The organism is Paraburkholderia aromaticivorans, assembly GCF_002278075.1.
GTDB classification, from domain to species: Bacteria; Pseudomonadota; Gammaproteobacteria; order Burkholderiales; family Burkholderiaceae; genus Paraburkholderia; species Paraburkholderia aromaticivorans.
This window is the reverse complement of sequence record NZ_CP022989.1, coordinates 912,269-1,372,558: the sequence shown is the minus strand read 5'-3', so window position 1 is coordinate 1,372,558 and position 460,290 is coordinate 912,269. Positions and strand designations below refer to the sequence as shown.

The 460,290-nt window shown below is 63.3% G+C and carries 404 protein-coding genes, 4 tRNA genes, 6 pseudogenes and 3 riboswitches (2 of these 417 only partly in view); of the genes and pseudogenes, 179 read left to right on the top strand and 235 right to left on the bottom strand.

Annotation, left to right across the window (positions count from 1 at the left end; genetic code table 11):
• The 10 genes from fliI to fliR all read left to right on the top strand — a co-directional run.
• Positions 1–891, top strand: partial view of a flagellar protein export ATPase FliI gene (gene fliI, locus CJU94_RS06185; RefSeq protein WP_095417967.1) — the 3' portion only. It extends 777 nt beyond the left edge of the window; 891 of the gene's 1,668 nt are visible here — the last part of the coding sequence; its start codon lies beyond the left edge, outside the window; its stop codon occupies positions 889–891.
• Between the two features lie 2 nt (positions 892–893).
• Positions 894–1,343 (top strand): flagellar export protein FliJ, encoded by a 450-nt coding sequence (gene fliJ, locus CJU94_RS06180; RefSeq protein ID WP_095417966.1) that lies wholly within the window; start codon positions 894–896, stop codon positions 1,341–1,343.
• Positions 1,344–1,396: 53 nt separating this feature from the next.
• Positions 1,397–2,905, top strand: a complete 1,509-nt coding sequence (locus CJU94_RS06175; RefSeq protein WP_095417965.1) for a flagellar hook-length control protein FliK — start codon at positions 1,397–1,399, stop codon at positions 2,903–2,905.
• Positions 2,906–3,220: 315 nt separating this feature from the next.
• On the top strand, positions 3,221–3,721 hold the full coding sequence (gene fliL, locus CJU94_RS06170) for a flagellar basal body-associated protein FliL (RefSeq protein WP_095417964.1): 501 nt from the start codon (positions 3,221–3,223) through the stop codon (positions 3,719–3,721).
• A gap of 65 nt (positions 3,722–3,786) precedes the next feature.
• Positions 3,787–4,785, top strand: coding sequence for a flagellar motor switch protein FliM (gene fliM / locus CJU94_RS06165; RefSeq protein ID WP_095417963.1), 999 nt, complete (start codon positions 3,787–3,789; stop codon positions 4,783–4,785).
• Positions 4,778–5,242, top strand: a complete 465-nt coding sequence (fliN, locus tag CJU94_RS06160; protein WP_095417962.1) for a flagellar motor switch protein FliN — start codon at positions 4,778–4,780, stop codon at positions 5,240–5,242. The genes fliM and fliN overlap by 8 nt, the downstream gene beginning before the upstream one ends.
• On the top strand, positions 5,239–5,850 hold the full coding sequence (gene fliO / locus CJU94_RS06155; protein WP_095417961.1) for a flagellar biosynthetic protein FliO: 612 nt from the start codon (positions 5,239–5,241) through the stop codon (positions 5,848–5,850). Before fliN ends, fliO begins: the two co-directional genes overlap by 4 nt.
• 44 nt (positions 5,851–5,894) lie before the next feature.
• Positions 5,895–6,686 (top strand): flagellar type III secretion system pore protein FliP, encoded by a 792-nt coding sequence (gene fliP / locus CJU94_RS06150; protein WP_095420237.1) that lies wholly within the window; start codon positions 5,895–5,897, stop codon positions 6,684–6,686.
• A gap of 62 nt (positions 6,687–6,748) precedes the next feature.
• Positions 6,749–7,018, top strand: coding sequence for a flagellar biosynthesis protein FliQ (fliQ, locus tag CJU94_RS06145; protein ID WP_011490196.1), 270 nt, complete (start codon positions 6,749–6,751; stop codon positions 7,016–7,018).
• A 37-nt stretch (positions 7,019–7,055) separates the two neighbouring features.
• Positions 7,056–7,838 carry a flagellar biosynthetic protein FliR gene (gene fliR, locus CJU94_RS06140; RefSeq protein WP_095417960.1) on the top strand — a complete coding sequence of 261 codons (783 nt, stop codon included), beginning with the start codon at positions 7,056–7,058 and terminating at the stop codon, positions 7,836–7,838.
• 531 nt (positions 7,839–8,369) lie between these two features.
• On the opposite strand, the gene flgL is transcribed toward fliR, so the two are convergent.
• The 12 genes from flgL to flgB all read right to left on the bottom strand — a co-directional run bounded on the left by flgL (position 8,370) and on the right by flgB (position 20,881).
• Positions 8,370–9,593: a flagellar hook-associated protein FlgL gene (flgL, locus tag CJU94_RS06135; protein ID WP_095417959.1), complete on the bottom strand. Its 1,224-nt coding sequence runs from the start codon at positions 9,591–9,593 to the stop codon at positions 8,370–8,372.
• A 10-nt stretch (positions 9,594–9,603) separates the two neighbouring features.
• On the bottom strand, positions 9,604–11,577 hold the full coding sequence (gene flgK / locus CJU94_RS06130) for a flagellar hook-associated protein FlgK (protein ID WP_095417958.1): 1,974 nt from the start codon (positions 11,575–11,577) through the stop codon (positions 9,604–9,606).
• Between the two features lie 276 nt (positions 11,578–11,853).
• Positions 11,854–12,627 carry a flagellar brake protein gene (locus CJU94_RS06125; protein WP_095420236.1) on the bottom strand — a complete coding sequence of 258 codons (774 nt, stop codon included), beginning with the start codon at positions 12,625–12,627 and terminating at the stop codon, positions 11,854–11,856.
• A gap of 335 nt (positions 12,628–12,962) precedes the next feature.
• Positions 12,963–13,961, bottom strand: a complete 999-nt coding sequence (gene flgJ / locus CJU94_RS06120; protein WP_095417957.1) for a flagellar assembly peptidoglycan hydrolase FlgJ — start codon at positions 13,959–13,961, stop codon at positions 12,963–12,965.
• Between the two features lie 12 nt (positions 13,962–13,973).
• Positions 13,974–15,158 carry a flagellar basal body P-ring protein FlgI gene (locus CJU94_RS06115; RefSeq protein WP_095417956.1) on the bottom strand — a complete coding sequence of 395 codons (1,185 nt, stop codon included), beginning with the start codon at positions 15,156–15,158 and terminating at the stop codon, positions 13,974–13,976.
• Positions 15,159–15,160: 2 nt separating this feature from the next.
• A complete protein-coding gene (gene flgH / locus CJU94_RS06110) occupies positions 15,161–15,859 on the bottom strand; it encodes a flagellar basal body L-ring protein FlgH (protein WP_095417955.1) in 699 nt (232 codons plus the stop codon).
• Positions 15,860–15,896: 37 nt separating this feature from the next.
• Positions 15,897–16,685 (bottom strand): flagellar basal-body rod protein FlgG, encoded by a 789-nt coding sequence (gene flgG, locus CJU94_RS06105; protein ID WP_011490205.1) that lies wholly within the window; start codon positions 16,683–16,685, stop codon positions 15,897–15,899.
• A gap of 96 nt (positions 16,686–16,781) precedes the next feature.
• On the bottom strand, positions 16,782–17,540 hold the full coding sequence (gene flgF / locus CJU94_RS06100; RefSeq protein WP_095417954.1) for a flagellar basal-body rod protein FlgF: 759 nt from the start codon (positions 17,538–17,540) through the stop codon (positions 16,782–16,784).
• A gap of 20 nt (positions 17,541–17,560) precedes the next feature.
• Positions 17,561–19,072, bottom strand: coding sequence for a flagellar hook protein FlgE (locus tag CJU94_RS06095; protein ID WP_095417953.1), 1,512 nt, complete (start codon positions 19,070–19,072; stop codon positions 17,561–17,563).
• A gap of 43 nt (positions 19,073–19,115) precedes the next feature.
• The gene (gene flgD, locus CJU94_RS06090) at positions 19,116–19,838 is read right to left on the bottom strand and encodes a flagellar hook assembly protein FlgD (RefSeq protein WP_095417952.1); all 723 of its coding nucleotides are present in this window, start codon (positions 19,836–19,838) and stop codon (positions 19,116–19,118) included.
• A 10-nt stretch (positions 19,839–19,848) separates the two neighbouring features.
• The gene (gene flgC, locus CJU94_RS06085; RefSeq protein WP_095417951.1) at positions 19,849–20,274 is read right to left on the bottom strand and encodes a flagellar basal body rod protein FlgC; all 426 of its coding nucleotides are present in this window, start codon (positions 20,272–20,274) and stop codon (positions 19,849–19,851) included.
• A 112-nt stretch (positions 20,275–20,386) separates the two neighbouring features.
• Positions 20,387–20,881 carry a flagellar basal body rod protein FlgB gene (gene flgB / locus CJU94_RS06080; protein WP_095417950.1) on the bottom strand — a complete coding sequence of 165 codons (495 nt, stop codon included), beginning with the start codon at positions 20,879–20,881 and terminating at the stop codon, positions 20,387–20,389.
• A 217-nt stretch (positions 20,882–21,098) separates the two neighbouring features.
• Here flgB and flgA point away from each other — a divergent pair, with 217 nt between their 5' ends.
• The 5 genes from flgA to CJU94_RS06055 all read left to right on the top strand — a co-directional run bounded on the left by flgA (position 21,099) and on the right by CJU94_RS06055 (position 24,626).
• Positions 21,099–22,619 (top strand): flagellar basal body P-ring formation chaperone FlgA, encoded by a 1,521-nt coding sequence (gene flgA, locus CJU94_RS06075; protein WP_095417949.1) that lies wholly within the window; start codon positions 21,099–21,101, stop codon positions 22,617–22,619.
• 201 nt (positions 22,620–22,820) lie between these two features.
• Positions 22,821–23,174: a flagellar biosynthesis anti-sigma factor FlgM gene (gene flgM, locus CJU94_RS06070; protein ID WP_095417948.1), complete on the top strand. Its 354-nt coding sequence runs from the start codon at positions 22,821–22,823 to the stop codon at positions 23,172–23,174.
• Between the two features lie 94 nt (positions 23,175–23,268).
• Complete coding sequence (locus tag CJU94_RS06065) at positions 23,269–23,715, top strand: flagella synthesis protein FlgN (RefSeq protein WP_095417947.1); 447 nt, start codon at positions 23,269–23,271, stop codon at positions 23,713–23,715.
• Positions 23,716–24,036: 321 nt separating this feature from the next.
• On the top strand, positions 24,037–24,219 hold the full coding sequence (locus CJU94_RS06060; protein WP_095417946.1) for a type II toxin-antitoxin system HicA family toxin: 183 nt from the start codon (positions 24,037–24,039) through the stop codon (positions 24,217–24,219).
• On the top strand, positions 24,216–24,626 hold the full coding sequence (locus CJU94_RS06055) for a type II toxin-antitoxin system HicB family antitoxin (protein ID WP_095417945.1): 411 nt from the start codon (positions 24,216–24,218) through the stop codon (positions 24,624–24,626). Before CJU94_RS06060 ends, CJU94_RS06055 begins: the two co-directional genes overlap by 4 nt.
• 80 nt (positions 24,627–24,706) lie before the next feature.
• On the opposite strand, the gene CJU94_RS06050 is transcribed toward CJU94_RS06055, so the two are convergent.
• From CJU94_RS06050 to flhD, 20 genes are all read right to left on the bottom strand, one after another.
• Positions 24,707–25,441, bottom strand: coding sequence for an RNA polymerase sigma factor FliA (locus CJU94_RS06050; RefSeq protein ID WP_091798030.1), 735 nt, complete (start codon positions 25,439–25,441; stop codon positions 24,707–24,709).
• Between the two features lie 28 nt (positions 25,442–25,469).
• On the bottom strand, positions 25,470–26,339 hold the full coding sequence (locus CJU94_RS06045; RefSeq protein WP_095417944.1) for a nucleotide-binding protein: 870 nt from the start codon (positions 26,337–26,339) through the stop codon (positions 25,470–25,472).
• On the bottom strand, positions 26,332–28,272 hold the full coding sequence (flhF, locus tag CJU94_RS06040; protein WP_095417943.1) for a flagellar biosynthesis GTPase FlhF: 1,941 nt from the start codon (positions 28,270–28,272) through the stop codon (positions 26,332–26,334). The genes CJU94_RS06045 and flhF overlap by 8 nt, the downstream gene beginning before the upstream one ends.
• Before the next feature lie 329 nt (positions 28,273–28,601).
• Entirely contained in the window at positions 28,602–30,704 is a 2,103-nt protein-coding gene (gene flhA / locus CJU94_RS06035) for a flagellar biosynthesis protein FlhA (RefSeq protein WP_095417942.1), read from the bottom strand.
• On the bottom strand, positions 30,701–31,924 hold the full coding sequence (gene flhB, locus CJU94_RS06030; protein ID WP_095417941.1) for a flagellar biosynthesis protein FlhB: 1,224 nt from the start codon (positions 31,922–31,924) through the stop codon (positions 30,701–30,703). The genes flhA and flhB overlap by 4 nt, the downstream gene beginning before the upstream one ends.
• A 313-nt stretch (positions 31,925–32,237) precedes the next feature.
• A complete protein-coding gene (locus CJU94_RS06025) occupies positions 32,238–33,527 on the bottom strand; it encodes a DUF3443 domain-containing protein (RefSeq protein WP_095417940.1) in 1,290 nt (429 codons plus the stop codon).
• A 15-nt stretch (positions 33,528–33,542) separates the two neighbouring features.
• Complete coding sequence (locus CJU94_RS06020) at positions 33,543–34,088, bottom strand: DUF2844 domain-containing protein (RefSeq protein WP_095417939.1); 546 nt, start codon at positions 34,086–34,088, stop codon at positions 33,543–33,545.
• Positions 34,089–34,384: 296 nt separating this feature from the next.
• Positions 34,385–35,095, bottom strand: a complete 711-nt coding sequence (gene cheZ / locus CJU94_RS06015; protein ID WP_095417938.1) for a protein phosphatase CheZ — start codon at positions 35,093–35,095, stop codon at positions 34,385–34,387.
• A gap of 1 nt (position 35,096) precedes the next feature.
• Positions 35,097–35,492, bottom strand: a complete 396-nt coding sequence (cheY, locus tag CJU94_RS06010) for a chemotaxis response regulator CheY (RefSeq protein ID WP_095417937.1) — start codon at positions 35,490–35,492, stop codon at positions 35,097–35,099.
• Between the two features lie 75 nt (positions 35,493–35,567).
• On the bottom strand, positions 35,568–36,656 hold the full coding sequence (locus CJU94_RS06005; protein ID WP_167397519.1) for a protein-glutamate methylesterase/protein-glutamine glutaminase: 1,089 nt from the start codon (positions 36,654–36,656) through the stop codon (positions 35,568–35,570).
• Positions 36,657–36,661: 5 nt separating this feature from the next.
• Positions 36,662–37,414, bottom strand: coding sequence for a chemoreceptor glutamine deamidase CheD (gene cheD, locus CJU94_RS06000; protein ID WP_095417935.1), 753 nt, complete (start codon positions 37,412–37,414; stop codon positions 36,662–36,664).
• Positions 37,411–38,361, bottom strand: a complete 951-nt coding sequence (locus CJU94_RS05995; RefSeq protein ID WP_095417934.1) for a CheR family methyltransferase — start codon at positions 38,359–38,361, stop codon at positions 37,411–37,413. Before CJU94_RS05995 ends, cheD begins: the two co-directional genes overlap by 4 nt.
• Before the next feature lie 204 nt (positions 38,362–38,565).
• Positions 38,566–40,422, bottom strand: coding sequence for a methyl-accepting chemotaxis protein (locus CJU94_RS05990; protein ID WP_095417933.1), 1,857 nt, complete (start codon positions 40,420–40,422; stop codon positions 38,566–38,568).
• A gap of 42 nt (positions 40,423–40,464) precedes the next feature.
• The gene (locus CJU94_RS05985) at positions 40,465–41,001 is read right to left on the bottom strand and encodes a chemotaxis protein CheW (RefSeq protein WP_007179973.1); all 537 of its coding nucleotides are present in this window, start codon (positions 40,999–41,001) and stop codon (positions 40,465–40,467) included.
• A 63-nt stretch (positions 41,002–41,064) separates the two neighbouring features.
• Positions 41,065–43,359 (bottom strand): chemotaxis protein CheA, encoded by a 2,295-nt coding sequence (gene cheA / locus CJU94_RS05980; RefSeq protein WP_095417932.1) that lies wholly within the window; start codon positions 43,357–43,359, stop codon positions 41,065–41,067.
• An 88-nt stretch (positions 43,360–43,447) separates the two neighbouring features.
• The gene (locus tag CJU94_RS05975) at positions 43,448–43,825 is read right to left on the bottom strand and encodes a response regulator (RefSeq protein ID WP_095417931.1); all 378 of its coding nucleotides are present in this window, start codon (positions 43,823–43,825) and stop codon (positions 43,448–43,450) included.
• 84 nt (positions 43,826–43,909) lie between these two features.
• Entirely contained in the window at positions 43,910–44,917 is a 1,008-nt protein-coding gene (motB, locus tag CJU94_RS05970; protein ID WP_095417930.1) for a flagellar motor protein MotB, read from the bottom strand.
• A 31-nt stretch (positions 44,918–44,948) separates the two neighbouring features.
• Complete coding sequence (gene motA / locus CJU94_RS05965; RefSeq protein ID WP_073427790.1) at positions 44,949–45,809, bottom strand: flagellar motor stator protein MotA; 861 nt, start codon at positions 45,807–45,809, stop codon at positions 44,949–44,951.
• Between the two features lie 224 nt (positions 45,810–46,033).
• A complete protein-coding gene (gene flhC, locus CJU94_RS05960) occupies positions 46,034–46,594 on the bottom strand; it encodes a flagellar transcriptional regulator FlhC (RefSeq protein WP_095417929.1) in 561 nt (186 codons plus the stop codon).
• A gap of 51 nt (positions 46,595–46,645) precedes the next feature.
• Entirely contained in the window at positions 46,646–46,966 is a 321-nt protein-coding gene (flhD, locus tag CJU94_RS05955; RefSeq protein WP_013589958.1) for a flagellar transcriptional regulator FlhD, read from the bottom strand.
• 708 nt (positions 46,967–47,674) lie between these two features.
• Between flhD and CJU94_RS05950 the strand changes: the two genes are divergently transcribed.
• A complete protein-coding gene (locus CJU94_RS05950) occupies positions 47,675–48,739 on the top strand; it encodes a glycosyltransferase family 4 protein (RefSeq protein WP_095417928.1) in 1,065 nt (354 codons plus the stop codon).
• A gap of 286 nt (positions 48,740–49,025) precedes the next feature.
• Here the strand turns inward: CJU94_RS05950 and CJU94_RS05945 are convergent, their stop codons facing one another.
• Positions 49,026–49,328, bottom strand: coding sequence for an H-NS histone family protein (locus CJU94_RS05945; RefSeq protein ID WP_007179981.1), 303 nt, complete (start codon positions 49,326–49,328; stop codon positions 49,026–49,028).
• 288 nt (positions 49,329–49,616) lie between these two features.
• Between CJU94_RS05945 and aqpZ the strand changes: the two genes are divergently transcribed.
• The 3 genes from aqpZ (at position 49,617) to CJU94_RS05930 (ending at position 51,822) form a co-directional block, all read left to right on the top strand.
• Positions 49,617–50,357 carry an aquaporin Z gene (gene aqpZ, locus CJU94_RS05940; RefSeq protein WP_095417927.1) on the top strand — a complete coding sequence of 247 codons (741 nt, stop codon included), beginning with the start codon at positions 49,617–49,619 and terminating at the stop codon, positions 50,355–50,357.
• 162 nt (positions 50,358–50,519) lie between these two features.
• Complete coding sequence (locus tag CJU94_RS05935) at positions 50,520–51,215, top strand: histidine phosphatase family protein (RefSeq protein WP_095417926.1); 696 nt, start codon at positions 50,520–50,522, stop codon at positions 51,213–51,215.
• Between the two features lie 286 nt (positions 51,216–51,501).
• On the top strand, positions 51,502–51,822 hold the full coding sequence (locus CJU94_RS05930; protein ID WP_095417925.1) for a PXPV repeat protein: 321 nt from the start codon (positions 51,502–51,504) through the stop codon (positions 51,820–51,822).
• A gap of 138 nt (positions 51,823–51,960) precedes the next feature.
• On the opposite strand, the gene CJU94_RS05925 is transcribed toward CJU94_RS05930, so the two are convergent.
• The gene (locus CJU94_RS05925; RefSeq protein WP_095417924.1) at positions 51,961–52,782 is read right to left on the bottom strand and encodes a Cof-type HAD-IIB family hydrolase; all 822 of its coding nucleotides are present in this window, start codon (positions 52,780–52,782) and stop codon (positions 51,961–51,963) included.
• 119 nt (positions 52,783–52,901) lie between these two features.
• Positions 52,902–53,783 carry a glucosamine kinase nucleotide-binding domain-containing protein gene (locus CJU94_RS05920; RefSeq protein WP_095417923.1) on the bottom strand — a complete coding sequence of 294 codons (882 nt, stop codon included), beginning with the start codon at positions 53,781–53,783 and terminating at the stop codon, positions 52,902–52,904.
• Between the two features lie 140 nt (positions 53,784–53,923).
• Between CJU94_RS05920 and CJU94_RS05915 the strand changes: the two genes are divergently transcribed.
• A complete protein-coding gene (locus CJU94_RS05915; protein WP_167397518.1) occupies positions 53,924–54,520 on the top strand; it encodes a DNA-3-methyladenine glycosylase I in 597 nt (198 codons plus the stop codon).
• Between the two features lie 134 nt (positions 54,521–54,654).
• On the opposite strand, the gene rpsU is transcribed toward CJU94_RS05915, so the two are convergent.
• Both rpsU and CJU94_RS05905 read right to left on the bottom strand, forming a co-directional pair.
• Entirely contained in the window at positions 54,655–54,867 is a 213-nt protein-coding gene (rpsU, locus tag CJU94_RS05910; protein WP_006050883.1) for a 30S ribosomal protein S21, read from the bottom strand.
• A gap of 357 nt (positions 54,868–55,224) precedes the next feature.
• Entirely contained in the window at positions 55,225–56,166 is a 942-nt protein-coding gene (locus CJU94_RS05905) for an aldo/keto reductase (RefSeq protein ID WP_095417921.1), read from the bottom strand.
• Positions 56,167–56,434: 268 nt separating this feature from the next.
• Here CJU94_RS05905 and CJU94_RS05900 point away from each other — a divergent pair, with 268 nt between their 5' ends.
• The 10 genes from CJU94_RS05900 to CJU94_RS05855 all read left to right on the top strand — a co-directional run bounded on the left by CJU94_RS05900 (position 56,435) and on the right by CJU94_RS05855 (position 67,140).
• Positions 56,435–57,580 carry a flagellin gene (locus tag CJU94_RS05900; protein ID WP_095417920.1) on the top strand — a complete coding sequence of 382 codons (1,146 nt, stop codon included), beginning with the start codon at positions 56,435–56,437 and terminating at the stop codon, positions 57,578–57,580.
• A 156-nt stretch (positions 57,581–57,736) separates the two neighbouring features.
• The gene (gene fliD / locus CJU94_RS05895; protein WP_095417919.1) at positions 57,737–59,242 is read left to right on the top strand and encodes a flagellar filament capping protein FliD; all 1,506 of its coding nucleotides are present in this window, start codon (positions 57,737–57,739) and stop codon (positions 59,240–59,242) included.
• Positions 59,243–59,245: 3 nt separating this feature from the next.
• Complete coding sequence (fliT, locus tag CJU94_RS05890; protein ID WP_095417918.1) at positions 59,246–59,560, top strand: flagellar protein FliT; 315 nt, start codon at positions 59,246–59,248, stop codon at positions 59,558–59,560.
• Between the two features lie 287 nt (positions 59,561–59,847).
• Positions 59,848–62,235 (top strand): tetratricopeptide repeat protein, encoded by a 2,388-nt coding sequence (locus CJU94_RS05885; RefSeq protein ID WP_095417917.1) that lies wholly within the window; start codon positions 59,848–59,850, stop codon positions 62,233–62,235.
• Positions 62,232–63,377, top strand: coding sequence for a dTDP-4-amino-4,6-dideoxy-D-glucose aminotransferase VioA (gene vioA / locus CJU94_RS05880; RefSeq protein WP_095417916.1), 1,146 nt, complete (start codon positions 62,232–62,234; stop codon positions 63,375–63,377). Before CJU94_RS05885 ends, vioA begins: the two co-directional genes overlap by 4 nt.
• 5 nt (positions 63,378–63,382) lie before the next feature.
• Positions 63,383–64,084, top strand: coding sequence for a WbqC family protein (locus tag CJU94_RS05875; RefSeq protein ID WP_095417915.1), 702 nt, complete (start codon positions 63,383–63,385; stop codon positions 64,082–64,084).
• The gene (locus CJU94_RS05870; protein ID WP_095417914.1) at positions 64,081–65,058 is read left to right on the top strand and encodes a hypothetical protein; all 978 of its coding nucleotides are present in this window, start codon (positions 64,081–64,083) and stop codon (positions 65,056–65,058) included. The genes CJU94_RS05875 and CJU94_RS05870 overlap by 4 nt, the downstream gene beginning before the upstream one ends.
• Entirely contained in the window at positions 65,055–65,579 is a 525-nt protein-coding gene (locus CJU94_RS05865) for a GNAT family N-acetyltransferase (protein ID WP_095417913.1), read from the top strand. The genes CJU94_RS05870 and CJU94_RS05865 overlap by 4 nt, the downstream gene beginning before the upstream one ends.
• A gap of 33 nt (positions 65,580–65,612) precedes the next feature.
• Positions 65,613–66,398 carry a phytanoyl-CoA dioxygenase family protein gene (locus tag CJU94_RS05860; RefSeq protein WP_095417912.1) on the top strand — a complete coding sequence of 262 codons (786 nt, stop codon included), beginning with the start codon at positions 65,613–65,615 and terminating at the stop codon, positions 66,396–66,398.
• Positions 66,399–66,402: 4 nt separating this feature from the next.
• Positions 66,403–67,140 (top strand): class I SAM-dependent methyltransferase, encoded by a 738-nt coding sequence (locus tag CJU94_RS05855; protein WP_095417911.1) that lies wholly within the window; start codon positions 66,403–66,405, stop codon positions 67,138–67,140.
• A gap of 96 nt (positions 67,141–67,236) precedes the next feature.
• On the opposite strand, the gene CJU94_RS05850 is transcribed toward CJU94_RS05855, so the two are convergent.
• Positions 67,237–68,214: a SphA family protein gene (locus tag CJU94_RS05850; RefSeq protein ID WP_244220924.1), complete on the bottom strand. Its 978-nt coding sequence runs from the start codon at positions 68,212–68,214 to the stop codon at positions 67,237–67,239.
• 1,081 nt (positions 68,215–69,295) lie between these two features.
• Between CJU94_RS05850 and CJU94_RS05840 the strand changes: the two genes are divergently transcribed.
• Positions 69,296–70,363, top strand: coding sequence for an HAD family hydrolase (locus CJU94_RS05840; RefSeq protein ID WP_095417908.1), 1,068 nt, complete (start codon positions 69,296–69,298; stop codon positions 70,361–70,363).
• A gap of 90 nt (positions 70,364–70,453) precedes the next feature.
• On the opposite strand, the gene CJU94_RS05835 is transcribed toward CJU94_RS05840, so the two are convergent.
• The 3 genes from CJU94_RS05835 to CJU94_RS05825 form a co-directional block, all read right to left on the bottom strand.
• Positions 70,454–71,464 (bottom strand): sodium:calcium antiporter, encoded by a 1,011-nt coding sequence (locus CJU94_RS05835; protein WP_095417907.1) that lies wholly within the window; start codon positions 71,462–71,464, stop codon positions 70,454–70,456.
• A gap of 91 nt (positions 71,465–71,555) precedes the next feature.
• A riboswitch (yybP-ykoY riboswitch) is annotated at positions 71,556–71,736 on the bottom strand.
• 101 nt (positions 71,737–71,837) lie between these two features.
• The gene (locus CJU94_RS05830; protein WP_095420235.1) at positions 71,838–72,359 is read right to left on the bottom strand and encodes an outer membrane protein; all 522 of its coding nucleotides are present in this window, start codon (positions 72,357–72,359) and stop codon (positions 71,838–71,840) included.
• 380 nt (positions 72,360–72,739) lie between these two features.
• Positions 72,740–72,815, bottom strand: a tRNA-Arg gene (locus tag CJU94_RS05825).
• A gap of 275 nt (positions 72,816–73,090) precedes the next feature.
• Here CJU94_RS05825 and CJU94_RS05820 point away from each other — a divergent pair.
• The gene (locus CJU94_RS05820) at positions 73,091–73,987 is read left to right on the top strand and encodes a c-type cytochrome (protein ID WP_095417906.1); all 897 of its coding nucleotides are present in this window, start codon (positions 73,091–73,093) and stop codon (positions 73,985–73,987) included.
• A gap of 168 nt (positions 73,988–74,155) precedes the next feature.
• Here the strand turns inward: CJU94_RS05820 and CJU94_RS05815 are convergent, their stop codons facing one another.
• Entirely contained in the window at positions 74,156–76,246 is a 2,091-nt protein-coding gene (locus CJU94_RS05815) for a UvrD-helicase domain-containing protein (protein WP_095417905.1), read from the bottom strand.
• A 325-nt stretch (positions 76,247–76,571) separates the two neighbouring features.
• Between CJU94_RS05815 and CJU94_RS05810 the strand changes: the two genes are divergently transcribed.
• The 8 genes from CJU94_RS05810 (at position 76,572) to CJU94_RS05775 (ending at position 87,882) form a co-directional block, all read left to right on the top strand.
• Positions 76,572–77,621 (top strand): oxidoreductase, encoded by a 1,050-nt coding sequence (locus CJU94_RS05810; RefSeq protein ID WP_095417904.1) that lies wholly within the window; start codon positions 76,572–76,574, stop codon positions 77,619–77,621.
• Positions 77,622–77,817: 196 nt separating this feature from the next.
• Positions 77,818–78,168 (top strand): hypothetical protein, encoded by a 351-nt coding sequence (locus CJU94_RS05805; RefSeq protein WP_095417903.1) that lies wholly within the window; start codon positions 77,818–77,820, stop codon positions 78,166–78,168.
• Positions 78,169–78,310: 142 nt separating this feature from the next.
• Positions 78,311–78,411: riboswitch (glycine riboswitch) on the top strand.
• 34 nt (positions 78,412–78,445) lie between these two features.
• A riboswitch (glycine riboswitch) is annotated at positions 78,446–78,597 on the top strand.
• Positions 78,598–78,677: 80 nt separating this feature from the next.
• The gene (gene gcvT / locus CJU94_RS05800; RefSeq protein WP_095417902.1) at positions 78,678–79,796 is read left to right on the top strand and encodes a glycine cleavage system aminomethyltransferase GcvT; all 1,119 of its coding nucleotides are present in this window, start codon (positions 78,678–78,680) and stop codon (positions 79,794–79,796) included.
• Between the two features lie 65 nt (positions 79,797–79,861).
• Positions 79,862–80,242, top strand: a complete 381-nt coding sequence (gene gcvH, locus CJU94_RS05795; protein ID WP_095417901.1) for a glycine cleavage system protein GcvH — start codon at positions 79,862–79,864, stop codon at positions 80,240–80,242.
• Positions 80,243–80,317: 75 nt separating this feature from the next.
• Complete coding sequence (gene gcvP / locus CJU94_RS05790; protein WP_095417900.1) at positions 80,318–83,254, top strand: aminomethyl-transferring glycine dehydrogenase; 2,937 nt, start codon at positions 80,318–80,320, stop codon at positions 83,252–83,254.
• A 140-nt stretch (positions 83,255–83,394) separates the two neighbouring features.
• Positions 83,395–84,525 (top strand): alginate lyase family protein, encoded by a 1,131-nt coding sequence (locus CJU94_RS05785; RefSeq protein WP_095417899.1) that lies wholly within the window; start codon positions 83,395–83,397, stop codon positions 84,523–84,525.
• Between the two features lie 29 nt (positions 84,526–84,554).
• Entirely contained in the window at positions 84,555–85,943 is a 1,389-nt protein-coding gene (locus CJU94_RS05780; RefSeq protein WP_095417898.1) for an L-serine ammonia-lyase, read from the top strand.
• A 214-nt stretch (positions 85,944–86,157) separates the two neighbouring features.
• Positions 86,158–87,882, top strand: coding sequence for a thiamine pyrophosphate-binding protein (locus tag CJU94_RS05775; protein WP_095417897.1), 1,725 nt, complete (start codon positions 86,158–86,160; stop codon positions 87,880–87,882).
• A 149-nt stretch (positions 87,883–88,031) separates the two neighbouring features.
• Here CJU94_RS05775 and CJU94_RS05770 read toward each other — a convergent pair whose 3' ends face one another.
• From CJU94_RS05770 to hemE, 5 genes are all read right to left on the bottom strand, one after another.
• Positions 88,032–89,180: a branched-chain amino acid ABC transporter substrate-binding protein gene (locus tag CJU94_RS05770; protein ID WP_091797879.1), complete on the bottom strand. Its 1,149-nt coding sequence runs from the start codon at positions 89,178–89,180 to the stop codon at positions 88,032–88,034.
• A gap of 86 nt (positions 89,181–89,266) precedes the next feature.
• Complete coding sequence (putA, locus tag CJU94_RS05765; RefSeq protein WP_095417896.1) at positions 89,267–93,196, bottom strand: trifunctional transcriptional regulator/proline dehydrogenase/L-glutamate gamma-semialdehyde dehydrogenase; 3,930 nt, start codon at positions 93,194–93,196, stop codon at positions 89,267–89,269.
• An 843-nt stretch (positions 93,197–94,039) separates the two neighbouring features.
• Positions 94,040–95,461 (bottom strand): YeiH family protein, encoded by a 1,422-nt coding sequence (locus CJU94_RS05755; RefSeq protein WP_095420234.1) that lies wholly within the window; start codon positions 95,459–95,461, stop codon positions 94,040–94,042.
• A gap of 172 nt (positions 95,462–95,633) precedes the next feature.
• Positions 95,634–97,880 carry a primosomal protein N' gene (locus CJU94_RS05750; protein ID WP_208645348.1) on the bottom strand — a complete coding sequence of 749 codons (2,247 nt, stop codon included), beginning with the start codon at positions 97,878–97,880 and terminating at the stop codon, positions 95,634–95,636.
• A gap of 464 nt (positions 97,881–98,344) precedes the next feature.
• Positions 98,345–99,445: a uroporphyrinogen decarboxylase gene (gene hemE, locus CJU94_RS05740; protein WP_095417892.1), complete on the bottom strand. Its 1,101-nt coding sequence runs from the start codon at positions 99,443–99,445 to the stop codon at positions 98,345–98,347.
• 217 nt (positions 99,446–99,662) lie between these two features.
• On the opposite strand from hemE, the gene CJU94_RS05735 reads away from it, so the two are divergent.
• Positions 99,663–100,460 carry a transporter substrate-binding domain-containing protein gene (locus CJU94_RS05735; protein WP_095417891.1) on the top strand — a complete coding sequence of 266 codons (798 nt, stop codon included), beginning with the start codon at positions 99,663–99,665 and terminating at the stop codon, positions 100,458–100,460.
• Between the two features lie 873 nt (positions 100,461–101,333).
• Here the strand turns inward: CJU94_RS05735 and CJU94_RS05730 are convergent.
• The 26 genes from CJU94_RS05730 to CJU94_RS05605 form a co-directional block, all read right to left on the bottom strand.
• Entirely contained in the window at positions 101,334–103,064 is a 1,731-nt protein-coding gene (locus CJU94_RS05730) for an AMP-binding protein (RefSeq protein WP_095417890.1), read from the bottom strand.
• A gap of 233 nt (positions 103,065–103,297) precedes the next feature.
• On the bottom strand, positions 103,298–103,723 hold the full coding sequence (locus CJU94_RS05725; protein ID WP_007180027.1) for a F0F1 ATP synthase subunit epsilon: 426 nt from the start codon (positions 103,721–103,723) through the stop codon (positions 103,298–103,300).
• 209 nt (positions 103,724–103,932) lie between these two features.
• Complete coding sequence (gene atpD / locus CJU94_RS05720; RefSeq protein ID WP_095417889.1) at positions 103,933–105,327, bottom strand: F0F1 ATP synthase subunit beta; 1,395 nt, start codon at positions 105,325–105,327, stop codon at positions 103,933–103,935.
• Between the two features lie 101 nt (positions 105,328–105,428).
• On the bottom strand, positions 105,429–106,313 hold the full coding sequence (atpG, locus tag CJU94_RS05715) for a F0F1 ATP synthase subunit gamma (RefSeq protein ID WP_095417888.1): 885 nt from the start codon (positions 106,311–106,313) through the stop codon (positions 105,429–105,431).
• 91 nt (positions 106,314–106,404) lie between these two features.
• A complete protein-coding gene (gene atpA, locus CJU94_RS05710) occupies positions 106,405–107,946 on the bottom strand; it encodes a F0F1 ATP synthase subunit alpha (protein ID WP_091797860.1) in 1,542 nt (513 codons plus the stop codon).
• Between the two features lie 58 nt (positions 107,947–108,004).
• Entirely contained in the window at positions 108,005–108,544 is a 540-nt protein-coding gene (locus CJU94_RS05705; protein WP_007180031.1) for a F0F1 ATP synthase subunit delta, read from the bottom strand.
• 2 nt (positions 108,545–108,546) lie between these two features.
• Complete coding sequence (locus tag CJU94_RS05700) at positions 108,547–109,017, bottom strand: F0F1 ATP synthase subunit B (protein WP_095417887.1); 471 nt, start codon at positions 109,015–109,017, stop codon at positions 108,547–108,549.
• Positions 109,018–109,155: 138 nt separating this feature from the next.
• The gene (atpE, locus tag CJU94_RS05695; protein WP_007180033.1) at positions 109,156–109,425 is read right to left on the bottom strand and encodes a F0F1 ATP synthase subunit C; all 270 of its coding nucleotides are present in this window, start codon (positions 109,423–109,425) and stop codon (positions 109,156–109,158) included.
• A gap of 82 nt (positions 109,426–109,507) precedes the next feature.
• Positions 109,508–110,359: a F0F1 ATP synthase subunit A gene (atpB, locus tag CJU94_RS05690; RefSeq protein WP_091797855.1), complete on the bottom strand. Its 852-nt coding sequence runs from the start codon at positions 110,357–110,359 to the stop codon at positions 109,508–109,510.
• A gap of 177 nt (positions 110,360–110,536) precedes the next feature.
• Positions 110,537–111,082, bottom strand: coding sequence for an ATP synthase subunit I (locus CJU94_RS05685; RefSeq protein ID WP_095417886.1), 546 nt, complete (start codon positions 111,080–111,082; stop codon positions 110,537–110,539).
• 815 nt (positions 111,083–111,897) lie between these two features.
• Entirely contained in the window at positions 111,898–112,785 is an 888-nt protein-coding gene (locus CJU94_RS05680) for a ParB/RepB/Spo0J family partition protein (RefSeq protein WP_095417885.1), read from the bottom strand.
• 18 nt (positions 112,786–112,803) lie between these two features.
• Positions 112,804–113,595, bottom strand: a complete 792-nt coding sequence (locus tag CJU94_RS05675; protein WP_095417884.1) for a ParA family protein — start codon at positions 113,593–113,595, stop codon at positions 112,804–112,806.
• 86 nt (positions 113,596–113,681) lie between these two features.
• Positions 113,682–114,365, bottom strand: coding sequence for a 16S rRNA (guanine(527)-N(7))-methyltransferase RsmG (gene rsmG / locus CJU94_RS05670; protein ID WP_095417883.1), 684 nt, complete (start codon positions 114,363–114,365; stop codon positions 113,682–113,684).
• A complete protein-coding gene (mnmG, locus tag CJU94_RS05665) occupies positions 114,362–116,320 on the bottom strand; it encodes a tRNA uridine-5-carboxymethylaminomethyl(34) synthesis enzyme MnmG (RefSeq protein ID WP_095417882.1) in 1,959 nt (652 codons plus the stop codon). Before mnmG ends, rsmG begins: the two co-directional genes overlap by 4 nt.
• A 175-nt stretch (positions 116,321–116,495) precedes the next feature.
• Positions 116,496–117,248: an ABC transporter ATP-binding protein gene (locus tag CJU94_RS05660; RefSeq protein ID WP_208645347.1), complete on the bottom strand. Its 753-nt coding sequence runs from the start codon at positions 117,246–117,248 to the stop codon at positions 116,496–116,498.
• A gap of 11 nt (positions 117,249–117,259) precedes the next feature.
• A complete protein-coding gene (locus tag CJU94_RS05655) occupies positions 117,260–119,044 on the bottom strand; it encodes a branched-chain amino acid ABC transporter ATP-binding protein/permease (RefSeq protein ID WP_095417880.1) in 1,785 nt (594 codons plus the stop codon).
• A gap of 4 nt (positions 119,045–119,048) precedes the next feature.
• Positions 119,049–120,104, bottom strand: a complete 1,056-nt coding sequence (locus CJU94_RS05650; RefSeq protein ID WP_095417879.1) for a branched-chain amino acid ABC transporter permease — start codon at positions 120,102–120,104, stop codon at positions 119,049–119,051.
• Between the two features lie 205 nt (positions 120,105–120,309).
• Positions 120,310–121,470, bottom strand: coding sequence for an ABC transporter substrate-binding protein (locus CJU94_RS05645; RefSeq protein WP_095417878.1), 1,161 nt, complete (start codon positions 121,468–121,470; stop codon positions 120,310–120,312).
• A gap of 368 nt (positions 121,471–121,838) precedes the next feature.
• A complete protein-coding gene (locus CJU94_RS05640) occupies positions 121,839–123,005 on the bottom strand; it encodes an ABC transporter substrate-binding protein (RefSeq protein WP_095417877.1) in 1,167 nt (388 codons plus the stop codon).
• Between the two features lie 519 nt (positions 123,006–123,524).
• The gene (locus CJU94_RS05635) at positions 123,525–124,496 is read right to left on the bottom strand and encodes a branched-chain amino acid ABC transporter permease (protein ID WP_167397551.1); all 972 of its coding nucleotides are present in this window, start codon (positions 124,494–124,496) and stop codon (positions 123,525–123,527) included.
• Positions 124,496–125,380 (bottom strand): branched-chain amino acid ABC transporter permease, encoded by an 885-nt coding sequence (locus tag CJU94_RS05630; protein ID WP_095417875.1) that lies wholly within the window; start codon positions 125,378–125,380, stop codon positions 124,496–124,498. Before CJU94_RS05630 ends, CJU94_RS05635 begins: the two co-directional genes overlap by 1 nt.
• A gap of 194 nt (positions 125,381–125,574) precedes the next feature.
• A complete protein-coding gene (locus CJU94_RS05625; protein ID WP_095417874.1) occupies positions 125,575–126,789 on the bottom strand; it encodes an ABC transporter substrate-binding protein in 1,215 nt (404 codons plus the stop codon).
• Between the two features lie 54 nt (positions 126,790–126,843).
• Entirely contained in the window at positions 126,844–127,602 is a 759-nt protein-coding gene (locus CJU94_RS05620) for an ABC transporter ATP-binding protein (protein WP_095417873.1), read from the bottom strand.
• Positions 127,599–128,378, bottom strand: a complete 780-nt coding sequence (locus tag CJU94_RS05615; protein ID WP_095417872.1) for an ABC transporter ATP-binding protein — start codon at positions 128,376–128,378, stop codon at positions 127,599–127,601. Before CJU94_RS05615 ends, CJU94_RS05620 begins: the two co-directional genes overlap by 4 nt.
• A 287-nt stretch (positions 128,379–128,665) precedes the next feature.
• Positions 128,666–130,381 carry a GMC family oxidoreductase gene (locus CJU94_RS05610; RefSeq protein ID WP_095417871.1) on the bottom strand — a complete coding sequence of 572 codons (1,716 nt, stop codon included), beginning with the start codon at positions 130,379–130,381 and terminating at the stop codon, positions 128,666–128,668.
• A 166-nt stretch (positions 130,382–130,547) separates the two neighbouring features.
• Complete coding sequence (locus CJU94_RS05605) at positions 130,548–132,086, bottom strand: CoA-acylating methylmalonate-semialdehyde dehydrogenase (RefSeq protein WP_095417870.1); 1,539 nt, start codon at positions 132,084–132,086, stop codon at positions 130,548–130,550.
• A gap of 143 nt (positions 132,087–132,229) precedes the next feature.
• On the opposite strand from CJU94_RS05605, the gene CJU94_RS05600 reads away from it, so the two are divergent.
• Together CJU94_RS05600 and CJU94_RS05595 are read left to right on the top strand one after the other, a co-directional pair.
• Positions 132,230–133,129 (top strand): LysR family transcriptional regulator, encoded by a 900-nt coding sequence (locus CJU94_RS05600; RefSeq protein ID WP_095417869.1) that lies wholly within the window; start codon positions 132,230–132,232, stop codon positions 133,127–133,129.
• Between the two features lie 358 nt (positions 133,130–133,487).
• A complete protein-coding gene (locus CJU94_RS05595) occupies positions 133,488–134,024 on the top strand; it encodes a class IV adenylate cyclase (RefSeq protein ID WP_095417868.1) in 537 nt (178 codons plus the stop codon).
• 81 nt (positions 134,025–134,105) lie between these two features.
• Here CJU94_RS05595 and CJU94_RS05590 read toward each other — a convergent pair whose 3' ends face one another.
• Positions 134,106–134,597 (bottom strand): Lrp/AsnC family transcriptional regulator, encoded by a 492-nt coding sequence (locus tag CJU94_RS05590; RefSeq protein ID WP_095420233.1) that lies wholly within the window; start codon positions 134,595–134,597, stop codon positions 134,106–134,108.
• A 147-nt stretch (positions 134,598–134,744) separates the two neighbouring features.
• Between CJU94_RS05590 and phhA the strand changes: the two genes are divergently transcribed.
• Together phhA and CJU94_RS05580 are read left to right on the top strand one after the other, a co-directional pair.
• Positions 134,745–135,635, top strand: coding sequence for a phenylalanine 4-monooxygenase (gene phhA / locus CJU94_RS05585; protein ID WP_095417867.1), 891 nt, complete (start codon positions 134,745–134,747; stop codon positions 135,633–135,635).
• A gap of 104 nt (positions 135,636–135,739) precedes the next feature.
• A complete protein-coding gene (locus tag CJU94_RS05580) occupies positions 135,740–136,030 on the top strand; it encodes a 4a-hydroxytetrahydrobiopterin dehydratase (protein WP_095417866.1) in 291 nt (96 codons plus the stop codon).
• Positions 136,031–136,135: 105 nt separating this feature from the next.
• Here CJU94_RS05580 and CJU94_RS05575 read toward each other — a convergent pair whose 3' ends face one another.
• Positions 136,136–136,360, bottom strand: coding sequence for a DUF3717 domain-containing protein (locus tag CJU94_RS05575; RefSeq protein WP_095417865.1), 225 nt, complete (start codon positions 136,358–136,360; stop codon positions 136,136–136,138).
• 242 nt (positions 136,361–136,602) lie between these two features.
• Here CJU94_RS05575 and CJU94_RS05570 point away from each other — a divergent pair, with 242 nt between their 5' ends.
• Together CJU94_RS05570 and CJU94_RS05565 are read left to right on the top strand one after the other, a co-directional pair.
• Entirely contained in the window at positions 136,603–137,289 is a 687-nt protein-coding gene (locus CJU94_RS05570) for a response regulator (protein ID WP_007180058.1), read from the top strand.
• Positions 137,290–137,424: 135 nt separating this feature from the next.
• Positions 137,425–138,927, top strand: a complete 1,503-nt coding sequence (locus CJU94_RS05565; RefSeq protein ID WP_095420232.1) for a sensor histidine kinase — start codon at positions 137,425–137,427, stop codon at positions 138,925–138,927.
• Positions 138,928–138,993: 66 nt separating this feature from the next.
• Here the strand turns inward: CJU94_RS05565 and CJU94_RS05560 are convergent, their stop codons facing one another.
• The 7 genes from CJU94_RS05560 to mnmC form a co-directional block, all read right to left on the bottom strand.
• Positions 138,994–139,524 (bottom strand): SET domain-containing protein, encoded by a 531-nt coding sequence (locus CJU94_RS05560; protein ID WP_095417864.1) that lies wholly within the window; start codon positions 139,522–139,524, stop codon positions 138,994–138,996.
• 219 nt (positions 139,525–139,743) lie between these two features.
• Entirely contained in the window at positions 139,744–140,856 is a 1,113-nt protein-coding gene (locus CJU94_RS05555) for an NADH:flavin oxidoreductase/NADH oxidase (protein WP_095417863.1), read from the bottom strand.
• 73 nt (positions 140,857–140,929) lie between these two features.
• Positions 140,930–141,643, bottom strand: coding sequence for a glutamine amidotransferase (locus tag CJU94_RS05550; protein WP_095417862.1), 714 nt, complete (start codon positions 141,641–141,643; stop codon positions 140,930–140,932).
• 126 nt (positions 141,644–141,769) lie between these two features.
• Positions 141,770–142,408 (bottom strand): MarR family winged helix-turn-helix transcriptional regulator, encoded by a 639-nt coding sequence (locus tag CJU94_RS05545; protein WP_095417861.1) that lies wholly within the window; start codon positions 142,406–142,408, stop codon positions 141,770–141,772.
• Between the two features lie 539 nt (positions 142,409–142,947).
• A complete protein-coding gene (locus CJU94_RS05540) occupies positions 142,948–144,063 on the bottom strand; it encodes a YbdK family carboxylate-amine ligase (RefSeq protein WP_095417860.1) in 1,116 nt (371 codons plus the stop codon).
• 125 nt (positions 144,064–144,188) lie between these two features.
• Positions 144,189–145,394: a cation:proton antiporter gene (locus tag CJU94_RS05535; RefSeq protein WP_095417859.1), complete on the bottom strand. Its 1,206-nt coding sequence runs from the start codon at positions 145,392–145,394 to the stop codon at positions 144,189–144,191.
• 855 nt (positions 145,395–146,249) lie between these two features.
• Positions 146,250–148,220 carry a bifunctional tRNA (5-methylaminomethyl-2-thiouridine)(34)-methyltransferase MnmC2/FAD-dependent 5-carboxymethylaminomethyl-2-thiouridine(34) oxidoreductase MnmC1 gene (gene mnmC / locus CJU94_RS05530; protein WP_095417858.1) on the bottom strand — a complete coding sequence of 657 codons (1,971 nt, stop codon included), beginning with the start codon at positions 148,218–148,220 and terminating at the stop codon, positions 146,250–146,252.
• Between the two features lie 168 nt (positions 148,221–148,388).
• Between mnmC and CJU94_RS05525 the strand changes: the two genes are divergently transcribed.
• Both CJU94_RS05525 and CJU94_RS05520 read left to right on the top strand, forming a co-directional pair.
• A complete protein-coding gene (locus CJU94_RS05525; protein WP_157763720.1) occupies positions 148,389–148,694 on the top strand; it encodes a hypothetical protein in 306 nt (101 codons plus the stop codon).
• Between the two features lie 18 nt (positions 148,695–148,712).
• The gene (locus CJU94_RS05520; protein ID WP_006050811.1) at positions 148,713–148,991 is read left to right on the top strand and encodes an HU family DNA-binding protein; all 279 of its coding nucleotides are present in this window, start codon (positions 148,713–148,715) and stop codon (positions 148,989–148,991) included.
• A gap of 131 nt (positions 148,992–149,122) precedes the next feature.
• Here the strand turns inward: CJU94_RS05520 and CJU94_RS05515 are convergent, their stop codons facing one another.
• Together CJU94_RS05515 and CJU94_RS05510 are read right to left on the bottom strand one after the other, a co-directional pair.
• The gene (locus tag CJU94_RS05515; RefSeq protein WP_095417856.1) at positions 149,123–150,457 is read right to left on the bottom strand and encodes a GTP-binding protein; all 1,335 of its coding nucleotides are present in this window, start codon (positions 150,455–150,457) and stop codon (positions 149,123–149,125) included.
• 163 nt (positions 150,458–150,620) lie between these two features.
• Positions 150,621–151,067 (bottom strand): lytic transglycosylase domain-containing protein, encoded by a 447-nt coding sequence (locus tag CJU94_RS05510; protein ID WP_095417855.1) that lies wholly within the window; start codon positions 151,065–151,067, stop codon positions 150,621–150,623.
• 514 nt (positions 151,068–151,581) lie between these two features.
• On the opposite strand from CJU94_RS05510, the gene gspD reads away from it, so the two are divergent.
• The 3 genes from gspD to gspF are packed head-to-tail and all read left to right on the top strand — an operon-like array spanning position 151,582 to position 156,747.
• Positions 151,582–153,960: a type II secretion system secretin GspD gene (gene gspD / locus CJU94_RS05505; protein WP_095417854.1), complete on the top strand. Its 2,379-nt coding sequence runs from the start codon at positions 151,582–151,584 to the stop codon at positions 153,958–153,960.
• On the top strand, positions 153,957–155,525 hold the full coding sequence (gene gspE / locus CJU94_RS05500; RefSeq protein WP_095417853.1) for a type II secretion system ATPase GspE: 1,569 nt from the start codon (positions 153,957–153,959) through the stop codon (positions 155,523–155,525). The genes gspD and gspE overlap by 4 nt, the downstream gene beginning before the upstream one ends.
• Positions 155,526–155,529: 4 nt before the next feature.
• Positions 155,530–156,747, top strand: coding sequence for a type II secretion system inner membrane protein GspF (gene gspF, locus CJU94_RS05495; RefSeq protein ID WP_095417852.1), 1,218 nt, complete (start codon positions 155,530–155,532; stop codon positions 156,745–156,747).
• A 108-nt stretch (positions 156,748–156,855) separates the two neighbouring features.
• On the opposite strand, the gene CJU94_RS05490 is transcribed toward gspF, so the two are convergent.
• Complete coding sequence (locus CJU94_RS05490) at positions 156,856–157,269, bottom strand: type II secretion system protein N (RefSeq protein WP_095420231.1); 414 nt, start codon at positions 157,267–157,269, stop codon at positions 156,856–156,858.
• A gap of 237 nt (positions 157,270–157,506) precedes the next feature.
• On the opposite strand from CJU94_RS05490, the gene gspG reads away from it, so the two are divergent.
• From gspG to CJU94_RS05450, 8 genes are all read left to right on the top strand, one after another.
• Positions 157,507–157,971: a type II secretion system major pseudopilin GspG gene (gspG, locus tag CJU94_RS05485; RefSeq protein WP_095417851.1), complete on the top strand. Its 465-nt coding sequence runs from the start codon at positions 157,507–157,509 to the stop codon at positions 157,969–157,971.
• A 114-nt stretch (positions 157,972–158,085) separates the two neighbouring features.
• Positions 158,086–158,667: a GspH/FimT family pseudopilin gene (locus CJU94_RS05480; protein WP_095417850.1), complete on the top strand. Its 582-nt coding sequence runs from the start codon at positions 158,086–158,088 to the stop codon at positions 158,665–158,667.
• A gap of 1 nt (position 158,668) precedes the next feature.
• Positions 158,669–159,085: a type II secretion system minor pseudopilin GspI gene (gspI, locus tag CJU94_RS05475; protein WP_095417849.1), complete on the top strand. Its 417-nt coding sequence runs from the start codon at positions 158,669–158,671 to the stop codon at positions 159,083–159,085.
• Positions 159,063–159,743 (top strand): PulJ/GspJ family protein, encoded by a 681-nt coding sequence (locus CJU94_RS05470; protein WP_095417848.1) that lies wholly within the window; start codon positions 159,063–159,065, stop codon positions 159,741–159,743. Before gspI ends, CJU94_RS05470 begins: the two co-directional genes overlap by 23 nt.
• Positions 159,744–160,203: 460 nt before the next feature.
• Positions 160,204–161,484, top strand: a complete 1,281-nt coding sequence (gspK, locus tag CJU94_RS05465) for a type II secretion system minor pseudopilin GspK (protein WP_208645346.1) — start codon at positions 160,204–160,206, stop codon at positions 161,482–161,484.
• A gap of 28 nt (positions 161,485–161,512) precedes the next feature.
• Entirely contained in the window at positions 161,513–162,940 is a 1,428-nt protein-coding gene (gene gspL / locus CJU94_RS05460; protein ID WP_095417847.1) for a type II secretion system protein GspL, read from the top strand.
• Positions 162,937–163,440, top strand: a complete 504-nt coding sequence (locus CJU94_RS05455; RefSeq protein ID WP_095417846.1) for a type II secretion system protein M — start codon at positions 162,937–162,939, stop codon at positions 163,438–163,440. Before gspL ends, CJU94_RS05455 begins: the two co-directional genes overlap by 4 nt.
• A gap of 34 nt (positions 163,441–163,474) precedes the next feature.
• Positions 163,475–164,254, top strand: coding sequence for a type II secretion system protein N (locus tag CJU94_RS05450; protein ID WP_095417845.1), 780 nt, complete (start codon positions 163,475–163,477; stop codon positions 164,252–164,254).
• Between the two features lie 19 nt (positions 164,255–164,273).
• On the opposite strand, the gene CJU94_RS05445 is transcribed toward CJU94_RS05450, so the two are convergent.
• Both CJU94_RS05445 and CJU94_RS05440 read right to left on the bottom strand, forming a co-directional pair.
• On the bottom strand, positions 164,274–165,836 hold the full coding sequence (locus CJU94_RS05445) for an efflux transporter outer membrane subunit (protein ID WP_095417844.1): 1,563 nt from the start codon (positions 165,834–165,836) through the stop codon (positions 164,274–164,276).
• A 190-nt stretch (positions 165,837–166,026) separates the two neighbouring features.
• Positions 166,027–166,398, bottom strand: a complete 372-nt coding sequence (locus CJU94_RS05440; protein ID WP_095417843.1) for a hypothetical protein — start codon at positions 166,396–166,398, stop codon at positions 166,027–166,029.
• A 251-nt stretch (positions 166,399–166,649) separates the two neighbouring features.
• Between CJU94_RS05440 and CJU94_RS05435 the strand changes: the two genes are divergently transcribed.
• Both CJU94_RS05435 and CJU94_RS05430 read left to right on the top strand, forming a co-directional pair.
• The gene (locus tag CJU94_RS05435) at positions 166,650–167,192 is read left to right on the top strand and encodes a MarR family winged helix-turn-helix transcriptional regulator (RefSeq protein WP_095417842.1); all 543 of its coding nucleotides are present in this window, start codon (positions 166,650–166,652) and stop codon (positions 167,190–167,192) included.
• A 137-nt stretch (positions 167,193–167,329) separates the two neighbouring features.
• Positions 167,330–168,892, top strand: a complete 1,563-nt coding sequence (locus CJU94_RS05430) for a DHA2 family efflux MFS transporter permease subunit (protein ID WP_095417841.1) — start codon at positions 167,330–167,332, stop codon at positions 168,890–168,892.
• Between the two features lie 86 nt (positions 168,893–168,978).
• Here the strand turns inward: CJU94_RS05430 and CJU94_RS05425 are convergent, their stop codons facing one another.
• From CJU94_RS05425 to CJU94_RS40755, 5 genes are all read right to left on the bottom strand, one after another.
• The gene (locus CJU94_RS05425; protein ID WP_095420229.1) at positions 168,979–169,479 is read right to left on the bottom strand and encodes a hypothetical protein; all 501 of its coding nucleotides are present in this window, start codon (positions 169,477–169,479) and stop codon (positions 168,979–168,981) included.
• A gap of 210 nt (positions 169,480–169,689) precedes the next feature.
• Positions 169,690–171,306: a glutamate--cysteine ligase gene (gene gshA, locus CJU94_RS05420; protein ID WP_095420228.1), complete on the bottom strand. Its 1,617-nt coding sequence runs from the start codon at positions 171,304–171,306 to the stop codon at positions 169,690–169,692.
• Positions 171,307–171,575: 269 nt separating this feature from the next.
• On the bottom strand, positions 171,576–172,493 hold the full coding sequence (locus CJU94_RS05415; RefSeq protein ID WP_095417840.1) for a DNA-3-methyladenine glycosylase family protein: 918 nt from the start codon (positions 172,491–172,493) through the stop codon (positions 171,576–171,578).
• Positions 172,480–173,670: a bifunctional DNA-binding transcriptional regulator/O6-methylguanine-DNA methyltransferase Ada gene (gene ada / locus CJU94_RS05410; RefSeq protein ID WP_244220923.1), complete on the bottom strand. Its 1,191-nt coding sequence runs from the start codon at positions 173,668–173,670 to the stop codon at positions 172,480–172,482. The genes CJU94_RS05415 and ada overlap by 14 nt, the downstream gene beginning before the upstream one ends.
• A gap of 78 nt (positions 173,671–173,748) precedes the next feature.
• Positions 173,749–173,895, bottom strand: a complete 147-nt coding sequence (locus tag CJU94_RS40755) for a hypothetical protein (RefSeq protein WP_157763719.1) — start codon at positions 173,893–173,895, stop codon at positions 173,749–173,751.
• Positions 173,896–174,044: 149 nt separating this feature from the next.
• On the opposite strand from CJU94_RS40755, the gene CJU94_RS05405 reads away from it, so the two are divergent.
• Positions 174,045–174,470 (top strand): VOC family protein, encoded by a 426-nt coding sequence (locus tag CJU94_RS05405; protein ID WP_095417839.1) that lies wholly within the window; start codon positions 174,045–174,047, stop codon positions 174,468–174,470.
• A gap of 12 nt (positions 174,471–174,482) precedes the next feature.
• Here CJU94_RS05405 and CJU94_RS05400 read toward each other — a convergent pair whose 3' ends face one another.
• Positions 174,483–175,037 (bottom strand): YaeQ family protein, encoded by a 555-nt coding sequence (locus tag CJU94_RS05400; RefSeq protein WP_095417838.1) that lies wholly within the window; start codon positions 175,035–175,037, stop codon positions 174,483–174,485.
• A gap of 142 nt (positions 175,038–175,179) precedes the next feature.
• Positions 175,180–176,157, bottom strand: a complete 978-nt coding sequence (locus CJU94_RS05395; RefSeq protein WP_095417837.1) for a LysR family transcriptional regulator — start codon at positions 176,155–176,157, stop codon at positions 175,180–175,182.
• A gap of 193 nt (positions 176,158–176,350) precedes the next feature.
• On the opposite strand from CJU94_RS05395, the gene CJU94_RS05390 reads away from it, so the two are divergent.
• From CJU94_RS05390 to CJU94_RS05370, 5 genes are all read left to right on the top strand, one after another.
• Positions 176,351–177,796, top strand: a complete 1,446-nt coding sequence (locus CJU94_RS05390) for an aldehyde dehydrogenase family protein (protein ID WP_095420227.1) — start codon at positions 176,351–176,353, stop codon at positions 177,794–177,796.
• A 126-nt stretch (positions 177,797–177,922) separates the two neighbouring features.
• Complete coding sequence (locus tag CJU94_RS05385) at positions 177,923–178,927, top strand: arabinose ABC transporter substrate-binding protein (protein ID WP_095417836.1); 1,005 nt, start codon at positions 177,923–177,925, stop codon at positions 178,925–178,927.
• 99 nt (positions 178,928–179,026) lie between these two features.
• Positions 179,027–180,574, top strand: coding sequence for an L-arabinose ABC transporter ATP-binding protein AraG (araG, locus tag CJU94_RS05380; RefSeq protein WP_095417835.1), 1,548 nt, complete (start codon positions 179,027–179,029; stop codon positions 180,572–180,574).
• Between the two features lie 71 nt (positions 180,575–180,645).
• A complete protein-coding gene (gene araH / locus CJU94_RS05375; RefSeq protein WP_095417834.1) occupies positions 180,646–181,650 on the top strand; it encodes an L-arabinose ABC transporter permease AraH in 1,005 nt (334 codons plus the stop codon).
• Between the two features lie 37 nt (positions 181,651–181,687).
• Positions 181,688–183,421, top strand: coding sequence for an IlvD/Edd family dehydratase (locus tag CJU94_RS05370; RefSeq protein WP_095417833.1), 1,734 nt, complete (start codon positions 181,688–181,690; stop codon positions 183,419–183,421).
• A 265-nt stretch (positions 183,422–183,686) separates the two neighbouring features.
• On the opposite strand, the gene sap1 is transcribed toward CJU94_RS05370, so the two are convergent.
• Both sap1 and speG read right to left on the bottom strand, forming a co-directional pair.
• Positions 183,687–184,025 carry a surface attachment protein Sap1 gene (gene sap1 / locus CJU94_RS05365; RefSeq protein ID WP_095417832.1) on the bottom strand — a complete coding sequence of 113 codons (339 nt, stop codon included), beginning with the start codon at positions 184,023–184,025 and terminating at the stop codon, positions 183,687–183,689.
• 452 nt (positions 184,026–184,477) lie between these two features.
• On the bottom strand, positions 184,478–185,020 hold the full coding sequence (gene speG / locus CJU94_RS05360) for a spermidine N1-acetyltransferase (RefSeq protein WP_095417831.1): 543 nt from the start codon (positions 185,018–185,020) through the stop codon (positions 184,478–184,480).
• Between the two features lie 92 nt (positions 185,021–185,112).
• Between speG and CJU94_RS41715 the strand changes: the two genes are divergently transcribed.
• On the top strand, positions 185,113–185,484 hold the full coding sequence (locus CJU94_RS41715; RefSeq protein WP_244220922.1) for a hypothetical protein: 372 nt from the start codon (positions 185,113–185,115) through the stop codon (positions 185,482–185,484).
• Positions 185,485–185,587: 103 nt separating this feature from the next.
• Here the strand turns inward: CJU94_RS41715 and CJU94_RS05350 are convergent, their stop codons facing one another.
• Positions 185,588–186,013 carry an HIT family protein gene (locus tag CJU94_RS05350; protein ID WP_095417830.1) on the bottom strand — a complete coding sequence of 142 codons (426 nt, stop codon included), beginning with the start codon at positions 186,011–186,013 and terminating at the stop codon, positions 185,588–185,590.
• Positions 186,014–186,082: 69 nt separating this feature from the next.
• Positions 186,083–187,018, bottom strand: a complete 936-nt coding sequence (locus CJU94_RS05345; protein WP_095417829.1) for a GlxA family transcriptional regulator — start codon at positions 187,016–187,018, stop codon at positions 186,083–186,085.
• Between the two features lie 176 nt (positions 187,019–187,194).
• Here CJU94_RS05345 and CJU94_RS05340 point away from each other — a divergent pair, with 176 nt between their 5' ends.
• Positions 187,195–188,007 (top strand): SDR family NAD(P)-dependent oxidoreductase, encoded by an 813-nt coding sequence (locus CJU94_RS05340; RefSeq protein ID WP_095417828.1) that lies wholly within the window; start codon positions 187,195–187,197, stop codon positions 188,005–188,007.
• Between the two features lie 63 nt (positions 188,008–188,070).
• Here the strand turns inward: CJU94_RS05340 and CJU94_RS05335 are convergent, their stop codons facing one another.
• A complete protein-coding gene (locus tag CJU94_RS05335; protein WP_095417827.1) occupies positions 188,071–188,598 on the bottom strand; it encodes an Lrp/AsnC family transcriptional regulator in 528 nt (175 codons plus the stop codon).
• A gap of 152 nt (positions 188,599–188,750) precedes the next feature.
• On the opposite strand from CJU94_RS05335, the gene mdeB reads away from it, so the two are divergent.
• The gene (mdeB, locus tag CJU94_RS05330; protein WP_095417826.1) at positions 188,751–191,492 is read left to right on the top strand and encodes an alpha-ketoglutarate dehydrogenase; all 2,742 of its coding nucleotides are present in this window, start codon (positions 188,751–188,753) and stop codon (positions 191,490–191,492) included.
• A 19-nt stretch (positions 191,493–191,511) separates the two neighbouring features.
• Here mdeB and CJU94_RS05325 read toward each other — a convergent pair whose 3' ends face one another.
• The 7 genes from CJU94_RS05325 to CJU94_RS05295 form a co-directional block, all read right to left on the bottom strand.
• The gene (locus tag CJU94_RS05325) at positions 191,512–192,618 is read right to left on the bottom strand and encodes a diguanylate cyclase (RefSeq protein ID WP_095417825.1); all 1,107 of its coding nucleotides are present in this window, start codon (positions 192,616–192,618) and stop codon (positions 191,512–191,514) included.
• Between the two features lie 60 nt (positions 192,619–192,678).
• Positions 192,679–193,695, bottom strand: coding sequence for a chemotaxis response regulator protein-glutamate methylesterase (gene cheB, locus CJU94_RS05320; RefSeq protein WP_095417824.1), 1,017 nt, complete (start codon positions 193,693–193,695; stop codon positions 192,679–192,681).
• Between the two features lie 17 nt (positions 193,696–193,712).
• On the bottom strand, positions 193,713–196,130 hold the full coding sequence (locus CJU94_RS05315; RefSeq protein WP_095417823.1) for a hybrid sensor histidine kinase/response regulator: 2,418 nt from the start codon (positions 196,128–196,130) through the stop codon (positions 193,713–193,715).
• The gene (locus CJU94_RS05310; protein ID WP_095417822.1) at positions 196,127–196,807 is read right to left on the bottom strand and encodes a chemotaxis protein CheW; all 681 of its coding nucleotides are present in this window, start codon (positions 196,805–196,807) and stop codon (positions 196,127–196,129) included. The genes CJU94_RS05315 and CJU94_RS05310 overlap by 4 nt, the downstream gene beginning before the upstream one ends.
• The gene (locus CJU94_RS05305) at positions 196,800–198,218 is read right to left on the bottom strand and encodes a CheR family methyltransferase (RefSeq protein ID WP_095417821.1); all 1,419 of its coding nucleotides are present in this window, start codon (positions 198,216–198,218) and stop codon (positions 196,800–196,802) included. The genes CJU94_RS05310 and CJU94_RS05305 overlap by 8 nt, the downstream gene beginning before the upstream one ends.
• Entirely contained in the window at positions 198,215–198,679 is a 465-nt protein-coding gene (locus tag CJU94_RS05300) for a chemotaxis protein CheW (RefSeq protein WP_095417820.1), read from the bottom strand. The genes CJU94_RS05305 and CJU94_RS05300 overlap by 4 nt, the downstream gene beginning before the upstream one ends.
• A 61-nt stretch (positions 198,680–198,740) precedes the next feature.
• Positions 198,741–200,414, bottom strand: coding sequence for a methyl-accepting chemotaxis protein (locus CJU94_RS05295; RefSeq protein ID WP_244220921.1), 1,674 nt, complete (start codon positions 200,412–200,414; stop codon positions 198,741–198,743).
• A 251-nt stretch (positions 200,415–200,665) separates the two neighbouring features.
• Here CJU94_RS05295 and CJU94_RS05290 point away from each other — a divergent pair, with 251 nt between their 5' ends.
• On the top strand, positions 200,666–200,989 hold the full coding sequence (locus CJU94_RS05290) for an ecotin precursor (protein ID WP_095417818.1): 324 nt from the start codon (positions 200,666–200,668) through the stop codon (positions 200,987–200,989).
• 79 nt (positions 200,990–201,068) lie between these two features.
• On the opposite strand, the gene CJU94_RS41350 is transcribed toward CJU94_RS05290, so the two are convergent.
• From CJU94_RS41350 to mnmE, 3 genes are all read right to left on the bottom strand, one after another.
• Positions 201,069–201,230: a hypothetical protein gene (locus CJU94_RS41350; RefSeq protein ID WP_167397517.1), complete on the bottom strand. Its 162-nt coding sequence runs from the start codon at positions 201,228–201,230 to the stop codon at positions 201,069–201,071.
• A 249-nt stretch (positions 201,231–201,479) separates the two neighbouring features.
• Entirely contained in the window at positions 201,480–202,691 is a 1,212-nt protein-coding gene (locus tag CJU94_RS05285) for a tyrosine-type recombinase/integrase (RefSeq protein ID WP_095417817.1), read from the bottom strand.
• 171 nt (positions 202,692–202,862) lie between these two features.
• Complete coding sequence (gene mnmE / locus CJU94_RS05280; RefSeq protein ID WP_095417816.1) at positions 202,863–204,257, bottom strand: tRNA uridine-5-carboxymethylaminomethyl(34) synthesis GTPase MnmE; 1,395 nt, start codon at positions 204,255–204,257, stop codon at positions 202,863–202,865.
• A 371-nt stretch (positions 204,258–204,628) separates the two neighbouring features.
• Between mnmE and CJU94_RS05275 the strand changes: the two genes are divergently transcribed.
• Positions 204,629–205,045, top strand: coding sequence for a transcriptional regulator (locus tag CJU94_RS05275; RefSeq protein ID WP_095417815.1), 417 nt, complete (start codon positions 204,629–204,631; stop codon positions 205,043–205,045).
• Between the two features lie 344 nt (positions 205,046–205,389).
• Positions 205,390–205,797 carry a transcriptional regulator gene (locus tag CJU94_RS05270; RefSeq protein WP_095417814.1) on the top strand — a complete coding sequence of 136 codons (408 nt, stop codon included), beginning with the start codon at positions 205,390–205,392 and terminating at the stop codon, positions 205,795–205,797.
• A gap of 153 nt (positions 205,798–205,950) precedes the next feature.
• On the opposite strand, the gene yidC is transcribed toward CJU94_RS05270, so the two are convergent.
• From yidC to rpmH, 4 genes are all read right to left on the bottom strand, one after another.
• Positions 205,951–207,609 (bottom strand): membrane protein insertase YidC, encoded by a 1,659-nt coding sequence (yidC, locus tag CJU94_RS05265; protein ID WP_095417813.1) that lies wholly within the window; start codon positions 207,607–207,609, stop codon positions 205,951–205,953.
• 30 nt (positions 207,610–207,639) lie between these two features.
• A complete protein-coding gene (yidD, locus tag CJU94_RS05260; RefSeq protein WP_007180115.1) occupies positions 207,640–207,870 on the bottom strand; it encodes a membrane protein insertion efficiency factor YidD in 231 nt (76 codons plus the stop codon).
• Positions 207,871–207,976: 106 nt separating this feature from the next.
• Complete coding sequence (locus CJU94_RS05255) at positions 207,977–208,462, bottom strand: ribonuclease P protein component (protein ID WP_095417812.1); 486 nt, start codon at positions 208,460–208,462, stop codon at positions 207,977–207,979.
• A gap of 23 nt (positions 208,463–208,485) precedes the next feature.
• Complete coding sequence (gene rpmH, locus CJU94_RS05250; protein WP_004198824.1) at positions 208,486–208,620, bottom strand: 50S ribosomal protein L34; 135 nt, start codon at positions 208,618–208,620, stop codon at positions 208,486–208,488.
• 392 nt (positions 208,621–209,012) lie between these two features.
• Between rpmH and dnaA the strand changes: the two genes are divergently transcribed.
• The 5 genes from dnaA (at position 209,013) to CJU94_RS05225 (ending at position 216,980) form a co-directional block, all read left to right on the top strand.
• Positions 209,013–210,641 carry a chromosomal replication initiator protein DnaA gene (gene dnaA, locus CJU94_RS05245; RefSeq protein WP_244220920.1) on the top strand — a complete coding sequence of 543 codons (1,629 nt, stop codon included), beginning with the start codon at positions 209,013–209,015 and terminating at the stop codon, positions 210,639–210,641.
• A 220-nt stretch (positions 210,642–210,861) separates the two neighbouring features.
• Positions 210,862–211,965 carry a DNA polymerase III subunit beta gene (gene dnaN / locus CJU94_RS05240; protein ID WP_007180118.1) on the top strand — a complete coding sequence of 368 codons (1,104 nt, stop codon included), beginning with the start codon at positions 210,862–210,864 and terminating at the stop codon, positions 211,963–211,965.
• Positions 211,966–212,079: 114 nt separating this feature from the next.
• Positions 212,080–214,551 (top strand): DNA topoisomerase (ATP-hydrolyzing) subunit B, encoded by a 2,472-nt coding sequence (gene gyrB / locus CJU94_RS05235; RefSeq protein ID WP_095417810.1) that lies wholly within the window; start codon positions 212,080–212,082, stop codon positions 214,549–214,551.
• A gap of 189 nt (positions 214,552–214,740) precedes the next feature.
• A complete protein-coding gene (locus CJU94_RS05230; RefSeq protein ID WP_095417809.1) occupies positions 214,741–215,616 on the top strand; it encodes a restriction endonuclease in 876 nt (291 codons plus the stop codon).
• A 113-nt stretch (positions 215,617–215,729) separates the two neighbouring features.
• Positions 215,730–216,980 (top strand): IS256 family transposase, encoded by a 1,251-nt coding sequence (locus CJU94_RS05225; RefSeq protein WP_095417808.1) that lies wholly within the window; start codon positions 215,730–215,732, stop codon positions 216,978–216,980.
• 481 nt (positions 216,981–217,461) lie between these two features.
• On the opposite strand, the gene CJU94_RS05220 is transcribed toward CJU94_RS05225, so the two are convergent.
• Positions 217,462–218,328, bottom strand: coding sequence for an AraC family transcriptional regulator (locus tag CJU94_RS05220; protein WP_095417807.1), 867 nt, complete (start codon positions 218,326–218,328; stop codon positions 217,462–217,464).
• Between the two features lie 261 nt (positions 218,329–218,589).
• Between CJU94_RS05220 and eat the strand changes: the two genes are divergently transcribed.
• Genes eat through eutC form a run of 3 tightly spaced genes read left to right on the top strand, consistent with a single transcriptional unit; the run spans position 218,590 to position 222,225 of the window.
• Positions 218,590–219,993, top strand: coding sequence for an ethanolamine permease (eat, locus tag CJU94_RS05215; protein ID WP_095417806.1), 1,404 nt, complete (start codon positions 218,590–218,592; stop codon positions 219,991–219,993).
• Positions 219,994–220,036: 43 nt separating this feature from the next.
• Positions 220,037–221,431, top strand: coding sequence for an ethanolamine ammonia-lyase subunit EutB (locus CJU94_RS05210; protein ID WP_095417805.1), 1,395 nt, complete (start codon positions 220,037–220,039; stop codon positions 221,429–221,431).
• Entirely contained in the window at positions 221,428–222,225 is a 798-nt protein-coding gene (gene eutC / locus CJU94_RS05205; protein WP_095417804.1) for an ethanolamine ammonia-lyase subunit EutC, read from the top strand. The genes CJU94_RS05210 and eutC overlap by 4 nt, the downstream gene beginning before the upstream one ends.
• Positions 222,226–222,241: 16 nt before the next feature.
• On the opposite strand, the gene CJU94_RS05200 is transcribed toward eutC, so the two are convergent.
• The 3 genes and pseudogenes from CJU94_RS05200 to CJU94_RS05190 all read right to left on the bottom strand — a co-directional run bounded on the left by CJU94_RS05200 (position 222,242) and on the right by CJU94_RS05190 (position 224,546).
• A complete protein-coding gene (locus CJU94_RS05200) occupies positions 222,242–222,637 on the bottom strand; it encodes a DUF779 domain-containing protein (protein WP_095417803.1) in 396 nt (131 codons plus the stop codon).
• A 66-nt stretch (positions 222,638–222,703) separates the two neighbouring features.
• Positions 222,704–223,291: pseudogene (gene adh, locus CJU94_RS05195) on the bottom strand (aldehyde dehydrogenase); the annotation flags it as partial.
• Positions 223,292–223,298: 7 nt separating this feature from the next.
• Positions 223,299–224,546 carry an ISL3 family transposase gene (locus CJU94_RS05190; protein WP_095417046.1) on the bottom strand — a complete coding sequence of 416 codons (1,248 nt, stop codon included), beginning with the start codon at positions 224,544–224,546 and terminating at the stop codon, positions 223,299–223,301.
• Here CJU94_RS05190 and CJU94_RS05185 point away from each other — a divergent pair.
• On the top strand, positions 224,545–224,964 hold the full coding sequence (locus CJU94_RS05185) for a hypothetical protein (protein ID WP_095417045.1): 420 nt from the start codon (positions 224,545–224,547) through the stop codon (positions 224,962–224,964). The genes CJU94_RS05190 and CJU94_RS05185 overlap by 2 nt on opposite strands.
• Before the next feature lie 35 nt (positions 224,965–224,999).
• On the opposite strand, the pseudogene adh (CJU94_RS05180) reads toward CJU94_RS05185, so the two are convergent.
• Positions 225,000–225,941 (bottom strand): annotated as a pseudogene (adh, locus tag CJU94_RS05180) (aldehyde dehydrogenase); the annotation flags it as partial.
• 326 nt (positions 225,942–226,267) lie between these two features.
• On the opposite strand from adh (CJU94_RS05180), the gene CJU94_RS05175 reads away from it, so the two are divergent.
• Entirely contained in the window at positions 226,268–227,323 is a 1,056-nt protein-coding gene (locus CJU94_RS05175; protein WP_095417802.1) for a helix-turn-helix domain-containing protein, read from the top strand.
• A gap of 62 nt (positions 227,324–227,385) precedes the next feature.
• Here CJU94_RS05175 and CJU94_RS05170 read toward each other — a convergent pair whose 3' ends face one another.
• Positions 227,386–229,755 carry a heavy metal translocating P-type ATPase gene (locus CJU94_RS05170; protein WP_244220919.1) on the bottom strand — a complete coding sequence of 790 codons (2,370 nt, stop codon included), beginning with the start codon at positions 229,753–229,755 and terminating at the stop codon, positions 227,386–227,388.
• Between the two features lie 79 nt (positions 229,756–229,834).
• Between CJU94_RS05170 and cadR the strand changes: the two genes are divergently transcribed.
• The 6 genes from cadR to CJU94_RS05135 all read left to right on the top strand — a co-directional run bounded on the left by cadR (position 229,835) and on the right by CJU94_RS05135 (position 235,450).
• A complete protein-coding gene (gene cadR / locus CJU94_RS05160) occupies positions 229,835–230,266 on the top strand; it encodes a Cd(II)/Pb(II)-responsive transcriptional regulator (RefSeq protein WP_095417799.1) in 432 nt (143 codons plus the stop codon).
• A 100-nt stretch (positions 230,267–230,366) separates the two neighbouring features.
• Complete coding sequence (locus CJU94_RS05155) at positions 230,367–230,567, top strand: hypothetical protein (protein WP_095417798.1); 201 nt, start codon at positions 230,367–230,369, stop codon at positions 230,565–230,567.
• 123 nt (positions 230,568–230,690) lie between these two features.
• Positions 230,691–232,094: an ATP-dependent RNA helicase DbpA gene (gene dbpA, locus CJU94_RS05150; protein WP_095417797.1), complete on the top strand. Its 1,404-nt coding sequence runs from the start codon at positions 230,691–230,693 to the stop codon at positions 232,092–232,094.
• 310 nt (positions 232,095–232,404) lie between these two features.
• Positions 232,405–233,559 carry a pyridoxal phosphate-dependent aminotransferase gene (locus tag CJU94_RS05145; RefSeq protein ID WP_095417796.1) on the top strand — a complete coding sequence of 385 codons (1,155 nt, stop codon included), beginning with the start codon at positions 232,405–232,407 and terminating at the stop codon, positions 233,557–233,559.
• Positions 233,560–233,680: 121 nt separating this feature from the next.
• On the top strand, positions 233,681–234,475 hold the full coding sequence (locus CJU94_RS05140) for an ABC transporter substrate-binding protein (protein ID WP_095417795.1): 795 nt from the start codon (positions 233,681–233,683) through the stop codon (positions 234,473–234,475).
• A gap of 129 nt (positions 234,476–234,604) precedes the next feature.
• Positions 234,605–235,450, top strand: coding sequence for a helix-turn-helix transcriptional regulator (locus CJU94_RS05135; RefSeq protein WP_095417794.1), 846 nt, complete (start codon positions 234,605–234,607; stop codon positions 235,448–235,450).
• A 20-nt stretch (positions 235,451–235,470) separates the two neighbouring features.
• On the opposite strand, the gene CJU94_RS05130 is transcribed toward CJU94_RS05135, so the two are convergent.
• Both CJU94_RS05130 and CJU94_RS05125 read right to left on the bottom strand, forming a co-directional pair.
• Positions 235,471–236,058 (bottom strand): LysE family translocator, encoded by a 588-nt coding sequence (locus tag CJU94_RS05130; RefSeq protein WP_095417793.1) that lies wholly within the window; start codon positions 236,056–236,058, stop codon positions 235,471–235,473.
• Positions 236,059–236,182: 124 nt separating this feature from the next.
• Positions 236,183–238,045, bottom strand: coding sequence for a hypothetical protein (locus CJU94_RS05125; RefSeq protein WP_095417792.1), 1,863 nt, complete (start codon positions 238,043–238,045; stop codon positions 236,183–236,185).
• A gap of 5 nt (positions 238,046–238,050) precedes the next feature.
• On the opposite strand from CJU94_RS05125, the gene CJU94_RS05120 reads away from it, so the two are divergent.
• The 5 genes from CJU94_RS05120 to CJU94_RS05100 all read left to right on the top strand — a co-directional run bounded on the left by CJU94_RS05120 (position 238,051) and on the right by CJU94_RS05100 (position 243,365).
• A complete protein-coding gene (locus CJU94_RS05120; protein WP_095417791.1) occupies positions 238,051–238,338 on the top strand; it encodes a hypothetical protein in 288 nt (95 codons plus the stop codon).
• Positions 238,339–238,740: 402 nt separating this feature from the next.
• Positions 238,741–239,289 carry a type VI secretion system baseplate subunit TssE gene (gene tssE / locus CJU94_RS05115; protein WP_095417790.1) on the top strand — a complete coding sequence of 183 codons (549 nt, stop codon included), beginning with the start codon at positions 238,741–238,743 and terminating at the stop codon, positions 239,287–239,289.
• A gap of 31 nt (positions 239,290–239,320) precedes the next feature.
• On the top strand, positions 239,321–241,213 hold the full coding sequence (tssF, locus tag CJU94_RS05110; protein WP_095417789.1) for a type VI secretion system baseplate subunit TssF: 1,893 nt from the start codon (positions 239,321–239,323) through the stop codon (positions 241,211–241,213).
• Complete coding sequence (tssG, locus tag CJU94_RS05105; RefSeq protein WP_095417788.1) at positions 241,213–242,304, top strand: type VI secretion system baseplate subunit TssG; 1,092 nt, start codon at positions 241,213–241,215, stop codon at positions 242,302–242,304. Before tssF ends, tssG begins: the two co-directional genes overlap by 1 nt.
• Complete coding sequence (locus CJU94_RS05100; protein WP_095417787.1) at positions 242,301–243,365, top strand: type VI secretion system protein TssA; 1,065 nt, start codon at positions 242,301–242,303, stop codon at positions 243,363–243,365. Before tssG ends, CJU94_RS05100 begins: the two co-directional genes overlap by 4 nt.
• 623 nt (positions 243,366–243,988) lie before the next feature.
• On the opposite strand, the gene CJU94_RS05090 is transcribed toward CJU94_RS05100, so the two are convergent.
• The gene (locus CJU94_RS05090) at positions 243,989–244,342 is read right to left on the bottom strand and encodes a site-specific integrase (RefSeq protein WP_095417786.1); all 354 of its coding nucleotides are present in this window, start codon (positions 244,340–244,342) and stop codon (positions 243,989–243,991) included.
• Positions 244,330–244,776: a hypothetical protein gene (locus CJU94_RS05085; RefSeq protein ID WP_095417785.1), complete on the bottom strand. Its 447-nt coding sequence runs from the start codon at positions 244,774–244,776 to the stop codon at positions 244,330–244,332. Before CJU94_RS05085 ends, CJU94_RS05090 begins: the two co-directional genes overlap by 13 nt.
• Positions 244,777–245,579: 803 nt before the next feature.
• Between CJU94_RS05085 and CJU94_RS05080 the strand changes: the two genes are divergently transcribed.
• Positions 245,580–246,761 (top strand): HEPN domain-containing protein, encoded by a 1,182-nt coding sequence (locus CJU94_RS05080; RefSeq protein WP_095417784.1) that lies wholly within the window; start codon positions 245,580–245,582, stop codon positions 246,759–246,761.
• 139 nt (positions 246,762–246,900) lie between these two features.
• Here CJU94_RS05080 and CJU94_RS05075 read toward each other — a convergent pair whose 3' ends face one another.
• The 5 genes from CJU94_RS05075 to CJU94_RS40745 form a co-directional block, all read right to left on the bottom strand.
• Positions 246,901–247,620: a hypothetical protein gene (locus CJU94_RS05075; RefSeq protein WP_095417783.1), complete on the bottom strand. Its 720-nt coding sequence runs from the start codon at positions 247,618–247,620 to the stop codon at positions 246,901–246,903.
• 169 nt (positions 247,621–247,789) lie between these two features.
• Positions 247,790–248,473, bottom strand: coding sequence for a hypothetical protein (locus CJU94_RS05070; RefSeq protein WP_095417782.1), 684 nt, complete (start codon positions 248,471–248,473; stop codon positions 247,790–247,792).
• A gap of 1 nt (position 248,474) precedes the next feature.
• Positions 248,475–249,290: a TIGR04255 family protein gene (locus CJU94_RS05065; RefSeq protein WP_095417781.1), complete on the bottom strand. Its 816-nt coding sequence runs from the start codon at positions 249,288–249,290 to the stop codon at positions 248,475–248,477.
• Positions 249,291–249,502: 212 nt separating this feature from the next.
• Entirely contained in the window at positions 249,503–249,697 is a 195-nt protein-coding gene (locus CJU94_RS40750; protein ID WP_157763718.1) for a hypothetical protein, read from the bottom strand.
• A 323-nt stretch (positions 249,698–250,020) separates the two neighbouring features.
• The gene (locus CJU94_RS40745; RefSeq protein ID WP_157763717.1) at positions 250,021–250,695 is read right to left on the bottom strand and encodes a hypothetical protein; all 675 of its coding nucleotides are present in this window, start codon (positions 250,693–250,695) and stop codon (positions 250,021–250,023) included.
• A gap of 308 nt (positions 250,696–251,003) precedes the next feature.
• On the opposite strand from CJU94_RS40745, the gene CJU94_RS05050 reads away from it, so the two are divergent.
• Genes CJU94_RS05050 through CJU94_RS05025 form a run of 6 tightly spaced genes read left to right on the top strand, consistent with a single transcriptional unit; the run spans position 251,004 to position 256,698 of the window.
• Positions 251,004–251,321, top strand: a complete 318-nt coding sequence (locus tag CJU94_RS05050; RefSeq protein WP_095417778.1) for a hypothetical protein — start codon at positions 251,004–251,006, stop codon at positions 251,319–251,321.
• A complete protein-coding gene (locus tag CJU94_RS05045) occupies positions 251,321–251,647 on the top strand; it encodes a hypothetical protein (RefSeq protein ID WP_095417777.1) in 327 nt (108 codons plus the stop codon). The genes CJU94_RS05050 and CJU94_RS05045 overlap by 1 nt, the downstream gene beginning before the upstream one ends.
• Before the next feature lie 4 nt (positions 251,648–251,651).
• Entirely contained in the window at positions 251,652–252,890 is a 1,239-nt protein-coding gene (locus CJU94_RS05040) for a type IV secretion system DNA-binding domain-containing protein (RefSeq protein ID WP_157763716.1), read from the top strand.
• On the top strand, positions 252,884–255,484 hold the full coding sequence (gene mobF, locus CJU94_RS05035) for a MobF family relaxase (protein WP_095417775.1): 2,601 nt from the start codon (positions 252,884–252,886) through the stop codon (positions 255,482–255,484). The genes CJU94_RS05040 and mobF overlap by 7 nt, the downstream gene beginning before the upstream one ends.
• A gap of 3 nt (positions 255,485–255,487) precedes the next feature.
• The gene (locus tag CJU94_RS05030; RefSeq protein ID WP_095417774.1) at positions 255,488–255,790 is read left to right on the top strand and encodes a helix-turn-helix domain-containing protein; all 303 of its coding nucleotides are present in this window, start codon (positions 255,488–255,490) and stop codon (positions 255,788–255,790) included.
• Between the two features lie 20 nt (positions 255,791–255,810).
• Positions 255,811–256,698, top strand: coding sequence for a tyrosine-type recombinase/integrase (locus CJU94_RS05025; protein WP_244220918.1), 888 nt, complete (start codon positions 255,811–255,813; stop codon positions 256,696–256,698).
• Positions 256,699–256,753: 55 nt separating this feature from the next.
• Here the strand turns inward: CJU94_RS05025 and CJU94_RS05020 are convergent.
• Positions 256,754–256,829: transfer RNA gene (locus CJU94_RS05020), tRNA-Lys, on the bottom strand.
• 204 nt (positions 256,830–257,033) lie between these two features.
• Between CJU94_RS05020 and CJU94_RS05015 the strand changes: the two genes are divergently transcribed.
• Together CJU94_RS05015 and CJU94_RS05010 are read left to right on the top strand one after the other, a co-directional pair.
• Positions 257,034–257,438, top strand: coding sequence for a PaaI family thioesterase (locus CJU94_RS05015; RefSeq protein WP_011486433.1), 405 nt, complete (start codon positions 257,034–257,036; stop codon positions 257,436–257,438).
• A gap of 36 nt (positions 257,439–257,474) precedes the next feature.
• The gene (locus tag CJU94_RS05010) at positions 257,475–258,353 is read left to right on the top strand and encodes a patatin-like phospholipase family protein (protein WP_095417772.1); all 879 of its coding nucleotides are present in this window, start codon (positions 257,475–257,477) and stop codon (positions 258,351–258,353) included.
• A 72-nt stretch (positions 258,354–258,425) separates the two neighbouring features.
• On the opposite strand, the gene CJU94_RS05005 is transcribed toward CJU94_RS05010, so the two are convergent.
• Positions 258,426–259,439 carry a D-2-hydroxyacid dehydrogenase family protein gene (locus CJU94_RS05005; RefSeq protein ID WP_095417771.1) on the bottom strand — a complete coding sequence of 338 codons (1,014 nt, stop codon included), beginning with the start codon at positions 259,437–259,439 and terminating at the stop codon, positions 258,426–258,428.
• A 380-nt stretch (positions 259,440–259,819) separates the two neighbouring features.
• Between CJU94_RS05005 and CJU94_RS05000 the strand changes: the two genes are divergently transcribed.
• Together CJU94_RS05000 and CJU94_RS04995 are read left to right on the top strand one after the other, a co-directional pair.
• Positions 259,820–261,676, top strand: coding sequence for a phosphoenolpyruvate carboxykinase (GTP) (locus CJU94_RS05000; protein ID WP_095417770.1), 1,857 nt, complete (start codon positions 259,820–259,822; stop codon positions 261,674–261,676).
• 339 nt (positions 261,677–262,015) lie between these two features.
• Positions 262,016–263,119, top strand: a complete 1,104-nt coding sequence (locus tag CJU94_RS04995; protein WP_095417769.1) for a LysR family transcriptional regulator — start codon at positions 262,016–262,018, stop codon at positions 263,117–263,119.
• 151 nt (positions 263,120–263,270) lie between these two features.
• On the opposite strand, the gene CJU94_RS04990 is transcribed toward CJU94_RS04995, so the two are convergent.
• The 3 genes from CJU94_RS04990 to dprA all read right to left on the bottom strand — a co-directional run bounded on the left by CJU94_RS04990 (position 263,271) and on the right by dprA (position 267,923).
• Positions 263,271–265,943 (bottom strand): DNA topoisomerase III, encoded by a 2,673-nt coding sequence (locus CJU94_RS04990; protein WP_095417768.1) that lies wholly within the window; start codon positions 265,941–265,943, stop codon positions 263,271–263,273.
• 247 nt (positions 265,944–266,190) lie between these two features.
• The gene (locus CJU94_RS04985) at positions 266,191–266,568 is read right to left on the bottom strand and encodes a thioredoxin family protein (protein WP_095417767.1); all 378 of its coding nucleotides are present in this window, start codon (positions 266,566–266,568) and stop codon (positions 266,191–266,193) included.
• A gap of 89 nt (positions 266,569–266,657) precedes the next feature.
• Positions 266,658–267,923, bottom strand: a complete 1,266-nt coding sequence (dprA, locus tag CJU94_RS04980; RefSeq protein ID WP_095417766.1) for a DNA-processing protein DprA — start codon at positions 267,921–267,923, stop codon at positions 266,658–266,660.
• 244 nt (positions 267,924–268,167) lie between these two features.
• Between dprA and def the strand changes: the two genes are divergently transcribed.
• From def to CJU94_RS04910, 14 genes are all read left to right on the top strand, one after another.
• Positions 268,168–268,671 (top strand): peptide deformylase, encoded by a 504-nt coding sequence (gene def / locus CJU94_RS04975; protein WP_095417765.1) that lies wholly within the window; start codon positions 268,168–268,170, stop codon positions 268,669–268,671.
• A gap of 31 nt (positions 268,672–268,702) precedes the next feature.
• Positions 268,703–269,689 (top strand): methionyl-tRNA formyltransferase, encoded by a 987-nt coding sequence (gene fmt / locus CJU94_RS04970; RefSeq protein ID WP_095417764.1) that lies wholly within the window; start codon positions 268,703–268,705, stop codon positions 269,687–269,689.
• Between the two features lie 112 nt (positions 269,690–269,801).
• On the top strand, positions 269,802–270,443 hold the full coding sequence (locus tag CJU94_RS04965) for a LysE family translocator (RefSeq protein ID WP_095417763.1): 642 nt from the start codon (positions 269,802–269,804) through the stop codon (positions 270,441–270,443).
• Positions 270,444–270,547: 104 nt separating this feature from the next.
• A complete protein-coding gene (gene htpX / locus CJU94_RS04960) occupies positions 270,548–271,405 on the top strand; it encodes a zinc metalloprotease HtpX (RefSeq protein WP_095417762.1) in 858 nt (285 codons plus the stop codon).
• Between the two features lie 322 nt (positions 271,406–271,727).
• Positions 271,728–273,167: a 16S rRNA (cytosine(967)-C(5))-methyltransferase RsmB gene (gene rsmB / locus CJU94_RS04955; RefSeq protein WP_095417761.1), complete on the top strand. Its 1,440-nt coding sequence runs from the start codon at positions 271,728–271,730 to the stop codon at positions 273,165–273,167.
• On the top strand, positions 273,164–273,763 hold the full coding sequence (locus CJU94_RS04950; RefSeq protein WP_095417760.1) for a DUF4390 domain-containing protein: 600 nt from the start codon (positions 273,164–273,166) through the stop codon (positions 273,761–273,763). The genes rsmB and CJU94_RS04950 overlap by 4 nt, the downstream gene beginning before the upstream one ends.
• On the top strand, positions 273,753–276,167 hold the full coding sequence (locus tag CJU94_RS04945; protein WP_095417759.1) for a sensor histidine kinase: 2,415 nt from the start codon (positions 273,753–273,755) through the stop codon (positions 276,165–276,167). Before CJU94_RS04950 ends, CJU94_RS04945 begins: the two co-directional genes overlap by 11 nt.
• Entirely contained in the window at positions 276,168–276,857 is a 690-nt protein-coding gene (gene esaR, locus CJU94_RS04940) for a response regulator transcription factor EsaR (protein ID WP_095417758.1), read from the top strand. It begins immediately after the preceding gene.
• 128 nt (positions 276,858–276,985) lie between these two features.
• Positions 276,986–277,061: transfer RNA gene (locus CJU94_RS04935), tRNA-Phe, on the top strand.
• Positions 277,062–277,449: 388 nt separating this feature from the next.
• Entirely contained in the window at positions 277,450–278,181 is a 732-nt protein-coding gene (gene queC, locus CJU94_RS04930; protein WP_095417757.1) for a 7-cyano-7-deazaguanine synthase QueC, read from the top strand.
• 97 nt (positions 278,182–278,278) lie between these two features.
• A complete protein-coding gene (queE, locus tag CJU94_RS04925) occupies positions 278,279–278,911 on the top strand; it encodes a 7-carboxy-7-deazaguanine synthase (protein ID WP_095417756.1) in 633 nt (210 codons plus the stop codon).
• A 9-nt stretch (positions 278,912–278,920) separates the two neighbouring features.
• Positions 278,921–279,364, top strand: coding sequence for a 6-carboxytetrahydropterin synthase QueD (gene queD / locus CJU94_RS04920; RefSeq protein WP_095420225.1), 444 nt, complete (start codon positions 278,921–278,923; stop codon positions 279,362–279,364).
• 245 nt (positions 279,365–279,609) lie between these two features.
• Entirely contained in the window at positions 279,610–280,392 is a 783-nt protein-coding gene (locus CJU94_RS04915) for an HpcH/HpaI aldolase family protein (protein ID WP_095417755.1), read from the top strand.
• The gene (locus tag CJU94_RS04910; RefSeq protein WP_095417754.1) at positions 280,389–281,090 is read left to right on the top strand and encodes a tetratricopeptide repeat protein; all 702 of its coding nucleotides are present in this window, start codon (positions 280,389–280,391) and stop codon (positions 281,088–281,090) included. Before CJU94_RS04915 ends, CJU94_RS04910 begins: the two co-directional genes overlap by 4 nt.
• An 89-nt stretch (positions 281,091–281,179) precedes the next feature.
• On the opposite strand, the gene rodA is transcribed toward CJU94_RS04910, so the two are convergent.
• From rodA to CJU94_RS40740, 6 genes are all read right to left on the bottom strand, one after another.
• Complete coding sequence (gene rodA, locus CJU94_RS04905) at positions 281,180–282,328, bottom strand: rod shape-determining protein RodA (RefSeq protein WP_095417753.1); 1,149 nt, start codon at positions 282,326–282,328, stop codon at positions 281,180–281,182.
• Between the two features lie 11 nt (positions 282,329–282,339).
• On the bottom strand, positions 282,340–284,649 hold the full coding sequence (gene mrdA, locus CJU94_RS04900; RefSeq protein WP_095417752.1) for a penicillin-binding protein 2: 2,310 nt from the start codon (positions 284,647–284,649) through the stop codon (positions 282,340–282,342).
• Positions 284,650–284,790: 141 nt separating this feature from the next.
• The gene (gene mreD / locus CJU94_RS04895; RefSeq protein WP_095417751.1) at positions 284,791–285,303 is read right to left on the bottom strand and encodes a rod shape-determining protein MreD; all 513 of its coding nucleotides are present in this window, start codon (positions 285,301–285,303) and stop codon (positions 284,791–284,793) included.
• Positions 285,300–286,442 carry a rod shape-determining protein MreC gene (gene mreC / locus CJU94_RS04890; RefSeq protein WP_095417750.1) on the bottom strand — a complete coding sequence of 381 codons (1,143 nt, stop codon included), beginning with the start codon at positions 286,440–286,442 and terminating at the stop codon, positions 285,300–285,302. The genes mreD and mreC overlap by 4 nt, the downstream gene beginning before the upstream one ends.
• Positions 286,443–286,595: 153 nt before the next feature.
• On the bottom strand, positions 286,596–287,639 hold the full coding sequence (locus CJU94_RS04885) for a rod shape-determining protein (protein WP_004189550.1): 1,044 nt from the start codon (positions 287,637–287,639) through the stop codon (positions 286,596–286,598).
• 232 nt (positions 287,640–287,871) lie between these two features.
• On the bottom strand, positions 287,872–288,021 hold the full coding sequence (locus CJU94_RS40740; protein WP_157763715.1) for a hypothetical protein: 150 nt from the start codon (positions 288,019–288,021) through the stop codon (positions 287,872–287,874).
• Here CJU94_RS40740 and gatC point away from each other — a divergent pair.
• From gatC to CJU94_RS04860, 5 genes are all read left to right on the top strand, one after another.
• Positions 288,020–288,319 (top strand): Asp-tRNA(Asn)/Glu-tRNA(Gln) amidotransferase subunit GatC, encoded by a 300-nt coding sequence (gatC, locus tag CJU94_RS04880; protein WP_095417749.1) that lies wholly within the window; start codon positions 288,020–288,022, stop codon positions 288,317–288,319. The two genes, CJU94_RS40740 and gatC, sit on opposite strands and share 2 nt — an antisense overlap.
• Before the next feature lie 193 nt (positions 288,320–288,512).
• On the top strand, positions 288,513–290,000 hold the full coding sequence (gene gatA / locus CJU94_RS04875) for an Asp-tRNA(Asn)/Glu-tRNA(Gln) amidotransferase subunit GatA (protein ID WP_095417748.1): 1,488 nt from the start codon (positions 288,513–288,515) through the stop codon (positions 289,998–290,000).
• Positions 290,001–290,005: 5 nt separating this feature from the next.
• A complete protein-coding gene (gene gatB, locus CJU94_RS04870; protein ID WP_095417747.1) occupies positions 290,006–291,481 on the top strand; it encodes an Asp-tRNA(Asn)/Glu-tRNA(Gln) amidotransferase subunit GatB in 1,476 nt (491 codons plus the stop codon).
• A gap of 134 nt (positions 291,482–291,615) precedes the next feature.
• On the top strand, positions 291,616–292,455 hold the full coding sequence (locus CJU94_RS04865; RefSeq protein ID WP_091797252.1) for a PPK2 family polyphosphate kinase: 840 nt from the start codon (positions 291,616–291,618) through the stop codon (positions 292,453–292,455).
• A 46-nt stretch (positions 292,456–292,501) separates the two neighbouring features.
• Positions 292,502–293,281, top strand: coding sequence for an exodeoxyribonuclease III (locus tag CJU94_RS04860; RefSeq protein ID WP_095417746.1), 780 nt, complete (start codon positions 292,502–292,504; stop codon positions 293,279–293,281).
• 103 nt (positions 293,282–293,384) lie between these two features.
• On the opposite strand, the gene CJU94_RS04855 is transcribed toward CJU94_RS04860, so the two are convergent.
• The 7 genes from CJU94_RS04855 to argB all read right to left on the bottom strand — a co-directional run bounded on the left by CJU94_RS04855 (position 293,385) and on the right by argB (position 300,742).
• Positions 293,385–294,671 (bottom strand): M48 family metallopeptidase, encoded by a 1,287-nt coding sequence (locus tag CJU94_RS04855; RefSeq protein ID WP_095420224.1) that lies wholly within the window; start codon positions 294,669–294,671, stop codon positions 293,385–293,387.
• The gene (locus CJU94_RS04850) at positions 294,668–296,062 is read right to left on the bottom strand and encodes an AmpG family muropeptide MFS transporter (RefSeq protein ID WP_095417745.1); all 1,395 of its coding nucleotides are present in this window, start codon (positions 296,060–296,062) and stop codon (positions 294,668–294,670) included. The genes CJU94_RS04855 and CJU94_RS04850 overlap by 4 nt, the downstream gene beginning before the upstream one ends.
• A gap of 14 nt (positions 296,063–296,076) precedes the next feature.
• On the bottom strand, positions 296,077–296,685 hold the full coding sequence (metW, locus tag CJU94_RS04845) for a methionine biosynthesis protein MetW (protein WP_095417744.1): 609 nt from the start codon (positions 296,683–296,685) through the stop codon (positions 296,077–296,079).
• The gene (metX, locus tag CJU94_RS04840; protein ID WP_095417743.1) at positions 296,682–297,827 is read right to left on the bottom strand and encodes a homoserine O-succinyltransferase MetX; all 1,146 of its coding nucleotides are present in this window, start codon (positions 297,825–297,827) and stop codon (positions 296,682–296,684) included. The genes metW and metX overlap by 4 nt, the downstream gene beginning before the upstream one ends.
• Before the next feature lie 310 nt (positions 297,828–298,137).
• Positions 298,138–298,839 (bottom strand): nucleoid occlusion factor SlmA, encoded by a 702-nt coding sequence (gene slmA, locus CJU94_RS04835; protein WP_095417742.1) that lies wholly within the window; start codon positions 298,837–298,839, stop codon positions 298,138–298,140.
• Positions 298,806–299,609 (bottom strand): pyrimidine 5'-nucleotidase, encoded by an 804-nt coding sequence (locus CJU94_RS04830; RefSeq protein ID WP_095417741.1) that lies wholly within the window; start codon positions 299,607–299,609, stop codon positions 298,806–298,808. The genes slmA and CJU94_RS04830 overlap by 34 nt, the downstream gene beginning before the upstream one ends.
• A 233-nt stretch (positions 299,610–299,842) precedes the next feature.
• Positions 299,843–300,742, bottom strand: a complete 900-nt coding sequence (gene argB / locus CJU94_RS04825; RefSeq protein WP_007179687.1) for an acetylglutamate kinase — start codon at positions 300,740–300,742, stop codon at positions 299,843–299,845.
• A 264-nt stretch (positions 300,743–301,006) separates the two neighbouring features.
• Between argB and CJU94_RS04820 the strand changes: the two genes are divergently transcribed.
• Complete coding sequence (locus CJU94_RS04820) at positions 301,007–301,222, top strand: cysteine-rich CWC family protein (RefSeq protein WP_095417740.1); 216 nt, start codon at positions 301,007–301,009, stop codon at positions 301,220–301,222.
• A 64-nt stretch (positions 301,223–301,286) separates the two neighbouring features.
• On the opposite strand, the gene CJU94_RS04815 is transcribed toward CJU94_RS04820, so the two are convergent.
• Positions 301,287–302,924, bottom strand: a complete 1,638-nt coding sequence (locus CJU94_RS04815; RefSeq protein WP_095417739.1) for a tetratricopeptide repeat protein — start codon at positions 302,922–302,924, stop codon at positions 301,287–301,289.
• Positions 302,925–303,052: 128 nt separating this feature from the next.
• Here CJU94_RS04815 and CJU94_RS04810 point away from each other — a divergent pair, with 128 nt between their 5' ends.
• A complete protein-coding gene (locus CJU94_RS04810) occupies positions 303,053–304,363 on the top strand; it encodes an ATP-binding protein (protein ID WP_095417738.1) in 1,311 nt (436 codons plus the stop codon).
• Entirely contained in the window at positions 304,360–304,902 is a 543-nt protein-coding gene (locus CJU94_RS04805; RefSeq protein ID WP_095417737.1) for a response regulator transcription factor, read from the top strand. Before CJU94_RS04810 ends, CJU94_RS04805 begins: the two co-directional genes overlap by 4 nt.
• A gap of 139 nt (positions 304,903–305,041) precedes the next feature.
• Here the strand turns inward: CJU94_RS04805 and hslU are convergent, their stop codons facing one another.
• The 9 genes from hslU to CJU94_RS04760 all read right to left on the bottom strand — a co-directional run bounded on the left by hslU (position 305,042) and on the right by CJU94_RS04760 (position 314,628).
• Positions 305,042–306,388 carry an ATP-dependent protease ATPase subunit HslU gene (gene hslU / locus CJU94_RS04800; RefSeq protein WP_095417736.1) on the bottom strand — a complete coding sequence of 449 codons (1,347 nt, stop codon included), beginning with the start codon at positions 306,386–306,388 and terminating at the stop codon, positions 305,042–305,044.
• Between the two features lie 9 nt (positions 306,389–306,397).
• Positions 306,398–306,934: an ATP-dependent protease subunit HslV gene (gene hslV, locus CJU94_RS04795; RefSeq protein ID WP_091797221.1), complete on the bottom strand. Its 537-nt coding sequence runs from the start codon at positions 306,932–306,934 to the stop codon at positions 306,398–306,400.
• A 426-nt stretch (positions 306,935–307,360) separates the two neighbouring features.
• Positions 307,361–307,780, bottom strand: coding sequence for an RNA polymerase-binding protein DksA (gene dksA / locus CJU94_RS04790; RefSeq protein WP_012431412.1), 420 nt, complete (start codon positions 307,778–307,780; stop codon positions 307,361–307,363).
• Between the two features lie 668 nt (positions 307,781–308,448).
• Positions 308,449–309,537, bottom strand: a complete 1,089-nt coding sequence (locus CJU94_RS04785; protein WP_091797218.1) for a CobW family GTP-binding protein — start codon at positions 309,535–309,537, stop codon at positions 308,449–308,451.
• Between the two features lie 190 nt (positions 309,538–309,727).
• Entirely contained in the window at positions 309,728–310,930 is a 1,203-nt protein-coding gene (locus CJU94_RS04780) for a class I SAM-dependent rRNA methyltransferase (RefSeq protein ID WP_095417735.1), read from the bottom strand.
• 87 nt (positions 310,931–311,017) lie between these two features.
• Positions 311,018–311,941, bottom strand: coding sequence for a tyrosine recombinase XerC (gene xerC, locus CJU94_RS04775; RefSeq protein ID WP_095417734.1), 924 nt, complete (start codon positions 311,939–311,941; stop codon positions 311,018–311,020).
• Positions 311,942–311,979: 38 nt separating this feature from the next.
• On the bottom strand, positions 311,980–312,699 hold the full coding sequence (locus CJU94_RS04770) for a DUF484 family protein (RefSeq protein ID WP_095417733.1): 720 nt from the start codon (positions 312,697–312,699) through the stop codon (positions 311,980–311,982).
• Positions 312,700–312,757: 58 nt separating this feature from the next.
• Entirely contained in the window at positions 312,758–313,645 is an 888-nt protein-coding gene (gene dapF, locus CJU94_RS04765) for a diaminopimelate epimerase (RefSeq protein WP_095420223.1), read from the bottom strand.
• Between the two features lie 98 nt (positions 313,646–313,743).
• Entirely contained in the window at positions 313,744–314,628 is an 885-nt protein-coding gene (locus CJU94_RS04760) for a lipid A biosynthesis lauroyl acyltransferase (RefSeq protein ID WP_095417732.1), read from the bottom strand.
• A 277-nt stretch (positions 314,629–314,905) separates the two neighbouring features.
• On the opposite strand from CJU94_RS04760, the gene metK reads away from it, so the two are divergent.
• Positions 314,906–316,096, top strand: a complete 1,191-nt coding sequence (metK, locus tag CJU94_RS04755; protein WP_095417731.1) for a methionine adenosyltransferase — start codon at positions 314,906–314,908, stop codon at positions 316,094–316,096.
• 201 nt (positions 316,097–316,297) lie between these two features.
• On the opposite strand, the gene CJU94_RS04750 is transcribed toward metK, so the two are convergent.
• Positions 316,298–316,663: a hypothetical protein gene (locus CJU94_RS04750; protein WP_095420222.1), complete on the bottom strand. Its 366-nt coding sequence runs from the start codon at positions 316,661–316,663 to the stop codon at positions 316,298–316,300.
• Positions 316,664–317,125: 462 nt separating this feature from the next.
• Here CJU94_RS04750 and CJU94_RS04745 point away from each other — a divergent pair, with 462 nt between their 5' ends.
• Positions 317,126–317,887, top strand: coding sequence for a phytanoyl-CoA dioxygenase family protein (locus tag CJU94_RS04745; RefSeq protein ID WP_095417730.1), 762 nt, complete (start codon positions 317,126–317,128; stop codon positions 317,885–317,887).
• Between the two features lie 79 nt (positions 317,888–317,966).
• Here the strand turns inward: CJU94_RS04745 and CJU94_RS04740 are convergent, their stop codons facing one another.
• Positions 317,967–318,173, bottom strand: a complete 207-nt coding sequence (locus tag CJU94_RS04740; RefSeq protein ID WP_095417729.1) for a DUF3185 family protein — start codon at positions 318,171–318,173, stop codon at positions 317,967–317,969.
• A 217-nt stretch (positions 318,174–318,390) separates the two neighbouring features.
• Between CJU94_RS04740 and mgrA the strand changes: the two genes are divergently transcribed.
• The gene (gene mgrA / locus CJU94_RS04735) at positions 318,391–319,434 is read left to right on the top strand and encodes an L-glyceraldehyde 3-phosphate reductase (RefSeq protein ID WP_095417728.1); all 1,044 of its coding nucleotides are present in this window, start codon (positions 318,391–318,393) and stop codon (positions 319,432–319,434) included.
• Between the two features lie 61 nt (positions 319,435–319,495).
• On the opposite strand, the gene CJU94_RS04730 is transcribed toward mgrA, so the two are convergent.
• Together CJU94_RS04730 and CJU94_RS04725 are read right to left on the bottom strand one after the other, a co-directional pair.
• Positions 319,496–319,681 carry a hypothetical protein gene (locus CJU94_RS04730; RefSeq protein ID WP_007179669.1) on the bottom strand — a complete coding sequence of 62 codons (186 nt, stop codon included), beginning with the start codon at positions 319,679–319,681 and terminating at the stop codon, positions 319,496–319,498.
• Positions 319,682–319,950: 269 nt separating this feature from the next.
• A complete protein-coding gene (locus CJU94_RS04725) occupies positions 319,951–321,153 on the bottom strand; it encodes an MFS transporter (protein ID WP_244220917.1) in 1,203 nt (400 codons plus the stop codon).
• A 268-nt stretch (positions 321,154–321,421) separates the two neighbouring features.
• On the opposite strand from CJU94_RS04725, the gene CJU94_RS41710 reads away from it, so the two are divergent.
• Positions 321,422–321,832, top strand: a complete 411-nt coding sequence (locus CJU94_RS41710) for a hypothetical protein (RefSeq protein WP_244220916.1) — start codon at positions 321,422–321,424, stop codon at positions 321,830–321,832.
• Here the strand turns inward: CJU94_RS41710 and CJU94_RS41705 are convergent.
• Positions 321,804–322,100, bottom strand: coding sequence for a hypothetical protein (locus CJU94_RS41705; protein WP_244220915.1), 297 nt, complete (start codon positions 322,098–322,100; stop codon positions 321,804–321,806). The genes CJU94_RS41710 and CJU94_RS41705 overlap by 29 nt on opposite strands.
• Before the next feature lie 139 nt (positions 322,101–322,239).
• A pseudogene (locus CJU94_RS04715) lies at positions 322,240–324,529 on the bottom strand (efflux RND transporter permease subunit).
• A gap of 405 nt (positions 324,530–324,934) precedes the next feature.
• Here CJU94_RS04715 and CJU94_RS04710 point away from each other — a divergent pair.
• Together CJU94_RS04710 and CJU94_RS04705 are read left to right on the top strand one after the other, a co-directional pair.
• Positions 324,935–325,147: a hypothetical protein gene (locus tag CJU94_RS04710; protein WP_007179664.1), complete on the top strand. Its 213-nt coding sequence runs from the start codon at positions 324,935–324,937 to the stop codon at positions 325,145–325,147.
• Positions 325,148–325,251: 104 nt separating this feature from the next.
• Positions 325,252–326,280 carry a serine/threonine protein kinase gene (locus tag CJU94_RS04705; RefSeq protein ID WP_095417727.1) on the top strand — a complete coding sequence of 343 codons (1,029 nt, stop codon included), beginning with the start codon at positions 325,252–325,254 and terminating at the stop codon, positions 326,278–326,280.
• 51 nt (positions 326,281–326,331) lie between these two features.
• Here the strand turns inward: CJU94_RS04705 and CJU94_RS04700 are convergent, their stop codons facing one another.
• Complete coding sequence (locus CJU94_RS04700) at positions 326,332–328,233, bottom strand: DUF3857 domain-containing transglutaminase family protein (RefSeq protein WP_095417726.1); 1,902 nt, start codon at positions 328,231–328,233, stop codon at positions 326,332–326,334.
• Between the two features lie 329 nt (positions 328,234–328,562).
• Here CJU94_RS04700 and CJU94_RS04695 point away from each other — a divergent pair, with 329 nt between their 5' ends.
• Positions 328,563–329,303, top strand: a complete 741-nt coding sequence (locus CJU94_RS04695) for a PepSY-associated TM helix domain-containing protein (protein ID WP_095417725.1) — start codon at positions 328,563–328,565, stop codon at positions 329,301–329,303.
• 70 nt (positions 329,304–329,373) lie between these two features.
• Here the strand turns inward: CJU94_RS04695 and CJU94_RS04690 are convergent, their stop codons facing one another.
• The 13 genes and pseudogenes from CJU94_RS04690 to CJU94_RS04625 all read right to left on the bottom strand — a co-directional run.
• Positions 329,374–330,396, bottom strand: a complete 1,023-nt coding sequence (locus CJU94_RS04690; protein ID WP_095417724.1) for an XdhC family protein — start codon at positions 330,394–330,396, stop codon at positions 329,374–329,376.
• Positions 330,369–330,971, bottom strand: a complete 603-nt coding sequence (locus CJU94_RS04685) for an SRPBCC family protein (protein WP_095417723.1) — start codon at positions 330,969–330,971, stop codon at positions 330,369–330,371. Before CJU94_RS04685 ends, CJU94_RS04690 begins: the two co-directional genes overlap by 28 nt.
• Positions 330,962–332,290, bottom strand: coding sequence for a vWA domain-containing protein (locus CJU94_RS04680; RefSeq protein WP_095417722.1), 1,329 nt, complete (start codon positions 332,288–332,290; stop codon positions 330,962–330,964). The genes CJU94_RS04685 and CJU94_RS04680 overlap by 10 nt, the downstream gene beginning before the upstream one ends.
• 5 nt (positions 332,291–332,295) lie before the next feature.
• Positions 332,296–333,183 carry an AAA family ATPase gene (locus CJU94_RS04675; protein ID WP_095417721.1) on the bottom strand — a complete coding sequence of 296 codons (888 nt, stop codon included), beginning with the start codon at positions 333,181–333,183 and terminating at the stop codon, positions 332,296–332,298.
• Between the two features lie 126 nt (positions 333,184–333,309).
• Positions 333,310–334,107 carry an FAD binding domain-containing protein gene (locus tag CJU94_RS04670; protein WP_095417720.1) on the bottom strand — a complete coding sequence of 266 codons (798 nt, stop codon included), beginning with the start codon at positions 334,105–334,107 and terminating at the stop codon, positions 333,310–333,312.
• 22 nt (positions 334,108–334,129) lie between these two features.
• Complete coding sequence (locus CJU94_RS04665) at positions 334,130–336,511, bottom strand: xanthine dehydrogenase family protein molybdopterin-binding subunit (RefSeq protein ID WP_095417719.1); 2,382 nt, start codon at positions 336,509–336,511, stop codon at positions 334,130–334,132.
• A 10-nt stretch (positions 336,512–336,521) separates the two neighbouring features.
• Entirely contained in the window at positions 336,522–337,040 is a 519-nt protein-coding gene (locus CJU94_RS04660; RefSeq protein WP_095417718.1) for a (2Fe-2S)-binding protein, read from the bottom strand.
• A gap of 522 nt (positions 337,041–337,562) precedes the next feature.
• Positions 337,563–338,024 carry a hypothetical protein gene (locus tag CJU94_RS41700; RefSeq protein ID WP_244220914.1) on the bottom strand — a complete coding sequence of 154 codons (462 nt, stop codon included), beginning with the start codon at positions 338,022–338,024 and terminating at the stop codon, positions 337,563–337,565.
• A gap of 466 nt (positions 338,025–338,490) precedes the next feature.
• The gene (gene bcaP, locus CJU94_RS04650) at positions 338,491–339,882 is read right to left on the bottom strand and encodes a branched-chain amino acid transporter BcaP (protein ID WP_095417717.1); all 1,392 of its coding nucleotides are present in this window, start codon (positions 339,880–339,882) and stop codon (positions 338,491–338,493) included.
• Between the two features lie 290 nt (positions 339,883–340,172).
• Positions 340,173–340,829: a response regulator transcription factor RqpR gene (rqpR, locus tag CJU94_RS04645; RefSeq protein ID WP_095417716.1), complete on the bottom strand. Its 657-nt coding sequence runs from the start codon at positions 340,827–340,829 to the stop codon at positions 340,173–340,175.
• A gap of 10 nt (positions 340,830–340,839) precedes the next feature.
• A complete protein-coding gene (locus tag CJU94_RS04640; RefSeq protein WP_095417715.1) occupies positions 340,840–341,706 on the bottom strand; it encodes a sensor histidine kinase in 867 nt (288 codons plus the stop codon).
• Positions 341,707–342,141: 435 nt separating this feature from the next.
• Positions 342,142–342,912: a ferredoxin--NADP reductase gene (locus CJU94_RS04635; RefSeq protein WP_091797169.1), complete on the bottom strand. Its 771-nt coding sequence runs from the start codon at positions 342,910–342,912 to the stop codon at positions 342,142–342,144.
• 673 nt (positions 342,913–343,585) lie between these two features.
• Positions 343,586–343,771 (bottom strand): annotated as a pseudogene (locus CJU94_RS04625) (ABC transporter permease); the annotation flags it as partial.
• Here CJU94_RS04625 and CJU94_RS04620 point away from each other — a divergent pair.
• Positions 343,763–344,426: pseudogene (locus tag CJU94_RS04620) on the top strand (aldose epimerase family protein); the annotation flags it as partial. The pseudogenes CJU94_RS04625 and CJU94_RS04620 sit on opposite strands and share 9 nt — an antisense overlap.
• Before the next feature lie 16 nt (positions 344,427–344,442).
• On the opposite strand, the gene CJU94_RS04615 reads toward CJU94_RS04620, so the two are convergent.
• Both CJU94_RS04615 and CJU94_RS04610 read right to left on the bottom strand, forming a co-directional pair.
• On the bottom strand, positions 344,443–345,240 hold the full coding sequence (locus CJU94_RS04615; protein ID WP_095417714.1) for an endonuclease/exonuclease/phosphatase family protein: 798 nt from the start codon (positions 345,238–345,240) through the stop codon (positions 344,443–344,445).
• Positions 345,241–345,328: 88 nt separating this feature from the next.
• Positions 345,329–345,856 (bottom strand): hypothetical protein, encoded by a 528-nt coding sequence (locus CJU94_RS04610; protein WP_095417713.1) that lies wholly within the window; start codon positions 345,854–345,856, stop codon positions 345,329–345,331.
• 268 nt (positions 345,857–346,124) lie between these two features.
• Between CJU94_RS04610 and CJU94_RS04605 the strand changes: the two genes are divergently transcribed.
• The 4 genes from CJU94_RS04605 to CJU94_RS04590 all read left to right on the top strand — a co-directional run bounded on the left by CJU94_RS04605 (position 346,125) and on the right by CJU94_RS04590 (position 350,679).
• Positions 346,125–347,102: an AAA family ATPase gene (locus tag CJU94_RS04605; protein ID WP_095417712.1), complete on the top strand. Its 978-nt coding sequence runs from the start codon at positions 346,125–346,127 to the stop codon at positions 347,100–347,102.
• A 389-nt stretch (positions 347,103–347,491) separates the two neighbouring features.
• On the top strand, positions 347,492–348,598 hold the full coding sequence (locus CJU94_RS04600) for an NAD(P)/FAD-dependent oxidoreductase (RefSeq protein ID WP_095420220.1): 1,107 nt from the start codon (positions 347,492–347,494) through the stop codon (positions 348,596–348,598).
• A gap of 222 nt (positions 348,599–348,820) precedes the next feature.
• The gene (locus tag CJU94_RS04595) at positions 348,821–349,132 is read left to right on the top strand and encodes a high-potential iron-sulfur protein (RefSeq protein ID WP_095417711.1); all 312 of its coding nucleotides are present in this window, start codon (positions 348,821–348,823) and stop codon (positions 349,130–349,132) included.
• 254 nt (positions 349,133–349,386) lie between these two features.
• A complete protein-coding gene (locus CJU94_RS04590) occupies positions 349,387–350,679 on the top strand; it encodes an MFS transporter (protein WP_095417710.1) in 1,293 nt (430 codons plus the stop codon).
• Between the two features lie 115 nt (positions 350,680–350,794).
• On the opposite strand, the gene CJU94_RS04585 is transcribed toward CJU94_RS04590, so the two are convergent.
• Entirely contained in the window at positions 350,795–352,315 is a 1,521-nt protein-coding gene (locus CJU94_RS04585; RefSeq protein ID WP_095417709.1) for an amidase, read from the bottom strand.
• Between the two features lie 278 nt (positions 352,316–352,593).
• Positions 352,594–353,292 carry a dienelactone hydrolase family protein gene (locus CJU94_RS04580; RefSeq protein WP_095417708.1) on the bottom strand — a complete coding sequence of 233 codons (699 nt, stop codon included), beginning with the start codon at positions 353,290–353,292 and terminating at the stop codon, positions 352,594–352,596.
• Between the two features lie 252 nt (positions 353,293–353,544).
• On the opposite strand from CJU94_RS04580, the gene CJU94_RS04575 reads away from it, so the two are divergent.
• From CJU94_RS04575 to CJU94_RS04565, 3 genes are all read left to right on the top strand, one after another.
• Positions 353,545–354,648: an NAD(P)H-dependent flavin oxidoreductase gene (locus CJU94_RS04575; protein WP_095417707.1), complete on the top strand. Its 1,104-nt coding sequence runs from the start codon at positions 353,545–353,547 to the stop codon at positions 354,646–354,648.
• A 444-nt stretch (positions 354,649–355,092) separates the two neighbouring features.
• Entirely contained in the window at positions 355,093–356,238 is a 1,146-nt protein-coding gene (locus CJU94_RS04570) for a branched-chain amino acid ABC transporter substrate-binding protein (RefSeq protein ID WP_095417706.1), read from the top strand.
• 143 nt (positions 356,239–356,381) lie between these two features.
• Positions 356,382–357,398 carry a cupin-like domain-containing protein gene (locus CJU94_RS04565; RefSeq protein WP_095417705.1) on the top strand — a complete coding sequence of 339 codons (1,017 nt, stop codon included), beginning with the start codon at positions 356,382–356,384 and terminating at the stop codon, positions 357,396–357,398.
• Between the two features lie 163 nt (positions 357,399–357,561).
• Here CJU94_RS04565 and CJU94_RS04560 read toward each other — a convergent pair whose 3' ends face one another.
• A complete protein-coding gene (locus CJU94_RS04560) occupies positions 357,562–359,010 on the bottom strand; it encodes a collagen-like triple helix repeat-containing protein (RefSeq protein WP_095417704.1) in 1,449 nt (482 codons plus the stop codon).
• 256 nt (positions 359,011–359,266) lie between these two features.
• Positions 359,267–360,478 (bottom strand): MFS transporter, encoded by a 1,212-nt coding sequence (locus CJU94_RS04555; protein WP_095417703.1) that lies wholly within the window; start codon positions 360,476–360,478, stop codon positions 359,267–359,269.
• 316 nt (positions 360,479–360,794) lie between these two features.
• Between CJU94_RS04555 and CJU94_RS04550 the strand changes: the two genes are divergently transcribed.
• The 3 genes from CJU94_RS04550 to CJU94_RS04540 all read left to right on the top strand — a co-directional run bounded on the left by CJU94_RS04550 (position 360,795) and on the right by CJU94_RS04540 (position 363,696).
• Positions 360,795–361,457, top strand: coding sequence for a HugZ family pyridoxamine 5'-phosphate oxidase (locus tag CJU94_RS04550; protein ID WP_095417702.1), 663 nt, complete (start codon positions 360,795–360,797; stop codon positions 361,455–361,457).
• A gap of 396 nt (positions 361,458–361,853) precedes the next feature.
• Positions 361,854–362,156 (top strand): H-NS histone family protein, encoded by a 303-nt coding sequence (locus CJU94_RS04545; RefSeq protein WP_095417701.1) that lies wholly within the window; start codon positions 361,854–361,856, stop codon positions 362,154–362,156.
• Positions 362,157–362,451: 295 nt separating this feature from the next.
• Positions 362,452–363,696 (top strand): cation diffusion facilitator family transporter, encoded by a 1,245-nt coding sequence (locus CJU94_RS04540; protein WP_095417700.1) that lies wholly within the window; start codon positions 362,452–362,454, stop codon positions 363,694–363,696.
• Between the two features lie 68 nt (positions 363,697–363,764).
• On the opposite strand, the gene CJU94_RS04535 is transcribed toward CJU94_RS04540, so the two are convergent.
• The 3 genes from CJU94_RS04535 to CJU94_RS04525 all read right to left on the bottom strand — a co-directional run bounded on the left by CJU94_RS04535 (position 363,765) and on the right by CJU94_RS04525 (position 365,584).
• The gene (locus CJU94_RS04535) at positions 363,765–364,223 is read right to left on the bottom strand and encodes an Lrp/AsnC family transcriptional regulator (protein WP_006050474.1); all 459 of its coding nucleotides are present in this window, start codon (positions 364,221–364,223) and stop codon (positions 363,765–363,767) included.
• Between the two features lie 90 nt (positions 364,224–364,313).
• Positions 364,314–364,943 (bottom strand): 3'-5' exonuclease family protein, encoded by a 630-nt coding sequence (locus tag CJU94_RS04530; protein ID WP_095417699.1) that lies wholly within the window; start codon positions 364,941–364,943, stop codon positions 364,314–364,316.
• The gene (locus CJU94_RS04525; protein ID WP_095417698.1) at positions 364,940–365,584 is read right to left on the bottom strand and encodes an MBL fold metallo-hydrolase; all 645 of its coding nucleotides are present in this window, start codon (positions 365,582–365,584) and stop codon (positions 364,940–364,942) included. Before CJU94_RS04525 ends, CJU94_RS04530 begins: the two co-directional genes overlap by 4 nt.
• Positions 365,585–366,220: 636 nt before the next feature.
• On the opposite strand from CJU94_RS04525, the gene CJU94_RS04515 reads away from it, so the two are divergent.
• Positions 366,221–366,823, top strand: coding sequence for a septal ring lytic transglycosylase RlpA family protein (locus tag CJU94_RS04515; RefSeq protein ID WP_425272190.1), 603 nt, complete (start codon positions 366,221–366,223; stop codon positions 366,821–366,823).
• A gap of 124 nt (positions 366,824–366,947) precedes the next feature.
• Here the strand turns inward: CJU94_RS04515 and rsmI are convergent, their stop codons facing one another.
• Positions 366,948–367,826: a 16S rRNA (cytidine(1402)-2'-O)-methyltransferase gene (gene rsmI, locus CJU94_RS04510; protein ID WP_095417696.1), complete on the bottom strand. Its 879-nt coding sequence runs from the start codon at positions 367,824–367,826 to the stop codon at positions 366,948–366,950.
• 79 nt (positions 367,827–367,905) lie between these two features.
• Here rsmI and CJU94_RS04505 point away from each other — a divergent pair, with 79 nt between their 5' ends.
• The 5 genes from CJU94_RS04505 to CJU94_RS04485 all read left to right on the top strand — a co-directional run bounded on the left by CJU94_RS04505 (position 367,906) and on the right by CJU94_RS04485 (position 370,441).
• Positions 367,906–368,328, top strand: a complete 423-nt coding sequence (locus CJU94_RS04505; protein WP_095420218.1) for a YraN family protein — start codon at positions 367,906–367,908, stop codon at positions 368,326–368,328.
• 217 nt (positions 368,329–368,545) lie between these two features.
• Positions 368,546–369,133 carry a phosphoheptose isomerase gene (locus CJU94_RS04500; RefSeq protein ID WP_095417695.1) on the top strand — a complete coding sequence of 196 codons (588 nt, stop codon included), beginning with the start codon at positions 368,546–368,548 and terminating at the stop codon, positions 369,131–369,133.
• A 26-nt stretch (positions 369,134–369,159) separates the two neighbouring features.
• A complete protein-coding gene (locus CJU94_RS04495; protein ID WP_095417694.1) occupies positions 369,160–369,954 on the top strand; it encodes a BON domain-containing protein in 795 nt (264 codons plus the stop codon).
• The gene (locus CJU94_RS04490; protein ID WP_095417693.1) at positions 369,951–370,301 is read left to right on the top strand and encodes a c-type cytochrome; all 351 of its coding nucleotides are present in this window, start codon (positions 369,951–369,953) and stop codon (positions 370,299–370,301) included. The genes CJU94_RS04495 and CJU94_RS04490 overlap by 4 nt, the downstream gene beginning before the upstream one ends.
• 64 nt (positions 370,302–370,365) lie before the next feature.
• Positions 370,366–370,441 (top strand) — tRNA-Ala (locus CJU94_RS04485).
• Positions 370,442–370,801: 360 nt separating this feature from the next.
• Here the strand turns inward: CJU94_RS04485 and CJU94_RS04480 are convergent.
• Positions 370,802–372,515 (bottom strand): annotated as a pseudogene (locus CJU94_RS04480) (methyl-accepting chemotaxis protein).
• A 496-nt stretch (positions 372,516–373,011) separates the two neighbouring features.
• Here CJU94_RS04480 and CJU94_RS04475 point away from each other — a divergent pair.
• The 4 genes from CJU94_RS04475 to CJU94_RS04455 all read left to right on the top strand — a co-directional run bounded on the left by CJU94_RS04475 (position 373,012) and on the right by CJU94_RS04455 (position 378,984).
• On the top strand, positions 373,012–373,713 hold the full coding sequence (locus CJU94_RS04475) for an NAD(P)H-binding protein (RefSeq protein WP_095417692.1): 702 nt from the start codon (positions 373,012–373,014) through the stop codon (positions 373,711–373,713).
• 148 nt (positions 373,714–373,861) lie between these two features.
• The gene (locus CJU94_RS04470; protein ID WP_425272175.1) at positions 373,862–375,412 is read left to right on the top strand and encodes a sensor domain-containing diguanylate cyclase; all 1,551 of its coding nucleotides are present in this window, start codon (positions 373,862–373,864) and stop codon (positions 375,410–375,412) included.
• 453 nt (positions 375,413–375,865) lie between these two features.
• Positions 375,866–377,431: a methyl-accepting chemotaxis protein gene (locus CJU94_RS04460; protein WP_095417690.1), complete on the top strand. Its 1,566-nt coding sequence runs from the start codon at positions 375,866–375,868 to the stop codon at positions 377,429–377,431.
• A 245-nt stretch (positions 377,432–377,676) separates the two neighbouring features.
• Positions 377,677–378,984 (top strand): solute carrier family 23 protein, encoded by a 1,308-nt coding sequence (locus CJU94_RS04455; RefSeq protein ID WP_095417689.1) that lies wholly within the window; start codon positions 377,677–377,679, stop codon positions 378,982–378,984.
• Between the two features lie 105 nt (positions 378,985–379,089).
• Here CJU94_RS04455 and CJU94_RS04450 read toward each other — a convergent pair whose 3' ends face one another.
• Positions 379,090–380,745, bottom strand: coding sequence for a Na+/H+ antiporter (locus CJU94_RS04450; RefSeq protein WP_095417688.1), 1,656 nt, complete (start codon positions 380,743–380,745; stop codon positions 379,090–379,092).
• Positions 380,746–381,120: 375 nt separating this feature from the next.
• On the opposite strand from CJU94_RS04450, the gene CJU94_RS04440 reads away from it, so the two are divergent.
• Both CJU94_RS04440 and CJU94_RS04435 read left to right on the top strand, forming a co-directional pair.
• Positions 381,121–382,398 (top strand): sensor domain-containing phosphodiesterase, encoded by a 1,278-nt coding sequence (locus tag CJU94_RS04440; protein ID WP_095417686.1) that lies wholly within the window; start codon positions 381,121–381,123, stop codon positions 382,396–382,398.
• 114 nt (positions 382,399–382,512) lie between these two features.
• Positions 382,513–383,229 carry a copper homeostasis protein CutC gene (locus tag CJU94_RS04435; protein ID WP_095417685.1) on the top strand — a complete coding sequence of 239 codons (717 nt, stop codon included), beginning with the start codon at positions 382,513–382,515 and terminating at the stop codon, positions 383,227–383,229.
• A 78-nt stretch (positions 383,230–383,307) separates the two neighbouring features.
• On the opposite strand, the gene CJU94_RS04430 is transcribed toward CJU94_RS04435, so the two are convergent.
• From CJU94_RS04430 to CJU94_RS04390, 9 genes are all read right to left on the bottom strand, one after another.
• Positions 383,308–386,895 (bottom strand): indolepyruvate ferredoxin oxidoreductase family protein, encoded by a 3,588-nt coding sequence (locus tag CJU94_RS04430; RefSeq protein ID WP_095417684.1) that lies wholly within the window; start codon positions 386,893–386,895, stop codon positions 383,308–383,310.
• A gap of 278 nt (positions 386,896–387,173) precedes the next feature.
• Entirely contained in the window at positions 387,174–388,145 is a 972-nt protein-coding gene (locus CJU94_RS04425) for an ion channel (RefSeq protein ID WP_095417683.1), read from the bottom strand.
• Positions 388,146–388,545: 400 nt separating this feature from the next.
• The gene (locus CJU94_RS04420; RefSeq protein WP_095417682.1) at positions 388,546–388,791 is read right to left on the bottom strand and encodes a hypothetical protein; all 246 of its coding nucleotides are present in this window, start codon (positions 388,789–388,791) and stop codon (positions 388,546–388,548) included.
• An 84-nt stretch (positions 388,792–388,875) separates the two neighbouring features.
• Positions 388,876–389,106: a hypothetical protein gene (locus CJU94_RS04415; RefSeq protein WP_095417681.1), complete on the bottom strand. Its 231-nt coding sequence runs from the start codon at positions 389,104–389,106 to the stop codon at positions 388,876–388,878.
• A gap of 121 nt (positions 389,107–389,227) precedes the next feature.
• Complete coding sequence (locus CJU94_RS04410) at positions 389,228–390,145, bottom strand: carbohydrate kinase family protein (RefSeq protein WP_095417680.1); 918 nt, start codon at positions 390,143–390,145, stop codon at positions 389,228–389,230.
• Positions 390,142–391,425 carry an AGE family epimerase/isomerase gene (locus tag CJU94_RS04405; RefSeq protein WP_095417679.1) on the bottom strand — a complete coding sequence of 428 codons (1,284 nt, stop codon included), beginning with the start codon at positions 391,423–391,425 and terminating at the stop codon, positions 390,142–390,144. The genes CJU94_RS04410 and CJU94_RS04405 overlap by 4 nt, the downstream gene beginning before the upstream one ends.
• The gene (locus CJU94_RS04400; RefSeq protein WP_095417678.1) at positions 391,422–392,408 is read right to left on the bottom strand and encodes a LacI family DNA-binding transcriptional regulator; all 987 of its coding nucleotides are present in this window, start codon (positions 392,406–392,408) and stop codon (positions 391,422–391,424) included. The genes CJU94_RS04405 and CJU94_RS04400 overlap by 4 nt, the downstream gene beginning before the upstream one ends.
• Positions 392,409–392,604: 196 nt before the next feature.
• Positions 392,605–394,455 (bottom strand): EAL domain-containing protein, encoded by a 1,851-nt coding sequence (locus tag CJU94_RS04395; RefSeq protein ID WP_095417677.1) that lies wholly within the window; start codon positions 394,453–394,455, stop codon positions 392,605–392,607.
• A 312-nt stretch (positions 394,456–394,767) separates the two neighbouring features.
• Positions 394,768–395,796, bottom strand: a complete 1,029-nt coding sequence (locus CJU94_RS04390; protein WP_095417676.1) for a bile acid:sodium symporter family protein — start codon at positions 395,794–395,796, stop codon at positions 394,768–394,770.
• 565 nt (positions 395,797–396,361) lie between these two features.
• Here CJU94_RS04390 and CJU94_RS04380 point away from each other — a divergent pair.
• Positions 396,362–396,916 carry a hypothetical protein gene (locus tag CJU94_RS04380; RefSeq protein WP_095420216.1) on the top strand — a complete coding sequence of 185 codons (555 nt, stop codon included), beginning with the start codon at positions 396,362–396,364 and terminating at the stop codon, positions 396,914–396,916.
• Positions 396,917–397,160: 244 nt separating this feature from the next.
• Here CJU94_RS04380 and CJU94_RS40730 read toward each other — a convergent pair whose 3' ends face one another.
• Entirely contained in the window at positions 397,161–397,298 is a 138-nt protein-coding gene (locus CJU94_RS40730; RefSeq protein ID WP_157763713.1) for a hypothetical protein, read from the bottom strand.
• 124 nt (positions 397,299–397,422) lie between these two features.
• Here CJU94_RS40730 and CJU94_RS04375 point away from each other — a divergent pair, with 124 nt between their 5' ends.
• The 3 genes from CJU94_RS04375 to CJU94_RS04365 all read left to right on the top strand — a co-directional run bounded on the left by CJU94_RS04375 (position 397,423) and on the right by CJU94_RS04365 (position 403,371).
• Positions 397,423–398,508 (top strand): porin, encoded by a 1,086-nt coding sequence (locus CJU94_RS04375; protein WP_095417674.1) that lies wholly within the window; start codon positions 397,423–397,425, stop codon positions 398,506–398,508.
• Positions 398,509–398,724: 216 nt separating this feature from the next.
• A complete protein-coding gene (locus CJU94_RS04370; RefSeq protein WP_095417673.1) occupies positions 398,725–399,663 on the top strand; it encodes a LysR family transcriptional regulator in 939 nt (312 codons plus the stop codon).
• An 81-nt stretch (positions 399,664–399,744) separates the two neighbouring features.
• Entirely contained in the window at positions 399,745–403,371 is a 3,627-nt protein-coding gene (locus CJU94_RS04365; RefSeq protein ID WP_095417672.1) for a methylmalonyl-CoA mutase family protein, read from the top strand.
• A gap of 98 nt (positions 403,372–403,469) precedes the next feature.
• Here CJU94_RS04365 and CJU94_RS04360 read toward each other — a convergent pair whose 3' ends face one another.
• Positions 403,470–404,429, bottom strand: coding sequence for an NAD(P)H-dependent flavin oxidoreductase (locus tag CJU94_RS04360; protein WP_095417671.1), 960 nt, complete (start codon positions 404,427–404,429; stop codon positions 403,470–403,472).
• Between the two features lie 281 nt (positions 404,430–404,710).
• On the opposite strand from CJU94_RS04360, the gene CJU94_RS04355 reads away from it, so the two are divergent.
• A complete protein-coding gene (locus CJU94_RS04355; protein WP_095417670.1) occupies positions 404,711–405,601 on the top strand; it encodes an alpha/beta fold hydrolase in 891 nt (296 codons plus the stop codon).
• A gap of 48 nt (positions 405,602–405,649) precedes the next feature.
• Here the strand turns inward: CJU94_RS04355 and CJU94_RS04350 are convergent, their stop codons facing one another.
• Complete coding sequence (locus CJU94_RS04350) at positions 405,650–406,120, bottom strand: Lrp/AsnC family transcriptional regulator (RefSeq protein WP_095417669.1); 471 nt, start codon at positions 406,118–406,120, stop codon at positions 405,650–405,652.
• Between the two features lie 113 nt (positions 406,121–406,233).
• Between CJU94_RS04350 and CJU94_RS04345 the strand changes: the two genes are divergently transcribed.
• The gene (locus tag CJU94_RS04345; RefSeq protein ID WP_095417668.1) at positions 406,234–407,133 is read left to right on the top strand and encodes a DMT family transporter; all 900 of its coding nucleotides are present in this window, start codon (positions 406,234–406,236) and stop codon (positions 407,131–407,133) included.
• A gap of 325 nt (positions 407,134–407,458) precedes the next feature.
• Here CJU94_RS04345 and CJU94_RS04335 read toward each other — a convergent pair whose 3' ends face one another.
• The 6 genes from CJU94_RS04335 to CJU94_RS04310 all read right to left on the bottom strand — a co-directional run bounded on the left by CJU94_RS04335 (position 407,459) and on the right by CJU94_RS04310 (position 411,602).
• The gene (locus CJU94_RS04335; protein WP_095417666.1) at positions 407,459–408,379 is read right to left on the bottom strand and encodes an MBL fold metallo-hydrolase; all 921 of its coding nucleotides are present in this window, start codon (positions 408,377–408,379) and stop codon (positions 407,459–407,461) included.
• A complete protein-coding gene (locus CJU94_RS04330) occupies positions 408,376–408,849 on the bottom strand; it encodes a MaoC family dehydratase (protein ID WP_095417665.1) in 474 nt (157 codons plus the stop codon). The genes CJU94_RS04335 and CJU94_RS04330 overlap by 4 nt, the downstream gene beginning before the upstream one ends.
• The gene (locus CJU94_RS04325; protein WP_095417664.1) at positions 408,846–409,070 is read right to left on the bottom strand and encodes a DUF1289 domain-containing protein; all 225 of its coding nucleotides are present in this window, start codon (positions 409,068–409,070) and stop codon (positions 408,846–408,848) included. Before CJU94_RS04325 ends, CJU94_RS04330 begins: the two co-directional genes overlap by 4 nt.
• A gap of 4 nt (positions 409,071–409,074) precedes the next feature.
• The gene (locus CJU94_RS04320) at positions 409,075–409,596 is read right to left on the bottom strand and encodes a YbaK/EbsC family protein (protein ID WP_095417663.1); all 522 of its coding nucleotides are present in this window, start codon (positions 409,594–409,596) and stop codon (positions 409,075–409,077) included.
• 60 nt (positions 409,597–409,656) lie between these two features.
• The gene (locus CJU94_RS04315) at positions 409,657–410,583 is read right to left on the bottom strand and encodes a hydroxymethylglutaryl-CoA lyase (protein ID WP_095417662.1); all 927 of its coding nucleotides are present in this window, start codon (positions 410,581–410,583) and stop codon (positions 409,657–409,659) included.
• A 77-nt stretch (positions 410,584–410,660) separates the two neighbouring features.
• Positions 410,661–411,602: a 2-hydroxyacid dehydrogenase gene (locus tag CJU94_RS04310; RefSeq protein WP_095417661.1), complete on the bottom strand. Its 942-nt coding sequence runs from the start codon at positions 411,600–411,602 to the stop codon at positions 410,661–410,663.
• A gap of 363 nt (positions 411,603–411,965) precedes the next feature.
• Between CJU94_RS04310 and CJU94_RS04305 the strand changes: the two genes are divergently transcribed.
• Together CJU94_RS04305 and CJU94_RS04300 are read left to right on the top strand one after the other, a co-directional pair.
• Complete coding sequence (locus CJU94_RS04305; protein ID WP_095417660.1) at positions 411,966–412,568, top strand: RBBP9/YdeN family alpha/beta hydrolase; 603 nt, start codon at positions 411,966–411,968, stop codon at positions 412,566–412,568.
• Between the two features lie 148 nt (positions 412,569–412,716).
• The gene (locus CJU94_RS04300) at positions 412,717–413,742 is read left to right on the top strand and encodes a sulfate ABC transporter substrate-binding protein (protein ID WP_095417659.1); all 1,026 of its coding nucleotides are present in this window, start codon (positions 412,717–412,719) and stop codon (positions 413,740–413,742) included.
• 90 nt (positions 413,743–413,832) lie between these two features.
• Here CJU94_RS04300 and bioB read toward each other — a convergent pair whose 3' ends face one another.
• The 13 genes from bioB to CJU94_RS04230 form a co-directional block, all read right to left on the bottom strand.
• Positions 413,833–414,912: a biotin synthase BioB gene (gene bioB, locus CJU94_RS04295; RefSeq protein WP_095417658.1), complete on the bottom strand. Its 1,080-nt coding sequence runs from the start codon at positions 414,910–414,912 to the stop codon at positions 413,833–413,835.
• A 38-nt stretch (positions 414,913–414,950) separates the two neighbouring features.
• Complete coding sequence (gene bioD, locus CJU94_RS04290; protein ID WP_095417657.1) at positions 414,951–415,682, bottom strand: dethiobiotin synthase; 732 nt, start codon at positions 415,680–415,682, stop codon at positions 414,951–414,953.
• On the bottom strand, positions 415,679–416,863 hold the full coding sequence (gene bioF, locus CJU94_RS04285; RefSeq protein ID WP_095417656.1) for an 8-amino-7-oxononanoate synthase: 1,185 nt from the start codon (positions 416,861–416,863) through the stop codon (positions 415,679–415,681). The genes bioD and bioF overlap by 4 nt, the downstream gene beginning before the upstream one ends.
• Positions 416,863–418,224, bottom strand: coding sequence for an adenosylmethionine--8-amino-7-oxononanoate transaminase (gene bioA / locus CJU94_RS04280; RefSeq protein ID WP_095417655.1), 1,362 nt, complete (start codon positions 418,222–418,224; stop codon positions 416,863–416,865). Before bioA ends, bioF begins: the two co-directional genes overlap by 1 nt.
• Before the next feature lie 1,032 nt (positions 418,225–419,256).
• Entirely contained in the window at positions 419,257–420,525 is a 1,269-nt protein-coding gene (locus CJU94_RS04270) for an IS256 family transposase (protein WP_425272189.1), read from the bottom strand.
• Positions 420,526–420,746: 221 nt separating this feature from the next.
• Positions 420,747–422,012: a dienelactone hydrolase family protein gene (locus CJU94_RS04265; RefSeq protein WP_095417654.1), complete on the bottom strand. Its 1,266-nt coding sequence runs from the start codon at positions 422,010–422,012 to the stop codon at positions 420,747–420,749.
• Between the two features lie 581 nt (positions 422,013–422,593).
• Positions 422,594–423,043 carry a YchJ family protein gene (locus CJU94_RS04260; RefSeq protein ID WP_095417653.1) on the bottom strand — a complete coding sequence of 150 codons (450 nt, stop codon included), beginning with the start codon at positions 423,041–423,043 and terminating at the stop codon, positions 422,594–422,596.
• 7 nt (positions 423,044–423,050) lie between these two features.
• Complete coding sequence (locus CJU94_RS04255; RefSeq protein ID WP_095417652.1) at positions 423,051–424,181, bottom strand: acyl-CoA dehydrogenase family protein; 1,131 nt, start codon at positions 424,179–424,181, stop codon at positions 423,051–423,053.
• A gap of 67 nt (positions 424,182–424,248) precedes the next feature.
• The gene (locus CJU94_RS04250; RefSeq protein WP_095417651.1) at positions 424,249–424,926 is read right to left on the bottom strand and encodes an SDR family oxidoreductase; all 678 of its coding nucleotides are present in this window, start codon (positions 424,924–424,926) and stop codon (positions 424,249–424,251) included.
• 43 nt (positions 424,927–424,969) lie between these two features.
• A complete protein-coding gene (locus CJU94_RS04245; protein ID WP_095420215.1) occupies positions 424,970–426,178 on the bottom strand; it encodes an acetyl-CoA C-acetyltransferase in 1,209 nt (402 codons plus the stop codon).
• A gap of 7 nt (positions 426,179–426,185) precedes the next feature.
• Positions 426,186–426,962 carry a carbonate dehydratase gene (gene can, locus CJU94_RS04240; protein WP_095417650.1) on the bottom strand — a complete coding sequence of 259 codons (777 nt, stop codon included), beginning with the start codon at positions 426,960–426,962 and terminating at the stop codon, positions 426,186–426,188.
• A 99-nt stretch (positions 426,963–427,061) separates the two neighbouring features.
• The gene (gene aceK / locus CJU94_RS04235) at positions 427,062–428,891 is read right to left on the bottom strand and encodes a bifunctional isocitrate dehydrogenase kinase/phosphatase (RefSeq protein WP_095417649.1); all 1,830 of its coding nucleotides are present in this window, start codon (positions 428,889–428,891) and stop codon (positions 427,062–427,064) included.
• A gap of 85 nt (positions 428,892–428,976) precedes the next feature.
• On the bottom strand, positions 428,977–429,381 hold the full coding sequence (locus CJU94_RS04230; protein ID WP_095417648.1) for a MerR family transcriptional regulator: 405 nt from the start codon (positions 429,379–429,381) through the stop codon (positions 428,977–428,979).
• A gap of 187 nt (positions 429,382–429,568) precedes the next feature.
• Here CJU94_RS04230 and CJU94_RS04225 point away from each other — a divergent pair, with 187 nt between their 5' ends.
• Positions 429,569–430,642 carry an MBL fold metallo-hydrolase gene (locus CJU94_RS04225; protein WP_167397515.1) on the top strand — a complete coding sequence of 358 codons (1,074 nt, stop codon included), beginning with the start codon at positions 429,569–429,571 and terminating at the stop codon, positions 430,640–430,642.
• 77 nt (positions 430,643–430,719) lie between these two features.
• On the opposite strand, the gene CJU94_RS04220 is transcribed toward CJU94_RS04225, so the two are convergent.
• The 6 genes from CJU94_RS04220 to argS all read right to left on the bottom strand — a co-directional run bounded on the left by CJU94_RS04220 (position 430,720) and on the right by argS (position 437,670).
• Positions 430,720–432,306, bottom strand: a complete 1,587-nt coding sequence (locus CJU94_RS04220) for an ABC transporter substrate-binding protein (RefSeq protein WP_095417646.1) — start codon at positions 432,304–432,306, stop codon at positions 430,720–430,722.
• Positions 432,307–432,571: 265 nt separating this feature from the next.
• Positions 432,572–433,390: a cobalamin-binding protein gene (locus CJU94_RS04215; RefSeq protein ID WP_095417645.1), complete on the bottom strand. Its 819-nt coding sequence runs from the start codon at positions 433,388–433,390 to the stop codon at positions 432,572–432,574.
• A gap of 3 nt (positions 433,391–433,393) precedes the next feature.
• On the bottom strand, positions 433,394–434,173 hold the full coding sequence (locus tag CJU94_RS04210; protein WP_095417644.1) for an SDR family oxidoreductase: 780 nt from the start codon (positions 434,171–434,173) through the stop codon (positions 433,394–433,396).
• Positions 434,174–434,188: 15 nt separating this feature from the next.
• Complete coding sequence (locus CJU94_RS04205) at positions 434,189–434,827, bottom strand: thiol:disulfide interchange protein DsbA/DsbL (protein ID WP_095420214.1); 639 nt, start codon at positions 434,825–434,827, stop codon at positions 434,189–434,191.
• A gap of 172 nt (positions 434,828–434,999) precedes the next feature.
• Positions 435,000–435,818, bottom strand: a complete 819-nt coding sequence (locus CJU94_RS04200) for an SPOR domain-containing protein (RefSeq protein ID WP_095417643.1) — start codon at positions 435,816–435,818, stop codon at positions 435,000–435,002.
• 61 nt (positions 435,819–435,879) lie between these two features.
• The gene (gene argS / locus CJU94_RS04195; RefSeq protein ID WP_095417642.1) at positions 435,880–437,670 is read right to left on the bottom strand and encodes an arginine--tRNA ligase; all 1,791 of its coding nucleotides are present in this window, start codon (positions 437,668–437,670) and stop codon (positions 435,880–435,882) included.
• 447 nt (positions 437,671–438,117) lie between these two features.
• Between argS and CJU94_RS04190 the strand changes: the two genes are divergently transcribed.
• A complete protein-coding gene (locus tag CJU94_RS04190) occupies positions 438,118–438,444 on the top strand; it encodes a DUF1840 domain-containing protein (protein WP_095417641.1) in 327 nt (108 codons plus the stop codon).
• Between the two features lie 143 nt (positions 438,445–438,587).
• Here the strand turns inward: CJU94_RS04190 and CJU94_RS41695 are convergent, their stop codons facing one another.
• The 7 genes from CJU94_RS41695 to CJU94_RS04155 all read right to left on the bottom strand — a co-directional run bounded on the left by CJU94_RS41695 (position 438,588) and on the right by CJU94_RS04155 (position 446,712).
• Positions 438,588–438,797: an acid-shock protein gene (locus tag CJU94_RS41695; protein WP_095417640.1), complete on the bottom strand. Its 210-nt coding sequence runs from the start codon at positions 438,795–438,797 to the stop codon at positions 438,588–438,590.
• Positions 438,798–438,968: 171 nt separating this feature from the next.
• Positions 438,969–441,686, bottom strand: a complete 2,718-nt coding sequence (metH, locus tag CJU94_RS04180) for a methionine synthase (protein ID WP_167397514.1) — start codon at positions 441,684–441,686, stop codon at positions 438,969–438,971.
• A gap of 85 nt (positions 441,687–441,771) precedes the next feature.
• Positions 441,772–442,842, bottom strand: a complete 1,071-nt coding sequence (locus tag CJU94_RS04175) for a homocysteine S-methyltransferase family protein (protein WP_095417639.1) — start codon at positions 442,840–442,842, stop codon at positions 441,772–441,774.
• A gap of 292 nt (positions 442,843–443,134) precedes the next feature.
• Positions 443,135–443,392: a BTH_I0359 family protein gene (locus tag CJU94_RS04170; protein ID WP_007179533.1), complete on the bottom strand. Its 258-nt coding sequence runs from the start codon at positions 443,390–443,392 to the stop codon at positions 443,135–443,137.
• 118 nt (positions 443,393–443,510) lie between these two features.
• Positions 443,511–444,299: an alpha/beta fold hydrolase gene (locus tag CJU94_RS04165; protein ID WP_095417638.1), complete on the bottom strand. Its 789-nt coding sequence runs from the start codon at positions 444,297–444,299 to the stop codon at positions 443,511–443,513.
• 194 nt (positions 444,300–444,493) lie between these two features.
• Positions 444,494–445,795, bottom strand: a complete 1,302-nt coding sequence (locus tag CJU94_RS04160) for a DUF3108 domain-containing protein (RefSeq protein ID WP_095420212.1) — start codon at positions 445,793–445,795, stop codon at positions 444,494–444,496.
• Positions 445,796–445,812: 17 nt separating this feature from the next.
• Positions 445,813–446,712: an IclR family transcriptional regulator gene (locus tag CJU94_RS04155; protein WP_095420211.1), complete on the bottom strand. Its 900-nt coding sequence runs from the start codon at positions 446,710–446,712 to the stop codon at positions 445,813–445,815.
• Positions 446,713–446,840: 128 nt separating this feature from the next.
• Between CJU94_RS04155 and CJU94_RS04150 the strand changes: the two genes are divergently transcribed.
• From CJU94_RS04150 to rfaE2, 6 genes are all read left to right on the top strand, one after another.
• Positions 446,841–447,824: a fumarylacetoacetate hydrolase family protein gene (locus CJU94_RS04150; protein WP_095417637.1), complete on the top strand. Its 984-nt coding sequence runs from the start codon at positions 446,841–446,843 to the stop codon at positions 447,822–447,824.
• Between the two features lie 234 nt (positions 447,825–448,058).
• Positions 448,059–449,291, top strand: coding sequence for an ABC transporter substrate-binding protein (locus CJU94_RS04145; RefSeq protein ID WP_095417636.1), 1,233 nt, complete (start codon positions 448,059–448,061; stop codon positions 449,289–449,291).
• Between the two features lie 186 nt (positions 449,292–449,477).
• Positions 449,478–450,365 carry an enoyl-CoA hydratase/isomerase family protein gene (locus tag CJU94_RS04140; protein WP_095417635.1) on the top strand — a complete coding sequence of 296 codons (888 nt, stop codon included), beginning with the start codon at positions 449,478–449,480 and terminating at the stop codon, positions 450,363–450,365.
• A gap of 81 nt (positions 450,366–450,446) precedes the next feature.
• Positions 450,447–451,268: a PhaM family polyhydroxyalkanoate granule multifunctional regulatory protein gene (locus tag CJU94_RS04135; protein WP_095417634.1), complete on the top strand. Its 822-nt coding sequence runs from the start codon at positions 450,447–450,449 to the stop codon at positions 451,266–451,268.
• A 569-nt stretch (positions 451,269–451,837) separates the two neighbouring features.
• Complete coding sequence (locus CJU94_RS04130) at positions 451,838–452,710, top strand: ferritin family protein (RefSeq protein WP_095417633.1); 873 nt, start codon at positions 451,838–451,840, stop codon at positions 452,708–452,710.
• Positions 452,711–452,868: 158 nt separating this feature from the next.
• Positions 452,869–453,351 carry a D-glycero-beta-D-manno-heptose 1-phosphate adenylyltransferase gene (gene rfaE2 / locus CJU94_RS04125; protein WP_095417632.1) on the top strand — a complete coding sequence of 161 codons (483 nt, stop codon included), beginning with the start codon at positions 452,869–452,871 and terminating at the stop codon, positions 453,349–453,351.
• Between the two features lie 96 nt (positions 453,352–453,447).
• Here rfaE2 and CJU94_RS04120 read toward each other — a convergent pair whose 3' ends face one another.
• The 3 genes from CJU94_RS04120 to CJU94_RS04110 all read right to left on the bottom strand — a co-directional run bounded on the left by CJU94_RS04120 (position 453,448) and on the right by CJU94_RS04110 (position 455,484).
• On the bottom strand, positions 453,448–453,687 hold the full coding sequence (locus CJU94_RS04120) for a hypothetical protein (protein WP_095417631.1): 240 nt from the start codon (positions 453,685–453,687) through the stop codon (positions 453,448–453,450).
• A 76-nt stretch (positions 453,688–453,763) separates the two neighbouring features.
• Positions 453,764–454,564, bottom strand: a complete 801-nt coding sequence (locus tag CJU94_RS04115; RefSeq protein WP_095417630.1) for a type III pantothenate kinase — start codon at positions 454,562–454,564, stop codon at positions 453,764–453,766.
• Positions 454,561–455,484: a biotin--[acetyl-CoA-carboxylase] ligase gene (locus CJU94_RS04110; protein ID WP_095417629.1), complete on the bottom strand. Its 924-nt coding sequence runs from the start codon at positions 455,482–455,484 to the stop codon at positions 454,561–454,563. Before CJU94_RS04110 ends, CJU94_RS04115 begins: the two co-directional genes overlap by 4 nt.
• Positions 455,485–455,589: 105 nt before the next feature.
• Here CJU94_RS04110 and CJU94_RS04105 point away from each other — a divergent pair, with 105 nt between their 5' ends.
• The 5 genes in view from CJU94_RS04105 to CJU94_RS04085 are tightly spaced (at most 31 nt apart) and all read left to right on the top strand, a layout consistent with a single transcriptional unit that may run on beyond the window.
• Positions 455,590–456,723, top strand: a complete 1,134-nt coding sequence (locus CJU94_RS04105; RefSeq protein WP_095417628.1) for an MlaE family ABC transporter permease — start codon at positions 455,590–455,592, stop codon at positions 456,721–456,723.
• Entirely contained in the window at positions 456,720–457,598 is an 879-nt protein-coding gene (locus CJU94_RS04100; protein ID WP_095417627.1) for an ABC transporter ATP-binding protein, read from the top strand. Before CJU94_RS04105 ends, CJU94_RS04100 begins: the two co-directional genes overlap by 4 nt.
• A gap of 16 nt (positions 457,599–457,614) precedes the next feature.
• Positions 457,615–458,577 carry an MlaD family protein gene (locus tag CJU94_RS04095; protein ID WP_095417626.1) on the top strand — a complete coding sequence of 321 codons (963 nt, stop codon included), beginning with the start codon at positions 457,615–457,617 and terminating at the stop codon, positions 458,575–458,577.
• A 30-nt stretch (positions 458,578–458,607) separates the two neighbouring features.
• On the top strand, positions 458,608–459,231 hold the full coding sequence (locus CJU94_RS04090; RefSeq protein ID WP_095417625.1) for an ABC-type transport auxiliary lipoprotein family protein: 624 nt from the start codon (positions 458,608–458,610) through the stop codon (positions 459,229–459,231).
• A 31-nt stretch (positions 459,232–459,262) separates the two neighbouring features.
• Positions 459,263–460,290, top strand: the 5' portion of a protein-coding gene (locus CJU94_RS04085) for a VanZ family protein (RefSeq protein WP_095417624.1). The gene runs 130 nt beyond the window's last position; only the first 1,028 of its 1,158 coding nucleotides appear in the window; the start codon lies at positions 459,263–459,265; its stop codon lies beyond the right edge, outside the window.

Below are 460,290 nucleotides of genomic sequence, written 5' to 3'. Positions count from 1 at the left end.
GGCGTGCGCGCGATCAATGCGCTGCTGACCGTGGGCCGTGGCCAGCGCATGGGCCTCTTCGCCGGTTCGGGCGTCGGTAAATCGGTGCTGCTCGGCACGATGGCGCGCTACACCAGCGCCGAGGTGATCGTGATCGGCCTGATCGGCGAACGCGGCCGGGAAGTGAAGGAGTTCATCGAACAGATTCTCGGCGAGGAAGGGTTGGCGCGCTCCGTGGTGATCGCAGCGCCGGCCGACGTTTCGCCGCTTCTGCGGATGCAGGCCGCGTCCTACTCGACGTCGCTCGCTGAATATTTCCGCGACCAGGGCAAGCACGTGCTGCTGCTGATGGATTCGCTGACCCGTTACGCGATGGCGCAGCGCGAGATCGCGCTGGCCGTGGGCGAGCCGCCCGCCACCAAGGGCTACCCGCCTTCGGTGTTCGCCAAGCTGCCGGCGCTCGTCGAGCGGACCGGCAACGGCCCGGCGGGCGGCGGTTCGATCACCGCGTTCTACACCGTGCTGACCGAAGGCGACGACCAGCAGGATCCGATCGCCGACTCCGCGCGGGCGATTCTGGACGGCCACATCGTGCTGTCGCGCTCGCTGGCTGAAGCCGGTCACTATCCGGCCATCGACATCGAAGCGTCGATTAGCCGGGCAATGACCGCGTTGATCGACGATAACCATCTGGACAAGACGCGTATGTTCAAGCAGATGCTGTCGCGCTATCAGCGCAATCGCGATCTGATCAACGTCGGCGCGTATTCGAGCGGGCGCGACGCGCTGCTCGACCGCGCGATTGCGCTGTATCCGCGGATGGAAGCATTTTTGCAGCAAGGTTTTCGCGAGTGCGCGAACTTTGAACCGAGTCTCGAGATGCTGGACGCGCTGTTTGCCCAAGGAGGCTGACGATGGCGAAACACTTTCCGATCAAGACCCTCATTGGCCTCGCTCAGGACGATGTGGACGCCGCCGCACAACGTCTGGGCCGCGCGCAGCGTGAGCGCAACGACGTGCAGTCGCAACTCGATGCGCTCGTGCAGTATCGCGACGAATATCACGCGCGCTTCACGGCGACCGCCCAGACGGGCATGCCCGCGGGCAACATGCGCAATTTCCAGGCGTTCATCGACACGCTCGACGCCGCCATCGAACAGCAGCGCAACCTGCTGGCGACGGCCACCGCGCGCGTCGAAGCCGCCAAGCCCGACTGGCAGCGGCAGAAACAGAAGCTCGGCTCGTATGAAGTGCTGCAGGCGCGTGGCGAAGCAGCCGAAGCCAAAACCACGGCGCGGCGCGACCAGCGCGACGCCGACGAACACGCCGCCCGGATTCTGAGGATGCGCACCGAAGGTGCATGAGCGCCGCCTCGACTTGACTGAACACCCCGTTTGACGGATTGACAGGATTCCCTATGTCGCTTCTCTCACAGATCGGCTCGCTGCTCGGCTCCGCCAGCAGCACGTCCACCAGCGCGGCCATTGCCGCTGCGGCGAACGCCAAACCGTTCTCGCAAACCTTGCAGCAAAGCATCGACCAGCAGAACAGCGCCGCCGCGCAGAGCGCTAGCCAGCAGCAGGCTTCGTCGTCTTCCTCGTCTTCGTCGTCTTCGTCGTCTTCGTCGAGCGTGCACGACGCTCCGCCGCCGCCCGATCCCGCTACGAAGAGCGCGGACGACACGAACAGCAGCAGCGACACCGGCAAGCCGACGAGTTCGGCTTCGTCGACGGCCGCGACGGGCGACACGCAACAGGCTTCGACCGACAAGACCAGCGCCACGCCGCCGAAGACCGGCGCCACGGCGAGCCAGACCGACGCGGGCACCGCGGCGGCGGCCGCCGCCGCACAGGCTCAAGCACAGGCTCAAGCCCAAGCCCAAGCCGACGCGAACAACGCCGCCACGCCGACAACCGCCGACCCCGCCGCCGCTTTGACGGACGCCGCGACCGCGTTGCCCGGCACGGCCACGGACACCACGACCGGCGGCACGCCGGGCAAAAAAACCACGGCTACGGATCCGAAGTCGTTGCAAGACGCCTTGCAGGCTGCCTTGGCGGCGTTGGCGAACGGCCAGGGCGCCGTGCCGGCGCAAGCGATGGCGAGCGGCGCCGCAGCCGGCGCCGCGGCCTCGGCAAACGGCCAGGCCGACACGCGTGGCGGGCTGAACGGAACCGCTGACGGCAAGACCCTGGCGGCCGGCGTGTTCGGCGACGGCAAGGGAACGACCGCCTCGAAAAGCGCCATGACGACGGCGGCGACGACCGTGGCAGATCCGTCCACAGCGGCAAAGGCGGCTGCGACTGACGCATTGACGGCGAGCGCAACCGGCGGCACGCCAACCGCCGATCTCACCTCTTTCAAGAGCGCGGCGGAAGCGGCGACAGCGGCACTGGCCGCCACGCAGGCCGCGGCCAGCGCGGCGAGCACGACGGCCGCCGTCCAGACCACCGGCAATGCCGGCGCGGCGGAAGCGGCCAATGCCTTGTCACCGCAGGTCGGCACGACTGACTGGGAGGAGGCGTTGAGTCAGAAGGTGGTGTTCCTGTCGAACGCGCACTCCCAGAGTGCCGAACTGACGTTGAACCCCAAGGACCTGGGACCATTGCAGGTGGTATTGCAGGTAGCCGACAACCATGCCCATGCGTTATTCGTTTCGCAGCACCAATCCGTGCGCGAAGCCGTGGAAGCCGCCTTGCCGAAGTTGCGCGAGGCGATGGAATCGAACGGCATCGGCCTTGGCAGCGCGAGCGTCAGCGACGGCTTTGCGCGCCAGAGCGGCCAGCAGCAAAGCGCCGACTCCGGCCGGTCAGGCGGCCGTACGAGCAGCGGGAGCGGCCCGTTCGGCGGCGCCGCCGCCACCATGGACACGGTAACGAGCGTGCCGGTGCGACGCACGGTAGGCCTCGTCGACACATTCGCTTGACGCGGATACCGGCGCGCGGCCACCCGCAGCAAGCCAGCTCCAGCACCACCATCAAGTTATGGAATCAGCAAGCGGCGCCCTCTCCGGGCGCCGCTTTCTTTGCTTACTTTCTTTGCGGCATGCAAAGAAAGTAAGTGCCGCCCCGCACAGGGGCAACGCTAATAGATCACCAGGAAAGCAAGGAAAGGCCAACACCCGCAGCAACAGCAAAAAAGAGAGATAGCCCGCAATAACCCTTCTTTTCGACCCATCGCGCCGCAGCCAAATAAACAACAATCACCATCACCAGCACTAAAGGCAAGCAAAGCAAACCTCATGGCAACCACGACCGCAACCCAGCAAGCCGCGCCCGCCTCCCCGGGCCCCTTGAAGCGCATCATCCTGATCGTGCTCATCGCGATCATCGCCGCGGGCGCAGCCGGCGCGGGCGTATGGTTTTTCATGTCCAAGCGGGCGCCCGCCGCCGCGTCGGCCGACGCCGCCCCGGCTCCGGCACCGGCGCCACTGTTCTTCCCGCTCGAATCGATGACCGTGAACCTGCAGTCGGACGACGGCCAGCAGCACTTCCTGCGCATCGGCCTGACGCTGAAACTCACCGACGCGAAGACCCAGCAGGAACTGACCGAACACATGCCCGAAGTGCGCAGCCGCATCCTGCTCGCGCTGTCGAACAAACATCCTGACGAACTCGCGCCGCTCGAAGGCAAGCGCGCGCTCGCCACGGAACTTCGGACGCTGATCGAACAGCCGACCGACAAGGGTGCCGCGCCGATCCATGTCCAGGACGTGCTGTTCACCGAATTCGTCGTGCAGTGACGTCGGTCGTGACGTTATTCAGCGCTGCCATCATTAACCGCCACGGGACGCACGAGGAATAAGCAATGGGCCACGAAGAGTTCATGTCCCAGGAGGAGGTCGATGCCCTCCTCAAGGGCGTAACCGGCGAGTCCGATTCGGAAGCCGAGCAAAGCGACCGTGTGGGCGTACGGCCCTACAACATCGCGACGCAGGAACGCATCGTCCGCGGCCGGATGCCCGGCCTCGAAATCATCAACGACCGTTTCGCGCGTCTGTTGCGCGTCGGTATTTTCAACTTCATGCGACGCTCGGCGGAAATCTCCGTCGGTCCGGTGAAGGTGCAGAAGTACAGCGAATTCACCCGCAACCTGCCGATCCCGACCAACCTGAACCTGGTCCACGTGAAGCCGTTGCGCGGCACCTCGCTGTTCGTGTTCGATCCGAACCTGGTGTTCTTCGTGGTCGATAACCTGTTCGGCGGCGACGGGCGTTTTCATACCCGCGTCGAAGGCCGCGATTTCACGCAGACCGAGCAGCGCATCATCAACAAGCTGCTGAACCTGGTGTTCGACAACTACACGGCGTCGTGGAAGAGCGTGCGTCCGCTGCAGTTCGAATACGTGCGCTCGGAAATGCACACGCAGTTCGCCAACGTGGCGACGCCGAACGAAATCGTCATCGTCACGCAGTTCTCGATCGAGTTCGGCACGACGGGCGGCACGCTGCACATCTGCATGCCGTACTCGATGATCGAACCGATCCGCGACATTCTGTCGTCGCCGATCCAGGGCGAGGCGCTCGAAGTCGACCGCCGCTGGGTCCGCGTGCTGTCGCAGCAGGTGCAGGCTGCGGAAGTGGAATTGACCGCCGACCTCGCGAAGGTGCCGGTCACGTTCGAACAGATCCTGAACATGCGCAAAGGCGATGTTTTGCCGATCAACATCCCCGAACACATCACGGCGAAAGTCGATGGCGTGCCGGTGATGGAATGCGGCTACGGAATTTTCAATGGTCAGTACGCGTTGCGGGTCCAGAAGATGATCAGCGCAGCCGACACGATGAAGGAAGGTGGATATGAGTGACCTGAACGCAAAACCCGAGGCTGAACTACCCGCAGGTGAGCCGCAACTGGCCGCCGACGCAGCCGCAGCCGAAGACGAAGCGGCCATGGCGGACTGGGCCAGCGCGCTGGCCGAGCAGAACGACAATTCGGAAGTCAGCGCGGCCACGGCCGGCGTGTTCCAGCCGCTGTCGAAAGTCGAACCGACCTCGACGCGCAACGACATCGACATGATCCTGGACATTCCGGTTCAGATGACCGTCGAACTCGGCCGCACCAAGATCGCGATCCGCAACCTGCTGCAACTCGCTCAAGGTTCGGTGGTGGAACTGGACGGCATGGCGGGCGAGCCGATGGACGTGCTGGTCAACGGCTGTCTGATCGCGCAGGGTGAAGTGGTGGTGGTGAACGACAAGTTCGGTATCCGCCTGACCGATATCATCACGCCGTCCGAACGTATCCGGAAGTTGAATCGATGAAACGCGTCGCCGGTCGCGCCGCGTCGCGCGCTGTTACGTTTCGCGCCGCACTGGCTGCCAGCTTCGCCGCGACGCTATGCGCCCCGGCGTCGATCTTGATGTTGCTCACACCATCTGCCGCTGTCGCGGCGGACATGAACGCGGTCAACAACGCCGCGAAAATCGCCTCGGGCGTCGGTGCGGGCAGTGCCGTGCCGGCGCTCGGCGTCGGCGCGGTGCTGCAAACCATCGTCGGCCTGCTGGTCGTGATCGGTCTGGTGTTCGCCTGTGCGTGGCTCGCACGCCGCTTCGGCCTGCAGCCGGCGAACCGCGGCGGCCTCGTGAAAACGATCGGCGGCGCCTCGCTCGGCGGCAAGGAGCGCGTCGCGGTGGTCGAGATCGGCGATACGTGGCTCGTGCTCGGCACGGCGCCCGGCAATGTGCGTCTTCTTCATACGATGCCGGCCGGTTCGGCCGCCGTCGACGCGCCCGGCGCCACGCAGTCCGGCACACCCGGTGCGTCAGGCGCAAGCGCCGCGCTGCCGGGCAGCTTCGGCCAACGCTTTCGCGATGCCTTGAAAGGCGAAGTCGGCAAACGTTTCAACGGGCAAGGCAGCGGGGTTCAGTAATGCAGTTCAGTCTTCCATCGGCGCGTCACGCGCAATCCGCGCGCATGTCCGGCGCCGCCGCGACAATGATCCCCGCGTTTGCCCGCGCTCTGCGCCGCGTCGCACCCGTCGCGTTGCCGGCGCTGATGCTCGCGCTGCCGAGCCTGTCGTTCGCCCAGACAGCCGGCTTGCCGGCCTTCAACACGAGTCCCGGCCCGAACGGCGGCACGACGTACTCGCTGAGTGTGCAGACCATGCTGCTGCTCACGATGCTGTCGTTCCTCCCGGCCATGGTGCTGATGATGACGAGCTTCACGCGCATCATCATCGTGCTCTCGCTGCTGCGTCAGGCGCTCGGCACGACCACGACGCCGCCTAACCAGGTGCTCGTCGGCCTCGCGCTGTTCCTCACGTTGTTCGTCATGTCGCCGGTGCTCGACAAGGCCTATACCGATGGCTACAAGCCCTTCTCCGACGGATCGATGCCGATGGAGACGGCCGTCAACCGCGGTCTCGCGCCGTTCAAGACGTTCATGCTGCGCCAGACCCGCGAAAGCGACCTCGCGCTGTTCGCCCGCATCTCGCACGCGGCGCCCATGCAAGGTCCGGAAGACGTGCCGCTGTCGCTGCTGGTGCCCGCGTTCGTGACGAGCGAATTGAAAACCGGCTTCCAGATCGGCTTTACGATTTTCATTCCGTTCCTCATCATCGACATGGTGGTGGCGAGCGTACTGATGTCGATGGGCATGATGATGGTGTCGCCCGCGACTATTTCGCTGCCGTTCAAGCTGATGCTGTTCGTGCTGGTCGACGGCTGGCAGTTGCTGCTGGGTTCGCTCGCACAGAGCTTCGTCTAAACCTTTTTTTCCGCGGTTTTTTGATCGCGCCTCGCGCCCTTCACGCTTCCGGTCCTCTCGCCATGAATCAAGAATCCGTCATGACGCTCGCGCACCAGGCCATGTATGTCGGCCTGCTGCTTGCCGCGCCGCTGCTGCTGGTCGCACTGGTGGTCGGTCTGGTGGTGAGCCTGTTCCAGGCGGCCACGCAGATCAACGAAAGCACGCTGTCGTTCATTCCCAAGCTGCTCGCGATCGCCGTCACGATGGTGATCGCCGGACCGTGGATGCTGACGACCATGCTCGACTATCTGCGCCAGACGCTCACCAACATTCCGACGCTCGTCAACTGAGCGGCGCGCCGGTTCTCACCTTTCCCGCCGACCCGCGATGTTTTCCGTCACCTACGCGCAACTGAACGCCTGGCTCACCGCGTTCCTGTGGCCGTTCGTGCGCATTCTCGCGATGGTCGCCACCGCGCCGGTGCTCGGCAACCGCTCGCTGCCGATCCGCGTGAAGATCGGACTGGCGGCCTTCGTCACGATCATCGTCGCGCCGACGCTCGGCGCGCTGCCGCAAGTCACGGTGTTTTCCGCCGAAGGCGTGTGGATCATCGTCAACCAGTTCCTGATCGGCATCGCACTCGGCATCACCATGCAGATCGTGTTTCAGGCGATCAGCGCAACCGGCGACTTCGTCGGTCTCGGCATGGGTCTCGGCTTCGCGACTTTCTTCGACGCGCAGGCGAGTAGTTCCAGCCAGGTACTGTCGAGCTACATGAACACCATCGCCATGCTGGTGTTTCTGGTGATCGACGGCCATTTGCAGATGATCAGCGCGCTGCTCGCCACGTTCCAGTCGGTCCCGGTGTCGGCGAACATTCTCGGCGCGCCGGGCTGGCGCACGCTGGCGAACTTCGGCAGCACGGTGTTTTCGGCGGGGCTGTTGCTGTCGTTGCCGGTGGTCGTCGCGCTCCTCATCACCAACCTCGCGCTCGGCATTCTGAATCGCGCCGCGCCGCAGATCGGAGTCTTCCAGATCGGCTTTCCGCTCACCATGCTGATCGGCATGCTGCTTCTGCAACTGATGGTCCCGAACATGATTCCGTTCTTCGTGCGGCTCTTCGACGTGGGCCTCGACCAGATGGGGCGGGTGGCGGCGGGGTTCAGGTAACACGCCCCCGACTGAGCCACCGAGCGCCGGTCGCGAAGGTGCGGCTGCTTCTACGCCGTAGGCATCCACAACGCCGTTGTGCGGCGGTATGGACGATGTGGACGCCGCTCTGACGCCGGACCGCTGCAGCCATCAATATTCCTACGCCGGCTCTGGCGTGTTTATTTTGCGCTCGCAATCCAACCTGACTGTTTCCAGTTCAGCCGAGACCCCCGGCTGTGTTGCGTCATTGATTCGATACTCCGGTTTTGCCAGTCTGTTGACCATGCGAAAGCGCACGTTCATTAACAATCGAATCGGTTCGTGAGTGTCGGCAAGATATTTCGCTCGAGATCCTATGCAGCTCGACGCGTATGGGATAGTCAGCGCTTGAGCGAATCGAGCGAGCCGGCCAGATGATCGGGACTGCCGGCGCATGCCGTCGCGTTCGAGAGCCAGCATCGACTGCGCAATGCAGCGCACGCAAAAACAAAAAGGGCGGACCCGGCTCACACCGGTTCCGCCCTTCTCCCTTTCAGACGACACGTGACATCAGTTCAGGTACTGGAACAGCGAGATGTTCTGAATCTTCGCGAATGCCTGCTGCGCCGCTTGCAACGCAGCCTGCGTCATCGTGTACTTGCCGATCGTCTTGACCATGTCGGTCTGCGTCAGATCGGCCAGATTGCTCGAGGTCTGCAACGTGTTGGTTTGCGTGACCGTCTGCAATGCCTGCACTTCCTGCTCGCGGCCACCCACCGCCGCCTGCGCCGTCACGACGTTGTTCATCGTGTTCTCGAGCTGGGCCATGCTGGTGGTCAGCGCGCTCTGGAAGCTGGCCGTCGAGGCGCCGCCCGACACCGGCGTTTGCAGCGTGGTGATCAACTGGCTCAGATTGGCGAATACGTCCATGCTGCCTTGCGTGGCCGGCGTCACCGAAAAGCTGTCGCCGGCGTTCGGCGCGCCGGTGATCGTCACCGACTGGCCGCCGAGCGTGATGGCCGACCCGGCGGTGAACGCCTGCGGCGCACTCGTGGTCACCGCGCCGGTGGCCGGGTCGGTCTGGCTCACCGTGTAGGTGGTCGCCGACGAGAAATTGATCGAATACTTGTCCGCATTGGTCGGATCGGTCGGGTTATTCAGGCTCACCGAGCTGATCACGCCCGTGCCGGTGTTGCCGGTCGTCGCGGCCGGCACGGCACTCGTGCCGATTGGCGCCACGCTGCCGAAAATCGCAATGCCGTTGTCGCCGGTCTGCACGACGTGCGATGCGGTGATCTGCACGGCGGGCGTGCCCGTATCGCCCGAATAGGTCACGACGCCGGCCGAATTCGTGGTGTACGGCTGCGCGCTGCTCTGATAGCCGGCGAACAGGTAGTTGCCTTGCGGGTCGGTCGAATTGGCGAGCGTCATCAACTGGCTGCGCAAGCTTTGCAGTTGCGTCGCGATCGAGCCGCGGTCGCCGTCGTTCAGCGAACCGTCGCCGGCACGCAGCACCAGCGTATGAATGGTTTGCAGCACGGTGTTGACGCTGCCGAGCGTGGTGTCTTCCTGCTGGAGCGACGCCAGCGCGCTGCCCTGATTGGTCGTGTATTGCGACAGGGTCGTCGCCGTCGAGCTCAACTGCACCGCCTGTGCCGCGCCGAGCGGATTGTCCGACGGAGTGGAGAGGCTCACGCCGCTCGAGATCTCGGCGTACAACTGCGACAGTTGAGCTTGCTGATCGCTCATCGTCGCGACGTTCATGTTGAAGTACTGCGTGCTGGAGATGCGCATTCTCAACGCCTCACTGGAAGATGCCGAGTATCGTCTGGAACAGGGTCTGCGCGGTCTGAATGACCTTGCTGTTCGCCTGATACAGCTGCTGATACTGAAGCAGGTTGGCTGCTTCTTCGTTGATGTTCACGCCCGAAACCGACTGCTGCGCGGTGGTGATCTGCGTCACCAGCGAGCTCTGCGCCGTGCTCGAGGTCTGGATCTGGTTGGTCTGATTGCCGATCTGGTTGACATAGTTCGCATACGCGCCCGTCAGCGTGACCGTGCCGCCCGACATCGCTTTCGCGGTGGACAAATTCGACAGCGCCAGCGCATTGCGGCCGTCGTTGGTCGCGCCGGTGTTCGGGCCGATGGTGAACTTGTCGCCGGCAGCCGGTGCGCCGCTGATCGTCACCGACACGTTGTTCATCTGGCCGGCGGTTGCGTTGTTGATCGTGAGCGTGGCGCCGGCGGCCGACGAATACGGCACCACGGTCGCCGCGCTGGCGATCGTGTACGTGGTGGCGGGCGAACCGGCCACCGTCACCGTCGAGCCAGCCGGGAAACCGGACAGGCCCGTGCCGTCGTACGACAGCGTGGTGGTCGAGTTCGGCATGGTGTAGCCGGCCGTCACCGTGCCCTGGGTGATCGAGCCGGTGCCGGTGTTGCTCGACACGGCGTTGGCCAGCACCGGCGCGGCGGCGGCGATCGCCGATGCGTCGGTGGTGGCCGTCGCGAAGCTGTTCAGCGCGCCGCGAGTCGGCTCGACCGTGAACGAATCGCCGGCGTTCATCGTGCCGGTGGTCGAGAAATTCAGGCCGTTGATCGGCTGGCTCAGGTTGGTCGCCGAACCCACCACGTTGCCCGTCGAATTGTCGGTCAGCGTGTAGGTGGTGCCGTTGTAGGCCAGCGTGTAATCGCCGGTAGTCGGCTGCGCGGGGTTCGCAAACGACACGTTCAGCGACGCGTTGCCGGTGTTCTGCGTGTTCGCATAAACCGTCGGGCCGCCCACCGAAAACAGCGCGCCACCCTTGGCGCCGGCGAGCGTGATACCCAGACTGTTCTGCGCGTTGACCTGCGCGGAGAAGCTCACGGCAATCGCGCCGAGTTGCGCCTCGCCCGGATCGAGCGTCTGGCTGCGGAACGCGAGCAGCCCGCCGAGCGTCCCACCGGCGATCTTGCTGTCGGGCAGGTTCTGCGGCGCCGCCGCCGGGTTCGCGCCGGCCTGGCCGAGATACTGCACGGACAGTTCGCTGGTGTCGCCGGTCGAAGGCGCGGTGCCCAGGTTGTAGCTATTGTTGGACGACACGAGCGGCTGACCGTTGCTCATGAACACGCTGTAGCTGCCGTTGCTGTTGACGACGTTCACGCCGATCAGTTGCGACAGGTTGGACACGGCGAGATCGCGCTGGTCCAGCAACTGGTTCGGCGGCTGACCTTGCGTGCTGGCCTGAGCGATCTGCCCGTTCAGCTGCGCGATCTGCTGCGAATAGCTGTTGATCTGCGAAACGGTATTGGTGAGTTGCGTGTTGACGCTCTGGCGCAGCGCGTCGTATTGCTGACCCGCGGCGTTGATCTGGTTCATCAGCGTTTGCGCGCCGCTCATCGCGGTCTGGCGCGTAGCCAGACTCGACGCATTGTTCGAGACGTTCTGCAAGCCGGTGAAGTAGCTGGTGATCGCGCTCGCAATCCCGGCAGTCGGGCTGCCGATCAGATTATTCAGTTGCGAAATCAGCGTGTTGTACGTCGAGAGCGAACTGCCCGACGACTGCGCGTTGTTCAGCTCGGTAGTCAGATACTGGCTGTACTGGCGCGTCACGGTCGTAGTCGAGACACCTTGCGGCAGATAGCCCGAGCCCGTGTACTGGCCGCCGCTTTCCGCATACACCGGGGTTTCGATGGTGTAGCCTGGCGTCGACGCGTTGCTGATGTTCTGACCGGTCGTCGTGAGCCCCCACTGGGCTGCATTCAGTCCGCTGAGGCCGAGATTGATGAGATTGGACATGCGTCATCCTGAAGGGCGACACCGTACACATGCCGCCGCGTTACTTGAACATTCTGTTTAACGGCCTCAACAGCGAAAAATTGAGGTCATTCCGATGTGTGTTCGACGTTTGTTTCAACGTTTACGAGGCTAGCAGGGCCCGTCATTCATCGCGCATGGGCGTGCGGACGGCACGAAAAACAGCGTGGTGAACCAGTGATAACGAGCCGGCCAGCGAACTGTGCGCGCGCAGTGCCCGAGCAGGCACGCTCACGCACCGCTGCGCCAGCGTGCCGGTCACCGCACCAGCGAACGGCGCTTCATTTCGAGTTGCGTAATCAGACGCTGAAGCGTGTTTTCCGCGCTGCCCGGCAGCGTCAGAAAACGGAAGCCGAGCTGATAACGCTGTGTGCCGTTGGGCAGCGCGGTGGAGCGGTGCGATACGAGTTGCAGATCGAGCGAGAGACGGCCGAGCGCGCCGAGCGCCAATTCGCAATCCATGAGCCGCGTGCCCATCGGCAATTCGGCCACGCGCTCGTCGGTGGTGCGCATGCCGACGCCGCCCAGCGAGAGGTCGTGCACCTCGAAACGGAACGTATCGCCTTCGGGCAAACGGCCGGAGCACATATATGGGTCGAGGATCGGCGCATCGACGCGGAAATACTCGCGGCGCTGCACGTAGAACAGCACCTCGGGGAAGTCGGCCTCGAATGCGGGCAGTCCTTCGAAACGGGTTTCGCGCGGCGTATTGGTGGCGAATTCCACGCGCACGCCATCCGGCTGCGCATGGAACTGGCAGCGCGGCGCGCTGAGCAAGCCGCGGTTCTGATCGGACAGCGCGCCCCAGTCGAAGGTGAAAGTGCGCCCGCGCACGTCGACGTCGAGCAAACGCGTGACGAGCTGGCCGGCTGCGTATTGAACGGTGAGGAAATCGCCGCGATTGACGAGATTGCGCAACTGAACGCCGATCTCCAGCGGATTGCGCCGGCCAAAATCGTTGACGCCATCGTCGCTCGGTGCGGGCGGCTGGCCGTGTGTGTCGGTCTGGCCGTTCGACTGGGTAGTATCCATGGGCTTGCCGGTATGCTTGTTCTTGCGGGCGCGTGCCAAGGCTCCTGGCGGGGCTTTCGCGCGGTCTTCACTGAAGCCGCAGCACGCGCATCAACCCGGACATTACAACGTTTTTCCGGTATTGGGTCTAACTGATTAGCGGCAGCGCCCGGACAAAATTTAGGGGCATGCAATGAATTATTTACGCAAACGTTAAACACCCATGACGGCTCTCGCGGGTGGACCGGCCGCCCGGGGGGCGGCCGGCCTCTTCCGTCTCGTTATGCACCTGGCCCCGTCGCGTGCATGGTTTTATTCTTTGAATACCCGGGTGATTCGAACTGCATGAGCGCAGTTCAGCCCATCTTCTGCATGATGGACATCAGTTTCTTCGCGTAATGCGGGTCGGTGGCGTAACCGGCGCGCTGCATGCCGTTCGCGAAACCGTTCACGTCGTGCGCTGAATTGATCACCTGCGCATAACGCGGATTGCCTTTGAGCAGGCTCGCATAGTCGGTCATGGCTTCCTGATACGAGTCGTATGCACGGAACTTTTCCACGGTGCGCTGCGGCTTGCCGTTCACGTATTCGGTCGTGACCGTCGACACGGTCTTGCCGGTCCAGTCCTTGGTCGCCTTGATGCCGAACACGTTGTGGCTGGTCGAACCATCCGCCTTCTTGATCTCGCTCTTGCCCCAGCCGGACTCGAGCGCAGCCTGACCGATGATGAAGCGCGCCGGAATGCCGGTCGCCGCGCTGGCGGCCTGGGCCGGCTCGGCGAGCTTGTCGACGAATGCGTCGACCTTGGGCGAGCTGCCGTCGCCCTTGAGCGGCGGGGTGAGCGCGCTGTTGGCCGAGTAGCCTTTGCCCATCGCCAGTTGCCCGTTGGCCTGGGCATTGCCGTACGCCTTGGCGAGCGCGTTGAGCGCCGCGGTCTGGCCTTCGTCGCCGCCGCTGCCGCCGCCCAGTGCGTTGGCCATGCCCGCAAGGCCGCCCGCGCCACCCGCAGCGCCGCCCACCTGCATGCCCTGATTGCGCATCAGCTGCTTGAGCATGGCGTCGGCCACGCCGATGCCTTTCTGCGAAAGCTGTTGCGACAACTGCTGATCCATCATCGAGGTGAAGGTGGCGCTGTCGTGCGAATCGAACGGACCATCTTGCGGGGTCGCGTCGCGCATGCTCTTCAGCATCATCTGCGTGAACACCGCGTCGAACTGCTGCGCGGCCATCTTCATGCCGGCTTGCGGCGACGCCTTGGCCTGTGCGCTCAACTTGGCGAAGCCCTGCACGTCGAGCGCGAAGCGCTGGGTCAGGTCGTTCGCCGAAGCGGCGGAATTGGTCGTATCCGAATTCATCCTGTGTCTTCCTTAGATGATTTCCAGGTCGGCGCGCAGAGCGCCCGCCGCTTTCATCGCCTGCAGGATCGACATCAGATCCGCGGGCGTCGCACCCAATGCGTTGAGCGCCTTCACCACATCGGCGAGATTGGCGCCGGCCGTCACCAGCTTCAGTGCGCCGTTGTCCTGCTTCATCTGGATCTGCGACTGCTTGGCCACCACCGTCTGACCGTTCGAGAACGCGCCCGGCTGGCTCACCACCGGCTGCGTATTGATCACGACCGAGAGGTTGCCGTGCGCGACCGCGCAGTTCTGCAGCGTGACCATCTGGTTCATCACGATCGAGCCGGTGCGCGCGTTCAGGATCACCTTCGCGGCCGCCTGCGCCGGCTTGACGTCGAGGTTCTGCAATTGCGCCATGAAGGCGACCTGCTGTTCCGGGTCGCTCGGCGCGCGCAGTTGAATCGTGCGGCCGTCGAGCGCGGTTGCCGTGCCGCCGCCGAATGCGTTGTTCACCGCGGCCACCACGCGCTGCGTGGTGTCGTAGTCCATTTCGTTGAGGTCGAGCTGCATGGTGCCCGCTTGCGACACCGAGGTCGGCACCGCGCGTTCGACGATCGCGCCGCCGGCAATGCGGCCCGCGGCCAGCGTATTCACCTGCACCTTGCTGCCGTTCGCGCTGGCGCCCGCGCCGCCGACGGCGAGATTGCCCTGGCCGAGCGCATACACCTGGCCGTCCGCGCCCTTCAGCGGCGTGAGCAGCAACGTGCCGCCGCGCAGGCTCTTCGCATTGCCGAGCGACGACACGGTCACGTCGATCGCTTCGCCCGGACGCGCGAACGGCGGCAGCACCGCCGTCACCATCACCGCGGCGACGTTCTTCAACTGAATGTTTGACAGCGACGACTGCGAATTGCTCGAACCAGCCGCCTGGTTGTTGATCGAGATGCCGAGGTTCGCCAGCATATTGGCGAGCGTCTGCGTGGTGAACGGCGTTTGCGTGGTCTGGTCGCCCGTGCCGTCGAGGCCGACGACGAGGCCATAGCCGATCAGCGGATTGTCGCGCACGCCCTGGATCTGCACGAGATCTTTCAGACGTTCGGCATGAGCGGGCGTGGCCGCCGGCAGCGCCGCGCAGGCGAGCGCGACGAAGGCCAGCACGCGGCCGAAACAGGCCAGTCGCGCGAGGCGGATACGGGAGAAGACGGTACGCATGATCACCACGGCGCCACGTTGAGGAAGAAGCGCTGCAGGAAGCCCATATTCTCGGCCTCGTCGACATAGCCCTTCGCGGAATACTCGATTTTCGCGTCAGCCACCTGGGTGGAATACACGGCGTTCAGGTTGGAAATCGTGTTCGGATTCACCACACCGGAAAAGCGCACGAATTCGTTGCCCTGGTTGATCAGCATCTGCTTTTCGCCGCTCACCATCAGGTTGCCGTTCGGCAGCACGCCCGTCACCGTGACGGTGATGACGCCGCTAAAGGTGTTCGACGCGTTCGCGCCACCCGTCGCCGCAAACTTGTTGGCGCCGTTCGCGCTCAGGTTGACCTTGCCGAACAGACCGCTGAGAAAGCCGGCGGTCGGCACGTCGAAGCTCGTATTGCCGCTACGGTTGACACCCGCACCCGAGGACTTCGTCGCGTTGACGTTTTCCTGAATCACGATCGTCAGGATGTCGCCGACATTGCGCGGCCGCTGATCTTCGAACAGCGGCCGCCCCGCGTAACCCGGGTTGTAGATCGAGCCCGGCGCCTGCATGGACGGCGGCATCGGCGGCAGCGCCGTCATCGGCTGCTGGGTGATCGGCTGCTTCGGCACGAGGCCGCAGCCGCCCAGCGCGGCGAGCAGCGTGAGCTGCACGAGCGCCTGCGCGGTGCGCGAATGAACCGGATTACGAGTGAAGTGCGACATCTTGATTACCGCCTGTCTATTACCAGTCCCTTAAGCCTTAAACCTGCATCTGGCTCAGGGTCTGCAGCATCTGGTCGGAGGTCGTCACGGCCTTGCTGTTGATTTCGTAAGCGCGTTGCGTCTGGATCATGTTCACCAGTTCCTGCACCACGTTCACGTTCGATGCTTCCACGTAGCCCTGATTCAGCGTGCCGGCGCCGTTCAGGCCCGGCTGCGCGACATTCGGCGCGCCCGACGAAGCGGTTTCCGCGAACAGGTTTTCGCCCTTCGCATCGAGACCGGCCGGGTTGATGAAAGTCGCGATCTGCATCGAGCCGAGCTGCTGGCTGTTGGTCGAGCCGGCAACTGTGATCGACACCACACCGTCGCTGCCGATGGTGAGCGACGTCGCGTTGTTCGGGATCGTGATCGCCGGAATGACCTGGTAGCCGCTCGAAGTCACGAGCTGGCCTTGCGCGTTGGTCTGGAACGAACCGTCGCGGGTATAGGCGGTCGTGCCGTCGGGCATCTGCACCTGGAAAAAGCCCTGGCCGTTGATGGCGACGTCTTTCGAGTTGCCGGTCTGCTGCAGGTTGCCCTGGGTATACAGACGCTCGGTGGCGACCTGCTGCACCCCCGTGCCGAGCTGGATGCCGGAGGGCAGTTCGGTGTTCTGCGTCGAATTCGCACCCGGCTGGCGGATGGTCTGATACAGCAGATCTTCGAATACCGCGCGCGAGCCCTTGAAGCCGTTGGTGCTGACGTTCGCGAGGTTGTTCGAGATCACGTCCATCTGCGCCTGCTGCGCATTCATGCCGGTTGCGGCAATGTAGAGTGAGCGATTCATGGTTCTTCTCCTGTGTGGATCGGAGTTCGCGCTTCTGCGCTGACTCAGATCCCATACAACATGCTTGCTGCGACGGGACAAGCCCGCGGCGACCCGTTAGCTGAAGCTGAGCAGCTGATTGGCGGACTGGTCGTTCTTGTCGGCGCTTTCCAGCAGCTTGGTCTGCATCTGGAACTGACGCGCGTTGGTGATCATCGAGACCATCGCGCTGACCGGATTCACATTGCTGCCCTCCAGCGAGGCCGGCGCCAGCGTGACGGTCGGATCGGCGTCGGCGGCGTTGCCGTCGCCGGTGCGAAAGAGGCCATCGTCGCCGCGCGTCATGGTTTGCGGATCAGGATTCACCAGCTTCAGCTGATCGACCGTCACCACCGCGGTGGGCGGATCGCCGGGCGTCAGCGCGGACACCGTGCCGTCCTTGCCGATGGTGATTTCCGCGCCCGGCGGCACCGACACCGGGCCGCCGTTGCCGAGCACCACCTGATTGGTGGCGTTCACCAGTTGACCGTTTTCGTCGATATGCAGATTGCCGGCGCGCGTGTAAGCCTCGCCGCCGTCGGCGGTTTGCACCGCCAGCCAGCCCGGCCCTTGAATCGCCACGTCGAGCGGGTTGCCCGTCTGCTGGATCGGCCCCGGCGTGTAGTCCGCGCCCGGCGTCGACGACAGCACGAAGGTGCGGGTGGTGTTGTCGTTGATCGAACTGCCGTCGCCGAACGACATCGGCACGGCACGGAAAGTCGCCAGTTGCGCGCGAAAACCGGTGGTCGATGCATTGGCCAGGTTGTTCGCGACGATAGCCTGCTGTTCGAGCGCTTGCGTGCTGCCCGACATCGCGGTGTAAATCAGCCGATCCATGATGGGTAGGTCCCGGTCGCTTACAGGTTGATCAGGGTCTGGTCGACGGTCTGCTGGGTCTTGATCGTCTGCGCGTTCGCCTGGTAGTTGCGCTGCGCGGTGATCAGGTTCACCAGTTCGCTCGTCAGATCGACGTTCGAGTTTTCCACCGCGCCGCCTTGCAGCACGCCGTGGTTCGTCGAGCCCGGCGCCGAAATCTGCGCGACGCCCGATTGCGAGGTCTGCTGGAACTCGTTGTTGCCGAGGTTCACGAGACCGTTCTGATTCGAGAAGTTCGCCAGCACGATCTGGCCGAGCGCGGCGGTTTGCTGGTTCGAATAGTTGCCGGTCAGCGTGCCGTCGGCGCCGATCGTGAAGCTCGTCAGCGTGCCCGCTGCGTAGCCGTCGGGCTGCAGCGAGTTCACGCCGTCCTTGCCGCCGTACTGCGTCGTGCCGGCGATGTTCAGCGTCAGGTTCTGCGGCGTCGACGAACCGTCGGTGGTCGGGATCGAGAAGTTGTAGGCGAACGGCGTGGTGGTCGCGACGCCGGCCGCGGTCGTCGTGCCCAGCAGCGTGCCCGACGAGTTGAAGTTCGCGTGGCCGATCAGGCTCGCCGTGCCGGTCGAGGTGCCCGCGTACACGTTCCACGTACCGGCCGAGGTCTTGGCGAAGTACATGTTGACCGTCTGCGAGCCGCCGAGCGAGTCGTAGACCGTCGTGCTGGTCGAGTAGTTGTACGTCGACGAGCTGTTCTGGTTGAACGCCACGGGCGTCGGCGCAATCGCGACGCTGTCGCCGGTCGCCGGCGTGCCGTTGAACGTGATGGTCTGGCCGTTGCCCAGCGAGATCGCGGAGCCCGCCGTGTACGTCGCGGCGGCGGACGTCGTGCCGAGCGTCGTGTCGGTCACCGTGTAGGTCGTCGGGCTCGTGAAGTTGACGGTGTAGCTGTCGTTGTTCGTGCCCGAAGCGGTATTCGTGATGGTCGCGCCCGGCGTCGTGAGCGTGCTGCCGCCCGCGAGGGTCGGCGTGACGGTCGGCGTGCCGAGCATCAGCGGATCCTGCGCGTTCAGATTCAGGCCGGCGACGATCTTGGTGGTCGCCTGCGGGGCGATGTTCGCGGTCGGCACCGTGAGCGGCACGGTTTGCGCGGTGTTGATGATGCCCGAGCTGTTCGCGGCGTAGCCCATCAGCTGCAGACCTTGCGCGTTGGTGATGAAGCCGTTCTTGTCGAGCTGGAACACGCCGTTGCGCGAATACACCAGCGAGCCGTTGTTCGACAGCTGGAAGAAACCGTTGCCGTTGATCGCGACGTCGAGCGCCTGGTTGGTGCTGGTGATCGTGCCTTGCGAGAACTGCTGCTGCACTTCGGAGAGCTTCGTGCCGATGCCGACCTGGTTGCCCACCGCGGTCGCCACGGAATTCGCGTACATGTCGGCGAATTGCGCGGCGCCGCTCTTGAAGCCAACCGTATTCGCGTTGGCAATGTTGTTGCCGATCACATCGAGATCGCTCGACGATGCCGACAAACCACTCAAACCTTGTTGGTAACCCATGACGGTCTCCGTATCTGGAAAGTCGTGACTGACTGAATCTGAATCAGAGGATGGCGGCGACGCTGGTCAAGCCGACCGTCGAGCCGTTCGAGAGCACGAGGCCCGGCGTGCCATTGGTCTGCATGACGACGCTTTGCACCGTGGCGCCCGTGAGCGTGCTGGCCGTGGCCTGCTGACCGTTGATCGTGCCGACCGCGCTGATCGTGTAGGTGCCGTCCGGCAGCGTGTTGCCGGCCGTATCGGTCGGCGTCCAGCCCACCGGAATCGTGCCGGCCGACTGCTTGCCGAGGTCGATGGTGTTGACGATCTGGCCGGCCGAGTTCTTCACGACGACCTGCAGATCGCCCACCGCGTTGGCAAGCTGCACGCCGAACGCGCCGGCCTTGCCGCTCGCGACCGACACCGAGCTGCCCGGCGCGAGCACGGTCGAGCCGATCAGCAGCGCGGCTTGCGACTGCTGGCCCGCCGACATCTGCGTGGCGAGCGAGCTGAGCGTCGTGTTCAACTGACTGATGCCCGAGACCGTGTTGATCTGCGCCAGCTGCGAGGTCATCTGCGAGCTGTCCATCGGATTGGTCGGGTCCTGGTTCTTCAACTGCGCGACGAGCAGTTGCAGGAAAGTGTTCTGCAGATCCGTCGCGGACGTGCCCGAGGTGCTGCCCGTCGAACTCGTGGAACTCGAGGCGCTCTTCGTGCCGTTCATCGTATCGAGCAGCGTTTGCGACACGGTCGTGCCGCTGCCGCCGATGGTGGTGTTGGTGGTCAAGCTGCTCTCCTCAGGTTCCGATCGTGAGCGTTTTCAGCATCAATGTCTTGGCGGTGTTCAAGGTCTCCACGTTGGCCTGATACGAGCGCGAGGCCGAAATCATGTTGACCATTTCCTGCACCGGATCGACGTTCGGCAACGTGACGTAGCCCTCCGCATTCGCGGCCGGATTGCCAGGGTCGTAGGCGGTCTTCATCGGCGTCGGGTCGTCGACCACGCCGGTGACCTGCACGCCGCCGACCTGCTGGCCGGAAGCCGTGCGCGCGCCGCCGAGCGGGCTGACCGCGAACACGACCTGCTTGGCCTTGTACGGCTGGCCGTCCGGGCCGGTCGTGCTGTCCGCGTTGGCGAGATTCGACGCCGTCACGTTGAGCCGCTGCGACTGCGCCGACATCGCGGAGCCCGCAACACCAAAGATGTTCATTAAAGATGGCATGTTTTCCTGACCTCTCCGATCTCATGCAACGCAGTTGCACGGTTTGCGCCGGCTTTCGTTAATTCCCGTAGCGATTGTTCTTGCGTACTGCTGAGTCTGTCGCCGTGGCTTCTTACGAGCCCGACTGGATCGCCGACAGCATCGTTTTGATCTGGCTGGACAGCACCGTCATGCCCGATTCGAAGTGCAGCGTGTTATCCGCGAACTGCACCCGCTCGGTGTCGATGTCCACCGTATTGCCGTCGAGCGCGGGTTGCGTCGGCACGCGGTATTGCAGATTGCCGTAGTCGTCCGACGTGCCGCCGGTCGCCGTCAGCGTCGATTTGCCGGCCATATGGCCCGGCGCGGTCGAGGCCATCGACATGCCGTTCGTTACACCCGCGGGCTGGGTCATGACCAGCGTCGAGTTGTTCGACGCGGCGGTCCCGGCGCCGCCGCCGGCCTTCTTCAGCGCGCCGGCGAGCGACGAGGCGAAGTCGACGTCGCGCGCCTTGTACCCGGGGGTATCGGCGTTGGCGATATTCGACGACAGCAGCTCCTGCCGGTAGGCACGCACATCGAGCGCTTCACGGCCAAAGGCGAATTCGGCATCGAGTTTGTCCAGCATATGAATCTCCGGAGAACGTTCCCGAGGCTTCCCATGCGTGCCTCCCGAGAGAGCGGCACCAGGCGGGAAGACCTTTTTGCATGAGGTGCATCTTATGGGCCGAACGCAAGCGGCAATCGGACGAATAACCGGGAAAGGGGGCTTCTATTCAACGTTTGCGCAAAGAGGGCGCTCACTAGAATGCAAGGCGTACCGATGCATTCGATGGAGAAACACGATGGACCAGCCCACCTTCGATCCGACGCACCGCGCAGACCGCGCGGCGGCGCATCGCGTGGGTGCGGGCGCTCGCGCCGCACGGCGCGCTTCGCGCGCGGTCTCGCGTCTTCTGACTCGCCTCGTCGTGAGCCTCACGGTGTGGGTCGCGGGCGGCATCGTGCTTCTGCCGGCCAGCAGCCAGGCTCAGGAAGCGGGTGGCCCGATCGTGATTCCCGGGCCCGGCGAAAAGAATCCGGCCGCGCTCGCCGACCTGGCCGAGCACATGCAGGCGGCGCCCGCGAAGCGCGCCGGCTCCGCCGCCACGCTGGCGGCCGCCACCGCGCAATCGCTCACGCCGGGTCCGACGGCTCGCGACGCCGATTCATTTACACGTGCCGCCAATGCGAGCGGCTCGATCGTCATTCCGGGCGCGGGCGAACCGCCGGCCGCGCCGCAAATGATCCGCACCAACTTCAAGCCCGACGCCAGCGGTGTCGTGACGATTCCCGCGCCGGGTAGCGCCAATGGGGCGGATGCTGTTGCAAGAGTCAATCTCGCACCGGGATCGCGTCAGGTCGTGCCGGTCGTGGTGACGCCCGCGCCGAAGTCGACCGGTGCACGGCCAGCCGCGGGCGTTCAGCCAGTCGCCGCGAACGCGCCGCTCAGCGCCGCCGCCGGGGCATCCGCGGCGGCAGGCTTCGACAGCCTGGCTTCGCGCGGTGAGCCGCCGCAGTTCGGCGCGAACGGCAAGCCGGTCGCGACCAGGGCGGTTGCCGCTCAGGCTGCGCCTGCGGCGCCGGCCGCCGTGCCGGCGCCGGCCGCGATGGCGCGTGCGTCGGCGACCCGGTCAGTCGCACCCGCCGTCGCGCAGCAGAATCTGCGTCCCGCAACGCTTGCGCCGGCTGCGCCGCTGCCCGGCCAGCAAGACCCGGAAGCGATTCGCAGCGCCGCACTCGCGTTCCTGCAGCAGCAATCCACCGGCTTGCCCGGCAAGGTCGACATCACCGTGGCGCCCGCGTTTCCGCGCGGGCTCGCGGCTTGCACGACACTCGAGCCGTTCATGCCGAGCGGCGCACGCCTGTGGGGCCGCATGACCGTCGGCGTGCGCTGCGCGGGCGAGCGTCCGTGGACCATCTATCTGCAGGCGCGTATCGCGCTGCACGCCACCTACTATCTCGCTGCCCGCGCAATGGCGCCCGGCGAAGTGCTCACTGCCGCCGACCTCGTCGCCCGCGACGGCGATCTGACCGGCTTGCCGCAGGCCATCGTCACGGATCCGTCGCAGGCAGTCGGCTCGGTCACGCTCACGCGTGTGGCCGGCGGCATGCCGCTGCGCCGTGACATGCTGAAAAGCGCGTCGGCGGTGTCGATCGGGCAAACGGTGCGGGTCGTCGCGGCCGGCGACGGTTTCGCGATTTCGGCCGAAGGCAGCGCGATGAACAACGCGTCGCCCGGCCAGCAGGTGCGGGTCAAGACCGCCAACGGCCAGATCATTTCCGGCATCGTGAAAGACGGCGCGACCGTGGAGATTCAACTGTGAACCGCGCGGCGGCGTTGATCGTGCCGGTTGATCGCCCAACGCCCGGCCCGGCTTGCGCTGGCGGCACGGCGAACGGCACCCCGATCAGGCCGGCCAGAGGCTTGATTCGATATGTAAGGAAAGGTAACGCCCGCAGCGATTGCGCTAAAGTTTTGATCAGCGGTAGCCGTTATAAGGATCAAATCGTTCAGGAAGCCAATCGTGAAAGTCGATTCCACAACCAATTCGAATCTGCCGACGTTGAAAGACGCCCTGTCCCGCTCGCAGCAAAGCGATGCGACGACGGCGAACAGCAACGCGCAGAGCGCGGGCACGAGCTCGCCGGCCACCACCAGCGGTTCGGGCGACGCCAGCGTCAGCCTGTCGGGTCTGTCGCAGCATCTGCGCAGCCTCGCGGCGTCCGGCTCGGCCGACATCGACACGGCGCACGTCGAGTCGATCAAGCAGGCCATCAAGGACGGCTCGCTGAAGATCGATTCCGGCAAGATCGCCGACGGCGTGCTGAACACCGCGCGCGAACTGTTGAAAAGCAAAACCTCGTCGACCGGCAACTGATCGACGCATCGAAATACGGTGAAGTGCCGGGCGGCGTTCGACCAACCCGGCTCGCGAAACATGCGCGAGCCGCCGTGTTCAGCGAGTTGTTGAGATGAAAGACGCCCTGCTTGCCACCCTCATCGAAGAGTATTCGGCCGTCGAGGCATTTGCTTCGATTCTGACGCTCGAGACCAAGGCACTGACCGCCTTGTCGCCGCTGGAGTTGCTGCCGCCAATCGTCGAGCAGAAAACCGAGCTGATCGGCGTGCTCGCCAGACTCGAAACCACGCGTGACGGGCTGCTTGCTGAGATGGGCATGCCGGCCGGCTGGGCCGGCATGGAGCTCGCGGCCAGCGCCGACGCGCGAGTCGCCGAACAATGGTCGCTGCTGCAAAAGGCCGCCGAACGCGCGCGGCGGTGCAACACCAGCAACGGTGAACTGATCCGCGTGCGGATGGACTATAACCAGCGCGCACTGACGGCGCTGCAGGTGGCCGTGCCGCAGAAGGTCGGCTTTTATGGTCCGGATGGCCGGATTCCGGCGCGTCCCGCCGCGTAAAAATCTTCGCTCGGCACACACGACCTGACGCACGGGTCCGGTCGAAACGGGTAATTTGAAATCAGCAGTCCGAGGGCTCGTCTTTGACGAGCCCTTTTGCTTTTCGGGTCTTTCCTCTATATACGCGCCTCGCTCCCGCTGCACGCGTTAGCCATACGGCCAGGTGGCGCGAACTGCCCGGCCGCGTTGAAATCACGGTTCCCCCTTACTGAGTTGCTCCGCCGTCCCCGGCTTTTTTCGAGGCTGTCGGGACGAGCATCAGCGGAGTGCTATCCACTAGCGAGGTTGTGTAATCGTGTGTATGATTCAAGGAGCGCAGTTATGACAAGTGCCGAGGTCGTCAAATTGATTCAAGCGGCTGGTTGGCGGCTGATCCGCATTTCGGGCAGCCACCATCATTTCCGTCACGCGGCAAGAGGCGGTCTCGTGACCATCCCGCACCCGAAGCAAAACCTTCCGCCCGGCACATTGAACAGCATCCTGAAACAGGCGGGTCTGAAATGAAAAATCTGATTTTCCCGATCGCGATTGAATCGGGCGACGCGGATCACGCGTTCGGCGTTGTCGTGCCCGACATTCCGGGCTGCTACGCGGCAGGCGACACGTTGGAAGAAGCCTATGCGAATGCGAAAGAAGCCATCGAGGCACATCTGGACGTACTGCTCGACGAAGGCTTGCCCATTCCCACGCGACTCACGCTCCCCGAGCATCAGCGCAATCCCGAGTACACCGGTTTCGCATGGGGATTCGTCGCCACCCGGAATATTCCCGCCTTGAAGAAGGCGGTGCGTATCAATATCTCGCTGCCCGAGGCGCTGGTGCAGGAGATCGACACTTACGCCCAGACACGCGGCATGTCGCGCTCGGCCTTCCTGGCACTCGCCGCGGAACATGAAATGGCAGAGGCATGAAGCGGGCGGAGGTTCAGGGCCGCCGCTCAAACGGTGATCTGCTCGCGCGTTGAAACACTGAACCCGCGCATCAGGTCGAATCAGGTCGCCTCGGCGTTCGCCCAGGCCATCTCGCGCAAGCGCGTGCGCAAACGGGCCACGGCCTGGCTGTGCAACTGGCAGACCCGCGACTCGCTCACCTCCATTACCGCGCCGATTTCGCGCAGGTTCATGCCCCGTTCGTAATACAGCGACATCAGCAGCTTCTCGCGCTCCGGCAGGCGGTCGATCGCCTCCACCAGCGCCGAGCGCAGGCTGTCGTCGAGCAGCGCCGACAGCGGGTCCGAGTGATCGACGCAGTAGCGGTCGAGGAACGGCTCGTCGTCCGCCGAACGGTCGAAGTCTTCGTAGTAGATCAACTGGCTGCCGTGCAGATCCTGCAGCATCGACTGATATTCATCGAGCGGCATTTGCAGATGCTCGGCAATCTCCGTTTCGCTCGCCGAGCGGCCCAGATTCTGCTCCACCTTGTGCACGGCCGTTTCCACTTCTCGCGAGGTACGCCGCAAGCTGCGCGGCAACCAGTCGTTGCTGCGCAATTCGTCGAGCATCGCGCCGCGAATCCGCTGGCTGGCGTAGGTTTCGAACTGCGCGCCCTGATCTTCCTTGTAGCGGCTCGCCGCGTCCAGCAGTCCGATCATGCCGGCCTGGATCAGATCGTCGAGATCGACGCTCGCCGGCATCTTGGCAACGAGCTGCAAGCCGAGGCGACGCACGAGCGGTGCGTACTTGGTCAGAACTTCGGCTTGGGAAATCTTTCCCTGAGCGTTATACATCGTGCTCCCCTTGTCCTTGTGCCGCCTCTCAGGCGTGCTGCGCAGACGGTTGGTCGGCGTGTTGCGCCGCTGTAACTGTCGCAGGCGCCATCCTGGGCGTTTGCGACGACATCGCTGACCGCATCGGCCAGTACTGCAATTCGGCGGCGAGATGCCGGTAGTCGCGCGCAGCCGGTGTCGACGGGAATGCATCGACGACACAACGCGACAACTCCAGGGCCCGCGCCATCCGCGCATCGGCGGCAATACAACCGGCGTCTTCCAGCGCAACCGTCAGGTAGCGCCCGGCCACACCGGCCAGGTTCGCAAATGCGGTGTGCGCATCGTTGACGCTCTGCACGTAATTCACCAGCACGCGGAACTGCGCGATTGCATGCGCGTAGTGCAGGCGCTTCACGCACGCGTACGCGTCGGTGATCGCCTGCGCGGCCATGCGCGTGACGATCATCACGTCGTGCGCCTGTTTCGCGAGCGCCGACAGGTAGCCTTGCGGATCGAGTTGCGCATCGATCAGCACGACGTCGGCGGAGCCGCGCAGCACCACGCCGAATTCCGCGGCCGTATGCCCTTCACGGTTCGGACGCGAGGCGGCCAGCACCGAGAAGCCGAGCGCGTGCCGCGCGGCGGCGTCGTCGAGCGTCATCTCGCCGCGCATCACGGCAGCAAAATTGCCCGCGCCGCGCACGCCGCCGAGCATCGCGCTCACCGACTTCTCGCCGAGGCATTCGTCGATCACCAGCACGTCCTTGCCCTGCTGCGCCAGCGCGGCGGCGAGGTTCACCACCGTGGTCGTACAGCCGGCGCCGGATGAACCGCCGGTCACGGCAATCACGCGCGAGCCGCTGCGAGCCAGCATCCGCCGCAGCCCTTCTGCCTGATCGGAGATGAGCTTATCCAAAGCGGACCTCGTGCAATTCGGCCGTCGAACGTGCAGACAACGCGGACAGCAATCCCGGAATGTCGTCGTCGTGCGGCACGAACGGCGAGTTGTCGCGCGGTATGCAGAAGGTGCTCTTGATCAGGAATTTGCGGGTCGCGACGTACAGGTTCTCCGGCACCTTCTGACCGGTCGACACGTAGTGCACCGGCAGCTTGTAGCGGATCACCGTATCGAGCACGCCGCCCAGGTTGGTGGCTTCGTCGAGCTTGGTCAGAATGCAGCCCGCGAGCGGCTGTTGGTCCGGCGCGCGTTGATAGGCCTGCACGACCTCGTTGAGCGTGTCGCCATGGCTCGTCGCATTGAGCAGCAACAGCCGCTGCACCGGCTGGCCGGCGTGGCACAACATCGCGATCTGGTCGGAGACGAGACGGTCGCGCTGGCTCATGCCGATCGTGTCGATCAGCACGATGTGCTTGTTGCGCAGTTCTGAGAGGGCGAGTTGGAGATCGGCGCCGTCTTTCACCGCGTGCACCGACACGCCGAGAATCTTGCCGAAGATGCGCAGTTGTTCGTGGCCGCCGATCCGGTAGCTGTCGGTGGTGAGCAAGGCGACCTTGCTGGCGCCAAAGCGCATCACGCAGCGCGCGGCGAGCTTGGCGGTCGTCGTCGTCTTGCCGACGCCCGTCGGGCCCATCAGCGCGAATACGCCGCCGCGCTCCATCAGCGCGTCCTCGTCTTCCATCACCGGCAAGTTCGATTCGAGCACGGAGCGAACCCAGTCCATGCCGCCTTCCATGCTCTCGATGTCGTCCGGCAGGTTGTCGACCATCATCTGCACAAGCTGCGCGGAAAAACCCGCGGCGAACAGATGCTTGGTGAGCGCGGCGCGCGCCGGGTTGCGGCGCTGACGCTCGCCCCACAGCAAGCCGGCGAAGTGCTCTTCCATCATCCCGCGCATCGACGACAGTTCGCTCATCACGGTGTCGTTGACGACCTGCTCCATGCGCGCCTTGATCGCTTCGGCAACCGAGGCGGGCGTGCGGGCGTCGTCGTTCGAAGCCGGCGGCGCTGCGTTTTTCTGCGCGGCGCGGCGCGCGGCGGCCTGCGCGCCTTCGCGGGCCCAGTCGGGCGTGTCGACGGCATGCGGCGCGGCGGGCTTGCCCGGTTCGACGGCGGCGCCGAGGCCCTTGGCCATCGCCGCGGCCGGCGTCATCGCGGCGGGACGCGCGCTGTAAGCGCCCTGCTGCTGTTGCTCGGCGGCAATGCGGCGAGCGTGGTCGATCAACCAGGGATTCGATTCGGCCATCGTGCGCGGCGCTTGCGCATCGGCGCTCGGCGTCACGGCGGCGGTTTTGAGCAGATCGGCGCGGATATCTTCGGTAAGACGCGAGGCCGCGGCACGGGCGCTCGGCCGCTCGGCGCCGACCGGTTGCGACGGCGACGCTGCGGCTGCCTTGACCTGTGCTTCAGGCGGTGCTTTGGGCGTGCCGGGCAGCGCGGCCTTCGGTGCGCTCGCGGCCGGCTTCATGGCGGCGGCCGGCGTGTCGCTCGCGTCGTCGTCCGCGTGGCTGGAATGGCTGTCGGAAGCCTCGTTGCCCGAGTTTTCCGCACCGGCTTCCGGGCTTGCGCCGAACACCGACGAGAACACATCGGGCATGCCGCTCGCGTACGGGTTCGCCTGCATCGGCGATGCGGCCGGCATGGCGCGCGGCGCGGCAAGCGCGGGTTGTCCGGCCATCGCATTCATCGGTCCAGCCTGCGGCGCGCCGGCGCTTGCGCGCGGTACTTTCGGCGTGATGGCGGCGAGGTCGCTGTCGGCCAGCGCGACGATCTCGACGCTGCCGTCGTCCATCGTGCGATTGGACAGCACGACGGCATCCGCGCCCAACGCTTCGCGCACGAGACGCAGCGCATCACGACTGGTAGCACCGACAAATTTACGAATGTTCAAGCTGGACCCCCGATGAGGTAAACGGACTAACGGACCGGCAACATACCGCTTCCCATTGAGATCATTATTGCGAAACCCGTCGAGTCACGATCGATGGATAAAGACCGTTAAACGTGGGCAATTCGGGCGATGGAACCGTGCGGCAACTCACGCGCGTGACGGTTGCAAGCGGGCCTTTCCGGCGTGCCCGACGGTGCGGTTGAGGAAGCGGTATGGGCCCCGCCGTCTGCATGCGGCATGAAAAATCGAACGCCCAAATGAAAACCGGCGCTCAACGAGCGCCGGTAAAAAAGCCTCGACCAGAAGCGGGTCGCGGTGAACGATCCGCTTTAACCGTGCGCGCCGATCAGGTTCACCACCTTGATATTGCGCGTATCGGGGACTTCCGCGTACGACAGCACCTTCAGTTGCGGCAGGCTGCGGCGCAGGAAGCGCGCGAGCATCGGCCGCAATGCGTGCTGCACCAGCAGCACCGGCGCAAGCCCGAGATTCTGCTGACGCGTCATCGCCTTCTGGGTCTCGTTCAGTAGCGTGTGGGCGAGGCCCGGCTCGAGACCCGGGTTGGAACCGGTCGAGAGCGCCTGCGAGAGCACCCGTTCGAGATTCGAATCGAGGCCCATCACCTGCATGTCGCCGGTGCCCGGGAACCACTGCTGCGTGATCGCGCGGCCCAGCGCGAGGCGTACGGCGGCGGTGAGATCGTGCGCGTCGGTGATCTTCGGCGTGTGTTCGGAGAGCGCTTCGAGAATCGTGCGCATATCGCGGATCGGCACGCCTTCTTCCAGCAGGTTTTGCAGCACCTTTTGCAGCGTGGTGAGCGGCAGCGACTTGGGCACCAGATCGTCGACCAGCGACGGCGTGTCCTTCTGCATCCGCTCGAGCAGTGCCTGCACTTCCCGGCGGCCGAGCAGTTCGGACGCATGCGTGACCACGAGGTGATTCAGGTGGGTGGCCACCACGGTGCTCGAATCGACCACGGTGTAGCCATATACCTGCGCCTGTTCGCGCAGGTTCGTGTCGATCCAGATAGCCGGCAAGCCGAAGGCGGGATCCTGCGTCGGCGTGCCCGGCAGCGCGGCGGAGACCTGCCCAGGATTGATCGCCAGCCACTGGCCCGGATACGCTTCGCCGACGCCGACCTCGACACCCTTCAGTGCGATGCGGTAGCCATTCGGCCGCAATTCCAGGTTGTCGCGAATATGAATGACCGGTGGCAAAAAGCCGATTTCCTGCGCGAACTTCTTGCGGATGCTCTTGATCCGCTTGAGCAGTTCGCCGTCCGAGTTCTTGTCGACGAGCGGAATCAAGCGGTAGCCGACTTCGAGGCCGAGCGTGTCGATCATCGTCACGTCGTCCCAGCTTGCTTCGGTGTTTTCGACCGGCGCCAGCGCGGCCGGCGCGACATCGACGAGCGCCGTGGTGTTCTTGCGTTCCTCGGCACGCTTTTTCATGGTGCGGCCAAGCTGGATCAGACCGCCGCCGAGAATCAGAAACGCAAAGTGCGGCATGCCCGGAATCAGGCCCATCAGCACGAGAATGCAGCCGGTGATCACCAGCACGCGCGGATTGGTGAACAACTGGCCGGTGAGCTGCGTGCCGATGTCTTCGTTGGTCGCGACCCGCGAGACGATCACACCCGCTGCGGTCGAAATCACCAGCGAAGGAATCTGCGCGACGAGGCCGTCACCAATGGTCAGCAGCGTGTAGTTCTTGCCGGCGGACGCGAAGTCCATGCCGTGCTGAACCATCCCGACGATCAACCCGCCCACGATGTTGATCACCATGATCAGCAGACCGGCAATCGCATCGCCGCGCACGAATTTGCTCGCGCCGTCCATCGAGCCGTAGAACTCGGCTTCCTGCGAGACCTCGGAGCGGCGCTTTCTCGCCTGTTCCTCGTTGATGAGGCCGGCGTTCAGGTCGGCGTCGATCGCCATCTGCTTGCCGGGCATCGCATCGAGCGTGAAGCGCGCGGACACTTCCGCGATCCGCCCCGCGCCCTTGGTGATCACCATGAAGTTGATGACCATCAAGATGATGAAGACGACGATACCCACCGCGAAGTTGCCGCCCACGAGGAAGTGACCGAACGACTCGATCACCTGCCCCGCCGCATCCGGACCGGTGTGGCCTTCGAGCAGCACGACGCGCGTGGACGCCACGTTCAGCGAAAGGCGCAGCAAGGTCGAGAACAGCAGCACGCTCGGGAACGCGGCGAAGTCGAGCGGCTTCATCGTGTACATGCTGACGAGCAGCACCATCACGGAAAGTGCGATGTTGAAAGTGAACAGCAGATCCAGCAGGAACGGCGGCAACGGCAAAATCATCATGCCGAGGATCATGCAGATCAGCACCGGCCCGGCGAGGGCGCGCAAATTGGTGCCGCTCAAGGCATCCGGCCGTCGAGCGAGGAAACCGGCGCGAGCATTCATGCGGAGGCTCCTGAAGCGTCTTGGTTATCTGGGTTGAGGGCGGGGTCGAGCGTATCGGCGGCTTCCTGATCGGCTTCGTCGTCCGATACGCCGCCCTTGTCGAGTTCGGCGGGCACGTCTAGCTCGGTCGGCGCCATCGGGACGGCGCCGCCTTCGGTTTTGAAGCGCCGCAACTGATACACCCACGCGAGCACTTCGGCGACCGCGCCATACAGCGGGCCCGGAATCTCGCGGTTCAGTTCGACGTTGTGATACAGCGCCCGCGCGAGCGGCGGAGCTTCCAGCAACGGCACGTTGTTTTCGGCCGCGATCTCGCGAATCCGCGCCGCTACGAGGTTCACGCCCTTGGCGACCACCTTCGGCGCGCGCATCTCGCCGTCGGTGTATTGCAGCGCCACGGCGAAGTGCGTCGGATTGGTCACCACCACGTCGGCCTTCGGCACGTTGGTCATCATACGGCGCCGCGCAATCGCGCGCTGCTGCTGGCGGATCCGGCCTTTGACGTGCGGATCGCCTTCGCTTTCGCGGTGTTCGCGCTTCACCTCTTCCTTCGTCATGCGCAGCTTCTTGTGGAACTGCCACAGTTGATACGGCACATCCAGCGCGGCGACGACGAACATGCCGGCCACCGTCATGCCGCAGCACACGGCGATCAGGTGCACGGTGTTGGCGAGCGCGAGCTGCAGCGGCTGGGTCGCCAGCGCGAGAATCTCTTCGCGGCGATTCCAGATCGCCGTGCCGCCGATCACACCGACCACCAGCGTCTTGACGAGCGACAAGCCGAGCTGGATCGGTCCGTTGATCGAAAACATCTTGCCGAGGCCGGCGATCGGATTGAGGCGGTCGAACTTCGGCTCGAGGCCTTTGGCCGACAACTGCCAGCCGCCGAGCGCCATCGGCGCGAACAGGGCGGCCGCGCCGGTGAAACCGAGAATCGGCAGCAGCGCGTAAAGCCCTTCGCGGCTCGCCACGCCCGCGCCGATCATCATGCGGCGGGTTTCGAATGCGCCGGCGTGATCGAACGTGAAGGCCGCGCGCAGCATGCCCTGCAGATGTTCGCCGATGCTGCCCGACATCCCCCACACGCCGAAGAACCCGGCCGCCAGCAGGGCAAACGTGGACAGCTCCCGCGAACGCACGATCTGCCCTTCCTCGCGCGCCTTCTGCAGGCGCCGGGGAGTAGCTGATTCGGTTTTTTCGAGGTCGCTATCCTCTGCCACAAAAGCTCTCCAGTCGGCCGAGGCACGGCGCCTCTTTCCAGTGAGAGCGATTATTCCCGCTCGACGCAAGCACCGATCGGCGGATAAGGGCGGAGAAAGGGGGGTATTTCGAGGGATGAAACAGTCGGCAGCCGGCCGGACAGCCTTGCTGGCAGCGCCGCGACGGCGCAAGGGGCTCGCGTGGGGCGGCCAGGATCGGCCACTTAGGGACGACCCGCCCGCGCCCCGCGTTTGTGTTCGCGTTCTGACCCTGCGCCCACGCGGTCTCGCGCGGGCGTAGGGCGGACTTCAAGCCTTCGGTGCGGCGCCTTGATCAGAAGGCCACGAAAGGCGCCTCGCCGCCCTTTGCGGTCTGATCGAGGCCGTAATAGACGTGACGGCCATAGAAGAACGGCAGACCGAGATCGAAGCTGCTGCTGCTGCCGATCTGTCCGGCCAGGTCGTTGAACGCATAGTTGTTGCCATTGCCGAACAGCGTCGCCGCACTCAGGATGCCGATGCTGGCGCTTGCCCGGCTATTGTTCAGTCCGACCAGCGTCACCGAGCGGGTCTGCGCGGACGACGGGCAGTAAAAGCCCGAGAAGTTGCTGCCGCACAGCGTAATGGAGCTATCGGTAAAGAAGTAGCCGTTCGAGCCCGAATCGAGGAACGCCTGCACCGTCGTGCCGTTAAACACGCTGTTGTTCAAGTCGCCAAAGGCGTCGGTGGTGAAGACCTGGACGCCGGTGAGCGCATTGTTCGACTGGGTGCCGATGCCGAACACCAATGTGCCGGTGGCCGAAGGCGCGCCAGTGTCCGGCACCGGCGGCATCTGCACGATCACGCCGTTGTTGTCGGTCGGGAACGAGGCGACCGGGTTGGCCACCTGTTGGGCGAGCGGGACCGGGGTGCGGGTACAGGAGGCGCCGCCCGGGCACGCGAAGTAGTTGCTGTAATTCGCCGCCGTGGCGGCGTTCGCGCAGATCCCGCCACAATCCGTGGGCGAGTTGCCGATGCCGAGAATGCCGTTCGCGCCGAGATCGCTGACCGTGTTTTGGGGCGAGCCGCTGCCGCAACCGCTTGTGGGCACCGTGCTGGCGTCCTTGTCGCCGATGATCTGCATCGGGATCGCCGCCGTCGTTCTTTCACTGCCGATCGCGATGGTCGCGGTGCGCACCGTGCCCCATGTGAAGCCGTCGGCGAAAGTCGCGCATTCGGCGAGCTGCGCGCCGCCGATGGTGCCGGCCGGCAACGCATTGAGCAGCGAGCCGTTCAGGGCCGAGGCGACTACCCGCAACCCGAACGACCCGGTATCGACCTGGATATTGCTGATAGTCTGGCAATTCGAAGTCGAGCCGGGCGCACAGACGGTCACGCTGACCGTCGGAATATTGACGACCCCGCTCACGCCCTTGCCGACCGTGATCGGCACGGTATTGGCCGCGGTCGCGGCGATCGGCTGCTGGACCGGGCTGGCGGGCAGCGAGCCGCCGTTCAGCGTGGTCGACGAATCGTTGGAACTGCCACCACCGCCGCCGCACGCGACGAGCGCCGACACCAGCGCCAGGGCCGCGACAGCCTGCATCCAACCCTTGAACTTCACAGCAATATGCTGGGTTCGCATGTCTCGTCCTCGCTATTACTGGATGTCGGAACCGCTGACGCCGGCGGGCAGCGCCGGAGGCAACCACGCCTGGCCGCTGAACGCGCCCATATGGCCGCCGGAGCGCACCACGAGGCTGCTCTGGTCGACCGCCACGGGGCCGCGGCCGCCGCCGCGCGCCGCCCGGGCGGCCTTCACGCCGGCCACATACTGCGGGAAATAGCTGCCGAGCAGATCGTTCAGATCCGGCATTTGCGGGCCGCGCCATGCGATGCCGAAGACGGAGCCGTCCGCGGCCAGATATTCGCGAACCACGGTGCCGCTGCCGAGCGTGGTTTCACGCACGGTATAGGAGGCGGAAGCAGAAACGGAGGAAGCCGCGCTGGACGCGGAATGCATCACGCCCTGCGCCGCATTGGCGGCGCCGCTGCCGGGCTGGACGGTACGGGAAGAGACCGACGCGTCCGACGGAGGCGTCATGGGGGTGCCGCCCAGTCCCGCATGAGCGGACTGCACGACTATCAACGAACAAGGCAAAGCAAGCGCCGTGACGATCCCGGCGCGGCGTAAACGACTCCACATGATGAAGCTCCTCCCGAGCTGCCGCTCGGTTCGCACCTGCGCGAACCGGCTGCATTTATGCAAATCATACGGCACCGCTGCGGTCGCACTTCGGGGATCTTCCCCACCGTGCCACCGGCCGGAGCCTGTTTCCTCCGGCGCGCCGTGCCGTTGCTTGAGCCCGTAGTATGCCTGTGGTTTGTGTCCGGGGGCAGCAAGCACGCACGAGGACGTGGCTTGCTACGTGTACCCGTTTCGTCCGGCGCCCCGCTGAAAACGTCCGCGAAGGGCCGTGACGGTAATGCGATTCCGGCAGGTCAGAAGCCGAGGCTTGCCAGCAGATCGTCGACTTGCGACTGGTCCTGCACCACGTCCGTCTTGCCTTCCGGATTGATCTGCGGACCGTTCAGCAGATGTTCGGGGCTGCCGGTCGACGAGACTTCGGCCGCCAGCGCCGCCGCGTTCGCCGCGAACTGCTCGCGCCGTTCGAGCGCGATGTTCTCGACCAGCACGCCGAGCAGCTGCTGCTCGATCAGGTACACCACGTCCGTGATCTTCTTGATGACCTGGCCCGTCAAATCCTGGAAGTCCTGCGCCAGCATGATCTCCATCAACTGCGCGTTGGTCGCGCTCGTCGCCTCGGGCACGCCGCGCAAGAAGGTTCGCGTATCGTCCATCAACGCGCGCACTTCTTCGCGCTCGATCGGCGCCGCGTACCACTGCTCCCAACGCGCGTCGAGTTTGCCCGCGTCGTCCTTCAACTGCTCCTGGCGCGGCTTGGCGATGTCGATCGCGGACAGCACGCGCTCGGCGGCCTGTTCCGTCATATCCGCGATGTACTTCAGACGGTCGCGAGCATCGGGCACGGCTTCCGCCGCACGTTCGACATGCTTGTCGAGCCCAAGCTCGCGCATCGAGTCGCGCAGCGTGCGCGTCAGTTGTCCAATGCGGGCGAGGATACGGTCGGACGCGAAGTCCCCGCTCTCGTGGACCGCTTCGGCGCCTTGCGCGTTGGTCGGCAGATTCACATCAGCTCCCGGTTTTGGCCATCTTCTCGAGAATCTTATTGAGCTTCTCGTCGAGCGTCGCGGCCGTGAACGGCTTGACGACATAACCGCTCGCGCCGGCCTGGGCCGCCGCGATGATGTTTTCCTTCTTCGACTCGGCCGTCACCATCAGCACCGGCAGGTGTGTCAGGTTGGCGTCGGCGCGGATTTCCTTGAGCATGGCCAGACCGTCCAGGTTCGGCATGTTCCAGTCGGAGATCACGAAGTCGTAGGTGCCCCCGCGCAGACGCGCGAGACCGGCCTGACCGTCTTCGGCTTCGTCGACGTTCGAATAGCCGAGCTCTTTGAGCAGGTTGCGAACGATCCGGCGCATCGTCGGAAAGTCGTCAACAACCAGAATCTTCATTCCCTTATCCATTTCATTCCCTTTGCTTTATCCACGGTGCGGCGCCTGACTGCCTCAAACCAGCGCCTCAAATCCTACCGGTGCGCATCATACCCGCTGAACGCGATCGCCCATCGACGACAGACGCGCCATCACGCGCCGGCTCATTTCCGGCAGCGAGGCGATCTCGTCGGCCGCGCCAAGCGCAATCGCTTCACGCGGCATGCCGAACACGATACAGCTCGCCTCGTCCTGCGCAAGGGTGTACGCCCCCGCTTTTTTCATGTCCAGCAGTCCGGCGGCGCCGTCGCGCCCCATCCCGGTCAGGATCACTCCGACCGCGTTCTTGCCCGCATGCTGCGCGGCCGAACGGAACAGTACATCCACGGACGGACGATGCCGGTTCACCGGCGGGTCGTCCGAAAGGTGAGCAATATAGTTCGCGCCGCTGCGGGCAAGCAACAGGTGAGCGTGGCCGGGCGCGATATACGCATGTCCCGGCAGCACGCGTTCGCCGTGCTCTGCCTCTTTAACGGTAATCCGGCACAAACCATTGAGGCGTTGCGCAAAAGATTTTGTGAAACCCGGCGGCATGTGCTGCGCGATCAGCACCGCGGGCGCATCCGGCGGCAGCGGCACCAGCACCTCGCGGATCGCTTCGGTGCCGCCCGTCGACGCGCCGACGATGATCAGCTTCTCGGTACTGAGCAGCGGATTATTGAACAGCGGCGCGGCGCCGACCGGCGCATGCGCGGCATGAGCGGCCGCGTGCTGCACCGGCGCGGCCTGGCGCACGCGGGCGCGGGCCGCCGCGCGAATCTTGTCGGCGAGCTTCTCCGAGTAGTCGAGCATGCCGTCGCGAATGCCGACCTTAGGCTTGGTGACGAAGTCGACCGCGCCGAGTTCCAGCGCGCGCAGCGTGATTTCGTTGCCGCGCTCGGTCAGCGACGAGACCATCACGACCGGCATCGGCCGCAGACGCATCAGTTTCTCGAGGAAATCGAGCCCGTCCATGCGCGGCATTTCGACGTCGAGCGTCAGGACGTCAGGATTGTGCTGCTTGATGAGTTCGCGCGCGACCAGCGGGTCGGGTGCGGTCGCCACCACCGTCATGTCCGGCTGGCCGTTGATGATTTCCGTCATCAAGCTGCGGATCAGCGCCGAATCGTCGACGCACAGTACTTTGATCTTTTGCACAGCGCTCACGCCTCCTCTGTAGTTCTGGCGTTGTTTGAATTAATCGGGCGCGGGCTCGTCCCGAACAGCTCGACCTTCGGGCGGGCGGCGGCCGGCGTCGAAAACAGTTCGACCCTGGGTCTCGACGCGGCTGGCGTCGCGAACAACTCCACCCGTTTGCGCGCCGCGGCGAGCCGCTCGGCGCGCGCCTGCGCGCTTTGCCGCATCAGCGCCTGTTCGCGCTCGGCCACGCCCGCTTCCTGCTGCAAGCGCAACTTCTTCACCATTACCTGGCCGGTGCGCGGCATGAAAGCCACCTTGCGCGGATGCGAGCCCTGCAAGTCCTCGGCGACGATGCGAATCTTCTCGAGCGCCAGATAGCGGCGCACGAACTCCGAATTGCGGTCGCCGATATTCATCGTCGTCATGCCGGCGAGCACAGCGCCGCCGCCGAACACCTTGGCTTCGAAGCGCTCACGCCGGCCGCCGGCCTTGATGAGTTCGTTGATCAGCACTTCCATTGCGTACGCACCGTAGCGCATCGAATCCGAGGCGGCCTGGCCGACGTCCGCGCCGTCGTCGGGCAACATGAAATGGTTCATGCCGCCGATCCCGGCCGTGCGATCCTGAATGCAGGCCGCCACGCAGGAACCCAGCACGGTGACCAGCACCATGTCTTCATGGGTGGTGTAGAACTCGTTCGGCAACAGCTTCACGCCGGGGCGTTGGAAGTGGTTGTCGTAATACAGATTGGTGGCGATTGGCAGGGCGCTGCTCATACTGTCACTCCGCTCGTCGTGTGGTGCGCGGCCGTTGTGGCTGCGCGCGACGGCGTACGGGCACCGGCCGCGTCGCGCGTCAGTTCATAGACGGTCTGGCCGCGCAGTTTGAACGCCTGCGTGACATACGTGAAGTTTTCCGAGTGACCGGCGAACAGCAGACCGCCCGGCTTCACCAATGGCTCGAAGCGCGCCAGCACCTGCGCTTGCGTCGGCTTGTCGAAATAGATCATCACGTTGCGGCAGAAAATCGCGTCGAACTGCGAGCGCAACTGGTAATCGCGGTCGGTCAGGTTCAGTTGCTGGAAACGCACCAGCGCGCGCACTTCCGGGCGCACCTTGACCATGCCGGCGTGCGCGCCGGTGCCCTTCAGGAAGAAGCGTTTGAGCCGCTCGGGCGAGAGGTGCTTTACCTGGTCGAACTGGTACATGCCGGCTTCGGCCTTGGCCAGCACCTGGGTGTCGATATCGGTGGCAAGCACCGAGGCCTGACGCGCGCCGCTCTCGCCGAGCGCTTCGATCAGCGTCATCGCAATCGAGTACGGCTCTTCACCGGTCGAAGCCGCCGAGCACCATACCGAAACCGGCTGCGCGCGGCGGGGCACGAATTCGGCAAGGATCGGAAAGTGATGCGCCTCGCGGAAAAACGCCGTCAGATTGGTGGTCAGCGCATTGGTGAAGGCTTCCCACTCGGCCGGATCGTTTTCCGCTTCCAGCAGATCGAGATACTGCTTGAACGTGTCGAGGCCGCGGGCACGCAGACGGCGCGCCAGACGGCTGTACGCCATGTCGCGCTTGTGATCCGACAGCGAAATGCCCGCGCTGCGGTGAATCAGTTCGCGAATGCGGGCGAAATCCGCGGACGTGAATTCGAAATCCCGCCCCTGTTCGCCGGTTCTAACCGTTTCGGCCCGTTCGGGTCGGTGCTGTGCGCGCGTTGCCATCATGAAGATTCCTGCCTGCGATACGAGCCATCCCGCTTTCCGCCCAGGCACTTTTCCTGGGAAGAAGGGATTGTGTTCGCGGGGTCGCGCCCGCCCGCGAGTTCTGCCAACACGCAGTCGGCCCGCGACACGCTGATAAAGCGTGCTTCGATGATTCGCCCCTCATGGAGCGAGATGCCGAATGACTGCATGTCTTTGTGCCACTTTCTAGAATGTTTCCCAGTCCGCGTCCGAGCCTGCCGTGGTCGCGCTTGTCGCGGCCGGACGTGCTGCGGTTTCGGATGCCGCGCGGGCCGCCTTCGGCCTGAGAGCCGGTTCGACCCGTGCGGCGCCTGCGTCGTGACTGGCCGAAGCCTGTGCCGTGTTCGTTGCTGCCGGACTTGCCGGCGGATGTGCTGCGCCATTCGTGGACGCCTGCGGCGTGGCTTTGGCGGCCGGCTTGCTCTTGCTGCCGCTCACGCGCGGCTGCGCCGTATGCGGACGTGCCGCCGCGCTGCCGTGCGCCGTGCCGCCGGCCACTTTCCAGCCGTTCACCACCGCCTGCAATTGACGCGTCTGATCTTCGAGCGATGCGGCCGCGGCCGCCGCCTGCTCGACGAGCGCGGCGTTCTGCTGCGTGACTTCGTCCATCTGCACGACCGCGCGGTTCACCTGCTCGATGCCGCCCGATTGCTCCTCGGAGGCCGCGCTGATTTCGCCCATGATGTCGGTCACGCGGCGCACGGCCTGCACGATCTCGTCCATCGTGGTGCCCGCGCGGCCGACCAGCGCCGAGCCGCTTTGCACCTTGTCGACCGAGTCGCCGATCAGCTCCTTGATTTCCTTCGCGGCACTGGCGCTGCGCTGCGCGAGGCTGCGCACTTCGCCGGCCACCACCGCGAAGCCGCGGCCCTGTTCACCGGCGCGCGCCGCTTCCACCGCCGCGTTCAACGCAAGAATATTGGTCTGGAAGGCAATGCCTTCGATCACGCCGATAATGTCGACGACTTTGTTCGAACTGCTCGCGATATCCTGCATGGTCGTGACGACCTGGTTCACCACGTCGCCGCCGCGCGTGGCGATATCGGATGCGTTCACGGCGAGCTGGCTCGCCTGACGCGCGTTCTCGGCGTTCTGCCGCACGGTGCCGGTCAGCTGCTCCATGCTCGACGCGGTTTCCTGCAGCGAGGCGGCCTGCTGCTCGGTGCGCTGCGAGAGATCCGTGTTGCCCATCGCGATTTCGCGCGCGCCGGTGTCGATCGATTCCGTGCTGCTGTGGACCGACTTCACCATGGTCGACAAGCTTTCCTGCATCCGCTTGATGCCGGCGAACAGGCGCCCGATTTCATTGCGGCTGAAGACATTGATCGACTCGGACAGATCGCCCGCGGCGATGCGCTCGAAACACGCCGTCGCGTCGGCGAGCGGCTGCACGATCAGGCCGCGCAGCGCGAAGCGGATGCCCACCACCATCAGCAGCGCGAGCGCGGTGATGGCAATGATCAGCGTAGTCATCAGCGAAATGCTCGATTGCGCGCTCGCCTGCTGCTCCATCGCGCTTTGCTGCAATGCCTTGACGACCGCCGAAGCCGCACCGTCATAGGCGATGAACATGGGGCTGATTTTCGTATCGGCGATTGCGTGGTACGCGGCCATGTCGTTCGCGTTGAGCGCCGCGAACTCCGGGTCGACGCCGTCGCGCATCACGCTCGTGCGCCTGGCGAGCACGTCGTCGAGAAGCGCCTGATCGACGCCGGGCTTCGGTGCGTCCAGATACGTCTGCCAGCTCTGGTTGGCCTTGACCAGCAGTTCCTGCGCGCGGTCGATCGCCTTCTTCGCTTCGTCCATGCTGCCCGCGGCGGACAGCGTGTTGAAACGGTCCACGGCGAGACGCGAGCGTAACAGGTGCGACGAAGCATCGTCGAGTGCATGGATGGCGACCAGATCGCCCCGTGCAATGCGATCGAGCGACTGGCTCGCGCCATTCAGCGCGGTCAGCCCGAGTACGCCGACCACCACGGTCAGCGCGACCAGAATGATCCCCACCATCGTCAACGACGTGCGAATCGACCACCTGCTCAACATTTCGATGCTCCCTATCCCAATCGTTCGTGAAGGCTGCCGCCGTTAGACGCCGAGCGTTTCGATCAGCGCCATTTCGCGGCTGGTCATCAGCTTCTCGATGTCCATCAGGATCAGCATGCGGCCGTCGACGGTGCCCAGACCCGTGAGGTACTCGGTCGTCAGCGTGGCGCCGAATTCGGGCGCCGGCATGATCTGGTCGGTGGCGAGCGTCAGCACGTCCGACACGCCGTCCACCACCATCCCGACCACGCGGTGCGCGACGTTCAGGATGATCACCACCGTCTGATGGTCGTACTCGACACGGCCCAGATGGAACTTGATGCGCATGTCGACGATCGGCACGATGATGCCGCGCAGATTGATCACGCCCTTGATGAACTCGGGCGCATTGGCGATACGCGTCACGTTGTCGTAGCCGCGGATTTCCTGCACCTTGAGAATGTCGATGCCGTACTCTTCGGCGCCGAGCGTGAAGACGAGGAATTCCTGACCGCCGGCGTCTGCCTGCTGCACGTCGCGGCGGCCATTCGTACCGCTCGCGTTCGCGACGCTCGAATTGATGGATTGGACTTCTGCCACGTTAGCCCCCAAACGGTTGGGATGAAATGAGTTGAGTAAGGGTTGAGACGAATTTCACGGACATCATGCGAGGCTCATCGCGCCATGCGCGTTGCGCGTTTCGCGGTTCAGCGCCGCCACGTCGACGATCAGCGCGACGCTGCCGTCACCGAGAATGGTCGCGGCGGAAATGCCGTGCACCTTGCGGTAATTCGTTTCCAGATTCTTCACGACCACCTGCTGCTGGCCCACCAGCTCGTCGATCAGCATCGCAAAGCGGCGCCCTTCGGTTTGCATGATGGTGACGATGCCCTGGGTGGGTTCCTGCTTCGCGTCTTCGACGTTGAACACTTCGTGCAACGCCACGAGCGGCAGATATTCACCGCGCACCCGCACCACCCGCTCGCCGTTGGCGACCGTGTAAATGTCTTCGGCTTGCGGCTGCAGCGACTCCATCACGAAGTTCAGCGGCAGAATGAAGATCTCGTTGCCGACCTTGACCGACATGCCGTCGAGAATCGCCAGCGTGAGCGGCAACACGATGCGCGTGGTGCTGCCCTTGCCGGCGTGCGAGGTGATTTCCACGTGGCCACCCATCGACTGGATGTTGCGCTTCACCACGTCCATGCCGACCCCGCGGCCCGACACGTCGGTGACCTGCTCCGCCGTCGAGAAGCCCGGCAGGAAGATGAGGTTCCACACCTCTTCGTCGGTCATGGTCTCGCTGACCTGCATGCCCTGCTTGGCCGCCTTCGCGAGAATCTTGTCGCGGCGCAGGCCCGCGCCGTCGTCGCTCACCTCGATGACGATGTTGCCGCCATGGTGAGCCGCCGACAGCACCAGCTGGCCGGTCGAATCCTTGCCTGCCGCGCGTCGCGCTTCCACGGTTTCGATGCCGTGGTCGAGGCTGTTGCGCACGAGGTGAGTCAACGGATCGATGATCCGTTCGATGAGGCTCTTGTCGAGTTCGGTCGCCTGACCGAAGGTGACGAGTTCCACTTCCTTGCCGAGTTTCGCCGCCAGATCGCGCACCAGACGCGGGAAGCGGCTGAACACGTAATCCATCGGCATCATGCGGATCGACATCACCGCTTCCTGCAGATCGCGCGCATTGCGCTCGAGCTGCGCCATGCCGTTAAAGAGCCGGTCGTGCAGCGCCGGATCGAACGTGCTGGTGGTTTCCGCGAGCATGGCTTGCGTGATCACCAGTTCGCCGACCAGGTTGATCAGCTGATCGACCTTTTCGACGCCGACGCGAATCGAGCTGCCTTCCGCGCCGCCTGCGGCAGTGGCCGGACGTGCCGCCTTGCGGTCGTGCTCGGCGGGCGCGGCCGCGCTTGCCGCGTTGGCCGTCGCCGCCGGAGCGGGCGCCGCTGCGCCTGCCGCCGCGGGTTGAGCCGCGGCGGCAGGCGCGGCCGGTGCGTCGAACAGACCGTGTGTGGCCGTCGCAGCGGGAGCGGCGGTGCCGGCAGCCGGTGCCGGCGATGCTGCGTGTCCCGCCTGACTGGCCGGTACTGCTTGCGCCGGGGACGGATCGGCAGCGGCTGGCGTTCCAGGTTCGCCTTGCTGCGTCTCATCCGCCGGCGCGGTGCCGCGGCCGATCACGATCTGACTTTCGTCGATCACGAAACAGCACACGGCGATGATGTCGTCGGAGGTCACATCGGTCGCGAGCCACAGCGTGAGATCGCCGCCGCTCTTGACCTGCCCGACTATGTTGCCCAGGTTGCCGAGCTCTTCGGCCAGCAGTTCCTGGTCCTTCTCACCAACGCCCCGTAGCGTAATTTTCAGATCGGGACCCGCGCTGTCATTCGCGTCGCCGGCACCCGCGGCTTGCCCGGTCTGTGCCGGTTCGCCGTCAGTCCATTCACCCGCTGCCTGCACCGCCTGTTCGACGACGTGCTCCGGCGCGGTACCACCCTGATTTGCCTGTGTTACCTGTGTTGCCTGTGTCGCAACGGGCGCCGCGGCGGGTGCGCCGCCATCGGCGCTTTCCGCGTGCAGCCGTTCGAGCTTCGCGCAGATCGCACGGGCGGTAGCCGCATCCGGCTCGGCGCTCGCGCGGTAATCGGCGAGCTGGCCGGACAACACGTCCTTGGTTTCGAGGAACGTGTCGATCATGTCCTTGCGCAGCACGAGTTCGTTATTGCGCGCGCGATCGAGCAGCGATTCGAGAATGTGCGTCGTTTCCGTCAGCGCGGTGAAGCCGAACGTCGCCGCGCCGCCCTTGATCGAATGCGCCGCGCGGAAAATGGCCGCGAGGTCTTCGGGGTCCGGGTGCGCAATATCCAGATTGAGCAGCAACTGCTCCATCTGCGCGAGCAGTTCGTCCGCTTCGTCGAAAAACGTCTGATAGAACTGAGTGATGTCGAGTGTCATGCCTGGGTCACCGCGAGAGTTCCTGTCTTGGCGTGGGCTGCCGTGCCGCCGCGTCGAGAGCTTCTATAACTTGGTCTATGGGTGCTGCTTACGCGTGATCTGGCTCGGCTAACGCCGCCACCAGTTCGGTCAACATGTCGGGGTCGAGCGGCTTTTCGATCCAGCCGGTCGCGCCCGCGGCCCGCGCCGCCTCCTTGAACGGCTCGCCCGATTCCGTCGTGAGGACGAGGATGGGCGTGGCCTGGTAAGCCGGGTTACTGCGCAGCGCGGCGATCAGATCGAGACCGGTCTTGCCCGGCATGTACTGATCGGTCAGCACGAGGTCGAACGACATGGCGAGCGCGTTTTCGAGCCCTTCGTTGCCGTCCGCCGCGAGCGTCACTTCATAGCCGGCCGTCGTCAGCGTGGCGGCGAGAATCTGCCGCATCGATGCCGAATCGTCGATTGCCAGGATGTGCCTGATCATGAAAACCTCGCTGCGCCTACGCTATGGGCCGCTCCACGGTCCGCGCCGGCAGGGCGCGTGATCCAGCGGAACGGTCGCTGTCTGTTACTGGGCCGCCGGCGCCACTGCCGGCAGCTTCGGGGCAACCGTTACCGGCTGCGCAAGCTTTTGCAGCAGCGGCTTGGAGCCGGCTGCGTCGTCGGACAAGGTGGTCGTGGTGGAATCGTCGTGATTCAGCGCGTCCTCCGACTTCTTGTTCAATACGATGATGCTGATGCGCCGGTTCTCCGGGTCCATCGGGTCCGCCTTGTTCAGGTTCTGCGTCGACGCGAGGCCGAGCACACGCATCACCTTCGCTTCATCCATGCCGCCGGCGATCAGTTCACGGCGCGACGCATTGGCGCGGTCCGCGGACAATTCCCAGTTGCTGTAGCCCTTCTCGCCGCCCGCGTATTGCGCGGCGTCGGTGTGACCCTGCACGATGATGCGGTTCGGCACGTCGTTCAGCGTGTGGCCGATTTCACGCAGGATGTCGCGCATATACGGCTCGACCTGGTCTTTCGCGGTCGCGAACATGGGCCGCTTCTGCGAGTCGACGATCTCGATACGCAAGCCGGTCAGCGTCGAATCGATGCGGATCTGCTGCTTGAACTGGCGCAGCACCGGATTGGCTTCGATCGCGGCCATCAGCTTGACCTGCAGATCGTGCAGGCGGACCTGCTCGCGGCGCTCCAGTTCGCCCTGCAACTGCTTCACCGTGTCTTCGTTGTTATGCGAGACGCTGCGCTCGGCGCGGTTGTTCGAACCGTCGGTGGAGCGCGTCACGCCTTGCGCGTCGGTCGAGATGTCGCGGCCGCCGCCCTTTAGGATGCTCGAGTCCTCGGCGCTGCGGTCACCGCCCCACAGCGTGATCTTCAGCGGCTGGTTGAAGTAGTCGGCAATGCCCTTTAACTGCACCGTGGAGGCCGAACTCAGCAGCCACATCAGCAGGAAGAACGCCATCATCGCGGTCATGAAGTCCGCATACGCGAGCTTCCACGCGCCGCCGTGGTGTCCGGCTTTCTTCGGCGCGGCGCGCTTGACGACAATGGCGCGATCTTTGTCCTTGCTCATCGGTTCGGTTCCCGGTGTCCTTAACTGGCCGTCACTTGGCCTTGACCCGGCGCACGTGCTCTTCCAGCTCGGCGAACGACGGGCGTTCGGTCGAGAAGAGCACCTTGCGGCCGAACTCGACGGCGATCGCCGGCGCGTAACCGTTCAGGCTGGCCAGAATCGTCACCTTGATGCACTGGAACATCTTGGTCGACTCGGTCACGCGCTGTTCGGCGACGCTCGCGAGCGGCCCGATCAGCCCGTACGAAAGCAGAATCCCGAGGAAGGTGCCGACCAGCGCCTGGGCGATCATCTCGCCGAGCACCGCGGGCGGCTTGTCGGCGGAGGCCATGGTGTGCACCACGCCCATCACCGCGGCCACGATACCGAACGCCGGCATCGCGTCGCCGACCTTGTTCAGCGCATGCGCGGGTGCTTCGCCTTCCTGGTGATGCGTCTCGATCTCCTCGTCCATCAGACTTTCGATCTCGAACGCGTTCATGTTGCCGCCCACCATCAGACGCAGGTAGTCGGTCAGGAATTCGATGATGTGCTTGTCCGCGAGAATCTTCGGATATTGGGTGAAGATCGGACTCTTCGACGGATCGTCGATGTCCGCTTCCAGCGTCAGCGTGCCTTCCTTGCGCGCCTTGGCCAGCAGGACGTAGAGGAGCGCCATCAGCTCCATGTAGACGTCCTTGTTGTACTTCGCGCCCTTGAACAGGGTCGGAATGACGCGCAGCGTCGCCTTGATCGTCTTCATTCCGTTACCGAGAATGAACGCGCCGACGCCAGCGCCTACGATCATCAGCACTTCAACGGGCTGCAGCAGCGCGCCGAGATGGCCGCCTTCCAGCGCGTAACCGCCGAAAACGGACAAAAGCGTCACGAGTGTTCCCACGAAAATCAGCACTGCCGAGCCCTCACAAAGAAGCGACGGTGACCGTCGTTAATCAGGTTTACGGCAACGAAGCAGAAAACTTTGGCGGAAATGTGGCTCGCCGCTCCGGTGTAAACCAGAGGTCGAGGCGCGCGCCCGCTCGCGGAACGCGGCGTTGCGGGAGCAGGGTGGAAGGCTGGAAGCCCCGCCGGTTGGGCGGCGCACGGCGGACCACGCGCCGGCGGGCGCCTTGCGGGTCAGGCTTCGAGGGCGGCGAGGATCTCGCGGGCGCGGGCGTCGGCAGATTTCTTTGTCTTACCGGCGCGCGAAGGCGGCTGGCACAGTCCGCAGACGAACGCATGCTGCGGGTCGTGCGCGTGTGCGACAAAATGCCCTCCGCAGCGGCAGCAGGCGGTCATTTGCAGCATCCCGGAGTCGAAGAAGCGCACCAGCGTCCAGGCGCGCGTGAGACTGAGCACGGGCTCGTCGTCGTGCAACTGGACATGCTCCAGGTACAGGCGGTAGCTCTTCACGATCGACTGGATCGTCAGGCAACCGCCGTGGCCGGCCATGAAACGGTAGATGTTGTAGAACAGCGACGAATGAAAGTTCGGCTGCCAGGTCATGAACCAGTCGGTCGAAAACGGCAGCATGCCCTTGGGCGGCGACACCCCTTTCAGTTCCTTATACAGCCTGATGAGGCGGTCGCGCGACAGGCTGGTTTCCGCTTCCAGCAACTGCAAACGCGCGCCAAGCTCGATCAGTTCGATGGCCAGGGTGATCTCCCTGACTTCGAGCACAACACTTTTATAGGCCATCCGTTGGCGTTTCCCCCGTCCTGATTGCTCGGCTTGGAATTCAGCGTGTCATCAGCCGAGTTGCTCGACTGGCTGGCTGGCCATCAGGATCGCGGAATGCGCCTGTGCCACGGCGCTGGATTTGCCTTTGTCCGCCAGAGCGGACAGCACGGCATGGTCGTCGAAACGGAAACGGCACAACACCTGATTGGACGCCGCCAGCTTGACGGTCTGCGCCAACGACAGATTGGCGAGCACATCGGCTAACTGGTCCGAAATCCCCATGCGAAACATGCCCATCGGCTTGTCTTCGCGCAGCAGTCGCTGCGCGAGCAGGAGATAAGACAGGTTAACTTCTCTGATCTCATTGAGCATATCGCTTGTCGCGCTCATGATTCCCCCGGGGTGTTCTGGCTGGTCAGGCCGTTGCGGAAACGTTTGCTCGGACGCGCGCGCTTAAACCGCACGAATCGGCTCGTTTCTGGTCTTGCGAGCATTGTGTCGAAAGGGGGGGCGGACGAAAATCGGATAGACACCCAACCTTGCTGACGGATTAATCCGTCATTCGTGTAGGAATTTTTCCTACAAAGTCGAGCAAGAGCGGGGCTGAGGAGGGCGAGTTGGGGAGCAATCTGGGGGGCAATGCACCGTGATGACTACGACGGCGATGGGCACGCGGCCGAAGGGTGAGCCGGGACAACTCAAGCTGAGCACCATTGCACCGGTGAAAAACAATTATAAGACGTTTTCACTTCTGCGTAACGCAAGCCATGTAGGGAGCGCGCTCGGATCGCCAGGCCCGCGCCTTGCTGATGAGATACGCTGTGTTCGAATAAAACGGCCGTTTTTCGTTTCCGATTATCGGGACTGCCTTGGAGACGACCTGTAACGCGGCATGTTTCGCGCTGTAACAACATTAAGCGTTTGAAAAATAACTCGAATTTGCGCGGTCGATCCTGATAATGAAGCTAAGGGATTACCCGATGCAGGTTCGGAGCACCCCCGGGCGGCGGCTTACCGCGCCCAACCGTCCGTCAGGCATTCGCTCCCCGCTCGACCCGAGCGCTGCTGTGCGATGCCGTTCTGATCAGGAGAAAACGCATGCGAATCGCACAAATTGCGCCGTTGTATGAAGCCGTCCCGCCGAAACTCTACGGTGGCACCGAACGCGTCGTATCATATCTGACCGAAGCATTGGTCGGCCTCGGCCACGACGTCACGCTGTTTGCAAGCGGCGATTCGGTCACCTCCGCCAATCTCGACGCCTGCTGGCCTCGTGCACTGCGCCTCGATCCCACGATCCGCGACGCGTTGGCTCCGCACATCCTGATGATGGAGAAGGTGCGAAAGGTCGCGCATGAGTTCGACGTGCTGCACTTCCACCTCGACTACATGCCGTTCCCGCTTTTTTCCACGATGGACACGCCATTCGTGACCACGCTGCACGGCCGCCTCGATCTGCCGGAACTGCAACCGGTGTTCGATGCGTTCTCCGACGCGCCCGTGGTTTCGATTTCCGATTCGCAGCGCGCGCCGCTGCCGCAAGCGAACTGGCTCAACACGATCTACCACGGCTTGCCGGAGCAGCTACTGACGCCGCAAACGCACAAGAAGCCGGAATATCTCGCGTTCCTCGGCCGTATTTGCCCGGAGAAGCGCGTCGATACAGCTATCAAGATCGCCGCACAAAGCGGTCTGCCGCTGAAGATCGCCGCCAAGGTGGACAAGGCCGACCAGGAATATTTCAAACGCGAGATCGAGCCGCTGCTCTCGCAGGCGCACGTGGAATTTGTCGGCGAGATCAACGAAGCGCAGAAGCCCGAGTTTCTTTCCGGCGCCAAGGCGCTGCTGTTCCCGATCGACTGGTCCGAGCCGTTCGGCCTGGTGATGATCGAGTCGATGGCGTGCGGCACGCCGGTGATCGCGTTCAACCGCGGATCGGTGCCGGAGGTGATCGACCACGGCGTGACCGGTTATATCGTCGAGGACGTACAGGGGGCGGTTGCGGCGCTACAGCGCCTGGACGAACTGTCGCGCACCGAAATTCGCGCCCAGTTCGAACGCCGCTTCAGTTCGAAGACCATGGCGCGGAACTATGTGGACGGCTATTCGGCGCTGATCGAAGCCACGCGCCGCCCGGTACTGCGTCAAGTCGCGGTGGGCTAAACGGCATTCGAGCGACTCTGACAAGTTTTCCCTCAGCCGCTCGAGGACCGGAATCCCCTCATGCAGGGTTTCCGATTCGCAGATGAATAGTGGGTCATTTCGTCGTGTGAATCGTTTGCGCGAGCGGTAAATCCCGCTTATCCCACTTCTTGTCCAAAAAAGCCGCCCTCCTGGGGCGGCTTTTTTAATGCGCGAATGGATGCGCTTCCATCACGGATTAGCGCTCAGTGAATAAAGCCCGAGTGCCAATAACCTTCAGTTGGCTTTCGCCCGACCGGCAATCGGCTCAAGCCGCGCCAATCAGAAAGCGCTCGCGATTCTTGCCGACGATCCACTTAGGCGGTTTGCCGCGCCCGCTCCACGTATTGCCCGATTTGGGGTCCTGATACTTCGCCGGCAGCGGCGCCTTCTTGGGCGGGCGCCCGCGCTTGGCGGCGACGGCAAAGCCGAGGTCCTGAGCCGTCAGACCGTATTCAGCGATCTTTTGGCGGATGTCGGCGACCACGTTGTCGATTTCAGTGCGCCGCGCTTCTTCTGCCTGTGCCTGCAATTTGGCGATCTGCGCCTTGAGGTCTGCATATTGAGACATTCCGGTTCTCCCCTTTTTAGAACTCATTGGCTCGCAGACTAACTGTAATTATAAAAATTCGCAATGGACAAGAATACCGATTTAACAAGATATCCTCAGATAATTATTAACACGGATGAATTGTTAAACCCTCTCTTTATCTCGCAATAATAGGTAAGCGCGGCACCAGATTGACAATTCTTGACACCCGAATTGGCGACCTTTCCCTAGAATTGGCCGCTCAAGGCATGGCATCCGGACTTAGCCGTGCGTGCTAGCGCAAGCGCCATCTTTTTAGGATTACCAATCATGCAGTTGTCAAAACGTCTTGCCGCCGAATTGTTCGGCACCTTCTGGCTTGTGCTGGGAGGCTGCGGCAGCGCTGTCCTCGCCGCCAACTTCGCCGGCCCGGTCCATGGCCTGGGCATCGGGTTCGTCGGCGTGGCGCTCGCTTTCGGCTTGACCGTACTGACAATGGCCTATGCGATCGGCCACATTTCCGGCTGCCACCTGAATCCCGCGGTGAGCGTCGGCCTGGCGGTCGCGGGCCGCTTTCCGGCGCGCGATCTCCTGCCGTACATCGTCGCCCAGGTGATCGGCGCGGTGCTGGGTGCGCTGGTGCTATCGCTCATCGCATCGGGCAAGCCGGGTTTCGACCTGGTTGCAAGCGGTTTCGCCAGCAATGGCTACGGCGAGCGCTCGCCGGGCCATTACTCGCTCGCCGCGGCATTCATCTGTGAAGTGGTGATGACCGGCTTCTTTCTCTTCGTCATTCTGGGCGCGACCGACAAGCGCGCGCCGACTGGCTTCGCACCGATCGCCATCGGTCTGTGTCTCACGCTGATTCACCTGATATCCATCCCGGTGACCAACACGTCGGTCAACCCGGCGCGCTCCACCGGGCCGGCGCTATTTGTCGGCGGTGCGGCGGTGGATCAGTTGTGGATGTTCTGGCTGGCGCCCATTCTCGGCGCGGTGATTGCCGGCGTGTTGTATCCGGCCCTCGCCGAAAGCCGCAGCAGCAATTCGCAGAAGCTGGCGCTCGACTGATACCGGGCGCGGTAATCCGGGCAAAACAAAACGGGCGCTGCGGCGCCCGCTCTCTTTCGCCGCCGGGAGCGCGGGCACGGCGATCCGCCCCATCGCAGCAAGGCGCACTCGAACACCGCTGCTAGAATCGTGCGACCTCCCAAGCTCGCACAGGTGCTATCTATGAAGCGTTTCAGCGGATTTCTGCATGGCGTCGCACTCTCCATCGGCGGCCTGTGTGCGGGTCTGTCGGCGCTACCTGCCGCGCACGCGGCCGACGGCGAGGTTGAAACGCTCGTGTTCGTGCGGCACGGCGAGAAGCCGGCGCAAGGCTACGGCCAGCTCAACTGCCAGGGGCTCAACCGGGCTCTCGCCTTGCCGGCGGTGATCGCTGCCAAGTTCGGCAAGCCGGACGCGATCTACGCACCCGATCCCGGCCAGCAAAAAGACGACAGCGGCAAGCCCTATTACTACATCCGGCCGCTGGCGACGATCGAGCCGACGGCCATCCAGTTCCAGATGCCGGTGCAAACGCCGTACGGCTTCGCGCAAATCGACCAGCTCGGCACGGCGCTCGTCAATCCTGCCAATCGCAACAAGCTGATCGTCGTGGCGTGGGAACACAAGCTGATCGTGAAGTTATTGCGCCAGATGCTGAGCGCGCACGGCGGCAACGCCGCCGATGTCCCGAACTGGAAGAGCGACGATTTCGACAGCATTTATATCGTTCGGCTCAACTGGCAAAACGGCGCCGCGCGCGCCAGCTTCAAACATGATCGGCAGGGACTGGACGGACGCGCAACAGATTGCCCTTGCGCAGCGTTGCCGGGAGCGTCTTCGGCGAGTGCATCGGCGTCTTCGGCGAGTGCGGGAGATTAATCCGGCAATTCAGATGTAAGCCGCAATTACGGCGGCGGGCGCTGGAACTGTGCCAAGCGGCGCGCCGACGGCCGTGCGAAACGGCTCATGGGATCGCGCACCCTTGCGCAGCGGGGCTTTGACCACGAAGCGCTTCGGACGTCGCGCACTCAAATCCCTCTGCCCACACCTTTCAATCCCCGCGACGATGCTTGCAGTCCGTAACATCTCGTCGCAGTACACACCGCCCGGAGTGCGTAGATTGGTCCTGTGCGACAAACATACGTCGCCTCACAGGAGAACAAACATGAAACGCATCGTCACTCACTTGCTGGTTGCCGCAGGACTCGCAGCGGGCGCATGCGGTGTCGCGCAAGCGCATACGGATCTGAACATCGGCCTGTCGCTCGGCGCACCGGTTTATGCCCGACCGGCTCCGGTCTATGCCGCGCCGCAGCCCGTGTATTACGGCAACGGCGGCTGGGACCATCGCTACGACCGCGGCGACTATGATCGGGGCGAGCATCGATATGATCGCGGCTGGAATCACAATGATCGCGGCTGGGATCACGGCGGTCGGGGCGACCATGGTGACCGCGGCGACCGCCGCGGCGGGTGGCACGGCTAATCGTAGCTAGCAAGGCGCGCTACCAGCGTTGATCGTCGGGGAACCCGCAGCGCCGTTAGCAGCAGCCGGAAACGCACGAAGCCCTGCACGAAACGGCCCGCGTCCGTGAAGACGGACGCGGGCCATTTCCATTCGAGGTCAGAACATCAGTTCGTCGTCGAGCGAGAAAAGCTTGCGCAGATGGTGCGCGACGCCTGCTTCGAAGTTGTTGCCGATCCGCGGCACGTTCGGCAGACGCGTCATGAGATCGGGATTGGCGTTATTCATCATGAACGGATGGCCGGCCGTCTCGAGCAGATCGATATCGTTCATGTTGTCGCCGAACGCCACGCAATGCGAGGCATCGACGCCGACGCGCTCGAGCACGATCTGCAACGCGCGTCCCTTCGATACGTTCGCCGTCATCACTTCCAGGCAGTCCGGCAGTGAATAGGTCACGTAAAGGGCGTCGCCGAATTCGCGTTCCAGGTTCGCCGCCACTTGCGCAAGATCGGCGGGTTCGCCGATGTAGAGCGCCTTTGCGATGTCGGCGCCGTCGTGTTTCGGTAGATCGGTCACCTCATAGGTGAAGCCCGAGTCCTGATGAAACTTCAGCAGATCCGGTGCGTCGCGGTCGATCAACCATGCCTGATCGGCGAACAGATTGACGATCACACGGCCGTGCCCGCCGGTGATTTCCGGCTGCACCAGCCGTTGCACGATAGCAGGAGGCAGGTCGTCGGCGTGGATCACCGTGTTGTCCGGCGCGTGAATGCGCGCGCCATTCGACGTGATGAGATAAGGATTGATGCCCAGCACGTCGCGGATGCCGGCGACGTCGCAATAATGGCGGCCCGTTGCAATGACGAACCGCAGCCCGTCGCTCTCGAGTTTGCGCACGGTGGCGACGGTGAACGGGTCCACCTGATGATCGGCGTTGAGCAGCGTGCCGTCGAGATCCGTGGCGATAACTTTGTACATAGTGTGAGCAGTCGGGCAACTTCGAAGTGTGTATTTTACCGTTGCCAGCCACGTTCACCGGAAACGCAACGGCTATGCCCAGCGAATCGCAACCGCGAGCGCACCGCGAACCACCGTTCCTAGCCTGCGATGCGAACCGCCTCGCGGTGCGCCAGTCGCAACCCGCCGTGAGCCGAGTCGGCCAGCGGCTCGCGCAAACGCGTCTGATAGATCTGCGGCACGTACTCGCGCAACGGCTCGCCGAGCCCGCCGCACAACGCGACCGGCAGGCTCGCCGAGGGATCCAGCGCGGCGATCATCTTGCCCACCTGCAGACCGGCCTCGCCGAGCAAACGCGCCGCGAACGGATGCCTGCGATGGGCGACGACGATCGGCGCAAGTCGCGCATAGGCGGTCTGATTGGCCTCGCAGAGCCACACGACGAGGCTGTCGCGGTCGTGCGCGCCGGTGTGGTCGATCAGGGCCTGCGCCAGATCGTCGTTGGGACCGCGCCCGTCGAGCGCGTGTTGCGCATGCACGATGGCCCGCAGTCCGAGCCATGCGCCGCTCGCCTCGTCGCCCGACGGAAATCCATAGCCGCTAACCATCCGGCATTCGCCCTCGCCGTCCAGCACGGCCGCCACGCTGCCGGTGCCGAGCGCGACGATCACGCCGGGCGCACCGGCGTGGGCGCCCAGCAAGGTGGTATAGGCGTCGCTTTCCACGGCGAGTGCGGCCACCGCGGGCGCCTGCGCGCGAAACGCGCTCAGCCAGTCGCGATTGTTGACGCCTGCCAGTCCGCAGCCGAGCACGCAGCGCGACCAGTCCAGCACCACGCCGGCGCCCGCGAATGCTTCTCCGCAACCTGCCGCAATGGCCTGCCACGCACGTTCGACACCGAGCCCCAAACCGGACGGCCCGCTTGCCGCCTGCGCCAGCTCGCGGCCTTGTGCGTCGCCGAGTACGACACGCGTGCCGCTGCCGCCGCCGTCGATGCCGATCAGAAAGAAATCTTTGTTCATGGGATCGAATGAGTTCCGTGGGTGAATACCGCGTAGCGTGGCAGGTCAGTTTCAATCCCGCAATCGGCCGAACGGCTAACTTGCGGTGCGCACGGCTTCGGCTATGCTGGCGGGCGAGATCACAACACCGGAGCGCGACAGTGACACAGCGATGCAACTGGGTATCGAGCGAAGCGCTCGCACACTACCACGACACCGAATGGGGCGTGCCCTCGCGCGACGACCGGCATCTGTTCGAGATGCTGGTGCTGGAAGGGGCTCAGGCAGGATTGTCGTGGTCGACGATCCTCAACAAGCGGGCGGGCTATCGCCGCGCTTTTGCCGACTTCGACATCGGCAAGGTTGCGCGCTTCACGGAGAAACATGTCGAGGCGCTGGTGAAGAACGAAAGCATCGTGCGCCATCGCGGCAAGATCGAAGCGGCCATTACCAACGCTCGCGCGGTCCAGCAGATTCAGGCCGAGCACGGCTCGCTCGCGAATTTCGTCTGGTCGTTCGTCGATCAGACGCCGATCCAGAACGACTGGGCTTCGTACAAGCAGGCTCCGGCATCGACCGAGATTTCGGACGCCCTGAGCAAGGGACTGAAGCGATATGGCTGCAAGTTCGTCGGTTCGACGATCTGTTATGCATTCATGCAGGCGATCGGCATGGTGAACGATCACGAGGCGAGTTGCATGTGCCAGGCGCGATGCGCGGCACTAGGCAAGAAAGGACGCAATCGCAAGGCAGGCTGAGACAGAACAGCCGAACCGATCCGCCCGCAGCCGAGCCTTCCCACGATCCCCGCAAAAAGACCCCAAAAAGCAAAACGGCGATGTGGCTTCTTTCGAAGCTCACACCGCCGTTCGGCCGTGCTGAAAAAGCGTGCCTAGTGCAGCTTCTTCGGCAGCATCTGGCTGCGCAGGCGCTTGTGCAGGCGCTTCACAGCAGCAGCCTTCTTGCGCTTACGTGCCGTGGTCGGCTTTTCGTACGATTGGCGCTCACGCAGTTCAGCGATCAGGCCATTCTTTTCGATTGCGCGACGAAAGCGGCGAATGGCCACTTCGAACGGCTCGTTTTCTTTCAGAAGAATCGTCGTCATTTAATTCCTAACTCAATCACTTGATAGGGGTAAATTGCGTGGCGGCATACCGCTCACGCGCCGGCCCTCCGGTCGTTTCGATTCATGGCCAGTAACAGGCAAACGCGGGCAGAACCCGGCCAAACCACGAATGAAACGAGAGGCAAAGCGGCCACGGAGGCCGGAAAAGAGAGGTGGGGAGTTCACCGCGGAACGCGGACAGACATAATGCAAAAGCCGCGTCTGCTGCCGTTTCGCCAACCTTTCATCAACGGAAAAGCGCTGACGAAACAGGCAAAGATCTCAATTCACTCCCGATGATATCAGGAAACTCTCCATCCTACCAGGGGTTTAGGGATTATGCCAGGTCGCTTGCGATCAGGCGCTCGCCTCGTCCAGATGGCGGATATCGGCGCCCGTCAGCATCAAATGGACGGCCGCCGCCAGGCTTTTGAGCTGCTCGACCGACGTCGCGCTTGCAATCGGGGCCGTAACACTCGGCCGCGCGATCAACCATGCCAGCGCGACCGTGGCCGGTGTGCTGCCGTGCGCCTCGGCGATCCGGTCCAGCGCGGCGAGAATTCGCAATCCGCGATCGTTGAGGTACTTTTCGACCCGGCTACCGCGCGCCTTGTTGGCCAGATCCGCCTGCGAGCGGTATTTGCCGGACAGAAAGCCGCTTGCAAGACTGTAGTACACCACTACGCCGAGGTGATTGGCGAGCGCCACCGGCTCGATGTCGCGCTCATACTCCGCGCGGTCATACAGGTTGTATTCCGGTTGCAACAGCTGATATTCGGGTAAGCCGTGCCGGCGCGACACTGCGAGCGCTTCCTCGACACGCGCGCCAGTGTAGTTCGACGCGCCAATCAGCCGCACCTTGCCCGCCTCGATCAGCTTCTGATACGCGCCGAGCGTTTCGGCAAGCGGCGTTTCGGTGTCGTCGTCGTGAGAAAAGTAGACGTCGATGTAATCGGTTTGCAAGCGCCGCAGCGAATCCTCGACCGCCGCCTGGATGTTGGCCGCCGACAACCCCTTGCGCTGCGGATGCTTCGAGACCTTGGTGGCGAGCACGATCTTGTCGCGCTTGCCGCTCTGGCGGAACCACTTGCCGATGATGGTTTCCGATTCGCCGCCCTGGTTGCCGGGCACCCACGCCGAATAGACATCGGCGGTATCGATAAAGTCGAGACCGGCGTCGACAAACGCATCCAGAATCGAAAACGAGGTGGCTTCATCGGCGGTCCAGCCGAAAACATTGCCGCCGAACATAAGCGGCGCCACCTCTAATTCGGAACGCCCAATCCTGCGCTTTTGCATGATTTCTCCAGGGTTTGTCACAAGAGAAAACGAGAATACGCCGTCTTTCCAATACCTGCAGCGGCTCCCCCGAACAAGGCTGCAGGCGGCTTTCAGCGGCATTGCAATACGCTTTGCGCGCAAAAGTAATACGCCCTCATTGCACAAAGTTCCTCAAGTTTTTTTTAGGGCCGCCGTCAACCTTCACTGAGGCGGCCAGCAATGAACGAGTGCTTCCGCCGATGCCAACGTGGCGTATTGGGCTCAAGGCTTATTTAGGAGATTTTCCATGCTCGGAATCAATAGCAACATCAACTCGCTGGTTGCACAGCAAAACCTTAGTGGCTCGCAAAGCGCCCTTTCGCAAGCCATCACCCGCCTGTCGTCGGGCAAGCGCATCAACAGCGCGGCTGACGATGCAGCAGGTCTGGCAATCTCGACGCGTATGCAATCGCAGATCAACGGCCTGAACCAGGGCGTGTCGAATGCGAACGACGGCGTGTCGATGATTCAAACCGCATCGAGCGCACTGTCCTCGCTGACCTCCAGCCTGCAACGTATCCGCCAACTGGCCGTGCAAGCATCGACCGGTTCGCTGTCGTCGAGCGACCAGGCAGCTCTGCAGAAGGAAGTGTCGGCACAGATCGCTGAAGTGAACCGTATCGCTTCGCAAACGACGTACAACGGCACGAACATTCTGGACGGCTCGGCAGGCAGCGTGACGTTCCAGGTCGGCGCGAACGTCGGTCAGACGATCAGCCTGAACCTGAGCCAGTCGATGTCGGCTGCGAAGATTGGTGGCGGCCTGGTGCAGACGGGCGCGACGGTCGGCACGATCGCTGTGTCGACGGACGCAAGCGGTGCCTATACGGCGACGTCCCCGGCGATCACGTCGGTCAACGTTCTTTCCGACGGTAAAGGCGGCTATACGTTCACGGACCAGAACAACCAGGCTCTGTCGGCGACCGCCGCCTCCGCCATCTTCAGCGCGGGCACGGCAGCGGGCACCGGCACGGCAGTCACAAACCTGACGCTCACCGCAGCGCTGGCAACTTCTATGGGCGCAGCCGGAACAGCCGCGCAGAACGCTGTCGCACAGATCAACGCGATCAACAGCCCGCCCACGGTTTCGGGCCTCGACATCAGCACGGTCACCGGCGCGAATCAGGCAATGGTTTCGATCGACAACGCACTGCAGACCGTGAACACGCTGCAGGCGTCGCTCGGCGCCGCGCAAAACCGCTTCACCGCAATCTCGACGGCGCAGCAAGCTGAGTCGACCGACCTGTCGTCGGCACAGTCGCAAATCACGGACGCCAACTTCGCGCAAGAAACGGCGAACCTGAGCAAGGCGCAAGTGCTGCAGCAAGCTGGTATCTCGGTGTTGGCGCAAGCTAACTCGAACCCGCAGCAAGTTCTGAAGCTCCTGCAGTAAGAGCTGACGCAGTAACGGCGATGCGTCGCGCGCAAGCGGGACGCATCGCCGGTTTCAAACGACGGGAGGCATGCCTCCCGCTGTGCATTTCCATCACGCAGTGATGTAGCATCGCGCACCACCCAATACAGATTTTCAGACGCCCGGAGCCTCTGCATGTCCTCGATCTCAACCTCGTCTTCTACGGCAAGCGCCAACGCCGCGCTGCAGTCGGCTGCTCAATCGATCATCAGCGGCTCGACGGGCAATTCGTCGATGGACGTGTCGACGCTCGTCACGGCGCTCGTGAACGCGAAGACCGCAGGACAAACCGCGGCTCTGGCGGCACGACAAACCACCGACAACACCACACTGTCCGCCTACGGCGCACTGAGCTCCGCGCTGAGCGCATTGCAGTCGGGCATCACCAACCTCGCCAACGGCAACACGCTGTCGACCTTCGCGGCCACCGCGAGCGGCACCGGCTTGACCGCGACCGCGGGCGTCGGCGCCGTGGCCGGCAGCTACTCGGTTGCCGTGACGCAGATTGCCAGCTCGCAAGCCTTGTCGTCGGCGGCCTTCAGCTCCACGACGCAACTGGGCACCGGCACGCTGTCCATCTCGCTGGGCGGCAAGTCGATGGATATCAACGTCGACGGCACCAACAACACGCTCTCGGGCATCGCTTCGGCGATCAACGCGAGCAGCAGCAACCCCGGCGTCACGGCGACCATCGTGACCGGCACGGACGGCGCCCACCTCGTGCTGCGCGCGGCGAACACGGGGGCGGCGAACGTCATCAACGTCACGACCAGTAACGTCACCACCGACAACGGCCTGTCGAGCCTCGGCGTGACCTCGACCGCGAGCACCACCGGCGGCCAGTCGACGATCACCTCGGCCAATGCGGGCAGCGCCTGGACGCAGAGCGGTTTTGCCCAGGACGCGGAGTTCACGGTCGGCGGGATCGCGGCCAGCAGTTCGACCAATGCGGTGACGAGCGCCATTTCCGGCGTCACGATGAACCTGACGGCCGCATCCGCGGGCACCACGCAGACGCTGACCATTGCGCAGGACACCGCCTCGCAGAACACCGCGATCAACAATTTCGTGAGCCTGTACAACACCGTCGTCACGACGATGTCCACCCTCACCTCGTTCAGTTCCGGCTCGACGTCGCAAGGTCCGCTGCTCGGCGACTCCACGCTGCAGACGATCAAGAACACGCTGGCGAGCATCATCGGCGGCTCGGTTGGCTCGGGCAGCACCGGCACCACGCTGGCGGCAATCGGTATCTCGCTGAAGGACAATCCGGCGGACGGCACGCTGGTGGTCGACAATACCGCGCTGAATACGGCGCTAACGAGCAGTCCGGCCACGGTCGCATCGCTCTTCAACTCGACCAACGGCATTGCCGAGCAGTTGAACAGCAGCATCACCACGTTCACGCAGACCGGCGGCATCATCGACACGCGTAATACCGCGCTCAATGCCGACCTGAAGAGCATCACCACGCAACAAACCGCGCTCGCCGACTACACGACACAGTTGACGAACCAGTATCAGGCGCAGTTCACCGCCCTGAATACGTTGATGGCGACCATGAACAACAATTCGCAGTACCTGACCGCGCTGTTCGGCGGCACCAACAGCGCCGGCGCGCTGGCCACGAACAAGGGCTAAGCCATGAACGCGCACACCATGAATCAGACGGAACTGGTCGAGCGCGTGCTGTCGATCACGCGGGAAATCGAGCAGGCGGCCTCGCTCGCCGACTGGCCGGAAGCCGCCCGCCTGACCGAAACGCGCTCGCCGCTGCTGATGTCGCTCACCGCGGAGCAGGAGCCGGCCGCGCTGGAGATGATCCGCCAGATCCAGGCGATCGACGCGGCGCTGCTCGCCGACGCGGCACTCACCCAGAACGAACTGCATATCGAGTTCGACGCGGCAATCGGGCGCACCAGGGCCGCCGGCGAATATCAGCGGATGGCCCGCCTGTAGACATCACCCGGAACGCAGCCGCCTTGAGCGACATGCGCCCCAACAAAGCCGGTCCGACCGGCCGACCCGACAATAAGAACTACGTGCCGAAGTGAGGCGCGCTCGTTCCCTCAGCCCGCCTCGTGCGGGCTTTTTTCTTGTTTTCGTCCCGCTTTCCTCCTGTCTTCCGGCTTTCCGTCCTCCCTCTCCATACGCTAAACAGGCGGCCTTTTTACCGTCATCTCCGAGCATCGGAAACGCCCTCCCCGTCGCACAATTTCCGTCATAGACCATTCTGCGCTGAGACCATGACTCTCCTGTACGAGCAGCCGACCGCTGAACCCTTGACGCCCGAACAACAGCTCGAGCACGACATCGCACTCGTTTTGCAAACGGCGCTGGAGCACCACCACAAGGGCGAATTCGACGACGCCGAAGCGCTCTATCAGGCGATCCTCGACGCACAACCGCAGCACTCGGACGTGCTTTACAACCACGGCGTCCTGCTCGTTCAAACGGACCGTCCCAAAGACGCGTTGCCCCGTTTCGAGCTGGCGTTGGGCCAACAGCCGCACAACGGCCAGTACTGGGTGGCTTATATCAGCGCGTTGATCGACGCCGGCGAAACCGCTGCCGCGTGGCTTGCGCTGGAAATGGGCCAGAAACAAGGCCTGAAGGGCCCGGCGGTGGACGGCCTGATCGTGCGGATGGCGAATCCCGGCAAGATCGTCCTGACACAGCCTGCGGCAGACCAGAATCCACCGACAGCCAGCAGCGTGGCTGCCGCAACGGATAGCGAGACCGCAGAAGCCGCCGCGGACGCCGGCAAATCCACGATCGCCAGCGGACGGCGCGTGAGCCAGCAGGAAACGACGCGATTCACCTCGCTGTACAACAAAGGCCAGATCACCGACGCCGTCAAACTTGCCCGCACCCTCACCCAGCGCTTCCCCGCCGACGGTAACGCGTGGCGCTGGTTCGGGATTGCGCTGCACCGTCTGGGCCGTTACGACGACGCGCTCATGCCGTTGCGCAAAGCCGCCGAACTGCTGCCGGAAGAACTGGAAAGCCGCACCGTCCTCGCGGATACGCTGCGACTGAAAGGCTTGCATAAGGACGCCGAAGAAGTCTGCCGCGCGATCATCGCGATCAACCCGGCCGTTGCCGAAGCGCAACGGATCTACGGCATGTCGCTGGTTTATCAGAGACGCGTGGCCGAGGGGCTGGCTGCGGCACGGCGCGCGATCGAGCTGGCGCCGGACACGTCCGGCATGTACAACACACTGGGTGTGCTGCAGCTCGATCTGGGCATGGTGGCCGAGGCGCAGGAGAGTTTTAGCGTCGCTCTGGAGAAGGACCCGAAAGACGCGATCGCGGCGGACAACTATCTGTTTTCGCTCGCCCACAATCCCGAGGTCAAGCAGGACACACTGTTCGCCGAACACCTCAAGTTCGCCCAACAGCACGAAGCACCGGTGCGCGCGCAGTGGCCGCGTCACGTCAACAAGCGCACGCCGAATCGCAAGCTGAAGATCGGCCTCGTTTCCGGCGACCTGTTCCGTCACGCCGTCGCCTCGTATCTGCTGCCGATCATGGAACGCCTCGCGACCGATGCCAGCGTCTCGCTTCATGTGTACAACAACCACATCCTGGAAGACGACTACACCCATTTGCTGCGCAAGTGCGCCCATGAATGGCACCAGGTCACCGGCATGCCGGATGCGCACCTGGCGAACCGGATCCGCGACGACAGAATCGACATTCTGTTCGACTTGTCCGGGCACACGGGCCGCAATCGTCTCCTCACGTTCGCGCGCAAGCCCGCGCCGATCCAGGTCAGTTGGCTCGGCTACCCTGCCACGACCGGCCTGAGCGCGATGGACTATTACCTCGTCGACCGGTTCGGTGTGCCGTTCGGCGAGCCGGAGCGCATGTTCTCCGAGAAGATCGTCCATTTGCCCGCGAACGCGCCCTTCCTGCCGGAAAAAAGCGCGCCGCCCGTCAACATCCTGCCGGCCATGCACAACGGCTACGTGACGTTCGGCAGCTTTAACCGCCTCAACAAACTGCGCCCCGACGTGATCGCCCTCTGGGCGGAACTGCTTCACGCGCAACCGTCGTCGCGAATGTTGCTGGGCGCGATCGCAACCGACGAGGACGAACAGCTTCTCATCGACTGGTTCGCCCAATCGGGCATCGCGCGCGAGCGTCTGATGTTCCGCCGCCGCTCCAGCATTCCGGTCTATCTGCAGCAGCATTTTCACGTCGACATCTGCCTCGATACGTTCCCGTACACGGGTTCGACCACCGTGCTGAATTCCTTGTGGATGGGCGTGCCGACCTTGACGATTGCAGGCGACACGTTGCCGAGCCGCGCCGGCGCCACCTGGATGTCGCACGTCGGGTTGGAGCAGTTCCTTGCCAGGGACAAGGCGGATTTCGTCGCCAAGGGGGTCGCGTTGTCCTCGGATATCCCGGCGCTCGCCGCGCTGCGCACCGGGCTGCGCGAACGCTGCATGGCCTCGGCGGCATTCCGGCCTGAAGTGGTGGCCGCAGGTTTGTCGCGCGCGTTGCGAATCATGTGGCAACGCTGGTGCAACGAACAACCGCCGGTCGCGTTCGAAGTCACAGCAGAAGAAGCCATCGCCGCCACGGGCGACGCCACCACGCAGTCGAGGACGGGGGAAAACAAGTGAACGCTGCCTTACCGCTTGGGGCCATCGAGCCGCAGATCGACGAGCGCATTTACGTTACCCAGCCGCATCTTGCGCCTCTCGAAGAATTCATTCCCTATCTCCAGCAGATCTGGGACAGCAAGATCCTGACCAACGCCGGTCCGTTTCACCAGCAGTTCGAAGAGGCGCTGTGCAAGTACCTCGGCGTGCGTCATCTGGCGCTGTTCACCAACGGTACGCTCGCGCTGCTCACCGCACTGCAGGCGCTGCGCGTGACCGGTGAAGTGATCACGACGCCATATTCGTTCGTCGCCACCGCGCACTCGCTGGTCTGGAACGGCATCAAACCGGTATTCGCCGACGTCGATCCGTACACGCTCAATCTCGATCCCGCCAAAATCGAGGCCGCGATCACGCCGCAGACCACCGCCATCATGCCGGTGCATTGCTACGGCAAGCCGTGCGACGTCGAGGCGATTCAGAAAATCGCCGACAACTACAATCTGAAGGTGATCTACGACGCGGCCCATGCGTTCGGCGTGCAGACCGAGACGGGCAGTGTGCTCGAACACGGCGATCTCGCCGTGCTGAGCTTTCACGCGACCAAGGTGTTCAACACGTTCGAAGGCGGCGCGATCATTTGCCAGGACGCCAAGACCAAACAGCGCATCGACCATCTGAAGAACTTCGGTTTCGTCGATGAGGTGACCGTGGTTGCCTCCGGCATCAACGGCAAGATGAGCGAAATCAACGCCGCGTTCGGGCTGCTGCAACTGCAGCACATCGACGAAGCGCTGGCACGGCGCGCGCGGATCGACGCGATCTATCGCGAGCGGCTGCGCGACGTGCGCGGTATCCGCTGCCTGCCGAAGGAAGGCCAGAAAGTCGCGAACCACTCGTACTTTCCGATTCTCGTCGGCCCGGACTATCCGATCAGCCGGGATGCGCTGTATCAGAAATTCCGCGACCGAAACATCTACGCGCGCCGCTATTTCTATCCGCTGATCTCGGACTTTCCGATCTATCGCGGCCTGCCTTCCGCGCGTCAGGACAATCTGCCGGTCGCGCATGCCGCTGCGCAGCAGGTCCTGTGTCTGCCGATTTTCCCGGCGCTGACAGACGACATGCTCGATCGCATCATCGGGATCATCGCGGATACCTGAACGCCATGAAGCTCGCGATCATGCAGCCCTACCTGCTGCCGTATATCGGGTATTTTCAGCTGGCAGCGGCTGTCGACAAGTTCGTCTTTTACGACGACGTGAACTTCATCAAGAACGGCTGGATCAACCGCAACCGGATGCTGCAGGGCGACCAGGTGCGTTATCTCACCGTGCCGCTCAGCGGCGCGAGTCCGATGCTGAAGATCAACGAGGTGCTGGTCGAACCGCGCGAGCGCTGGCTGCGCAAGCTGCTCGAATCGATTCGGCACGCCTATGCCAAAGCGCCTTATTACCCGCAGGTGAGCACGTTGATCGGACGGATTCTGACGGAGCCCCTCGCGCCCATTTCACTGCTTGCCTCGCACACGGTGATGGAAATCTGCCGATACCTCGAGATCGACACCGAGTTCGTCCCGTCGTCGACGCAGTATGGCAATGCGCAACTCAAGGGCACCGAGCGGGTTTTGGACATTTGCATGAAAGAGCAAGCGGCCACCTATGTGAACCTGCCGGGCGGCCGCGAGCTTTACGATAGCAACGCATTCTCGGCACGCGGCGTGGAGCTCGCCTTTATCGAGCCGAATCTATCCCCCTATACGCAGTTCAACGACGACGCTTTTCATCCGGCTTTATCCATTCTCGACGTGCTGATGTTCAATAGCAGAAACAGCGTCAGAGATATGCTGTGCGTCGAGGTGAACGCATGATTTCGCGCGAACCGCGTGCAATCGGCGGATATTTCGAACTCGAACTGCCGCGAGTGGAAGCGCCGCTTCACGGCAACGCGCTGCGCTTTCAGTCGTCGCGCGCGGCGTTTCTTGCATTGCTGCGCGCCGGGCGGCCGACTGCCGTCTGGATGCCCTGGTACATCTGCGATGCGATGATCGAGCCGCTGCGCATGACCGGCACGCCGGTCAAACGCTATCGGCTCGACTCCGGCTTGCGCGTGCAGTCGGCCAATATCGCGCACGGTGAGTGGCTCGTCTACGTCAACTATTTCGGCCTGTGCGCTCACCAGATCGACGATGTCCTCAGCCGGTTTCCACGCGAGCGCGTGTTGATCGACAATGCGCAGGCGCTGTTCGCGCAGCCCGCCGATTGCCTCGCCACGCTCTACTCGCCGCGAAAATTTCTTGGCGTGCCGGACGGCGGGTATCTCGTCACACAGCAGCCGATCGAGTTGCCGCAAACAACTGACGATGGCTCATTGCAGCGCTGTGGGCATCTGCTGACACGACTCGCGAAAGACGCCGAAGCGGGCTACGCCGATTACGCCGCGGCTGAAGAAAGCCTGAAGCACCAGGAGCCGTTGCGGATGTCGGCATTGACCGAGCGGCTGCTCGCCGGCATCGATTACGACAGTGTGCGGGCACGCCGAGTCGAGAACTTCGCTTTTCTGCACGAGAAGTTGCAGCGCTACAACCGCTTCACGTTTCACTACGACGAACAGGCGGCACCGCTCTGCTACCCCTTCTTCGACGCGCCGGCCGGCGTGCGTGAAACGCTTCGCGCCCGGCGCATCTATACGCCCACCTACTGGCCGGATGTTGCGGACGCCGAAGGCGCGCCGGACTTCGAACGCGCTCTCCCGGGTTCGACACTTTGCCTGCCCTGTGATCAGCGGCTTACGCGCGACGATCTCGCGCCGATGGTGCAACACTTACTGGACCGGCTCACATGAGCGACAACACGATATTCCTGCGCGAGATCGAACGCGGCGACCTGCCGACCATCAATGCGTGGCGCGCCGACAAGGCACTGGTCAGCTTGCTGGGCGGCGCCTTCCGATATGTGGGCGCGGAGATCGACAACAAATGGTTCGATAGTTACCTCGGTTCCCGCGCGGGCAACGTGCGTCTTGCCGTATGCCTCGCCTCCACCCAGGAAGTCGTTGGCGTGACCTATCTGCTGGGCATCGACTGGGTGAACCGCTGCGCGGAGTTCTCTATTCAAATTGGCGCGCAGACGGCGCGCGGCCGAGGCATCGGCGAGGCCGCGACACGTCAGACGCTCGAACACGCATTCGGCGACCTCAATCTCAACCGCATTTCGTTGACCGTGCTCGCATCCAATGCGCGCGCCATCGCGCTTTACGAGAAGGTGGGCTTTCGTGCCGAAGGTCTGTTGCGCCAGGCCGCCTTCAAAGGCGGCCGCTATCTCGACGTCATTCCGATGGCCATCCTGGCCGATGACCGACGCTGAGCCCTTCATCTTTGCCGTTGCCTCGCTCCACTCATGAACATGATTGACGCTCAACACCACACTGCGCTTGCAACGGCAGGCTGGACCGTGCTTCCCCGCCTGATCCGCAGCGCATTGCTCGACACGCTGGTCGAGGCGCTGGGTCCTTCGCTCGCGTTGCGCGACGAAATCAGACGACGCAACGGCGTGCTGGAAAACAGCGCCGGCACCTTGCATCACCTGCTGATGGATGATCCGTGCTACGTCGAATTGCTGGCGGAGCTCGCGGCGTTGGAGCCGATTTTCAAAGGATACTTTGAAGGCAACTTCATCCTGAATTCGTACGGCGGCGTGATCAACGAGCGCGACTCGCGTTCGTACGTGCAGAACGTGCATCGCGATATCCGCTTCGGCTCGGACACGCGGCGCTTCATGGTGAACGCACTGGTGATGCTCGACGATTTCACGCTCGAGAACGGTGCGACGCATATCCTCCCGCACTCGCAAAACATCCAGCAGCAGCCCACCGACGAACAGTTCTACGCGCAGGCCGCGCGTGCGACCGGCGAGCGCGGCTCGGTTCTGCTGTTCGATTCGCGCATGTGGCATGCCACTGGGCGCAATACCACCGACGCGCCGCGCCGGGCGCTGACACTGACGTTCACCAGCCCATTCTTCAAGCCGCAGCTCGATTACGCGAGGCTGTTCGGCTACCGCCATCTCGACCGCTGTAACGCATGGATGCGCCAGGTGCTCGGCTTCAACGCCCGCGTGCCGGAGTCGCTCGATGAGTTTTACGTGCCGGTGGAGCAGCGGTTCTATCAACGCGGACAGGATTGACGACATGAGCAGAGACTACAACGCGGAAGCGAAAGACCATCCGGAACATCGCTACGCCTACGACTTCGATTACCTGATGCATGAGTACATGCTTCGGACATTCGAGCCCTTTCTCGCCAGCGATAACGCGCTCGAACTGGGATGCTTCGAAGGCAACTTTACGCGCCTTCTGACGCAGCGTTTCGCGTCGGTGGAAGTGGTCGAAGCATCGGCGGACTGCATTGCCGTTGCTTCGGATAAAACCAGGGGCGCCGTCAAGTTTCATCACTCGACGTTCGAGACCTTCGAACCGTCGCGACGCTACGACAACATTTTCCTCATCCATACGCTCGAACATCTCGATCATCCGGTCGAAGTCCTGCGCCGGATCGGCAGCTGGCTATCCGAGGGTGGCCGGCTGTTCGTCGCCGCGCCGAATGCGCGCGCCGGCTCCCGGCAGATTGCGGTCAACATGGGGCTGATCGACCATCACGCCGCCGTGACGCCAGCGGAAGCCGCGCACGGTCACCGGGTGACCTATTCGATCGATACGCTGCGGGCCGATCTGCGTGCCGCGAAGCTTCGCCCAGTGACTGAGGGCGGCGTCTTTTTCAAGGGTCTCGCCAACTTCCAGATCGATGCGGCGCTGCAGGCGGGCATTATCTCCAGAGCGTATCTGGACGGCTGTTTCGAGTTGGGGCGCGTCTATCCCGACTTGTGCTCCAGCGTGTATGCGGTATGCGAACGCGAGAGGGAGCATTGATCGGGGCGACTCCAGCCGTTGGGTCTGGTTTGCAGCCGGCCTGAGCCGGCCGCCGTCTGCCATCTACGGGCAGTGTGCGGCTCGAATAGCGCCGCGTCACTGAAAAGTCGCATTAACCGACAGTTGCACCGCATTGCCCTTCGGCCGGTTGCTGGTGTTGAACTCGTTGACCCAGCGCAGCGCGGCCGACACCGGCGTCTTCTGGATCTTGCCGGACCACGTGACCATGGGTCCGAGACCGACGGAATGTCCCTGACTGCCGCCGACGACGTCTGCGATGCCGCCGCTGTCGTTGCCGATCTGCTGAATGTAGCCGCCCACTACGCCGACACCCCAGCCGTTGCTGAAGCGCTTGAGCGCGAGCAGATCGAGCACGCTGACCGGCGCATTGTGATAATGGGTGTCGCTATTGGGCGTGTAGAACTCGAGGCCATAGTTCAGCGACAACTCGATGTTCTCTTTCGGAAGCAGTTTCGTATAGGCGATCGTCGGCGTGAAGGTCCACGTGTTCTGCCCGGCATTGGCGAGCCGGTTAGGGTTGTAGGCACCGGTCGGCGCATAGATCTGCACGCTCAGCGCGACATGGTCGGTCTTGGTCAGGTGATAGCCGGCGATGACCGGCGTGAAGAAGAAATCGGCGAACTGCGTGCCGTGGTCGTTCGGCAAGCGGCTATGAAACGACGAGATGTCGGTGTACTGGAGCGGCACGCCGAACGAGGACGCGAAGTTCCAGCCACCCACGGTAATGCCCCACGTCTTGACCGCGGCGAGAATGGTGTATTCAGCCGTCGCGTTGACGCCGGCCGTGACCTGTCCGGCGATCGGAATCGACTTGCTCGCGCCTAACGAGCCTTCGTAGTAGATCGTGGCGGCGGACACGATCCAGTCGTTGGTCGGCGGCACGACGCCGCCGTACGGCGTCACCTGCATGCCGGTGATCGGCCGGCCGATGCCGCCCTCGGTCGCCCACGCCGTTTGGCTGAGACTCACGCCCGCCGTGGTCAGAAGCGCGCCCGTGCACAGTCGGGCGGCCAGCCGCCTCGTCGGGAAGAAACGGTTAGGTTGACTCATCATCGTCCTCGTCAAATACAAGTTCGGCATTCTCACTCCCGTCGAACCGCTTTCGGACCGTCTGCGTCGCAAAGCCGCACACGGGCAACTGCGCGCATGCGTTGGCCTTCGCACACGATGGGCGGCGGCGTCCAGTCTTCATCGAGTACTGCTTGCCGCAGCCAGTTGGCGCGCAAGGTCAGAGAGAACTTTGCGATAGCGAACGCCGGCAACCAAGCAGCGAACCTGACTTCGCCGGCCGCGCGTTTTGCTCGCAAAAACGTGAGTAAGCCTTTTGCGTTGACCGTCAGGTTTTTGTTCTGCTTGGCGAGCGCGTAGCGATTCTGCGGGTCGAGTGAAAAAAAAGCGATGCCAGTTGTATATCGCAAGAGACCGGATGCCTTCGACGCCCAGCAGCCGATCTCCAGGGAAGCTCACAGTGTAGCGCCCACTGCCGTCAACCCTCCCCCCGGATGCGTCGGTATCCGAATAAAAACACTTTGTCCCGCTCGAGCGATTGACAAAGGTATTCGATGTCGTTCTCGCCATTTATTAGTCGGTGATCGGGCCTCGTCCATGGGTATTCCTAGCGGCGAGCGCCTGTTTTTGCCTGACGCGAAATCGTCCCAACGCAATGATGGCGTTCGCGTGTCCGATTCGAATCGATTTCATTTTGCGCGCGCGTTCATGCGGCAGGGCAGCCAGACACTGGCGAATGCGGGGCCGCGGGAATGAAGCGCGGCATGTCATCTGGACAGGCGGGAAAGGCGGCGTGGCGGGCTACGGGGGCTTGCATGAGCGCTCCTTCAAAACGAGAAACGCCGCATCAAACGAAGCATGCGGAAAGTGGATGATTCACCACGCTGGCATCGTTGGGAATACTAGCAACGTTTCCGGCAAGGACAGAGATAAATTTGTAACGCGGCTGAAGCGCCGGCCCAAACGAGGCGCCGCCCCGCCTTCGAATTATTTGATGGGTATTCATCGTGCCGGAACGGACTCCACCGCCCTGCCTGAAACATCCTGCCAAGGCTGCGATGAGCGCGTCGGCCCATTAGACTGACGCTCGCTCCCGCTTCGACCCACCGTTTTCGATGAGGCCTTCATGATTCGCACGCTGCACCGTTACTGCATTGCCTTCACCGTCGTCGCACTTTCCGCTTGCTCCGTTACGCCGCGCCAGGACGGGGGTGAATCGCAGGCAGGCGCATCGACGACCGCGACGTTGGCATCATGGAACGACACGAAGGCCAAACGCTCGATCGTCGATTTCGTCACGCTCGTCACGACGCCCGAGTCCAAGGACTTCATCCCACGCGCCGACCGCATTGCCGTCTTCGATAACGACGGCACACTGTGGCCGGAGCAGCCCGCCCCGTTTCAACTGGTGTTCGCGCTGCAACGGGTGAAGACCGTGGCCGCAAGGCATCCGGAATGGAAGCGTCAGGAACCGTTCCGCTCGATCCTCAAAGGCAATCCGGGGACTGTGGCGGCAAGCGGCGACGCCGGCTCCATGCGCATATTGGCCGCGGCGCACGCGGGCATGACGGGCGAGCAGTTCGCCGCGCTCGTGCACGAATGGTTCGACTCCGCGAACGACCCGCGCTTTAACCGTCCATATACCGATCTCGCGTATCAGCCCATGCTCGAATTGCTCGCCTACCTGCGCGCGAATGGCTTCAAAACCTATCTCGCGACGGGTGGCGATGTCGAGTTCGTCCGCGAGGCGGCTCAGCGCATGGTTGGCATTCCACCCGAGCAGGTGATCGGTAGCACTGTCAAATACCGGTACAGCCAGACCAATGGCGCGATCTCGCTCACGCGCCTCGCGCAGGTCGATATGCTAGCGGATGGCGCGGCTAAACCGCTCGCCATCGATCGCGTGATCGGCAGACGGCCGGTGATCGCGTTCGGCAACGCGGATGGCGACACGCCGATGCTCGAATGGACCTCGGCAGGCGACGGTCCGCGCCTCGCGGCGCTCGTGCATCACACGGATGCGCAACGCGAATACCAGTATGACCGCGCGTCGAAGAGCGGCAAGCTCGGCAAAGGTCTGGACGAGGCCGGCGCGAAGGGCTGGCTCGTCGTCGACATGAAGGATGACTGGAAGACGGTGTTCAAGCCGGCCAACGCGGCGACGTCAGCCGCGGCCGGCGCACCGGCCAGGTGAGCGGAAACGGGCGCAAACGCGGAAGGCGGCCGAGGCACGGCCTTCCGTGACTGTGTCGCCTGGCGCCGGATGAGGCGTTGAGCGGCGCGGCTAGCGGGTCAGCGTAATCGCCAGATACGTGACATACAGCACGCCGCAAACCAGCAACGCCCACACCGGCACGCCGCGCGCGCGTACATTGATCCGCAGCCAGGCCGCGGCGGCGAGTGTGATCACGATGCCGGTCACGACTTCGATACGCGGGGTCCATGGCGTCAGCAAGATGCCGATCGCGGGCAGCAAGGTGCCCTGGAACACCATCGCACCGGTAATGTTGCCGAACGCCAGCGTGTCTTTGCCGCGGCGAATCCACAGAATGCTGTTGACCTTTTCCGGCAGCTCGGTGGCGATCGGAATGATCAGCAACGAGAGCAACAGCGGCGACACGCCGAGCGCCTGCGACACGCCGCGCACACCGTGGATGAAGCCTTCCGCGCCCCACACCAGCAACGCGACGGCGAGCGCCAGCTGGACCACGATCGTCGCCATGTTGGTCGGCACGCCGAGGCGCGAGATCAGCATCTTGCCTGGCGCTTCGGTGCCGTGACCGGCATCGACCAACTCATTCGATGCGCGGAAGGTCATCACCACATAGGTGATGTACACGCCGACCAGCGCCACGCTGAAAAGCGCGCGCACGATCATCTGCTCGTGCGGCACGTACATCGCCGCGGCGGCCAGCACGAACGCGCACAGGAAGTAGTTGAGGTCGCGCGTGAAGCCGGTCCGCTCCGGCGCGACCCAGCCGCTCGCGCCGCGCGAGCCGAGGATCGCGAGCGTCATGAGAAACGTGGAGAGAGTGGAGAGCATCAGCGGCGCGCCCAGAATCGCGCCGACGCCGATCTCCTGATTGACCGCGCTATCGGCCGTACCGCCGGCGATCGCCAGCAGCGGCACGAGGGTCTCGGGCAAAGCGGTGCCGACGGCGGCGAATAGCGAACCTGTCACGCCCTCGGAAATCTTGAGGCGTTCGCCCAGATGCTCGAGCGCGTTGGTGAAGAGTTCGGCGGCCACCAGAATGACGACCAGCATGACAGCGAGTTCGAGCAATAGACTGGTCATGCGCGGCTCCCCGCAAGCACGCAGAAACGCCGGCGCGATGGACGGCCCAAAGGGGAGACTGGCGGGGCACAACGATGTGTCACGGGACAACTCCGCGGTCGGACGTAGATGACAAACCAATGACGCACCGCCACCCGTCCGACCAGAACGAGGCAGTGCGCCAATGGTCTCGCCAAACCGACACGGTCGAACGCGCCATGACCTATCGGCCAAGTATGTTGACGCGCTCTCCTTCATGGGATGAAGGAAGGCTACTCCCCAGTGACCGGGCGATTCTAACGGTTGGGGATGCTTTCAACAACCTTGTTGCGGTGAAAGCGGATCGGCAATGCGACGTTCCACGGGTTCGTCACGCGGCCGCGGCTCGCACCGGTCAATTGAAGTGATACTGGAGACCGATGATGAAACTGTTGTTTGTCCTTTTGGTGCCGTCGCAATGGCTGGTGTCGGTAGTCCATTCGCCTACCGCGCTGACGTGCCTGGCAAATTTATATTCGACGCCCAAACCCCAATGAAAGCGCGTGTCGGGATCGTCTCCCGTGAATCCAAGGCGGAGATAAGGCAAAACCTGATTGAACGGCATGCCGAATTTCGCGTCAATTCCGCCGTCCTTATATGTTGTCGAGCCGTGATGTAAATCGGAAAAGGCCTCGGCGCCCACAACGAACCGGTCGATGTCGAAGTTATAGCCTGCCGTGAAACCCGGGAAAACCGTGGTATGCGACGCTTTATTGATGACGCCGGATGCGTCGGAGTTATTCACGCCTACCTTGAAGCCCAGATAGGGACCGGCGAATCGGCTCGCAGCAGTGACAGGCACGACCGATTGCGCGTGCACGAGGCTGGATAGCATCACAATGGATGCGCTTAAAATAAATCGGGTTATTCTGGACATGATCTGCAAAATAAGCAGCTGGCGTGCGAATGCTTCGCGGCGCCTTTTATTAATTAGGGAAGCGATTGTTGAAATGCCGCTCCGGAAATGTCCACGCGTTATGCGATTTGCATGGTCAACGCATGCTAATTAAGCGGATAGGATGCGGCAATTGGAAATTTCAGAAGACGGGGTTTTTACGTCTGATTCTTAATCGATGATCGGAAGATCAAGGATGCTTCGGGATAATTCCGTCAGCACAGACCAGATCGTAGACGGACCGTCAACGCGCGTGTCCGTGGCTTATGTGGAAAAAGCGGGCTGGAGGGGCACGCAAGGCCGTGAAAAACAAAAGGGCTTGGCGCACAAAGCACAAGCCCTTGATCGAAAGCGATTCTTCTTGGCGCGCCCGGCTGGGATCGAACCAGCAACCCCTGCCTTCGGAGGGCAGTACTCTATCCATTGAGCTACGGGCGCTTCAACACGAAAGCGCGGCAACCAGGATGGATGCGACGCCAAAGCGAGACCGAAAGGATACCCGGTTTCGGCCATACCGTCCACCGGACGGCCTGAATGACGGCACCGGGCGCCTTCCGGCCGGTCCGTGCGATGCGGGTAAACGCCTGCTGAACACCCCGCCGCGCCCCTCGCCGCCGTCGAAATCTTGCGTCTATAATCGTCCGTGGCTGATTTAAGAACAAGAAGTTGCCGTCACGCTGTACCGCTCACATACCCACGGAGACGAGACAAGCATGAGCGAAGCACCACACGGAGCCCCGATCAAAACCCCAGCACAGCTCATCGCCGCGGTCATCGCCGGGTTTGCTGTCCCGATTGTCATCATCGTTCTGCTGGCGGTCTACGTCGATAACTCGACGCGCACCGGCGCCGGCACAGACTCTCTCTCCGAAGCCGAGGTCACCGCCCGCATCAAGCCGTTCGCCCAGGTCGACATTCGCGACGCCAATGCGCCGCGCGTCTACAAGTCCGGCGAAGAAGTCTACAAGGCCGTGTGCTCCGCGTGCCACGCATCGGGTGCGGCAGGCGCGCCGAAATTCACCAATACCGCCGACTGGGCGCCACGCATCGCGCAGGGCTTCGACACGCTGCTGCACACCGCGCTCGCGGGCAAGGGCGCCATGCCGCCGCGCGGCGGCACCAGCCCGGACGACTACAGTGACTTCGAAATCGCCCGCGCGGTCACCTACATGGCGAACAATTCCGGCGCGAGCTTCCCTGAACCGGCGCAGCCTGCGGCGGGCGCCGGGGCGGCATCCGATGCGGCCGCAGCCGCACCGGTCGGCGCTTCTGACGCGGGTGCGGCCCAGGCGGCCGCGGCCATGGCCGCGATGGCCAGCGTGCCGCAAGCGGCGGCGCCGGCAGCCGGCGGCACGCAAAGCGCGGATGCTTCGCAAGCCGGCAAGGCGCTTTACCAGCAAGTCTGCCAGGCCTGTCACGCGGCCGGCGTGCTGAACGCACCGAAGTTCGGCGACAAGGACGCCTGGGCGCCACGTCTGAAAGAGCCGATGGACACGGTGTATAACTACGCGCTGCACGGCAAGGGCGCGATGCCCCCAAAGGGCGGCTCGAATGCCTCCGACGCGGACGTGAAAGCCGCCGTCGACTACATGGTCAGCGCGGTGAAGTAAGAGCCACTGCCACGTCAGCGACGTCGCAAAAAAATCCCTGCCCACGGCAACGCGGCGCAGGGATTTTTCGTATCGGCCGCAGTGAACGCGGTAGCCGGATCGCCGACTTTGCCGCTCACGCCGCCGAACACGCGTGCTTCGCCAGATCCCAGCGTTCACAGCACTCGCTCAAGGCTTCTGCAACAGCGCCTTCAAACTCGCAAGCCGGTCTTTCGGCGACATCGGCGCTTCTTCGGGCGTCGGCGGCGGGGCGTCGTCGAGCAGCATTTCGGGAATGAAGCGCGACGGCTCGCACACCACCGTTTCGCGCGCGCGCTTGCGCTTCTTGCACCAGTTCAGATGCAAGCTGCGCTGCGCGCGCGTGATCGCGACATACATCAGCCGGCGCTCTTCTTCGATGCGCGCGTCGTCGATCGGCTCGTCGTCGGGACCGCCGCGATGCGGCATGATGCCTTCTTCGACACCCACCAGAAACACGTGCGGATACTCGAGCCCCTTCGACGCATGCACCGTCGAGAGCCGCACGGCGTCGGGGTCTTCCTCGCGGCCTTCGAGCATCGACATCAGCGCGACGGTCTGGATCAGACCGAGCAGATTCTTGCCGGTGTCGCCGAGACCGTCGGCGGTGTCGTAGCCGGTTGCTTCGTCGGCCGCGGCGCCCGCAGGCTCAGCCTTGGTGCCTTTGCGCTTCAGCCATTCCATGAACTCCAGCACGTTCTGCCACTTGGACTGCGCCTGACGTTCGTCGAACGCGTCGTACAGATACGCTTCGTAGTGAATCGCGTCCATCAATTCGTCGAGCAGCGGGCCGGCCGCGTCCTTCTCGGCGCGATCGGTGAGGCGCTGCATGAAGTCGCAGAACACGCGCATGGGTTCGATCTGCCGCGGCGACAGACGCGCCTCGATGCCGCCCATGTACACCGCTTCGAACAGCGACACCTTGGCCTGACCCGCGAACGAGCCAAGCGCCTCGAGCGTCGTATTGCCGACGCCGCGGCGCGGCGTGGTGATCGCGCGGATGAACGCGGGGTCGTCGTTCGCGTTGGCGATCAGACGCAGATAGGCGCAGATGTCCTTGATCTCGGCTTTGTCGAAGAACGACTGGCCGCCGGACAACACGTACGGAATCCGCTCACGCCGCAGCACCTGTTCGAAGATGCGCGCCTGGAAGTTGCCGCGATACAGGATCGCGTAGTCGCGGAAATTCGCGCGCCGCTCGAACTTGTGCGCCGACAGACGGAACACCACGGATTCGGCCTCGTGCTCTTCGTCGTTGCATGGCGTGACGGTGATCGTGTCGCCCATGCCGTGCTCGGACCACAGCTTCTTTTCGAACAGCTTCGGATTGTTCGCGATCACGTTGTTCGCGGCGGTCAGAATGCGCACCGTCGAGCGGTAGTTCTGCTCCAGCTTGATCAGATGCAGCTTCGGGAAATCCTTGCTGAGCTGCCCGAGGTTCTCAAGCGTCGCGCCGCGCCAGCCGTAGATGGCCTGATCGTCGTCGCCGACCGCGGTGAACGCCGCGCGCTTGCCGGCCAGCAGTTTCACCAGTTCGTACTGGCAGGCATTGGTGTCCTGATACTCGTCGATCAGCAGATAGCGCAGCTTGTTCTGCCAGCGGTCGCGCACCTGCTCGTTCTTCTCGAAGAGTTCGGCGGGCAGACGGATCAGATCGTCGAAATCCACCGCCTGGTATGCGTGCAGCGTGGCCACGTAATTGCGGTAGACGATCGCGGCCTGATGCTCGTCCTCGTTCGCCGCAATCGCAATCGCCTGCTCGGGCATGATCATGCCGTTCTTCCACAGCGAGATGATCGACTGGATCTTGCGGATGAAACCCTTGTCCGTCGAGCCGACCTGCTCCTGGATCATGCCGAAGCAGTCGTCCGAATCCATGATCGAGAACTGCGGCTTCAGGCCGACGTGTTCCGCCTCCTGCCGCAGAATCTGCACGCCGAGCGAGTGGAAGGTGCACACCGTCAACTGGTTGACGGGCACTTTGCGGCCTTCCTTGCCGGGCGTGGTGAGCGTCTTGCCTTCCAGCAGCTTGCCCACGCGCTCGCGCATTTCCAGCGCGGCCTTGTTCGTGAACGTGACGGCGGCGATGTGGCGCGGCTCGAAGCCCTTGGCCTCGATCAGATGCGCGATTTTCTGCGTGATCACGCGCGTCTTGCCGCTGCCTGCGCCGGCGAGCACGAGACACGGACCGTCGAGATAACGGACCGCTTCATTTTGAGCGGGGTTCAGGCCTGCGGACATCGTCTGTGGATGGGTGATGCGGTTAAAGCGGCGGTTGAGGGCGGGGCGGCGCGAAACGCCGGCCGAAGGCCCGTGGGCATGCCGCGCGGAGCCGGCTGCCGGAACAGGCACCCCGTGCGGCACGGAGGGCGTTCCGGCCCGCTTTGCAATCGCGCGAGAGGAGCGATGTTAACACGGATGCACGCCACCGTTGCCCACGTCCCATGATGCTCACCCGGACCCCGACGACGCTGCCGGTCCACCTCACGGGCATGCCACAATTGCAGTGTTGCGCGCCGCCGCCACGGTGGCAAAGCGGCGCGCCGTTTTTTGCAGGAAGACAAGCATGTCCGCATCGCTGAAGATTGGATTGATGGGTTACGGTTTCGCCGGCGCGACCTTTCACGCGCCGGTAATCGCGCACTGCGGCCGCGCGAGCGTCGCGGCCATCGCCACGAGCCAGCCCGGGCGCGCGCTCGCCGACTATCCGCATACCAAGGTGGTGGCCGACCTCGACGCATTGCTGGCGCTCGAAGAAATCGACTGCATCGTGATCGCCACGCCGAATGACACGCACTTCGAACTGGCGCGCCGCACGCTGGAAGCGGGCAAGCACGTGGTGGTCGACAAACCGGTCACGCTGAATGCCGCCGACGCGCGCACGCTCGCCAACATCGCGCTCGCCCGCGGCAAGCTCTTCATGCCGTTTCACAACCGTCGCTGGGACGGCGATTTTCTGACCGTGCGCGATCTGCTCGCGAGCGGCGAATTGGGACGGATCACGCAATACGAATCACATTTCGACCGTTTCCGGCCGGAGGTGCGGCAGCGCTGGCGCGAGGAAGCGTCGCGCGGCGGCGGCTTGCTGCTGGACCTCGGGCCGCATCTGGCCGACCAGGCGTTGGCGCTGTTCGGCGCGCCGCAGAGCGTGCTGGCCACGGTGCGCACACATCGCGACGAGGCCAGCGCGCCGGACTACGTGCATATCCAGCTCGGCTACGGCGAGTTCGAAGTGGTGTTGCACGCCAGCGCGCTGACCGCCCTGGTCGCGCCGCGGTTCACGATTCACGGCACGCGCGGCAGCTACATGAAATACGGACTCGACACGCAGGAAGATCAGTTGAAGGCCGGCCTGCGACCGGGCGACGAAGGCTTCGGCGCAGGCAATGCGGCGGGTGTGCTGCGCGTGCTGGAAGGCAATCAGGAAGTGGAGCGCGAGTTGCCGACGCGTAACGGAGATTACGTGGGCTTCTATATCGCCGTGGCCGACGCCATCCAGAACGGCGTGAAGTTCCCGGTCAGCGCGCAGGATGCCGTCGACGTAATGACAATTATCGAGCTCGCCGCCCGCAGTTCGGAAGAAGGCGTCCGGCTGCCGTTTGAACGGGTTCGCTAACCCGTTTGCCTGCGCGCCGGTACGGCTTGTGTACCTAAAACCGCACTCGCCGCCCGCGCCGCGCAGGCCGCAATCTAACAAGCCCGAAAGGAACATAACGTTACAAATAAGGCCGCGCTCCCGGTCAGCGTGGTCCGGCAGTCAGCCGTTGCTTTCCGAGTAGCTACACAAAACGACAACGACTTCCGGAGAGTTCATGCCCCGTTCCATCCGCGCGCTTGCCGCGTGCGCCCTGCTCAGTTCCGTCGCCGCCTGCGTGGTGGCGCCTCAACCCGCGCCGGCACCTCGTCCCAGCCCGCAACAGATCGCGGATCAGCGCCTGCGCCAGGTCGACGGCCGCATCGATAATCTCGGCCGCCGTATCGATAACCGCGTGAATCAGGGTTATTACCCGCCCCCGCAAGGCGGCGCGCTGCATCATCGCCTCGACGTGATCCGTCAGGAAGCGCACGACATGGCCGCGCAACACGGCGGCGGCCTGTCCAGCGAAGAACAGCGCGTGCTGAATCAGGAACTGGACAATGCGGCACACGCCATCGGCGAATAATCGCCGCGCGTTCGGGCTACGGAGCACCAAGAGAGCTGGCATCATAACCCGCGCTTTTTTGACGAACGCCAAAGCGCCGCGTCAGGTGCCATGCCGCTCGCGGGCCTTTATTTGACAAGCCCCCGGCCCTCGCGTACATTCGCCGCACGCGTCGGGAGAGCGTGCTGGCCGCAGAAAACCGCAGGCCGCGCCGCCGAAGGGGCACACCCGCAAACTCTCAGGCAAAAGGACCGACCGCGTCGAAAAACCCGCGTTGAGGCAACATCAAGGCACCGGTTTTTCGCACTCTGGAGAGCGGCAGTAGCCGTCTGCATCGTTCAATCGAGCGGATTGGCAGGCTGCCCACCGAAGGGGCGCGCGTTTCACCGTGACGGATTCACGTTCTCACGGCGACGCAATCTCTCAGGTATCGAGGACAGAGGGGCCATGCAACGCATCGCTCGCAGCCGTCAGGCCGCGAGGCGTAGCGCCGCATGGCCTTTTTTGTTTCGCGAGATGCCCGAGGCCCCATGACCGAACTCAAACACACCCCGCTCAACGCCACCCACCGTGCGCTCAATGCCCGCATGGTCGATTTCGGCGGCTGGGACATGCCCGTCAACTACGGCTCGCAGATCGACGAACATCGCGCCGTGCGCACCGACGCCGGCATGTTCGACGTCTCGCACATGTGCGTGGTCGATTTCACCGGCGAGCGCGTGCGCGCCTTCTTCGAATATGCGCTGGCCAATAACGTCGCCAAGCTGCAAACGCCCGGCCGCGCACTGTACTCCTGCCTGCTGAACCCGAACGGCGGCGTGATCGACGACCTGATCGTCTATTATTTCGGCGAAGATCACTTCCGGGTGGTCGTCAACGCCGGCACCGCCGACAAGGACATCGCCTGGTTCGGCCAGCTCAACGCCGAAGGCGGCTTCGGCCTGACCATCACGCCGCGCCGCGACTACGCGATCGTCGCCGTGCAAGGCCCGAACGCTCGCGAAAAAGTCTGGCAAACCGTGCCGGCTACGCGCGCCGCCACCGAGGCGTTGAAGCCGTTCAACGCCGCCCGTATCGCAGACACGCCGTTCGGTGAATTGACCGTTGCCCGCACCGGCTACACCGGCGAAGACGGCTTTGAAATCATCGTGCCGGCAGATCACGTGGAAGCGCTGTGGAACGCGCTGCTCGCGCAAGGCGTGCGCCCGGCCGGCCTCGGCGCGCGCGACACGCTGCGCCTCGAAGCCGGCATGAACCTGTACGGCCAGGACATGGACGACAACGTCTCGCCGCTCGACGCCGGCCTCGCCTGGACGGTCGACCTCACCTCGCCGCGCGACTTCGTCGGCAAGAGCAAGCTGGAGGCGGGCGGTTCGCAAGCCGCGTTTGTCGGCCTGATCCTGCTGAAGGAAAACGGCAAGGCGGCAGGCGTGCTGCGTGCTCATCAGAAAGTCGTCACACCGCAAGGCGAAGGCGAAATCACCAGCGGCACTTTTTCCCCGACCATGCAGGAATCGATCGCCTTTGCGCGCGTGCCGAAAGGCGTGCAGCCGGGCGACACCGTTCACGTTCAGATTCGTGACAAAAACGTTCCCGCAAGCGTGGTAAAACTGCCGTTCGTGCGCAATGGCAAGGTACTCGCGGTTTAAGCACACCGGCGCGTGCGTAGTCCACTTTTAAGTTATCCCCGAATCACACCGCATAGGAGCATCCGATGAGCATCCCGGCCGATCTGAAATACACCGAATCGCACGAATGGGTCCGTACCGAAGCGGACGGCACGCTGACGGTCGGCATCACCGACCACGCGCAGGAAGCGCTCGGCGATATCGTCTTCTTCGAAGTCCAGGAACTGGGCAAGACCGTGAGCGCGGGCGACACCGTCGCCGTGATCGAATCGGTCAAGGCCGCTTCCGATATCTATGCGCCGGTCTCGGGCGAGATCATCGAAGCGAACACCGCCGTGGCCGACACGCCTGATTCGGTCAACAGCACGCCGTACGAAAGCTGGCTCTTCAAGATCAAGCCGGCCGCGGACGCCGCGCTGGACCGTCTGATCGACGCCGACGCGTACAGCAAGTCGATCGGCGCCTGAGTCACCATTCATTAAAGTCAAACCGTCAGGTGCGGCGGCCGTCAGGCATGGCGCGCCGCACCGCCAGGAACACCCATGAAGCTCGAACACCCGGATCGTCTGATGAACCGCACTCCTCTCTCGCTCGCCGCGCTCGAAGTGCACGACGCCTTCGCCGAACGGCACATCGGCCCGGATTCGGCCGACCAGCAAGCGATGCTCGAAGCCCTCGGCTTCGCGTCGCGCGCCGCGCTGATCGACGCCGTTATTCCGAAGACGATCCGCCGCACCGAAACGCTGCCGCTCGGCCCCTTCGCGCAACCGAAGAGCGAAGCCGAAGCGCTTGCCGCGCTGCGCGAACTCGCGGACAGGAACCAGGTGTTCCGCTCGTACATCGGCCAGGGCTATTACAACGCCCACACGCCGACGGTGATCCTGCGTAACGTGCTGGAAAATCCGGCGTGGTACACCGCGTACACGCCGTACCAGCCAGAAATTTCGCAAGGCCGTCTGGAAGCGCTGCTGAACTTCCAGCAGATGATCGTCGACCTGACCGGTCTCGCGATCTCGAATGCGTCGCTGCTCGACGAAGCCACGGCCGCGGCCGAGGCGATGACGCTGCTGCAACGCATCGGCAAGCCGAAGTCGAACGTGTTCTTCGTGGCCGACGACGTGCTGCCGCAAACCATCGAAGTGGTGAAAACGCGCGCCACGCCGGTCGGCATCGAAGTGAAAGTGGGGCCGGCTGTGGAAGCGGCGAACGCAAATGCGTTCGGTGTACTGTTGCAATACCCGGGCGCGAACGGCGACGTGCGCGACTACCGCGCGCTCACCGAAGCGATCCACGCCGCGGGCGGCCACGTGGTGGTCGCCGCCGACCTGCTCGCGCTGACCGTGCTCACGCCGCCGGGCGAATGGGGCGCGGACGTGGCCGTCGGCAATACGCAGCGCTTCGGCGTGCCGGTCGGCTTCGGCGGCCCGCATGCGGCATATCTGGCCGTGCGCGACGAATTCAAACGCCAGATGCCGGGCCGCCTCGTCGGCGTGACCGTCGACGCGCAAGGCAATCCCGCGCTGCGTCTCGCGCTGCAAACGCGCGAACAACATATCCGCCGCGAGAAGGCCACCTCGAATGTGTGTACCGCGCAAGCGCTGCTCGCGATCATGGCCAGCATGTACGCCGTCTATCACGGCCCGCACGGCCTGAAGACCATCGCACTGCGCGTGAACCGCATCGCCGCGTTGCTCGCGGAAGGCGCGAAGCAACTCGGCTACACGCTCGCCAACGAAACCTTCTTCGACACGCTCACGTTCGAATCCGGCGCGCGCACACAAGCGCTGCACGACGCGGCGCAAGCGAAGCGCATCAACCTGCGCCGCGTAAGCGATACGCAAGTCGGCCTGTCGATCGACGAAACCACCACGCGCCGCGATCTGGCCGATCTGCTCGACGTGTTCGCGCAAGCCGCCGGCACGAAAGACGTGCCGCAAGTCGATACGCTCGACGAAAAGCTCGCCGCGTCGAACACCGCATCCGTGCCGGCCGCGCTCGAACGCACCAGCGCGTATCTCACGCACCATGTGTTCAACCGTCATCATTCGGAAACGGAAATGCTGCGCTATCTGCGCAGTCTGTCGGATAAGGACCTCGCGCTCGACCGCTCCATGATTCCGCTCGGCTCGTGCACGATGAAGCTGAACGCGACCTCGGAGATGCTCCCGGTCACGTGGCCTGAATTCGGCCAGATCCATCCGTTCGCGCCGGCTGAGCAAACCGTCGGCTACCGCGAAATGATCGATCAGCTTGAACAGATGCTTGTCGCGGCCACCGGCTACGCGGCCGTGTCGCTGCAACCGAACGCCGGCTCGCAAGGCGAGTACGCGGGTCTGTTGATCATTCACGCGTATCACGCCTCGCGCGGCGAAGCGCATCGCAACGTCTGCCTGATTCCCGCTTCCGCGCACGGCACGAATCCGGCGTCGGCACAGATGGCCGGCATGCAGGTGGTCGTGGTGGCGTGCGACGCGCAAGGCAACGTCGATATCGAAGACCTGAAGAAGAAAGCCGATCAGCACGCCGACAAACTCGCGGCGATCATGATCACGTATCCGTCCACCCACGGCGTGTTCGAACAGAACGTGCGCGAAATCTGCGAGATCGTCCATGCGCACGGCGGCCAGGTGTATGTGGACGGCGCGAACATGAACGCCATGGTCGGCCTGACCGCGCCTGGCCAGTTCGGCGGCGACGTGTCGCACCTGAATCTGCATAAGACCTTCTGCATTCCGCACGGCGGCGGCGGACCGGGCGTCGGTCCGGTCGCGGTCGGCGCGCACCTCGCGCAATTCCTGCCGAATCAGATCTCGTCGGGCTATGAACGCGCGCCGAACGGCATCGGCGCAGTGTCCGGCGCACCGTACGGCTCGGCGTCGATCCTGCCGATCTCGTGGATGTATATCGCGATGATGGGCGCGAAGAACCTCACCGCCGCCACGGAAACCGCGATCCTCAACGCGAACTATGTCGCGAAGAAGCTCGCGCCGCACTATCCGGTGCTGTATTCGGGCCCGGGCGGACTGGTCGCGCACGAGTGCATTCTCGATCTGCGCCCGATCAAGGAAACCAGCGGCATCACCGTGGACGACGTCGCCAAGCGTCTCGCCGATTACGGCTTTCATGCCCCGACCATGAGCTTCCCGGTGCCGGGCACGCTGATGGTCGAGCCGACCGAATCGGAATCGAAGGAAGAACTCGACCGTTTCATTGAAGCGATGATCGCGATCCGCGAGGAAATCCGCGCAGTCGAAGAAGGCCGCTCGGACCGTGAGGACAATCCGCTGAAGCATGCGCCGCACACCGCGGCGGTGGTCATCGCAAACGACTGGAAGCATGCGTATGCGCGTGAAACCGCGGCATATCCGCTGCCCACACTGATCGCGAAGAAGTACTGGCCGCCGGTCGGCCGCGCGGACAACGTGTACGGCGACCGCAATCTGTTCTGCTCCTGCGTGCCGATCGCCGACTACGAATAAGCGGGATCGCCGCCGCGCATCGCCCCGTTGTCTCGAAAAGAGGCGGCAGGGCGGTGCGTGGTTCTGTCCTCAGTTATCTGTCGCTCCTGGCCGCAAACGGCTAACATCACACACCGAATCAGCCCAACGAGGAGTTTCGCATGGCGCGAAAGGTGCGATCGATGCAAAGCCGGACCGAACCAGGGCGAGCCCCGAGATGGCGGCAAGCCTGCACATTGCTGTTGGCTGGCGCGGCCGTGCTGCTGCCGCTGCGGCAAGCGCAGGCCGCGATGAATTTTTGTGCGGCGCCCGCACTGCAAACCAGCGAACGCACGAACGCCGATCCCGGCGTGAAAGCACTGGTGAGCAACGTGCAGGCCCATCTGAACGACCAGCCGCATGCGCTGGCGAAACTGCATACCGAAGGCACGCTGCCGCACGAAGGCATTTACGACCAGAGCGTGGAAGCGGAGAAAGATCTCGATCTGTTGCGCGACGCCGCGCTCGCCTGGCGCGCCACTAGCGACGACCGGTATCTCAAGCTTGTCGACCGTTTGCTGTTCGCCTGGGTCACGACGTATCAACCGAGCTTCAATCCCATCGACGAAACGCGTTTCGAAGGGTTGATTCTCGCGTACGACATGACGGCGAGCGCGTTGCCCGTGAAGACGCGCAATGCGTCGATGGCGTTCCTCACGAAACTCGCCAATGGTTACATCGGGCAAGTCGACGCGCAGCCGCGGCCGCTCAAAGGCACGTTCAGAAACAACTGGCAGAGCCATCGGGTCAAGCTGATCGCCATGGCCGCATTCACGCTCGATAACCGCAAGATGATCAACGCGGCCCAGCGTCTGTTCGTCGAGCATATCGGCGACAACATCGAGCCCGATGGTTCGACTATCGATTTCACTGAACGCGACGCGCTGCATTACGTCACCTACGATTTACAGCCGCTCGTGACAGCCGCGCTGGCAGCGCGCCGCCATAACCGCAACTGGCTGCCGGAGAAGGGCGCGGACGGCGCCTCGCTGGAAGCGGCGCTGAACTGGCTGGCGCCGTACGCGGCCGGCAACAAGACCCACGAAGAATTCGTGCATTCGAGCGTTCCGTTCGATGCAAAACGTCGCGAGGCCGGCTTGCCCGGCTATTCAGGTCAGTGGGACCCGAAGAACGCGACCGAACTGTTTCACCTGGCGGCGCGCCTCGACGGCCGCTATACGCCGATCGCGCTACAACTCGCACCCACACCGCCTGCCTGGCTCGCCGTGTGTCTGCCGCTGCCGGCGCGATGAACCCACCATCTATCAGCAGGGAGCAGTAAATGGCAGTTAGCGTTTTCGATCTCTTCAAAATCGGCATCGGTCCGTCCAGTTCGCATACGGTCGGGCCGATGCGCGCGGCGCTGATGTTCGCTCAAGGGCTCGAACGCGACGGGCTGCTCGCTGCGAGCGCATCGGTGAAGGCGGAGTTGTACGGCTCACTCGGCGCGACGGGCAAAGGTCACGGCACCGATCGCGGCGTGATGCTTGGCCTGATGGGCGATGCGCCCGACACCGTGAATCCTGACACGATCGCCGAGCGCCTCGACGCCGTGCGTGTGTCCCGCAAGCTGGCGCTGCTCGGCACGCACGAGGTGCCGTTCGTGCAGAAAGATCACATTGCGTTTTATCGTCAGGCGCTGCCCGAGCATCCGAACGGTCTCAAGCTGCGCGCCTACGACGCGCAGGGCGAGACGTTGCGCGAGTCGACCTATCTCTCCGTGGGCGGCGGTTTCGTGGTGACGGCGGGCGCGCCGAACACGAAGGTGCTGAGCGCCGTCGATCAATTGCCGCACGCGTTTCGCAGCGGCAACGAGTTGCTCGCACTGTGCGAATCGACCGGCAAGAGCATCGCCCAGTTGATGTGGGAAAACGAGCGCGTCTGGCATACGGAAGAAGAGACGCGTTCCGGGCTGCTGAAGATCTGGGACGTGATGCAATCGTGTGTCGCACGCGGCTGCGGGATCAACAATCCGGACGCCGACGGCAACTTGCCCGGCCCGTTCCAGGTGAAGCGTCGTGCGCCGCAGCTGTATCGCGCGCTGTCGGGCAATCCTGAGCTGGCGCTGCGCGATCCGCTTTCGATGATCGACTGGATCAATCTCTATGCGATTGCCGTCAACGAAGAAAACGCCGCCGGCGGCCGCGTGGTCACGGCGCCGACCAACGGCGCGGCCGGCATCATCCCGGCGGTGCTGCATTACTACACGCGCTTCATGCCGGGCTCGAATCAGCAAGGCGTGATCGACTTCCTGATGACCGCTGCGGCGATCGGCATACTCTACAAGCTGAACGCGTCGATTTCCGGCGCCGAAGTGGGCTGCCAGGGCGAAGTGGGCGTCGCCTGTTCGATGGCGGCGGGCGCGCTCGCCGCGGTCATGGGCGGCACGCCGCGGCAGGTCGAGAACGCCGCGGAAATCGGCATGGAACACAACCTCGGCCTGACGTGCGACCCGGTCGGCGGCATGGTGCAGATTCCGTGCATCGAGCGCAATGCGATGGCATCGGTCAAGGCCGTCAATGCGGCGCGCATGGCCTTGCGCGGCGATGGCAGCCATTATGTGTCGCTCGACTCGGTGATCAAGACCATGCGCGAGACCGGCGCGGATATGAAGACCAAGTACAAGGAAACGTCGCGCGGCGGCCTGGCGGTGAATATCGTCGAGTGCTGAGTCCCGCGCTTCACGGCGCATGACTGCAAGGACGCGGGCTATCGGGCCCGCGTTTTCATTTGCGCGGCGCGTTATGCGCGAGCGCTCCGGTTGCGCTGCGCCGTGACAGCGCACGCGCTGCCGGCGTAAGCTGTCGAAGCGCCACGTCGGCCAGCGTCCGGTCGAAGCGGCTTCATCAGATCGCACTCACGCACTGCCTGGAGGCTTCATCGCAATGTCGCTGCCGAATGCTCCCGTTTCCGTTTCCGGTTCCGCCGCCGCCCAAACCACCGGCGCGCGGCTCGTGGTCGACGCTTTGCTGACGCACGGTGTCGAACGTGTTTTCTGCGTGCCTGGCGAAAGTTTTCTCGCCGTGCTGGATTCACTGCACGATGAAACCGAACGCATCCAGACCATTGTTTGCCGTCACGAAGCGGCCGCGGCGAATATGGCGGAGGCCGTCGGCAAATTGACCGGCCGGCCTGGCGTCGCACTCGTGACACGCGGGCCGGGCGCCACGCACGCGTCGATCGGTGTGCACACCGCGTTTCAGGATTCCACACCGATGATCCTGCTGATCGGCCAATGCGCACGCGAGCATCTCGACCGCGAGGCGTTTCAGGAGATCGACTACCGGCGCATGTTCGGCCAGATGGCGAAATGGGTCGCGCAAATCGACGATCCCAAACGCATTCCCGAATATCTCAGCCACGCGTTTCACACGGCGACATCCGGTCGGCCTGGACCCGTCGTGTTGTCGTTGCCGGAAGACGTGCTGAGCGACGCATGCGAGGTCGTGGCCGGCGCGCCGGCGTATCAGCGCGTCGCGGCGTCGCCGTCGGCGGCGCAGATCGAGAAGTTGCGCGTGTTGCTCGAAAGCGCCAAGCGGCCCATGGTGATCGCCGGCGGCAGCGGCTGGACGCCTGCTGCGTGCGCGGACTTTCAACGCTTCGTCGAAAACTGGCAACTGCCGGTCGGCCTCGCGTTCCGCTTTCAGGACACGCTCGACAACGAGCATCCGAACTATGCCGGCGACGTCGGCCTCGGTATCAATCCGGCGCTGGCGCAGCGTATCCGCGACGCCGACGTGTTGCTCGCCATCGGACCGCGTTTAGGCGAAGCGACGACCAATGGCTACACGTTGCTCGACATTCCGAAGACCAAACAAACCCTCGTGCACGTGCATCAAGGCGCGGAGGAATTGGGCCGCGTGTATGCGGCGGATCTGCCGATCGTCTCCGGCATGCCGGAGCTCGCCTCGCTGCTGGCGGCGTTGGCGCCTCCGTCCGACAGGCTCGCGTGGTCGGGCGCGGCAGAAGAGGCGCATCGCGCGTATCTCGAGTGGCGCAAACCACGTCAGATTCCGGGCGACGTGCAGATGGGCGAAGTAATCCAGCAGCTGCGCGCGCATCTGCCGGACGACGCGATTCTCACCAACGGTGCGGGCAATTACGCGACCTGGTTGCATCGGCACTTTTCGTATCGCCATTACCGTTCGCAGCTCGCGCCGACGAGCGGGGCGATGGGTTACGGCGTGCCGGCGGCGATCGCGGCGAAGTCGATGTATCCGCAACGCGCTGTCGTCGCGCTGGCCGGGGACGGCTGCTTCATGATGGCCGCGCAAGAACTCGCGACGGCGATGCAGTACGACCTGCACGTGCTCTTCATCGTGGTGAATAACAGCCACTTCGGCACGATCAGGATGCATCAGGAGCGGCATTATCCGAATCGCGTGCACGGCACCGGACTCACGAATCCCGATTTCGCGGCGTTCGCGCGTTCGTTCGGCGCGCATGGCGAGACGGTGGAGCGGACCGAGGATTTCCTGCCTGCGCTAAAGCGCTCGATGGACGCGAAGCGCGCGGCGGTGATCGAGATCCGCATGCCGCAGGAAGCGAGCACGCCAGGAGCGACGCTGGAGCAGATTCGCGAGCAGGGGAGGAAGCTGCGAGGGGAGTGACTGAGTTGCCGCGCGGTCGCCGCCTATCGGCACATATAGCGAAGCGGTAAACAAAAAGCCCTGTGGTTAGGAAAACCACAGGGCTTTTTTGAGTCCGGCGCTGCGTCATACCATCACGCCGCAGCCGGATGCCAAGGCAGCTCGGCTGCTTACTTGCCGCCCACGCTTTGCAGCGTCGTCCACTTGCCGTCGACAACCTTGTACAGCGTGATGCCGCCGTTCTTCAGGTCGCCCTTGCTGTCGTATGCGAGGTTCGACGACGTCACTGCCGGCATCGACGTCTTCGCCAGCATCGGCAGGTACTTGGCCGGATCGGTCGAGTTCGCCTTCTTCATGGCGTCGAACATGGCCATTGCGCCGTCATAAGCGTACGGCGAGTACGTTTGCACGTCTTCGTTGAAACGCTTCTTGTACTTCGCGACGTAGTCCTTGCCGCCCGGCATTTCTTCCAGCGGCAGACCGGCGAGCGAGGCCACCGTGCCGTTCGCCGCGTCACCCGCGATCTGGATGAACGTCGGCGTGTGGACCATTTCGCCGCCCATCAGCGGCGCCTTGATGCCCAGTGCCTTCATTTGCTTGACCATCGGTGCCGCTTGCGAATCCGCGCCGCCGTAATAGATCAGGTCCGGCTGAACCGCCTTCAGCTTGGTCAGGATCGACTTGAAGTCGACGGCCTTGTCGTTCGTGTATTCACGGTCGACGATCTGGCCGCCCGCCGCCTTCGCCGCCTTTTCGAACTGATCGGCCAGACCCTGGCCGTAAGCCGTGCGGTCGTCGACGATCACGATCTTCTTCATGCCCAGGGTCTTCACCGCGAACGTGCCGGCAACCGAACCTTGCTGCGTGTCTGACGTCATCATGCGGAAGGTGGTCTTGAAGCCTTGTTGCGTGTATTCCGGCGCCGTCGCCATGGCGATTTCGGGGATGCCAGCGTTCGCGTAAATGCGCGAAGCCGGAATCGTGGTGCCCGAGTTGAAGTGGCCGAGCATGCCCTTGATGCCGTCATCCACCAGCTTTTGCGCAACGGTCGTGCCGGTGCGCGGGTCGGCCTGGTCGTCGGCCGAATCCAGCACGAAGCGAACCTGCTTGCCGCCGATCACCGGCTTGGTCGCGTTCATGTCTTCCACTGCCAGCGTGATGCCGTTCTGGAAGTCCTTGCCGTAGTGCGCCTGCGCGCCAGTCATCGGGCCGGCAAAGCCGACCTTCACATCTTCCGTCGATTGAGCGTTGGCCGTCCCCGCCAGCGACATCGCCGCAACCAGTGCGGCGCCTGCCAGCTGTTTCATCTTGTGTTGCATAGCTTCTCCTTGGTACCAGGTGTGGATGGAGCGGTTTCGGGGTCGCCGTACCGCTTCCGTTTTATTGAGAAATCGCCGAGGTTCGCTCAACCGATCGTCATCAAATTCGCATTACCGCCCGCTGCTGCCGTATTCACGCTGACCGAGCGTTCCGTCAACAGACGCTCCAGCGCGTAGTCCTCATCGCCGCTTTCCAGCGCGCGCGCCGCGACGCCCTGCACCGACACGATCGGGCCCGCACGCTTCGCGACTTCCTTCACCAGCGCCAGCAATTCGTCGCTATCGCCTTCGAACAGCACGGCGTCGAACGGCGTATCGGCGTTCTTCTTCACGCTTGCGTGCGACTTCAGCGAGGCGGGCAATTGCGACACCAATTGTTCACCGGCCGCGCCTTCGAACAACGCGCGATTTCCCGTAGCCAGCGCCGCGGCAAACTGCACGCGCGCACCGCTCGCCGTCGACGCCATACACAGCACCGTGCCGCGCGCGCCCAGCGTATATGTGTTGCGCTCGCCGGTCGGTCCCGACAATACCGCCGTGGCGCCTGCCGGCACATGCGACAGATAGCCGTCGCAGCGCGCGGCCAGTTGCGGCTCGCGTTCGGTGATCAGCCAGTCGCGGTAAGCCGTCAACGCGGCGGTCGGATTGTCGCCGTTTTCGGCAGCGCGCGGTGCATCCGCGATCAACGCCTGCGCGAGCGACTTCGGCAAACCTGCCGGACGCGTGGCGAGGAGCCGCTGCAGATACAGCGCGCCGCCCGCTTTCGGACCCGTGCCCGACAAACCTTCCCCGCCGAACGGCTGAACACCCACCACCGCGCCGATCACGTTACGGTTCACGTAGATGTTGCCCACGTGCGCGCGGCTGATCACATGGGCGATCGTTTCGTCGATCCGCGTATGGATGCCGAGCGTCAGGCCGTAGCCGGTCGCGCGGATCTGCTCGAGCAGCTTGTCCAGCTGGCTGCGGCGGTAACGCACCACGTGCAGCACCGGACCGAACACTTCACGCTTCAGTTCGTCGATGCTGTCGAGCTCGATCAGCGTCGGCGCAACGAAGGTGCCTTGCGCGCAACCGTCCGGCATTGGCAGTTGTTCGACCTTGCGGCCCTTCTCGCGCATCGCCGCGATGTGCGCGTCGATACCGCGCTTCGCGTCGAGATCGATCACCGGACCGACGTCGATCGACAGGCGGTCCGGATTGCCCACGGCCAGTTCGCGCATCGCGCCGGTCAGCATCTCCAACGTGCGGTCCGCAACGTCGTCCTGCAGACAAAGAACGCGCAGCGCGGAACACCGTTGACCGGCGGAGTCGAACGACGATTGCAGCACGTCCGCCACCACCTGTTCGGCGAGCGCCGACGAGTCGACGATCATCGCATTCTGACCACCGGTTTCGGCGATCAGCGGAATCGGCTTGCCGTCCGGGTCGAGCCGGCTCGACAGCGTCTTGTTGATCAGGCGCGCGACTTCGGTCGAGCCGGTAAACATCACCGCGCGGGTGCGCGGGTCGGCGACCAGCGCAGCGCCGACCGTTTCACCGTTGCCCGGCAGCAGTTGCACCGCGCCCGCCGGCACGCCGGCTTCGCGCAGAATGCGCACGGCTTGCGCGGCGATCAGCGGCGTCTGTTCGGCCGGCTTCGCGAGCACGGTGTTGCCGGCGGCGAGCGCCGCGGCTACCTGGCCCATGAAAATCGCCAGCGGGAAATTCCACGGGCTGATACACACCACCGGACCGAGCGGACGATGCGTGTCGTTGGAAAACTCGTCGCGAATCTGCGTGGAGTAGTAACGCAGGAAGTCGATCGCTTCGCGGATTTCCGCGACAGCGTTCGCCAGCGACTTGCCGGCTTCACGCACCACGAGGCCCATCAGCGTATGCATCTGCGCTTCGAGCAGATCGGCGGCACGCGCGAGGCAATCGGCGCGCGCATCGACCGGCGTGGCTTGCCAGATCGGCGCGGCGGCCACCGCGTGTGCCAAAGCGGCGCTCACGTGCTCCGGCGTCGCTTCGACGACCGTGCCGACGAGGTCGCGATGATCGGCCGGATTGCGCACGTCGCGCGCGAGGCCCACCGCGATTTCGTTGTCTTCGAGCATCGGCGCGGCGCGCCACGGATGGTGCGCGCTCGCCAGCAATGCCGACGACAGCGACGCCAGACGATGCTCGTTCGACAGATCGAGACCCATCGAATTGAGGCGCTCCGAACCGTACAGATTGCGCGGCAGCGGAATCTTCGCGTGCGGCGCGCCGAGCGGGACGATCTTCGAGGCTTCGTCGACCGGGTCGGCGATCAGGTCCTTGATCGCGACGGTTTCATCGGCAATACGATTCACGAACGACGTGTTGGCACCGTTTTCCAGCAGACGGCGCACGAGGTACGCGAGCAGCGTTTCATGCGTGCCGACCGGCGCGTACACACGGCACGGACGGTTCAGCTTGTCACGGCCGGTGACTTCTTCGTACAGCGGTTCGCCCATGCCGTGCAGACACTGGAACTCGTACTGGCCGGGGTAGTAGTTGTTGCCCGCGAGGTGATAGATCGCCGACAACGTGTGCGCGTTGTGCGTGGCGAATTGCGGATAGACCGCATCCGGCGCACTAAGCAGCTTCTTCGCGCAGGCGAGGTACGACACGTCCGTATAGATCTTGCGTGTGTACACCGGATAGCCTTCCAGGCCGTCCACTTGCGCGCGCTTGATTTCGGTGTCCCAGTACGCGCCCTTCACGAGGCGCACCATGATGCGGTGACGGCTGCGGCGCGCCAGATCGATCAGGTATTCGATCACGAACGGGCAGCGCTTCTGATACGCCTGCACCACGAAGCCGATACCGTTCCAGCCGGCCAGCTCCGGATCGAAGCACAGCGCTTCGAGCAGATCGAGCGAGATTTCGAGGCGATCGGCTTCTTCGGCGTCGATGTTCAGGCCGATGTCGTAGCGGCGCGCCAGGATCGCGAGCGAGCGCACGCGCGGCAGCAGTTCGCTCATCGTGCGCTCCTGCTGCGAACGCGAGTAGCGTGCGTGCAGCGCGGAGAGCTTGATCGAGATGCCCGGGCCTTCGTAGATGCCGCGGCCGCCGGCGGCCTTGCCGATTGCGTGGATCGCCTGTTCGTACGACGCGTAGTAGCGCTGTGCGTCGGCTTCGGTGGTGGCCGCTTCGCCGAGCATGTCGTACGAGTAGCGGAAGCCGCGGGCTTCGTATTTGCGGCTGTTGGCGAGCGCCTCGGAGATGTTCTCACCCGTGACGAACTGCTCGCCCATCAGGCGCATCGCCATGTCCACGCCCTTGCGGATCAGCGGCTCGCCGCCCTTGCCGATCAGACGCGTGAGCGCCGACGAAAGGCTCGTTTCGCTATTGGTCGTCACCAGCTTACCGGTGATCATCAAGCCCCAGGTCGCGGCGTTGACGAACAGCGACGGCGCCTGGCCGACGTGCGATTTCCAGTCGCCCTTGCTGATCTTGTCGCGGATCAGCGCGTCACGCGTGGCGCGGTCGGGAATGCGCAGCAAGGCTTCAGCGAGACACATCAGCGCCACGCCTTCCTGGCTCGACAGCGAGAACTCGTGGATCAGACCTTCGACGCCACCACCCTTGCTCTTGGTGCGTAGCGTTTCGACGAGCTTGCCGGCCATGGCCTGCACGTCGCCCGCGAGGTTGGCGGGCAAGCGCGCCTGGCCCAGCAGGAACGGCACGCATTCCGGCTCGGGACGACGATATGCCGCCGTGATCGCGGCGCGCAGCACCGATTGCGGTTGCACGTTCTGCGCGAATTCCAGGAACGGATGCGAGGCACCGTCTTCCTCGTGCTCGACGGCGCTGCCGTCGGTCAGATCGGCCGAGCCCGCCACGCCCGACAGCTCGGGCGGCAACTGGCCGTGCTCGATCTTTTCGAGGTAAGCAAAAATGGCCTGCTTGATGAGCCAGTGCGGAGTGCGTTCGAGACGGGTAGCGGCATCTTTCAGCCGGGAACGCAGGAGGTCGTCGACCTTGACGCCAAGGGTGGTGCTAGCCATGTTTCCTTCTTCGGATACCAGACGAACGTGCTGGCAAAAGACTAAAAGTTGAGCGAATCGTACGCCTCCCAATAAAAAGGTGCAACCATGCCGGGTGCATGGTTGCACCTTGCGGGGAGCCTTATGGGACGGGGGTTTTCGCGCCATGGCGCCGCGCGGGAGGACGCCGGTTGCGATCAGTACTTTCCCTGGCGTGATTCTTTTTGCATTTACCCTTATCAGAACGGGTCGGCGCGCCGTTATACGGAACATAGCGGCGCGCGGCCTTTCTGGCACGCACAAAAAAACGGTACGGGGTTTTAGAGGACAGGCGAAATGGAAAAATGGCTGGTGGTAGTAGGCATCTGGGCAATGTGCGCGACTTGCGCGGTGCTGTTCATCCGTGGCGCGACAAGCGGCCCAGGCAGGCGCGAGGCGGCCGACGAGCGCACGCCCGCGGCTTCGCGTGCATCCGCGCGGGATCCGCGGACCGCGTTGAATGATTGAGCGGTGATGTCCGGCGTGGCGTGGCGAAGTTAGCCAGGCCGCTGTCCGGCTGAGCCAGCAGAAGACGGGCGCGACGCCCGGTTTGCCGCCACGGCGACGCGCAGCCCGCGTGTCACTTCCGCAGAACCGGCTCGAACCGCGGACAGGCGTCGCCGGGCGAAACGAGCTGGTCGTGCAGGCGGCAAAGCCGGCTGTCCGCGACGCTCGCGCCAAATGCGGAACCGAACACCGCGAGGCCAGGAATGCTCTGCTCCAACGCGTCCCGACTCTCAGCGCGATACCGGCAGCCGGCGCAGCACGGCGCGCACGCTTCGTCGCGTGCGTCAGCCGTGCTGGCGCAGCGTAGCGCGCCGCTCGTCATGAGCCCTGCCCCACGCTATTCCAGTACGGTGCGAACACGTGCGCGGACAGCGCGTAGCCGATGGCGATATTGACCACCACGCCCACCGTAAAGGCGAGGAACGGCCTCAAGCCGGTGGCGCTCAGCGCGCGCAAGCGCGTGGTCAGCCCGATGCTCAGGAAGCAGAAGGTGAACGCCCAGGTGCGCATCGCGGTGATCGGCGCGACGAATTCGGGTGTCACGACCTTGCGGTAATCGGCCAGCGAATAGTGGCTGGCAACCCACGTCACCAGCGCGGAAGCGATCACGAAGCCGACGACGAACTTCGGAAAGCGCGCCCAGATCTCGCCCGCGCGCGGCTTGGCTTTGACGCCGCTGTCCTGCGTTTCCCAGCGAGTCGTGGCGACGATCGCCAGCACGAACGCCCAGATGCCGATCCAGATATCGCGGCCGACCACTTTCATCAGCGTGAACGCCTGTAGCGACGCCTCGGGCGCGCCCGCAATCGCCCCACCCGCGTGTCTGGCGAAGTCGCCATAAGCTTGCGCTGCCGCGATCCCGGCGGCGTCGGCGAATTCGGAGGTGCCGATCCATGCGCCGGCGACCGCGGTCGACAGTCCGAGCGAGCGCGACGCGAACGGCAGCACGAAGATCATGACGATCGCCCATAGCACCACCAGCGTGATCGCCACCGAAGCCTGTTCGCGCTTGGCGCGCACCGCGCCGGCAATCGCGATCGCCGCCGAGACGCCGCATACCGCGCCTCCGACCCCGAGCACGGCGGCAAAGCGCCGGTCGAGCCCGAACGCCTTCGCAGCAAAAAAGATCACGAAGAACGTGACGAGCGAGACGATGCTCGCCTGCCCGACCGCCACCGGTCCGGCCCACACCAGCAGCGTGAACGGCAACGTCGCGCCGAGCAGCACGATACCGACCTTGATATAGAACTCGACGCGCAAGCCCGCGGAAAACCATTCGGGCAGCGTGAACATATTCGAGGTCAGCAGGCCGAGCGCCAGTGCGACGAGCGGCGGCTCGAGGTTGTACTTCGACGCGTTGACCCACGCGCCCAGTGTGAAGATCAGCGCCGACGCGATGAACAGGATCAGGAACGACCCGAGGAAAGCGCCGACCCGTTGCTTGAGCGCTGCGAGGCTCACGCCGAACAGCGATGCGAACACGACAAAGAGCGCAGCATAGTTCGGCAAATGCTTGCCCATGTCCTGCGCGGTCTGCCCCAAGCTCGACCATTTGGCTGGCGCAACCGCAAGCCACTTGATGCTGCTGCCCGACGCGAACAGGGCCCAGGCAATCACCACCACCAGCAGGCCGACCCAGACCGCCCACCAGTCTTCCGTCGAAAAAAGTCCGCCACCGTGCGTGCTTTGCCGGTTCGCCGGCGCCGCGCCGGTTGGTAGCGTTTGATTGGTATCGCTCATCGCCATGCCCCCGAGAGAGTTGAGGTGCGTCGGCGCCGGATTGTTGGAGTTTTGCTGGAATATGCGCCGATTCGGCGAAATATAGGCGAGCGGCGTCGCAAAACGAAACGACCATTCGCTCTATGAATATGACCGAAAGGAGTAACGGCGTGGCCGGCCTGGCGGACGCTCGTCAAATGTCGAGCGGATCGACTTCGAGATTCCAGCGCAGCACGCCCTTCATACCGCGCAGCAGCGGCTGCCAGGCACGCAAGGTCGCATGCAACGCGCCACGCGATGCACTTTCGATCAGCAGTTGCGCGCGATGCACATGCATCACCTTGACGATGGTGAGCGGCACCGCGTCGTAGACGGTCACGCGTTCGGCGGCGGGAATGCCGGCCAGGCCGGCCGCCGCCTGCTGCAGAAAGGCGAGCGCGGCCTCGAGCGTGCGGCCTTCGGCTCGCAACAAGGCCTGGTAGACGAATGGCGGCAAGTGCGCGTCGCGCCGCTCCGCGAGTGTGGAGTTGGCGAAGCCGACATAGTCGTGGCGGCCGAGCGCATGGTAAAGGGCGTGACGCGGATAGCGCGTTTGCACCAGCACTTCGCCGGGCAATCCCGCGCGGCCTGCCCGGCCGCTCACCTGCATCAGTTGAGCGAACAGCCGCTCGCTTGCGCGGAAGTCGTGGGAAAAGAGCGCGGTGTCGGCGTTCAGCACGCCGACCAGCGACACGCGCTGGAAGTCATGGCCCTTGGCAATCATCTGCGTGCCGACGAGGATATCGACCTCGCCCGCGTGAACGTCGGAGAACAGCGCCTGTGCGCTGCCCTTACGGCGCGTGCTGTCGGCATCGATACGCAGGACGCGGGCGCCGGGCACCGCGCTCGCCAGTGTTTCTTCGACGCGTTGCGTGCCGCGGCCCATCGGCGCGATGTCGACGTTGCCGCACTCAGGGCACGAACGCGGAATGCGCGCTTCCCAGCCGCAGTGATGGCAGCGTAGCGCCCGCTCGGGCTTATGCAGCACGACATAAGCGGTGCAACGCGGACAACCGGCGACCCAGCCGCAGGCGTCGCAGGCCAGCTGCGGCGCGTAACCGCGTCGGTTCAGGAACACGAGGCTTTGCTCGCCGCGTTCGAGCCGTGCCTTCAGCGCGGCGATCAATGGCCCCGACAAGCCTTCCACGGATGCCCGGCCGCGCCGCCGCTCTTCTTCCAGATCGATCAGTTTGACGGTGGGCAGCACGGCGTCAGCGACCGCTCGACGCGACAAGGTGAGCCGCTTGTAGCGACCCTGGTCGGCCTGCCACCAGCTTTCCAGCGACGGCGTGGCCGAACCGAGCACCACCGGCAATCCGAGTTGCTTCGCGCGATAGACCGCCAGATCGCGCGCCGAATAGCGCAAGCCTTCCTGCTGCTTGTAAGCCGGGTCGTGCTCCTCGTCGACGACGATGATCGCGAGCTTCGGCAGCGACGCGAGCACCGCCAGCCGCGTGCCGAGGACAATGCGGGCGCGGCCCGTGTGAGCGGCGAACCAGCTGCGGGCGCGCTCGCCTTCCGCGAGACCGCTGTGCAGCGTGACGATCGAAGTGCCCTCGAGCGCGGCGAAGCGGGCCCGGAAGGCCGCCTCGAACTGCGGTGTCAGATTGATCTCCGGCACGAGGACGAGCGCCTGGGCGTCGGGCTTCGCGGCGAGGATTTCGGCCAAGGCGCGCAGGTAGACCTCGGTCTTGCCGCTGCCCGTCACGCCGTGCAGCAGGAACGGTGCGAAACCGTCGGCGTCGCGAATCGCTTCGACGGCGGCGGCCTGCTCGTCAGTAAGCGTGGGCAGCGTGGGCGCGGGTGCATCGGACGATGCAGGAATAGCGAGTGCGGCGGCCGCCTCGATGATGTCGAGCGCGACCCAGCCTTCCGCCCGCCATGCATCGAGCGATGCGATCGCTTTGGGGTGCAGCGCGCGAGCCTCGGCGGCCAGCAGGAATTCGGTCTCGGCCAACGTCTGCGCGAGCTTGCGCAGCGCGCTGGCCCGGACCGGCAGTGCGTCGGGCAGTGCCGCGCGGCCCGTCGGCGTGAGGCTGTAGCGCTCTTGCGGTGCGAGAAGGCGCGACCAGCGCGAGGCATCGCGTAGCGCCTGCGGCAAACCCGGCAACGCCACTTCGCCGAGACCGCGCTGATAGTAATCCGCGGCGAAGGAGGCCAGCCTCAACCACTCCGGCGACAGGGGCGGACACGCGGTGCACACGCTATTGACCGGGCGAAGGCGGTCGGGCGGCACCTCACTGTGAGCGGTCACTTCGCATACAAGCCCCACTACGTCGCGCTTACCAAACGGCACGCTGACCAGCATGCCCGGCGCGACCGGCGCAGCCTGGTCGTACCGGTAGTCGAACAAGGTCGGCAGCGGATGATCCAGCGCGACGCGGACGAACACGTCACTCACGCGTGGCCGGCAATCAGAATAGCGGGTGCGACAGGACGCCGCATCGTGGTGCCCGGCGCATGGTCGGCGCTCATCCCGAAGTTAAAGTAAAACTTCAATTTCCGCGCTAAGTTTTGGATTCCGCTGAACAATTGCAATCGGCCCGCGTGCCTGTGGATAACTTTGTTGAGAACTTTGCCCGGAAGGGCCCGAAACCACCGCGCAGCGGCCTTTTGTGGGATTCCGTACATTCCGCACCGCCCCCGTCAAAGCCTTGCCAGACAAGGCTTAGATCAAATGCGCCTGCAATGTGCAAGGGTCGGAATGCGACTAAAGCTTCTACCGCGCCGCAGCGTGATGAATGTGCATAAGTCAAGTCTTGACTTTCTCAGGACCGCCATCCGACGGCCTGCTGACTGCAAATTTCCCCTTAGACCGAGAGCCCAGTTCGCTGCGTTGCAACAAAAATGGTAACGATTACGGCCTCATGTCGGTGCATGAGCGCCACTGCGAATAGCCCGGCTGTGGCGATGCACTTCGTCCACGAGTTCGGCGACGTGTTCCGGCGGCGTGAACTGCGAAATGCCGTGGCCGAGATTGAACACGTGGCCCGGATGATTGCCGAAACTGTCGAGTACGGCGCGCGCTTCCATGCGAATCGCAGCGGGCGGGGCAAACAGAACCGAAGGATCGATATTGCCTTGCAGCGCCACCTTTTCCCCCACGCGTTCACGCGCCTTGCCCAGGTTCACGGTCCAGTCGAGACCGACCGCATCCACGCCGATCTCGGCGATCTCGTCGAGCCACAGGCCACCGCCCTTGGTGAAGGTGATCACCGGCACTTTTTCGCCGTCGTGCTCGCGTTTCAACTGGCTCACCACCTGCTGGATGTAGTGCAATGAAAAGCGTTGATAGGCGCCGTCCGCCAGTGCCCCGCCCCACGTGTCGAAAATCATCACGGCTTGCGCGCCGGCTGCGATCTGTGCGTTCAGGTAAGCCGCGACCGAGCGCGCGTTGACGTCGAGAATGCGATGCATCAGGTCCGGACGCGCATACAACATCGACTTGACCGTGCGGAAGTCCGCCGAGCCGCCGCCTTCGACCATATAGCACGCGAGCGTCCACGGACTACCCGAAAAACCGATCAGCGGCACGCGCTGACGGCCCTGCGCGTCCGTGAGCGCGGTGCGAATTTCGCGCACCGCGTCGGTCACGTAGCGCAGCGTGGTGTCGATGTCCGGCACCGCGAGGCGCGCGACATCGTCTTCCGTTCGCACCGGGCGCGCGAATTGAGGTCCCTCGCCGGTCACGAATTCGAGCCCGAGACCCATGGCGTCGGGCACGGTCAGGATGTCGGAAAAGAGAATCGCGGCGTCCAGCGGATACCGCTCGAGCGGCTGCAGCGTGACCTCCGTTGCGAACGCCGGGTTTTTCGCCAGGCCGAGGAAACTGCCCGCGCGGCCACGCGTGGCGTTGTATTCCGGCAGGTAGCGGCCCGCTTGCCGCATCAGCCAGATCGGCGTGTAGTCGGTCGGCTGGCGCAGCAGGGCGCGCAGGAAAGTATCGTTCAGGAGTTTATGGGCCACGTTGCGTACGACTGAGGGCAAAGGGGCATTTTACCGGAGCGCGCTCGCCGCATCGCGCTCGATGCGGGCAATAACTGTAGCGCGCTTCGCTCGCCGCGGGTTTTCCATGGGGCGACGGCGGCGCCGTACCTGGCTGAAAGGCCAATGTTCAAGCCCGAACAGCCGCGCTATGATCGGGCGGACTTACCACACAATTACATACAACCAAGGAGACTCGATGAACAAGGCGACACTCGCGCTGCTCGGCACGCTAACCTGTGTTTTCATGCACGCAGGCGCGGCTTGGGCCCAAAGCAGCACTACCGCAGCGCCGTCCTCAAGACTCGACGAAATCATCGCACGCGGCACGCTGCGCGCCTGCACCACCGGCGACTACAAACCGTACTCGTTCTACAAGGCGGAGGGCCAGTTCGAGGGCATTGATATCGACATGACGGAGTCGCTCGCCAAATCGCTCGGGGTCAAGGCGGAGTACATCAAGACATCGTGGTCGAACCTGATGAACGACTTCGTCGCCAAGTGCGACGTCGGCGTGGGCGGCGTGTCGCCGACACTCGAACGGCAGAAGCGCGCGTTTTTCACCCAGGCGTACATGATCGACGGCAAGACGCCGATCGTTCGATGCGACGACGTCAACAAATATCAGACGGTGGCGCAGATCGACCAGCCGGCAACACGCGTGATCGTCAATCCGGGCGGCACCAATGAGCGGTTCGCGAAGCAGTACTTTTCGCATGCCAACCTGACTGTCTATCCCGACAACGTGACGATCTTCAAGCAGATCCTCGCCGGCAAAGCCGACGTTATGGTGACGGACGCGTCCGAAACCCTGCTACAGCAGAAGCTGAATCCAGGCCTTTGCTCGGTGCATCCGGACAAGCCTTTCCAGTATGGAGAAAAAGCCTGGCTGCTGCCGCGCGGCGACGTGGCCTTCCAGGAGTATGTCGACCAATGGCTGCACCTTGCGCGGGCAACCGGCGAGTATCAGGCCATTTCGGACAAATGGCTGAAGTAGATGACGCCCTTTTCGACCGCCGATTTTTCCCATTTTCTGGGCGAGGCCAGGCGGTCGAAAAGAGCTGAAGGATGTCGCTCTCGCCGGAATCATGTAACGATGCCGGGCCGAAATTAAGCAAAAGCGGAACGATGAAGGTGCATCGGCCATCGACGAACTGACCCTTTCACAGGCAATTGCACATTCAGCGAATGCTGCGAGGCAAAACGACCAGCTCAATTGCGCAGTTGAATACCCTGCCCATTCGCGAGAACCCGTAACACAAGCGGTTCTACACCTAAAAAGATGACTGTGCAACCATTTCATACGGAATCGACTGAACGGATTACGCCGCAATATGCGTCACGAATAGCATCAATCACGCGTATGAAATTGCGAGCCAGTCATCGGTAAAAATTACGTTTCAAACGACTTTTTTTGGCAATATGTCCTGCAACGCCTTATCCGGCGGGCGTTACAACCTGAAACACTTTGTTACCGCGCTCGTAGGCTAATTCGCCCACAATGCCCTCAACGGTTTCAACACGGATGTGGCTGGGTGCGTGGTGTGAGCGGATACGATGCACTTGCCGGTCGGCGCATGCCGAAGCCCTGTGAAGGGGCATCCCTGCTGGGGCCGTAGTCGGCGCAGGGTCGTCGTCTCAGTCGGTTCCTTCTTTGGTCTCCTCGCGCTAACCCCGTAGCGTGTGGTTTTTAGCGGGCTCCAGGCCCGCTTTTTTTTCGTCCTGCCAAACGTTTGCGCGGCGTAGTAACGCGCCGTTTTGAGCATGTTCGCGGTTTTTGGCGACTTCAGCTCAGCAAACGGTTTGTTCTGTTCTTTAAAGGCGGGTCCGTCGCGCCAGATGTGTGGCGCGACGGACCCGCCTTCGAACGTCACGCCGTCTTGTCTTCCCGCAGCTTCAATTCGCTGATCATCCGCTCGCGCATGATGAACTTCTGTACCTTGCCGGTCACCGTCATGGGCAGTTCATCAACGAAACGGATGTACTTCGGCACCTTGTAGTGCGCGATCTGGCCTTGGCAGAATTGCTGGATCTCTTCAGCGGTTGCCTGCTCGCCCGAGCGCAATACAACCCACGCACACACCTCTTCACCGTACTTCGAGTCGGGCACACCGAACACCTGCACGCTCTGGATCTTCGGATGGCGGAAGAGAAACTCCTCGATCTCTCGCGGATAGATATTCTCGCCACCGCGAATCAACATGTCCTTCAGACGCCCGACGATGTTGCAGTAGCCTTCGGCGTCAAGCGTCGCCAGATCGCCGGTGTGCATCCAGCCGTCGACAATGCTTTCGCGCGTCTTCGTCTCGTCGTCCCAATAGCCCAGCATCACCGAATAACCACGTGTGCAAAGCTCGCCGGTTTCGCCAACCGGGACGATGTTTCCAAGGGGATCGACGATTTTCACCTCCAGATGCGGCTGGATACGCCCGACTGTCGTCGTGCGCTTGTCGAGCGGGTCGGTGGTCGAGCTCTGGAACGAGACCGGGCTGGTTTCCGTCATGCCGTAGGCGATGGTGATTTCGCCCAGATGCATCCTCGAGACGACCTTTTTCATGGTCTCGATCGGACAAGGCGAGCCAGCCATGATGCCGGTGCGCAGGCGCGATAGGTCGCAGGTGGCAAAGTCCGGATGATCGAGTTCCGCGATGAACATGGTCGGCACGCCGTGCAGCGCGGTGCAGTGCTCTTCCGCGACCGCGGCCAGCGTGGCGGCCGGATCGAATCCTTCGCCGGGAAACACCATATTCGCGCCGACCGACACGCACGCCAGCACCGACAGCACCATGCCGAAGCAGTGATACAACGGCACGGGAATGCACAAGCCGTCCTGCTCGGTCAGCCGCATCGCCATCGCGATGTAGCGCGCGTTGTTGACCACGTTGCGGTGGGTCAGTGTCGCGCCCTTTGGATTGCCTGTCGTGCCGCTGGTGAACTGGATGTTGATCGGCTCGTGGGACGAGAGCGTGGCACCGATGGCATCGAGCCTCGCTACGTCCAGCGACGCGCGACCTTGCTCGATTACGTCTGAAAAGGTCAACATACCCGGCGTTTCCGTGTCGCACATGCGAATCACATAGCGCAAATCGGGTAATTTCGACGCATGCAACTCGCCCGGCGCCTGTGTGGCCAGTTCAGGCGCGAGCTCCTGCAACATCTCGAGGTACATGGACGTTTTGAAACGTTCCGCGGCAATGATCGCCTTGCAACCGACCTTGTTCAGCGCGTACTCCAGTTCCGCGAGCCGATACGCCGGATTGATATTGACCAGCACGGCGCCGATGCGAGCGGTCGCAAACTGCGTGAGCAGCCATTCCACGCGATTCGGTGCCCAAATCCCGACGCGATCGCCTTTCACTATACCGAGTGTGAGCAGACCGGCGGCCAACACATCGACTTCTTCCGCGAACTCCTTCCATGTCCAGCGAATACGCTGCTCGCGAAACACCACAGCCGGACGATCCGGAAAGCGCTCCGCCGTGTCGCGCAGGAACTGACCTACAGTCGCTTCGCTCAACGGGATGTCGGTCGGACCGCGGACGTACGACTGCCCGTCCTTGGGCTCGATGAGTGCACCTTCGCCTGACACGTGCGTTGCCATGGTGTTGTCTCCGTGAACTGAGCGGAAGCTCGCTTATTGAAATGAATTTGAAACCGATTGTGCCACCTGCATGAGTCCGCGAGGCATCAAGTCTTACCCGCAGCGCATCGCTAGACATCGAGGCGCGGCGCCATCGAGTCGATGGATACGATTCTGCTCACCTTTCCGTAAACGTCAAGTGAAGGTCAAAAAAAAGCAGCCACACGGGCTGCTTTCTCTCTGATACGTATTGCTTAGTGCTGACCGCGCAGCTTACGCAGACGCTGAATCGCAGCGAGCTGAGCCGTCGCGTACGCCAGTTCCGCTTGCGCGGTTGCGTATTCGAGGTTCGAACCCGTGTTCTGCAGCGCTTCTTCCGCGCGCTTGCGTGCATCTTCAGCCTTGGCTTCGTCGAGATCCTTGCCGCGGATTGCCGTGTCGGCGAGAACCGTCACAGCGCCCGGCTGGATTTCGAGGATGCCGCCGGCGACGAAGACAAACTCTTCTTCGCCATTTTCGGCTTCGATGCGCACCGCACCCGGACGGATCCGCGTGATGAGCGGCGTGTGGCCCGGCAGAATGCCGAGCTCACCTGCTTCGCCCGGCAGCGCGACGAACTTCGCCTGGCCCGAGAAGATCTGCTCTTCCGCGCTAACGACGTCTACCTTGATTGTTGCCATAAGTGTCGACTCCTGTTGCGACCAGAGTGGGCGCTTTAGCGCTTACTCTGGTCCCCTGCAAAGCTCGACGAGAGCGCACGCTTTAGCGCTGACTCTCGTCCCATGCAAGGCTGGGTTGAGCGTATTAAGAGGCGCTGGCTTCGGGATTCCATACCTTGATGGTATTCCTTCCACGCGGACGCCGGCGCCCGCTTCGTTACACCCGACCTTTACTGGATCTTCTTGGCCTTTTCAAAGGCTTCGTCGATCGTGCCGACCATGTAGAACGCCTGCTCCGGCAGGTGGTCGCACTCGCCTTCAACGATCATCTTGAAGCCACGGATCGTTTCCTTCAGCGGCACGTACTTGCCCGGCGAGCCCGTGAACACTTCAGCGACGTGGAACGGCTGCGACAGGAAACGCTGGATCTTACGAGCGCGCGCGACGGCGAGCTTGTCTTCCGGCGCCAGTTCGTCCATGCCCAGAATCGCGATAATGTCGCGCAATTCCTTGTAGCGCTGCAGCGTTTGCTGCACGCCGCGCGTGATCGAGTAGTGCTCTTCGCCGATCACGTTCGGGTCGATCTGACGCGAGGTCGAATCGAGCGGGTCGACTGCTGGGTAGATACCCAGCGAAGCGATGTCACGCGACAACACGACCGTTGCGTCCAGGTGGCCGAAAGTCGTAGCCGGCGACGGGTCGGTCAAGTCATCCGCAGGGACGTACACGGCCTGAACCGACGTGATCGAGCCGGTCTTGGTCGACGTAATACGCTCTTGCAGCTTACCCATTTCTTCAGCCAGCGTCGGCTGATAGCCCACTGCCGACGGCATACGGCCGAGCAGTGCCGACACTTCCGTGCCCGCCAGCGTGAAACGGTAGATGTTGTCCACGAAGAACAGCACGTCGAGACCTTCGTCACGGAAGTGCTCAGCCATCGTCAGACCGGTCAGCGCGACGCGCAGACGGTTGCCCGGCGGCTCGTTCATCTGGCCGTACACCAGCGCGACCTTGTCGAGAACGTTCGAGTCCTTCATTTCGTGATAGAAGTCGTTCCCTTCACGGGTACGCTCGCCAACACCCGCGAACACGGAGTAACCACCGTGTTCCTTCGCGATGTTGTTGATCAGTTCCATCATGTTCACGGTCTTGCCCACGCCGGCGCCACCGAACAGGCCAACCTTACCGCCCTTGGCGAACGGGCAGATCAGGTCGATAACCTTGATGCCGGTTTCGAGCAGTTCCGTCGACGGCGACAGTTCGTCGAACGCCGGAGCCTTCTGGTGAATACCGCGAACCACGTCCGAGTTGATCGGGCCGGCTTCGTCGATCGGGCGACCCAGCACGTCCATGATCCGGCCGAGGGTCGGCTTGCCGACCGGCACGCTGATCGGCTTGCCAGTGTTCTTCACCGTCGTACCGCGGCGCAGACCGTCCGATGCACCCAGACAGATGGTACGGACGACGCCGTCGCCCAGCTGTTGCTGAACTTCGAGGGTCAGTTCCGAACCTTCGAGAATGAGCGCGTCGTAAATCTTCGGCATGGATTCACGCGGAAATTCCACGTCGATCACCGCGCCGATGCACTGTACGATCTTGCCTTCTACCAAAGCAGTAGTACTCATCGCTTTTCCTTTAGATACTCAATTCTTCACTCGCGCAAAGGCGCAGTGTCGATGGGTGCGCCACGAAGGCGCACACGAAGCGGCATGCTTGACCGTTAAGGTCAGACCGCCGCCGCGCCACCGACGATTTCCGACAGTTCTTTCGTGATCGCGGCCTGACGGCTCTTGTTGTACACGAGCTGCAGTTCGTTGATGACCGTCTTCGCGTTGTCCGAAGCGGCCTTCATCGCGACCATCCGTGCCGACTGCTCCGATGCCATGTTTTCCGCGACGGCCTGATAGACCAGCGCTTCGACATAACGCACCAGCAGCTCGTCCACCACTGCCTGCGCGTCCGGCTCGTAGATGTAGTCCCACTGCGTGCTCGGCGTCGTGCCGTCTTCTTCCTTGCGCTCGAACTGATCTGCCGACAGCGGCAGCAGTTGCTCGATCACCGGCTCCTGCTTCATCGTATTGACGAAGCGCGTGTACGCCAGGTACACCGCCGAAACCTTGCCTTCCGAGTACAGGTCGAGCTGCACCTTCACCGCGCCGATCAGCTTTTCCAGATGCGGCGTATCGCCCAGATGCACGACATTCGACACCACCTTGGCGCGCAGACGGTTCAGGAAACCCAGACCTTTGCTGCCGATCGCGGTTGCTTCGATCGTCTTGCCCTGGCCTTCCAGTTCCTTGAATTTCTGCAGCGACGCGCGCAGCACGTTGGTGTTCATGCCGCCGCACAGACCTTTATCGGTCGTGACGAGGATGATGCCGGCCGTCTTCGCGCCTTCATTCGACACCATGAACGGGTGACGATACTCCGGGTTCGCACGGCTCATGTGTGCAGCGATATCGCGGACCTTGTCGGCATACGGGCGAGCAGCGCGCATGCGCTCCTGAGCGCGGCGCATCTTCGATGCGGCCACCATCTCCATCGCTTTCGTGATCTTGCGCGTGTTTTGCACGCTCTTGATCTTGCCGCGAATTTCCTTCATTCCAGCCATTGCTTGCTCCTTGATCGAAGCAGCGCGGGTTCAGTTGCCTGTGGGCCGCGCTGCTTCAAGGTCCGTTTATGCCTTGCAGGTCACTCGCGGATCAATAAGCGCCGGACTTCTTGAAGTCTTTGAGGGCCGTATGCAGCAGGCCTTCGTCGTCCTTCGAGAGTTCCTTCGTGTCTTCGACGCGCTTGATCAGGTCAGCGTGCTTCGACTTCAGGTAGTCGCGCAGGCCCTTTTCGAACGGCAGCACTTGCGAAACTTCCAGATCGTCGAGGTAACCGTTGTTCGCTGCGAACAGCGCGACAGCCAGTTCCCACACTTGCAGCGGCTGATATTGCGGCTGCTTCAGCAGTTCCGTCACGCGGCGGCCGCGTTCCAGCTGCTTGCGGGTTGCTTCGTCGAGGTCCGAGGCGAACTGCGCGAACGCAGCCAGTTCACGGTACTGCGCGAGGTCGGTACGGATACCGCCCGACAGCTTCTTCACGACCTTCGTTTGAGCCGCGCCACCGACGCGCGACACCGACACGCCGGCGTTAATTGCCGGGCGGATACCTGCGTTGAAGAGGTCGGTTTCCAGGAAGATCTGGCCGTCGGTAATCGAAATCACGTTCGTCGGAACGAATGCAGTCACGTCGCCTGCTTGCGTTTCAATGACCGGCAGTGCCGTCAGCGAACCGCTCTTGCCCTTGACTTCACCGTTGGTGAATTTTTCGACGTAGTCTTCCGAGACGCGAGCCGCACGTTCCAACAGACGCGAGTGCAGATAGAACACGTCGCCCGGGTACGCTTCACGGCCCGGCGGACGGCGCAGCAGCAGCGAGATCTGACGGTACGCCCAAGCCTGCTTGGTCAAGTCGTCGTAAACGATCAGCGCGTCTTGACCGCGGTCGCGGAAGTATTCACCCATCGTGCAACCTGCATACGGCGCCAGGTACTGCATGGCAGCCGATTCCGAAGCCGAAGCGGCCACGACGATCGTGTATTCCAGCGCGCCGGTTTCTTCCAGCTTGCGCACCACGTTCATGATCGACGAAGCCTTCTGGCCGATCGCGACGTAAATACAGAAGAGGTTCTTGCCCTTCTGGTTGATGATCGTGTCGACTGCGACTGCGGTCTTGCCGCACTGGCGGTCGCCAATGATCAGCTCACGCTGGCCACGGCCAACCGGCACCATCGCGTCGATCGACTTCAGGCCGGTTTGGACCGGCTCCGAAACCGACTTACGCCAGATCACGCCCGGAGCAATCTTTTCAATTGCGTCGGTCTTCTTCGCGTTGATCGGGCCCTTGCCGTCGATCGGGTTGCCGAGTGCATCGACCACGCGGCCGAGCAGTTCCGGACCCACCGGCACTTCCAGAATGCGGCCGGTCGTCTTGACGACGTCGCCTTCCGAAATGTGTTCGTACTCACCCAGAATCACGGCGCCGACCGAGTCGCGCTCGAGGTTCAGCGCGAGACCGAAGGTGTTGCCCGGGAATTCGAGCATTTCGCCCTGCATCACTTCCGACAGGCCGTGGATACGCACGATACCGTCGGTCACGGAGATCACAGTGCCCTGGTTGCGAACGTCTGCGCTCGCTTCAAGGCCCTGGATCCGGCTCTTGATCAGCTCGCTGATCTCAGAGGGATTGAGTTGCATTATTCGCTCCTGATAGTCAATTCTGTTGCGTGCCAGCCGCTTCAGCGCTTTAGGCGCTTCAGGCCGTCAGAGCCGTCTGCATGCTGGCAAGCCGCGCGCGGACCGAGGTATCGAGCACTTCGTCGCCGACCGTTACGCGCACGCCGCCGATCAACGACGAGTCGACTTCAACCGTCGGCTTCAGCTTGCGTTTGAACTTGCGTTCGAGACTTGCGACGAGGTCATTCAACTGCGCGCCTTCGAGCGGGAATGCGCTGACGATCAGCACATCGGCCGCCCCTTCGCGGGCGTTCTTCAACTCTTCGAACTGCACAGCGATTTCCGGCAGCAACGGCAGACGATGATTGTCCACCAGCATTTGCACCAGATTCTTCGCTTGCGCGTTGTCCTTGAGCGGCGACTTGACCGCGGTGAGCAGCAGTTCGCTGACCTGGGCGCGGCTTACTTTCGGGCTCGAGGCGATCGACAGCACTTCGGGCAGACGCGCAACCTGTGCCAGCTCCTGCACGAGCGTGGACCAGGCGGCGATGTCACCAGCTTCGGCCACGCCAAACAGCGCTTCTGCGTACGGACGGGCGATGGTTGCAAGTTCGGCCATGATCAGAGCTCGGCTTTCAGTTGATTCAGCAGGTCAGCGTGAGCTGCCTGGTCGACTTCGCGCTTCAGGATCTGTTCAGCGCCTTTCACAGCGAGTGCAGCGACTTCGCCGCGCAGCGTTTCGCGCGCTTTCACGACTTGCTGTTCCGCGTCGGCCTTCGCTTGCGCGATGATGCGAGCGGCCTCAGCTTGTGCTTGAGCCTTGATTTCGTCAGCGACTGCAACAGCGCGCTTTTCTGCGTCAGCAATACGTTGCTGACCGTTGTTGCGTGCCTGAGCGAGTTCCTGGTCGACGCGCTTGTGAGCGGCTTCGAGTTCTGCCTTGCCCTTTTCAGCAGCCGACAAACCGTCAGCAATCTTCTTCGAGCGCTCGTCGAGGGCGTTGATCAGCGGCGGCCACACGAACTTCATCGTGAACCACGCGAGGATCAGGAACACGACCATTTGCGCAAACAGGGTTGCGTTGAGATTCACGGTGTTTCCTTAAACGTTGCTAGTTCGGAAAGTGAAACGGCAAGGCGCTCATCGATTCTGTATTCGATCAGCGCCCGAGTGCCCGTTCCGCCCTGCACCTTTACCAGTTATAGCTCAGGCGCAAACTTCCGAGGAACCTCAGCCTGCCAGCTTCGACAGCAGCGGGTTCGCGAACGCAAACAGCATTGCCACACCAACGCCAATCAGGAACGCCGCATCGATCAGACCAGCCAGCAGGAACATCTTGGTTTGCAGCGGGTTCATCAGCTCAGGCTGACGTGCACATGCTTCGATGTACTTGCCGCCCATCAGGCCGATACCGATACAGGCGCCGATTGCACCCAGGCCGATGATGATGCCGATACCGATGGCGGTCAGACCCTGGATGTTGGCGATGAAAGCTTGCATGATCACTCCTTTGTGAAAAGTCTTTTAGAACTGGTTGGAACTGGGATTTAAAAAACGATGATTCTTTTGTCGACGGCGCAGTTTAGTGCGTGTCGTGTGCCTGGCCGATGTACACCAGCGTCAGCATCATGAAAATGAACGCCTGCAGCAGAACGATCAGGATGTGGAAGATAGCCCACACGCTGCCGGCGATCACGTGGCCGATGAAGCCAAGCACCGTCGTGTCCGCGCCGAAGCTCCAGATGCTGCCGAGCAGGGCAATCAGCAGGAACAACAGTTCGCCCGCGTACATGTTGCCGAACAGCCGCATGCCGAGCGAGACCGTCTTCGCGACGAACTCGATGATGTTCAGTGCAAGGTTCGGGATCCACAGCAGCGGATGCGCGCCGAACGGAGCGGACAGCAGTTCATGCACGAAGCCGCCGGCGCCCTTGATCTTGAAGTTGTAGTAAATCATCAGCGCGAACACACCGAGTGCGATGCCGAGCGTGCCGTTCAGGTCGGCGGTCGGGACGATGCGGTGGTGCGGGATGACTTCGGACAGACCCAGCCAGCCAATCACATGGCCCGGCAGGTCGACAGGGATAAAGTCGAGCGAGTTCATCAGCGCGACCCAGACGAACACGGTCAGGGCGAGCGGTGCGATGAAGGTGCGCGTGCCGTGGATCATCGACTTCGATTGATCCTCGACCATTTCGACAAGCATTTCGATTGCGCACTGGAAACGGCCCGGCACGCCGGACGTTGCCTTGCGGGCAGCGAGATGCAGGATGAAGATCGTGGCCAGACCGCAAACGATCGACCAGAAAAGGGTGTCCAGATTCCACACGTGAATGTCGAAAATCGACGTCTGGTGCGCGGTGGAAAAGTTCTGCAAGTGGTGCGCGATGTACTCGGACGGATCCATTGCGCGCGTGCCTTCGCTAGCTGCCATATCGTTAAAGCCACCCAAATTGTCGAAAATCGTCTGAGGCCGCTCCCGCCGCAATTCTGTATTGCGGGAACACGCCGGGTACGGACCGTGTCATATCCGCACTCCTGTTGCCGGCGCTGCGCGCCAGCCTGAATTTTTTGCCGCTACTTTTTTGCTACTACTTTTGTTGCTGCTACCTTAGCGCCAAGCCAAGGCAATCCAGTACGTCTTGAGCGCAATGAGGTAAGTCACGAGCAGCGGAACCCAGCGTACGTCGTGATACCAGAAGGCGATGGCTACGAACATCGCGATCGTTGTCCCCATTTTGAGCGCTTCGCCGATCATCCAGCTCATGACTGTTTCAGCGCCGCTCAGCGTTCTAAGTCGTGCCGCGAACAACGCGCCCGGCACCCAGCAGATCGCCCCTCCCAGAAACGCGGACAGCGCAGCAGCGCCCGGTGGCGTGTAAAACAGCCACCACACCAGCGTAGCACCCAGGGACAAAGCCATTTGCGCCGCCACGACCTTGAAAGGCGTAACGCGCGATGGACGACTCACGTTGGGACCAAACAGCTTTTCAGCTTCGGCCCGCGTGAGCGGAACGATATTGTTATCTTGCTGCTCGACATCCCACGCTTCATCAGCTGTTGCGTGCTGGCCGGTGGACGCAACGGAAACTTCGCGTTCAGCGGGGTGTCCGTCGTGCCCATTCTTCGGCGCTTGATTCGACGTTTTGACCGCCATCGCAGTGTTCCGAAAGTCTTGTTCCAGCCCGCGAGCTTTCGCTGCGCTTACGGGGTTGCCGTGCAATTAAATCCGGGCGATTGTAAGCGATAGTTGCAGGCAATTCAAGACTTTAGGCCGTTCAATAACCAGCGTGAAAAGCCTCCTCACGATGCGGGAACAGCGGTCTTGCGGGGCGAAACACGTCAAATGTAAGGCTGTCGGGGAATGTCAAAACATGCGATTTGAATCAGGCAAGTTTGCGCTCGCCTGCAACCCGATTTGACGCCGTAGCAGACGTCTCGAAAATGCAACAAACGTCGATTTTTGCTTGTGTGAGTGGACATATGGGCTGGCGCCAGCTATGAAGCCCCTCGCACGGTCTTATTCGTAATCTCGCGCGCAATGACGATAAGTGAACCCACCACAAAGTACGCCGTCCACGCCCGGACCGATGCACTTCGTGCAATGGCCTACGCTTTCGCCTTTTGCGTCAGGGTGTGCCCTCCTTCGTCAACTTATCCTGAGACCACGATCCGTGCTCCTTGGGAAGCGGACGCGAACCCGACGGCAACGTGCTCGCACCGCGACAACCGCGAGTGCGAACCAATATATCAGCGATCCTGATTATTTATCGTCGAATTTACTTAGGAATCCATGAAATAAGGGCCGCTTGTCGCTTGCAGGGCCTGACACAACTCTATGCGCGCTTGCAAATCGCTACGAAAACCGAGGTGCCGCGCCTACGGCGCCGAACCTGCGCTGCGCACCAGACAGCTTGCGATCGGCATTAAGCCTCGTCGCAAGCTTTGGGGCCGCTTCTATTCAATGCGCGATCATGCGGTGGCGTTACCGCGCAACCGTACCAGGATGCCTTCCAGTGCGTCCAGATCGCCGAAGTCCACCAGCACCTGCCCGCGCCCGCGTCGGCCGAGTTTGATCTTGACCGTCGCCGCCAGCAAATCGGACAACTCTTCTTCGAGCCGTCGCGTATCGCGGCCACCGTCCGGATTCGCACGCGCTTTCACCGCCGGCGCGGCTTTGGTCGTCGTCGTCACCAGTTTTTCGGTTTCGCGCACCGACATGCGCTTGTTGACGACCTGATTGGCCAGCGTGATCTGCGTCGCGGCGTCGACGGCCAACAGCGCGCGGGCGTGCCCCATGTCCAGATCGCCGGCCAGCAGCATGGTCTGCACAGGCGAAGCCAGATTGAGCAGGCGCAGCAGATTCGATACCGCACTACGCGACCGGCCGACCGACTCCGCTGCCTGTTCGTGCGTGAAATTGAATTCGTCGAGCAAGCGCTGGATGCCCTGCGCCTCTTCCAGCGGATTCAGATCTTCACGCTGAATGTTCTCGATCAGCGCCATCGCCGCGGCGGCCTGGTCCGGCACGTTCTTCACCAACACCGGGACTTCGTCGAGGCCCGCGAGCCGCGCCGCGCGAAAGCGACGTTCACCGGCAATGATCTCGTACTTGTCGGCGGACACGGGACGCACGAGGATCGGCTGCATCAAGCCCTGCGCGCGAATGCTGGCCGCCAGTTCCTGCAATGCGCCTTCGTCCATGCGCGTACGCGGCTGATATTTGCCCGCCTGCAACTTGCTGAGCGGCAGCACGTTGGGAGCGCCTTCGATCGCCACCGCCTCGGTGATATCCGCACTGCCCCCGAGCAATGCTTCCAGACCGCGCCCCAACCCCTTCTTTCTCGCTACTGCATTCATTGTGCTTCCTCGATCCGCTTAGGATGCCTGGGGCGCGTCATTCAATGCGCGCACCCGCTCAATCATTTCCGCGCCAAACTGCACGTATGCCTGCGCGCCGCGCGATGCCCTGTCGAATACCACGCCGGGTAGACCATAGCTGGGCGCCTCGGCAAGACGCACGTTGCGCGGGATCACAGCGTCGAACACCTTGTCGCCAAAATGCTCTTTCAACTGATCCGAAACCTGCTGCTGCAATGTGATACGCGGATCGAACATCACGCGCAGCAGGCCGATCACTTTCAAATCCCGGTTCAGATTGGCATGCACCTGTTTGATCGTGTTGACCAGATCGGACAAGCCTTCAAGCGCGAAGTACTCGCACTGCATCGGAATCACTACGCCGTGTGCGGCGCACAGGCCGTTGAGCGTCAGCAGCGACAAAGCCGGCGGACAGTCGATCAGCACAAAATCGTAATCGTTTTCGACCGCGGCGAGCGCGACCTTCAATTGACGCTCACGGTTCTGCACGCTGACCAGCTCGACCTCGGCGCCGGCGAGTTCGCGGTTCGCCGGCAGCATGTCGTAACCGACGGCTTCCGGCCGCACTCGCGCATCGGCCACCGCGACGCCATCCACCAGCACTTCGTAGACGGTGTTGGCGCACGCGGCCTTATCGATGCCGCTGCCCATCGTGGCGTTGCCCTGCGGGTCCAGATCGATGAGAAGGACTCGCTGTCCCTGCGCTGCCAAGCTCGCGGCCAGATTGACTGCGGTCGTCGTCTTGCCGACGCCGCCCTTCTGGTTCGCAACGCAGAAGATTTTTGCCATCGTTGGTGTGTCCCTTTTGCTGCTTGGATGAAGTAAAAATCGTGGGTGATACCGGGCGCAGCTGCGTCGACCACCCTAAGCAGGTATTAGCTGCCGGCATCCACCGAAACTTTGATCAGGTGCCGCTCGGCGTCGAGCGACGGCACATCCAGCCGGATAACCTGTTCCACGTGGGCGCCGGCCGGCAAACGTTCGATCTCGCCGTCCGGACGGACGCCTTTCATGGCCCAGATCGCGCCGTTCTCCGCAACCAGATGACGGGCCAGTGTAACGAAATCCGCGAGCTCTGCGAATGCACGCGAGACAATTACGTCGAACTTTGCCGGTACTTCGGCGCCCGGCTGCAAAGTCTCGACACGGCCGGTCACCACTGAGAGATTCGAAATGCCAAGCTCGGCCTTGGCCTGAGCCTGAAAAGCCGTTTTCTTGTGAACGATATCGTTCACGGTGACAGTCCATTCCGGTAGGACGATCGCCAGCACAATACCCGGCAAGCCACCGCCGGAGCCGACGTCGAGCACCGAGGACGGGCCGAGCGGCGCCAGATGCGGCACGATCGAAAGCGAATCCAGAATGTGCTGGATCAGCATTTGCCGCGGCTCGCGGATCGCCGTGAGGTTATAAACGGCATTCCACTTGGACAACAACGCGACGTAGTCGAGCAACTTGCCGAGTTGGGCCTCGCTCAAGTCGAGGCCAAGTTCGCGCGCACCCTCCGCCAGCAGTGGCGCCAACGCCTCCCTACCGCTTCCCTTCTGGCTTGCCGTCATTGCGTCACCGGCTTGCTGTCGGCGCCCGGCTCGGCGGGTTTCGTCGAGCGACGGCCCAGGCCACGCTTCAAATGGACCATGAGCAATGAAATGGCCGCCGGCGTAATACCGGAGATGCGCGACGCCTGACCGATGGTTTCAGGACGAAATTGCGTCAGTTTCTGGCGCGCTTCGAACGACAGGCCTCTAACTTCCGCATAGTCCAATCCTTCGGGCAGACGCGTGCTTTCGTGCGCCTCGTTCCGTTCAATTTCGCCCGCTTGGCGGTCGATATAGCCCTGGTACTTGATGCCGATCTCGATCTGCTCCTTGATCTGGGCGAGCAGGACAGCGTCTTCCGCCAACGCCTCAGGCGCGGCACACGTGCCTGCGCGCAACCCGCAGACGCCGTCGTACGACACACCCGGGCGGCGCAGCAGATCCGCGAGGCTATATTCGTGATCGATCGGCTTGCCGAGCAAAGCGGTCGCTTCGTCGGCCGGTAACGTCTTAGGATTGACCCACGTCGAACGAAGGCGCTCTGTTTCACGTGAAACAGCGTCGCGTTTGCGACTGAATGCGTCCCATCGAACATCGTCGACCACACCCAGTTCGCGGCCAATCTCGGTCAAACGCATATCGGCGTTGTCTTCGCGCAGGCTCAGACGATATTCGGCACGACTCGTGAACATGCGATACGGCTCGGATACGCCGCGCGTCACCAGATCGTCGACGAGCACGCCGAGATAAGCTTGGTCGCGGCGAGGGCACCATGCCTCCTTGCCCTGCACATACAGACCCGCGTTGATCCCGGCCAGCAAACCCTGCGCTGCGGCCTCTTCGTAGCCAGTCGTACCGTTGATCTGGCCGGCGAAGAACAATCCGTTGATCACCTTGGTTTCCAGCGACGCCTTCAGCCCACGCGGATCGAAATAATCGTACTCGATCGCGTAGCCGGGCCGAAGAATATGGGCATGCTCCAAGCCCCGCATGGACCGCACCAACTCCAACTGCACATCAAACGGCAGGCTCGTGGAGATTCCGTTCGGGTAAAACTCGTTCGTCGTCAGCCCCTCCGGCTCGAGGAAGATCTGATGCGATTCCTTCGACGCGAACCGATGAATCTTGTCCTCGATCGATGGGCAATAACGCGGCCCCACCCCTTCGATCACGCCCGTGTACATAGGCGAACGGTCAAGTCCGCCGCGAATGATGTCGTGCGTCCGCTCGTTCGTGTGCGTCACCCAGCACGGCACCTGCTGCGGATGCTGCTCGACGCGCCCGAGAAACGAGAACACGGGCACCGGATCCAGATCGCCCGGTTGTTCTTCGAGTTGCAAGAAATCGATCGTGCGGCCGTCGATGCGCGGCGGCGTCCCCGTCTTCAGCCGCCCTTGCGGCAGCTTTAATTCCTTCAGACGCGCCGACAGCGACACCGCCGCCGGATCGCCGGCACGGCCGCCGGTGTAGTTGTTCAAACCGACGTGAATCTTGCCATCGAGGAACGTCCCCGCAGTCAGCACCACAGCCCGCGCACGGAAACGGATTCCCACCTGCGTCACGGCGCCAACGACGCGGTCGCCCTCCACCATCAGATCGTCAACCGCCTGCTGGAATAGCCACAGGTTCGGCTGATTTTCCAGCCGATGGCGGATAGCCTGCTTGTACAGCAGACGGTCGGCCTGTGCGCGCGTCGCACGAACCGCCGGCCCCTTCGACGAATTCAGGATGCGGAACTGAATGCCGCCCTCATCCGTTGCGGCCGCCATCGCACCGCCGAGTGCGTCGACTTCCTTGACCAGATGGCCTTTGCCAATGCCGCCAATGGACGGATTGCAGCTCATCTGGCCGAGTGTTTCGATGTTGTGAGTCAGCAGGAGCGTCGTATTGCCCATGCGCGCCGAAGCCAGAGCGGCTTCCGTGCCGGCATGACCGCCGCCGACGACGATTACGTCAAATTCTGTGGGAAAGAGCATCGCGGATCTCACGCCAGATCATCGCGTGAGCCTTTCAAAGGAAATGTATGGGCGAATTATAACGGGTTCGGTTTAGGCCCGAATTTCGTCCGGATGACCTGTCCATAAAAAAAGCGGTGTGTTTCACGTGAAACACACCGCTTTGCACAACAGGAATCGGCGTCGAACCTGAGTGCTACGCCACCTTTTTAGCCAACCCGAGGTACGTCTCGATCACGCGCGGATTCTGCGCCAAGTCCGCCGCCGGCCCTTCCAGCGCCAGTTCGCCGGTCTCCAGCACATAACCGTAGTCGGAGATCTGCAATGCTGCCCGTGCATTCTGCTCGATCAGCAGCGTAGCTACGCCGGTCTGCCGCAGCGCGCTAATGATGTGAAAAATTTCTTTCACGATCAACGGCGCAAGGCCAAGACTTGGCTCGTCCAGCATCAGCAGGTCGGGCTTGCCCATCAAGGCACGGCCCACCGCGAGCATCTGCCGCTCACCACCGGATAAGGTGCCCGCAGCCTGCTTGCGGCGCTCCTTCAGCCGCGGAAACAGCGTAAACACGGGCTCCAGCTGGTCGAGAAAGTTGCGCTCCCCTGCCCGCTTACGCCGATAGGCGCCGAGGACGAGATTGTCTTCGACCGTCATCGAGGCGAACAGCTCGCGCTTTTCCGGCACCAGGCACATGCCACGTGCGACACGCTTTTCCACCGGCACGGCGCTGACATCTTCGCCCCGATACGAAACGACGCCCTTCGCATGACCCGTGGTCGGCAACGCACCCATGATCGCATTCAGCAACGTGGACTTGCCCGCGCCGTTCGGGCCGATCACCGAGACGATCTGCCCAGCCCGCACCTTGATCGCCGCGCCGTGCAGCGCCTCGACCTTGCCATAGCGGACCGACAAACCGTCCACGTCGAGAATCGGACCCGCAGCATTCATCGTGTTCTCCATCACTCCACCCCGCCGAGATAGGCTTCCAGCACAGCCGGGTCCTGTTGTACGTCCTGCGGCAAACCTTCCGCGATCCGGGTACCGAACTCCATGACCACCAGCCGATCGGTGAGATTCATCACAAAGTCCATATCGTGCTCCACCAGCAGCACGCTCATACCTTCAGCCTTGAGACGACGCAGCAAATCGGCCAACTGCAGCTTCTCTTGATAACGCAGACCGGCGGCCGGCTCGTCCAGCAACAACAGCGTCGGGTCGCAGCACAACGCGCGTGCGATCTCAAGAATTCGCTGCTGTCCCAAGGCGAGACTGCCCGCCTCGTCGTACATGTGTTGCTCCAGGCCGACGCGGCGAATTTGACGAGCCGCTTCCGCCATCAGCCGCGCTTCTTCCGCGCTGTTCAGGCGCACGACGCTGCGCCAAACGCCGGCCTGCCCGCGCAGATGCGCGCCGATCGCCACGTTCTCCAGCACCGTCATGCCCGGCAGCAGCTTGACGTGCTGAAAGGTGCGGCCAATCCCACGTTTGACGATTTCACGTGAACTCAACGAATCGATTCGCTCGCCGCGGAACGTGATCTCGCCGCTGGTCGTTTGCAGCACGCCGGTGACCAGATTGAAGGTCGTCGACTTACCGGCGCCGTTCGGTCCGATCAGGCCGATGATCTGCCCTGCCTTCACCTCGAAACTGACATCGTTCACTGCGACCAGACCGCCGAATTGCTTGCGCGCCTTGTTGACCGTCAACAGGTCTTCGCCGGCCGCCGGCTTGCTGCGCTGCGGCAATGGGTCAGCGTGATCGGCCAGATGAGCGCGCGGGCCCTTCGGGAAGAAGCGCGCAACGAATGGCCATACGCCTTGGCGCGCGTACTGCAGCAACAGCACCATCAGGATGCCGAACACGATCACTTCGAAGTTGCCGTTCTCGCCGAGCAACTTGGGCAGCAACGTTTGCAGATAGTCCTGCAGCACGGTCAGAATCGCCGCGCCCAGCACCGCGCCCCAGACGTGCGAGACGCCGCCCACCACGGCCATGAACAGAAACTCGATGCCGTGATTCAGGCCGAACGGCGTCGGGTTCACCGCGCGTTGCAAGTGGGCGTAGAGAAAGCCCGAGACCGAGGCCAGCACCGCTGCGTACACGAAGATCACCACGCGCATCCACCCGGTGTTCACGCCCATCGCTTCGGCCATCATGCCGCCGCCGCGCAGCGCACGGATCGCCCGGCCCGGCCGGCTATTAAGCAGATTCTGAACAGAAATCACCGCGCCGAGCACGACCAGCCAGATCAGGTAATAGATATGGCGCCCGGACTCCAGGTTGATGCCGAAAACATTCAGCACCGGAATCCCGTTGATGCCGTCGTACTTGCCCAGCATTTCAAGATTGCCGAACAGGTAAAACAGCGCCAGCCCCCACGCGATCGTACCGAGCGGCAGAAAGTGCCCGGACAGACGCATCGTCACCAAGCCGAGCATCAGCGCGATCAGCGCCGTCACCACCACGCCCGCAATCAGCGCGAACCACGGTGAGACGCCGTAGCGCGTCGTCAGATACGCGGTCGCATAAGCGCCGATGCCGACAAACGCGGCCTGGCCGAAGCTCGTCATCCCGCCGATACCGGTCAGGAGCACGAGCCCGATCGCCACGATCGCATACAGGCCGATGTAGTTGAGCAGCGTCACCCAGTACTCAGGCACGTGAATCGGTTGCGGCAACACCGGCAGCGCGAACAGCACCACGAGGAACAACCAGAAGAACTTGTTTTGCATGATCCGTTTCATCGCGTCACTCCTCTTCCTCTTCGGCGTGCGGGCTGGCAAGACTTCGCCAGAGCAACACCGGGATGATCAGCGTGAACACGATCACTTCCTTATAAGCGCTCGCCCAGAACGACGAATACGACTCCAGCAGACCGACCAGGATGGAACCCGCAGCCGCCAGCGGGTAGCTGACGAGGCCGCCGATAATGGCCCCCACGAAGCCCTTCAAACCGATCAGGAAGCCCGAGTCGTAGTAAATGGTGGTCAAGGGTGCGACGAGGATCCCGCACAGCGCGCCGAGGCCCGCCGCCAGCGTGAAGGCGAGGCGCCCCGCTTGCGTCGTGCCGATGCCGACGAGCCGCGCGCCGAGCCGGTTCACCGAGGTCGCGCGCAACGCCTTGCCCGAAATCGAGCGATCGAAGTACAGATAAAGCGCGCCGATCAGCACCACCGCCGTGCCGACGACCCACAAGCTCTGCCCGGAGATCGAAAGGCTGCGGACGTTGAAGGTCGCGTCGGAAAACGCGGTGGTGCGCGAACCCTCGGCACCGAACATCACGAGACCGAGGCCGACCATCGCGAAGTGCACCGCCACCGCCACGATCAGCAGCAGCAAGGTGGACGCCTCCGCGATCGGCTCATACGCGAGCCGGTACACATACGGCCCCATCGGAATCACGATCAGCAGCGTCAACGCGATCTGCGCGATCATCGGCAGCGAATGCGTGAAAACGCCCTGTGTGAGCGCGTAGACCGCGATCGGAAACAGCAAGTATTTGCCGACCAGCATGACCAGCGTGCGAGCCGCATGCCGGCGCCGTTCCGGGTGCCGCACCAGTCCTGCTATCTCGACGACGAAGCAGGCCGCGCCCATCGCCATCAGCAGCCAGCAGGTGGCCGGAAACTTTTGCGTCTGCAGTGCGGCGAGCGTCAACGCGCCGTACGAAACAAACTCCCCTTGCGGGATGAAAATCACCCGCGTCACGGAGAACACCAACACCAGCGCGAGTGCGAGCAGCGCGTAGATCGCGCCGGTGGTGATGCCGTCCTGCGCGAGGATCGCCGCAATTGATAGATCCATACTTCCTCGTCCTGAAGCGTCGAAATCGAAACTGGGAAACCGTCGTGGCGGCAGAACTCGCGGCCGTCCATCGACCCGCAATGTCAGAAAAGGCGACCGCCGCGCCGGAACACGGCGCGGCGGTCGATGCCATTGTCATCGAACAGAATGGCAACGCGGCGTCACAAGCCGCACGTTGCGCGAGAGGCGCGTACCGCTTTTGTTTTTAGTCGTTCTGCAGCTTCCACTTGCCGTCGACGATCTGCACGATCACGCGTGCGCGCTTGTCGAGGCCGTTGTGGTCGGTCGTGGTGGTGTTCATGATGCCGTGCGAGACCGGCAGTTCCTTGATGTTCTCGAGCGCGCCGCGCAGTGCCACCCGGAACGCTTCGGTGCCCGGCTGTGCGGTCTTCAGCGCGACGGGAATCGCTGCCTGCAGCATCTGTCCGGCGTCCCATGCGTGGCCGCCGAAAGTCGCCACCGAACCTGCGCCATACGCTTTCTCGTACGCCGCCTTGTACGCTTCCGACGACTTCTTCACCGGATTCGAGGTCGGCAACTGATCGGCCACGAGAATCGGACCGGCCGGCAGAAATTCGCCTTCGCAGTCCTTGCCGCACACACGCAGGAAGTCGTTATTGGCGACGCCGTGCGTCTGGTACACCTTGCCCTTGTAGCCACGCTCCTTGAGCGTCTTGGCCGGCAACGCCGACGGCGTGCCCGCGCCTGCGATCAGCACCGCGTCCGGGTTCGCGCCGATCGTCTTCAGCACCTGGCCCGTCACCGATGCATCGGTGCGGTTGAAGCGCTCGTTGGAGACGATCTTCAGGTTGTGCGCAGCGGCCGCGGCGGTGAAGACGTTGTTCCAGCCGTCGCCATAGGCGTCCGCGAAGCCGATGAAGCCCACCGTCTTCACGCCGTGATGCTCCATATAGTCGGCAATGGCGTCAGCCATCAGGCTGTCGTTTTGCGGCGGTTTGAAGGCCCATGCGCGCTTCGCGTCCATCGGCGAAATGATCGCCGCCGATGCCGCCAGCGAGATCACCGGCGTCTTGCCTTCGGCAGCGGCGTCGAGCATGGCCAGCGAATTCGGCGTCACGGTCGAACCGATGATCGCGTCGACATGGTCTTCGTCGATCAGCTTGCGCGTGTTTTGCACGGCTTTGCCGGTGTCGGAGGCGTCGTCGAGAATGATGTACTGCACGGTCTTGCCGCCGATCTCTTTCGGCAACAGGGCAATCGTGTTCTTTTCAGGAATCCCGAGCGATGCGGCCGGCCCCGTCGTGGAAAGCGTGACGCCGATTTTCACCTGGGCGAACGCCGCGCCCGCGCCGCACATCAACGCCATGGCGATGCCGGTGCGTACCCACTGCTTTGTCTTTTTCATTGCAAGTCTCCGAACGCTTTGAAGCGCGTATCTATAGTCCGGCTTACGGGCCGGGTGTCTGAATCTAGTTATGGGGTTCAGGCGTGCCAAGCATGGTTTTCCCTGCTCAGCGCGAATACCTTTGCCGCTTTGGGTGCCACTTTCTGCTGCGTACCACGACTGCAAACTGCTGCGATATCCTGTGAACAAAACACTAACATGTTAGTAGTATTGCGTTCTGCATGATTCACGGTCAATAGACCGCCGCCCGAATGCGGGTTTGTCCTGAAGCGGCGGAACCACACTTCTTCTCGCGACGCGGACAATAAAAAAGACGCGTCAACTGCACGCGTCTTTTTCAATAGGGTTCCGTATCGCTTCGCCTTCGCTCAGTCGCCGGACAACTTCCACTTGCCGCCGACAATCTCCACCATTACGCGCGCCCGCTGGTCGAGGCCAGAATGGTCATTCGCGCTCATGTTGAAGATGCCGTGCGACGCGGGCATGTCTTTGGTGCCTTCCAGCGCTGCGCGCAGTGCCTCCCGGAACGCAGGCGTACCCGGCTGGCCCTTCTTCAGCGCCAGCGGAATCGCGCGTTGCAGCAGCAAGCCGGCGTCCCATGCATGGCCGCCGAAGGTCGACACCGAGCCGGCGCCGTAAGCGGTTTCGTAGGCGCGCTTATATGCGAGCGCGCTCTTTTTCACCGGATTCGAATCGGGCAGTTGATCGGCAACCAGCAACGGGCCGGCCGGCAGATACGTGCCTTCGCAGTCCTTGCCGCACACGCGCAGGAAGTCGTTGTTGGCGACGCCATGCGTCTGATAGTACTTGCCCTTGTAGCCGCGCTCCTTGAGCGTTTTCTGCGGCAGCGCGGCCGGCGTGCCCGCGCCCGCGATCAGCACCGCGTCCGGATTCTGCGACATGACCTTCAGCACCTGGCCGGTCACCGATGCGTCGTTACGCGCGAAGCGTTCGTTTGCGACGATCTTGATCTTCGCGAGATCCGCGGCTTTGCCGAATTCCTTGAACCAGCTCTCGCCGTAAGCGTCGGCGAACCCGATGAACGCAACGGTCTTCACGCCGTGATTCGACATGTGCTGCGCGATCGCGGTGGCCATCAGAATGTCGTTTTGCGGCGTCTTGTAGACCCACGCGCGCTTTGCGTCCATCGGCTCGACGATGCTCGCCGCGGCGGCCATGGAGATCATGGGCGTGGTGGTTTCAGCGGCAACGTCGATCATGGCCAGCGAGTTCGGCACGACGGTCGAGCCGATCAGCGCATCCACGTGATCTTCGCTGGTGAGCTTGCGCGCGTTCTTGACGGCCTGAGTCGAATCGGTGGCGTCGTCGAGCACGATGTAATCGATTTTCTGGCCCGCCACTTCTTTAGGCAGCAGCGCAATCGTGTTCTTTTCCGGGATACCGAGCGACGCGGCAGGGCCCGTTGCCGACACGGTCACGCCGATTTTCACGTCCGCGAATGCATGGCCGCTCCATGCCGCAGTCATTCCGGTGGCGACCCATGCCGCGCTGATCCAACGCAATGCCGACTTCATTCCGCTCCTCTGTCTACCCCGTTATTCATTCGAATCTAAATCCGCGGATTTAAATCCCGACCCAGCGGTCGGTGAATGGGGAGTTTAGCGGACGCAAGCCACGCGCTGCAAGCGTTTTGCGGGGTTATGCGGTGCGACGTGGCGCCGCGTTTCTCGAATAAAAAAGGGGCGCCCAATTAGCCAGTCAATTCGAATGGTAAATACCAGAAGCACAAATAAAAAGCGCTGTTGGATATCAATCCAACAGCGCTTTCGTCTGGGCACTGAGTGCCTCATTGTCTCCTCGTTCTCCACCTGCAAATTTCGTGGTGCATCAGAACTGCATGAAGATTAAATGAGCACCCGGTCTACTACAACTAGCAATTACCCTAGTGGTGCACCGCGGCACTGAATTGGGGCACGTTTGCGCGCGCCTGGCGCCGCCAGCCGGTTGCGTTGTCAATGTCGCGCCGACGGCGTCATCCGTCCACGCCGTCACAATCTATCGGATACCGAAGCAATTGCGCATTCCACCGCGCGTCAGGCCCGCAGTGGCCGCACTCGCGCGATGATTTCGCCGACAATGCCGCGCCGGAACGCCAGCACGCAGGCAATGAAAATCACGCCGGTCACGATGGTCACCGATTCGCCTAGCGAGCGGAACCACTCCACGCCCGTCGACGATGCAAGCGCCCCGCCGAAATCGCCGAGCCGGTCTTCGAGTGCGACAATCAACGCCGCGCCGAGCAACGGTCCGAACAAGGTGCCCATGCCGCCAACGAGCGTCATCAGAATTACGAGGCCCGACATGGTCCAGTACGCGTCGCTCAATGTCTCGAAGCCTTGCACCAGCACCTTGAGCGAACCCGCGAGACCGGCAATCCCCGCCGACAGAATGAACGCGAGCAGCTTGAAGCGATCCGTATCGTAGCCGAGCGACACCGCGCGCGGCTCGTTTTCCTTGATTGCCACCAGCACCTGTCCAAACGGCGAATGCACGATCCGCACGATCAGCAGGAAGGCCAGCACCATCACCGCGAGCACGACGAAGTACAACGCCGTATCGGACGAGAGGTCCAGCACACCGAACAGCTTGCCGCGCGGCACACCTTGCAGACCGTCCTCACCATGCGTGAACGGCGCCTGCAGGAACACGAAGTAGACCATCTGCGCGAGCGCGAGCGTCACCATCGCGAAGTAGATGCCCTGGCGGCGAATCGCGAAGATGCCCACGACCAATCCGAGCAAGGTCGCCGCCGCGGTGCCGGCGAGCACGCCGAGTTCCGGCGAGAAGCCGAGCGTCTGCATCGCGTAGCCCGTGACGTAGCCGGCCGAGGCGAGAAACATCGCGTGGCCGAACGACAGCAGTCCGGTGTAGCCGATCAGCAGATTGAACGCCGCCGCGAACAGCGCGAAACACAGCACCTTCATCACGAAGAGCGGATAGATGCCGAGCACGGGCACCGCGAGAAGCACGATCAGCAGCAGACCGTAGAGCACTTTTCTCTGCATCATTTTTCCTTGCCGAAGAGACCCGCCGGGCGAACCAGCAACACGAGCGCCATGATCACGAAGACGACGGTCGCCGACGCTTCCGGGTAATACACGCGCGTGAGCCCTTCGATCACGCCGAGCATCAAGCCGGTGAGAATCGAGCCCATGATCGAACCCATACCGCCGATCACGACCACCGCGAACACGGTGATGATCATGGGCTGCCCCATCAGCGGCGAAACCTGGATCACCGGAGCGGCGAGCACGCCGGCGAACGCGGCCAGCGCGACGCCGAAGCCGTAGGTGAGCGTGATCATCAGCGGCACGTTGATGCCGAATGCTTCGACCAGTTTCGGGTTTTCCGTGCCGGCGCGCAGATAGGCGCCAAGGCGTGTCTTCTCGATCACGAACCATGTCGCGAAGCAAACCAGCAGCGAGGCCACCACGACCCACGCGCGATAGTTCGGCAGGAACATGAAGCCGAGATTGGTTGCGCCGGACAGAGCCGACGGCACATCGTACGGCTGGCCCGACGACCCGTAGATGGAACGGAACACGCCCTCCACCACCAGCGTGAGTCCGAAGGTCAACAAGAGCCCGTAAAGATGGTCGAGCTTGTAGAGCCAGCGCAGCATCGAGCGCTCGATCGCCATGCCGAACAGCCCGACGATCAACGGTGCCAGCACGAGCATCACCCAGTACGGCAGACCGAAATACGACAGGCCCATCCACGCGAGCATCGCGCCGAGCATGAACAACGCGCCGTGCGCAAAGTTGATCACATTGAGCAAGCCGAAGATCACCGCCAGCCCAAGACTCAGAATTGCGTAGAACGAGCCGTTCACGAGCCCCAGCAACAGCTGGCTCAGCATCGCAGGTAGCGGAACGCCAAAGATTTCCATTGAAGCCTTAACCCCTTAACCCATCGCCAAGGTGAGATCGGTCACGCACGATCCGGCCGGCGCACGATCAGCGGCAGCGTGGCCGATCGTGCGCGGCATGTGAAACGGTTCGCCGCCAGCTGTGTACCAACGCGGCACTGTGTTTTGCCCGCCAGTACAAGCAGACAGACGGCTATCTGGTTACGAATCGACGCTTATTTCCACAACGCGCAGCGCGTTTCCGTCTTGGTGGTGAACGCCTGCTCGCCGGGGATCGTCGCCGTGATCTTGTAGTAGTCCCACGGCTCTTTGGATTCGGCCGGCGTCTTGACCTGCATCAGGTACATGTCGTGGATCATGCTGCCGTCCTGACGGATGTAGCCCTTCGCGTAGAAGTCGTTGATCTTGGTCTTCTTCAGTTGCGCCATCACCTTGTCGGAGTCGGTCGAACCCACCGCCTTCACCGCGTTCAGGTAGGTCATGGTGGCCGAGTAGTCGGCGGCCTGCAGGCTCGACGGCATCTTCTTCATCTTGTCGAAATAGCGCTCCGCCCACTTGCGCGTCGTGGCGTCCTTGTTCCAGTACCAGCTGTCCGTTAGAACGAGGCCTTGGGTCGTTTCGAGGCCCAGGCTGTGGATATCGTCGATGAACACCAGCAGCGCGGCGAGTTTCATCGTCTTGCTGATGCCGAATTCCTTGGCCGCCTTGATCGAGTTGATCGTGTCGCCGCCCGCGTTGGCGAGGCCCAGAATCTGCGCCTTCGACGCCTGCGCCTGCAACAGGAACGACGAGAAGTCCGATGCCGACAGCGGATGACGTACCGCGCCGAGCACCTGGCCGCCGTTCGCCTTCACCACGTCGGACGTGTTCTTCTCGAGCGCCTTGCCGAACGCGTAGTCGGCCGTGAGGAAGTACCAGGTCTTGCCGCCCTGCTTCGTCACCGCCGAGCCCGTGCCCTTGGCGAGCGCCGTGGTGTCGTACGCATAGTGGATCGTGTACGGCGTGCATTGCTCATTGGTCAGCGTGTCGGCGCCTGCGCCGATGCTGATGTACACCTTCTTCTTCTCACCGGCCACGGTGTTCATCGACAAACCCGTTGCCGAGTTCGTGCCGCCGATCAGCAGGTCGACGCCGTCGCGATCGAACCACTCCCGTGCGCGCGAGGCCGCAATGTCCGCCTTGTTCTGGTGGTCGGCATACACCACCGTGATCGGCTTGCCGTTGACCTTGCCGCCGAAATCCGCCACCGCCATGCGGATCGCTTCGAGGCCGCCCTGGCCGTCGATGTCCGCATACAGACCCGACATGTCGGTGATGAAGCCGATCTTCACCGCATCGTCGGCCGCTTGCGCGCTGCCCGTCGTCAAGGCGGCGCCGGCGGCGACCGCGAAACAAAGTGTGGCAAGCCGCGCGAGTGGGTTCTTTTTCATTCCTGTCTCCTGGTTTCTTCGCTTGTGGTTATCAGAGGCAAATCAGGCGCTTTTTTATACGCCTAAAAGATCGTGCAGGATCGGCATCTTGGTTTCGAGTTCACTTGCCCCGAAGTGCTCGACAATCGCGCCGTGCTCCATCACGTAGAAGCGATCGGCAAGCGGCGCGGCAAAGCGGAAATTCTGCTCGACCATCACCACGGTGTAGCCGCGCGCCTTGAGCGTCATGATCATGCGCGCCAGCGCCTGAACGATGACAGGCGCAAGCCCTTCCGAGATTTCGTCGAGCAATAGCAAGCTCGCGCCGGTGCGCAGAATGCGCGCTACCGCCAGCATCTGCTGTTCGCCGCCAGAGAGACGCGTGCCCTGGCTCATGCGGCGTTCGTGCAGATTCGGAAACATCGAATAGATTTCTTCGAGCGACATCATGTGCGCCTTGTCCCCGACAGGCGGCGGCAACAGCAGATTTTCCTCACATGAGAGGCTCGAAAAAATACCGCGCTCTTCCGGGCAATAACCAATGCCGCAATGCGCGATGCGATGCGTGGGCAGATTGACCGTTTCGCGTCCGCCAATGCGGATCGAACCGGTGCGCCGGCCAGTCAGGCCCATGATGGCGCGCAGCGTCGTGGTCCGCCCGGCGCCATTGCGGCCCAGCAGCGTGACGACTTCGCCGCGGTTCACCGTCAGATCGACGCCATGCAGAATGTGGGACTCTCCGTACCACGCCTGCAATCCCTTGATGTCCAGCGCGGGAGCGGCGCCGTCCGTGCCGCTCACTTCGAGGCTTTCACGCTCGGCAATCGTATTCATGCGTGGGCTCCGGCGAGCGCCGCGTCGGCGCTGCCCATATAGGCTTGCATCACCAGCGGATTCTTCGACACTTCGCCGTAGCTGCCTTCGGCGAGCACTTCGCCACGTTGCAGCACGGTGATCGTGTCGGAGATGCCGGCGATCACGTTCATGTTGTGCTCGACCATCAGGATGGTGCGCCCGCTCGATACCTTTTTGATCAGCGCCGTGACGCGATCGACGTCTTCGTGACCCATGCCTTGCGTGGGCTCGTCGAGCAGCATGAGTTCCGGTTCCATGGCGAGCGTCGTGGCGATCTCCAGCGCGCGCTTGCGGCCGTAGGAAAGTTCGACCGTCAACACGTCGGCGAAATCGGTCAATCCGACCTGCGTGAGCAAGTCCATTGCGCGATCGTCGAGTTGGCGCAGCGTGCGCTCGCTCTTCCAGAAATGAAAGGCCGTGCCGAGTTGGCGTTGCAGGCCGATGCGCACATTCTGCAATGCTGTCAGATGGGGAAATACCGCGGAAATCTGGAATGAACGGATAATGCCGCGCCGGGCGATCTGCGCCGGACGTTCGCTCGTGATGTCGATGCCGTTAAAAACGATCTGACCCGCGGTGGGTTCGAGAAATTTGGTGAGCAGATTGAAGCAGGTGGTCTTGCCTGCCCCATTCGGGCCGATCAGCGCATGGATCGAGCCACGGCGCACGCGCAGGTTCACACCGTTCACGGCGATAAAGCCTTTGAACTCACGGGTGAGGCCGCGCGTTTCGAGAATCGTATCGCCGAGAATCATGTTCCCTTCCATACGGAGTAAGGCGAAGCATTACGATCTTCCGCGCGAACCGCTGCGCGACTTTTTATGACGGCGGCACCCCGTGCCGCTCGTTGGCGTGCTGCACCAATCCGGACGGTAATCCATGGGGCCACACGCAGCATGGCTGCCATTGTCGCGCCAATGATGCAGCGCATTCATTGGGATTTGCACTTAGTGGATGATGCCGGTCTCGCACGCAGCCCGACACATGAACTGCCCCACCGCGCAGGTCGGGCGAGTATCTCATGCGATCCTGATTGCGCCTGTCACACAGCGTACACGGACGCTGTCGAATTCGTCGGCGCCGCGGCGTTGCCGGCCGCGCGCGCACGGCGATCCTCGCGGATCATGTCGCTGGCGCGCTCCGCGATCATCAGCGTGGGCGAATTGGTGTTCCCCGAGGTGATGGTCGGCATGACGGATGCGTCCACCACCCGCAGTCCGTTAACACCGATAACTCGTAGCCGGTTGTCGACAACCGCGCCGGGGTCGTCGGTCGTCCCCATGCGGCAGGTGCCGACCGGATGGAAGATGGTCGTGCCCACCGCGCCGGCGGCCTGCTGCAACTCTTCCTCGGTCTGATACTGGATGCCCGGCAAAATCTCCCGCGGCCGGTAGCGCGCGAGCGCGGGCGCTGCGGCAATGCGGCGCGTGAGGCGCAGCGCATTGGCGGCCACGTGCCGGTCGTAATCGGTGGAAAGATAGTTCGGGGCGATCAACGGCGGCGCTGAAGCATCGGCTGATTCGATGTGGACGCTGCCGCGCGAAGTGGGCCTCAACTGGCACACGGACGCGGTGAACGCGTTGAACCGATGCAGCGGCTCGCCAAAGCGATCGAGCGAAAGCGGCTGGACGTGGTATTCGAGGTCGGGTCGCGACAGCGAGCGGTCATTCGGATCGGACTTGGCAAACGCACCGAGCTGCGACGGCGACATCGACATGGGGCCGCTTTGAAACAACGCGTACTGCATGCCGATCATCAGCTTGCCCCACCAATGCGCGGACGCCGTATTGAGCGTGCGCACGCCGTCGACTTGATAGGCCATCCGCAATTGCAAATGGTCCTGCAGATTTTCTCCGACACCACGCAGATCGTTGACGACCTCGACGCCCAGGTTCTGCAGACGCGCGCCGTTGCCGATCCCGGACAGTTCAAGCAATTGCGGCGAGTTGACCGCACCTGAACTGAGGATCACTTCGCAGCGGGCTTTGGCCAGATAGTCCGTGTTGTCGCCGCGATATTCGACGCCTGTGCAACGGCGTCCGTCGAATACGACGCGTTGCGTGTGCGCGCCGGTGATAACGGTGAGATTCGGCCGCTTGAGTGCGGGACGCAAAAATGCCTTCGACGCATTCCACCGAATGCCGCGTTTCTGATTGACGTCGAAGTAGCCGACGCCCGTGTTGTCACCGCGGTTGAAGTCGTCAGTGGCGGGAATGCCCGTCTCTTGCGCGGCGCGTGAGAACTCTTCGAGAATCTTCCATTTCAGCCGCTGCTTCTCGACGCGCCACGGTCCGCCCGCGCCATGCGACTCGCTCGCGCCGGCATAGTGATCTTCGCTGCGCCTGAAAACCGGCAGCACCGCGTTCCAGGACCAGGACGAGTCGTTGGTAACACGCGCCCATTCATCGTAGTCTTCACGCTGACCACGCATGTAGATCATGCCGTTGATGGACGAGCTGCCGCCCAGCACGCGCCCGCGTGGATATGAAAGCGCGCGGCCGTTCAGCCCGGGTTCGGACTGTGTTTTGTAAAGCCAGTCCGTGCGCGGATTGCCGATGCAATAGAGATAGCCGACCGGCACGTGAATCCAGTGGTAATCGTCCTTGCCGCCGGCTTCGAGCAGCAACACCTGCACGTCCGGATCTTCGCTCAGGCGATTGGCCAGTACACAGCCCGCCGTTCCCGCGCCCACGATGATGTAGTCGAACTCGCCTTCGAGCCGCCGCGCGGTTTCAGGCGTGGTCTGGGTAGCGCTCATTGTTCAGTCTCCTAAGCTTTTTTACCGACCGGCCGCATGGTTACCAGGCGACCGCGGCGTTGGGCTCTATTGTGTTTTTCCGCCTTTTTTTCTGCATGTTCGGCGCCCATTCCGCTACGGCCTTCGGCACGCCACCAGAAGCGCCGCCGAAGACCCCTGCTTCACCTTACTTGGCCACCGGCATCGTGAACTCCGCACCCTTGGCGATACTGTCGGGCCAACGTTGCATGATGCTCTTGTAGCGGGTGTAAAACCGCACGCCTTCTTCACCATACGCGTGATGGTCGCCGAAGAGAGACTTCTTCCAGCCACCAAAGGAATGCCACGCCATCGGCACCGGAATCGGAACGTTGATGCCTACCATGCCGATCTGGATCTGGCGCGAGAATGCGCGAGCGACACCGCCATCCGACGTAAACAGCGATACGCCGTTAGCAAACTCGTTGGCGTTGATCAGCTCCACCGCGGACGCAAAATCCGGCACGCGTACTACGCAGAGCACGGGTCCAAAAATCTCTTCGCGATAAATCTTCATGTCGGTCGAGACATCGTCGAACAAGGTGCCGCCGAGAAAGAAGCCCTTCTCGTGACCGCTCACCTGATGGCCTCGGCCATCCACGACCAGCTTCGCGCCCGCCGCGACGCCGGAGTCGATATAGCCCACCACTTTCTCGCGATGCACCGCCGTGACCAACGGCCCCATCTCGGCATCCGACTCCATGCCGTTAAGAATCTTCAGGCTCTTCACGCGCGGTGTGAGCCGTTCGACCAGCTCATCGGCGATATGCCCGACGGCGACGGCCACCGAAATCGCCATGCAACGCTCGCCCGCCGAACCGTACGCCGCGCCGATCAGAGCGTCGACTGCCTGATCGAGATCCGCGTCCGGCATCACCACCAGATGATTCTTCGCCCCGCCCAAAGCCTGCACACGCTTGCCGTGCTTCGTGCCTTCCGTGTAAATGTATTCGGCGATCGGCGTCGAACCCACAAACGACAATGCGCTCACGTCCGGATGCACGAGCAGCGCATCGACCGCGACCTTGTCGCCGTGCACGACGTTGAAGACGCCATTCGGCAAGCCTGCCTCTCTCAACAATTCCGCGAGACGGTTCGAACAGGAGGGATCACGCTCCGACGGCTTCAGCACGAACGTGTTGCCGCACGCAATCGCGACGGGGAACATCCAGCACGGCACCATCATCGGGAAATTGAACGGCGTAATGCCGGCCACCACGCCGAGCGGTTGACGCAGATTCCAGTTGTCGATGCCGCCGCCGATCTGATCCGTGAAGTCGGTCTTCAACAGATTCGGAATGCCGCATGCGAACTCGACGATTTCGATGCCGCGCATCACTTCGCCTTTCGCATCCGAAAACACCTTGCCGTGCTCCCGCGTGATCAGCTCGGCGAGTTCGTCGTGGTGACGGTCGAGCAGTTCCTTGAACTTGAACAGGACACGCGCCCGTTTGAGCGGCGCGGTTTCGCTCCAGGCGGGAAAGGCGTCTTTGGCCGCGGCGACGGCCGCATCCACTTCGGCGACGCTCGCGAGCGGCACGCGGGCGCTCACGCTGCCTTGCGCAGGATTGAAGACGTCGCCGAAGCGCCCGCTCGTACCTTCGACGGTCTTGCCGTTGATGAAATGCGTAAGCGCATTCGCGCTCGTCGCGCTGCGCACGGCTTCGTCCTGATATGTCTCGCTCATGTCGTCCTCTTTCCTGTGAAGTCTTCCGCCCCGGCGCCTGCGGCTTGATCAAGGCGTGCTGAAGGTGAAGCGTACGGCGCTTCGGGTCGACAAATCCAATGAGTAATGCTCAACTGCGTTATAAGGCGCGTTAATATCAGAATATGGATCTGACTCTGCTCCGGGCCTTCGTCACTGTGGCGCGCGAGGGCAACCTCACGCGCGCCGCGGTGCAGCTTCACCTGACCCAACCCGCCGTCAGCCTGCAAATCAAGCATTTGCAGGAGACGCTCGGCGTGACGCTATTCACGCGGACTTCGCACGGGCTCTCGCTGACCCGCGACGGCCAGGCGCTGCTGCCTCATGCCGAACGCGCGCTCGGCGCGGCGAGCGACGTGCAGCGCGCGGCGCAATCGCTGCGCCACGAAGTGCGCGGACGATTGCGCATCGGCACGATTCTCGACCCGGCGTTTCTGCGCCTCGGCGGCTTTCTGAAGCAACTCGTGGAAACCTGGCCGCGTATCGAGACGGCCTTGCGCCACGGCATGTCGGGCTGGGTGCTGGAGCAGGTTCGCGCGGGTGAACTCGACGTCGGTTACTACATCGGTTTGCCGTCCGAAGACGAACCGCGCGACGGCCCCGCCTTTCACGCCGTCACGCTGACTCACTTCCAGTACCGCGTACTCGCGCCCGCCGGCTGGAAAGACCGCGTCAAGGGCGCGCGCGACTGGCGCTCGCTCGCTGCCCTGCCGTGGATCTGGACGCCGCCCGCGTCGGCGCATAACCGCTTGTTGTCGCGCTGCTTCGACGAAGCCGGCGTGAAGCCAATCAAGGTGGCGGAAGTGGATCAGGAGCCCTCCATGCTGGATCTCGTCAAGTCAGGCGTGGGTCTCACGCTCGCGCGCGACGCCACCGCGATCGCCGAAGCGCATGCGCACGCGCTCACCATCGTCGAAGGTGTGACGGTGCCGACTCAGCTCAGCTTCATCACGCTCGCGCAACGCAAGGAGGAACCGGCGATTGCGGCCGCGCTGAAGTTGATCGAGCAGCAATGGGCGACGTAAGAAGCACGCGAATGGCGGTGGTGCAAAGCGATATGCCGTCAGCCTCAAAGAGCGCCAGGCGCGCGATATGAGCCGCTCTCATGACAGCCCGGAACGGCGCGCTCCTCGCGGCGGCCTTCCTGCGCAGCGCCCTCGCTGGACCCCGGCGATGAACACCCGCTGAACCCGATCACCCGCCGCGTCCTTGCGCCCCACATCTGAAACCACACCGTCACGCAGTTTTTGTTAGATTGAGGCTTCGCGCTCACGCGCCGGCCCCGCATTGTTTCCCGTTCCGCCTGACTTTGTCCTTCCCGGCAGCTTCGCCCCGGCAACACCGGAAGCCGCCGACCACTCCATCCCTCGACAGGAGCCTGACATGGCACGCAACATTGAAATCAAAGCCCGCGCCCAGCATTTCGAGCAACTTCGCGAGCGCGCGGCGCAGCTCGCGCCGGACGCGCCGCTGATCTTCCGCCAGCAGGACTTTTTCTACGACGTACCGCGCGGCCGCCTGAAGCTGCGCCAGTTCGACGACGGCACGCCGGCCGAGCTGATTTTTTACCAGCGCGACGACCGTGACGGCCCGAAGGCGTCTTATTACACGCGCAGCCCGGTGACCAACCCGGAAGCCATGCACGCGCTGCTCGCCACCGCGCTGACCACGCGTGGCATCGTCACCAAGGAACGGCATGTGTACTTGACCGGGCGCACGCGGATCCATCTGGACCGGGTGGACGGTCTGGGCGATTTCGTCGAACTCGAAGTCCTGCTTGCCCAGGACGACGACGAAGAAGGTGGCCACGCCGAAGCCCATGCCATGTTCGCCACGCTCGGCGTGCCGGAATCGGATCTGGTGGCCGTGGCCTACGTCGATCTGTTGAGCCCGGACAGCGAGCCGAAGCAAGCGGCGTAGTACCGGACGCGCCGCGGGCTACGGGCCGCGAACCGCGGGCGAAGTCCGCGCGAGCGCCGCCGCGCCCCTGCTGCCGCCGCATCAGGCGGCGGCTGTTCCCGGCGACAGATGGCCGAGCGGCAACGGCCCGTTGCGCTTGAAGGTGGTGAGCACGATATTCGAACGCACGCTATCGACGCCCGGCACGCGCATCAGCTTCTTCATGACGAACGTCGACAGATAATTCAGATCGGGAGCGACGATGCGCAACAGATAGTCGGCGTCGCCCACCACGGCATGGCACTCCAGCACTTCAGGCAGCACGTCGATCTGCTGCTGGAATTGCTCGATGATCGAATCGCCGTGGTGCTTCAACTTCAGACTGGTAAACGCCGTGACGCCGAGCCCGAGCTTTTCCGGCCGCAGCACGACGCGATAGCCGTCCACCACACCCGCCTGCTCCAGACGCTGCAAACGCCGCCCAATCTGCGACGGTGACAGCGGCACCTGCTCCGCCAGTTGCTGATGCGTTGCCCGGCCGAAGCGCTGCAGCACCTCCAGCAGCGCGAGATCGAAGTGATCCAGTTCTAACATGAAGAATACCCGCATTGAATAGTCGTTTCATGCACGATTATTGCATATCTCTGCATTAAAGCGCCAATATTGCGCCCTTTGCGCGCAGCCGCCGCTCTACACTTGAATCACCGATTCACCCCTGCCGGCCTCGTAGAGCGCTGCATCATGTCCACCGCCAATACCGCCAAACTGCAAGAGCAATTCGACGCCGGCCTCAAAACCCGTGCCGATTTCACCATCGATCAACCGACCGAACGCTACGGCGCGGTCGACCACGCCGTGTGGCAACAGCTTTATGCGCGCCAGACGGCGCTGCTCACAGGGCGCGTGTGTGACGAGTTTCTGGCGGGCGTCGAATGCATCGGCATGCCGGCCGACCGGGTGCCCTCCTTCGACGAGATCAATGCAAAGCTCACGCCCGCCACCGGTTGGCGGATTGTCGCCGTGCCCGGCCTCGTGCCGGACCAGGTGTTCTTCGAACATCTGGCCAATCGCCGCTTTCCCGTGACATGGTGGATGCGCCGGCCCGATCAACTCGATTACCTGCAGGAACCGGATTGCTTTCACGATCTGTTCGGCCACGTGCCGCTGCTGATCAACCCCGTGTTCGCCGACTACATGCACGCATACGGCCGCGCCGCGCTCGCGGCCAACGACGCCGGCGCCCTGCCGCTGCTTGCGCGTCTTTACTGGTACACCGTGGAGTTCGGCCTGATCCGCGACGCGGCAAGTCCGAACGGCGTGAAGATCTATGGCGCGGGCATCGTGTCGAGCAAGGGCGAAACGCTCTACAGCCAGCAGAGCGCCGCGCCGAACCGGCTCGGCTTCGACCTTGAACGCGTGATGCGCACCCGCTACCGGATCGACACATTCCAGAAAACCTACTTCGTGATCGACGACTTCGCGCAGTTGTTCAACGTGGCGCAAACCGATTTCGCGCCGCTGCTGGCGAGGCTCGCCGCCGAACCGGCATTCGCGGCCGGCGACGTCCTCGAACACGATCGCGTCATGACACGTGGATCGCGCGAAGGCTGGCTGGCGGACGGCGACATCTGACAGGCAACACCGGGCAGGCCGGCAGCGAGCGGGCAGCATCCGTGAAAAAATAGCGGATGCGCACGTCCACCGGCGTGCCTGTCCCGATTGAATGAGGTAGCACCATGGTTCACAAACTGACTTCCGAAGAACGCGCCACCCAGATCGCCGCGCTGCATGGCTGGCAAGCCGCAACGGGCCGCGACGCAATCCAGCGCCAGTTCGAGTTCGCGGATTTCAACGAAGCATTCGGCTTCATGACGCGCGTGGCGATCAAGGCGCAGGAAATGGATCACCATCCGGAATGGTTCAACGTGTACAACAAGGTGGAAATCACCCTTTCGACTCACGAGGCCAACGGCCTGACCGAACGCGACATCAAACTGGCTGAATTCATCGACAGTATTACGGCGTAATACAAACGAACAGGTAGGGTTCAGACGCGTTGATGGGCCGCATACCGAATAATTCGCCGGCACTGAAAGGGCATTGCAGGTAATCCCTTGTCGAAACCTTCAGTTCTACAGGCTATTCTTAAGCTGCACGTAAGAATCCCACGCCAGCTTCGCGGCCCCGTCCAATCGATCCGGTGATAGCGTGTGCTGACGCTGTACAATCATCAACGCATACGGCTTGGAGAGCGCGCTTGCCTCCTTGCACAGAACGAGTTCGTCGCCGCTCGAAGGTGAGCGGGTGCGCCAGAAGTTGATCGCGGCTTCCAGTTCGTGAATGCTTATCTCGGACATGACTTCGTGATCGCTCTCAAGAAAACGCCGGCCCGTCCCAAGTTTTCTTGCCCCTCGGGGAGACTGGCGCGAAGCGACAGATCCCGGGGCGCTGAGCAGGCGCTTCGAGAGTTCTCGATGCCTGCTTCGTGGCCGCTTCTTCGTGTCAGTCCGGTACGGCCACGCCGCACGCTGCCTGTGCAGCAGGCGCCCCGGCGAACCGCTTGCCCAAACGCCTAACCCATTGTACTTGAGCGAAATCCATGCGACTCCTTCTGATCGAAGATGACCGCCCCATCGCACGCGGCATCCAAAGCAGTCTCGAACAAGCCGGCTTCACCGTCGACATGGTCCACGACGGCATTTTCGCCGAACAGGCCCTGACGCAAAATCGCCACGAACTGGTGATCCTCGATCTGGGGCTGCCCGGCATCGACGGCATGACGCTGCTCTCGCGTTTCCGTCAGAGCAATCGTCACACGCCGGTGATCATCCTCACCGCGCGCGACGAGTTGAACGACCGCGTACAAGGCCTGAATTCCGGCGCCGACGACTACATGCTGAAGCCGTTCGAACCCACCGAACTCGAAGCGCGCATTCGCGCGGTGATGCGCCGCAGCGGCCCGCACGGCGACATGCCGCGCCCGGAAGTGTCGCTGGGCGGTGTGCGCCTGTCGGGCGTCGATCGCCGCATTTTCAACGACGACAAGCCGCTCGAACTTTCGCCGCGCGAATTCGCCGTGCTCGAAATGCTGCTGTTGCGTCATGGCCGCGTGGTCAGCAAGGCGCAACTGCAAGACCACCTGACGCATTTCGGCGGCGACCTCGGCGACACCGCGATCGAAGTCTACGTGCACCGGGTCCGCAAAAAGCTCGAAAGCTGCCGTGTCGAGATCGTCACGGTGCGTGGCTTCGGTTACCTGTTGCAGGAAATCCGCCAGGCCGCATAATCGCCATGAAGGCCGCAAACCGCATTGCGGCCTGACGGCGCCGGGCCGGCGCCGCGCACTCGGTGCGCAAGTCGCCGGCATCCGGCGGCATTTTGCGGTGCTTGCGCCGTTTGCCCTTTTCCCGTGCGTTCGATCATGCCCCAGCCGGCCGCCAATAGTCTGCGCCGCACGCTGCTGCGGCGCCTCGCTGCTCCCCTTTCGCTGCTCGCGCTGATGAGCGGCCTGATCGCTTACTGGCTGGCGTGGCAGTACACGCAGCACGTGGTCGACCGTTCGCTCGCCGATCTCGCCACCGCGATCTCCAAACAGATCCAGATTGCCGGCGCGGACGCCAGAGTCACCGTGCCGCCGCTCGCCCAAGCTATGTTCTCGGATCCGGTGGAACACCTCGTCTACCGGATCAGCACCGGCGAAACCGAAATCGCCGGCGACCGCAACCTCCCGCTGCAAGGCACGAGCGTGCGCCGCATGCATTACGCGTACGTATTCGAAACGCAGCATCAGGGCGTGACGGTGCGGGTGGCGCAGGTTCGGGTCGATCAGCCGACCGGCAATCCGATCGTCGTCGAAGTGGGTCAGCCGGTGCACCACCGGTTCCGTATCGCCGCCGAGTTTCTGGTCGCGATCATGATGCCGCTGCTGTTGCTGCTGCTGGCTGGCTGGGTGATCGTGTGGCGCGTGGTCAATCAGCAGCTCAATCCCCTGACCGATCTGGCGGACTCGCTGAACCGGCAAACCCACACGTCGCTCGAACCGGTCGACGAAACCTATGTGCCGGTCGAAATCCGGCCGTTGACGGGCGCGCTGAATGCGCTGCTCGGTCGTCTGAAAACAGCGCTCGACGGCCAGCGCAAATTTATCGCCGACGCCGCGCATCAACTGCGCACGCCGCTCACCGCCGTCAAGCTGCATGCGGAGCAGGCTGCGGTTGCACGCGACCCGCAGCAAACGCTGGCCGCGGTGCGTGAATTGCGCGCCGCAGCCGACCGCGCGGTGCGTCTCTCGAATCAACTGCTTTCTCTCGCGCGCGCCGAGCCGGGTGAACAGGCAGCTCGCTTCGTCAACGTCGATATGGCCGCGCTCGCATTCGATACCGGCGCGGAATGGGTGCCGCGCGCGTTGACGTTCCACGTCGACCTCGGCTTCCAGCGTCTGGACGATCCGACCAACGGCGAGCCGTTGATGGCGCGCGGCAATCCCGTGCTGCTGCACGAAGTGATCGCCAATCTGCTGGATAACGCACTCAAGTATGTGCCGCCGTCGCGCTTCGATGGCGGACGCATTACGGTGACGGTGTCGCAAACGGTGGTCGACGAACTGCGCATGGCGGAGATCGTCGTCGAAGACAACGGACCGGGCGTGCCGCGCAATCAGCAAGCCGATCTCTTCAAACGGTTTTTCCGCGGCGACGGTCAGAGCGATGCCGGCGTGGATGGCGGCGCCGGCCTTGGCCTCGCGATCGTTCACGACATCATGGTGCTGCATCACGGCAGCGTGCATTACGAAGACGCACCGGAAGGAGGCGCACGTTTCATCGTGCGCATTCCACTCGTGCCGATCAGCGTGCAAAGTGACGTGGCGCCCGAACCTCGGCGGCCGGCGAAAAAAACGGCGCACTCGGCGCCGGTGGATATCTAACGGTTCAAATGCTCGCCGGGCGGCCTGGGGCGTTCACATGGGTGAACGCCCCAGGCCGCCCGCATGTCATTTCTTCTTCGCTTTCTTCACGGTCGTCCCGGCCTTTTTGGCCGATTTCCCGGACTTGCCCGCGCCCTTCTCCTTCTCCTTCTCAGGCGGCGCCAGCATCGTGCCGCGGCACTTGCGCGCGCCGCAACGGCATTCATATTCCTTCTTCAGTTTCTTGGTCTGACGCGCGTCGATGACGAGGCCGTAGTCATAAAAGACTTCCTCGCCTTCCGCGATATCGCGTAACGCGTGCACATACACGTGACCGTCGATTTCTTCGGCTTCGCAGTTCGGCGCGCAGGAATGGTTGATCCAGCGTGCGCTATTGCCGTTCACTTTGCCGTCGATCACCTTGCCGCTGTCGAGCGCGAAATAGAACGTGTGATTTGGCTCCGCCGGATTGTGCGGATGACGGCGCAGCGCTTCTTTCCAAGAGATCCGCTCGCCCTTGTATTCGATCAGCCGCTCGCCGGCCGCAATCGGTTCGAGGGCAAACACGCCTTTGCCGTGCACACCCGAACGGCGCACGGCGATCCTGCGTGAACTCATTGAATGAATCCTTGTGAAGAACTTGAGGGTGAAGGTCGGCAGCTATCAGCAATGCCCGCGTCTGGCGCGCTGCTTTTTTCTGACGCGCATAGCAAACGCGGCGCCTTGCGAGCGCCGCGTCGATCTGCGACGCTCATGCGCCACAACCGGCATCGTACACGCTCACGGCGGCTTCCTTCAACCGTCAAAAAGACGCGCACCTATGACGGCTCGCCAACTTCACCGTTGTCCGAACGAAATGTCGCCGAACAGTGCCTTTTGCTCGCGCGGTTGGGAGCGCCAGTACTGCGGCGGCGCTTCGACCGTCGCGCCCAGTTGCGCCGCGGCGTGCCACGGCCAACGCGGGTTGTACAGCAACGCGCGAGCCAGCGCGATCAGGTCCGCTTCGCCGGCTTCGATCAGTTGCTCGGCGTGCAACGGGTCGGTGATCAGACCCACGCCAATGGTGGTAAGGCCGGTGGCCTCCTTGACCGCCTTCGCGAACGGAATCTGATAGCCCGGTTCAAGCGGAATCTTCTGCAACGGCGAGACGCCGCCGGACGACACGTCGATCCAGTCGCAGCCGCGCTTTTTCAACTCCTGCGCGAACGCAATCGTATCCTCGAGCGTCCAGCCGCCTTCCACCCAGTCGGTGGCCGAGACACGCACGCCGACGGGTTTGTCGGCGGGAAATGCGGCGCGCACGATATCGAAGATCTCAAGCGGAAAGCGCATACGGTTTTCACGCGAACCGCCGTAGTCGTCGTCGCGCTGATTGGCGATCGGCGAGAGGAACTGATGCAGCAGATAGCCGTGCGCGGCATGCACTTCCAGTCCGTCGATGCCGAGCCGCGCGGCGCGCCGCGCCGAAGCCGCGAATGCTTCACGGATCCGGTTCAGCCCGGGTACGTCGAGCGCCAGCGGTGGTTCTTCTCCCGCCTTGTGCGGCAACGCGGACGGCGCGTGCGGCAGCCATCCGCCTTGCGACACCGGAATCAGCTGGCCACCCTCCCAAGGCACATGGCTCGATGCCTTGCGCCCGGCGTGCGACAACTGCATCGTCACCTTGATGTGCGAATGCTTGCGAATCGCGGCGAGCACAGGTTCGAGCGCGGCTTCGGTGACGTCGTCCCACAGGCCGAGATCGCCGGGTGTGATACGTCCGTCCGGCTCGACCGAAGTCGCCTCGATGAATAGCATGCCGGCACCGGACAACGCCATGCTGCCGAGATGGATCATGTGCCACGCCGTTGCCTCGCCGCGATCGGCGGAATACTGGCACATGGGGGACACGACGATACGATTGGGAAGCGTCACGCTACGCAGCGTGAGCTGTGAAAAAAGCGCGCTCATGGATTACGCCCAGTAAAAACCCAAGAGCGACCGAGCATAGCACCGCAATGGATTTACTGCAGGCGCGCGCCTTTCAGGGTTTCGCCTCGACTTGATCCAGCCATTCGCCGAACATCCGGCACGCAGCGGCTTCGAGCGCCGGACCGAACTGCGCGGTCTCGGCCCGCAACTGGCGCGCGTCGATACCGTGACCCGCAAGCTCGCCGGCGTTGCCGATCAGCCAGGGTTCGAAACGATCGGTGCGAATCTCCGGATGACACTGCAAACCCAGCACGTGGCCGCCCCACGCGAACGCCTGGTTTTCGCACGCGGGCGTCGACGCGAGACGCGTTGCGTTGTCAGGTAAATCGAAAGTGTCGCCATGCCAATGCAGCATGGAGGTGTGCGCGCTATCGAGATGGCGCACCGGCGAAGCGCGACCGGCATCGGTCAGCGTCAGCGGTGTCCAACCCAGTTCCGTGCGACCCGCGGGGTAGACACGGGCACCGAGCGCACGCGCAATCAACTGTGCGCCAAGGCAGATGCCGAGTGTCGGCAAACCGGCCGCTATGCGTTTCTCGATCATGGACAGCAGCGGCACGAGCGTCGGGTAATGCGCGTCGTCGGTTGCGCTGATCGGGCCGCCGAGCACCACCATCAATGATGCGGCGACAGGGTTCGGCGCCTCGATGCGGGCAAAGCCGACATCGAGATAGCGGACCGGGCGCCCGCGCTCGCCGAGCACCAGCTCAAGACTGCCCAGATCCTCGAAGTGCACGTGGCGAATGGCCAGAACTTCGCGATTCATCGGCCTGTCCCACCTTCAGGTTGACTAAAGACTTGCCGCCACGCGGCGCCGGGCGACCGGCAGGCAGCCTGTGCCACCCGCCGGAGCCGGTTCGCAGTGTAGCGGATTGTCCCGGAAGAAGCCGCCTTATTGGGCGAAGATCTTCCAGGTCTTCTTCTGGGTGGCGACGTCGGCAGTCTCATACACCGAGCAATCAAGGCGCAGATCCGTATCCGACATCTTCAGATCGAGCAACGCGCAATGATGCGGCGTCTTCTTCGGGTTCTTGCTCGGTTCGAAATGCGTGCAGCTCAGACACATGCGGTGCGGCGGAATGGTGCCTTGCGCTTCCAGCTGATGAACGGTCTTGAGCAACGTGCGGTAGAACACGGCCTGCTCGTCTTCACGCAGCGTGCCGACCGCCTTGGCCAGAAAGTCCGGCCATTGCGCGGCGCGCTTCGCAGCCGTACGGCCACGAGCCGTCAGACGGACCGCGAGCGCGCGGCCGTCGTCCAGCGCACGGCGCTTTTCGACCAGTCCTTTGGTCTCGAGCGTGCTGACTGCATCGCTGGTCGTCGCGGCGGTAAGGGCCGTTTCACGGGCAATTTCGCCGAGACGCATCGGGCCTTTGCGCTGCATCAGCAGAACCAGAATTTCGCCCTGGGTCGGCGTCAGGCCAGCGCCTTCCGCCCATTCCCAAGCCTGGCTGCGCATCGCCGTGCTCAATCGCAATAGGCTGTGGGTCACCCGCCCGGTCGCCTGTTCTCCGTATACGCCTTCGCTCATAATCTTCGATTGGTTTATTTACAGCTTGCGTGCGATTCCGGCGAAAACGCTCGCCGACATGCGCCCGTAGCCTGTGTGGGGTAGCCTCGCCCAACTGCGGACAAGACGGTTTTCTACTATCTCAAAAATTTACCGCCTTGCAAGGCAAAGCAGCGAAAACGACATTCTATGCGAGAGCGGCGAATCGTACAGCTAACTTATCCAATGCAAGCTGTGGATAACCCCGGGAAAACGCAGGGACAGCTTGTGCGCCGATTCTTGATAAGCGGCGAGGCCTGCCTGTCCGTCCCGAAGTTGTCCTCGTATACCGGCGCCGACGCGCCCTCGATCAGCTCGGTTATGGTTTACGCAGCGCCTTGACTTTGCAGGGAATTATTCAGTTGTCCACAGGCCGACGCAATGCTTGTTAACTACTACTACGTCTGTATACGCTAACTTTAAAAAACCTAAGACAAGCCGAGCTGGAAATTTAATTTATGGAAAAAAACCCGCTCGAAGCGGGTTTCCTTACGATTTGCCGTGAGGCATCCCGTCTCCGGCTAGGCGCGCCACTGCAAACACTGTTGCCTGACGGCTTCGTGCAGGGACTTTTCCCGTTCGACGACACCGCGCAACCAGGTTGCATCGTTGACCTGGCTGCGGGCAATCGCACCGATTTCGGCCAGCGCATTGCCCGAACCCAACGCTTCGGCATGCGGAGCGATCCGATCCAGCGTCTCGAGAATGTCTTCGGAAATCGTCTTGCGCTCGCCCGTCTGCGGATTGATACAGGTGCCGGCAAGACCAAACCGGCATGCTTCGAAACGATTGAAGGTATAGACGAGGTAGTCGTCTTCCTTTGGCACGATCGGCTTGTCGAGCAACAGATGCCGGGCCAGCGTCTGGATGTAGCAGGCAATCGCCGCGGCGCGATCCACCGATAACGGCGTGTCCATCACGCGCACTTCGATCGTGCCGAAACCGGGCTTCGGCCGAATGTCCCAGTAAAAATCCTTCATGCTGTTGACCACGCCGGTGTGAACCATCTTCGAGAAATATTCCTCGAAACTGTCCCACGTCAACACGAACGGCGCGCGGCCCGACAACGGGAACGCGAACACGGAATTCAGTCGTGCCGAATGAAAACCGGTGTCGACACCCTGCACGAACGGCGACGATGCCGACAAGGCAATGAAGTGCGGAATGAAACGCGACATTGAATGCAGCAGATAGAGCGCGCTGTTCGGATCCGGGCAGCCGATATGCACGTGCTGGCCGAACACCGTGAATTGCTTGGCGAGATAGCCGTACAACTCGGACAGGTACTGAAAGCGCGGTGTATCGACGATCTGCCGCTCGCTCCATTGCTGGAACGCATGCGTGCCGCCGCCGCACAAGCCGACGTTCAGATGATCCGCGGCGGAAACCAGAGTGTCGCGAATCTTGCGCAAGTCGGCGACGGCTTGCTCATGCGTCGTGCAGATGCCGGTCGACAGCTCGATCATGCTTTCGGTGATTTCCGGCGTGATGTTGCCGGGGATCTTTTCGTCCTTGATGAGACGCAGCAGATCCGTGCCGGCTTTGGTCAGATCATAGTCGTGCGTGTTGACGATCTGCATTTCGAGTTCGACACCGAAGGTGAACGGTTTCGAATCGATGAAGGGTTCGAGTGACATGGCGTCCCCTAAGTCAGGTCGGCCGGGTGTGGGTCACGTGCCCGGCCGTTTTTGAATCGAATGTGAATCGGTTAAAGCGTAACGAGCGTCGAGTTTCGAGCCGCGCGATGCGCTGATTGGCGCGCTTACTCTTCGCGCCGCTCGGCCACGAGCGCGAGACTGCGATAGACGAGCCACGGCCCGAGAATCTGCAGCACGAAAATGGAGCACATCACGATCGCCCGCAGTTGCGGATCGAAGTTCGGATACAGGTTGTACGTATCGTCGACCAGCAGATAAGCGAGTGCCGACATTGGCGATAACGATAGACCGAGCGCCATGCCCTGCTTCCAGTTCAAACCGCTCGGCTTGGCGAAGGCCAGCACGCCGACCAGTTTCGCCACGAGACGCGCAACAATCAGACCCAACGCCGCGACACCGCCGAGCGCAATGTCTTTCCATTCGAACGACGTCAGCGTGAGCACGAACAGAATCACGGTCAACAACCAGCCGGCCGTGCCGAAATGCTGCGGCCACAACTGCGGACGCGCTTCATGATTCTTCACGATGATGCCGGCGGCCAGCAACGCGAGAATGGTCGACAGCTTGAACAGATGCGCCACCGCGATGGCCAGCAGCACCAGGCCGAACAGCGCGACAAACGAATGCTCGTCCTGCATGTTCAAACGGCGATAAAAGAACGTGCAGGTGCGCGCGAGCAGATAGGCGAGCACGAGCGAGCCGACCAGCAGATAAAGCGGCTGCAAAATGGTCGCGAATACGTTGCCGTACGCTTCCTGATGCAGCCAGCTCGACACGAGCTTTTCGATCACCACGGCGTACATGCTGTTCAACGCGGTCAAGGTCAGCAAACGCTGGGTCACCTGGCCTTCCGCGCGCAACTCGGTTTTCAGCTGAATCACCATGGCCGGCGAAGTCGCCATGGCAATCGCGGCGAGCACCGTGGCCACCATCAGCGGCACGTTCAGGAACAGCAAAACCGGCAAAACCAGCGCAAAGGTCAGCGTGGCTTCGGCCACGCTCGACAGAATCAGCCACGGATTGCGACGGATCCAGCGCAAATCAAGCCGGCTGCCGAGTTCGAACAGCAGCAAACCCAGCGCGACGTCGAGCAACGGCCGCGCGGCGCTCGCGGAATCCGCGTCGATCACACCCGACCCGGCGGCGCCGGCAACCAGGCCAATCACCGCATAGCCGGAAATGCGCGGCAAACGCCACGCGCGATAACAGAGCTCACCGCACAGACCGGCGGCAAGCAAGGCGAGACCAGCCCAAAAAATGGCGTCGGGTGAAAGCGGCCAGGCTGGAAAAAATGAAAACGCCGAATTCATCGTGATGGGTTCTCCTTTGCAGCAACGGCGGACGACACGAACCGGCGCAAAACACCGGCGAGCGGGTGGGCGCATGAAGCGCTCACTGTCGCGATCGCTTCGCATGACCAGCGTTGCGAGTTTTCAACGATCGGATGATCTGAATGCGCTGCAGCCGCAGCGAGCCTGACGCATTCGGGGTGCGGCCGTAGCAAACCGGCACGGTGAAAGAACGCCGTCGACTTTGAATCAGATTCTGATTGAGCGGCACCGTTCCGTTTGCTGCGTGTGCCGCCGTAGAGGCAAGGCACGACGCGGAAAAGAACGGCGATTGTGCCATAGCTTTTTCAGCCTCGACCGAAAAGACACGAACATGCTGGCAAAACGGTAAAAACGTACGTTATCTCGCCGACATGAGGAAAAAGCGACCGTTTTGGGCCCGAATTCAGCCGCGTGCGCGGATAGTTTGAACACGGTTGATGTGTTTTTCGGGACATAGAGGCGGCGAAGTTTTGCCGCGCGTTGTGGGGCCGCGGCTACGCCGACAAGCTTCGCTCCAGCCACGGCTTTGCTGTTTACAGGTTTACCGTATGTATACGTAGTAACAGTTAACAAGCTGCCTCGGTTTCTGTGGATAAGTCCGGTTTACCGAAACGAATCATCGGCTTGCCGACCGCATAACCGGATGCACAGCGTGTGCGGGAGCGGAGGGTATACGGGGGCAACTTTTTGCGATTTTCGGCGGAGGCCAAGTTACCCCGTTTACGTCCACAACGGTTCCACATGAGTTGCGCGGGTAAACGGTACGGTTATCCACAAGTTTCAGTGGATAACTCACCGGGCAAGTTTGCCGGGACGCCCGCGGTTAACACACCGTTAACCCGCTGTCCCTTGACGCAATGCGCGTAATAGGAAACGCGCGGGATCGATGTCTTCAGCCAGATCCCGCTCGAGCGGCCATGGTTCGCCTTCCAGTTGCGACGCGATCAGTTCCGCGCCGAGCGCGGCCCACACCAGCCCACGCGAACCATAGGCAAATGCGCCGTACAGGCCGTCCGTGCGCGGCAGATCGAGCGGCCATGCGCCGCGCAGACGCTGAGCGTCGCGCGCCGCGAGCGTTTCGTCGGCGAGCTGGCCTATCATCGGCATGCGGTCGCTGGTGACGCAACGGAACGCGACACGTCCAGCCAGCGCGGCCGGCTCGGCGCGCTCGACCACGCCCGCAAACGCCGGCAGCATCTGCGCGACGCGCTCGAGGTTTTCCAGATGGCCGCTCGCCCGCAGCGAAGTGTCGGGGTCGTCGAGTTCGTAAGTGGCGCCCGTCAGCGTGACGCCGTCGGCAAGCGGTACCGCGTAGCCTTCGCCGATCACCGGCATTTCGAGCGGCGGCTGCACCGCGCCGGCCGGCAGCAAGGTGAGTTGGCCGCGAATGCTGCGGGTCGGCGCGTGCTGCAGACCGGCGATGCGCGCGGCGTCGTGAGCGCTCGCGACGATCACCACGGGCGCCCGCGCGACCGCCTGCCCCGCAGTGTCGAACACGGTCCACTGAGCGCCAGACCGCTCGATCCGTGCGACGTCTACAGCGAAGCGGCGTTCGAGCAACTCATCGGCGGCGGCGCACTGAGCGGCGCAGAGCGACGCCGGGTCGATCCAGCCGCCGTGCGCGAAGAACCAGCCGCCGCGCGCGAGCGGCATGCCGGCGAGCCGCTGAGCTTCGGCCGGCGACACGGGCCGCACGTAGTCGGACGGATAACCCGATGCAGCGATCGCATGACTGATCGAGCGGGCTTCCTCGTCGTCCGCGGCGATCTGCAGCAGGCCCTGACCGCCGCGCGAGAGCCCGGGACCGCGCTGTTCGAGCGCGGCCCAGCGCCTGAGCGAATACAGAAAGCCGGCGCGCGTGACGCGCGAGGCGACGCTGTCGTCGCGCGAAATCATCGGATGGAACACGCCGGCGGGATTGCCCGATGCGTCCTGCGCCACCGAAGCATGCCGTTCGAGCGACGTGACGCGCCAGCCGCGCGCGGCAAGCCGTTCGATCACCGCACAGCCCGCGAGCCCTGCGCCGATCACCACGGCATGCCGTTCGTCGAGCGCGAGCGGTGCGGGCGGCTCATGACGCCGCACGCGCCAGCGCGGGGCGAAGTGGCCGACCAGCATCGCGCGTTTCCAGCCGAAGCCGTCCACCTTGCGGTATTCGAAGCCGCACTGCGTCAACGCCCGTTTGATGTCGCCGGCGCTGCTGTAGGTGGCGAGGGTGGCGCCCTCGCCCGCCAGCCGCGCGAGCGCCTTGAAGATTGCCGGCGTCCAGAGTTCGGGATTCCTGGCCGGCGCGAAGCCGTCGAGGTAAAACGCGTCGGCGCGCAGCCTCAGCGCCGGCAGGCTGTCCTGCGCGTCGGCGAAAACGAGCGTGAGCACGACGCGCCCTTCTTCGAATTCGAGCCGATGGGTGCCGGGAACGAGCATCGGCCACGCATTTGCGAGCGTTTGAGCGAGGCCCGCAATCTCCGGATCGGAAATCGTCGCCGCAATCACTTTGCGTAAATCGCTGGCGGTAAACGGATGCTTCTCGGTCGAGACGAAATGCAGCCGCTCGCAGCGCGATGAGTCGGCGCGCCACGCGGCCCAGGTCATCAGAAAATTGATGCCCATGCCGAAGCCGGTTTCGAGCACGGTGAAAATGCGGCGGCCCTGCCACCGCTCGGGTAGCGCATTGCCGCGCAGGAAAACATAGTGAGCCTGTTCGAGGCCGCCCACGGCACTGTGATAGATGTCGTTGTAAAGCGGCGAAAAAGGCGTGCCATTGTCGCGAAAGGCGAGGACGGCGGGAATCAGCGGATCAGTCATGCGCGACGGAAAATGACGCTCGGAAAGATGCCCCCAGAGCCTGCCGTTTCCCGACAGGACCCCCGAGGGGGTGAGAAAATTCGGACCGGCCCGGCGTTCTCGCACGCGGGTCGAAGGTTGCCGCCCGCGCGTGCAGCTCGCCGGACGGCGGAAAAGACGCGCCGAACGTTGGCAAAAACCAACGCCAGGCCCCGTCCGTACTGGGTTTCAGCCCTCGGTTGGGGTTGCCGGGAGCAAAAATGGCAGTTTCGTTGCAATATCCGCTTCGTCACCGCGCAATTCTTCGAAACCCTTATCCTGATTGGGTTTGCGCTGCGCTATCATAGCAAGCGCCGCGAAGGGAGCGGCAGCTCGGCCGACGGACGCTTATCTGTCCGGCGCGATTGGTCCGGAGGGGATCCGGAGCCGGAGCTGCTCGACGGCGCGGCCCGCGCACGTATAATCGGCGCGTTCGCGCTGTTCGTGTCAACCTAAACTCAGAAAGGAACCTTAATGAACAAACAGGAACTGATCGACGCCGTCGCAGGACAGACGGGCGCCAGCAAGGCTCAAACCGGTGAAACGCTGGACACGTTGCTTGAAGTGATCAAGAAGTCTGTGTCGAAGGGTGATGCGGTCCAGTTGATCGGCTTCGGCAGCTTCGGTTCGGGCAAGCGCGCAGCACGTACGGGTCGTAACCCCAAGACCGGCGAAACTATCAAGATCCCGGCCGCCAAGACCGTCAAGTTCACGGCTGGTAAGGCGTTCAAGGATGCAGTCAACAAGCGCTAAGCAGACTACTGCCAGGCAGTTGACACCCGCCAACGGCGGGTTTTTTTTCGCCTGCGCGTTCTTTGTCCGCGCACGGCGCAACGGATAGCGGCGACGAGCGTCGCGGCTATCTCGCCGTTAGGCTAAGCCGCTCAGTCGTGGCGATGCACGATTTCACCGTGGCCATGACCGTCGTGATCGTGGTCATGATGGTTGTGATCGTGGTCGTGGTCGTGGTCGTGGTCGTCTTCGTCGAAGTCCCAGGCCGGGAACGGATCGGCGAGCTTTTCCCAAGCCTGCGGTCCCTGCGCGTATTCGTCCTCGGTCAGCAGACACGCGTCGAACTTCGCCTGCCAGACAGCGGGGTCGATGCCGACGCCGATCATGACCAGTTCCTGACGGCGGTCGCCAATGCTCAGATCGTCCGGGTCGCCGTACCAGTCCGCGGCGATTTCGGCGGCCAGCTCGTCGTCGCCGTCGGGCCATTCGCTGCGGTCCTGAGCGGCCCACCACATGCCTGCCGGACCGTGGCGGCAAGCGCCGCCCGCCTGCGAGAGCGAACCGGCTATATCGTTGCGGGTGGCGAGCCAGAAGAAGCCTTTGCTGCGCAAAACGCCCTTCCACTCCTGATGCAGCAGCGCCCACAAGCGTTCCGGATGAAACGGCCGGCGCGCCCGGTAAATGAAAGTGCTGATGCCGAATTCATCCGCCTCACCGTGATGCGCATGGCCGTGCTCGTGGTCATGCTCATGATTGAGCGACGCCAGCCAACCCGGCGCGCTCGACGCCTCGTCGAAATCGAATCGGCCGGTGTTCAGCACTTGAGCAAGCGGCACGTCGCCGAAACGGGCGGCCACCTGCACCGCGCGCGGGTTGATCCGGCCGAGAATGCGCTGCAGGCGCGTGAGTTCGTCCGCGCTGACAAGGTCCGCCTTGTTCACCACCAACACGTCGCAGAATTCGATCTGCTCGATCAGCAATTCGACCAGCGTGCGGTCATCTTCCTCGCTCGCCGCGATACCGCGCTCGGCTAGCGCGTCGGCCGAGCCGTAGTCGCGCAGAAAGTTGAACGCATCGACCACCGTCACCATCGTGTCGAGCCGGGCGACGTCGGAGAGCGACGCGCCTTCGTCATCGACGAAAGTGAAGGTTTCCGCGATCGGCATGGGTTCGGCGACGCCGGTCGACTCGATCAGGATCGCGTCGAAGCGCTGCTCGGCAGCGAGGCGCTTGATCTCGACCCGCAGATCGTCGCGCAACGTGCAGCAGATGCAGCCGTTCGACAGTTCGACGAGCTGCTCCTCGACATGAGAAAGCGCAGCGGCATCGCGCACGAGCGCCGCATCGATATTGACGGCAGCCAGATCGTTGACGATCACGGCCACGCGCAAACCGGCGCGATTGGCGAGAATGTGATTCAGGAGCGTGGTCTTGCCGGCGCCCAGAAAACCGGAGAGCACGGTGACGGGCAATAGCGGCTGGTTCATCGCAGTACGGAAAGCTAAGGGATTGGAAGGCGTGCCGGGCCTCGCGCTGCATGACTGCGTGAGCTGCACGACGCGCGAGCCTCGACGGCAGCACGAAGCCGCATTGTGCATCAAAACGGGTGGTGGCCGCGCAATGGGCCGGATCAAGCCGGATTGGACCGCGCTAGTGCGCAGCCGGCATCAGATTCCACTTGCGCAGGATCGCGACGATCTGCTGCGCGTACTTGTCCCGCAATGCCGGCGTTTCGGAGTGGTACGCGCCGATTGCCTGCCAGGTGTTGCCGTACTTGTTCATCTGGCGGCGCAGATGCCATGCCGCGATATAGACGTTCTTGCACGGCTCCATCAGCGTGCCTTGCGAGATACCGTACTGGGCGAGCGTGGGCAGATGGATCGAATTGATCTGCATGACGCCGTAGTCGATCGAGCCGTTGGCGTTTTTATGCTGTGCGTCGGGACGATTATGTGACTCTTGCCACGCGATTGCGCGCAGAATCAGGGGGTTGACCTTCTGATACTTCGCCGCTTCGTCAAAGCAATCGGCGCGCGCGGACCCTGCTGCTATCAGCACGGCGAGTCCTGCGGCGAAGGTGACGAAGGGACGATTCATCGGTCAAGACCACTAAGTAAAGCGCAAGAGTAAGGTTGGGCAAGAGACCGCGTCGGCCATACTTCAGCCGCTGACAGCCGCCGAGCCACGCCAGCCGGGTGTGCGCCGGACATCGGGAAAACCCGCGTCAGCAACCCGCAACCAGGGACTCGAACGGCTCGTATCATACCGGCAGGCGAACCTCCGTCAAGTTGGCTAACCGACATAAATGCGTAGAAAACGAAGCCTTTTCTCGCTCATCAAGACCCATTTCATTAGCTTTCAAATGCTTGACAAAAGGGGCGGAACTTTAGAGGAATCGCATGGCGCAGTCTGTTTTGTGACAAATCCGACATGAAAAACTGGTACTGTTCATTTTTTTCGGGCATCGGGCGGCGGGCAGCGAGGGCGGTAATCGCTCGCGAGGCCGGCCGGCAGACCGACAGGGCGGCGGCCTGCTCCCATGTCCGCACAGCATGACAGTCGGCGGCTGCGGCCGTCGGCATCAATACCCTATTTCATGAGAAGAAATCGTATGGCTTTGCGTCGCGTCGCAACGGCGCTGCTGGTGGCTGGTTTGATCACCGCGCAGACAGCACAGGCTCAGGTGACACTCAACTTCGTCAACGCCGACATCGACCAGGTGGCCAAGGCGATCGGCGCGGCAACCGGCAAAACGATCATCGTCGACCCGCGTGTGAAGGGTCAGCTGAATCTGGTGTCGGAAAATGCCGTGCCTGAAGATCAGGCGCTGAAGACCTTGCAGTCCGCTTTGCGCATGCAGGGCTTCGCGCTCGTGCAAGACCACGGCGTCCTGAAAGTGGTGCCCGAGGCCGATGCCAAGCTGCAAGGCGTGCCGACCTACGTGGGCAACGCGCCCACCGCGCGCGGCGACCAGGTGGTGACGCAGGTGTTCGTACTGAAGAACGAATCGGCCAACAATCTGCTGCCGGTGTTGCGCCCGCTGATCTCCCCGAACAATACGGTGGCGGCCTACCCCGCCAACAACACGATCGTCGTGACCGATTACGCCGACAACGTGCGGCGTATTGCGCAGATCATTGCCGGTGTGGATACGGCGGCGGGCCAGTCGGTATCGGTGGTGCAACTGAAGAACGCCAACGCGATCGACATCGCCACGCAACTCTCCAAGATGCTCGACCCGGGCGCGATCGGCAGCACCGACGCGACGCTGAAGGTCTCGATCACGGCCGACGCGCGCACCAACTCGCTGCTGATCCGCGCGTCGAACGGCGCGCGTCTCGCGGCGGCGAAGCAACTGGCGAAAGAACTCGATACGCCGACCACGATGCCCGGCAACATTCACGTCGTGCCGCTGCGCAACGCGGACGCGACGAGGCTCGCCAAGACTTTGCGCGGCATGTTCGGCAAAGGCGGCGAGACTGGCTCGTCGGCGACCTCGAACGATGCGAATTCGTTCAATCAGAACGGCGGCGGTGGGCTGGGCGGCGGCAATTCGACGGGCGCCTCGGGTACGCCGCCGCTGCCGTCGGGCGGTCTCGGCAGCAGCTCGATGGCCTCGCCGATGGGCGGCGCTGGCGGCGGCTACGGCGCGGGCGGCGGCGCCAATTCCGGCGGCCTGCTAGGTAACGAGAAGGAAAAGGGCGACGACAATCAGCCGGGCGGCATGATCCAGGCGGATGCCGCGACCAACTCGCTGATCATTACGGCGGCCGAGCCGGTGTACCGCAACTTGCGCGCGGTGATCGACCAGCTCGACGCACGGCGCGCTCAGGTTTATCTCGAAGCGTTGATCGTCGAGTTGAATTCGAATACGAGTGGCAATCTCGGCATTCAATGGCAGGTCGCGAACAATTCCATCTTTGCCGGTACCAATCTGCAGACCGGCAGCAGCAACAGCATCATCAATCTGACCGCGGCGGCCGCGGCGACCGGCGCCACGGGCGGTCTGGCCGGGGCGCTCGCCGGGCAAAGTCTCCAGCAGGGCCTCAACGTCGGCTGGATTCACAACATTTTCGGTGTGCAGGGACTCGGCGCGCTGCTGCAGGCGCTCTCGCAGACCGCCGATGCGAACGTCCTGTCGACGCCTAACCTCATTACGCTCGACAACGAGGAAGCCAAGATCGTCGTCGGCACCAACGTGCCGATCCAGACGGGTTCGTATTCGAACCTCACGAGCTCGACCGCGACCTCGGCGTTCAATACCTACGATCGCGTGGACGTCGGTCTGACGCTGCACGTCAAGCCGCAGATCACCGACGGCGGCATTCTCAGGCTGCAGCTCTACACCGAAGATTCGGCGATCGTCACCGGCACGAACAACGCCGCGACCAACCCGGCCGGCCCGGAATTCACCAAGCGTTCGATCCAGTCGACGGTGCTCGCGGACAACGGCGAGATCATCGTGCTGGGCGGCTTGATGCAGGATAACTACCAGGTCAGCAATAGCAAGGTGCCGCTGCTCGGCGATATTCCGTGGATCGGCCAGTTGTTCCGCTCGGAACAGAAGACCCGCAACAAGACCAACCTGATGGTGTTCCTGCGCCCGGTGATCATCAACGATCGTGGTACGGCTCAGGCCGTGACGTCGAATCGCTACGACTACATCCAGGGCGTGCAGGGCGCGTACAAGCAGGACAACAACCTGATGAAGGACAGCGACGATCCGGTGGTGCCGCCGATGCCGATCGGTCCGAGCCAGGGCGGTTCGCCCGAGATGAATCTGTTCGATATCGACAAGATGCGCCGGCAGAAGATGGCGCCGCCGCCCGCCAACGGCGGTGCGGTGACGAACGGCGCCGCGGCCACCAGCGGTGCGGCGACCACCAACGGCGCCGCCGCGCAGAGCAGTCCGGCCACCGTTGGCCCTGCCGTGCAGAGCAACCCCGTCACCGTGACGCCGTCCACCGCGTCGCCGGGAGTGCGGCCGTGAGCACGCCGTCGACGCCGCCGTCAGCGTCCGCTGCGCCGGCAGCAACGCGAGCCGGGGCAGCGGCACAAGCCGCCGCGATTCCGAATGCGGGCGTGACCGAGCATGCCGGGCGCGAGGCGCCGTCGGCGATCGCCGCGCGGCTCGTGCCCTACGGCTTTGCCCGCGCCGGCCAGATTCTGGTTGCGCACCAGCATGCGGACAGCCTCGAAGTCTGGATCAGCGAACGCACGAGCGACGCGGCGCTCTCCGAAGTGGCGCGTAACTTCGGCGCGGTGTCGATCGTGCGCGTGCCCGCCGACGAACTCGCGCAGGCGATCAACCAGGCGTATGCGCGCCAGGACGGCAGCGCCGCGCAGGTGGTCGGCGAAGTGGAAGGCGAAGTCGATCTCTCGCGCCTCATGCAGGACATTCCCGAGGTGGAGGATCTGCTGGAGTCGGAAGACGACGCGCCGATCATCCGCATGATCAACGCGTTGCTCACGCAAGCGGCGCGCGAGCAGGCATCGGATATTCACATCGAGCCGTTCGAGAATGCCTCTGTCGTGCGCTTTCGCGTGGACGGCACGTTGCGCGATGTGGTGCGCCCGAAGAAGGCGCTGCACGGCGCGCTGATCTCGCGGATCAAGATCATGGCGCAACTCGACATTGCCGAGAAGCGCCTGCCGCAAGATGGCCGCATCACGCTGCGCGTGGGCGGCCGCCCGGTCGACGTGCGGGTCTCGACGCTGCCGACCGGTCACGGCGAACGCGCGGTGCTGCGTTTGTTGGAGAAGGACGCGTCGCGTCTGAATCTCGAAGCACTCGGCATGGCGTCCGACACGCTCGTCAAGTTCGACAAGCTGATCGGCAGGCCGCACGGCATCGTGCTGGTGACCGGCCCGACCGGTTCGGGTAAAACCACCACGCTGTATGCGTCAATGTCGCGGCTCGAAACGGCGACCACCAACATCATGACGGTCGAAGACCCGATCGAATACGACCTGGCGGGCATCGGCCAGACGCAGGTCAACGAACGGATCGGCATGACCTTCGCGCGGGCGCTGCGCTCGATTCTGCGGCAGGACCCGGACGTCATCATGATCGGTGAAATCCGCGACCTGGAGACCGCGCAGATCGCGGTGCAGGCGTCGCTGACAGGCCACCTCGTGCTGGCCACGCTGCACACCAACGACGCGGCCTCCGCCGTGACACGTTTGACCGACATGGGCGTGGAGCCGTATCTGCTGGCGTCGTCGCTGCTCGGCGTGCTCGCGCAGCGGCTCGTGCGGCGCTTGTGTCCGGTGTGCCGCGAAGAGCGAGTGGAAGAAGACGGCAGCGTGCGCTGGCATCCGGTGGGTTGCGACCGGTGCGGCCACTCCGGCTACGCGGGACGTCGCGGCGTCTACGAACTGCTGCTGATCGACGACGACATCCGCACGCTGGTTCACCGCAACGCGGCCGACGCGGAAATCCTCGCGGCCGGCCGCGCGCAAGGCATGCGTACGCTGCGCGAGGACGCGGACCGCTGGCTCGCCTCCGGCCTTACATCGCTCGAAGAAGTGATCCGCGTCACGGGCGGAGCATAAGCGCATGCCGGCATTTCGTTTCGAAGCAATCGACGCGGCGGGCAAGGCGCAAAAAGGCGTGCTCGACGCGGACAGCGCGCGCGGCGCGCGCACCAATCTGCGTTCGCAAGGGCTGACGCCGCTCGTCGTCGAACCGGCGGCCACGCGCACGCGCGGCGAGCGCAATCAACGTCTGTCGCTCGGGCGGCGCCTGTCGCAACGCGAGCAGGCGATCCTGACGCGCCAGCTCGCCAGCCTGCTGATTGCCGGTCTGCCGCTCGACGAGGCGCTTGCCGTGCTCACCGAGCAATCGGAGCGCGATTACATTCGCGAACTGATGGCGTCGATCCGCGCGGAAGTGCTCGGCGGCCATTCGCTCGCCAATGCGCTGACGCAGCATCCGAAAGACTTTCCCGAGATCTATCGCGCGCTGGTCGCGGCCGGCGAACATACCGGCAAACTGGGTCTGGTGCTGTCGCGGCTCGCGGACTACATCGAACAACGCAACGCGCTGAAACAGAAAATCGTGCTTGCGTTCACGTACCCGACCATCGTCACGATCATCGCCTTCGGCATCGTCACGTTTCTGTTGAGCTATGTGGTGCCGCAGGTGGTGAATGTGTTCGCCAGCACCAAGCAGCAACTGCCCTTTCTCACGATCATGATGATGGCGCTCTCCGGGTTCGTGCGGAACTGGTGGTGGGCGCTGCTGATCGGCGTGGCCGTGCTCGCGTACCTGGTGCGCTCGGTCCTGAAGCAGCCCGGCCCGCGCCTCGCTTTCGACCGCTGGCTGCTGACCGCTCCGCTGCTCGGCAAACTCGTGCGCGGCTACAACACTGTGCGCTTTGCCAGCACGCTCGGCATTCTGACGGCAGCGGGCGTGCCGATTCTGCGGGCGCTGCAAGCCGCCGCCGAAACGCTCAGCAACAACGCGATGCGCGAGAACATCGACGACGCTATCGTGCGGGTTCGCGAGGGCACGTCGCTGTCGCGCGCGCTCGGCAATACCAAGACATTTCCACCCGTGCTGGTGCACCTGATCCGGTCCGGCGAAGCGACCGGCGACGTGACCACGATGCTCGACCGTGCCGCCGACGGCGAAGCGCGCGAGCTCGAGCGCCGCACGATGTTCCTGACGAGTCTGCTGGAACCGTTGCTGATTCTGGCGATGGGTGGCGTGGTGCTGGTGATCGTGCTGGCGGTGATGCTGCCGATCATCGAGTTGAACAACCTGGTGCAGTAAGGCCGGGAGAGGGTCTGGATGGTGCGATGCCGCGCGTCGGTTAGCGGCGCGGCCGCCGCGCAACCGGTGACGACAGGCGGCGGAGAAGCGGCCGACCGGCGCCGGGCTTTAGCGCACGTAGATTGTGGGGCCGGCGGGATTGGCCGGCAGGAACACTTCGGAGTGCGCGCCATTGCGGTCGATGATGATCGAGCGGGCGCGGACCTCGGAGAGTTTCGCGCCTTGCATCAGCGCGCTGCCGAGCGACACGGCGTGCGGCGGTTCGCCGCCGACGCTGACGATGGCCGCGGCGCCTTCCCGCAAAGCGAGGATGCCGAACAGTCGCACGTCCTGGTTGGCGCCGCGCGTAAGCTGGCCGCCGAACAGCGTGGCGGCCTGGTCGGTCGAGACCTGCGCATGCGCGGCGGCGGCGGGCAACGGCGCACCGGACATCGTGCTGAGCGTGACGACCCAGTAGGTCAGCGTCGCGCAGAACACGGCAAACAGCGCGAGCGACAGAAGGCGGATTTGGATGGCGTTCATGCGCATCATTGTACGGACTATTGTGAAGATTGCGTTGGGTTGAAAGCGCTCTCTCCGCCGGGCGCCGCGCGCCAGATCCCGAGGCGGTGAGCAAAGCCGGGGCGGCCCGGCGTTTTCTCACGACCCTTCAACACCATGACATTAAAATGACCGGCCGGACGTGTTCAATGGCACCCTGATTGCTGAAATATGAATTCCGCCCAGTCGAAAATTTCACCTGAAAAGAGGTAGCAAGCTATGCAACTGTCGACCACTCGCCGTCATGAAATCGCGGGTCCACGCAGCCGCCGCCAGCGCGGTTTCACGCTGATCGAAATCATGGTCGTGATCGCGATTCTGGGCATTCTGGCCGCGTTGATCGTGCCGAAGATCATGAGCCGTCCCGATGAGGCGCGCCGGGTCGCCGCCAAGCAGGACATCGGCACGGTCATGCAGGCGCTCAAGCTTTACCGGCTCGACAACGGCCGCTATCCGACGCAGGAGCAGGGCCTGCGCGCGCTGATCGAAAAGCCGAGCACGGACCCCGTGCCGAACAACTGGAAGGACGGCGGCTATCTCGAGCGTCTGCCGAACGATCCGTGGGGTAACACGTATCAGTATCTGAACCCGGGTGTGCACGGTGAGATCGACGTGTTCAGCTACGGCGCGGATGGCAAGGCGGGCGGCGAAGGCAATGATGCCGACGTCGGCTCGTGGCAGTAGGCAGTCAAGCAGTTATAAGCAGTCGATGACTCTCATGCGAGCGGCGAGTCCAACCCCGCGCGTTCCCCGATGCATCGTCGTTTGAATTTGGGTTGATCGTTCCTGGCCGGCACTATGCGATTGTCCGCTTGCAAGTCCCGTGTGGACACGCCGTGTACGGCTTCGTTGCCGCGAGCGGCGTGTGCCGGCGCGCGCCATCGCGGCGCGCGGCGCTCACGTGACGCGGGCACGCGTGGTGGCCGCCGACGCGCGGCGGGTTTCACGCTGCTGGAAATGCTGGTGGTGCTGGTGATTGCAGGCCTGCTGGTGTCCTTGACCGCGCTGACGATCACGCGCAATCCGCGCACCGATCTGAACGAAGAAGCGCAACGTCTCGCGCTGCTCTTCGAATCGGCCGGCGACGAAGCGCAGGTGCGCGCGCGGCCGATCGCCTGGCAACCGGTCGAAGGCGGCTTTCGTTTCGACCTGCGCACCGAAGATGGCTGGCGGCCGCTGCGTGACGATCTGCTTGGGCCGCGTCGCTGGGAAGGCGGCGTGACCGGCGTGAGCATCAGCTATCCGGGTTCGGATGCGCAGCCTGGCCGCATCGTGTTCGGCACCGAGGCGATCGACGTGCCCGTGCAGATCACGCTGTTTTCGGCGGCCGGGCGCGCGACGATCGTCGGCACCGGCAATGGCCGCTATGAGGTGCATTGAGATGCGTCGTTGCAGGAGCATGGCGGCCCGTGCGCGGGTCCACAGCGCGCAGCGCGGTTTTACGATGATCGAAGTGCTGGTCGCGCTGGCGATCATCGCGGTGGCGCTGGCGGCATCGTTGCGCGCGGTGGGCAGTCTCGCGAGCGGCGAGGCCGATCTGCACCGCCGGTTGCTGGCGGGCTGGAGCGCGGACAATACGCTGGCGCAATTGCGTTTGACGCATGCCTGGCCGAACGTCGGCTCGACGAGTTTCGATTGCTCGCAGGGCAACTTGCAGTTGATCTGCACGGAGCATGTGACGGCCACGCCGAATCCGGTGTTTCGTCGTGTGGAAGTGATGGTGACGACGCCGGGTGGGTCCGGCAATCTGGCTCAGATGGTGACGGTGGTCGCGAATGAAAACAACCGTTCGCTCTGAGCGCCGCCGCCGCCGGGCGCGCGCGCGTGGTTTCACGCTGATCGAATTGCTGGTGGCGATTGCGATTCTGGCGGTGATTGCCGTGCTGTCGTGGCGCGGGCTCGACCAGATCATTCGCGGCCGGCAGACCATCACGAACGCCATGGAAGACGAGCGCGTGTTCGCGCAACTGTTCGACCAGATGCGGATCGACGCGCGCCAGGCCACATCGGATGACGAGGCTGGGCAGCCGGCCGTGTCGGTGTCCGGCAGCGTGTTGCAGATCGTGCGGCAGGTCAACTTGCCGGGTACGGCGCCGCGCTTGCAGGTGGTGCGGTATCGGGTGTCCGATGGGCGGGTGGTTCGCTATGCTTCGCCGCCGTTACGCAATATCGGCGAGTTGCGGGGGGCGTTGCGCGGCGGCGAAGGCGAAGGATGGAGCGGCTTGCCGTTGATGGGCGGTGTTGGTTCGATTTCGGCGCAGCTTTATGTGCCGAAGGTGGGCTGGACGACGCAGATGAGCGATGTGCAGAGTGCCATTACGGAGGCGGACAATAATCTGAAGGTGCCGCAGCTTGGGAGTGCGCCGCTGCCGCGGTCGGTGACGGGGTTGCAGGTCAGTATCGGGGCGACGTCGTTGGCGCGGCCCGTTACGCGGGTTTTTCTCGTCGGAGAGTGAGATGAAGGGTTTTCTTTTGACTCCGTCGGTTTGGGTTTTGGGTGTTGGGCTTTCTTTTGGCCTTTCCTTGATTTCGCGGTGGTCTATTGGCGTTGCCCCTGTGCGGGGCGGCAATTACTTTCTTTGCCGCCGCAAAGAAAGTAAGCAAAGAAAGCGGCTTCACACCGCTAACGTACCAGCGGGCCCCTCGCGCAGTCACGGTAGTGGCGCGATTGACGAACGGTCCCTCGCGCAGCAAACGCCTGTGACCAGGCAGTCATCCGTTCCGGCGGCGCTGCGCGCGCCGAGCGGTCCGCTACAAAACCATCGGTGTTTCGCTGCATGTCGCAGTACGTCTGACTTTCTTTCAGCCGCCTCCGCTTCCCGCCGAGGCGGAGCCGACGGCGCCCACCAAGGCGGGAATACGCCACGGTGTTCCATGCAGGCCGTTCCGGTGAGCACGCAGTGCGAGGCGGGAGGTATGACTGCCTTGTCACTGGTGGGGAATGTGCGAGGTGACGGATTTCAGATGAGCCACTCTCGTGGCTGCGCGGGCGAGCTGCTTAGCATCGGCGGTGTAAAGCGGCTTTCTTTGCCTACTTTCGTTGCTGCTGCAAAGAAAGTAGGTGCCGCCCCGCACAGGGGCAACGGCAATAGACCACAAAGATTTCAAGGAAAGGCCAACAAAAACAAAAACCAGGTAACCCAAAAAGGCGTAGCCATCATCAGCGCGCTACTGGTAGTCGCCCTATCAGCAATTCTGGTCTCAGGCATGCTCTGGCGCCAGCAGGTGCAAATCCGCCGCATCGAAAACCAACGCCTCCTCTCGCAAGCCCAATGGGTAGCACGCGGCGCGTTGGACTGGACGCGCCTGATCCTCCGCTCGGAGGGCGACACCTCAGCCGGCATCACCTACCTGGGCGGCCTATGGGGCGTCCCCATCGCTAAAACTCGCCTATCCGATTTCCTCGGCCAGATCGGCGAAGTACGAGCCGAACAAGGCGCAGCAACCTACCTGTCAGGCTCAATCGAAGACGCCCAGGCAAAATTCAATCTCCGAAACCTGGTCGAAAGCCCGGCCCCCGGCGTGATGCAACTGGACATGAACCAGGTCGGCGCCTATCAGCGCTTGCTCGTATCGCTCGGCCTGAACAGCCAGTTGGCAAAAGCCACCGCAGTCCAGGTCCGCGCGAGCCTCGCACAATCGGCCACCCGTTTCCAGACCGTCACGTCCACCAACGGCACGACCGCGACCCCGCAGGTTCAAGGCGGCGCCACCGGCGGCAGTTTCACCGACAAACCCGGTATCGAGGACAGCAACGACAGCGCGGCCAACGCGCCGCTGCAAATGATCAGCGTCGACTCGCTGCTCGACATTCCAGGCTACACGCCCGAAATGATCGCGCGCCTGCGCCCCTTCGTCACCGTGCTGCCGACCGTCTCTGCAGTCAACGTGAACACGGCCTCCGCCGAGGTGATCGCGGCGGTCGTGCAGGGAATGAGCGTGTCGACGGCGCAAGCCTTCGTCGCGCGCCGGCAGACGGTGTTTTTCCGGAACGCGGGCGACGTGCAACTCGCGTTGCGCGGCGCCGGCGTGCAGTCGACGCCGATCGATCCGAGCGAACTCGACGTCAACTCGAATTACTTTCTGATCCACGGGCGCGTCCAGCACGAACGCGCCGAGGTGGACCGCACGACCCTCGTCTATCGCGACGCATTGACTCACACTACGCGTATCGTGCGAGTAGAAGACCAATTATGAATAACGCCTTTCCCAGAGAGAGTGGCCTTTGAGCACGCTGATCGTTCTACTGCCGCCGCGTGATCCGGCGGTGCCGTCGCAGGAGTGGCAACTGCCGGAGCTGCCGTTCGTGCTGCTCGACAAGTCGGGGCGCACCCAGCGCGCCGGCCGTTCGGCGCTGGCGCTGCTGCCGCGCGCCGCCACGACGGTGCTGATGGTCGCCGCGCGCGACCTGCTGATGATGCCCGCCACGCTGCCGCCGCTGCGCGGCCCGCGGCTGCGTCAGGCGCTGCCCAACATCGTCGAGGATCAACTGATCCAGGACCCGCAGACCTGCCACATCGCGGTCGACCCGAAACCGGTCGCGGGCGGCCGGCAATTGCTGGCGATCATCGACCGAGGCTGGTTCCGCTTTATCTGCGAATCGTTCGCTAACGCCGGTCACCGCAGCTTGCGCGCGGTGCCGGTCACGCGGTGCCTGCCGCAGGCCGCCGCGCTCGATGTCGACGCGCCCGCCGAAGTCGCGGAAATGGTGAACGCCGGTGAGCCGGCCATGGCGGGCTCCGCCAGTGCGGCGACGTCGCTGCCGGGCGTCGCGCCGGTGGTGGCGCCCGGCGTTGCGTCCGTCGTGCCGATGGTGGCCGCCGTGCTCGGCGCCGTGGTGCAGACCGCTCCCGCCATGCTGCTCGAAGGCGCGGTGGAAAGCGTCGCGGGCAACGGTGTGCCGCGCGTCGAACTGGCGATCGCGCGCGGCGTGCAGGGCGAAGGGCTGGCCGTGCCGGCCAGCGCGGTGAACGCGACGCTCGGCGCGCTCGCCGGCGCGGCGCCGGTCTCGCTGTATATGCTCACCGAAGTGCCCGGCAACGAGCCGAGTCTCGCCCCGAATAGCCCGGCGCGGCTGGCGGCGCATATCCACGGCGCGAGCCCCATGCCGTTCGAGCAGCTCGCCCGGCGCGCGCTGGAGTGCCGCTTCGACCTGTGCCAGTTCGAGTTCGCGTCGCAGCCGTGGCGGCTCGACCGCGCCACCCTGCGGCGTCTGCGTCTGCCGGCGCTGCTCGCGGTCGGCGCGCTGGTGATCGCGATTGTCGGCGCGAACGTGCAGTGGCTGATGCTCGCGCGTCAACGCGATGCGATCAATACGCAGATGACCGAACTGTTGCTCAATACTTTCCCCAAGACGACCGTCGTGCTCGATGCGCCGGACCAGATGGCGCGTCAGTTGCAGCAGTTGCGTGTCGCGGCCGGTGAGTTGTCGCCGGATGATTTCCTGCCGCTGGCCGACGGCCTCGCGCGCTCGCTGGCGCCGGTGCCGGTCAACGGCATTGCCGCGCTCGACTATCACGACAGGCGGCTCGATGTGACCTTCAAGCCGGAGGTCAAGCTCGATCCCGACTTCTCGAAGCGCCTTGGCCGCAACGGCCTGAGCGGCGCGATCGACAGCAATACCGGCAAGTGGACCATCAGGAACGGACAATGAAAGCTGAACTCGCTCAAACATGGGCCGGATTCTGGGACCAGCGCACCGAGCGCGAAAAAACCCTGCTGGCGTGGGGCGGCGGTGTGCTCGCCGTGGTGATCGCGTGGTCGGTGCTGTGGGCGCCCGCGCAGGAGGGGCGCGCGCATCTGCGCGAGTCGCTGCCCACCTTGCAGCGGCAACTGGCGCAGATGACCGCGCAAGCGAACGAAGCGCGGCAATTGTCGGCGGCGGCGCAAGGCGTCGCGCCGACCGGCGCCGCGCTGAAGGATGCCCTTACCGCTTCGCTCAACGATCATGGCCTCGCGGCGACGCAGGTCCAGGTGATCGGCAACGCGGTGCAGATCCAGTTGAAGAACGCGTCATTCCCGGCGTGGACGAACTGGGTCGACGATGTGCGCAAGCAGTTCAAGGTGCAGGTCTCGGAGGCGCACGCCACGGCGCTCAAGGAAGACGGCCAGGTGGATCTGACGGCCTCGCTGCAGCCGTCCACCGCGAAATGAAGATAACCGCGCCCGTGCCGCCACAGGATCTCGCATGACTTACTGGATGCGGCGCCTGCGCGTCGCGCTGCCCTGGCTGGTGGTGGCGGTGCTGTCCGCCGCCGTCGTGCTGCTGGCGATGCTGCCGGCCGCCTGGATCACACCGCAGTTCGCCAAACAGACGCGCGGCCATGTCAATCTCGTCAACCCAGCCGGCTCGCTGTGGCACGGCTCGGCGACGCTGATGCTGGCCGCGGGCTCCGATATGAGCGCGGCCACCCTGCTGCCGGGCCGGATCGAGTGGCACACGGCTTTCTGGCCGCTCTTCGCGGGCCGCGTGCGCATGACCATGCGGCACAGCGAAGCGATGCCGGAGCCGATCACGGTCGACGCCACGCCGCGTACCGCGACCGTCACGGCGGGTACGATCGCCGTGCCGGCTTCCCTGCTGAGCGGCCTCGGCGCGCCCTTCAATACGCTCGATCTGCAGGGCAATGTGCAACTGTCCTGGTCGGACTGGCGCAGCTTCAACCGTGAAGCGTTCGGGCAACTGACCGTGACACTTACCGACGTCAGCTCGCGTGTCTCGCTGGTCAAGCCGCTCGGTTCGTACCGGGTGCTGTTTCAGGCTCAGGGCGAGTCGTCCACGCTCGATCTGACCACCACCAAAGGCCCGTTGATGCTGACCGGCAACGGCACGGTGTCGGCGGCGTCGACGTCGTTCCACGGAACGGCCAGCGCCGCGCCCGATGCGCGCGACAACCTGGCGGGATTGTTGAACCTGTTAGGGCGTCCGAACGGACCAGATACGGTGGCGTTGACGTTCGTGCACTGATGCGCGCCGGCCGTCGCGTCTACTCGTTGTGCATCCGCGATGGCGTTACCGTCCCGCTTTGCGCGACAGGCGTGGCCGACGCCGCCGGCGGTGGCGCGGCCACATCGCCCGTTTCGCGATTCATTTGCGACACGTCCCAGCCGCCGCCCAACGCTTTCACCAACCCCACCGACGACACCATCCGCTGCCCGGCGATGCTCTCCAGCTTCTGCTCGGCCGTGAAGGCGGTGGTTTGCGCCGTCAGCACGTTGACGTAGCCGACCGTGCCCGCCTTGTACTCGTTCGTGACGATGGCGAGCGCCTGACGCGCCGAATCCACCGCCTGCCGCTGCACGACGATTTCCTGTTCGAGAATGCGTTGCGACGCGAGATTGTCCTCGACGTCCTGGAACGCGACCAGCACCGTTTGCCTGTAGCTCGCGACATCGCCGTCGTATGCGGCGCGCGCGGCCTCGGTCTTGGCCTGGCGCAGACCGGCGTCGAAGAGCGTCGCGGCGAGTTGCGGGCCGAGCGTCCAGAAACGCGACGGTGCGGTCAGCAACTGCGAGAACACCGAGTTTTCGAAGCCGCCGGAGGCCGACAGCGTCAGCGACGGGAAGAACGCAGCGATGGCGACGCCGATCTGCTCGTTCGCCGCGGCCGCCTTGCGTTCCGCCGACGCGATGTCCGGCCGCCGCTCGAGCAGCGCGGACGGCATCTGCGCCGGCACGGCGGGTGGGGAGGCCGTAAGCGGCATCGGCGCGATGGCGAAGGTGGAGGCCGGTTCGCCGACCAGCACGGCGATTGCGTGCTCGTCCTGGGCGCGCTGGACGCCGTTGTCGATCGCGGCGGCCTGCGCCGACTGCAATTGCGTTTGCGCCTGAATCACGTCGGAGCGCGCGGCGACGCCGGCGGCGTACTGGTTCTGTGTGAGTTGCAGCGAGCGTTGGTAGGCCGCGACGGTGTCGTCTAGCAACTTTTGAGTCGAATCGAGCGCGCGCAGCGAGAAATAGGTTTGGGCAAGCGTGGCCTGGGCGGACAATCGCGCGTTGGCGAGGTCCGCCGCGGCGCCTTGCTGGCCCGCTTTCTGCGAATTGACCGAGCGGGTGACCGAACCCCACAGATCCGGTTCCCAGCTGGCGTCGAGTTGCACGTTGAAGCTATTGCCGACGCCGGAGCGGCTCGTCCCGGTCGAACTGCCGCCAGAGGACGTCCCGCTGCCCGAACGCGTGGCGGCCGCCGATGCGCCGATGGTCGGGAAATACGCCGCGCGCGCCTCGCCTACCAGCGCGCGCGCCTGCCGATAGGCGGCGGCAAATTGGGCAATCGTCTGGTTCGCGGTGTTCAGCTTGTCTTCGAGCGCGTTGAGCTGTGGATCTTCGTAAATGGTCCACCAGTCGCCGCGATCGTGTTGATCGGCCGGTTCGGCAACTTTCCAGCCAGGCGCGGCTTCCTTATACGACGCCGGAATCTCGGCGCCGGGACGCTTGTAGTCAGGCCCGACCGCGCAAGCGGCCAGCAGGCTGGCGAGTGCCGCAGCGACGGCCATAGTCAGGGCGCGAGGCGCAAGCGTCCGCGCGCGCGAGATTCGATCAGACTGCATGCAATGAATTCCTTCTGGACGCTGCGGCGCGGCCTATCGCGGCACCGCCGGCCGGGCGAGATCTTGGTCTGCCGGAATGTTAGCGTATGAGCCCGCTGGGGCGCGGGAAACTGAAAGGGTAATGGGAGGAAGGAGGCAGGTGTGTTACCGAGGGTGTCGCGAAGGTTACGCGCCGTTACCGGCCGGGCCGTTAAACCCGCGATTCCGTCGACTTGGCTTGCCGGAGCAGCTTGCCAGCCGCGGCACGGCACGGCGCGTCGCCGCGCGCCTGACAGGCGCCGCCGGGAGCGGCATGCTTGTCCGCACTGGTGGCCGCCAGGGCGGTGTTCAACGTGGGAAGCGGCGCCGCCGGCAATTCGACCTTCGTCCCTTCGACGCCCTTCTGTCCCCGCCGATGCTCGGCCCACGCAAGCACCGCCACGCCTACCGACCCGCCGGGCAGCACGAAGAGCACGGCAAACAACGCGAGTTTCCACCAGCGGTGCGGCCCTTGAAAGGTGCTCAGTGCGGAATCGGTCAGCGAGCGGCTCAGGCCGCCAAGCGTGTTTTTGAGGTACAGCATGGGGGAAATCCTTTTTTGCGCGTCGCTCGCGGCGTGCAGGCAATCGGTCAGAACATGGTCTCGGGCGGCGCGGGTCGCGCGTAACTCGTTGCCGGGAATAATATTGACTATGCAACCAAATTTCAAGATACTTTGGTCCGCGTGCGTCCGATGTGTTGTTTTTCCGACGTTCGCACTACGCGAAATCCAGATTGACTTGTCTGCTTAGGCAGCTAAAATCCGTTCTGCGTGACGACGTTCCCGGATACACGATGACTGACGGTCCCTACAAGGCAGACGAGATTCACCTCGAATCGAGTCTTGGCTACTACCTGACGAAGGCTCGCAATGTGCTGGTCGAGCGGACGGATCGCGCCGTCAAACCGTTAGGGCTGACCACGCAGCAGATCGGCGTGATCCTGATGCTGTCGTCGCGGCGCGCGAGTACGCCGTTCGAGTTGTCGCGCGCCATGTCTTATGACAGCGGGTCGATGACACGTCTGCTCGATCGCCTTGAAAAGAAAGGCTTTATCGTTCGGACGCGCAGTGAAACCGACCGCCGGATGGTGGAGCTCGAGTTGACGCCGCAAGGCCACGAAGCCGCGCGGCAACTCCCCGGCCTGGGCGCGGCCGTGCTCAACGAGCAGTTGCGCGGCTTTTCCGCCGCCGACCACGCCACCTTGATCGACCTGCTCGGCCGTTTCATTGCAAACGGGATCGACGCGGGAGCAAGCGTGGGATGCGGCTTGGGGCCGCAACAGGAATCGCAGGACGAATCACCCGACGAGTCGCCGCCGGAACACGGCAAACGCTAACCAACACGCGCTTTTTCAGGAGCGTCATTGTCTGAGGATGTCTGTCTGGGCAGAGAATGATCCGGCATGTAAGCGTGCGATGTTGCGCGCGCGATAAAGCTGCCGTGACAAGCTTTCCCGGCTGAGGAGAAGAATTGATGGACGCCACCGCTTCCGCCGCTGCCCTACCCGCCGCCGAACCCGCCCCGCTCAAAGGCGGCGCATTGGCCCTGCTCACGGTCGGGCTCGCGCTCGGCACGTTCATGGAGGTGCTCGACACGTCGATTGCGAACGTCGCGGTGCCGACTATTTCCGGTAGCCTCGGCGTGGCGACCAGCCAGGGCACCTGGGTGATTTCGTCGTACTCCGTCGCCTCCGCGATTGCGGTGCCGCTGACGGGCTGGCTGGCGCGCCGGGTCGGCGAAGTGAAGCTCTTTACGCTGTCCGTGCTGCTCTTCACGATTGCCTCGGCGCTGTGCGGCTTCGCGCACAACTTCGAGTCGCTGATCGCCTTCCGGCTGGTGCAGGGGCTTGTTTCAGGGCCGATGGTTCCGCTTTCGCAAACCATCCTGATGCGCTCGTATCCGCCGGAAAAGCGCGGCCTCGCTTTGGGCCTCTGGGCGATGACGGTGATCTGCGCGCCCATCTTCGGGCCCGTGATGGGCGGCTACATCACCGACAACTACACGTGGCCGTGGATCTTCTACATCAACGTGCCGATCGGCCTGTTCTCGGCGGTGTGCGCGTTTTTGCTGCTGCGCGGCCGGGAAACGAAGACCACGAAACAGCGCATCGACGCGGTCGGCCTCGCGCTGCTCGTGATCGGCGTGTCGTGCCTGCAGATGATGCTCGACCTCGGCAAGGATCGCGACTGGTTCAATTCGACGTTTATCGTCGCCCTCGCCGTGATCGCGGTGGTGTCGCTCGCCTTCATGCTGGTGTGGGAGATGACGGAGAAAGAACCCGTCGTCGATCTTTCGCTGTTCAGGGATCGCAACTTCGCGCTCGGCGTGCTGATCATCTCGTTCGGGTTCATGGCCTTTTTCGGCTCGGTGGTGATTTTTCCGCTCTGGTTGCAGACCGTGATGGGTTATACCGCCGGGCTGGCGGGTCTGGCGACCGCGCCGGTCGGCCTGCTCGCGTTGTTCCTGTCGCCGATGATCGGCAAGAACATGCACCGGTTGAACCTTCGCGTGGTGGCGAGTTTCGCGTTCATCGTGTTCGCGTTCGTCTCGTTCTGGAACTCCACGTTCACGCTCGACGTGCCGTTCAATCACGTGATCTGGCCACGGCTCGTACAAGGGATCGGTGTGGCGTGCTTCTTCGTGCCGATGACCACCATTACGCTTTCCAGCGTGCCGGATGAGCGTCTGGCGAGTGCCTCCGGCCTGTCCAATTTCTTCCGGACCTTGTCGGGCGCGATCGGCACGGCGATCAGTACGACGTACTGGGAGAACGACACGATCTACCATCACGCGATGCTGACCGATTCGGTCAACGTCTATGCCGGGAATACCAATGCCTATACGAATGCCCTAGCCGGCATCGGACTGTCTGGCGACAGCATTACAGCGCAGTTGAATCAGGTGGTGACCGCGCAGGCTTATATGATGGCCACCAACGATTTCTTTCGCATTTCCTGCGCGGCGTTTCTCGTGCTTGCGGTGCTGGTCTGGATTACCAAACCACGCAAGGGCGTGGGTCCTTCAATGGGACATTGAAGCTCGACGACGATGCCTTGAGCACGCTCGCCGAAGCGATGCCTTCCCATCGGCGCTTCGCACGCGTCGTCCGCTTGTCTGGTTTTCTATTGCGTGACGGCTTCGTTATTTGCCGCCGGGATCGATTGCCCCTGCATGGCATCCGGATGCGCGCCATTAGGCTCGGTTAGCGGAGGCTTGCCGCCACTCGGCTGCGCGCCCGCTGCGGCGCCTCGCACGTATTGCTTGAAGTCGGCGCCGGCTTCCCAAGGGTTCGGCTTGCAACCCATCGAGCCATCGCAATGCGCGGCAAAGCCGATCGTCGCGGTGCCGTCGGGGTTCGCCGCGCGCGTGATCTGATACGCCAGCGCGCGCTTGCCGCCATCGGGGCCGGCAGTCTGGATCAGCGTCTCGGTCGACGCTTCGATCTTGTATTTCGAATGGCTCGACACCCACGCTTGCGCCCGTTGCCACCAGACATCGCATTCTGTTTTGTTCGAACACGTCAACGGCGTTGTCGCGATCTGCATGACGTCCGGGTCGACCTGGCCTTGCGTCGAACATCCCGCTGCCGCTACGCACAGCATGGCCAACAGACTTTTTTTCATCGCGTTGAATCCTCCCTCTGTGATGCGCGTCATGTCAGTTTGGACCACCGCGTCGGGGCGGTGTTTCATCTGGATCAGAGAATCGTCGCAACGTGCGGAGAATTTGCCGATGCCGTTCGCAAAAGATGGGCGCCCGGCGTAGACGTTACCTGCGCATAAAAAAAGCGGCCTGATTGACCGCTTTCTTCTCACCGTACCGGCCCGCGTTGTTCAGACGCTGAACCGGTTCAACGTGTACGCCCGATAAGCCGCGACAAACGCGTCGAACGAACCGACTTCTTCCCGTTCGAGTTTGGCCTGTTCTGCGAGCGACTGCGCGGCGAGATCGGTGAATGCCCTGGTCTGCTCCGCATCCAGCGGACGCGCGCGGAAATACGCGGCGTGCGCTTCGCTTTGCGCGAGGCCGAAGGCGAGGAAGCTCTGCTGCTGCTCGCGCATGGTCTGCAGGACGCGCGCCGACGGCGTCAGCGATACATCCGCCAGCTTCGCGCGTTGAACCGCGACGGCGCGCGCGTGTGCGTCGCCGCCATGCAATGCGTCGAGCGTGGCCGCGGCCGCGTCGATCTTGACGAGCAGTTCGTTTGCCCAATCCGCCATCGCCACGGGGCGGCCGTCGCGTGTCAGTTCGAGGCAGGGCTTGCGCCCTTCCATCGTCACGCGGCCGAAGTTCAGGTTGGCTTCGGCATAGGCATCGGGCGGCAACAGCGCGCTGTCGTCGAGCGCGCAGACCAGCAGGTAGGCGTCGAGAAAGCGTGACGTCTCGAGCGAAATGCCGGTCGGCTCGAACGGATCGATGTCCATGCAACGGACTTCCACGTATTGCACGCCGCGCGCGGCCAGCGCGTGCAGCGGACGCTCGCCCGGATACGTGATGCGCTTCGGACGGATCGTCGAGTAAAACTCGTTTTCGATCTGCAGTACGTTCGTGTTGATCTGCACCCACTCGCCGTCGCGCTGTGTACCGATCGCCTCGTACGCCGGATACGGCTGGCTCACGGCTTTCGCGAGCGCGTCGAGGTAGCCTGGCAGCGTGTCGTAATCGGCGTGCAGTGCAGCTTGCGCCGTGGTGTTCGAATAGCCGAGGTCGCTCATGCGCAGGCTGGTCGCGTACGGACGGTAGAGCGTGTCGGCGTCGAACGTGTCGAGCGTGTGTTCGCGGTTGCGCAGGAAACGGCGATCCAGCGCCGGCGACGCGCCGAACAGATACATCAGCAGCCAGTTGGTGCGGCGGAAGTTGCGGATCAGCGCGAGATAGCGGTCGGACTGGAAGTCGACGGCGTTCGCGGTGGATTGCTGATCGGCATGCAGCAGGCGCCACACTTCTTCGTTCAGCGAATAGTTGTAGTGGATGCCGGCAATGCACTGCATCGTGCGGCCGTAACGGAGCGCGAGACCGATCCGGTACACGTACTTCAGTTTGCCGATATTCGAACTGCCGTATCGCGCGATCGGAATGCCTTCGTCGGTGTCGGGCAGCAGGCCCGGCATGGAGTTGTTCCACAGGATCTCGTCGCCGAGTTCCGCGTAGACAAAACGATGCAGCGTGTCGAGTTTGTCGAGCGTGATTGCGACGTCTTGCTCAGCCGGCGTGATCAGTTCGAGCAGCGCTTCGGAATAGTCCGTGGTGAGCGACGGATGCGTGAGCGCCGAACCGAGCGCCGGCGAATGCGGCGTCATGGCGAGCTTGCCCTCGTGCGTCACGCGCAGGCTTTCCTTTTCGATGCCGCGCAGGCCGCGTATCAGCGCGGCGCGCTGCGGGCCTGAGGTCAGCACGGACAGGCGGTGCGAGAGCGCGTCGGTCGTGCGGGAAGGTGTCGTGTTTGGCATTGATGCGAGTCGGGCGTTGTCGGCCGCCATGTGCCGCAGCACTGCGCGGTTGACAACGTTCGGCGGAATTTTCAGTAGCGGGCACTTTAACATCTCGCCACGACGGCTGCTTGAGGCCGCTCTGGTGGCCTAACCGGACACTCCGGGCGGCCGCTTTTCCGGGTCAATCCGCCTGACTTTTGGGCCAATCTGTCGGCTGTGGGTCACGTCACTTTACCCACCGCGGGCCTCGCCCGCGATCCGCTTTGCTCCCCGTTCGGCGCCAGGCTTTAGCCGCCACGCGCGGCGCCGGCGCGGTCCGCCACTTCGTTCCACAGATGCATTGCCGCGTACGCGCGCCACGGCCGCCACGTGTCGGTGCGGGTGCGTTGCTGCGTGGGCCGCACGAGCGACGGATCGCGCGCGCAGATCGACTGCATCAGCACGAGGTCCCATGCGGGCCACGCGTCGGGGTCGCGCCATGCGCGCATCGCCACGTACTCGACGGTCCACGGGCCGATGCCGGGCAGCGCGAGCAGCGCGGCGCGCAGGCTGTCGGCGTCCGCCGTGCTGCTGTCGAGCGGCACGTCGCCGGTGGCAACCGCATGCGCGAAGCCTTGCAACGCCGCTACACGTTTGCCCGGCATGCCGATCTGCGCGAGATCCACGGCGGCCAGCGCGGCGGGCGTCGGAAAGCGCCAGGCGGTGTTCTCGTGCGGATGCCCCTCGATGCGCTCGCCGGCGCGCTGCACCAGCCTGCCGATGATCGTGGTCGCCGCCTTCACGCTGACCTGTTGCCCGACGATCGCGCGCACCACCAGTTCGAAGCCCGACCACGCGCCCGGCACACGCAGGCCGGGCACGGCTTCGACGAGCGGCGCGAGCCACGGGTCGGCGGCGAGTTCGGCGCCGATCTTTTTGGGATCCGCATGCAGATCGAACATCTTCGCAATCGGCGCGGCGAGCGCGTCGGCGTGACGGCTCACCGGCCCTTCGATGCTGGCGACAAGGCAGCGCTTGCGCGGATGCAGGCGCACGCTGAGCGTGCCGCCGTGGCCGGCCCAATCGATCGCGCGACGGTACGCGCCGTCTTCCACTGCTTCGACGCCGGGCGTCGCGCGTCCGCCGAAGAAGCGCAGCAGGCGCGGCCAGTCGAAGGGTGATTTAAACGGCAATTCGAAAGTAGCGACTTCGTCAAGCGTGCTCACGCGGCGTGGTCCAATTTTTGGTGGTGGTGTCGTCGTCGATGTCGGCGCCCGCAAGGGCGCGCTCGTCGAGCCTTGTCTGTCCGCGCGAAAAATCGCCGGCATGTTGCGCCTCGTTGTCGAGCAGCGCGGCCTTGCGCGGCAAACCCCAGCGATATCCCGCCAATGCGCCGCCCTTGGCCACCACGCGATGGCAAGGAATCGCCAGCGCCACCGGGTTTGTCGCGCACGCGCTGGCCACTGCGCGCACCGCACGCGGGGTGCCGAGCGTTTCGGCGATCTGCGAATAGCTGCGCGTCTCGCCGTAGGGAATGCGCCGCAGCGCGTCCCAGACACGCTGGCGGAACGCCGTCGCGGCGATATCGAGCGGTAGGTCGAAGTCCTGGCGCGTGCCTCGCAAATACGCGTCGATCTGCGCGATGAACGGCGCAAGGTGTTCGGTATCTTCCAACAGATCGGCGTTTGCCAGTTCGCCGCGCAGGTCGTCGGCGAGCATGGCGGCGTCGTCGCCGAAACCGATCTTGCAGATGCCCTTGTCCGTGGCCGCGACCAGCACGAAACCGAGCGGGGTCGACGCGCAGGCATAGCGCACGGTGAGTCCCGCGCCCTTGCGGCGATAAGCGGACGGCGCCATGCCGAGCTCCGCCGACGCGCTGTCGTACATCCGCGAGGGCGAGCCGAAGCCCGCGTCGAGCGTGGCGCGGGTGACGTCAGAGCCGCTCCGGAGCGCGTCGCGCAACGCGGCGCCCCGTTGCGCGGCCTGATATTGACGCGGCGACACGCCGACTACGCGTTTGAACAGGCGCTGAAGGTGAAACGGGCTGACATGCACGGCGTCGCTCAACTGCGCGAGCGTGAGACGTTGTTGCGGGTCGGCGTCCAGTGCGGCGCACGCGCGGTTCACGATTTCCAGCTCGCGCGGCAGACCGCCGGGCTGGCAGCGCTTGCAATCGCGAAAGCCCGCGGCGCGAGCGGCCGCGGCGTCGGTGAAGAACGCGACGTTCTCGCGGCGCGGCTGGCGCGACGCGCACGACGGGCGGCAGAACACGCCGGTCGTTTTGACGGCGTAGAAGAACGCGCCGTCGGCCTGCGGCTCGCGGCGTGTGACGGCTTCCCAGCGCTCGTCGTCGGAAGTCCAGCTGGCGGCGCCGGAGGTGGTGTCGGCAGGATTGCGGTTCATGATGGTCCCGGTCGGGCGGTGTCGATGCTCACCAATGTAGGCCGCATGCCGACACACTACGCCCCGGTTCTTGCTCTGTCATTGCGCTTCTTCGTAACCCTGAAAGCCATGCCAGGCAATCGTCTTGCCGCAAAGTGCGACAATTTGGCCCGATATCGGGTTTTCCCTTAAAAAGTTATTGCGTCGCATCAACCCCATGTGTATATTAGTACTTGTCTCCTCCATGTCTCCTCCTGATATGGATTCAGCCCGCTCCACATAGAGCGGGCTTTTTTTCGTCTGGACCTCTCTGATGCGGCCCTCATTCGCAGCGCCGTCCTTTCTTCTACACTGGCTATTCACCCATTCTTCGAAGCGGCCAAGGGGCGTTCGACATGAAAATCCACATTCGCGAGATCGATCACATCGTCATTCGGGCGACGAATGTCGAGGCCATGGCGCGTTTTTATTGCAACGTGCTCGGCTGCAGCGTGGAGAAGGAGCAGCGCGATCTGGGCCTGACCCAGTTGCGCGCGGGGCGCTCGCTGATCGACCTGTTGCAGGTCGGCGCGAAGCTCGACCATGCCGAAAACGGTGTGCCGGGCAGCGGGCGGAATATGGATCACGTGTGTTTGCGCATCGATCCGTTCGACGCCGAGGCGCTCAAGACGCATCTGGCCGAGCACGGCGCGCGGCTGGGCGAACTGGGACTGCGCTATGGCGCGGACGGTTATGGACAGTCGCTGTATCTGTTCGACCCGGAGGGCAACATGGTCGAACTCAAGGGGCCGCCGGAAGCGGCGCGGGTGACGTCGCTCTAGGCGCTTGCGGCGTCAGGCGTTGGCGGGCGCTTTCAGCACCGTCCATTCGATCTTCACCGCATCGGCTTCGGCGCTGCCGAGCCAGGCTTCGCCGTCCTGCACCGTGCATTGCAGGCGCATGGTCCGTTCGGCCAGCGAGCCGAGCGCCGTGGCGACATCTTCGCCGAGCGTCCACACCGTCACGTTGCGCATGCGTTCCACCTTGTTGCGCACGCCCTGCCACCAGATGTCCGACGCGCGGCCGCCGTAGGCGATCACGATCACTTCGTTCGAGCGGCCGCTTGCCTTGGCGATACGCCGCTCGTCCGGCTGACCGACTTCGATCCATGTTTCGATCGCACCGGTGAGGTCCTTTTCCCACAGGTCCGGTTCGTCCACGTCCGACAAACCTTTGCAGAATTCGAGGCGTTCTCGCGCGAACAGCGCGAACGCGGCGACGCGGACCATCATCCGTTCGTCGGTTTCCGAGGGATGGCGGGCGATCGTCAGCGAATGGTCGGCGTAGTAGTGCCGGTCCATGTTGGCGATCTGCAGTTCCGCCTTGTAAATCGTCGATTTGAGAGCCATGCCGTTGCTAAACCAGGCGCTCGCTCCACCGGAGCGAACTGAAAAAGAATCGTCGACGGCGCGTTGCCGTTTTCCGTGTTTGTGATACATCGTCTGTCCCTCCCGCGCCGTCAGTCGGCTGCTATTGCCACGGGAGAAGCATTTATCGCGCCACTGCCGGCTCGAAAGCCGCGCCGTAGACCTCGCCAGCGGCTTCCCGCAAGGCTTCGAGCACGACCGAGGCCGCAGGTGAAAGCAGGTGCGACTGGCGCGTGATGATACCGAATGTATCCATCCTGCACGGTAAATCGATCGGCAACCGCTTCAGCACGCCGTACTGTTGGTACTGACGCGCCACTTCGTCAGGTAAAACCGCCAACATGTCGCCTTGGAGCAGCAAGCTCGAAATCGCCAGAAAATTGTTCGTATTGACCACGTTTTGCGGCGGATTCAACCCGATCTGCGAAAACATCAGATCGAAGCGATGGCGCAACACGCTGCCCGGCGGATGCAGAACCCAGCTGGCGTTCACGATTGCACGCAGCGTCAAACCTGTCTCATTTTCGAGATGGTGGCCGGGCCGTGCCACGACGCAAAGCGGTTCGTCCGCGAGGGGTTCGTAGCGGACCTCGGTTTTGAACTGGTTTTGCCGCTCCAGCACGCGGCCGATCATGATGTCCAGTTCGCCTTCCGCCAGCCGCGGCAGCATCACGTCGGAGGTTTCCACCTCGACCCAGACCTGCAATTGCGGATAGCGCTCTTTCACGCTGGCAATCGCGCGCGGCACCATGGTCGCTGCCGCCGCCGCGATGACGCCGATCCGCACCTGCCCCGCCAGACCGGCGCGCAACGCCGAGATTTCGTCGTGCGCGTGGCTCAGATTCGACAGCACCATGCGCGCGTGACGGATCATCACTTCGCCGTACAAGGTGGCATGCATGCCGTGCGGCGTGCGGTCGAACAGGCTCACGTCCAGCATGTCCTCGAGCTCTTTCAATAGACGCGATGCGGCGGGCTGGGTCATGCCGAGCACGTCGGCGGCCCGACGCACGTTACCCTCCTCTTCCATCGCTGCGAGCAGCAGCAACTGCCGCGTCTTAAGTCGCGCCCGCACGAACCAGTTCGAGTAGCTACGCGTCATGGCTTGTCTCCACCCTGTTTTCCGATGAGGCGGCTCGATGCCGTCTGCCGGGCGATGTGCCGGGCGCATGCCTCCATCATGCCATACCGGAATTGATATCGGGACAGCCTAAAAAGGGATTGGAAAGTTATTGGGACGGCTCATACCATTCGTGGACTTTCCGAGCTTCCTTTATGTGGCGCCCTTTCCGTCGATGAACCGCGATCCCGTCCCACTCGTTGCAAGTGCTTTGCGCCACTACATCAATGGCGCATGGGAAACGGGCGCGACCACCGGCGTCTCGCTCAACCCGTCGGATCTCGACGAACCGGTCGGCGAATACGTGCGGGCCGATGTGCGGCAAACCGATACGGCCGTCGAAGCGGCGCATGCGGCCTTCCGCGAGTGGTCGCTGGGTTCGGCGCGGCGCCGCGCGGACGCGCTCGATGCAATCGGCAGCGAGGTGCTCGCGCGCCGCGCCGAACTTGCCCGGTTGCTCGCGCGTGAAGTCGGCAAGACGTTGCCCGAGGCCTTGACCGAGGCGACCCATGCCGGGCAGACCTTCAAGCTCTGCGCTGCCGACGCTTTGCGCGCCGCTGCCGAGCCCGGCGGGAGCGCGCGCGCCGGCGTCGAGGTCGACGTGACGCGCGAACCGCTCGGCGTGGTCGGCCTCATCGCGCCGTGGAGCGCGCCGCTGGCGATTGCCGCGGCGAAGATCGGTGCCGCGCTCGCCCACGGCAACTGCGTCGTTTTCAAGCCGGCCGAGTCGACGCCGGGTTGTGCGGTCGCGCTGGCGTCGATCATCAGCCGCGCCGGTCTGCCCGCGGGCGTGTTCAATCTCGTGATGGGCAGCGGCCGGCAGGTCGGCGCGCGGATTGCCGCGCATCCGCTGACGGCGGCGATCAGCTTCACCGGCTCGGCTGAAACCGGCACGCGCGTGCTGCAAGCCGCCGCCGCTCGCCAGGCGCGCGTGCAACTCGAAATGGGCGGCAAGAATCCGTTCGTGGTGTTGGCCGACGCCGACCTCGACGGCGCTGTCGAGGCCGCGTTGACCGGCGCCTATGGCTCGGCCGGACAACGCGGCACCGCGGCGGCGCGGCTGATCGTCGAGCGCGCGGTGTTCGAGCCGTTCGTGGACGCCTTGCAGGCGAAACTCGCCAAACTCTCGATCGATCACGCCTTGAAGCACGGCACGGACATGGGACCCGTGGCGAACGCCACGCAGTTGCAGCGCAATCTCGACTATGTGCGCATCGGTCAGCAGGAAGGCGCGCACCTGCTGCACGGCGGCCGGCAACTGGAACGTGCCACGCGCGGCTATTTTTTCGAGCCCGCGCTGTTCATCGGCGAATCCGAACACCGTATCGCGCGGGAGGAGATATTCGGCCCGCTCGCCGTCGTGCTGCGCGCGGACGATTACGACCACGCGCTGCATCTCGCGAACGACACCGCATACGGTCTATGCGCCGGCATCTGCACGCGCGCGCTCGAGCGCGCGCGGCATTTCCGCCGTCATGTGCATGCCGGCCTCGTCACGATCAACCTGCCCACCACCGCCGTCGAGTATCACGCGCCCGGCGGCGGCCGCAAGGCCTCGGCCTATGGCGTCACCGACGCAGCCTTCTGGACGGCCGTGAAGACGGCCTACGTGGCGGGCTGACGGTCATGAGATCCCTTTACGCCGTTACATCCCTTAACGCTCGTTCACGTCCCGGCTGACGTCGCCGTGCATCGCCCGCTGCAAATAAACGAAATCAATGCAGCTTTTCAACCTCAGGAGACAGATATGACCAGCAAGCTTCGCCGTTTGACCCTATCCGCCATAGCGGCCGCGGCGCTCGCCGCACCCTTTGCCGCGCAGCTTTCCGCGCACGCGGATCAGCCGCTCAAGGTCGGCTTCCTCGTGAAGATGCCGGAACAGGCGTGGTTCATCAACGAACAGAAAGCCGCGACGGCGCTCGGTCAGAAGGACGGCTTCTCGGTGGTCAACATCGGCACGCCCGATGGTGAAAAAGTGCTGGCCGCGATCGACAACCTCGGCGCGCAAGGCGCCAAAGGCTTCGTGATCTGCGCGCCCGACGTGCGTCTCGGACCGGCGATTCAGGCGCGGGCGAAACGCTACAACATGAAGTTCGTCACCGTCGACGATCAGTTGGTCGACTCCACCGGCAAACCGCTGCCGAACGTGCCGCATCTGGGCATGTCCGCGTTCAAGATCGGCAATCAGGTCGGCACCGCGATCTCGGAAGAAATGAAGCGTCGCGGCTGGAAGCCCGAAGAAGTCGGCGCGCTGCGCATCACGAACTACGAATTGCCGACCGCGAAACTGCGCACCGACGGCGCGACGCAAACGCTCCTCGCCGGCGGCTTCAAGAAGGAAAACATCTTCGACGCCCCGCAGAAGACGACCGATGACGAAGGCGGCTTCAATGCGTCGTCGCCGGTGCTCGCGCAGCATCCGAACATCAAGAAGTGGGTGATCTTCGCGCTCAACGAGGAAAGCGTGCTGGGCGGCGTGCGCGCAACCGAGCAACTGCATATTCCGGCAGCGGATGTGATCGGCGTCGGCATCAACGGCGCGGGCGAAGCGTTCGCCGAATTCCAGAAGAAGGAACCGACGGGCTTCTACGGCACGATCGCCGTGAGCTCGACGATGCACGGCAAGGAAAGCACGGAGAACCTCGTCGAGTGGATCAAGGACGGCAAGCAGCCGCCCGCCGACACGCAGACCACCGGCAAGCTGATGGTGCGCGGCAACTGGCAGGACGTGCGTAAAGAGCTCGGCATCTAAGCGGCTTTTATAAGCGGCATTCGAGTCTGCACGCTGCGGGCCGTTTCGCGCAAACGCGAAGCGGCCCGCACAGGTTGTTCACCCGCTTGAGGTTTTTCGATGATGTCTTCACACACCGAGTCCCCCCCCGGCGAGCCGGCACTTTCGTCTGCGCTCGCGTCGACCGAGCCGTACCTGCAACTGGACGGCATCACCGTGCGTTTTCCCGGCGTGCTCGCGCTCGATCAGGTGTCGCTCGAAGTGCGGCGCGGCGAAGTGCACGGCCTGATGGGCGAAAACGGCGCCGGCAAATCGACGCTGCTCAAGGTGTTGTCCGGCGTGAATCAACCCGCGGCGGGCACCCTGTCGCTCGATGGCGTCGAGCAGCAGTTCACCACGACCAGGGCGGCGATTGCCGCGGGCGTGGCGATCATCTACCAGGAACTGCACCTGGTGCCGGAGCTGACCGTCGCGGAAAACCTGATGCTCGGCGCCCTGCCCAATCGTTTCGGTGTGCTGGACGAAAAAGCGCTGGTGGCGCGCGCCGTGCGAGAACTGGAACGGCTCGGCGAAAAGATCGAGCCGTCGCAGCAAGTGAAGAATCTTTCGATCGGCCAGCGGCAAATGATCGAAATCGGCAAGGCGCTGATGCGCGACGCGCGCGTGATCGCGTTCGACGAACCGACGAGTTCCCTCTCGTCGCGCGAGACGACGCAGCTGTTCCGGATCATTCGCGCACTGAAGGCCGAAGGCCGCGCGATCATCTACGTCACGCACCGGATGGATGAAGTGTACGAACTGTGCGATCGCGTGACGGTGTTTCGCGACGGCCGCCGCATCGATACGTTCGAAGCGGGTGAAGGACTCGACCGCGATCGCCTGATCAGCTGCATGGTGGGCCGCTCGATTGCCGACGTGTACGGCTACCGCTCGCGCGACCTCGGCGACGTGCAGCTCGACGTCAAGGATCTGATGGGACGCGGCTTGCGTGAGCCGGCTTCGTTCACGGCGCGTAAAGGCGAAATCGTCGGTTTCTTCGGACTGGTCGGCGCGGGGCGTTCCGAATTGATGAAGCTCATCTACGGCGCGGTCAAACCGGTTGGCGGCGAGATCACGCTCAACGGCAAGCGCGTGCGCTTTGCCACGCCGCGCGACGCGGTGCGCGCGGGCGTGGCGCTGTGCCCCGAAGACCGCAAGCAGGAAGGCATCGTCTCGATCGCCTCGGTATCGGACAACCTCAATATCAGTTGCCGCCGCCATTTCAGCCGCTTCAACGTGCTCAACGGGCGCAAGGAAGCGCAGACGGCAAAAGAGTTCATCGGCAAGCTCGCGATCAAGACGCGCAACGGCGACACGCCGATCGGCACGCTCTCCGGCGGCAATCAGCAGAAGGTGATTCTGTCGCGCTGGCTCGCCGAAGACATCGACGTGTTCCTGATGGACGAACCCACACGCGGTATCGACGTCGGCGCGCGCAGCGAGATTTACGGGCTGCTGTATGGGCTCGCCGAAGCGGGCCGCACGGTGATCGTCGTGTCGAGCGATCTCGCCGAAGTGATCGGCGTGGCGGATCGCGTGATCGTGATGAAGGAAGGCCGCATTGTCGGCGATCTGCCGAAGGCGCAGGCCACGCCGGATGCGCTGATCAAGCTCGCCCTGCCCCGCTGACGCCGCCGCGCCCCCTCCGGCAAAACGAAAGCCACTGAATCGAATTGCGCCATTGAAACGGAACACACACCATGCACACACCCTCAACCGATTCCTCGACCCCGGCCGTCCCCTCAGCGGGCCTGAGCGCGCGCGCCGCGCGCACCTGGGACCTGATCAACAAGTCCGGCATCGTCATGGTGTTCGTGATTCTCTTCGCGGTTCTGTCGTTCACCGTGCCCGACTTTCTGAGCTCGCGAAATATCCAGGGCTTGCTGCTCTCCGTCACGCTGATCGGTTCGATCTCCGTCACGATGATGTTCGTCCTCGCCCTCGGCGAAGTGGATTTGTCGGTGGCGTCGATTGTCGCGTTCGCGGGCGTGGTGGCATCCACGCTGATCACCGCGACGCATAGCGTGATGCTCGGCATCGCGGCCGGGGTGCTCGCGGGCGGCGCGGTCGGACTCGTGAACGGCGTGCTGGTCGCGCGCTACAAGATCAATTCGCTGATCGTCACGCTCGCCATGATGGAAGTCGTGCGCGGCCTCGCTTACATCACCTCGAACGGCGACGCCGTGATGATCTCCGAAGAGCGTTTCTTCGACCTCGGCGGCGGCTCGTTCCTCGGCATTTCGTATCCGATCTGGAGCAACATCGTCGGCTTCGTGCTGTTCGGTTTTCTGCTGAAGAAAACCGTGTTCGGCAAGAACGTGCTGGCCGTCGGCGGCAATAGCGAGGCGGCGTTGCTGGCGGGCTTGCCGGTGACTCGCATCAAGATCACGGTGTTCGTACTGCAAGGCCTCGTGACCGGCTTCGCGGGCGTGATGCTGGCCTCGCGCATGAGTCTGGGCGACCCGAAAACTTCGGTCGGTCTGGAACTCGGTGTGATTTCGGCATGCGTGCTCGGCGGCGTGTCGCTCACGGGCGGTGTCGCGACGATTTCCGGTGTGCTGGTCGGCGTGCTGATCATGGGCTCCGTGCAGGACGCCATGAGTCTCCTGAACGTGCCGACCTTCTATCAATACCTGATTCGCGGCGGGATTCTGCTGCTCGCGGTGCTGTTCGACCAGTTCCGGCGCAGCAAGCGCGTGCACTGACGCGCCCCGCTCCACCTATTTGCCAACAGGAGATTTCATGGCTGATTCGAACCAGACTAAAAAGCCGCTGCGCAGCCAGGCGTGGTTCGGCCTCAAGGACCGCGACGGCTTTCTGCATCGCTCGTGGATGAAGAACCAGGGCATTCCACACGACGAATTCGACGGACGCCCGGTGATCGGCATCTGCAATACGTGGTCCGAACTGACGCCGTGCAACGCGCATTTTCGCGAGCTCGCCGAGTATGTGAAAAAAGGCGTGCACGAAGCGGGCGGCCTGCCGCTCGAGTTCCCGGTGATGTCGCTCGGTGAGACCAACCTGCGGCCCACCGCGATGCTGTTCCGCAACCTCGCCTCGATGGATGTCGAGGAATCGATTCGCGGCAATCCCATGGACGGCGTGATCCTGCTGGTCGGCTGCGACAAGACCACGCCCGCGCTGCTGATGGGCGCGGCGTCGTGCAATCTGCCCGCGCTCGCGGTATCGGGCGGTCCGATGCTCAATGGCCGCTTTCGCGGCAAGAACATCGGCTCCGGCACAGGCGTCTGGCAGATGTCCGAAGAAGTGCGCGCCGGTACGATGACGCAGGAGGAATTCACCGAAGCCGAGTCGTGCATGAACCGCTCGCGCGGCCACTGCATGACGATGGGCACGGCCTCGACGATGGCCTCGATGGTCGAATCGCTCGGCATGGGCTTGCCGCACAACGCGGCGATTCCCGCGGTCGACGCGCGCCGTCAGGTGCTCGCGCATCTCGCGGGGCGCCGCATCGTCGATATGGTCCGCGAGGATCTGACGATGGACAAGATCCTCACGCGTCAGGCCTTCGAAAACGCGATCCGCACGAATGCGGCGATCGGTGGCTCGACCAATGCGGTCGTCCATCTGATCGCGCTCGCCAAGCGTATTGGCGTGGAGTTGTCGCTGGAGGACTGGGAGCTGGGTTCGGACGTGCCGTGTCTCGTGAATCTGCAACCGTCGGGCGAATACCTGATGGAGGACTTTTACTACGCGGGCGGTTTGCCGGCCGTGTTGAAGCAACTCGGCGAACAGGGACTGCTGCATAAGGAAGCGCTGACGGTAAACGGCAAGACACTCTGGGACAACGTGCGCAACGCCCCGAACTATGACGAAAAGGTCATCACGACGTTCGCCGAGCCGTTCAAGCCGAAGGCCGGCATCGCGGTGCTCAAGGGCAACCTGGCGCCGAATGGCGCGGTGATCAAACCGTCGGCGGCGACCGCGAAGCTGCTGAAACACCGCGGCCGCGCCGTGGTGTTCGAGAACATCGAGGAACTGCACGCGAAGATCGACGACGAGTCGCTCGACATCGACGAGCATTGCATCATGGTGCTCAAGGGCGCCGGGCCGAAGGGTTATCCGGGTTTCGCCGAAGTCGGCAACATGCCGCTGCCGAAAAAGGTGCTGCAAAAAGGCATTACGGACATGGTGCGCATTTCCGACGGTCGCATGAGCGGCACGGCGTACGGTGCCGTTGTGCTGCACGTGTCGCCGGAAGCGGCCGCAGGCGGCCCGCTCGCGTTCGTGCGAACCGGCGACATGATCGAACTCGATGTCGAAGCACGGCGCCTGCATCTGGACGTCAGCGACGACGAACTCGCGCGCCGGCGCGCCGCATGGCAGGCGCCGGAAGCGCCCAAACGCGGCTACTACAAGCTCTACGTCGAACACGTGCTGCAAGCGGACCAGGGCGCCGATCTCGACTTCCTGGTGGGATCGAGCGGCGCGCCGGTGCCGCGCGATTCGCACTGATCGACGCGGCTGCGCGCGCGACGAGCCAACGGTTGTTTCCTGCGCTTTGCGAGAAGGCGTGCTGCCGATGCGGATCGACATCATCCGCATCGGCTTTTTTCTGTCCGTTCAACGTCAAGCAAGCACGCGCAAATAAAAACGGCTAGGCATAAGATGCCCAGCCGATTTTTAACTCACAGGTTCACCGCCGCCGGCTTTTTAAAGCCAGAGGATCGACGCATGAAAAACCCCATTACGGCCTTTTGCCGGAATGACGGCGTTCAGCTTATTGCTTGATGAATCGATCGTTTGCCCAAAGACCTTGCGTGTCGCTATTACCGGAATTCACGAATTCGACGTCGTGGCCCACCACGCGCACGACGCGGAAACTCGAATTTTCCGGTGTCGAAACACATTGATATCCGGAGAAGAATTCCTGCATCTTTTGCTGTTCACCGGCCTGCGCGTGCTGGTCGGCGGCGTCGAGTTTATCCTTCGACAGGCAGCCGTACGCATTGGCCTTGAACTGAATGGTCTGCTGCGGCTTGATCATGACGTCTTGCGCCTGAACAGTTGCGGCAGCCAATCCCGCAATGGCGAAAACAAGGGCGATTCGCGTTTTCATATTTTCCTCCGGGGCGGGTCGATACTCAGGTTAGCTATGTATTTAACTTTAACGTTGAACCCGCACCTTGCACTTTAGGAGAACGCGAGAGAACGACAAGCACATCTTGTGTGCGGTCGCAACAGCGGCGAATTGTCGCACCTGCCTTTTGACCGGCTTAATCGTTGAGCAGTGACTCAAATAGACCGGGTTTCAATGGATAAATAAGAGACGTGCATGGCGCGCCGCTTTAACCAGTAAAGCTTTGCGACGCGCATTAGCGTAAACGAGAGGCGTCACTTAAGCGAGTTACTACATTTATTCCGTGCGCTTGGTGCGTTGCACACAAAGTCATTCGACTGACTAAATAAGAAACACGAAATAACGGTGCAGTTGCAGAAGATAAAGAGTGCCAGGCATCAAACGGTGCGCCGATCGGCTGACCAATGAGAGCGCTGCGCACCATCGCAAGCTTAGCCGAGGCGCCGCTTGAGCTCGAAGAAGTCGTCCTGGAACATGCACATACGCAAGGCGTTGTGATAGCTGCCGTTGCCGAAGAATTCCTCGATCAGTTCGGCTTCGTGCCGGAAGCCGCACTTCTCGTAGATGTGGATCGCCGATGTATTCGACTTGTCGACGATCAGATAGACCTTGCGCAAGTTCAGCACCGAAAACGCATAGTCGGTTGCAAGTTCGGTGGCCAGAGTGGCATAGCCGCGCCCTTGCGCATGGGGCGCGATGATGATCTGAAACTCGCCACGCCGATGGATATAGTCGAGCTCGATCAACTCGACCACGCCGACGGTTTGCCCCTCGTTATCGATCGCCACGAAGCGCCGTTCGCGCAGGTCGTGCACGTGCTGGTCGTAGAGCTGCGTCAGTTCGGAAAACGTTTCGTACGGCTCTTCGAACCAGTAACGCATGATTTTGGCGTTGTTGTTCACTTCATGGACGAAGCGCAGATCGGTGCGTTCGAGCGGGCGCAACGTGAGTTCGCTGCTGCGTTCGGTAGTCATTGGATTCCCCTTGAGAGCTATTGGCCTGGCTGCGTCCGCGCCGTAGCGGGTCGAGTGCTTTTCAGTTAGTCAGAACCCGGTGCGGGGAGTTCTTGCAAACGCCTGCGCCCCTGCACAACTTTTTTGCGGCACGCAAGGTGGCGTGCGGGTTAGCCAACCCCGAGGCGTCGGATTGCCGCAGGCTCGGGATCGAGCGCCGCCGGAGCGATTGTGCGTGGCGCGGCACGGTGTGGGTACGCGCGGTGCTCTACAATGAAATCATGCTCTTGCGACCGGAGGCCACCGTGATCGAGCACTTGATATTGGGCGTCTTTCTGGTCGTTCCGCTCCTCATCGTTGCGTTTCTTTTCTCCGACGAATTGTGGCAAGAACACCGGCTTCTGCACGACATGCGACCCGCGCAGTTGAAGCCGCGCCGCATCGACTGGCGGCATCCGCTGCGGCGCTCGCGGCATCGGCTCTAGCGCACCGCGTGTGCTCGTCAATGCCCCCGTTGCGTGGTGAAGCGCGCGAATAATCACGGCCCGTACGCCGCGTGGAAACGCTTGCGGCTCACGAACGTGGCACTCAGTCTGCGCGCCAATGAGCCCGAATGCGCCTGGCAAGCGCCTCGAGCGTTTCCGCATCGGCGACATCGCGCGCATGCATGCGTAGCGGCTGACCTTCCCAGCGCGGAATCACGTGAAAATGCACATGCGGTACGGTTTGACCCGCGGCGGCGCCGTTGAACTGCCCGATGAACACGCCATCCGGACGCAACGCCGCGCGCACTGCAATGGCGAGCTTTTGCGTCATGCGTATGCACGCCACGGTCGAGGCATCCGACAGCTCGAAAATCTCCGCCACGGCTTCCTTCGGCACCACCAGCAGATGACCGTCGGCTTGCGGCATCAGGTCCATGAAGGCGAGGGCCGCACCGGTTTCGGCCACTTTGATGCAGGGTAATTCGCCACGCAGAATCCTCGCGAAGGGATTGCTGTCGTCGTAGTTCATCGCGTTCCTCTCATGGTGGAAGGTCATCTCGGCTGTTGCCGCGGTTGGCGATATTGTCCATCACCTGTGTTACACCACGCGCGCCGCGCGCTTGATCGCCTGCGGCGGCTGGCCGAACGCGCGCAGAAACGCGCGCCGCATCCGTTCGGTATCGACGAAGCCGGTTTCCGCCGCCACCGCCTCCATGGAATGCCGGCCCGCTTCCAGCATGGCGCGCGCGGCTTCGACGCGCAATGCCTCGATGGCTTTGGCCGGGGACTGGCGGGTTTCGTCGCGAAACGCGCGGCTGAACTGGCGCGGGCTGAGATGCGCGACGTCGGCGAGCTGTTCGACCGTCAACGGCTCACGCAAATGGCTTTTGGCGTACGAGAGCGCGTTCTGGATCCGGTCGGATTTGGGCTCCAGGTCCAGCATGGCCGAGAACTGCGACTGGCCGCCGGTGCGGCGGTGATAGACCACGAGCTTCTTGGCGATGGCGCGCGACACCTCGACGCCGAGATCGTTTTCAACGAGCGCGAGGCACAGATCGATGCATGCGGTCATGCCGGCCGACGTCCACACCGAGCCGTCGACGATAAAGATCCGGTCTTCGTCCACGCGAGCCTGCGGGAAGCGCTGTTGCAGATCACGCGCGTGAATCCAGTGGGTCGTGGCGTGGCGGCCGTCGAGAATTCCGGCCTCCGCCAGCACGAACGCGCCGGTGCAGATGCTGGCGGTGCGCCGCGAGGCGGCGAGCGCGTCGTTCAGGAACGCCAGCAACCCCGGCGACGACGGCGCGATCTGCATCGCACCGGTGACCACCACGGTGTCGTACGCCGGATCGCCGAACGGCCGGGTGGCGATCTCGACGCCGGCCGAGCTGCGCACCATGCCGCCATGCTCGGAAACGACCTCCACTTCGTACTCGGGCCGGCCGGCCTCCAGGTTCGCGAGTTCGAACACCGCGATCGCCACCATGTCGAGGATCTGGAAGCCGGGGAAAACCACCACGCCGACGTGTCTCATTGTGATGTCCTAAAACGAGGTAAATACGACATTTGAGACAGAAGGTTACGCGCCTACACTTGCCTCGTCAACCCCGCAATGCGACGCGAAACGGCGCCGCGGCGGAGGTTTCGGGTTTTCCCATTCATCGGACAGGGCTATGGCGCAACGCGTCGCGCCCGCAAGGAGAGATTCACATGGCAACGCAAGCAGGCAAAGGAACGGCATTGGTGACGGGCGCATCGTCGGGTATTGGCGCGGTGTATGCGGACCGCCTCGCACGGCGCGGTTACGACCTGATTCTCGTGGCGCGCGACGGCGAGCGGCTGAACGGTCTGGCCGAGCGCTTGGCGACCGATACCGGCCGCCGCGTCGACACCATCGCGGCGGACCTCACCGTCAAAGCCGACGTACGCCGCATCGAAGAACGGCTGCGCACGGACCGCGCGATCACGATGCTGGTCAATAACGCGGGCGTCGGCGCGACCGCCTCGCTGATCGACTCGGACGTGGACGCGCTCGAACAAATGATCGAGCTGAACGTGACGGCGCTCACGCGTCTGACGGCGGCCGTGGTGCCTGGCTTCGTGGAGCGGGGCAACGGCATCGTGATCAATATTTCGTCGATCGTGGCGTTGTCGCCGGAAACGTTGAACGGCACGTATAGTGGCACCAAGGCCTACGTGCTCAACCTCACGCAGTCGCTGCATCACGAAGTGGGCGGCAAGGGCGTGCAATTGCAAGCGGTGCTGCCGGGCGCGACCAGCACGGCATTCTGGGACCGTGCGGGTCTGCCGGTCGAGCATCTGCCGACGCAGATCGTGATGACCGCCGAAGACATGGTCGACGCCGCACTTGCCGGTCTCGATCAGGGCGAACTGGTGACGATCCCGTCGTTGCCGGACGCCGCCGACTGGGAGCGTTTCAACAGCGCGCGCCAGCATTTGCAGCCGAACCTGTCGCACAAACTGCCGGCCGCCCGTTATAAGCAGGTTCCGGCAACGGCGTAACGGCTGGAGAGAGTACTAAACGCGGAGAAGTGCAGGGTGGCTGAACGCAGTTCGCTCACGCCCTTAGCGCCAGTCAGTCGCCACGTCGTCGGGATCGACCAGCGTCAATCCCGACGACGGCAGCGGCAGCGCCGTCTTGTAACGCACCTGCTTGAGCGCAAAGCTCGAGCGGATATTGGAGATGCCCGGAATCTTCGTCAGATGATCGACGATGAAGCGTTCCAGCGTCTGCATATCCGGCATGACCACGCGCAGCAGATAGTCGGCGTCGCCGGTCATCAGATAGCACTCCATCACTTCGGGACGCTCCGAAATCGCCTGCTCGAAGCGCTGCAGCGCGTCTTCCACCTGCTTTTCCAGACTCACCTGAATGAACACGTTGATGCGCAGCCCGAGCGGCTCCGGATTCAGCAGCGTGACCTGCTGCTTGAACAGGCCCAGTTTTTCGAGCGCCCGCACGCGGTTGAAACACGGCGTGGCCGACAGATTCACCGAGCGCGCCAGATCCGCGTTGGTGATGCGCGCGTTCTGCTGCAACTGGCTCAGGATGCCGATGTCGATGCGGTCGAGCCGTCTGGGTGGCGTGGTCATAGTAGAAATATTCCGTGTCATGGGCGAATATCGGAATAAATAGCCTATCGCAGCGCACGAATGCAAGCAATTAAGTCGCTCATTTTGCGAGCACATGGTTACCATTGACTCACTCGATCCTGAGCCGAACGTGTCGATGCGGGAGTGGTGCCATGACGGATTTATCCAGCGGTAGCAAGCAGTTAGGGTTTCTGAACCCGCAACGTACCGACACCCCGGAGCAGGCGGATACCGATCCGCAGGAAACCGCCGAATGGCTGGAGGCGATCGACGGCGTGGTCGCCCATGCCGGCCGCGATCGCGCGCAGTTTCTGTTCGACAAGCTCGCGAGCCACGCGCTCTCGCTCGGCGTGGAATCGGCACGCACGAATGTGACGCCGTATCAGAACACCATCCCGTTCGAGCAACAGCCGCGCTATCCCGGCAATCTCGAACTCGAAGAACGGCTCGCCGCCGCGCTGCGCTGGAATGCGCTCGCGATGGTGGTGCGCGCGAACAAGGCGTATGGGGAGCTCGGCGGCCATATCGCGAGTTACGCGTCCGCGGCGGATCTGTTCGAGGTCGGGTTCAACCATTTCTTCCGCGCCACCGCGCCGGGCGGCGAGGAGGGCACGGCCGACCTCGTCTACTTCCAGCCGCATTCGTCGCCGGGTGTCTATGCGCGGGCGTATCTGGAAGGCTTTCTCTCCGAGCAGAACCTGCAGCACTACCGGCGCGAGATCGGCGGTCCTGGCTTGTGCTCGTATCCGCACCCGTGGCTGATGCCGGACTTCTGGCAGTTCCCGACGGGCTCGATGGGCATCGGCCCGATCAATGCGATTTATCAAGCGCGATTCATGCGCTATCTGGCCAATCGCGGCCTCGTGCAAACGGAAGGCCGCAAGGTGTGGGGCTTCTTCGGCGACGGCGAAATGGACGAGCCGGAGTCGACCGGCGCGCTCTCGCTCGCCGCGCGCGAAGGGCTCGACAACCTCGTGTTCGTGATCAACTGCAATCTGCAGCGCCTCGACGGTCCGGTGCGCAGCAACGGCCGCATCATCGATGAGCTGGAGGCGCACTTTATCGGCGCCGGTTGGAACGTCATCAAGGTGATCTGGGGTTCGGACTGGGACGCCCTGTTCGCGCGCGACCGCACCGGCGCCTTGCTGCGCGCGTTCGCCCATACGGTGGACGGCCAGTTCCAGACCTTCTCGGCGAACGACGGCGCTTACAACCGCGAACGCTTCTTCGGCCAGAACCCGGAGCTTGCCGCACTCGCCGCGCAACTGAGCGACGAGGACATCGACCGCCTGCGCCGTGGCGGCCACGACGTGCGCAAACTGCACGCGGCCTATGCGAAGGCGCTGGCGCACCAGGGCCAGCCGACGGTGATCCTCGCGAAAACGATGAAGGGCTTCGGCATGGGCGCCTCGGGCCAGGGCCGCATGACCACGCATCAACAGAAGAAGCTCGATTTCGACGACCTCAAGGCGTTTCGCGACCGCTTCCGCCTGCCGTTGACGGACGAGGACGTGGAACAGGTGAAGTTTTACAAACCAGCGGAAGACAGCCCGGAGATGCAATACCTGCATGCGCGCCGGGCTGCCTTGGGAGGCTATCTGCCCAGAAGGCGGCGAGTCGCATCGAAGGGGCTGATCGTCCCGCCGGTGTCCTCCTGGGGGCAATTCGCGCTGGAATCCAACGGCCGCGACATGTCCACGACCATGGCGCTGGTCCGCATGCTGACGGCGCTGCTCAAGGACCCGGAAGTCGGCCCGCGGGTCGTGCCGATCGTCGCCGACGAGGCCCGCACTTTCGGCATGGCGAACATGTTCCGCCAGGTCGGCATCTATTCGCCGCTCGGGCAGTTGTACGAGCCGGAAGACCTCGGCTCGATGCTGTACTACCGCGAGGACACCAAAGGCCAGATCCTCGAAGAGGGCATTTCGGAAGCGGGCGCGGTGTCGTCGTGGATCGCGGCGGCGACGTCGTACAGCGTGCACGATCTGCCGATGCTGCCGTTCTACATCTACTACTCGATGTTCGGTTTCCAGCGCATCGGCGATCTGATCTGGGCGGCGGCGGATCAGCGCGCGCGCGGTTTCCTGATCGGCGCGACCGCGGGCAAGACGACGCTCGGCGGCGAGGGCCTGCAGCATCAGGACGGCACCAGCCATCTGGCGGCATCGACGATTCCCAATTGCCGCGCGTACGACCCGGCGTTTGCCTACGAGGTTGCCGCGATCGTCGACGAGGGCATGCGCGAGATGGTCGAGCAGCAACGCGACGTGTTCTATTACGTCACCGTGATGAACGAGAACTACGCGCAGCCGTCGGTGCCGGGCGGCAACCTGGAGGCGCTGCGCGAAGGGATTCTCAGGGGCATTTATCAGCTCGCCGCGCAAGCGCAGGCGAGCACGCAAGCCAAGGTGCAATTGCTCGGCGCGGGCGCGATTCTCGGTGAAGTGATCGCGGCGCAGCAGATGCTGAGGGACGATTGGCAGATCGACGCCGCCGTGTGGAGCGTGACGAGTTTCACCGAGTTGCAGCGCGACGGCATGGCGGCGGAACGGCTCGCGCGGCTTGGCGAAGAGACCGGCACGCCGTATGTCACGCAGGCGCTCGAGGCGTCGCACGGCCCGATCATCGCCGCGACGGACTATGTTCGCGCCGTGCCGGAACTGATCCGCGCTTACGTGCCGCGCCGCTACGTGACGCTCGGCACCGACGGTTTCGGCCGCAGCGACACGCGTCAGGCGTTGCGGGCGTTTTTCGAAGTGGACCGCAAGGCGATCGTGATCGCCGCCCTCAAAGCACTGGCGGACGAAGGCGCGATCGAGGCCAGCGTGCTTGCCGAAGCGCGCCGTCAGTATCTCGGCGACGCGGCGCTCGGCGCGGCGTCCTGGCAATGCTAGGACAGCGCGCCCTGAACGGTCAGTCGCTCACCGCGACCTGGTTCTTGCCGTCCCGTTTCGCGCGATAGAGGCCGACGTCGGCGGCTTCGATCAGCTTCGTCACCGGCTCGGTGATCGACGGCACGAGCGTCGCCGCGCCGATGCTGATCGTCACCACGCCGGTCGCAGAGCCCGAATGCGCAATGGCCAGGTCCTCGATGGCAATGCGGATCTTTTCCGCAAGCAGACGCAAGCCGCCCGCCGAGGTGCCCGGCACCACCACCGCGAATTCCTCGCCGCCGAAGCGCGCCGCGAGATCGGGCGAGCGTCCGAGGCATGCTTCGACGGTTTGCGCGACCCGTTTGAGCACTTCGTCGCCGGCGACGTGTCCGTAGGTGTCGTTGTAGGCCTTGAAGTTATCCACATCGATCATCAGGAAGCCGAGGCCGGTCTTGTCGCGCGTGCCGCGCCGCCATTCGGCGGCCAGATATTGATCGAGGTAGCGCCGGTTCGACAGACCCGTCAGGCCGTCCGAATGCGTGAGGCGCTGCAGTTCCAGATTCGTCGCGAGCAATTGCTGCTGCGATTGACGGAGCGCCTGGTAGGCCTCGTCGCGTTGCAGCAGGTTCAGATACGAGCGCGAGTGATAGCGGATGCGCGCGATCAGCTCGATGCGATCCGGCAGTTTTACCAGATAGTCGTTGGCGCCGGCCGCGAAGGCCGCGCTCTTGACGAGCGGTTCTTCCTTGGTCGACAACACGATGATCGGAATGTCGCGGGTCGCCGGATTTTGCCGGTATTGGCGCACGAGGGTGAGACCGTCCGTGCCCGGCATCACCAGGTCCTGAAGGATCACCGTCGCACGCGTTTCCGCGGCGCAGCGCAGCGCACCTTCAGGCGACGCGCAGTAGTGGAAGTCGACGCTCGCTTCGTCCGCCAGCGCCTGGCGGACCGCCTCGGCGATGATCGCCTGGTCGTCGACCAGCAACACCATGATCGGACACTCGGCAGCGGGCGGATTGCCGAGGATGCGCGCGAGTGCGTCGTCGACCGCGAGATTGGCCGCATCCACCGCGTCCAGCGCCTGTGCGTCGCCTTCCGCGCGATCCCGCGCGGCGATGATCTGATGCGGTTCAGGAGTGTCCATGTCGTTCAGCCAGAAAGGATGTCATTGAATCGAAGCGGGTCATGGGTGGCGAATGCACGGCTAGCGCGCGTTGACCACGCTTGTGAGCGCGGCGGCAATGCGCGGCAACGGCAGGATGGCGGCGGCGGCCTCGAGCGCGGCGGCTGCTTTCGGCATGCCGTACACGGCGCTGGTGGCTTCGTCCTGCGCGATCGTGTGATAGCCCTTGGTGCGCATCGCCTTGAGTCCGATCGCGCCGTCGCGGCCCATGCCGGTCAGCAGCACGCCGACGGCGCGCGCCGGCCAGCGGGCCACCACGCTGTGAAAGAACACGTCGACGGAAGGGCGGTAAGGCGTCTCTTCCGGGACGCGCGTGTAGCCGAGTACGTTCGGCAGTTTCAGATGCAGATGATCGTCGGTGGCGGCGAGCAGCACGACGCCCGCTTGCGGCCGGTCGCCTTCGCAGGCGATTCGCACCGGCAGCGCCGATTGCTGGTTCAGCCAGTCCGCCATGCCGGCGGCGAATGCGGCGTCGACGTGCTGCACGATGACGACGGCCGCCGCAAAGTCCTTAGGCAGGCCGGCGAGCAGCGTGGCAAGCGCCGCCGGTCCGCCCGCCGACGCGCCGATCGCCACCAGCGGCGTGTCGCGGTTCGTCGCGCAGGCGGGCGTGGCCGCGGCGGCCGCGCCGGGTGCGTTGCGCTCCTTGACGAGCGCCGCGATACGGTCGATCTTCGCGATCAGTGTGGCGATGCTCTTGTGCGCGTCGGGACCGCTCAGCGACGGCGTATCGACGGCGTCGAGCGCGCCCGCGCCCATCGCTTCATAAACGCGCCATGCGTTCGCGCCCACGTCGACGGTGACGATCAGGATCGCGCAGGGCGCGCGCGCCATGATGCGCCGCGTGGCCTCGATGCCGTCGACATTCGGCATCACCAGATCCATCAGCACGATGTCGGGCCGCTGCGCGGTGCAGAAATCGACCGCCTGCTGGCCGTCCTGCGCGATCCACAGCACCTCGTAGTCACGGCGCGCCGCGAGCGCGCGACGCAGCGCCTCGACGGCAAGCGGCATGTCGTTGACGATTCCGATTTTCATCCGTTTTACCCGTGGGTTTAACCGTAAGCTTCGCCGATCAGATCACGCACCGCATCGAGCAGTGCTTCGTCATGAAAACTGCCTTTCGCCAGATAGTAGTCCGCGCCCGCATCCAGCCCGGCGCGGCGGTCCTCTTCACGATCCTTGTACGACACGATCATCACCGGCAGCGACTGCAACTGCGGATCGCGCTTGATGAGCGTGACGAGTTCGATGCCGTCCATGCGCGGCATGTCGATGTCGGTGATGACGAGGTCGAAGCGTTCGCCGCGTACCGCGTTCCAGCCGTCCATGCCGTCGACGGCGATCGTCACGTCGTAACCGCGCATGGCCAGCAGCTTGCGTTCGAGCTCGCGCACAGTGAGCGAATCGTCGACGACCAGCACGCGGCGCGTGGCGCGCTCAGCCGTATGCGCGACGCCGTGTTGCATGTGCCTGAGATCGCCGCCCGCCACGAGCCGTTCGACGGAACGCAGCCAGTCGTCGACATCGGCGATCAGCACCGGGTCGCCGTTCTCCATCAACGCGCCGGCGGTGATGTTCCTGATCTTGCCCAGGCGCGGATCGAGCGGCTGCACCACCAGCATCCGCTCGCCGAGAAAGCGGTCGACTACCACGCCGTAGGTTTGCGGGCCGTCGCCGATCACGATCATGCTGACGGCGTCGCTTTCATTCGCGGGCGGCGCGGTGTCGAGAATCTGATGCGCGGTGACGACGCCGATGCGCCGGCCGGAAAAGGCGATGTGCTGATGTCCTTCGAGCCATTCGATCTGCGCGCGGCTCACGTGCAGCGTGCGGTTCACGTGCGCGAGCGGCACCGCGTACGGCTCGCCCGCGACTTCGATCAGCAGACTGCGGATTACCGAGAGCGTCAGCGGCAATTGCAATTGCACGCGCGTGCCGAGACCGGCCTCATGCGTGATCCGCACCGTGCCGCGCACGCGTTTGACGACGTCGTGCACCGCGTCGAGTCCGACCCCGCGGCCGGACACGTCGGTCACCTGATCGCGTAACGAGAAGCCCGGCAGCAACAGGAATTCGAGCAGCTCGGCTTCGGACAGACGCGTGACCGTTTCCTCGCTCGCGAGCTTCTTGCGCACGATCGACGCACGCAAGGCGTCGAGATCGATGCCCGCGCCGTCGTCGGACACGGTGATCAGCAGCGCGCCGGCCGTATGCCGCGCGTCGAGCGTGAGCGTGCCTTCTTCCGGCTTGCCGCGTGCGAGACGCACGGCCGGTGCTTCGATGCCGTGGTCGAGCGCGTTGCGCAGCATGTGGCCGAGCGGCGCTTCGAGCAGATCGAGAATGTCGCGGTCCACCTGGGTGGATTCGCCGACCAGCTGCCAGCGCACCTTCTTGCCGAGCGATCGCGCGACGTCGCGCACCATCCGCGCGAGTCCGCCGGTGCCGTCGCCGAACGGGCGCATGCGGCATTGCAGGGCGGCGTCGTAGAGCTGTTGCGACAGATGCGTCGAGCGGCGGTCGAAGCTCTCCAGATCGGCGAGACGCTCGGCCAGCAGATGCTGCGATTCGGCGGTGAGGCGGCGCACTTCTTCGAGCGCGGCCTGGGCGCGCGGATCGAGTTTCAGATCGGCAAGCGTTTCGTGCAGCTGGTCCAGCGCGCGGGTGCTGTCGCGCTGCACGCGTTTGACGCGCAGCATCGATTGCGCGAAGGGTTTCAGCCAGCGCGATTCAACCAGCGATTCGCCGGACAACGACAGCAGGCGGTCGAGGTTGTCGGCGCGCACCCGCAACATGCGGCCGGATTCGGCCGCTACGTTGCTCGTGCCGCTCGCCCCGCTCGTGCTGTTCGATGCGGACGGCCTCGCGGGTGCGGGGCTTGGTGCGTGCTGTTGCGTGGCCTCGGCGCGCAGCGCATCGGCCAGCAGGTTGAAGGCCGCGTCCGGGTCCGGGCTCGCGTCTGCGCTTGCGCTGACAGAAGGCGGGGGCGGGGGCGGGGGCGGTTCGGCGGCGACGTCCGGCACGGGTTCGGACGCCATCGCGGCCGGCGGCGGCGCCTCCCGCCGCATTGCAGCGCCATGTGGCGTGACGTTGGCCATACGCGCCTGCAACGACGCCACGCATGCACCGACTGCGTCGCGCGCCGACTCGTCTTCGTCATTGCCGATGCGCGCGACGATATCCACGCCGCGCAGCAATTCGTCGATCCACGCCGGATCGAGCAACGCACGCCCTTCCTGCGCGGCGACGAAGCAATCCTCCATGGCGTGCGCGAGTTCGACGCCGACCTGCACGCCGACAATGCGCGCGGCCCCCTTCAACGAATGCGCGGCGCGCATGCAGGCTTCGAGCGCGGCGGCATCGCGCGGCGCGCGGTCGAGGGCGAGCAGGCCGTCGTTGAGCACGCGTGCCTGGGTCCGCGCTTCCTCGCGGAACAGATCGATCAGCGACGGGCGGCGTGGCTCGTCCGTCATCCGAGACTCCGGTTCAAGGTGTCGAAGAGCGTGTCGGCGTCGAGCAGGCCAACGCTCATGCCGCGCCATGGCGCGACGGCGCGCGTATGCGCGGCGGCCGCTCGCGAGAGCGTGGCGGGTGGCGCGCAAAAGCTGGCCACCTCGATCCGGTGCACGCCGTCGACCTGGTCGACGGGGAACACCGCGTGTTCTTCCGCGCGCGAAACCACCAGCAAACGCGGCAGATCGTGACGGGCGCGGTCGTCGCGCGCGGCGGCATCGGTTTCGAAACCGAGCAGGTGCGCGAGCGACAGGCACACCAGCAACTCGCCTCGCACGTTCACCACGCCGAGCACCGCGCGATGCTGCCGATGTGGCAACGTGTGAATCGGCCGCGTCTGCACGATGCGCTTGAAGATCGGCGTGGGCAGCGCCAGCCATTCGTCGCCGATACGAAAGACGAGGAACGATTCGCTCGCGCCTTGCACGTCATGCTGCGCTCGTGCCGGCGCGCGAACCTCATGCTGCGAGAGATCCACCTTGGGAATCGGCCGCTCCAGCAGTTTGGCCGCGGCCGTTTCGAATACCGGGCAATTCAGGCAGCGCACATGCTCGACCAGACGCTCGCACGACGAATCGCCGCGCACGCCGATGCGATTCCAGCAATCGTCGAAACTCACCGTATGCGCATCAGCCACGTTGCGCTCCCTGTGCGCGCGCGGCGCGTTGCATCAACAGGCGCGCGCCGTCGCGATCGCCTTCGAGTTCGAGCAAGGTCGCGAGATGCGCAAGCGCTTCCGCGTGCCGAGGATCGAGATACAGTGCCTTGCGATAGTGGCCGCGCGCGAGCTGCGCAGCGCCGTTGGCATCGGCCAGCACGCCGAGCAGGTAGAACGCGTCGGCGAGCGGGGCGTGATGTTCGAGATAGGCGTTGATTGCCGACTCGGCTTGCGCGAGGCGGCCGGCGTCGGCGAGCGCGCGCGCGGCCTGCAAGGTGTCGCGCGCCGCATCGGCCGTCGCGGGGCTTGGCGGCGACAGCGGGTGGTGCACCGGCGAGGCGGATATCGACATCTTGCGCATGCACGGCGCGACGCTGCCACGCGGCGCGAACGGCGTGGCGCCATTGGCCGGCGTGCGCGCAACCCGGACGGGCCACGCGGCTGGCTGCGTGGACGACATGGGCGGCCGCGCAAGGGCCGGCAACTGTGACGGCGCCATCGCGAGCGCCGCGGCGGCGGGAAGCGATGCAGTGTGCCAGCCGCTCGACGGCGTTTCGTCGAGCGCGGCGCGGTGAAATGCGAACGCCAACGGGATTCTGGCGGACTGCATGCCGTAGCGCATCAGCAGCCCGGTCTCCGCAGGCCCGACGAATAGCGTGCCGTTTTCGGCCAGCATGCTATTGAGCGCGTGCAAGGCTTTTTGCTGGGCGTCGCGGTCGAAGTAAATCAGCACGTTGCGGCAGAACACGAAGTCGTAGACGCCAAGCGCCGACGCGTCGAGTTGCATCAGATTGGCGCGCGAGAATCGCACCGCTTCCACGACGCGCGGCGCGAGACGCCAGCCGTCCCCGGTGCGCGTGAAGTGCGCGTCGCGAAACGCAAACGCATTGCCGCGAAACGAATTGCGTCCATAGACCGCGCGCTGCGCGACGGCGAGCGACCGGTCGCTGATATCCATCGCGTCGATGCGCCACTGCGCGGGGTCGATGCCGGCGTCGAGCAGCGTCATCGCGATCGTGTACGGTTCTTCGCCGGTCGAGCAAGGCAGGCTGAGGATGCGCAGCGGCAACGCGGTGCCACGCCCGACGAGGCGCTCATGCGCGAGCCGCGCGAGTGCCTTGAACGCGTCGGCGTCGCGGTAGAACCAGGTCTCCGGCACGACAACGGTTTCGATCAGCGCCTGCACCATCGCCGGCGAACTTTGCGTGGCGTCCCAATAGTCGGTGAGCGTGGCCTCGACGTGACCGTCCGCGTACCAGGCCGCGGCGCGTTGATCGACGGCACGCTCGATCGCGCTATGACCGAGCGACGCCGCGTCGAGCCCCATGGTCCGATGCAGCAGATCGGCAAAGCGCTGATAGAGCGGCGCGTTATCGTGATGCGCGTTCATGCGTGCACCTCGGGAAAGAGGAGCGCTTTCACCTCATCGGGCAGCAGGTGCTCGACGCGGATCCACTGCACGAGCCCGCCCGCTTCGCTCGCGACCGGGCCGAGATAACGCGCGTGCGGCATGTCGAGACCGGCACCCTGAAACGCCGCCGCGTCCAGGCGAATGGTGCGTGTCGCGCCTTCGAGCAGCAGCGCGAGCAGACGCGTGGTGCCGGCGTGCGGATAGCGCACCAGTACTACGCGTGTGGACATGAGTTGCGCGGCGGGACGGCCGAGCGCGAGCGCCGGCAGATCGATCAGCGGCAGCGGCGAGCCTTCGTGATCGAGCACGCCCGCGACCCACGCGGGCGCGCCGGGAATCGTTTTCGGCGGCGAGTGCGGCGTGAGCGGCATCAGACGCTCCACCTGCGTCGCGTCGATCACGTACCGTTCGCTATCGAGCGTGAAGAGGATGAAGAGCATCGGCGTAGGCGGGGCGATGGATGAGCGTGCGAGTGCCGGCTTCGAACTGCGCGGTGGCGCGTCAGGCCGTCACCTTGAAGCGCGACACGCCGGTGCGCAGACTGTTGGCGACGTGCGTCAGATCGTCGATCGCCTGGGTGGACTGGCGCAGCGACTCCGCGGTCTGTTGCGCGGCCTCCGAGAGTTGCGTCAGTGCCTGGGTGATCTGCTCGGCGCCGGTGGCCTGCGTCTGCATGCCTTCGTTCACCATCGAGAAGCGCGGCGCGAGTTGCTGCACCTGCTGGATGATCTCCGTGAGATGGCCGCCGACATTCTGCACGTCGAGCATGCCGCGCCGCACTTCTTCCGAGAACTTGTCCATGCCCATCACGCCCGCGGCCACGGCGGACTGGATCTCCTTGACCATCTGTTCGATGTCGTAGGTCGCCACGGCGGTCTGATCGGCAAGACGGCGGATCTCCGTCGCGACGACCGCGAAACCGCGACCATATTCGCCAGCTTTTTCCGCTTCGATCGCGGCGTTCAGCGAGAGCAGGTTGGTCTGGTCCGCGACCTTGGTGATGGTGGCGACGACCTGATTGATGTTGCTGGCTTTCTCGTTGAGGATGGCGAGCTTCGCGTTGACCGAGCCGGCCGCCTCCATCACGAGGCGCATGGTCTCTTCCATGCGCGCGAGCCCGGCGTGACCGGTGCCCGCGAGCACCGCCGACTGGCCGGCCACTTCCGAGACTTCGTTCATGGTGCGCAGCAGATCGCGCGAGGTCGCGAAGATTTCACGCGACGTGGCGCCGATCTCTGTCGTGGTGGCGGCGGTTTCGTTCGCGGTGGCTTGCTGTTCGCGCGAGGTCGCCGCGATTTCCGTCACCGAGGTGGTGACCTGAACCGCCGACTTCTGCGCCTGGCCGACCAGCGCGGTGAGTTCGTCGGTCATGCGGTTGAAGCCCGCTTCGAGCGCGCCGATTTCGTCGGCGCGATTCAGTTGCAGGCGTTGCGTCAGGTCGCCCGTGCGCATCACGTCGACGACTTGCAGCACTTTGGCCATCGGCATGGTGACGGCGCGCAGCAGCCAGTAACCGGCCAGCACCGCGGCAACGGCGGCGATCAGCAGCATGACGAGCAGCACGATGCGAGTCGTTTCGACCGAACTGCGGATGCTTTCAGCGGCCTGGTCGGCGTAACTCTTATTGTTCTCGACGAGCTTGCGCACGGAGAGCCGGCCGGTTTCCCAGACCGGCGTGAGTTGCATGTTGAAGAGACGCGCGGCGTTGTCTTTCGAAGCCGGCAAGTTGTCCAGCAGCGCTGCCTGGATCGGCACGTACTGCGCGTGTTGCTGGCGGAAATCGTTGAAGAGCTCGCGATCGACGTCGCGGAAAATCGTCACGCTATAGTCGCTGAGGAGCTTCTGGAGCGTTTGCTGGGTTTCCTGCAAACGTGCGGTGTCGCGCTTGACACTCTCGGGGTCGGCGTCGACATAGATGAGGCGCTGTGTGACGCTGTAGTTCTCGAACCATGCTGCGCGCATCGCGGTCGCATAGTAGAGGCCGGGCATCGAGTCCTGCTGCTGGCTCTTGGCATCGCGGTCGATGCCGCCGAGCTGCTGGAAGGTGACGATTGCCATTGCCAGCATCACGATCAGCACGATCCCGAAGCTGCACAGAATCCGTTGCCGGATGGTCCATTGTTTCACGCGAACGCCCCTTACTTTTGGCTTTGTCTCGACCTGGGTCGTCGACATGATCTGTCTTACGACCGACGGTCGGAAAGCTTTACAGTTCGTCAGATTCATCCGACGAGTTATGGGGTGAATTTTACATTGATCGGGCGAATGGCTGGCGAACGAAGGAACGGGGAGGGGGAGGGGGAGCCCGTTCGCGAAGCGCGCCGGCCGGCGCGTTACAGGGGTAATGTCCCGTTACCACTTGCAGCATCTATTTCCATGCGCGCCATCCACAATGGCTTGCATGCCTGAACGGCGGGGAGTCAAACATGAAAAAGATCGCAGTGGCGTTGGTGATGGTGGGAAGTTTGAGCGTAGCGGGGCAGGCGTCGGCGCACGGCAATGGCGGCGACGTGGTGGGTGCGCTGATCGGCGGCGCGGTGCTGGGAGCGGTGGTGAGCTCCGCGCTGAATCCGGCGCCGGTGGTGGCGTACCCGCAGCCCGTGTATGCGCAGCCGGCATATCAGCCCGCGCCGGTCTACGCGCAGGCGCCGCCGGGATACTGCTATGACCAATACCAACGCGCGTATGTGGCGTGCGGTGCGCCGCCGCCTGCGCAATACGGATATCCGCAGCCTCAACCGGGTTGGTAATCGCGCAGCGCGCACGTTGTGCGCGCCACAGACAAAAAGGCCGTCGCCTTACGCGACGGCCTTTTATTTCGTGCGCCGTTCAGTGCCTGTGATGCAGCCACTCGGCATAGTGCGTGTCGAGCCAGCGCTCGCCTTTTTGCGGCCTGGTCTTGCGATGGTAGTGCGACGCGGCCCAGATAGCCACGCCGACCAGCAGCATAACGGTAGGCCCCAGCAAATAAGCCAACAGTGATTCAGACATGGGAGCCTCCGTTTCGGGTTGCGAGCACCCTTCAGTTTAGGCGATCAAACGCGGGAAAAAAATGGACCGCATGATGTGATCGCGATGCGGGCATGGGCGGCGTTGAATCACTCACTTTTGAAACCTAGTGAGAAAACGAATTCTGCATTTTGACCAATGGCTTAGCGCAACCATTGATGATTCCGTGTACCAAAGAAGCGGTTTGACGTGACGAGCGGCGGAACGGGGCCGGGAAGGCCGCGCTGCCCTTTAAGGCGAGGCGATCAACGCTCCGCGGGTGCCGTTGATCTGCTCGTCGACGAAGTCTGCCCACCGTTGCATGACTCGACGCTGATCGGCCGCGCTTTCCGCAATCGCGCCGTGTTCGATCCGCGCGGGCGCTTCCAGCGCATTCGGGTCGGGTGCGTCCGCGTGCTCCATCTCGCGCAAGTGCGCCGCCGCGGTGCGTCGGAAGTCATGCAGGACGAAATGCTCGACGTCGAGGCCAAGCGCCTTGACCGCCTGGTTCAACGTGCTCTTCGCGATCGGCCGATCGTCGCCCCGGACGCTCGGGAATACGAAGTGTTGGCTGGCCTTGGCCTGGTGCAACTCGCGCAGCATGGAAACCGCCTGACGGGAGAGCGGCACGCGCTGATCGCGGTCTTTTTTCAGACGCGCGGCGGGGATCTTCCACAGCGCTTTGTCCAGATCGAACTCGGACCACGTCGATTCGACCAGGTCCGATTTGCGCACCATCGTCAGCACCAGCAGATGCAGCGCCAGTTTCAGGGGCCGGCGGATGCTCGACGCGTCGATCGAGCGGAACATGGCGCCGATTTCGTCGCCCGACAGCACGCGGCTGCGGGTCTCGAAGGTGGCGATGGAGCGCGCCGGAACGACCTCGGCCGGATTGCTGAGCGCGAGTTGCCGGGCGATCAGATACTCATAGAGGCGCTTGATCACATTACGCGTATGCAACGCCATCTTCGGCGACCCACGGCTTTTGATTCTGTCGCAGACCGCGACGATGTCGGCGGCGGTTACCGCTTTGATCGGCATGTGGCCGATGGCGGGCAGGACATCCTTATCCAGCGCCCGCCGCGTGGTACGCCGATATTCCGCCGATTTGCCCGCCATTTCCGTCGCGAGATACAGATCGGCGGCTTCGCGCAGCACGTCGGCTTTGCTTTCCGCACCGCGGTCGCGACGCGCCGTGGCGACCGGCGAAATGCCTTGCGCGACCATCTCCGCATATTTTTGCGCCTTGGCCCGCGCGACCCGCAGCGAGATCATCCGATAGTCGCCGATCGTGGCGAGCGGCTGGCGTTTGCCGTTCAGCGAATAGCGGAAGCGCCAGACCTTGGTGCCGGTCGTCATGACTTCGATGACGAGGCCGTTGCCGTCAGCGACGCAATACCGGGTGGCGCGCGGTTCGAGCGCGCGGATCTGGGCTTCGGTGAGGGGGACGGCTAGACGGGGCATGCTCGGATCGTTGAAACGCGGACAGCGGCGATTTTAAACCTCAGTTGGCTGTGTACCAAAAATTTCGCAGGTTTTGGGTCAACCAACGAGGGTTATACGACCACGATGGCGCGGCGGGAATCGCATGAAGCCCATAAATATAGGCTTTGTGGCGTAGCTCACGATCCGCGTTCACTTGCCGATACAGAACCTACTAAAAATCACTCCGAGCAGATCATCCGAACTGAATTCGCCCGTGATCGAATTCAACTGGTCTTGAGCGAGCCGCAGTTCTTCAGCGAACAGATCAAGCGCCTGCGAGTTCTGATCGGCATGCGCGGCGGCGGTTGCCAGATGCTCTTCGGCGGCGCGCAGTGCAATCAGATGCCGCTCGCGCGCCAGATACACGCTTTCCGCGCCCGCCTGCCAGCCGGCGATCCTCAACAACTCGTCGCGCAACAGCGCCACGCCGTCGCCTTGTTTCGCCGAAAGCCGCACTTCGCTCAGGTCGAGCTCTGCGTCGAGCACTTGTGTGGCGGGCGCGAGACCGGTCAGGTCCGTCTTGTTCAATACGCGCACCACCGGCACGCCGGCCGGAAAGCGTCCGGCTATCACCTCATCTTCGGCCGTCATGCCGGTGCGCGCATCGAGCAGATGCAGCACGACATCCGCGCGCTCGATCTCGCTCCACGTGCGCGCAATACCGATCTTTTCGACTTCGTCCTCGGTATCGCGCAGGCCGGCGGTATCGATCACGTGAAGCGGAATGCCTTCGATCTGAATCGTCTGCGCGACCTTGTCCCGCGTCGTGCCGGCGATCGGCGTGACGATGGCCAACTCCGCGCCCGCCAGCGCGTTGAGCAACGACGATTTGCCGACGTTCGGCTGCCCGGCCAGCACCACCGAAAGGCCTTCGCGCAACAACGCGCCTTGCCGCGCCTCGCTCAGCACGTGCGCCAGGCGCTCACGTATCCGTGCGAGCTTGCCGCGGGCGTCGGCGGCTTCGAGGAAGTCGATCTCCTCCTCGGGAAAGTCGAGTGTCGCTTCGACGAGCATGCGCAGCGTGATCACGTCTTCGACCAGCGCGTGAATGTCGCGCGAAAACGCGCCGTCGAGCGATCGGCCCGCCGAGCGCGCGGCGGCTTCGGTGCTGGCCTCGATCAGATCGGCGACCGCTTCGGCTTGCGCCAGATCGAGCTTGTCGTTGAGGAACGCCCGGCGCGTGAATTCGCCCGGTTCGGCCAGACGCAGACCGAACGCGCGGCCGGCGTCGATGCAACGTTGCAGCACGAGTTGCAATACCACCGGGCCGCCGTGGCCCTGCAGTTCGAGCACGTGTTCGCCGGTGTAGGAATGCGGCGCCGGAAAGTACAGCGCAATGCCACGGTCGAGCGCGCTGCCGTGGGCGTCGAGGAACGGAACGTAGCTGGCGTGACGGGCGGCGAGTGTCTGGCCGGTGAGCGCTTGCATCAGCGGCTGAGCCGCCGCCTCGCCCGCTCGTCCGAACGAAATCCGCACCACGCCGATACCTCCCCGGCCGGGCGCGGTGGCAATGGCGACGATCGGATCGGAATCGGTGGTGAGCATAGAAAACGTGGCAGGAAAAACAGAGAGGAGGGCAGGTTGCCGCCGGTCAACGCGGCGCGAGGCATTGTAACGCGGCAGTGTGTGAAGGCTGACCGGCGGCGCGGCGGGAGCCGCCGCTTTGCTGACTCGGCGCCGAATTTAGATTTATCTCACAAAAGCTAAATTCTGCCGCATTTTTTTGAGAATAACCGAGACTGCACGAGAGGGCTAAGCGCCGATCAGACTGTAAAAAAGAGAAAAAAGCGCGTATTTTTCAAAATCGCGGCGTATCACGGCTGGCGCCGGTCAAAGCTAAAAAGTAGATTAATTCCGTTAGTTGTTAGCCTGATTGGTTGAGAACCCATGACTCGGGCGCTTGCACAATCCGATGCATGACGACCAAACAACTGAAAGCCGCGTTTGCCGAACGATTGAGCCGCTCGATGAAGCGGCGCAATATTTCCAACGGGGCCGAGCTCTGTAGAAGATTCAATCTCCTTCACCCTGGCGCAGAGGTGACGGATCAAGCCATATACAAGTGGCTCGACGGAAAGACGATGCCGCGTCCAGACAACCTGCGGACCTTAGCCAAATTGCTGGAGGTGGATAAGCATTGGCTGGCGTACGGACTGTCGGAGGGTACGAAGGCAAAGCCGCTTGCGCCCGGCGAGAACTATCCGCTTTCGGCCGAGACGATCGAGTGGGTGCCGAAAATGGGCGCGCTGATATTGACAATAAACCTGGAGGACCGCGCAGGGTTCCAGGAGGTGACCGTCCGCGTTGCCAGCCAGAAGGGCGAAGAAAGTTAGCGGGCGGGCTGCTTGGTGCCCACCGGCCTCGTACTGCCGGGTCGTCTCTACCTAAGCTCGGGACGACTGCGCCGCCTGATGGGCTGCCTGATGGTCATTCTTGCCGGCGAGTCAGATTTATCTCATGCAAGCTAGGATTGCTACCGCAGGATTTGCGAAAAAATAGGGCATCGCGAGATCTTGGGTTCTGCGCTGGTCTATCGCACAACGAAAAACAACAAAAAATGACAACTCGGCAGGCGCTTTGTTCGGCGGCGCCTGCAAGCTAAATGTATCTCAAATAAGCTATAAGTAAGCTTGGCTGGTTGTCAACTGGTTGAACGTTGAATTGCACAATCCGGCCCATGCCGACCAACAAAGAAAAAGCCGCCTTCGCCAAACGGCTGAAGGACCTGCTAGAGCCGCTGAAAATTCGCGGCGGGACCAAGCTCGCCCAGCAATTCAACCTTCGCTACCGGGGCGAGCGGGAAGTGACGCCGCAGACCGCTCACAAGTGGTTATCCGGTACGACGATCCCAAAGCCCGATAAGTTGCGCACGTTGGCCGAATGGCTGAACGTCAAGGAGCATTGGCTTCACTATGGGCCGCCACCCGGCACGAACGCGAGGCCGCTGGCGCGCGGAGAGAAATATCCGCCCACGCCCGAGACGATCGAGCTCGCTTCGAAGATCCAGTCGCTGACGCCGAAAGACCGCTTTCTGGTCGAAGAGATGATCGTGCGCTTTTACGGTGAGGATGCGGAAGGAGAGTAACGACAGCATCGCCGATTCGGCGCGTTTGAGCCCGACCATAAAAAATGCCGCCCGGTTCGCACCGGGCGGCATTTTTTTCGCTGCTTCGTTGTCAGCCAGCGTTGGCTTGCATCAGCCTGCTAGCGGGCGTTGCCGCCCGTTTCAGCGGGGATATCAGGCCGCTTTGGTTTTCGCCTGGCCCATCATCCGCGTGATGTAGTACTGCTGGGCGATCGACAACACGTTGTTCACGACGTAGTAGAGCACCAGACCGGCCGGGAAGAAGAAGAACATGACCGAGAATGCGATCGGCATGAACATCATCATCTTGGCTTGAACCGGGTCCGGCGGCGTCGGGTTCAGCTTGGTCTGCAGGAACATCGAAACGGCCATCAGCACCGGCAGGATGAAGAACGGATCCTGTTGCGACAGATCGTGAATCCACAGAATCCACGGCGCGCCGCGCATTTCGACCGACGACAGCAGCACCCAGTACAGCGAGATGAACACCGGAATCTGGATCACGACCGGCAGACAGCCGCCGAACGGATTGACCTTCTCGGTCTTGTACAGCTCCATCAGCGCGGCGTTCATCTTCTGCGGATCGCCCTTGAAGCGTTCGCGCAGTGCTTGCATGCGCGGCGTGATCGCCTTCATGCGTGCCATCGACTTGTAGCTCGCAGCCGACAGCGGGAAGAACACCGCCTTGATCAGCAGCGTGAGCAGCACGATCGACCAGCCCCAGTTGCCGACATAGCTGTGGATCTTCTCGAGCAGCCAGAACAGCGGCTTCGCGATGATCGTCACCCAGCCGTAGTCCTTCACCAGTTCCAGACCCGGCGCGATGCCTTCGAGCATGCGCTCTTCTTCCGGGCCGGCGAACAGGCGCGCGGACACGTCGACGGTTTGGCCCGGGGCGATGGTCGCCACCGGTTCCTTCACGCCCACGCGATACAGCGCCGGATCGATTTTCTCGACGTAGATATCGCGCTTCGCGCCTTGCTGCGGAATCCAGGCCGACGCGAAGTAATGCTGGACCATCGCGATCCAGCCGTTGTCGGCCGAGGTCGCGTAATCCTGCTTGTTCTTGTCGATGTCGCCGAACGTCATCTTCTGGAAGTGATGCTGATCGGTGTAGACAGCCGGTCCGATAAACGTGTGCGAGAAGCGCGGCGTTTCCACCGGCTGATCGTCACGCACCAGTTCCATGTAGACCGACGGGCTCACCGGCGTCGTGCCGACGTTCTGGATCTTCGTGTCGATGCCGATCACGTAGCTGCCACGCGTGAACGTGTAGGTCTTGATGACCTTCACGCCACCCTTCACCGGCGACTCGAAGCTGAGCTGGAACGACTTTGCGTCGCCCGTCAGATCGTGTTGCTGGTTCGGCACCGGCGTGTAGATGTCGTTGTGATTCGGGAAATCGCCGCCGAGCAGGCCCGTGCGCGCCAGATACGTGTGGTTCGCGGTGCGGTCGAACAGCGTGATGACGAGATCCGGTTGCTTGCCGTCGCCTTGCTTGACGAGCGACAGCTTCGACAGCGTGCCGCCGCGGGTGTCGATCTCGCCGCTATAAACGTCGGTGGTGAACTTGATCAGCTGCGATTGCGTGGCCGCCGGCGCGTTGCCCGGCGCGGCTGCGTTCGTGGCCGGCAGATCGGCGGGCTGGGTTCCCGGCGTCGTGGTTCCCGGTGCGGCGCTACCGACGGTCTTGGTCGGCGTGGCGCTCGGGAAGAACATCGACGGGCGTCCGTGGTCGCGTTGCCAGTTGTCGAACAGCATGACCGCTGACATGAAGAAGATGACCCATAGGACGGTGCGTTTGATATCCATGCGTTGTCTCAGTGTCGATGGAACGGCGCGTCAGCGCTTTTCAGAAGTGGGAGGCGGGACGAGATCGATGCCGCCCGCGGAAAACGGGTGGCAGCGGCAAATACGCCTGGCGGCGAGATAAGTCCCGCGCGCGGCGCCATGATACTGGATTGCTTCGCGCGCGTAATCAGAGCAGGAAGGGTAAAAACGGCACCGGTTGCCGAGCATTGGGCTCACGGCAACCTTGTAGAAACGCAATAAAGCGATGAGTACCGTTTGCATGGCTGGTGCGGCCGGACGGCGCCGCGCAACGTGGAGTACCGGGCGACGCCCGCGAAGCGTGGCCGCCGGAGCGGCCTGAACTGCAAAGCGGGCGGTCACTTGAGCGTCATTCCGTCTTGGGCGCTTCCGCGGGCGGCGCCTCGCGACGGGTCACTTCGCGCGCGGCCTTGTCGAGCAGCGCCTCGATTTCACTGCGGCACAGCGCCCTCAACGGCGGCGACGAGGCGCTCGGCAAAGCTTTCTTGTCGAAGCGCGTGTGCAAACGCAGCAGCACATCCCAACCGCCGAATTCCGCGCGACGCAGCCGGAAGGCTTCACGCGCGATGCGACGTACCAGATTACGCGTGGCCGCGCGCGGCGCATACTTCTTGCCGATCACGAGGCCTAAGCGGGCTTCGTTGCCGGTGGGCCGGCCGTACACCACGAAGTGCGCGGTGCGGCGCCACGGGCGCAAACGAAAAACGGATGAAAATTCATCCGTTTTCAGCAGCCTTGCGGCTTTGGGGAAGGCGGCTTGCGCTCGCAACGGAACCGAGCCCTGTTGCTGCGCCTCAGCCGTTCCCGCATCACCGCGGGCTTCACTACCCGGCATAAGCGTCGCGTGCAACGCCTGCCTTAGATGGCGAGGCGCTTGCGGCCCTTCGCGCGACGTGCGTTGATGACCTTGCGGCCACCTGCGGTCTTCATGCGAACGCGAAAGCCGTGGGTGCGCTTGCGACGGGTAACGGAAGGTTGGTAAGTACGTTTCATGTTGCTCTCACTTGATCGAAAAATAACCGCGCGATCATCGCTGAAAGCGCAATGGCCGGAGGTTTGCTGAATTGGTTTTCGCGGAACCCGCTATTTAAACCGGTTTTTCGTTGACCGTCAATAGTTTAGCCTAGTTCGGCCTGGCCCCATGAGGAGCAAGCCTCGTGATCCGTCCCTGTGGATAACTCCCTTGCGGGTCCGTTTTGGCGTTAGAATCTCGCCTTACTTCCCAAAAATCCTGCACGCCGCTCCGGCTCGCTTGCCCCGCAAACCCTTGTGGCACAAGCGCCTGGAGCCATTGCGCCTGGTTAGTCTGGCTGCTCAGGGCCTTGTTGCGCGCGCGCGACAGGGGCAGCGGCAACCGCCGTGCACACCATAACGACAGCAACTCGATGAACGATTTCTGGCAACACTGTTCCGCATTGCTGGAGCGTGAGCTTACGCCCCAGCAGTACGTGACGTGGATCAAACCGTTGGCCCCGGTCGCCTTCGACGCCGCTGCGAACACGCTTAGCATCGCCGCGCCGAACCGTTTCAAGCTCGACTGGGTCAAGAGCCAGTTCTCCGGCCGCATCGCCGATATGGCCCGCGATTTCTGGCACGCCCCGGTCGACGTCCAATTCGTGCTCGACCCGAAAGCCGGCATGCGCGCGCCCGTGGCAGCCCAGCCGGCACCGGCGCGTCCGGCTTCTGCGCCTGCCTCGATGGGCGGTAGCGCCGGCAATGGCGCTGCCGTGGACGCGGCCGTCGGCGCCGTGCAAGCGGCGCAGGCCGCGCGCACCGGCGGTACGAACGGCGCGAACAACGCGATGGCCAACCTCAACGCGAATGCACGCGCCGCAGCCGAGCAAAACGCGAACGCGCGCGCCGCGGCAGAAGATTCCGCCGACCTCGATCTGCCCAGCCTCGACGCGAACGAAGCCGCCGCCGCCCGCCGCACGTGGCGTCCGGGTCAAAGCGCCGGCTCGAACGGCAACGGCGAGACCGACTCGATGTACGAGCGCTCCAAGCTAAACCCGGTTCTGACTTTCGACAACTTCGTGACGGGTAAGGCCAACCAGTTGGCGCGAGCCGCGGCGATTCAGGTCGCGGACAACCCCGGTATTTCGTACAACCCGCTGTTTCTGTATGGTGGCGTCGGTTTGGGCAAGACCCACCTGATCCACGCGATCGGCAACCAGCTCCTGATGGACAAGGCCGGCGCGCGGATTCGCTACATCCATGCGGAGCAGTACGTGTCCGACGTCGTGAAGGCCTACCAACGCAAGGCGTTCGACGATTTCAAGCGCTACTACCACTCGCTCGACCTGCTGCTGATCGACGATATTCAATTTTTCTCAGGCAAGTCGCGCACACAAGAGGAATTCTTCTACGCGTTCGAGGCGCTGGTCGCCAACAAGGCGCAGGTGATCATCACCAGCGACACGTATCCGAAGGAAATTTCGGGTATTGACGACCGTCTGATCTCGCGCTTCGACTCCGGCCTGACCGTGGCGATCGAGCCGCCCGAGCTGGAAATGCGCGTCGCGATTCTGATGCGCAAGGCGCAATCCGAGTTCGTGAGCCTGAATGAGGACGTCGCGTTCTTCGTCGCGAAACACTTGCGTTCGAACGTGCGTGAGCTCGAAGGCGCGCTGCGCAAGATCCTCGCGTATTCGAAGTTCCATGGCCGCGAAATCACGATCGAAGTGACGAAAGAAGCGCTGAAAGACCTGCTGACGGTGCAGAACCGGCAGATTTCGGTGGAAAACATTCAGAAGACCACGGCTGACTTCTACAGCATCAAGGTCGCGGACATGTATTCGAAGAAGCGTCCCGCGAACATCGCGCGGCCGCGGCAGATCGCCATGTATCTGGCGAAGGAGCTGACCCAGAAGAGCTTGCCGGAAATCGGCGAGCTGTTCGGCGGACGCGACCACACCACCGTGTTGCACGCGGTGCGCAAAATTGCCGACGAACGCAGCAAGGACGCCCAACTGAACCACGAACTGCACGTGCTGGAGCAGACGCTGAAAGGCTGAGCGGGCTGTCTGGAAAAATCGACCTGTTTATTTCCGAAGTCGCCCCCATTTTAGTGAGGCGCTTCCGTTTTCAGGCACAATACAGGTTTAACCGCCCGGCGGCCGCGGGCGGATTTCACGCCGTGACAGGCGCTGCGTGGCGCCGGCGGGGAGCCACGGCTGCGCGCGGGAACGCTGTCCTGGCAAGGCGCGCAGGCCGTTATATCAACGAAGGAACTCTATGCAACTGGTCAAGACCGAACGCGATAACCTCCTCAGGCCGCTGCAAACCGTGAGCGGCATCGTCGAACGCCGCCATACGTTGCCGATCCTCGCCAATTTGCTGATTACCAAGAACGGCCCGGACGTGTCGTTCCTGTCGACCGACCTCGAATTGCAGATCACCACGCGTGCGGATTTCGGCGTGGGCGGCGATTCGGTGGCGACCACGGTGGCAGCGAGAAAGCTCCTCGACATTCTGCGCGCCATGCCCGACGGGCAGGTCACGCTCACGCTGAACGACAAGCGTCTGACCGTGCAATCCGGCAAGAGCCGCTTTGCGCTGCAAACGCTCGCCGCAGACGAATTCCCGACGGTCGCGCAAGCTAAAGACTACGGCGCGAACCTCGTGGTTCCCCAGAAGACGTTCCGCCAGTTGCTCGGCATGGTCCATTTTTCGATGGCCCAGCAGGACATCCGCTACTACCTGAACGGCATGCTGCTGGTGGTGGACGGCGACCAGCTGATGGCGGTCGCGACCGACGGCCACCGTCTGGCGTTCTCGTCCATGAAGATCGAAGGCTCGTTCCAGCGCCAGGAAGTGATCATTCCGCGCAAGACGATTCTGGAACTCCAGCGTCTGCTGGAAGACATCGACGACACGCTGAAGATCGACATCGCGCAGACGCAGGTCAAGTTCACGTTCGGCCAGGTCGAACTGGTGTCGAAGCTGGTGGAAGGCAAATTCCCCGACTTCCAGCGCGTGATTCCGAAGTCGCACAAGAATCAGTTCGTGATCGGCCGTGAAGAACTGCAGCGCTCGCTGCAACGCGCCGCGATTCTGACCTCGGACAAATTCAAGGGCGTGCGCTGCATCATCGAGCCGGGCCAGTTGAAGATCATGTCGACCAACGCCGATCAGGAAGAGGCGCAGGAAGAACTGGAAATCGCATACGACGGCGACAGCGTCGATATCGGGTTCAACGTCACGTATCTGCTCGACGTGCTCGCGAACCTGAAGGTCGACACGTTGCAAGTGAGCCTGGGCGACGCCAGCTCCAGCGCGTTGATCACGATTCCCGAGAACGACGAATTCAAATACGTCGTCATGCCGATGCGCATCTAACGCGTCCAACACCAAAGAACACACCAAGGGGCGCAGCGCCCCTTTGGCGTTTTTATGGTGATTTGAAAAGTCCCGAGCAGCAACCTTGCAGCAACGCAGAACCGGAAAAAATCCATGACTGAAACGAACAATTCGCAACCCGACAACAGCTACGGCGCATCCTCGATTCAGATCCTCGAAGGTCTGGAGGCGGTGCGCAAGCGGCCCGGGATGTACATCGGGGATACATCGGACGGGACCGGTCTGCATCACCTCGTATTCGAAGTGCTGGACAACTCCATCGACGAAGCGTTGGCGGGGCATTGCAACGACATCCAGGTGATCATTCACGCGGACAACTCCATTTCCATCACCGACAACGGCCGCGGCGTGCCGACCGGTCTGAAGATGGACGACAAGCACGATCCGAAGCGCAGCGCCGCTGAAATCGTGATGACCGAGTTGCACGCCGGCGGCAAGTTCGACCAGAACAGCTACAAGGTGTCCGGCGGCCTGCACGGCGTGGGCGTGTCGTGCGTGAACGCATTGTCCGCGTGGCTGCGTTTGACCATTCGCCGCGACGGCAAGAAGCACTTCATGGAATTCCACCGTGGCGTGCCGCAGAACCGCATTATCGAAGAGATCGACGGCGTGGCTGTTTCGCCGATTCAAGTCACCGGCGAGACCGAGAACCGCGGCACCGAAGTGCACTTCCTCGCCGACGAGACGATTTTCGGCAACATCGAATATCACTACGACATTCTGGCCAAGCGGATTCGCGAACTGTCGTTCCTGAATAACGGCGTGCGAATCAAGCTGACCGATCAGCGCACCGGCAAGGAAGAAGATTTCGCGTTCGTGGGCGGCGTGAAGGGCTTTGTCGAGTACATCAACAAGAACAAGTCCGTGCTGCACCCGAACATCTTCCACATCAGCGGCGAGAAAGACGGCGTGGGCGTGGAAGTGGCGATGCAGTGGAACGACAGCTACAACGAAAACGTGCTGTGCTTCACGAACAACATTCCGCAGCGTGATGGCGGGACGCACTTGACCGGTTTGCGTGCGGCGATGACGCGCGTGTTGAACAAGTACATCAACGATCACGAAGTCGCGAAGAAGGCGAAGGTTGAGACGTCTGGTGACGATATGCGTGAAGGGTTGTCGTGCGTGTTGTCGGTGAAGGTGCCTGAGCCGAAGTTCAGCGCGCAGACGAAGGACAAGCTGGTGTCGTCGGAAGTGCGCGCGCCGGTGGAGGATGTGGTCGCGAAGGCGCTCGAAGAGTTTCTGCTCGAGACGCCGAATGACGCGAAGATTATTTGCAGCAAGATTGTCGATGCCGCGCGCGCGCGGGATGCGGCCCGGAAGGCGCGTGAGATGACGCGTCGCAAGGGTGTGCTCGACGGCGTGGGTCTGCCTGGGAAGCTGGCGGATTGCCAGGAGAAGGATCCGGCGAAGTCCGAGATTTATATCGTCGAGGGTGACTCGGCAGGCGGGTCGGCGAAGCAGGGTCGGGATCGGAAGTTTCAGGCGATTTTGCCGCTGCGCGGCAAGGTGCTGAATGTGGAGAAGGCAAGGTATGACAAGCTGCTTTCTTCGGAGCAGATTGTTACGTTGATTACGGCGCTTGGTTGCGGGATTGGTAAGGAAGACTACAACCTCGATAAGCTGCGTTATCACCGCATCATCATCATGACCGATGCTGACGTTGACGGTGCGCACATTCGGACGCTGTTGTTGACGTTCTTCTATCGGCAAATGCCGGAGATGATCGAGCGCGGGTATATCTATATCGCGCAGCCGCCGCTGTTCAAGATAAAGGCTGGGAAGGATGAGCGGTATTTGAAGGATGAGGCTGAGGTTAATGCTCACATTCTGAAGCTGGCGCTGCAGGGGTCGGAGTTGTTGGCTTCGGAAGGGGCTACGCCGATTACCGGCGATGCGTTGGGGGAGTTGGCTCGGGCTTATTTGCTGGCGCAGGCTGTTGTTAACCGGTTGAGCCGGTTGTATGACGCTGGGGCGCTTGAGGCTGTGATGGATGGGATCGTTATTGACCTGTCTAGCGAGGAAGCGGCTGATGCGTCGGCTAAGGCTCTGGAAGCGAAGTTAAGGGATGATCCGTTGAAGCCTGAGGTTAAGGTTACGACGATGTATGACCCTGTGCGTGAATTGCGCTCGTTGCGGGTTGCGAGGACGCATCACGGGAATCAGAAGATTTCTGTGTTGGATCAGGATTTTCAGCTCACCGCTGATTACCAGCAGCTGATCAATACCGCTAATACGTTTAAGGGGTTGATTGGTACAGGCGCTGTCATTAAACGTGGCGAGCGGAGTATGGCTGTTACTGACTTTAAGTCGGCTATGAAGTGGTTGTTGGCTGATGCTGAGCGGAATATTTCGAAGCAGCGCTATAAGGGGCTCGGTGAGATGAATCCTGGGCAGCTTTGGGAGACTACGATGGATCCGACGGTGCGTCGTCTTCTTCGGGTGCAGATTGAGGATGCTATTGCTGCCGACGGCATTTTCACTACGCTCATGGGGGATGATGTGGAGCCGCGTCGGGCTTTCATTGAGTCGAATGCGTTGCGGGCGGGGAATATTGATGTTTGACGGCCGTCGCTAAGACAGTTGAATGAGTTAAGAATATAAGACCCTTAAGTTGAGAAACTTATGGGTCTTTTTCAATGGATCGGACTCTCGACAGTCCCGCTGAAACAGTAGTATTCACGAAGAGACAAATTTGTCTGACCTCGGATTGTTACATGAACCGGGGGCTCCGAGTTTTGGATAGGCACATAGATGGCAAAAGAAAAGAAAGATATTGCTGCAATATTTCGCTACATGGGGCCTGCGTTAGACGCGCTTAGGACTCTCGGTGGGTCCGGCACCCCAGACGAAGTCGTGGAGCGTATTGCGCAAGACCTCGATCTTTCAGATGAGGCACAGAATGAGGTCTTACCGTCAGGAGAAGGACGTTTCCGGAACCGTGTGCGATGGGCACGGCTCTACCTTGTGCGCGAAGGGCTAGTCGACTCGTCCCGACGGGGAGTCTGGGCGCTCACCGACGCCGGACGTCACACGACTCTTTCGATTGAACAGGCACGCGGCGTAGCTACAAAGTGGAACCGTATTTTTGGAGAAGAGCGGCGAGCGAGAGCGGGCAGCACAGAGCTTATATCGGCCGAAATTTCAGATCCCGCGGGTGCAGCCACAAGTGACTATCGATACGAACTCATTCAAATACTGAAAAATCTACCCGCATCGGGATTTGAGCGGTTGTCTCAGCGACTTCTTCGCGAAGCTGGCTTCGTACAAGTTGTCGTGACTGGGAGCAGTGGTGACGGAGGCATAGACGGGTATGGCACGCTGCAAGTCAACCCACTTGTTTCGTTCAAAGTTCTGTTCCAATGCAAACGCTACGCGAAGTCGGTGTCGCCGTCACAAGTTCGTGATTTTCGAGGAGCAATGTCGGGTCGAACCGACAAAGGCATCATCATCACGACCGGCACATTTACGGCGGAATCGCGTCGCGAGGCCGGCCGTGACGGCGTCCCACCAATCGAACTGATTGATGGCGAAAAGCTTGTCGACATGCTGGAACACTTAGAACTAGGATTGAAGCCAGTACGAACCTTTGCCGTCGATGCGCAATTTTTTGATGAATTCAGGAGCTAGTGCAGCGTTCAGCCGCTGGCCTTCTAGAAGGCGCGTGGTTTCCGGGGGACCGACTGCAGTGGGCCTGTCAGGAATTTCGTGTTTAAGGCATAACATGCTCTCAAGGAGAATTTATGCCTCGCAAACCGAAAGCCCAACCGGTAGACCTGCCGGCGATTCCCGCCGAGCTGCTTGAGCAGTTCGGCAACGGTCCGATGACGGCTGAAGCCATCAATGCTGCGACGATGGCACTCAAGAAAGCGCTGATCGAGCGTGCACTGGGGGGCGAGATGAATCACCATCTCGGTTATCCGTCGGGCGCCGCCAAACCGGCCACGGTCACCAACCAGCGCAACGGTCGTGGCGCCAAGACAGTGCTGACCGAAGACGGTCCAATGCGTATCGAAGTGCCGCGCGACCGCGATGGCAGCTTCGAACCGCTGCTGATTCCCAAACACGAACGTCGCTTCACGGGCTTCGACGACAAGATCGTCGCCATGTATGCCCGGGGCATGACAGTGCGCGAGATCCAGGGCTTCCTGCTTGAGCAGTACGGCACCGAGGTTTCGCCCGACTTCATCAGTTCCGTGACCGATGAGGTGATGGCCGAGGTCACTGCCTGGCAGGGCCGGCCGCTCGAGCCGATGTATCCGGTCGTGTTCTTCGATGCGCTGCGGGTCAAGATCCGTGAAGATGCCGTTGTTCGCAACAAGGCCGTCTATCTGGCGTTGGGCGTGCTGCCCGATGGATCGCGCCACATCCTCGGCCTGTGGATCGAAAACACAGAAGGCGCCAAGTTCTGGATGAAAGTGTTCAACGATCTGAAAACACGCGGCGTCCACGATGTCCTGATCGCGGTGACCGACGGCCTCAAAGGCATGCCTGAGGCCTTGGCCGCGGTGTTCCCGGCGACCACGCTGCAAACCTGCATCGTCCACCTGATCCGGAACAGCCTCGATTACGCGAGCTGGAAGGACCGTAAGGGATTGGCTACCGCAATCAAACCGATCTACACGGCACCCAGCGCGGAGGCGGCTCAGGCCGAACTGGAGGCGTTTGCTGAAGGACCCTGGGGCCAGAAATTCCCGCCCGTCAGTAACGCCTGGCGCAATGCCTGGGATCGCGTGATTCCGTTCTTTGCGTTTCCGCCAGACATCCGCAAGGTTATATACACTACGAATGCCATTGAGAATATCAACTCGCAACTGCGCAAGATCATCAAGACGCGAGGGCACTTCCCGACCGATGATGCAGCGACGAAACTCATCTGGCTGGCGCTGCGCAACATCACCGCCGATTGGGGACGCGCAGCCAAAGATTGGAAAGCGGCCATGAACCAATTCGCTATCCTCTACGCGGATCGATTCGTTCGCCCGTCCGTGTGATTCTCAACCCGCCTTGAACACGGAAATTCTGACACCCCCACTGCAGTCATCAACGATGCCGCACTCAGGCGATACATGGCCGAACTATAAGCGCGCCACCAATGCGCACATCACCATCCCACCCGCCCACCGTCCACGCCAACCCACCGTCCCAATCACTCCCCCAAACCACCAACTTATCCACATCCCCCTCTGGACAACTTTTGTAAAACCCACCTGACACGTTGTGGGCGAAACCTTGATAAAAACGCGCCATCGCCAGGCCGCACAAAAGTTTTCCCTGGCTCCGCGTTTCTGTCCGCCCACGTTCCGCAGGGTTATCGATTCCGCATCGCCTTGATCCGTAAAAGAACTTTCAACTTATCCACAGCCGAATGCGATGCTTGTTAACTATTACTACGTATACATATACAAAGATTATAAAAACCAGAGAGCCACGCCCACAGCACGCCGCACAACCGCGCACCGGGCAAGCAAACCCTCAAACCAACGGCAAACAGATCTCCGTAATGAGATCAGCAGGCGCCGTATCCTTCGGGCTATTCAGATACTCCTCGAACACCGGCGCATCGGCGGCTTCTCGCCCGGATTGCACGAGCCACGTTCCGTACAGCCACTCATACGCCGCACGCATATCGCTATACGGTCCTTGATGTTGCAACACCGCGTACTCGCCCCCTTTCACATGCGCCACGGAAACCGGCGGACTCACCGTCACGGACGCCTGAACCGGATGCGGCAATAACACCCCGGCCTTAGAGCGCAACTCACTCTCCGCAACAACACCCGGATCGTCGTAGTAAACGCCGATCATCCGCATCTGCGCCGCGAGCAAATTATGTTTTGCCAGCCAGCCGAACAGCGCATCGAATGCTTTGCCTATCTGCATATACGGTCCAACGTGATCGACCGACAACACCTCCATCGGCTCTACGTGGCGAATCACTACTTCACGCAATGTCATTTGATCGTCTCCTGATAGCACCGGACGAAACCGGCTATGTGTGCCTTGCTTGCGATACTGCGCCGGCGGCATGCCGAACACAGCGCGAAACGTGCGGGAAAAAGACTGCAGACTGCTGTAGCCGGAGCGCTCGGCAATCTCCGCAATCGGCATCGACGCGTTAGCCAGATAACCCGCCGCGCGATGCAGCCGTAAACGCCGCACCGTGGTGGCGACCGTCTCGCCATACATTGCCTGATAAATCCGGTGCCAGTGATACGGCGACAGGCAGGCAATTTCCGCAAGACGATCAATGTCCAACGGCTCATCGAGATGATCGTAGATATGGTCGAGCACGCGGCCGAGCCGGGTTTCGTATCGAGCTCGATTACCGGCTTCATTCATGGCTGGGTCAACGTAAAGAATATCGAACAGATGCGGGCCAAAGTATCACGTCCGCGTTTACCAAATCCTGCGAAATTCGCCAGAATCCAGCGGTGAATACGCAGCGGAGTTAAGCGCCCACTAACACCGCACAGCCCCAGAACTTTGCCGAATTTCGATAACACCTCGAATAATGGCTCACTACTATCGGCTGAAACCTGTCCGCCCATGCCCCGCAAAGCCTTGCGGCGTCGAGCTGGCGGCACCATCAGGGAGCATCCGATGAATTCAGAGTCCAAAAGTCAGCACGTCGGCAAAGTCACGCATCACGAGTTGAAGCAGACGCTCGGCACGTGGCAACTGTGGGGCATCGCGGTCGGTCTCGTCATTTCCGGCGAGTATTTCGGCTGGAGCTATGGCTGGGCGAGCGCCGGCACGCTGGGCTTCGTCATCACGGCGATTTTCATCGCCGCCATGTATACGACGTTCATTTTCAGTTTCACCGAGCTCACCACGTCGATTCCGCATGCGGGCGGCCCGTTTGCCTACGCCCGTCACGCTTTCGGCCCGACTGGCGGCTACCTGGCCGGCGCGGCGACGCTCGTCGAATTCGTGTTCGCGCCCCCAGCGATCGCGCTCGCCATCGGCGCTTATCTGCACGTGCAGTTTCCGGGTCTCGAACCGAAACACGCGGCGATGGGCGCGTATCTCGTGTTCATGGCGCTGAATATCGTCGGCGTGCAGATCGCCGCGGCGTTCGAGTTGTGCGTGACGCTGCTCGCGATCTTCGAGTTGCTGGTTTTCATGGGCGTCGTGTCACCCGGTTTTCAATGGTCGAACTTCGCCAAGGGCGGCTGGTCCGGCGCCGACACCTTCAGCATGGGCTCCTTTCACGGCATGTTCGCGGCGATTCCGTTCGCGATCTGGTTCTTCCTCGCGATCGAAGGCGTGGCCATGGCCGCCGAAGAAGCCAAGAACCCGAAGCGCTCGATTCCGATTGCCTATGTCACCGGCATTCTGACGCTGGTGGTGCTTGCCATCGGCGTGATGGTTTTTGCCGGCGCGGCTGGCGACTGGACCAAGCTGTCGAACATCAACGATCCGCTGCCGCAGGCGATGAAATTCATCGTCGGTGAACATAGCGGCTGGATGCATATGCTGGTGTGGCTCGGCCTGTTCGGACTGGTGGCGTCGTTTCACGGCATCATCCTCGGCTATTCGCGGCAAATCTTCGCGCTGGCACGCGCAGGCTATCTGCCGGAGTGGCTCTCGAAGGTGCATCCGCGCTTCAAGACGCCGCATCGCGCGATCCTGGCGGGCGGCGTGGTGGGCATCGCGGCCATCTACAGCGACGAGCTGATCCAGTTCGGCGGCCAGACGCTGACCGCGAACATCGTGACGATGTCGGTATTTGGCGCTATCGTGATGTATATCATCAGCATGTTGTCGCTGTTCAAGCTGCGCCGCGCCGAGCCGAACATGGAGCGCCCGTTCCGCGCGCCGCTGTTTCCGTTCTTTCCGGCGTTTGCGCTGGTGGCCGCGGTCATTTGTCTGGCAACCATGGTCTACTTCAACTTTCTGGTGGCGATCGTGTTCGCAATCTTTCTCGCGCTGGGCTATGTCTACTTCCTGATGACGCGGCACCAACGCGAAGCCGCGCCAGCGGACGCCCTGCTCGAAGAATGACGGATCGAGCCGCTGCGCGGGCAGCGGCGATGGAGTCGTAAAGATGAGCTACACCGAGACGATCGGCAGCCGCACCTACCGCTTTGCCGATCTGAAGACCCTGATGGCGAAAGCCAGTCCGCAGCGTTCCGGCGATCAACTCGCGGGCGTCGCGGCGGCGAGCGAGGAAGAACGCGTCGCCGCCAAGATGGCGCTCGCGCAGTTGCCGCTGCGCACCTTCCTCAACGAAGCGCTGATCCCCTACGAAAGCGACGAAGTCACGCGCCTCGTGATCGACGATCATTCGCCGCAGGCATTCGCCGAGATCGCGCATCTCACGGTCGGCGATTTCCGCAACTGGCTGCTGAGCAGCACGACCGATGCCGAGGCGCTCACGCGTATCGCCGCGGGCCTCACGCCGGAGATGGTCGCGGCGGTATCCAAACTGATGCGCAATCAGGATCTGATCGCGGCGGCGCGCAAACGTCCGGTGATTACGCGCTTTCGCAATACGGTCGGTCTGCCTGGACACATGTCGGTGCGCTTGCAACCGAATCATCCGACCGACGACGTCAAAGGCATCGCCGCCTCGATGCTCGACGGCCTGATGTACGGTTGCGGCGACGCAATGATCGGCATCAATCCGGCCAGCGACAATCTCGCCGCGATCACCAGGCTGCTGCTGATGATCGACGACTTCCGCCAACGCTATCAGGTGCCGACGCAATCGTGCGTGCTGACCCACGTCACCAACACGATTGCCGCGATCGAAAAAGGCGCGCCGGTCGATCTGGTGTTTCAGTCGATCGCGGGTACGGAGAAAGCGAACGCGGGCTTCGGCATTTCGCTCGCGCTGCTGCAGGAAGCGTATGAAGCGGGCCTTTCGCTCAAACGCGGGACGGTCGGCAACAATCTGATGTACTTCGAAACCGGCCAGGGCAGCGCGTTGTCGGCGGATGCGCATTTCGGCGTGGATCAGCAGACTTGCGAAGTGCGCGCCTACGCAGTCGCGCGCAAGTTCAATCCGTTCCTCGTGAATACCGTGGTCGGTTTTATCGGACCGGAGTATCTGTACGACGGTAAACAGATCACGCGCGCCGGCCTCGAAGATCACTTCTGCGGCAAACTGCTCGGCGTGCCGATGGGTTGCGACATCTGCTACACGAACCATGCCGAAGCCGATCAGGACGACATGGACAATCTGCTCACGCTGCTCGGCGTAGCGGGCATCAACTTCATCATGGGCATTCCCGGCGCGGACGACGTCATGCTCAACTACCAGAGCACGTCCTTCCACGACGCGCTTTACGTGCGCGAGGTGCTCGGCTTGCGCCGCGCGCCGGAGTTCGAAGAATGGCTGGAATCGATGCAGATCACCGACGCGCGCGGTGCGTTGCTGAGTGCCTCGACACAACAACCGCTGCTGGAAGGCGCGCCCGACTGGATGGGCATTGCATGAGCGACTTCCTCGAAAAGAATCCATGGAACGCGCTGCGGCAGTTCACCAATGCGCGCATCGCGCTGGGCCGTGCGGGTAATAGTCTGCCGACCGCGCCGCTGCTGGCGTTCAACCTGTCGCACGCGCAGGCGCGTGACGCTGTGCATCATCCGCTCGACACGGACGTGTTGCACGAGCAGTTGCGTGCGCAAAACTTCAAGACGCTCGACGTGCATAGCGCCGCGCCGGATCGCGAGCATTACTTGCGGCGTCCCGATCTCGGGCGACGTTTATCGGAAGACAGTCGTGCTGCCCTGGCGGCGGTCCCGAACGATTCGCCCGAGGTGGTCTTCGTCATCGGCGATGGTCTTTCGGCGTTCGCCGCATCGAAACAGGCGCTTCCTCTGCTGCAATCCGTCACGCCGCGTCTAGCGGATTGGAAGGTCGGTCCGGTCGTGGTCGCGCGTCAGGCGCGCGTCGCGTTGGGTGACGAGATCGGCGAGTTGCTCAATGCGAAGCTGGTGGTGATGCTGATCGGCGAGCGGCCCGGGTTGAGTTCGCCCGATAGCCTCGGCATTTATCTGACGTACGCGCCGAAAGTCGGCTGCAGCGACGCGCAGCGCAACTGTATTTCCAATGTACGCCCTGAAGGATTGGACTATCCGCTGGCCGCGCACAAACTGCACTATCTGCTGACGCACGCAAGGCGTTTGGGTCTCACCGGCGTCGGCCTGAAAGACGATAGCGACGCGCTGCTGGCAGAGACGCCAGCAACACCGTCGATCAGCGACGATTCAAACCCAAGCGCCGCATAGCAGATTGCAAATCGGATCAAGCATCGGCCCGCTGCACCGGATGCGTTTCCAGCCATGCGTTTTCGTCGTCCTCGAATAGACGGGAGCGCGTGAGGAAACGCAAACCGCTTGGCCGCTCCAGAGAAAACATTCCGCCATTGCCCGGCACCACGTCGATGATCAACTGCGTGTGCTGCCAGTATTCGAACTGCGATTCGCTCATGTAGAACGGCACGCTCGCAATCGTGCCGAGTTTCACATCGGACGAACCCACCATGAACTCGCTTTGCGGAAACATCATCGGTGCGCTGCCGTCGCAGCAGCCACCGGATTGATGAAACAGCACGGCTCCGTGCTCCGCGCGCAACTTGTCGATCAACTCGATAGCGGCCGGCGTTGCGATTACTCGGGCGACTTCCTTCTCATCAGCCATCACATGCCCTCGCGAAAAAAAAGAGCGAGCCGCACCACGCGGCCCGCTCGAACAGGAGCACGACGCTTAGAAGAAACCGAGCGGCTTGTCGCTATAGCTGACGAGCAGATTCTTGGTCTGCTGATAGTGGTCGAGCATCATCTTGTGATTCTCGCGGCCAATGCCGGACTGTTTGTAGCCGCCGAACGCCGCATGTGCCGGATAGGCGTGATAGCAGTTGGTCCATACGCGGCCCGCCTGAATCTGCCGGCCGAAGCGATAGGCACGCGTGCCGTCGCGCGTCCACACGCCCGCGCCGAGACCGTAGAGCGTATCGTTGGCGATTTCGAGCGCTTCTTCTTCGGTCTTGAACGTCGTGACCGACACCACCGGCCCGAAGATCTCTTCCTGGAAGATGCGCATCTTGTTGTTGCCGCGAAACACCGTCGGCTTCACGTAGTAGCCTTTGCTCAACTCACCGCCAAGCGTGTTGCGTTCGCCGCCAATCAGACACTCGGCGCCTTCCTGTTTGCCGAGATCCACATACGAGAGGATCTTTTCCAGTTGTTCCTGCGAGGCCTGCGCGCCGATCATAGTTTTGGTATCGAGCGGATGCCCTTGCGTAATCGCCGCGACGCGCTTCAAAGCACGTTCCATGAAGCGGTCGTAAATCTTTGGTTCGTCAGTAAAAAGTGTGGGTTGTCGGCGGCTCGGGCAAATTGCCAAGTGCATGATATAGCGCGATTTCCGTCGTTCGAAACGTCCGGAAGCCGTACGCTTTTCTCATGGTGACTTTGGCCTTGTTGTTCAAACCCTCGACGATTCCGCTGGAGAACTGCTTGCGCGCATGAAAGTAGTTGAGAATCAGTTCTCGATGGGCGCGCACGGTGCGTGCGAACTTCTTCATTGGTTCGATGCGTGAGCGCATGACCCGGGTGCACCACTGATCGAGGAACTTGCCTGCCCAGACAGGCGAGATGTAATCCCAGATCTGCTGGAACTCCTCCTTGAGAAGATAGGCGCGGACACTGCGCAGGTTGTAGTGCAGCAGATCGCGCAGGCGCAGTCGCTGATTGTCAGTAAGGTTCTCTGGCCGCTTGAGCAAACACCAGCGGGACTTCTTGAGGACTGGCTCATAGCCGTCGCGGGTCATGCGGCGAGCTTCCTCGGCGCGAACCTCGTCGATCGCCTTGTTCATTTTGGCAACGATGTGGAAGCGGTCGAGGATGTTCAGCGCGTTGGGGCAATGTAGTGCGATCATCTCGATGTAGGGCCGCCACATGTCCGAGCAGACGAACTCGACCTGCTCGCACAACCGTTTGCCGATCATGACGAAGAACTTTGCGAAGCTTTCCTTCGTGCGCTCCTGGCCAACCCAAAGCAGGCGCACGCAGCTGGCCTCGATCTGATAGACCAGCGTGAGATAATTGTGCCCTCGGCCATACTGGATTTCATCGACGCCCAAAGCGCGGATGGTGCCGAGTTCGCGATGGGCCAGCCCCCAGTCGACCACCCACTCCACCGCCTGGGCAACCTTCTCCCAACTGGTGCGAAAGCTTTGCGCTGTCTCTTTCCAGGAGAGCTTGCGTGCCCACTGCGCGAGAAACAGCATGTAGGCCTTGGTCAGCGTGTGCTTGCCGATGGCCCACGGCACCGTCTCGACCTTCACGCCGCACTCACGGCAGTCGACGCGGCGCATGGCGTACAGCAAAATCACCGCGAAGCCCCAGATCGGAATAAATTCGAAACTACGCGATGCGAGCGTGTCATAGCCGCTGCCAGGCCGGTTGCAACACGAACAGATCGGCTTCGAACCCTTGCGTGGCCGCACGTCGATCTCGATGGTTTTGGACTGCTCGCACAGTCGGGCACTTTCATAGACGAAGCCGGGAAAATGATGGCAGGCATTGAGCAGGCGGGTCAGCAACATGGTTAGCAAGCGCGCGGGAATCAGTAAAGACGCTATTGTTACCTCAGATCCGCACGCACTGGAGCGCTACGTCCCGGACTTGCAGAACTGGCCTGCCTCATGGCGCTTCGAGGACGAGGACATCCCATTCGGACAGGCGCTCGTGAAGGTCTTCACACCTTTCCTGCAACACCTGCTGACCCACGGCTATGCCCGCAAAACGTTGCACCGCCACCGCGATCACCTTTGGATGCTTGGTGGCCATCTCATCGAAGTCCGTCACGTCGATCCGGACTTAGCCGCCATGGATGCCCGCACACTGCTTCTCAATGAGATCCACGAGTTCGGTGGCCCGCTTTCGAGGCACCTCTCCGAGCACGAGCAGAACGCCTTTGACGCTACCTGCAAGAAACTCTATCGCTTCCTCTGTCCCTCATGAATCGCATCAAACCACCCACAGATTCCGCCGACGAGCCAAATCTTTTCATCGATCAACACGCGCGACGGACAGGTGCACACTTCGCCCTGATTCAGCGCAAACATCGCGAAGCCTTCGAGCGCCTTGTCGAAATAGCTGTCGTCCTCAGCCATCACGTCGGCGAAGAAAATATTCGGACTCTTGCCGCCGAGTTCGAGCGTGACAGGAATGATGTTCTGGCTTGCGTACTGCATGATCAGGCGGCCGGTCGTGGTTTCACCGGTAAACGCGATCTTGGCGATACGCTTGCTCGATGCCAGCGGTTTGCCGGCTTCGAGACCGAAGCCATTCACCACGTTCAGCACGCCCGCGGGCAGCAGGTCCTGAATCAGTTCGACCAGCACGAGAATCGAAGCGGGTGTTTGCTCGGCCGGCTTGAGCACCACGCAGTTGCCGGCGGCAAGCGCGGGCGCGAGCTTCCACACCGCCATCAGGATCGGGAAATTCCACGGAATGATCTGGCCCACCACGCCGAGCGGTTCATGAAAGTGATACGCCACGGTGTCGTGGTCGATCTCCGAGAGCGAGCCTTCCTGTGCACGCACGGCGCCGGCGAAATAGCGGAAGTGATCGATGGCGAGCGGAATGTCGGCGGCCATGGTTTCGCGCAGCGGCTTGCCGTTGTCGATCGTCTCGGCCACGGCGAGACGTTGCAGGTTCGCTTCCATCCGGTCGGCAATGCGGTTCAGGATATTCGCGCGATCGGTGGTCGAGGTCTTGCCCCACGCCGTTTTCGCACGATGCGCGGCGTCGAGTGCGAGTTCGATGTCGGCTTCGCGCGAACGCGGAATCGACGTAAACGGCTCGCCGGTGATCGGCGACACATTGTCGAAGTACTCGCCGCCGACGGGCTTCACCCATTCGCCGCCGATAAAGTTCGCATACTGCTTTTTGTACGGGAATTCGGTGGTCAGAAATTGCATCTCTGCATGATTCATCTGTGTGCTCCTCACATGTTGGAATGGGCTATATTCGGCGCGATATTTCGCTTGGCCGCGACAGGCTAGAGCCAGAAGCGTGCCAATGCACCGCGCTGGTGATGCGTGCACACGCGGCAGGCACTTGCGCACGGAACCGCGCGCAAAGTTGTTCCATCGGCGTCCAGCGAGCGTCACATTTCTGAGCAATGCGCGCCCTGCTGTTCATCCATTGAACAGTGGGCTGGGCAGGTGACGTACGATTCGGGTGGGCAGGGTGCCGGAGGCGTTCGGCATGGGAATTGCCTTTCCCTGTCACCCCTCTCTTCCGTTTGCGCAGATCCGGTATGACGATTCACACTTTCGGTGACAATCTGCCAGCTTCGACACTCACGCCGCAGCCGAGCTTCTGCGTGCAGACCCGGGTCGCCCATGATGCGGACGAGCAGGCGCGCAATCTTCATGGCTGGAGCCAGATCTACGACCAGCTGACGGCCGGGTGTTTTGTCGGCGGCCTGACGGAGTTGTGTCTCGACCACATGCAGGTGTTCGTCGAAACGACCAGCCATACGCTGCGGCAAACCTGCGAAGTGCAGAAGGACGCCTACTGGTTCGGCATTCCGACTTGCCCGGCGGGTTCGGGGCGCATCGACGCGCAGGTGATCGGCGGCGACGCGCTCGCGTTTCGTCCGGGCGGGATCGAATTCGAACTGCTGACGTCGGCGGGCTACGAGATTTTCGGCGTGGTGGTGAAAGGCGAAGTGCTGCGCCGCTACGCGGCGCAAGTGGAGCGCGTCGGTCTCGCCGACCCTGTGCCGAACACGCAGGCGGTGGCGCTCGGCATGGCGCGCAAGCAGCAGTTGTGCGCCACGCTGCGCCAGTTGCTCGACGACGGCGCGGCGCGCGGCACGCCGCTCTCTTCGGTGGCTCGCAACAATTTGCAGGCCTCGGTACTGGCTTCACTGTTCGACGTGGGCGCATTGCCCGTTTCGGAGCCGGTTGCGATGCCGGCGCGTCCGCGCCGTCAGTCGATCGTATCGGAAGCGCGCGACTATGTGCTGGTCAATCGCGACCGCGCGGTGAGCGTGCCGGAGTTGTGCGAGCAGTTGCATGTGAGCCGGCGCACGCTGCAGTACTGCTTTCAGGACGTGCTCGGCATGGCCCCCGCCACGTATCTGCGCGCGATTCGCCTGAATGGCGCGCGGCGCGATCTGTCGAATGCGTCGCGCGAATCACGCTCGGTGCAGGACGTCGCGGCGGCGTGGGGCTTCTGGCATTTGAGCCAGTTCGCGACCGATTACCGGAAGCTCTTCGGCATGCGGCCCTCGGAAACACTGAAGGCCGCGCTCGGCGCTCGCGACGATATGGCCGGCGCGGCGGACGCGATCGCGTCGGCGCACTGATCCGGCCGGGCGCAATCGCGGTACGCCGCGCCGCGCGTCAGGCCGCAAAGCTCGCGACAGCGTCACTTGCGCAATAGCCGCAACCCGTTCGCGACCACCAGCAGGCTCGCGCCCACATCGGCGAATACGGCCATCCACATCGTGCCGAGACCGATCACGGTCAACGCGAGGAACACGCTCTTGATACCCAAAGCGAGCGTGATGTTCTGCACCAGCACCGCATGCGTCGCCTTCGACAGCCGAATGAACGACGGAATCTTGCGGAGGTCGTCGTCCATCAACGCGACGTCGGCGGTCTCTATCGCCGTGTCGGTGCCCATCGCACCCATCGCGAAGCCGATGTCCGCGCGTGCCAGCGCGGGCGCATCGTTGATGCCGTCGCCGACCATGCCGACAGTCGCGCGCTCCTTGGACCACTGCGCGATCGCGTCGAGCTTGTCTGCCGGCAACTGATTGCCGCGCGCTTCGTCGATGCCGACCTGCTGCGCGATCGCGTCGGCGGTGTGCGGGTTGTCGCCGGTGAGCATCGCCGTGCTCACGCCGAGGCGATGCAAGTCGGCGATGGCGGCGCGGCTCGTCTCCTTCACCGTATCGGCGACCGCGAACAGGGCGAGCACGCGTTCAGCGTCCACCAGCATCACGACGGTTTTGCCCTGGCGTTCGAGCGCGTCGAGCCGTGCCTCGAGCGACGCCGAACAGCGTCCGAGTTCTTCAACGAGCCGGTGATTGCCGAGCCAGTACGGCAAGCCGTCGATCTCGCCGCGCACGCCGCGTCCCGCGAGCGCTTCGAAGGCGTCGACCGTCAGATGGGGCACGCCGTCGGCTTGCGCCGCCGCCGCGAGCGCCATCGATACGGGATGGTCGGAACGTCCCGCGAGGCTTGCCGCAAGCGTGCGGCAACGGACGGCGTCGACCTCGGCAAGTCGCTCGAACTCGGTTTGCACGGGCTTGCCGTGGGTGATCGTGCCGGTTTTGTCGAGCGCGAGCCGGGTCAGCTTGCGGCCCTGTTCGAGGTAGGCGCCGCCCTTGATCAGAATGCCTTTGCGGGCAGCGGCGGCCAGACCGCTGACAATGGTCACCGGCGTCGAGATCACGAGCGCGCACGGGCAGGCAATCACCAGCATCACCAGCGCCTTGTAGATCCATGCTTGCCACGATCCGTCGATGAGCAGCGGCGGCACGATGGCCACGGCGAGCGCGACGGCGAACACGATCGGCGTATACACGCGGGCGAACTGGTCGACGAAGCGTTGCGTCGGCGCCTTGGTGGCCTGGGCTTCTTCGACGGCATGGATGATGCGCGCGAGCGTGGTGTTGCTGGCGGCGGCGCTGACGCGGTAGTCGAACGAGCCGGCCTGATTGATCATGCCGGCGAACACCGCGTCGCCCTCTGCCTTGTCGACCGGCAGGCTTTCGCCGGTGATCAGCGCCTGATTCACACTCGAGCGGCCCGCCACGATTTCGCCGTCGAGCGCGATCCGCTCGCCCGGTTTCACGCGAACCACCGCACCGGGCGCAATCGCCTCGAGGTCGGTTGCGCGCCAGCTGCCATCGGGCTGCTGCACGCTGGCCTGAGCGGGCGTGAGCTGCATGAGGCCCTGGATCGCATTGCGGGCACGATCGAGCGACTTCGCCTCGATCAGTTCGGCGATGGTGAAGAGCACCATCACCATCGCGGCTTCCGGCCATTGCCGCAGGATCAGCGCGCCGGTCACCGCGATGCTCATCAGCGCGTTGATGTTCAGGTTGCCGTTGCGAATCGCAAGCCAGCCCTTCCTGTACGTCGTGAGGCCGCAGGAGAGGATGGCGAGGGTCGCCAGACCCGCTGGCAGCCAGGCAGGCGCATGAAGCCAGCTGGCGGCCTCTGAGCCGGCCGCAGCCACGCCGGCGAGCGCCAGCGGCCACCACGGCTTGGGCGGTGCGTGCGGAGCGGCGGTGGGCGCGGCGTGCGCAGCGGGGTCCGCCAGCTCCGGCGTGAAATCGAGCGAGCGAAGCGCGGCGAGGATCGATTCGAGCGCCTCGGGCGCGTGCACGACCGTCAAGACCCGCTGCATCAGGTTGAAGTCCATGCTGCGCACGTGCGGCATGCGGCTGAATTTCTTGCGGATCAGCGCTTCCTCGGTCGGGCAATCCATCTGCATGATGCGGATGGCGGTGCGCATGTCGCTGCCGACGGCTTCGGATCGGGGCAGCGGGAGCGGGGCGGACACGGTTGCCGCGGTCGCGCAACAAGCCGCGTCGGCGTGACTGTGAGCGTGGTCGTGGCCGTGGTCGTCCTTGGCGTGGTCGTGGTCGTGCTCGTGATGGCCGTGGCAGCAGCTCGCGTCCTGACCATGAGCCGGTTCATGCGCATGAGCATGGCCGTCGTGCCTGTCGGTACAGGCTTTCGCCGGTTGCGGGCGGTCGGCTTCGGCGGGGTTGGCGTGAGGCATGGTGGCTTCCTGGTTCGATTTGTGGTCTAGTAAACACCTTGAAGCCACTACAAGGTCAAGGCCGCCTTCCGGAGGGTCCATGAAAATCGGCGAATTGGCGAAAATCGCCCATTGCACGACCGAAACCATCCGCTTCTACGAAAAAGAGAGCCTGTTGCCGGAAGCGGAGCGCACCGAGGCCAATTACCGCAGTTATACGGCGAAGCACGTCGAACGGTTGCGTTTCATCCGTAATTGCCGCGCGCTCGACATGACGCACGACGAAATCCGTGCGTTGCTGCGCCTGACCGACGCACCGGCCACCGGCTGCGGCGGCATCAATGCCTTGATCGACGAGCACATCGCGCACGTCGACACCCGTATCGAAGAACTGAAGCAGTTGAAAGTGCAACTGACCACGCTGCGCGAGCAATGCCATGGCGAACAGGCCGTGGAAGACTGCGGCATCGTGCAGGGTCTCAACGAAATGGATGTGAGCGCGCCGCGTGCGCGGCATACGCATCTGGGTTGATGTGCTTCAGCCGTCGTCAGCTCGACAGCGGCCACCCATTCACGGCCGGGCCATTCAAGCGGTCCGCCAGATCAACAATCGAATCAGTTGGAGAAGCAACGTGTTTACCTGTAGAAACCAATCCTGCGAAGCGCAGTGGGAACAATCGGACGTCGTCATCAAGAACGAAGGACAGGGCCTCCTGTTCCGTTGCCCGATGTGCGGCGCGCGCAATTACGTCGAGCGTTTCGACGGCGACGACGGCTCGGTGCTGTACGAGCAGATCGAAGGCCGTCCCGCCGCCGGTCCCATGGCCGAATAGGTTTGCCCGCGGCAGCCTTTTTGCCGCGCTTGCAGCCTCTTGCCGCTTCCAGCGGATTCCAGCCGCTTTCAGCCGCTTTCAGCCGTTTCCAGACGTTCCAGCCGATTCCGAGCCATCACACCTATGAACAGTCCCACTCCCGCGGGCGCGCCGTTTAGCCAGCTCCCGCTGCCGCCCGCCACGCTCGCCAACCTGACGCAGCTCGGCTACGTCGAGATGACGCCGATTCAGGCCGCGAGCCTGCCCATCGCGCTCGCCGGCAACGATCTGATCGCCCAGGCGAAAACCGGCAGCGGCAAGACCGCGGCGTTTTCGCTGGCGCTGCTGGCGCGCCTCGACACGCGCAACTTCGCCGTGCAGGCGATGGTGCTGTGTCCGACGCGCGAGCTCGCCGATCAGGTCACGCAGGAAATTCGCCGCCTCGCGCGCGCCGAAGAAAACATCAAGGTGCTGACGTTGTGCGGCGGCACGCCGATGCGTCCGCAAACGGCCAGCCTCGAACACGGTGCGCACATCGTGGTCGGCACGCCGGGCCGCATCATGGATCACCTGGAGCGCGGCAGCCTGCAACTGCAGTCGCTCAACACGCTGGTGCTCGACGAAGCGGACCGCATGCTCGACATGGGTTTCTTCGACGATATCGCCACCGTCGTGAAGCAGTGCCCGAAAGAACGGCAAACGCTGCTGTTCTCGGCGACGTATCCCGAAGGCATCGTCAAACTGAGCCAGCAATTCCTGCGTAATCCGAAAGAAGTCAAACTCGCCGAGCGGCATGACAACACCAAGATCCGTCAGCGCTTCTATGAAGTGACCGAAGACGGGCGTCTGCACGCGGTCGGCCTGCTGCTGAACCACTATCGCCCGGTGAGCACGCTGGCGTTCTGCAATACCAAGCAGCAATGCCGCGATCTGCTCGACGTGCTGCGCGCGCAAGGATTTCATGCGCTCGCGCTGCATGGCGAACTCGACCAGCGTGAACGCGATCAGGTGCTGATCCAGTTCGCCAATCGCAGTTGCTCGGTGCTGGTAGCGACAGATGTCGCCGCACGCGGGCTCGACATCGCGCAGCTCGAAGCGGTGATCAACGTGGACGTGACGCCGGATCCGGAAGTACACGTGCACCGCATCGGCCGCACGGGCCGCGCCGATCAGGAAGGCTGGGCGCTGAGTCTCGCGAGCATGAACGAGATGGGCCGCGTCGGCAGTCTCGAACAGGCGCAAAAGCGCGAGGTCGAGTGGCACAAGCTTTCCGAACTGACAGCGGCGAGCAATGAGCGACTGTTGCCGCCCATGGAAACGCTGCAGATTCTCGGCGGACGCAAGGAAAAGATCCGTCCCGGCGACGTGCTCGGCGCGCTGACCGGCGAGGCAGGTTTCGCCGGCTCGCAGATCGGCAAGATCAACGTGACGGAAATGTCCACCTACGTGGCGGTGGAGCGCAGTATCGCGCGCGAAGCGTTGCGCAAGCTCAGCGCCGGCAAGGTGAAGGGCAAGAAGGTCAAAGTGCGCCTGATGGACGACGCCTGATGGTCGACGCCTAGGGCAAGGCCGGCCGCGAGCGCTCCGCTCGTGGCCGGGCGCATCACATTACGTCATACCTCCGCAGTTTCACGCGTTCTCCACGCGGCCTCGTTTCTTCCCCGAAAGCACCGATCTGACAGGCTTCGCCCGCGGCGGCGCGAGTTCGCGTCAGCCATGACGTAAACGCATGCGGCGCATGACAAAGTTTCGATTGTGACGGTTCTTTGGCTGATGCCTAATCACCAAACCAGAAGGGACCGCCGCGCAGCTGGCCGTCCGTGAATCCGCTGCCGGTTGGAGAAAGGGAGAAAGCCTTATGCAGAGCGCCACACAAGCCCGCTCGAAGTTGCCTGATGTGGGCACGACGATTTTTACCGTGATCGGTCAACTGGCCGCGCAGCACGATGCGCTGAACCTGTCGCAAGGCGCGCCGAATTTCGCGCCGGACGCCAAACTGATCGATGGCGTCGCCCAGGCCATGCGCGCCGGTCATAACCAGTACGCGCCGATGGCCGGCATCGCCGCGTTGCGCGAAGCGCTAGCCGACAAGGTCGCCACGCTGTACGGCGTGCGCTACAACCCGGCGAGCGAAGTGACCGTGATCGCGAGCGCGAGCGAAGGGCTGTATTCGACCATCAGCGCATTGGTGCATCCGGGCGACGAGGTGATCTACTTCGAGCCTTCGTTCGACAGCTATGGCCCGATCGTCCGCCTGCAAGGCGCCACGCCTGTGCCGATCAAACTCTCCATGAGCGACTTCCGCGTGGACTGGGACGAGGTCGCCGCGGCGATCACGCCGAAGACCCGCATGATCATCATCAACACGCCGCACAATCCGACCGCCACCGTGTTCAGCGAAGCGGACGTCGAGCGCCTGAAGGCCATTACGCGCAATACCGATATCGTGATTCTCGCCGACGAGGTCTACGAACACGTGGTGTTCGACGGCGCGAAACATCAGAGCATGGCGTGCCATTCCGAACTCGCGGAGCGCAGCGTTATCGTCTCGTCATTCGGCAAGTCGTATCACGTGACCGGCTGGCGCGTCGGCTATTGCCTCGCGCCCGCCGCGCTGATGGACGAGATTCGCAAAGTCCATCAGTTCATGGTGTTTTCTGCCGATACACCGATGCAATACGCGTTCGTCGACGCATTGGCCAATCGCGAGAGCTACCTCGGTTTGTCCGCGTTCTATCAGAAGAAGCGCGATCTGCTGACGGATGCACTGCGCGATTCACGCTTCGAGTTGCTGCCGAGCGAAGGGAGCTTCTTCATGCTCGCGCGTTTTCGCGGCTTCTCCGAGGAAAGCGACAGCGATTTCGTGCTGCGCCTGATTCGCGACGCCCGGGTTGCGACGATTCCGCTGTCGGCGTTCTATACCGATGGTACGGACTCCGGCTTGATCCGCCTGAGTTTCTCGAAGGACGATGCGACCTTGATCGAAGGCGCGCGCCGTCTGTGCGAGATCTGACCAGGTGAGTAGCGACCGCGCGCGACGGCGGCATTTTTGACCGCAGTATGATCGTCGCGCCGACACGTATCAGCGCGCCGCGGAGCGGCGTGACAATAAATCGAAGGGAAAGGGACCTGCTATGAAATTGCTCAAGCCTCTATTGGCGCTGGCCTGCGCATTCGCGTCGCTTGCGGCGTCGTCTGCCGTGAACGCTGCCGAGACCTCGACGCTGCGTTTCGGCCTCGAAGCGCAGTATCCGCCGTTCGAATCGAAGGGCCCGAACGGTGAGTTGCAGGGTCTGGACATCGACGTCGGCAACGCGGTCTGCGCCGCTGCGCATATGACGTGCAAATGGGTCGAGACCTCGTTCGACGGGCTGATTCCCGCGCTGCAGGGCCGCAAGTTCGACGCGATCAATTCGGCGATGAACGCGACCGAACAACGCCGGCAGACGATCGATTTCACCACTGTCGTGTACCGCGTACCGACGCAGTTGATCGCGAAGGGCGACAGCGGTTTGCTGCCGACCGCGGCCTCGCTGAAGGGCAAACGCGTGGGCGTGCTGCAATCGTCGATTCAGGAAACTTTTGCGAAGGCCCATTGGGAACCGGCGGGCGTGACGGTCGTGCCGTATCAGGACCAGAACCAGGTTTATGCGGATCTGGTGGCGGGCCGTCTCGACGCGACGCTGGTGCTGGCGCCGGCCGGACAGACAGGCTTTCTGTCGAAGCCGAACGGCAAAGGCTACGCGTTTGTCGGCGAGCCGGTGCGCGACGACAAGATTCTCGGCAGCGGCATTGCCTACGGGATTCGCAAGGGCGATACGGCATTGCGTGATCGCCTGAATGCCGCGATCGCGAAGGTGCAGGCCGACGGCACGGTGAAGACGCTGGCTACCAAGTATCTCGGCAATATCGACGTGACGGCGAAGTAATCTGTCGCGTTTCCGTTGTGCCGCGCTGTTCATCCGGTTCGTGAGTCAGCTTGTTGACGATGCGTTTGGCGGCTACGATACATAGGCCCTGCTGCGGCAAGGCCTATGCAAATATCGGAGAGCGCACAGATGAGCGGGATCACGCAAGCGGCAATTCACGCGAAAAGCGCTTCGGCGCCGCGATTCTGGCGCAATGACGCGTTGCCGTTCATCGAGGTGCGCTCCATCGAAGATGGCCGCGAAGTCTGTTACGCCAAACACTCTCACGAAACGTTCTCCATCGGCGCCGTTATCGGCGGACGCAGCGTCTATCTGAATCGCCACACGCGTGAGTGGATCGGCGCGGGCGCGGTCGTCATGATGAACCCGGACGACGTGCATGCCTGCAATCCGGTTGCCGGCGAGCGCTGGTCGTATCGCATGATGCATATCGATGTGGCATGGCTCACCGGTCTGCAACACCAGCTGGGTTTCAGCGAGAATCACGCATTTCGCGCGTTCTCGCAGACCCTGTCCACGGACGCGGCATTGTTCGGCGGCTTGAACCGGCTGCACGCGATTCTCGTCGATAGTGACACTGATATGTTGCGCAAGGAAAGCGCGGCCATCATCTTCTTCTCCGATGTGCAAGACAAGCTGAATCCGGCGCTCTTGCCGGATTACGACGCGAGCCGCCAATTGGCGCGCGCGGCGGAATTCATCGCTGAAAACTGCACGCGTTCGCTGAGACTGGACGACATTTGCGAGGCGGCCGGTCTGTCCGCGTCGCATCTGATCCGCGCGTTCAAGCAACGCTACGGCATGACGCCGCACGCTTACCTGATCAACCGGCGTATTCAGTACAGCCGCGCGCAACTCAGGCGCGGTCGTTTGATCGCGGACGTCGCGCTCGACGCCGGTTTCGCGGACCAGGCGCACTTGCAGAGAATCTTCAAGCGGCTAGTCGCGGCGACGCCGGGCCAATATCGGAGTTGAAGCCGCAGTGGCGCAGTGCGTCAGGCTGCGAGCAGATACAGCGCGCTTGCCGCGAGGAGCGCCGCCATCACGCGATTGAAAGACCTCACCCGCTGCGGTTGCCGCAAGTATTTGCGCAGGAACGTGCCGGCGTATGCCCAACTGGCAATCGATAGATAGCAGATCACGAAGTACACCGCGGTGAGTTGCCAGATGAGCTTGCCGTCGCCGTCGGCCGCATACGCGCCCATGCCGGCCAGCGATGCGAGCCAGGCTTTCGGGTTGAGCCATTGCATGGCCGCGCCATAGGCGAACGACGGTCCGCGCGCCGGCTTGTTCGCGCCGAGTTGACCATCGTCGGCGGCGAGCGTGTAGGCCATGTAGAGCAAGAAGCCCACGCCCGCCCATTTGACAATGGTGATCAGGTCGGGGAAATGGGCAAGCAGTTCATGCAGGCCCAGGCCGATCAACAGAAGCAGCACAGTGAAACCGACGGTCGCGCCGGTAACATGCCGCATGCTCGCGGCCAGCCCGTGTTGCGCGCCGGCGCTGAGCGCGACGACATTCACCGGGCCGGGAGAAATGGAACAGGCCAGCGCGAACGCGGCCATGGAGAGTAAAGCGGTCATCGGATGCCTCGATACGGAAGTGCGCAGGATCTGCGACGCTCAAAGGTATCGGGCGAGGGTGGTGGCTGTATTGAAGGAAATTGCTATGGCCGGCCCGTGGCGCTGCGCGCCGGGCCACGCGGATTTAGCGCTGTGTGATGCGGCACCATTGGTAAGGAAAGACGCCTTGGCCGACGTAGGCCCGGTACGTGGTGCAGGAGCTGGCATCGATGGTGAAGCCATGCCGCTCCAACGTGGGCCGCGTCTGTTCGACTAGCTGCGCATTCTCCGCGGCCACATCGCGTTCGTCGTCGTGCCGGACGTCGAGCCGGCACATGCGCTTGTCGGCGGCGTTGGGGGTCCATTGCAGGCTCGCATGAAGGTGCAGGTGGGTGATCGCGGCTTGCATCGTGCCGCAGCCCTTCATGCCGTTTGTCAGGCCGATTGCGTTTGCGAACCGATCCATCTTCGCTACGTTGTCGACGCGCCAGTTATAGCGGGCCGCGATGATTGCATAGGCAGGACCGCCGCGAGAACGCACCATGTCCGCGATGTGCCGATCGAATTGCGGCGAGAATGGAAAGCTGCCGTCGATTTGCGTGAACGCCACCGACACGGGAAAGAACTGCACGATCCAACCCCACGGCGGATCCCCGCCGACGATCACCGCCGTCGTGTTTTGCGGGCTAGCCAGGAGGGGCACTTCGGCACGGTAGGCCGCTCTTGCCCAGTGCTCGTGCCCCCAGGTTTCGACACCTCCGGCCACGACAACCAACGTCGTGATAGAGAGCAGCCACGCGGCGACGTGCCGCGCCGTCAGGTACGGCAGAAGCCGCTTAAGCAGCAGATACGCGACGAGTGGCGTGAGCGTTTCGATTGGAACAACGTAGCGGTAGATGCTGAACAGAATCATCCAGAGAAAGTAGCCCAGCGCCACGAAGGTCATGACGTATACCGCTCGCGAATTCAATCGCCGCGTTCGGGTCCGGCCACGCACCCGTTCCGCGATCCGCGTTGCGGCCAGCGTGAAAAAAAGCACGTACACCACAGGCCAGATGATCTGATGCAGGCGCGCTTGTCCGACCCGCTTCGAATCGAATGCAAAGACGAAGGGCCAGAGAATGTATTCGCGTGCGTTTTTCGGCAGCCACGATTGATCCGCGACGCCGCTCGGCGGAGTGAGCGGATTGGGGAAGATCGCGCTGAATTGTGGAAAGAACGGGTTGCCGAACGTGTGCCACATCACCGCCATCCAGTAGCCGCCCGCGGCCAGCAGGCCGGCGAGGGCGCCCACGCCGAACAGGAACGCTGCGCGCACTCGTGCGAACGGCGTGGCCGGCAATAGCAGCAACCCCGCGCAGAGTGCGACGGCAAACGGCGCGTTGGTCAGCTTGAGGCCCATGCCAAGGCCGGCGATCAGGCCGGTGCCGACCAGCGCCGCCGCGGTGGCCGCCGACCACGTTGCCAACCTGTCCCACAGATGCAGGACGAGAACGAGCGAGGCGAGCACGAACAGCGTGGTCGTGTCGTCGCCCATGGAATTGCCGAAGCCGGACAGAAAATTCGCTGTCAGGATGCCCGCTGCGGCAAGCAGTAACGGCGTGCGGTTCGCGTCTTCGGGCGCAAGCTCCGGCAGGGTTCGCCGGATGATCGACAGCAGCAGCACGAAATTGAGGCCATGCAGCGTACCGATGATGAATCCTACCAGTGGCGCGGCAAATGCCCGGTTCAATGCGTAGTAGAAGACGTCGAGCATCGGATTGAAGTAGCTCTGCATGCCGGCTGGTGCGAAGTCGGTATGCAGCTTGTCGTTCAAAAACGCGAAGCCGTTGTACTGGTGATAGTTGAACCCGTCCCAATTGCGGTCCTGTCCGAGGAAGAGCGACCACAGGCCGAAGAGGATCGGAACCCACACGCGCGCGGCGGCTGTCAGGCGAGGGTCGTTGAGATCCCGCGACAAGGTCCGCTGCCAGAAGGAGCGGCGAGCGGGGTGGTCGATCATGTTCATGTTCTTTGTCGGTGCGGGAAAATGCAAAGCTTTGCGCCGCGCGCGGGGTGGCGCGGGCAGCCGACATGGTATCGGAAGGCGAACGCGCCTGGTTCAGCACGCTCGCGGCGCGCGCGATCGGGCAGCCGGAAGCGCTCAAGCCGATCAGCGAATGCGTTCATACCGTTTCATGGTTTACAGAACGCGATCGTGGCATTCAATGCCGAAAAAATGGCAAAACTAAGTTTCGAGAGAAATGCCTTGGCGAGACATCGTGGCTATTTACCTGTGCTCGTTGCATCGACGAATGCTAACCCAGTAGACTCTGAGACGCCAGCGTGCCATGCACTAGAAAATTCTTAAATAACTCGCATGCGTAGGAAAATTCTAAGACATTTCCCTTTGATGAATCGATGTTTTGTGACAGATATTTTATTTGAATAGAAATCAATGTTTTTTGACAGATATTAAGGATTGACAAATACAAATGGATCGTGAGCTAATGCGTCGGATTTTTTTGGGCTACTTATAAGATTAGTTGTCCGTTGTGTATTGACGGATATCAAAGCGATCGCGCACGACAACATGAAAGTTTTATCGATCTTCGAGCGGGATGTGGTGGCTCAGCAGCGGGCCAAGCCATGCGTGCCGCGGTCTCGTGCGCGAAGTGACGCGTCGCAGACGCCGACGTGTGCGTCCGGTATGCAGGATCGAGCATGACGCAATCAACTCAACCCAATCGCGCTAAACACGCGGCAGGCTCACCGCGCCGTGCCGACAGCTACTTGCTGCCGACACTGTTTGACCGTCTGCGCGACGATGCACCGCATCGGCAGACCGAAGTGCCTGGCGAATATGCCGTCACGCGTACCCAGTTGCGCGACATCATCCAACGCGATCTGGCCTATCTGTTGAATGCGACCAATCTGGGCGATCTCATCGACCGCAAGCGCTATCCGCTCGTGGAGGTATCGACGGTGAATTTTGGCGTGCCGCCTCTTGCGGGCGCGTTCATGGCCTCGCGCAAGTGGTCCGATATCGAAAGAACAATCAAGGACGCGATCGAGCGATTCGAGCCGCGGCTGATACCCGAGTCGCTTCGGGTGGTTCCACGCAGCGACAGTGATCGTCAAGGCCGTCACAGCCAGGTGGCCTTCGAAATTCATGGGATGGTCCGCATGGAGCCGTATCCACTCGAATTCATGGTGCAAAGCTCGCTCGATCTGGAGTCGAGCCGCTTGCATACGGATCTAAAGCGTATCTGAACCAGGACATCAACGGAGCTGAAGCGCTCGCATGGACCCGCGACTACTCGAATACTACAACCAGGAATTGATTTACCTGCGCGAGAGCGCGGGTGAGTTCGCGCAGGCGCACCCGAAGATCGCGCGGCGCCTGGGCCTTCAGGCGGGTGAGATGACCGATCCCTATGTCGAGCGCTTAATCGAGTCGTTCTGCTTTATGGCCGCGCGCATGCGACTCAAGCTCGACGCCGAGTTTCCGCGCTTTACGCAACGCCTGCTCGAAGTCACTTACCCGAACTACGTTGCGCCCACGCCATCAATGGCCGTGGCGCAGTTTTATCCGGCTCACACGAAAGGCGATCTGACGGACGGTTTTTGTTTGCAGCGAGGGAGGAGACTCAAGACACCTACGCCCGGTAACGAGCATACGTCATGCACGTTTCGTACTACGCAGGATGTCGTATTGTATCCGCTGGAAATCGCCAGTGCGAGGTTCACGGGCGTTCCTCCCGACATTCCAGGAATCGAGCGCTATGTCCCGGCGCATTCGCAAGTGTGCGGCGCACTAAGGCTGCGCATTCGAACCACGAACCAGGAGAAGATTGCCTCGATCGGAAATCTGGATCGCCTGCCCGTCTATCTAGCGGGCGATGAGCAGGTTGCATCAAACCTGTTCGAGCTCGTGCATACGGCGGGCATTGCGTCGGTCGTTGGCGAGCCGGGTAAGTTCAACGCACCGAATCGTCCCTTCGCGGCAGTGACGTCAAAGGCCGTCGTTCACGAAGGGCTCGATCTCGATCAAGGCATGTTGCCGCTCACATGGTCGAAGTTTCACGGACACAATCTCCTGCAGGAGTATTTCGCGTGCCCGAGTCGCTTCTACTTCTTCACGCTCACGGGTCTTCAGGATGGCCTGAAAAAAGCTGAGGGCGAAGAAGCCGAGATCGTGGTGCTGCTCGACCGCGCGCCGGATCGGCTCGCCAGCCTCGTCGACGCATCACGCTTCGCGCTCTTTTGCACGCCGGTTATCAATCTGTTCCCGCAAAGACTGGAACGTATCGAACTGGCGGAGGCGAGCACGGAGTTTCATCTGGTGCCCAAACGTCAGGCACCGCTCGACTACGAAGTGTTCTCGGTTGAGGCGCTGCATGCCCAAGTAGGAAAGAGCTCGGCGAAGTTCGAATTCCGGCCGCTCTATCAGACACTGAACAACGACGAAGGCAATCACGGCCAATACTTCTCGGTGCGCCGCGAGCGACGTCTGCCTTCGGATACGTCGCGACGCTATGGCACGCGTACGGCCTATGTCGGCACCGAGACGTTTGTCTCGCTCGTGGATCAGCGGGCAGCGCCATATCATGATGGCATTCGCTATCTGTCCGCGGATGCGTGGCTGACCAACCGTGATTTGCCTCTCCTCGTGCCGCGCAACGGCGTGAACGATTTCATGCAGCTGGAAAGCGGCGAACCGGTTGCAAGCATCGGTCTGATTCGCCCACCGAGCGCGCCGCGGCCACCTTATGCGGAAGGCGAGACCGCGTGGCGATTGATCCGGCAATTGAACTTCAACTATTTGCCGCTCGAGGACGTCGATCATCGTCCCGGCGGCCAGGGCTTGCGCGACATGCTGCGGCTCTTTCTGAGCAGCGAAGACACTGAGCACCAGCGTCAGGTCGAGAGCCTGTTGGGCGTGAGGACCCGTTCCGTGACGCGCAAGCTTCCGGGCAATGGTCCGCTCGTGTTCGGGCGCGGCATTGAATGTCAGCTGACCGTCGACGAGACGGGGTTCTCAGGCACCAGCCCCTACCTGTTGGGGCTAATCCTCGAACATTATCTGGCGCGGCATGTATCGATCAATTCGTTCACGCAGACCGAATTGCATTCGATGCAGCGCGGCTGCATCATGCGCTGGCCCGTGCGCATGGGTACGCGAGGCGTGGCGTAATGGAGCGCAGCTTCGACACGCCGTTGCAGCGCGAATCGACGCTCTCTCCCGAGATGATCGAAGGCCTGCGGACCACGCCGTGGCGTTACGGGTTTTTGTCGCTGATGCGGCGCATCGGCGCGGATCCTCGCATCGAACCCGTCGGCACCGCCGCGCGCCCGCGGGCCGAGCCGTTTCGTCTGGGACAGCAGCCGAGCCTCGCGTTCGCCCCGCGCGAAATCGCCAGTGTCGGCGAGCTCGATGGACGCCTGCATGTGCGTCTGTTCGGTCTCGGCTCGCTCGGGCCAAACGGGCCGCTACCTAGCCATGTGACCGAGATTGCTCGAGAGCGGGAGGAAAACCGGGGCGACCGGACGTTGAGCAATTTTCTCGACATCTTTCATCACCGGTATCTCGCGCTGCTGTATCGGGCGTGGGCATCGGCGCAGGCCGCGGCAGGGCTCGATCGAGCCGACGACGAGAAGTTCTCGTTCTATATCGCCAGTTGGACGGGGCAAGACCTCGACGAGATCGCCGGCCGTGCGCTGCCACCGCATGCGCAGTTGGCCGCATCGGCCAACCTCGTGCGCGAGGCGCGCGATCCCGATGGGTTGCGCATGACGCTCGAACAGTATTTCGGCGTGCCGGTCCGCATCGCTGAGTACCAGTTTCATTGGGTCAATGTAACGCGCGAAGAACAGACGCATCTCGGTGAACCCAGCGCGGCCTCGGTCATGGGTGAGGGTGCCATGCTCGGCGAGTTGGCCCCGGATCGGCAGTATCACTTCAGGGTGGTGATCGGGCCTGTTCACCTGGACGAATACCTGCGTTTCACGCCGCGTGGCGCTGCGTTGCCCGAACTCGTGGATTGGGTGCGCAGTTTCGTCGGCCGGGAGTTCCAGTGGGAGCTGGAATTGCGCATCAAGGCAGAGAGCGCGCCACCCGCGGTGCTGGGTGGCGAGCAACAGTTAGGGTGGTCAGGATGGCTCGGCCGGTCGTCCGACGGCAAACCGATTACCGGCATGCTTTTCGAGCCCGAGGAGTACGTCAAGTGCGGTGCGCGATTCAATCCGGACGCAATGCGGCGTAACGCCGTTCAGGGGGTGGCATGAGCACGAAACGCAATTCGACGGCCCAGCACAAACCGTCGCACGACTGGATGACGCCGGTCGACCCGTCCGCTCCCTGCGGCGTAGACCTCGAATACGATCCGGAATTCGTGGTGTTATCGGCCCAGGTGGCGGCAAAAATGGATGCGCAGTATGGCGACTTCGTAGGCTCACCGGAGCCGATCAACTGGAGCGACGTCGAGCGCGATTGCCGACGGCTCATGATGCGCAGCAAGGACATCCGGCTTGCCGTGCTATTTACACGTTGCCGCACGCGTTTAGGCGCGGCGCCAGGATTGGCCGAAGGGCTGGGTTTGCTCGCTTCGTGGTTGACGGTCTTTGCCGACACCGTCCACCCGCAACCCGGCGTGGATGACGATAAAGACGCGGCGCTTGAAATTCGCATGAACGCGCTCCAGGCATTGACCGATACGGACGGGCTGCTATCGGACGTGCGCGATATCGCGCTGGCGCGCTCGTCAGCCACGCGTTTGCAGGTGCGCGACGTGGAGCGTGCGTTTGCCCAGCCGCGCCCGAGCGATGCGCTATCGGTGGAGTCTGTGACGCGGCAGCTTGAGGATGTGCGCGTTCAGCAGCCCGCTTTGATGGCGGGCTTCGACGCGGCGCTTGAAAGTCTTGACGTGATCGACACGTGGAATCGGGAAAGGCTCGGCGAGTTCGCGGCGGATCTCGCTGCATTGACGCGCATGCTCGAGCGTGTGGTGGGTGAAGGTTCCGATGCCGCGCATGCGGTATCCCTGTTGGAAGGCGAGATCGCCTCACCTGAGTTCGACGGGGTGCCAGCCACGGCCGCACTCGATGCCGCCACGCCCGAATCGCCGCAGCAGGAGGCGCAAAGCGGTGTGGCTGGACGAACCTTATCGGGCCGCGACGCGGCATTGCAATCTATTCGCGACGCACGACACTGGTTCGAAAGACATGAACCCAGCAGTCCGATTCCAATTCTGTTATTTCGTGCCGAGCAGTTTGTCGGTAAGCGCTATGTAGAAGCGGTGAAGGCGATTCCGGCTGAATTGATTGCTGAATGGGCAAAAGATGAATAGCACTTCAGCATGGATTATCGGAATTGCCATTGCGGCTTCGCGGTGCCGTTAGTGGTGTGAGTTGCAGATCAATGTCTATTTTCCGAGGTTTTGCGTCGTGCTGAAATCCTTGCCCCGCACTGTAACCATGCATGGTGCGGCACTGCCACGCACATCCACGGGTGAGCCCGCGTTGCTCTTGCGAGCCATCCTGGGAGAGGAAGCGCTCTCCCAGATATATACGTACACCCTCGACTGTTGCATACCGCTTGCGTCGGTTATGCCGGAGCAGGCCGCGGCAAACATCGACTTGAAGTCGATGATCGGGAAAGAATTGACCGTTAGTCACCCTCTCCCTAGGTGGGTGTTATCCAACAAGTGTTGAATCTGAAGGAGCGCGAAGACGAGCGGTTCGTCGGGCGTTTTATACCGCGTCGCGGCTGATCGCGCCCATTCCGGGTGGTAGCTGTTGCCCTCCGTAGTGAACGGCGCACATAGAAAAAGGTTGGACGGCCGGCTACCCTCGATGTTGGGCCAAGCGTGCTGCTCATTCCCGGCGCCGCTCACTGCGTTAACACTCGTCCCGAACACCCGTCCCGTCAGCCTCTGAGGGATCACGTCCGCAGGGCCGACCCGCGAACGGGTCACGCGGGCCTCCGGGCCTTCTGCGAGAGCTGCAAGGTGGCGAAATACAGCGACGGCTCGGCTGGACAGCGGAAGGATTGGGGGTACGCCCTTGTTCTCCGTGCCACGGCAGTCGGTGGGAAATGAAGGAGGCGACCTGCTAGATCGAGCCATTCCCACTGCACACTGAAGAGAGCCCCTTGTCGCAGGCTCGTTTCGATTGCCAGCTCGAACGCAAGCGCCGCCCACAGATTGCCGCTAGCCGATAGGCGCGCGTGCAGCATCTCGAATTCGCCGGGACGTAAACGGCGATCCCTTGCCTCGCTGCCGGATGGCTTTCGGATGTTCTTCAAAGGATTCGTCAGCGCTTCCATGCCCCATTCCTTGCGGGCGATTTCGAAAAGGTGGCTGATGACCTGAAGTTCGAGCCGAATGGTGTTTTCTGCGCGCCCGGCTGCCCGGCTGCCCGGCGTTCGTCTTGATACTTCGCGAAATCTGCGCCGCGCAAGTTGGCTAGAGTTCGATGCGACAGATCGTTGTCGATCCAGCGTTGGATGCGTCGGTTTTCTTGATACGGGTGGCGCTTCTCGGGGACGATCTCGCGGCGGTACCGCTCCAACGCTTGGCGGAGCGTGGTTCGCTCAGCTTCCGTACGATCGACGTACGCCCGGCTGTCCATCTCCGACTCCACCCGCCTCGCCCATTGCTGCGCCTGCTGCTTCGTATCGAATGTGCGATAGACAGGTTTGTAGCCGCGCCGACGAATTTCGGCACGCCAGTACGCGCCGCGCTGACTGATGTATGCCATTTCCAGACTCCATGCGAAAGGGTTGAGATCGCTTGGTCTGGATTCTTCCGTTCCGGCAGATTTCCGGCAAAGGCCAGTTTTTGACGCTGCCGCACGCCGACGACGGACGAAAAAAAAGCACCGCGATCGCTCGCAAGTGCTTGATTTTCAACAACAGAATTCGATGGTGGGGCGTGAGTGACTCGAACACTCGACCTACGGATTAAGAGGGTACGGGTCACAAGAAATCTCTTTTAAAATCAATATCCTGCTTCGCTTGCCAACATCAACCATAGTGCTAGACAGTGCTGAATCAAGGCATTTGCGTTCAGCGTAGCTACGTGGCAGCTACGTTGTCCTTGGACGGACATGCTGGCGCCTGTTCGCCCCAGATAGACAACACACGTTGTGCGTTGTCAGCTTCGATCTAAGCTGTCACCGGTCCCATAGTGCCGACGACAGCAGAGCAATATCGGCTTTCGCAAAATAGCAACAACGGGACTCGACCTGAATGGGATCTATTGCGACGCTCAAGAGTTCAACGCAGCTGCACCTGAGATCGGCTCAACTATGATCAGAGTACCTAGTAGTGCGCCTGAGTAACGTAGTTGATGGTATAACGATTGCCTCAACTTTATAGTAGTACGAGTCGGGTTGGGGGTGCGACGTGAACAAAATTGACGCCACGGAAACCGGGGAGAATAGCTGTGCCAAGGGTTGAATATCTTATTACCGTTGACCAGAAAGAAGCTTTTTGCAAGTCCGTATCCTCATTTAATAATTTATTGAGAACAATCGACGGAGTATCGATCTCAAAAACTGAGATGAAATTCGGTTCTCTCGTCATGCGTTATGAGATTCAATGCGGTGAAATTGAGCGCGATAAGCATCGCTTTTTTCATCTAAAAATTTCAGTCGATGATGAATCGCAAAATCGTGATTTTGAGGGGTTTTTAAAGAATATCAGAAGCCTCCTGCATAAGGCGGCAGCGAAACCTCCGCAAATATTGTGGGATGACGTTAGTTTTGGCTACGCGAAGACCGCTTACCCGATCGTGCATGAAATAGAAAACACGATGCGTAAGCTGATAACGAAATTCATGCTAATTAATGTCGGCGGTGGCTGGGCTAAAGAAGCTGTTCCGAAAGAAGTTCTAGAATCTGTTCGTTCGAAAGATGCAAAATTAGATCAAAATTATTTGTATGAAGTCGACTTTATTCAATTGTCAAATTTTTTGTTTAAAGAATATGCAAATATAAATCCAGCCGTTTTGATCGAGAGGCTGAAAAAAGCGGAGAAACTTGATGACTTGAATTTATCCGAGCTTAAGCTTGCAATTCCGCAATCAAACTGGGATCGATTCTTTTCAAAAATAGTTAACTGCGAAAGCGAATACCTTCGGTCAAGGTGGGAGCGCTTATACGAGAGACGCAATCAGGTGGCGCACAATCGCCCGGTGACTAGGGGGGATTTTGAAGAAATAGTCGCGCTGCGTGATGAACTCGCGCCGAAACTGCAACACGCGATCGAAAATCTAGATCAAGTGACAGTCTCAGAGGATGAGCGTGAAATGGTTTCTGAAAATGTTGCTCTTACGAAGGGGGAAGGCTATTACGAGTTCTTATCCGCATGGAACGAGTTTCACGAAAACTTGCTTATTTTGGTCGATCAGCTCCTCGAATCGGAGGGGAAGCATGAGTCTAGGCCAGATCCAAACAATATTAGATCGCTGGTAAATGTCGTCACCAAGCGATACCATTTATTAACATCGGACCAAAGGTCGGAGATTCAAGATTTAGTTCGGCTGAGGAACTATATCGTTCACGAGCCGTCCGTGATCGTTCCCTCGCAAGTGCTATCTCGGCACTTGGAAAGTGTTCTTGGTTACACACGCTATTTGAAAGACAAATTAAATGGGATCGCGAGGAGTGGCGCCCCTGTACGCAATTTCACGGGCGACAAAGATGATGACGATCAGCTCGAGAGTCCACAAATGCCAACCTGACTGCCTAGCGAGACCTGAGATGTAGCATCAATTGATCGCCGGTCGGAAGACCGGCTCCGCTGGTGCTGCGCACGGAAACTGGAGAGGCGAAACCGCAAAAGCGTACAGCGAGGCAAGTCCCCACCAATCTCGGTGATCGTCACGCGGCCATCGACGAATTTGACAGGTGATCCACCATTGTGTAGCGGACTAGGCGCTTCATTTCTTGGAGGCTGATGTCGGCTACGCTGATTGACTCTACTCCGGCCTCTACGATACGAATGCCATGACGCTTCGCCAGTTCCGCCCGCGTAACTTTCTTTGTTCCGTCCAACGGGTCCGGCAGCGTGTCCTTGAAAATCTGCTTGACCGCTTTGCTCCGTACTGTAACGGGCGAGTGTTCTTCGTGCACTAGAAGCGTGATGCCCAGCAGATACGGCGACGGCATTAACCCCAACGTCTCGGTCCAAGGTTCGTCGCTGTCGGGCTCGATCGTCAGATAGATTCCATAAAGAGCGTCTTTCTCCTTCGCCAACTTTTCTTCCAAGATCTGCTTGAGCCGCGATTCTCCTAGAGCATCGTTGAACTCATCCGGAAGCGCGACACGGGTGTAGCTTCTACCCATCCAGCCGGAAAAATTGTCGAGCCACTGATCCTTTAATGATCCGGCTTGGTTGACGCGATCTTTGATGTGAAATTCTGGCGCCGGAAGCAACGCAAGGCAGTTTCGAGGCAGCCACTTGCGCTTTTGAATGTCCACATTCAGGGCCATCTTGAGGTCTGCGGATTCCGCCTCCACGTGAAGAACGCGGGGATCGTCGCCCTTCACCTTTGCAGGGCTGCATTCGTCCACTCCGTAGGCTCCGACCACCTCGAACACGGGCACTTTCTCGAAGGACGGGTTATATAAATTGCACGTTTGCGAAGCAACGATCCAGAAATCGGCCTCGTCGCAAGGATGACCAACAGCAGCCAGTTGACAGGATTCAATAACCGAGCCCTGCCACCATCCTTGATCCCTTATTCGAATCAAAACGGTGGCAGGGTCGTCAGAAGGAGTCGCTGCGGCGGTCGATGTCTGAGAGGCTCGATTCTCCGACGTAAGCTGACGCGCGCCGGGACGACCTAGTCGTTGCAGACATTTCCGCAGAAAGTTCATTCAGCTTTGCCACCAGGGCGGCCGTGAGATCGGGACCCGATAGCGTATCACTTTGGAGCGTAGACCGGAATGAACCACTCGGCAACGTGATATTCCAGACCGCCTTTAACTTCTTAAGGTCTGTGTCATCGAAACTGCCAAGCGCGTCCGCCAGCGAGTTGATACGGCCAATCATAGTGGGTCGGGGGGCGGCACCTTCATACCAATCGTAGACTGCCTTCCTTGTGACGCCAAGCAGATCGGCAAGTTGCGTGACGGAAATTCCGAGGCGCGTCTTCACCATGTCCAATTGGCCGGGGGTTGACAGCTCTGCGGCTGATTGGCCCGATGCTCGCTCTTCAATAGAAGCTTGGAGGGTAACCATCAACGGCTTGCCATCGATGACAAAGAGCAATGCCTTTTGTCCAGAGACACCGGCCGGCGCAGTTGCTAACGATTCGCTACCATTAAGCCATTCCGACTCAAACGAAGCTGCAGAAAACGTGCCGAGCGGAAGCTCCTGCCACCCCGGAACTCTAAGGGGCATTGAGCTATCCCATTGCACATTAATCGAGGGCGGATTGATGTCGATCATGCTATTTCTCTCCTCGCCATACTTCGAACGCAAAGTCTGTACATACCGCATCATGCCTAAAGAATGCATTAGCATTCTTATGCAAGTTATCGAGCGTTTTCTCGATTTCCTTTAGATCCTGACGTCGCGGCTGCGAGAAGTTGAGTACCGAATCCATGTCGAGCAGCATTTCATCTCGCTGCAATTTCGTCAGGATCAAGGGATTTTCTGGCCCTTGGATCGTTGCGATGAGTCCGATCAAATCAACCGGAATAGACAAAGCCTCCGCACTGAACACACTCCGCACACGAAGTTGACTTTCGCCAGCGCCGTAAATGTATTGTGATACGCCGCCAATTGGATCGAAAGTTGGAACAGGAGGCGTCAGAAAGTCTTCCGCGACGTAGTCAGCCAAGGTTTCCCCTTGTCGCGGCTTGATATGATCGACGTAGCGAACGCCAGTGCCGGTAACGTCCAAAAACTTCATATGCTCGAAGAGCAAGCCCAAGCAACGGGTGATGAACTCCCCGAACGCAGCGAACCTGCTGTATCTGCGGGCAAAGAATAGCACCTGTTCTGTCCCCAACTGCACACCGAACGACCGATCGCTAGCCATGATGAGCCAAGCCTGCGTAGACGATTCAGCAATCGGAGTTGCGCCGTGGGTCATCACCAACTGCGTCTGCTGCTGGACATTTTGCAAAAGAGGCGTCGCATCCCGTAGTTGCTCGTGTATTTCCGGGATCTTGGACGGTAGCAGCGGCAACGGCGCAAACCGAACCGATGCGAGAGCATACAGCAGAGGCGAATGTGGAAGGATGCCGCTGCGATCGGTCATGTCATCTTGCCTATCGATGTGTTTTCAAGTTAACCGCGAAACTATACATCAAACTATACAACACGTCGCGCTTCTCACAAGTGACTTTTCGTTGCTACCGACGGCGTCCTTCGCTACAAGCGAAGCGGTAAAATCTTCCTCTTGATCGCTCAACTTCGTCGGCAATGCTCGACCGGCGTTACCCACCGAGCGTATGAGGATCCGAACGTGACCTACCGATGCTCAGCCTCGGCGGGCCGGCGCCTGTATTCGTCGAGAAGGAAAGAAACGGTGCCTTCGGGATGTTGGATTGCGTTGCTGCCGCATGTTCTAAGCTGCTGAGGTTTGTCGGCACCCACCGCGCGTTCAAGGGCTTTCTGGTCACCACTCTCAACGGCGCTCATAACCGGATTGGTGAAGTCATCCATACAGTTCTGCATTTGGAAAATTTGGCGTGTCCATCGCCACACCCATCCCAATTCGTTTGTCGGCATGCCCAATACCAGCCCTACTAGTCCGAGACAAAGGATCGTCTTGCTACGAAGGGACAGTCCAGACCAAAAGGCATCTAGAATCCAGAGCACTTTCATCGCACTTATCCAAATCCGATAATGGTGATCTGGATAACGGCAGCTATCGCGGCCCTCTTTAGACCCAACAGCGGCAATGGTTGACTAGCCTTGTACGGTGTCGCCCCATCGACCCGCTCTTTTACCGTGGAGGTGGGTTTGCAACAGCCTAAGACTGCGACTTATCTATAGCCCTGCCGCTTATAGGTTACGGTTAGCTGAGTCCGCAAAACATCTGTATCGTGATTTTTGCGGACCAGGTCGCTAATGAAATTTACTGCTTTACGCCATTCGATTGTCTCTTCAACGCTTTGTGCCATCGCTAGTTCTGTTGTTTCCATGATTTTTGAGCCGCGTTTCAGCTTTCTTTGGGTGCGTTCAAACCCGCGATAAAACCAGCCGTTGATATTCATGGCATTTAAAACATCTTCCATCAAAACGTGAGCTGCGAGGCGGGCCATGTGGCGATGGTTAGTTCGATGCAATGGCGGATCCGGCAGTAAGCGGCCTACAAATGGGCTCATCTCCGCCAGCCATTCTTGGACGACCTCACTAGGCAAGTCCAAAATTGCTCTCGCTTCGACGGGGTCGGGATTCAGCCAGCCCTTCTCAAGAGCCGTATTGACTACGCGGTCGATAGTGAATGGTTCGGCAAGCCGTTTCGCGTTGATCCAGTACCGCCATGCGTGGCCCCGCCTTTCCGGTGCTGGTGCTCCCGTTTGACCAGTTCCAATGTGAAAGATCTGCTCAAGTTCACGTGGAAGCTTGTTGCCAGATTCTCGGGTAATTACCCTGACAGCAGTGGCCCACGCGGCTCGATGTCGATTCTTGCCCACTGAGTTTTCGCCTTCTCTCATCCCGTGCCTCGCATCTGTTGGGGCATTTCGTGTAACAGCTTAACGTGGGATGTGCGACTTTTCCTCGTGATGATGGATGCGAGACATGACCGCGCCCTCCGTGGGCGGTTATGCGATCTCAAATCCATGTACCGAGAGAAAGGAGCGCCGATGACCGCGATTTTCCATATTCATCAATCAAAAAAGTACACACCTGCGCAATCTGCGATTGCCTCGGCTGCCCCGTCTGGCCGGGGTAGTGCGTGGCCACGTTTCTTTCCGGCACTTGGCCACAAAACCGCTAACCCCTTGATTTTTCGGGGGGTGTAATGGCACGTCGCAATTTCCTCAAGACCGCCGTGACTTGCGCCCAGTTCGATGCGATCCGCAAGCGAGCCGATGCCGAAGGCTTGACAGTTTCGGCATTCATGCGGGCCGTGCTCGATCGCGCTGTTGAAGGGCTCGGCGTCGTGGACGCGATTCGCGACATCGTCTCGACTCAGCCTGCGACGGCAACCCCTGACGCTTGGCCCGCGATCCAGGAAACACTGCAACTGGTGCGTTTGATGGCCAGTCATAGCCACCCACAGGCCGCCGCGCGCATCACAGCATCCTGCAACCAGCAGTACCGTCAGGAGGGACTGTGATGGCTCATGATCCTTTAATGCAGCAAGTCCACACCATCCTAGTGCGTGTGGTTTACTTTGTGGCGTTCGCGCTCGTTCAAAGCGTGCTCTTGTGGGTCGCATGCTGGCAACAGCTTGGCGATTCGTGGCTCGATGCGTTGATCCGGCTTTCGGGCGTCTGGCCGCTTTCTCCCGGATCGATTAATAGCCTCCTCGCGATGCTGATTGTATGGGCTAGCGTTTTGCAGACGACCATTCTGTTTCTCATTATTGGTCGCTGGTGGGCTCGCAAAACAAATGTCATGCATCGCCGCGGCAGTCGCTTCATCGATGAGCGGGGAGGCTGAGCCCATGCGCATGCGTCCTGCCATTCTCGGCGGGCGTGCTTCCCAGCGTGCCGCTATCACGCTGGGAGGTGTCAGCCTCCCGCCCAAAAACGAGACCCTTCATACCCTGCTCGTCGGCTCGACAGGAGTCGGCAAGACCACTCTAATTGATGAGGTCTTGGCGGGCATTGTCTCCCGTGGGGATCGCGCCATCGTGGTTGATCCTAGTGCGCATCACCTGACCTACTTCGGTGGCGACGACGACATCATCCTGAATCCGTTTGACCGGCGCGGGCAGGGGTGGACGATCTTTAACGAAATCCGGAAAGATTTCGATTACTTCCGGTTGGCAAAATCCCTCATTCCCGATGGTCACGGCCCCGACGCGAGTTGGCATTTCTATTCGCAAATCCTCGCTGCCGAGGGCATGCGTGTGCTGATGCGGCAGGGGGAAAACACGACCATGCATTTGCTCGACAGGCTGACCAGTGCGACTGTCGAGGAATTGGCGAAGCTCCTCGCGGGAACCCAGGCTCAGGGGCTGTTCGACCGCGATGCGGGCCGGGCGCTGGCCAGCACCAGATTCATTCTGACCACATATCTGAATTCCCACCAGTATTTGCAGCCAGGGGGCTTCAGCCTTCGCGACTGGCTGGCTGACGGAGATAGCAATCTGTATATCACCTGGCGAGAAGACATGCAGGCAGTCATGCAGCCCCTGATCGGCTGCTGGGTCGATCTGCTGTGCAATGCCGTGTTGAGTCTTCAGCCGTCCCCGGATCGCCGGTTGTGGTTGCTGCTTGATGAGCTGGGAGCGCTGGGCCATTTGAGTTCATTGGAAGGCGCACTTACGCGGGGGCGTAAACATGGTCTCTGCGTGATCGCCGGGTTGCAATCGACGGCCCAGCTTGACCGTGTGTATGGGCGCGAGACGGCCATCAGCATTCGCTCGTGTTTTCGTAATCTGGTGGTGTTGTCGCTATCGAGGAGCGATCCCGATACCAGCGAAATCCTCTCGAAGGCGCTTGGAGACCGTGAAATCGACCGGGTGCAGTACAGCACTCAATCCGGTATGCAGGGAATCTCTCGCGGAGAAAGCTTGCAGCGTGCGACGGAACGTCTGGCATTGCCAAGCGAGCTGACCCAGCTCGCCGATTTGACCGCCTATGTTGCTCTGGCAGGTAACGAGCCTGTGCGTCAGGTTGGATTTTCCCCGGTGCCCCGGCCAGCCGTGCAGATACCGTTCATGGAGGGCTCATGCTGAGCATTGCTATCGTAAAAAATAGTGGTGCTGCGAGCACCTACTATGCTGAGGCTGACAACTACTACACCGGGGATCGTTCACCATCGCGGTGGATGGGAGCTGGTGCAGAGCGTATGGAGTTGGCCGACGATGTGGACGCAACGACGTTTACACGCCTTCTTGACGGGCATCTGCCAAATGGAAGCCATATTCACAATGCTGGAGATGGACGGCGGGCGGGCGTCGATCTGACATTCTCTGCCCCGAAATCGGTATCGATGCAGGCGTTGATTGGTGGAGATATCCGCCTGGTCGAGGCGCATCAAACCGCTGTGGGACGAGCACTCGATTATGTACAGGGGCTTGCTGCGTATCGTGTAACGGACGGAGGGCAAACCGAGCTTCAGAAAAGCGGCAATCTGTTGATCGCCAGTTTTCTGCATGACCTCTCGCGCGATACCGACCCGCAATTGCATACGCATGCGGTGCTGATCAATGCGACGCAGCGGGCTGACGGTGAATGGCGGGCGCTGGAGCCGGGCGAAATCCTGCGCCAGAAAATGCTTGTCGGTGCACTGTACCGTTCAGAGTTGGCGCTGGAGGTCCAGCAGCTTGGGTATGACGTACGTTTGACCCACGCCGATGGCCGGTTTGAGCTTGCCCATATTTCCGATTACCAAGCCCAGGCGTTCAGCCAGCGCAGCCAGGCAATTACCGCTGCACTTGCCAATGACGGTCTGACAAGGGCGGATGCGACCCACTATGAGCGGCAGCGGGCAACGCTGGCCACGCGTGAGGCCAAGGGCGAGGTGAATCGAGCTGTATTGCTCGAAACGTGGAAAGAGAAAAGCCATGAACTGAGCATCGATTTTTTATCGAGGCACGCCCGGGAGCTGTCCACGGTCCAAATTGATCCGGCGAGTACACGGGAAGCCGTCGCGCATGCCGTTGCACATACGACCGAGCGCCAGTCCGTCGTGACCGACGCGCAGATTTTGCGCGCCGCATTGGAGGTGGGAACGGGTAGTACCAATCTTGATGCGATTCGGGCCGAAATCTCGCATCAGCTTGCCGATGGCCTGTTGATCGCGCAGGATGGACGCTATACCACGCCAGCGGCGCAGCAGCGCGAGCGCGAGATTCTTGCGATGGAGTTGCGCGGCCGAGCAGCCGTTGAGCCGATCATGGATGTACAGCAGGTTGGGCGCATCTTGTCCGCTTCGAATCTGCGCTCGGGGCAGCAGGCGGCAGCGGCGCTCATGCTGGCGACGGATAGCAGGGTGAGTGCCATACAGGGGCTGGCCGGAACGGGGAAGACTGCCATGCTGGGCGTGGCGTCGCTGGTCATGCAGCAACAGGGCTACCAGCTTGTCGGTATTGCGCCGTCTGCTGCGGCAGCCCGGGAACTGTCCGGGGTGGGTATCAAGAGCGAGACCATTGCGGCATTCATTAACCGCGAAGCGTCGGGGCTCACGCCGCAAACCGTACTGATCGTGGACGAAGCCGGTATGGTTTCGGCCCGAGACATGCATGCCATCCTGTCCCGTGTTGAGCAGGCTAATGCGCGGGTCGTACTCATCGGCGACGTGCAGCAGCTCCAGGCTATCGAGGCGGGCCGACCATTCGCACAGCTTCAGGAGGCGGGCATCGCACGCGCGGAGATGGGTGAAATTCTCCGGCAGAACGATGCGCGTCTGCGCCATGCCGTGGAGCTGGCTGCACGTGGCGATGGTGCGCGCTCGCTGTCGGCGCTCTCCCGGAACGTGATCGAAATCAATGATGGCCGCGAGCGCCACCAGGCCATTGCGCGAGAATTTTCCGGACTGTCGCCGGATGAGCGTAAGGCATCGTTGATTGTCGCTGGCACCCGCGCGGCTAGAACCTCTATCAACGAACAGGTTCGGACAGCGTTGGGGCTGGCGGGGCATGGGGTCATGGTCGCCACGATGGAGCGTAAGGACCTGACGATGGCACAGGCCCGCAGTTCCTTGTCCTATCAAGCTGGCGACGTTGTCCAGGCTCAGAAATTGTACGCATCGCTGGGAATCGGCCGGGGAGACTGGGCTCGGGTTGAGGAGGTATCTCAAGGGCGCGTTACGCTGCTCCGTAGTGATGGGGGGCGAGTTGAGTGGCGTCCGGCCATTCAGAGCAACCTGAGCGCGTATCAACTGGTTTCCCGGGAGCTGGCGTTGGGCGATGCTGTCCGGCTAACGGCGAACGATTACGGACGTGAAATTGCAAACGGAGATCGGGCAATCGTCACGGGCATCGATGCCGAACGGCAAACAGTGACGCTCGGCCGGGAAGACGGTCGGCAACTGATACTCGATGCGTCGCAACCGCTGCATCTCGATCATGGCTACTGCGTGACGGTTCATGCATCCCAAGGGCAAACCGTCGATCGTGTATTGGTCGAGGCCGACAGCCACAGCATGACGATGAACGAGAACGCGTGGTACGTCGCGATTTCGCGCGCTCGGGATGAGGTCACGATTTATACCGATGATCGCTCCATGTTGTCCGATGCCGTATCGCGTGAGAGCGCCAAGGGCGCTGCGCTGGAGCTGGATTCAGCCGGTCGGCATCGGCATGACGGCCCGGAAATCGGGGGCTGATGCATGGAGACGTTCACCCTGCAACAGGCCGCCGAGTTCCTGAAGATTCATCCAGTCACGCTGCTGGAAAAGGCGAAAACCGGGGCTGTCCCTGGTGCCAAGATCGGCAAGCGCTGGGTTTTTCTCAAAATTGACCTGATCGAACACATCCGGTCACAATATACGCGGCGAGCGTTGCAGGGTGACACTGCAAGGAACGATATATGTCACTCTTCAAACGCAAGGACTCCCCCTATTGGTGGGTCAAGCTCACGCCACGCAGTGGACCGGCAATACAGCGAAGTACTGGGACTGCTGACAAAGTAGCGGCTCAGGAATATCACGACATGCTGAAGGCGTCGCTGTGGCAGCAAGAACGTCTTGGGGTTAAGCCCAAGCGTTCTTGGCGTGAGGCGGTTGTTCGCTGGCTGGAGGAAACCTCGGAAAAGGCCACGCATAAAGAGGACAAGCGGAAGCTGGTATGGCTGCATGCTTATCTTGGTAGCCTGAATCTCGATGAAATCACGATGGATGTGATCGATCGAATCAGGTCCGCGAGGCTTAAAGAGGGTTCGAAAGGCACATGCAACCGCTACCTGGCACTGGTTCGATCCATTCTTCTTCGGGCACGAGACGAATGGGAGTGGATCGACAAGGTGCCCAAGGTCAGGCTCTTTAAAGAAGCAAATAACCGTGAACGGTCGTTGACTCCGGAGCAGGCCCGCAGCCTGCTCCAGGAGTTACCGGAGCATCAGCGCGATTGCGTGCTGTTTGCCTTGGCAACGGGTTTGAGACAGAGCAACGTTCTCAAGCTGGAGTGGGCGCAGGTGAATCTGGAGCTGCGCCATGCCTGGGTCAAGGGTACGCAATCAAAGAACCGCCGCCCTATTGCGGTTCCGTTGAGCGAGACGGCGATGGATGTACTCAAGCGACAGATTGGGCGGCACCCCCAGCGAGTTTTCACTTTCAGGGGGCGGCCGATCAATTCAGCTAATACGAAGGCTTGGCGAGCTGCCTTGATGCGGGCTGGCATCGAGGACTTTCGCTGGCATGACTTGAGACATACCTGGGCGACCTGGCAGCGGCAGGCAGGAACGCCGACCCATGAGCTACAGAGATTGGGTGGGTGGAGAACCGGGGCGATGGTGGAGCGCTACGCTCACTTGGCACCGGATCACCTTGCCGCCGCAGCATCGCGGCTGGATTCCGTACTCGTAGATGCAGCTACGCTGTAGCTACGGCGCCAGAAACGAAAAAGGCTCCCGAACGCTCGGGAGCCTTTTGAATGCTTGGTGGGGCGTGAGTGACTCGAACACTCGACCTACGGATTAAGAGTCCGCTGCTCTACCAACTGAGCTAACGCCCCCAACAGAAGCGAAATTATGCAGAAATTTTTCGAGCTTGCCAAGCCCCTTTAGCAGATTTCTTAAAAAAAATTTGCATTGTCGGCCCCGAGGCATTCCTCGACGGACGCGCTGTCGTCAAAAACACGCTGGCGATATCGTCCCGGTATCATGTCGCGGACACTTTGCCGCGCGACACATCGTGCGGCTTTCGACCGGGGATCGCCATGGATGACAAAGAGATTATCGAATTGCTCGACCGCATCCTCGCGCCGTGGGTCCGCGCGCTCACGCTGACACCGGTCAAGGTCGATGAAGAAAGCGCCACGCTGCGCCTGCCGTTTTCGGGCGGGCTGCGTCATGCGGGCGGCGTGATCTGCGGTCAGGTCTTCATGGCCGCGGCCGACACAGCCATGATCGTCGCCATTTCGGCCGCGCTCGGCGGTTTCAAGCCGATGAGCACGGTCTCGCTCAACATCAATTTCATGCGCGCGGTGCGCAAGGGCGACGTGCTGATCACCGCCCGCGTGCTGCGCATGGGCCGCAACCTGGTGTTCGGTGAAGTCGAACTGTTCGACGAATCCGGCAACATGGCCGTCCACGCCACCACGACCTACGCACTGCTCGACTAGTACGGGTCAGAGAGCCGCATAAGAGGAAGAATCAGGATGTTCGATCAGGTCGTATTCGCCGGCGGCGGCAATCGCTGCTGGTGGCAGGCGGGTTTCTGGGACGTGGTGCAGCCGGAGTTGCGGATCCGGCCGCGCGTCATCACCGGCATTTCGGCCGGCGCCGCCACGGCGTGCATGCTCTACACGCGCGATTCCGACTGGGTAATGCGCTATTACGAGGACGCGCTGCGCCACAACACCCGCAACGCTTACTGGGGCAACCTGCTGCGCAGCGAGTCGGTGTTTCCGCATTACCGCATCTACCGCCAGGCGCTGCTCGACATCTACGGCGAGAAGTTTTCGACGCTCGCCGACGCGCCGGAAATCCGCATCGGCGTGTCGCATCTGCCGCGCTGGCTCGGTGCGCGCAGCGCGGTGGCAGCCGGCCTGATCGCATACAACATCGAAAAGTACGTGCGCAAGACGCTGCATCCCACGCTCGGCCAGACGCTTGGCTTTCATCCGGAGTTCGTGCGCGCGCAGGACTGCGCAAGCGTCGAGGATCTGGCGGACCTGATCCTGCAATCGTCGAGTACGCCGCCGTTCACGCCGGTTTTGCGGCGCAACGGCCGGCCGGTGCTGGACGGCGGGATGGTCGACAACGTGCCGGTCGGCGCACTCGACGCCGAGGCGCCCGGCAACGTGCTGGTGATGGTCACCCGCCTCTATCCGCGACCGCAGATGTTCGTCGTGCCGCACGGCGTGCAGCAACGGCTTTATGTACAGCCGTCGCGCAAAGTGCCGATTTCCAGTTGGGATTACACGAGCCCCTCGCAGATGGTGCACGCGTATAACCTGGGCCGCGCCGATGGCGAGACCTTCCTGGAACGCATGCCCGATCTGCTGGAAGCCGCCGCGCACGAAGCGGCGCGATGAGGTGAGCGCCGGCGGCGTGAAAACGCTCGGCGCTGCACGCGCCGCGATGATCTGTCCGCCAGCGGGAGGCGTTTAACGCCGGCGGCCGCCCTGCAAGGCTTCCGGATTGGCCACGCTGGCGGTATTGCCGGCGTCGAAAGCCAGAATGTTGTTGAACGCCGCGGTGAAATACTGCTCGTAGCTTTCCCGTTCCACATAGCCGATGTGCGGCGTGCAGATCACGTTTTCCATGCGCAGCAGGCTGTAGCCCTGCAAAATCGGCTCGCTTTCATAGACGTCGATGGCGACCATTCCCGGACGATTGTGCGACAGCGCGTTGACCAGCGCGTTTTCGTCGAGCAGTTCGGCCCGGCTCGTGTTCACGAGCAGCGCGGTGGGCTTCATCCGCATCAGGTCTTCCTGTTTGACGATGCCGCGGGTGTCGTCGTGCAGGCGCAAATGTAGCGACAGCACGTCGCTTTGCTCGAACAATGCCTCGCGGCTTTCCGCCACGCCATAGCCGTCGGCACGAGCGGCTTCGCGCGAATGCTCGCGGCCCCAGATCAGCACGTTCATGCCGAATGCCTTGCCGTATCCGGCAAGCAACTGGCCGATCTTGCCGTAACCCCAGATCCCCAGCGTCTGGCCGCGCAGCACCTGGCCCAGCCCGAAGTTCGGCGGCAATGCCGACGTCTTCAAGCCAGACTGCTGCCAGGCTCCTTGCTTAAGGTTTGCTACGTATTGCGGAATCCGCCGCTGGGCCGCCATGATGAGAGCCCACGTCAACTCGGCAGGCGCGAACGGCGAACCGGTGCCTTCCAGCACGGCAATGCCGCGCTCGGTACAAGCCGCCAGATCGATGTGGCTCGAAACCTTGCCCGTTTGGCTGATCATGCGCAAACGCGGCAATTTGTCGAGCAGTTGTGAGCTGATGCGCGTGCGTTCGCGAATCAGGACGAGTGCGTCGACTTCGGAAAGGCGGCTTGCCAACTGGCCGAGACCGCGGACGGTGTTGTTGAAAACCTTGACCTCATGGTCGGCCAGCAATTGAAAGCAGTCGAGCTTGCGAACGGCGTCCTGGTAATCGTCGAGGATGGCAATCTTCATGGTATGTGTCTTGCGACGCACCTTGGTGGTGCGGAACGGAGTGTTATGCTGACTGTCCCAGCATGTGACCTAGGTCACATGCCGGTCTGGCTGGATGCCTTACCGTAGCAGCTACCGCACAGAATGAACGGCAGCGCACGGCAAGGCCGATTGACATCGTTTTTAACAGTTTGTTGCGTGTTGAGGCAAGCCGCTTTACAGACGGTTGCAGAAGCCCCGTCGGCTGGCGCCTCCGCTCAACGGGCTGTGTGGCCCGGAATGACCTGCACGATCGCACGTCGGGTGGCAGCATCCCCGGCGTGAAGAATTGAATGCCTCTCGCATGCAGCGTCGCTGGGCTTGTACCGTTTTTCTATTGCTTTCAAAACGGAGACAAGTCGATGAACCATCCCTCATTCGAAGGACAGCCCACTATCGAGGCGCCCGCGTGGGTCAAAAACCGGAAGCTAGTCGACTGGGTGCAGCGGGTCGCCACCATGACCAAGCCGGACAGGATCGTCTGGTGCGACGGCTCGCAGGAAGAATACGACCGGCTTTGCGCGCAGATGGTCGAAGCGGGCACCCTCAAGAAACTCAATCCCGCGAAGCGCCCGAATTCCTATCTCGCATGGTCCGATCCATCCGACGTGGCGCGCGTCGAGGATCGCACCTTCATCTGCTCACAGCAACGCGAAGACGCGGGGCCCACCAATAACTGGGTCGCTCCGGCCGAGATGCGCTCGACGCTCAACGGCCTGTTCGAAGGCGCCATGCGCGGCCGCACCATGTACGTGGTGCCGTTTTCGATGGGGCCGCTCGGTTCGCCGATCGCGCACATTGGTGTGGAACTGAGCGACAGTCCGTACGTGGTCACCAACATGCGAATCATGACGCGCATGGGCCGCAAGGTGTACGACGTGTTGGGCGAAGACGGCGAGTTCGTGCCGTGCGTGCACTCGGTGGGCGCGCCGCTCGCGGCGGCCGCGAAAGACGTGCCGTGGCCGTGCAACGCCACCAAATACATCGTCCACTTTCCCGAAACGCGCGAAATCTGGAGCTACGGCTCGGGCTACGGCGGCAATGCGCTGCTCGGCAAGAAGTGTTTCGCGCTGCGCATCGCCTCGACCATGGGCCGCGACGAGGGCTGGCTGGCCGAGCATATGCTGATTCTCGGCGTGACCTCGCCGGAAGGGCGCAAACATCATGTCGCGGCGGCGTTTCCGTCGGCGTGCGGCAAGACCAATTTCGCGATGCTGATCCCGCCGGAAGGTCTGAACGGCTGGAAAATCTCCACGATCGGCGACGACATTGCGTGGATCAAACCGGGCAAGGACGGCCGCCTGTACGCGATCAATCCGGAAGCCGGCTACTTCGGCGTCGCGCCGGGCACGAGCGAAAAGACCAACTTCAACGCAATGGCGACGTTGAAGGAAAACGTGATCTTCACGAACGTCGCCCTGACCGACGACGGCGACGTCTGGTGGGAAGGCATGACGGACGAAGCGCCTGCGCATCTGCTCGACTGGCAGGGCAAGGACTGGACGCCGGCCAGCGCGAAGGAAAGCGGTCGCAAGGCGGCGCACCCGAACGCGCGCTTCACGGCGCCGGCTTCGCAATGCCCGTCCATCGACGCCGACTGGGAAAACCCGACGGGCGTCGCGATCGACGCGTTCATCTTCGGCGGACGCCGCTCCACCACCGTGCCGCTCGTCACCGAAGCGCGCAACTGGGTGGAAGGCGTCTACATGGCGGCGACCATGGGCTCGGAGACCACCGCCGCCGCGGCCGGCCAGCAGGGCGTGGTGCGCCGTGATCCATTCGCGATGCTGCCGTTTTGCGGCTACAACATGAGCGACTACTTCGGTCACTGGCTGAAGACCGGCGAGCGACTGAAACAACTGGGCGCAAAGCTGCCGAAAATCTTCTGCGTCAACTGGTTCCGCAAGGGCGCGGACGGCAAGTTCGTCTGGCCGGGTTTCGGCGAGAACATGCGGGTGCTCGGCTGGATGGTTGGCCGGATCGAGGGGGCGGCTCAGGGTGAGGAGCATGCTTTCGGCATGTCGCCGCGCTACGAAGACATCGACTGGAGCGGGCTGAATTTCAGTCGCGAGCAGTTTGAGCAGGTGATTTCGGTAGACGACGCGGCCTGGCGCGACGAACTGGCCCTGCACGCCGAGCTGTTTGACACATTGCAGCAAGGCTTGCCGCCTGCGCTGACGCAAGCCAAACGTGCGCTTGAAGGCAAGCTTGCCGCCTGATCACGTGAGTATTCACTTCGCATGAAAGCCGCCTTCGGGCGGTTTTTCTTTTGGTTCGATCGCGTGGCGATATTTTCTGATTCCGCAACGTCGGCACACCCTTTGACGTCTGTTCGCGCAAAAATGGCGCTACAAGGTGCATTGCAGCAGATTGTTTCTTTTGGCGGAACAATCGATGATCGTGCACCATGTTAAGGCGCACAGTCGCGCAAATATCGACAATATTTCCGCTTTTGCGGGCAACTTCCACACGATTGCGCGAGTCGTAGGAGAATTCCAAGTTCGCTTCACTGGTTTTCACCAATTGTCAGGAAGCAGTAACACGGCAGGAGTTGTCCCATGGATCATTTGCAGTCGATGCGAGTTTTCGTCAAAGTGGCGGATCTCGGCAGTTTTGCCCGCGCTGCGAGCGCGATGGATATTTCCAATGCAGTTGCCACCCGTCACGTTGCCGACCTCGAAGGCCGTCTCGGGACGCGACTGCTTAATCGCACCACCCGCAGCTTGTCTCTGACCGAATCCGGCCAGGTTTATCTCGAGCGCGCGCGTCAGATTCTCGACGAACTGGAAGACGTCGAGCAGATGGTGGTCGCGCGCAATCACGAACCCGTCGGCACGTTGCGAATCGTCGCACCGGTCGTGTTCGGCTTGCACAATCTCGCGCCCGTGCTCCAGACGTACGCGGAGCGCTATCCGAAAGTCATTCCCGACGTCACGCTCGTTGACCGCCAGGTCGATCTCGTGGAAGAAGGTTTCGACGTGGGCATTGTGATCGCGCGGCAAATGCGCAGCGCGAGCATCGTCACGCGGCGTCTCACCACGGGTTGCATGACGGTGTGCGCCACGCCGGCTTATCTGGAGAAGCACGGCATGCCCACGCGTCCGGAGCATCTGCTCGAGCATCCGTGCCTGAGCCTGCCTTCCGAATACTGGGGCGACGAGCGTGTGTTCACCGGTCCGGAAGGCGAGGTCCGCGTGCGTCCGTCGAACGTGATCGTCGCGAACAACACGGAGATGCTGCGTCAGTTTGCGTTGCTCGGCATGGGCATCGCGATCCTGCCGAGCTATCTGATCGGCCGCGACATGACGCGCGGCAGGCTCGTGCGTCTGCTCGGCGACTATCGGCTGCCGCAGGTCGAGATCAACATTGCCTATCCGAGCCGCCGCCACTTGCCGGCCAAGGTGCGCACGTTCATCGACCATCTGGTTGAGCATTTCAGCCAGACGCCTAACAGCCTGCTGGGCGAACAGTGGATCAAGGAGGACGGCCTTGGCCGGACCGTCATGACGACGGCGCCGGATTCGGCGGATCCCATGCCCCCGGAGGCGTTCGACGGTGCTGAGCCGCTCTCTCGCCTGCTGGACAGCGAGTTATCGCCGCTGCCGAAGGCGCTGGCAAAGACGACGCCCCGCAACCGGCCCACGGCTTTGTCGCCGCTTTAAATGCCGGATTGAGAAAGCCGGCAACGCCGCAAGGGGCGCTTTCTGGCGAACAAATAAAAAGGCGCGATCACACCGAGTGATCGCGCCTTTTTTCGTGGCAAGTCGCAAATGAACCCGGCCGGAAGCGATTCACCTTCCAGCCGTGGTTCGATTACGAGCCGGTTTTGCGTGCCGCCGCTTTCTTGGCGGGCGCTTTCTTGGCCGCCGCGGTCTTGGTAGCGGGCGCTTTTTTCGCCGCCACCTTTTTGGCTGCCGGCGCGGCCTTCACCGCGACCGCCGCGCCGTCCTCGTCGGTCTCCGATTCCGCCGCCGCTGCCTTGGCAGCCGACTTGGCCGCCGCGGTCTTCGCGGCAGTCTTCGCCGACGGCTCCTTCTTCTCGAACTCGAAACCGATCTTGCCGTCGTTCTGCTTGACGAGGAACGCCTTGAAGTTCCGGCCGGTACGCGACGACTTGAAGTTCGTCAGCAGGTCCGTGCGGCCTTCTTCGAGCAGCTTGGCCATCTGTTCACGGGCGATTTCCTGCTGCAGGATGACCTTGCCCGAGCGGAAGTCGCAAGTCTTCGGATTGGCGACCGAGTTCTCGCAGACGTAGCTCATACCGTGCTCGAACACGCGGCCCTTGCATTTCGGGCACGCGCCGACCGGCTGCTGATCGGAGAAGTCAGGCGGTTCGCCGTCTTCGCCGCCGGCATCCTGGCCGAAGTCGAATTCGAGCTTGTAGTTCTTGATCTCGTCGTCGAACGAGAGCTTCAGGATCGCCGAGAACGGCCGGCCCATCTTGCTGCGGAAACCCGACAGCGGCCCGATCGTCTTGTTCTGCAGCAATTCTTCGACTTCCGGAATTTCGAACTGACGTCCGCCCGGAATCTTCGAAATCGAGAACTCGCACTTCGAGCAGGCGAAGCGCCGGTAGTTCTCCTTCACCTGACCGCTGCAATTCGGACACGGCGTTTCCAACGTTGCGTAATCGCCCGGGATCGTGTCGGAATCGTACTCTTTCGCGCGCTTCACGATGGTCTGTGTCATGCGGGCGATTTCCTGCATGAACGCGTCGCGCGGCAGGTTGCCGCGTTCCATTTGCGAAAGCTTGTACTCCCACTCGCCGGTCAATTCCGGCGCGGTCAGTTCCTTCACGCCGAGACCGCGCAACAGCGTCATGAGCTGGAAAGCCTTGGCGGTAGGAATCAGATCGCGGCCTTCGCGAATCAGATACTTTTCACCCAGCAAACCTTCGATGATCGCCGCACGCGTGGCCGGCGTGCCGAGCCCTTTGGCCGCCATGGCCTCGCGCAACTCGTCGTCTTCGACGAGCTTGCCGGCGCCTTCCATGGCCGAGAGCAAGGTGGCTTCGTTGTAGCGTGCGGGCGGTTTCGTCACCAGTTGTTGCGCGGCGATCTTGTCCGTCTTGACCTTCTCGTCCTTCTGCACCGGCACGAGGTTCGCGTCTTCGCCGCTGATCTCGCGGCCGTACACCTGCAGCCAGCCCGGTTCGACCAGCACCTTGCCTTCGGTCTTGAAGTGATGGCCGACCACCTCTGTGATCCGCGTCGTCACCTTGTATTCGGCGGCCGGGAAGAACACCGACAGGAATCGCTTCACGACGAGGTCGTAGAGCTTCTGTTCCGGTTCGGACAGATTCTTCGGTGCTTGCAGTGTCGGGATAATGGCGAAGTGGTCGCTGATCTTCGAGTTGTCGAAGATGCGCTTGTTCGGCTTCACCCAGCCCTTGTCGAGCACCTGCTTGGCGAACGGCAGATAGTTGTTGCTCTCCTTGAGCATGCCGAGCGTCTCTTTGACCGTATCCATATAGTCTTCCGGCAGCGCGCGCGCGTCGGTACGGGGATAGGTCAGCACCTTGTGCTTTTCGTAGAGCGCCTGGGCGAGGCCCAAGGTGTTCTTCGCCGAGAAGCCGAAGCGGCCGTTGGCCTCCCGCTGCAAGCTGGTCAGGTCGAAGAGCGCCGGCGACAGTTGCGTGGACGGCTTCGATTCCTCGGTCACGGTGCCGATCTGGCCGCGGCAGGCAGCGACGATCGTTTCGGCCGCGGGCAGCGCCCATAGACGCGAATCGCGTTTTTCCGGATCGAACTCGTCGCGCTTGAATTTCGGATCGAACCAGCGGCCTTCGTAGAAGCCGGCCGAGCAGACGAACTCCGCCTTCACTTCCCAATAGTCGCGTGGGACGAAGCGGCGAATCTTCTCTTCGCGCTCGACCACGATCGAGAGCGTGGGCGTTTGCACCCGCCCGACCGTGGTCAGGAAGAAGCCGCCGCCCTTGCTGTTGAACGCGGTCATGGCCCGCGTGCCGTTGATGCCGACCAGCCAGTCCGCCTCCGAGCGGCAGCGCGCCGCATCGGCGAGCGGCTGCATTTCTTCGTCGCTGCGCAGACGGGCGAAGCCGTCGCGGATCGCGCCGGCCGTCATGGATTGCAGCCACAGGCGCTGCACCGGCTGCTTGGCTTTCGCGTGCTGCGCGATCAGGCGGAAAATCAGCTCGCCCTCGCGCCCCGCGTCGCATGCGTTGATCAGACGGTCGACGTCTTTGCGCTTGAGCAGCTTGGTCAGCACCTTCAGGCGCGACTCACTCTTGGCGATCGGGTTGAGATCGAAGTGCGGCGGGATGACGGGCAGGTTGGCGAAACTCCACTTGCCGCGCTTGACCTCATAGTCTTCGGGCGCGGCAATTTCCAGCAGGTGGCCGACTGCCGAGGAAAGGACGTACTCGTCGCTTTCGTAGTATTCGTCATGCTTGGTAAAGCCGCCCAAAGCGCGCGCGATGTCGTTCGCGACGGAAGGCTTTTCGGCGATGATCAGTGCTTTGGACATGACTCGATGTGAGGTTGGTAGATCAGGGTTGATGGCCGTGAGTGCGCTTCAATGAGCGCGACCCTCGTTTGCGACCTTTGCGACCCATTAACGACCGCTTTATAGCACACGGCGCGAAAGCGGCGTGTCAAGTGCCATAAAGCGCGCCATCATAATTGCGCGCTCAGGCATTGGGCAAGTTGCGGCGAACGCCATGTGCGCCGCTCGCAACGCCCGGGCCGCCGGGCTCGCACGCCGATCGCCCGGATCAGGTGGCAGCCAGTGCGGGCCGCAGCTTGGGCGCGCCGCTGACGCCGGGCACCGCCGTCAGATCAGACAACATCCGTTCCACAATCGCCGCCTGCGGCAGAACGGTGCCGAAAAACCGCGTCGTATGCGAATCTTCGATCAGTATGGTCGGAAAATTCTCCACATCCAGATCCTCGAAGCGATCCGCATGGGTTTCGATGTCGATCCATGCGAAGCAGATTTCCGGGTGCCGGTCGGCCAGTTTGTCGAAAGCGTCCCGATACTCGCGGCAGGTTCCGCACCATTCCGCGCACAGGCAGGCAACGAACAGCGTCTCGGGTTCGTTGACGCGCTCGGCGATCCGGTCTTGGTCGGTGTCGAGGTTCAGCGCGGGCATGGTGGTTCCTTACGTGCTTTTGTCAGGTGCTTTGGCGCGAATGTAGCATGGCCGATCCCAAACGGTCGTTGAACCCGATCAATGCGGGGTCAGCCGTGGCTCGCCCGCATGAAGCGGCCGCCGGGCAGCGCGGTGATCTGGCCGGCAAGCTCGAGCTGCAGCAACGTGCTTTGCAGGGCCGCGTCCTCCATCTCGGTGCGGGTGGCGAGAATTTCAAGCGTAGTGGGCGAGTGGCCGAGGGCGGAGAGGAGGCGTTCGGCTTCGGGATCGACTGGTGGGCGCGGCGGCGCGGGGGCGTCTGCTATGGCTGAGTCGGCCCGAGATGCGCTCGCCGCCTGCGCCGCGGCGGACTTTGGCCGCTCCGCTGTCGCGCCTCTGACCTCCGGTGCAATCGTTGGGTCGGCGTCGCCCCAGAGAACGGCATGCGCCGAACTCGGAACCGTCCGCGCGGCGCCCCGGCGCGCAAAGCCCAGTTCCTCCAGCACCTCATCCGGCGTTTCGACCAGCTTCGCGCCTTGTTTGATGATCCGATGACACCCGCGCGACAGCGGCGCGTGAATCGAGCCGGGCAGCGCGAAAATATCGCGTCCCATCTCATTGGCGAGCCGCGCCGTGATCAGCGAACCCGAGCGCATTGCCGCTTCGACGATCACCACGCCGCTGACGAGCCCGGCGATCAACCGATTGCGTTGCGGAAAATTGGCGGCGCGCGCGGGCGTGCCGAGCGGCCATTCGGAGACAATTGCACCTTGCACCGCGATCTGCCGCGCCAGCGCGTGGTGCGCCGACGGATACACGAGGTCCGCGCCGGTGCCGATCACGGCGACGGTGCCGCCGATGCCCGCCAGGCTGCCGCGGTGCGCCGCGCCGTCGATGCCCAGCGCGAGCCCCGACACGACGGTCACACCGGCTGCCGACAACTCCCGCGCGAAACGCTCCGCGTCTTCGACGCCCTGCGGGGTAGCGCTTCGGCTGCCCACGAGGGCGACCGCTCGCGTATGCAGCAGATTCAACCGGCCCTTTATATATAGCAGGGGCGGCGGATCGGGCATGGTCAGCAGGGCAGGCGGGTAAGCGGGGTCGTCGAGCGTCACGATCTGATTGCCGGATTGCTCCCGCCACGCCATCACCGCGTCGAGCTGGGTGTCGAAATCGGCGCCGGTCGGCGCCAGCGCTGCGCGCGCGGCCGCTTCACCGGCAATCGCGGCGAGCGCCTCGGGCGTTTGTTCGAAAATCGCTTCAGGCAGCCCAAAAGCCTGTAGCAGCAGGCGCAACGCCGCGGGTTTCAGCCCCGGCGCGAGCGAAAGCCGCAGCCACGCGGCGAGTTCAATTTCCGTTGCGGGCAAGGTGTGCATTGCGTGTCGATCCTCTTGCTGGGCCAGCGGGCAGGCGGGCGCCATGCTAAAATTTTCATCATCCGAAATAACCGCAGCGCCGCGCCCACCCGCGCGGGCTCGTCGTCTAGCGCATCTGGCGCGTTGAATCGAACCGGTTCGACACCATCTATCCTGTGCGTAACGCGATGAGCCCACAACCTGGCCGAATGGCCAACGCGAGCCTTCCACCGGTCAGCGGCGCCTGAAAATCACACTCGAAATCATGGCTTTACTGAACATCCTCAACTACCCGGACAAGCGGCTGCATAAGATTGCGAAGCCGGTCGAAGCGGTCAACGACCGTATCCGCCGCCTCGTCAAGGACATGGCCGAAACCATGTACGCCGCGCCAGGCGTCGGCCTCGCCGCGACCCAGGTGGACGTGCATGAGCGCGTGATCGTGATCGACGTCTCGGACGACCACAACGAACTGCTCGCTTTCATCAATCCGGAAATCATCTGGTCGAGTGACGAGAGGAAGCTGTCGGAAGAGGGCTGTCTCTCGGTGCCGGGCATTTACGACAATGTCGAGCGCGCGGAGAAAGTGCGCGTGCGGGCGCTCAACGAGAAGGGCGAAACTTTTGAGATGGACTGCGAAGGCTTGCTCGCGGTGTGTATCCAGCACGAAATGGATCACCTGATGGGCCGCGTGTTCGTCGAGTATCTGTCGTCGCTGAAGCAGACGCGCATCAAGAGCAAGATGAAGAAGCTCGCCCACGCCATGTAATGCGCGTTCACCTCGCCCACCGCCCCCATTCATGAGTCATTCGTTGCGCGTCATCTTTGCCGGTACGCCGGAGTTCGCCGCGGCCGCGCTGGCCGCGATCCACAGCGCCGGCTTTCCGGTGCCGCTCGTGCTGACCCAGCCGGACCGGCCCGCCGGGCGCGGTATGAAGTTGCAGGCGAGCCCGGTCAAGCGCTACGCGCAGGAGCATGGGCTCGCCGTCGCCCAGCCTCCTTCGCTGCGCCGCGCCGGCAAATATCCGGCCGAAGCCGCCGCCGCGATCGAGCAACTGCGCGCCACGCCGCACGACGTCATGGTGGTGGCCGCTTACGGCCTGATCCTGCCGCAGGAAGTGCTCGATATTCCGCGGCTCGGCTGCATCAACATTCACGCTTCACTGTTGCCGCGCTGGCGCGGCGCGGCGCCGATTCATCGCGCAATCGAAGCGGGCGACGCCGAAACCGGCGTCACGCTGATGCAGATGGACGTCGGCCTCGACACCGGGGCGATGATCTCCGAATCGCGCACGGCAATTTCCGCCGACGACACGACGGCCACGTTGCATGACCGGCTCGCGCAAGACGGCGCGAAGCTGATCGTCGAGGCGCTGCTCGAACTGGAGCGCGCCGGCAAGCTGGCGGCGACGCCGCAACCCGCGGACGGCGTCACCTACGCGGAAAAGATCGGCAAACATGAAGCCGTGCTCGACTGGCGCCGCCCGGCGGCCGTGCTCGCACGCCAGGTGCGGGCGTTCGACCCGTTCCCCGGCGGCGTTGCCACGCTGGAAGACGGCACGTCGATCAAGATCTGGGCCGCGATTCCCACGGATGCCAAGACCGACGGCGCACCCGGCACCATCGCCGGCATCTCCGCCGAAGGCGTGGTCGTGGCCTGTGGCGAAGGCGCGCTGCGTCTCACGCAACTGCAGAAGCCCGGCGGCAAACGCCTGCCGGTGCGGGATTTCCTGGCCGGCTCGACGCTGGCCGTGGGACAGCGCTTCCAACTTCCCGCCGCACATTAACGCGTTGCGCATGACCTGAACATCGCCCATCCGGCCAATGTTCAAAGCCCGCTGGACACGCCGGCCGCGCGTTAGAATCCTTTATGCGACTGCCCGCATTTCAAGGATTTCCATGTTCGGCATCACCCATTTCGAGTTTTTCGTCGCCGCGGTCTTTCTTCTGAATGTGACGCCCGGTCCCGACACGGCTTATATCGTCGGGCGCAGCGTCGCTCAAGGCCGCAGCGCGGGGCTCATGTCGGCGCTCGGCATCTCCGCGGGCTGCTGCGTTCATTCGCTGGCTTGCGCATTCGGCTTGACCGCACTGCTGGCCGCGTCGGCCACCGCGTTTACCGTCATCAAGTTCGTCGGCGCTATTTATTTGATCTATCTTGGCGCACGCCTCATTTTCGCCAAAGCAGCAGCCAACCAGACGGCGGGCGGAGCGCGCGCGGCCGGGGCGCCCAAGTCGTTGCGGCAGGTTTTCCTGCAAGGGTTCTGGACCAACGTACTGAACCCCAAGGTGGTGCTGTTCTTCGTGTCGTTCTTCCCGCAATTCGTGACGGCCGGCAGCGGCCACCAGGCGCCTGCTTTCCTTACGCTGGGCGCGGTGTTCGTCGTGATGAGCATGGTCTGGAACAGCTTCGTCGCGTGGATTGCGGGCAGCGTGACCCGGCGTTTCTCCGGGCAGCCGCTGGTGAAGCAATGGCTGGATCGCGGCGTCGGCAGCGCTTTTGTCGGCCTGGGTATCAAACTCGCCACCGCATCAAGATGATTGAATTTTCCTCGCACGCCCATATCTAACAATTCGCTTACAATCACGCGTCGCGATCAAGCGGCGCAGATATGAACCCCGCGTTAGGGCAAGGAGTTGCAGACATGTTCAATTGGGTCAAAACCGCGATGTTGATGGCCGCGATCACGGCCCTTTTCATCGTGATCGGCGGGATGATCGGCGGGTCGCGCGGCATGACGATCGCGCTCGTGATCGCCCTTGGGATGAATTTCTTTTCGTACTGGTTCTCGGACAAGATGGTGCTGCGCATGTACAACGCGCAGGAAGTCGACGAAACCAGCGCGCCGCAGTTCTACCGGATGGTGCGCGAGCTTTCCACGCGCGCCGGCCTGCCCATGCCGCGCGTCTACCTGATCAATGAAGACGCACCGAACGCATTCGCCACCGGCCGCAATCCGGAGCATGCGGCGGTTGCCGCCACCACCGGCATTTTGCGCGTGCTGTCCGAGCGCGAAATGCGCGGCGTCATGGCGCACGAACTCGCGCACGTGAAGCATCGCGACATTCTGATTTCGACCATCTCGGCCACCATGGCCGGTGCCATCTCCGCGCTGGCGAACTTCGCGATGTTCTTCGGCAGCCGCGACGAGAACGGCCGTCCCACGAACCCGATCGCGGGCATTGCCGTCGCGCTGCTCGCGCCGATCGCCGGCGCGCTGATTCAGATGGCGATTTCGCGCGCGCGCGAGTTCGAAGCCGACCGCGGCGGCGCGCAGATTTCCGGCGACCCGCAGGCGCTCGCTTCGGCGCTCGACAAGATCCATCGTTACGCGAGCGGCATTCCGTTTGCCACGGCCGAGCAGCATCCGGCCACTGCGCAGATGATGATCATGAATCCGCTGTCGGGCGGCGGTATCGCGAACCTGTTCTCCACGCATCCGGCTACCGAGGAACGCGTCGCACGTTTGATGGAAATGGCGCGCACGGGTCGCTTCGAATAACGTCGCATGGCGCTTGCGCGGTGTGCAGAAAGGCGAGTCCGCGGGCTCGCTTTTTTGTGCCGATTGCAGGCCTGCAAAGCAAGGGCCGGCGCGATGCCGCTGCGTGATGACGTGGGCATCAACCGGTTTCACGACGTCTGAAGGCCCACATCGCGCCGCACGCTGAAACTGCGCTTCAGGTCAGGCCTGTCCAGTTCGCGGTGCCTGCATTAACGCCCACTCGATCCGCCGCTGGCTGGCCGCGGCGGCCCGCGCTTCGCGCCACGCTACAATGTGCGTTGATTGCGTCGCGCGCTCCGCGCGGCCCGCCCTAGCCTTCTTCATGACCATAAAGCCTTCTTCGCGTACTGCTTCCTCATCGGCGCGTCCACGCGAATCCCGTTTGTCGATGCTGCATCTCGCGCCCGAATCGCTCGGTTTCGCGCTCGACTGCGCGGGTCAGGCAGTGGGCGCCGTGCGCCTCGGCGCAGCGTTGCCGGCCGCGCTGCAAGCCGTCTTCGTGTCCGCGCCCGAAGGCAGCATTGCCACCGCGCGCGGCGCGGTGCAGGACATCGCGTACCGCACCATGCGGCGTCTGGCCACTGCTGAGTGGCTGATCGCGAAGCTGGTGAAAAAGGCGCCGCCGCCACACGTCGGCCACGTGCTTGCGTGCGCCCTGGCCTTGCTCGTCGACGACGAAGCGAGCGCCGCCTACGCGCCGTTCACGGTGGTCGATCAGGCGGTGAGCGCGATCGCCGCGCGTCGTGAATTCGCCTTCGCCAAAGGGCTGGTCAACGCCGTGCTGCGCAATTTCCTGCGCGAGCGTGACGCGCTGTTGAGCAACGCGCAAGCCGACGAAGTGGCGCGCTGGAACTACCCGGCCTGGTGGGTCGATGCGGTCAAGCGCGCATGGCCCGACGCATGGCAGGCGGTGCTCGCCGCCGGCAATACGCAAGGCCCGCTGACGCTGCGTGTGAACGCGCGTCGTTCAACGGTCGACGCCTACCTGCAAGTGCTGCAAAACCATCACATTGCCGCAAGCAAGGCCGGCGACTACGCGGTCAAGCTCGCCACGCCGATGCCGGTCGACCGCATTCCGGGTTTTAACGACGGCGTCGTCTCGGTGCAGGACGCGGGCGCGCAACTCGCCGCGCAACTGCTCGGCGTGCGCGACGGCATGCGCGTGCTCGACGCGTGCGCGGCGCCGGGCGGCAAGACTGGCCATCTGCTCGAACTCGCCAATCTTCAGCTCGTCGCGCTCGAAAGCGACGCATCGCGCGCGCGCCGTATCGGCGAAAACCTGCGGCGCCTCAAGCTCGAAGCGGAAGTGCGAATCGGCGACGCGGGCGCGCCCGCGAAGTGGCACGACGACATCGACCAGCCGTTCGATCGAATTCTCGCCGACGTGCCGTGTTCGGCGTCGGGCATCGTGCGGCGCCATCCGGACATTCGCTGGCTGCGCCGCGCGTCCGACATTCCCGCACTGGTCGCCGAGCAGCGCCGCATTCTGGATGCGCTGTGGCCGCTCGTGAAGCCCGGCGGCGAGTTGCTCTACGTTACGTGTTCGATCTTTCCCGAAGAAGGCGAGTTGCAGGCGCAGTGGTTTGGAAACAAGTATCAGGATGCGGTACGATTGGACGCGCCGGGGCAGCTGTTGCCTTCAGCCGCTCGCGCGCCCGCCGACACATCGGCCGGTTCCCATGCCGGACAACCCGCTGAAGACAGCGCCGGCGCGAACTCAGACCACGACGGATTTTTCTACGCGCGCTTCCAGAAACGGTGACCATCAAACGCTTCTTCCCGCTTCGGCTCGCTGCCGTGCTCTGGATCGCGCTGGCCTTATGGCTCGCGGCGCCGGGCGCGGCGCACGCTGACTCGATCGCGGTGCAGCGCGCGTCGCTGCAAGCCGACAACACCGGCTGGAACCTCGACGCCCGCTTCGACTTCGACCTGAACAGCAACCTCGAAGATGCGGTCAATAAAGGCATCCCGCTCTATTTCACGACCGACTTCGAATTGAGCCGGCCGCGCTGGTACTGGTTCGACGAGCAGCCGGTGAGCGTGTCGCAAAGCATCCGCCTGTCGTTTCAGCCGCTCACGCGCGAATACCGCGTGTCGAGCGTATCTTCCGGCGGCTTGCAGCTCGGCTTCACGACGCTCAAGGATGCGCTCGCGGTCATCAAGCACATTACGTCGTGGCACGTGATCGATCGCAATGACGTGCATGCCGGGGAGAACTACACCGCCTCTGTGCGTATGCAACTCGACATCGCGCTGATGCCCAAGCCGTTCCAGATCGACGCGGTGAACAACCGCGACTGGAACCTCGCCTCCGAATGGAAGCGCTTTACCTTCACGGTGACCGAACGTGCTAAATAAAGTGCGCTCCGCCACCAGCGTCAGCAGCATTGTCGTGCGCGTGCTGGTGTCCACGGTCGCGGTCACGGCCGTCTTGCTGCTCGTGCTGCTCGCCGCCGCCAGCGCGAACACCGAATTCTTCGACCGCTATTACCAGTGGCTCTACGCCGCCAATCTCGCGGTCGCGATGATCTTCTTGCTGGTGGTGGCGACGCTCGTCATCATCATCATCGCGCGGCTGAGAAAGGGTAAGTTCGGCACGCGGCTATTGGCGAAACTTGCGTTCTTCATGGCGCTGGTCGGCGTGGTGCCGGGCGGGATCATCTACGTCGTGTCGTATCAGTTCGTGTCGCGCAGTATCGAGTCGTGGTTCGATGTGAACGTCGAAACCGCGCTCACGTCCGGCCTGAATCTCGGCCGCGGCATGCTCGACGCGTCGCTGTCCGATCTGCAGACCAAGGGCCGTTTGATGTCCGAGCAGCTGGCGAGCGCGGACGCCGCCGGCACCACGCTCACGCTGCTGCGTCTGCGCGATCAGTTCGGCGTGCAGGATGCGACGATCGTCGAACCCACGCGCAGCATGTCGGGTGCGACGCCCGATATGCACGTGGTCGCGCAGGCATCCGGCAACTACGCGACGCTCGTGCCGAACGATTTGCCTACACCGCTGATGATCGATCAGGCGCGCGGCCGCGGCTATGCGGCGATCGAAGGCGAAGTGGACGGCGATCCCCATGCGCATGGCAGCAAAGGCGTGCTGCGCCTGCGCGTGGTGCAACGCATTCCCGACTCGAATGCGTCGCTGCTGCAGCCCACCGAACGCTTCCTGCAGCTCACGCAGCCGGTGTCGCCCTCGCTCGCGCGCAACGCCGACGCGGTACAGCGCGCTTATCGCGAGTACCAGGAGAAAGCGCTCGGCCGCACGGGTCTGCGCAAGATGTACATCGGCACGCTGACGCTTGCGCTCTTTCTCGCCACCTTCATCGCAATGATGCTGGCGCTCGCGCTCGGCAATCAGCTTGCTCGGCCATTGTTCCTGCTGGCGCAAGGCACCAAGGAAATTACGGAAGGCGATTACACGCCGAAGCGTGAAATCAAATCACGCGACGAATTGGGCTTTCTCACGCAGTCGTTCAACGCGATGACGCGGCAGTTATCCGAAGCGCGCGCGGCGGTCGAGAACAACCGCATTGCGCTCGAACATTCGAAGGCATATCTGGAAAGCATTCTCGCCAACCTGACTGCGGGCGTGTTCGTGTTCGACCGGCAGTTCAGGCTGACCACCGCGAATCGCGGCGCCGAGCGGATTTTCCGTCAGCCGTTCCAGGCATTGATGGGTTCGGCGCTGGATCAGATCGGCGTGCTGAGCGAATTCGGCGGCATGGTCCGCAAGGCGTTTGCCGATCGCGAAGCGGCGAGCGGCGACGGTCACGACGATCGCGGCCACTGGCAGCAGCAGTTTTCGGTGCAGGTGCCGGGCGAAACCGAGCCGCTCACCTTGCTCGTGCGCGGCGCGCGGCTCGTCTCGGCGACGGACCGCGACGCGGAAGACATGCAGACGTCCGGCTACGTGGTCGTGTTCGACGATATTTCCGACGTGATCTCCGCGCAGCGTTCGATCGCGTGGGGCGAAGTCGCACGGCGGCTCGCGCACGAGATCAAGAATCCGCTCACGCCGATCCAGCTCTCCGCCGAGCGTTTGCAGATGAAGCTCGCCGACAAGCTGTCGCCATCCGACGCCGATGTGCTCAAGCGCGGCGCGACCACGATCGTCAACCAGGTCGCCGCCATGAAGCAGATGGTCGACAATTTCCGCGACTATGCGCGCACGCCGCCGGCGGTGCTTGCGCATCTGCAGCTGAATGAACTGGTCAGCGAAGTGCTCACGCTGTACGGTATCGAAGAGGGCAAGGGCGCGATCCAGGTCGAACTCGCCACCTTGCCGGCGATTCGCGGCGACGCGACGCAGTTGCGTCAGGTGATTCACAACCTGCTGCAGAACGCGCAGGATGCGGTGGCGGACCTCGAGCATCCGCGTGTGTTGCTCGAGACGAGGACAGTAGAATACGGAGACCCCGACGCGGAAGGCAAAGTCCGCGTGGCGGTGCGTCTGACGGTGTCGGATAACGGACCGGGCTTCCCCGCGCGTATCCTCACCCGTGCATTCGAACCTTACGTGACGACCAAGGCCAAGGGTACGGGCCTGGGTCTTGCGATGGTCAAGAAGATCGTCGACGAACACGGCGCGCGCATCGACATCCGCAATCGCATGAAAGCGGGCGATGTGATCGAGGGCGCGCAGATTTCGATCCTCTTCCTTCAACTGGCAGACGATGCCGCGACACCTGGAACAGGGCCGCGTGCGGCGCACGGCGGTGCGTCGCAGGGAAAGACAAAAGCAACAGTGCAGACAAGGGCAGCGTAAATGGCAACCATCCTGGTGGTAGATGATGAAATGGGCATCCGGGAATTGCTCTCGGAGATCCTGAGCGACGAAGGGCATGTCGTGGAGGCCGCGGAAAACGCGCAGGAAGCGCGCGAGTTCCGTTTGCGCCAGGCGCCCGACCTGGTGCTGCTCGACATCTGGATGCCCGATACCGACGGCGTGACCTTGCTCAAGGAATGGGCCGCGCAAGGGCAGCTCACCATGCCGGTGATCATGATGTCCGGCCATGCGACGATCGACACGGCGGTTGAGGCAACCAAGATCGGTGCGCTCAATTTCCTCGAAAAGCCGATTGCCTTGCAGAAACTGCTGAAGGCCGTCGAGCAGGGCCTTGCGCGAGGCAACGCGGGGGGCGCGCCGGGCGGCGCCGCGGCCAAGCCGGTGTTGCCGGTGAGTGCTTCGGCAGTGGCTTCGGCGGCGGCATTGCCAATGCTCTCTACCGACGGCCTCGGCAGCGGCGCGCTGGCTGCGCAAACGGCATCGATCTCGTTCGATATTCCGTTGCGTGACGCGCGCGATGCGTTCGAGCGCGCGTACTTCGAATATCACCTTGCACGTGAGAACGGCAGCATGACGCGCGTGGCGGAGAAGACCGGCCTGGAGCGCACTCACTTGTACCGCAAGCTCAAGCAACTCGGCGTCGATCTTGGCAAAAACAAAGGCGAGTGAAGGCAGTGACGAGCCAGTGACAGGCGCAAATGAAGGCGGTGCTCAGCGCGCAGATTTCATTTGCGCAGATTTTTTCGACAAGGGGCTTGCCCTGCTGCTGACCCTTTGATATCATTTCGTTCTTCGTTGGCCCGGTAGCTCAGTTGGTAGAGCAGCGGATTGAAAATCCGCGTGTCGATGGTTCGATTCCGTCCCAGGCCACCAGGATTCAGCCCCAGGAAATCGCAAGATTCCTGGGGCTTTTCCTTTTTGCGTCGCCTATTGTGTGACGGGCATCATGGACATCACGGGCGTCCGTTGCTTCGGCTTGCACGTGCCGTGTGGCAGGGCGCACTCGGCGGTGGTCGGCGCCGCATGATAAAATCGCGCCAGTTCAAGGACTTGCACATGAGTGCCGCGCGGCAACGCCGCTACCTGCACCGAACCCTTCGCCCGACGATTAACGGTATAAGCACCCAGCGACTCTGCATGCGGAAGGCGCGGCCTATACTGCTTTGGGCCGGCAGCAGTGCCGGCACGCGTCGCGCCGCGTTGCTTGCATGGCGCACCTCGCGCAGCGCGACGTGGCACTCTTCATTCACGGAGTTTCACGGTGATCCGCAACGACGCTAAACGTAGCGCTCTGGTGCTGTTTTCCGGCGGCCAGGATTCCGCCACGTGCCTCGCCTGGGCGCTCGAACGTTATGAAACTGTCGAGACACTGGGCTTCGACTACGGTCAGCGGCACCGCGTCGAACTGGAATGCCGCGAGGGGTTTCGCAACGCCGTCGCGCGCGCCTTTCCGGCTTGGGCCGAGCGCCTCGGCGACGACCATATGATCGATCTGTCGGTGCTCGGCGCGATCAGCGATACGGCGATGACGCGCGAGATCGAGATCGAAGCCACGGCCAACGGTTTGCCGAACACGTTCGTGCCGGGCCGCAACCTGATGTTCATGACCATCGCTGCGGCAATTGCGTATCGGCGTGGTTTGCAGGTGCTGGTCGGCGGCATGTGCGAGACGGATTTCTCCGGCTATCCGGATTGCCGCGACGACACGATGAAGGCATTGCAAGTCGCGCTGAACCTCGGCATGGACACGCGCTTGCTGCTCGAAACACCGTTGATGTGGCTCGACAAGGCCGACACCTGGCGCCTCGCCCACGAGCTCGGCGGCGCCGAACTGGTCGAGCTGGTGCGCGTCGAGACGCATACGTGCTACGTCGGCGAACGGGCTGAATTGCATGCGTGGGGCTTTGGTTGTGGCGAATGCCCGGCGTGCCGCTTGCGCAAGCGCGGTTACGAAGCGTACCTGGCCGGCGAGAAGGTCACCGAGCCAGTCTGACGTTTCTCGCACCGGCGCAGTTGGGGCACGAAGCTCAGACGCGCAGTTCAGGCGTACAGATCGAGCAACCATTTTCAGGAACAGGGCAGACAGCAGCATGACTTACGCGGTCAAGGAAATCTTCTACACGTTGCAGGGCGAGGGCGCGAATGCCGGGCGTCCGGCTGTCTTCTGCCGGTTTGCCGGCTGCAACCTGTGGTCGGGCCGCGAGGAAGATCGTGCCGAGGCGGTATGCCGCTTCTGCGATACCGATTTCGTCGGTACCGACGGCGAGAACGGCGGCAAGTACCGCACGGCTGAAGAGCTGGTGCAGATGATCGCGTCGCAATGGCCGCAAGGCGAGGGCGAGCGCTTCGTGGTGTGCACGGGTGGCGAACCGATGCTGCAGATCGACCCGCCCCTGGTCGACGCGCTGCATGCCGCCGGCTTTGAAATCGCCATTGAAACCAACGGCTCGCTGCCGGTGCTCGAGACGATCGACTGGATCTGCGTGAGCCCGAAGGCCGACGCGCCGCTTGTCGTGACCCGAGGCAACGAACTGAAGGTCGTGATCCCGCAGGACAACCAACGCTTGTCCGAGTATGCGAAGCTCGACTTCGAGTATTTCCTCGTCCAGCCAATGGACGGCCCGTCGCGCGACATCAACACCAAGCTCGCGATCGACTGGTGCAAACGCCATCCGCAATGGCGCCTGTCGATGCAGACCCACAAGTATCTGAACATTCCCTGATTTGCCGTGCTGACGATTACACGAAAACTCGAATTCGACGCGGGTCACCGCATCCCCGATCACCGCAGCCAGTGCCGTAATCTGCACGGTCATCGCTACGTGCTCGAAATCACGCTGCAAGGCGATCTGGTCGACACCGAAGGCGCGCCCGATCGCGGCATGGTGATGGACTTCGCCGACGTGAAGTCGCTCGCCGTCGAGCATCTGGTCGACAAATGGGACCACGCGTTTCTCGTCTATGAAGGCGACACGCAGGTGCGCGGTTTCCTGGAAACGATGGCCGACCACAAGACGGTGGTGCTCGATCGCATTCCCACCGTCGAAAACCTGGCCGCCGTCGCGTTCGACGTGCTCGCGAATGTCTACGACGCCCATTACGGCGTGAATCTGCGTTTGCACAAGCTGCGCCTGTACGAGACGCCGAATTGCTGGGCCGACGTGGTCCGCGACTAAGCGCAACATCGCGGCGCGCCTCCCGCGAAGTCCCGTTGGGACCGTCCAACCCTCGCGTTATTGTCACGGTATGATCGCTCCGATAACCACACGGAGCGAGACATGCCGGTCACCGCATTGCGTCGCAGCAGGCATCCGGGCCGCCACGGCCTGAGCCATCGTTTTTGTCTTTCCACCGCCCATCACGCCGGCATGCTGTCGCGCGTTTCGGGCGACGCATTTCATCGGCGTCACGGAGCGCGGCGATGAGCAGCTTGACCAATCCCCTCAAGACACGTTTGAAAGAAACCGAGCCGCTGTTCGGCCTGTGGCTCTCGCTCGGCAGCGACGCCGCCGCCGAAGCGCTCGCGCACGCCGGCTACGACTGGCTGCTGATCGACATGGAGCATGCGCCGAACGATAGCGGCGACGTCGCCTCGCAATTGCGCGCGATCGGCGCTGCGCATCTGCCGAGCGAGCCGGTCGTGCGCGTGCCGGCCAGCGAGGCCTGGCTCGTCAAGCGCGTGCTGGATGCCGGCGCGCGTACGCTGATGTTCCCGAACATCGAGTCCGCTGACGAGGCGGCGCGCGCCGTGCGTCTCACGCAATATCCGACCGCCGGGGCGCTCGACGGTGAACGCGGCGTCGCTGGCGTGGTGCGCGCCGCGGCCTACGGCATGCGGCGCGACTACGTGCAGACGGCCAACGCGCAGATCGCGACCATCGTGCAGATCGAGTCGGCGCGCGGCCTGCAGGAGGTGGAAAAGATCGCGGCGACGCCCGGCGTCGATTGCCTGTTCGTCGGCCCCGCCGATCTTGCGGCGAGCCTCGGTCATCTCGGCGATTCGAAACATCCGGACGTGCAGGCCGCGATGGCGCGCATTGTGAGCGCTGCGGACAAGGCGGGTATTGCCGCCGGTATTTTTGCTATGGATGTCGCGAGCGCCAGGCAGCATCGCGACGCCGGTTTCCGTTTTATCGCTCTGGCCGCCGACGTCATGTGGATGTTGCGCGCGACTCGCCAGGCGTTGCAGGAGGTGAGGTCATGAAGGGGATGGTGCAGTGCGTCGTGGTGCGTCTGGCGGTCACGGCGGCGTTGATGGCGAGTGCGGCTGCGTACGCGCAGAGCGGCGTGGCGAAGTCGAACGACCCGCAGACGCAAACCGCGGTCGCCGACTACAACGCCGGCAATCTCGGCGCGGCGCTGGCCGAGTTCCGCAAGGCTGCCGAGCGCGGCAGCCGGCTCGCCGAGTTCAACTACGCGATGATGTTGCTCAACGGCGAAGGCGGCCCGGCTAACGTCGATGAAGGCAAGAAATGGCTGCGCAAGGCCGCCGACGCCAATATGTCGCACGCGCAGTACGTGTACGGCAAGATGTACGACGACGGCGAGTTCGTCGGGCGCGATCCGGTCGAGGCGCACCGCTGGTTTCTGAAGGCGGCCCAGCAAGGACACGTGCAGGCCGAGTTGGCGCTCGCCAATCAGTTCCTCGATGGACGCGGCACCGAGCGCGACAACAAGCAGGCGTTCGTCTGGTACAAGAAGGCGGCGCAAGGCGGCGACATGACCGCGCAATACGTGACCGGCTCGTTCTACGAGCGCGGCGGCGACGGCGTGGACCAGAATCTGAACGTGGCGCGCGCCTATTACGCCGCCGCGGCGGCGCAGGGCGATCCGGCGGCGCGGCTCAAGTATCAGCAACTCAGCGCGCAGTTGCGGGATCAGAAGGAAGTGAAGCCGCAGTAAACGAAAAAGGGGCGCACCGTGATGACGGTGTGCCCCTTCTGCTATTGATCGCCTTGTTTCAGGCCTGGTTCGCCGACCGACCCGACGCGCTAACTCTGCATCAACCGCTTTTGCCGCGCGACACTCATGATGAGGCCAATCGCCACACCCAGCGTGGTCAGGGCGGTGCCGCCGTAGCTCATGAACGGCAACGGTACGCCGACCACCGGCAAGATACCGCTCACCATGCCGATGTTCACGAAGGCGTAGGTGAAGAACGCCATGGTCAGCGAGCCGGCCAGCAAACGTCCGAACAGCGTCGCACCATTGGCCGCGATATACAGCCCACGCGCGATCAACAGCATGTACAGCGTGAGCAGCACGATACCGCCCGCCAGCCCGAACTCTTCGGAGAACACCGCGAAAATGAAGTCGGTGTGCTTCTCGGGGATGAACTCCAGATGCGCCTGCGTGCCCTTCAGCCAGCCTTTGCCGAGCGGACCGCCCGAGCCGATCGCAATGACCGCCTGGATCGTGTGGAAGCCCTTGCCGAGCGGATCCGAGGTCGGATCGAGCAGCGTGCAGATGCGGTGCTTCTGATAGTCGTGCATCAACGGCCATTGCACTTCGGGCTGACAGATCTTGTCCTGAAAGGCGGCGATCGAGCCGACCGCGATCACGCCTGCAATCAGCACTGGCACGATCAGCTTGAAACTCAGCCCCGCGAAGTAAATCACGAAGAAGCCGGCCGCGAACACCAGCACGGCCGTGCCGAGATCGGGCTGTTTGGCGATCAGGCCGACCGGCACCGCGAGAATCAGCAGGCCGACCAGGTAGTCGTACCAGCGCATCACGCCTTCGCGGCGCTGGTAGTACCACGCGAGCATCAGCGGCGTGGCGATCTTCAGGATTTCCGACGGCTGGATCACCACGCCGACATTGATCCAGCGCTTCGCGCCCTTGCGTGTGAGGCCGAACAGCGCCACCGCGACCAGTAACGCGATCCCGAACGTATAGAGCGGAACCGCGAAGCGCATCAGCGTGGTGGGTGGAACATTGGCGAGCGCCCACATCAGCACGAACGTCAGCATGATGTTGCGCAACTGGTCTTCCACGCGGCCCGGGACGTCCAGACTCGCGCTGTACAGCGTGACGATGCCGACGCACAGCAGCAGAAACACGATCAGCGCGAGCGGGCGATCGAAGCCCGCGAACATCCGCTTGATGCGGTCGAGCCAGGCGCGCTTGTCGAATTGCATGCCTTTTCTCCTTACTCGTCGATGCCGCCGGAAACCGGCTGGCGTGGCGACGTGGCCTGGGTGCCGTCATCGCGCGACGGTGCCGCGGCGCTCGGCGCCGGCTCGCTGGCCGGGCGGGGGTGATGCGGGGCGCCGGACTTACGCGGCGTCGGATTCTTTGCGGCGGCCGACGTGGAGGCGGCAACGGGCGCCGACGCGACAGCGGGCGCGGACGCAACTGCTGCCGCGGAGGCCGCCCTCGCCGCCGCCGCCGCAGCGGAGGCCGCCGCTGCCGCCGAAGCCGCGCCGGGAATCGGCAGGGCAGTGAAGCCCGCCGCGACCTTGACCGGCTGAGCCGAGTCCTGTGGCGACGGTGCGCCGCCGACTTCGGGCGCGGACGCGTCTTCGGTCGCGGACGCCGCGGCTTCGATAGCCGCTTGCTGCGCGCCCGGCTTGTTCTTGCCGACGAGGTAGTAGTCGAGCACCTTGCGCGCAATCGGGCCCGCCGATTCCGCACCCCAGCCGCCGTTTTCGACGATCAGCGCGAGCGCGATCTTCGGCTGCTCGACGGGCGCGAAGGCGATGAAAAGCGCGTGGTCGCGCAGATGTTCGGCGATTGCGTGGCCTTTGTAGTTCGCGCCTTGCAGCGAGTAGACCTGCGCCGTCCCCGTCTTGCCGGCCGCCTGGTATTGGGCGCCGATAAACAGTTTCGACGCCGTCCCATTGGTCACGACGCCTTCCATGGCGCGCTTGATGATGTCGATGTCCGATTGCTTCACCGCGATTTTGTCGCTCGGATCGCGCACGACCGCACGGGTGTCTTTCGTGATCGGGTTTTCGATGTCGCGCACGAGGTGCGGCTTCATCACGACGCCATTGTTCGCGAGCGTGGCCGTGGCATGAGCAAGCTGGAGAATGGTGAACGAGTTGTAGCCCTGGCCGATGCCGAGGCTGATCGTTTCGCCTTCGTACCAGCGCTGCTGTTCCGGCTTGCGGTATGCCTTGCGCTTCCATTCGGTGGACGGCAGGATGCCGCGCGCCTCGCCCGAGATGTCGATGCCGGTGATCTGGCCGAAGCCCCACGGCTTCATGAAGTTGGCGATGTTGTTGACGCCGAGATCGTGAGCGAGCATGTAGAAATACGTGTCGTTCGACACCACGATCGCGCGGTTCATGTCGACCCAGCCCTGGCCCGAACGCACGTCGTTGCGGAACGTGTGGCCGCCGAAGGTGTACGAGCCCGGATCCTGGAAGCCCCAGCCCGGGGTGCGCTTATGCAGCGTGAGCGCGGCGAGCGCCATGAACGGCTTGTAGGTCGACCCTGGCGGATAGGTGCCGTGCAGCGGCCGGTTGAGCAGTGGGTGGTCGGGTGAATTGTTGAGGTCGTCCCAGGTCTGCTGATCGATGCCGTCGACAAACGAATTCGGATCGAAGCTCGGCGCGGACACGAACGCGAGCACGTCGCCCGACGATGGCTCGATCGCGACTAGCGCGCCGCGCCGTCCCGCGAAAGCCTGCTCGGCAACCTGCTGCAGCCCGATATCGAGCGACAGCACCAGGTTGTTGCCCGGCGTGGCCTGGGTGCGCGACAACGTGCGCACGGGGCGGCCGCCGGCGGTCACTTCCACTTCCTCGAAACCGGTCTGGCCATGCAACTCGGTCTCGTAACTCTGCTCGACGCCGATCTTGCCGATGTAGTCGGTGCCCTTGTAGTTGTTCGCGTCCAGACGCGGATCGTAGTGGTCCGGATCGCTGTCGTTCTGGTCGCTGGCGTCGTCGATGCGGTCCTGATCGCGCTGTGAAATCCGCCCGATGTAGCCGATCACGTGCGCCGCCGTCGGTCCGAGCGGATATTGGCGGAACAGGCGCGCGCGCACTTCCACGCCAGGAAAACGGAAGCGCTGCGCGGTGAAGCGCGCGACTTCGTCGTCGGTCAGGCGGGTGCGGATCGGCAGGCTCTCGAAGTTCTTCGAGTCTTCCTGCAGCTTCTTGAAGCGGCGGCGGTCGCGCGCGTCGATCGAGACGACCGTGGCCAGGTTGTCGATCACGTTTTCGAGCGAGTCGTTCAGCTTCGACGGGGTAATTTCGAGCGTGTAGGCCGAGTAGTTCTTGGCCAGCACGACGCCGTTGCGATCGGTGATGATGCCGCGGTTCGGCACGATCGGCGCGACGGAAATGCGGTTTTCATCGGCTTGCAGCGAGTATTTGCTGTAGTGCCAGACCTGCAGGAACAGGAACCGGAAGACGATCAGCCCGAAGCAGACGAACACGAACAGGCCCGCCGCCGCGACGCGCAGGCGGAACTTCGAGAGCTGTTGCTGGGTGTCCTTGAATTCGGTCATGCGATTCTGCAAAAGGCCGGATGACGGCCATCATGAGTGTGCGCCTATTCCGGCCGGAACCGGAAGGCATGAACAGCGACGCGCGTCGAGCGGGCCGGCAAAGCGGGTTCCATCAGAACGGCCGGCGGCCCCGATGCGTGATCAAATTGGCCGGGTATCGTCCGGGTCGGCCGGGCGGCGCTGCGGCATCAGCAGCAGCATGCTGGTGACCGGCCATAGCGCGGCTTCGACGAAACCGTCGATCAGATAACCCCAGCCTGGAAACGCCGCGCCCGTCAGCAGACGGATCACGAACGGCACCAGTTGCGCGACGACCAGCAGCGGCATGACCGCGAAAGTCTGCACGCCGAGCGACATCCACAGCACGCGGCGGTGGATGGTGATCGCGCCGTACGACAACAACGTATATGCCAGCGCGTGCTCGCCGAGCAGGCTGGCGTTGTGCACGTCCATCAACAAACCGAGCGAAAACGCGATACCCATGCCGACTTTGCGCGGCTGATGCACGTTCCAGAACAGCAGCACGAGCGCCACGAAGTCCGGCACGCCGACAAGGCGCCCCCAAGGCATCAGGTTCAGCAGGAACGCGGCGGCGAGGCTGAACGAGATGAAGTACGGGTTGACCGGCTGCAGAATGTATTGCGGACGGTTCATGGCTGCGCCCCCGGTGTGGCTGGCGGCTTCGCGTTCTTTTCAGCGGCCGGTTTCTTTTCGGTGGCGGCGTTCTTTTCAGCGGCCGGCTTCTTGTCGGAAGGCTTCTTCTCCGCGGCCGCCGGTTTGGCTGGGGCTTTGTCAGCGGGCCTGGCCGCCGCGGGCTTCTCGGCGGCGGGTTTTTCGCCTGCTTTTGCCGGAGCTTTGTCCGCCGCGGCCTTGGCGTCCGCCGGCTTGCCGCCCTTCTTCGCTTTCGCGTCTTTCGCGGCGGTGGCCGCGTCTGGCTCTTCGGCGGGACGCGGCGGCACATTGTTCACGTAATGCAGCACCAGCAACTGACGTGCGCCGCGCACCGGCGCGATCGGCAGGCAGATCACGCGCGCGAACGCCGTATCGGCCTGTTTGTCGACCCGCACCACCCTGGCGACCGGCAGGCCCGGCGGATAGACGCCGTCGAGTCCGCTCGTGACGAGTTCGTCGCCGGACTGGATGTCGGCGCTGATCGGCACGAAGCGCAGATCGAGCGTGTCGCCCTTCGGCGTGCCGTAAATCACGCTGCGCAAGCCAGTGCGCACGATCTGCACGGGGACAGCCTGATCCTTGTCCGTGAGCAGGGTCACTTCGGCTTGCAGCGGGAAGACGCGTGTCACCTGGCCGATCACGCCGTCTTCGTTGACGACCGGCGAACCGTTCTGGATGCCTTGCTGCGCACCGCGGCCGATCACCACCTTCTGCGTGAAAGGATCGCGCGTGTCGTACTGAATCTCGGCGGGCAGCGATTCAGTGGTGGAACGCTGGGACAGTTGCAGCAGCGCGCGCAAATGCGCGTTTTCGGCGGCCAGCTCGGCCGCCGTATTGGCTTGCTGCGAAAGCTGCAGATCTTTGCTGCGCAGTTTGTCGTTTTCGCTGCGCAGCGTGGCGCTGGTCACGGCCAGGTCGGCCGCGCCCACGAACATGTCGCGCGGCACGAGCGCCGCGCGTTGCAACGGATAAAGACCCGCGCCGAGCACGCCACGCACGATTTCGAGCGTTTTGAAGCGAGCGTCGGAGATCAGCAGGGCGAGCGCCAGCACGACGAAAAACACGAGTCGGGCGAGGGCGGACGGTCCTTGCTTGAACAGGGGCGGCGGACTGTATTCCATGGTCGGCGCCGGGGGCGTGAGCGGTTGGGTGAGACGGCGGCGCGCGAGGGACGCGCGTTCAGCGCGCGAAGGCTGGCAGGCCCAGCCGACGGCAAACCGGCCCGCAAGGGGCCGTTTGCCAGATCCGCGCTACTGACATGGAGACGGGCTCGCTTACTCGTACGAGAAGATGCTGCCCAGCTTGTCCATGCGTTCGAGCGCCATGCCCGAGCCACGCACAACGCAGGTCAGCGGGTCTTCGGCGACGAGCACCGGCAGGCCGGTTTCTTCTGCGAGCAGGCGGTCCAGATCGCGCAGCAGCGCGCCACCGCCCGTGAGCATCATGCCGCGCTCGGCGATGTCCGCGCCCAGTTCCGGTGGCGTCTGTTCAAGCGCGATCTTCACCGACGACACGATCTGGTTCAGCGGATCGGTGAGGGCTTCGAGAATTTCGTTGCTGGAGATCGTGAAGCTGCGCGGAATGCCTTCCGACAGATTGCGGCCCTTCACTTCCATTTCCTTGACTTCGGAACCCGGGAAGGCGGAGCCGATTTCCTTCTTGATGGCTTCGGCGGTTTGCTCGCCGATCAGCATGCCGTAGTTGCGGCGGATGTAGTTGACGATCGCTTCGTCGAACTTGTCGCCGCCCACGCGCACCGAGCCCTTGTACACGATGCCGCCGAGCGAGATCACGCCGACTTCGGTCGTGCCGCCGCCGATGTCGACGACCATCGAGCCGGTGGCTTCCGACACCGGCAGGCCGGCGCCGATCGCGGCAGCCATGGGTTCTTCGATGAGGTAGACCTGCGAAGCGCCCGCGCCGTGCGCGGCTTCCTTGATCGCGCGGCGTTCGACCTGGGTCGAACCGCACGGCACGCAAATGATGATACGCGGCGACGGCGAGAACATGCGCGATTCGTGAGCAGTTTTGATGAACTGCTTGATCATCTGCTCGGTGACGGTGAAGTCGGCGATTACGCCGTCTTTCATGGGGCGGATCGCTTCGATGTTGCCCGGCACCTTGCCGAGCATCTGCTTGGCTTCCTTGCCGACTGCCTGGATGGTTTTCTTGCCGTTGGGACCGCCTTCCTGGCGGATCGAGACCACCGACGGTTCATCAAGAACGATGCCCTTGCCACGCATGTAGATGAGCGTGTTGGCCGTGCCGAGGTCAATGGCCAGATCGTTGGAGAAGTAGCTGCGCAAAAAACCGAACATTCAAAATCCTGTCTCGCTTGGGGCCGGGCCTCGCAACGTATGCGCAGGGCGGCAGCGGAAAAAATAACAGCTTCAACCGGGCGGAAGCGGCGCCACAGGAACTTGAAGCTGCGAGGGAGTCTACCGGAGGCCGGTGCAAAGCCAGGTCAGAAAAATCCGAACGATCTTGGGGAATCGTTCAGAAAGGCCTTGGTAAGTCGGTCCGGGTTTGGGTCGAACGCGTAATGATACCTTATAATTTTGGATGTTTTGAAGGAAACGGACGGCACTTTTTGCCGCCGCTGGCCCCTTTTTCGAGGGCTTCCTCCAGCGTCGTAACCCGCTGTCGCAGCGCTGTTTTTTGCGTGCTGCGGCGGTCCACCACATTTTCCGGTGACTGCATGGCTCTGACCCTGACCGATGTAAAACGCATCGCGCATCTTGCGCGGCTCGAACTGGCCGACGCCGACGCTGAGCACACCCTTGTTCAGCTCAACGATTTTTTCGGCCTCGTCGAGCAGATGCAGGCGGTCGATACCACCGGCATCGCCCCGCTTGCCCACCCGATCGAGCAGATCGAAGACGTCGCGCTGCGTTTGCGCGACGACGCGGTGACCGAAACGGTCGAGCGCGAAGCTTTCCAGCGCCCGGCGCCGGCCGTGCAGGACGGCCTGTACCTCGTGCCGAAGGTGATCGAGTAATACCCGCGCATCGCGCCCGGCGCGGCGTGCGAGCCAGCCCCGGCGATGTGCCGACCCGTGCGGCATATCGACTCGTGGTCCCGGCGCTCGCGTGACCGTCGTCTCCGGCTTTCCCGGCCCGGCTAGCCGGCGGGCAGCCGAACGCCTCCACGGCAGCGTGACTGCGCTGCCGCGCTCTTCAGGATAAAACGCAATGCATGAAAAAAGTTTGAGCGAACTGCGCGCCGCATTGACGGCCAAGGAATGCTCCGCAGTCGAACTGGCGCAGCTCTATCTGAAGCGGATCGACGCGGCCAATAGCCTGAACGCATTCATCCAGGTCGACCCCGAGCTGACGCTCGCGCAGGCCAAAGCCGCGGACGCGCTGCTCCACACCGGCCACGCCGGCCCGCTGGTCGGCCTGCCGATCGCGCACAAGGATGTGTTCGTCACCAAGGGCTGGCGCTCCACGGCCGGCTCGAAAATGCTGTCGAACTACGAGAGCCCGTTCGACGCGACCGTGGTCGCGCGTCTGCAGAACGCCGGCATGGTGTGCGTGGGCAAGACCAATATGGACGAGTTCGCGATGGGCTCGTCCAACGAGAATTCGTACTTCGGTCCCGTGCAGAATCCGTGGGATGTGCAGGCTGTGCCGGGCGGCTCGTCGGGCGGCTCGGCCGCGGCCGTGGCCGCACGCCTCGCGCCCGCCGCGACCGGCACGGACACCGGCGGCTCGATCCGTCAGCCGGCGTCGTTCTCCGGCATTACCGGCATCAAGCCCACGTACGGCCGCGTGTCGCGTTACGGCATGATCGCGTTCGCCTCGTCGCTGGATCAGGGCGGCCCGATGGCGCAAAGCGCCGCGGATTGCGCCACGCTGCTCAACGCCATGGCCGGTTTCGACGAGCGCGATTCGACCAGCCTCGTGCGTGACGACGAAGACTACACGCGCCACCTCGGCAAGCCGTGGAAAGAAGCCGGTGCCGACAAACCGCTCGCCGGCCTGCGCATCGGCCTGCCGAAAGAGTATTTCGGCGCCGGTCTCGCCGACGACGTGCGCGCGTCGATCGACGCCGCGCTCAAGCAATACGAAGCGCTCGGCGCCACGCTGGTCGAGGTCTCGCTGCCGAAAACCGAGTTGTCGATCCCGGTGTACTACGTGATCGCGCCGGCTGAGGCTTCGTCGAATCTGTCGCGTTTCGACGGCGTGCGCTTCGGCCATCGCGCCGCGGAGTATCGCGATCTGCTCGACATGTACAAGAAGTCGCGCGCCGAAGGCTTCGGTCCGGAAGTGAAGCGCCGCATTCTGGTCGGCGCCTACGTGCTGTCGCACGGCTACTACGACGCGTACTACCTGCAGGCGCAGAAGATCCGCCGCATCATCGCGCAGGACTTCCAGGAAGCGTTCAAACAATGCGACGTGATCATGGGGCCGGTCGCGCCAACGGTGGCATGGGACCTCGGCGCGAAGGGCGACGATCCGGTGCAGATGTATCTGGCCGACATCTACACGCTGTCGGTGAGCCTCGCCGGTTTGCCGGGCATGAGCGTGCCGTGCGGCTTCGGCGCGGGCGCGAATGCGCAGCGTCCGGTAGGTCTGCAGATCATCGGCAACTATTTCAACGAAGCCCGGATGCTGCAGGTGGCCGACGCGTTCCAGCGCGCGACCGACTGGCACCGCAAAACACCGGCAGGAGTGTGAGCACCATGACCAAGCAATGGGAAGTCGTGATCGGTCTGGAGACCCACGCGCAACTGTCGACCCACTCGAAGATTTTTTCGGGCGCCTCGACGCAATTCGGCGCGGCGCCGAACACGCAAGCCTGCCCCGTCGATCTGGCCTTGCCGGGCACCTTGCCGGTGATGAATCGCGGTGCTGTGGAGCGCGCGATCCAGTTCGGCCTCGCGATCGGCGCGACGGTGGCGCCGCGCAGCATCTTCGCGCGCAAGAATTATTTCTATCCCGATCTGCCAAAGGGGTACCAGATCAGCCAGTACGAAATCCCCGTCGTGCAAGGCGGCCAGGTGACGATTCAGGTGCCGGCCAACGAAAAGACGGGTAAGGAAGCGTACGAGAAGGTCGTCAACCTCACGCGCGCCCACCTCGAAGAAGACGCGGGCAAGTCGCTGCACGAAGACTTCGCGGGCATGACCGGCATCGACCTGAATCGCGCCGGCACGCCGCTGCTCGAGATCGTCACCGAGCCGGAAATGCGCAGCGCGGCCGAAGCGGTGGCCTACGCCAAGACGCTGCATACGCTCGTGACGTGGCTTGGCATCTGCGACGGCAACATGCAGGAAGGCTCGTTCCGTTGCGACGCTAACGTGTCGGTGCGCCCGGTCGGTCAGGCCGAATTCGGCACGCGCGCCGAGATCAAGAACCTGAACTCGTTCCGCTTCCTCGAAGAAGCGATCCAGTACGAAGTGCGCCGTCAGATCGAATTGATCGAAGACGGCGGCACGGTGGTGCAGGAAACGCGTCTGTACGATCCGGACAAGCGCGAAACGCGTTCCATGCGCAGCAAGGAAGACGCGCACGATTACCGCTATTTCCCCGATCCCGATCTGATGCCGCTCGTGATCGACGCGGCGTGGGTCGAGCGCGTGAAGAGCGAGATGCCGGAACTGCCGGTCGCGATTCAACAACGCTTCGTCACGCAATACGGTTTGACGCCTTACGACGCCAACGTGCTGACCTCGAGCAAGGCGATGGCGGCGTACTACGAAGCGGTGGTGAGCAAAGTCGGCCCGTCCAATGCGAAGGCTGCGGCTAACTGGCTGATGGGCGAAGTGTCGTCGCAGTTGAATCGCGAAGGCCTCGACTTTGCAGCAAGTCCGGTGTCGTCAGCGCAACTCGCGTTGCTGCTGCAACGTATCGCCGACGGCACGATCTCCAACAAGATCGCCAAGGAAATTTTCCTCGCGATCTGGGAAGAGAAAGCCACCGACGAAGCCGCTGCCGATCGCATCATCGAAGCGAAGGGCCTGAAGCAGATTTCGGATACCGGCGCGCTCGAAGCGATCATCGACGAAGTGCTCGCTGCGAATCAGAAGTCGGTCGAGGAATTCCGCGCCGGCAAGGAAAAGGCGTTCAACGCGCTGATCGGTCAGGCAATGAAAGCGACCAAGGGCAAGGCGAATCCGGCGCAGGTAAACGAACTGCTCAAGAAGAAGCTGTCCTGAGTTGAAGCTGAGTTAAAAAAGCACGGCCTAAGCGTTCGCGCTTTGGCCACCGCGGGCTGTTGCCGGAAACGAAAGTGGGGCAGCGGCCCGTTTCATTTGCGGGACCGTTTAAACGCAGATCACGGAGTGTGTGGATGGCCAGGCAACCTGAACTCGACGACTTCCGCGTGCCGTATTTCGACGACGGCAAGAAGAAAAACAAATTCTCGCTCGACGGTTTCGATCCGGCTGCAAAACCCTTTTCGGCCGGTTCGAAAGACGCCGACAAAGCCCGCCTCCTGGAGATCGGCGAGAAGCTCGACTCCCAGCAGGAGCGCCTGCATGCGCAGCAGACGCGCCGCGTCCTGCTGGTGCTGCAGGGCATGGACACGAGCGGCAAGGACGGCACGATCCGCGCGGTGTTTCACGACGTCGATCCGCTGGGTTTGCGCATCGTGCCGTTCAAGGCGCCGACGCCCGTCGAACTCGCGCACGACTTTCTCTGGCGCGTGCATGCGCAAGCGCCTGCGGCGGGCGAACTGACGATCTTCAACCGCAGTCATTACGAAGATCTGCTGGTGCCCACGGTGCTCGGCAACCTGGACGCGCCAGCCTTCGCGCAACGCTGCCGCCACATCCGCCAGTTCGAAGCATTGCTGGCAGATAGCGGCACGACCATCATCAAGTGCATGCTGCACATTTCGAAAGAAGAGCAGCGTGTGCGTTTGCAGGCGCGTATCGACGATTCGACCAAGCATTGGAAATTCGACGTCGCCGATCTCGAAGCGCGCAAGCAGTGGGACAAATATCAGGTGGCCTATGGCGAGGCGCTCGCCGCGACATCGACCGAATACGCGCCGTGGTACGTGATTCCGGCGGACTCGAAGACGCATCGCAATGTGATGGTGGCCGAATTGCTGTTGCGCGCATTCGAAACGCTGAAGCTCGAATTTCCGCCTGCCAAAGAATCGCTGAAGGGCATCAAGATCGCGTGAGCGTGCCCCTTTGCTTCAGAAACGAATCGACCATATAAGGAACGACATGTTGCGTGTGATTACCGCCAACCTGAACGGTATCCGTTCAGCGGCGAAGAAGGGCTTTTTCGACTGGTTCGGCGAACAGAAAGCCGACGTGCTGTGCGTGCAGGAAATCAAATGCTCGCAAGACGACATGACGCCGGAATTCATGGCGCCACACAACTTCACCGGCTATTTCCAGCACGCCGTGAAGAAGGGTTATAGCGGCGCGGGCGTGTACACGCGTCACGAACCGGACGAAGTGGTAATCGGCTTCGGCAGCGAGGAGTTCGACCCGGAAGGGCGCTATGTTGAACTGCGTTTCGGCAAGCTCTCGGTGATTTCGGTGTACGTGCCGTCGGGCTCGAGCGGCGACGAACGCCAGCAGGCCAAATACCGTTTCATGGACGAGTTCATGCCGCATCTCGCGGAACTGGCTCAGGAGCGCGAAGTGATCGTGTGCGGCGACGTGAACATCGTCCACAAGGAAATCGACATCAAGAACTGGAAGAGCAATCAGAAGAACTCGGGTTGCCTGCCGGAAGAGCGCGCATGGCTCACCAAACTGTTCGACGAAGTGGGTTACGTCGACGTGTTCCGCACGCTCGACCAGCGGCCGGAGCAGTACACATGGTGGAGCAATCGCGGCCAGGCCTACGCGAAGAACGTCGGGTGGCGGATCGATTATCAGATCGCGACGCAGGGTATCGCGAGCAAGGCGAAACGCACTGACGTGTTCCGCGATATCAAGTTCAGCGACCATGCGCCGCTGACGGTCGATTACGACCACAAGCTCAAGAAATAAGCAGAGTCCGCGTTCTGGCAGAGGGCGAGGCCAAAGTAGCCTCCCCACAACGGCGCGCTTCGCCACACAAGAGCTGAGCCGCGCCGGGCTCGGCCTGCGCCGCTCAGTTGCGGGCCGGTGTGCGGCGCGGGCGGCCCATGCCGCCGTAGTCCGGCAGCGCATCGACCGTTTTGCCGATCGCTTTCGCGTAGAGCGGCAGCATGTCGGGCAGACGTTTGATGATGTCCTGGCGGCGCGCCGGCGTGTACGGATGCACGTAGATGAAGCCCTGATCGCGATTGCCGCGCGTGGCCTGCGCGAGCTTGTCCCAGAGCGTGACCGCCGCGCGCGGATCGAAGCCGGCGCGCGACGCGATATCACTGCCGATCACGTCGGCTTCGGTCTCGTCGGTATTCTCGTATTTCATTTCCAGGAGGCGCGAGCCGATGCCGAGCGGCGCCGCGCCGAGGTCGGCGAGTCCGAACAGTTGCGGGATCGTACCCGACGAGTCGAGCTGGCTCGCCTGCAGTTGGCCGAGCCGCTCGCGCGCATGTTCGCGCAGCGCGTGCGCGATCTCGTGGCCGATCAGCATGCCGAGTTCGTTGTCGTTCAAACGCGCGCGGTCGAGCAGCCCGCCATACACGACGATCTTGCCGCCCGGCAGACAGTACATGCGGATATCGGGCGAGCGCACCACCGCCACATCCCACTTCCAGTTCTTGGCCCGCTCGTTCCATTTCAGCGAGTACGGGATCAGCTTGTCGACGATCGAGCGCACGCGCGTGACGTGTGCGTCGGCGTCGCCATACAGCCGGTTCGCGTGCTCGGCGCCGTAGGCGATCTGGTTGAACTCTTCGGCGGCTTGCGCCTCGAGCATCGGCGAAGGAATCAGGTTGCGGAACACCAGATAGCCGCCGTAGCGCAACTGCGTGTTCGTCAGGCTGTACGGTGCGGACGCTGCGGCAGGCATTGATGTGCCGGCGGCCGCTTTGGCGGCTGCGGACGGCGCCGGCGTCCTCGCCGTGACCGGAGCCGGCGGCGATGGCGTCGACGGCGTCGACGGCGCCGCCGAGGGCGGTGTGGCAGTGGCGGGCGCACTGCCGGCGCCAACGGCGCTGCCCGCGTTGGTCGTGCCTTGCACCGCCGATGTCGCGCTTTCTTGGCTCGCGGCGGCCGCTGCGGCCTTCGCCGTTGGCGCGGCCGATGTGGCGGGTACCGGCGCAGCAGCGGGTGCGGCCGTGCTGGTAGCAGTGGCCGGCATGGCGGTCGCGTAGGCGCTCAAAGGCGCGGCCAACGTCAGGCTCACACAGCCGAGCGACCATACCGTGTGCAGAGCCGCGCGTCTCGCGTTGCGCGCAGGACGCCGGGATGTAATCGGGCGCAGTACGGCCTTCGGGAGAAGCGCCTTCACGACCGCGTCCTCCACGGCGCGATACGCAGCAGAAGCACCATGCCGGGCAAGGCCAGCGCAGTGCAAACGATGAAGTAATCGAACCAGCCGATCTGCGCGACCACATACCCGCTTGCGGCCGAAGCCAGCGTGCGCGGCACCGAAGCGAGGCTCGTGAAGAGCGCGAATTGGGTAGCCGTGTAACGCGGATCGGTGGTGCTGGCGATATACGCCGTGAAAGCCGCCATCGTCAGACCGGTGGCGAAGGTTTCGAAGCCGTAGACGAGCGCGAGAGCAACTGAACGCGGCTCGAGCTGCACGGCCCAATCGATGCCCACCAGCGCCAGCAGCTTCGTCGTGCCCTGGCTCAGCCCGACGGCGATGTCGTAAATCGCCGTGAGACCGGGCGAAGCCGGCCCGAGATGCGCGAGCCACGCGAAGCCGAGCGTCGACACCATCTGCAGGATGCCGAAGATCCACAAGCCCCGGCCGATGCCGATTTTCATTAGCCAGATCCCGCCGACGATCCCGCCCGCCAGACTGGCGCCGAACGCCGTGGTCTTCGCGATCACGCCGATCTGCGTGCGAGAAAATCCGATGTCCAGAAAGAACGAGGTGGACAGCGTGGTCGCCATCGTGTCGCCGAGTTTGTACAGAAAGATGAAACCGAGCACGAACAGCGCGCCACGCCAGCCGTCACGCTGAATGAATTCCTTGAACGGCTGCACGATCGCTTCGCGCAGGTCCCTGGGCGGCGTGCCGTGTACTGCGGGTTCGCGCACCACCAGTGTCATGACCATGCCGGGCAGCATGAACGCGGCGGTCACGATGAACACGGTGCTCCACGGCAAATGGTCGGACAGGATCAGCGCGAGCGAACCGGGCACGAGTGCCGCGATCTTGTAGGCGTTCACATGCACCGCGTTGCCGAGCCCCTGCTGCGTATCGCTTAGCAACTCACGCCGGTAGGCGTCGATCACGATGTCCTGGCTGGCGCCGAAAAACGCGACCAGCGCCGTCAGGGCCGCCACCGTCCAGATCGACTCTTTGGGCGAGACGAACCCCAACGTTCCCATGGCGCCGGCCACCAGAATCTGTGTGACCAGCATCCAGCCGCGCCGTCTGCCCGGACGCCAGCCGGGCAAGCGCGGGACGTAGCGGTCCATCAGCGGCGCCCAGATGAATTTCCAGGTGTACGGGAATTGGATCAGCGCAAAGAGGCCGATTTCCTTCAGGTTGACGCCTTCGGAGCGTAACCATGCCTGCACCAGATAGACGAGCGTGAACAGCGGCAATCCCGACGTAAAGCCGAGAAAGACGCAGATCAGCATGCGCGTATTCAGGAACGCGCGCCAGCCGGGATGTTCTTCGTGAGCGGTAAGTGCAGGCGCCTCGTGCGGCGGGTTCGACATGTGGATAACTTGCGTTAGCTTTTCTTGACGCGATAGACCGCAAGACTACCACGCCAGTTCACCCCCCACCGCACGACCTGACCCTCGTGCAGCACGACCCGGTCGAGAATCTCGATGCCGACTTCCGGCGCGAGCGCCTCGAAATCCTTGATGGTCAGCACCCGCACGTTCGGCGTGTTGTGCCATTGATAAGGCAGCGACTTCGACACCGGCATGCGGCCGCGCAGCACCGAGAGCCGATGCGCCCAGTAGCCGAAGTTCGGAAACGACACGATGCATTCCTTGCCGACCCGCACGGTCTCGCGCAGGATCGCGGCCGTCTGATGAATGGTTTGCAGCGTCTGCGACAGAACTGCGAAATCGAAGCTGCCGTCTTCGAACAGGCGCAGGCCGTCTTCCAGATTCTGCTGGATCACGTTGACGCCGTTTTGCGTCGACGCCAGCACGCCCGCGTCGTTGATCTCGATGCCGTAGCCCAACACATCCAGTTCTTCGGTCAGCAGCGAGAGCAGCGAGCCGTCGCCGCAGCCCAGATCCAGCACGGTGGCGCGCGGTTCGACCCAGCGGGCGATCGCGCGGAAGTCGGGGCGCAGCGCCAGATAATCCAGGGCTCGCTGGTTCATGCGTTCACCTCGTTCGCAATACGGTCGTAGTAGGCGCGCATCAGGTTGTGATAGCGCGCGTCGTCGAGCAGGAAGGCGTCGTGGCCGTGCGGCGCGTCGATTTCCGCGTAGGTGATCGTGCGCTTGTGATCGAGCAGCGCTTTCACCAGTTCGCGCGAGCGGGCCGGCGCGAAACGCCAGTCGGTCGTGAAGCTGGCGATCAGATATTTGGCCGTGGTGTGCGCGACCGCGGCCGTCAGATCGCCGTCGAACGCCTTGGCCGGGTCGAAGTAGTCGAGTGCGCGGGTAATCAGCAGGTACGTGTTCGCATCGAAGTAGTCGGCGAATTTGTCACCCTGGTAGCGCAGGTACGACTCCACCTCGAATTCGACGTCGAAGTTGAAGTTGTACGCGTCCCGCGCGCCTTCAGCGCGGCGCAGCGAGCGGCCGAATTTCTCGGCCATGTCGTCGTCCGACAGATAGGTGATGTGGCCGATCATGCGCGCGACGCGCAAGCCGCGCTTCGGCTTCACGTTGTGCGCGTAGTAGTTGCCGCCGTGAAAGTCCGGGTCCGAGAGAATCGCCGAGCGCGCGACCTCGTTGAACGCGATGTTCTGCGCCGACAGCTTGGGCGTGGACGCGACCACGATGCAATGAGCGACGCGCTCCGGATACATCATGCTCCACGCAAGCGCCTGCATGCCGCCGAGACTGCCGCCCATCACCGCGGCGAAGCGCGTGATGCCGAATTGATCGGCGACGCGCGCCTGGGCGTTGACCCAGTCTTCCACCGTCACGACGGGAAAGGTCGCGCCGTACGGATTGCCGGTAGACGGATTGATGCTCATCGGCCCGGTCGAGCCGAAGCACGAGCCCAGATTGTTCACGCCGATCACGAAGAATTTGTCGGTGTCGAGCGGCTTGCCCGGCCCGACCATGTTGTCCCACCAGCCGACGTCCTTGGGATTGTCGGCATACACGCCCGCCACGTGGTGCGAGGCGTTGAGCGCGTGGCACACCAGCACCGCGTTGCTACGCGCGGCGTTGAGCGTGCCGTAGGTCTCGACCATCAGGTCGTAACCGGCGAGCGAGCTGCCGTTCTGCAACGGCAGCGGCTCGGTGAAATGCATTTTTTGGGGAGCGACGATACCGATCGATTCCATTCATTCCGCCATTTAACAAAACAGGGCGGCTAGACGGCGTCGGCGAAGCACGGAGGAGAACGGCTGTGTGCGCGGCTGACGACCTCTTTAGCCGCACTTATAGTGAACCGCGGGAAACGTTCCCGGCAGTTCGCGCGCCCGCAATCGAGTCAGCAAATCGGCGCGTCCAAGTGTTTGAAGCAGGTGCTCAGGGTGTTGCGGATAGCGGCTCCCGATGCATCGCGGCGCCGCAGTCAGGCGCAAAGTATAGCGGAAATTTTCGTGCGGCAACGCCGCGGGCGCAGCCACAGCGCGGCGCAGGCCGCCCGGACTACTGAAGAATCAGGAGCAGTTGCGCGTCGGCGTGTTCGGCGGGCGGCCGCGCGAAGCCGCTGCGCACATAGCGGTGCCAGCGGCCGATGATATAGCTGAGCAGCAGACTCGCGCGGAGCGCGGGATCGTAGCCGGCAGGCAATGGAACGGCGGCGTGCTGCGCGGTGGCGTCGTCCCTCGGACTCGCGCCGGCGTGCGCCTCCATTTGCGCGAGCCGCAGGCATTGTTTCAGCGACGCCTCGACGCGCTCCAGCATCTGATTGACGCGTTCGGTCAGGCGTTCGTGTTCGCCGACCAGCGCCTCGCAGGTCAGCACGCGCGTCATGCCGGGGTTCTTCGCGGGAAAGTTGAGCAGCATCAACGCGATCGCGCGCGCCTGCAGCACGCCATTGCTTTCCTTGTCGGCAATCTGGTTAATCAAACCGAAGATGGTTTGCTCGATGAACTCGATGAGCCCTTCGAACATTTGCGCCTTGCTGGCGAAATGCCGGTAAAGCGCGGCTTCCGAGAGACCGAGCCTCGCGGCTAGCGCCGCGGTGGTGATCTTTTCGCCCTTTGGCGCTTCCAGCATCGCGGCGAGCGTCTGGAGAATGTGCACGCGGCGCTCGCCTGGTTTCAGGCGCTGCGCGCGCGGGGCGGCGAGCGTGGCGGTCGGTTCGTGTTCGGCTAAGACTTCGTCAGGCTTGTCGATCGGCTGCATGGCTGTCGTCCCGTCTGCTGTCTCTTCAATCGAACCGAGCGGGTGCTCAGTCGTAGCGATTTTAACGAACGAATGGTCCGGTCGACATAGTGCGGCCGGCCGGTGCCGGGCAGGCGCGTCGGTATGCCGTCCGCGTGCGGCTTGCGCGGCAGATGGCCGGTGATCCACACCGTGCGGATGCCGAGACGCCGATAGTTCTTCAGATGCGAGCGCGTGTCTTCGACGAGGATCACGTCCTTGAGCGAAACGTGGGCGTCGCGCATGGCTTTGCGCAACATCGCGTGGTCGGGCTTGGCGCGCCAGTGGCGGCGATCGCGCATGTGTTCGATGGCGATCACCTGTTCGAACAGGCCCTCGATGCGCAGTTCGGCGAGCACCGCGCGCGCATACGCCTCGGGTGCGTTGGTCAGCACGATCTTGCGGCCCGGCAGCGCCGCCACGAGGCGCGCCACGCCGCGTTCGTGGCGGATCATCGAGCCGAGATCGGGGAACGTATGCACGACCTTCAGGAAGTCGTTCGGATCGAGCGGATGGTGGCGCGTGAGGCCGAGCAGCGCCGCGCCGTAGCGCTGCGTGTAGCCCGTGCGCAGACGGTTCGCTTCGTCGATGTCCACTTGCAAGGCGTCGATGATGTACTGCGTCATGCCTTGATTGATCGCCGGAAAGATTGCGTGCGATGCGTGGTGCAGCGTGTTGTCGAGATCGAACAGCCAGACCGGACGGCCTCCTGCGATATGCGGACGACGGCGTCGGGAAGTGGGAGTGCGCATGATGGAGTACGCCGTTCAGGCGCGAACCGTCGCCTCGCGCGGCGAACGCGAACGGTTCACGGTGCGGATGGCGAGAATAGTAGAGGAAGCGGGGCGGTGCGCGGAGGCGGCGCGTTGCCAGCCGCCGTGGACGCCGTGGACGCCGTGCGCGCCGTACGACTGTGTAGCGCAACTGCACGGCACACATGACACGTCACGCTGACGTGCCATGTGTGCCGGATTTGAGGCTGGAATCAATGCGAACGGATCATGGTGCCGAACGGCTGCTCGGTGAGAATCTCCAGCAGGACCGAGTGCTCGATGCGGCCGTCGATGATGTGCACCGAACGCACGCCGCTCTTGGCCGCGTCCAGCGCCGACGAGATTTTCGGCAGCATGCCGCCGGAGATCGTGCCGTCGGCGAACAGGCCGTCGATTTCGCGCGCCGACAGATCGGTCAGCAGATTGCCTTCCTTATCCATCACGCCGGGGATGTTCGTCATCATCACGAGCTTTTCGGCGTTCAGCACGACCGCCAGCTTGCCCGCGACCAGATCCGCGTTGATGTTGTACGACAGGCCGTCTTCGCCGAAACCGATTGGCGAGATCACCGGAATGAACGCGTCGTCCTGCAGCGCTTTCACGACCGCCGGGTTGATTGCCTCGACTTCGCCCACCTGGCCGATATCGACGTACTGGCCGGGATTGTCGCGGTCCGGCATCAGCATCTTGCGTGCATGGATCAGGCCGCCGTCTTTGCCCGTCAGGCCGACCGCGTGGCCGCCGAAGTGGTTGATCAGCGTGACGATGTCCTGCTGCACTTCGCCGCCGAGCACCCATTCGACGACTTCCATCGTCTCTTCGTCGGTGACGCGCATGCCCTGGATGAAAGTGCCCTGTTTGCCGATCTTCTTCAGCGCCTGGTCGATTTGCGGACCGCCGCCGTGCACGATGACCGGATTGATGCCGACCAGCTTCAGCAGGATCACGTCGCGCGCGAAGCCCTGCTTCAGGCGCTCCTCGGTCATCGCGTTGCCGCCGTATTTGATGACCACGGTCTTGCCGTGATACTGGCGAATGTAGGGCAGCGCCTCGGCCAGGATTTCAGCCTTCAGGGTGGGCGCAATCTGCGAAAGGTCAGGAAGCTCGGACATGGCGGCAGGCTCGGGCACGGAACAGTTGAATCAGGGCGAATTGTACAGGACTGGCGCGCTGCAACAGGGTTTTCGATACCTGCGCAAACGGTGGGTGCCGCGGGCTTTGCGCACCGCGCAACGACAGCCGCCGACGCCAGCCGACGATCGAGCGTAACGCGGCGCGGCAGTGCCTGTGAATTAGCCGAACGGACGACTCACGGCGGTCCGCCAGACGTGGCATCATTTCCTGATCCAGGCTGAAGCGAGACCATCCGGCCCGTCATGAAACCGTCCGCCGCCCGCTCTTCAAGCAGCGCGCGCTGTCCGCGCTGCGGCAATACGTTCGATTGCGGCAAACATGCGCAACCGTTCGAATGCTGGTGCCGCCAAATGCCGTCGTTGCCGGCGGACAGGCTCGATCCGGCGGGACGTTGTCTGTGTCCCGAGTGCCTTGCCGCGGAGATTGCGCGAGCGGGCCAGGCGCCGCCCGGCGTGTGATTGACGCCCGTGGCTGACGATCAGGCCACCGCACGATCCCCTGTCTGAGCGAAGCGCGGGCGGCTTACGCCGCGCGGTGCTGCAGCGCCAGCCCTCGCAAATCACGCGCGACGGCTTCCAGCGCCGGCTCCCAGTGACCGAACCGCGGCTGCCGGTACAGCGTGGCGCTCGGATACCACGGGCTGTCGCGACGATCGAGCAGCCAGACCCAGTGCGGGTTGACGTCGAGCAGCACCCAGGTGCGCTGGCCGAGCGCGCCGCTCAGATGCGCCGCCGACGTGCAAACCGTAATGACGAGATCGAGCGCGCCCACGAACGCGGCGGTGTCGTCGAAGGTCGCGAATTCGGCGGTGTAGTCGGTCATTGCCAGGCCGGCTGTTCGTGCCGCCGCGACGTCCGCTTCAGCGCCCGGCTGCAATGAATAGAAGGCGACGTCTTGCATACCGCCGAAATGAGCCGCATAGCGCTCCCAGCCCACGCGGCGGAATGGATTGCGCTGATGGCCGTGACTGCCGGTCCATGTCAGCCCGACTTTGAGCCGGGGTTCGCCCGCCAGCCGTGTTCGCCACGACTCGCTGGCTGCAGGGTCCGCGTGCAGATAGGGGGCCGCGGCCGGAATCGTTTCCTCTCGTGTATCGAATATCAGCGGCAGGCTCAGCAACGGAATCTCGTAGTCGAACGCCGGTAGCGATTCGACGCCGCCGCCGGCTGAAAACTCGTCCGCGTGAGCGGCGAGGCTGCGCGCGAGCAGCGCGCCCATTTGCGGAAACGTGTTCCAACTGAGCCTGCCGCCTTCACGATGCACGCGCTCGGCCAGCATGGGGATATAGCGGCAGAACTGCAGGACGTCGCCCATGCCCTGCTCGCCCCACACGAGCAGCGTCTTGCCGGCCAGCGGCTCGCCACGCCAAAGCGGCGCCGGCATGACCGGGCGGTTCCCGCCCAGTTCCGCGGAGCCGTCCCAGCGCGCCTCGTGCGATGCCCAGCCATGCGCGTAACCGCCACGAATGAGTTGCAGCATGGACAGATTGGAGCGCAGGCTGGCGTCTTCCGGGCCCAGCGCGCAGGCGGTCTGGGCGGCTTGCTCCGCGTCGTCCCAGCGTTGCGCCTCACGTAGCGCCAGCGCATAGTTGTTGTGCGCCAGCGGGCTATGCGGTGCGCATTGCACGGCTTGGGCGCCGGCTTCGAGCGCTTGCGGCAGATCCCTGTTCATGCGGTACGCGTTGGTCAGATTGGTCCAGCCGTCGCCCTCGCCGGGCGCATCCCGGACGGCGCTTTCCAGTAGCGCGATCTGTTCGCCCGGGTCGCCGCCGGTGCGCGACAGCGCGCCCGCAAGATTGCTGCGCAGGCACGGCAATCTCGGGTCGATGGCGAGCGCGTGGCGATAGGGTGCGATGGCCTCATGATGCCGGTTCGCTATCTGCAGCGCGTAGCCGTGACGAAAGTGCGCATGGGCGCGGTGCGGATCGAGTTGGGCAATAATGGCGGCGAGTTCGATCGCGTCGCTGACGCGATGTTGCGTGAGCAATGCGGCGCTGAGCGATGCGAGGGACGCGTCGTCCAGTGAATGGATTCGCGCCGCGGCGTCGAGACAAGCGGCCTCGGCTTGCGCCGTGCCACGGTGCCGGGCCTCCGCGGCGCGTCGCAAGAAAGTCAGGAAAGCTGATGAGGCGTCGGCCTCGCAGTCGGAAGCAGGTAGCATGGTTAAGCTGCGCGACGGAGGAACCGGTGTAGGGATCGGCCCGTGCGGCGCTGTCGCGAAAAATTTCCATGTTACTGGCGCAAGGTCGCGAGGTCAGTCGGACGAGTCCGAACAGGTAAACTAAAATCATGCATCGAATCACCAACACCGGCCGCGTCAATCTCGGGCATCTGTTCTGGCTGCGCAGCCTCGCGATCATCGGCCAGTTGATGACGATTGCGTTCGTGCAGACCTTCATCGGCGTGCACCTGCCGTTGCCCGCCATGCTGCTCGTGATCGCGCTCGAAGTGATCTTCAACGGACTCACATGGTGGCGCGTTTCGCAGCAGCGGCCCGAATCCAACATGGAACTGTTCGGCCAGATCTGGGTCGATCTGGGCGCGTTGTCCGCATTGCTGTTTCTGTCCGGCGGCACCACCAATCCATTCGTTTCGCTCTACCTGCCATCTCTTGCCATTGCCGCAGCCGTGCTGCCGTGGCATCTGATGGCCTGGCTCGCGGCCTTCGCAGTGGCTTGCTACGCAGTGCTGGGCTTCGATTCCGTGCCGCTGAATCTCGATAATCCCGCGAACCTGTTCGACTACTATCGCGCCGGCATGTGGGTGAACTTCATGGTCAGCGTCGGCCTCATTGCATGGTTCGTTGCACGCATGTCGCGAGCACTGCGGCTACGTGACGCAGCGCTCGGAGACGCGCAGCAGCGCTTGCTTCACGATGAACGTGCGGTCGCGCTCGGCGTGCAGGCCGCCACCGTCGCTCACGAAATCGGCACACCTCTGTCTACAATTGCAATGTTGTCCGAGGAATTGCGCGACGCCGCGCGCTCCGACAAGGGCCTCGCGCCGTACACAGCCGACCTCGAACTACTCGAACAGCAGATGTCGCTCTGCACTTCGGCTCTTGCCCGGCTGCGCAGTCGGGCATCGACGAGCGCCAGCCGCCAACCGGTCGGCGAGTGGCTCGAATCGTTCGGCGAGCAGTGGCGCTTGCGCCATCCGCATGTGAAATTCGAGCGGATCGGCGTGCCGCCCGCGGACGTCAGTCTTGACGATACCGTGGCTGTGAGTCAGATTCTCACGATTCTGCTCGACAACGCCGCGCGTGCGAGCCGCGATCACGTCACGCTGTCCTGCTCGCTTGCGGCGCGTGGAGATCAGATCGTATTCGAAGTCTGCGACGCAGGCCCGGGCATTCCGGCCGCGTTGCGCGGCTCGCTGGGTGCGGTGCCGGTCGAGAGTACGCAAGGCGGCCACGGCGTGGGCCTCTATCTGGCATTTTCGGCGGCGGCGCGTCTGAAGGGATCGATCGAACTGACCGATGTCAGCACGATCAAGCCGCGCGGTACGCGTGCGGTCCTGAAACTGCCGCTCGCCGGGCGCAAACTTTTTGGCTCGGGCCGTCACGGTGCCGAGCCATCCAACACGGAGAAACAAGTATGAGTGAAATGAATTTTCTGGTGATCGACGACGACGAGGTGTTCTCCGGCATCCTCGCACGTGGTCTCACCCGGCGCGGCTACACGGTGAGCGAAGCGCACAACGCGGATGAGGCCATCAAGCTGGCGAATCAGCAGAAGTTCAGCCAGATCACGGTGGATCTGCATCTCGGTAATGACTCCGGCCTCACGCTCGTCGCGCCTTTGCGCGATTTGCAACCCGACGCGCGCGTGCTGGTGCTGACCGGCTATGCGAGCATCGCCACCGCGGTGCAGGCGGTGAAAGACGGCGCCGATAACTATCTGGCCAAGCCTGCCAATGTGGAGACGATCCTGTCGGCGCTGCAAAGTGAAGCAAGCGCATTGCAAGCGGAAGAGGCGATCGAGCATCCCACGCCGTTGTCGGTTGCGCGTCTGGAGTGGGAGCATATTCAACGCGTGCTCGCCGAGCACGGCGGCAACATCTCGGCTACGGCGCGCGCGTTGAATATGCATCGGCGAACGCTGCAGCGCAAGCTGGCGAAGCGGCCGGTCAAGCAGTAAGCATGACCTCCTGACTCCGCTTGCCGCAAGCAAATGAAAACGGGCTGCCTGTTCAAAGGCAGCCCGTCTTTTCATGCGCGTCGCATCCAGTCGGTCTCAAGCCGTGGATCTGAACGCTCGAGGCGACCCGGCATCGATATCACAGCACGTAACGCGACAGATCCTCGTCTTCCGCCACTTCGTTCAGCGCGCGATCGACATAAGCCGCGTCGATCTGCACAGTGCGGCCCGAGTGGTTGCCGGCCGAGAACGAGACTTCTTCGAGCAGCTTTTCGATCACCGTATACAGGCGGCGTGCGCCGATGTTCTCGGTCTTTTCGTTCACCGAGTACGCGATCTCGGCGAGGCGGCGAATGCCGTCGTCCGCGAATTCGAGGTGCACGTCTTCGGTGGCGAGCAGTGCCTGGTATTGCTTGACGAGGCTCGCGTCCGTGGACACCAGGATCGATTCGAAGTCGTTGACCGACAGCGAATCCAGTTCGACCCGAATCGGAAAGCGGCCTTGCAGTTCCGGGATCAGATCGCTCGGCTTGGCGAGGTGGAATGCGCCGCTGGCAATGAACAGAATGTGATCGGTCTTCACCATGCCGTACTTGGTGTTGATCGTGGTGCCCTCGACGAGCGGCAACAGATCGCGCTGCACACCTTGACGCGAGACTTCGCCGCCGCCCGCTTCGTTGCGCGACGCGATCTTGTCGATTTCGTCGAGAAACACAATGCCGTTCTGCTCGACGTTCTGCACCGCCTTGGTTTTCACCTCTTCGTCGTTCAGCATCTTGGCGGCTTCTTCGTCGGTGAGCGCCTTCAGCGCTTCCTTCACCTTCATCTTGCGGCGCGTTTTCTTGCCGCCGCCGATGTTCGCGAACATGGAGCGGATCTGCTCGGTCATGTCTTCCATACCCGGCGGGCCCATGATGTCCATGCCGACTTGCGGCTGTTCCACGTCGAGCTCGACTTCCTTGTCGTCGAGCAGGCCTTCGCGCAGACGCTTGCGGAATGTCTGGCGCGTGGTGCTGCCTTCGTCCACGGTGTCCGCGGCGCTCGAACTCGCGCCGAAGCCGACCGGGCGCGCGCTCGGCAGCAGAATGTCGAGAATGCGGTCTTCGGCCTGATCTTCGGCCTTGGTCCGCACCTTGCGCATTTCCGTTTCCCGGGTCTGCTTGACCGAGATTTCGATCAGGTCGCGCACGATGCTGTCCACGTCGCGGCCCACGTAGCCGACCTCGGTGAACTTGGTGGCTTCGATCTTGATGAATGGCGCGTCGGCCAGTTTCGCCAGACGCCGCGCGATTTCGGTCTTGCCGACGCCGGTCGGTCCGATCATCAGAATGTTTTTCGGCGTAATTTCCTGACGCAGCGGCTCTTCGACCTGCTGACGACGCCAGCGGTTGCGCAGCGCCACAGCCACCGCTTTTTTCGCGCGGCCTTGGCCGATGATGTGTTTGTCGAGTTCCGAGACGATCTCGGCAGGGGTCATGGTGCTCATCGTGGGTCCTTACTCGATCGTCTCGATAACGCGGTTATGGTTCGTGTAGATGCACATGTCGCCGGCAATCTCCAGCGACTTTTCCACGATTTCGCGCGGCGACATCTCGGTGTTGTCGGCGAGTGCTTTCGCGGCGGCTTGCGCATAGGCGCCGCCCGAACCGATCGCGCAGATGCCGCCTTCCGGATCGAGCACGTCGCCGTTGCCGGTGATGACGAGCGTAGTGGTGGCGTCCGCAGCGATCAACATGGCCTCGAGACGGCGCAGCATGCGGTCGGTGCGCCAGTCTTTGGCGAGTTCGACGGCGGCGCGCGTCAGGTTGCCCTGATGTTTTTCCAGCTTCGCTTCGAAACGGTCGAGCAGCGAGAAGGCGTCGGCCGTGCCGCCGGCGAAGCCGACCAGCACCTTGCCGTTATAGATGCGCCGGACTTTCTTCGCACCGCCTTTCATGACGATATTGCCCAGCGTCACCTGACCGTCGCCGCCGAGCGCGACCTTGTCGCCGCGGCGCACGGAGACGATCGTCGTGCCGTGAAATTGCTCCATATGCGTTCCTCTTTGCAAAACGGGTAGGACGCGGCAGCGCGATGCGCTACCGCGTGAATCCTGAAAGCGGACGACGCGCGACGCTGGAAACCGAACCGCCGGCGCGCGCTCGTGCAGCGCATGTCCGGTTTATTTTAGGGCGTGCGCGGTCATATCAAGAGCCGGCAAATGGCATAGGACAAAAAACACGCGATTCGGTGCGGGAGGGGCGCGATGCGGTGTGCGCGAGCGGGCAAGGAAGAGGCCGAAGAGGCGCAAGAGGCGCAAGAGGCGCCACGTCGCGTCTCCGCCGGGTGGTCACGCAAAACCATCGTCACGGCAGCGCCCAAAGAGGCGTCGCACAAAAGAAAAAGGCGCACGGACCACCGTGCGCCTCTCGACGAAGCAGCGTTTCAGGGCGCGGAGCCGAAGCCGCGCCGCAGGCGTTCAGTCGCCGAACAGCTTCTGGCGCAGTTCGCGGCGTTCCTGCGCTTCGAGCGACAGGGTGGCCGTGGGCCGTGCGAGCAGACGCGGGATGCCGATCGGCTCACCGGTTTCTTCGCACCAGCCGTAGTCGCCCGAATCGATGCGCGCGATCGACTGCTGCACCTTCTTCAGCAGCTTGCGCTCGCGGTCGCGCGTGCGCAGTTCGAGCGCATGCTCTTCCTCGATCGTTGCGCGGTCGGCCGGATCCGGCACGATTACGGTCTCGCGCAGGTTCTCGGTCGTCTGGCCGGCATTGCGGAGAATATCCGCCTGCAGCTGTTCGAGCTTGTTCTTGAAGAAGGCGAGCTGATCCTCATTCATGTAATCCTTGTCGCTCATCTTCAGGATTTCGGCTTCGGTCAAGAGTCGTTTCGTCGTCATCTGGCTAACTTCTTCAATGTGAGGCAAAACTCTTACGTCGTGCCCGCACTTTCGTATTGCCCGCAAAGGCACCTCGAGGACGCGGAGCGCCAGGGCGGGCACGGACGGTGGACTGTCGTGACGCCGAAGCGCCTGGCGCCCACACGCCGGGCGTCGCAACGCCAATGCGGGGCCGAACTCCTCTGGAAACCGATTTCTCAAATGCTCCTGAGGCATTGCTTGCCGACAGCGCGCCTTTTCAGACCGTGCCAGCCGGCATTGTCGGCGTATTGTCCGGATAAGATTTTCCGGCGCCGCTTCAGGCCCGGCGCGGATACGCGCTGACCGGGCAATTCGTTGTCATTCTCCAGTGGGCACGTATTGTAACTGAATCACAATCTCGCACCGCAACTGGTGAAAATCCCCCTGCGGTGCGCCGATATCCCGAAAATATAACGCGCGCACGACCAAAAAGCGATGGTCGTGCACGCTTTAATACAGCAGGGTTTTCACGCGTTTTTCACACGCGAGCCTTTTCAACCCGCTTTCAGCGGCCGTCCGTCATATTCTGCAGATGTTTATTTCGGGCGCGGCGTTCAAACGCGCGTTGCCGCGCAAGCACGATGCTCATCGCAATATCGGTGCCTGGCGAGCAGAAAGAGAGCCCCGGCCGTGCCGGGGCGTCATGCCTAGACGAGGCAGGCGTCCAGACCGTCGGTGATCAGGTCTTGCGGCAGCTCGATACCGATAAACACCATCTTGTTGGTCTTTTTCTCGATCGGCTGCCATTTGGCGGCCAGATCGCTGCCCATCATCTGATGCACGCCCTGAAACACGACTTTGCGGTCGACGCCCTTCATATACAGCACGCCCTTGTAGCGCAGCAGGCGCTCACCGTAAATCTGCAGAATGCCGCCGAGGAAGTCCTCGAGCTTGTTCGGATCGAACGGGCGGTCGTTGCGGTAGACGAACGACTTGATCTTGTCGTCGTGGTGCGCATGGTGGTGATGTCCATGATCGTGGCCTTCGTGATCGCACTGGCCGTGGTCGTGATCGCAGTTGGCGTGATCGTCATGGGTATGGCCGTGCTCGTCATGCGCGTGAGCGTGGCTGTGCGCATGCTCGTCTTCCACGAGGAAATCCGGATCGATCTCGAGCTTCGAATTCAGGTTGAAGCCGCGCAGGTCGAAGATTTCCTTGATGTCCGCTTCGCCGAAATTGACGACCTTGATCGCCGCCCGCGGGTTCATGTGCAGCAGGCGGTGGCGCAGATCGGCGAGGTGCTTCTCATCGACCAGATCGGACTTGGTGATGAACAGGCGGTCGGCGAACCCGACCTGGCGCTGCACGACTTCGTGCTCGTCCAGCTGGTGGTTCGCGTGCTTCGCGTCGACCAGGGTGATGATCGCGTCCAGCAGGAATTCGCTGGCGATCTGGTCGTCCATGAAGAATGTCTGCGCGACCGGGCCCGGATTGGCCAGGCCGGTGGTTTCGATCACCACACGGTCGAAATCCAGTTTGCCGGACTGTTTCTGCGCCGCCAGATCGCCCAGCACACGCGAGAGGTCGCCGCGGATCGTGCAGCAGATGCAGCCGTTGCTCATCTGGATGATCTGCTCGCCGGTGTCCTGCACGAGAATTTCGTTGTCGATGTTTTCTTCGCCGAACTCGTTCTCGATCACGGCGATCTTCATGCCGTGCTTTTCATTCAGGATGCGCTTGAGCAGGGTGGTTTTGCCGCTGCCGAGAAAGCCGGTCAGGATGGTGACTGGAATCATAGAGGTCGCCTGTATTGTCGTGAAACGGTGCGTAGTCGAAGCCTGAACCGGGCGCGCCAGCCTCATGGCGCGCCGCCCGGCCCAGCCGGTTATTGGAACATATTCGCCAGGGCGGCGCTGGCGCACGGTTCGGGCCCGCTTTTTTGCCCGTGCCGGCGGCGCCGGGAAATAATCCCCAAATTATGGGCGATCAGGCGATTTGCAACAGCAGGCCCTTCAGATACTCGCCTTCCGGGAACGCCGTCAGCAAAGGGTGATCCACCCCGGCGCCGAGCCGCTTGAGAATCCGGGCGTCCACGCGCGCGTCGGCGGCCGCGCCGGAGACGATCTTCTGGAACAGTTCGGCGTCGATCGCGCCGGAGCACGAATAGGTGAAGAGCAAGCCGCCCGGGCGCAGCAATTTCAGCCCGGTCAGGTTGATGTCCTTGTAAGCGCGCGACGCCCGGTCCACATGCTCACGCGACGGCGCGAATTTCGGCGGATCGAGCACGACCAGGTCGAAGCGCTCGCCCTCGTCGTAGAGACGGCGCAGCGTTTTGAAGGCGTCCGCGTCGAGCCAGGTGGCGCGTTCGGCGTCGAAACCGTTGGCCGCCACGTTCTGCTGGGCGATGGCCAGCGCGTCGCCCGACGAATCGATCGACACCACCCGTTTGGCGCCGCCTTTCAAGGCAGCCAGAGAGAAACCGCCGGTGTAGCAGAAGCAGTTCAGCACGTCGCGATCCTGCGCGAGCTGCTGCACCAGCAAGCGGTTGTCGCGCTGGTCGACGTAGAAGCCCGTTTTGTGTCCGTTGCGCACGTCGACGTGATAGCGCACGTCGTTTTCGCTCACGATCAGCGTTTCAGACGGCGCCTCGCCCGCCAGCACGCCGGTGATCTGTTCGAGTCCTTCCTTCTGACGAATCGACACGTCCGAGCGTTCGTAAACATTCGGGCAGCCGGTCGCGCCGGTCAGCGCCGCGACGATCGCTTCTTTCCAGGCCTCGACGCCCGCGGCCATGAACTGGCAGACCAGCTGGCTGCGCTGGCCTTCGTCCTCGGCCACGTAGTGATCGACGATCAAGCCGGGCAGGCCGTCCGCTTCGCCGAAAATCAGCCGTACCGCGCCGGTGTCGTGAACCATCGTTCGACGATGCGCGAGCGCGCGCTGCACGCGGCGCTTGAAGAACGCGTGATCGATCGGCTCGGTTTCGTCGAAGCTCCACACCCGGGCGCGGATCTGCGAATGCGGGCTATAGGCTGCGCGCGCGAGAAAACGGCCGTCGTGCGCGCGCACCAGCACGGTGGCGCCGGCAGCGGGATTGCCGTCGATCCGGTCGATCGCGTTCGCATAGACCCACGGATGGCGGCGCAGCAGCGATTTTTCTTTCGACGGTTTGAGCGTAACGGTATTCATCAGGGTGTCAGAGAGCAATGGGCCGCGCGGCACAGTGCGCGCGGCAGGTGAAGCGAAGGCGGAGACTGCCCGCCGCGGGTCGCGGCATCAGTCGCGTTTTTTGGCGCGCGGATGCGCCTGATCGTAAACGTGCGCGAGATGCTGGAAATCGAGCGCGGTGTAGACCTGCGTGGCGGTGATGCTCGCGTGGCCGAGCAGTTCCTGCACGGCGCGCAGATCGCCGCTCGATTGCAGCACGTGCGTGGCAAACGAGTGCCGCAGCACGTGCGGATGCACGTTGGCGGGAATGCCGGCGGCCAGCGCCGCGCGTTTCACGCGCTCACGGACCACGTTCGGCGACAGGCGATTGCCGCGCGTCGACAGAAACAGTGGATGCGGATCGTGCTTCACCATCTGTTCGCGCACGGCGAGCCACGCGCTCAAGGCTTCCAGCGCCTTGCTGCCGACCGGCACGACGCGCCGCCGGTTGCCCTTGCCGAGCACTTCGACCTCGGCCGAGTCGAGCTTGAGCCAGCCGGCCGAGCGGTAGCCGTCGGCGTCGGCGAAATGGGCGTCGAGGCCGACCAGCTCCGCGAGTCGCAGGCCCGACGAGTAAAACAGTTCGAGCATGGCGTGATCGCGCAAACCTTCGGGCGATGCGACGGGTGGATTCTCCATCAGCCGTGTCGCGTCGTCGACGGAAAGCGCCTTGGGCAGCGTTTTGGCCTGTTTCGGCGCGCGCACGGTCGCGACCGGATTGGCGGGCAGATCGACACGGCCGGCGAGCCAGCGGTAAAACGCGCGCCACGCCGAGAGCCGGTGGCTGATCGAACGCGCCGACAGGCCGCCCGCATGCGCCCGCGAAACCGCGCCGCGAATGTCCACGGCGCTCAGGCTTTCGAGCGGCCGGCCTTTGGCCAGCAGCTTGAGTTCTTCCAATTCGTGGGTGTAGCCGCGCAGCGTATGCGCCGACAGCCGCCGCTCGTGTTCGAGATTCGACAGATAGGCGGCGATCGGGTCGGCGGCGGTCACGGTGGTGGGCTTTGGGCGGGCGCTAGGCGGATCGCCGCTCAGCGCGGCAGCAGACGGCTTAGCGCGGCGCTTGCCAGCGCGCCGATCTGCGTCAGGAAGTCGGTCGCCATGCCGTCGTGGAAGCGGCGCGCGTCGGGCGAACCCATCACGAGGAGGCCGAAGGTGGGCGCTTCATCGTTGCCTTGCGGGTCGCGCAGCGCGAGCAACGCGATCGATTCGGTGGCGTGCGCCGATTCCGAGGCCGCCTGGCCCGTGCTCTCGTCGCTCACGGCCGCGATCGACGGCACCAGCCATTGTGCCGCCTCGAAGCCGGTATTCGCGCCGCAATACGGCGTGGTCAGGCTATTGGCGAAGATGCGCACTTCCTCGCCGACGTGCCGCGCGAAGTCGGCTTGGGCATACGGCTCGGCGACATCCCACACGCGCAGCGCCGCTTGCGGTACGTCGAAAATATCGCGCAAGCCGGTGGCGATGGTGCGCGGCAGCGCATACGGATCACGTTCGGCTATCACGCGAATGGTCCAGCGGTTGAATTTCGACGCGATGCTGTCGTTCTCGTGGCCGTAGCGCAGGAGTTCGGCGAGGCGGCGTTCGAGATGCTTGTTCTTGTCCCGCAGCATTTCCATCTGCCGTTCCTGCAGCGACACCGCGGCTTTGCCGTGCGGGTTCGCGAGCCGGATCGTCGCGAGCATCTCCGCGTGTTCGGCGAAGAATTCGGGGTTGGCGAGCAGGTATTCGGCGACTTCGCGATCGTTCATGGTTTCGGCTAAGGGACTACGGGGCGACGCCTCGGGGGCGGCGCATCGGTCATTGAGTTCAAGCGGCCTGTGAAGCCGCCAATGAGTCGGGCAGCTCTATCTCGCCTTCGAAAACGGTCACGGCGGGCCCGGCCATCAGCAGCGGCTCGCCCTCTCGCGTACTGTCCCACGAGATGGTCAGATTGCCGCCGTGCGTGTGCACGAGCACCGGCGAGTCGAGCAGCCCGCGCCGGATTCCGGCCGCGACCGCCGCGCATGCGCCCGTGCCGCACGCCAGCGTTTCGCCCGCGCCGCGTTCGTACACGCGCAGCCTGATCTCGCTGCGGCCGACGATCTGCATGAAGCCCGCGTTCACCCGCTGCGCGAAGCGCGCATGACGCTCGATCACCGGGCCTTCGACCGGCACCGGGAATGCTTCGACGTCGTCGACGACCTGCACGGCGTGCGGATTGCCCATCGACACCACCGAAATCCAGCGTGTCGTGCCGTTCACGTCGAGCGGCCAGAGCGTATCCGCGCCCTCGCGGCGGCCTTCGAGGCCTTTGGTGGCGAACGGCACGCGTTCCGGCTCGAACACGGGCATGCCCATGTCGACCAGCACTTCGCCGTTCTCCTGCATGGTCAGCGTGATGGTGCCCTTTTGCACCTGCACGCGTACGCTGCGCCGATCGGTGAGGCCGCTGTCGCGCACGAATTTGACGAAGCAGCGCGCGCCATTGCCGCAATGCTCGACCTCGCCGCCGTCGCAATTGAAGATGCGATATCTGAAATCGACGCCGTCTACCGTGGGCTTTTCGACCAGCAGCAACTGGTCTGCGCCGACGCCGAAATGCCGGTCCGCGAGCGCGCGCACCTGCGCCGGCGTCAGGTTGACCGGTTGGGTGTAGCCGTCGAGCACGACGAAGTCGTTGCCCGCGCCGTGCATTTTGGTGAATTTCAGTTTCATCACGCTATTGTAAGTGACGCGCTCGCAGGTAAGCCGAACGCCGAGTTTTTTCCGCGTCCGGCCGCTTTTCACAGGCCGCGTGGGGCGGCCGTTCACGTTCAATACACGCTCGGATCGCCCGGCGGCCGGGTCTTGAAGCGTTTGTGCACCCAGTAATACTGCTCGGGCATCAACGGAATCTGCTCTTCGAGAAAAGCGTTCATGCGACGGGCGTCCGCATCGTCGTCGCCCGTCGGGTAGTTCTCCCACGGCTTGAATACTTTGAGCCGGTAGCCTTTGTAGTTCGGCAGCACCTCGCCGATGAACGGCACCACCTGCGCGTGGCCGACTTTGGCGAGGCGCCCCACCGCGGTCAGCGTGCAGGTCGGCACGCCGAAGAACGGCACGAAGGTGGAATTGCGCGCGCCGTAGTCCATGTCGGCGCCCAGCATGACCGGCTTGCGCTCGCGCAGCCAGCGCAACACGACGCGCGCGCTGTCGGCGCGGCTCGCCATGTCCGCGCCGAAACGCGCGCGCGCCGCTTTGGCGACTTCCTCGAGCTCCGGATTCGACATCGGCTGATAGAGCGAGCCGCATTGGCGCTTGAGCGAATAGTTCAGGAAGATCGAGCCGGCCTCGATACCGACGAAGTGAAAGCCGAGAAACAGCGTGGGCGGCAGATTCGGGTCGGTCAGGTCGATCGCGCTGTCGAGCTGGATCAGCTTCTCGAGTTTCTTCGCCGAGCCGAACCACTGCACGCTGCGCTCGAGGTAGCTGCGGATCGCGTGGCGGAAATGCTTCTGCGCGACGTCTTCGCGGCGCGCGTCGCTCCATTCGGGGAAGCACAGTTTCAGATTGATATGGACGATGCGTTTGCGCCGGCTCGGGATCTGATACAGCAACCAGCCGAGTCCGTCGCCGAGACGGGCGATCAGGCCGTAAGGCAATAGTGCAAACAGTTTCAGCAGCCCGATCGCGAGTTTGGCGCCATAGCGGCTCAGCATGCCGCCTCCTGAAAAGAGGCGCTAAGCGTGACGGGCTTCAGGAAAGCGGAAGAATTGACGTAATACCGCACTCGTAGACACTCTGTGACAATCAAAGGAAGTCGCTATAATAAGGGCTTCGCCGAGTTAATAGACAACTTGCGGGGCGAAGCCGGTGGCTGCAAACCATGTGATTTGCGCCTTTCGGTAAGGTAATCCGCTAAAGCGTCGCCGCTTCAAGGCTCCCGAAGCTGGCTACGTGAAACTCAACCGTAACCACAAAACAGGAGTCTGCAACGTGGCAAACGACTATCTCTTCACTTCCGAATCCGTCTCCGAAGGCCATCCCGACAAAGTCGCGGATCAGATTTCCGACGCCATTCTCGACGCCATTCTGGCTCAGGACAAATACTCGCGTGTCGCCGCGGAAACGCTGTGCAACACGGGTCTCGTCGTGCTGGCCGGTGAAATCACCACCACTGCGAACGTCGATTACATTCAGGTTGCGCGCAACACGATCAAGCGCATCGGCTACGACAATACCGACTACGGTATCGACTATCGCGGCTGCGCCGTGCTCGTCGCGTACGACAAGCAATCGCCGGACATCGCTCAAGGTGTGGACCGCGCGCACGACAACAACCTCGATCAAGGCGCCGGCGACCAGGGCCTGATGTTCGGCTACGCGTGCGAAGAAACCCCGGAATTGATGCCGCTGCCGATCCACCTGTCGCACCGTCTGGTCGAGCGTCAGGCGAATCTGCGCCGTGACGGCCGTCTGCCGTGGCTGCGTCCGGACGCGAAGTCGCAAGTCACCGTGCGTTATGTCGACGGCAAGCCGCATTCGATCGACACCGTGGTGCTGTCCACGCAGCATTCGCCGGACATCGATCTGGGTACGCTGCGCGAAGCCGTGATCGAAGAAGTCATCAAGCCGACGTTGCCGGCCGATCTCATCAAGGGCGACATCAAGTTCCTCGTGAACCCGACCGGTCGTTTCGTGATCGGCGGTCCGCAAGGGGACTGCGGCTTGACTGGCCGCAAGATCATCGTCGACACGTACGGCGGTGCCGCACCGCACGGCGGCGGCGCGTTCTCGGGCAAGGATCCATCGAAGGTGGACCGCTCGGCGGCTTACGCCGGTCGTTATGTCGCGAAGAACATCGTGGCCGCGGGTCTCGCTTCGCGTTGCCTGATTCAGGTTTCGTACGCGATCGGCGTCGCCCAGCCGACTTCGGTGATGGTCAACACGTTCGGCACTGGCCGCGTGTCGGATGCGACCATCACGCGTCTGGTGCAGGAGCATTTCGACCTGCGTCCGAAGGGCATCATCCAGATGCTCGACCTGCTGCGCCCGATCTACGAGAAAAGCGCAGCCTACGGTCACTTCGGCCGCGAAGAGCCGGAATTTACGTGGGAATCCACGGACAAGGCGCTGGCGCTCGCCGAAGCCGCCGGTACGGAACCGGTTGCCGCGCTCGCCGAATAAGCAGCGCGAGCGTCCGCTCTAGCAAAAAACCCCGCCGGCGTAGAGCCGGGCGGGGTTTTTTTATTGGACTCGCCAGTTCGTGAGCTGCGTTGCCACCCGGTCGCCCGACGGCTTCACCGGCCGGCAGTCATATCCCGTCGTCAATACGACGCCTGGCGGCGCTTGAGCCGCGCTCGCTTTTCAGGACGCTCTGCAACCGCCTTACCGGCTCGCAAACGCGAACGCGAACCAGCCGGTGCTGCCGTTCGTCGACATGCGACGCGGCCGGCGGCTCGTGTTCTGCGGCACGGCGAGCGCTGCGCGCGGCGCGGTGAGGCGCAGCGGCGTCGGCTTGCGCAGCAGCGTACGCAGCGAAAAGCGGCGTGAACTGCCTTGCAGGCGCAGCGCGGAGAAGAACGTATTGAACCAGGTGCGAATACCATCGACGGCTTTGGCATCGCGCCAGTGTTCGCCCAACGCGCGAGTGCGCGTAGCGTGGTGACGCAGCGCGCGCACGACATGGCGACGCGCGGGACGGGCCGCTTTCAGTGCGGCGCGGGTAAGACGGGTGCTCAGAAGAGTATGCATGGCTTCACTAGTAGGCAACGTGTCGCGCGACGGGATGTGCGCCATCAGGAGCACCAAATGTGCCAATGGCGGCGTCGCAATGAACGGCGCGAAAGCCTTGAATTCGATGGAAAGGTGCACGGAGTACAGCGGAGCCGGCCGTGACGGCCTCGACGCGGCGCAGAAGTGCGGGAATGGCGATCAACATGCAGGGGAGGTTACACGCGATTCATGACGTCAGAAAGTCGGTTTTTACCCTGCGAATACGGGTTTTTACGGAGAAAATCGTGAATCGGCGCGGCAACGGTCGAACCCTTTGAGGGCGATTATCGTGCGTGTTTGCCCATTGAATGTGCCGGGAAGCCGGGCGCCGGGCATGAAAGTCGTGCGTAAGGCTGCGGCTTCCAGATGGTGAAACAGCACGCGGCGCGATCGCGCCCGTTTTACAATCGAGCATCAGCTAGTCGACAGTAACGGAACGCCATGTCACTTCATTCCAAGAAAGAGCAGATTCAAACGTTGCGAGAGCAGGGTTTTGTCGTCGTACCCGGATTGGTGTCGCCTGAGCGGTGCGAGGAGCTGAAGCAGATCGCGCAGCGCCAGCTGGAGGAAGCGGTCGCGCCGATCGAGTTCGAAGCGGATTTGCAGTATCCCGGCGCGCCGGCGTCCAAACAGGCGCCGGGCGGCCACACGGTGCGGCGGCTGCTGGATGCGTATGGACGTCATCCGAGTTTTGCGCGCTGGGCGACCGCGCCGGAAATTCGCGGCTGGATGGAGTTGTATTTCGGTGAAGAGCCGCGCCTGTCGCGCGCGCACCATAACTGCATGATGACCAAGCACCCTGCGTACGGCAGTTTGACCGGCTGGCATCGCGACGTGCGCTATTGGTCGTTCGAGCGCGACGATCTGGTTTCAGTGTGGCTCGCGGTCGGTTCGGAAAAGGTGGATAACGGCGCGCTATGGCTCGTACCGAAGTCGCACACCGCCGCGTTCACATCCGAGCGGTTCGATCAGGCCAAATTCTTCCGCTCTGATCTGGAAGAAAATCAGGAATGGATTCGCACCGCGGTGTCGCCGGAACTGCAGGCCGGCGACGTGGTGTTCTTCCACTGCAATACGCTCCACTCCGCGGGCAAGAACATCACCGATCAGGTGAAGTTCTCGCTGGTGTACACGTACCACGGCGCGAGCAACGTGCCGTTGCCGGGAACCCGTTCGGCTGCGAAGCCCGAGGTCGCGTTCTAGAGGCTTCGGTCGCTCGCGGCGCCTTGGGTTTTCCTGCTCGAAGCTCGAAACGCAAAGTGCCGCATGGCCGCGCCCGTGTTTAGCGCCTGCGTCCCGACAAAGCGATGCCCGTCAGGCCGGCGATCGTGGCCACGACGCCGCCCACGATCAGCAAGATCGCTTTGTTGGTCGGCGAACCGGTAAAGACGCGCGAGACGTCGCTGCTCACCGAATTGAACGCCTGTCCGCCGAAATACAGCAGCACGATACCGCCGACAATCAACGCGATGGAAATCGCCTTCGTCATTGACCTCTCCTATAAGCCTGAATCGGGCAGAGTGTAGGGGACCCGCAAGCAATCGTCCATCCCGCATACTGGGCGTCTGCATGCATCACGTCGATTCGCTACCATAGCGGTCTGGCCGCATCTCCGACCTATAAGAAAAAAGGCGGCACGCCTCCCGCAGCATGCAATTGCCCATGCCCGCACTGATCGGGCGCCTTTACCATCAAGGACACTAGCAATGGCTTACGAAGCAGCTTCAGAACGCTATTCGGATATGCAGTACCGCGTCTGCGGCAAGTCGGGTCTCAAACTGCCGGCGCTGTCGCTCGGACTGTGGCACAACTTCGGCGACACCACGCCGATCTCCACGCAACGCGACATTCTGCGCACGGCTTTCGATCTGGGTATCACGCACTTCGACCTCGCCAACAACTACGGGCCGCCGTACGGCAGCGCCGAAACCAACTTTGGCCGCCTCTTCAAGGACGACTTCAAGCCGTACCGTGACGAGCTGCTGATTTCGTCGAAGGCCGGTTGGGACATGTGGCCGGGTCCGTATGGACAAGGCGGCGGCTCGCGCAAATACGTGCTCGCGAGTCTCGATCAGAGCCTGCAGCGCATGGGCCTCGACTACGTCGATATTTTCTATTCGCATCGTTTCGACGCGGATACGCCGCTCGAAGAAACCGCCGGTGCGTTGGCGAGCGCCGTGCAGCAGGGCAAGGCGCTGTACATCGGCATCTCGTCGTATTCGGCCAGCAAGACGCTCGAAATGACGAAGCTCCTCGCCGAGTACAAGGTGCCGCTGCTGATTCATCAGCCGGCGTACAACATGCTCAACCGCTGGATCGAACACGAGCTGCTGGGCGCGCTGGAGCAGGTCGGCGCGGGTGCCATCGCGTTCACGCCGCTGGCTCAGGGGCTGCTCACCGGGAAGTACCTGAATGGCGTGCCGGAAGACGCGCGGGTCAACAAGCCGGGCGGCGGTTCGTTGAAGCAGGAGCATCTGAGCCCGCAGAATATCGAGCATGTGCGCAAGCTCAACGACATCGCGCAGCGTCGCGGTCAGAGCCTCGCGCAGATGGCGCTCGCGTGGGCGCTGCGCGATCCGCGCGTGACTTCCGTGCTGATCGGCGCAAGCCGCTCGGAGCAGGTGCGCGAGAACGTCGGCGCACTGAAGAACCTTGCGTTCTCGAAGGACGAGCTGGCCGAGATCGACCGCTACGCGACCGAAGGTGGCATCAATCTGTGGGAAAAGCCGTCGACGGATCAGGCGATCTGATTCCAGCGTCGTCTGCCACGCCGCAGAAGCAGAAAAGCCGCCTACGGGCGGCTTTTTTCATCTAGACGAGCGCCGGCAAACCTTCGACCAGCACGACCGCGAACACCACGCCGATCAGCGCGCCGAGCACGCGCAGCGCGTTGTGCCGGAATTCCGTCTTGCAGGGAAGCGCACCGACAAACAAAGCCCCGGCCAACGCCATCGGAATGACCAGGATGAAATCGCCGATCGTGAAGTAGGTCGTCATTCTCGTCTCCTTTATATTTCCGGCGCAGCCGGCGGCTCGATTTATGGAGTCATGCACCGCCCACGCACGATTCGAGTATAGGAGACAGTCAGGCCGCCATAACGGCGCTTTGCGGCGCCGCAGCGGCTATTCGCAAGCCGCTGAACCCCGGCGCCGCTTGGGCCGCCGCGATTGCCGCGTCGCAGCAAATAAGCTGGAAAACATGAAGTGTTGGTTTACGCCGACCTTACTTTTCGGCGTCGTTCAATGCGCCATGGGTCATCAAGCGCTCATGCGCGGGATTGCTCCCGTTTGCGCAAACGCGCCGCAGCAAAGAGGCCGATGACGAGCAACACGCCGACCAGTCCAACGACGCCGTTCCATCCATAATTTGCCCACATGTGGCCGCCATACGAGCCGACCACGCTGGAGCCGATGTAGTACGCGAGCAGATACAGCGCGGCGGCCTGACCTTTCGCTTCTTTGGCGAGACGTCCTACCCACCCGCTCGCCACCGAATGCCCGGCGAAGAAGCCGAACGTGACGCAGGCGATGCCCGCCACGATCGCCGTCAGCGGATGCAGCATGGTGAGCGCGACACCGAGCGCCATCAACAGCAAGCTCCCGGTGAGCACGCGTGCGCGGCCGAACGTATCGGCCATGCGTCCCGACCACGGCGACGCGACGACCCCGGTCAGATACACGACGAAGATCGCGCCGATTTCCGTCTGATCCAACCGGTACGGCGGCGCCAGCAACCGGTAGCCGAGGTAGTTGTAGAGCGTGACGAAGCTGCCCATCAACACGAAGCCGAGCAGGAACAGCAAGGGCAAGCCGGGTCGTGTGAATTGCTTGAGCAGGGCGCTACGGTGATGCGTGAAGCCGAGTCCGCGCCGCGGCACGAAATGACGCGACGGCGGCAACAGCGCGCGAAACGCGAGCATCGACAGAAGGCCTAGCACGCCGATCGTGCCGATCGCGACGCGCCACGAAAACAGATCCGCGACGACGCCGGTAATCACGCGCCCGGCCATCCCTCCAATCGCCGTGCCGCCGACATAAAGCCCCATCGCAAGGCCGAGCCCGTCGGGATGAACTTCTTCCGCGAGATAGGCCATCGCGACGGCGGGCACGCCGCCGAGCGCGAGCCCTTCGAGCGTGCGCAGCACGAGCAATTGATGCCAATGCGGCGCGATCGACACCGCGATCGTCGCCAGCGCGGAAACGGTGAGCGAGAGCGTCATCAGCCTGTGACGGCTCCAGCCTTCCGAAATGAAGCCGGCGACGAACACGGCAAGCGCGAGTGCCGCCGTGGTCAGCGAGAGCGACAGGCTGCTTTGTGCAGGCGTCACGTTGAACGCGGTGGAAAACGACGGCAGCAGAGGCTGCACGCAATAGAGGAGCGAGAACGTCGCGTAGCCGGCGAACAGCAGCGCGATGCTGGCGCGCCAGTACGCGCGCGTGCCGCGTTCCAGGTAGGGGATGTCGGACACAGCGCAAGCGGTTGATGAAGTGGGCGAAGCAGGAGCAGCCGAAGTAGCGGTCCGGTCGGAGTCCGGCGGCGGGGTCACGAAAAATTCTCCTCGGGGATGCAAAGGCACAAAAGAGTTAAGGATACGCTGAAAAACACGCGCGGGTCGGCGCGGTGCGTTGCGGGCCGCCAGGACGGCGTGACTTGCCGACGCGCCCGCCCGCCATTTTTGCGGGACCGCAAGTACGACGCTACCCGTGTGCTTGCGCGCCGCTCGCGGGTGCGGAGGGATGCACGATCTGTTCGTCCGTCGGCAGGACGGCAACATGGCCACATGTGCAGTCGGCGAGCTCGCCGCCGCTGCGCCCGACGCGGCAGGCACCCCTTCGCCGCCTGCCGCTGCGCGCGAGGCACCCACCGCCGCCTGGCTGCTGGCCGCTGCGCCCGCCGCCCCTTCGTTGGCTGCCGCTGCGCCAGAAGCACCCGTCGCCCCACTCGCCTTCGCCGGCACAATCCGCACCGGCGCGCCGTCGACGATCGAGTCCTGCGGATTCAGGATCACCTGCTCATCGCCTTGCAAGCCGGACGCAATCGCCACACGTGTGCCGAAGTCCGTTCCGAGCGACACGGCAATCAGCTTCACCTTATGCTGCGCGTCGACGGTCGCGACCCTCACGCGATCCGCGCGGGAACAGCAGTGAGCGGTGTGTCGAGAAAGGCCTGCACGTTGCCGGGCAGCACGAGATCTAGCCCGGTGGTCGACTTCTGAGGGCGCACGACTTCGACACTTGTCTGGCTCGCGTGCTCGGCATCGCGTTCGAGCGCCGCGTGTGCGTCGTGACGCGACCAACTACCTTGTGCCGCAAGCGCGACGACCACCACGGCCGCCGCGACGCCGATCCAACGGGCGCGTCTGGCCTTTGCCGGATCGCGCGCGGTGCCGGAACCATTTGGACGTTGTGCTTCCATCAACCTTCCCCCTGTCGACCCGAGGTGGGGCTCACTCCGGTCCCTTGCAAAATGGTTGCCATGAAGATGCCCGGGCAGTCCATGCTGCCTCTCGTGCTGCCTGCTGTGGTTGCTGACACGCTCGCGGCGGCGCCGTACGTCATGGCTTCTGCACCACGTGTTCGGCTGCGCGCAGGCGGCGTGCCGCGAGTCGCCGGTAGATCATCGAAAACACCACCGGCACGAAGATGAGCGTCGCCAGCGTGCCGATCGTCAGCCCGCCGATCACCGCGCGCCCGAGCGGCGCATTCTGCTCGCCGCCCTCGCCGAGTCCGATCGCCATCGGCACCATGCCGATCACCATCGCGAGCGCCGTCATCAGCACGGGACGAAAGCGGGTGAAGCCCGCTTCGATCGCCGCGCGCGTCGCGTCGCCGTGTTCGAGCAACTGCTCGCGTGCAAAGCTGATCACGAGAATCGAGTTGGCGGTGGCGATGCCGATACACATGATCGCGCCCGTGAGCGCGGGAATCGACAGCGTGGTGTGCGTGAGAAACAGCATCCAGACAATACCCGCGAGCGCGCCCGGCAATGCGGTGATGATGATGCTCGGATCGAGCCACGACTGGAAGTTGACCACGATCAGCAGATGCACCAGCAGAATCGCGAACACGGGACCGGCGAACAGACCCGAGAACGATTCGTTCATGGTCTGCACCTGACCGCGCACTTCGACGGTCGAGCTTTTGGGCAGACCGGCTTTGACGTCGTCGATGATCTTGCGGATGTCGTCGGACACGCCGCCGAGATCGCGGCCGTCGGCGGTGCCGAAAATATCGATGGTGGTTTGCGCGTTGTAGTGCGTGAGTGTCGCGTTGCCCGCTTCGCGCTTCATGGTGGCAAGCGAGCCGAGAATATTGCTGCGGCCGTTCGCGCGTTGGCGCGGGCGCGTGATGCGGATCTGCCGGTTTATGGTGATATCGCAGCAGATATTTCGCGAGCGTGGGCACGAGCGTTCGTGAGGAAGTGCGACGCCAGCATCGCGAATACCGCCGCCTCGGCGAGCGGAATGAACAGATAGTGCGCGACGCCTGTTAGCAGAAACATCGGCACGAAGACGATGCAGATGGACAAGGTCGACACCAGCGTCGGAATGGCGATCTGATGCGCGCCGTCGAGAATCGCCTGTTCGAGTGTCTTGCCCTGTTCGAGTTGATGACTGATGTTTTCGATCGCCACCGTCGCATCGTCCACCAGAATGCCGACCGCGAGCGCGAGCCCGCCGAGCGTCATGATGTTGATGGTTTCGCCGAGCAGGGAGAGCGCGATGATCGACGTGATCATCGACAACGGAATCGACACGGCGATGATCAGGGTGGCGCGCCAGTTGCCGAGGAACAGCAGGATCATCAGACCGGTCAGGCATGCCGCGATCAGCGCCTCGCGCAGCACGCCTTGCACCGAAGCGCGCACGAACAGCGACTGGTCGGCAACCGGGTCGATATTGAGCGAAGCGGGCATGAGATTGCACAGCGTCGGCATCATCTTCTTGATGCGATCGACGATCTCGAGCGTGGATGTATTGCCGCTCTTGTTGATGGTGAGGAGCGCCGCGCGCTGGCCGTTCACGCGCACGATATTGGTCTGCGGCTGGAAACCGTCGCGCACATGAGCGACGTCGCGGATATACACGGTGCCGTTGGCGGTGGATTTGATCGGAATACTGTTCAGGCCTGCCAGCGAATCCGGGCTGCGTTCATTTCCACCGAGTACTCCGTCGAGCCGATTTTCGCGGTGCCCGAGGGCAGGATCAGATTTTGCGCGCTGACCGCGTTGACGACGTCCATCGGCGAAAGATTGCGCTCCTGCAGTATGCGCGAATCGATATCGGCCATGATCTGCCGCTGTTTGCCGCCGTAGGGCAGGGGCGCGGAAGCGCCGGGCACGGTGGCGAGCTGCGTTTTCGGAAAGTTGTTGCCGAAGTCGAACAGCTCCTGCTCGGTGAGCGATGCGGAGGAGAGCGCGAGGCGCAGGATCGGCACCGTGGAGGCGTTGTAGCGCAGGATATTCGGCGGCGTGATGCCCGGCGGCAGCGAGCGCAATTGCGTTTGCGACAGCGCGGTGACTTCGGCGAGCGCCTCGTCGATATTCGCGTGCGGCTGGAAATAGATCTTGATGACCGCGATACCGTTCAGCGAAGTCGACTCGGTGTGCTTGATATCGTTGACCGCAACCGAAAGCCCGCGCTCGTAATTGAGCACGATGCGCTTTTCCATCTCGTCGGCGGGCAGGCCGTTATACGACCAGATCACCGAGAGCACCGGAATGTCGATATTGGGGAAGATGTCGGTGGGCGTGCGCAGGATCGTCAACGGTCCGACGATCAGCAATAGCAGGGCCAGGACGACGAACGTATAGGGGCGGCGCAGCGCGAGACGAACGATCCACATGGTCGGCTCAGCCGCTCAAAACCGCGCGGGGAGCGCCCCGCGCACGGCGCGCATAGCGGAACTGACGCGCACCGCGGCGGCCTGATCGGGCAAATGGTCTAGTTGGTGCACGTTTTTGATATCTCACCCCAGCAGGGTTTATGATGGGCTCGTTGCGACGCGTTACGCTGCGAATCATCGGTCCGCCGCGCCGTAATGGGAATAGGGCGAAACGACGGGTGAAGAGCCTCCTGTTCGCTCTTTCCCCGGCCCCGAAAAACGGGAACAATGACTCGAACCTCTCACGCGTATCACGCGCAGCAGATTGGGTGCGTACGCAACGTTATCGACGGAGCGACGCTTTTATCATCACCTTGACCGGCATGGAAACCATAAAGCCGGCTATGGGAGAAACGGGGAAACATCATGCAAATCGGTTCCATTGTCCGATCGGTGCATATCGCCGTGCCGCAAGGCGCGCGCGGGATCGTCATGCGCATTCTCGGCGACATGGCCATGGTGGCGTGGTATGCCGGCGAGCCCGGCGCTTCGCTGCAACTGAACACTGAACCCTTTTTCCTTGAAGACCTGATCGATACGGGCGAGCTGGTGCGGCCGTCGAGCGCGCAGATGCATTGAAGGCAGTTTGAGTGCAGACCGTGTGCGCGTTGTAAGCCGCGGGCTGTTCCGCGCCGTGTGCTGTCGCCCTCGTCTTTGACGGCGGCGCGGCGCACAATGCGGGCATGAACGACGACATCCTCGATCCCCTGGACAGCGCGGACAGCGCTGTGCCTTTCGCCCGGCTCAAGCCGGAAATCGTGCTCGACGCGCTCGACAGCGTGCTAAGCACAGTCGGCGTGCGCACCGATGGGCGCATGCTGCCGCTCAACAGCTACGAGAATCGCGTGTATCAGGTCGGCGTGGAAGACGGCCCGCCGGTGGTCGCGAAGTTTTACCGCCCCGAGCGCTGGAGCGACGCCGCCATTCTCGAAGAACATGCCTTCGTTGCCGACCTCGCGGCGCGCGAGATTCCGGTCGTGCCCGCGCGCGTTTTCGAAGGCCGCACACTGCATACGTTCGACGGTTTCCGCTTTTCCATTTTCGAGCGTCGCGGCGGCCGCGCGCCGGATCTCGACCGGCCCGACACGCTGGAATGGCTCGGGCGTTTCATCGGCCGCATCCATGCGGTGGGTCAGACGCAGAATTACATCGAACGTCCCACTCTGGACATTCACACCTTCGGCTATGAGCCGCGCGACTTTCTGCTCGCCCACCGTTTCGTGCCGGACGACGTGCGCACCGCGTGGGAAACCGTGGTGAATCTTGCGCTCGAAGGCGTGGAGCGTGCGTACGAGCGGGCCGGCGATATCCGCATGTTGCGAATGCATGGCGACTGCCATCCGAGCAATGTGTTGTGGACCGACGCGGGGCCGCATTTCGTCGACTTCGACGACAGCCGCATGGGACCGGCGGTGCAGGATCTGTGGTTGCTGCTGCCGGGCGAGCGCGGCGAGGCATCGCGCGCGCTGGCGGATCTGCTCGCCGGCTATGAAGATTTCTGCGACTTCGAGCCGCGCGAACTTTATCTGGTCGAAGCGTTGCGCACGCTGCGGCTGATTCACTATCAGGCGTGGCTCGCGCGCCGCTGGGACGACCCGGCATTCCCCGCGGCGTTCCCGTGGTTCAACACGCAGCGTTACTGGGAAGACCGCATCCTCGAGTTGCGCGAGCAGCTCGGCGCCATGCAGGAAGGGCCGCTCTGGCCCGTCTGAGTGACGTCTGGCGCATCGCCGTTCACGCCATGCGCGATTCGCCGCAGGCGCTCAAGGCGCCTGCGACGCAACGCTCGACGACTCCACCAGCGTCGATCTGACAATCAATTCCGCGCGCACGTCGCGCCCGATGGCTTCGAGCGCGGGGCGCATCTGCGCGAAGTCGCCGGGCGTGCAGACGTCGCTGTCGAAATGCGTGGCGCCCTCGCGGGTCATCGTGACGACGTTGCTGAGCGGATCGAATGTGTACTGCGACTGGAAATCGACGAAGCGGTCCTGAGTCCGCTTCGCTTCCGGCATATCGAGCACGCGAAAATTGGCCGGCAACTCGATGCGCGCGCGTTCATGCAATGCCAGGTTGTGACAGACGAATGGCTGCGAGCGCTGCCGCTCGCCGAGCCAGTAACGCGTATCCGCCGCGAGGCCGCCGGCGAGACTCGTCAGCGCCGGAATCGATGCCGCCGCGCCCGGCACCACGAGACTTTCCAGCGTGCCTTTCATCGTGATGGTGAGCGGGCCGTCGGCAACGGTGAGGTCGTTCGTGGTAAGCGTGGCGGTGCCGCGCAGGTTGGCGCTGCGCAATTCGGCCTGAATCGATTCCTCACGTTGCGCGGGCGTCTGCGTGCGCAACATGGCGCGCGCCTGCTCGGCGGAAGCGCCGGCCGCCTCCAGCCGATAGGTGAAGCTTGCCGAGCCATCCGGTTCGACCTTGATCGACAGATCGGTGCTGCGCGTCATGAGCGCGGTGGCGGGCGTGCGCGACAGCACGCCCTCGCCGACGAGCACGGTCGGCCGGTTCATATCGGACGACGGCAAGAAGCCGAATTCGACATTCGCGGCGGTCGAGTCCGCGTACTGCTGCAAATCCGGCAACCACGTGATGATGTGATTGATGACGCCGTAACCCGGCACGCTCGGCAGCGAGTAGATCGTGCCGCTGCTGATCAGCGCCGGCTCGTTGCGCACGCCGGCCGCGTCGAGCAACGCGCCGTAGAGCGCGACATGGTCCTTGCAGTCGCCGTAACGGTTCGCGAGGACCGCGCTCGCGCTGTGCGGCACCACCGCGCCGCGTCCGACGTTGATCGCCACGTAGCGCACGTTGCGGCGCACCCAGTCGTACAGCGTCTTGGCCTTGTCGCGCGGCGTGCGGTCGTGCACGGTGAGCTGTTGCGCGAGGCGGGTGAGGGCGGCGTCTCGCGCGCTCGGGTCCGCGGCGGATTCCCGGTAGGTTGCGGCGAACGCGGCATAGTCGGGGAAGGTCGAGACCATCAGCCGGTCGCCATACGATACATAGGCCACCGAGCCACGTTCCAGGCGGCTGAAATGGGCCTTGTCGTAGCGATATTCATAGCGCGTGCGGCCGTCGCGCGTCACGGGTTGTACGACGGTGAAACCGCGCGCGTCGGCATAAAGCGGCTTGCCGGCGGGCAGATCGTAGATCAGGCGGAAGTTGTGCGTCGGTGCGAGATCGGGCGGCGTGAAGTCGCTGAATTCACCCGGCACGATCGGCTGCTTCTGTGTCTTGCGATAGGTGAGATGCACGCGCGCGCCTGGCTCCACGGCGGGAAACACGATCACTTTTTCCTGAATGTCCTGAAACATCGGCGCGTCGAACGAGCGGGCTTCCTGCACGTCGCGAATCTGCTCGGGCTGCACGTCGTGGCGCACGCCGTCGGCGGTGGTCGTGTACGCCTCGAGAACCTGCACGTCCGCCATGTTGCGGTTGAACCAGACGTATTGCTGCGCCACTCGCGCGACGCCCGCTTCGTTGTTCACGTGCAGCGTCATCGAATCGAGCTTCGAGTAGGAGCCATCGGCATTGACGGTGAAGGTCTGCGTCTCGCCTTCGTTGGTGTACGGATCGTCCAGTCTCGCCGCGACGCTCGCGTGCGCGCCGTGGATGCCGGCAAGCCAGCCGAAAGAGGCAAGACAGACCACGGAAAAAAGGCGCATGGCAGGGAGGTGTCCGGGCGTGACGTTGACGGAGTCGCCAGTTAGAGTCGGTTTGCGCCGCGCTAATGTCAAGCGGATGCCGCGCGTTGTGATTGAGCAAATGGCCTGTTTGTGTAATGATATCCATTCTCAATTGAAAGGCGCCGCCAGCTTTCCGTCACATCTCTCCTCTGTGACCGCCAGCCAGCCTCTCAGCCGGACCGCCTGGACCGCAAGCCGGGTCGTCCGGCACTCCCTTCCCGATATCTCTTTGACCGCTGTCAGGTGAACGTGCGCTGTATCGCCGCGTGCCCCGCGACGGATCATCTTGCTGCGCCTGGAGCCCCGATTTGAATGCGCCTGACTCGATCGATATGCAACCCGCCGCTGGTCGCGGCACGCAGTACACCGTCCATACGCCGGAACGCGGACATCATCTGATGGACGACGCGGAGCAGGCGGCGCGGCGCCAGCGTTCGCGGCGAGCGAATTTCATCAAGTGGCTGCGCAAGGTGCATGGCTGGGTCGGGCTGTGGGGCGCGGTGCTGGGTTTGCTGTTCGGCGCGACCGGCTTCCTGCTGAACCACCGGGGCGGCCCCTTGAAGGTATCGTCGGGCGAGCCGCAGGTCGAGGAAATGCAGATTCCCGTGCCGCAAAAACCGCTGCGTTCGCCGACGGACATGGCGAAGTGGCTCAAAACCGAGCTGAAGATCGACGGCAAACCGGGCCGGATGAAGCGCGAGCCGGCGCATCCGGTGGCGTGGGGTGATCGCAGCACGATGCAGCCGGAATTCTGGCAGGTCGGCATCATGGGACCGTCGCAGAGCGTGCAGGCCGAATACTGGGTAGGCAATGGCTTCGTCGCGGTGAAACGCACGCAGAACTCGTTTCTCTCGACGATGAACAACCTGCACAAAGGCGTCGGACTGAGCGTCGGTTGGGTATTGCTGATCGATACGATTGCCGGCAGCATGATTCTGCTTTCGCTGACCGGTGTCCTGCTGTGGACCGAGTTGAATAAACGCCGCGTGGTCGGCGTCGTGCTGGTGGGCGGGTCGGTGATCGCCGCGGTGGTTTGCGGCTTGATGTAAGCGGGGTGCTGCGTCGCGCTGCGCGGCGGCGGCCGGGCAGCAGCGCCGCGCGCGCAGACAAACTTCCCCGTTAGACGCTACAAGGCGCGCCGCCGGAAGCAGCAATTTCCCGCGCCGCCTTCGCGCCTTCGACCTGCAGCAAGGTTGGCAGGGACACACCGTTCTTGGCCGCCGTTACCTCGGCAAGAATCGAAACCGCGATCTCGGGTGGCGTTCTGCTGCCGATGTAAATCCCAACCGGTCCATGCAAGCGGGCCAACTCGGTATCGCTCAGATCGAACTCCTTGAGGCGTTCGCGCCGCGCCTGATTGTTCCTGCGCGAACCCAATGCGCCGACGTAAAACGCCGGCGTCTTCAAGGCTTCCATCAGCGCGAGATCGTCGAGTTTCGGGTCGTGCGTGAGCGCGATCACCGCGCAGCGCTCGTCGAGCTTCATCTCGATCACCGTGTCGTCGGGCATGGTTCGCACGATCTTCGTGCCGGGAATGTTCCACTCCTCGGTGTATTCCTCACGCGGATCGCACACCGTGACCTGATAATCGAGCCCGACCGCGATATGGCACAGATAGCGCGACAGTTGCCCCGCGCCGATCACCAGCATGCGGTAACGCGGGCCGTGAATCGTCAGCAGACGCTCGCCGTCGAAATGCACGCCGTCTGTTGCCTGCGCGTCTTCCAACCGCACCGCGCCGGTTGCCATATTCACTTCGCGGGCCACGAGCCGGCCGTTCTCCACCGCGTGGCACAGTTCGGCAATGCCGCTTTGCGACGTCAATGGCTCGAGCACCAACTGGATCGTGCCGCCGCACGGCAGGCCGAAGCGATGCGCTTCCTCCGCGGTGATGCCGTACTTGACCGCTTCGGGCCGCGCCTGCTCGATACCGTGCTGCCGCACGCGGTCGATCAGATCGTCTTCAATGCAGCCGCCCGACACCGAGCCCACCACGAGCCCATCGTCGCGCACCGCGAGCATCGCGCCCTCGGGACGCGGCGACGAACCCCATGTCTTCACCACCGTTACCAGTAGCGCGCGATGCCCTTCTTCCAGCCAGCGTGCGCTGGACTTCAGGACTTCGAGATCCACGCTGTCCATGATTTCTTCCTTTTCGTTGCGTCGCCGCCGGACTCGCCGTCCGCGGCCTCATTCGATGCTGTATTGTCCGGCGCCGTCTGCTCGGCTGCATTTTCGCCGCCTTTCGGCGCCGCCGTGCCGTCACCCTCGTCGCCGGCGCCTAGCCGGGCGCCGAAGCGCTTGAAGAACTCGCCTGCGATTTTACGCGCCGCGCCGTCGACCAGCCGCGAGCCGATTTGCGCGAGTTTGCCGCCGACCTGCGCGTTCGCCGTGTAGGTGAGCTTCGTGGCGGTGTCGCCGTCGGCTTGCAGCGAAACGTGCGCATTGCCCTTGGCGAAACCCGCTGCGCCGCCCTGGCCTTCGAACACGATGCTGTACGAGGTGGGCGCCTCGATATCGGTGAGTTGCATGCGTCCCTTGAAACGCGCCTTGACCGGGCCGACCGCGGCGCTCAACGCCACCAGATAGGCGTTTTCACCGTCCGGGTCGATGCTTTCGCAGCCGGGAATGCAGCCGCGCAGAATCTCCGTGTCGTTCAGCGCCTCCCACGCGCGTTGCTGCGAAACGGGTAACGTATGGGTTTCAGTCAATTCCATGGTGTCGCTCCTGCGGCAGCCCTGACGCCGGCGCTGCGGCGAGGCGCGCGCGTGAGTTGCGCGAGGTCGCGGCCGAACGCCGTCAGGCTGTCTAGATTATGAACCGGGCGATGCGCGTCGACATGCGGCAGGATCGCCTGCACGCCCCGCGCCTTCGGAGAAAAACCGCTGAAACGCAGCAGCGGATTGAGCCACACGATACGGTGCGCGAAGCGGTGCAGGCGGGCCATTTCGGTGTCGAGCACATCGATCGCCTCGTGATCGAGACCGTCGGTGACGAGCAGCACCGTCGCACGTCCGGTGAGCACGCGCCGTGCCCATCGGCGGTTGAATTCGGCGAGCGCCGCGCCGATCCGCGTGCCGCCGGACCAGTCCACCACCTGCTCGGTGAGCGTCGCAATCGCCACATCGGGATCGCGCTCGCGCAGCGCGCGGGTGGCGTTGGTGAGGCGCGTGCCGAACAGAAACACCTGCAAGCGTTCGCGCGACTGCAGGAGCGCGTGGCAGAAATACAGCACCGCGCGCGAATAGCTGCTCATCGAGCCGGAGATATCGAGCAGCAATACGAGCGGCGGTTTGCGTTCGACCGCCGCGCGATACTTCCAGACTGTCCAGTCGCCGCCCGCGCGTACCACGTGGCGGGCGCTCGCGCGCAAGTCCGCATGCGTGCCGTGCGACGCGGCTTTCAGGCGGCGCGTCGGCTCGGTCGCGAGCGGCAGACGCTGGCCACGAATCAGATGCCGCAAGGTGCGCCATTCGTCGGCGGAAAGCGTGTCGAAATCGCGATGACGCAGGCGCTCTTCCGCGCTGAAGGTGGCATGCGCACGCAGTTCGTGCTGTTCGGTTTCCTGCGGCGGCCGGCTGTGCGGCGACGGCGGCGCGCGCACGGCCAGCGCGTCGGCGAGACGGTTGTTGCGTTTCGGCGGCGGCAGGCCGTCGCGAACCTTCGGGAGAAGCAACGCGCGCAGCTTGCCTTCCCAGTCGGGATCGCGCCAGAACAGCTCGAACGCCGCGTTGAACAGATCGCGCTCGTCGGGCGCGGAGACCAGCGAGGCGGCGAGCGCCGCGCGCACGTCGTCGCGCCGGCCCAGATCGATCCAATGCAGCGCGGCAAGCGCATCGACCGCTTGCGCGGGCGACATCGGCAAGCCGGCGCCACGCAGCAGCCGTACAAAATGGACCACGTTACGGGCGAGCGTGGGTGTGTCGCCGGGCGGTGAGGATGGACCGCCAGACGCGCCCGGCGTCGCCTGTTTGCCAGGCAACCCTATGCGTTGGCCTGAGGCGTCGTCGTTGCCGGCGTGCATGGAGTTCGTCATGCTGGCTATCCGGGTGCGGCGAGACACTGCGCGATCTGCGCGGCATCGACGCGCGCCAGATCGTCCTGATACTTGAGCAGCACGCCGAGCGTGTTATGCACGGATTGCGGATCGAGCTCCGTCACCGACAAGGCCTCCAACGCGCGGCACCAGTCGATCGTTTCGGCAATGCCGGGCGCCTTGAAGAGATCCATGCCGCGCAGTTGATGAACGAAATCCACCGCACGCCGTTGCAATTCCGCCGACGTTTGCGGCGCGCGAGCCGCAACGATTTCCAACTCGCGGTCGCGTTCTGGATAACCGATCCATTGGTACAGGCAACGGCGTTTCAAGGCGTCGTGCACTTCGCGCGTGCGGTTCGAGGTCATCACGACGAGCGGCGGCTGTTCAGCGCGAACTGTGCCGTATTCGGGAATCGATACCTGAAAGTCCGAAAGCAGTTCCAGCAGAAAGGCTTCGAATGGCTCGTCGGCGCGGTCGATCTCGTCGATCAGCAACACGCGCCGTGCGCCCGGATGATGTTCGTCCGGCATCAGCGCTTGCAGCAACGGACGCTTCAACAAAAACTCGCCGCGGTACAAGGTGTCGTTGTCGGGACGCTCGCCGGCGGCCTCGGCAAGACGCAGCGCCATGATCTGGCGTGGATAGTCCCATTCATAGAGCGCGCTCGCCGTGTCGAGACCTTCGTAGCATTGCAGCCGCAACATCGAGGTGCCGAGCATGCCCGCCGCGGCCTTGGCCAATTCGGTCTTGCCGACACCAGGCTCGCCTTCGACGAACAGCGGCCGGTCCATACGCAGCGCGAGATAGAGCGCGGTCGCCAGCTCGCGGCTGGCGAAATAGCGCTGGGCGGCGAGTTGGGCGAGGGTGTCGTCGATTGAAGCGGGCTGCATGGCGTTCCTGAATCTGCGCAATGAAGCGAGGCCAACGAAGCGAAGCGCCATTGGCCCACGTGAGCGAATGCGGCTGACGCACCCGTGCGAGCACAGGCCGTATCAGCCGCGAACCGCGACCAAAAGCTAAGCGTTCGCCTTCGTCACCGCGCGCGCGGCCAGCACCGGAATCAGATGCGCGCGATATTCGGCGCTCGCGTGCATGTCGGTGTTCAGGTCGGCGGCCGACACGCTCACCGCGCGTGCGGCCTCGGGCGTGAAGTTCGCCGACAGCGCGCTTTCCAGTTCCGGCACACGAAACACCGAAGACGCCGCGCCCGTCACCGCGACGCGCACCCCGCTCGCGAACTTCGCGACGAACACGCCGACCAACGCGAAGTGCGAAGCCGGATTGCGGAATTTCTCGTACGCCGCGCGCTCGGGGACGGGAAACTCCACCGCGACGATCAGCTCGTCGGGCGCCAACGCCGTCTCATACATGCCGACGAAGAAATCGCTCGACGCAATGCGCCGCCGGTCCGTGACGATGGTCGCGTCCAACGCCATGGCCGCGGCGGGATAGCAGGCGGCTGGGTCGTTGTTGGCGAGCGACCCGCCGATCGTGCCGAGCGCGCGCACCTGGCGATCGCCGATATGCGCGGCGAGATCCGCGAGCGCCGGCGATACGCGCCGCAGTTCCGCATGATCCGCCACGTCGGCATGACACACGGCGGCGCCGATCGTCACCGTTTTCCCGTCGACGGTGATCGACTTGAGCGCGGGAATGCGCGTCACGTCGATCAGCTGCGACGGCTGCGCGAGACGCAGCCGCATGGTGGGCAAGAGGCTTTGGCCGCCGGCCAGAAACTTCGCGTCGCTGTCGGCGGTGAGGAGGGCGGCGGCCGCTTTGGGATCCGTCGCGCGTTGATACTCGAATGAATACATGTCGAATGCTCCGCTCAGGATCTCAATGGGGTTGCCTGGCCGCGTGAATCGCGGACCACACGCGATGCGGCGTTGCCGGCATTTGCAGGTCGGTCACGCCGAGCGGCGCGAGCGCGTCGAGGATCGCGTTGATCACCGCCGGCGGCGAGCCGATCGCGCCCGCTTCGCCGCAGCCTTTCACGCCTAGCGGATTGTGCGTGCACGGCGTGCCCTTGACGGTTTCGACGGTGAAGTTCGGCAGATCGGACGCATGCGGCATCGCGTAGTCCATGTACGAGCCGGACAGCAACTGGCCGCTCTCGTTGTCGTACACGCAGCGCTCCAGCATCGCCTGGCCGATGCCCTGCGCGAGCCCGCCATGCACCTGGCCTTCGACGATCATCGGATTGATGACGTTGCCGAAATCGTCCACTGCGGTGAACTGCTGGATGCGGCACACGCCCGTTTCCGGATCGACTTCGATTTCGCAGATGTACGCGCCGGAGGGATACGTGAAGTTGGTCGGATCGTAGAACGCGCTTTCTTCGAGGCCCGGTTCGAGCATGTCGAGCGGATAGTTGTGCGGCACGTACGCGGCGAGCGAGATCTCCGCAAACGCCTTGGTGCGATCAGTACCCGCGACGCGGAATACGCCGTCCTTGAACTCGATGTCTTCCGCCGCGGCTTCGAGCAGGTGGGCGGCGATCTTCTTCGCCTTGGTTTCGATCTTGTCGAGCGCCTTCATGATCGCCGAGCCGCCGACCGCGATCGAGCGCGAGCCATACGTGCCCATGCCGAACGGAATGCGGCCGGTGTCGCCATGGACGATTTCGACGCTTTCCAGCGCAATGCCGAGCCGGTCGGCCACCACTTGCGCAAAGGTCGTCTCGTGTCCCTGGCCGTGACTGTGCGAACCCGTGAACACCGTGACCGAACCGGTGGGATGCACGCGAATCTGGCCGACTTCGAACAGGCCGGCCCGCGCACCCAGCGCGCCCGCGATATTCGACGGTGCGAGACCGCAGGCTTCGATATAGCAGGAATAGCCGAGGCCACGCAGTTTGCCGTTCTTTTCGGATTCCTGTCTGCGCGCTTCAAAGCCTTTCACGTCCGCGAGTTCGAGCGAGCGGGCGAGGATGGTCTCGTAGTCGCCGGTGTCGTAGGTCAGGCCGACGGGCGTCGCGTACGGAAACTCGCGGATGAAATTGCGGCGGCGAATCTCGGCCGGATCGAGCTTCATTTCGCGCGCGGCGGTTTCGACGAGGCGTTCCACCACATACGTCGCTTCGGGGCGGCCCGCGCCGCGATAGGCATCGACGGGAACGGTGTTGGTGAAGACCGCTTTCACTTCCGCATAGATCGCGGGCGTGGCGTACTGGCCGGCGAGCAGGGTGGCATACAGAATGGTCGGCACGCTCGAGGCGAACGTGGACAGATACGCGCCCATGTTGGCGGTCGTATGAATGCGCATGCCGAGGAATTTGCCGTCCGCGTCCAGCGCCAGTTCGGCTTTGGTTACGTGATCGCGGCCGTGCGCGTCGGAGACGAAGGCTTCGGAGCGCTCGGCCGTCCACTTGACCGGACGGCGGATCTTCTTCGATGCCCAGGTCAGCGCGACGTCTTCGGCATACAGGAAGATCTTTGAACCGAAGCCGCCGCCCACGTCCGGCGCGATCACGCGCAGTTTCGATTCCGGCAGCGACAGCACGAATGCGGCCATCAGCAGGCGCTCCACGTGCGGATTCTGATTCGCCACGTAGAGCGTATAGCTGTCGTCCTGGCCTGAATAGCTCGCGTTGACCGCGCGCGGTTCGATCGCGTTCGGAATCAGCCGGTTGTTGACGATGTCGAGCGTGGTGACGTGCGCGGCTTTGGCGAAGGCGGCGTCGGTCGCGGCTTTGTCGCCGTGACCCCAGTTGTAGCAGACGTTGTCCGGCACTTCGTCGTGCACGGCGGGCTGGCCCGCGTCTGCGGCATGGGCGGTGTCGACCACGGCCGGCAGCACGTCGTAGTCGACTTCGATCAATTCGGCGGCGTCTTTGGCGGCCTTGATCGAATCGGCGATCACGAGCGCGACCTGGTCGCCGACGTGACGCACTTTCGTATGCGCGATGATCGGATGCGGCGGCTCGTTCATCGGCTTGCCGTCGGTGCTGTGAATCAGCCAGCCGCACGGCAGGCCGCCGACGTTGTCGGCCGCCATGTCCGCGCCGGTGAAGACCGCCACCACACCGGGCGACGCTTTGGCCGCGGCGGTGTCGATGCTGTTGATCTTCGCGTGCGCATAGGGCGAGCGCAGGAATACGGCGTAGGTTTGCTGGGGCAGGACGATGTCGTCGGTGTACTGACCGTTGCCGGTCAGGAACCGATAGTCTTCCTTACGTTCGACGGAAGTGCCGATCAGATGGGTGTCGGGTGCGTTCATCGTCGACTCCTCAGGCGGTGGCCGGTGCGTTGGCATTCGCGGCGGCGGCGGCCGTGCCGGCGGACTTCATGCCTGCGGCGCCTTCGAGCACGGCTTTGACGATGTTGTGATAACCCGTACAGCGGCACAGATTGCCGTCGAGCTGGGCTCGGACGTCGTCGCCGGTGAGATCCGGCTGGCGCTGTACGAGCGAGACCGCGCTCATCACCATGCCGGGCGTGCAGAAGCCGCATTGCAGGCCATGGCAGTGTTTGAAGGCTGCCTGCATGGGGTGCAGCACGCCGTCTTTGGCGAGCCCTTCGATGGTGGTGATGTCCGCGCCTTCGGCCTGCACGGCGAGGATGTTGCAGGCTTTGACCGCGCGTCCGTTCAGATGGACGGTGCATGCGCCGCACTGGGCCGTATCGCAGCCGACGTGCGTGCCGGTGAGGCGGAGTTGATCGCGAAGGAACTGGACTAGCAGGGTGCCAGGGTCGATTGAGGCGCTGATGGGCGCGCCGTTCACCGTCAGACTGATGCTGATCGCCATGAAGTTGTCTCCTTATGGGGTGAGACCGGACCTTCCGTTTTGTTGTTCGCCTTCAGCTGCCTGTTCGTGGGTCCGATGAGGGTGCTGCGGTTTTTTATGGGGCTGCCGAAAAGTAAAGCACAAATTGGGCTGGGGCGCTATGAGGGGTTTTTTGCCTGCTCGGCGGGTTTGGGCTGGGTTCTCTTTGGGTGTTGGTCTTTCCTTGCTTTCTTCGTGGTCTATTAGCGTTGCCCCTGTGCGGGGCAATGCTCTCAACTTAAGCCCCGCTGCATCAAGCGAGTTTGTACGCGAGATGGAAGTGGGGCTTGGCTTTTCTGGGTGCTCTTGGATAGGAGCGTGAGGGCTGTATCCGGCATCGGGTCTGGTGGATCACTTCCAGCACACCGACGAGGCCGTCCAGACAGCGCTGGATGCGCAGAAGACACGCGCCGAGGATGGGCTTGAGTGCGCCCAGTGCATACACCCGATTAGGACGGCTGGCATGTCTGTCGTCGTGCGGCGCATCGAGATCGCTGAGCAGGGTCAACAGGTTGTTGGCGAGGATTTTTGCGCCGAAGTCCTGCTGTAACGCCAGATAATCGAGGCCTGTGACGGCTTCCAGCCGCAGACGGTGCATCGACGCGCATGCAGAACGGGATTTCGCGCTGTGCGAGCGCCGCCACCATCGCGTTGCCGATATAGCTCGCGATCGAGCAGCGGCAGGTCGGTATGCGGTTGCAGTACATCGAGGGCTTCGAACAGCATCTGCCGCTCGCCGCCGTCGGCGGGATGAAGTGTAGCGTGCAGGGTCAGTTCGGGGCCCGGCAGGGACAGCGCAAATGCGTAGTGATCGGCGCGCAGCTCATGGCCGCGACGCGTGCCCACACGCAGGCGGCTGCCGTCAGCGGCGACCAGCCTCAGGCCGTGCCAGCGCATCGAATCGATATGGGGTTGGGCCAGCGAAATCAGGCGGGCGCGGGCCAGCTCGAACAGTTCGGCAGACACTCCCCGTCACGCCTTGCTGAAGGCCTGTGCGCTGACAGCGCGGGTGCGCCCGCTGCTGCTTTCCAGTGCGCCGAATAGCGCGTCAAGTTAGGCCTGCACGCTGGCGCACATGCCGGACATGCCGGACATCATCAGCGCGGCCATGCGCGGCAAGGTCAGTGTGCGATTGCGGGTAAAGGCGGTGGGAGAACGACGCACGCGATCGGCGAGCGCCGGATCGAACAGGAATTCGGAGAACTCAGCCAGAAGCCGCGAGGACGCTGGTATTTGAGTTCATATCGTTGATTAATCAGTGAGTTACGCGATGAAGTTTACAGGGGCAATGCCTCGTTTACAAGCTCTTTGGGGCTTAAGTTGAGAGCATTGCCCCGCACAGGGGCAACGCTAATAAACCACCAGGAAATCAAGGAAAGGCCAACACCACAAAAAAACCACCCGCAAACCGCCGAGCAGGCCCCCCAAAAAATCACTTACTCAACTTGGAATGCCTGCGTGAATACCCAAAATAAATAACCATCCCCACGAGCAACCAGACAACAAACGCCACCCACGTAACAGCCTGCAGATTAACCATCAAGAACAGACAGGAAGCGACCGCCAGCACCGGCACAACCGGCACCCCAGGACACCGAAACGCCCGCGGCAACTCAGGATGCGTTTTCCGCAAAACGAGAACCGCAATCGACACCATCGAAAACGCGGCCAACGTGCCGATATTGATCAACTCTGCCAGCACATTCAACGGCACCAGCGCCCCGATCAACCCGAAGACGATCCCCACGAGCCACGTAGTAAAAAACGGCGTGGCAAACCGCGGATGCACGCGCGAAAGCCGCTCAGGCAACAACCCATCGCGCGACATGGCGAAGATCACTCGAGTCTGGCCGTAAGCCATCACCAGAATCACTGTCAACATACCCAGCACGGCGCCGAGATCGATAAAACCCGCGACCCACTTTTGTCCTGCAACCTGCAACGCATACGACACCGGGTGCGAAATGTTCGCAAACTGCGCCGACGGCACGATGCCGGTGACGACCGCCGCCACCGCCACGTACAACACCGCGCAAACGCCCAGCGACGCAATGATCCCGATCGGCAGATCGCGCTTCGGATCCTTCACCTCTTCCGCCGCGGACGACACCGAGTCGAAACCGATGAACGCGAAGAACATCACCGCCGCCGCGCCGAACACGCCGTTCCAGCCGTTCGGCATGAACGGATGCCAGTTGGCCGGCGTCACATGAAATACACCCACGCCGATCACCAGCAACACCACGATCACCTTGATCGCCACCATGACGTTGTTGATCCGCGCGGACTCGCGCACGCCAACCGACAACAGCGCCGTGATCGCCATCATCACGAGGAACGCAGGCAGATTGAAGAGCGTATCGTGGCCGGGCAACGCACCCGGCGCCGCTGTCAGCGCAACCGGCAACGACACGCCGAAGCCCGACAGCAAGGATTGCAGATAGCCCGACCAGCCCACCGACACTGCGGAGGTGGCAAGCCCGTATTCGAGCATCAAGTCCCAGCCGATGATCCACGCAGCCAGTTCGCCGAGCGTCGCATACGAGTACGTGTAGATCGATCCCGCCACCGGAATCGTCGAGGCGAATTCGGCGTAGGCGAGCGCGGCGAAGCCGCAGGCAATCGCCGCGATCAGGAACGAGATCATCAGCGCCGGGCCGGCCTGCACGGCGCCCGTGCCGGTCAGCACGAAAATGCCGGTGCCGATAATGGCGCCGACGCCGAGAAAGGTCAGATCGAGCGCGCCGAGCGCTTTCTTCAAGCCGGCGTTCTGAGCACTTGCGGCGATCATGTGCTCGACGCTCTTCTTGCGAAACAGGGACATTGGCGGGGGTCTCCAGTAGTGCACGCGTGTTGCGCGCCGAATGTCGGGGAAACCCTCGATTTTAACGGATACGCACTCCGCGCCATGGCGGCGAGTGCATTTCCGGGGCCTAGGCGCGGGGCTGAAATTTCCTGCCAGGCGTCACTGGAGCGGGACGTTCCCCGGTTGCGCGGCGAAGGCCGCAAAGCTTTCGCGCGATGCGCGGTCGACCAGGAGGGAATCGCTCTCTTGCAACCTCGCCGTGTCGGCGTGCGCGCTATTCAGCGCGCAGCGCCGGGGGCGAGGTGCCGTCAACCCGCCATTGCGGGATTGAGATCGATGAGCCGGTTGCTCATCACATAGAAGGTCAGTTCGGCGTTATTGCGCAGCTTCATCTTCTCGAGCAGCCGGGTGCGATACACGCTGACCGTCTTCACCGAGAGCGAGAGCGTCACGGCGATATCCGTCAGCCGCTTGCCCGACGCGAGCATGCACAGGGTCTGATATTCGCGGTCGGAGAGCTTTTCGTGCGGCAACTGCTCGCCGTCGAAGGACACGTAATCGGCGAGCGCCTCGGCCATCGCCGGGCTCACGTATTTGCGGCCTGCCGCGACCTGCTGGATCGCGCCGATCATCTGCGCTGCGTCGACGGTTTTCGACAGGTAGCCGGCGGCGCCCGCTTTCAACGCGCGCACGGCGTACTGGTCCTCGCGATACATGGAGAACATCAGCACGGCCACGCGCGGCGCCTTGCGCTTCATGCGTTTGAGCACTTCGACGCCGTTCATGTCAGGCAGCGAAATGTCGAGCAGCACGATGTCGTAGGTGAACCGGGCAACCGCGTCGAGCGCTTCGGCGCCGTTCTGCGCTTCGGTCACTTCGCGCGCCACGCCGCGATCGAGCAGCAGCTGGCGGACGCCCTGGCGAACCACCGCGTGGTCGTCGACGAGCAGAATGCGCAAGCTCATGACAGCGTGCTCACGATTGCAGCGCGTGCCGTTGGGCGCGCGGCGCCTGCGCCAGCATGGCGTCCCAGGCGAAGCGCGCACGAACGAGGGTGCCGCGCGACGGTGTGCCGCAGCCGTAGCCAGTGTGGCCGTGCTCCGCACCGGTGCGGCGGGCGCTCACGCGCAGCGTGCCGTCGAAGGCCGCGCAGCGCGCCTGCATGCCGCTCAGGCCAAAATGGCCGCGGCGGGTGCGGGCGTTGCGCGTGACGCCGATACCGTCGTCGACGATGATCAGCGTGAGGTGACGGCGGCTGGTTTCGATCCGCACGTCGGCGGATTCGGCGCGCGCGTGCTTGGCAATATTGTTCAGCGCTTCCTGCGCGACGCGGAATACCGCCAGCGCGGCATCGGCGGGCAGACGGGTGAGGCGCAGGTCGGCGGCGCAGACGAAACTCGTGCGAAGTTGCGTGCGCGCGGCGAAGTCGCCGGTCCAGTGCGCCAATGCGCCGACAATGCCGGCCTCGAGCGACGGCGCATGCAGTTCCGCGACAGCCTGGCGGCTGGCTTCGCACACGGCGTCGAGCGAGCGGTTCGCCACGGCGAGCGCGGCGGCACACTGCGGCGGCGCATCGGCGGGCAGCCACGTTTCGACGCCGGCGAGCGCGAAACGCGTCGCCGTCAGCTCGGCCCCAACGCCGTCGTGCAGTTCACGCGCCACATGGCGGCAAGCGGTTTCCTGCGCCTGAACGAGCTCGGCCGAGAGTTCACGCACCCGGGCGCGCAACCGTGCGACTTCCTGTTCGGTCGACGTGGACGGCGCGGCGGACGCATCGAGTCCCTCACGTTCCAATGACGCGGGAAGATGGGCGGCGAACGGGACGACAGTCGACGTATCCATGACCTTCGTTCTCAGAAAGCCGTGCGGACGGCGGAGCAGGTGCGCATCGGCGGCGCGAAGACGAAAGAACGCATACGGGTCTCAGGCCTCCAGGTGCAAGACGTCGCGCTTAGGCGCAACAGGCTGATCGCTAACAGTGCGACGTAACGAAATTTACATTCAGTAACATCGTGGCGACACCACGACAGACGTGTCAATTCGACTGATGATGCGTCGCGATGATATCTCATAAAAAGAAAAAATGCAGGCGCACCAAGGGTTAGCGGCCTTATTTCACGCAATGGTTGATGATTTGCAACGCCATTTTTGTAGGAAGAATACCGACATCGAATGTTAGATCGACGGCGCGGATTTGTAACCTTGAAATAAAAAAGGAGCCCGAAGGCTCCTTTTTGCTGATTCTGCGGCGCGAGCCGCAAAAATCGGAACGCGGCGTTAGCCGACGAAGGCTTTTTCAACCACGTAGTGACCCGGCGCGTTGTTGCTGCCTTCCTGGAAGCCCAGGTCGTCCAGCAGCTTGCGCGTGTCGCGCAGCATGTGCGGGCTGCCGCACAGCATGATGCGGTCGTTTTCGAGCGAGAAGCCCGGTACGCCGAGGTCGGCGAACAGCTTTTCGGTTTCGATCAGTTCGGTGATCCGGCCACGGTTCTGGAACGCCTCGCGCGTGACCGTCGGGTAATACAGCAGCTTTTCCTGCACCAGCTCGCCCAGATGCTCATGCGCCGGCAGGTGGTCCGTGATGTATTCCTTGTACGCCAGCTCGTCGACGAAACGGCAGGTGTGCGTGAGCACTACGCGCTCGTAACGGTCGTAAATGTCCGGATCCTTGATGATCGACATGAACGGCGCGAGGCCCGTGCCGGTGGACAGCAGCCACAGTGTCTTGCCCGGCAGCAGGTTGTCGGCCACCAGCGTGCCGACCGGCTTCTTGCCGATCAGGACTTCGTCGCCGACCTTCAGATGCTGCAAACGCGACGTGAGCGGGCCGTCCTGCACCTTGATGCTCAGGAATTCGAGGTGCTCTTCGTAGTTCGCACTCGCGAGGCTGTAGGCGCGGATCAGCGGCTTGCCGTCGACTTCGAGGCCCACCATCGTGAACTGGCCGTTTTCGAAACGGAACGACGGATCGCGCGTGCAGGTGAAGCTGAAAAGCGTATCGGTCCAGTGATGGACGCTCAGGACGGTTTGTGGATTCAGGTTGCTCATGGCTTCTTGGATAGTGCGAAAACAAAGGCGGCCAGTCGTTTTGAGCCGGCCGGCACGGCAAGGGCGATGCTGCGCTAACCCAGATGGGAATCACGCGCAATCCGCTATTTTACCGCGCCCGCTGCCGGAGGGCTGCGGCGCGGCGATTGAGCGTGGTCAAGCGGGTGACCGGACCCGGAAGCGTCGGCGCCGGCTGTCGGTAAAACCGGGCGCCGCGAAGTACGTTGGCATGGCTGCGGCCGCGCTTCGGTAAGGTACGGCGATGAGCGAAAGCCGCGCACGGCGGCCGCCATCGGTTGTCCGGCATGCGCCGGATAGGCGCGTCGCGCGGGCAACATTTTCAGGATGATACCGAAACCCGCCATGCGCTGCAGCATTGACCCTGCTGATAAAACTGGCAAGAGAGGCTGAAGCGAAGAGGGATAAGAGGGTGTCGAGACGCGGCCCATGCTCCTGCGGCTATTTCCAATCCGACCGGCGCTGGCGTCGCCGAGTTGGTACACAAGGATGGGGGAATCGGCGTTTTACATGCCTCAAACCCAATTGGAATAAGGCTTCTGGTAATGACTGTTTCGATCACTCCGCAGCGCTAAAGAATGGCGCGAGCGGCGGCGAACCTGAACCGCTGGGCCGTCGCGCCACATTGATCGGCAAGGCCCCGGCAATGTGCCGGTCATGCCGGAGCCGCGGCCCGCTTTTCCCCGCGTTGTTTGAGCACACGAGCCTGCAATACGATCACCAGCAGCAGGAATACGCCGCGAATCACCGACTGCCAGTGCGCCGACAAACTGATCAAGCCCAGCCCGTTCTCGAAGTTCAGCAGGTTGAACACGAGACCGAGCAGCAATGCGCCGGCAACGACGCGCGTTTCGCCCACGCGCTGCACGGCAATGCGTGGCGGCGTTCGTGGCAAGTGGGCGCGCGCACGGAAAGCTCGGTGAAATTGCACTTCGAACACGAACCGGATTCGCGCGTACCCGGCGACTGGCCGTTTCGATATCGCGCGGGGCAGCGTATCGAGTTGATCGGTAGCGCACTGCGCATCATGCTGTCCGCGCAAAACCTCGCCGAGCGGCCCATGCCGTTCCGCATGGGCCATCACCCGTACTATCCGCGCACGGCGCAAACCCGCTGGTACGCCGAAGTGGCAGCGATGTGGCACGCCGACGCCGAGGTGCTGCCGACGCATCTTGGTCCGCATTCGGCAGTGGACGCATTGCGCGACGGCATGCCCGTCGACGCCTTCGATCTGGACAACAACTTCGCGAACTGGTCGCGCGAGGCGACCATTGCATGGCCCGACGAACACCGTCGACCGACGATGACCGCCGACGCGCCGTTCGATCACATGGTAGTGTTCGCCGGCCAGCGATGCGCAACTGTGCGTGGAACCGGTGACCAACACCACCGATTGCTTCAACGCGGTCGGCATGCGTGAACATGTGGGCGGTTGCGTGTTGCAGCCGGGCGAGGAGATTGCCGCGTCGCTGCAATGGACGCCGCACAGAAACTAGCGTGCGGCGCGCGCGCTCACTCGATCCGCAAGCGGGCCATATACGGTAAGTGATCCGAGAGCCACGCGGTTTCCTGCGTCGGCTGGATCCACTCGACCGGCTTCATGCCGCGCACGAACATCTTGTCGAGCGCAAGCGCGGGCGAGAAGGCGGGAAAGGTGCGGCCCGACTCGCCGAGCAGCGTGGCCACTTCCTGCAAACCATGCTCGCCGAAGAGCGGCACAGAATCGTTGCGCCAGTCGTTGAAGTCGCCGGCCAACACGAGCGGACCTTGCGGCGCTTCCTTCGCGATCCAGTGCGCGATCCAGTTCATCTGACGCAAGCGGGCCGAGCGCGTGAGCGCCAGATGCGCGCATAACAGCGTGACCGAGTGACCGCCGAAGGTTGCGCGCGCCACCAGTAATCCGCGCTTTTCGAAGCGGTGCGCGGAGATATCCCAGCGTCCGCCCAGATCGAGCGGATGCGGCGACAGGATCGCATTGCCATGCCGCCACGACGGTTTGAAGACGTTCGGTCCAAGCGCGATTTCGAGTTCGAGCGCGCGTGCAATTTCAGTCGCCTGGCAATGCCAGACGTCGCTCAACGGATCGGTGAGCGGCGCGCCGAAACTGCTTGCGAGCACCGGCGACGGCATGCGCCGCGCCATTGCTTCCTGTAAAAAATACGCGTCCGCGTGGGTGGATTGCACCCAGCGCTGCATGGCCTGCCAGGCCTGAAAGCCGAGCGGCGTGCGGCCTTTGTGCAGGTTCCAGCTCACCGCAATGAAATCCTTGGGCGCTACGCTCTCGCGGATCAATTCTTCGGGGTTTCGCATGCCGCGTTGTCCACGTGTTCTGTTTGGGGGCGTTGGTTGTTCGCGTGCTGATGGCGTGTGCTCTTGCGTGTGCTTTGCATCGGTTCGATCAGTTTGCCGTGCTTGCGCTGTCCGCGAGACTCGCACGCACGCGGTAGACCAGGTTCGGATCCTTGTCGACGATGGTCCAGCTGACCCATTGCCCCGCCGTCACCTTCAGACCGGGATGGCTCGCGCTCACCTGGCGCGGTTGCGGCGGCAGCTTGCAACCGGTGTCCGTCTGGCGCGCGGCGTCTTCCTCGAAGGTTTCCTGCGCTTCGATCGACAGCGTGACACCGCTCGCATCCGCCTGGAGCGGCGAGACGGTCAGCGTGCGCGCCAGATCGATACTCCCGCCCGGCTGATCTTTACAGCCGACGTTATGTTGCACGATCTTGTGATGCGTGTCCGTGCGCGCCTGGCCGACGGTGGTGGTGCCGTCGAACGCGTCGATCTGCTGGCCGTCGCGCATGACCTGCAGTTGCCATTTCACGACCTGCTGCGCGGGCCGTTGCTGGGCGCCTGGTTGTGTGCCTTGTTGCGCATGGGCAAGCAGCGAAGTGCCGAGCAACACGGCCACAATACTGGTTTTCCACATAGAAAAAGTCTCCGGTCACCGGATCCGGCGGCATGGTCAGAGGGCCATCTTACGCCTGATGGGCGCAACGCCTTTCTGACACGCCAAACGGGGCCGGGTTCAGCAACAATCCATTTCAGATAGGGTTGGGAATCGCCAAAAACAACCCGCTGTTAGCAGCAGAGCGGCACGACTGCTGGCTTGCGCGTGAATATGTCCTCGCTACACTGGATCTGAAACGGCGCCCACCAGGTGCCGTAGCAGCAAGACCAGCCAGACGGGGTGAGCGATGACAACAGCAATGGTCAAACAGGAAATCGCCGTGGCGTCTTTCAGTCGGGTGTACGACCTCGATCAGGTCGAGACCGCGCTGAACGATCTCGGCGAAGGCGCGAACGAGGCATTGCGCGCGACATACGAAAAGATGCTGAAAACCGGCAATCTGCGCTTCTGCGTGAAGCCGAACCGCATGCCTTCGATCGACGATCTGATCGACGCGCTGCCCAACTTTTCAGCGCCGCTCGACGACATCCGCAAGCAGGTTGCCTTGTGTCTCGAAACCGAAGACCGCCTGGAACTGATGCCGATTCTGCTGCTCGGCGACCCCGGCATCGGCAAGACTCACTTCGCGAAGCAGTTGGCGCGCCTGCTCGGCACCGCGTATCAATATGTGGCGATGAGTTCGCTGACGGCGGGGTGGATTCTGTCGGGCGCCTCGTCGCAATGGAAGAACGCGAAGCCGGGCAAGGTGTTCGACGCGCTCGTGAACGGCAGCTACGCGAATCCGGTAATCGCCGTCGACGAAATCGACAAGGCCACCGGCGATTCCCAATACGATCCGCTCGGCGCGTTGTATGCGCTGCTCGAGCACGACACGGCGCAGACCTTCATCGACGAATTCGCCGAAATTCCGATCAATGCCGGGCATGTGATCTGGATTGCGACGGCGAACGACGAGCGCTCCATTCCCGAGCCGATCCTGAACCGCATGAACGTGTACGAGATCCCTGCGCCGGATCACGACGGCGCGCGCCGCATCGCGCAGGCGATCTATGACGAGATCCGCTCGGCGCACAACTGGGGCCTGCGCTTTCCCGAGGTGCTCGGCGACGCCGCGCTCGATGCGCTGATGCGGGCATCCCCGCGTGAAATGCGTCGGGCGATTCTGAACGGCTTCGGCGCGGCGCGCATCGACAGGCGCGACCAGATCGAGGCCGGCGACATTCGGCTGGATTACGGAAATCGACGAAAACCGATTGGTTTTTGAGCCTTTTTTGCCCGTTTTCAGCGCGAAATCCGCCCTCGTGGCGGATTTTCTCATCCTGAAAGCGGGTATCTCTACCAAAAATGGAGTAAATGCTGCGGCAACTATTGCTGCGAGTGACGCGCCGGGAAACGAGCATTGTCACCTTCGACGGCGTACACTGATTCAGTCCGGCCGATACGTTTTGAGACCTGCGCAAGACCGAGTGCCCGCAGTGGTTGCCGACTGCGGGCATTTCTGTCTGTACGGCGTCATACAATTTTGCGTAGCGGTTGCGAATGGACAGGAGCGTTCGACAGCGCGCGGTGTTCGGCACGCGTCAGCCGCATCCTGTCTTCATCTTGATCGGGCGAACGAGGCAGCGCGCGGCGAAGTCGGCCGCGTCAAGGGACATGGACCAAATCGAATGTGTAGTGATCGGCGCAGGCGTGGTCGGTCTTGCAGTGGCGCGCGCGTTGGCGGCGCGCGGGCGCGAGGTGATCGTGCTGGAGGCGGCGGAAGCGATCGGCGTGGGCACCAGCTCGCGCAACAGCGAGGTGATTCACGCGGGCATCTATTATCCGCGCGGGTCGCTCAAAGCTGCGCTTTGTGTACGCGGCCGCGAGATGCTCTACGACTACTGCGTCGAGCGCAAGGTGCCGCACTCGCGTTGCGGCAAATTACTGGTCGCCACTTCGCGTAACCAGATTCCTCAGCTCGAAAGCATCATGGCCAAAGGCCGCGATAACGGCGTGCTCGACCTGATGCGAATCACCGGCGACCAGGCGCAAGCGCTCGAACCCGCGCTCGAATGCGTCGAAGCGGTGTTCTCGCCGCAGACGGGCATCGTCGATAGTCATCAGTTCATGCTGGCGCTGCAGGGTGACGCCGAGCGCGACGGCGCGGTGTGCGCGTTCCACGCGCCGGTGCAGGCGATCGAAGCGAGCAATGGCCGCTTCCTCATCAAGGTGGGCGGCGACGCACCGACCACGATCAGCGCCGCCTGCGTGATCAACAGCGCCGGTTTGCAGGCAAATGCACTGGCCCGCAAGATCCGCGGACTCGACGCGCGGCATGTGCCGCCGCTCTATCTCGCGCGCGGCAACTACTTCAGCATCTCCGGGCGCGCGCCGTTCAGCCGCCTGATTTACCCGATGCCGAACGACGCCGGTCTCGGCGTGCACCTGACCATCGACCTGGGTGGCCAGACGCGTTTCGGTCCCGATGTCGAATGGGTCGATGCGATCAATTACGATGTCGATCCGCGTCGCGCGGAATCGTTTTACGCGGCGATTCGCGCCTATTGGCCCGCGCTGCCGGACAACGCATTGCAGCCCGCGTATGCGGGGATTCGTCCGAAGCTTTCCGGACCCGGCGAACCCGCGGCCGACTTCGTGATTCAAGGTCCGGCCGCGCATGGCGTGCGTGGGCTCGTCAACCTGTTCGGGATCGAATCGCCGGGATTGACGGCGTCACTCGCCATTGCGCAGCGAGTGTGCGAGCTGAGCGGACGGGCGTAATCCGGACCTGGCTCACGCCGCTCGCGCAAGCGCGGTGAATTCGCTGCGAGCGTCGATTCGCGCGCAACCGGCTCGCCTTTGCTCGCGACATTCAGGCGCGCTCGCGTAGCAATTCGGTTATCTCTATCATTTGAGTCGTCACGCGCGGCGGCTTCATTGATATCCTTGGGGACCGCTGTCATCAGAACGGCGATCAGTTCAATACAAATGGAGTGAGTCCCCATGAAATCATCCCGTCGTACGTTTTTGATCACCAGCATTGGTGTGGCATCCACGTTGGCGCTGTCGCGCCAGGCATTCGCCGATGCACCGAAAGTCTCCGAATCCGACCCGACCGCGCAAGCGCTCGGCTATAAGGAGGACGCGAGCAAAGTCGACAAGGCGAAGTTCGCCAAGTACGCGGCAGGCCAGGACTGCGGCAATTGCAGCTTCTACCAGGGCAAGCCGACCGACGCCTACGCTCCTTGCCCGATGTTCGCCGGCAAGCAGGTCGCGGCGAAGGGTTGGTGCAGCGCATATAACAAGAAGGCCTGATTAGCCATCAGCCGCGCGCGCAAACGGTATTGCGCAAAACGCGCCGCAACATGGCGGTGTGCAGTCGAGGTCCCATCATGCAGGCGTCTGCCGCCCCGCGCGGCAGACGCCTTTTTGCTGCTTGAAAACGGCTTGTGCGCTCTTTACACTCCAATGCGGCCTCAGCGGCTAGCGTTCTATTTCTGATTCGCACTTTTACGCCATTGCATTGAAACGGCGCACCACGGGATACTTTTCGCAGGCTGGAGATTCGAATGACACCAGCGTCAAGGAGTCTTCATGCGCGGGCCGTCGTCGCGGCTGTGATCGGCAATGCGCTCGAGTGGTACGACTTCACCGTGTTCGGCTTTCTGACGGTGGTGATCGCGCAATTGTTCTTCCCGGCCAGCAACGAATTCGCATCGTTGCTCCTCACCACCGCGACGTTTGGCGTCGCGTTCGTCATGCGGCCGATCGGCGGCATCGTACTCGGGCTCTATGCGGATCGCGCCGGACGCAAAGCGGCGTTGTCGCTCGTCATCGCGCTGATGACGCTCGGCATTCTGGTGCTCGCGATCGCGCCACCGTATTCCGCAATCGGCATCGGCGCACCGTTGATGATCGTAGTCGGACGGCTGCTGCAGGGTTTTTCCGCCGGCGGCGAATTCGGCAGTTCGACGGCGTTGCTGATCGAAGCAGCGCCGTTCTCGAGGCGCGGCTTCTACGGCAGTTGGCAGATGGCAAGCCAGGCGGCGGCCTTGCTGCTCGGCGCGCTGATGGGTGCATTGATCACGCGCGGGCTGTCGCCCGACGCGCTGAAATCCTGGGGCTGGCGCGTGCCCTTCGTGCTGGGTTTGATCATCGGCCCGATCGGCTTTTATATCCGCCGAAACCTCGCCGATTCCGAAGCGTTTCTGCACGCGAAAAAGACCGCGCGGCGCGTGACGCTCGGCGTAGTCTTCAAAAGCCATAGCCGCGACGTGCTCTGTGGACTCGGCTCGGTGATCGCCCTCACGGTGACGATCTACGTGCTGATCAGCTATCTGCCGACCTTCGCGGTCAATCAACTGAAACTGCCCTACGCACAATCTTTTTACGCGGTCATTGTCGGCAATCTGCTGTTGACGGTGCTTTCGCCATTGACCGGCGCATGGTCCGACCGGATCGGGCGCAAGTGGTTGTCGCTGTGGTCGCTGGTGATCACGTTCGTGATCATTTATCCGTTGTTCGCGTGGCTCGCGGCGCAGCCGAGCGTGTCGAAACTGATTCTCGTGCAGGCGCTGCTGTCGATTACGCTGTCCGGTTATTACGGGCCATTCGGCGCGTTGATCGCGGAACTGTTCCCGGCGAATGTGCGCTCGGTCGGCTTATCGATTGCGTACAACATCGCGGTGATGGTGTTCGGCGGCTTTGGGCCTTTCATTGTGACGTGGCTCATCAACACCACCGGCTCGCCGCTCGCGCCGACTTATTCCGTGATGGGCGGCCTGGCGCTGTCGATCGTCGCGGTGGCCTGCATTCCGGGTAAGCGCCACGCGGATCTCGACGCGCAGCGCAAACCGGCTTGAACGGCGGTTCGGATCGAACCAGGCGTTACGCCTGCTGCGGGACCTGCAGTGAGACCTCATTGCCACTTCGAATCGACGCGTTTTCCGCGTTCTTCCCCGCAGCCGGCGTCTTCGTTCAACTGCGCGCCTGCATCAACGGCGGCCGCCTGTCGAACCACGGGCGCGCCATTTCGAGCTGAGCGGCCAGACGTAAAAGCATGGCTTCGCCACCTTCGCGCGCGGCAAACTGCACGCCGACCGGCAGCCCGCGCGCATTCCAGTAGAGCGGCACCGACATCGCCGGCTGGCCACTCAGATTGAACAGTTCGGTGCAACCGGCCCACGTAAATGCCTTGTTGGAGGCTTCCGTCAGCACCTTCTTCATCAGCGCTTCGAGCGGCATCGCGGTGACGGCGCGCATCTGCATGCGCTCCGCGGCGGTGGGCTGCATCTCGCCGATCTTGATCGGCGGCGCGGCCAGGGTGGCGCACAGAATCACGTCGTAGCGATTCAGCAGGTCGCTGAGCCGTTCGGTGATGCGACGCTGTTCTTCGAGCGCGGCGGGCAGCCCGCGTTCGCCGAGTTTGCGGCCCACGTGCGCCATGGCCCACGTCGAAATTTCGAATTCGGCGCGCAGCGGTTTGCGGCCGCTGATCCGCTCGGCATTCAGCACGAGATCTTCCGCGGTGACGGACCAGAGCGTGAGGAACGCATGGCGAACCGCCGCGAAGTCGATGCCGAGCGACACCGGTTCGATGTTGTGGCCGAGCGAGCTGGCGAGTTGCGCGGCGTCTTCGAGCGACGCGCGCGAGTCGGCGGACAGCGAGGGCGCCAGCATCGGCTCGGTGACGTATGCGATGTTTAGCGGCTTGCACGGCTCGCGGCTCGCGCTCAGAAACGTGCCCGGCGCGCCCAGCGGTCTGTCCGCATTGCCCGCGAGCAGATCGAGCAGCAACGCGCTGTCGCGCACGCTGCGCGACACCGCATGATCGACGCCGAGTTCACCGGCAGCCGCTGCCGCTGTCGCGCGCGGCACACGTCCGCGGGAAGGTTTGAGGCCGAAGAGTCCGCAGCACGACGCCGGAATGCGGATCGAGCCGCCGCCGTCCGACGCATGCGCGAGCGGCACGATGCCGGCTGCCACCGCCGCCGCCGCGCCACCGCTGGAGCCGCCCGGCGTATGGTCGAGATTCCACGGGTTACGGCACGCGCCGAACAGTTCGGGCTCCGTATAAGGCATCTGGCCGAGCTCGGACGTGCTGGTCTTGGCGAAGATGTTGAGCCCGGCCGCTTTCGCGAGCGCGACCACGGGCGCGTCCTCGGCAGGAATGAAATGGCGGTAATGGCGGCTGCCCATCGCCATGCGCAGGCCGGCGACCGGTGCGCCGAGATCCTTGATCAGATACGGCACGCCCGCCAGCGCGGTCTGCGCGCTGACGCTATCCGCATGGCTCGCGCCGTTCGCCCGGCTTGCGTCGTCGCGTGAAGCACGCTGCCGGGCTGCATCGTAGTCCTTCAGGACAATCGCGTTGATCGCGGGATTGACGGCTTCGGTGCGTGAGATCGCGATGTCGAGCAACTCGCGCGCGCTCGCCTCGCGCTTGCGTATCAGTTCGGCGAGGCCGGTGGCGTCATGGGCGAGATAGTCTGATTGCACGACGATGAGCCCTCGCTATCGAATGTCGGGTCGGCGGGTTGTCCATGCGCGCGATCGGCCATTCTGCCGGAGAAGACGTCGCCCGGACGGATCGCTATCCATGGAAGAAGACGGCATGCCGCTGACATGCCGTTTTTGACAGAGTAACTGAGTTATGCGCGCGAGTTATTGACGCAAACAAAAAGCGCCAACAAAAAAGACCCGTTGACGCGCGCGGACAGGCCGCGCGAACGGCGGCGCAAAGAGGCGCAAAGAGGCGCGCCAATGAGAAGGGCAAGTTACAGACGCTCGCCGAGGAAGGTCAGCGTGCGGCCATGCGCCAGCGCGGCGGCGCGCTGGTTGTACGACGCGCGGTCCGAGCAGTTGAAGCCGTGATCGGCGTTCGGGTAGATGTTGAATTCGGCGTCGGTGCGGCCGGCGAAACGTTCCTGAATCTGACCGACCGCCGACAATGGGATATGCGCGTCGAGTTCGCCGTAGTGAAACTGCATCGGCACCTTGATCTTCGCGGCTTCCTCCAGCTGATTCTGGATGCCGCCGCCGTAGTAGGCAACGGCTGCGTCGAGCGTGCCTTGCGCCGCGGCGAGATACGCGAGCCGGCCGCCGAAGCAGTAGCCGATCGCCGCGATCTTGCCGGTCACTTCCGGCATGGCGCGCAACGCGGCGGCGGCGGCGCCGATATCGGCCACGGCCTGATCGACGTTGGTCTTCTGCATCAGCTCGATGCCCTTCTCGCGATCGGCGCCGTCATACGTCAATTCCACGCGCGGCTGCACGCGCCAGAACACGTCCGGTGCGAGCGCGACGTAGCCGTCTTGCGCATACTGATCCGCGACCGAACGGATATGGCTGTTCACGCCGAAGATTTCCTGAATGATGATGACGGCCGGTCCCTTGCCGCCTTTGGGCAGCGCCAGGTAGCCGCCGAAACTGTCGTTACCGGCGGGGATGTCGATCCATCGGGAAGTGATGCTCATGTTGCTCTCCATTGACTCGCGCGGCTGGGCGAGGTCGGTCTGAATGAATGCCAGAGGCCTGGATACCTGAAGCGGGGCGGTCAGTTTGCCATCAAAAGAAACGCGCTGCAGAGCGGTCCCATGTGGCGGAAATCTCGTAAGGCGATTGAAACGTTCTCGATAATTCATTTCTCCGGCATGTAGCGCGTCGGTACAGTCCAACGTATCGGCTCGCCTGTTGCGGCGAGCGCATGGCCGGAAGAGGAATCCATCATGAGTGAAGTCAATTTTGTGACGCCGTTCGCGGAGCGTTTCGCGTTGCGCGTGCCCGTCGTGCAGGCGCCGATGGCGGGCGGCGCGACGACGCCGGCAATGGTCGCCGCGGTATCGAACGCGGGCGGCCTCGGTTTTCTGGCGGGCGCGGCGCTCTCACCCGAGAAGATCGCGAGCGAAGTGGCGGCGATCCGCGCGCTGACGGATCGGCCGTTCGGGGTGAATCTGTTCGTGCTCGCACCGGCCGCGCCGGACGATACAACGGTGCGTACCGCGCTCGAAGCCATCGACCCGCTGCGCAAGGATCTCGGCTTACCGCCGGGTGCCCCGCTCGCTCGCTACGCGCCGGATTTCCGCGCGCAACTGGACATGCTGATCGAACTGCGGGTGCCGCTGGCGAGCTTCACGTTCGGCTTGCTCTCCGCCGCCGACGTCGCCCGCCTGCATGCCAACGGTCTATATGTAATAGGCACCGCGACGCATGTCGCCGAAGGATTGGCGTGGCGCGACGCAGGCGCCGATGCAATTGCCGCGCAAGGCGCGGAAGCGGGCGCGCATCGCGGCACGTTTATCGGCGCGTTCGAAGACGCATTGATCGGCACGATGGCGCTGGTGCCGCAACTCGTCGACGCGACCGGGCTGCCGGTGCTCGCCGCCGGCGGCATCATGGATGGACGCGGCATCGTCGCCGCGCTCGCACTCGGCGCGCAAGCCGCGGTGATGGGCACCGCGTTTCTCACCTGTCACGAAAGCGCGATACCGCAGGCATGGAAAACCCGCGTGCGGGCCATGTCCGACACATCGACCTCGGTGACGCGCGCGATCACCGGCCGCCATGCGCGCGGCATTCGCAATCCGTTGATGCAGCGTTTGAGCGAGACACCGCGGAAGATCGCACCGTACCCTGTGCAAAATGCGTTGACGCAGGAACTGCGGCAAACCGCGGGCCGCGCCGAAAACGGCGACTATCTGTCGTTGTGGTCAGGCCAGGGTGCACCCTTGGGCCGTGCGCGCCGCGAAGGTCTCGGTGCCGCCGAACTGATGAGCCAACTCGAACACGAGTGGCGTGAGGCATCGGCGCGTATCGCCGGGCGCGAACGCTGATTCCGCATGATTCGGACGTCATCCGGGCGCGCCTCGCATCAGTTGCGGCGCGCCTGTTTTTTAGGCAAAAAGTCTATTCGGATGATTAACGGTTTAACACGCTAAAACCTTTAGGCCCTGCTGTCAGACGCCGACCTCACATAGCGGAAACCCGCATGGGCTGGTGCTTTCGGGTCAGTCTCTCCAGCCGGATTCGGCGCCTGTTGGATAAACGCTATTAGTGTTCATCCCACTTCCTCAAAAAAGTCCCACAAATTAATTTGATAGCCTACACTTGCGCGCAAGTACGGTTTGCCGCCTGCCACAAACAGTCCGGCAATCCTGCTGGCCAAGTGCATGAACGATGCAACCGGCGTGGTCGTCCACGGGACTGAGCGACACGTGTTGGGGAAGCGGGGGCACAGGGCGATTACGTTGTTTTTGGGACCGAAACTGGAGACTTACATGAACATCAAGATTCAAAAGCTGTTGCCGATCAGCGCTGCGGCGATGCTGTTCGCGACGTTGGCAACAACGGCTGCAGCCGACACGGTCGTCAAGATCGGTCACGTTGCACCGCTGACTGGCGGTATCGCTCACCTGGGTAAAGACAACGAAAACGGCGCGCGCCTGGCAGTTGAAGAAATCAACGCCAAGGGCCTGACGATCGGTGGTCAGAAAGTCACGCTGCAACTCGACGCGCAAGACGACGCAGCCGACCCGCGCACGGCAACTCAAGTCGCGCAGAAGCTGGTCGACGACAAGGTCGTCGCAGTGGTTGGCCACTTGAACTCGGGCACGTCGATTCCGGCTTCGAAGATCTATAGCGACGCTGGCGTCGTGCAGATCTCGCCGTCGGCAACGAACCCGGCCTACACGCAGCAAGGTTTCAAGACGACGTACCGCGTCGTGGCGACGGATGCGCAACAAGGTCCGGCACTGGCCAACTACGCAGCGAAGGGTCTGAAAGTGAAGAGCGTCGCGATCGTCGACGACTCGACCGCTTACGGCCAGGGTCTGGCAAACGAATTCGAAAAGACGGCGAAATCGCTGGGCCTGAACGTGATGTCGCATGACGCGACGAACGACAAGGCTGTCGACTTCCGCGCGATTCTGACGAAGATCAAGGGCGAAAACCCGGACGCGATCATGTACGGCGGCATGGACGCCACCGGCGGCCCGTTCGCCAAGCAAGCCAAGCAGCTCGGCCTGCGCGCGAAGGTGCTGGCAGGCGACGGCGTGTGTACCGACAAGCTGTCGGACCTGGCCGGCGACGCAACCGACAACATCGTCTGCTCGGAAGCCGGTATGGCGCTCGAGAAGATGGCTGGCGGCGCAGCGTTCCTCGCCAAGTATCAAAAGCGTTTCGGCCAGCCGATCCAGATCTACGCTCCGTTCACGTATGACGCTGTGTACATCATCGTCGACGCTATGAAGCGTGCCAACTCGACCGATCCGGCGAAGATCCTGGCAGCCATGCCGGCGACCGACTACAAGGGTGTGATCGGCGAAACCACGTTCGACTCGAAGGGCGACCTTCAACACGGCGTGATCTCGCTGTACAACTACAAGGCAGGCAAGAAGACGCTGCTCGACGTCGTGAAGATGTAAAAATCGCGTGAGCGAAGGCAGCTCGGTCTGCCTTCGGTTGCATGATAAAAAAGGCACGCGCGCCGCGAGGTTCGCGTGCCTTTTGTTTTGCCGGTTCTTTTGCCGCTCTTTTCTGCGGATCCGCACTGGATGGAGAACATGCCGTGACCACTGTGACCCGTTCGTTCGACGACGCATGGCGCCGCTGGATTGCCGAGAATCTGCTGCTCGACGCACCGCCCTCGGCGCTGCATGGCGCGCTGGTCGGCCACGGTTTCGAAGCGAACGAAGCCGCGCGGGAAATCGAAGCGGCACTCGCGAGTCCTTACTTTCACGGTGCAACGCGCTTGCGCAATCGTTTGCGTAAGCGTGAATGGATATTGTCGGTGTACAGCGAGTTGAACCGCATGCGCCCGCAGAGCGGCGTAATCGAACGGCGCGAACGCTTATCGCGCGACGGGTTCTTTGAGCAGTACTACTGTCAGAATCGTCCGGTCATCATCACCGGCGCCTTCGATTTCTGGCCCGCGCGTTCGCGGTGGAATTGGGACTATCTCCGCGAGCGCTGCGGCGATTGCGAAGTGGAAGTGCAGTTCGGCCGCGAGTCGGATGCGAATTACGAAATTAATCAGCCCAAGCTCAGGCGCATGATGCGTTTTGCCGATTATGTCGATCTCGCCGAGCAAAGCGGGCCGACAAACGATTTCTATATGACCGCCAATAACACCTCGCACAATCGCGCGGCGCTTGCGGCGTTATGGTCCGATGTGCCGCCCATCGACGAATATCTCGACGCCGCATCGCCCGACACCGGTTTCTTCTGGATGGGACCGGCTGGCACAAAGACGCCGTTTCATCATGATCTGACCAACAATTTCATGGCGCAGGTGATCGGCCGCAAACAGATCACTCTCGTGCCGCTATCCGACACGCCGCATATGGCGAACCATCTGCATTGCTATTCGCAAGTGGATGGCGGGGCGATCGATTACGACAGTTTCCCATCGATGCGGCAAGCGCAATTGATCGAATGCACGCTCGCGCCAGGCGAGTTGCTGTTTCTGCCGATCGGCTGGTGGCATTACGTGGAAGGACTCGACGCATCGGTGACGATGACGTTCACCAATTTTCTCCGCGGTAACGACTTCTCGCGTCGCTACGATACGTATCACGAACTATGACGTGCGGGTGAATCGCGCGCCGCTGGCTGAAGCGGCGCGGCTGGAGGCCGGTGCGGGTGACGGGAGGCGCGGATAAAAAAACAGCGAGCCGGTTGCCCGGCTCGCCGCCCCCCTTCGGCGCTTGTTTTTCGGCGCCGTTATTTGCTGTCGTTATGCTGGTTCGTCACTTCTTTGTCGTCAGCGTGCCGAGACCGCCGAGCAAGCCGCCGCCGGTCGTGCCGCCGGCGGACGTCGCCGTGCCGCTCAAGGCGCCGGTGACGGCGGTCAACAGACCGGTGATCGGTGCCAGCGGGTTGCTTGCGCCGCCGTTGCCCGATCCCGCGGCCGAGCCCAGCGCGCCGGTCAGCGACGACACGGCCGAGGTTACCGGCGCGAGCGGATTGCCGCCGCTGTTCGTCGCGCCGCTCAATGCACCGGTGACCGAACTCACGACGCCGGTAAGCGGCGCAAGCGGACTGCCCGAGCCCGTGCCCGTGCCGCCGAGACTGCCGGTCAAGCTGCTGACGACATTGGTCAAGGGCGCGAGCGGGCCGCCGGCGCCGCTGCCGCCCGTCAGGCCGCCGCTCAGGGTGCCGGGCAGCGCGGTGAGGATGCTGGCGAGCGGTGCGAGCGGCGAGCCCGTGCCGGCGCCGCTGCCCGGATTCAGAATGCCCGTGATGCCGCCGAGCGGATTGCCGCTGCCGCTCCCGCCCGCCGTCAGCAGGCCGCCAGCCGAGGTGACCGTGTCGCCGAGATTGCTGACGACGTTGCCGAGGTTCTGGCCGATCGGATTGCCCGTCGCGGAACTGAGCTTGCCGCCGGCGGTGTCGAGGCCGTGACCGATGGTCGAGAGCAGGCCGTTCAGCGGTGAACCGAGACCGGTCGTGTCGCCGACGGTCTGGGTCGTCTGCGCGAGCGTGCTCGTGATCGGCGTGATCGCCGTGGAAACGGTCTGCGTGACTTGCTGGATCGGGCCGTTCGTCAACTGCGAGCCGAGTTGGTTGCCGAGGCCGCTCACCGCGTTGCCGACCGTCGAGACCGTGCTGCCGAGCGGCGTGGTCAACGGGCTCAGCGGCGCGGTGGGTCCGCTGCCGAGGCTCGTGACGAGCTGGCCGGCGCTATTGACGGCCTGGCCCGCGTCGTGGATCAAGTTGCTGCTGCTGGCGAGCGTCGTGCCGAGCGGATCGGTGGAATTGCCAAGCTGGCCGAGGCCGCTCGCCACGCCTGTGCCGACGGCGGTCACGCCGTTGCCGAGATTCGACACGACGTTGCCGAGCGCCGTGGTGGTTGCTGGATTCGCGCCGGGAATCGGCGTAAGACCGATCTGGCTGCCGATGGCGGAGACGGTTTGGCCAGCGGCGGTGACCACGTTGCCGGTGTTTTGCACGACGACGCCGACGGGGTTGGCGCTGGTGGGTGTTGGCGTCGGAGTTGGAGTTGGAGTCGGCGTCGGCGTCGGCGTCGGCGTCGGGGTTGGTGTCGGCGTCGGCGTCGGCGTACCGCCGCCCGAACCCGATCCGCTTCCCGCGCCGCCCGGCACGCCCGGCCTGTTCAACGTGCTTCCGCATCCCGTCAGGATGATCATCGACGTGACGCACATGGCGATCGCCGTCAGCTTGAATTTGCGATTCATGGTCTGCTCCCCCGTAGTTTGAACACTGCGGAGAGCTAACTGCAAGGCCTATGCCATTTTTATTCGCACGTCCGTCGCGTGAAATAAACGTATATAAATCATGACGTTGGAGGTGCGCAAGACACCCCGGGGCGGACTCCGTTCCACCGACGTGTCCCGGAACACAGCCGTGGGCGATGGCCGCGTAACGTAACGCGAGGCGCGCCCGCTTCGTATGACGCCGTGCGCGCCGACTCAGCCGCGGCGCGCTTGCGCGTCAGATCTTCAAACGCCGCAGCACCTTCGGGCCAGCGAGTGCGATCAAGGCGCAACAGAGGGCGACCACTGAGAGCCCGATCGGCAAACTGCTCACCTGCGTCACGGCGCCGATGATCACCGGACCGAGCAGCAGCCCGAAGTACGCCAGTCCGGCAACGTGCGCGAGTCCTTCAGCCGCGTGAATGCCTTTGACGCTTGCCGCCGCGGCGAACAGCACCGGCATCATGTTCGCGAGACCGAGCCCCATCAGCGAGAAACCGATCAGCGCCGCAACCGGATTCGGCAGCAGCAGCGCTCCGACCATGCCGACGCAGGCGAGCGCCGCGCTTGCCATCACCAGTTGCGGCGCGCCGAAGCGGGCGCGCACCGCGTCGCCGGCGAACCGCGCGGCCGCCATGCCGCCCGAAAACGCCGCGTAGGCCGCACTCGCGAGCGCGGGCGTGGCCAGTACGACATCGCGCATATAGACGGTGGCCCAGTCGTACATCGCGCCTTCCGCAATCAGCGCGACCAGCGCCATCGCGCCCAGGGCCCACAACGCCGGCGAGCGCCAGCGGTTGGCGCGCGGCGTGGCGGAGTCGGGATGGTCGGCGTGCGGCACGTGCGGCAGCACCGAAGGACAGGCGGCAATCAGAACGAATGCGCTGACCGTCGCGGCTAGCGCAAGATGGACGGCGGGCGCCATGCCGCGCGACAGCAGCGCGCCGCCCACCGCCGCACCGGCCATCCCGCCGACACTGAACATGCCGTGCAGCGACGACATGATCGGCTTGCCGAGCGCTTTTTCGACGGCGCTGGCTTCGGCGTTCATCGCGACATCGAGGGTGGCCAGGCCCGCGCCGAAGGTGGCCAGCACGACCAGCAGCAGCCAGTAAGACGGTACGACCAGAATCAGCGCCGCGCACACCGCCATCACGAGGCCGCCGGCGAGGCAGGCGCGGCGCGTGCCGACTCGCGCGATCCACGAAGCGTTGGCCGCCATCGCGCCGATCGAGCCGCCGGCCACGGCCAGCAGCGCAAACGACAGCATTGCCGCGTTGAGATGGAAGCGGTCGCGCACCGTCGGCACATGCACTCCCCACGACGCGTACATCATGCCGGCGATGAAGAACACCGCCATCGTGGCGATACGGGCGCGCTGCCGCGCGGTATCGGACAGGTCGCGGTGAGCGGCGGGCAGGGCGGTGACTTCGGAAGAGCGGTCTGACACGGAACTCTCGAGGAGGGACGCGCAAGAAAGCGCGCTGAAAGCGAAATTCCGATTCTAACGAAGCGGGCTGTTTTATGCTGGAAGGTGGAATTCGCCTATGCGCGGGTCGTTCGGTTTGGCGCGAGGCTCCGCGGCTTGGTTTGGCTGGACTGCACTGGGCTGCGCTGGGTTTGGTTGGGTTCGGCCCGCAGTGGCATGGCATGGTGCGGTTCGAGTTAGCCCCGCCCTTGGGCTCCACGGCATGGGCGCGACCCGTGCCGTGCGGTTCACGTGCCGCCTGTCGTGATTCGCCACTGATCTATCAAGGAACGCACACTTGAACATTCCCGCTCACGCTCCGCTGCATCTGCTGCACACGGCCGCCGTCGGTACGCTCGCCACGCACGCGCGCCAGCCGGAAGGCTATCCTTATCCGACCGTGCTGCCGTTCGCACCTGACCCGCGACATCGTCCCACCATCCTGGTGAGCCGGCTCGCCGAGCATACCCATAACCTGCACGCCGACCCGCGCGCCGGCTTTCTCGCAGTCGACGCCCCCGACGGCGACGTCCTGAGCGCGCCACGCGTCACGCTGCTGGGCGCCTTCGAACCGGTCGACTCGACGCCCGAGGTCGTGCAGCGCTATCTGCGCTATCACCCGGAGGCAGAGCGTTATCTGGTGCTCGGCGATTTTACGTTTTGGACAATGCGGCTCGAAAGGCTGCGTTATATCGGCGGCTTCGGCGCAATGGGATGGCTCGACGGCGCTGAACTCGATCCATTGCCGCCGCTCGCTTTCGATGAAGAGAACACGCTCATCGCGCAATCGCCCAGTCACGCCGGCCGCGCGGCAGGATTTCAAATTCTTGGCGTCGACCGATATGGCGCGGACCTGAAAATGAATGGGGCACGAAGCCGTTTTGCCTTCGACGACGCGAAACTCGATACCGCAAGCTTGCGCGCGTCGCTCGAAGATTGCATCCAACGCTACGCTAATTAGGCTTTTACCGATGCTTTGGGGAAAACACTCATCCGTATTAAACGCACGGAACGCCGTGTAGCAATATGTTACGACCTTGTCTGCGTAAGCTTTCATGGCATGAAATGTTGGCCTCGAACGGCGCACTTAATTTTCATTTCGTGATAGTTAATTCCATCATTGCCGATGCCCTCTGTATTTTCAGCAAAATCCGAAATTAGCTATTTGAAAGGGACTGGTGTGACATGGGGGCGCAGCGAAATTTTTTGAAACGAATTCGGATTAATTCCGCGCACGCGCTTTTGTAATCTTTCTATTTTGTGTTAATCTCGCAAACAAATTCCGAGGCATGATCCACCTTCAAAGGGCAAGCTGGCTTAAGACTGGCAGTCATTTATCCAAACCACAAGGGAACCTATGTCTTCCTACAAGGAACTACTCGCTCAGCGCGAGAAGCTCGAAAAGCAGATCGAAGAAGCGAAGTCGCGCGAATACGCGGAAGTGTTGAATGAGATCAAGCAGAAAATGGCCGACTACGGCATTTCTCTGACCGAACTCGGCGGCGGTCGTGCCGCCAAGGGTGCCAAAGCCGCTCGTCCGCGCGCCGGTGTCGCACCGAAGTACCGCGACCCGGAAAGCGGCAGCACGTGGTCCGGCCGTGGTAAGCCGCCGCGCTGGATCGCAGGCCTCGATCGCGAGAAGTTTCTCATCGAGAAGTAAATGCATCGCCCTGCGGGTAATGCAGCCGGTCGTTAGTTAATACGAATAAGTTCAATCAGATGCGGCCATAGCGTCTGACGTCGTAAGAGAGAACCGCGTACCGTCGAGGGCGCGGTTTTTTTTATTGCCGCGACAAAATGCCTTTTTTGTCGCATGGGTTCCAGGAAGCTTGAACGCGAATGCTTTTCGTTTAGATAAGCGGCTGATTTAAAAGGAATTTTTTGGGTGTCTCCGACGCGTTTCGGGACGCGCCGGGTAGAATACTCGGATTGAACTTTTTCAGTCCACTTCTACCATGCCTGCCGCCGCCGCTGCACAGTCCGCCGAAAAACATCGCATTGCGCGCAAAAGTACTTTTGTCAGTATTGCGCTTAATGCGGTGTTGATGACGCTGCAAATCGTCATTGGCGTGTTCGCTCACTCCCAGGCACTGGTCGCCGACGGTGTGCATTCCCTTGCCGATCTGGTTTCCGATTTTGTGGTGCTGATCGCCAATCGGCACAGCGGGGCGAAGCCCGACGCAGATCACAATTACGGGCATAGCCGCTATGAAACCGTGGCGTCGTTATTTCTGGGCGCGCTGCTGATCGCAGTGGGCGTCGGTATGTTGTGGCGGGCCGGAACGCGGCTCGCCGACTTGCAGAACATCCCGCCCGTGCATATGAGTGCGCTCGTGGTCGCGGTGCTGGTTCTGGTTTCCAAAGAGAGTCTGTTTCGCTACATGCTGCGCGAAGCGCAACGTGTGCGTTCGGCCATGCTGATCGCCAACGCCTGGCATGCGCGCTCTGATGCGGCGTCGTCGCTGGTGGTCGCGATCGGTATCGTCGGCAGCCTCGCCGGTGTGCGGCTGCTCGATCCGATTGCAGCGGCGATTGTCGGTTTCATGGTGGCGCGCATGGGGTGGACGTTCGGCTGGGACGCGCTACAGGACCTCTCCGACCGCGCGCTCGACGACGCCGCCACGGCGGACATGCGCGCGTTGCTGCTCTCGACACCCGGCGTGCGCGACGTGCACGAGTTGCGCACGCGCAAGATGGGCGACTTCGCGCTCGTCGACGCGCACATTCTGGTCGATCCGCTGATCTCGGTATCGGAGGGGCACTACATTGCCGAGGCGGCGCGCCTGCGCGTGCTGACGGATAGCCGTGTGCTCGACGCATTGATTCATGTCGATCCGGAGAACGATGCGGTCGCGCACCCGCCCGTCGACCTACCTACCCGCGAACGAGTGACCGCGGAGGTGGGCGCCGCACTGGCACCGCTCGGCATGAAAGCGGCGGCGGTGAATATCCACTACCTGAGCACGGGACTGGATGTCGAGGTGGTGCTGCCCGAGGCGTCGTCGCGCGTGCTGGATAGCGACAGGCCACGGCTCGGAGGACTTGACCTGGCCGCGCTGAAGGCACGCCTGGGCGCGCGCAGGCTGAACGTGTTGCAGGAACTGGGCGGATCGACGGTCGACACCGCTGCGAAGACCGGCGCGAACCCGGGCGCGGCCGCTGATCGCACGAAGGCTGCGGAGCCGCACAGCGCCACCTGATGGCGGCATCGCGCGAGCATGCTGCTGCCCGGCGTTCGGCGTTCGGCGTGTGTCGAACGGTCAGCGGTTCACAGCGGCAACTGCGTATCGAATTTGATTTCGCGCAGCACGACGCTCGTGCGAACCTGCGCGACGGCGGGAATCTTGAAGATGCGTTCGTGCAGGAAGGTGTCGTACGCCTTGATGTCCGGCGCGACGATCTTGAGGATGTAATCGGACTCGCCGGTCGTGCTGTAGCACTCGGTGACTTCCGGGCAGGTGGCGATTTCCCGCTCGAACTGTTCGACGCCACCTTCGGTGTGGCGCGTGAGGTGAATATGCGCAAGCGCGCAGACGTGCAGCCCGAGCTTTTCCCGATCCAGCAGGGCGGTGTAGCGCTGGATCACTCCCGATTGCTCCATGTCCTTGATGCGCCGCCAGCATGGCGTGCTCGACAGGCCGACCTGATCGGAAATCTCTTGCACCGAGCGGCGTGCGTCGAGCTGCAGTAGGCGCAGGATTTTTTGAGAGAACGTATCGAGTGTCAACTGCGCCTCCGTTTGCGTCGCCGTATCAACGCATGGTAGAGGGGGCGAAAACGAAACGCAATGTAAAACGGCCTCGACGAGGGAGATTACCTAATTTGCCGGTTCCTCGGTGGTGTTTTGTCCTGTGCCGTCCCCATCTTTAGCGACCGCCAGCGTGATCGCCTGACTTGCTCGCAGATCCTTCAACATGTTGCAGAAAAGCGCGCCCTGTTCGATCGCGTCGTCGAGCGCGACATGGGTATGCGGATGTTCGTCGAACCAGTGCTTCGGAAAGCGCGGCTTGATGTTCTTGCGATACGGCAAGCCGGTCATGGCAAAGGCCAGCGTCTTGATGTCGAGCGCCGACCAGGAAAACGGACAGCGGCCGACGAACCGCATCATGTACCAGAACATGTAAGTGAAGTCGAAGCCGGCCGGCATCGCCACGAACACCGGCTTGCCCGGCAATGCCTCGACCCAGTCGACATATGCGGTCAAAGCGGCCACGGGCGTTTGCAAATCCTTGCGGCACGCTTCCCATGCTTCGGGCTGCGTCTTCCACCATGCTTCCTGCACCGGATGCGGCTTGGCCTCGTCGAGCAGTTCGAGATTCGCCGAGAAGGTTGCGATCAGGCGCTTGTCTTCGGTATAGGCGGCGGAGGCAAAACTGAGCATGGAATGCGGGCCGGGAATCGGGCCGTCCGCTTCGACATCGGTGCTCACGTAGATTTCGCTGCTCATGCCTCGACTCCATCGGCGACGTACGGATTGGTGCGGCGTTCGGCGCCGAACGTGGAAGTGGGACCGTGGCCTGGAACGAAAGTGACGTCGTCGCCGAGCGGCCAGAGTTTTTCGCGGATCGAGCGCACGAGATCCGCGTGGTTGCCGCGCGGAAAATCGGTGCGTCCAATCGAGCCGGCGAACAGCACGTCGCCCACCAGCGCGAGCCGGTGCGCGCGGCTGAAGAACACCACGTGGCCTGGCGTGTGGCCCGGACAGTGATAGACCTCGAGGATTTCGTCGCCGAATTGCACGGTCTCGCCGTTCTGCAACCAGCGGTCCGGTTCGAACGCCTGGGCGGCGGGAAAGCCGAAGCGCGTGCTTTGATCCGGCAACTTGTCGAGCCAGAAGCGTTCGTCAGGGTGTGGGCCTTCGATCGGTACGCCGTAGTGCGCGGCCAGCGTTTTCGCGCCCGCGCAGTGGTCGATGTGGCCGTGGGTGAGCAAGACCTTTTCGACCGTGACGTTCTGCCGCGCGACTTCGCCCTGGATGATGTCGAGGTCGCCGCCCGGGTCGACGACAGCCGCGTGTCCGGTCGCCTCGCAAACGAGCAGCGAGCTGTTCTGCTGGAACGGCGTGACGGGGATCAAGGTGACTTTCATGGATGACGGCGCCGCTGGAAAAGCGTTGATTGTACCGGCCTCTCGCCCACCCTCGCCGAGCCGCTGAAGCCCCGGCGCAGCGGGCTTCCGGCTGCTCATTTTTGCAGCGAGAGTGAAAATTCATCAAGGTTTTCAATCGCTTGTCATCCCGAAATTCTGTTTTAGGTATAATGGACCCCATGCACAGAGAATTGTGCTGCCACAGGGCGATGCGTCCCCATCAAAAATGGGCACGCGGATCGCCACTCAAGTATGGGCTGTCGCAGTTATGGGCGGCCATCAAGTATCGATGCATTCGATGCACACGTCTTGCCCAGCCAGGTGCCACGCGCCTGCTACGGACTTAACTGCCGTGACGCTGGGTGGGGCCTACGCCGCCGTTCCTGCGCGCTGAGCTTCGCGCGCAAGAACGTGTTTGCCACGTTCGATGGCGGCATGTGGGGTCTGGTCAGGCTGCCGGGGACAGGTTGCGCCAGACGTGAAAATTAACCGTGCGGTAGCGGCTGAGTGAGCCGCATCCGGGCTTTGACGTACTGCGCTCAACTGCGCGGCGCGTTGTCGTCCATTGCCGCCGGAGTCGCAGGCAACACGCCCAACATTCGCGTGATGCGGCTCGACAATGTGATTGCACGTCTTATGAAAACTCGGTTATCCCGTGGTCTGGGGACTCTTTTTGCCTTTTTTGTGCTGGCGGGTTGCGCCACGCCTCCGGGCGCCGGCAACACGTCGGATAGCGGCGTGCCGCAGAGCACCAAAAATACGCAGGCGGGTTCCTTCGGACCGCAAGCTTTCGGTAGCGCGCCGGCCTCCGGCGTGTCCGCCCAAGGCTCGTCGCTGGCCGATGCAAAGCCCCTCACCGATGATGGCTCCGGCATTTCGGACTTTCATCAGACCGGCCGCGCGTCGTGGTACGGCCGTGGCTTCCATGGCCGCCGTACCGCCAATGGCGAACGCTACGACATGCACGCGCTGACCGCTGCGCATCGTACGTTGCCGCTGGGCTCCTATGTGCGCGTGACCAATCCGGCTACGTCGCGCTCGGTCGTCGTGCGTATCAACGACCGCGGCCCGTATGCGCGTGGCCGCGTGATCGATCTGTCCATGGCCGCCGCCGCCGTGCTCGAGATGCGCCACGCCGGCACGGCGCGCGTCCAGATCGAAGGTCTGACGCAGCAGGAAGCCCGTGCTGCGCGCGACGAAATGCTGGCGTCGAACTCGGATTCGACCGCCCAGAAATGATGTAGCGGCGGGCGTGCTTCAGGCGCGCTCTACATAGCGCCGTGCAGCATGACGGCCGCTCGTATCACGTTCGCAGAAAAATGAAGGGCCGCATCGTGCGGCCCTTATTGTTTGCCCGCTGGCTTTATTCTTCGTCTTTCTTCAGCGCCAGCGCGCGCGCGTACAGCGCGTTGCGCGACGCCCCGGTGATGGCCGCCGCCACCTTGGCCGCGCTGCTCACTGTTAACTCTTCCAGCAGAATCCCAAGCAGCGCGTCGTGATCATGTTCGCCAGCCGCTTCCGGTTGCGCGCCTTCCACCACCAGCACGAATTCGCCGCGTTGCCGGTTCGGATCGGCGGCGAGCCACGTTGGCCCTTCGGCCAGGGTGCCGCGGTGCAGCGCTTCGTGTAACTTCGTCAATTCCCGTGCGATGAGCAGCTTGCGCTCGCCGCCGAATGCGTCGGCCAGTGCCTGCACGGTTTCGACTATCCGGTGCGGCGCTTCGTAGAACACCATCGCGTGAGGGTGGTTCGCGAGCGACTGCAACGTCGCGGCGCGCGCCTTCGCCTTCGGCGGCAGGAAGCCGAGGAACGAGAACGTCGCGACCCAGTCGCCGGCCGCGCTCAACGCGGTCGCGAGGGCGCTTGCGCCGGGCAGCGGTATGACGGGAAAGCCGGCTTCACGGACCGCGTCGACGAGTTTCGCGCCCGGGTCCGAGATGCCCGGCGTGCCCGCATCGGAGACGTAGGCCACACGCTCGCCCGCTTGCAGATGCTCGATCAGGCGCAGTGCCGCGGCCCGTTCGTTGTGCTGATGCACCGCGACGAGCGGCTTCGAGATGCCGTAACGCGCGAGCAGTTGGCCCGTGTTGCGGGTGTCTTCAGCGGCGATGCGGTCCACCAGTCCGAGCACATGCAACGCGCGCAGCGTCACGTCGGCAATGTTGCCGATCGGCGTGGCGACCACATACAGCGCGGCAGCCGGGTACTGCTGCCCTTGCGCGAGTTCGGAGAGAGGAGTCATGAGGCAGAAGACGCAAACAGACAGAACGAGGCCGCCATTGTGCCACGCGGGGCCGCGCGAATCGGCTGGCCGCGAGGCCATGCGCGCAGTGGCGACGAGCGGTGCTTCCACGGCGCCGCACAACTTTTCGGGACTCGTCGGGTCCAAACTCGTCGGCGCGGCTTTCGAGGCGCGCGCGCAGGCGTTTTTGCAGCGGCAGCGTTTGCGGTTCGTCGCGCGCAATGTGTCCTGCCGCGGCGGCGAGATCGATCTCGTCATGCGCGAGCGTGACGGCGCGCTGGTGTTCGTCGAAGTGCGCGCGCGTGCGCAGCGCCGGTACGGCGGCGCGGCGGCTAGCATCGGCTGGCAGAAGAGGCGGCGGATCGTGCGTGCCGCGCAGCATTATCTGGCGACCCGTGTCCCGCAATTGCGGGATCAGCCCGCGTGCCGGTTTGACGTGATCGCGTTCGAAGCCGGCCGGCTCGTGTGGCTGCGCGATGCGTTTCGTGCCGACGAAGTCTGACGCCGTGCGCGGCGAACCCGCGTGAGTGCGATAAACTTGCGCTCGCGTGCCGACCGCGGGATAGCGCCGACAACACGGGAAGCAGCGCAATTCGTGACGGTTTTGCCCACATGCACTGCGTTGCCGGTCAGGTTTGTCGGAGCGGCACGACTTCGCATTACGACTTCACAACACGGCCGCGCATTGCGGTCCATTCGCGGTAGAAGATAGAGACTCGATGTCAGTCGAACGCATTCAACAACACTTCCGCGACAGCGCGGCAGTCAAACTCGAAGCCCTCGAAACCCTGTCGATGCCGATTGCCGCTGCGATCGACACGATGTTCGCCGCGCTTGCCAACGGCAATCGGATTCTTGCGTGCGGCAACGGCGGATCGGCGGCCGATGCGCAACACTTCGCCGCCGAGCTGATCGGCCGCTTCGAGCGTGAGCGGCCAGGCTTGCCCGCGATCGCGCTGAGCACCGACACCTCGGTGCTGACCGCCATCGCCAACGACTATTCGTTCGAACAGATTTTCTCGAAGCAGGTCTGGGCACTCGGCCAGCCGGGCGACGTGCTGCTGGCGATTACCACGTCCGGTCATTCCGCCAATGTGCTTGCCGCGATCGAGGCCGCGCACGAGCGTGAAATGATCGTGGTCGCGCTGACCGGCAAAGGCGGCGGGCGCATGCAGGACGTGTTGAGCGATACCGATATCCATGTGTGCGTGCCGTCCGAACGCACCGCGCGTATTCAGGAAGTGCATTTGCTGACCATCCATTGTCTGTGCGACGGCATCGATGCCATGTTGCTGGGCGAAGACTGAGACCGATTCCGAAGGAGAGCTAGTTGATGAGCGTATTCCGCGTCAAGAAGACACTGGTGAGAACCGTGCTGGTGGTTGGGTTCGCGGCGGGGCTGTCCGCAACATTGCAGGGTTGCTTTCTCGCCGTTGCCGGCGCGGCGGGCGGCGGCGCGCTGGTGGCGACCGACCGGCGCACGCTCGGCGCGCAGACCGAAGATCGCGAGTTGCAGGTGAAGGCGCTCTCGCAGATCAGCCAGAACTTGCCCGACAACGCGCACGTCAACGTCACGGTGTTCAATCGCCGCGTGCTGCTGACGGGTGAAGTGGCGGGGGATGTGTCCAGGCAGCGCGCGGAGACTGTCGTGCGTGGCCTGAACAACGTCAGCACGATCGTCAACGAACTGTCGATCATGCCGGCGAGCTCATTCTCGTCGCGCACGAATGACACTTACCTCGAGACGCGTGTGAAGACCGCGCTGATCGCCGAGAAGAACATTTCGGCGAACAATTTCAAGGTCGTGGCCGAGCGTGGCTCGGTGTATCTGATGGGTCTCGTCACCATGGACGAAGGCAATCGGGGCGCGGATGTCGCGAGCCGGGTGCCGGGTGTGGTGCAGGTCGTGAAGGTGTTCCAGTACATTCAGCCGCAGGAAGCCGTGGCGGCGGCAGCGGCAGCGGGGACGGCGCCCGTGGCGGCGTCGCAACCGGACGCGAGCGCGGCGACCGTCGGCGCTATTCCTGATTCGTCGGTGAGTTCGCGGCCGCTGGAGCAGCAGGCGCCCGCGCCGGTCAGCAATTCGAACTCGGTGCATCCGGGTAATCCGAAGGCGACGACGCCATGATGCGAGGTGTTGCGCGCGCAGTGAGCGCGCTGATGCTTGGCGCGCTGGTCAGCGTTGCGGCACCGGCCGCGCGAGCCGCGGATGCGCCACGCGGGCAACGGGTTGCCAACGCGAATGCGTGCATGGGGTGTCACGCGGTGGACCGCAAACTGGTTGGTCCGTCGTTCCAGCAGATCGCCGCGAAGTACAAGGGCGACGCCCAAGCGCCGGTGAAGTTGGGGCGCAAGGTGAAGGAGGGGGGCTCCGGCGTGTGGGGCATGATTCCGATGCCCGCGCATCAATCGATGAGCGACGCGGATATTAGCGCGGTGGTGGATTGGGTGCTCGCAGGTGCGCCGTCCAAATGACATTTTGCTGCCCTTGAGGGCTTGGCAAAATGGAAAATGCCTGTGCTAGAATTGTTTGCACGTTGGGGGGGTAGCTCAGCTGGGAGAGCGTCGCGTTCGCAATGCGAAGGTCGGGAGTTCGATCCTCCTCCTCTCCACCAAACGGTTTCATCAAAGCTCTACAGGTCAAAAAGACTTGTAGAGCTTTTTTGTTTTTGGCCTTCAAACGACCCAACCCCAAGGGACGCAGTCCAAGAGCAAAAACACATCCGCAAACCCCTGAATCATCCGCTCCACCGCGCAACCCCGATCAAGCGCCTTCAACCCCCGCCTGGCTGACGCACCGTCGGTCCCGCAAGCGACGGCGGGACCTCCGCGCAGAATGCGTGTGCTGCGAACCGGGTGAAAGACGCCGATTTCGCCGAACGGCGAGGACGCGCATGCCGCGCGCCTTTAAAAGCAACCCGCCCCGTGTGCGTGCGCCGCCGCTACAGGCGCGGCGCTCAGTCGGAAAAAAGCGCTCAGAACTTATCCCACTCGTCATCCGCACCGGCTGCAACCGCCGCCACGGCTGCCATCGCCGGCACGGCGAGCGGCGCGGCAACCGTCGCACCTACCGGCGCAGGCGTCGCGCGGACGACGCGCCGGACCGGCGCAACAGCCGGCTCGCGTCGCGGCGTCACCTTATGCAACGGAGCAGCTGAAGCAGGCATCGTGGCCGCATCGCTACTCAGAATCTGAAAGAACGCCACCGCCTCATTCAACTGCTGGCCCTGATCTTCCATCGACCGCGAAGCCGCCGCTGCTTCTTCCACCAAGGCGGCATTCTGTTGCGTGACGTTGTCCATCTGCGTGATCGCAAGATTGACTTGCTCGATGCCACGGCTTTGTTCACTCGACGCCGCCGCGATTTCCGACATGATGTCCGTCACCCGCGCCACCGCCTGAGTGACTTCGGCCATCGTCTTGCCGGCTTCGCCCGCGAGCACCGAGCCGTCGCGGATCTTGTCCACGGAGCTGGCGATCAAGTCCTTGATCTCCTTGGCCGCGCTCGACGAACGCTGCGCGAGGCTTCTGACTTCGCTCGCGACCACCGCGAAACCGCGCCCCTGTTCGCCGGCGCGCGCCGCTTCGACGGCTGCGTTCAGCGCAAGAATGTTCGTCTGGAATGCAATGCCTTCGATCATGCCGGTGATGTCCGCGATCTTGGTGGAGCTGTCGCTGATATCGTGCATGGTGCTCACCACCTGGCCGACCACTTCGCTGCCTTTCTGGGCGACCGACGATGCATTCGTCGCCAGCATGCTGCCCTGCTGCGCATTGTCGGCGTTCTGCCTCACGGTGGACGTGAGTTCCTCCATGCTCGACGCCGTTTCCTGCAACGAGGCCGCCTGCTGCTCGGTGCGCTGGCTCAGGTCCATATTGCCCGCGGCGATCTGGCGTGCCGCGCCGGCAATGCTCGTGCTGCTGTCGCGCACGCGGCCGACGATCGCCGTCAGCCGTTCGTTCATTTCGCGCAACGCGCCCAGCAGCTTGCTGGTCTCGTCGCTGCCGCTCACGGTGATGCGCGCGCAGATCGCCTTCCGACACGGTGCGCGCGACGTCGATCGCCTGGCGCAACGGTCCGGTGACCGCGCGCGTAATCACTACGCATGCGCCGATCGCGAGCGCCACCGCGATCAAGCTGATCGCGATCAGCAGATTGCGCTGGTTCTCGTAGTGCGCCGAGTAGTCGTTGATCAGCTGTTCCTGACGTGCGTGCGTGTAGTCGGCATACGCGTTGGTGGCGCGAACCAGCGCGGCGAGCAACGGCCGGCATTCATCGTCCATCTTGACGATCGCCTCGTCGCGTTTGTTGGTCAGCGCGAGATTGACGATGCCGGTGGCGACCGGGCCGTACGCGGCCTCCACCCGATTGATCTCGGCGACGAGACTGCGCGCTTTCTGCGACGTGTCCGTCGCCGTGGCGATCATGTCGTTGAGTTTCTTCAGATCCGTTTGCACATCTTCGTGTGCGCGCAGCACATCGGCTTTCTCCAGGTCCAGGTCCTGAGGTTTGGTCACCAGCACGAGATTGCGCGCGGCGATGGCCCGTCGGTCGACGGCGGTTCGCACCTGCATCGCCATGTCGGCACGCGCGTTGATACCGTGCACGAAGCTGGAGAAACCATCGGTTGAGTCGCTGAGTGCCTTCAGGGAAAGCGTGGAAACCGCGACGACGATAAGAGACAGCATGCCGAAGCCGGCAACGAGTTTGGCCTTGATGGTGAGGTGTTTTAATGTCACGATTTTTCTCCAATAACGAAACGTGAATGCGTTCGCAATGGACTCTCAGGTCCGGACATGGGAGCGTCTGTGTGACCGTCGTGCATTGCGGCGGCCCCGCGCTGTTTACCCATTGATGTCTACGTCGGGCACCTCACTTACCGGGCATCGACGTCGGACACAAAATAGGTATCCCATTTGCGGAATATCGGATCGCGCCGTGGAATACTGAGGGCAACACGGGTATTTCTCTATAAAGGTTGCGTGCAACGACCAGAAAAAGTGAAATTCGGTGCGAAACGAATATATTCAGTCATGGCGTGAAAACATCGCATCACATTTCTGTTTGATATTGCGCACGTGGGGTGCGAGTCATGCAGCCACGTCCAAGAAGCACGTCACCACGCCGAACCGGGCGGCATGAAAACCGGCTGGGGCAATGCCCGGCGATCATGGAGCAGGCATCATGAAGGTTCTTGTATTCGGCGCGACCGGCATGGTGGGACAGGGCGTATTGCGCGAATGCCTGCGCGCGCCCGATGTCGAAGCGGTCCAGACAGTCGGCCGCACGCGCAGCGGTCAACTCGATCCACGGCTCATCGAAGTGATTCAGCCGGACCTGATGGACTATCGCGCGGTCGAAGCATCACTCAAGGGTTTCGATGCGTGCTTCTTCTGCCTGGGTGTGTCGTCGGCGGGGATGCGGGAGGCCGAGTATTCGCGGCTCACCTACGACCTGACGATGACAGCGGCACAGACGCTCGCCCGCCTCAATCCGCAGATGACCTTCGTCTACGTGTCCGGTGCGGGCACCGACAGCACGGAGCAGGGCAGCAGCATGTGGGCACGCGTCAAGGGCAGGACCGAGAACGCGCTGCGGCGGCTGCCGTTCAAGGGTGTCTATCTATTCCGTCCCGGCGTGATCGAACCGCTGAACGGCGCGCGCTCGAAGACCCGCTCGTACCGGCTGTTCTACATGCTGGCAAAGCCCTTCCTGCCGACCCTGCGTGCGCTCCTGCCCAACCGGATTCTGAGCACGGAAGACATAGGGCGCGCGATGCTGGCCGTCGCGCGCCATGGCGCCGACAAAACGGTGCTCGAAACCGCCGACATCCGCGCCCTGAGCCGCTCGGCCCGCGGTCCCGTCCTCGACCTGCACACCGGCTGAATGCAGGCGAACGCGTCCGCCTTCGCCCGGGCCGGCAAAAAACCCGCTTCGTCGCTTATCCGGTGCGCCACCGCGTCTGGTAGGCTACCGGTTGACGGTGCGCGCCAGCCGGGACGCGGCCCTCCTGCTCACGCGCGTTGGTCCGCGCATGCTCGAACAAAAAACCATGGTGACGCGCCGACCGAACATCGTGATTGCGATCAGTATCGTGCTAGCCAGCGCGATACTCGCGATCGCCGTGTGGGTGCTGGCGCAGATGCGCGACGACGCATTGCGGCGCGCCCAGGATTCGGTGTTCAACGTGTCGCTGCTGGTCGAACGCGACGTGTCGCGCAATCTCGAGATCTATGATCTCTCGCTGCGCGCGGTGATCGAGGGGTTGAAACAGCCCGGCGTGCTGGATCTGACGCCGGCGATCCGCCAGATGGTGTTGTTTGACGGCTCGGCAAGCGCGAAATACATGGGTTCGATTCTCGTGACCGACGAGACCGGCAACGTCCGGTTCGACTCACAGGCCTCGCCGCCGCGCCAGATCAATTTGGCCGACCGCGATTACTTCAAGGTGCAGCGGGACTCGCCCAATGTCGGCCTGTTCATCAGTCACCCGTTCGTGCCCAAGGTGACCGGCAAAGACGTCAGCATCGCGCTGAGCCGGCGGATCACGCGGCCGGACGGCAGTTTCGCCGGCGTGGTGGTGGGCACCATGCGCCTCACCTATTTCCACAGTCTGTTCGCCGGCATGCATCTCGGCGCCGGCGGGTCGATGGCGCTGATGTTGAGCGACGGCACGATGCTGATGCGGCGTCCCTACGATCCGAAGATCATCGGGATCAATCTGACTGGCACTGCCAACTACTCACGCTTCACCCAGCAGCCGAGCGGCGACTTCTTCGGCACCGCGGCGATCGACGGCGTCGAGCGCTGGTACGCGTTCCGTCATATCGATATGTATCCGCTGATCCTCGACGTCGCGCTCTCCACGCGCGACATCTTCGTGGAGTGGCGGCGCCGCGCGTGGATTATCGGCACGCTGATCGCCGCGCTCGATGTGACGATCATCGCACTGGCCGTGCTGTTCTCCCAGCAGATGCGGCATCGCCGCGCGGCCGAAGAAGAGTTGCGCGTGCTGGCGCGCACCGACGGGCTGACCGGCCTCTTCAATCGCCGGACCTTCGAGGAAGAGGCCGAAGAAGAGTGGCGCCGCGCGCAACGCAACGCATGGCCGCTGTCGATGCTGCTGATCGACGTCGACAGTTTCAAGGGTTTTAACGACCTGTACGGCCATTCGGCGGGCGACGAAGCGCTTATCGGCGTGGCCCGCTGCATCTCGCAGAGCGTGCGCCGCCCCGGCGACACGGCGGCGCGCTACGGCGGCGAAGAATTTGCCGTGCTGCTGCCCAATACCGACGAAACCGGCGCAATGCATATCGCCGAGAAGATTCGCGCCGCGATTCAGGCGCTGCAGCTTCGGCACGTGGCGAGTTCGCATCACGTGCTGACCGTGAGCATCGGCGTGGCGACCGCGCGAGGCGCGACCTTCGCCACGAACCGCGCCCTCGTGAATGCCGCCGACGAAGCCCTCTATCAAGCCAAAGATGCGGGCCGCAATCGCGCGCTGTGCTATGGTGCGACGACCCGTGCGACGCACAATGCCGCCGTTGCGGCGGGGCAGGACACCAAAGCGAAGAATGCCCTTTGACGCGGACGAAAAAAAACCGCTCACGCCGGGGGGCGTGAGCGGAAAAGTCGGAGAGTTACAACATCGCATGCGCTTACTCATGGGGACGAACGTCATGGGGACGAACGTCATGGGGACGAACGTCATGGGGACGAACGTCATGGGGACCAACGTCATGGGGGTCAACGCAGCAGGCTCAGTCTAAGCGTTCGCGTCCGCCCCACATATCAGACGAATCCCAATAATCGTTGCACCGACTTGCCGCTCGCGCGGCCTTCCGCGATCGGCCCTCCTTGCGCGAAGCATGGTTTACAACATCCTGTCCCGGTTATGCCTGGCATTTCTCGCATCAAGTCGCTGCGCCCGCCGCCGTAAATGAGGTGGGTGGGTCGCCGCGCAACCGAAAAATCGCGAAATGTTTCGCGATGGCGTGGCGGCGCGAGCGTCCCGACGTGACTCGTGAAGGATGGTGAAATGAAGTGGTTCGACCGTATGCCTGTGTTCAGGAAACTGCTGCTGGCGTTTTCCGTTGTGATCGGGTTTTGCGTCGTGATCGGCGTGACTTCGCTGAGTACGCTGTCGTCGATGCACGACATTACGGACACCATCTGCAATAGGCACATGAACGGCCTCTACTGGATGGAGGAGGCGAACCGCCATAAGATCGATTCGGATCTGGCCGCCGCGAACCTCGGCTACGCCGCCGACGACGCCGGCCGTCAAAAGCTGAAGGACAGCATTGTCGGCTCGCTCAAGGAGATGCGCGGCGCCTACGACCAGTATCGCGCGACCATCGAGACGAGCAAGGGCCAGCAGATGTTCGACGACGTGCTGCGCAAGTCGGCGGTGTGGGAAGGCATCGTGCATCAGCAGATCGGTCTCGAACCGATTCCGGCCGGCGTCGACAACAACGAACTCGTGCGCCGCGCGATTGCGTCGAGTGAGGCGCTGCGCGATCGCATCACGGCGCTGATCGACTATCGCCGCGAACAGGCCAACGAAGCGCAGCAGCAAGCGTCCGCCGGTTATCGGCATATGCGCATCGTGATGAGCGCGCTGGCGCTGGGCGCGATCGTCGCGGGCATGCTGCTCGCCATGGTGATTGCGCGCCGTCTGTCCGGGCAACTGGGCGGTGAACCCGATTACGCGATGCAGATCGCCAACCGCATCGCGGCCGGCGACCTGAGCGTGCGCGTCGAAACCCGCGCCGGCGACACCCACAGTTTGCTGTTCGCGTTGCGCAATATGCGTGAGCGGCTGGCCGGCATTGTGTCGGGCATCAGCGAATCGAGCGAGTCGATCCTGATGGCGTCGGGCGAAATCGCGCAAGGCAATACCGATCTGTCGCAACGCACCGAAGAGCAGGCCGCCGCGCTGCAGGAAACCGCGTCGAGCATGCAGGAGCTGACCTCGACGGTGAAGATGAACGCCGAGAACGCGCAGCAGGCGGGCGGCGTGGCGCGCGGCGCGTCGGAAGTGGCGGCGCGCGGCAGCCAACTCGTCGGCGACGTGGTCGAAACGATGCGCGAACTCGCGGCCGGTTCGAAGCGCATGACGGACATCATCGCGGTGATCGAAGGAATCGCGTTCCAGACCAACATCCTCGCGCTGAACGCGGCAGTGGAAGCGGCGCGCGCCGGCGAACAAGGGCGCGGCTTCGCGGTCGTGGCGGGCGAAGTGCGCTCGCTCGCGCAGCGCAGCGCGGTGTCGGCGAGGGAGATCAAGGAACTGATCGAAAGCTCGACGACGCGCGTGGGCAGCTGCGCCGAACTGGCCGAGCGGGCCGGGCAGACAATGGCTGAAGTCACGCACGCGGTCAAACGGGTGACCGACATCATGGGCGAGATTTCGTCGGCGTCGCAGGAGCAGAGCACCGGCATTGAAGAAGTCAACCGCGCGGTCGCGCAGATGGACGACGTGACGCAGCAGAACGCGGCGCTGGTGGAGCAGGCGGCGGCTGCCGCGGCGTCGATGGCGGATCAGGCGAGGCAGTTGCAGGCGGCCGTCACGGTGTTTTCGCTGGAGGCGCGGCACGGCTAAGCCCGCCAGGATCTTCATGGGCACGGCAGAGCGCGCCTGGGTCCTCACTGAGCGAGGGGCGCCATCGCCGGCGGCGCGGCCTGCTCGCACCGCGTGCCGCGGTATTCGCCGCTTGCCCGCGCCGCGCATTTCCCCGAGCTTGCCAGGCCCAATGGCACTCCGTACACTCGCGCGTACTTCCTGGGCGGCGCCTTGTTCCGGCGCCGTCCACCATAAATAGCGCCGAACAGAGGAGAACCCCCGCCATGGCCGATTCCTACTTCCCCCGCTGGCGCACCCAGCCCGCGCCTGCCGAGGGCCGCATTGTCGGCACTGACGAGCGGCTCGCATGGCCGCAGATGTTCGCCATGGGCGTGCAACACGTCGTCGCGATGTTCGGCTCGACCGTGCTCGCGCCGTTGCTGATGGGCTTCGATCCGAACCTGTGCATCTTCATGTCGGGCATCGGCACGCTGCTGTTTTTCGTGCTGGTGGGCGGGCGTGTGCCGAGCTATCTCGGCTCGAGCTTCGCGTTCATCGGTCTCGTGATCGCGGTAACGGGATACGGCGGCCACGGGCCGAACCTGAACATTCCGGTGGCGCTCGGCGGGATCATCGCGTGCGGCGTGGTGTATGCGGTGATCGGCCTGATCGTGTCGGCGGTCGGCACTCGATGGATCGAGACGCTGATGCCGCCGGTCGTGACGGGTGCGATCGTCTGTGTGATTGGTTTGAATCTGGCGCCGATCGCGGTGCATGGCGTGAGCGGCAGCAACTTCGATTCGTGGATGGCGCTGGTCACCGTGCTGTGCGTCGGCGCGGTCGCGGTGTTCGGGCGCGGCATGCTGCAGCGTCTGCTGATTCTGGTCGGCCTGCTGATGGCGTATGGGATCTACGCGATCGTCACGAACGGCCTCGGCATGGGCAAGCCGATCGATTTCTCCATTGTCGCGAACGCGGCGTGGTTCGGCATGCCGCACTTCACGGCGCCGGTTTTCAACATGCAGGCCATGACCCTGCTCGCGCCGATCGCGGTGATTCTGGTGGCGGAGAACCTCGGCCATATCAAGGCGGTGAGCGCGATGACGGGCCAGAATCTGGACCGCTACGTGGGCCGCGCATTTCTCGGCGATGGACTCGCGACGATCGTGTCCGGCTTTGCCGGCGGCACCGGTGTCACGACGTATGCCGAGAACATCGGCGTGATGGCCGTCACCAAGATTTATTCGACGCTGGTTTTCGTGATCGCCGCGGTGATCGCCTTGGTGCTGGGCTTTTCGCCGAAGTTCGGCGCGGTGATCCAGACCATTCCGGGGCCGGTGCTGGGCGGCGTGTCGATTGTCGTATTCGGGCTGATCGCCGTGACCGGCGCGCGCATCTGGGTCGTCAACAAGGTGGACTTCTCCGACAACCGCAATCTGATCGTGGCCGCGGTCACGCTCGTGCTCGGCGCCGGCGATTTCTCGTTGAAGCTCGGCGGCTTTGGTCTGGGTGGCATCGGCACCGCGACCTTTGGCGCGATCATTCTCTATGCGCTCCTGAGAAGAAAGCCGGTGCAAGGTCAGGTAGCCTGATCTTCCTTTTTCGTATCCATCGTTTCGCCGCCGGCAGGGCTACTTCTTCCGAGATGTCTTATTCGAAGCAAGCTCTGACCGGCGGTCCCGCAGCCACGCTACGCATCATCGCCTTCGCGCCGTCAGCGCAGTCTCGGACAGATCCACTTCGCGCATGAGCTTGTTCAACGTCTCGTCGTTGATCTCCTGACTGCTGCGCAGCGCCAGCAGCGTCTTGCGCTCGGCTCTCATGGCCGCGAGCTTCATCCTGAACTCCAGCGCATCGGCGCGGCGCGCCAGCTCGCGGGGTTCCTGCTCTTCATCGAGCGTGGCGAGGCGGCGCCGGTAGAGATCCATCACCCGCGCGGTGACATCCGCCGCATACGCCGAGGCCGACTCGTCCAGATCCGCGCACTCGGTGTCGTGCACCTCGTCGACCGCGCGAATCGCGGCTTGCGCGGCCATCGTGCGCGCGAGCAATTCCTCGGCGGCGTGCGGATCCTTGCCACGGCGCCAGCCGTTCAGCAACAGCGGCAGCGCCACGACCGCCACCAGCAGCGAGAGCAGAATCACGCCGGACGCGATGAAGATCGCCAGATCGCGGCCCGGCAATGGGATGCCGCCCGGCAACAGCTCCGGCAACGACAGCACGCCCGCGAGCGTCACGGCGCCGCGCACCCCGGCCACCGTCGTGATCGCGACCATGCGCAAGCCGGGTACCGCATTCGACACGCCGTGCTTCGCGGCGCCGCGGCTCGCGAACCAGCGCAGCAGCCAGACCCATATGAAGCGCATCGTATAGAGCGCCACCGCCACTGCGGCGATATAGCCGATCAGCAGCCAGACCTGCGTATTGCTGGTCTCGTGCGCGTCGAGCAATGCCCGGCCGAGAATGTGGGGAAACTGCAGCCCCAGCAGAATGAACACCATGCCGTTGAAGACGAACTCGATCATCGTCCACGTGCTGTTGGCGCGCACTCGCGATGACACCGACCCGGCGTTCGCGATCGTCGCGTAGTTCATCATCATGCCGGCGGCGACCGCGGCGAGGATGCCCGACAACTCGAAGCGCTCCGCGATCAGATATGCGGCGAACGGAATCAGCAGCGTCATCACGACGCCGGGCGCCGGATCGCCTTCTTCCGTGAGATTCAGGAAGCGCGCCGACACGAAGCTGAACAGCCAGCTCACGGCCGCGCCGGTCACGACACCGCCCACGGCGATGATCACGAAACTGATCGACGCATCGCGCAGCGAAAACACGCCCGTCAGCGCCGCGGCAATGGCGAATTTCAGCGCGACCAGTCCGGAGGCGTCGTTCATCAGCGCCTCGCCTTCCAGGATGTGCATGAGCCGCCCGGGGATCTTGCCCTTGCCGACGATGCCGGACAGCGCCACCGCATCGGTCGGGGACAACACCGCGGCGAGCGCGAACGCAACCGGCAGCGAGATCGACGGCACCAGCGCATGCACGAAGTAGCCAACCACCACTACCGTCATGAAAACGAGGCCGAGCGCGAGCATCAGGATCGAGCGGCGCGCCATGAAGAATTCGCGCTTGGGGATGCGCCATCCGTCCGCGAACAGCAAAGGCGGAATGAACAGCATCATGAAAATGTCCGGGTCGAAGGTGACGTGCAGCCCGAGCCTCGGCCATGCGAGGAACGCGCCGATCGTGATTTGCACGAGCGGCAGCGGCAAGACGATTGGCAGGAGACGGATCACGACGCCGGACGCGGCGACGGCGAGCAAAAGAATCAGTACGGTAAAGACAATGTCCATCGGTCTATTTCTGGGGATATAACGGCGTGGCTTCGGTGAGCTTCGGCGATGCGGCCGCGCGACGCTGACGAAGCGTAAGGCAGAAGTTTAGCCCGATGACGTGTTACGCCAGTGGCAGGCCGGCATGAGCGCGGCCAGACGCGACGCGCATGACCGCCTAGACGAGGCGATGCACCTTGACGGTGCAAGCCACGCCCACAGGCGGCGCATGCTCCCCTCGGCGGGCGCAATCTTTCGGATAAATTTCATTGGAATGTGTGTCAGCGTGCGCATGGAGCTTGCTTAAGGTATATCGATAAAGCACATTTGAGAAACGGCGCCGAGGTTGTTCGCCTCCGCGTTCGGACCGGGCCGGGTCTCGCGTGAGAGGACTGCATGACGATTGCGCAACAGGAAAGGACGGCCAGCGCGCCGCATGGCTTCGAGGTCGAGATGACGTCGGGGCTCGAACGTTTTACGGTGCAGCATGGCGAGCTCACGCTAAGCAGCGTGTTTCAGCCGATTTTCAGCCTGTCTCATATGCGGGCGGTCGGTTACGAAGGGCTGCTGCGGGCGCATGACGCGCTCGACCGGCCCGTGTCCCCGCTCGATGTTTTCGGCGAGGCCGCGCGCGTCGGCGACGTACTGCAGGTGGACCGGCTGGCCCAGACGCTGCATCTGGAAAATTTCAAGGTGCTCGGCGCCGAGCGGGAATGGCTGTTCCTGAACGTGCATCCCGGCGCGCTCACCGATCCGTATCTCGCCGCCGCCTTGCTGGCCACCCTGAAGCGGCTCGATCTGCCGCCGCGGCGCATCGTGCTCGAGGTGCTCGAACATCGCGCGGAAGATCTGGAGCGTCTCGCCGACGCGGTGCGCCAGTTCCGCGAGCGCGGGTTCCTGATCGCGCTCGACGACTTCGGCGCGGGCCACTCGAATGTCGAGCGGATCTGGCAATTGAATCCGGACATCGTGAAGCTCGATCGCGTGATGCTGTCGCACGCCGCGCATCGCGCCGACATGGCGACGATCCTGCCGGGCCTCGTTGCGCTGCTGCACGAAGCGGGCAAGCTGGTGCTGATCGAAGGCGTGGAAACGGAGCATGAAGCGCAGATGGCGCTCGCCTGCAACGCGGACTTCGTGCAAGGCTTCTTCTTTGGCCGTCCGAATCCGGGCGCGGCCGACGCGTTGCACGCGGCGACGTGCATCAGCGAACTCACCGAGCGTTATCGTGACCAGGTCGAAGCGCGCGAGCGCCGCAATGCGAGCCGCCTCGCGCCGTACTTGCGGGCTTTCGAGCGGGCGGCGGAGCGCCTCGCGGCCGGCGAACCGCTCGAGGAAGTGTGCTGGAATTTTCTCGCCCTCGACCATGCCGCGCGCTGCTTCCTGCTCGATGCGAAGGGCAAGCAGGCGGGGCGCAACGTCGTGCTGCGCGCCGATCGCGCGGCGCACGAAACGCGCTTTCTGCCGCTGGCCGACGCGCAAGGGGCGAACTGGCTGCGTCGCCCGTATTTCCGCGATGCGATCAATGCGCCGGAGCGCGTGCATGTGACGCGTCCCTATCTGTCGATCAACGAGGCGTTGCCGTGCGTCACGCTGTCGGTGGCAACGCGCGTCGGCGAGCAGACCTGTGTGCTGTGCGGCGATATCGACTGGGTGGACGAAGAGCGCTTTTGAATGCCCCCGGACTGGCGCTTTGCGCCAGTCCGCCAAGGGGGATAAAACTACTTTGGGATGGCCCGGCATGTTTCTGGGAGATCATGTCGTCTTCAACGACTCCCAGCCGTGCTTATGTCCGTCCTTCTAGAAGTCATTGCCACGACCGTTGCCGATGCGCGCCTCGCCGCGCAAGCGGGCGCCGACCGTCTCGAACTTGTCACCGCGATGGGCGAGGGCGGCCTGACGCCAAGCCTTGGCTTGATCGAAGCGGTGGTGGCGGCGGTCGGCATTCCCGTCAACGTGATCGTGCGGCCGCATAGCCGCTCGTTCGTGTACGACGCCGACGACTACGCGGTGATGCTGCGCGACGTGCGGGCGCTCAAGACAGCAGGCGCGAACGGTATCGTGATCGGCATGCTCGACGCCGCGGGCGAGATCGACCGCGAAGGTCTCGCACGTGCGATCGACGCGGCCGACGGACTGGCGATCACCTTCCATCGCGCATTCGACGAAGCGCGTGATTTGGGCGAATCGCTCGACGTGCTGCTTGGCTTTCACGCCGTGACGAATGTGTTGACCTCGGGCGGACAACCTTCGGTGCTGCAGGCGCAAGCCACGATCCGCGAGCTGGTGCGGCAAGCGGCCGGTTCGCATTTGACGGTGCTGGCCGGCGCGGGTTTGACGGTCGACGCCATCGCCGGTTTCGTGAGCAGCACGCAAGTCGAGGCGGTGCATTTCGGCTCGGGCGTTCGTGTGGACGGCAAGGGTCTCGCGCCGGTCGACGCGTCCCGAGTCGCGAAGGTCAGAGCGCTGCTGGATGCGCACGTGAGCGCCGCATCGCGCAGATAAGTCGTCGGGCAAAGAAAATGCCGCTTCGAGAACGCTCCCGAAGCGGCATCGATTTACGCCTGTCCGCGTGCGAACAATCTACTTCGCCACGACCACCGGAATGCCGCGCAGCTGCCCCGCGCCCTTCACCTCGTCGAGCGATTTGCGCACCGACTCACCCGTCGCCGCTTCGATCTGCAAGCGTGCGGCCAGATCGCGCTCGCCACGCTTCACACCCGCCAGATTCGCGAGCTTCACGTGGCCATAACCGCGCACGCGTGCGTGCAGATCGGCCAGCTTCGCCACGTCTTCCAGGTTGCCGGTATGGAGCTTTGCCAGCGCACGTTGCAAGGTGGTTTCGTAGTCGCCGGCGAGTTCGCGCTCCATCTTGCGCTCCAGCGTGCGGCCGAACGGGTCGAGCATCGTGCCGCGCAGACCGCGGACTTTCGCCAGCGCGCCGAGCACCGGCCACATCCATTGACCGAAAGTTTTCTTGGCCGGATTCTTGCCGGGTTCCGGGCGCGTGAGCGTCGGCGGCGCGAGATTGAACTTGATGCCGAAGTCCTTGCCGGCCACCCCTTCGAATTGCGCTTCCAGCGCTTCACGGAACGCGGCATCCGTATGCAGGCGCGCCACTTCGTATTCGTCCTTGACCGCGAGCAGACGATAGAACGTGCTCGCCACCGCGCGCGTCACGCGCTCGCTCGGCGCGTCCACGGCGGTTTCCGCGCGGCGTGCCGCATCGACCAACGCGCGATAGCGCTTCACATAGCTGGCGCCGCCGTAAATCTCGAGCCGGCCTTCGCGATGGGCGATCAGTTCGTCGAGCGTATCGACGCGCACCGCCTGCTTCGCCAGATGCCGTGCCTGCCACAGCGATTCGAGCGCGGCCGGATCTTCGGCCGCGAGGCGGCCGATCGAAAACGCGAGCTGGTTCATCGGCACCGCCACGTTGTTCAATTCGATCGCGCGCATCATCGCACCGAACGAGACCGGCACCAGACCGAGTTGCCAGGCATAACCGAGCATCAGAATGTTCGCGCCGATGGTGTCGCCGAGAAAGCGTGTGGCGAGTGCCTGCGCGTCGCACGTCGACATGCGCTCCGCGCCGGCCGCGTGACGCATCTTGTCGATCAGCGCGTCGGCGTGCAGGGTCGCGTCCGGGTTCTGCACGAACGTCGCGTTCGGAATCGCGTGCGTGTTTACGACAATGCGCGTGCGGCCATGACGCACCGTTTGCAGCGCATCGGCGCTCGCGCCGACCACCATATCGCAGGCGAGCAGCACGTCGGCCTGCTGCGTGTCGATACGCACCTGATTGAGCCATTCGTCACGCGCGGCGAAACGCACGAACGACAGCACCGAGCCGCCCTTTTGCGCGAAGCCCATGAAGTCGAGCACCGACGCGCTCTTGCCTTCCAGATGCGCCGCCATGCTGATCAATGCGCCGACCGTCACGACGCCCGTGCCGCCGACGCCCGTCACCAGAATGTCGTACGGTGCGGCATCGAGATGCGTGGCGGGAACCGGCAATGCATCGACGCGCGCAGCGAGTGCCGCCGGATCGAATGCGGCGCCCGCGGCCTTCTTCAGCTTGCCGCCTTCCACCGTGACGAAGCTCGGGCAGAAGCCGTTCACGCACGAATAGTCTTTGTTGCACGACGATTGATCGATGCGGCGCTTGCGGCCCAGTGCGGTTTCAAGCGGTTCCACCGAAAGGCAATTCGACTGCACACCGCAATCGCCGCAGCCTTCGCAGACTTCCTCGTTGATGAACAGACGCTTGTCCGGATCGGGAAATTCGCCTTTCTTCCGGCGCCGGCGTTTTTCCGCCGCGCAGGTCTGGTCGTAGATCAGCACGGTCACGCCGTCCGTGTCGCGCAATTGGCGCTGCACGGTGTCCATCTCGCTGCGATGGTGAAACGTGGTGCCCTTCGGGAAAAGGTCGTGATGGCCGTCGTATTTCTCCGGCTCGTCGCTGACCACGACGAAGCGCGACACGCCTTCGGCTTCCACCTGACGCGCGATCTGCGGCACCGAGATGCTGCCGTCCACCGGCTGGCCGCCCGTCATCGCGACGGCGTCGTTATAGAGAATCTTGTAGGTGATGGTGGTTTTCGCGGCCACGGCCTGACGGATCGCCAGAATGCCGGAGTGGAAGTACGTGCCGTCGCCGAGATTCTGGAATACGTGGCGCGTTTTCGTGAACATGGAATGCGAGGCCCAGTCCACGCCTTCGCCACCCATCTGGATGAGACCGGTCGTGTCGCGCTCCATCCACGACGCCATGAAGTGACAACCGATGCCCGCCTGCGCGATCGACCCTTCCGGCACTTTGGTCGACGTGTTGTGCGGACAACCCGAGCAGAAGTACGGCGTGCGCTTCACGCCGTCCGCCGCGTTCGAGAGGATCTGCGGCGCGACCAGATCGACCACGCGTTCGCGGCGATCGAGCGCGGGCTTGTGCCTCGCGAGCCAGTTGGCAAACACCGGCAGAATGCGCGACGGCCGCAGTTCCCCGAGCGACGACAGCAGCAGCGTGCCGTCCTCGGCGTGCTTGCCGACCACGATCGGCCGCGTGCCCTGCGTGCGGTTGTACAGATAGTCCTTGATCTGCTGTTCGATGACCGGGCCTTTCTCCTCGATCACCAGCACTTCGGACAAGCCGGACACGAATGCGTCGATACGCGTCATCTCGAGCGGAAACGACAGTCCGACCTTATAGATCCGCACGCCGGCCGCTTCCAGATCGGCGACCGTCAGATCGAGGCGGCGCAGCGTTTCCATGAGGTCCAGATGCGCCTTGCCGCACGTCACGATCCCCACGTTCGCATGCGGGCTCGGCGCGATCCATTTGTCGATGCTGTTCACGCGCGCGAAGTGGCGCACCGCGTCGAGCTTCGCATGCATCCGCGATTCGATCGTCAGGCTCGGCAGATCGGGCCAGCGATTGTGCAGGCCGCCTGCCGGCGCTTCGAAATCCTGCGGCGTGGCCCAGTCGGTGCGCAGCACGTCGAGATCGACCGTCGAGCCCGATTCGACCGTTTCGGAGATGGCCTTGTAGCCGACCCACGCGCCCGAGAAGCGCGACAGCGCCCAGCCGTACAAGCCGAACTCGAGCATGTCCGCGATGTTCGACGGATTCACGACTGGCATATGCCAGGCCATCATCGCGAAGTCGCTCTGATGCGGCATCGACGACGATACGCAGCCGTGGTCGTCGCCTGCCACCACCAGCACGCCGCCGTGCGGCGACGAGCCGTAGGCGTTGCCGTGCTTGAGTGCGTCGCCGGCACGGTCCACGCCCGGGCCCTTGCCGTACCACATCGCGAACACGCCTTCGACGGTGCGCTCCGGGTCGGATTCCACCCGCTGCGTGCCTAGCACGGCGGTGCCGCCGAGCTCCTCGTTGATGGCGGGCAAGAAGCGGATATCACTCGCCGTGAGCAGTTTTTTCGCTTTCCACAACTGCTGGTCGACCATGCCGAGCGGCGAGCCGCGATAGCCGCTGATGAACCCGGCGGTGTTCAAGCCGCGTGCCTTGTCAGCGGCGCGCTGCATGAGCGAAAGGCGCACCAGCGCCTGCGTGCCGGTCAGGAAGATCCGGCCGCGCGTCGCGGTGAGGTTATCGGACAGCTTGTAATCGGCTAGTGCGGGCGTGCCGTCGATGGGCAGGCGAGCGGTCATGGGTGAGTCTCCGTTGTCGATCGGAGTGGGCACTGCGGCGCTCACTCCGATCCCATGCAACATGGTTTTGGGATTCGCATCCGCGCCCGGTGGTGGGGACCATGAAAATGGCGCAGCGAAAGAGACTCTATTTTTTAGCGCCGATTAGAGTGAATTTTTTCTACTTTGGCGGGCAGCTCACGAATAGGCGAGAAGAGCCACGCGTTTTAACGGAGTTTTGAGATAGATCTGCCACGCCGGGGCGGCGTTCGGGTATGCCCTGGTGCGTTGCGAGCGGTCTATCGGACCGGAGCCGTTGCTCTCGGGGCCACGACGGGCGCTTCGTCGAGCGGCACGATCTCGTTGAAATACGCGTAGTCGATATGGCTCACGCCGCTCTCCTCGCTCATGATGTCGACGAAACGGTGGTGCCAGTAGATCTGGTCGCACGACCACATGTGACGCGCCTGCATGGTTTGGGAGGTCGACTCGTCCACGCCCTCCAGCGTGAGAATCAGCGACGTGTCCCGGTGCTTGAGCGTTTCGGCGGTTTCGCCGAACAGCGGGCTGCTTTCGTCGATGATGTGCATGACCGTCCAGCCGAGTTTGAACACGGGGTGCTGATCGCGCACCAGCGTCAGGTCATAGAGCTTGCGCAGCGTATAACCTTCGGCCGTGGTTTCCTGGCGCAGAATACGCAGCCTTGCGTGGGCCTCGGCGATCACATTCTGACGCGCGTTGGCCGAGCGCACCATCAGTGTCATGCGGCCGTCGAGCGGCCGGATCACCGCGTAACGGGCGAACATGATCTTGGCGTGCGGGCGCGAAAAGCGCGCGAAGATCAGCCCGGTCGCCAACGCGATGCTGGACATGCCGACGAAAATTTCCAGTGTGGCGATCCAGTGCGCGTAGACGGTTTGCGGATGCATGTCGCCATAGCCGACCGTCGCGAGCGTTTCGACACTGAAGAAAAATGCGCCGCCGAAACCGGCTGGAAACTGATTGGCGATCGGCGCGTCGCCGAGCATGTAGAGTGCGGCGAAGGTGGTGTTGAGCAGCAGGAACAGCACCGCGAGCGAGACGAAAAACGTCGGCCAGCGAACCGCCAGGGCGCGGTGATAGAGATCCTGCCAGAGCGGTGTCGGCATGCCGTGGGCAATGACCACGCGATCGTCCAGACGCAGTTCGCGGCTGCCGCGCGCGCGGCGCGCCTGCGCGCGTGCTTCGCCGCTGCCGAAGCCTGAAGGACGGTCTGTCGGTTCTGTCGCCATTGCAGGATCGTGGAAATGAAAACGGCCAAAGCGTAGCATGCCGCCTTGTCCGCGGAAGGTGGTTTTCGGCGGGTGGGCGGGTGAATGCGTGCCGCGGCCGTGTGCTGCCGTGTGCCGCGGCGTGCGCGTGCGACGTTCGGACACTTTGCGCTGTCTGTGCTGTCCTGCGCGTCTGCGACGTTGGACACTGCGTGCGCCGCTGCCCGGCAGCGACGCGGTACGCCATGAAATGCGCTCATTTGGGCATGCCGACGCAGCGTCGTCACGCTTCGCGCTGCGGGCTAATGCAATCACCACGCGCCCACGCACGCAATCACGCAATCACGCAATTACTCACACACGCAATCACACACGCAATCACACACGCAATCACACACGCTACGGCCTGCGCGCCTTGGGCTTACGGAAAGGCGCGCGGCTTGGGAATGCCTGCACCGTGTTCGATGTCGTCGACCGCCTGCTGATGGGCCGCCGCGACAGCTTCGGTCACGGCACCGTAGCCGTTGTCGCCGCCTACCGTCGTCCACGGTTTGACGGCTTTCTCGCGATGGCGGATTTCATATTCCGCATCCCAGCGCGCGGCGCTGAGTTCGAGCGGGCGGACGTGAATCGAGTACACGCCGTAGAGGAAGAGCTGCTCAGCCATGGCCGCCTCCAGCCTGTTGGTCCAGCGTGGCGCAACGCGAACGCGAAAGCAAGCTCAAACGCGAAAGGCGCGGCGCCGGTCTGCCTAGAGTTCGATTTCCCCGAGGATGCGATGAGCGAGCGCCTTGGCTTCCTCGAGGGCTTCCTCCGGCGTCGACGAAGTGGCTTCGACTTCGTACACCGTGGTTTCCTGATCGGCGGTTGCGTCGCCTTCGTCGCGCGAGAGGGTGACCACGCCCTGCCACGTGTCTTTTTCTATTTCTCGTGTCGAGGCCGTGGCTGTGTAGATGCCTTTGGTGTAGGTGATGTCGTCCATGGCGTCTCTCCGTCTTCCAAAGGTTTCGGTTTTTTCATCCTAGCACGATGACGGAGCTTCGGTTCTCCACCCTGCCGGCGCGCCATGCCGCTGACCATGCGCGCCGCACAAGGCAGCAGAATTACAGCAGCGCGACAACTTCGTCGAGCGACGGCGCGTGCGCGCCGGCGTGGCGGCACGCGGCCGCGCCGGCCGCCAGCGCGAAGGCCAGGTGTTCCGGCCACGCCCGTTGCGGCGCGGTCATCAGGCTGAACAGCAGGCCGCCGATCGACGCATCGCCCGCCCCGACCGTATCGACCACTTCGACGCGCGGCGGCCGCGCCTCGGTCACCATGGCGCCGTCGATCAACACGGCGCTCTCCGGCCCGCGCGTCACCAGCACGGTGGCGGCCGGATTCATGGCCTGCAACTGCGCGAGGGCGCCGGCCTCGTCGTCGGTCTTGAACAGCAGGCGCAAGTCTTCGTCCGACACTTTGATGAGATCGGCAAGCGCGGCCATCTTGCGCAACGTGGGTTCGTAACCGTGCTCCATCAGGTTGCGGTAGTTCGGATCGAAACTGATCTTCACGCCTTGCGAACGCAGCTCGGCGGCCAGCGCGGCGAGCGTGGCGCCGATCGGCTGCCGCACGAGGCTGATGCAGCCGAAGTGCGCCCACTTCACCTGGCCCATCCAGCCCGCCGGCAGACGTGCGGGATCGAAGGCCAGATCGGCGCTGTTCTCGCCCATGAAGAAGTACGCGGGCGGATGCGTCTGATGCACGATGGCGAGCAGGGGCGGGCGGTCCACGCGCTGCATGAAGCGCATGTCGAGCCCCGCGGCGACGCTCGCGTTCCACAGTTCATCGGAGAAATTGTCGACGCCTAGCGAGCCGGCGCACGCGGTGGGCAGGCCGAGCCGCGCCACGCAGCGCGCCACGTTCCAGCCGGCGCCGCCCGGACGCGAAAGCCATTGCGAAGGCCCGGTGCGGACCAGGTCGGTGAGGATGTCGCCGGCCGAGACGAAGACGGGAAGTTCGCTGTTCTCGCTGGGATTGCTCATTTTGTTTGCTCCGCGGATTCGGACGCAGCGGCCGCGCCGTCGGGCAGCGCGTGGACCAGGACCTCGTAGCAGGCGCCCATGGTGTGGTAGTCGGTCTTGCCGGCCGGACTCTTTTCGTCGCTGTACTTGCGGTTGTCGCAGGTGAGGATGCGATACCACGCGCCATACTTGTGATCGACGAAATGCGCCCAGCTATAGCGCCAGATCTCGTCGTACCAGTCCCAGAAGCGTTCGTTGCCGGTGCGCTTGCCGAGCAGCGCGGCTGTCGCGAAGGTCTCCGCCTGGACCCAGAAATACTTGTCGTGGTCGCACACGGTGCCGTCGGGGCCGAAGCCGTAATAGAGACCGCCGTGGTCTTCGTCCCAGGCGTGCGTCATGGCGGCGTCGAACAGTTCGATGGCGCGCGGCAACAGCCACGGCAACGGACGGAAGCGCTCGAGAATCAGCAGCAGCTTCGCCCATTCGGTCTGATGCCCGGGCTGGAAACCCCACGGGCGGAAGATGTTCGAGCTGTCTTCCTCGTTGTAGTGCCAGTCGACCGACCAGTCGGCGTGAAAGTGTTCCCACACCAGGCCCTGCGACAGCTTCGCCTGGCGCAGTGTGATATTCGACGCCACCCGTTCGGCGCGATCCAGATAGACGAGATGGCCGGTTGCTTCGTGCGCGGCGAGGAGCGCCTCGGTGGTGTGCATGTTCGCGTTCTGCCCGCGATACGAACTGACTCGCCATTCGGGCGATGCTTCGTCGGCATACAGGCCCGCGGCGGCGTCCCAGAAGCGGTGTTCCATCAACTCGAAGGTCGCGCCGATCATGGGCTTCGCTTCCTCGATGCCGGCCATCGCCGCATGCGAATAAGCGAGCAGGACGAACGCGAGGCCGTAGCAGTGGCGCGTCGCGTCGAGCGTGCGCTTCTTGCCGTCGTGCCATTCGAGTTCCCAGTCGTAGCCTTCGTGCTGGGCATCCCAATGTGCCTCGCGCAGGAACTGCAAACCGTGGCGCGCGTATTCGAGATGTTGCGGGTCGCCGAACTGCCGATACGCCATGGCGTAATTGAAGACGTAGCGGCAACTGCTTACCAGATGCCGCGTGGTCCTGTCGTAGACCGAACCGTCGTCGCGGAAGAAATGGAAAAAGCCGCCGCTCGGATCGAACACGTTCGGCGCGTAAAAGCGCAGGGTGTCCTGCACATGCGAGAGCAGAAAGTCACGCTTGCGAAAGCTCTCGACGGGCGGCACCGCAGCGGCGCCGTTGGCGGGGTGAAGCGGATCGGATTGCGTCATGGTGTTTTCACCAAAGTGCTGGCACGGGCAATGAGATGGACGGGCAGGCGGACTTCCAGTTCGGCGGGTGCGTCTTCGAGCAGAAGCTCGACGCCGCGCCGGCCGAGCGCTTCCTTGTCGACCGAGATGGTGGACAGCGGCGGCGTGGCATGCGCGGCGGCGGGAATGTCGTCGAAACCGATGATGGCGATGTCCTCGGGCACGCGCAGGCCGCGCGCGAGGCATGCGCGCAGCGCGGCGAGCGCGGCGGCGTCGTTATAGGCGAACACGGCGTCGGGGCGCGGGCCCGGCGCGTCGAGCAGTTGATGCATCGCGCGCGCGGCGCCGCTGTCGGCGTCGAGGCCGGCGTCGATGGTCACTTCCAGCGACGGGTCGAACAGCAACCCTGCCTCGAAAAACGCTCGTCGATAGCCGAGTGCGCGCTGGGCGATGCTGAAGTGCGCAAGCGAGCCGCCGATGAACGCGACGCGCTTGCGCTGCTGTTCGAACAGATGCCGCATGGCGAGCGTGGCGCCCGCGGCGTTGTCGAGATTCACCGAGCGCATGCCGGGTGCCCACAGGTCGATCAACACGAGCGGACGTTGCATTGCCACCAGCGTGGCCAGCGTTTCCGGCTCGACGAAACCGGCAATTGCCACCGCATCCGGCGCATGCAGGCGCATCTGCTGGATCACGTCTTCGGTGGGGCCGGCGGTCAGCACGGACGGCACGATGCCGCGTTCGCGGCAGGCGTCTTCCACGCCGTGCAGCACGTGCGAAAAGAACGGGCTAACGGCGAAATTGTTGTGCTGACGGTGCAGCAGAAAGGTGAGGCGGCGAATGCGCGGGCGCAACTGGGCGGCGTCATAGCCGAGCTTGCGCGCCGCTTCGACGACGCGCTCGCGGGTGGCCTCGGAAAGGCCCGGCTGGTTCTTCAATGCGCGTGAGACGGTGCCGATCGACACGCTCGCCGCGCGGGCGACGTCGCGGATGGTTGTAGCCATCGAATCAGGCAGCCGCGCGAGAGCGGCCGCAGGGTGTTTGGGTTCGGGCGATTGTATAGTAAAACCGTGTTAAAGCCGCCCAAAAAACCCTCGCTGGACACCCGGAAATACCCGTAAACGCGGGTCATGGCCTGAAATATACTGTTTAGTAAAATAACTAAACAAGCCTCTGTTGACGGCTATGAAAGCCACTCATTCACTCTGGAGACAGATGAGCGCCTTCCGCCTCTCCGCGCAGCAGCGCCACACTTTCATCGGCATCGATCAGCACGAAACCGCTCGCCTCGTGCTTCGCGCGACGCTTGGCCAGCGCCGCCACGGAGGCAATTTCCTCGCTGCTATAGAGCGGCGGCCCGTCGCCCGGCTCGACGCGCACGCAGCCGATCGCCATCGTCACGAAGCCGAAGAACGTCGGGTTGCCGCGCCGGTCCTCGCCGTGAATGCCGCCGGCGAGCCGGTCGGTCGGCGCGTAAAAGCGCTGCGCACCCTCGTTGAACACGTGGATCGCGCGCAGCACGCGTTCGCGCCAGTCTTCGCTCTGGAACAGGATCAGGAAGTCGTCGCCGCCTACGTGCCCGAGGAAGTCGCGGGTCGGGTCGCACACGTCGGCGAGTACGACGGCGGCGAATTTCAGCACCTCGTCGCCTTGCCAGTAGCCGTACTGATCGTTGAACGGCTTGAAGTGATTCAGATCGACGTAGCACGCGTGGAAGCCGGCGTCGTTGCCGAGCAGGCGGGCAATGTGCGAACTGATCGGGATGTTGCCGGGCAGGAAGGTCAGCGGGTTCGCGTAGCGGGCGGCTTCGATGCGCACTTCGGTAACCGCGCGCACCAGGTTCTCGCCGGTGCCGAGGCCCGCGTATTTGCCGTTGTCGGTGATCACGAAGCCGTCGGCGAGATAACGCTGATCGTCGCTCGCGAGGAGCTTGGCCATCTGCTCGACGCTCATCGATTTCTCGATGACCACCGGCGACGCATTGGCGAACAGCAGGCAAGGGCGCTTGCCGAAGAGCTCCCGGTGGTACGGCAGCGCGTATCGGTCCATGAAGCTGCGGCGATTGATCAGCGCGACCGGCTCGTCGTGCTCGACCACCGCCACCGCGTGCAGGTCGGGCAGGCGGTTGAATAGTTCGAGCACGTCGTTGTTGGTCGCGTGGCGCGGCAGCGCGGGCGCGTGCACCAGCATCTTTTCCGACGCCATGCCGCCCGAGGGCGATGCGCTGCTCAGCGTGCGCGTGGTCTCGGGAAATACGGCGATGTGGCCGGCGCGCAGCGCGTCGCGGGCGTCGTCGGTCACCTTGCGGGCCGGTTGCGCATCCGGACGGCCGAAGAAAAACCCCTGCCCGCAGCCGATCCCCATGTCGCGCACCACGATCAGATCCGCTTCGTTTTCGATGCCCTCGGCCACGAGCCGGGCGCCGCTTGCGTGGGCAAAGCACTGCATGGCGCGCACGGCTTCGAACTTGAGCGGGTCGCAAGCAATGTCGTGAATGAAGAAGCGGTCGATCTTCACGACGTCCGGTTGCAGCCGCACCCACAAGTTCATGCTGGCGTTCGCGGTGCCGTAGTCGTCGAGCGCGAATTGCGCGCCGGCGTTGCGCAGCGCCGAGATCACCGGCAGAAAACTGCCGACATCCGGAATCGTGCTTTGCTCGGTCAACTCGATCACGAGCCGCTGCGGATCGACGCCGCGATGACGCAGGAGCGCGAGCGTGTCGTCGCGCGCTTCGGCGAGTTGGCGCATCGCGCCCGCGCTGAAATTCAGAAACAGCTTGCCCTCGGCATCGAGCCGCGCGAACGCCTCGATGCAGGTGCGCGCGGCGGCGCGTTCGAGCGCGATGCCGCAGCCCTCGGCCTGCGCTTGCGAAAACAGCGCGAACGGCGCTTCGAGCGGCGTGCCGGCCGGCCCGCGGATCAGACCTTCGTAACCGAGAATCGCACCGTCTTTCAGATCGATGATCGGCTGGAAGACGGCTGACAGATCACGCCGGGCGATCAACTCCTCGATGCGAGGCGCGGCGGATCGGGAGGGCGAGCGAGGTTGCATGGCAGGTAGGCGTAGCGATCGACCTTTGGCTTATCGGCTGACCCCGCGGCTAATTGAGTGAACTTTTGATGAATCGTCGCACCGGGGTGGTGCGTTTGGATTGGCGTGGGTGTTTTGGTTTGCGCTTGCGGTTGCGTTTGCGTGCTGCCGCCGGCGGGATCCGTCTTGCCAGGAATTCGCCTATGCCGTCAGGCCGAGGCGACAGCCGCGGCGATTGCGCGTGAAATAACAAAAAAGCCGCGCAAGGCGGCTTTCTTCAAATGACGCTCAGGGAGGGCGCTTATGAATGTCCTGTTTGCATTGCGCGCGTATTCAACGGCGCGCGACGGCGGCGGCGGTCCGCTCGCGCGAGGCGGCGTGGGCCTCGCCGCTGGTGTCGCGCGCGCCCCAGCGCTGCGCGAGCGCGGCGCACACCATCAACTGGATCTGGTGGAACAGCATGAGCGGCAAGACCACGGCGCCCACCGCATGCGAGGCGAAAATCACCTTGGCCATCGGCACGCCGGCCGCGAGGCTCTTCTTCGAGCCGCAGAAGATGATGGTGATCTGGTCCGCACGGCTAAAGCCGAGCCGCTTGCTGACGAATATCGTCACGGCGAGGGCGAGAGCGAGCAGCACGACGCAAACCACCAGCAGGCCGCCGAGCGCGGAGAGCGGAATCTGATGCCACAGGCCTTCAGTGACGGCTTCGCTGAACGCGCCGTACACCACCAGCAGGATCGACCCCTGGTCGACGAACTTCAGCACGCCGCGATTGCGCTCGATCCACTTGCCGATCAACGGGCGCAGCAGCTGCCCGGCCACGAACGGCACCAGCAGCTGCAGCACGATGTTGCCCACCGTGTGCCACGGCGAAGCGCCGCTCGCGCCCGCCTGATTGGCGATTACGAGGCTGACGAGCGCGGGCGTGATGAAGATGCCGAGCAGGCTCGAGGCCGACGCGCTGCATACCGCAGCCGGCACGTTGCCTTTGGCAATGGACGTGAACGCGATCGACGACTGAACCGTAGACGGCAGCGTGCAGAGGAAGAGGATCCCCGCATAGAGCGCCGGCGTGACAAGTGGCGAAAGGAGCGGCTTAAGCGCGAGGCCGAGCAGCGGAAAGAGCGCGAACGTGCTGAGCAGCACCACCGCGTGCAAACGCCAATGCGTCGCGCCCGCAATGATCGCTTCGCGTGAGAGCTTGGCGCCGTGCAGGAAAAACAGCAGGCCGACCGCCACGTTCGTCACCCAGTTGAAGCCGACGGCGGCCTGCCCGTGAACCGGCAGGAAGCTGGCAAGAATCACCGTGCCGACGAGGCATAAGGTGAAGTTGTCGGGAAGCAGTTTCGGGCGAGCCATGTCGGAATCTCGATTCGGTAATGCGGATAAGCGCGCGGGCCGTGCGCATGAAGGCGCCGCTCCCGCTTATGGGAAACCCTTATTGTTGTTGATTTTCGATTGAAAATGCAAATTCATTTGCCGAATCGATTAATGAGTGCTGCGCATTGCCACGCAGGTCAGCGTGACGTCGCGACCGCGCTGCAAGCGGTGGTTCAGTATTGGCGACGTCGTCTGTTTGGTCCATGGACTTTTGACAATCCAGGTGAAAACGGTGCCCGCGATTCGTCATACGCAAGCACTGGTCCGCTATCTCGCTAACGCCTTGAAAGCAAGCGGTTTCAGGGCTTTCCCGCAAGCGCTCTGTCGCAAAAAAACGTCGCAGTAACAAGGTGTTACATCCGCGGCGCAGGCCTAACACTTTTTGGCTCGACACCCTTTGCCGGCACCCATAAATTACGGTTCAAAGGCCGTCGGGATGTCGCGCGCCGCGATGTTGTCGCAGCGCCCGTGCCAGTCCCAAAACAAGTCCATCGCAGCTCGAACGGTGGGCTTCAGGCAAGTCTTCGGGCATGAGAGTCACTGGGTGGACGGGTTGTCGAGAACGAGGCACTGGGCGTTGGGCGCGGTTATCGCCGCGCTGTTCTCCTTCGCCTATGCGAAAGCGCCTGGCATGCCTCACGGCGGCGGTGGCGGCTATTCGCATGGCCCGGTGAATCACGCCGCCCGTGGCGACGCGCACAACGGTGGCCGCCACGATGGCGCCAGCGCCGCAGGACCAGCCCGCAATACGAACGCCGACCGCAACGCGCATCTGCCGCAGCGTGGAGCGAACTTCGCGGCTGGCGGTTATGGCAACGGGTTTGGTGTGTATAACCCGGGCATGCGGCGGGTCGCCGGACCGGCCGGTTATGCCGGCGACGGCCGCGGCGGCATGCAGTACGCCGGTGCCATCACGCCGGTCAGTGCCGAGTCGCGCACCGTGCCGCGGCCACCCGCTAATGCGCCGGTTCGCGCCGGCTCGATTCGGGCGGACGTTGCGCGCTATAACGAGGAACGCGGCGGGTCGTCCGCCTGGCGCGCCATGCCGCGCCAGGCGGACGACCCGCGCCAACCGGAAGGTTCGCCTTACCGCAATTAAGCGTCGCGCGGACGTCGCGCCCGGTCGCGCCCGCTGAAACACTTCTCCCCCTTTCGAACTGCCCGGCAGCAACCGCCCGCCGGGTCTTCGCGCGCCCAGGCCGCCCGCTTTGTGACGTTTCGACGCCACACTTTTTTGAAAACACTCGGCAGCGCGCCCCCTCCCGTCGTCAAATCTCGTCGGTTATGCGGCGGTGCGTCATCCGCTTGTCATCTGAGGCGTTATCGGCCCGTCGGGCGCCGTGTCAGTCTCGCTTTGCGCGCTGCCGCGCGGTCTGCGGCGGCACCGCGAGCGTGCCGTCGGCCAAGCCTTTATCAGGCCGATAAGCGACAAAACTAATCAGACCGATATACCCGCAATAACCAACGATATTTTTGTTCATAAAAATGGTCCGCAAAGATGGTCCCGCCCAGATTGGCTCGATGACCGAACGGACAACAACAATGGTTCGCGCGAGTTCCCCCTTTCGCACAGCCACACCCCTTTTGACAAAGACAGGAGAACCCATGAAAACAAGCATCAGCAGTGCGCTGAAGACCACCCTCAAGGCAACCGCGTGTGCCGCTTTGCTGGCCAGTGCATCGTCTGCTTTTGCGCAATCGAGCGTGCAGCTCTACGGTCAGGTCGACGAATGGGTCGGCGCGCAGAAGTTTCCGGGCGGCAAGACTGCGGTGCAAGTCTCGGGTGGCGGCATGTCGACCTCGTACTGGGGCCTGAAGGGGGCGGAGGATCTGGGCAACGGCTACAAGGCGATCTTCGCGCTGGAAGGCTTCTTCCTCGCGCAGAACGGCCAGTACGGCCGCTTCACGGGCGACACGATGTTCTCGCGTAACGCGTACGTCGGTATCGAATCGCCTTACGGCACGGTGACCGCAGGCCGTCTGACGACGCCGCTGTTCGTGTCGACGATTCTGTTCAACCCCTTCATCGATTCGTACGTGTTCTCGCCGATGGTCTATCACACGTACCTCGGCCTCGGCACGTTCCCGACGTACTCGACGGACCAAGGCGTGACGGGTGACTCCGGCTGGAGCAACGCGGTGTCGTACTCGTCGCCGAACTTCAATGGCCTGTCGGCGACGGCCATGTACGCGCTCGGCAATACGACCGAGAACGGCGCGAAGAAGTGGAGCGGCCAGGTGCTGTATTTCCACGGCCCGTTCGCGGCAACGGCGGTCTACCAGTACGTGAACTTCAACAACGTGCCGAGCGACCTCGGCAGCTTCAGCACGTCGGGCGTTCCCGGCCTGAAGAGCCAGAGCGTCGCGCAGCTCGGCCTGTCGTACGACCTGAAGTTCGTGAAGTTCTTCGGCCAGTACATGTACACGTATAACGACCAGCAGGTCACGAGCTGGCACGTGAACACGGCACAGGGCGGCGCGTCGGTGCCGTTCGGCCCGGGCACGGTGATGGCGTCGTACGCCTACTCGCGCGACGGCGGCGGCTTCGACCAGACCCGCCAGACGGCTGCGATCGGCTACGACTATCCGCTGTCCAAGCGCACGGACATCTACGCGGCTTATCTGTACGACCACATCACCAGTCAGTCGAGCGGCAACACCTACGGTGTCGGTTTGCGCGCGAAGTTCTAAGCGTCTCGGCCGCGCCGCGTGCCGCGTGCCGCGTGGCGCCTGCGTGCGGGTGCCGCGTACTGGCCGCATCAGCTTGATCTCAAAGCCCGTCTTCTTCGGAAAGCGGGTTTTTTGCTTTCTGGCGCCCGATTCAATCGTTGAACGCGTACTTTGCCGACCAACCTTTGATAAACCCGGCAAAATACCGTCGATTGATTCCTGAAGTGAGCGATTGAGATGGATACCCTCGTCAGCATGAAAGTGTTCCGGCACGTGGTCGAAGTCGGCAGCTTTGTCGGCGCGGCCGAACGGATGGAAATGTCGGCGGCCATGGCGAGCAAGCACGTGATGCATCTCGAACAGCAACTCGGCGCGCGTCTTTTGAACCGCACCACGCGACGGGTCGCGCCGACGGAGGCGGGCCGCGAATACTACGAGCGTTTGAGCCAGGTGCTCACCGAACTCGAGGAAGCCGAACAGGTGGTCGGCGCGGCGAGCGTCGTGCCGCAGGGGCGCTTGCGGGTGTCGTCGCTGTCGGCGTTCGGCTTGAGCCATGTGATGGCCGCGGTGGCGGATTACGCCGCGCAGTATCCGCAAGTCACCGTCGATATGACGCTGTCCGACCGGGTGGTCGAACTGATCGACGAAGGTTTCGATGTCGCGATCCGGGCGTCGCCGAGCGGGCTCAAGTCCTCTTCCTTGATCGCGCGGCAGATCGCGACCGCGCATCTCGTGCTGTGCGCGTCTCCCGCCTATCTGAAACGGCACGGCACGCCGAAGACGGTCGCCGATCTGGCGCGTCACAACTATCTGCAGTACGCAGGCGTGTCGGCACTCGAAATCGCGCCGGCAACCGGCGACGCCTCGACGCGCGTGCGCCTGACGGGCAACCTCATCGTCAATCATCTGGAAGCGCAGCGCGTGATCGTGCTGCAGGGCGCGGGTATCGCGATGCTCGGCACCGAGGTGATCGGCGACGATCTGGCCGCGGGGCGCCTCGTGCCCCTGTTGGTGGATGAGGTGCCGCCGCGCGAGCTGCCCATCCATGTCGTCTATGCGAGCCGCCGGCATCTGTCGGCCAAGGTGCGTTCGTTTGTCGACTTTCTCGCCGAACGGTTCGCGAACGAGTCGCTGTGGCCGTCGCTCGAACAGATCAAGGCGCTCGCGGTGCGGTAGGCGCGCGGGCCGCTCAGGCGCCCCGACCCGTTTCGCTATACTGGTTGCCAGCACCCATACGCGTAACGATCTGGGGGAGACATGACCGATCTGTCCACGCCGCAGCGCGCCGGCAGCCACAAGCTGCCCGCGGGCCGGCGACTGCGTTTTGTTACGGCCGCCGCGTTGTTCGATGGTCACGATGCGTCGATCAACATCATGCGGCGCATTCTTCAGGCGAGCGGCGTCGAGGTGGTTCACCTCGGCCACAATCGCTCCGTCGATGAAGTCGCCACCGCCGCGCTGCACGAAGACGCCGACGGCGTCGCCGTGTCGAGCTACCAGGGTGGTCACAACGAATACTTCCGCTATCTGGTCGACTTGCTGCGCGCACGCGGTGGCGAGCGTATCAAGGTATTCGGCGGCGGCGGCGGGGTGATCGTCCCTGACGAAATCGCCGAACTCGAACGCTATGGCGTCGAGAAGATCTATTCGCCGCAGGACGGCCAGCGGCTCGGTCTGCAAGGCATGATCGACGACATGATCGCGCGCTGCGCCGATAGTGCGCGCGCGGCGGCGGCCGCAGCACAGAGCCCGGTCGGCGCCTGGGTGGCCGAGCTTGCGGCGCACCGGCTGCCGCGGTTTGATTCGCATGGCGATGCCGGCGCCGACGCGCGCGTGGACGCAGCGCGCGATCCATCCAGCAAGGCGAGTCTTGCGGGCGAGACGGCGGGCGCGGAACAGCAGGCGGGCGCGGGCAACACCGCCAACACGGCCGCGCCCGACCCCGCATCCTTCGCCTTCCGCCGACTCGCGCGGCTCATCAGCGCATTCGAAACGGGCGCTATCGACGCCGTGACGCGGGAAAACCTGTCCGCCTTGGCGAAAGCAGCCGCGATCCCCGTCCTCGGCATCACCGGAACCGGCGGCGCCGGCAAATCGTCGCTCACCGACGAACTGATCCGGCGCTTTCGCCTCGACTACGGCGACGCGCTCACCATTGCCGTGCTCGCCATCGATCCGTCGCGCCGCAAGTCCGGCGGCGCGCTGCTGGGCGACCGCATCCGCATGAATGCCATTGGCGACTGGGGCGGCGGCGCGCGGGTGTACATGCGATCGATGGCGACGCGCGAAGCATCGAGCGAAATCTCCGATTCTCTGCCCGACGCGCTGATGCTGTGCAAGGCGGCGGGTTTCGATCTGATCGTCGTGGAAACGTCGGGCATCGGTCAGGGGGATGCGGCGATCGTGCCGTTCGTCGACGAATCGCTGTATGTCATGACGCCGGAGTTCGGCGCGGCCAGCCAGTTGGAGAAGATCGACATGCTCGACTTCGCCGGCTTCGTCGCGATCAACAAGTTCGATCGCAAAGGCGCGCCGGACGCGTTGCGCGACGTCGCCAAGCAGGTTCAGCGCAATCGCGGCGACTTCGCGAAGCCGCCCGAGTCGATGCCCGTGTTCGGCACGATCGCCTCGCGCTTTAACGACGACGGCGTGACCGCGCTGTACCGCCACGTTGCGCAAGCGCTGCGCAAGCACGGTTTGCGCTTGGGCGGCGGCCGGCTGGCCGCGCCCGAAGGTCTGCGCTTTTCGAGTGGCCGCAACGCGATCGTGCCGCCGGCGCGCGTGCGCTATCTGGCGGATATTGCGCAGACGGTTCACGCTTATCGCGAGCGGGCCGACGCGCAAGCGCGTGTGGCGCGCGAGCGCTGGCAACTGATCGAGGCGCGCCGGATGCTCGGTGAGGCGGGCGCGGCTGTGGGCGCAGGCTCCGTTGTTGCCACAAGGGCGAGCTCGGAAGCGAACGCAAGCGCAAACGCAAACGCAAACGCAAGCCCCGGAGCAGACACGGCCGCGACCTCATGCGCAGCCGCAACCGGCGGCACAACCACCCCCGCCGACGCGCTCAACCCAACTCACTCGCCACTCGACACGCTCATCACCCAACGCACCGCCGCACTCGGCGAACGCGAACGCATTCTCCTCGACACCTGGCCGCAGACTGTCGCTACCTATTCTGGCGCCGAACACATCGTCCGCATTCGCGACCGCGAAATCCGCACCGCGCTCACCGTCACGACGCTTTCAGGCTCTGAAGTCCGCAAGGTTTCGCTGCCGAAATTCGTCGACCAGGGCGAGATTCTGCGCTGGCTCATGCTCGACAATCTGCCCGGCTACTTCCCGTTCACCGCCGGCGTATTCGCGTTCCGCCGCGAAAACGAAGACCCGACGCGGATGTTCGCGGGCGAAGGCGATCCGCAACGCACCAATCGCCGCTTCAAACTGCTCTCCGAGGGCACGCCGGCCAAACGTCTGTCGACCGCATTCGATTCGGTCACGCTCTACGGCGAAGAGCCGCACGAGCGTCCCGACATCTACGGCAAGGTGGGCAATTCGGGCGTCTCGGTGGCGACGCTCGACGACATGAAAACGCTCTACGACGGCTTCGACCTCTGCGCGCCGGAAACCTCGGTCTCGATGACGATCAACGGGCCCGCGCCGACCATCCTGGCGATGTTCTTCAACGTCGCGATCGATCAGCAGATCGCGCGCACGGCCCAGCGGCAAGGCCGCCCGCTCACGGACGACGAACTCGCCGCGACGCGCCGTGCGGCGCTGGAAAACGTGCGCGGCACCGTGCAGGCCGACATCCTGAAGGAAGATCAGGGCCAGAACACCTGTATCTTCTCGACCGAATTCAGCCTGAAAGTGATGGGCGATATTCAGGCGTATTTCGTCGAGCATGGCGTGCGCAACTTCTATTCGGTGTCGATCTCCGGCTATCACATCGCCGAAGCCGGCGCGAACCCGATTTCGCAGCTCGCCTACACGCTCGCGAACGGCTTCACCTATGTCGAGGCCTATCTCGCCCGCGGCATGTCGATCGACGACTTCGCGCCGAATCTGTCGTTCTTCTTTTCAAACGGCATGGAGCCGGAATACACGGTGCTGGGCCGGGTCGCGCGCCGCATCTGGGCCGTTGCGATGCGCGAGCGCTACGGCGCAAACGAACGCAGCCAGAAGCTCAAGTATCACGTGCAGACCTCGGGCCGCAGCCTGCACGCGCAGGAGATCGACTTCAACGATATTCGCACCACGCTGCAAGCGCTGATCGCGATTTACGACAATTGCAACTCGCTGCACACCAATGCCTTCGATGAAGCGATCACCACGCCCACCGAGGAATCGGTGCGCCGCGCGGTGGCGATCCAGTTGATCATCAACCGTGAATGGGGGCTCGCGAAGAATCAGAATCCGAATCAGGGCAGCTTCGTGATCGAAGAGCTGACCGACCTGGTGGAAGAAGCGGTGCTGGCCGAGTTCGACCGGTTGACCGAGCGCGGCGGCGTGCTCGGCGCAATGGAAACCGGCTACCAGCGCGGGCGCATCCAGGACGAGTCGATGCTGTATGAGCATCGCAAGCATGACGGTTCGTATCCGATCGTCGGCGTGAACACGTTCTTGAGCCCCCATCCGCATGAAGCGCCGCAGCCGGTCGCGCTAGCCCGTTCCACTGACGAAGAAAAGCAGAGCCAGTTGCAACGTCTGCATGCTTTCCAGGCGCGGCATTGCGAGGCGGCGCCCGCCGCGCTCGAACGTCTGAAGCGCGCGGTGATCGACGATGAAAACGTGTTCGCGGTGCTGATGGACGTCGTGCGCGTCTGTTCGCTCGGGCAGATCACGCACGCGTTGTTCGAAGTGGGCGGGCAGTACCGCCGCAATATGTGAATCTTGCTGCACGGCGGTCGCTGCGGCTCGGCATGAAGCAGGCAGCAGCGAAACCACCCCGGATTCCGCGCCGCAGCCGCGGCGCTCCGATCAGACGCTCAGCGCGCGATTCCCAGCCGCGCCTTCGCGTCGTTATATTCCTTCGTCAGACGCTGCACCAGTTCGCTCACGCTCGGCACGTCGTCCATCAGGCCGACGCCCTGGCCCGCACCCCAGATGTCTTTCCACGCCTTCGCCTTGTCGCCGCCGAAGTTCATCTTGGTCTTGTCCGACTCCGGCAGCGCGTCCGGGTCCAACCCCGCGTTCACGATACTTTCGCGGATGTAGTTGCCGTGCACGCCGGTGAACAGATTCGTGTAGATGATGTCCGATGCCGAGGAATTGACGATCGCCTGCTTGTAGCTGTCGACCGCGTGCGCTTCTTTGGTCGCGATGAAGCGCGTGCCCATATAGGCGAGGTCCGCGCCCATGGCCTGCGCGGCGAGAATCGAGCCGCCGTTGGCGATCGAGCCCGACAGCACGATCGGGCCGTCGAATATGCGCCGCACTTCGCCGACCAGCGCGAACGGCGAGGTCGTGCCCGCATGGCCGCCCGCGCCGGAGGCCACGAGGATCAGGCCGTCGACGCCCGCTTCCAGCGCCTTCTGCGCATGGCGCAGATTGATCACGTCGTGCAGCACGATGCCGCCGTAGCTATGCACGGCGTCGACGATTTCCCGCGCCGGCGCCCGCAGACTCGTGATGAAGATCGGCACCTTGTGTTCGACGCACACGCGCACGTCGTGTTCGAGCCGCGTATTCGACTGATGGACGATCTGGTTGACGGCGATCGGGCCGATGATCGCATCGGGGTGGGCCGCCTTGTGCTCGGCGAGCTGCGCCTGAATCTGCGTGAGCCATTCGTCGAGCAACTCGGCCGGGCGCGCATTCAGCGCGGGGAACGAGCCGACGATGCCAGCCTTGCATTGAGCCAGCACGAGCTCGGGATAGCTGACGATGAACATCGGCGAGGCGACGACGGGCAGCGCAAGTTTTTGCAGAACGGCGGGCAATGCCATAGTGCGAGTCTCCTGATTTGAGCGGACCGGTGCGTCGTTGCGCGGCCGGCGATGATTGAGTTTAGCGGCACATGGCTTGCGGTGCTTTCTTCAGCCGCAGCCATCCGAAGATTTAAGAACGGTCGTTCGATTATAGGCGAAGCACGGCGCTCGCGTTCGGCCACTGCGTCCGGAACTGTTGGAAGGAGTGTTCAGGTTCTATGCTTGAGTGGGATACCCCACCTCGCGCGGACACATTGGGCTCCTACAATGCAGTCACTCCAAATCACAAGAGAGACGCCATGGCCTTCGAGAATTTCACGCCCTTTCGCCTTGCCGTGGGCGATGTCGATATTTTCGGAGTGAAGGGCGGCGCGGGGCCGCCGCTTCTGTTGCTGCACGGTCATCCGCAGTCGCATTTGATCTGGCAACAGTGCGCCGTGCGACTGGCCGAACATTTCACCGTCATCGCCACCGACCTGCGCGGCTACGGCGCATCGGACAAGCCGTCGAGCGACGCCGCGCACGCACCCTATTCCAAGCGCACGATGGCGGCCGATCAGGTCGCCGTGATGCGTCATTTCGGCTACGAACGTTTTCTCGTGTGCGCTCATGATCGCGGCGCGCGCGTCGCGCACCGCATGGCGCTCGATCACGCCGACGCCGTCGAGCGTCTGATGCTGCTCGATATCGCGCCGACGCTCGCAATGTACGAAGCCACCGACCGCACGTTTGCGACGCACTACTTCCACTGGTTCTTCCTGATCCAGCCGGAGCCGCTGCCCGAAACGCTGATCGGCGCCAACCCGACGGCCTATGTCGATGCGGTGATGGGCAGCCGGCACGCGGGTCTGGCGCCGTTCGATCCCGCCGCGCTCGACGCCTATCGTTCGGCCCTCGCGGAACCGGGCGCCGTGCACGCGATGTGCGAGGACTATCGCGCGTCGGCGAGCATCGATCTGGAGCACGATCGGGCCGATATCGAGCGTGGCCACAAGATCGGCTGTCCGCTGCGCGTGTTGTGGGGCGACAAGGGCGTGATTGAAAAGTGCTTCGACGCGCTGGCGGAATGGCGCCATGTGGCGCGCGACGTGAGCGGCCGCGCGCTGCCGTGCGGACACTACATACCGGAAGAGGCGTCGGACGAGCTGGTCGCCGAAATGCTGTCTTTCTTCGAAGCGGTCGAGCAGTAAGCCCCTTCGTTCAACGCGCTCCCGTGCGTAGCCGCGCCCGCTCGCCGTTCAGCCGAGCGGCGGCAAGCGGCGCGCGACCGGCGTCGACTTGACGATCGCGGAACTGGTCTCCGCGCGCTCGGCGACCTTCGTCAGAATCTCGTCGAGCTGCTCGATCGAGTGGAGGTACAGGCGACAGATGAAGCAATCGTCGCCCGTCACCTTGTCGCATTCGACGAACTCCGGAATCCGCCGGATCACCTCTTCCACCAGATGCAACTGACCGGGCAGCGGCTTCACACGCACGATGGCCTGCAGCGTGTAGCCGAGCGCGCGCGGATCGACCTGCACCGTGAAGCGCTCGATCACGCCTTGCGCTTCGAGCCTGCGCACGCGCTCCGCGGTACTCGGCGCGGACAGGCCGACCTGACGCGCCAGTTCGCTGACCGGCTGACGGGCGTCTTCCGCGAGCGCGGCGAGCAGGGCGCGGTCCGTGTCGTCGAGCGGGGCGGGCGCTAAGGGTGTAAGGCGTTTGGTCATGACGGCCTTCGATTATTAGGTTCTACCGCGGTAACGCTTAAGTTTAGCCATGTATTCGGACGACCGGATTAATTACACTGCTCGTCGTGCAGGCATCAATTCGAGGATCCAACATGGCGTCAAATGAAATTCGCCGCGGCGCCGCGGAAATGACCATGGCGATGCTGATGTCCGGCACCATCGGCTGGCTGGTGGTGTCGTCGCAGCAAAGCCCGTTCAATGTCGTGTTTTTCCGCTGTATTTTCGGCGGCGCGACGCTGGCGCTCGTGTGCGCGGTGCTGGGCCTGTTCCGGCGCCGGCTCTTCTCGTGGAAGATGCTCGGCCTCGCCCTGCTCGGCGGCGCGGCGATCGTCATCAACTGGGTGTTGCTGTTCGCCGCGTATTCGCGCGCGTCGATCTCGATGGCGACAGCCGTGTACAACACGCAGCCGTTCATGCTGGTGGCGCTCGGCGCACTCGTGTTTCGCGAGCGCATCAGCCCGTCGACGGTGGCCTGGCTGGTGGTCGCGTTCATCGGACTCGTGTTCGTCGTGAAGGTCGAGCCGGCGGTGTTGGCGGTGCCGGGGCACTACCTGGTCGGCGTGGCGTACGCGGTGGGCGCCGCGGCGATGTATGCGGTGTCGTCGATCATTACGAAGCGGCTCAAGGGTACGCCGCCGCACCTGATTGCGTTGATCCAGGTGTCGCTCGGCGTGCTGATGCTCGCTCCCTTCGTGCGCTTCGACGCGCTGCCCACGAGCGGCGTGCAGTGGCTCGAGCTGATCGTGCTCGGCATCGTCAATACCGGCCTCATGTACGTGCTGCTGTACGGGGCGATCCAGAAGCTGCCCACTTCGATGACCGGCGCGCTTTCGTTCATCTATCCGGTGGTGGCGATCATCGTCGATCGGGTTGCGTTCGGGCAAACGCTGGCGTGGATTCAGGTGCTCGGCGCGGTGCTGATTCTACTGGCCGCCGCCGGTGTCAATCTCGGCTGGCGGATCGTGCCGCAAAAGCGCCTGTCGTCGCCATGACAGCCATTGCGTCGTGATGGCGGACCAAAATGCTACGGATTCCGGAATAACTGAACGCCGAGATTGTCCGTATAAGCGGACTCAATGTTGTGAAAGCCGTGCGACTCTGGGGTTATGCGCCGCGCTGTGTAGGGGGCTTTAAAAGCGGACGTCAAACTTCTGTAGGGAAATCACTGATGCGGCCAAAAAACCGGCACGCGTATCATGCGACTTGACGCTGATCACGTCCGACAGAATTTCCGCCGCTCGCCAGTCATGGTCGAGCGGCTTTCTTTTTGTACCGACGTTTCGAGCATCCCGGCGTTGCCTCGGCAGCAGCGGCATCTCACGCCGCGCGCGCGACAATGCGCTCACCTTCCACCGCCAGCGGCCCATTGCGCGCCGCCAATTCCTCCACGATGTCCTTCACCAGCGCCGGCCATTCGCCGCGCGGCCTGAGCATGGACGCGGCGGCGCGCATCACGGCGGCGTCGTCGAGCATTTGCAGCAACGTGTCGAAGCGCATTGCGCGCACCTCGAGCAGCTTGAACACGATCAGCACCTTCAGGGCATTCTTTGCATTGCGAGCAGGATCGGCACGCAGCCAGGCAAGCCGCGAAAACGCGCGTTCAAGCGCCTGTTCGACACTCGTGAAGGGCGCGCCATGGCCGGGAATCACGAGGCGCACGTCGAGCTTCGCAATGGCCTCCAGGACGGCCTGTTCCTCGGCGAAACCACTTTCGCCTTCCAGTTCGGGAAAGATCACGCCGAAGCCGTTTTCCCATAACGCGTCCGCGCTGATCAGGATGCGTTCGTCCGCGCAGTACAGCATCAGCGAATGCGGGTCGTGACCGGGCGCGCCGAGCACCTCCCAAGCGAGCGCGCCGAGCCGCAACGGTGTGCCGGGTGCAATCGTTCCGGTGAAGCCGAAGCGCTCGCAGTTCTGGCCGGTGGCGCGAAAGGTGAGGCGTGCCTCGTCCCAGTCGCGCACCGCATCGGCCTCCGAAGCGGGAATGACGGTACGGCACGGCCACGCCGCCTGCAGGAGCGCATTGCCGCCGCAGTGGTCCGAATGCAGATGCGTGTTGACGATCAGATCGAGCGGCCGCGCGCCGAGCGCCTGCCGCACCAGCGCCACCGTTTGCGGCGCGTGCGTGGCATAGCCGGTATCGACGAGCGCGGCGCATGCGTCGTCCACCATCAGCACGTTGTTCGACGACAGCCAGCCGCGCTCGAATACCCGAATCGATTCCGGCAGCGTGATCATGGCAAGGTGGGCGCCGCGTTTGCGTTAGCCGCGGCTTCAGGTTTCGGCATCACCAGAATGGTCGACGAACCGATCAACATGAGCTCGCCGCGCTGATTCACGACCGTGCCTTCAAGATGCGTCAGATCGCCGTTCAGGCTCGGTTTCCAGTAGGCGTGCTTCACCCGCCAGGTGATTGTGAGCGTGTCGTTCGCATGCACGGCCTTCTTCAGCTTGATATTGAACTCGAGGCCCAGCGGTTGCGCGTAGGTCGAAAAATGCGTCGCCAGCAGCGCCATGAAATGCGCGGTCGGCTGCGTGCCGGAGGCGATCAGACCGCCGAAGCGGCTTTGCGCCGCATAGGCGTCGTCGTGATGCAGCGGGTTGTGGTCGTTGACGAGCGAGGCGAACGACTTCACCGACTCCGCCGACAGCGCCAGCGTCGAACTGAACGTCTCGCCGATCGTGACGATGCGCGCCGCCGCGTTCACCGCCGCTCCTTCGGCAGGCTGGCCATGAACTCCACGTGGCGCGTCTCGATCGCGTCCCAGACCGCGCGCTTCGCGTCGTCGTCGAGCGACGACCAACTGGCGATTTCGTCGATGGTGCGCAGGCATCCTTCGCACCAGCCGGTCGTCGCGTCCATCCTGCACACGCTGATGCAAGGCGACGGCACGGCGGGGTCGTCTTCGTTATCGAGGCCGGCTGTCATGTCGTCACGCCGTCTCACGCAGCGCCACGTCGATCACCGGCGCACCCGTCAGCGCGATCAGTTCCTGCGCCGTCAGATTGAACACCGCATGCGGATGGCCCGCGGCGGCCCACAGGCTGTCGAGTTCGAGCAGGTCGGCGTCGATCAGCGTGACCGGTTCGGTGGCATGACCGATCGGACAGACGCCGCCGATCGCATAGCCGGTTTTTTCACGGACGAACTTCGCGTCCGCGCGGCCGATTTCGCCGACCTGCGCCGCGACCTTCTTTTCGTCGACGCGATTCGCGCCGCTCGCGACCACCAATACCGGCGCGTCGTCTTCACGGCGGCGAAACAGGATCGACTTGGCGATCTGCGCGACCGAGCAGCCGAGTCCCGCGGCGGCTTCGGCGGAAGTCTTGCCGGTTTCCGGCAGCATCACGATCCGGCCCGCGTGACCGCGTTCGCGCAACAGCAGCGCGACGCGGCGTGCCGCGTCCGGCAGCGCGGTGAGATCGTCGGATTCGAGAGAAGCGTGGTCCGTCATCGTTTAAGGTCCTGAATGTTTGCATGAGTGTTGCGCCCACGCGCGTGCGCCGGGCCGGCGTCAGACGCAGTTGGCCGCTTCGCTGCGCGCCTTGGCGAGCAGCGCTTTACCGGCGCGCGAGACGTTGGGCCGGCCGATCGACGTCGAGATGAAATCGCCGATCGCCACGACTTGTGCGAGGTCGATGCCGGTCTCGATGCCGAGGCCGTTCATCAGATACAGCACGTCTTCGGTCGCGACGTTGCCGGTCGCGCCCTTCGCATACGGGCAGCCGCCGAGGCCCGCCACCGACGCGTGATAGATCTCGATGCCTTCCAGCAACGCCGCGTAGATGTTGGCGAGTGCCTGACCATAGGTGTCGTGGAAGTGGCCGGACAGACGCTCGCGCGGAAACACGCGGGTGACCGCCTCGAACACTTCGCGCGTGCGCCTGGGCGTGCCGACGCCGATCGTGTCGGCGATATCGATTTCGTCGCAGCCGAGCGCCGCGAAGCGTTCGACGACATCCACCACCGACGCCACCGGCACTTCGCCTTGATACGGGCAGCCCAGCGCGCACGACACGCTGCCGCGAATCCGCAAGCCATGCTGTTTGGCCGCCTGCGCGACGGGTGCGAACCGGTCGATGCTTTCGGCGATGCTGCAGTTGATGTTTTTCTGCGAGAAGGCTTCGCTCGCGGCGCCGAAAATCACGATCTCGTCCGCACGCGCGGCGAGCGCGCCTTCGAAGCCGCGCAGGTTGGGCGTGAGCACCGAGTAGATCGTGCCCGCACGCCGTTCGATGCCGGCCATCACGTCGGCGCCGTCGGCCATCTGCGGCACCCATTTCGGCGACACGAACGAAGCGGCCTCGACGTTACGGAAGCCTGCCGCCGACAAACGGTTGATCAGCTCGATCTTGGTCGCGGTGGGGACGAATTCTTTTTCGTTCTGCAGTCCGTCGCGCGGACCGACTTCGACGATTTTCACCTGCTGGGGTAGTGCCATGATGTGTCTCCTAGTCTGGTCCCGTGCAACGCTTGCCGCCGCGGCTGGCGGCGTTCCTTCAATGGGACGCGATATGTTCAGTATCCGCGTTCGATATTCACCACGCCGCTGACCGTGCTGCCGCCTACCAGCGCGGTGATTTTCCGCGCGACCTGGTCGACGCTTTCTTCGCGCAACGTCAGCGCGGATATATGCGGCGTGATCGTGATACGAGGCTCCCGCCAGAACGGATGATCCGCCGGCAACGGTTCTTCGCGAAACACGTCGAGCGTGGCGGCGGCGATCTGACCATTCGCAAGCGCGTCGAGCAGGTCATGTTCGACCAGATGCCCGCCGCGCGCCACGTTGATCAGGTACGCGCCGCGTGCGAGCCTCGCGAAGGTCCGCGCGTTCAGTACGTCGCGGGTATCCGGCGTATGCGGCAGCAGGTTCACCAGCACTTTCACGCCGTCGAGAAACGCGTCGAATTGCGCTTCTCCAGCGAACGTCCTGATGCCGTCGATCTGCCGCGGGCTGCGGCTATAACCACGCACCGGCATGCCCGATGCCGCCACCGCCTGCGCGACATGCGCGCCCAGCACACCGAGTCCGAGCACGCCGACGGTAAAGGTTTCACGCGGATGCGGCTCGAGCACTTCCCAGCGGCGCTCGTTTTGCAGCGTCTGGTATTCGTCGAAACGGCGCAGGTAGCGCAGCACCGCATGCATGACGTACTCGGCCATTTGCGGCGCCATGCCGGTGTCTTCGAGGCGGATCAATTGCGCGTTGCGCGGCAACGTGCCGGGCTGGTCGTGTTCCAGCGCGAGGATCGCGTCGACGCCCGCGCCGAGATTGAAGATTGCGCGCAGGTCGTCGCGGCCGGCCAGCATCTCGCGCGGCGGACGCCACACCACCGCGAAATCGGCCGGCGCGGTGTCGCCCGGCTGCCATTCACGCAGATCGGCTTGCGGCAGCGCGCGGGCGAAATCGTGCAGCCACGCGGCGGCGTCGGCATGCGGCATGTAGAAGAGGATTTTCATACGGTCCGGAAGGCGTTGGCGAGGTCGGGTCGAGCGACGCAGACGCCGCGGCATGACGCATGCGGCAGCGGCAACGCTGCGGACGACACTAGCGGCATAAAGCCTCCTCCTTTTATGGATAGGCTTCATTCTACTTTTTCGACGCGCATCGCGCGCGTTTGCGCACGGACGTGCGGATCCGGCGGTGGTTTTTCGTCGCGAGGCCTTTGTCTGGCGGGGGCTTTGCACGCGCATTCGTGCCCCGCATCGGGCGGCGCGTTCATCCGCGCGCTGGTTCCGATAAACAAAGCACAAAATCTTGGTTCGCCCGCGCGGCGCCCGGCGGGACAATCACTACCCGGCATTCCGCAGCGAGGCACCCACATGCTTTCATGCACCAAATCGACATGGCCGCCGCGGCTCGTTACCGTGCCCGGCTTGCACGGCAGCGAGGGCGCGCACTGGCAGACATGGCTGGAGCGCCAGTTCGCGCGCTCGCTGCGCGTCGAACAGGCTGACTGGGACGCGCCGGACCTCGCGCTGTGGGCGAAATCGTTGCGCGATCTGCTGGCGCGCGAGCGCGGGCCGTTCGTGCTGGCCGCGCATAGCTTCGGCTGCCTTGCGACCGCGCACGCGTTGCAGCAGGCGTCGTACGCGAACGACGTGGTCGGCGTGCTGTTCGTGGCGCCCGCGAGTCCGCAGAAATTCGCCTTCGCGGGCCCGTTCGACGCGCGGCGTCTCGGCGTGCCGTCCATCCTGATCGGCAGTGAAACCGACCCGTGGATGCCGCTCGCCGGAGCGCGCGATCTGGCGCAGCGCTTCGGCAGCGCGTTCGTCAATCTCGGGGACGCGGGGCATATCAACACCGCGGCCGGTTTCGGTCCGTGGCCGCGCGCGAAATATTTCGTCGACACGCTGGTGCATTGCGCGGCGCCGCTGCGGTTTCGCGAGGCGTCGTTCGAGGCCGCACAGCACGCATTCGTTTGAGTGACCGGGCCGGCGTTCGAATATTGCGAGGCGCGCGAACGAGCCAGTGGCTAAGTGCCAGTGGCCAAGTAAGCGATCCGTTAGAATCCCGCTTCACGCCGCGCGTTCGTGCGGCCATTGGTTTTCATCAACGATAGGCGGGGACAGGATGGCAGGCAAGACGGGGACTTCGCGCTGGCTGGCGGCCGGCATGACGGCAATCACGCTCGCGCTGGCGGGCGTGTCGACGGCGCATGCGGATGCGTCGCTGCTCAACGTGTCGTACGACGTGACGCGTGAGTTGTACAAGGACATCAACGCCGGCTTCATTGCCGCGTACAAGCAGAAGAGCGGCGAAACCGTGTCGATCCGCCAGTCGCATGGCGCGTCGAGCGCACAGGCGCTGTCGGTGCTGCAAGGCTTGCAGGCCGACGTGGTGACGATGAATCAGCCGAACGACATCGACCTGCTTGCCGAGAAAGGCCAACTGGTGCCGGCGAACTGGCGCACGCGCCTGCCCGACGACAGCGCGCCGTACACCACGACGATGGTGTTCCTGGTACGCAAGGGCAATCCGAAACACATCAAGGACTGGGACGATCTCGCCAGGCCCGGCGTGCAGGTGGTGATCGCCAACCCGAAGACATCGGGTAACGGGCGCTACACGTATCTGGCCGCCTGGGGTTATCGCAAGCAGCACGGCGGCACCGACGCGCAGGCGCTCGACTTCGAAAAAGCGCTCTTCAAGAACGTGCCGGTACTCGACACGGGCGGCCGCGGCGCGACGACCACGTTCACGCAGCGCGGTATCGGCGACGTGCTGGTGACGTTCGAAAACGAAGTGGCGCTGATGGACACGGGCGTGGGCGGCGGCAACTTCGAGGCGGTGTATCCGTCGGTGAGCTTGCTGGCGGCGCCGCCGGTTTCGATCGTCGACAAGGTGGTCGACAAGCGCGGCACGCGCAAGGAAGCGCAGGCGTACCTCGACTATCTGTGGTCGCCGGCCGCGCAGGAAATCATCGCGCAGCATCATCTGCGTCCGCGCGACAAGACGGTGCTCGCGAAGCATGCGGCGGAGTTCAAGCCGGTCAAGACGTTCACGGTCGAAGAAATGTTCGGCAGCTGGCAGAAAGCGCAGCAAACCCATTTTTCCGACGGCGGGACGTTTGATCAGATCATCGTCGACAAGAAATAATACTTCGGCTTCTTAAGTAAAAAGGCTGCCTCGTACAAAACGAGGCAGCCTTTTTTATCGCACGTGTTTTATTGCACGCGACGCGTGCGCTCAGTTCGGCGCGGCGTGTTTATCACAGCCGTGCTCGCAGCCGCTTTGATCGAGCGGCATCTGTTGCGCGGCCTCGGCGCGAATGCCCAGACGCTCAAGCAGCTTGCGGTCGGCTTCGGCTTGCGGATTGCTCGTGGTCAGCAATTGATCGCCGTAGAAAATCGAGTTCGCGCCGGCGAGGAAGCACATCGCCTGCAACGCTTCGTTCATCTGCTCGCGGCCCGCGGACAGACGCACCATCGCGCGCGGCATGGTGATGCGCGCAATCGCGATCGTGCGCACGAATTCGAACGGGTCGATCGCTTCGGTGCCGGTCAGCGGCGTGCCTTCCACCTGCACCAGATTGTTGATGGGCACCGATTCCGGATACGGCTCCATATTCGCGAGTTGCGCGATCAGCCCCGCGCGCTCACGGCGCGACTCGCCCAGGCCGACAATTCCGCCGCAGCAGACGTTGATGCCGGCGTCGCGCACACGTTCGAGCGTGTCGAGGCGATCCTGATACGTGCGCGTCGAAATGATCTGGCCGTAGAACTCCGGCGAGGTATCGAGATTGTGGTTGTAGTAGTCGAGGCCCGCTTCGCGCAGTCCCCGCGCCTGATGCGTTTCGAGCATGCCGAGCGTCACACAGGTTTCGAGGCCCATGGCCTTCACGCCGCGGATCATGTCCTTGATCGGTTCGAGGTGACGGTCTTTCGGGTTGCGCCACGCGGCGCCCATGCAGAAACGCGTCGCGCCGTTTTCCTTGGCGAGCTTCGCGGCGGCGAGCACTTCGTCGACCGGCATCAGCTTGTCGGCTTGCAGGCCCGTGTCGTGATGCACCGACTGCGGACAGTACGCGCAATCTTCTTCGCAGCCGCCGGTCTTGATCGACAACAGCGTCGACAACTGCACGGTATTCGCATCGAAATGTTCGCGATGGGTTTGCTGTGCCCGGAACATCAGGTCGTTGAACGGCAGTTCGTACAACGCGACGATATCCGCCACGCGCCAGCGCGCGATCTGCTTCGAGCCGGCGGCGGCGTTGTTGTTGTTGGCGGCCGTCTCGGCGGACGCCGGAGCGATGTTCAGTTGCGTCATGTCGTCGATCCTCATGGATGGATGGATGTGATGGGTGGTCAGCGCTGCGTATGGCGCAGCGTCTGCAGAAGCCGGTTGATGTCGAGTTGCTGCGCGGCGAGCTCGGGCGAAGCCGGGCTCAGACGCGGCACGATGCCGAGCAGCGGCGCGTCGTAATCGCGGGCGAGATGCGCGCGGATCGACGCGATGTTTTCGTCGGGAAAGGTCATGTCCGGATCGATGCGGTTGGCGACCCAGCCCGCGAGCGTGAGCCCGCGCGCGGCGATCGCCTCGGCGGTAAGCAGCGCATGGCTGATGCAGCCGAGCCGCATGCCGACCACCAGCACGACCGGCAGCTTCAGGGCGACGGCGAGATCGGCGGTATCCTGGGTGGCGGTCAACGGCACGCGAAATCCGCCGACGCCTTCCACCACGACGATCTCCGCGCGCTGGAGCGCTTGCGTGTGACAGTCGACGATGTGATCGAGATCGAACGTGACGTTTTCCAGCGCAGCCGCGATGTGCGGCGCGGCCGGTTCCCTCAGCAGATAGGGCGTGCGCATGTCGGGCGGCAGCAGGACGTTCGAGGCGGCGTCCAGTTGATCCGCGTCCTCGTTATGCAGCGCGCCGTTCAGTTCGAATGCGCCGGCCGCGATCGGCTTCATCGCGGCGGCTTGCAGGCCTTCGCGGACGAAGCCGCGCAACAGCGCCGACGAGACGAATGTCTTGCCGATTTCCGTATCGGTGCCGGTGACGAATAAAGACAGTGCGTTTTGCTTCGCGCCACTCATGCTGCTTTCGCTCCGAGTTGTTGCAAGCCCGCTTCGAGCCGATCGAGGTCCGCCTGCGAGTGCGCGGCCGACAGCGAAATGCGCAAACGCGACGTGCCGGCGGGCACGGTCGGCGGACGGATCGCCGGCACCCACAGACCCGCGCGATCGAGCGTGGCGGCGATATCGAGCGTGGCGTCATTCGCGCCGATGATGAGCGGTTGCACGGCCGTATGCGAATCGACCGGTAGCCACGGCGTTGCCTTGAGCATGCCACGCGTGCGCTCGATCAATTGCTGAAGATGCGCGCGCCGCGCGTCGCCTTCCTCGCCGCCGATGATGCGCAGGCTCGCCGACACTGCGTGCGCCGCGGCGGGCACCGACGCCGTAGTGAAAATGTACGGACGTGCGCGCTGCACGAGCCATTCGATCACCGTCTCATGCGCCGCGACGAAGGCACCCGAAACGCCCGCCGCTTTGCCGAGCGTGCCGATCGAAATGAGGTTCGGCGAACGCAGCTCGGCTTGCGCGATCGCGCCGCGCCCTTGCGGACCGAGCGCGCCGAAGCCGTGCGCGTCGTCGACGATCAGCCATGCGCCGTGCTGTTCCGCGAGTTCAAGCAGACGCGGTAGCGGCGCGATGTCGCCGTCCATGCTGAAGACGGTATCGGAGACGATGACTTTGACGTCGGCGTCCGAGGCGTCGAGCATCGCGCTCAGCGCGTCCGTATCGCAGTGCGGGTAGATCTGCACGTCGGCGCGGGACAAACGCGCGCCGTCGATCAGCGAGGCGTGATTCAGCGCGTCGGAGAAGAGCGTGGTGCCGCGGCCCGCCAGCGCGGTGAGCGTGGCGAGATTCGCCATGTAGCCGGTGCTGAAGTAGAGCGCGCGCGCGTTGTCGACGAAGCCGCCCACGAATTCCGCGAGATCGTCTTCGAGTTGCGCATGCGCGCGCGAATGGCCGCCAAGCAGATGCGAGCCGCCGCTACCCGCGCCATAGCGCTGCGCGCCTTCGGCGATCGCCGCGATCAGTTGCGGATGCGCGGCGAGCCCGAGATAGTCGTTGCTGGCGAAGCCGACGATCGCGCGGCCGTCGACGGTCATGTGGGCCGCGCACGGCGTGTCGGCGGTGCGGCGGCGCCGGCGCAGGCCGCGCGCGTCGATCTCCTTCAGCCCTTCGGCGAGCGTGTCGAGCAGATGCATCAGCGGGTCTCCGCAAGCGTGGCGTCGAAGGTCTCACGCGTGCGCGAGGCGAGCAGCGCGAGTTCTTCGTCGTCGAGGATATAAGGGGGCATCAGATACACCGTGGTCGCGATCGGGCGCAGCAGCAATTCGCGCTGCAACGCGTTTTCGAAGAAGCGGCGCGAGAATGTTCTGGCTTGCTGAGCATCGTCGATCACGGCGTCGAACGCGAAGATCGTGCCGCACTGGCGCAGATTGCGAACGCGTTCGTGGGTGGCGAGTGGTGCGAGTGCGGTTTTCAGCGTCGCGGACTTGCGCGTGTTGGCGGCCAGAACGTCGTCGCTCTCGAACAGATCGAGTGTGGCGAGCGCCGCCCGGCAGGCCAGCGGATTGCCCGTGTACGAATGCGAGTGCAGGAAGCCGCGCGCGGTGTCGTCGTGATAGAAGGCTTCGAAAATTTCATTGCGCGACAACACGATCGAGAGCGGCAGATAGCCGCCGCTGATGCCTTTGGACAGACAGATGAAGTCTGGCCAGATACCGGCCTGTTCGCATGCGAAGAAGGTGCCGGTGCGCCCGCAGCCGACGGCGATTTCATCGGCGATCAGATGCACGCCGTACTGATCGCACAGGGTGCGCAATCCGGCGATATAGGACGCGTCGTGCATGGCCATGCCGGCCGCGCACTGCACCAGTGGCTCGACGATTACCGCGGCGATTTTCGTGGCGCGTGCTTCGAACAGTGAGCGAACGTGATCGAGCGCTCGGCGCGCGACATCGGCAGCGCTCTCGCCGGCTTGCGCGAGGCGCGCATCGGGCGATGCCACGACGTGCGCGTGGCGGATCAACGGATCGTAGGCGTCCTTGAAAAGTGCGACATCGGTGACGCCGAGCGCGCCGATGGTTTCGCCGTGATAGCTGTTGGCGATGCAGACGAATTCCTGCTTGTCGGCGAAACCGCGATTGCGCCACGAGTGGAAGCTCATCTTCAAGGCGATTTCGACGGCGGACGCGCCGTCCGATGCGAAGAAGGCATGGCCGAGCGTGTTGCCGGTGAGGGCGCCGAGTCGCTCCGCGAGTTCGATGGCCGGTTCATGCGTGCAGCCGGCGAGCATTGCGTGTTCGAGCGTGTCGAGTTGGTGTTTCAATGCCGCGTTGATGCGCGGATTGGCGTGACCGAACAGGTTGACCCACCAGGAGCTGATGGCATCCAGATAGCGATGACCGGCGCGATCGTACAGCCATGCGCCTTGACCGCGCGCGACGGGCACGAGCGGCAGGCGTTCGTGGTGCTTCATCTGGGTGCAGGGGTGCCAGACGGCGCGCAGGCTGCGGGTGATCCAGTCTTCGGGGGAGGTTGACTGTGGTGCTGACGTTTCCAAAGGGTACTCCAGGGTACTTTTTTTTGCCGCTGCGCGGCGTGGCTTTTTTAGGGCCATTTTGGGCGTGCTGCGCGTCTTTTTTCTGCGCTGCGCGCGGCCCTTGGCGGGCGTGCGGGGTTGAGATTAGCGGTTTATTTCGTGCTGTGCACTAGGGGGTAGGTGGGCGGTTTTTGCCTGCGGCGCCGGGGTTGTGGGCTGTTCCGCGCAGGTGGGGTCTGTTTTCGATCGATGGTTCATGATCGGCGCAGTTAGCGACGGCAAAGTAGTTGGGTTTTACTGGCGGGAAATTGGGGGTGTGGGTGTTTTTTTGCCTGCTCGGCGGGTGTGGGCTGGGTTCTCTTTGGGTGTTGGCCTTTCCTTGCTTTCTTGGTGGTCTATTAGTGTTGCCCCTGTGCGGGGCGGCACCTACTTTCTTTGCCGCCGCAAAGAAAGTAAGCAAAGAAAGCCGCGGCCGCTTCACACCAGCTCTTAGGCGGGTCCCCCGCACAGTCACGGTAGTGGCCCATCTGGAATCTGTGTCGTCGCACTTTCCGCGCTCGTGACACAGCAGTCGTGCTTCCCGCCTCGTGCTGCGCGCGCGCCGGAACGGTGCGTTCAAGACAGAGGCTTCGTTCTTAGGCAGTGGGGGCCGTCGGCTTCGCCTCGGCGTGGCGCTGAAGTGGTTGGCCAGTGGCTTCGGAATTTTGACGAGGCAGGACGCAGCACCGATTCAAGAGACCAGCCGGTAGAAGAAGTCACCAGCAGCTTTACGAGGGGCCGCCGCAAAAAAGAGCAGGGTACGAAGTGCCGTCGAGAAGGAAGGGAAGCTGAACCGAGAGGTACTGCAGGCGGTGGGTACGACGTGGTTTGAATGAGGTACCGCGACGGCGCGCGCAGCGTCGCCGGAAGAATGACTGCCTTGTCACGAAGGCGGAATGTGCGAGGGCACGGATTCCAGATGGGCCACTACCGTGGCTGTGCGGGAGACCCGCTTATGAGCTGGCGGGGACCTGTCCGCATTTTCGTGGGCGAGGCGGTTAAAAACCCTCGTGCTCAACGGGCCTGCGTAAATCGTTCACCGAACAGAATAGCAAACTGGTTCATCGCGGATTTCCAATCAAAGGTGCTCCGCACCGATTTCGCCAACATGTTGCGTAGCGCGAGCCAGAGCAGCTTGACGGCCGCCTCGTCGTTCGGGAAATGGCCTCGCGTCTTGATGATCTTGCGCAGTTGCATGTTCAAACTCTCAATGGCGTTGGTGGTGTACACCACCCGTCGAATGTCCGGGGGGAACACGAAGAACGGTATGACGTGCTCCCAGGCACGCTGCCAGCATTGGACGATCATCGGGTATTTGGCGCCCCATGGCCCTTCGGCGAAGTCGCGTAACGCTTGCTCTGCGGCCTCTGCGCTGGCGGCAGCATAGATCGGTCTCAACGCTTGGGCGAGCGCTTTGCGGTCCTTGTAGTTGGCAAATTCCAGGCTATTGCGGATCAAATGCACGATGCAGGTCTGCACGGTGGCACGGGGGTAGACCGCAGCGATTGCCTCGGGCAAACCCTTCAGACCATCCACCACGGCGATCAGGATGTCCTGACAGCCGCGCGTCTTGAGTTCGTTGAACACCTTGAGCCAGAACTTCGCGCCTTCGGTCTGCTCGATCCAGAGCCCCAGCACGTCGCGCTGGCCGTCGGCCTGGATGCCCAGCGCCAGGTACACGGCCTTATTGCTGACCATGCCGCCGTCGCGAATCTTGACCCGCAGCGCGTCGAAGAACACCACCGGATACATCGTCTCGAGCGGACGACTTTGCCAGGCGAAGGCTTCGGCCATGACTTCGTCGGTCACCGAACTGATGAAATCGGGCGAGACCTCGGTTCCGTAGCTCTCGGCTAGAAAAGCGCGGATCTCACGCACACTCATGCCACGCGCGTACATCGCGATGATGCGCTCGTCGAAGCCGGTAAAACGGCGCTCGTGCTTGGGAATGAGGATCGGCTCGAAGCTGCCGTCCCGGTCGCGTGGGATCTCGACCCGAACCGGGCCGCGGTCGGTCATGACGGTTTTGCCACTGGCGCCGTTGCGTTCGTTGACCTGACCGAGCGGCTTGACCTGGCCGGACGGGTAACCCAGATGCAGATTCATCTCGGCGCCCATCGCCCGTTCGATGATGGCCTTGTTGAATGCCAGCATCAGGTCTTGAACGTCGCCGGGCGACATAGGCCCTTTGACCAGTTGATCCATCAACTCATCTGGCAGTTCAGGCAGCGGCCCGCGGGCCGCTGCCTGAGACGCTGCTGTCCGTTTCTTTTTCATCGGCATATCCATGACCTTGATCCCTCATGATATGCCCCGCCCACGAAATCGCGGATAGGTCCGCTGGCGGTCCAAAGCGGCTTTCTTTACCTACTTTCTTTGCCGCGGCAAAGAAAGTAGGTGCCGCCCCGCACAGGGGCAACGCCAATAGACCAGTAAGAAAACAAGGAAAGGCCAACACCAACGAGAACACAGACAAAAAAACCCGCCGAGCAGGCAAAAACCCCTTACTCCCGACTAGCCACATCCCGCCGAGCATCGGCACCACCGCTCTCAGCCGTCTGCGAAGACTGATCCCCCCAAACCACCGCATTATTCACCGCATACAACCGGCAAGGCGCCGAACTCTGCTTCTGACAATTCGCCACGGCAACCGACATCGGATCGTCGCCGCCTTCAGCCCACGACCAGGCCCCGGTATCAGACACAGCAAAAGCCCGGCTAGGAAACTGATGCAGGAAATTCCGATACCCATTGCGCCCGGCTTCGTCGACAAACGGCACGGCATCGACCGCATCGACAGCGGCAAACCCGCTCGCTTTCGGCGTGGAAGGATCCGACACGCGATATTGCACACCCGTCGGCATCCCGACACGCGCAAGGAAAGCCTCGACAGCCGGCCACCACACGTGCACGCCGTCGCGGTCGCCGACCAGCCGGTGCGCGTCGTTCTTGTAGTTGCCGAAATCCACCATCTTGACGCTCGCGCCATGCGCACCGTACGCGGCGTACATGCCCGCCACCAGCGGCGCGTTCCAGACGGAATCGTTATCGCCGTACATCCACAGCGACGGCACCTTGGTCTTCTCGCCGTACGCGCCGAACGCGCGCGTCAGGTTGCCCTGCCAGTCGCTGCAGGCATCCTGCCGCAAGCCGCCGGAAAAATTGATCAGTGCCCGCACGCCCGGCGCGGCCTCAGTGCCGTACGCGATCGTCGCAAGGCCGCCGTGCGAAGTGCCGGCTACGACAATATGGGTCGCGTCCACGTAAGGCTGCTTCGACATGAAGTCGATCGTTGCAGCGACGTCGCCGGCCTGACCGAGGCCGTTTTTTTCGACATCGCAACCGTCTTGCTCGTACACGCCGTCCGAGCGGCCGAAACCCTGGCGGTTCGGCGCCACTACCACGTAGCCGCGGCGCACGAATTCACGTGCGAACGGCAGCGGGTCGCTGCGCTCCTGCGCGCGTGGGTCGCCGGGAATCTTGCCGTGGTTGAAAACGATCATCGGAAACGGGCCCGCGCCGTCTGGCTTGTAGATCGTCGTTTCGAGGGTGACCGTGCCGGCTGCGTCGACCGGCACGCGGATGATCTGTTCGTTGAGGCCCGCGCTGGGCAGATAAACGTCGTCGTCGAGCGCAATACGCGGAACGTGAGCCCGGGTCAGCGGTCCTGCCTGGGTGTCGGCGAGCGGGTCGGCGTGCGCGAGCGCGACAGTGCACGCAGCCGCTGCACAGATCACCGCACACTTCGTCAGAACCTTGCTGAACACCATTGACGCACCTGCCTCGAAAACCTGCCCTGAACACCGTGATGCCCGTCTATCGAACGTCATTTCTGACATTTGCCTTTCGGCGAGTTTTCGACAAACAAAAGCACACTCGCGTACGGAGTGCGCCGAAGGCGCACGCACGCTAGTCGAGATCGCACGGGATGAACCCAAACGGCCGACGCGACCCCACGCGCCGATGATGAGCGTCACGCCTGCTACCTGAAGCCGCCGCCGGACCCACACTCTCTGGTGCCCGGCAGGGCGCCCTGCGCAATTTGCGGAGCCGCTATGGACCGGCTCTCGCAACGTGACGTCATGAAGCTACGGCCTCATCCTGGCACGACAATTTTGTTTTGTGCAATCAAGGAGAACCCGCGACGAAAAAATTGCCGCGCGTCGATTGACGGTCTCCGGCCGCTCGGTGCAGGCCTCGCGGGTGATTGGCGCAACGAAGCAATCAGGCGCGGGGCGGGTGCTGGGCGGGCGTTGTGGCATTGGACCAACACGAAAAACGGCCCCGCTATCGGGGCCATATGTGAGCGCGGCGTAAGGTCGCCACTGTGTCGTGTAAGGCGCGGGAAGGCTTATTCGCTGACGTCGCCGTCCACGTAACGCCAGCGGCCGTCGTCACCGCGTACGAAGCGGCTCAGTTCGTGCAGCCGGTGCGCGCGGCCGTTCACCTTATAACGCGCGACGAATTCGACTGTGGCGTGGTGAGCGTCGGTTTCGGCGAACGCCTTGATCTGCAGTCCGAGCCAACGGGGCGCGTCGGCGGAAGCGGGATCCGCGTCGAGATCGGCGGGGCAGGTGTGCGGGGCCCAGGTGGCGCGCAAGTAGTCCGTTGCGCCGACAACATACGCGCTATAGCGCGAGCGCATCAGTTCAAGGGCTCGCGGGGCCGCTTCGCCGCCGTCGATATAGCGGCCACAGCATTGCGCGAAGCGGGGCGCCCTGGCGCCGCTGCGCTGCTCGGGCGCGGCGCCGCCGCAGGGACACTCGGAAGGTCGTTGTAACGGCAACAGTTGCTTATTCATCAGACTTTCAGCCAAGACCGCGCGCGATCAGGATTTTCTGGATGTCGCTGGTGCCTTCGTAGATCTGGCAGACGCGCACGTCGCGGTAAATCCGCTCGACCGGGAAGTCGCTCAGATAGCCGTAGCCGCCATGAATCTGTAAGGCGGCCGAACAGATGCGCTCGGCGGCTTCGGAGGCGAACAGTTTCGCCATCGCGGCTTCGGTGAGGCACGGCTGGCCGGCGTCTTTTAACGACGCGGCGTGCCAGATCAACTGGCGCGCCGCCTCGAGTTGCGTCGCCATGTCGGCGAGGCGGAATTGCACGGCCTGATGCGAAAAGAGCGGCGCACCGAAGCTCTCCCGTTCCTTCGCATAATTCAGCGCGGCCTCGAACGCGGCGCGCGCCATGCCGACGCTTTGCGCGGCGATACCGATGCGGCCGCCTTCGAGCCCCGACAGCGCGATCCGGTAGCCTTCGCCTTGCGCGCCGATCAGGTTCGCGGCCGGCACGCGGCAATCCTCGAAAATGATCTGCGCCGTATCCGACGAATGCTGGCCGAGTTTGTCTTCCACCCGTGCGACGACGTAACCCTTCGTATCCGTCGGCACGATGAACGCACTGATGCCGCGTTTGCCCGCGGCCTTGTCGGTCACGGCCATGACGATCGCAACATTGCCGTTCTTGCCGCTCGTGATGAACTGTTTGACGCCGTTCAGCACGTACGCATCGCCGTCGCGTGTCGCGGTGGTGCGCAGCGCGGAGGCGTCGGAACCGGCTTGCGGTTCGGTCAGGCAAAACGCGCCGAGCATTTCGCCGCGGGCGAGCGGCGTCAGCCAGTCGCGTTTTTGCGCGTCGTTGCCGTAGGTGAGCAGAATGCTGCACACGGGACAGTTGTTGACGGAGATGGCCGTCGACGTGCCGCCGTCGCCGGCCGCGATTTCTTCGAGAATCAACGCGAGCGCCAGCGCGTCCATGCCGGCGCCGCCATAGCTTTCCGGCACCAGCACGCCATACGCGCCGAGTTCCGCGAGTTGCCGGTGCACGTCCTTCGGAAAGGTGCGTTCGCGGTCCCATTCCGCCGCATGGGGCGTAACCGCTTCGCGCACGAATGTGCGCAGCGCGTCGCGCACCATCAGGTGATCCTGATCCAGTACCATCGGTGTGTCTCCTGTCGACCGGAGTTGGCGCTTCAGCGCATTGCTCCGGTCTCACGCAATTAGCTGCTCACCAGTCGAGTAGTCTGCCGTCGTACTGATAAAAGCGGCCGTTGAACGCCTCGTGCGCCGCCGCGGCCTGCGCGAGCACTTCCCGCATGCCGGCCACGCTGCGGGCGGGATCGATCGCCGCCTGGGCGCCGCCCATGTCGGTGCGCACCCAGCCCGGATGCAACGAAATGCACGCGGCGCGCTTTGCTTCCAGCGACGCGAGTTTCAGTACATCGTTGAGCGCCGCCTTGCTCGCGCGATACAGCCAGCCGGTCGTGCCGCTCGCATCGCCGATGCTGCCCATCTTGCTCGAAATCACCGCGAGTACGCCGCCCGCCTCTTCGACGAGCGGCAACAGGATCGGCATCAACTGCATCGGTCCACGCACATTGGTGTGCATGACGTGGTCGAAGTCTTCTGCTGTAATCGTCTCGATGCCTTCCGTGCGCGGGCCGTAAACCCCCGACACCACGATTGCCGCATCGAGCCGTTCACCGTCGAGCTTCCAGCCGAGCGCGGCGATTTCCTCGGGCACGCTCACGTCCAGCGAGAACGTCTGCGCGCCGAGTTCGCTCAACGCGTCGAGCGCGGCGCCGTCGCGCCCGGTGGCGAGCACGCGCCAGCCGCTCTTCTGATATTGCCGCACAAATTCCTGGCCGATGCCGCGCGACGCACCGACAATCAACACTGTCTTCATCGAACACCTCATGCCGTCAAAAGAGTGCGCCGCAAAACGCGCGTTACACCAGTTCGATACCCATGGCCGTGGCTTCGCCGCCGCCGATGCACAGCGTCGCGACGCCGCGCTTGCCGCCGCGTTGCTTCAGCGCGCCGATCAGCGTGACGAGAATCCGCGCGCCCGACGCGCCGATCGGATGACCGAGCGCACAGGCGCCGCCGTTCACGTTGACCTTTTCGTGCGGCAACTGATGTTCCTTCATGGCCGCCATCGTCACGACGGCGAATGCTTCGTTGACCTCGTACAGATCAACCTCGTCGGCGCGCCAGCCGTTCTTCTCGAACAGCTTGCGAATCGCCCCGACCGGCGCGGTGGTGAACTTCGCCGGTTCCTGCGCGAAGGTCGAGTGGCCGACCACGCGCGCGATCGGCTGAACGCCCAGACGCTTTGCGGTCGACTCGCGCATCATGACGAGCGCGGCCGCGCCGTCGGAAATCGACGACGAATTCGCCGCCGTCACCGTGCCGGTTTTGCTGAACGCGGGTTTGAGCGTCGCAATCTTGTCGATGTTTGCCTTGAACGGCTGTTCGTCGTGATCGACGGTGACTTCGCCCTTTCGGCTCTGCACCTTCACCGGCGCGATTTCCCAGGCGAACGAACCGTCTTCGTTCGCACGCTTCGCACGGTTGAGGGACTCGACGGCGAACGCGTCCTGCGCTTCGCGCGTGAAGTCGAACGAGGCCGCGCATTCTTCGGCAAAGGTGCCCATCAGGCGGCCTTTTTCGTAGGCATCTTCGAGACCGTCGTAGAACATGTGGTCGATTACCTGGCCGTGGCCCATGCGCATGCCGGCCCGCGCTTTGGGCAGCAGATACGGCGCGTTCGTCATGCTTTCCATGCCGCCCGCGACGATCACGTCGACGGAGCCCGCGGCGAGCATGTCGTGCGCGAACATCGCCGCGCGCATGCCGGAGCCGCACATCTTGTTCACCGTGGTGCTGCCGGTGGCGAGCGGCAAGCCGGCGCCGAGCGCGGCCTGGCGCGCGGGCGCCTGGCCGAGACCTGCGGGCAGCACGCAGCCCATTACCACTTCGTCGATCTGTTCAGGCTTGAGGCCCGCGCGTTGCACGGCCGCCGCGATCGCCACCGAGCCTAGTTGCGGCGCGGTCAACGTGGCGAAGTCGCCCTGGAAGGCCGCCATCGGCGTGCGGGCCACGCCCACGATGACGATCGGATCAGTCCTGGTCCCGCTCATGCTCGTCTCACTCATGCTCGTCTCACTCATGTTTAAGCTCCTTGATGACGCCTGCGACGATGGCCGGCACGTCGCCGAGCTGCGCCGCATCGGCGGCCACCACGTCGTTGTCTGCGTTGTGTGCGCGGCCGGCCGACACGGCCGCCACGCACTTCTGATAGGTCGCGTCGAGCGCGGCCGGTTCGCTGATCGTCATGCCGAGGTTGCGCACCTTGCCGTCATGCACGCCGTAGGCCCAGCCGTGCACCGTCAACGCCTGGCCACGCGCCCATGCGTCGTTGACGATGGTGGTGCGGCATACGTTCACCACCTGCTCGATCGCGTTCAGTTCGACGAGGCGCCGATGACGGGCCTCACCGATCGGCCATTCCTCGATCAGCGCCGCGTGCTTGGTACGCACGTCCTGCACGTGATGCAGCCAGTTGTCCGCGAGACCCACGCGGCGGCCGTGCAGCGCCGCGCCGACACCCGAGCAGCCGTAGTGGCCGACCACCATGATGTGCTTGACCTTCAGCAGATCGACGGCGAACTGGATCACCGAGAGACAGTTCAGATCGGAATGCACCACCACGTTGGCGATGTTTCTGTGCACGAACACTTCGCCCGGCGGCAGGCCGATGATCTGGTTCGCCGGCACGCGCGAATCGGAGCAGCCGATCCACAGATACTCGGGCGTCTGCTGATGGGCGAGACGCGAGAAGTACTCGGGGTCTTCGGACAGCTTGCGGGCGACCCATGCTTCGTTGTTGTCGAACAGATGCGAGAGCGGATTGTCAGGCGTGGAAGCGTTTGTGTTCATGGTGCGTCTTGGCGGTTGCTCGACCGGTTGACCGGTCGATGTCGTTACATAAGGTTCGAACGAGGCACTCAATACTGCGCTGCGCGCGGCGCATGAGCGTCACGCCACCCGCGCGCTGCGTTCGTCTGCCGGCGTGTCCGCAGCGCGGTTGGCGGCATCCGCAAAGCGTTCCGGGTAGCGCATGCAGAAGCGCACGTTGTCGTCGTACGGGAAAAAGTCGGGCAGTTCGCCTTTCAATAGATGGTCCTTGTGCCGTTGCCACAGCGCGGGATCGAAGAAGTCCGCGTGATGCTGCATGAAGGAGCGGCGCACGCGTGGGTCGCCGAGCAGAAACGTGCCGTACGTCTCCGGGAAAATGTCGTGCGGCCCGACCGAGTACCACGGCTCGCCCGACATTTCGTCTTCCTCGTTACGTGGCGCCGGCACCGCGCGCACGTTGCAGTCGGTCAGATATTCGATTTCATCGTAGTCGTAGAACACGACGCGGCCATGGCGCGTCACGCCGAAGTTTTTGTACAGCATGTCGCCGGGGAAGATGTTCGCCTGCATCAGTTCCTTGATGGCCTTGCCGTATTCCTTGATGCCGTGCTCGATGTCCTCGTCGTTGCCGTTCTGCAGGAACAGATTGAGCGGCACCATGCGGCGTTCGATATACATATGGCGAATCACGAGGCTATCGCCGTCGTATTCGATCTGCGACGGCACTTCCTTTTCGAGCTCACGCACCAGCGCTTCGTCGAGCCGCGAAATGGGCAGCGCGACGCTCGAATATTCGAGCGTGTCGGCCATGCGGCCCAAACGGTCGTGCCGTTTGACCAGTTGATACTTTTCCTTGATCTGCGCGCGCGTGGTTTCCTTGGGCGGCGGGAAGCTGTCTTTGATCAGCTTGAACACGTACGGAAACGACGGCAGCGTGAACACCAGCATCACGAGCCCCTTGATGCCGGGCGCGATGATGAACTGGTCGCTCGAATGCGACAGATGATGCAGCAGGTCGCGATAGAACAGATTCTTGCCCTGCTTCTGCAAACCCACGGACGTATAGATCTCCGCTTTCGGTTTGCCCTGCATGATGGTGCCGAGAAATTCGACATAAGCGGACGGCACTTCCATATCCACCAGAAAGTACGAATGCGAGAAGCTGAAGATGATCAGCAACTGGTCGCGCTTGAGCAGCACCGTGTCGAGCGCGAGCACGCCCGGCTCAACATGACGCACCGGCACGGCGAACGGCAGCAGCAGATCGCCGTTGATGATCCGTCCGACGATATACGCCGACTTGTTGCGGTAGAACAGCGACGAGAGCACGTGAATCTGGAAATTGGGCGCTTCGTCGAACACGCCGAACGCGTCCTGGATAGCCTGCATCACGCAGCCGACGTCGCGTGTCAGGTCCTCGAACGGCGGCTCCAGCTGGAAGTTCGTGACGATACGTTCGAGCGTCGCCGCGAGGCCATCCTTGCCGGGATAATACGCACGGTACGTGGGCTTCGCGGCCGGCTCGTCATTCTCGATGTATTCGGTCGAGATGGCCGGGCGCACGAAAATGAAATCGTTGTTGAAGTACGAGCGGTGCAGGATCTTGCAGCACACCGAATTGAAAAACGTCTCCGCGCATTCGGGTTGCCGGTGCGTGGTCAACAGGCCGATGTAGTGCAGCTTGATCTGCTGCCACACTTCGTCGTCGATATTCTCCGCGTCGTATTCGTCTTCGAGCACTTCGACGCATTCCTCGACGCGCTCGTCGTACGAGGTGATGCGATCGCGCGCGAGCTTCTGCAGACCGTGCCAGTCGGCCTGTTCAAAGAGCGTCTTGGCGTGGATCGCTGCGTCGCGAAAGATCCGGTAATGCCGGTCGAACCCTTCGAGCATGGTCTGTGCGACGTCAAAGCCGATTTGCGACGACAGCAGTTTGGGGAAGTGATTCATGTCGACCGTGCATCCGTCTCATGTCGTGAAGACACCCGGGATTGTATCGTCCGGGTGGGCCCGCGACGCATCTCGCCGCCGTGGTTCATGCCGGCTTGGCTTCGCGCGAGCCGGTCGCGAGCAGCGCGCGCGCCTGCGCTTCGTATTGCGCGAGGTCTTCGAGCGTCGCATTGAGGTCTTCCAGTTGACGCGCCAGCACTTCCTGATGACGCGCCACCGTGGCGAGAAACGCGTGCAGTTGCGGCACCGTGTCGGTCGGCGACTCGTACACGTCCAGCAGATCGCGAATCTCCGACAACGTGAAGCCGAGCCGCTTGCCGCGCAACGTGAGCTTGAGCCGCGTTCGGTCGCGGCCGGAATAGACGCGCCGCAAGCCGCTCGATCCTTCCCGGCTCGGCGAGAGTAAACCCTGATCTTCGTAGAAGCGGATCGCGCGCGGCGTGACGTCGAATTCCCGCGCGAGCTCGGTGATCGTGTATTGCGTGTTCATCGGGGCATTCCGTGGTCAGGCAGAAAATCGGATTGAACGATAGAATCAACGTTTACGTTATCGTCAACTTGAGCCGAACGCAACCAGGCGCTGTACGGCCGCAGTACGGCACCAGCACGCCGCAACCACACCATCCGGCATCGCGCATCTCGCCATGCCGGACGGCCGACGGAGGAAGACACCCACGATGAATGCACTCGAACACCAACTCGACTACCCGTTCAACGACGCGTTGCCGGACGCGGGCCACGCGATGGAAGTCGCGCGAGGCGTGTTCTGGCTGCGCATGCCGTTGCCGTTCGCGCTGGATCACATCAACCTGTGGCTGCTGCGTGACGAGATCGACGGCCAGCAGGGCTGGACGGTGGTGGACTGCGGCATCGCCTCGGACGCGATCAAGGAGAACTGGGAGAAGGTGTTCGACTCGGTGCTCGACGGCCTGCCGGTGCTACGGGTGATCGTCACGCACTGCCATCCCGATCACATCGGTCTTGCGCACTGGATTTGCGCGGGCGGCGACAAACAGCGCTGGGACGTGCGGTTGTGGACTACGCTCGGCGAATACATGCAGGCCCGCGTGATGGCGGCCGGCGACGGTTCGAACGCGGGCGGCGAGGGCGCGGCGCGGCACTTCGCGCGGCACGGCGTGAGCGACGAGGAATCGCTCGAGAAGCTGCGCAATCGCAAGAGCTATTACTCAAGCCTCGTGCCGGCGATTCCGGGCCAGTATCGCCGCTTGCGGGAAGCGGACGGCGTGAAGATCGGCGGCAGGACGTGGCGCGTGGTGACCGGCTTCGGCCATTCGCCGGAACACTGCGCGTTGTTCTGCGAAGAGACCGGCGTATTGATTTCGGGTGACATGGTGCTGCCGCGCATTTCGACCAATGTCTCGGTGTTCGATATGGAGCCGGAAGGCTCACCGCTCGCGCTGTATCTGGAGTCGCTCGGCCGTTACGAGACGATGCCGGAAGATACGCTCGTGCTGCCGTCGCATGGCAAGCCGTTTCGCGGTGTGCGCACGCGGATCCGGCAACTGCGCGAGCATCATGACGCGCGTCTGGCGGAAGTGCGCGAGGCATGCGCGGAGAAACCGCAGAGCGCCGCGGATATCGTGCCGCTCATGTTCAAGCGCCAGCTCGACATCCATCAAATGACGTTTGCGATGGGCGAAGCTTTGGCGCACTTGCATCTGCTGTGGCTGGCGGGCGAGCTGACACGTAAGCAGGATGCGGATGGGGTGATTCGGTTTTCGCCGGCGTGATCGCGGTGGTGATTAGATAAAAAAGCCCGGTGCTTTCGCAGCCGGGCTTTTTTTTGCGGTGTCAGACGTAGAAGCGACTACTGCACCGACGCCGTCCCAAAGTTCTGCCGTCCAAACGGACTCACGTGATAACCGCTCACATTCGTGCGCGTGATCGCAGCGGCGGTCGGATAACCGAGCGGAATCCACAGCGCCTGATCGTGAATGACCTGCTGCGCCTGCTCATACGCTTTCGCGCGCCTGGATTGATCCGGCGTTGCCTTGCCGTCGGCAATCAGCTTGTCCAGATCCTGATCGCAGAAACGCGCGAAGTTGATGCCCGACTTGACCGCGTTGCAGCTGAACAGCGGCGACAGGTAGTTGTCCGGATCGCCGTTGTCGCCGGCCCAGCCCATGAAGAGCGAGTCATGCTGGCCTTGCTTGGCCTCCTTGATCAACTCGCCCCATTCGATCACCTTCACCTCGGCCTTCACGCCGATCTTCGCGAAGTCGGCTTGCAGCAGTTCCGCGCCGGCCTTCGGATTCGGGTTCAGCACGCTGCCGTTCGGACGTACCCAGATCGTCGTTTCGAAGCCGTTCGGATAGCCCGCGTCGGCGAGCAGTTTCTTCGCCTTTGCCGGGTCGTACGGCCATGCTTTCACGGACTTGTTGTAGCTCCACGTGTTCGGCGGATACGGGTTCACGGCCGGCGTCGCCGTGTTGTCGAACACGGTCTTCAGGTACGTGGTGCGGTCGAATGCCATGTTCAGCGCGGCGCGCACCTTCTGGTTGTCGAGCGGCTTTTTCTGTGTGTTCAACGCGACGAACGCCGTCATGAACGCGGGCGTCTGCACGATCGCGAGCGACTTGTCGCTCTTCGCGTCGGCGAGATCCTGCGGCTTCGGCGACAACGCGATCTGGCATTCGCCGGTTTTCACCTTCTGCGCCCGCACCGTGGCGTCCGGCGTGATCGCATAGATCAGGCGGTCGATCTTCGGCTTCGGACCCCAGTAGGCCGGGTTCACGTCGTAGCGGATCACCGCGTCTTTCGTATAGCTCTTCAGTTCGAACGGACCGGTGCCGATCGGCTTCGAATTCAGATCGGCCTGCTTGCCGGCCTTGAGCAACTGATCGGCGTATTCAGCCGAATAGATCGACGCGAACCCCATGGTCAGGATCGACACGAAGGTTGCGTCGGGCGCGTTCAGTTCGAACTTGACGGTGTTCTCGTCGACCTTGCTGATGGATTTGATGAGCTTGGGCAGGCCCATGGACTGCGCATGCGGGAAGCCGCTCGCGCCCGCCACCTTGTGCCACGGATTGCTGTCGTCGAGCATGCGGTCGAACGTGAAGACCACGTCGTCGGCGTTGAGCGGGCGGGTGGGCTTGAAGTAGTCGGTGCTCTGGAATTGCACGTTCGGGCGCAGATGGAACGTGTAGGTGAGGCCGTCGGCGCTCACGTCCCACTTGTCGGCCAGCGCCGGCACCACTTTCTTCGCGGCCTCGTCGTAGGAGACCAGCGAATTGAAGATCACGTCGGCCGATGCGTTGGTCGTGACGAGCGAATTGAACTGCACGACATCGAAGCCGTCGGGGCTCGACTCGGTACAGACGGTCAGCGGTTTGGCGAGCACGAGCGCGGGCGCCGTGAACAGTACGGCGGCTGCGAGCAGTTTGAAGCGCATAGGATCTCCCATAACAAGCGCAGTCAGGCAGTGCGTCTGGTTGTGTGGTTATGTTCCGTTGACGAGGGACGAGCGGCCATGAGGCGTAGCCGCCTTCTTCATTGTGATACGTTTCCGGCGCTGGCGCATGGGTGGGACAATGCCGGCTGCGCGCGCGTCGGCCTTCGCGAAAGCTTATCGAAGGGTCGTTGCGCCGACAACAACATAATCCGCATATTTATATGGAAGGGTGGGCCTGCGCCGCGTCGCGCCGCGGCGCCCGCACTCATGCCGCCCCGGCGCGCCGCAGCAGATAAGCGATGCCTTCGATCGCGCGCACGCCGTACCACGACACCATTTCCCCGTCGATCAACTCGATGCGCTTGCCGGCTAGCCGCGAATCGCGCTTCAGCGCGTCGCAATGGACCTGCGTGAAGCGGTACGGCTCACTGGAGAGCAGGATGCGGTCGACCTGGGCGAGCCACGGCGCGGTGTCGAACTCGAGCATCGGGTAACGTGCGGCGCCTGCCGCTCCGCCTTGCACGTCAGGCAGCGTGTGCCAGTTCACGAGTCGCAGCATCGCGGAGATATAAGTGTCGCGCGCCACGGTCATCCACGGTTCGCGCCAGATCAGATACAGCACGCTTTGCGGACTGAACGCGTGCGCCGCCGCTTCGTGCAGGCGGGCTTCGAGCGTTTCGCACAGACGCTGCGCTTCCTGCGCCCGATCGAAGATCGCGCCCAGCAGCGTGTACAGCGCCAGATTGTCCTGCGGCGTTCGCGGATGCGTCACGACGATGTGTGGCACGAATGTGCGCAATTGCTCGACGGTATCGTGCTCGTTTTCGTCGATATTGACGATCAGATGAGTGGGGCGCAACGCACGAATGGCGGCGAGATTCACGGCTTTGGTGCCGCCGACCTTGCGGACCTCACGCACCTTGTCTCGGGGATGCACGCAAAAGCCGGTGCGGCCGACGATCCGCCGGTCCAGACCAAGGGCGAAAAGCAGTTCGGTGATGCTCGGCACCAGCGAGACGATGCGTGCCGCGGCGCCTGCCGGTTCGTGCGCGACGCCGGCTGCATCGACCGCACGGGTGTGCATGGCTTACTCGGTTTCCGCGGCGGCGCGCGGCTTGCGCGGCGCGCGTTCGAACGCGCGGTCGTACAGCCAGCGCGGCAGCACGTGCAGCAGCATGGCCACGATGCGCATCTGCCAGGGGAACACCGCGAACGCCGTTCGACGCTCGATGGCCTTTGCCACCTTCGCGGCGAAACGGTCGGCGTCCATCAGGAACGGCATGGTGTACGGGTTGTGCTCGGTCATGGGCGTGCGGATGTAGCCGGGCGCGATGGTGACCACACCGACGCCGCACGGCCGCATCTCGACGCGCAACGCTTCGAGATACTTCAGCGCCGCCGATTTCGACGCGCTGTACGCGCCGGAACCCGGCAAGCCGCGCACGCCGGCGACGCTGGCAATCCCCACCAGCGTGCCGTGTTTCGCGGCGACCATCGCGGCGGCGAACGGCTCGAAGGTGGCGACCATGCCGAAGTAATTGATATCCATCACTTCGCGGAAGGCGCGCAGATCGCCATGGCCGGTGACCGCGCCGCGGCTGATGCCGGCGTTGGCGATCACGACGTCCGGCAAGCCGTGCCGCGCGATGAATTGCGCAGCCGCCTCGGCGAGCGCTTCGGCGTCGCGCACGTCGACGGAATAGATGGAGACGGTGTTTTGCGGATGGGACTGCTGGAAAGCGGCGAGGGCGTCGCCGCGGCGGGCAACCAGGCCGAGAATCGCGCCGCGCCGCGCATATTCGGCGGCGAGCGCGAGGCCGATGCCACTCGAAGCGCCGGTAATGAAAACCTTCAACGGTGAACTCATTCCGGCGCCTCGGCGTTACATCTTCTTGGCGCGGACCTGCGCGACCAGGTAGTCCAGCACCTGGATCGTGCCCGGCAAGCTGTTGGTCGCGGCCGGGCCGGTTTCATACTTGCCCTGCACGGCCAGCGTCGGCACACCGTCGATCTTGTAGTCTTCCAGCAGCTTCTTGTCTTTCTGCAGCGCGCTTTGCGTCGAGAACGAGTTGTACGCGTCCATGTACTTCTTCGGATCGACGCCGTTCTTCGCGAGGAATTTGGCCTGATCTTCCGGCGTCAGCAGGTAGTTCTTGTTGACGTGGATTTCGTTGAAAACCTTCGGCGTGAGCTGCGTGGCGAGGCCGAGCGCGTCGAGCGCGTGATACATCCGGGAGTGCGGAATGAAGTCGTCGCGGAAGGCGACCGGCACGCGCTTGAATACCACGTCCGGACCCTGTTTCTTCACCCACGTTTCGAGATACGGGTTGAATTCGTTGCAGTGCGGGCAGCCGTACCAGAAGAATTCGGTGACTTCGATCTTGCCGGCGGGCACGTCGGTCGGCTGCGCCGTGGCCAGCACGGTGTAGTCCTTGCCCGATACCGGCGCGGCCGGCGATGCCTGCGCCGTGGCGGCAACGAGTCCCAGCGAGAGGAACAGAATGCTCAGCAGTTTTTTCATGTTGTGTTGACCCAAGTAGGCGTAAAGCGGTGGCGCCACGCAAAAGCCCGCCACCGTCTTCAAGATTCGGCGTCGGACGGTTTGAACCGTCCGTCGTGTTTGTGACACGCGCCGCGCGCCGATAGTTCGGCGGCGGCGCGTCCCGGCAAATCACCGTTTGTTTCTTGTTGGCTTATTGCTTCGTGAAGCGGATCACCGCGGTATCCACGCCCGCATCGGACAGACGCTGACGGCTCGAATTCATGTCTTCGAACTTCGAGAACGGCCCGATACGCACGCGGTAATACGTGACGCCGCCCGCATCGCGCTGCGTGACCTTCGATTCGAAGCCCTGGAAGGCGAGACGCGCGCGCTGCTGTTCGGCGTCCGCCGCGGTCTTGTAGGCGCCGACTTGCAGGAAGTAGCCCGTGTTCGCGTCGCCTGCCGCCGGCGCCGCGCCCGAACCGGGCTTGGCGTTGGCGGTGCTGGCGGACGAACTGCTCTTCGGCGCCGAACCCGCCGCGGTGGCGGCCGGCGCGCTGGAGGCTTGCGGCTTCTTCGCGGGCGTGGCGGCCGTGTTGTTGGCGTTATCCTGCGCGGGCTTCGGCGCGAGCGCCGTGCCGCTCGCGTTGCCGGCGTTGCCGTTGGCCGGCGGCACTTCGACGATCTGCGGCTCTTCCAGCATGCCCGACTGCGTTTGCGGGTTGGTCTGGCCAGGCGCGGTGTTCGGCGGCGCCGGCTGCGCGGCTTGCGGCACCGGCTGACCCGGCGTCTTGCCTTGCAGCGGACGGTTCGGATCGTACTGAGGCTGGCTCGCGCCGGCATCCGACGCCGCGGGCGGCGCCACCTTCGAGACGAATGGCGTGGGCGCACGGGTGATATACAGCGCCACCACTACCGCGATCGCAAGGCCAACGATCAGGCCCAGCACGATGCCGAGAAAAGTCCCCCCGGTTTGTTTCGATTGCTTCGTTGTGCGGCGTGGTTTTGCCATCGTATGAATCACCTGCAAAAAGAATCCTGGAACGGCCGTCGATTATAACGACGGCCGCATGCATGTTGCGCCGGAGGACTTACATCTTGACGGGAGCGGAGACGCCGATCGTCGCGAGACCGTTGGCCAGCACCTGACGCGTGGCCGCGAGCAGCGCCACGCGTGCATTGCGCTCGGCCGCATCGTCGACCAGCACGCGTTCGGCTTTGTCATTGTAGAACGAGTGGAATTCCCCGGCGAGGTCGCGCAGATAGAACGCGACCGCGTGCGGCGCGAGTTCATCGGCGGCGTGTTGCAGCATGTCCGGGAATTCGGCGAGCTTGTTCAGCAGGGCCATCGCACGTTCGCTCGTGAGCGGCGCGACGTCCACATCCGCCAGCGTGCTTTCGTCCGTGTTGTAGCGTGCCTTGCACTCGGCGATCACCGAGCAGATCCGCGCATGCGCGTACTGCACGTAATGCACCGGATTCTCGTCGTTCTGCTTCAGCGCGAGGTCGATGTCGAACACGAATTCTGTGTCCGCCTTGCGCGAGATCAGGAAGAAGCGCACGGCGTCGCGGCCGCGGCGGATCGTTTCCTCGTCGATCAGATCGACGGCGGCTTCCGAGCCCGGCGTGGCGCCGCCCGACCATTCGATCAGGTCACGCACCGTCACGTAGCTGCCGGCGCGCTTGGAGATTTTCACCTCTTCGCCGTTGCGCATGACCGTGACCATTTTGTGAAGGATGTAGTCGGGATAGCCCTTCGGAATGCCGATGCCGAGACCCTGCAGGCCGGCGCGCACCCGCGCGATCGTGCCGTGGTGGTCCGAGCCCTGAATGTTGATCACCTTGGTGAAGCCGCGCTCCCACTTGGCGACGTGATAGGCGACGTCCGGCACGAAATACGTGTAGGTGCCGTCGGTCTTGCGCATCACGCGGTCTTTGTCGTCGCCGTCGTCCGTGGTGCGCAGCCACAGCGCGCCTTCCTGCTCGTAGGTCTTGCCGGCGGCGATCAGTGCCTCGACGGTCTTCTCGACGCGGCCTTCCTTGTACAGCGACGATTCCAGGTAGTACTGGTCGAACTTCACGCCGAACGCCTGCAAGTCCATGTCCTGCTCGCGGCGCAGATACGCCACGGCGAAGCGGCGGATCGCTTCGAGGTCTTCCACGTCACGCGCGCCGGTGACCGGCTCGCCGTCGCTCGCGGCCACGGTTGCGCCGTCCAGATAGTCTTTCGCGATGTCGGCAATGTACTCGCCGTTGTACGCCGAAGCAGGCCAGCCTTCGTCGCCGGGGGCGAGGCCGCGGGCGCGCGCCTGGGTGGACAGGGCGAGCGTCTGGATCTGCACGCCCGCGTCGTTGTAATAGAACTCGCGGTGCACGTCCCAGCCCTGGCTAGCCAGCACGTTCGAGAGCGCGTCGCCGAGCGCGGCCTGGCGGCCGTGGCCGACGTGCAGCGGGCCGGTCGGGTTGGCCGAGACGAATTCGATCAGCACATGCTTGCCTGCGTCGCGTGCCGAGCGGCCGAAGCGCTCCTGTTCAGCGAACACGGCGGCGATCACCGCCTGTTTGGCAGCGGCCGCGAGGCGCAGGTTGATGAACCCGGGGCCCGCCACTTCGGCGGCTTCGATCAGGCCTTTGGCCTGCGGCTGCGCGAGCAGCGCGTCGACGATCTGTTGCGCGAGCTGGCGCGGATTGGCGCGCAGCGGCTTGGCGAGTTGCATCGCCACGTTGCAGGCGACGTCGCCGTGCGCGGCGACTTTAGGACGCTCCAGCGTGATGGTGGGCGACACGAACGCAGCTTCGGTCGCGCCTTGCGAGGCAAGCGCGACCTGCTTCACCGTGTCGGCGAGCAGTGTTTCGAGGGTATGTTTATGTGCAGGCAGCATGCTTGTTGCGAGTCCAGTGAGGCAATCCGGTGATGCGGAAGAGGCGCCGGCCGCGCAGCAGGCGCAACCGGTTCGTCAGAAGCGTGGAAAGCGGCGTGCACCCGCCGCGGCGCATAAGGCGCAATGACTGCGGCATCAGGCACGTTGCCTGCAACGCGTTAAGCGCGGTGCGCGGCGGCCTGCCGTGGCATTGGCTGCCGCGGCTCGCAGCGGTGAGGCGAGTCGCGGCCAACCGCCCCAGCCACGCCACTTTTGCTTTGCCGCGTGCGGCGCATTGCGGCACGCTTTTCCGTCCAGACGGATTTTAGCAGGTGCTAATATGTTCAATGAGATGCCCAGCAAGGGCCGTGGCCGCCACGCCTGATCGGCGAGCCAACGTAACGCGCGCCGGCGGTTGCCTGTGAGCCGCCTCCGCGCCAATCCAACATAACGAAAAAGGGAACAGTCATGCTGATTACTTTCAAATGCCACGCCTGCCCGGACGTGATGATGCTGGAAAATCTCGCACAGTATCTGGTCGGGATCATCGGCAAGCGGCTGGGTGAGCGCGGCGTCATCACTCACGACGAACTGGGCGTGGCCATCGAGAAACTCGAAGCAGCTATTTCCGTCGACAAACAGGAACGTGCCGAGCACGACGGTCATTTCCACGAGGGCGAAGACGGTCACGAACATCACGAGATCCCGCCCGGCCTCGCACAGCGTGCATATCCGTTCCTCGACATGCTGCGCGCGGCGCGCAAGGAAAACGCGGATATCGTCTGGGGCCTCTGATCCCGCGCGGCTTTGCCGGACGCGGCGCTCGATAGAGCCGCGGCGTGCGGCGGCGCGAACCCCGGCGCACCAATGACAAAGAGCCCGCTCGTGCGGGCTCTTTGTCGTTCGGAGATCCGAACCGGCCGGTGCTGCCGTGCTGCTTACTGGCTGGCGGCGTCCGCCGGCGCGGCCGCGGGAGCTGACGCACCTTTCTTCGCTTTGGCTTTCTTCGGTTTCTTGACGTGTTTCACCGTGGGCGGCGAATACGAACTGACCGAACTGGAGCCGCCGGGCGCGGCGGTCTGGGCCAGCGCAGCCGAGGCGCCCAAGGCAAGCGAAACAGCGGTCAACAACAGCGTCAGCTTCTTCATACTATTTTCTCCGTTGACGATTGCAATTAATGAGCCGACGCGTTTTCGCCGCGTCTGGCGGGGTCAAGCCGCCTCAGTCTACAAAGCCGAAAATTACGTTGCCGCAAATATTCAGTCTTTCATGCCCGATATAGTGGGTTTCCCGCCACGCCACGCCACGCCGCTCGGCGCTTACAGCAAAGGCGCCAAGGCGCGTTCCGCATCCGCCTTCGACAGCGACATGCGCTTTGCGTAGTCCTCCAGCTGGTCCTGGCCGATCTTGCCGACCGAGAAATAAGTGCTGTCCGGATGCGCCAGATAGAAGCCTGAGACGCTCGCCGCCGGCAGCATGGCCAGTGATTCGGTCACGCTCATGCCGATTTCGGTGGCGTTCAGCACGTTGAACATGTCGCGCTTCACCAGGTGATCCGGGCAAGCCGGATAGCCGGGCGCCGGGCGAATGCCACGGTACTTTTCCGCGATCAGGTCGTCGTTGGCGAGGGTTTCGTCATTCGCGTAGCCCCACAGGTCGCGCCGCACGCGTGCATGCAGCGCTTCGGCGAAGGCTTCGGCGAAACGGTCGGCGAGCGCCTTCAGCATGATCGCGCTGTAGTCGTCGTGGTCCTTTTCGAACTGCTTTTCCTTCACGTCGACGCCCAGACCCGCCGTCACCGCGAACATGCCGATGTAGTCGGCCACGCCCGATTCCTTCGGCGCGATGAAGTCGGCGAGCGACCGGTTCGGCCGCATCACGCCGTCCACTACCGGACGCACGCTTTGCTGGCGCAGATTGCGCCAGGTGAGCGCGACTTCCGAGCGCGATTCGTCCGTGTAGATTTCGATGTCGTCGTCGTTCACCGTGTTGGCGGGCAGCAGCGCGATCACGCCGTTCGCCTGCAGCCAGCGGCCCTGGATCAGACGCGCGAGCATCGACTTGCCGTCCGAGAACACGCGCCGCGCCGATTCGCCGACGATCTCGTCGTTCAGAATGGCCGGATACGGACCCGCCAGGTCCCACGTCTGGAAGAACGGACCCCAGTCGATATAGTTGGCCAGTTCAGCCAGATCGAAGTTCTTGAACACGCGGCGGCCGATGAACTTCGGCTTGACCGGCTGATAGCTCGCCCAGTCGATCCTGGTCTTGTTGGCGCGGGCTTCGGCCAGCGTGACCATGGGCTGTGCTTTCTTGTTGGCGTGCTGATCGCGGATCCGGTCGTAGTCGGACTTGAGTTCGTCGAGGTACCTGGCGGCGCCTTCGTCGGACAGCAGGCTCGACGCCACGGACACCGAGCGCGACGCGTCCGGCACATAGACCACCGGCCCTTCGTAATGCGGCGCGATCTTCACGGCAGTGTGCACGCGCGAGGTGGTGGCGCCGCCGATCAGGAGCGGAATCTTCTTGATGCGGAAGTAGTCGTCGCGCTGCATTTCCGACGCGACGTAGGCCATCTCTTCGAGGCTCGGCGTGATCAGCCCGGAGAGACCGATGATGTCGGCGCCTTCGACCTTCGCCTTGGCGAGAATGTCGTTGCACGGGACCATCACGCCCATGTTGACCACTTCGAAGTTATTGCACTGAAGCACCACCGAGACGATGTTCTTGCCGATATCGTGCACGTCGCCCTTCACCGTGGCGATGACGATCTTGCCCTTCGCGCGCACGTCGGCGCCGGCTTCGGCGAGCTGTTTCTTTTCTTCTTCGATGTACGGAATCAGATGCGCGACGGCCTGCTTCATCACGCGCGCCGACTTCACCACCTGCGGCAGGAACATCTTGCCCTGACCGAACAGGTCGCCGACGATATTCATGCCGTCCATCAACGGGCCTTCGATCACGTTGATCGGACGGCCGCCTTCGGCGGCGATCTTCGCGCGGACTTCCTCGGTGTCTTCGACAATGAAATTGGTGATGCCGTGCACGAGCGCGTGCGACAAACGTTTCTCGACCGGCTGATTGCGCCACTCGAGGTTCTCTTCTTTCTTCGCGGCGCCGGTCTTGAACTTGTCGGCGATTTCGAGCAGCCGGTCGGTGCCGTCTTCACGGCGGTTCAACACGACGTCTTCGACCCGTTCGCGCAACTCCGGATCGAGCTCGGCATACACGCCGAGCTGGCCCGCGTTGACGATGCCCATATCCATGCCCGCCTGGATCGCGTGGTACAGGAACACGGTGTGGATCGCTTCGCGCACCGGGTCGTTGCCGCGGAACGAGAACGACACGTTCGACACGCCGCCGCTCACCTTCGCGTACGGCAGGTTCTGCTTGATCCAGCGCGTCGCGTTGATGAAGTCGACCGCATAGTTGTTGTGCTCCTCGATGCCGGTCGCGATCGCGAAGATGTTCGGATCGAAGATGATGTCTTCCGGCGGAAAGCCGACTTCGTTCACGAGGAAGTCATACGAGCGTTTGCAGATCTGCGTCTTGCGCTCGAAGGTGTCGGCCTGGCCTTGTTCGTCGAAGGCCATCACCACGGCGGCCGCGCCGTAGCGGCGAATCAGGTTGGCGTGATGGCGGAACGCGTCTTCGCCTTCCTTCAGCGAGATCGAGTTGACGATCGCCTTGCCTTGCACGCACTTCAGGCCCGCTTCGATCACTTCCCATTTCGACGAGTCGATCATGATCGGCACGCGCGCGATATCCGGTTCCGATGCGATCAGATTCATGAAGCGCACCATCGCCGCTTTCGAATCGAGCATCGCCTCGTCCATGTTGACGTCGATGATCTGCGCGCCGTTTTCGACCTGCTGGCGTGCAACCGCGATCGCGTCGTCGAACTGGTCGTTCAGGATCATTCGCGCAAACGCCTTCGAGCCGGTCACGTTGGTGCGTTCACCCACGTTGATGAAGAGCGTCCCGGACGTGACGTTGAACGGCTCGAGGCCGGCAAGGCGCAAGGTGTGATCGGTCATGGCGTATGTGCTCGATTGCTGCGATTAAGTGCGTCGTGTTCGATGGCGGAAGTGCGGCGGCGGCTCGGCAGGCCGCCACTGGGACTCAGGCTGCGTCGCGGTATTGCGTCGGCCATTGGCGCGGCTTGACTTCGGCCAGCGCCTGCGCAATCGCCGCAATATGCTCCGGCGTCGTGCCGCAGCAGCCGCCGGCGATATTCACGAGACCCGCTTGCGCGAATTCCTTGAGCAGGCCCGAAGTATCCGCAGGCAGTTCATCAAAGCCCGTATCGCTCATCGGATTCGGCAAGCCGGCATTCGGATAGCACGACACATACGTGTCGCAGAGCCTGGCCAGTTCCGCGATGTACGGGCGCATCAAAGCCGCGCCCAACGCGCAGTTCAAACCGAACGTGAGCGGCCTGGCGTGACGCAGCGAGTTCCAGAACGCTTCGACCGTCTGGCCCGACAGAATGCGGCCCGAGGCGTCGGTGACGGTGCCGGAGATCATGATCGGCAGACGCTCGCCGGTGTCTTCGAACAGTTCGTCCAATGCAAAGAGGGCCGCCTTCGCATTGAGCGTGTCGAAAATGGTTTCGACGAGGAACAGATCGGCGCCGCCCTCGAGCAGGGCCTTGGCTTGCTCGTAGTAGGCCGCGCGCAGTTCGTCGAACGTCACGTTGCGCGCGCCCGGGTCGTTCACGTCAGGAGAAATGCTCGCGGTCTTCGGCGTCGGTCCGATCGCACCGGCGACGAAGCGCGGCTTGTCGGGCGTCGAATACTTGTCGCAGGCGGCGCGCGCCAGTTTCGCCGACTCGAGATTCATCTCGACCGCGAGCGCTTCCATGCCGTAGTCCGCCTGGGCGACCGTAGTCGCCCCGAACGTGTTGGTTTCGATGATGTCCGCACCCGCGGCCAGATACTGCTCGTGGATCTCGCTGATGATCTGCGGCTGCGTGATCGAAAGCAGTTCGTTGTTGCCCTTGATGTCGCGCCCGTAGTCCTTGAAGCGCTCACCGCGGTAGCGGGCTTCGTCGAGCTTGTAGCGCTGGATCATCGTGCCCATCGCGCCGTCCAGGATCAGGATGCGCGACTTGAGCAGCGCGGGCAGCGCCGCGCCGCGCGTGTAGGCGGCGTCGGGACGGACTGGCGTGGCGGTTGGAGCGGGCTGGTTCATGGCGGACGAGGGCTTGCGCCGGCTTTTTCGGGAACCTGTCATTGTAGCCGCTGCCGGGCCAAACCGCCCGGCGCCTCCCTCGACAGCCACCCTGGCGGTCGAGGGAGGCGCGCCGCATGGCAAAGAGCAGCGAGGCGGCGCGAAAAAGAAAACGGCCCAACGAGGCAAACGCCTGCTGGGCCGCTTCATGATGATTGCCGACCGTCTTGTAAAAACCGCCTGCCTACCCGGGAAGGAGTGCAGCCGGCGCGGTCAATGTATGTCGCCAAAAACGGTAAGCCGAACCCTTTGCTTAGTGAAGAATCACGGGTTGATGCATCAAACTGTCGAACTGGCCGAGGAATTCGTCCACTTCATCCAGCGACGGCTCCTCTTCGATCAGCTTCTGCACGTGTTCGCGAAAACGCGCCGCCATTGCTCCGTCGATATAGATCTCGCGCTGCATGTTCTTGTCGACGATCTCATAGCCACCCGACTTCATGGCCAGCGGACCTTCCTGCGGCGGAAACTCGACGACACAGTAATTGGGGCTGTTGTAGATCATTTGCATGGCGACACTCCTTATTTCCGTTGGCTCCTGGCCATTCCTGCGCCATAGGTGGAGCGTATGGTTTGGAATTCAAGGGGTGGGTTCGGATTGATGCTCATAAAAGTACCGAACCTACCGGTTAGACCGGTCTTTCAAGAAACGTTTCAAGCAGTGCAGCAAAACGATGAGATTGCTCGATGGGCGCAAGATGAGCGGCATCCAGCAGTTCGAAACGTGCGCCTTCGATGGCGTCTGCTATCGCCTGAGTAGCAGCAGGCGGCGTGCCCGTGTCGCGGCGGCCCGCCACGGTCAATGTTGGGCATCGGATTGTTGTCAGCTTACTGCGTACGTCGAAATCGCGCAGGGCTTCGCACGCCATGGCGTAGCCTTCTGACAACGTGTGCAGCAATACGTCGCGGATCTGCTCGACCACTTCGGGGTGCGCGGCTTGAAATTCGGCTGTCAGCCAGCGGCTCAATGTTGCGGGCACGAGCGCCGCCATGCCGTCGTTGCGGGCCGCCGCCGCACGCTGATCCCAGATGGTGCGGGCTTCCGGCAACGTGCCGCCGCTACTGTCGGCGATCGTCAACGTGTCGACCCGCGCGGGATGGTCGAGCGCGAATTGCTGCGCGATCATGCCGCCCAACGACATGCCGACCAAATGGGTACGCGGTGCGCCGAGTGCATCGAGCAGCGCGGCGAGATCGCGTGAGAGATCGGCCACGCTAAAGGGCGCGCCGGACGCCGCAGTCTTGCCATGGCCGCGCAGGTCGTAGCGCAACACGGTGTAGTCGTCGCGGAAATAGCCGGCGAGCTGGTCCCAGACGGACAGGTCGCCGCCGAGCTGGTGGACGAACGTCAGCCACGGGCCGCCGCCCTCGTTGCTCAACACATAGCGCGTTTCGATACCGTTGATGTTCACTTGCATGCGGGCTCCTTTGAAGGGGAACGCAGTGGAAGGATCCATTCACGCGCGCTGTGGCCCCGCGGTGGTTCAGCCGGACGGCACCATCGGTAAATATACGCAGCACGGGCGCGAACGGTTGCAGCAAATGTGTTGCGAGTCGGCGCCGGGGTGGAAGTTTCGTCGAATGACCGAGGCCCTGCTCGGATTGGCGGCTTTCAGGGCTTGATGATGCCAGGCGTATTGGCGGGGTCGGTCGATTCGACCGACTGGCCCGGTGGGGAAGGCGCGACACCGGGTGTGGCTGCCGCTGGGGCCGACGGTGAAGGCCCGGTCGAATTGTCAGCAGAAGCCGCGCTCGCGGCGCCGTTGCTGTCGGGCGGGCCGCCGGCGTTGCCGGCGTTGAGCTTGCCCCGCCATACCAGTTCGAATTGCGTGCCGTTGGGCTCCGTCTGAACGATGCGCGCGGGCAGCCAGCCGAGCGACGGCGCGAGCCATACGTCGATGCGGCGCAGATCGCCGTCACGGCGGGGCAGGCGCTTGAAGTGGCGCGTGTCGAGGAAACCTTGATCCGTGCGGATGGTTTCGTCGCCGATCGTCTCGACCGGCCAGTTTTCGCCGCTGTCGTTGTCGACCACGAAGAACTGCCGCGTCACGCCCGGCTTGTAGGCGGCCGGGTCGCCGCGCACGAGGCTGGCGAGCTGCATGACCATGCTGAAACGGTCCTGCGCGCCATCGGGCAACGGCAGCGAAGCCGGGGTGCGCGTGAAAGCGATCTTCTTGTCGGTGCGATTGAAGATCGCGATATCTTCCGCCCGGCGGCCGCGCTTTTCGATGTACTGGTCCGGCGCGAGACCGAATGCGTCGATGCGCCCATGGCTCGAATACACGAAGGTGCCGACGAAAGGCAGCGGCACGGAGACGACCATCTCGTAGCTCTGCGCGCTACTGGTCCAGTGGATCGTGCCGGGCTGGTTGCGCACGCCGTTGTAGAACGTGTCGTACTGCAGTTCGCCGGATGGCGGGACGGAGAACTTCACGCCGGGCGACGCTTGCGGCGCGCTGGCGGCAGTGGGCGCGCCAGCCGTGCCGACGCCACTCGCAGCGGCATTGGGCGCCGCATTGGAGCCCGCTGCGTCCGGCGCGCTCGCCACGGCGTCCGATGCCGCGGCAGGCGCCGCCGGCGCGGCTTGCTGCGCCGGTTGCAGCGCCGTCAACACATGTGCGCGCGGCTTGTGCGCGGCGGCCCGGTGCGCGGGCGCGGGTGCCGGCGTGGGCGACGCGGCGGCGGCCGGTGCGCGTTCGACCCGTTCGGGCGTCAGCAGCGCGACCTGCACCGGCACATGCTCGTTGTCCGAAGGATTCAGCGTCGCTCGATTGCGCTCGACCCATTGCGCGGCGATCCAGTGCAAAACGGCCACGACCAGCAGCACCGCGACCCAGCGCCCTATGCGCCAACCGGCGCGCGGCCCGTTGGGCGGCGTGCGGTCGGAACGGCGGGTGGCGGGAACTGAGGACATCGGCGAGTGAATGCGCATTACGCCTGTTCGTCACGTGGCGCGGCACTATACCCCAGCTCATACGAAAGCTTCTGCGCGCACTCGCGCAACGCCGTATCGATCTCTCCGCCCCAGCGAATATCGAACGCGCCCTCATGACCCAGCGCGACGAGCCCGAGCGCGAGTTCGCCGGTCGAGTCGAACACCGGCATCGAAAAGGCGTGGATGGTCGGCAGCAACATGCCTTCCACGCGCGCTGCCTGATGCTCCCGCACCTGCGCGAGCACCTGCGCCACTTCATCGCGCGTGCGCGGGCCGCCCATATGCGACGAGCGGTGCGAATCGGCCAGTTCGCGTTCGAGCATTGCGGCAGTCTTGCTCGGCGGCAGATACGCGGCGAACAGCAGGCCGGTGGCGGAACTGAGCAGCGGCATCACATCGCCGAGCTTCAGCGACGCCTTTGCCGGGTAGCTCGATTCCATCCAGTGCACCATGGTCGGCCCCTGGTTGCCCCACACGGCGATGCCGACCGTGAGATCGAGCCGGTCGCGCAATTCGGACAGCGCGATGCGCGCGAGCTTGACGCCGTCCACGCGAGCGAGCCGCGCGAGTCCCAGTTGCAGGGCAAAACCACCCAGTTCGTAACGGCCCGACAGAGGGTCTTGCGACACCACGCCGAGGCGCAGAAAACTCACCAGGTATCGATGCGCTTTGGCCGGGCTCATGCCGGCACGCTGGGCGAGATCACGCAGCATCATGGCGCGCGGTTCGTGGGTCAGCACATCGAGCAATTTGAAGCCGACTTCGATCGACTGGATGCCCGAGCGCAGCTTTTCCTCGCCGCTCTCGGCGTTCTCGTCTTCGGATTCGGACGTGTCGAGCGGTTCGGCGGGGTCGGCGGCGGTGCGGATCGCGCCGGAGCGGGCAATTGGAGGCATGAGCGAGGCGCACGGGGCGCGTTCAAAAAGGCGATACATGGGCGAGGCGGGCGCGGACACTTGGGCCGCGCCGATTCACCATCGTAGAATAGATTCCTTCTATCGTCACTAACACGGTTCACTCCTCTATGAAACTTGCCACGCTGAAGGACGGCACGCGTGACGGCCAGCTGATCGTCGTGTCCCGCGACCTGCACACCGCGGCCATCGCCGACGCGATCGCGCCCACGCTGCAGCGCGTGCTCGACGACTGGGCCTTCTACGCGCCGCAACTGCACGATCTGTACGACGCGCTCAATCAGGGCCGCGCGCGCAACACCTTCGCTTTCGACGCGAGGGAATGCATGGCGCCGCTGCCGCGCGCGTTCCAGTGGGCCGACGGCTCGTCGTATGTGAACCATGTCGAACTGGTGCGGCGCGCGCGCGGCGCGGAAATGCCGCCGGAGTTCTGGACCGATCCGCTGATGTATCAGGGCGGCAGCGACGACTTCATCGGTCCGAAAGACGACGTGCTGTGCGCATCCGAAGCATTCGGCATCGACTTCGAGGCCGAAGTCGCCGTGATCACCACCGACGTGCCGATGGGCGCAACGCCCGAGCAGGCGCTCAGGAGCGTGCGCCTCATCACGCTCGTCAACGACGTCTCGCTGCGCAACCTGATTCCCGCCGAACTCGCGAAAGGTTTCGGCTTTTTCCAGAGCAAGCCGGCCACGTCGTTCGCGCCGGTCGCGGTGACGCCCGACGAACTCGGCGAATATTGGCGCGAAGGCCGCGTGCATCGGCCGATGATCGTCCACTGGAACGGCAAGAAAGTCGGCCAGCCGGATGCCGGCACCGACATGGTGTTTCACTTCGGCCAGTTGATCGCCCACGCGGCGAAGACGCGCAATCTGCGCGCGGGCGCGATCGTGGGGTCGGGCACGGTGTCGAACAAGGACGCCAGGCGCGGCTATTGCTGTATCGCCGAGAAGCGCTGCCTCGAAACGATCGAGCACGGCGCGCCGCAGACCGAGTTCATGAAATACGGCGACACGGTGAAGATCGAAATGTTCGACGAAGCAGGCAAGTCGATTTTCGGCTCGATCGACCAGGGCATCGCGCCGCTCGATTGACGCACCGCTTTCGTGCGCGACGCGGCTCGGCCGCGCCGGCTTCGAAAGGGTTTCGCCCGATGCCGCGGCGAGTTCGCGCGGCTACACTGACTGGCGCGGCGGCACGCCCCGGGAGGCGCGCTGCGAATGGATCGCAAAAGCGCCGCGAAGCAGCGCGCGAATGACACGTGAGCCGTGCGCGAGCAAGGCCGCCGGCAGCACATCAAAAACGAAAAATCGACGTGAGGAGACAGCATGCCGCGAATCGAATCTCTTGAACCTGGAAGCCGGCGCGTTCAAGCGCCGAATCTGCGTCTGAATCAATCGCGTGACCGGTTCGCGCGTCGTGCCGCGGGCTTATGCGCGGCGCTCGCCGGCCTATTGCCCGGCATTGCGTTGGCGCAGGTGAAAATCGGCCTCGTGCTGTCGCTGACCGGACCGGCCGCGTCGCTCGGCATTCCCGCCCGCGACACGGTCGCGCTGCTGCCCAGACAGATCGGCGGGCAGAGCGTCGAATACATCGTGCTCGATGACGCGTCCGATACCACTCAGGCCGTGCAGGACACCAAGAAGCTGATCTCCGAGAATCACGTTGACGCGATCATTGGCTCGTCGATCACGCCGAACTCGCTGGCGATGATCGACGTGGTCGCCGAAGGTGAAACACCGATGATCTCGCTGGCGTCGTCGGCGAAAATCATCGAGCCGGTGGACGCGAAGCGCCACTGGGTCTTCAAGACGCCGCAAACGGACGCGATGATGGCTTCGGCGATTGCCGAACACGCCAGTCTGCACGGCGTCAAAACCATCGCATTCATCGGCCAGGCGGACGCGCTCGGCGAAACCTTCTACACCGAGGTCGCGAAGTTCGCTCAACTGCATCACATCACCATGGTGGCGAGCGAGCGCTTCAATCGAACCGATCCGAGCGTGACCGGCCAGGTCCTCAAGATCCTGGCGACTCATCCCGACGCGGTGGTGGTCGGCGCGGCCGGCACGCCCGCCGCGTTGCCGCCGAAGACGCTCCGGGAGCGCGGCTACAAAGGGCTGATCTATCACAATCACGGAGTGGGGAATAACGACTTCCTGCGCGTGTGCGGCGCCGATTGCAACGGCACCTTCCTGCCCGCGAGCCCGGTGCTGGTCGCCGCGCAATTGCCGGCGGATCATCCGGCGAGGCGGCTCGCGCTCGATTACATCGCGCGCTTCGAAGCGGTGCGCGGCGCGGGCAGTGTCTCGGCGTTCGGCTCGTACACGTGGGACGCGGGCATGCTGCTCGGCAATGCCATACCGGTCGCGCTGAAAACCGCCGCGCCGGGCACGCCGGAGTTTCGCCGCGCGCTGCGCGCGGCGCTCGAGGCGACGCGCGGTCTCGCGGATACCAACGGCGTCGTCAACATGAGCGCCACGGATCACCTCGGGCTCGATCAGCGGGCGCGTGTGATGGTCGAAATCAAGAATGCGAAGTGGGTTTATCAGCCGCGCTGAATGGGCGGCGCATGCGCGTGTCAGGAAAACGCTGGGCCCATTTTGACGTTGCCGCTCTGCGGGAAGTCTCTTCGGGGCCTCGCGTGAAGCGTCCGGCTTAAGGGCGCTTTTCGACGAACGCGGCCCGGTTCAACCGACACACCGACACACCGACACACCGACACACCGATATACGGATTGCTCATCATGTCTCAGGCACCACACCGTAACGACGCGTTTTACGCCCACTATCAATCGCTCCAGTTGCATCGGCATCCGCACGGCGTGCTCGAAGTCGTGATGAGCGGCGAGGGTGCCAACAAGAGCGGTCTCGCCACCGCCAACGCGCGCATGCACTTCGAACTCGCCGAGATCTGGCGCGACATCGACCGCGATCCCGACACGCGCGTCGCGATCATTCGCGGTGAAGGCAAGGGATTTTCGGCGGGCGGCGACCTGCAGCTCGTCGAAGACATGGCAACCGATTTCGACGTGCGCGCGCGGGTGTGGCGCGAGGCGCGTGATCTGGTCTACAACGTGATCAATTGCAGCAAGCCGGTCGTGTCCGCCATGCACGGGCCGGCGGTGGGCGCGGGGCTCGTAGCGGGCCTGCTCGCCGACATCTCGATCGCCGCGCAGACGGCGCGCATTATCGACGGCCATACGCGTCTGGGCGTGGCCGCGGGAGATCACGCGGCGATCGTCTGGCCGCTCCTGTGCGGCATGGCGAAGGCCAAGTATTACCTGATGCTGTGCGAACCGGTGAGCGGCGAAGAGGCGGAGCGCATTGGCCTCGTGTCGCTTGCCGTCGACGAAAACGATCTGCTGCCCAAGGCTTTCGAGGTCGCGCAGAAGCTGGCCGACGGCTCGCAGACGGCGATTCGCTGGACCAAGTACGCGTTGAACAACTGGCTGCGCTCGGCGGGGCCGGCGTTCGATACGTCGCTCGCGCTGGAGTTCATGGGCTTTGCCGGGCCGGATGTGCGCGAGGGTGTGAACTCGCTGCGGGAGCGGCGCGCGCCGGATTTCGGTGGCGCCGACCCGTGGCGCGGACAGCCGTCCGGCGCCGGCGTAGCGGACGGCGAGCGCTCGTGACGCCACCGCCCGCGCGGTATGATCGAATCAGACGCGCGCGGGACGGCGTCCTTCCTTACTTTATGCAGCGAGGCGACAAGCATGACCGATACCCCTGGCTCCACGCCGCCCTTTCCTGGCTTTCCCGGTTTTCCGCCCGCTGAAATGCTCGAGCGCATGTGGGGCATGATGCGGATGTCGCCGTTCGGTTCGGCTTTCTCCGGCGCGCAACCGGGCGGCGGCCTCGGACCCTCGCTCTCGATGATGTCCGACATGATGGCGCCGCTCACGAATGTCGAGGAACTCGACAAACGCATCACCGACATGCGCGCGGTCGAACAGTGGCTCAAGCTGAATCTGAACATGCTGCAGTCCGCGATTCAGGCCCTCGAAGTGCAGCGCGCGACGCTCGCGACGCTGCGCGCGTTTGGCGCTTTCGCGCAGTCGTCGATGACGCAACCCGCGGCGGCCTCCGCTGCGCCGAGTCCCACGCCGGCAACGGGCTGGCCGCATCCGGCCGCGTCCGCGCCGGCTGCTTCGCCGGCGCCTTCGGCGAACACCGGTTCGTCCGCGGAAGAGCCTTCCGGCGACGAAGAGCAGGCGCCTGCCACGCCGCCGTTCGACGCGTCCGCGTGGTGGAATCTGCTGCAGTCCCAGTTCAACCAGATCGCCCAGTTCGCGATGACCCAGCCGGCTGCGGAGGCGGGGACCCCGGCCGCGGGTTCCACGGAAGGCGAGGAGGCGGCATCGGCATCCGGCGGCGAACCGGCGGGCGAGACGCCGCAGGCGACCGGGCAGACGGGAGAGCACTTGGCCACGCGGCCGGCGGCCAAGCGGGCGTCGACCTCGGCGAAGCGTACGGGCGGCGCCAGTGGGGCAAGCGGTGCAGGCGCCAGCCCGAAAGCCACGAAAAAGTCTATCTAACGGGAGCAATGAAACGCAGCGGCGTGACGTGGGGCCCGGCGCTGCCCAAAACGGTGAATTCGCCGTCTGTCATGGTTTTGACCCCGATCTTCGACACACTCCGCGAATCTCGCGAATTGTTGCGGAAGATCAGTCAGGCACCGGAATTGCGCCTCTTACGTGGAGAGAACCGTCAAGTCAGCGTGCTATCATTGTGTAAGCTTTAAATGCCTTTTGGGCGTGCGTCGAACAACCAATCCAACCGCCCTTGCTCCATTCGCCGCCGGCACCACCGGCGCAGGGCTGCACGGTGCGGTCTTGATCGCAAACTGGCTCGACCTCAGGCACGGGTATCCCTCACCCACGGTCGGCCGCAGCGCGTGTCGTACGGTCAGGGTACGTCAGGCGCATGCGCAAAACGCCAGGACTTCTTTGCCGCCAGGTGCATCTGGGCGGCTGATTACCGCGTAAAATTGAATGCTTGGCCGGCAAACGGCGCACCATGGGGTGCGAGCCGTTCGCTGTGAGCAAAAAGTACTACACGTAGTAGTAACAGACACAGACAGTATGCGCAGAACAGGGGTGGGACTATGAACACCATGCTTTATCCGGAACTTTATAAATCGCTCGAATCCGTTCGATGGGACATGGAGAAAGACATTCCCTGGGACAAGTTCGATGCATCGCTATTGACCGACGAGCAGGCAGCGACGATCAAGATGAACGCGATCACCGAATGGTCGGCGTTGCCCGCCACGGAAATGTTTCTGCGTGACAACCACCACGACAGCGATTTCTCCGCGTTCATGAGCGTGTGGTTCTTCGAAGAACAGAAGCATTCGCTGGTGCTGATGGAATATCTGCGCCGCTTCAAGCCGGCAATGTGCCCGACCGAAGAGGAGTTGCACGCCGTGCGCTTCGAATTCGATCCGGCGCCGCCGCTCGAAACGCTGATGCTCCACTTCTGCGGCGAAATCCGCCTGAATCACTGGTATCGCCGTGCCGCCGAATGGCACACCGAGCCGGTCATCAAGCACATCTACGAAACCATCTCGCGCGACGAAGCGCGGCATGGCGGCGCGTATCTGCGCTACATGAAGAAGGCGATGGCGCAAACCGGCGACATCGCGCGTGCTGCGTTTGCGAAGATCGGTGTGCTGATGGCATCGGCGCGCCGTACGGAAAAGCCGCTGCACCCCACCAATTTGCACGTGAACCAGGCGCTGTTCCCGCGCGACACGATTCAATCGCGTCTGCCGGATCCGGAATGGCTCGAACGCTGGCTCGACGAGCAGATCCGTTTCGACGACGGCTGGGAAAAGAAGGTGGTGGAGCGCATTCTGCACAACCTGTCGATTCTCTTCGAGCGCACGTTCAATACGGCACAGGAACTGAACCGCTACCGCAAGGAAGTGGTCACGCGCCTGCAGGCCGAGCAGAAGTCGGCTGAACAGCCGGCTTGACGGTCGCAAGCGGCCTGACTCCGGTTCGCGGCGCGGGCCGCGAGCGGGTTCGAGGTCTTCAGGAAAGGTCCGGCACGCGCGAGCTTGCCGGACCTTTTTGCTTCCTGCCGTTCACCGTGTATCGTGACGGCACTTCCTTGTTTCTTTCCCACTCCGTCATGGCTGCCACTTTTGAACGCAAGATCCTGACGCGCGATGCCCTGGCGACGCTGCGTCCCTCGCTGAACGCGCCGGTCGTGTTTACCAACGGCGTGTTCGATATCCTGCATCGCGGGCACGTCACTTATCTTGCGGACGCCAAGGCGTTAGGCGCGTGTCTGATTGTCGGCGTGAATAGCGATGCGTCGGTTCGCATGCTTGGTAAGGGCGACGACCGGCCGATCAACAACGAGGCTGACCGGATGGCTTTGCTCGCGGCGCTCGAGAGCGTCGACTACGTGGTGTGCTTCGGCGAGAAAACGCCCGTGGAGTTGATTTCGGCGCTTCGGCCGGACGTGCTCGTCAAGGGCGGCGACTACGACATGGACGCATTGCCCGAGTCGGCTATTGTGCGAGGCTGGGGCGGCAAGGCGTTGGCGATTCCCTTCGAGCATGACCGCTCGACGACCGCATTGCTGAGGAAAGTCCGTACCCAGGGCTAATGGCCGGACGCCGCCAGATGGCGAGGCGATGAAGCTGGCGCCTCGAGCCGGCTTCTCGCAACTCAAGCGCCCTGATTGGCCGCGCGATTGCCGGCGCTACTGCGACAACGCGGATGCCGCGATCGGCGCCGCCGGCGCCGGCCCACCCACCACCGCCTGATCGGCGGCCTCGGTTGCCGTGACCGGCCGCACCTTCAACCATTCCGGATGAACCTGGCGGTTCAGATGGTTGGGCTCGCGTCCGCCGGCTGTGGGCGTCGGGCCGAACACGCCGCGCACCGCGACGAATGCCAGCATGTTGGCAAGAAACAATATGGCGATCAGCCAGCGCAGCATTGTTGGTTTTCCCCGTCCAGAAGTTGAGCCACCGTTATTTCGCGGTCATCCATGTTGCCGCGATTCAGGCCCCGCGTTACGTTGCGCGCTCGGCGGCGATCAGCGCAAGGCCGGACAGCACGAGCGAATCGTGGCGAGTATGCGGCACTTTCAGCGCGCTTGCCACTTCGTCTACGGCGCCGCCGCTGACCACGAGGCGCACCGGCACCCGCCACTCTTCCTGCAGATCGCGCCACATCCGCTCGATCAAGCCCGCTTGCGCCAACGTGCAACCGGCCGACAACGAGCGCGGCGTATCGGTTGCGAAGAACGGGCCGCGGCGCGCCGCGTCAGGCGTACCTTCGTCGAGCAGGCCGCGCGCGGCGTTGGCGTCGAGGGTCGGCAGCTGCGCCGTGTGCTCACCCAGCGAGCGCATCATCAAAGTCCAGCCAGGCGCGATCAGGCCGCCGACAAAGCAGCCATCCGCGCGCAATGCTTCGAGCGTGGTGGCGGTGCCGAACGTCGCAATCAGCAGATGTTCGCCGGGAAACGCCGCGTGCGCGCCGATCATGCCCGCCCAGCGGTCGCTGCCGAGCGTATGCGGCGCGGTGTAGCGGTTGGTCACGCCGCATTGCTGCGCGCAGGCGCGGATTGTCGTGAGCGGCAATCGCGGCCAGCGTGTGTCGAGCAATGCGGCGATCCGCTTCGCGACGCTTTCGCCTGCCACATTCGACAGCCAGGCGCCGGCGGGCGTCGGCAGGTTTGACCAGTCCGGCTGATCCTCGCCGCCGTGCGCCAGTGCGCCGCCCGCGATCTGCGCACCGCCCGCCTGCACCAGTGCCCACTTGATGCGGCTATTGCCCGCGTCGATCAACAGATCAGGCGCGCCGCTCGTCATGCCGCACCGTCGGCCAGACGCAGCGAGACGTCGCCGGTCGCGACGACATGGCGGCCGCTCGCGGTATCGAGCAGCAACTGACCGCGCTCGTCGACGCCCGCCGCCACGCCGCGCAACTGTTCTTCGCCTTGTTCCAGCACCACGACTTCGCGGCCCGCGTAGGCATGCACCGCGTTCCAACGCGCCTGGAACGGCGCGAAGCCTTCAGCGCCGAAGCGCTGCAAGGCCGGTTCGAGCGCGTTCAGTTCGGCCGCGAGCGTATCGGTGAGATTGGCGTTGGGGAGCGCGCGCTGCAACGCGGTCGGGACGGTGCCGCGCGCCTGCGGCGGCATGCCGGCGTTCAGCGCGCCGACTTTGGCGGCGAGTTCGTCAGCGCCCTTCACATTGGTGCCGATGCCGATCACCACGGCGCTGGCGTCGTCGGTGCTCCACGCGGTTTCGATCAGGATGCCGGCCAGCTTGTCGCCTTCGAGCAAGACGTCGTTCGGCCACTTCAGCGCGATCTGGCCGGGGCCGGCGACGGGCAGCGAGCGCAGCCCGTCGACCAGCGCGACGCCCACCGCGAGACTCAGGCCCGCGAGCCCTTCGAGCGGACGCGGCAGCACGCAGGCCACCGAAAACAGCAGCGCATTGCCCGGCTCCGCATACCACGGACGGCCACGGCGGCCACGCCCGGCGGTTTGCAGATACGCGACCCGCACGATCGGCCGCGGCAACACGCCGGCCCTGCGCGGCAGCGCCTTGACGCGGGCCATCAGGTCGGCGTTGGTCGAGCCGGTTTCCTCGACGATTTCGATCGGCCAATCGTGCGCGTGCGGGCCGAACAGGGCGACGGCGCGCTCGCGGTCGATGCGCCAGTCGGATTGGGACGCGGCTGAGGCGGCGGTTGCGGCCTGCGGGGGAGTCTTGGAAGCGTTCATGATTCATATTGTAGCGACAGCGAACGCGCGGAGCCCGCGTGGACGGTCGATCTGCCGCGCCTTCGTTACAATGGCCCCTAATCCGATAACCAGATTCAGCGATCCTTGAACTACGACACTCCGCCCGGCCTCGAAGTCGCGGCAGGCAGCCAAGGCAAGATCGTCCGGCTCTCTGGCCAGTGGACGGCGCTCGCGCTCGCGCGCGACCGGGCCACCGGGCACGTCATTCCTCTGCTGCGTTCGCTGGTCGGCGCCGAAGGCATCGGCGAGTGGGACCTGTCGCGTATCGACCGGATGGACCACGTGGGCGGCCAGGCGCTGTGGCGCGTGTGGGGCCACAAGATGCCGGCGGACACCACGCTCACCGACACGCAACGCGACATTTTCGAGCGCATCGCGCTGCTCGACACCGTGCGCGAGACGGCCGAGCCGGTGATCAAACTCGATCCGCTCACGCGTCTCGGGCTCGCGATCTTTTCATTCTTCGAGCACCTGTACGGCGGCGTGGCGATGCTCGGGCGCGTCGTGCTCGATCTGATGGCGATCGTGCGCAAGCCGAACATCACGCCGTGGACCGAGATCTCTGCCAACATCTATAACGCCGGCACCAAGGCCTTGCCGATCACGGCGCTGGTCGCGTTCCTGATCGGCATCGTGCTGAGCTATCTGTCGGCGCAGCAACTGCGGCTTTTTGGCGCGAACCAGTATATCGTCAACATTCTCGGTCTCTCCGTGATCCGCGAACTCGGGCCGGTGCTCTCGGCGATTCTGGTGGCGGGCCGCTCGGGTTCGGCCATCACCGCGCAGATCGGCGTGATGCGCGTGACCGAGGAACTCGACGCCATGCGCGTGATGGGCATTCCGCACGGGTTGCGGCTGATCCTGCCACGGGTGCTGGCGCTCGGCGTGGCGATGCCGCTGCTCGTCATGTGGACCAACATCATCGCGCTGACCGGCGGCGCGCTGGCCGCCAAGATCGTGCTCGGCATCGACATGAGCTATTTCGCGCGGGCTTTGCCGGGCGTCGTGCCGGTTGCGAATCTGTGGATCGGGCTCGGCAAGGGCGTCGTGTTCGGTATGCTGATCGCGATCGTCGGCTGTCATTTCGGTTTCCGTATCAAGGCCAATTCGCAAAGTCTCGGCGAAGGCACGACGACTTCGGTGGTGACCTCGATTACGATCGTGATTCTCGCGGACGCTGTGTTCGCGATTCTTTTCCAGAACGTGGGGCTCGGATGATCGCGCCACTCACTCAGGCCGTGCGCGGCCAGCCCGTCCCCTCGATCGCCGAGCCGGTGATCGAAGTGATCGACGTGACCAAGCGCTACGGCCGCAACATCGTGCATCAGCATCTCAATCTGGACGTGCGGCGCGGCGAGATCATGGCGATCGTGGGCGGCTCGGGTTCGGGCAAGACCACGCTGGTGCGGCAGATTCTCGGTCTCGAGCGTCCTTCGTCCGGCACCATCAAGCTGTTCGGCGAGGATCTCGCGACCATTTCGCCGGAAACCGCGCTGCTGATGCGCAGCCGCTCCGGCATGCTGTTTCAGCGCGGCGCGCTGTTCTCGTCGCTGTCGGTGTTCGACAACATCGCGCAACCGGTGCGCGAACTCGGCAAGGTGCCCGAAGATCTGCTGCGCGACATCGTGATGCTCAAGCTCGAGATGGTCGGCCTGCCGTGCAAGCATGCGTCGAAAATGCCGTCGGCTCTGTCGGGCGGCATGATCAAACGGGTGGGCATTGCCCGGGCCATCGCGCTCGAACCCGAACTGCTCTTTCTCGACGAGCCGACCGCCGGGCTCGATCCGCAGGCGTCCGATGAATTCGTCGAGCTGATCTCCGCGCTGCATCGCGCGCTCGGTCTGACGGTGGTGATGGTCACACACGATCTCGACACGATGATCGCGCTGTCCACCCGCGTCGCGGTGCTGGCCGACCGCAAGGTGCTGGTCGCCGCGCCGGTCGAAGAGGCGGCGGCGGTCGATCATCCTTTCATCCGCGAATATTTCCTCGGCTTGCGCGGGCGGCGCGCATTGCAGGCATTGCCGCCGGAGCGCCGCGCGAAGCTGCCGCGCGCGGCGCTCGAGCCGGCGTCGTCCGAATTGCCGCTGTGAACCAGGGAACCTGACAATGGAAAACAAATCACATGCCTTCTGGGCCGGGCTCTTCACGATCGTTTTGCTGACGGCAATCGCAGTCGCGGCTTTTTTGTTCAACGTCGACCGTTCCGTGCGGGTGCCGTACGATCTGATTGCGCGCACCAACGTGACGGGCCTGTTTACCGACGCCGCCGTGCGTTATCGCGGACTCGACGTCGGCAAGGTGCAGTCGATCAAATTCGATCCGGATCATCCGGGGCAGATTCTGATCCGCATCCTCGTCGACACGCACGCGCCGATTACCCATTCGACGTTCGGCAGCCTGGGTTTCCAGGGCGTGACGGGGATTGCCTTCATCCAACTGGATGACAGTGGGCGCGACCCGTCGCCGCTGCCGTCGTCGGCCAAACAGGTGGCGCAGCTGCCCATGCGCCCCGGCTTGCTCGATCAGTTGCAGCAACGCGGCGACGTGCTGCTGCGTAAACTCGAAAAAGTCGCAAACGACGTCGACAATCTGTTGTCGCCGGAAATGGCCGCGCAGTTGCAAGGCACGGCGGCGAGCCTCCAGAAGGCCGCGGACGGCGTCGCTACGCTGACCCAGCAAATCGCGCCGGCCGCCGGCAAGTTGCCCGGCACGCTCGACCAGCTGGACCGCACGCTGGCGTCGACCAATCAGCTGATCACGGGTCTGAACCGCCCGGACGGTCCGTTCGAGACCAACCTGAACAAGGTCGGCACGGCGGCGCAACAGGCCGGCGACGCGCTGACGTCGATGAACGGCTCGTTGCAGGAGCTGTCGGCGCGGGTCGGCTACGACACCTTGCCGCGCGTCAATTCGCTCGCTGACGACGTGCGCTCCGCGGCCCGCTCGGTGGACCGCGCAGCCGATACGTTCAGCACCAGTCCGCGCAGCGTGCTGTTCGGCGCGCCGGGCGCGGCGCCCGGCCCTGGCGAAGCAGGCTTCACCTGGCCTGCCGCCCGCGCCGCCAAATGATTCTGAAGGTTTGAAGAAAGGAAGATTGTCATGTCACGCTCGATTTACCGATTGTCCTCGCGTGCCGCGCTGGCGGTGCTGCTCGCATTCGGCGTGCTGGCCGCGGGCTGCGCCGGTAACCCCGCGGCGATCTCGGACCTTCGCTACGACTTCGGGCCGCCCGCGCCGGCGGCGTCCGCAGGCACGTCGCCGGCCGTGAAGGTGCTCGACGTGAGCGCGCCCGACGTGCTCGAGTCGGACAAGCTGATTTACCGCCTCAGCTACGCCGACGCGCAGCAGACGGGGGCTTACGCGAACAGCCACTGGACCATGATGCCTTCGCAGCTGCTGACCCAGCGTCTGCGTGGCGCGCTCAGTTCGCGCGGCACCGTGCTGACGGGCGCCGACGGCGTGTCCGCGCCGGTGCTGAAGGTCGATCTGAGCCAGTTCGAGCAGGTCTTCGACAGCCGGTCCGAAAGTCACGCGGCCGTCACCGCGCGCGCCACGCTCATCCAGAGCGGCAAGGTGATCGGTCAGCGCACCTTCCTCGCGCGCGCGCCGTCCAGTTCGGCGGACGCCGCCGGCGGCGCGCAGGCGCTTGCCACCGCCAGCGACGATCTGGTCGCGCAGATCGGCGCGTGGCTCGGCGTGCAGGCGCTGGTCGCCGCGCAATGACCGGCTCGCAGCGCACGCAACGGAGCGCTGCATGAGCGAACGACCCTGGCTGCGCCGTCCGTCGGCGCTCGCCCGGCAAGCGCTGGTGCTGTATGCCGCGTTGATCGTCTACGGTTCGTGGTATCCGTTTTCGGGCTGGCGTTCGCTCGGCCTCGGTCCGTTTGCCTATCTGTCCGATCCCATGCCGCAGTACCTGACGGCGTTCGACGTCGTCACCAACGTGCTCGGCTATATGCCGTTCGGCGCGCTGGTGGTGCTCGCGCTGTATCCGCGCTGGCGCGGCACGCTGGCGGTCGCGCTCGCCTTCCTGCTCGGCGGCCTGCTGTCCGGCGTGATGGAAGCCGTGCAAACCTATCTGCCCACGCGTGTCGCCTCCAATCTCGATCTCGCCGCCAACGCGCTCGGCGCGCTGCTCGGCGCCGCGATCATGTCGCCGGCCACGGGCGCGCTGCTCGATCGCGGCTTGCTGCGGCGCGTTCGGCTCGTGTGGTTCGAGCGCGATCGCGCCGCGCTCGCGTGTCTGGTCGCCGCGTGGCCGTTCGCGACGATGTACCCGGCGCCGCGTCTGTTCGGTCTCGGCAACTGGCCGCGCGCGCTATGGCTGCGTTTCGATTCGACCACGCAAGACGTCTTGCTCGCGTGGACGCCGCCGGGCTGGCACGTCGGCAGCTGGCCGGCGCTCGTCGCCGCCTGGATGCCCGACGACGTTTGGGAAGCCGTGATCACCACGCTCAATCTGTTCGCCGCGCTCGCGCTGGCGTCGTTGCCGGTGCGCCGCCATGCGCCGCGCGTGCGTCTGTTGCTGCTGTTTATTTTCATCACCTTGTGCGTGAAGGTCGGCGCGACGTTTCTGCAGTCGCAGTCCGGTCTCGCGTTCGACTGGGCCACGCCCGGCGCGCTCGCGGGGCTCGCGTGCGGCACCGCGGCCGCGCTGTGCGCGCTGCGTCTGCGGCGCAGGTCGCGAGCGGCGCTGGCGGGCGGCGCGCTGGCGCTCGCGCTGGTGTTCGTCAACCTGTTGCCCGTGAATCCGTATTTCGATGCCGTGCTCGCCGACTGGCG

Excerpts from the sequence above, each read along its gene's own strand:
- CJU94_RS05230 (WP_095417809.1), top strand. The coding sequence starts at position 214,741 with ATGGCAAAAGAAAAGAAAGATATTGCTGCAATATTTCGCTACATGGGG.
- CJU94_RS04595 (WP_095417711.1), top strand. The coding sequence starts at position 348,821 with ATGAAATCATCCCGTCGTACGTTTTTGATCACCAGCATTGGTGTGGCA.
- CJU94_RS06055 (WP_095417945.1), top strand. The coding sequence starts at position 24,216 with ATGAAAAATCTGATTTTCCCGATCGCGATTGAATCGGGCGACGCGGAT.
- CJU94_RS05595 (WP_095417868.1), top strand. The coding sequence starts at position 133,488 with ATGGCACGCAACATTGAAATCAAAGCCCGCGCCCAGCATTTCGAGCAA.
- CJU94_RS05920 (WP_095417923.1), bottom strand. The coding sequence starts at position 53,783 with ATGAACAAAGATTTCTTTCTGATCGGCATCGACGGCGGCGGCAGCGGC.
- CJU94_RS04820 (WP_095417740.1), top strand. The coding sequence starts at position 301,007 with ATGAAACCGTCCGCCGCCCGCTCTTCAAGCAGCGCGCGCTGTCCGCGC.
- CJU94_RS05975 (WP_095417931.1), bottom strand. The coding sequence starts at position 43,825 with ATGATCAGGCACATCCTGGCAATCGACGATTCGGCATCGATGCGGCAG.
- CJU94_RS05025 (WP_244220918.1), top strand. The coding sequence starts at position 255,811 with ATGCTGAAGGCGTCGCTGTGGCAGCAAGAACGTCTTGGGGTTAAGCCC.
- yidC (WP_095417813.1), bottom strand. The coding sequence starts at position 207,609 with ATGGATATCAAACGCACCGTCCTATGGGTCATCTTCTTCATGTCAGCG.
- CJU94_RS05445 (WP_095417844.1), bottom strand. The coding sequence starts at position 165,836 with ATGCAGTCTGATCGAATCTCGCGCGCGCGGACGCTTGCGCCTCGCGCC.
- CJU94_RS05145 (WP_095417796.1), top strand. The coding sequence starts at position 232,405 with ATGCAGAGCGCCACACAAGCCCGCTCGAAGTTGCCTGATGTGGGCACG.
- CJU94_RS05295 (WP_244220921.1), bottom strand. The coding sequence starts at position 200,414 with ATGTCGACGACCCAGGTCGAGACAAAGCCAAAAGTAAGGGGCGTTCGC.
- CJU94_RS04115 (WP_095417630.1), bottom strand. The coding sequence starts at position 454,564 with ATGACGAGCGGCGCGCCTGATCTGTTGATCGACGCGGGCAATAGCCGC.
- CJU94_RS04120 (WP_095417631.1), bottom strand. The coding sequence starts at position 453,687 with ATGCTGCGCTGGCTGATCGCCATATTGTTTCTTGCCAACATGCTGGCA.
- CJU94_RS05850 (WP_244220924.1), bottom strand. The coding sequence starts at position 68,214 with ATGATGAGTCAACCTAACCGTTTCTTCCCGACGAGGCGGCTGGCCGCC.
- CJU94_RS04990 (WP_095417768.1), bottom strand. The coding sequence starts at position 265,943 with ATGTCCAAAGCACTGATCATCGCCGAAAAGCCTTCCGTCGCGAACGAC.
- CJU94_RS04515 (WP_425272190.1), top strand. The coding sequence starts at position 366,221 with ATGAAAACTCGGTTATCCCGTGGTCTGGGGACTCTTTTTGCCTTTTTT.
- esaR (WP_095417758.1), top strand. The coding sequence starts at position 276,168 with ATGGCAACCATCCTGGTGGTAGATGATGAAATGGGCATCCGGGAATTG.
- CJU94_RS04710 (WP_007179664.1), top strand. The coding sequence starts at position 324,935 with ATGCAAATCGGTTCCATTGTCCGATCGGTGCATATCGCCGTGCCGCAA.
- CJU94_RS05770 (WP_091797879.1), bottom strand. The coding sequence starts at position 89,180 with ATGCAACACAAGATGAAACAGCTGGCAGGCGCCGCACTGGTTGCGGCG.
- CJU94_RS04530 (WP_095417699.1), bottom strand. The coding sequence starts at position 364,943 with ATGAGCAGCGAAATCTACGTGAGCACCGATGTCGAAGCGGACGGCCCG.
- CJU94_RS04830 (WP_095417741.1), bottom strand. The coding sequence starts at position 299,609 with ATGCGCACTCCCACTTCCCGACGCCGTCGTCCGCATATCGCAGGAGGC.
- CJU94_RS04985 (WP_095417767.1), bottom strand. The coding sequence starts at position 266,568 with ATGCCCGCGCTGAACCTCGACACCGACCAAGACCGGATCGCCGAGCGC.
- CJU94_RS04675 (WP_095417721.1), bottom strand. The coding sequence starts at position 333,183 with ATGCAGCCCGCTTCAATCGACGACACCCTCGCCCAACTCGCCGCCCAG.
- flgJ (WP_095417957.1), bottom strand. The coding sequence starts at position 13,961 with ATGAATTCGGATACGACCAATTCCGCCGCTTCGGCGAACGACCTGACC.
- CJU94_RS05555 (WP_095417863.1), bottom strand. The coding sequence starts at position 140,856 with ATGAGCGCGCTTTTTTCACAGCTCACGCTGCGTAGCGTGACGCTTCCC.
- CJU94_RS04590 (WP_095417710.1), top strand. The coding sequence starts at position 349,387 with ATGACACCAGCGTCAAGGAGTCTTCATGCGCGGGCCGTCGTCGCGGCT.
- CJU94_RS04750 (WP_095420222.1), bottom strand. The coding sequence starts at position 316,663 with ATGCATACTCTTCTGAGCACCCGTCTTACCCGCGCCGCACTGAAAGCG.
- CJU94_RS05030 (WP_095417774.1), top strand. The coding sequence starts at position 255,488 with ATGGAGACGTTCACCCTGCAACAGGCCGCCGAGTTCCTGAAGATTCAT.
- gcvT (WP_095417902.1), top strand. The coding sequence starts at position 78,678 with ATGACCGAACTCAAACACACCCCGCTCAACGCCACCCACCGTGCGCTC.
- CJU94_RS05000 (WP_095417770.1), top strand. The coding sequence starts at position 259,820 with ATGAACCATCCCTCATTCGAAGGACAGCCCACTATCGAGGCGCCCGCG.
- CJU94_RS05135 (WP_095417794.1), top strand. The coding sequence starts at position 234,605 with ATGAGCGGGATCACGCAAGCGGCAATTCACGCGAAAAGCGCTTCGGCG.
- CJU94_RS04090 (WP_095417625.1), top strand. The coding sequence starts at position 458,608 with ATGTCACGCTCGATTTACCGATTGTCCTCGCGTGCCGCGCTGGCGGTG.
- putA (WP_095417896.1), bottom strand. The coding sequence starts at position 93,196 with ATGGCTAGCACCACCCTTGGCGTCAAGGTCGACGACCTCCTGCGTTCC.
- CJU94_RS05640 (WP_095417877.1), bottom strand. The coding sequence starts at position 123,005 with ATGAAGTCGGCATTGCGTTGGATCAGCGCGGCATGGGTCGCCACCGGA.
- CJU94_RS05885 (WP_095417917.1), top strand. The coding sequence starts at position 59,848 with ATGACTCTCCTGTACGAGCAGCCGACCGCTGAACCCTTGACGCCCGAA.
- CJU94_RS04815 (WP_095417739.1), bottom strand. The coding sequence starts at position 302,924 with ATGCTACCTGCTTCCGACTGCGAGGCCGACGCCTCATCAGCTTTCCTG.
- rsmG (WP_095417883.1), bottom strand. The coding sequence starts at position 114,365 with ATGACGGCAAGCCAGAAGGGAAGCGGTAGGGAGGCGTTGGCGCCACTG.
- CJU94_RS05275 (WP_095417815.1), top strand. The coding sequence starts at position 204,629 with ATGACGACCAAACAACTGAAAGCCGCGTTTGCCGAACGATTGAGCCGC.
- CJU94_RS05590 (WP_095420233.1), bottom strand. The coding sequence starts at position 134,597 with ATGTTAGAACTGGATCACTTCGATCTCGCGCTGCTGGAGGTGCTGCAG.
- CJU94_RS04300 (WP_095417659.1), top strand. The coding sequence starts at position 412,717 with ATGGCAGGCAAGACGGGGACTTCGCGCTGGCTGGCGGCCGGCATGACG.
- flgF (WP_095417954.1), bottom strand. The coding sequence starts at position 17,540 with ATGGATCGGCTGATTTACACCGCGATGTCGGGCAGCACGCAAGCGCTC.
- dnaA (WP_244220920.1), top strand. The coding sequence starts at position 209,013 with ATGAACGATTTCTGGCAACACTGTTCCGCATTGCTGGAGCGTGAGCTT.
- CJU94_RS05575 (WP_095417865.1), bottom strand. The coding sequence starts at position 136,360 with ATGTCCGAGATAAGCATTCACGAACTGGAAGCCGCGATCAACTTCTGG.
- CJU94_RS05835 (WP_095417907.1), bottom strand. The coding sequence starts at position 71,464 with ATGACCAGTCTATTGCTCGAACTCGCTGTCATGCTGGTCGTCATTCTG.
- flgA (WP_095417949.1), top strand. The coding sequence starts at position 21,099 with ATGGACCAGCCCACCTTCGATCCGACGCACCGCGCAGACCGCGCGGCG.
- CJU94_RS40740 (WP_157763715.1), bottom strand. The coding sequence starts at position 288,021 with ATGCAGTCACCGGAAAATGTGGTGGACCGCCGCAGCACGCAAAAAACA.
- CJU94_RS05090 (WP_095417786.1), bottom strand. The coding sequence starts at position 244,342 with ATGGAAGCGCTGACGAATCCTTTGAAGAACATCCGAAAGCCATCCGGC.
- CJU94_RS04230 (WP_095417648.1), bottom strand. The coding sequence starts at position 429,381 with ATGAACACGCAATACACGATCACCGAGCTCGCGCGGGAATTCGACGTC.
- dapF (WP_095420223.1), bottom strand. The coding sequence starts at position 313,645 with ATGAAACTGAAATTCACCAAAATGCACGGCGCGGGCAACGACTTCGTC.
- mdeB (WP_095417826.1), top strand. The coding sequence starts at position 188,751 with ATGACGGATTTATCCAGCGGTAGCAAGCAGTTAGGGTTTCTGAACCCG.
- CJU94_RS04660 (WP_095417718.1), bottom strand. The coding sequence starts at position 337,040 with ATGGCGATCAGCATCAGTCTGACGGTGAACGGCGCGCCCATCAGCGCC.
- CJU94_RS04705 (WP_095417727.1), top strand. The coding sequence starts at position 325,252 with ATGAACGACGACATCCTCGATCCCCTGGACAGCGCGGACAGCGCTGTG.
- atpD (WP_095417889.1), bottom strand. The coding sequence starts at position 105,327 with ATGAGTACTACTGCTTTGGTAGAAGGCAAGATCGTACAGTGCATCGGC.
- CJU94_RS06175 (WP_095417965.1), top strand. The coding sequence starts at position 1,397 with ATGTCGCTTCTCTCACAGATCGGCTCGCTGCTCGGCTCCGCCAGCAGC.
- can (WP_095417650.1), bottom strand. The coding sequence starts at position 426,962 with ATGAACACAAACGCTTCCACGCCTGACAATCCGCTCTCGCATCTGTTC.
- rodA (WP_095417753.1), bottom strand. The coding sequence starts at position 282,328 with ATGCAATTCGACAAGCGCGCCTGGCTCGACCGCATCAAGCGGATGTTC.
- speG (WP_095417831.1), bottom strand. The coding sequence starts at position 185,020 with ATGACTACCGAACGCAGCAGCGAACTCACGTTGCGCCCGCTCGAACGC.
- CJU94_RS05725 (WP_007180027.1), bottom strand. The coding sequence starts at position 103,723 with ATGGCAACAATCAAGGTAGACGTCGTTAGCGCGGAAGAGCAGATCTTC.
- CJU94_RS04225 (WP_167397515.1), top strand. The coding sequence starts at position 429,569 with ATGAATGCACTCGAACACCAACTCGACTACCCGTTCAACGACGCGTTG.
- dbpA (WP_095417797.1), top strand. The coding sequence starts at position 230,691 with ATGAACAGTCCCACTCCCGCGGGCGCGCCGTTTAGCCAGCTCCCGCTG.
- def (WP_095417765.1), top strand. The coding sequence starts at position 268,168 with ATGGCTTTACTGAACATCCTCAACTACCCGGACAAGCGGCTGCATAAG.
- CJU94_RS04475 (WP_095417692.1), top strand. The coding sequence starts at position 373,012 with ATGAAGGTTCTTGTATTCGGCGCGACCGGCATGGTGGGACAGGGCGTA.
- CJU94_RS05900 (WP_095417920.1), top strand. The coding sequence starts at position 56,435 with ATGCTCGGAATCAATAGCAACATCAACTCGCTGGTTGCACAGCAAAAC.
- CJU94_RS04810 (WP_095417738.1), top strand. The coding sequence starts at position 303,053 with ATGCATCGAATCACCAACACCGGCCGCGTCAATCTCGGGCATCTGTTC.
- CJU94_RS04605 (WP_095417712.1), top strand. The coding sequence starts at position 346,125 with ATGACAACAGCAATGGTCAAACAGGAAATCGCCGTGGCGTCTTTCAGT.
- dksA (WP_012431412.1), bottom strand. The coding sequence starts at position 307,780 with ATGACGACGAAACGACTCTTGACCGAAGCCGAAATCCTGAAGATGAGC.
- CJU94_RS05865 (WP_095417913.1), top strand. The coding sequence starts at position 65,055 with ATGAGCGACAACACGATATTCCTGCGCGAGATCGAACGCGGCGACCTG.
- CJU94_RS04460 (WP_095417690.1), top strand. The coding sequence starts at position 375,866 with ATGAAGTGGTTCGACCGTATGCCTGTGTTCAGGAAACTGCTGCTGGCG.
- CJU94_RS04135 (WP_095417634.1), top strand. The coding sequence starts at position 450,447 with ATGACCGATACCCCTGGCTCCACGCCGCCCTTTCCTGGCTTTCCCGGT.
- CJU94_RS05390 (WP_095420227.1), top strand. The coding sequence starts at position 176,351 with ATGAACCGCGATCCCGTCCCACTCGTTGCAAGTGCTTTGCGCCACTAC.
- metX (WP_095417743.1), bottom strand. The coding sequence starts at position 297,827 with ATGGAATCGATCGGTATCGTCGCTCCCCAAAAAATGCATTTCACCGAG.
- bioD (WP_095417657.1), bottom strand. The coding sequence starts at position 415,682 with ATGAGTGGCGCGAAGCAAAACGCACTGTCTTTATTCGTCACCGGCACC.
- CJU94_RS05510 (WP_095417855.1), bottom strand. The coding sequence starts at position 151,067 with ATGAATCGTCCCTTCGTCACCTTCGCCGCAGGACTCGCCGTGCTGATA.
- CJU94_RS06050 (WP_091798030.1), bottom strand. The coding sequence starts at position 25,441 with ATGTATAACGCTCAGGGAAAGATTTCCCAAGCCGAAGTTCTGACCAAG.
- CJU94_RS05065 (WP_095417781.1), bottom strand. The coding sequence starts at position 249,290 with ATGACCGATCGCAGCGGCATCCTTCCACATTCGCCTCTGCTGTATGCT.
- CJU94_RS06125 (WP_095420236.1), bottom strand. The coding sequence starts at position 12,627 with ATGGATACTACCCAGTCGAACGGCCAGACCGACACACACGGCCAGCCG.
- CJU94_RS05630 (WP_095417875.1), bottom strand. The coding sequence starts at position 125,380 with ATGGAAATCTTTGGCGTTCCGCTACCTGCGATGCTGAGCCAGCTGTTG.
- CJU94_RS05735 (WP_095417891.1), top strand. The coding sequence starts at position 99,663 with ATGAACAAGGCGACACTCGCGCTGCTCGGCACGCTAACCTGTGTTTTC.
- CJU94_RS40755 (WP_157763719.1), bottom strand. The coding sequence starts at position 173,895 with ATGGAGGAGACAAGTACTAATATACACATGGGGTTGATGCGACGCAAT.
- CJU94_RS05875 (WP_095417915.1), top strand. The coding sequence starts at position 63,383 with ATGAAGCTCGCGATCATGCAGCCCTACCTGCTGCCGTATATCGGGTAT.
- CJU94_RS04390 (WP_095417676.1), bottom strand. The coding sequence starts at position 395,796 with ATGGCTCGCCCGAAACTGCTTCCCGACAACTTCACCTTATGCCTCGTC.
- CJU94_RS05425 (WP_095420229.1), bottom strand. The coding sequence starts at position 169,479 with ATGAAAAAAAGTCTGTTGGCCATGCTGTGCGTAGCGGCAGCGGGATGT.
- aqpZ (WP_095417927.1), top strand. The coding sequence starts at position 49,617 with ATGCAGTTGTCAAAACGTCTTGCCGCCGAATTGTTCGGCACCTTCTGG.
- CJU94_RS05805 (WP_095417903.1), top strand. The coding sequence starts at position 77,818 with ATGCCCCGTTCCATCCGCGCGCTTGCCGCGTGCGCCCTGCTCAGTTCC.
- CJU94_RS06020 (WP_095417939.1), bottom strand. The coding sequence starts at position 34,088 with ATGTGGAGTCGTTTACGCCGCGCCGGGATCGTCACGGCGCTTGCTTTG.
- CJU94_RS04640 (WP_095417715.1), bottom strand. The coding sequence starts at position 341,706 with ATGGATACGTCGACTGTCGTCCCGTTCGCCGCCCATCTTCCCGCGTCA.
- CJU94_RS05305 (WP_095417821.1), bottom strand. The coding sequence starts at position 198,218 with ATGAACGCGCATCACGATAACGCGCCGCTCTATCAGCGCTTTGCCGAT.
- tssG (WP_095417788.1), top strand. The coding sequence starts at position 241,213 with ATGGAGCGCAGCTTCGACACGCCGTTGCAGCGCGAATCGACGCTCTCT.
- CJU94_RS04665 (WP_095417719.1), bottom strand. The coding sequence starts at position 336,511 with ATGAACGCACCCGACACCCATCTGATCGGCACTTCCGTCGAACGTAAG.
- CJU94_RS05440 (WP_095417843.1), bottom strand. The coding sequence starts at position 166,398 with ATGCTGTACCTCAAAAACACGCTTGGCGGCCTGAGCCGCTCGCTGACC.
- CJU94_RS04685 (WP_095417723.1), bottom strand. The coding sequence starts at position 330,971 with ATGGAATTGACTGAAACCCATACGTTACCCGTTTCGCAGCAACGCGCG.
- CJU94_RS04140 (WP_095417635.1), top strand. The coding sequence starts at position 449,478 with ATGTCTCAGGCACCACACCGTAACGACGCGTTTTACGCCCACTATCAA.
- gspD (WP_095417854.1), top strand. The coding sequence starts at position 151,582 with ATGGCTTTGCGTCGCGTCGCAACGGCGCTGCTGGTGGCTGGTTTGATC.
- fliN (WP_095417962.1), top strand. The coding sequence starts at position 4,778 with ATGAGTGACCTGAACGCAAAACCCGAGGCTGAACTACCCGCAGGTGAG.
- CJU94_RS04430 (WP_095417684.1), bottom strand. The coding sequence starts at position 386,895 with ATGACCGCTCGCCTGCCCATCGACGGCACGCCCGCACTAGCCGATTAC.
- CJU94_RS41695 (WP_095417640.1), bottom strand. The coding sequence starts at position 438,797 with ATGAAGAAGCTGACGCTGTTGTTGACCGCTGTTTCGCTTGCCTTGGGC.
- CJU94_RS04190 (WP_095417641.1), top strand. The coding sequence starts at position 438,118 with ATGCTGATTACTTTCAAATGCCACGCCTGCCCGGACGTGATGATGCTG.
- argS (WP_095417642.1), bottom strand. The coding sequence starts at position 437,670 with ATGCTGCCTGCACATAAACATACCCTCGAAACACTGCTCGCCGACACG.
- CJU94_RS05455 (WP_095417846.1), top strand. The coding sequence starts at position 162,937 with ATGAAAGCTGAACTCGCTCAAACATGGGCCGGATTCTGGGACCAGCGC.
- CJU94_RS05605 (WP_095417870.1), bottom strand. The coding sequence starts at position 132,086 with ATGAGCGAGACATATCAGGACGAAGCCGTGCGCAGCGCGACGAGCGCG.
- CJU94_RS04805 (WP_095417737.1), top strand. The coding sequence starts at position 304,360 with ATGAGTGAAATGAATTTTCTGGTGATCGACGACGACGAGGTGTTCTCC.
- CJU94_RS05210 (WP_095417805.1), top strand. The coding sequence starts at position 220,037 with ATGAGCTACACCGAGACGATCGGCAGCCGCACCTACCGCTTTGCCGAT.
- CJU94_RS04095 (WP_095417626.1), top strand. The coding sequence starts at position 457,615 with ATGGAAAACAAATCACATGCCTTCTGGGCCGGGCTCTTCACGATCGTT.
- CJU94_RS05535 (WP_095417859.1), bottom strand. The coding sequence starts at position 145,394 with ATGAATTCGGCGTTTTCATTTTTTCCAGCCTGGCCGCTTTCACCCGAC.
- CJU94_RS04320 (WP_095417663.1), bottom strand. The coding sequence starts at position 409,596 with ATGACGGACCACGCTTCTCTCGAATCCGACGATCTCACCGCGCTGCCG.
- CJU94_RS05615 (WP_095417872.1), bottom strand. The coding sequence starts at position 128,378 with ATGATTCTCGGCGATACGATTCTCGAAACGCGCGGCCTCACCCGTGAG.
- CJU94_RS04265 (WP_095417654.1), bottom strand. The coding sequence starts at position 422,012 with ATGGTGTTCAGCAAGGTTCTGACGAAGTGTGCGGTGATCTGTGCAGCG.
- CJU94_RS04205 (WP_095420214.1), bottom strand. The coding sequence starts at position 434,827 with ATGAAAAAACTGCTGAGCATTCTGTTCCTCTCGCTGGGACTCGTTGCC.
- araH (WP_095417834.1), top strand. The coding sequence starts at position 180,646 with ATGCACACACCCTCAACCGATTCCTCGACCCCGGCCGTCCCCTCAGCG.
- CJU94_RS05480 (WP_095417850.1), top strand. The coding sequence starts at position 158,086 with ATGCGATTGTCCGCTTGCAAGTCCCGTGTGGACACGCCGTGTACGGCT.
- CJU94_RS05190 (WP_095417046.1), bottom strand. The coding sequence starts at position 224,546 with ATGTTGCTGACCCGCCTGCTCAATGCCTGCCATCATTTTCCCGGCTTC.
- CJU94_RS04635 (WP_091797169.1), bottom strand. The coding sequence starts at position 342,912 with ATGAGCAACCTGAATCCACAAACCGTCCTGAGCGTCCATCACTGGACC.
- CJU94_RS05315 (WP_095417823.1), bottom strand. The coding sequence starts at position 196,130 with ATGACGGACGAGCCACGCCGCCCGTCGCTGATCGATCTGTTCCGCGAG.
- mreD (WP_095417751.1), bottom strand. The coding sequence starts at position 285,303 with ATGAACCGTCCGCAATACATTCTGCAGCCGGTCAACCCGTACTTCATC.
- CJU94_RS04540 (WP_095417700.1), top strand. The coding sequence starts at position 362,452 with ATGCCTGCCGCCGCCGCTGCACAGTCCGCCGAAAAACATCGCATTGCG.
- CJU94_RS04255 (WP_095417652.1), bottom strand. The coding sequence starts at position 424,181 with ATGGTACTGGATCAGGATCACCTGATGGTGCGCGACGCGCTGCGCACA.
- CJU94_RS05345 (WP_095417829.1), bottom strand. The coding sequence starts at position 187,018 with ATGAGACACGTCGGCGTGGTGGTTTTCCCCGGCTTCCAGATCCTCGAC.
- CJU94_RS04350 (WP_095417669.1), bottom strand. The coding sequence starts at position 406,120 with ATGACCAAACGCCTTACACCCTTAGCGCCCGCCCCGCTCGACGACACG.
- CJU94_RS04395 (WP_095417677.1), bottom strand. The coding sequence starts at position 394,455 with ATGCAACCTCGCTCGCCCTCCCGATCCGCCGCGCCTCGCATCGAGGAG.
- CJU94_RS04435 (WP_095417685.1), top strand. The coding sequence starts at position 382,513 with ATGTCCGTCCTTCTAGAAGTCATTGCCACGACCGTTGCCGATGCGCGC.
- gcvH (WP_095417901.1), top strand. The coding sequence starts at position 79,862 with ATGAGCATCCCGGCCGATCTGAAATACACCGAATCGCACGAATGGGTC.
- CJU94_RS06095 (WP_095417953.1), bottom strand. The coding sequence starts at position 19,072 with ATGGGTTACCAACAAGGTTTGAGTGGTTTGTCGGCATCGTCGAGCGAT.
- CJU94_RS05085 (WP_095417785.1), bottom strand. The coding sequence starts at position 244,776 with ATGGCATACATCAGTCAGCGCGGCGCGTACTGGCGTGCCGAAATTCGT.
- mgrA (WP_095417728.1), top strand. The coding sequence starts at position 318,391 with ATGGCTTACGAAGCAGCTTCAGAACGCTATTCGGATATGCAGTACCGC.
- CJU94_RS05860 (WP_095417912.1), top strand. The coding sequence starts at position 65,613 with ATGAACATGATTGACGCTCAACACCACACTGCGCTTGCAACGGCAGGC.
- CJU94_RS06115 (WP_095417956.1), bottom strand. The coding sequence starts at position 15,158 with ATGCGTACCGTCTTCTCCCGTATCCGCCTCGCGCGACTGGCCTGTTTC.
- CJU94_RS05610 (WP_095417871.1), bottom strand. The coding sequence starts at position 130,381 with ATGAGCGCTACCCAGACCACGCCTGAAACCGCGCGGCGGCTCGAAGGC.
- CJU94_RS05395 (WP_095417837.1), bottom strand. The coding sequence starts at position 176,157 with ATGACGCGTAGCTACTCGAACTGGTTCGTGCGGGCGCGACTTAAGACG.
- fmt (WP_095417764.1), top strand. The coding sequence starts at position 268,703 with ATGAGTCATTCGTTGCGCGTCATCTTTGCCGGTACGCCGGAGTTCGCC.
- CJU94_RS05755 (WP_095420234.1), bottom strand. The coding sequence starts at position 95,461 with ATGAGCGATACCAATCAAACGCTACCAACCGGCGCGGCGCCGGCGAAC.
- CJU94_RS05815 (WP_095417905.1), bottom strand. The coding sequence starts at position 76,246 with ATGTCCGCAGGCCTGAACCCCGCTCAAAATGAAGCGGTCCGTTATCTC.
- gshA (WP_095420228.1), bottom strand. The coding sequence starts at position 171,306 with ATGCCAAACACGACACCTTCCCGCACGACCGACGCGCTCTCGCACCGC.
- bcaP (WP_095417717.1), bottom strand. The coding sequence starts at position 339,882 with ATGTCCCTGTTTCGCAAGAAGAGCGTCGAGCACATGATCGCCGCAAGT.
- CJU94_RS04245 (WP_095420215.1), bottom strand. The coding sequence starts at position 426,178 with ATGAGTGAGACGAGCATGAGCGGGACCAGGACTGATCCGATCGTCATC.
- CJU94_RS05070 (WP_095417782.1), bottom strand. The coding sequence starts at position 248,473 with ATGATCGACATCAATCCGCCCTCGATTAATGTGCAATGGGATAGCTCA.
- CJU94_RS05130 (WP_095417793.1), bottom strand. The coding sequence starts at position 236,058 with ATGACCGCTTTACTCTCCATGGCCGCGTTCGCGCTGGCCTGTTCCATT.
- CJU94_RS05820 (WP_095417906.1), top strand. The coding sequence starts at position 73,091 with ATGAGCGAAGCACCACACGGAGCCCCGATCAAAACCCCAGCACAGCTC.
- CJU94_RS05650 (WP_095417879.1), bottom strand. The coding sequence starts at position 120,104 with ATGGATCTATCAATTGCGGCGATCCTCGCGCAGGACGGCATCACCACC.
- CJU94_RS41710 (WP_244220916.1), top strand. The coding sequence starts at position 321,422 with ATGCACGATCTGTTCGTCCGTCGGCAGGACGGCAACATGGCCACATGT.
- CJU94_RS04740 (WP_095417729.1), bottom strand. The coding sequence starts at position 318,173 with ATGACGAAGGCGATTTCCATCGCGTTGATTGTCGGCGGTATCGTGCTG.
- CJU94_RS04545 (WP_095417701.1), top strand. The coding sequence starts at position 361,854 with ATGTCTTCCTACAAGGAACTACTCGCTCAGCGCGAGAAGCTCGAAAAG.
- CJU94_RS04260 (WP_095417653.1), bottom strand. The coding sequence starts at position 423,043 with ATGAATAAGCAACTGTTGCCGTTACAACGACCTTCCGAGTGTCCCTGC.
- mnmG (WP_095417882.1), bottom strand. The coding sequence starts at position 116,320 with ATGCTCTTTCCCACAGAATTTGACGTAATCGTCGTCGGCGGCGGTCAT.
- CJU94_RS04375 (WP_095417674.1), top strand. The coding sequence starts at position 397,423 with ATGAAAACAAGCATCAGCAGTGCGCTGAAGACCACCCTCAAGGCAACC.
- CJU94_RS04410 (WP_095417680.1), bottom strand. The coding sequence starts at position 390,145 with ATGAGCAATCCCAGCGAGAACAGCGAACTTCCCGTCTTCGTCTCGGCC.
- CJU94_RS04525 (WP_095417698.1), bottom strand. The coding sequence starts at position 365,584 with ATGAAAGTCACCTTGATCCCCGTCACGCCGTTCCAGCAGAACAGCTCG.
- gatA (WP_095417748.1), top strand. The coding sequence starts at position 288,513 with ATGCATGAAAAAAGTTTGAGCGAACTGCGCGCCGCATTGACGGCCAAG.
- CJU94_RS04355 (WP_095417670.1), top strand. The coding sequence starts at position 404,711 with ATGGCCTTCGAGAATTTCACGCCCTTTCGCCTTGCCGTGGGCGATGTC.
- CJU94_RS04415 (WP_095417681.1), bottom strand. The coding sequence starts at position 389,106 with ATGGACGACATCACCTACACCAAAGGCATCTACACAGCCACGGCCTCG.
- CJU94_RS05645 (WP_095417878.1), bottom strand. The coding sequence starts at position 121,470 with ATGAAAAAGACAAAGCAGTGGGTACGCACCGGCATCGCCATGGCGTTG.
- dprA (WP_095417766.1), bottom strand. The coding sequence starts at position 267,923 with ATGCACACCTTGCCCGCAACGGAAATTGAACTCGCCGCGTGGCTGCGG.
- CJU94_RS05560 (WP_095417864.1), bottom strand. The coding sequence starts at position 139,524 with ATGAGTTCACGCAGGATCGCCGTGCGCCGTTCGGGTGTGCACGGCAAA.
- CJU94_RS05660 (WP_208645347.1), bottom strand. The coding sequence starts at position 117,248 with ATGAATGCTGCGGGTCCGATTCTCGACGTGGACGGTTTGTCGGTCCGC.
- CJU94_RS04965 (WP_095417763.1), top strand. The coding sequence starts at position 269,802 with ATGTTCGGCATCACCCATTTCGAGTTTTTCGTCGCCGCGGTCTTTCTT.
- CJU94_RS05350 (WP_095417830.1), bottom strand. The coding sequence starts at position 186,013 with ATGAACTACGACGACAGCAATCCCTTCGCGAGGATTCTGCGTGGCGAA.
- CJU94_RS05300 (WP_095417820.1), bottom strand. The coding sequence starts at position 198,679 with ATGCTCTTCATCCTCTTCACGCTCGATAGCGAACGGTACGTGATCGAC.
- CJU94_RS40745 (WP_157763717.1), bottom strand. The coding sequence starts at position 250,695 with ATGAGAGAAGGCGAAAACTCAGTGGGCAAGAATCGACATCGAGCCGCG.
- CJU94_RS05015 (WP_011486433.1), top strand. The coding sequence starts at position 257,034 with ATGGATGACAAAGAGATTATCGAATTGCTCGACCGCATCCTCGCGCCG.
- CJU94_RS04405 (WP_095417679.1), bottom strand. The coding sequence starts at position 391,425 with ATGACGCAATCCGATCCGCTTCACCCCGCCAACGGCGCCGCTGCGGTG.
- CJU94_RS05680 (WP_095417885.1), bottom strand. The coding sequence starts at position 112,785 with ATGAATGCAGTAGCGAGAAAGAAGGGGTTGGGGCGCGGTCTGGAAGCA.
- gcvP (WP_095417900.1), top strand. The coding sequence starts at position 80,318 with ATGAAGCTCGAACACCCGGATCGTCTGATGAACCGCACTCCTCTCTCG.
- CJU94_RS04145 (WP_095417636.1), top strand. The coding sequence starts at position 448,059 with ATGCCGCGAATCGAATCTCTTGAACCTGGAAGCCGGCGCGTTCAAGCG.
- flgB (WP_095417950.1), bottom strand. The coding sequence starts at position 20,881 with ATGCTGGACAAACTCGATGCCGAATTCGCCTTTGGCCGTGAAGCGCTC.
- bioB (WP_095417658.1), bottom strand. The coding sequence starts at position 414,912 with ATGACGCAACTGAACATCGCTCCGGCGTCCGCCGAGACGGCCGCCAAC.
- CJU94_RS05930 (WP_095417925.1), top strand. The coding sequence starts at position 51,502 with ATGAAACGCATCGTCACTCACTTGCTGGTTGCCGCAGGACTCGCAGCG.
- CJU94_RS04305 (WP_095417660.1), top strand. The coding sequence starts at position 411,966 with ATGCTTTCATGCACCAAATCGACATGGCCGCCGCGGCTCGTTACCGTG.
- CJU94_RS04470 (WP_425272175.1), top strand. The coding sequence starts at position 373,862 with ATGCTCGAACAAAAAACCATGGTGACGCGCCGACCGAACATCGTGATT.
- rsmB (WP_095417761.1), top strand. The coding sequence starts at position 271,728 with ATGACCATAAAGCCTTCTTCGCGTACTGCTTCCTCATCGGCGCGTCCA.
- ada (WP_244220923.1), bottom strand. The coding sequence starts at position 173,670 with ATGAACCGCAATCCTGCCGACACCACCTCCGGCGCCGCCAGCTGGACT.
- CJU94_RS05625 (WP_095417874.1), bottom strand. The coding sequence starts at position 126,789 with ATGAAAAAGAACCCACTCGCGCGGCTTGCCACACTTTGTTTCGCGGTC.
- CJU94_RS05775 (WP_095417897.1), top strand. The coding sequence starts at position 86,158 with ATGTCGCTGCCGAATGCTCCCGTTTCCGTTTCCGGTTCCGCCGCCGCC.
- CJU94_RS04885 (WP_004189550.1), bottom strand. The coding sequence starts at position 287,639 with ATGTTCGGTTTTTTGCGCAGCTACTTCTCCAACGATCTGGCCATTGAC.
- gatC (WP_095417749.1), top strand. The coding sequence starts at position 288,020 with ATGGCTCTGACCCTGACCGATGTAAAACGCATCGCGCATCTTGCGCGG.
- flgL (WP_095417959.1), bottom strand. The coding sequence starts at position 9,593 with ATGCGCATCTCCAGCACGCAGTACTTCAACATGAACGTCGCGACGATG.
- CJU94_RS04215 (WP_095417645.1), bottom strand. The coding sequence starts at position 433,390 with ATGCACACCCGTGCGGTCGATGCAGCCGGCGTCGCGCACGAACCGGCA.
- CJU94_RS05995 (WP_095417934.1), bottom strand. The coding sequence starts at position 38,361 with ATGATGGCAACGCGCGCACAGCACCGACCCGAACGGGCCGAAACGGTT.
- CJU94_RS05855 (WP_095417911.1), top strand. The coding sequence starts at position 66,403 with ATGAGCAGAGACTACAACGCGGAAGCGAAAGACCATCCGGAACATCGC.
- rsmI (WP_095417696.1), bottom strand. The coding sequence starts at position 367,826 with ATGACTCCTCTCTCCGAACTCGCGCAAGGGCAGCAGTACCCGGCTGCC.
- slmA (WP_095417742.1), bottom strand. The coding sequence starts at position 298,839 with ATGCAGCCGATCGACAAGCCTGACGAAGTCTTAGCCGAACACGAACCG.
- CJU94_RS05100 (WP_095417787.1), top strand. The coding sequence starts at position 242,301 with ATGAGCACGAAACGCAATTCGACGGCCCAGCACAAACCGTCGCACGAC.
- CJU94_RS05520 (WP_006050811.1), top strand. The coding sequence starts at position 148,713 with ATGAACAAACAGGAACTGATCGACGCCGTCGCAGGACAGACGGGCGCC.
- CJU94_RS04995 (WP_095417769.1), top strand. The coding sequence starts at position 262,016 with ATGGATCATTTGCAGTCGATGCGAGTTTTCGTCAAAGTGGCGGATCTC.
- CJU94_RS04730 (WP_007179669.1), bottom strand. The coding sequence starts at position 319,681 with ATGACGACCTACTTCACGATCGGCGATTTCATCCTGGTCATTCCGATG.
- CJU94_RS05370 (WP_095417833.1), top strand. The coding sequence starts at position 181,688 with ATGGCTGATTCGAACCAGACTAAAAAGCCGCTGCGCAGCCAGGCGTGG.
- CJU94_RS04610 (WP_095417713.1), bottom strand. The coding sequence starts at position 345,856 with ATGTGGAAAACCAGTATTGTGGCCGTGTTGCTCGGCACTTCGCTGCTT.
- flhA (WP_095417942.1), bottom strand. The coding sequence starts at position 30,704 with ATGAATGCTCGCGCCGGTTTCCTCGCTCGACGGCCGGATGCCTTGAGC.
- CJU94_RS04780 (WP_095417735.1), bottom strand. The coding sequence starts at position 310,930 with ATGAATACCGTTACGCTCAAACCGTCGAAAGAAAAATCGCTGCTGCGC.
- CJU94_RS41705 (WP_244220915.1), bottom strand. The coding sequence starts at position 322,100 with ATGGAAGCACAACGTCCAAATGGTTCCGGCACCGCGCGCGATCCGGCA.
- queE (WP_095417756.1), top strand. The coding sequence starts at position 278,279 with ATGACTTACGCGGTCAAGGAAATCTTCTACACGTTGCAGGGCGAGGGC.
- CJU94_RS40750 (WP_157763718.1), bottom strand. The coding sequence starts at position 249,697 with ATGGATGACTTCACCAATCCGGTTATGAGCGCCGTTGAGAGTGGTGAC.
- fliT (WP_095417918.1), top strand. The coding sequence starts at position 59,246 with ATGAACGCGCACACCATGAATCAGACGGAACTGGTCGAGCGCGTGCTG.
- CJU94_RS04160 (WP_095420212.1), bottom strand. The coding sequence starts at position 445,795 with ATGTCCTCAGTTCCCGCCACCCGCCGTTCCGACCGCACGCCGCCCAAC.
- CJU94_RS05185 (WP_095417045.1), top strand. The coding sequence starts at position 224,545 with ATGGTTAGCAAGCGCGCGGGAATCAGTAAAGACGCTATTGTTACCTCA.
- CJU94_RS05220 (WP_095417807.1), bottom strand. The coding sequence starts at position 218,328 with ATGAATGAAGCCGGTAATCGAGCTCGATACGAAACCCGGCTCGGCCGC.
- fliO (WP_095417961.1), top strand. The coding sequence starts at position 5,239 with ATGAAACGCGTCGCCGGTCGCGCCGCGTCGCGCGCTGTTACGTTTCGC.
- gspK (WP_208645346.1), top strand. The coding sequence starts at position 160,204 with ATGACTGCCTTGTCACTGGTGGGGAATGTGCGAGGTGACGGATTTCAG.
- fliL (WP_095417964.1), top strand. The coding sequence starts at position 3,221 with ATGGCAACCACGACCGCAACCCAGCAAGCCGCGCCCGCCTCCCCGGGC.
- tssE (WP_095417790.1), top strand. The coding sequence starts at position 238,741 with ATGACGCAATCAACTCAACCCAATCGCGCTAAACACGCGGCAGGCTCA.
- CJU94_RS05400 (WP_095417838.1), bottom strand. The coding sequence starts at position 175,037 with ATGGCTCTCAAATCGACGATTTACAAGGCGGAACTGCAGATCGCCAAC.
- CJU94_RS04365 (WP_095417672.1), top strand. The coding sequence starts at position 399,745 with ATGACCGATCTGTCCACGCCGCAGCGCGCCGGCAGCCACAAGCTGCCC.
- htpX (WP_095417762.1), top strand. The coding sequence starts at position 270,548 with ATGTTCAATTGGGTCAAAACCGCGATGTTGATGGCCGCGATCACGGCC.
- hslV (WP_091797221.1), bottom strand. The coding sequence starts at position 306,934 with ATGGAGCAATTTCACGGCACGACGATCGTCTCCGTGCGCCGCGGCGAC.
- CJU94_RS05010 (WP_095417772.1), top strand. The coding sequence starts at position 257,475 with ATGTTCGATCAGGTCGTATTCGCCGGCGGCGGCAATCGCTGCTGGTGG.
- argB (WP_007179687.1), bottom strand. The coding sequence starts at position 300,742 with ATGTCCGAGCTTCCTGACCTTTCGCAGATTGCGCCCACCCTGAAGGCT.
- metW (WP_095417744.1), bottom strand. The coding sequence starts at position 296,685 with ATGAACCAGCGAGCCCTGGATTATCTGGCGCTGCGCCCCGACTTCCGC.
- CJU94_RS05705 (WP_007180031.1), bottom strand. The coding sequence starts at position 108,544 with ATGGCCGAACTTGCAACCATCGCCCGTCCGTACGCAGAAGCGCTGTTT.
- CJU94_RS04505 (WP_095420218.1), top strand. The coding sequence starts at position 367,906 with ATGCGCGCAGTGGCGACGAGCGGTGCTTCCACGGCGCCGCACAACTTT.
- CJU94_RS04570 (WP_095417706.1), top strand. The coding sequence starts at position 355,093 with ATGAACATCAAGATTCAAAAGCTGTTGCCGATCAGCGCTGCGGCGATG.
- gspI (WP_095417849.1), top strand. The coding sequence starts at position 158,669 with ATGCGTCGTTGCAGGAGCATGGCGGCCCGTGCGCGGGTCCACAGCGCG.
- CJU94_RS04360 (WP_095417671.1), bottom strand. The coding sequence starts at position 404,429 with ATGGCATTGCCCGCCGTTCTGCAAAAACTTGCGCTGCCCGTCGTCGCC.
- CJU94_RS05540 (WP_095417860.1), bottom strand. The coding sequence starts at position 144,063 with ATGTCACTCGAACCCTTCATCGATTCGAAACCGTTCACCTTCGGTGTC.
- CJU94_RS05050 (WP_095417778.1), top strand. The coding sequence starts at position 251,004 with ATGGCACGTCGCAATTTCCTCAAGACCGCCGTGACTTGCGCCCAGTTC.
- hslU (WP_095417736.1), bottom strand. The coding sequence starts at position 306,388 with ATGAGCACCATGACCCCTGCCGAGATCGTCTCGGAACTCGACAAACAC.
- flgG (WP_011490205.1), bottom strand. The coding sequence starts at position 16,685 with ATGAATCGCTCACTCTACATTGCCGCAACCGGCATGAATGCGCAGCAG.
- yidD (WP_007180115.1), bottom strand. The coding sequence starts at position 207,870 with ATGCAAACGGTACTCATCGCTTTATTGCGTTTCTACAAGGTTGCCGTG.
- flgC (WP_095417951.1), bottom strand. The coding sequence starts at position 20,274 with ATGCCATCTTTAATGAACATCTTTGGTGTTGCGGGCTCCGCGATGTCG.
- CJU94_RS04490 (WP_095417693.1), top strand. The coding sequence starts at position 369,951 with ATGATGCGAGGTGTTGCGCGCGCAGTGAGCGCGCTGATGCTTGGCGCG.
- cheA (WP_095417932.1), bottom strand. The coding sequence starts at position 43,359 with ATGACACTCGACATCACTCAGTTCTATCAGACGTTTTTCGACGAAGCG.
- mreC (WP_095417750.1), bottom strand. The coding sequence starts at position 286,442 with ATGGAATACAGTCCGCCGCCCCTGTTCAAGCAAGGACCGTCCGCCCTC.
- CJU94_RS05200 (WP_095417803.1), bottom strand. The coding sequence starts at position 222,637 with ATGGCTGATGAGAAGGAAGTCGCCCGAGTAATCGCAACGCCGGCCGCT.
- bioF (WP_095417656.1), bottom strand. The coding sequence starts at position 416,863 with ATGCATCTGCTCGACACGCTCGCCGAAGGGCTGAAGGAGATCGACGCG.
- cheB (WP_095417824.1), bottom strand. The coding sequence starts at position 193,695 with ATGAAAATCGGAATCGTCAACGACATGCCGCTTGCCGTCGAGGCGCTG.
- CJU94_RS05905 (WP_095417921.1), bottom strand. The coding sequence starts at position 56,166 with ATGCAAAAGCGCAGGATTGGGCGTTCCGAATTAGAGGTGGCGCCGCTT.
- CJU94_RS04440 (WP_095417686.1), top strand. The coding sequence starts at position 381,121 with ATGACGATTGCGCAACAGGAAAGGACGGCCAGCGCGCCGCATGGCTTC.
- mnmC (WP_095417858.1), bottom strand. The coding sequence starts at position 148,220 with ATGACTGATCCGCTGATTCCCGCCGTCCTCGCCTTTCGCGACAATGGC.
- CJU94_RS05285 (WP_095417817.1), bottom strand. The coding sequence starts at position 202,691 with ATGCCCCGTCTAGCCGTCCCCCTCACCGAAGCCCAGATCCGCGCGCTC.
- fliM (WP_095417963.1), top strand. The coding sequence starts at position 3,787 with ATGGGCCACGAAGAGTTCATGTCCCAGGAGGAGGTCGATGCCCTCCTC.
- CJU94_RS04575 (WP_095417707.1), top strand. The coding sequence starts at position 353,545 with ATGAGTGAAGTCAATTTTGTGACGCCGTTCGCGGAGCGTTTCGCGTTG.
- CJU94_RS05545 (WP_095417861.1), bottom strand. The coding sequence starts at position 142,408 with ATGAGCGAAGGCGTATACGGAGAACAGGCGACCGGGCGGGTGACCCAC.
- CJU94_RS04560 (WP_095417704.1), bottom strand. The coding sequence starts at position 359,010 with ATGAATCGCAAATTCAAGCTGACGGCGATCGCCATGTGCGTCACGTCG.
- CJU94_RS04100 (WP_095417627.1), top strand. The coding sequence starts at position 456,720 with ATGATCGCGCCACTCACTCAGGCCGTGCGCGGCCAGCCCGTCCCCTCG.
- CJU94_RS04850 (WP_095417745.1), bottom strand. The coding sequence starts at position 296,062 with ATGTCGAACCCGCCGCACGAGGCGCCTGCACTTACCGCTCACGAAGAA.
- CJU94_RS05040 (WP_157763716.1), top strand. The coding sequence starts at position 251,652 with ATGCGCATGCGTCCTGCCATTCTCGGCGGGCGTGCTTCCCAGCGTGCC.
- CJU94_RS05810 (WP_095417904.1), top strand. The coding sequence starts at position 76,572 with ATGTCCGCATCGCTGAAGATTGGATTGATGGGTTACGGTTTCGCCGGC.
- CJU94_RS05635 (WP_167397551.1), bottom strand. The coding sequence starts at position 124,496 with ATGCAGAGAAAAGTGCTCTACGGTCTGCTGCTGATCGTGCTTCTCGCG.
- CJU94_RS05925 (WP_095417924.1), bottom strand. The coding sequence starts at position 52,782 with ATGTACAAAGTTATCGCCACGGATCTCGACGGCACGCTGCTCAACGCC.
- CJU94_RS04670 (WP_095417720.1), bottom strand. The coding sequence starts at position 334,107 with ATGTATTCATTCGAGTATCAACGCGCGACGGATCCCAAAGCGGCCGCC.
- CJU94_RS04370 (WP_095417673.1), top strand. The coding sequence starts at position 398,725 with ATGGATACCCTCGTCAGCATGAAAGTGTTCCGGCACGTGGTCGAAGTC.
- fliR (WP_095417960.1), top strand. The coding sequence starts at position 7,056 with ATGTTTTCCGTCACCTACGCGCAACTGAACGCCTGGCTCACCGCGTTC.
- CJU94_RS05435 (WP_095417842.1), top strand. The coding sequence starts at position 166,650 with ATGACTGACGGTCCCTACAAGGCAGACGAGATTCACCTCGAATCGAGT.
- fliQ (WP_011490196.1), top strand. The coding sequence starts at position 6,749 with ATGAATCAAGAATCCGTCATGACGCTCGCGCACCAGGCCATGTATGTC.
- CJU94_RS05620 (WP_095417873.1), bottom strand. The coding sequence starts at position 127,602 with ATGAATACGATTGCCGAGCGTGAAAGCCTCGAAGTGAGCGGCACGGAC.
- phhA (WP_095417867.1), top strand. The coding sequence starts at position 134,745 with ATGTCCACCGCCAATACCGCCAAACTGCAAGAGCAATTCGACGCCGGC.
- CJU94_RS05570 (WP_007180058.1), top strand. The coding sequence starts at position 136,603 with ATGCGACTCCTTCTGATCGAAGATGACCGCCCCATCGCACGCGGCATC.
- atpE (WP_007180033.1), bottom strand. The coding sequence starts at position 109,425 with ATGCAAGCTTTCATCGCCAACATCCAGGGTCTGACCGCCATCGGTATC.
- atpB (WP_091797855.1), bottom strand. The coding sequence starts at position 110,359 with ATGGCAGCTAGCGAAGGCACGCGCGCAATGGATCCGTCCGAGTACATC.
- dnaN (WP_007180118.1), top strand. The coding sequence starts at position 210,862 with ATGCAACTGGTCAAGACCGAACGCGATAACCTCCTCAGGCCGCTGCAA.
- CJU94_RS04770 (WP_095417733.1), bottom strand. The coding sequence starts at position 312,699 with ATGAACGATCGCGAAGTCGCCGAATACCTGCTCGCCAACCCCGAATTC.
- CJU94_RS04170 (WP_007179533.1), bottom strand. The coding sequence starts at position 443,392 with ATGCAAATGATCTACAACAGCCCCAATTACTGTGTCGTCGAGTTTCCG.
- atpG (WP_095417888.1), bottom strand. The coding sequence starts at position 106,313 with ATGGCTGGAATGAAGGAAATTCGCGGCAAGATCAAGAGCGTGCAAAAC.
- CJU94_RS04680 (WP_095417722.1), bottom strand. The coding sequence starts at position 332,290 with ATGACGAACTCCATGCACGCCGGCAACGACGACGCCTCAGGCCAACGC.
- CJU94_RS05450 (WP_095417845.1), top strand. The coding sequence starts at position 163,475 with ATGACTTACTGGATGCGGCGCCTGCGCGTCGCGCTGCCCTGGCTGGTG.
- CJU94_RS06060 (WP_095417946.1), top strand. The coding sequence starts at position 24,037 with ATGACAAGTGCCGAGGTCGTCAAATTGATTCAAGCGGCTGGTTGGCGG.
- CJU94_RS05600 (WP_095417869.1), top strand. The coding sequence starts at position 132,230 with ATGGATCTGACTCTGCTCCGGGCCTTCGTCACTGTGGCGCGCGAGGGC.
- rpmH (WP_004198824.1), bottom strand. The coding sequence starts at position 208,620 with ATGAAACGTACTTACCAACCTTCCGTTACCCGTCGCAAGCGCACCCAC.
- CJU94_RS05840 (WP_095417908.1), top strand. The coding sequence starts at position 69,296 with ATGATTCGCACGCTGCACCGTTACTGCATTGCCTTCACCGTCGTCGCA.
- CJU94_RS04860 (WP_095417746.1), top strand. The coding sequence starts at position 292,502 with ATGTTGCGTGTGATTACCGCCAACCTGAACGGTATCCGTTCAGCGGCG.
- CJU94_RS04150 (WP_095417637.1), top strand. The coding sequence starts at position 446,841 with ATGAAACTTGCCACGCTGAAGGACGGCACGCGTGACGGCCAGCTGATC.
- CJU94_RS04220 (WP_095417646.1), bottom strand. The coding sequence starts at position 432,306 with ATGCGCTTCAAACTGCTCGCAGCCGCCGTACTGTTCACGGCGCCCGCG.
- CJU94_RS04615 (WP_095417714.1), bottom strand. The coding sequence starts at position 345,240 with ATGCGAAACCCCGAAGAATTGATCCGCGAGAGCGTAGCGCCCAAGGAT.
- CJU94_RS05170 (WP_244220919.1), bottom strand. The coding sequence starts at position 229,755 with ATGCCTCACGCCAACCCCGCCGAAGCCGACCGCCCGCAACCGGCGAAA.
- CJU94_RS05340 (WP_095417828.1), top strand. The coding sequence starts at position 187,195 with ATGGCAACGCAAGCAGGCAAAGGAACGGCATTGGTGACGGGCGCATCG.
- CJU94_RS04600 (WP_095420220.1), top strand. The coding sequence starts at position 347,492 with ATGGACCAAATCGAATGTGTAGTGATCGGCGCAGGCGTGGTCGGTCTT.
- CJU94_RS04210 (WP_095417644.1), bottom strand. The coding sequence starts at position 434,173 with ATGAGTTCACCGTTGAAGGTTTTCATTACCGGCGCTTCGAGTGGCATC.
- CJU94_RS04425 (WP_095417683.1), bottom strand. The coding sequence starts at position 388,145 with ATGGCGACAGAACCGACAGACCGTCCTTCAGGCTTCGGCAGCGGCGAA.
- CJU94_RS04450 (WP_095417688.1), bottom strand. The coding sequence starts at position 380,745 with ATGGACATTGTCTTTACCGTACTGATTCTTTTGCTCGCCGTCGCCGCG.
- gspF (WP_095417852.1), top strand. The coding sequence starts at position 155,530 with ATGCCGGCATTTCGTTTCGAAGCAATCGACGCGGCGGGCAAGGCGCAA.
- CJU94_RS05175 (WP_095417802.1), top strand. The coding sequence starts at position 226,268 with ATGACGATTCACACTTTCGGTGACAATCTGCCAGCTTCGACACTCACG.
- CJU94_RS04495 (WP_095417694.1), top strand. The coding sequence starts at position 369,160 with ATGAGCGTATTCCGCGTCAAGAAGACACTGGTGAGAACCGTGCTGGTG.
- CJU94_RS04785 (WP_091797218.1), bottom strand. The coding sequence starts at position 309,537 with ATGATTCCAGTCACCATCCTGACCGGCTTTCTCGGCAGCGGCAAAACC.
- gatB (WP_095417747.1), top strand. The coding sequence starts at position 290,006 with ATGACCAAGCAATGGGAAGTCGTGATCGGTCTGGAGACCCACGCGCAA.
- CJU94_RS05945 (WP_007179981.1), bottom strand. The coding sequence starts at position 49,328 with ATGTCTCAATATGCAGACCTCAAGGCGCAGATCGCCAAATTGCAGGCA.
- cadR (WP_095417799.1), top strand. The coding sequence starts at position 229,835 with ATGAAAATCGGCGAATTGGCGAAAATCGCCCATTGCACGACCGAAACC.
- CJU94_RS05490 (WP_095420231.1), bottom strand. The coding sequence starts at position 157,269 with ATGAACGCCATCCAAATCCGCCTTCTGTCGCTCGCGCTGTTTGCCGTG.
- CJU94_RS05565 (WP_095420232.1), top strand. The coding sequence starts at position 137,425 with ATGCCCCAGCCGGCCGCCAATAGTCTGCGCCGCACGCTGCTGCGGCGC.
- rfaE2 (WP_095417632.1), top strand. The coding sequence starts at position 452,869 with ATGGCTGCCACTTTTGAACGCAAGATCCTGACGCGCGATGCCCTGGCG.
- CJU94_RS05675 (WP_095417884.1), bottom strand. The coding sequence starts at position 113,595 with ATGGCAAAAATCTTCTGCGTTGCGAACCAGAAGGGCGGCGTCGGCAAG.
- metH (WP_167397514.1), bottom strand. The coding sequence starts at position 441,686 with ATGACCGATCACACCTTGCGCCTTGCCGGCCTCGAGCCGTTCAACGTC.
- araG (WP_095417835.1), top strand. The coding sequence starts at position 179,027 with ATGATGTCTTCACACACCGAGTCCCCCCCCGGCGAGCCGGCACTTTCG.
- flhC (WP_095417929.1), bottom strand. The coding sequence starts at position 46,594 with ATGGCCTATAAAAGTGTTGTGCTCGAAGTCAGGGAGATCACCCTGGCC.
- mnmE (WP_095417816.1), bottom strand. The coding sequence starts at position 204,257 with ATGCTCACCACCGATTCCGATCCGATCGTCGCCATTGCCACCGCGCCC.
- CJU94_RS04250 (WP_095417651.1), bottom strand. The coding sequence starts at position 424,926 with ATGAAGACAGTGTTGATTGTCGGTGCGTCGCGCGGCATCGGCCAGGAA.
- aceK (WP_095417649.1), bottom strand. The coding sequence starts at position 428,891 with ATGAATCACTTCCCCAAACTGCTGTCGTCGCAAATCGGCTTTGACGTC.
- rpsU (WP_006050883.1), bottom strand. The coding sequence starts at position 54,867 with ATGACGACGATTCTTCTGAAAGAAAACGAGCCGTTCGAAGTGGCCATT.
- CJU94_RS04325 (WP_095417664.1), bottom strand. The coding sequence starts at position 409,070 with ATGACAGCCGGCCTCGATAACGAAGACGACCCCGCCGTGCCGTCGCCT.
- sap1 (WP_095417832.1), bottom strand. The coding sequence starts at position 184,025 with ATGAAAACGCGAATCGCCCTTGTTTTCGCCATTGCGGGATTGGCTGCC.
- rqpR (WP_095417716.1), bottom strand. The coding sequence starts at position 340,829 with ATGAGCTTGCGCATTCTGCTCGTCGACGACCACGCGGTGGTTCGCCAG.
- fliP (WP_095420237.1), top strand. The coding sequence starts at position 5,895 with ATGTCCGGCGCCGCCGCGACAATGATCCCCGCGTTTGCCCGCGCTCTG.
- fliD (WP_095417919.1), top strand. The coding sequence starts at position 57,737 with ATGTCCTCGATCTCAACCTCGTCTTCTACGGCAAGCGCCAACGCCGCG.
- CJU94_RS05950 (WP_095417928.1), top strand. The coding sequence starts at position 47,675 with ATGCGAATCGCACAAATTGCGCCGTTGTATGAAGCCGTCCCGCCGAAA.
- CJU94_RS05870 (WP_095417914.1), top strand. The coding sequence starts at position 64,081 with ATGATTTCGCGCGAACCGCGTGCAATCGGCGGATATTTCGAACTCGAA.
- CJU94_RS04130 (WP_095417633.1), top strand. The coding sequence starts at position 451,838 with ATGAACACCATGCTTTATCCGGAACTTTATAAATCGCTCGAATCCGTT.
- mrdA (WP_095417752.1), bottom strand. The coding sequence starts at position 284,649 with ATGACCGAATTCAAGGACACCCAGCAACAGCTCTCGAAGTTCCGCCTG.
- mobF (WP_095417775.1), top strand. The coding sequence starts at position 252,884 with ATGCTGAGCATTGCTATCGTAAAAAATAGTGGTGCTGCGAGCACCTAC.
- CJU94_RS06025 (WP_095417940.1), bottom strand. The coding sequence starts at position 33,527 with ATGCGAACCCAGCATATTGCTGTGAAGTTCAAGGGTTGGATGCAGGCT.
- flhD (WP_013589958.1), bottom strand. The coding sequence starts at position 46,966 with ATGAGCGCGACAAGCGATATGCTCAATGAGATCAGAGAAGTTAACCTG.
- gyrB (WP_095417810.1), top strand. The coding sequence starts at position 212,080 with ATGACTGAAACGAACAATTCGCAACCCGACAACAGCTACGGCGCATCC.
- fliJ (WP_095417966.1), top strand. The coding sequence starts at position 894 with ATGGCGAAACACTTTCCGATCAAGACCCTCATTGGCCTCGCTCAGGAC.
- CJU94_RS05730 (WP_095417890.1), bottom strand. The coding sequence starts at position 103,064 with ATGGCAACGCACGTGTCAGGCGAAGGTGCACTCATCGAGCCCAAGGAC.
- CJU94_RS05935 (WP_095417926.1), top strand. The coding sequence starts at position 50,520 with ATGAAGCGTTTCAGCGGATTTCTGCATGGCGTCGCACTCTCCATCGGC.
- CJU94_RS05655 (WP_095417880.1), bottom strand. The coding sequence starts at position 119,044 with ATGAAACGGATCATGCAAAACAAGTTCTTCTGGTTGTTCCTCGTGGTG.
- CJU94_RS04175 (WP_095417639.1), bottom strand. The coding sequence starts at position 442,842 with ATGAACCAGCCCGCTCCAACCGCCACGCCAGTCCGTCCCGACGCCGCC.
- CJU94_RS05125 (WP_095417792.1), bottom strand. The coding sequence starts at position 238,045 with ATGAACATGATCGACCACCCCGCTCGCCGCTCCTTCTGGCAGCGGACC.
- CJU94_RS04315 (WP_095417662.1), bottom strand. The coding sequence starts at position 410,583 with ATGGCACTACCCCAGCAGGTGAAAATCGTCGAAGTCGGTCCGCGCGAC.
- CJU94_RS41350 (WP_167397517.1), bottom strand. The coding sequence starts at position 201,230 with ATGTCTGAATCACTGTTGGCTTATTTGCTGGGGCCTACCGTTATGCTG.
- motB (WP_095417930.1), bottom strand. The coding sequence starts at position 44,917 with ATGAGCAAGGACAAAGATCGCGCCATTGTCGTCAAGCGCGCCGCGCCG.
- CJU94_RS05385 (WP_095417836.1), top strand. The coding sequence starts at position 177,923 with ATGACCAGCAAGCTTCGCCGTTTGACCCTATCCGCCATAGCGGCCGCG.
- CJU94_RS04455 (WP_095417689.1), top strand. The coding sequence starts at position 377,677 with ATGGCCGATTCCTACTTCCCCCGCTGGCGCACCCAGCCCGCGCCTGCC.
- CJU94_RS05430 (WP_095417841.1), top strand. The coding sequence starts at position 167,330 with ATGGACGCCACCGCTTCCGCCGCTGCCCTACCCGCCGCCGAACCCGCC.
- CJU94_RS04690 (WP_095417724.1), bottom strand. The coding sequence starts at position 330,396 with ATGGACAGCGTGGATCTCGAAGTCCTGAAGTCCAGCGCACGCTGGCTG.
- CJU94_RS05515 (WP_095417856.1), bottom strand. The coding sequence starts at position 150,457 with ATGAACCAGCCGCTATTGCCCGTCACCGTGCTCTCCGGTTTTCTGGGC.
- CJU94_RS05325 (WP_095417825.1), bottom strand. The coding sequence starts at position 192,618 with ATGGACACTCCTGAACCGCATCAGATCATCGCCGCGCGGGATCGCGCG.
- CJU94_RS05990 (WP_095417933.1), bottom strand. The coding sequence starts at position 40,422 with ATGTTGAGCAGGTGGTCGATTCGCACGTCGTTGACGATGGTGGGGATC.
- CJU94_RS04700 (WP_095417726.1), bottom strand. The coding sequence starts at position 328,233 with ATGCGCCTTTTTTCCGTGGTCTGTCTTGCCTCTTTCGGCTGGCTTGCC.
- flgK (WP_095417958.1), bottom strand. The coding sequence starts at position 11,577 with ATGTCCAATCTCATCAATCTCGGCCTCAGCGGACTGAATGCAGCCCAG.
- CJU94_RS04270 (WP_425272189.1), bottom strand. The coding sequence starts at position 420,525 with ATGCCGATGAAAAAGAAACGGACAGCAGCGTCTCAGGCAGCGGCCCGC.
- CJU94_RS06065 (WP_095417947.1), top strand. The coding sequence starts at position 23,269 with ATGAAAGACGCCCTGCTTGCCACCCTCATCGAAGAGTATTCGGCCGTC.
- CJU94_RS04500 (WP_095417695.1), top strand. The coding sequence starts at position 368,546 with ATGTCAGTCGAACGCATTCAACAACACTTCCGCGACAGCGCGGCAGTC.
- atpA (WP_091797860.1), bottom strand. The coding sequence starts at position 107,946 with ATGCAACTCAATCCCTCTGAGATCAGCGAGCTGATCAAGAGCCGGATC.
- cheY (WP_095417937.1), bottom strand. The coding sequence starts at position 35,492 with ATGGATAAGGGAATGAAGATTCTGGTTGTTGACGACTTTCCGACGATG.
- tssF (WP_095417789.1), top strand. The coding sequence starts at position 239,321 with ATGGACCCGCGACTACTCGAATACTACAACCAGGAATTGATTTACCTG.
- CJU94_RS05470 (WP_095417848.1), top strand. The coding sequence starts at position 159,063 with ATGAAAACAACCGTTCGCTCTGAGCGCCGCCGCCGCCGGGCGCGCGCG.
- CJU94_RS04760 (WP_095417732.1), bottom strand. The coding sequence starts at position 314,628 with ATGCTGAGCCGCTATGGCGCCAAACTCGCGATCGGGCTGCTGAAACTG.
- CJU94_RS04400 (WP_095417678.1), bottom strand. The coding sequence starts at position 392,408 with ATGGCTACAACCATCCGCGACGTCGCCCGCGCGGCGAGCGTGTCGATC.
- CJU94_RS05550 (WP_095417862.1), bottom strand. The coding sequence starts at position 141,643 with ATGAATCGCGAAGTTCTGGCCATTCGCCACGTGCACTTCGAGGATCTG.
- CJU94_RS05045 (WP_095417777.1), top strand. The coding sequence starts at position 251,321 with ATGGCTCATGATCCTTTAATGCAGCAAGTCCACACCATCCTAGTGCGT.
- gspG (WP_095417851.1), top strand. The coding sequence starts at position 157,507 with ATGCAACTGTCGACCACTCGCCGTCATGAAATCGCGGGTCCACGCAGC.
- CJU94_RS04335 (WP_095417666.1), bottom strand. The coding sequence starts at position 408,379 with ATGATCACGCTGCCGGAATCGATTCGGGTATTCGAGCGCGGCTGGCTG.
- CJU94_RS40730 (WP_157763713.1), bottom strand. The coding sequence starts at position 397,298 with ATGAACAAAAATATCGTTGGTTATTGCGGGTATATCGGTCTGATTAGT.
- CJU94_RS05580 (WP_095417866.1), top strand. The coding sequence starts at position 135,740 with ATGGTTCACAAACTGACTTCCGAAGAACGCGCCACCCAGATCGCCGCG.
- CJU94_RS04110 (WP_095417629.1), bottom strand. The coding sequence starts at position 455,484 with ATGAACGCTTCCAAGACTCCCCCGCAGGCCGCAACCGCCGCCTCAGCC.
- CJU94_RS04745 (WP_095417730.1), top strand. The coding sequence starts at position 317,126 with ATGTCACTTCATTCCAAGAAAGAGCAGATTCAAACGTTGCGAGAGCAG.
- CJU94_RS05255 (WP_095417812.1), bottom strand. The coding sequence starts at position 208,462 with ATGCCGGGTAGTGAAGCCCGCGGTGATGCGGGAACGGCTGAGGCGCAG.
- CJU94_RS04165 (WP_095417638.1), bottom strand. The coding sequence starts at position 444,299 with ATGCAAGTGAACATCAACGGTATCGAAACGCGCTATGTGTTGAGCAAC.
- CJU94_RS05140 (WP_095417795.1), top strand. The coding sequence starts at position 233,681 with ATGAAATTGCTCAAGCCTCTATTGGCGCTGGCCTGCGCATTCGCGTCG.
- CJU94_RS05270 (WP_095417814.1), top strand. The coding sequence starts at position 205,390 with ATGCCGACCAACAAAGAAAAAGCCGCCTTCGCCAAACGGCTGAAGGAC.
- CJU94_RS05290 (WP_095417818.1), top strand. The coding sequence starts at position 200,666 with ATGAAAAAGATCGCAGTGGCGTTGGTGATGGTGGGAAGTTTGAGCGTA.
- CJU94_RS05080 (WP_095417784.1), top strand. The coding sequence starts at position 245,580 with ATGAAATTCGGTTCTCTCGTCATGCGTTATGAGATTCAATGCGGTGAA.
- CJU94_RS04420 (WP_095417682.1), bottom strand. The coding sequence starts at position 388,791 with ATGGCTGAGCAGCTCTTCCTCTACGGCGTGTACTCGATTCACGTCCGC.
- cheD (WP_095417935.1), bottom strand. The coding sequence starts at position 37,414 with ATGAGCAGCGCCCTGCCAATCGCCACCAATCTGTATTACGACAACCAC.
- CJU94_RS04910 (WP_095417754.1), top strand. The coding sequence starts at position 280,389 with ATGAAGGGGATGGTGCAGTGCGTCGTGGTGCGTCTGGCGGTCACGGCG.
- CJU94_RS04865 (WP_091797252.1), top strand. The coding sequence starts at position 291,616 with ATGGCCAGGCAACCTGAACTCGACGACTTCCGCGTGCCGTATTTCGAC.
- CJU94_RS05685 (WP_095417886.1), bottom strand. The coding sequence starts at position 111,082 with ATGGCGGTCAAAACGTCGAATCAAGCGCCGAAGAATGGGCACGACGGA.
- CJU94_RS05405 (WP_095417839.1), top strand. The coding sequence starts at position 174,045 with ATGAAAATCCACATTCGCGAGATCGATCACATCGTCATTCGGGCGACG.
- CJU94_RS04345 (WP_095417668.1), top strand. The coding sequence starts at position 406,234 with ATGGCGTCAAATGAAATTCGCCGCGGCGCCGCGGAAATGACCATGGCG.
- CJU94_RS05225 (WP_095417808.1), top strand. The coding sequence starts at position 215,730 with ATGCCTCGCAAACCGAAAGCCCAACCGGTAGACCTGCCGGCGATTCCC.
- CJU94_RS04310 (WP_095417661.1), bottom strand. The coding sequence starts at position 411,602 with ATGAAAATCCTCTTCTACATGCCGCATGCCGACGCCGCCGCGTGGCTG.
- CJU94_RS05005 (WP_095417771.1), bottom strand. The coding sequence starts at position 259,439 with ATGAAGATTGCCATCCTCGACGATTACCAGGACGCCGTTCGCAAGCTC.
- CJU94_RS04155 (WP_095420211.1), bottom strand. The coding sequence starts at position 446,712 with ATGCCTCCAATTGCCCGCTCCGGCGCGATCCGCACCGCCGCCGACCCC.
- CJU94_RS04580 (WP_095417708.1), bottom strand. The coding sequence starts at position 353,292 with ATGAGCATCACTTCCCGATGGATCGACATCCCCGCCGGTAACGACAGT.
- CJU94_RS05785 (WP_095417899.1), top strand. The coding sequence starts at position 83,395 with ATGGCGCGAAAGGTGCGATCGATGCAAAGCCGGACCGAACCAGGGCGA.
- eat (WP_095417806.1), top strand. The coding sequence starts at position 218,590 with ATGAATTCAGAGTCCAAAAGTCAGCACGTCGGCAAAGTCACGCATCAC.
- eutC (WP_095417804.1), top strand. The coding sequence starts at position 221,428 with ATGAGCGACTTCCTCGAAAAGAATCCATGGAACGCGCTGCGGCAGTTC.
- CJU94_RS05335 (WP_095417827.1), bottom strand. The coding sequence starts at position 188,598 with ATGACCACGCCACCCAGACGGCTCGACCGCATCGACATCGGCATCCTG.
- CJU94_RS04915 (WP_095417755.1), top strand. The coding sequence starts at position 279,610 with ATGAGCAGCTTGACCAATCCCCTCAAGACACGTTTGAAAGAAACCGAG.
- flgH (WP_095417955.1), bottom strand. The coding sequence starts at position 15,859 with ATGTCGCACTTCACTCGTAATCCGGTTCATTCGCGCACCGCGCAGGCG.
- CJU94_RS05830 (WP_095420235.1), bottom strand. The coding sequence starts at position 72,359 with ATGTCCAGAATAACCCGATTTATTTTAAGCGCATCCATTGTGATGCTA.
- CJU94_RS05780 (WP_095417898.1), top strand. The coding sequence starts at position 84,555 with ATGGCAGTTAGCGTTTTCGATCTCTTCAAAATCGGCATCGGTCCGTCC.